The sequence below is a fragment of the Oceanibium sediminis genome, from assembly GCF_003265325.1.
Classification (GTDB): domain Bacteria; phylum Pseudomonadota; class Alphaproteobacteria; order Rhodobacterales; family Rhodobacteraceae; genus Halovulum; species Halovulum sediminis.
Genome location: NZ_QGNX01000002.1, coordinates 57,215 through 500,568, shown reverse-complemented (window position 1 = coordinate 500,568; position 443,354 = coordinate 57,215). Strand labels below are relative to the sequence as shown.

Sequence of the window (443,354 nt, the reverse complement as noted above, 5' to 3'; positions counted from 1 at the left end):
ACGACGGGCTCGTGAAGGACGTGCTGAAGGAAACCTTCCCATCCGTCTCGGGGCGGAGCGCGCGGCGTGAGCTTTACGGCATCGTCAGCGGCGGCGCGCAATTCGAACTGCGTGAGCAGGTGATGGCGGACCCCTCCCTTCTGGGGCAGACGGTGGCGGTGCCCATGCTCGCCTCGGACGTGACGGACCTTTACCTGAAGGGCCGGTACGGCGCGTTGCGGCCGCAGGATCATTCGGGCAACCTGAGCGTCACCCTCGACGAGGATGGCGAGGTGGCCACCATCGAGTCCAGCGCGCCGGATTTCGCCAACGCGCTGGCCGAGGTGAAGGACCTGCTGAGCGATCAGGCGGCCTTCCTGCGCAACCAGGCCCGGTTGCAGGACCGGGGTGCGCGCGTCTTCGCCGAAGATGCCGCCGAAATGGACGAGTCCGACGAACGCACCAGCCTGCTGGCCCAGTCCGAGGCCCGCGCGGCCGAGGCCGACCGCCTGCTTGCCGAGGCCGATGCGCTGGACGTCCGCGCCAACGCCGACCTGGGGCAGGAGGCACTGACCACCTCGGCCCCGTCGCTGCTGCTGCAGGTGAATGGCGCCTGGATCAAGATGACCGAGGTCAGCACCAGCGGCGGCGTGGGCGAGGTACTGTACGGCCAGCCCTCGGCCGAGAATGCCGCGCCCTCGGAGTGGAGCTACTCCCTGCACCAGACGCCGGAAACCGCGCGCAAGATCTCGGACCGCCAGATCGCCATGGTCGAGGTGCTGAAGGAGCAGGGCCAGGTCGAGCAGGTGTTCAACACCCGGTTCTTCAGCGCAGGCGACAGCCGCGAGCCTGAGCTAGCCGGGATCTGGGGCGCTGCCGTGGGCAGCTTCTGGACGATGCTCGTCACCTTCAGCCTGGCGTTCCCCATCGGCGTGATGGCGGCGATCTACCTTGAGGAATTCGCGCCCAAGAACCGGTTCACGGATTTCGTCGAGGTCAATATCAACAACCTCGCTGCGGTGCCCTCGATTGTCTTTGGTCTGCTCGGGCTCGCGGTGTTCCTCGGCTTCTTCGGCGTGCCGCGTTCCAGCCCGCTGGCTGGTGGTATCGTGCTGGCGCTGATGACGCTGCCGACGATCATCATCGCATCGCGGGCGGCGATCCGCGCTGTGCCGCCATCCATCCGCGATGCGGCGCTGGGCCTTGGCGCATCGCGCTTGCAGACCAGCTTCCACCACGTGCTGCCCCTGGCGATGCCCGGCATCCTGACCGGGACAATCATTGGCATGGCGCAGGCGCTGGGCGAAACCGCGCCGCTGATCATGATCGGCATGGTCGCCTTCATCGTCGACATCCCCACCGGCATCACCGACAGCGCCACCGTGCTGCCCGTCCAGGTGTTCCGCTGGTCCGACTTCCCCGAGCGCGCCTTCGAGGCGCGCACCGCCGCGGCAATCTGCATGCTTCTGCTGTTCCTTGTCGTGATGAACGCCATCGCGGTATTCCTGCGAAAACGGTTCGAGCGCCGTTGGTGAAACGAGAGGCCCCATGGAGACTGACATGACCAATATGCGCATGGCCGAGCAGGCCGCCCGACACCAGGACAACAAGATCGAGGCCCGCGACGTGCACGTCTACTACGGCGCGAACGAGGCGATCAAAGGCGTCGATGTCGATATCCTCGACAAGACGGTGACGGCGTTCATCGGCCCCTCGGGCTGCGGAAAGTCCACCTTCCTGCGCTGCCTGAACCGGATGAACGACACCATCGACGGGTGCCGGATCACCGGCCAGATCCTGATGGACGGCGACGATATCTACGCGCGCTCGGTCGATCCGGTGCAGTTGCGCGCCAAGGTGGGCATGGTGTTCCAGAAGCCGAACCCCTTCCCGAAGTCGATCTATGACAACGTGGCCTACGGCCCGCGGATCCACGGGCTTGTGTCGAACAAGGCGGATCTTGACGAGGTGGTGGAAAAGTCCCTGCGCCGCGCCGCGATCTGGGACGAAGCCAAGGACCGCCTGAACGAGCCGGGCACCGGCCTGTCCGGCGGCCAGCAGCAGCGCCTGTGCATCGCGCGCGCCATCGCTACGGCGCCCGAGGTGCTTCTGATGGACGAGCCGTGCTCGGCGCTGGACCCGATCGCCACCGCGCAGATCGAGGAACTGATCGATGAGCTGCGCTCCTCCTTCTCGGTGGTGATCGTGACCCATTCCATGCAGCAGGCCGCCCGCGTCAGCCAGAAGACGGCGTTCTTCCACCTGGGCGAGGTGATGGAATACGATGATACGCCGAAGATCTTCACCAACCCCGAAAACCCCAAGACCCAGGATTACATCACCGGGCGTTACGGCTGACATACCAGCCGCCTGTTTGACCGAAAGGCCCTGAAATGCCGCATATCGTGACCGCCTTCGACGACGACCTGATGATGATTCAGGCGCGTATCTCCGAGATGGGGGGGCTGGCTGAGGAGCTTCTGGCCCAGGCGCTGGAAGCCGTCGAAAAGCGCGACGCCGCGCTGGCCGAGCGCGTGATCGCGCGCGACAAGCGCATCGACGAGTTGGAGATCGAGGTCGAGGAAGCCGCCACCCAGCTGATCGCCCTGCGCCAGCCGATGGCCAAGGACCTGCGGGTGCTGATTTCTGCGCTCAAGATTTCCACCACGCTGGAGCGGATCGGCGACCTTGCCAAGAACATCGCCAAGCGCGCCATCGTCGTGACGAAGCACGGTCCGGTGAAGCTGACCTCTTCGATCATCCGCATGGGCCGTTCCACCCAGGCGCAGCTGTCGCAGGTGCTGAATGCCTATACCGCGCGCGACACCGACGCCGCCGTCGCCGTCTGGCAGCGCGATGTCGAGGTGGACGAGATGTACAACGCCCTGTTCCGTGAGCTTCTGACCTACATGATGGAAGACAGCCGGATGATTACCGCGGGCGCGCAGATGCTGTTCATCGCGAAAAACCTCGAGCGGATCGGCGATCACACGACCCATATCTCGGAAATGGTCTATTATATCCAGAAGGGCGAACCCCTGGGCGATGATCGCCCCAAGGGTGAACCCGTTGGCCTGGACGCGGAATAGGGAGCGGCCCGATGTGTGCCAAGGTACTGATAGTCGAGGACGAGGACGCGCTGCGTCAGCTTCTGTCCTACAACCTCGGAAAAGAGGGCTACACCGTCGCGAGCAGCGCGGATGGCGATGAGGCCATGATGGCCGTCGATGAGGAAAAGCCCGACATCGTCCTGCTGGACTGGATGCTGCCCAACCGCTCCGGCGTGGAGATCTGCCGCCAGTTGCGCGCCCAGGCAGAGACGCGGGACCTGCCGGTCATCATGCTGACCGCCCGCGGCGAGGAGGAGGACCGCATTCGCGGGCTTGAGATCGGCGCCGATGACTACGTGACGAAGCCCTTCTCCATGACGGAGCTGGTCGCGAGGATGCGCGCCGTCCTGCGCCGCACCCGGCCGACGCTTGCCGGGGACGTGGCGACCTTCGCGGATATCGTGCTGGATCGAGAAACCCGGCGGGTGCGCCGCGCGGAGCGTGATATCCACCTCGGCCCGACCGAGTTTCGCCTGCTCGATGTCCTGATCCAGCGGCCCGGTCGCGTGTTCTCGCGCGAGCAGTTGCTCGACCGGGTGTGGGGTACGGACGTCTACGTGGAAATCCGCACCGTGGACGTCCACGTCGGCCGCCTGCGCAAGGCCCTGAACAAGCGTGGCGAGAACGATCCCATCCGCACTGTGCGCGCCAGCGGCTACGCGCTGGACGAGACGTACACCGGCGGCTGATACCTTCCCGCGCCGGCTTCGGCACGGCGCGGGCGCTCAGGTTCCGCAGAACGTCTGAAGCACTTCCTCGCCCGCCGCGGGGGCAGCCCTGTAGGGGCTGTCTGCCGGGGCCTCGAAGGGGCTGGCCAACGCCTCGGTCAGGGCGTGGAAGGGGGCGAAATCGCCCGCGACGGCAGAGGTGATCATCGCCTCGACCACGTGGTTGCGCGGGATGATCGCGGGGTTGACGGCTTGCATCTCCTGCTGCCGCACTTCGGGCGTCGCGCCCTCGTTGGCAAGGCGCTGCACCCAGGCCGCCCGCGCATCCGCCAGCGCCGGTGGCAGGGGGGTGCCTTCACTCAACGCGCGGAAGGTTTGGGTGAAATCTGCTTCCGCCCCGGCCATGGCGTCAAGGACCTGCACGATGAAAGCGGGGTCGCCGTCCCGTGCTTCGCGCAGGCCGAACTTCCGGCGGAAAACTGTCAGCCAGGCGTCGTGATACATGTCAGGCACCGCGTCGATCACCGCCTGCGCGGCAGCTACGGTGGCGTCCTTGTCCGGGCCGAGCAGGGGCAGCATCGCGGAGGCAAGCTGCGCCAGGTTCCACTGGATCAACACCGGCTGGTTGCGATAGGCATAGCGCCCCTGCCGGTCGATCGAGCTGAAGACGGTATCCGGGTGGTAGACGTCCATGAAGGCGCAAGGGCCATAGTCGATCGTCTCGCCCGAGACGGCGGTGTTGTCGGTGTTCATCACGCCGTGGATGAAGCCGACGCCCATCCACTGCGCGACAAGCCCCGCCTGCCGGGCGCAGATGGCGCGCAACAACTCGAGGGCCCGCCCGTCGCTAGGCGGAATCTCCGGGTAGTGCCGCGCGATGACATGGTCCGCGAGCAGGCGCAGGGCCTCGATATCGTTGCGGGCAAAGAAATACTGGAAGGTGCCGACCCGGATATGGCTGCTGGCGACCCGCGCCAGGACGGCGCCTGGCAAGGGGGCTTCGCGCACCACGGTCTCGCCCGTGGTGACCGCGGCCAGCGCGCGCGTCGTTGGAATGCCCAGGGCGGCCATGGCTTCCGAGACGACGTATTCGCGCAGAACCGGCCCTAGCCAGGCGCGCCCGTCGCCCATGCGGGAAAACGGCGTCCGGCCCGAGCCCTTCAACTGGACATCGCGGCGCTGGCCGTCCCGGTCGATCACCTCACCGAGCAGGATCGCGCGCCCGTCGCCCAGTTGCGGCGACCAGCCCCCGAACTGGTGGCCGGCATAGGCCATCGCCAGGGGCGTTGCCCCCTCGGGCACGGCGTTGCCCGCAAGCATGGCGGTGCCCGCCTCGGAACCGAGCGCGGCGGGATCGAGCCCCAGTTCCACGGCCAGCGCCTCGTTGACCCTTATGTTGCGGGGCGCCCGGACAGGTGTCGGCGCGACCTCGGCATAGAACCGCGGCGGCAGATCGGCGTAGCTGTTGGAAAAGGCGATCCGGGGAAAGTCTTCGGGCATCTGGACGCTCCTTCGCGGCATATGCCCTGAAACGTATGCATGCCCGCATGAAATTGCCAGCGGCAGCGCCCCGCAGCGGTGCCGGATGCCTCCGGCGGGGATATTTGAAGACTTTGGAGTTCGGGCGCGGCGCCCCCTTACCAAAGTCCTCAAATATCCCCCCCGTGCGGGAGCGCGTGACGCCCGCATGGGCGCCACTTCAGGGCGGGGCTTCAGCGGCTGGAGCGACGGTCCCGGCGGCTGGACATCGGCTGCAGCGCGACCGACACATGGGTTTCGCAATAGGGCTTGCCCGGTTGGGTTGGATGGCCGCAGAACCAGAAATCGTCGGTTGCTGGGTCGCCGATCGGCCATTTGCAGGTCCGCTCGGTCAGTTGCAGCAGCGTCAGCTTGCGCGCGCGCTTTTCCAGCGCAGCGAGGTTGGCGCGCTGTTCCTCCGAGATTTCGGACTGGCTGGGTTGGGGTGGCAGCGGCTGGCCGGCGGTGATGATCGGCTTGTTCGGCCGCGCCAGCGGGTCTTTTACCGCCACGGGTTTGGGCGCCGCTTCCTTGGCGGGCGCTTCCCGGGGCGGGGCCTTGGGCTTTGGCGGGTCCGCGGGTTTCGCCGCTGCCGCCGGGGCGGCGGCCGCCGCCGGTTCCTCGGCCTTCGGTGCGGCGCTGGTCTTCGGGGCTTGCGTGCGGTTCGACAGGCCGAGGCGGTGCACCTTGCCGATCACGGCGTTTCGCGTCACGCCACCGAGTTCCTTGGCGATCTGGGAGGCGGACTTGCCCTCGCCCCACATCGTCTTCAGCGTTTCGACGCGTTCATCAGTCCAGGACATGGCGTCCTCCACCTGTTGCAGGTTCCGTGGATGCCGCCTATCCAAGCAAAACCCCCCGCGCGGTTTCGCACGGGGGCCTTGGGGCGGTAATTGGCCCTATTTTATCCTTTGGGGCGGCAGAGACAAGGTGCGCCCCGGTACTATTTCAGCGCCAAGGCGCAAACAGGGGACAAAGACATGTCCGAAACACATACCTATCGCGCAATGGGCGAGCGCCGCTTCGGGCGGTTCAACGCGCTTGGCCTGCGCACGCTGGTGGAACGTGAGATCCGGCGATTCTCCAACGTGTGGCGTCAGACCCTTCTGGCGCCGGTGGCGACGGCGGCCCTGTTCATGACGGTCTTCAGCCTGGCGCTGACCGCCCGGCGGGGCGAGGCGAGCCCGGAGTTCATGGCCTTTCTTGCCCCCGGTATCCTGATGATGACGGTGATCCAGAACGCCTTCGCGAACACCTCTTCCTCGCTGCTGGTGAGCAAGGTGCAGGGCAATATCGTGGATACGCTGATGCCGCCGCTCAGTGCGGCGGAGCTGACCGCGGGCTACGTGATCGGCGGTGTGGCGCGCGGGCTGTTCGTGGCGTTTGGCGTCGCGCTGGTGATCTTCCCGGTGATCGGACTCGGCATCTCACATCCGATCTGGGCGCTGGCCTTCATCATTGCCGGGGCGACGCTGATGGCCACGCTTGGCGTGATGGCGGCGACTATTGCGCAGAAGTTCGACCACATGTCCGCGATCACGAACTTCGTGGTGACGCCGCTCAGCTTCCTGTCCGGCACGTTTTACTCGATCACGATCCTGCCGGGATGGATGCAGATGATCAGCCACCTGAACCCGTTTTTCTACATGATCGACGGAATCCGTTACGGCGTGATCGGCCAGTCCGATGCCAACCCAGTCCTCGGAATCCTGTTCGTGGCCGCGGTCGATGCGGTGCTTCTGGGCATAACCTGGTACTGGTTCCGCACCGGCTACAAGCTGAAACCCTGAGGTTACTCGTTGCAGACCACGGTGAGATCGACCTCGTCCGAGCCACCGCCGACGAAGCTCATCGTGATGGCGTAGGTCAGGGTGTTGCCGTCAATCACGGCGGTGGTGTCGGTCAGGCCCACCTGGGAGTTCCCCGCCAGCAGGGTCAGCGCGATCGAGCCCGACGGGTCGGCGGTGATGTCCGCCATGACCCCGTCGCCGTTCAGGTCCTGCATGTTGCCGCCCGGGTCGGTCTGCACGACCACGCCGCCGCCGGCGCTGAAGCCGCTGCACACCACGTCGGCGCTGAAGCTGCTGCCAGAGGAGGAGCCGCTGATCGTCCCGTTGTATTCGGGGGGCGGGGGGGCTGGCGCTGCGCTGCCTTCCGCCGGGGCCGCCTCGCCCTCGGTTTCCGTCGCTGTCTGGCTGAGCAGGGGCGCTGCGAGCAGGACAAGCAGCGCGGTGGCCGGGATCAGGGGGCGATGCATGGCAGGCTCCGTATCTTTGTTATGTCTTTTGAAAAGGATTAGCTGATTCGTTGTCGCCTGCCCACTGGCCTTGCAGTCGAGCGCCTATTGATTGACTTATCGGGCATTTTGCCTAAACAGGAATTTCGCCCGGTGCCATCAGAGCGACCGGGCTTTTTCATTCCTGGCTTCCCTTGAAAAGGAGAATTCGTCGTGATTTCGCCCGTAATGCCAACATATGCACGGGCACCGCTTTCCTTCGTGGAAGGCGAGGGCCCCTGGCTGAAAACCGATTCCGGAGAGACTTATCTGGACATGGGGGCCGGCATTGCCGTGTCCGCCCTTGGCCATGCGCATCCCCGGCTCGTTGCAGCGCTGGAAGGGCAGGCACGACGACTTTGGCACACCTCCAACCTGTACCAGATCCCCAACCAGGAGGACCTGGCGCGGTTGCTGGTGGACCACACCTTCGCGGACACGGTGTTCTTCACGAACTCCGGCACCGAGGCGATGGAATGCGCGGTGAAGATGGCGCGCAAGTATTTCAGCGCCAAGGGCCAGCCGGAGCGTTACCGGATGGTGACCTTCTCGGGCTCGTTCCACGGGCGCACGCTGGGCATGATCTCGGCCGCCGGTTCGGAAAAGCTGGTGAAGGGCTTCGGCCCGATGCTGGAGGGGTTCGACCACGTCCCCTTCGGCGATCACGAGGCGCTGAAGGCGGCGATCGGCCCCGAAACCGCGGCGATCATCATCGAGCCGGTGCTGGGCGAGGGGGGCATCAAGCCCGTGCCGAAACAGTGCATGCAGGGCCTGCGCGACCTGTGTGACGAGCATGGGCTCCTGCTGATCTGCGATGAAATCCAGTGCGGCATGGGCCGCACGGGCAAGCTGTTCGCCCATGAATGGTCCGGCATCACGCCCGACATCATGGCCGTGGCCAAGGGCATCGGCGGGGGCTTTCCGCTTGGCGCCTGCCTGGCGACGGAAGAAGCCGCGTCGGGCATGACGGCGGGCACCCATGGCACGACCTACGGCGGCAACCCGCTGGCCTGCGCCGTGGGCGCCGAGGTCATGCGCGTGATGCTGGAGGATGGGTTCCTTGACCGCGTCCGGCAGATCTCCGGGCGGATGCGCCAGGGGCTGGAGGGGCTTGTCGCCTCGCACCCGGATGTCTTCGAAAGCGTCCGGGGCGAGGGGCTGATGCTCGGGCTGGTGTGCAAGGCGCCGAACGCGGACGTCATCAACGCCGGCTATGCCGAGCACCTGCTGACGGTTCCGGCGGCGGAAAACGTGATCCGTATCCTGCCGCCGCTGAACCTGACCGATGCGGAGGTCGACGAAGCCCTGCACCGCCTGGACCGGGCGGCCACAAGGGTGGAGGCCGGGGCGTAAGCGCCCTGGTCACTTCCCATGGTGTGTCGCCCTTCCATGCTGACCTGCGGCGACACCCACCTGCAATTCCCCGCGCTACCGCTTGCGAGGGTGGTGGCACCGTCCTCGTCCTGAGATACGACCGGGCCACCCCCGGAGGAGAAAATTGATGCCGCATTTTCTGGATATCCACACGACCGACACCGACGACCTGACCACGATGATCGCCGAGGCGCGCCGGATGAAGGACGCCCGCGCCGGGCTGCCCAAGGGCACGCCGGATGCCGAGCAGCCGCTGAAGGACCACATGGTGGCGCTGATCTTCGAAAAACCCTCCACCCGGACCCGTGTCAGCTTTGACGTCGGTGTGCGCCAAATGGGCGGGCAGACCCTGGTCCTGACCGGCTCTGAAATGCAGCTCGGCCACGGCGAGACGATCGCCGACACCGCGCGCGTGCTCAGCCGCTACGTCGATCTGATCATGATCCGCACCTTTGACGAGGCGGTCCTGCATGAACTGGCGGAACATGCCTCCGTTCCGGTGATCAACGGTCTGACGGACCAGTCCCATCCCTGCCAGATCATGGCCGACATGCTGACGTTCGAGGAACATCGCGGCCCGATCCGGGGCAAGAAAGTGGTGTGGACGGGCGACGGCAACAATGTCTGCACCAGCTTCCTGCACGCGGCGGGGAAATTCGGCTTCGACCTGACCTTCACCGGCCCCGAAACGCTGGAGCCCGCGGCCTCGGCCATGGCTTTCGCGCGGGATGCCGGCAGCAAGGTCGTGATCGAACGCGACCCTGCGAAGGCCGTCGAGGGTGCGGACCTGATCGTCGCCGATACCTGGCTGTCGATGCATGACGCCCAGTCCGCCCGCGAGCGGCGGCACAACCAGCTGCGCCCCTACCAGGTGAACGAGGCGCTGATGCAGGCCAACGGCAACAAGGCGCTGTTCATGCACTGCCTGCCCGCCCACCGCGGTGAGGAAGTGACCAGCGCCGTGATGGACGGCCCGAATTCCGTGATCTTCGACGAGGCGGAAAACCGGTTGCACGCGCAAAAGGCCATCATGCGTTGGTGCCTTGGGCGTTAGGCATTTGTAAAGGAACGCATTTTAACAATATGCGTGGTGGCGCAGGCGGTCCGTTTTACCCGTTGGAAACGCATTTGGTCTAAACCCGTTCCGTAGGGCAACGTGGTGAAGGATCGGAACGTGTTTAGCCAGTCTAGATCGGAGCCTGTGGTCTCCGCCGCCGCGCCGGGGATCGCCGGGGACGAAACCGCCGCGCGCGCCATAGGCTTCGCACAGAAATACGGGACGCCCTTGTCCCCGCCGGTGTACGAGGTCTGGTATATCTATGCCGCCCGCACGAACCCGCTGATCAACGAGGCGCTGGATCATGCGATGAACACCGACCAGCAGATGACGGCGGATCTTCTGCTGACGCTGTTTCACGAGAATGTCTCGCCCCGCTCGACCAGCGACGATCTGGCCGCGATCGGCAACGACCTGACCAGCGCCATCGGCACCGTGACCGACGCCATGGACGAGAACATGCGCGAGCATTCGGTGTTTTCCGGCTCTCTGCGCAGCGCGCGGGCGAACCTTGTCCAGGGGTCCTCGAAACGCGAGATCACGGATGTCATCCGCGACCTGCACAAGGCGAACCAGCAGCACCTGCAGGCGGCCCAGCGTCTGAACGTGCAGCTCGAAAAAAGCCGGGCCCATGTCGCCAAGCTGAAAAGCGAACTGATCGAGGTCAAGCGCGCCTCCAACACCGACTACCTGACCGGCTTGCCGAACCGCCGGATGCTCGACGAGCATCTGGACAACGCCATCTTCCAGGTGCGCCAGAAGAAGCAGCCGCTGACCCTGCTCATGGGTTCGGTCGACGGGCTGGACGACGTGGCCCGACGCTGGGGCGTGTCCGCCGCCGACAACGTGGTGCAGCTGTTCGCCGAGCAACTGAGCAACGAGCTGCGCGCCGGTCACGTGGCCGCGCGGTTCGCGGGTTCCAAGTTCGCGGTGGTGCTGACCAACGTGAACGGGCAGGCCGCCTTCACCATCGCCGAACAGGTGCGCAAGCGGTTCAAGTCCATCGACTGGGTGTCGAAAACCACCGGCGAGCCGATCGGCGTTCTGTCCGTCTCGTTCGGGGGAATGGAACTGGCGGACGGCCAGACCCGCCATGCGCTGCTGGAAGGTGCCGACCAGCGCCTTGTCCGGGCCCAGCGTGAGGGGTGCGACCGCTCGGTCATCGAACCGGGCTGAGCCGCCCCGTGTTCCCGGCGCGCCGGCGGATCCCCCGCGGGGCCGGGCGTTGCGCAATGGCGCCAATTCCCGGACAGGAACGATTTCCGGTTAGGTTTTCCGTGGCAACGCGCTAGGTCCCCTCCTGAAATGATCGGAGGATAGAATGTCGCTTGTTGGAACCTACCTCGGCGCGTTGATCGCGTTCCTGGTGATCGATGCGGTCTGGCTGACGCTGGTGATGAAGCCCCTGTTCGACCGCCATGTCGGGGCAATGCTGCGCGAGAACATCCTGATCAGCGCCGCGGCCGGCTTCTACGTGCTTTACGTCGTGGGCATCCTTTATTTCTGTACGCTGCCGGCCTTGCGCGACGGGGCCATGTGGCAGGCGGCGCTGAACGGGGCGATCCTGGGGTTCCTCGCCTATGGCACCTACGAGTTCACCAACATGACCACGCTGAAGGGATGGCAATGGTCCATGGTGGCCACCGATACCGCCTGGGGCATGGCGCTGACCGGGGCGACGGCGGTGATCGGGGTTCTGATCGGCCGGGCGCTGGGCCTCGGGGCGGCGGGGTAGGGCTCAGATATCCTTGCCGGGATCCTCGATCAGGAAGGACCGCTCGCGCAGGAAGGGGTGCACCTTCAGCGCGGCGCGAAGGGCGTCCTGCGCCAGTTGCATCCGGCCCTGCGACATCAGGTTCAGCGCCCGGCCCGACAGCGCCCCAAAGTGATAGGGGTTCTGCTCCAGGACCTTCGCCAGATCCTCCAGCGAGCCATCGAAGTCATTGCGCAGGAAACGGGTGAAGGCGCGCTGGTTGTAGCCCTCGGGGTAGGCGGGGCAGTAGAGGATCAGCTGGTCGAACACGCGCTCGGATTCCTCCAGGTCGTAGGCCTCGCGCCGCTCCATCCCGTGATCGAGCAGGATCTGCGCCTTCTCGTCCGGCGCGGTCAGCCAGATCTGCCAGAGTTGGTTCGCGATGCGCTGGGCCGAAAGTTCGTTGGCCGCGCGCAGCAGCCGGGTGTGCAACTGCGCCCGCAGTTCCGAGGTGTCGGGCGACTCCGGGCAGACCGCCAGAGCGGGCGAGGCGAGAAGAAAGCTCAGGAGCAGGATCATCCGCATGGAATTCATCGTGCGCCGCGCCGCGCACAAGTCAAGCGGCGCGCAAGGCCGCCGCGATCACAATCCCGCGCTCGGCCCGATCAGGCCCCGGCGAACTGCTGCTCCCAGCCCTCACGCTGCTCGTCGGTGATCTTGGCGAAAAGCACGTCCGGCGTGGTGAAGGCGTGGCCCGGCTCCAAAATCGCCAGGGCCGCGCCGATATCCTCGGGCCAGGGCTGGCTATCGATCCCGAACGCGGCGCGCACGCGGGCCGAGAAATCGGGAATGAACGGCTCGGACAGGACCGCGTAGAGCGTGATCAGGTTCAGCGCAAACCGCACCGTCGCGGCGGCGGCGTCGGGATCCTGCTTGAACGCGGCCCAGGGGGCGGCGGCCTGCAGGTACTCGTTCCCCGCGACCCAGATCGCCCGCAGTTCGGCCGCGGATTTGCGCAGCTCATAGGCGTCCATATGCGCCTGGTAGGCGGCGACGCGCGTGGTCAGCTCAGCGATCAACGCCTCTTCCGCCGGGCCATAGGCGCCGCCCTCGGGCACCGCCTCGCCGAATTTCGAGCGGCAGAACTTCGTGACCCGGCTGACGAAATTGCCCAGCACATCGGCCAGGTCCTTGTTGACGCCTGCCTGGAACATTTCCCAGGTGAATTCGCTGTCCGAGGTTTCGGGCACATTGCTCATCAGCCACCAGCGCCAGTAGTCCGCCGGCAGGATCGCGAGCGCCTGGTCCTGGAACACCCCGCGCCCCTTGGAGGTGGAGAACTGCCCGCCTTGGTAGTTCAGGTAGTTGAACGACTTGATGTAGTCGACCAGCTTCCACGGCTCGCCCGATCCAAGGATCGTCGCCGGGAAGCTGAGGGTATGGAACGGCACGTTGTCCTTGCCCATGAACTGCAGGTAGGTGACATCCTCGGCGCCAAGGTCGGTCCGCCACCAGCGCTGCCACGCCGCATCGTCAAGCTCGTGCGCATCGGCCCATTCCGCCGTGGCCCCGATGTATTCGATCGGGGCATCGAACCAGACATAGAAGACCTTGCCCTCCATCCCCGGCCAGGGTGCGTCGCCCTTTTGCACGGGGATGCCCCAGTCCAGGTCGCGGGTGATGCCGCGGTCCTGCAAGCCATCCCCGTCCCGCAGCCACTTCTTGGCGATGGAGGTGGTCAGGATCGGCCAGTCGGCCTTTGTATCGATCCAGGCTTCCAGCTGCTTCGCCATGGCGGACTGGCGCAGGAACAGGTGTTTCGTCTCACGCACCTCAAGGTCGGTTGCGCCCGAAATGGCCGAGCGCGGCTCGATCAGGTCGGTCGGGTCGAGCTGCTTGGTGCAATTCTCGCACTGATCGCCGCGCGCGCTGTCATAGCCGCAGTTCGGGCAGGTGCCCTCGACATAGCGGTCCGGCAGGAAGCGCCCGTCCGTGGGAGAGTAGATCATCTTCTCCTCCACCTCGCGGATCAGCCCCGCCTCGGCCAGTTGCTTGGCGAAATGCTGCGTCAGCCGGCGGTTCCGCTCGGAGGAGGAGCGCCCGAAGTGATCGAACGACAGTCCGAACCCCTCGGCGAGGTCCTTCTGCACGGCCCACATCTCGGCGCAGTATTCGGCCACGGGCTTGCCCGCCTTGGCCGCCGCGATCTCCGCCGGGGTGCCATGTTCGTCGGTGGCGCAGATGTACATCACCTCGTGCCCCCGCGCGCGCAGGTAGCGGGCTGTCACATCCGACGGCAGCTGGGACCCGACGAGGTTGCCAAGGTGCTTGATGCCATTGATGTAGGGCAGGGCGGAGGTAATGAGATAGCGGGACATGATGGGGCCTTTGCCTGACGGGTCCGGCGACCCTTAGCCGAGTGCTGGATGGCGTTCAAGTGAGCGGATCGGACCGAACCGGGGTCCGGCGCGCGCGAAGCCGCGGGCAGGGGCCGATCACGCGAACCCGTTCGCCGCTCCACCTGCTCCGCCGGGGCCATACGCGCTGTTCGGCCACGGCTGAGAAAAACCGTTGCGTTTTGGGACGGCAGCCCCTAAATCGCGCGCATTGGAATCCCGCGCCGGTATGACGGCGCCAGATGCAAGGACGCAGGCGCATGGCAAAAGCAAAGTTTGAGCGTAACAAGCCGCACGTGAACATCGGCACGATCGGCCACGTTGACCACGGCAAGACGACGCTGACGGCGGCGATCACGAAGCAGTTCGGCGACTTCAAGGCGTACGACGAGATCGACGGCGCGCCGGAGGAGAAGGCTCGCGGGATCACCATCTCGACGGCGCACGTGGAGTACGAGACGGAAGCGCGTCACTACGCGCACGTCGACTGCCCCGGCCACGCGGACTACGTGAAGAACATGATCACCGGTGCCGCGCAGATGGACGGCGCGATCCTGGTGGTGAACGCCGCTGACGGCCCGATGCCGCAGACGCGCGAGCACATCCTGCTGGGCCGCCAGGTGGGTATCCCCGCCATGGTCGTGTTCCTGAACAAGGTCGACCAGGTGGACGACGAGGAACTGCTCGAGCTGGTGGAAATGGAAGTTCGCGAGCTTCTGAACGAATACGACTACCCGGGCGACGACATTCCGATCATCGCCGGCTCGGCCCTGGCCGCGCTGGAAGACCGCGATCCGGAAATCGGCGCGAACAAGATCGCCGAACTGATGGCCGCTGTTGACGCGTACATCCCGCAGCCCGAGCGTGCCGTGGACCAGCCGTTCCTGATGCCGATCGAGGACGTGTTCTCGATTTCGGGTCGCGGTACCGTTGTGACCGGTCGTATCGAGCGTGGCGTGATCAACGTCGGCGACGAGATCGAGATCGTGGGCATCAAGGACACCAAGAAGACGACCTGCACGGGCGTCGAGATGTTCCGCAAGCTGCTGGACCGCGGTGAAGCCGGTGACAACGTCGGCGTTCTGCTGCGCGGCATCGACCGTGACGGCGTTGAGCGTGGTCAGGTTCTGTGCAAGCCGAAGTCGGTGATGCCGCACACGAAGTTCGAAGCCGAGGTCTACATCCTGACCAAGGACGAAGGTGGCCGTCACACGCCGTTCTTCGCGAACTACCGTCCGCAGTTCTACTTCCGCACGACGGATGTGACCGGGACCGTTGAGCTGCCCGAGGGCACGGAAATGGTGATGCCGGGCGACAACCTGAAGTTCAACGTCGAGCTGATCGCGCCGATCGCGATGGAAGACAAACTGCGCTTCGCGATCCGCGAAGGCGGCCGGACCGTGGGTTCGGGCGTCGTTTCCAAGATCATCGAGTAAGCGGGACAACCAGGCCGGGGGCACATGCCCCGGTGCCAGGCCCGGCCTTCCTGGCAAAGCATCTGATGGGGCGCCCCGGCCGGGCGCCCCGTATGCGTTTCGCGCGCCCCTTTTTCGGGCTTCCTTCAGGTTGTGGGGTTAAGGCTCCGACAGGGCCTCGCGGAATGACGGGGCGGACAGAATGACGGGACTGGGCAGGATATGGTGACCATGAAGGACCAGGTGCAGATACACGGCGTCAGCCTGCCCACGGATCAGGGCGTTCTGACCGACCTGCTGCTGAGGGAGATCACCAGCGGCGTTTTCGAGCAGGAGGAGATTGCCGCGCTGAAGGCCGTCCTGCGCCCTGGCGACCGGGTCCTCGATATCGGCGGCGGCCTTGGCGTCACCTCCAGCTTCATTGCGGCGCGGCCCGGCATCCGCAGTGTCACGGTGGTCGAGCCGAACCCGAACACCCAGGCCTACCTGCGGGCCGTGCACGCGCTGAACAAGGTGACTGTCACGATCCTGGAAGGCGTGCTCAGCGCGGCGGCAACGCCGGGGGAGCGTGACTTCTACGTGCGGCCCCACGTCTTCGGCTCATCGCTCTTCGCGCGCGAGGATGGCAGCGGCCGGCGCGTCCGTGTGCGGGCCATCCCCCTGCGCGAGGTGCTGGCGGACCTGCGCCCCACGGTGATCAGCTGCGACATCGAGGGCGGAGAGATCGAGCTGTTCGCCGGAGCGGCCCTGCCGGGCGTGCGCGCCATCGTGATGGAGGTGCATCCGAGGATCACCGGGCGGCCCGCGATTCGCGACATGATGGCCCATTTGCGCGCCATCGGCTTTCGCCCGCAGCGCGCGCTGTCCTCGGCTGAGGTCAAGGTGCTCACGCGCCCGTTCTGGCGCCGCCGCGCCTGAGCCGGATTTGCGCTGCTGCCTGCGCGGTTTCGCTTGCATCGGCCCGTATGAGAAGCTAACACCGGCGCGGTCCTAGGGGTGTAGCTCAGTTGGTAGAGCATCGGTCTCCAAAACCGAGGGTCGTGGGTTCGAGTCCCCCCGCCCCTGCCAGGACCCTGGTGGCGCCTGCCGGTGACGCCGGCGGTGGTCACGATCCCCGGCGCGTGAATGTCCGATGGACTGGCCGTACTGGGGGGATGTGATGAGCGATAGTGGACCGCCACCGCGCCTTTCACCGCGTGATTTCTCTGTTCAACCGGCCGCGCTGAGCCCGGCGTATCGCAGCAGCCGCCTGCGCGCGCCCGAACGCAAGCTGGTCGCCCTTCCGGGCCAGCTGGGCGATCTGACCGGGCCCGCCTTCGGCCATGACCTGCCCGGCGCGGCGGACCACGACCTGATCCACAACTTCGCTGCCGCCGGCGCCTCGGCGCTTGGGCCGCGGATCATCGTGCACGGCACCCTGCGCGACGAGTCGGGGCGCCCGGTGCCCGATGCGCTGATCGAGGTGTGGCAGGCCAATGCCGGCGGGCGATACCGCCACAAGAATGACGCCTACCTCGCGCCGCTGGATCCGAACTTCGGCGGCTGCGGCCGGGTCATCACTGGGGCGGACGGCAGCTACAGTTTCCTGACCGTCGTGCCGGGCCCCTATCCCTGGCCCAACGGGGGCAATGACTGGCGGCCCGCGCATATCCATTTCTCGGTCTTCGGCACGGCGTTCGCGCAGCGGCTGATCACCCAGATGTATTTCGAGGGCGATCCCCATATCGCCCTTTGCCCCATCGTCAACGCGATCCCGGACAAGGGCGCGATCGACCGTCTGACCGCGCGGCTCGACATGGGGCGGACCGTACCGATGGACATGCGCGCCTATCGCTTCGATATCGTGCTGCGCGGGCCTGACGCCACGATGTTCGAGAACGGCACGGGGGGCTGAGGCATGAGCGACCGCCTGATCGAAAGCGCATCGCAGACCGCGGGTCCCTACGTGCATATCGGCTGCCTGCCGAGCTGGGCGGGGATCGACGGGATCTACCCCGAGGACCTGGGCGCGACGATCGCCGGACCCGGCGCCAGGGGCGAGCGGATCACGCTTAAGGGTCGGATCTTCGACGGCGCGGGCGAGCCGTTGCGAGACTCCATGGTGGAACTGTGGCAGGCCGACGCCGCGGGGCTGTACCAGAGCCCGGGCGAGTATCGCGGCGCGGCGGATCCCGATTTCCGCGGCTGGGGCAGGGCCGCCACCGATGCCGACACCGGGCTGTACCGTTTCGACACCATCCTGCCGGGCGCGGTGCGCAGCGGCGGCGTGACCCACGCGCCGCATGTCGCGCTCTGGATCGTTGCGCGGGGGATCAACCTTGGCCTGCATACCCGCGCCTATTTCGCCGGACTGCCCGAGAATGCCGCCGACCCGGTACTGACGCTGCCCGAGCTGGCGGGCAGGGTGGACACCCTGCTCGCGGTGCGCGACGGTGGGACCTGGACCTTCGATATCCACTTGCAAGGGGGGCGGGAGACCGTGTTCTTCGATGTCTGACGTGGCGGGCAAGCCCTGCATCCTGTGTTGCGCGATCACCGGCTCGGTCCCGACCAAAGCCGACAACCCCGCCGTGCCGATCACCGTGACGGAACAGGTCGAAAGCAGCCATGCGGCGGTGGAGGCGGGCGCGTCGATCATCCATGCCCATGTTCGCAACGACGATGGCACCCCCTCCAGCGACCCGGAACGTTTCGCCGCCCTGAAGGAGGGCCTGGAAAAGCACTGCCCCGGCGTGATCATCCAGTTCTCCACCGGCGGGCGCTCGGGCGCGGGGAAGGCGCGGGGCGGCATGCTGCCGCTGCGCCCGGACATGGCCTCGCTCTCGGTCGGGTCGAACAACTTCCCGACCCGCGTTTACGAGAACCCGCCCGACCTCGTCGCCTGGCTGTCGGAGGAGATGATCCGCCATCAGATCACGCCCGAGGTCGAGGCCTTCGACCTCAGCCACATCCTGCAGGCCATCCGCCTGAGCGAGGAGGGCAAGCTTTACGGCAAGCTCTACGTCCAGTTCGTCATGGGGGTGAAGAACGCCATGCCGGCCGATCGCGAGGTGTTCGACTTCTACGTGAAGTTGTTCCGCGCCCGCGCGCCGCAGGCCGAGTGGTGCGCCGCCGGCATCGGGGCAGCGCAGATCGCCGTCAACGAGTGGGCCATCGCCGCCGGCGGGCACACCCGCGCGGGGCTGGAGGACAACATCAGGCTGGACCGCGAAACGCTCGCCCCCTCCAACGCCGCGCTGATCGCACGGGCGGCGGAGCTCTGCGCGAAGTACGACCGGCCGGTGGCCAGCCCGCAGCAGGCGCGGCGCATCCTGGGCCTCGCCGGCTGACGGCCCTTGCGTTTTCGCGGCTAAGCGACTACCTCCGTCCCGTTCCCCCGAAGAAGAGTGGCGAAGATGGCAAAGACCAATCCCTTGCAGTTCATGCAGCAGGTACGCAACGAGACGTCGAAAGTCGTCTGGCCGACCCGGCGTGAGACGATGCTGACCACGGCGATGGTTTTCGTATTGTCCACGGTGTTTGCGATCTTCTTCTTTTTCGTGGATCAGATCATTCGCCTCGGGCTCGAAGCATACATTTCTTTGGCCTCCTGAGGTAAACGCCCTTGATCAATCGGGCCCCGGGCGGTAGGACGCGCGGGTTCCTCAGGATCAGTGGGCGTGCGGCGATTCGGTTGCGCGCTCTTCTTTGTTCGGCGCTAAACCAGCTGGGCGAATGGCAAGTGACTGAAGAACAACAGGAATTGCCGGGCCGGTGCGCCGGGCCCAAAGTTTAGACCGAGGATCAGAGCACAGATGTCGGCACGTTGGTACGCGGTGAGCGTCCTCTCCAATTTCGAGAAGAAGGTGGCGGAATCGATCCGTGAGGCTGTCGAGCAGCAAGGGCTGTCCGAGCAGATCAAGCAGGTCCTGGTTCCCACCGAGGAAGTGATCGAGGTACGGCGCGGCAAGAAAGTGCAGACCGAGCGGCGCTTCATGCCCGGTTACGTGCTGGTCCAGATGGAGATGAGCGACAAGGCTTATCACCTGATCAACAGCACGAATCGCGTCACCGGGTTCCTGGGTCCCCAGGGCAAGCCGGTACCGATGCGCGACTCCGAGGTCGGCGCGATCCTGAACCAGGTCGAGGAAGGGGCGGAGCGTCCGCGCACCCTGATCTCCTTCGATGTGGGTGAGAACGTGAACGTGACCGACGGTCCCTTCGAGGGGCTGGTCGGCATGGTCGAGGATGTGGACGAGGCGAATGCACGCCTGAAGGTCACCGTGTCGATCTTTGGCCGGGCAACGCCGGTCGAGCTGGAATTCACGCAGGTCTCCAAGCAGACCTGACGTGCCGTATGTGGGAGGTAAGGGCGACGCGTCGCACCGCCGGACCACACCATTGAAGAGCCGCGGGGGACGCGCCCCCACGGCATGGAGAAAAGGAGGCCACCATGGCCAAAAAAGTCGCCGGCAAGATGAAATTGCAGGTGCCCGCAGGCAAAGCGAACCCGAGCCCCCCCGTGGGCCCGGCGCTGGGTCAGCGCGGCATCAACATCATGGAATTCTGCAAGGCGTTCAACGCCAAGACGCAGGAAATGGAGCCCGGTGCGCCGTGCCCGACCGTGATCACCTACTACGTGGACAAGTCGTTCACGATGGAGATCAAGACGCCTCCCGCCGCCTACTACCTGAAGAAGGCCGCGAAGCTGAAGTCCGGCGCCAAGACCCCCAGCCGTGAGGTTGTCGGTCATGTCACCGTCAAGCAGGTGCGTGAGATCGCCGAAGCCAAGATGAAGGACCTGAACGCCACCGACATCGAAGGCGCGATGAAGATCATCCTGGGCTCCGCCCGGTCGATGGGTATCGAGGTGAAAGGGTAAGTCATGGCGAAGATGAGCAAGAAGAAGACTGCTGCCCGCGCTGCCTTCGAAGGCAAGCAGAACCTTTCCGTCGAAGAAGCTGTCACCCTGATCAAGTCCCAGGCGACCGCCAAGTTCGACGAAACCGTCGAAATCGCGATGAACCTGGGTGTCGATCCGCGTCACGCCGACCAGATGGTGCGCGGCGTTGTCAGCCTGCCCAACGGCACCGGCAAGGACGTGCGCGTCGCCGTGTTCGCCCGTGGCCCGAAGGCTGACGAAGCCACTGCCGCAGGTGCCGACATCGTCGGCGCCGAGGACCTGATGGAAACCATCCAGTCCGGTAAGATCGAGTTCGACCGTTGCATCGCGACGCCGGACATGATGCCGGTCGTGGGCCGCCTGGGCAAGATCCTGGGCCCGCGCAACCTGATGCCGAACCCCAAGGTCGGCACCGTGACGATGGACGTGAAAGCGGCTGTCGAAGCGGCCAAGGGCGGCGAAGTGCAGTTCAAGGCCGAGAAGGCCGGTGTCGTGCACGCCGGTGTCGGCAAGGCGTCCTTCGACGCTGGCAAGCTGGCCGAGAACGTGAAGGCATTCGTTGCCGCCGTAAACCGCGCCAAGCCGTCGGGTGCCAAGGGCACCTACGTGCGCAAGATCGCGCTGAGCTCGACCATGGGCCCCGGCGTCACCGTGGATGTCGCCGAGGCGACCTCCGCCGAGTAAGAGATCGGCCTTCGGGCCGTAGGGTGGGCAAATCTGTGCCCACCATCCCCGAAGGGGCGGCGACGCCCCTTCATGTCCGAGACGGTGGGTGCCGGTTACCGGCTTAATTCCCTGCCTGAGACGGGGCGCGAACAGGATCAGTCAGGGGGCAACCTCGGGCGATTTTGGTCGGGACCCGTACCAAGGACCCGAAGTGCCCCGGATCTCGGTCCGGGGCGAACATGAGCCGGGGGGAAACCCCCATAAACTGGAGCAATAAGGTGGATAGAGCCCAAAAAGAAGCTGTCGTCGAGGAACTCGGCCAGATCTTCACGGACTCTGGTGTAGTTGTGGTTGCACACTACGCTGGCCTCTCTGTTGCTGAGATGACGGAATTCCGGACCCGCATGCGTGAAGCAGGCGGTTCGGTCCGTGTCGCCAAGAACCGGCTCGCCAAGATCGCCCTGGAAGGAACCCCGAGCGCAAGCATCGCGGATCTGCTTCAGGGTCAGACGGTACTTGCCTATAGCGAAGACCCCGTCGCGGCTGCGAAAGTGGCCGAGGCCTATGCCAAGGATAACGCCAAGCTGGTGATCCTTGGGGGTGCTATGGGCGAAAACCCTCTGGACCGCGCAGGTGTTACTGCCGTTGCCGCCATGCCGTCCCGCGAAGAACTCATCGCGGATATCGTCGGCCTTCTTGGCGCACCGGCTTCCAACCTCGCGGGCGCGATTGGCGCACCGGCTGCCAACATTGCCTCGATCCTTACTACGATCGAGGAACGGGCAGAGGCGGCGTAAGTCACTCAGGAAACGGATGGGCCGGTTGAATGCGCGAAACGCACACCGGATCCCACACTTGAAAACTGAAACGGAAACGTACAAATGGCTGATATCAAGAAACTCGCCGAAGAGATCGTTGGTCTGACCCTTCTCGAGGCATCTGAACTGAAGCAACTCCTCAAGGACGAGTACGGCATCGAGCCCGCCGCTGGCGGCGCTGTGATGATGGCTGGTCCCGCCGGTGACGCAGGTCCCGCTGAGGAAGAGAAAGACGAATTCGACGTCATTCTGGTTGAAGCAGGTGACAAGAAGATCAACGTCATCAAGGAAGTCCGCGCCATCACCGGCCTGGGCCTGAAAGAAGCAAAAGACCTGGTGGAAGCCGGTGGCAAAGCCGTCAAGGAAGGCGCTGCCAAAGCCGAAGCCGAGGAAATCAAGAAGAAGCTCGAAGAGGCTGGCGCCAAGGTCGAGCTCAAGTAATCCAGTCCGCATTGGGCTGCGTATTACGCCAGTAGAAAACGGCCGGTCCCGGATCATTCCGGGGCTGGCCTGTTTGCGTCTCTTTCAGGTGCCCGGTGCGGGCGGTTGAAAAAGGTGCAGATGGTCCGGGTGCGAGAGCTGGGAACTCTCGCAAGGATGGGACCGACATGCCCCTTGGCAGGATCTGATCGTGCGGTGCCCCGGCGCGCGAGCAGGTCGAGCAAAAAGGTACGTGAGACACATGGTTCAGACCCATTCCGGCCACAAGCGCATTCGCAAGTTCTATGGCAAGATCCGCGAAGTCGCGGACATGCCCAACCTGATTGAAGTTCAGAAGTCCTCCTACGATCTGTTCCTGAATTCCGGCGACCAGCCCACGCCGACGGACGGCGACGGCATCATGGGCGTGTTCCAGTCGGTGTTCCCGATCAAGGATTTCAACGAGACCTCCGTGCTCGAGTTCGTGAAATACGAGCTGGAAGCCCCGAAATACGACGTCGAGGAATGTCAGCAGCGCGACATGACCTACAGCGCCCCGCTGAAGGTGACCCTGCGCCTGATCGTGTTCGAAGTCGACGAGGACACCGGCGCCAAGTCGGTCAAGGACATCAAGGAGCAGGACGTCTTCATGGGCGACATGCCCCTGATGACCGAGAACGGCACCTTCGTCGTGAACGGCACCGAGCGTGTGATCGTCAGCCAGATGCACCGCTCGCCCGGCGTGTTCTTCGACCATGACCGTGGCAAGACCCATTCCTCGGGCAAGCTGCTGTTCACCAGCCGCATCATTCCCTACCGCGGCTCCTGGCTGGACTTCGAGTTCGACGCCAAGGACATCGTGCACGCCCGGATCGACCGCCGCCGCAAGCTTCCGGTGACGACGCTTCTCTATGCCCTCGGTCTGGACCAGGAAGGCATCATGAAGGCGTATTACGACACCGTACCCTTCAAGAAGCACAAGAGCGGATGGGCGACCAAGTTCTTCCCGGAGCGCATCCGCGGCACCAAGCCGATCTATGACATCATCAACGCCAAGACCGGCGAAGTGATCGCCGAAGCCGGCAAGAAGGTGACCCCGCGCACCGTCAAGCAGATCCTGGACGCCGGCGATATCCCCGATATCGTCGTCCCGTTTGAGGCGCTGATCGGCCGTTTCGTGGCCGAGGACATCATCAACGAGGAAACCGGCCAGATCTGGGTCGAGGCCGGCGACGAGCTGACCTGGGAAACCGACAAGGACGGCGAGGTTTCGGGCGGCACGCTGAAGCTGCTGCTGGACCAGGGCGTCAAGGACATCCCTGTTCTGGACATCGACAACATCAACGTCGGGCCATACATCCGCAACACCATGGCGGTTGACAAGAACCTGAACCGCGACACCGCGCTGATGGACATCTACCGCGTGATGCGTCCGGGTGAGCCGCCCACCGTCGAGGCCGCCTCGGCCCTGTTCGACCAGCTGTTCTTCGACGCAGAGCGTTACGACCTGTCCGCCGTTGGCCGGGTCAAGATGAACATGCGCCTGGCGCTGGATGCCCCCGACACCGTGCGCACCCTGCGCAACGAGGACATCATCGCCGTCATCAAGGCGTTGGTGGACCTGCGCGACGGCAAGGGCGAAGTGGACGACATCGACCACCTCGGCAACCGCCGTGTGCGCTCGGTCGGCGAACTGATGGAAAACCAGTACCGCGTCGGCCTGCTGCGCATGGAGCGCGCCATCAAGGAGCGCATGTCCAGTGTCGAGATCGACACCGTGATGCCGCAGGACCTGATCAACGCGAAGCCCGCCGCTGCCGCGGTGCGCGAGTTCTTCGGTTCCTCGCAGCTTTCGCAGTTCATGGACCAGACCAACCCGCTGTCCGAAGTCACCCACAAGCGCCGCCTTTCGGCCCTTGGACCGGGCGGCCTGACCCGCGAACGTGCGGGCTTCGAGGTGCGCGACGTTCACCCGACCCACTACGGCCGGATGTGCCCGATTGAAACACCGGAAGGGCCGAACATCGGCCTGATCAACAGCCTCGCGTCTTTCGCGCGGGTGAACAAGTACGGCTTCATCGAAACGCCTTACCGCAAGGTCGAGAACGCGCAGGTGACCGACGAGGTCGTCTACATGTCCGCGACCGAGGAAATGCGCCACACCGTGGCGCAAGCCAACGCGCAGCTGGATGAGAACGGCAAGTTCATCAACGACCTGGTCAGCACCCGGAAATCCGGCGAATACATGCTGAACCCAGTCGAGAACGTTGACCTGATCGACGTCAGCCCCAAGCAGTTGGTGTCCGTCGCCGCCTCGCTGATCCCGTTCCTTGAGAACGACGATGCGAACCGCGCGCTGATGGGCTCGAACATGCAGCGTCAGGCAGTGCCGCTGGTCAAGGCCGAGGCGCCCTTCGTGGGCACCGGGATCGAGGAAATCGTGGCCCGGGACTCCGGCGCTGCGATCACCGCGGACCGGGCCGGGATCGTGGACCAGGTGGACGCGATGCGTATCGTTGTGCGCGCGACCGGCGATCTTGAGCCGGGCGATCCGGGCGTGGACATCTATCGTCTGCGCAAGTTCCAGCGGTCGAACCAGAACACCTGTATCAACCAGCGTCCGCTGGTGAAGGTGGGCGACACCGTAACCAAGGGCGAATTCATCGCGGACGGTCCGAGCACCGACCTGGGCGAACTGGCCCTCGGCAAGAACGTGCTCGTCGCGTTCATGCCGTGGAACGGCTACAACTACGAGGATTCGATCCTGATCTCCGAGCGGATCGTGAAAGACGACGTCTTCACCTCGATCCACATCGAGGAGTTCGAGGTCGCGGCCCGTGACACCAAGCTCGGCCCCGAGGAAATCACCCGCGACATCCCCAACGTCGGCGAGGAAGCGCTGCGCAACCTCGACGAAGCGGGGATCGTCTATATCGGTGCTGAAGTCGGTCCGGGCGATATCCTGGTCGGCAAGATCACCCCGAAGGGCGAAAGCCCGATGACGCCGGAAGAAAAGCTTCTGCGCGCCATCTTCGGGGAAAAGGCGTCCGACGTGCGCGACACCTCGCTTCGTCTGCCGCCGGGCGACTACGGCACGGTCGTGGAAGTGCGCGTCTTCAACCGCCACGGCGTGGAGAAGGACGAGCGCGCGTTGCAGATCGAGCGCGAGGAAGTCGAGCGTCTGGCCCGTGACCGGGACGATGAGCTGGCGATCCTTGAGCGCAACATCTACGCGCGTCTGAAGACCCTGATCCTCGGCAAGAAGGCCGTGAAGGGCCCGAAGGGCGTCGCCTCCGGCTCGACCATCGACGAGGCGCTCCTGAGCAGCCTCAGCCGTGGCCAGTGGTGGCAGCTCGCCCTTGGCGAGGAAAAGGACGCCTCCGAACTGGAAGCGCTGAACGCGCAGTTCGAGATCCAGAAGCGCGCGCTCGACCGCCGTTTCGAGGACAAGGTCGACAAGGTTCGGCGCGGGGACGACCTGCCGCCGGGCGTGATGAAGATGGTCAAGGTATTCATCGCCGTGAAGCGCAAGCTGCAGCCGGGCGACAAGATGGCCGGGCGTCACGGGAACAAGGGTGTGATCTCGAAGGTGGTGCCCGAAGAGGACATGCCGTTCCTGGAGGATGGCACCCCGGTCGACGTGGTGCTGAACCCGCTGGGCGTGCCGTCGCGCATGAACGTCGGGCAGATCCTGGAAACCCACATGGGCTGGGCCGCGCGCGGCCTGGGCGTCAACATCGACAAGGCGTTGCAGGACTACCGGCGTGAGGGCGACCTGACCCCGGTGCGCGAAGCGATGCGTCTTGCCTATGGCGATGAGGTCTATGAGCAGGCCCTCTCCGAGATGGACGAGGAACTGTTCGTGGAAGCCGCCAGCAACGTGACGGCCGGTGTGCCGATCGCGACGCCGGTCTTCGACGGCGCCAAGGAAGCGGATGTGAACGACGCGCTCAGCCGTGCCGGGTTCGACGAGTCCGGGCAGTCCGTGGTCTATGACGGGCGCACGGGTGAGCAGTTCGCGCGCAAGGTGACGGTCGGGGTGAAGTACATCCTGAAGCTGCACCACCTGGTCGACGACAAGATCCACGCACGTTCCACCGGGCCCTACAGCCTGGTCACCCAGCAGCCGCTGGGCGGCAAGGCGCAGTTCGGCGGTCAGCGCTTCGGCGAGATGGAGGTCTGGGCGCTGGAAGCTTACGGCGCGGCCTACACCCTGCAGGAAATGCTGACGGTGAAGTCGGACGACGTGGCGGGCCGGACCAAGGTCTACGAGAGCATCGTCAAGGGCGAGGACAACTTCGAGGCCGGGGTTCCGGAATCGTTCAACGTTCTGGTCAAGGAAATCCGCTCGCTGGGCCTGAACGTCGAGCTTTTGGATCAAGAAACCGAGTGACGGGTAGGGTGGGCAGCTTTCTGCCCACCCGTTCCGCCGATGGTGGGCAGGAAGCTGCCCACCCTACGAAATTTTCGAGGTACATGTGATGAACCAAGAAGTGATGAACCCGTTCAACCCGGTCCAGCCGCTGCGCACGTTCGACGAGATCAAGATCTCCCTGGCAAGCCCGGAGCGGATCCTGTCCTGGTCCTTCGGCGAGATCAAGAAGCCCGAGACCATCAACTACCGCACGTTCAAGCCCGAGCGTGACGGCCTGTTCTGCGCGCGCATCTTCGGCCCGATCAAGGACTACGAGTGCCTGTGCGGCAAGTACAAGCGCATGAAGTACCGCGGCGTCACCTGCGAGAAATGCGGCGTGGAAGTCACGCTGCAGAAGGTCCGCCGTGAGCGTATGGGCCATATCGAGCTGGCCGCGCCGGTCGCGCATATCTGGTTCCTGAAGTCGCTGCCGTCCCGCATCGGCCTGATGCTAGACATGACGCTGCGCGATCTTGAGCGTATCCTCTATTTCGAGAACTACGTCGTGATCGAACCCGGTCTGACGGACCTGTCCTACGGCCAGATGATGACCGAGGAAGAGTTCCTGGATGCCGAGGACGCCTATGGCGCCGACGCGTTCCGAGCCGGTATCGGGGCCGAGGCGATCCGCGAAATGCTCGCCGGTATCGACCTTGAGGCCGAAGCCGCCAAGCTGCGCGACGAACTGGCCGAGGCGACGGGCGAACTGAAGCCCAAGAAGATCATCAAGCGCCTGAAGCTGGTCGAAAACTTCCGCGAGTCGGGCAACCGCCCGGAGTGGATGGTTCTGACCGTCGTTCCCGTGATCCCGCCCGAGCTGCGCCCGCTGGTGCCGCTGGACGGTGGCCGTTTCGCGACCTCGGACCTGAACGACCTCTACCGCCGGGTGATCAACCGGAACAACCGCCTGAAGCGCCTGATCGAACTGCGCGCGCCGGACATCATCATCCGCAACGAAAAGCGGATGCTGCAGGAATCCGTCGATGCGCTGTTTGACAACGGCCGTCGCGGTCGCGTCATCACGGGGGCCAACAAGCGCCCGCTGAAGTCGCTGTCAGACATGCTGAAGGGCAAGCAGGGCCGCTTCCGTCAGAACCTTCTGGGGAAACGGGTCGACTTCTCGGGCCGTTCGGTTATCGTGACCGGGCCGGAACTGAAGCTGCACCAGTGCGGCTTGCCCAAGAAGATGGCGTTGGAGCTGTTCAAGCCTTTCATCTATTCCAAGCTGGACGCGCGGGGCCTGTCCTCGACCGTCAAGCAGGCCAAGAAACTGGTCGAGAAGGAGCGCCCCGAGGTCTGGGACATCCTGGACGAGGTGATCCGTGAGCATCCCGTGATGCTGAACCGCGCACCGACGCTGCACCGTCTTGGCATCCAGGCGTTCGAGCCGGTGCTGATCGAAGGCAAGGCGATCCAGCTGCACCCGCTGGTTTGCTCGGCGTTCAACGCCGACTTCGACGGTGACCAGATGGCCGTGCACGTGCCGCTTTCGCTGGAAGCCCAGCTGGAAGCGCGTGTCCTGATGATGTCCACGAACAACGTGCTGTCGCCCGCCAACGGCAAGCCGATCATCGTGCCGTCGCAGGATATGATCCTGGGCCTCTACTACATCACGCTGATGCGTGAGGGTATGAAGGGCCAGGGCATGACCTTCTCCTCGCTGGAGGAGGTGGAGCACGCGCTCAACGCCGGTGTCGTGCACCTGCACGCCAAGATCACCGCGCGCGTCGAGCAGATCGACGAAGAGGGCAACTCTGTCTGGGAGCGGTTTGAAACCACCCCCGGCCGCCTGCGCCTCGGCGCGCTGCTGCCCAAGAACTTCAAGGCGCCGTTCTCCATCGTGAACCGCCTTCTGCGCAAGAAGGAAGTGGGCGAGGTCATCGACATCGTCTACCGCTATTGCGGCCAGAAGGAGTCGGTCATCTTCTGTGACCAGATCATGACCCTCGGTTTCACCGAGGCGTTCAAGGCCGGGATTTCCTTCGGCAAGGACGACATGGTCATTCCCGACGACAAGTGGGAACTGGTCAACGCGACCCGCGACCAGGTGAAAGAGTTCGAGCAGCAGTACATGGACGGCCTGATCACTCAGGGCGAAAAGTACAACAAGGTGGTCGACGCCTGGTCCCAGGCCTCCGACAAGGTGGCCGACGCCATGATGGGCGAGATCAGCGCCATGAAAGTGGACGATGCCGGCGCCGAGATGGAGCCGAACAGCGTCTACATGATGGCGCACTCCGGGGCCCGTGGTTCGCCCGCGCAGATGAAGCAGCTGGGCGGCATGCGCGGCCTGATGGCCAAGCCGAACGGAGAGATCATCGAAACGCCGATCATCTCGAACTTCAAGGAAGGTCTGACCGTGTTGGAGTACTTCAACTCCACCCACGGCGCCCGTAAGGGTCTGGCCGATACCGCGCTGAAGACGGCGAACTCGGGTTACCTGACCCGCCGCCTGGTGGACGTCGCGCAGGACTGCATCGTCAAGATCGACGACTGCGGCACCGAGCGGGCGATCACCGCGCAGGCCGCGATCAACGACGGCGAAGTCGTCTCGTCCCTGTCCGAGCGTATCCTGGGCCGCGTTGTGGCCGAGGACGTGCTGCGCCCCGGCACCGAAGAGGTGCTGGCCAAGCGTGGCGAGCTTCTGGACGAACGCTCGTCGGACGCGATCGACGAGGCTGGCGTGCTGACGGTCCTGATCCGCTCGCCCCTCACGTGTGAGGCGGAAGACGGGATCTGTGCGCAGTGCTACGGTCGTGACCTTGCACGCGGTACCCGTGTGAACCCGGGCGAGGCTGTCGGCATCATCGCCGCGCAGTCCATCGGGGAGCCGGGCACGCAGCTGACGATGCGGACCTTCCACATCGGCGGCATCGCGCAGGGCGGCAGCCAGTCGTTCCAGGAAACCAGCCAGGCCGGGACCGTGGGCTTCCGCGGCGAGAACATCCTTGTGAACGCGGATGGCGAACAGATCGCCATGGCGCGGAACATGGAAGTGTTCATCGAGGGCGACACCGGGGCCGAGCTGGCCTCGTACAAGATGGGCTACGGCTCGAAGATCCACGTCAAGCAGGGCCAGTCGGTCGAGCGTGGCGACAAGCTCTTCGAGTGGGATCCCTACACGCTGCCGATCATCGCTGAGCGGGATGCGACTGCGAAGTTCGTGGACCTGGTCACCGGCGTTGCCGTGCGTGACGAGACTGATGATGCCACCGGCATCAGCCAGAAGATCGTGATGGATTGGCGCGCTGCCCCCAAGGGCAACGAGCTGAAGCCCGAGATCATCCTGGTCGGCAAGGACGGCGAACCCGTGCGCAACGATGCGGGCAACCCGATCACCTACGCGATGTCGGTCGACGCCATCTTGTCCATCGAAGACGGGCAGGAGGTCAAGGCCGGTGACGTGGTCGCGCGGATCCCGCGTGAAGGTGCGAAAACCAAGGACATCACCGGTGGTCTGCCGCGTGTGGCCGAGCTTTTCGAAGCCCGTCGTCCGAAGGATCATGCCATCATCGCGGAAATCGACGGCAACGTGCATTTCGGTAAGGACTACAAGAACAAGCGCCGCATCTCGATCGTTCCGACCGAGGAAGGTGCCGAGCCTGTCGAGTACATGGTACCCAAGGGCAAGCACATCCCCGTGCAGGAAGGCGACTTCATCCAGAAGGGTGAATACATCATGGATGGCAACCCCGCCCCCCATGACATCCTTCAGATCATGGGTGTGGAGGCTCTGGCCGACTACCTGATCGACGAAGTGCAGGACGTCTATCGCCTGCAGGGCGTGAAGATCAACGACAAGCACATCGAGGTGATCGTTCGCCAGATGCTGCAAAAGTGGGAGATCTCGGACTCCGGCGGCACGATCCTTCTGAAGGGCGAGCAGGTCGACAAGATCGAGTTCGACGAGGCCAACGAAAAGGCGGTCGCCGAAGGACGGGAGCCCGCGAAGGGCGCGCCGATCCTGCTGGGGATCACCAAGGCGTCGTTGCAGACCCGCTCGTTCATCTCGGCTGCGTCGTTCCAGGAAACCACGCGCGTGCTGACCGAAGCGGCGACGCAAGGCAAGCGGGACAAGCTGATCGGCCTGAAGGAAAACGTGATCGTGGGCCGTCTGATCCCCGCGGGTACGGGCCGTGCCACCCACGAGATCAAGCGCGTGGCCGCAAGCCGCGACGCCAAGATCATCGAGGAGCGCAAGGCCGAGGCAGAAGCCGCTGCCGCGCTGGAGGCTCCGTCGGAGTCCGACCTCGTCAGCGTGCCCGAGGATAGCCCCGCAGCGGAGTGATCCGTTCGTTCGGCACCTGAACACCAAACCCCGGCGGAGCGATCCGCCGGGGTTTTTCGTTTCCTGCCCTTCATCGTGACTGGCCGAGGAACGGCAAGACGGGCAGGGCCCTGCGGCATCGCCGCTCTTCCGCGGAGAATCCCCCGCCAGCTTCCCCGCCCGGGATGCGCGCAAGCCCCGGGGATTCTGCCTGCCCGCGGGGCGGGGGTGGAAACAGGGGCAATTCCAGCCGGAATCGCCGTCCCGGGCGCGGATTCAGGACTATTGTCCCTGCGACCTCCCGTCTTGGTTAACTGCTTGATATTTCGACGGATATACGCTATCGGTGCAAGTATCGCCGCCCCCCGGGGCAGGTGCTGCGCAAAACGATGAATATGCTGTTGACAGGCGGCGGGCAGAAGCCTACGTTCCGCGCGCTCTAGGAGGGGTTCCGTCCCGTCCCGACAATATAGCCATAATTGGCGGTCATGACCCAGGGAGTGTCCCCTCGGTCCTCTGGAATTCAGTCGCTTCGGGCCCAGGTAGGGAACCCGCTTGCGGCGATTTCGGCTTTTTGCACCACCGGGTGTGACGGGCCACAAGCTGACGAGCCCGTGCGCCCCGGCGCCCGAGGACAAACTGAAACGGTATCAGACGGGGTACGAACCGCATGCCAACGATCCAACAGCTGATCCGCAAACCGCGGCAGCCGAAAGTTAAGCGCTCCAAGTCGATGCACCTGGAAGGCAGCCCGCAGAAGCGGGGCGTCTGCACGCGCGTCTACACCACCACACCCAAGAAGCCGAACTCGGCCATGCGGAAAGTCGCCAAGGTGCGTCTGACCAACGGCTACGAGGTCATCAGCTACATCCCCGGTGAAAGCCACAACCTTCAGGAGCACTCCGTTGTCCTGATCCGTGGCGGCCGTGTGAAAGATCTTCCCGGCGTCCGCTATCACATCCTTCGCGGTGTGCTCGATACGCAGGGCGTCAAAGACCGTAAGCAGCGCCGTTCGAAGTACGGCGCCAAGCGTCCCAAATAAGGAGAGGCAGAGATGTCACGACGTCATCGCGCCGAAAAACGCGAAGTTCTGCCCGACGCCAAGTATGGCGACACGGTGCTGACCAAGTTCATGAACAACCTGATGTTCGACGGCAAGAAATCCGTCGCTGAAAGCATCGTCTACGGCGCGCTGACCCGCGTTGAGGACCGGCTCAAGAAAGAGCCGATCGAGGTGTTCCACGAAGCTCTCGACAACATCAAGCCGTCGGTTGAGGTTCGCTCCCGCCGGGTTGGTGGCGCCACCTACCAGGTGCCCGTCGAAGTGCGCCCCGAGCGCCGTGAAGCGCTTGCGATCCGTTGGCTGATCAAGGCCAGCCGCGCCCGCAACGAGAACACGATGGAAGAGCGCCTTGCAGGCGAGCTGATGGACGCAGTTCAGTCCCGAGGTTCCGCCGTGAAGAAGCGCGAAGACACGCACAAGATGGCCGACGCGAACAAAGCGTTCAGCCATTACCGCTGGTAATCCGGCAGAGGACAGACACCCATGGCACGCGAATATCCCCTCGACCGCTATCGTAACTTCGGCATCATGGCTCACATCGATGCCGGCAAGACGACGATGACCGAGCGCATCCTGTTCTACACCGGCAAGAACCACAAGATGGGCGAGACCCACGAGGGTGCGTCGACCATGGACTGGATGGAACAGGAAGCCGAGCGGGGGATCACGATCACCTCGGCGGCGACCACGACCTTCTGGCAGCGTCAGGTCGATCCGACTGCCGATGGGACGTCGGACACCAAGACCCGTTTCAACATCATCGACACCCCGGGCCACGTCGACTTCACCATCGAAGTCGAGCGGTCGCTGGCGGTTCTGGACGGCGCGGTTGCGCTGCTCGACGGCAACGCCGGTGTCGAGCCGCAGACCGAAACGGTGTGGCGTCAGGCTGACCGCTACAAGGTTCCGCGCCTGGTGTTCGTCAACAAAATGGACAAGATCGGCGCCGACTTCTTCAACTGCGTGAAGATGGTCAAGGACCGCACCGGCGGCACCCCGCTGCCGATCGCCCTGCCGATCGGTTCCGAGGACCAGCTCGAAGGCATCATCGACCTGATCACCATGGAAGAGTGGGTCTGGATCGGTGAAGACCTCGGCGCCTCCTGGGAGCGTCGGCCGATCCGTGAAGAGCTGAAGGACTTGGCCGAAGAGTGGCGCGGCAACATGATCGAACTTGCCGTAGACATGGACGACGACGCCATGGAAGCCTACCTGGAAGGTCAGGAGCCCGACGAGGCGACCCTGCGCAAGCTGATCCGCAAGGGCACGCTGTCGCTGTCGTTCTTTCCGATGCTGGCTGGCTCCGCGTTCAAGAACAAGGGCGTGCAGCCCCTGCTCAACGCCGTGGTGGACTTCCTGCCCGGGCCGAAAGACGTGCCGACCCTCATGGGCTTCTCGCCCGATGATGAGGAAGAAGTGCGTAACATCGCCCGCCCCGCAGACGACGCAGAGCCGTTCTCGGCGCTGGCGTTCAAGATCATGAACGACCCGTTCGTCGGCTCGCTGACCTTCACCCGGATCTACTCCGGGATGATCAAGAAGGGCGACCAGCTGCTGAACTCGACCAAGGGCAAGCGCGAGCGCGTTGGCCGGATGATGATCATGCACGCCATCGAACGCCAGGAAATCGAAGAGGCGTTCGCAGGCGACATTATCGCGCTGGCCGGTCTGAAGGACACCACGACAGGCGACACCTTGTGTGATCCGCAGAAGACCGTGGTTCTGGAAACGATGACCTTCCCCGATCCCGTGATCGAGATTGCGGTCGAGCCGAAGACCAAGAACGACCAGGAGAAGATGTCCCAGGGTCTGGCCCGTCTGGCCGCGGAAGACCCCTCTTTCCGGGTGGAGACCGACCTCGAGTCCGGTCAGACCATCATGAAGGGCATGGGCGAACTTCATCTCGACATCCTGGTCGATCGTCTGAAGCGCGAGTTCAAGGTCGAAGCCAACATCGGTGCGCCCCAGGTTGCCTACCGCGAGACCATCGGTCACGAAGTTGAGCACACCTACACCCACAAGAAACAGTCGGGTGGTTCGGGTCAGTTCGCCGAGGTGAAGCTGATCATCACCCCGACCGAAGCGGGCGAAGGCTACTCCTTCGAGAGCCGCATCGTCGGTGGGTCCGTGCCCAAGGAATACATCCCGGGCGTGGAAAAGGGCATCAAGTCGGTGATGGACTCCGGTCCGCTGGCTGGCTTCCCGGTGATCGACTTCAAGGTCGCGCTGGTGGACGGCAAGTTCCACGACGTCGACTCCTCGGTCCTGGCGTTCGAGATCGCTGCTCGTATGTGCATGCGCGAAGGCCTGAAGAAGGCCGGTGCGAAGCTGCTGGAACCCGTGATGAAGGTGGAAGTGATCACGCCGGAAGAGTACACCGGCAGCATCATCGGCGACCTCACCTCCCGTCGCGGGCAGGTGCAGGGGCAGGATACCCGTGGCAACGCGATCGCGATCGATTGCTTCGTTCCGCTGGCGAACATGTTCGGCTACATCAACAACCTGCGCTCCATGAGCTCGGGCCGGGCGAACTTCACCATGCAGTTCGACCACTACGAGCCGGTCCCGCAGAACATCTCGGAAGAGATCCAGTCGAAGTACGCGTAAAGGCGCGGTGCGTGAAATCACGCACCCCACGGGGTGCGACGGAACATGGGAGGCGTGTGCGCACGCTCCCTCTCGAAATTGACAGGAGGCCATCATGGCAAAAGCAAAGTTTGAGCGTAACAAGCCGCACGTGAACATCGGCACGATCGGCCACGTTGACCACGGCAAGACGACGCTGACGGCGGCGATCACGAAGCAGTTCGGCGACTTCAAGGCGTACGACGAGATCGACGGCGCGCCGGAGGAGAAGGCTCGCGGGATCACCATCTCGACGGCGCACGTGGAGTACGAGACGGAAGCGCGTCACTACGCGCACGTCGACTGCCCCGGCCACGCGGACTACGTGAAGAACATGATCACCGGTGCCGCGCAGATGGACGGCGCGATCCTGGTGGTGAACGCCGCTGACGGCCCGATGCCGCAGACGCGCGAGCACATCCTGCTGGGCCGCCAGGTGGGTATCCCCGCCATGGTCGTGTTCCTGAACAAGGTCGACCAGGTGGACGACGAGGAACTGCTCGAGCTGGTGGAAATGGAAGTTCGCGAGCTTCTGAACGAATACGACTACCCGGGCGACGACATTCCGATCATCGCCGGCTCGGCCCTGGCCGCGCTGGAAGACCGCGATCCGGAAATCGGCGCGAACAAGATCGCCGAACTGATGGCCGCTGTTGACGCGTACATCCCGCAGCCCGAGCGTGCCGTGGACCAGCCGTTCCTGATGCCGATCGAGGACGTGTTCTCGATTTCGGGTCGCGGTACCGTTGTGACCGGTCGTATCGAGCGTGGCGTGATCAACGTCGGCGACGAGATCGAGATCGTGGGCATCAAGGACACCAAGAAGACGACCTGCACGGGCGTCGAGATGTTCCGCAAGCTGCTGGACCGCGGTGAAGCCGGTGACAACGTCGGCGTTCTGCTGCGCGGCATCGACCGTGACGGCGTTGAGCGTGGTCAGGTTCTGTGCAAGCCGAAGTCGGTGATGCCGCACACGAAGTTCGAAGCCGAGGTCTACATCCTGACCAAGGACGAAGGTGGCCGTCACACGCCGTTCTTCGCGAACTACCGTCCGCAGTTCTACTTCCGCACGACGGATGTGACCGGGACCGTTGAGCTGCCCGAGGGCACGGAAATGGTGATGCCGGGCGACAACCTGAAGTTCAACGTCGAGCTGATCGCGCCGATCGCGATGGAAGACAAACTGCGCTTCGCGATCCGCGAAGGCGGCCGGACCGTGGGTTCGGGCGTCGTTTCCAAGATCATCGAGTAAGCGGGACAACCAGGCCGGGGGCACATGCCCCCGTGCCAGGCCAAAAGGGCATCGAGACATGCAAAGCCAAAACATAAGAATCCGGCTGAAGGCCTTCGATTTCCGGGTGCTGGACGCCAGCACTGCGGAAATCGTGTCGACGGCCAAGCGGACCGGCGCGCGTGTGCGCGGCCCGATCCCGCTGCCGAACAAGATCGAGAAGTATACCGTTCTTCGCGGCCCGCACGTGGACAAGAAGAGCCGGGAACAGTTCGAGATCCGGACGCACAAGCGTCTGCTGGATATTGTCGATCCGACCCCCCAGACGGTGGACGCGCTCATGAAGCTCGACCTCGCCGCTGGTGTGGATGTCGAGATCAAACTCTAAGGGGGCGTGGAACAGATGCGTTCTGGAGTAATAGCAAAGAAACTGGGCATGACCCGGTTGTTCATGGAAGACGGCCGGCAGGTTCCTGTCACCGTCCTGCACATGGACGGCCTTCAGGTCGTCGCACAGCGTACCGGAGAGAAGGACGGCTACTCGGCTGTTCAGCTCGGGGTGGGCGCCGCCCGTGCAAAGAACACCAGCCAGCCGATGCGTGGCCATTTCGCCGCCGCGAAAGTCGAGCCCAAGCGCAAGCTGGCCGAGTTCCGCGTTTCGGCTGAAAACCTGATCGACGTGGGCGAAGAGATCACGGCTGACCACTACTTCGCGGGTCAGTTCGTCGATATCGCCGGCACCACGATCGGTAAGGGTTTTGCCGGTGCGATGAAGCGGCACAACTTCGGGGGCCTCCGGGCATCCCACGGTGTGTCGATCTCGCATCGTTCGCACGGCTCCACCGGGCAGTGCCAGGATCCGGGCCGGGTGTTCAAGGGCAAGAAGATGGCCGGTCACATGGGCTCTGTCCGTGTCACCACGCAGAACCTGCAGGTCGTCAAGACCGACAGCGAGCGTGGCCTGATCATGGTCAAGGGCGCGGTTCCCGGTTCCAAGGGTTCCTGGGTGCTGGTCAAGGATGCGGTGAAGAAGCCGTTCCCTGAGAATGCGATCCTGCCCGCCGCCCTGAAGTCCGCCGCCGAAGCCGCCAAGCGCGCTGCCGAGGAAGCCGCCGCCGCTGCTGCTGCCGAGGAAGAGGCCGCCGCAAAGGCCGCTGCCGAGCAGGCCGCAGCCGAGGAAGCAGCCGCACTCGCGGAAGCCGAAGCACAGATCGAGGCCGAGAAGTCCGCAGAAGCCGACAATGCCGCTGCTACGGATGCTCCGGAAGGGGGCGAGGAAAAATGAAGACCGATGTAATCAACCTTGATGCCGGTAAAGCCGGGTCCATCGACCTCTCTGACGAGGTCTTTGGGCTTGAGCCGCGCGCGGACATCCTGCACCGTGTTGTGCGCTGGCAGCTTGCCCGCAAGCAGCAGGGTACGCACAAGGTGAAGACCCGCTCGGAAACGAGCTACTCCACCAAGAAGATCTATCGCCAGAAGGGCACCGGCGGCGCACGCCACGGGTCCCGCAACGCGCCGATCTTCCGCAAGGGTGGTGTCTACAAGGGTCCGACCCCGCGCAGCCACGAGCATGACCTTACCAAGAAGTTCCGCGCCCTCGGGCTGCGCCATGCGCTGAGCGCGAAGGCAACTGCGGGCCAGCTGGTCATCCTGGAAAATGCCGACGTGGCCGAGGGCAAGACCAAGCTGCTTGCCAAGGCCATGAAGGACATGGGCTGGAAGAAGGCACTGGTCATCGACGGGCCGGAGGTGAACGCCAACTTCGTTCGCGCCGCCCAGAACCTGGAGGGAATCGACGTGCTGCCCAGCCATGGCGCGAACGTCTATGACATCCTGCGCCGCAACACGCTGGTCATCACCAAGGCTGGCGTCGAAGCACTGGAGGCTCGTCTGAAATGACCGACAAGGCAGCTCTTTACGACGTGATCCGCAAGCCGATCATCACCGAGAAGGCCACCATGGCCTCCGAGGCGAATGCGGTTGTTTTCGAAGTCGCCATTGACTCGACGAAGCCGATCATAAAAGAAGCCATCGAAACGCTGTTCGGCGTCAAGGTGAAGGCGGTCAACACCACCATCACCAAAGGCAAGGTCAAGCGCTTTCGTGGCAAGCCTGGTGTCCGCAAGGACGTCAAGAAGGCCTATGTGACGCTCGAAGAGGGTAACACCATCGACGTGACGACGGGTCTCTGACCACCGACTACGGGGTGCGTGTTTGCACGCGCCCCTTTAACGACTTGGTACGTGGCGACACGCACCGCTGAGAAGAACCGGTGCGTGAAAGCGCACCCTGAAAGCAAACGGAAGACAGCAAGATGGCATTGAAGTCGTACAAGCCGACAACGCCAGGCCAGCGCGGGCTGGTTCTGATCGACCGTTCGGAGCTTTGGAAAGGCCGCCCTGTCAAAGCCCTCACCGAGGGTTTGAGCAAGAAAGCGGGCCGGAACAACACCGGACGGATCACCATGCGCCGCCGCGGCGGTGGCGCAAAGCGCCTGTACCGGATCGTGGATTTCCGGCGCAACAAGATGGACATCCCCGCAACGGTCGAGCGGATCGAGTACGATCCCAACCGGACCGCGTTCATCGCCCTGATCCGCTATGAAGACGGCGAGCAGGCCTACATCCTGGCGCCGCAGCGCCTTGCCGTGGGCGACAGCATCATCTCGTCCGCCAAGGCTGACGTGAAGCCCGGCAACGCGATGCCGTTCCTCGGCATGCCGATCGGGACGATCATCCACAACATCGAGCTGAAAGCGGGCAAGGGCGGTCAGATCGCACGTGCCGCCGGTACCTACGCCCAGTTCGTCGGCCGGGACGGGGGCTATGCCCAGATCCGTCTCAGCTCGGGCGAGCTGCGCATGGTCCGCCAGGAGTGCATGGCCACCGTTGGCGCCGTGTCGAACCCGGATCACTCGAACCAGAACCTCGGTAAAGCGGGCCGCAACCGTCACAAGGGCATCCGCCCGTCGGTACGTGGTGTCGTGATGAACCCGATCGATCACCCGCACGGCGGCGGCGAAGGCCGCACCTCGGGCGGTCGTCACCCGGTTTCGCCCTGGGGCAAGCCGACCAAGGGTGCACGGACTCGGACCAACAAGACGACCGACAAGTTCATCATCCGTTCCCGCCACGCGAAGAAGAAGGGCCGCTAAGACATGGCACGTTCTGTATGGAAAGGTCCGTTCGTCGATAGCTACGTCCTGAAAAAGGCGGAGAAGTCGCGCGAGTCTGGCCGCAAAGAAGTGATCAAGATCTGGTCCCGTCGTTCCACCATCCTGCCCCAGTTCGTGGGTCTGACGTTTGGTGTCTACAACGGTCACAAGCACATCCCGGTGAGCGTCACCGAGGATATGATCGGCCAGAAGTTCGGTGAGTATTCCCCGACACGTACGTATTACGGCCATGCGGCCGACAAAAAAGCGAAGCGGAGGTAAGCCCGATGGGTAAAGAGAAAAACCCCCGCCGCGTGGCGGAGAACGAGGCGATGGCCGTCAGCCGCATGCTGCGTACCTCGCCCCAGAAGCTGAACCTGGTAGCGGCGATGATCCGTGGCAAGCCGGTCGACAAGGCGCTGAACGATCTGACCTTCTCCAAGAAACGGATCGCGGAGGACGTGAAGAAAACCCTTCAGTCCGCCATCGCCAACGCCGAGAACAACCACAACCTGGATGTGGATGAGCTGGTCGTGGTCGAAGCCTATGTCGGCAAGAACCTGGTCATGAAGCGCGGGCGTCCCCGGGCTCGTGGTCGGTTCGGCAAGATCCTGAAGCCGTTCAGCCAGGTCACCATCAAGGTGCGCCAGATCGAGGAGCAAGCCTAATGGGCCACAAAGTAAACCCCATCGGCCTGCGCCTGCAGGTCAACCGCACCTGGGACAGCCGCTGGTATGCCGACCGCAAGGAATACGGCGACCTGCTGCACGAAGATCTCGCCATCCGCGCATACATCAAGAAGAACTGCGCGCAGGCCGGTATCTCCCGGGTGATCATCGAGCGTCCGCACAAGAAGTGCCGCGTCACGATCCACGCTGCCCGTCCCGGTGTCATCATCGGCAAGAAGGGCGCGGATATCGAAGCGCTGCGCAAGAAGCTGAGCGAGTTCACGAAGTCCGAGCTGCACCTCAACATCGTCGAGGTCCGCAAGCCCGAGATCGACGCCGCCCTGGTGGCAGAGAACATCGGTCAGCAGCTTGAGCGCCGGGTGAGCTTCCGTCGCGCGATGAAGCGTGCGGTGCAGAACGCCATGCGCATGGGCGCCCTCGGGATCCGTGTGAACCTGGCCGGCCGTCTCGGCGGGGCGGAGATCGCCCGTACCGAGTGGTACCGTGAGGGCCGTGTGCCCCTGCACACCCTGCGTGCGGACATCGACTACGCGCATTACGAGGCGCTGACCGCTTACGGGATCATCGGCATCAAGGTCTGGATCTTCAAGGGCGAGATCATGGAGCATGATCCGCAAGCCCGCGATCGTCGCCAGTCGGAACTTCAGGAAGGTGGGGGTGGCCGTCCGCAGCGCCGCTGAGGACAGCCCCTACCCCGAGAGGAATAAGTCATGCTTTCACCAAAGCGTACGAAATACCGCAAGCAGTTCAAGGGCCGCATCAAGGGTGACGCGAAGGGCGGTTTCGACCTGAACTTCGGCACCTTCGGCCTGAAGGCGACCGAGCCGGAGCGTGTCACCGCGCGCCAGATCGAAGCCGCACGTCGTGCCATGACCCGTCACATGAAGCGTCAGGGCCGTGTCTGGATCCGCATCTTCCCCGATGTACCCGTGTCCAAGAAGCCCACGGAAGTCCGGATGGGTAAAGGTAAGGGTTCCGTCGAATACTGGGCAGCCAAGGTCAAGCCGGGCCGCGTGATGTTCGAAATCGACGGTGTGCCGCTCGACGTCGCCCAGGAAGCCCTGCGCCTGGCCGCGATGAAGCTGCCCGTGAAGTGCCGCTTCGTTCAGCGCGAAGACTGGTAAGTTCGGTGGGTTTCTGACCCACCCCACGAATTGGGCCCCTGCCGAGCGATCGGCGGGGGCTTTTCCGTTTCAGGGCCCGGCGTCGGGGCGGGAAGGGGGATCCTTCGCAGCCCGCGGTACGGTGGCGCGCCCCGGGCAGAGCCTCATGGGCCGGGATTCTTGTCGCCCCGGGTACGACCCCCTTGCCAACCTCGGGAAAACCCCCTATACGCGCGTCTTCACCAGACCTCCACCGGATCAAAGGTGACCCCTCGGGGGGCCGACCGGTGATGTTGAAAAAGGACTTGGCACATGAACGCCAGCGAACTGCGGGACAAGACCCCCGAAGAGCTTCGTACGGAGCTTGAAAACCTGAAGAAGGAGGCATTCAACCTTCGCTTTCAGGCGGCCACCGGCCAGATGGAAAACACCTCGCGCATGCGCGTCGTCCGCCGTGACGCCGCCCGCGTGAAGACGATTCTCAACGAGAAAGCGGCAGCTGCCGCCCAGGAGGCGTAAGATGCCCAAACGTATCCTTTCGGGCACCGTAACGTCGGACGCCAACGCACAGACCGTCACCGTTTCCGTGGAGCGTCGTTTCACGCACCCGGTTCTGAAAAAGACGATCCGTAAATCGAAAAAGTACCGTGCGCATGACGCGAACGAGACTTTCAAGGTTGGGGACTCCGTGCGCATTCAGGAATGCGCGCCCGTTTCCAAGAACAAACGCTGGGAGGTTATCGCCGAATAAGCGGTAACCAACCGGTTAAACGAAACCGCGGGGATGAGCCCCGCAGGTCGGGAGAAACCAAATGATCCAGATGCAGACCAATCTGGATGTTGCTGACAACTCCGGCGCTCGCCGGGTTCAGTGCATCAAGGTCCTGGGCGGTTCCAAACGCAAGTACGCCTCCGTGGGCGACATCATCGTGGTGTCGGTCAAGGAGGCTATTCCGCGTGGTCGTGTGAAGAAGGGTGACGTCCGCAAGGCCGTCGTCGTGCGCACCGCCAAGGAAGTCCGCCGCGAAGATGGCACCGCCATCCGCTTCGACCGCAACGCCGCCGTCATCCTGAACAACGCGGGGGAGCCGGTCGGCACCCGTATCTTCGGACCGGTCGTGCGTGAGTTGCGGGCGAAGAGCTTCATGAAAATCATCTCGCTTGCTCCGGAGGTGCTGTAATGGCTGCCAAACTCCGCAAGGGTGACAAGGTCATCGTGCTGGCCGGCAAGGACAAGGGCCGCCAGGGTGAGATCACCCAGGTTCTGCCCAAAGTCGGCAAGGCCGTCGTCGATGGCGTGAACGTCGCCATTCGCCACACCAAGCAGTCCCAGGCATCCCAGGGCGGTCGTATCCCGACCCCGATGCCGATCCAGCTGAGCAACCTGGCCCTGATCGACCCGAAAGAGGGCGGCCCGACCCGTGTTGGCTTCAAGATGGAAGGCGACAAGAAGGTTCGCTATGCGAAGAAATCGGGGGAAGTGATCGATGCTTGATTCCGCAACCTACACTCCCCGCCTGAAAGCGCTCTATGATGAGACCATCAAGGCGGCGCTGAAGGAAGAGTTTAGCTACAAGAACGACATGCAGATCCCCCGGCTCGACAAGATCGTGCTGAACATGGGTATCGGCGAGGCCGTGGCTGACTCCAAGAAGATCAAGTCGGCCCATGACGACCTGATGGCCATTGCCGGCCAGAAGCCCGTCATCACCAAGGCCAAGAAGTCGATCGCAGGCTTCAAGGTTCGTGAAGAGATGCCGCTGGGCGTGAAAGTCACGCTGCGCGGCGCTCGGATGTACGAATTCCTTGATCGTCTGACCACCATCGCCATGCCCCGCGTCCGCGACTTCCGCGGCGTGAGCAGCAAAAGCTTTGATGGGCGCGGCAACTACGCCATGGGTCTGAAGGAGCACATCGTGTTCCCCGAGATCAACTATGACCAGGTCGATGAGGTCTGGGGCATGGATATCGTGATCTGTACCTCCGCGAAAACCGACGCGGAAGCTAAGGCATTGTTGGCCAAGTTCAACATGCCCTTCACGTCGTAAGCGGAAAGGAGAGAAGCACATGGCGAAAGTCAGTATGATCGAGCGTCAGAAAAAGCGCGAAAAGCTGGTGGCGAAATACGCCGCCAAGCGCGCTGCTCTGAAAGAGATCGCCAAGAATGAAGACCTCCCGATGGAAGAGCGTTTCAAGGCGCGTCTGGCCCTGGCCAAACTGCCGCGCAACTCCTCGGCGACCCGTCTGAACAACCGCTGCATGGTTACGGGGCGCCCGCGTTCCTACTACCGGAAGCTGAAGATGTCCCGTATCGCGCTGCGCGATCTCGCCTCCAATGGCCAGATCCCCGGCATGGTCAAATCTAGCTGGTAAGGAGGGATTTGCGATGTCTGTAAACGACCCTATCGGCGATATGCTGACCCGGATCCGCAACTCTCAGATGCGGGGCAAGTCCACCGTGCGCACGCCGGCCTCCAAGGTCCGCGCGTGGGTGCTGGATGTGCTCCTCGAAGAGGGCTACATTCGCGGCTATGAGAAGAAGACTTCCGCTGCCGGTCACCCGGAGCTGGAGATCAGCCTGAAGTACTACGACGGTGAGCCCGTGATCCGCGAACTGCGTCGCGTGTCCAAGCCCGGCCGTCGTGTATATTCCGGCGTCAAGGAAATCCCGCAGGTCCGTCAGGGCCTGGGTGTGGCGATCGTCTCCACGCCCAAGGGCATCATGTCCGATGCACAAGCCCGCGCTGCCAATGTTGGCGGCGAGGTCCTGTGCACGATCTTCTGAGGGGGCTGACACATGTCTCGTATTGGTAAGAAACCGGTCGAGCTGCCCGGAGGCGTCACCGCCACCGTGTCGGGCCAGTCGATCGAAGTTAAGGGGCCCAAGGGCACCCGCAGCTTTACGGCCACGGATGACGTGACCGTAAAGGTTGAAGACAACGCCGTCACAGTGACCCCACGTGGCACGTCCAAGCGGGCGCGCCAGCAGTGGGGTACGTCGCGGACCCAGGTTCAGAACCTGGTGACCGGCGTGACCACCGGCTTTAAGAAAGAGCTCGAGATCAACGGTGTTGGTTACCGTGCGGCTGTTCAGGGCAAGGTCCTGAAGCTCAGCCTCGGGTATTCGCACGATGTCGAGTTCGAGATCCCGGACACCGTGACCATCGTCGCACCCAAGCCGACGGAGATCACGATCGAGGGTATCGATCAGCAGGTCGTCGGGCAGGTCGCAGCGAACATTCGCGAGTGGCGCGCGCCGGAGCCCTACAAGGGCAAGGGCATCAAGTACAAAGACGAGTTCATCTTCCGCAAGGAAGGGAAGAAGAAGTAAGGGCGCAACGATATGGCAAACTCTAAACGAGATCTGTTCCGTTCGCGCCGTATGCGCGTCCGGTCCAAACTGCGGAAGATGGCTGATGGCCGTCCCCGTCTGAGCGTTCACCGCTCGTCGAAGAACATCTCCGTTCAGGTGATCGACGATGCCCAGGGCAAGACCCTGGCATCGGCCTCCACCCTGGAGAAGGACTTCGGCCTGGTGGGCAAGAACAACATCGAAGCCGCGGCCAAGATCGGTTCCGCGATTGCCGAGCGTGCGAAAGCCGCGGGCGTCGAGGCCGTTTATTTCGATCGTGGCGGATTCCTCTTTCACGGGAAGGTCAAGGCGCTTGCCGACGCCGCCCGTGAAGGCGGCCTGAAGTTTTAAGGAGCGACTGTTATGGCAAGAGACGACAATCGCCGGGACCGTCGTAACCGCGACGAAACCCCGGAATTCGCCGACCGCCTGGTCGCGATCAACCGGGTCTCCAAGACCGTGAAGGGGGGTAAGCGCTTCGGCTTTGCTGCTCTCGTGGTTGTTGGCGACCAGAAGGGCCGCGTCGGCTTCGGCAAGGGCAAGGCCAAGGAAGTGCCCGAGGCGATCCGCAAGGCGACCGAGGCAGCCAAGCGCGGTATGATTCGCGTTCCCCTGCGTGAGGGTCGCACGCTGCACCACGACATGCAGGGCCGTCACGGCGCCGGCAAGGTGGTGATGCGCAGCGCACCCGCAGGTACCGGCGTGATCGCCGGTGGTCCCTGCCGCGCGGTGTTCGAGATGCTGGGCGTTCAGGACGTGGTCGCGAAGTCGACCGGGTCCCAGAACCCCTACAACATGATCCGCGCCACCATCGATGGTCTGAAGAAGGAAGCCAGCCCCCGTCACGTCGCAGCGCGCCGTGGCAAGAAGGTGGCCGACATCCTGCCCAAGACCGACGCTGCACCGGCCGCGGCCGAAGCAGAAACCGCGGAGGCTTGAGCATGGCAAAAACCATCGTCGTGAAGCAGGTCGGTTCTCCGATCCGCCGCCCGGCCGAACAGCGCCGTACGCTGATCGGTCTTGGCCTGAACAAGATGCACAAGACGCGTGAACTTGAAGACACGCCCGCCGTGCGCGGCATGGTCAACAAGATCCCGCATCTGGTCCAGATCATCGAAGAGCGCGGCTGAACCGCCCCGCCTTCGGATCCATGAAACGCCCCGCCCTGTGCGGGGCGTTTTCGTTTGCGGCCCCTGGCGTCTGCTGCCCTGTAGCGGGCAAATGCGGGGGCAGGGGGGCCATTAGCGCCCTGTGGGCTTGCACCCCGCGCGACATCCCGTTATACGCCGCCGGTGGCCTGACCGCAGGCCGCTTATCAGCAACGCCGTGGCTGCCCTGTTTGACGCTCATTGGGCATGTCCGGCCAAAGGAGAAGCGTCATGAAACTCAATGAACTGCGCGACAACCCAGGTGCGGCCCGCAAGAAGAAGCGGATCGCCCGCGGCCCCGGTTCGGGCAAGGGTAAGACTGCTGGCCGTGGTATCAAGGGTCAGAAGTCCCGTTCGGGCGTGTCGATCAACGCCTTCGAGGGTGGCCAGATGCCGCTCTACCAGCGTCTTCCCAAGCGTGGCTTTACCAAGCCGAACGCGAAGAAGTACGCGGTGATCAACGTCGGCCTGCTGCAGAAGTTCGTCGATGCCGGCACGCTGGATGCGAAAGCCGACATCACCGAGGACCTGCTGGTCGAAGCCGGGATCGTGCGCCGCAAGCTGGACGGTGTCCGTCTGCTCGCCAAGGGTGAGATCAGCGCCAAGCTGAAACTGACCGTGACCGGCGCCTCGAAAGCCGCGATTGACGCGGTCGAGAAAGCCGGCGGCAGCGTGACCCTCGCAAGCCCGGCAGCCGAAGCGGCGGCCGAGTAAGGATTAGGGTTGTGGGCCCTCGGCCCACACCATACATCCCTTAGTGCGTAATATACCGCGCCGCCGACCGGGAACACGGTCTGGCGGCGCCGTCATGGGAGGCAAGCTACATGGCATCGGCAGCGGAACAGATGGCCGCGAACCTCAGCTGGGGGTCCTTCGGCAAGGCCAAGGAACTTCAGTCGCGGATCCTTTTCGCGCTCGGACTCTTGATCGTCTATCGGGTGGGCACCTACATCCCCGTTCCCGGTATCGATACCATCGAGCTTCAGCAGTTCTTCGAGCAGGCCCAGGGCGGCATCGGGGGCATCCTGAACATGTTCACCGGGGGTGCGGTCAGCCGCATGGCGATCTTTGCCCTGGGGATCATGCCCTACATCTCGGCCTCGATCATCGTGCAGCTCATGACCGCGATGGTCCCTTCGCTTGAAAAGCTTAAGAAGGAAGGCGAGTCGGGCCGCAAGAAGATCAACCAGTGGACCCGTTACGGGACGGTCTTCCTCGCCACGTTCCAGGCCTATGGAATCGCCATCGGGCTGGAGGGGCAGGGCCTTGTTCTCGATCCGGGCTGGTTCTTCCGTGCCTCCTGCGTGATCACGCTTGTCGGCGGCACCATGTTCCTGCTGTGGCTGGGTGAGCAGATCACCGCGCGCGGCATCGGCAACGGCGTTTCGCTGATCATCTTCGTGGGCATCATCGCCGAACTTCCCGCCGCGCTGGCGCAGTTCTTCAGCCAGGGTCGGTCCGGCGCGCTGAGCCCGGCGGTCATCATCGGCATCATGCTGATGGTCGTCGTCACGATCACCTTCATCGTCTTCGTCGAACGTGCCTTGCGCAAGATCCACATCCAGTACCCGCGCCGCCAGGTCGGGCAGAAGATGTACGGCGGGGAATCCTCCAACCTGCCGATCAAGCTGAACCCGGCCGGGGTGATTCCGCCGATCTTCGCCTCTTCGCTGCTGCTGCTGCCGACGACGATCACCACCTTCTCAGGCGCTGGCGCGACCGGCGTGATGGGCTGGGTCGCCGCCTATTTCGGACGCGGCCAACCGCTGTACCTGCTGACCTTCGTCGCGCTGATCGTCTTCTTCAGCTACTTCTACACGGCCAACGTGTCCTTCAAGTCCGAGGACGTGGCAGACAACCTGAAGAAGCAGGGCGGCTTCGTTCCGGGTATCCGCCCGGGGCCGCGCACGGTGGACTACCTCGACTACGTGGTCAGCCGGATCCTCGTCATCGGGTCGGCCTACCTTGCGGCGGTTTGTCTTCTTCCCGAGATTCTGATTTCGCAGCTTTCGATTCCGTTCTACTTTGGGGGCACCTCGCTTCTGATCGTGGTTTCCGTGACCATGGACACGATCACACAGGTTCAGTCGCACATGCTGGCGCACCAGTATGAAGGGCTGATCGAGAAGTCAAAATTGCGGGGCAAGGGACGAAAGAAGAGCCGTAGATGAATATTATTCTGTTAGGTCCGCCTGGGGCCGGTAAAGGCACCCAGGCCCATAAGCTTGTTGCCGAAAAGGGCATGGTTCAACTCAGCACTGGCGACATGCTGCGCGCGGCGCGCTCCTCGGGGACGTCGATTGGCAACCAGGTGGCCGAGATCATGGACAGCGGCTCGCTCGTGACGGATGAGATCGTGATCGGTCTGATCGAGGAACAACTCGACGCCGGTGTCGGCAGCAATGGCATCATCTTCGATGGCTTCCCGCGCACCCTGGCCCAGGCCGATGCGTTGGGCGCGTTGCTGAAGGCCAAGGGCAAGCGCCTGGACGCCGTGATCGAGATGCGGATCGCCAATGACGAGGAACTGGTGCAGCGCGTCTCCGGGCGGTTCACCTGCGGCAACTGCGGCGCGGTCTATCACGACCAGACGAAGCCGACGAAGGTCGAGGGCACCTGCGACCAGTGCGGTGGCACCGAGTTCAAGCGCCGCCCCGATGACAATGCGGAAACGATGCGCACGCGTCTGCTGGCCTACTACAAGGACACCTCTCCGCTGATCGGCTACTACTACGCCGAGGGCAAGCTGCAGACCATCGACGGCCTCGGAGAGATCGACGACGTCGCCGCACGGGTTTCCGGCGCGCTGGCGGCTGCTGACGCCTGACCACGCGCACCCCCTGGGGCAGGGGTTCTGCCGCTGCCAGAGGGGCGTAAGGCGGTATTTGTCGCATTTGCGGCATGAGGGGACTCGCATTCGGATCGGCACACCCTATCTTAGGGATGTACAACGAGGATGATGACAGATGTTCGCTTCAGAAATCGTAATTCCCGGCATCCTACTGGCCCTTGGCGGTCTGGGTGTCTGGGCGTCCCTCAAGCATACTGCGGCTCAGCTTGAGCAAATGCGTGTCCCGGTCCGCATCCGGGGCGACCGGATCAGCGATAAATAGACGATCCGACGCGATTGACGCATGTGCGGGGTTGACACGCCCTGCATCATTCATAAATTGCACACTTCTCATAAAGAGCGAGTCGCATGACCCCCTCTCATGAGGTCCCGAGCCCATCGGCATGTCAGCGGATGGGCTTTCGTTGTGAAAAAAGGTTCTGGCGCTACGGAACCGCGACTGAAACGGAGACGACATTTGGCTCGTATTGCAGGGGTAAACATCCCCACAAACAAGCGCGTTCACATCGCGCTGACATATATTCATGGCATCGGTGACACCTCTGCCAAGCAGATCTGCGAAGCGGTCGGCGTTGACCTGACTCGCCGCGTGAACGAACTTTCCGACGCTGAAGTGCTGAAAGTGCGTGAGTACATCGACGCGAACCTGATGGTCGAAGGCGACCTTCGCCGTGAGAAGTCGATGAACATCAAGCGTCTGATGGACCTTGGCTGCTACCGCGGTCTGCGTCATCGTCGCGGCCTGCCGGTGCGGGGTCAGCGGACCCACACCAACGCTCGTACCCGCAAGGGCCCCGCAAAAGCCATTGCTGGCAAGAAGAAATAAGGGGCAACTGATATGGCACGTGATACCAAGCTGCGCGCGAAGAAGAAGGTCAAGAAGAACATCTCGGCCGGCGTCGCGCATGTGAACGCATCGTTCAACAACACCAAGATCCTGATCGCCGATGTGCAGGGCAACGCCATTTCCTGGTCGTCCGCCGGCACCATGGGGTTCAAGGGGTCGCGGAAATCCACGCCCTATGCCGCTCAGATGGCTGCGGAAGACGCAGGCAAGAAGGCACAGGAGCACGGGATGCGCACCCTCGAGGTTGAGGTTCAGGGCCCCGGCTCGGGCCGCGAAAGCGCGCTGCGCGCTCTCGGCGCTGTAGGGTTCACCATCACGGCGATCCGTGACGTGACCCCGATCGCGCACAACGGCTGCCGTCCGCCCAAGCGCCGCCGCGTTTAAGGCAAGATACGACCGGGGGTCAGCGGGGCAGAGGTGCCCCCGCTGACCGTTCCCGTTTCCAAGACGACCCTCGAGCGCATCTGCCCCCGGATCGGAGCGGACTGCAAGAATGGAGGCCCCAATGATCCATAAGAATTGGCAAGAATTGATTCGTCCCACCCAGCTTGAGATCAAGCCCGGTGCAGACGCCCAGCGTATGGCCACCGCTATCGCCGAACCGCTTGAGCGGGGCTTCGGCCTGACGCTCGGCAACGCCCTGCGCCGCGTGCTGTTGAGCTCGCTTCAGGGGGCCGCGATCACCTCCGTCCAGATCGACAACGTGCTGCATGAGTTCAGCTCTGTCGACGGTGTGCGTGAGGACGTGACCGACATCGTCCTGAACCTGAAGGGCGTCAGCCTGAAGATGGACGTCGAAGGCCCCAAGCGCCTGTCGATCAACAAGCAGGGCCCAGGCCTCGTCACTGCCGGCGACATCGCCGAAACCGCGGGGATCGAGATCCTGAACAAGGACCACACCATCTGTCACCTCGACGATGGTGCGAGTCTGTACATGGAACTGACCGTGGAAACCGGGAAGGGCTATGTCGCGGCCGACAAGAACCGCCCCGAGGATGCCCCGATCGGCATGATCTCGGTCGATGCGCTGTTCAGCCCGGTGAAGAAGGTCAGCTACAAGGTCGAGCCCACCCGTGAGGGTCAGGTGCTGGATTATGACAAGCTGACGCTGACCATCGAAACCGACGGTTCCGTAAGCCCCGAGGATGCGATCGCCTACGGCGCGCGGATTCTGCAGGACCAGCTTGGCGTGTTCGTCAACTTCGACGAGCCGGAAGCCGCCGGCCGCGCCGAGGAAGAGGACGACCTGGAGTTCAACCCGCTGCTGCTGAAGAAGGTGGATGAGCTGGAGCTTTCGGTACGTTCCGCGAACTGCCTGAAGAACGACAACATCGTCTACATCGGCGACCTGATCCAGAAAACCGAAGCCGAGATGCTGCGCACCCCGAACTTCGGCCGCAAGTCCCTGAACGAGATCAAGGAAGTGCTGACCGGCATGGGCCTGCACCTCGGCATGGACATTGTCGATTGGCCGCCCGACAACATCGAAGATCTGGCCAAGAAGTTCGAAGACCAGTTCTGACGTAGCGGTGCGCAGCAAATGCGCACCTCGCATCACGATCCCGCAGGGTGCGCAGCAGTTGCGCACCTTGCATGACGAGCCCGGGCAATCCCGCCCCAAGGAGTGCAGGACCCACGCAGGCCTGCCGGACAAAGTATAAAGCACTGTAGGAGAAGACAAAATGCGTCACGGACACGGTTACCGCAAACTCAACCGCACCCATGAACACCGCAAGGCGATGTTCTCGAACATGGCATGCAGCCTGATCGAGCATGAGCAGATCAAGACGACGCTGCCCAAAGCCAAGGAAATGAAGCGGATCATCGACAAGCTGATCACGCTCGGCAAGCGCGGCGACCTGCATTCCCGCCGCCTGGCCGCCGCCCAGCTGAAGCAGGATGCCGCCGTCGCCAAGCTGCTTGACGTGCTCGGCCCGCGCTACAAGGAGCGTCAGGGTGGCTATTGCCGCGTGCTGAAGGCCGGCTTCCGCTATGGCGACATGGCCCCGATGGCGATCATCGAACTGGTCGACCGCGACCACGACGCCAAGGGTGCCGCCGACAAGGCGCGCGTCGCCGAGGAAGAGGCGTTGGCGGAAGACTGATTTCCGTCCGACTGCTTGCAGACCCGCGAAAGCCGCGCCCCACGGGGTTGCGGCTTTTTGCTTTGCGGGCCCGGCGCTGCGCGGACACGGCCTTTGTCCTTCGCCTGCGGCGCTGATACCCTGCTCCCGCGCCATGCCCCCGGAGGTGCCCCATGCCGCCAGACCTGTTCGACCAACCCGCCACCGGCGCGCCCGCCGCAAGCAAGGGCGGGCCGCGTCCCCTTGCCGACCAGCTGCGCCCCGCGTCGCTGTCTGACGTCATCGGGCAGGACCACCTGCTCGGCCCCGAAGGCAGCCTTCGCGCGATGCTCGACGCGGGGACCTTGCCGTCGCTGATCCTCTGGGGCCCGCCGGGGGTGGGCAAGACCACCATCGCGCAGTTGCTGTCCGCGGAAACCGATCTGGCCTTCGTGCAGATCAGCGCGATCTTCACCGGCGTGCCGGATCTGCGCAAGGTGTTCGACGCCGCCCGCCTGCGCCATGAGCAGGGCCGCGGCACGCTGTTGTTCGTGGACGAGATCCACCGCTTCAACAAGGCCCAGCAGGACGGCTTCCTGCCCCACATGGAGCGGGGCACCATCGTCTTGGTCGGCGCCACGACCGAGAACCCCAGCTTCGAATTGAACCGAGCCCTCCTGAGCCGCGCGCAGGTGCTTGTTCTGAACCGGCTCGAGCACCGCGACCTTGAGCGCATCCTCAGCCGCGCGGAGACCGCCCTCGGCCGCGCCCTGCCCCTGACGGGGGAGGCGCGCGACATGCTGGTCATCATGGCCGACGGCGACGGTCGCGCGTTGCTGAACCTGATCGAGCAGGTGCACGGCTGGCAGGCCAAGGACAAGCTGGACCCTGACGCCGTGGCGAAACGGCTGAACCGGACCGCGCCGAAATACGACAAGTCGGGCGATGCGCATTACAACCTGATCTCGGCGCTGCACAAATCGGTGCGGGGCTCGGACCCGGACGCCGCGCTCTATTGGTTCGCCCGGATGCTGGACGGGGGCGAAGACCCGCGTTTCCTGGCCCGCCGCCTGACCCGTATGGCGGTGGAGGATATCGGCCTTGCCGATCCCGAAGCCCAGGTCCAGTGCCTGAGTGCGTGGCAAACCTATGAGCGGCTCGGCTCGCCGGAAGGCGAACTGGCCCTGGCGGGCGCCGTCGTCTACATGGCGCTGGCGCCGAAATCCAACGCTCTTTATCGCGCGTACAAGGATGCGCGGCGCTTCGCGGCGAACACCGGTTCAGCGAACCCGCCCAAGCATATCCTGAACGCGCCAACGTCGTTGATGAAAGAGGAGGGATATGGCAAGGGTTATCAATACGATCACGATAGTGAAGAAGGGTTCTCAGGTCAGGAATATTTCCCGGAGGAAACCGGGCGAAAGGTATTTTACACCCCGAAGCAGCGCGGGTTCGAGCGCGAACTGAAGAAGCGTATCGATTACTTTACCGAGATTCGGGCGAAGATGAGTCGTTGATCGAAATTCATTTAAGCAGGTGCGAACCAGATGGCGCTTCTTCAAGTCGTTTTCCGAACCCGTGGGTTCTGTAGATTTCCCCTCGATGAGTTGGATGCGATGCTCTTCTCCCCATCCACGCCGGGGGCTGAGCCGGTGCTGACGGGCGTGGTAATGGGGCTTGGCCCGGGGTATGTTGGCGTGCTCGAAGGACCCGAGGACAAGGTCCTGCAGGTGTTGGAGCGTATCGCTACGGACCAGCGGAACAACGGCATGGTGGTCGTCCATGAAGCCCTTGTCACCAACCGGCGGTTTTCCGGCATGGCCATTCACGAGGTGACCACCGGAAACGAGGATGTCCCCCTTGGCATGGCCGCGCAACTGCTGGTCAGCAAGCTGTCCACCGGGCTTCGGAAGGCGGCCTGAACGCCCCCGCGCCCGAGCCTGCGGCGGGGCCCACTCGCTCCGCGCCAACCCGTTGCGGTCAGGTCGAAAAACATGCTTCATCCACCAATCGGGGCGCACCCCTGTAATTGCGGGTCGGAAGGAAACATATACTCAAGCACACAAGGATAGATGGAGCGAAATTGCCGACGTTGTTCAACCCCCAGGATGAAAACTCGCTGATGCTGTTTCGGTACACGTCCTCGCCCGTTGCAGAGTTCACCGCATCCGATTTCAGCCTTATCCAGAAGATCTCGACCAAACGGAATGCCGAGTTCGGCGTGACCGGCCAGCTTGAGTTCGACGGCACGCGGTTCTTCCAGGAAATCGAGGGCGGCGTCGCGCCGATCGCGCTGCTCGTCGGCGTGATCCTGTCGGACCCGCGCCACCGGGACATCTCGGTCGAGGCGTTCCAGCGGATAGAGATGCGCAGCCACGCCGCTTTCGTGACAGGGGGGCTGTCCGAGCAACGCAAGCCCGGCGATACCGGCTGACGGTGCTTCGCGGCGCGCGTACGCCGCGTCTTGTGATCGCGGGCAGGCGGGGGGCCGCCTTGACATCCGCTGGCGTTGGGGGTGAAGACAGCCCCAGCTTTCATTGGACAGATACGGACATCGGACATGTGGCAGACCCTGCCGATCCTGCAAGTCGCCCTTGGTGGCGCCATCGGCGCGGTGCTGCGGTATGTCGTGGTCACCCGGGCCGGGGCCATGCTCGGCGGCGGCTTTCCTTGGGGAACGCTGGCGGTCAACCTGGTGGGGTGCTTCCTGATGGGGGTGCTCGTGTCGATGCTGGCGGCGCGGGGCAGCCTGCCGCCGCCGCTGCTGACTGCCGGGGTGCTCGGCGGGTTCACCACCTTCTCGGCGTTCTCGCTTGAGGCGGTATCGCTGATCGAGCGTGGCGCGATGGGCGCCGCGGCGGGTTATGTTGCGGCAAGCGTGCTTGGCACGCTGCTGCTTTGTGGATCGGGAATGATCCTGGGACGGATGGTATTCGCATGAGTGGTGTACAAACCCTGACGCTCGGCCCCGACGCCGAAGACCAGCGCCTGGACCGCTGGCTGCGCAAGCGCTTCCCCCAGGTCACCCAGGGGCGGATCGAGAAGATGTGCCGCAAGGGCGAGCTTCGCCTCGACAGCGCACGGGTGAAGGCGAACACACGCCTGTCCGAGGGGCAGATCCTGCGCGTCCCTCCCTTGCCGGAGACCGAGGCCGCGCCTGCGCAGAAGCGCGCGCACACCGTATCGGACGTGGATGCCCGGATGATGCAGGACGCCGTTCTTTATCGTGACGAGCATCTGATCGCGATCAACAAGCCGGCCGGCCTGCCCAGCCAGGGCGGCTCGGGGCAGACACGCCACGTGGACGGGCTGGCAGAGGCATTGCGCTTTGGTGCGGCGGAAAAGCCGCGGCTGGTGCATCGCCTGGACAAGGACACTTCCGGGGTGCTGCTGCTGGCCCGCACGGGCCGCGCGGCGGCGCTGCTGGCGAAGGCGTTCCAGTCCCGCGATGCGCGCAAGATCTACTGGGCCGCGGTCGCGGGCAGCCCACGCCCGAACCACGGCACGATCCGCTTTGGGCTGGTGAAAGCCCCCGGGCATGGCCCCTCCGGCGCTGGCGAGAAGATGATCTGCATTCACCCCGATGCCGTCGCCAGCACGCCGGACGCGAAACGCGCGACGACGGACTATACGACCATCAGCGCCGCCGCCCGCCGCGCGGCCTGGGTTGCCATGGCGCCGATCACCGGGCGCACGCACCAATTGCGCGCGCATATGGCCGAGATCGGCTGCCCCATCGTGGGCGATGGCAAATACGGCACCAATCGCCAGGAAAACCTGGGCGACGGATGGGGCGCGCAGCTGGGCGGGGACATCAGCCGCAAGCTGCACCTGCACGCGCGCAGCCTGACGCTGGAGCATCCCTTCACTGGCGCGATCCTGTCGCTGACCGCGCCCTTGCCCGACCATATGGCCCGCACCTGGGACACCTTCGGATGGGAGATGTCCGAGGCGGCGGCCGACCCGTTCGAGGACCTGGAATGAGCTTCACCGCGCCCCAGCGCCGCTTCTGGAAAGACGCCGATATCTGCCTCGCCGAGGGGGGCGGCTGGTCCGTCCTGCTGGACGACCGCCCGCTGCGCACGCCGGGTAAGGCGCTGCTCGCCGTGCCGACAGCCGCGCTGGCACGCGCCGTGGCAGCGGAGTGGCAGGCCCAGGATGAGCGGATCAAGCCCGAGACCATGCCCTTCACCCGCGCGGCCAATTCCGCCATCGACAAGGTCACGCCGGCCCATGAGGCAGTGGCGAGCATGCTGGCCGAGTACGGCGGGTCCGACCTGCTGTGCTACCGCGCCGCCGCGCCTGACGCGCTGTGCGCGCGCCAGAAAGAGGAATGGGACCCCTGGATCGAATGGTGCGCCAGGGCCCATGGCGCGCGCCTTCACCTTGCCGTGGGGGTGATGCCGCTGGAACAGCCTGAGGCCAGCCTCAGCGCGCTTGCCGCCGCGGTGCGGGCGCATTCGGCGTTCGAACTGACCGCCCTGCATGACCTTGTCACGCTGTCGGGCTCACTGGTGCTCGGCCTCGCGGTGAGCGGCGGCGCCATCGATCCGGAGCGCGCCTGGGGGATCAGTCGCCTCGACGAAACCTGGCAGGCCGAGCAGTGGGGCGCGGATGAAGAGGCCGCGCGCGCCGCCGCGGAAAAGGCCGAGGCCTTCGCCCAGGCTGCCAGGTTGCTGGCGCTGGTACGCCAATCCGATCCCGAAGAGGGCTGAAAACTGATGTATTACGCGACGTCATCGTCGGATTTCCTCACGCACGAGGTTTTGAAGACGCTGTCCGGCCTGGACGCCATGCAGCGGATCGCTACGGGTGACCTTCCGGCCCCCGCGATGGCCGAAACCATGGCAATCCGCATGGTCGAGGCATCCGCCGGGCGCGTGGTGTTCGAGGGGGTGCCGGAGTTCCGCCACACCAACCCCGCGGGAACGATTCACGGTGGCTGGTTCGGCGCGATCCTGGATAGCTGCATGTCCTGCGCCGTGCAGAGCATGTTGCCCGCCGGGCGAGCCTATACAACCTTGGAATACAAGGTAAATCTGGTTCGTCCGCTTTTCGCGGACGGAACCGCGGTGCTGGCCGAAGGCACGTCACTGCATACCGGCCGGCGCACCGCGACCGCGGAGGGGCGGCTCACCGGGGTGGAAGACGGGAAATTATATGCGACCGGCACGGTCACATGCATGATTTTCGACGTGTCAGACTAACCCCCTCAACAGGCGTCATGAAATGGATGTGACTGCCTAAATCTAAGGCGGTTCCCGTAGCGTTACCCAATATTGAGGCACTTGTTCACATTTTGTACTCTTGACCTTTGGCCATGCTAAAACAATGTTGCTCCATGGTTCGGGAGAGATGGACCTACAAAATAATAAAGTGCCGGTAACGTCGGCGACCGGGTTCACAACCCACACACAGGAAGAGGTTACTATGAAAGCTTATGCATTTATCGGCGCGCTCGCGTCTGCTGGACTGACAGCAGGCGTTGCCGGCGCGGCGACTCTGGACGACGTGAAGGCAAGTGGTGTGCTTAAGTGCGGTGTGAACACCGGCCTTGTCGGCTTCGCGTCGCCCAACGCGAATGGCGAGTGGGAGGGTTTTGATATTGCCTTCTGCCGTGCCGTGGCCGCAGCCGTGCTCGGTGACGGTTCCGCTGTCGAATTCGTTCCCACGACCGGTAAGACGCGTTTCACGGCGCTCGCCTCGGGCGAAATCGACGTGCTGTCCCGAAATACGACCTGGACGTTCACCCGCGACGTGGACCTTGGCTTTAGCTTCGCCGGGGTCAACTACTATGACGGACAAGGCTTCATTGTCCGCAAGGACCTGGGCGTATCCTCGGCCACGGAACTGGACGGTGCGACGATCTGCGTGCAGACCGGCACCACGACCGAGTTGAACCTCGCGGACTACTTCCGCAACAACAACATCAGCTACGAGCCGGTGCCGGTCGAAACCAACTCTGAAGCGCAGCCGCTATACCTTGACGGTGCATGCGATGCCTACACGACGGACGCGTCCGGCTTGGCGGCGACGCGCGCGACCTTCGAGGATGCGGACGCGCACATGCTGCTGCCCGAGATTATCTCCAAGGAGCCGCTCGGCCCGCTTACCCGTCAGGGTGACGACCAATGGGCCGATATCGTTCGCTGGACTCTCAACGCGCTTATCGCGGCGGAAGAGCTTGGCGTGACCTCGGCCAACCTCGAGCAGATGGCCGGTGGCAGCAACAACCCGGAAATCAACCGCCTCCTGGGTACCGATGGCGACCTTGGCGCGATGCTCGGCCTTGATGCCGACTGGGCCAAGCGTGCGATCGCGGTTTCCGGCAACTATGGAGAGATCTTCGCCGCCAACATTGGTGAAGGCACCCCGATTGCCCTGGCGCGTGGCCTGAACGCCCAGTGGACCCAAGGCGGGCTGATTTACGCCCCGCCGTTCCGCTAACCACCCAGCGAGGCGCGCCAGACCGGCGCGCCTCGTCTGCTTTCGGGGGGCGGATAACAGGAATTCCCCCCGGCCAGTAAGACGCGACCCTACCCAGCGCAGGACCCGGCAAACCGGGCCGCATCACGAACGGGGCAGGGCGTACCAACAGTGAAGAGGGGTGCGGCACATGTCCGCGATTTCAGAGGAGGCGGTGCCGTCATTCCGTCTTTCCATGCTGGTGTACGACACGCGGTATCGCTCGCTTACGTTCCAGTTCATTGCCCTTGCCGTCCTTATCGCCTTCATGGCGTTCATGGGTATGAACCTCGTGCGCAACCTTGCGGCGGCGGGCCTGAACATCAGCTACAATTTCCTCGGCGATACTGCCGGGTATGACATCAATCAGACGCTTATCGACTATACGAACCAGTCCACCCACCAGCGCGCCGCCATTGTCGGTATCCTGAACACGCTGCTGGTGGCGTTCCTCGGCTGCGTGACCGCGACGGTTCTGGGGGTATTCGCCGGGATCTTGCGCTTGTCGGGCAACTGGCTGGTGGCCAAGCTGATGGCCGCCTACGTCGAAGCGTTCCGCAACGTGCCGGTCCTGATCTGGATCCTGATCATCGGCACCGTGGTGACCACGCTGCCCGCCCCGAGCGCCTATCGCGGGGAAACCCCGGATTCCGAGATGCTGTTCGGCGTCATCGCGCTGACCAACCGCGGTATCTATATTCCCGCACCAGTCTGGGGCCCGGGGTCGATGATCGTGGTAGCCGCCTTCATCCTGTCGATCCTCGGGGCGATAATGTATCGCCGCTATGCGACGAAGCTGCTCTATGACACCGGCAAGCTGCTGCCCATGGGCTGGCCGACACTGGTCATACTGATTGTGCCTTCGCTGCTGGTCTTCTTCATCATGGGCCGCCCGATCGGGCTCGACTACCCCGCGCTTCAGGGCTTCAACTTTCAGGGGGGCATACAGGTGCAGCGGCCGCTGATCGCGCTCTGGCTCGCCTTGTCGATCTATACCGGCGCCTTCATCGCGGAAAACGTGCGCGCGGGGATCCTGGCCGTCTCCAAGGGCCAGACCGAGGCCGCCAGCGCCCTCGGCCTGCGCCCGAACCGTACGATGAGCCTTGTCGTGCTGCCGCAGGCGCTGCGGGTCATCATCCCGCCGCTGATTTCCCAGTACCTGAACATCACCAAGAACTCCTCGCTGGCGATTGCGGTGGGCTATGCCGACATCACCGCGACGCTCGGGGGGATCACGCTGAACCAGACCGGGCGCGCGATCGAGGCGGTGCTGCTGCTGATGCTGTTCTACCTCGTCATCTCGCTCGCGATTTCCGCGGTGATGAACGTCTACAACAAATCCGTCGCGTTGAAGGAGAGGTAGGATGTCGGACACCCATGCACACTCTGCCGCTTTCGTCAGGACCGAAACCCTGCCCGAGATGCCGCCCCCACCCGGGGAAACCGGCATCGTGAAATGGCTGCGGGCAAACCTGTTCGCGAACGTTCCCAATGCGATCCTGACGCTGGTGTCGCTCTGGGCGATCTATGCGCTGCTGGCGGGATTCATCCCCTGGTTCACCAACGCCGTCTGGAGCGCCGAGGATATCCGCGACTGCCAGGCCCAGCTTGACGGGACACGGGGCGCCTGTTTCGCGGTCATAAGCGAGCGCTGGCATCAGCTTCTGTTCGGCATCGCCTATCCCCAAGACCAGTACTGGCGGCCCATCCTGGCGTTCATCCTGCTGTTCCTCTCCGCCGCGCCGCTGCTGTTTTCCAAGCTGCCGCGCAACCTGTTGGTGCTGACGCTGATCTATCCCTTCCTCGGCTACTGGCTGCTCTGGGGCGGGACGATCGTCGCGCCGCTTGTCGCGCTGGCCGGGGTGTTGGTCGGATTCGCGGTCTACCAGCGCCTGGTGACGGGCAGTTTCGCGATGGGCTTCTTCGGCGGTATCGCCGCGGCCTTCGTCGCCTGGTGGATCGGCGGTTTCATCACCGGCGCGGCCGAGGGTGTCCTGGCGCTGGAGCCGGTCGCCTCTCGCGATATGGGCGGCTTCATGCTGAACATGATCCTAGGGACGGTCTGCGTCTCGCTCTCGCTGCCGATCGGCATCATGCTGGCGCTGGGGCGCCAGTCGGACATGATCATCATCAAGTGGATCTGCGTGGTCTTCATCGAGTTCATCCGGGGCGTGCCGCTGATAACCCTGCTGTTCGTGGCAAGCGTGGTGCTGGCGTATTTTTTCCCGCCGGGGACCAACCAGGACCTGATCCTGCGGGTGATCATCATGATCACGATGTTTTCCTCGGCCTATATAGCCGAGGTGATCCGCGGGGGCCTTGCCGCCTTGCCGCGCGGCCAGTATGAGGCGGCAGACAGCCTTGGCCTGGACTACCCCCAGGCGATGCGGCTGATCGTGCTGCCCCAGGCGCTGAAGATCTCCATCCCCGGCATCGTCAACGTGGCCGTGGGGCTGTTCAAGGACACCACGCTTGTCTCGGTCATCTCGATGTTCGACCTGGTCGGGGTTGTGCGCGGTCCGATCTTCTCCTCAACCGAATGGGCAGGCGTCTATTGGGAAGTGTGGGGCTTTGCCGCCCTCCTGTTTTTCATCGTCTGTTACTCGATTTCCCAGTACTCACAGTGGTTGGAGCGCCAGCTCGCAACCGATCACCGATAAGGAACCTGGATCATGAACCAACCGGCATCAATGACCGTCTCGGACGAGGTGGCGATCGAAATCACCGGCATGAACAAGTGGTACGGCCAGTTCCACGTGCTCAGGGATATCAACCTGACCGTCAACCGGGGGGAGCGGATCGTGATCTGCGGCCCCTCCGGGTCGGGCAAGTCCACGCTGATCCGCTGCATCAATCGCCTTGAGGAGCATCAGAAGGGCAAGATCGTCGTCGACGGGACGGAACTGTCCTCGGACCTGAAGAACATCGACAAGATCCGCTCGGAAGTGGGGATGTGCTTCCAGCACTTCAACCTGTTCCCGCATCTGACGATCCTCGAAAACTGCACCCTCGCGCCGATCTGGGTGCGCAAGATCCCCAAGCGCGAGGCGGAGGAAACGGCGATGCACTTCCTTGAGAAGGTGAAGATCCCCGAGCAGGCGGACAAGTACCCCGGCCAGCTTTCCGGTGGTCAGCAGCAGCGCGTGGCCATCGCGCGCTCGCTCTGCATGAAGCCACGCATCATGCTGTTCGACGAGCCGACCTCGGCCCTCGACCCCGAGATGATCAAGGAAGTGCTCGACACCATGATCAGCCTGGCCGAGGAAGGCATGACCATGATCTGCGTGACCCATGAGATGGGCTTCGCGCGGCAGGTCGCCAACCGGGTCATCTTCATGGACGCGGGCCAGATCGTCGAGCAGAACGAGCCTGAGGCCTTCTTCAACAATCCGCAGTCGGAACGCACAAAGCTGTTCCTGAGCCAGATCCTCGGCCACTGAGCACAGGCGGCGTCAACGGCTATGACGGCGGCCCCGGCGCGGGCCGCCGTTTTCATTCCGGGACATGGTGCGCGGCCGCAGCCGGCTGCTCGCCTGGTGTTCCAGCCATGTCCGCGGGGGCAGACCCATATGCCGCCGGAAGGCCGAGGAAAAGTTGCTGACGCTTGAATAGCCGAAGCGATGCGCGACGGCCTTGATCGCCATGCCTTCCCGCAGCGCGTGGCAGATCGCGTCCAGCCGCACCTGTTGCGTATTCGCATGAAAGCTGCACCCGAATTCTTCCCGGTAGGCTTGTTCCAACCGGCGGGCCGACAACCCGAACTGGGCGGCGATTTCCGGCGCGGAGGGGGGATCCTCCGGACAGGACAGCAGCATTGCATGGGCGTCCCGCGCCAGGCTGCTCGCCAACGGAGAGACGCTGGTCGGCACCTCGGAACAGAGGCTTTCCAGCTGGTAGCCGAGGATCTGCTGCGCCGTGGCGGCGATCAGCCGTGGCCTGAGCGGCGATGTGCTGGCAAGTGCTGACAGCAGCGTCTGGCGCAGGTAGCCGGGCAGGGCGCGGGGCCGGTGGATCGTCTCACGCCCGGCCCCGTTCAGCAGGGGGCGGATCCCGTGGGGCACATCGTCTCCGAACCAGCGCTCGACGACCTCCAGCGGGGCGAGCGCGCCGAACAGCTCGTTTTCGCGCGCGTCGAACCGGAAAAACGCGTCGGAATTCCTGGGCCGGATCAAGCCGACCATGGCATCGTCAATGGGCAGCCCGCAGCCAAGTTCGCCCTCGAAGCCGCCTTTCAGCGGGACTTGCGTGAAGACGAAATCCGGGTCGCGCGTGCTGCGCACCTCAACGGAATCAGGGCCCCGGGTGTGGAAATGCGACAAGCTCCAACTGACACCACTTCCGGTTGTGTCCGGGGTGGATTGCCACCCCATGTCGACCGACCCAAGACGCATGTGAACAGCCCCATCATCCAGACCGTTCGTCATCTTCAGCTCAAACTGTAAGGACTTGGCGTCGTTCATTCTATTCCTGATCCTGCAAGCAGCGGTGCGGGGCGCGCGGCGTGATGGCCCCACTACACGCTAAAGAGGAACGCCCGTGACATACAACTCGACGGAAGCATTCACCCGGCTGGGCGCAACAGTTTCGCAACACTTTTGCAACACTTTCATGACAAAACGACGGGGCGGAAGTCGGGCAACATGATCGTCCGCCGATCAACAATCGCCGGCATGCCATCCACGGGCCTTGTGGCTATAGGTTGCCCTCCGGGAAGTCGGCCGCGCGCCGCTTCTATCCGCCAGCATGACGGTGGCGGTACGGGGACTGCAGTCATAAGCATGTCCTTGGGACCTGCCGCTGCCACCGGAAGCCGCCGCGCCTGGCAGGGCCGCGCGATCCGGCAACGAGAACCAGACCGAAACAGACAAGGAAAACCTGAAAGATGCACAGACCCGCCACGTTCCTGACCGCCGCCGCTTGCCTGATCGCGCCAGCGCTGCCCGCTGTCGCACAGGCCACCGATGCTTGCACCGGCGAGGGGTGGCTGCAGAAGCCGGACGCGGAATTCGCCGCCGACTGCGCCTCTTTCGGGTTCGATGGCTCGCTCGAGGATCGGGAAGTCCTGGCCTGGATGATCTTCGCGCGGGTGAACCAGTTGATCGCGGACCCCGACGGCGCGGGCCTGTCGGACAGCGGGCAGGTGCCGCTCTGGATGGCATGGCCCACCGACGTGGATACCTTCCGCTCGCGCATGCCCTTCGATTTCGACGCCGCCCCGCGCAACGAGATGGAGCCGAGCGCCGAGAAGAAGGACATCCTCGCCGGGCGGGTCGCCACCGCCGGCCCCGACGGCGCCAACGAGGAAGTGACCCGCAACAAGGTCAGCTACGACTATCTTGTGCAGAGCGGGTTGACGACCAAGGTCGATGTTGCCGCCTTCTTTACCGAGAACGACTACGTCGACATGCCCGTCGGCTCGGTCGAGCTGAAAGCCTCGTGGTTGCAGGTGACCGAGGGCAGCCCCGCGCCGGAAGGGGCGCTGACCTTCGCCTTCGACAGCGGCGAATACTGGTGGCGCGGCCTGCATGTCATGGTGAAGATGCAACCGCTCGCTGATCCAGGCGACGCCTTCTACAGCGAGGATCCGAGCTGGTTCTGGACCACGTTCGAATTCAACGACGATCCCGGCGTCACCCATGTCCGCGAGATTTTCAGCACGCAGCGCGCGCCCCTGACGGACGAGCGGATCGCCGCGATCCTGCGGACCGCGGGCCTTGACGGGTTCGGCTTCGAGGGTTTCGCCCCGAACGGAACCCAGATCCGCTTTACCGAGGATGGCAACGGCGACGTGCCGGTGATCCTTGGCCATACGCATATGGAGGATTTCTCGGGCAGTCCGAACACGGCGCAGCCGCGCTACTGGACCGAGTTCGAGTCGAGCTGCCATACCTGCCACGCCACCGCGTCCTACAACCCCGAGACGGAATCGTTCTTTCCCTTCTCCGTGCCCGTCGGCGCGCTTGGCCTGACCTACAACAAGGCCGATAGCGGGGGCGTGGTGCGCTACCTCGCCCAAGGGTACAAACCGCTCGATTTCATGTGGCCGATCGCCTTCCAGGCCCGGTGAACAAACAAGGCTCCTGCCGACCGGCAGGGGCCGACCCATCCAGAAAGGAGAGAATGAAGTGACGATGCGTTCTGACGCGCGGGGCCCGCGCCCGTTCTTGCGCGCCGCCGCGGTGTTGCTGGCACTGCTGCCAGCGCTCGCGCTGCCAGCTCAGGCCGAGGGGCTGACTCCTCAATTTGCGCTGCCCGAACCCGCGACGGCGCCGCCTCTGACCGTGCTTTTCCCCGTGCCACAGGCGCGCATCGACGCGGCCATCGACGGGCTTGACGACCTGGCTGCCGAGACGTTGGAACGTACCGGCATCCCCGGCCTTGCCATCGCGGTGGTGCAGGGGGGCGAAACGGTCTACGCCCGCGGCTTCGGCACGCGCTCGGTGGACGGCGATGCGCCGGTCGATGCGGATACGGTGTTCATGCTGGCCTCCGTCTCGAAATCCTTGGGCGCGACGGTCGTGGCGACGCAGGTCAGCGCTGGGCGCGTCAGCTGGGATGACCCCGTGCGCCGCCACCTGCCGTCGTTCGACATGGGCGACGACTGGGTCAGCGATCATGTCACTATCGGCGATCTCTATGCGCACCGCTCCGGCCTGCCCGATCACGCGGGCGACGATCTTGAGGATATCGGCTATGACCGCCGCGCCGTCATGGAGCGGCTTTCCCAACTGCCGAAGGGCCGGTTCCGGCTGGACTACGCCTATACCAACTTCGGCATGACCGCCGCGGCCGAGGCGGTTGCGACGGCGGCCGGCACCGACTGGGCCAGCCTGTCGGAAGCGGCGCTTTACGAGCCGCTCGGCATGACGTCCACCAGCTCACGCCACGCCGATTACATGGCGCGCAGCAACCGAGCCGCGAGCCACGTGCCGGAACGTGACGGTTTCGCGGTATCCGACCGCCGCCAGCCCGACGCGCAAAGCCCGGCCGGGGGCGTCAGTTCCAGCGTTCGGGACATGGCGCTCTGGATGCGGATGGTGCTGGCGGGCGGAACCGCCGGACCTGAGCGCCTGGTATCCGAGGAGGCGTTGCTGCCGGCCCTGTCGCCGCAGGCCATCAGCGGATCCTCAATGCAGTTGGGCGCACGCACGAGCACCTATGGCTACGGGTTCAACGTCGGCACCCGGCCCTCGGGCCGCGTGGTTCTGAGCCATTCCGGTGCCTTCGCCCTTGGCGCTTCGGCCAGTTTCAGCATGATCCCGGATCTCGACCTCGGGATCGTGGTGCTGAGCAACGCGCTGCCCGTCGGCGCGCCCGAGGCGATCTCGGCTACGTTCCTCGACCGTGCGGAGTTGGGCGTGGCGGAGCGTGACTGGCTGGCGGCTTACCGCCCGTTCATGACGCCGCTGTCAGCCCCCTTCGGTGAACTGCATGGCGCGACGCCGCTGGCGGATCCCGCACCGGCGCAACCGGCGGCGGCCTATGCCGGGCGTTACGAGAATACCTATTTCGGCCCGGCGACCGTCTCGGAAACCGAAGACGGTCTGGTGCTGAGTGTCGGCCCCCGGGCCGAGGCTTTGCGGATGACCCATTGGGACGGGGACAGTTTCGTCGTCCACCCGATGACCGAAAACCAGCCGGCCGGCTCCGTATCGCGGGTGTCCTTCGGCACCGGGGCTTCGGGTGTGCCGCTCGAGATGCGGGTCGAGCATCTCGACGGCGAGGGATTGGGCCTTTTCCGCCGCCAGGAATAGGCGCGGACCCCCCGGACCCGAGCGCCCTTTCCCGGGCAGCTAACCGCTCGGGCGCCCCATCCGTTGATGGGGCGCCTGGTACAGGCGCAGGCGGGGCCGCCGCCGGACACCGGGGTGGGGACTCGCAACAAAATCGGCAGCCAGTCAACAATCGCGGATCGGTGAGAAATGGCGGAATTCTTGGTATTTCCGTGGGATAGCACCGGAAAAACCGTGCCAGTCCCCAAACCGAACCTGTCCCGGCGCCCCCAGGCGCAGTGGGCAGCCGCGCCGCGCTGCCTGGTACGGCCCGAACCGAGAAGAAGATGCCTGCCCCCATGACACTCAAGAATTACGACACCTGCCTCGCGATTGACGGCGGCACCCCCGTCCGCACCACGCCACTGCCCTGGGAACTGCCCGGCGCTCATTGGATCGGGGAGGAGGAGCGCGCGCTCGTCGACCGTGTGGTGCGCGCCCAGAGCCCGTTTCGCTTCTATGGCCCCGACCCGCAGAAGATGGTCGAAACGTTGGAGCGGGAATGGTCCGACATGCTCGGAAGGCCGCACGCGCTGGCCGTGTCGTCGGGCACCGCCGCCCTGACCATCGCCCTGTCCGCGTTGGAGATCGGCCCGGGCGACGAGGTGCTGGTTCCCGGCTACATGTGGGTGAGCTGCATTTCCGCCATCGTCCGCGCCGGCGCGATCCCAAGGCTGGTCGATATCGACGCGACCTTCTGCATGGATCCCGCCGATCTTGCGCGCAAGATCAACAGCCGCAGCCGCGCGGTCCTGCTGGTGCACATGAGCGGCGCACCCGGCCACGTGGCCGAGATCGCCGAGATCGCCCAGTGCCGCGGCATCCCCTTGATCGAGGATTGCGCCCAGGCCGCCGGGGCCAGCCGGCACGGAACGCCGGTCGGGTGTTTCGGCGACATCGCGACCTTCAGCTTCCAGCTGAACAAGAACATGACCTCCGGCGACGGGGGCATGATCGCGTGCAGCGATGACTCCCTGTTCCGGCGGATCGTCTCGCTGCATGACCTCGGTTATGCCCGGGACTCGGGGGGGCGGCTGGATACCAGCGATGTGACCTGCCAGCTCTGGGGGATGGGCGCGCGCATGTCGGACCTGGCCGGGGCCATGGCGCTGGCGCAGCTGCGCAAGCTGCCGCTGATCACCGCGGCCATGCGCCAGGCCAAATGGCGCATCCGCGCCGCGCTGAAAGAGTTTCCGCAGATCCAGCTTCGCGAGGTCCCCGATCCCAAGGGCGACAGCGGCCCCTTCATGATCATGACCTTCGAGGATCGCGAGATGTGTTCGCGGTTCATGGCCGCGCTGCGGGCCGAGGGCATCCACGGCCCCGAAGGCTCGCTCAGCTGTCTGCCGATGCAGGCCTGGGGCCTGCACTGGTACTTCAACATCCCGAGCCTGACCGGGAAACGCTCAAACAGCCGCGACGGTTTTCCCTGGAGTCATCCGGCGAATGATTTCGCCGGGCAGTTGGACTACCGCCGCGGCGCCCTGCCGGTCTGTGACGACCTGCATGACCGCTCCGGGCTGCTGGCGATCGCCTCCAACCTGAGCGACGCCGATGTCGAGGACGTCATCCAGGCCTTCCACAAGGTCGCAACCGCTTATTTCAACTGACGGATTTTCACGCAATGCACCCCCTTTCCAACGTCCTGACCGCCGACCTTTCCACCGTTGCCACATCTGAAGCCGGGATCGACGTGCTCGTCGTCGGTTCCGGCACCGCCGGGGTGACCAGCGCCATCGAGCTTGCCGGAAAGGGGCTTTCCGTCGTGATTCTGGAGGCGGGACCGCTGGTCATGTCCACGCATGTCGGCTCGTCCCCGTTCCGCAGCCGCAGCGACCTGACGCCGAAGGTCCATGACCTCGTGCGCTATCGCACCGCCTGGACGGATCGCGCGCAGTACGAAACCGGGACGCCGCCGGAGCGGAACAATGACGCCTGGTCCGCGGTCGGCGGGCGGACGCTTTTCTGGGGCGGATGCACGCCGCGCTTCACCGAGTGGGATTTCGCCGACTGGCCGCTGTCGCATGAGGCTTTCGATCCCTACTACGAACGGGCCGAGGCGCTGATGCATGTCTCCGGCCCGCATACCACGCGCGCGCCCTTCTTCCGAAGCGAGTCGCAGACGGGCCTGCTGGCACGCCTGAACGCCGCCGGTATCGGGGCGGAGGATGCATCGCTCGGCGTCGACACGCAGGAGGTACGCAACGGCTACATCCCGCGCGGGTTCGATTGCGCCGCCGACCGGCTGGTGCGCAGCGGCCTGCTATCGGAAACCGTGGCCCCCGGGCGGATCGTGCTGGTGCCCGATACGGTCGCCAACCGTGTCGAGCATGCGGATGGCCGGGTGAGCGGGCTGATTGCCGCGCCCGCCGCCGGCGGGGCGGAGCTTCGCTTGCGCGCCCGCCACTACACCTTCGCCGGCGGCGCGATCCAGTCGACGCGGCTCGCGCTCGCCTCGGGCCTGAAGGATCTGCATCCCCATGTGGGCACCCATGTCGCCGATCACCAGTTCATCCAGGGACTGCTGAAGCTGCGAAAGCCGCTGGATGAGCCGATCTACGCCTTCGTGCCCCCCACGGCGGATCGGCCCTATCACATCCAGATCCAGGGGCCCTTCACGGAGACATGGTACACCCCCTACCACGCGACGGTTTGGCTGGATTGCGATCCCGACGGGCTGTACCTGCTGGCCTATTGCTTCGGGGTGGGCGAACCCTCGGAAAGCAACGAGGTGACGCTGACAGATGACGCCGGCGCCGGGCGCGGTGACATGGGCAAATTCGCCGTCGTCGCCGAGCGCAGCGCGGCGGACAACCGCGTCCTGGCCGAGATGGAGGTTTTCCTGCCGCAGGTGGCCGAGGCGATCGATGCCGACCTCGTGCGCACGCATGTCAATCCCCTGGGCGCGGCGCTGCACGAAATCGGCGGCCTGCGCATGTCACAACAGGAAGGCGCGGGCGTCACCGACACCTATGGCCGGTTCTGGGCGCTGCCGAACCTGTCCGTCGCCGATGCCGCGGCCTGGCCCTCGCAAGGGTCGGCCAACAGCTACCTGACGATCACCGCCTGGTCGCTGCGCCATGCCGAAGGCGTCTTCGCGCGCCTGTCGGGCACCGCGACGGGGGAGCGCTGAGATGCTGTTCCGCCTCGTCACGCTTGCCGCGCTGTTCGGTCTGCTCTTCGGTTTCGACGAAGGTGTGATCGCGGGCGCGCTGCCCCTGATCACGGCGGCCTTCCAGATCTCCGTCACGGGGGAGGGGTTCATGACAGCCGCCGTTCCCCTGGGCGCGGTCGCCGGGGCGGTGCTTTCGGCCGCGACGGCAGACTGGCTTGGTCGGCGGATGGTGCTGATCCTGTGCTCCGTCCTGTTCATCGTCGGCGCGGCGGCCAGCGGCCTGTCCGGGGGGCTGGGGATGCTGGTGGCCGCGCGCCTGTTGCTGGGCGTGGCGATCGGCGCCTCGGCGCTGGCCGCGCCGATGTTCCTGGCCGAACTCGCCCCGGCAAGGTACCGGGGCGCGGTGGTGTCGTCCTTCCAGCTGATGATCACCCTCGGCATCCTTCTGTCCTACCTGATGGACCTGGCGCTCGAACCCTTCGGGGCGTGGCGCCTGATGCTGCTGCTCGGGGTCATTCCGGCGATCGCGTCGCTTGTCGGGATCGCCATGTCGCCGGAAAGCCCCCGCTGGCTGACCATGCGGGGCCGCTCTGACGAGGCGCGGGCGGTCATCTCGCAGATCCAGCCGCAGCTGAGCGCGGCAGAGACAGACCATATCATCGAGGAGATCGCGCAATCCCAGGCCGCAGCCGGCTCCGCGCGGAACTGGGGGGACTTCCTGTCCGACAGTGTCCGCCCGGTGCTGATCTTCACCATGCTGGCCTTCGTCTTCCAGCAGGTCAGCGGGATCAACGCCGTCATCTACTACGCGCCGACGATCCTGGGCCATGCGGGGTTCGAAGGCACGGGCACGCAATTGATGGCAACCGTGGGCATCGGCGTCGTCAACGTGCTGATGACCCTTGTCGCGATGGGCGTTGTCGACCGCTTCGGGCGCCGCCCGCTGTTCATCCTCGGGTTCGTTGGCACGGCGATCAGCCTAGTGGTCATCGCCTATGCCACGCAGCCGGATCGGCCGGACCTGGCCCCGCTGGGGCTGTTCGGGCTGTTCGCCTATATCGCGTTCTTCGCCGTCAGCCTCGGGCCGCTGCCCTGGCTCTACATGTCCGAGCTTTTCCCCCTGGCGCTGCGCAGTCGCGGCATGGCGCTGGCCTCGGTCGCGAACTGGGCCTGCAATTTCGCGGTGGTCTTCGGATTCCCCGTGGTTGTCGCTCATTTCGGCGCCCCGGCGACATTCGCGATCTTCGCCGCGTTCTGCGCGACGGGCGCGGTGTTCAGCTGGGTCTATGCGCCGGAAACCAAGGGCGTCACCCTTGAGGAGATCGAGTTGCGCTACCGCGAAGCGCCTGCATGACCGTCCTGCCGGCCGAGCACCTTCGGCTGCCCTTTGCAACCGCGCGGGTGGCCTGCCTGACCGCCTGCGCGGGGTTGCTGTTCGGCTTCAGTACCGCCGGCATGGCCGGCTGGCTGGACGAGATCGGCCTGGTTTTCACGCTGGATACGGCGGGAAAGGAAAAGCTGACCGTCGAGCTTGTGGTCTTCTGCTTCCTAGGCGCGATTGCGGCGGGGCCGCTGGCGCGCAAATACGGGCGGCGCGTGGTCCTGCTGGCGGCCTTCTGCCTTGCGGCGGCGGGATACGGTATCGTCCTTGGCCAGCCCGACCTGGTCGCGTTCGTAGTGGCGCGGGTCCTGATCGGGTTCGCGGTCGGCCTGTGTTCGATGGTCGGCCCGATGTACGCGGGCGAAGCGACCCCGGCGAGGACCCGCGGCGGCGTCGTCGCGGTCTTCCAGCTTGCGGTGACCATGGGAATCCTGCTCGCCTATGCCGTCCCGCTGGCCATCGGCGATCCGGCGAAATGGGCGCTGGGCATCGGGCTGGGCGGTGTAATTCCCTTGGTCGGGTTGCTGGTGCTGAGCTCCGTGCCGGAAAGCCCGGTCTGGCTGGAGACGGTGGGGCGCGCCGGGCAGGCCGATGCGGCCGCCCGCGCCCTTGGGGTGGTGCGCAGTGTTCAGGCAGGTGGCACGGTGCCCGCAAGCGGGGTCAGCCTGAACCAGCTTCGCAAGGGCTCGACACTGGCGGTCGTGGGCCTGTGCTGCGCCTTGTTCGTCCTGCAGAACCTGAGCGGGATCGATGGCATCCTGTACTACGCGCCGACGATCTTCGTTGAACTTGGCTACGCGCCGGGGCCCGCGGCCCTTGGCGCGACCTTCGGGCTGGGCCTGGTCAACCTGGTTGCCACGGTCATCGCCATCGCCATGGTCGACCGGCTGGGCCGCCGCCCGCTGGCCATTTTCGGGGCGCTGGTGATGATGATCGGGCTGTTGGGGGTTGTCCTGGCCAATACGTTTGCAATGCCGATCCTCGGCCTGGCCGGTCTGCTGATCTTCACCGCCGCCTTTGCGATCAGCCTCGGCCCATTGCCCTACGTGGTGATGTCCGAGCTTGTCCCGGGCGAGATCCGCGAAAGCGGCATCGCCATCGCCTCGGCCACAAGCTGGCTGTTCAACGCGCTGGTGGCGTTCTTCTTCCTCTCCGGCGTTTCGGCGATCGGGCTTACCGGGGTCTTCCTGTTCTTCGCGGCGGTCTGCGGCCTGGCCATGTGCCTGTCGCTCATCTGGCTGCCGGAAACAAAGGGCCGGAACCTGGCCGAGATCGAGGCCAACGTGCTGGGCGGCGCGTGCCTGCGCGACCTCGGCGGCAGCCAGGCGTTCAGAAAAAGACGGCCTTGAAGGGCATCACGGCCGCCCCGACGCCGGGGGCGTCCAGGTTCAGGTCCGACGCCAGAAGGCGGGGCGTTTTCATCAGTCGGCCGTGCCGCGGCTTGCGCACCAGTGTGACGCGCGAGATCAGGTCTTCGGCCAGCCGCTTCGGGATATGGCCGCCGAACACGATCGCGTCGGGGTCGAGGATCGCGTAGATCGAGTTGACGGTGCGGTTCAGCGTCGGCATCGTCGCCTCGATCCAATCCTCGACGCCGGGCCAGGCCGGATCGAAGCGCTCTCGCAGGTCTCTGACCGAGGTCACCGCGACGCCGTTCGCCGTCAGGCGGGTCAGCAGGTATTCGAGCGCGGGCCGCGTGCCCATCTCGTCGACGTCGAACATGGCGCTCAGCTCGCCCGCATTGCCATGGGCGCCGCGCCAGAGCTCTCCGTCCAGGACCACGGCGCCGCCGAAGCCGAAATCGAAGGACAGATAGGCGAAACTGCCGAGATGCCGGCCAAGTCCGAGCATGGTCTCGCACACGGCCGCAGCGTTGGAGATATTGCCGGTCCACACTGGACAGCCGAGCTTGGCCGACAGGTAGGGCCCCAGTTCCAGCCGTGACCATTCGATCAGCGGCAGGGGGGTGTTGTAGGTCGTGCCGCCTTCCAGGAAGCCGGGGATCGCCATGCCGATGCCGAACAACCTGTCGCGGCCATGGGAGAGTGCGCCGAGACGTTGTTCCAGCCTGTCGGAGATCAGCGCCAGCGCCGCGTCCACCGCGCCACCGGGGTTGGGGAGCTGATCGCTCGACAGGACCTTGCCGTCGAAGCTGAGCAGCGACAGCGTGATCGCGTCCGTGTCGATGGCGATCCCGGCGCACACGGCATAGTCCGGGTTCAGGTACAGCGTCGGGCTTGGCTGGCCGCGCCCGGTGCGGGGTTGCGGGTCGCCAAGGCAGAGCAATCCGCGCGTCGTCAGCCCGTCCACGATCCTGTGGATCGACTGCTGGGTCAGGTCCATACGCGCCGTCAGGGCGGAGCGTTGGATCCCGGGCTGCCTGCGAACCAGTTGCAGCACCGTGCGCTCATTCGCCGAGACGACGCCCTGGCGCGCGGACTCCGAATGGAAGCGGGCAGGAATCAGCCGGGTCGGATCATAGGGCGGGTCGCTTTGGTTTCTACGCATAAAGTGAAGAATACCTGCTTGCCGACATCGGGTCAAAGCCTTGTTTTCCCGTGGTTTGCCCGCTGAATCGGGCGGTTATGGAAAGAAATCTTGCATCGGTCATCTCTTTGTCACACATTAAGTGTATTAAAGGGGTGTGATGAGCTGCATCACGGAAGCGAAGAAGAACCCCATGGAAGCGGAGGAGAAAGTCATGAAATCGACCCTGTACGCAGCCGGTCTGGCCGCGGCTGCTTTTGCGGCAAGCGCCGCGCACTCGGCCGAAATCGAGTTCTGGTACGGCAACACGGGCGCCGTGGAAGAGGCGATCCAGGCCCAGTGCGCGGCCTTCAACGCGGCGCAGTCCGAGCATGTGGTGAGCTGCGTCGGCCAGGGCGGCTACGAGCCGGCGATGCAAAAGGCGATCGCGGCGTACCGTTCAAGCCAGCATCCGGTACTGATCCAGTTCTTCGACGCCGGCACGCTGGACCTGATGTTGTCCGGCGCGGTCCGCTCGGTTCAGGACCTGATGTCGGACGTCGACTGGGACGATTATGTCGTCGGCGCGCGCTCCTTCTACGAAACGTCGACCGGCGAGCTTTTCTCCCAGCCCTACAACGGGTCTACGCTGATCTTCTATGCCAACATGGACATGCTCGGCGACGTTGGCGTCTCGGAGATCCCGCAAACCTATGAAGACGTCGTCACGGTTGCGCGCAAGCTGAAGGACAATGGGCATGAGTGTCCGGTGCTGCAGCGCGTCCATCCCTGGTTCTCGCTCGAACAATTCTCGGCCCGGCATGGCGAGGCGATCGCGTCCAACAACAACGGGTACGGCGGGCTGGATGCGGAATTCACCTTCAACACCGGGCTGGTGGCGACCCATCTGCAGAACATCCAATCCTGGCGCGACGAGGGGCTGTTCCGCCTGCCGACGGATGTTGCGGGCGGCAAGAACGCCTTCGTCACCGGGGAATGCGCCATGGTCGAAAACTCGACCGCGCATTACGCTGCCGCCTTCCCGGCGCATGGCGACGCCATCGCGATCGGGCTGCCGCCGATCTACGACGGGTATCAGCGCCACAACACGCTGATCGGCGGGGGCTCCATCTGGGCCATGCAGGGGCACGACGATGCCGACTACGACGCCGCGCGCGCCTTCCTGAACTTCGTGCGCCAGAACGACCAGCAGATCGAATTCGCGGGCAGGACCGGCTACATGCCGGTGACCAATTCGGCCCTTGCCGCGCTGCTGGCCAGCGACAAGTCCGACCAGCTGGAATACGCGACCGCGGCGGTCGGCGTCGGCTCGCTCAACCAGCCCGGGGACGAGAACAGCCGCGGCATCCGGCTTGGCTTCTACGTGCAGTTTCGCGACGTCTACACCGAGGAGGTGACGAAGGCCCTGAACGGTGAGCAGGACATGCAGGTCGCGCTCGACAACGCCGCGAAACGCGGGGACGAGCTGCTGCGGCGGTTCGAGAAAACTTATCAGGGTGTCTCCCTTCCCTGATAAAGCAGCTTTGGCAGGCGGTTCGTGCCGCCTGCCGCCCCAGAACGGAGAATGCTCATGCGCCAAGGATTCTACAGCGGTGGCTGGACCTATACCCTGTTGGTCGCGCCGATCCTCATCCTCATCGTGATCTTCTTCTACATCCCGGTCGGGCTGGCGTTCTTTTGGTCCTTCTTCCTGGAACGCCCCTTCGGCGGCGGCTCGGATTTCGTCGGGTTTCAGAACTACGCCCGCGTCCTGTCGGACCCGGAGTTCTGGTCGGCCATGCGCCGCACGCTTGTCTTCATGGTGCTCGCACCCGGGCTTGCCATCGGCATATCGCTGATCCTTGCGCTGGCGGCGGACCGCGGATTGCGGCTGTCATCGGCGGCGCGCAACATCATCATCTGGCCCAAGGCGGTGGCGGGAGCCTCCATCGGGGTGGTCTTCGTCTTCATCTTCGACCCGTTCCTCGGCGTATTCGCGCCGCTGAACGAGGCCTTCCCTGGCGTGTGGAACCCCAGGACCGACGGCAATGACGCCTTCGCGACCATCCTCGTTGCGCAGATCTGGAACGGTATTCCGTTCAACTTCATCATTCTGCTGTCCGGCCTGCAGGCGATCCCCGACACGCTGACCAAAGCCGCGGCGATGGACGGGGCCGGGCCGTGGCGGCGGATACGGGACATCCAGCTGCCGCTGCTGACGCCGCAGCTCTTCCTGACCTTCGTGCTGGAATTCGTCGGAACCATCGTCGAGGCGTTCGGCCTGATCGACACAATGACCCAGGGCGGGCCGGGCGGGGCCACGACGTTGCTGATCTACAAGATCTACGTCGACGGGTTCAAAGCCTATGACCTGTCAGGTGCCGCGACACAGACCGCGCTGCTGATCCTTTTCGTCGGCATCATGGTGCTGCTCCAGTTCCGGCTGGAAAAGCACGTCAAGTACGAGAGGTGAGGGCGATGATCGAACGCACACGCACCGTCAACGTCGTCGCCACCGGGATCATGATCGCGGGCATCCTGTTCATCCTCGCGCCAATCGTGATCGCCTTCCTGACCGCGACGCTGTCCTACGAGGAGTTCGTCAGCGGCGGCGGCATCCGCCTGCGCGTCAGCGATCACTTCTGGGAAAACTTCGCCCATGTCCTGTTCGAGACGCGCCTGCCGGCACAGCTTTGGAACTCGGTCGTCATCTCTCTGCTGGTGGCCTTCATCAAATGCGCCTTTGCTTTCACGGCAACCTTCGCGCTGGTGTTCTACAAGTCGCGCCTCAACACCGTGATCTTCGCGATCACAATCGTCACCGTGATGCTGCCGCTGGAGCTGATCGTGATCACCACCTACCAGGTCGTCGCGAACGTGCTGATGCCGATCAACTGGCTGCTGGGCTGGACGGGCCTTGATGCGCTGATCGAGCGTCTGACCGGCAGCCGCCCGTACCTGGAATACAGCCTGCTCGACAGCTACATCGGCGTCGCCGCGCCGATCGCCACCTCCAGCACCTCGGTCTTCATCTATCGCCAATTCTTCATGAGTCTGCCGAAGGACCTGCCGCGCGCGGCGACGATGGACGGGGCCGGGCCGATCCGGTTCATGATCGACATCCTGTTGCCTCTGTCCTGGACGCCGCTGGTCGCCACCTTCATGTTCTGGTTCATCGGCGGCTGGACCGCTTACCTCTGGCCGCTGATCGCGGCGTCGACGCCGGACGCGCAGCCCGCCGTCGTTGGGCTGGCGCGGCTGGCCAATACCGATCCGGACCGGATCCCGGACGTGCCGATGCTGATGGCGGGTGCGCTGTTCGTTTCCTTCATCCCCGTTCTGCTCATCGGGCTCATGCAGCGCCAGATCGTCCGCGGGCTCAACCTTTCGGAAAAATGACCATGACCGGAACACGCATTACCATCGACAACGTGACCAAGCGCTACGACAGGGTCGAGGTGATCCCCGGCCTGTCCGCGCAGTTCGAGGCGGGCGAGTTCACCGTGATCCTCGGCCCTTCGGGCTGTGGCAAGTCCACGCTGCTGAACATGCTGGCAGGCCTGGAGGAGGTGACCAGCGGCCGCCTGCTTTTCGGCGCGCGCGAGGTGCAGAACGTCCCGGCGAAGGACCGGGGCTGCGCCATGGTGTTCCAGAACTACGCGCTCTATCCGCATATGAGCGTCGCCGACAACATCGGCTATTCGCTGAAGCTCGCAAAGGTCCGCAAGGCCGAGCGGGTCGAGCGGATTGCAGCCGTGGCGCGGATTGCAGGCCTTGAGGGCTACCTCGACCGGCGGCCGAGCCAGCTGTCGGGCGGGCAGCGCCAGCGGGTCGCCATCGCGCGCGCCATCGTGCGTGAACCGGGTGTGCTTCTGTTTGATGAGCCGTTGTCGAACCTGGATGCGAAGCTGCGCAACGACATGCGGATCGAACTGTCGAACCTGCACAAGCGCATCGGCGCGACCAGCGTCTTCGTCACCCATGACCAGGTGGAGGCGATGACCCTGGCTGACAGGATCCTGATCCTCAACGAAGGCCAGATCGAGCAATTCGCCACGCCGGGCGAAATCTACCACCGTCCCCGGACCACCTTTGTCGCCGAGTTCATCGGGGCCCCGGCCATGAACCTGCTGAAGGCGCGGGGCGAGGGTGGCAACCTGTGCCTTGCCAGCGGCACCCCTATGACGACCGTGGCGCATGAGGGCGAGGTCCTGGCCGGTGTGCGCCCGGAACGGATCGAACTCAGCGACGCTGGGCTGAAAGCGCAGGTGCTGTATCGCGAGGACCTCGGCTCACATCACATCCTGCTGGTCCAGCTCGACAGCGGCGAGCAGATGCGCCTCTCGACCAGCCAAGGCGGGGCGAACGCGGACAGCAGCGAGGTGTTCCTGCATATCCCCCCCGATGCCGTCCACCTGTTCGATCCCGAAACGCAACAAAGGATCAACTGATGCTTCGAAAAGACATGTTCCCCCGCCGCCCGGACCCGGTTGAAACGCTGACAGGCCGGTCCGCCGGAACGGCGCTTCCCAAGGCGATCTCGCCCGAGGGGGGCGGCGGCAAGTTCGACCTTGACGGGAAGGTCCGCCACTGGCCCGGAAACACCGTCCTGTGCCATCTCGACCGCACGTCGCCCGCGCATGCGCTCTTGGCAGAGTTGCAGGACAAAGTGCGCCGCAGCGCGTTCGGCGGGCTGTTCACCTACCTGCCGGCTGACAGTTTCCACATGACGGTCTTCCAGGGCTGGTCGCCCTTCCTGCCCGATGAAAACGCCTGGCCCGAGGGGGTGCCCCGGGATGCCACCCGCGATGGCACGACCGACGTGCTGCGCCGCAAGTTCGATGGGCTGACCCTGCCGCAACGCTTCCGGATTCGCCCCGACGGGCTGTTCGGGCTTCACAGCCTGACGGTCTGCGGTGCCGACGACGAAGAAGAGCGGCGCTTGCGCGACGCCCGGATCGCGATGCGTGACGCCAGCGGCCTGGTGCCCCGCGACTTCGATAGCTACGTGTTCCACGTCTCGCTGGCCTACCAGCTGCGCTGGGTCGACGATGCGATGGCGCGGGAAATGGTGGCTTTCAGTGACGAACTTGGCAGCGCGTTTGCAGCCGAGGTGCCCGAGATCGAGATCGGCCCCTGCGAGCTGTGCGACTTCGAGAACATGCATCATTTTGAACCTGTTCTCTATCTCGGAAACAATCATGTAGAAGGTGACCAGGCGCAATCGGGCAGGGAAGGTCATACGTGATGCCAAAGGTCGATCAGGATCTGGAGGATCGCCTCGTCGCGCTCGTCCGCGAAACCGCGCGCCTCGATATCCTGCCGCACTTTAGAAGCCTGCCGGCCGCGTCGATCGAAACCAAGACGAACGAGAACGACCTTGTCACGATCGCCGACAAGGCGTCGGAGCGGCGTCTTACTGAAGCGCTTGCGGGCATCCTGCCGAGCGCGCTGGTGGTGGGCGAGGAAGCCGCCAGTGCAGACCCCGGGCTTCTGGACCTGCTGGGCGGGGCCGACCTGGCGGTGATCGTGGATCCGGTCGACGGCACGTGGAACTTCGCCAGGGGCCTGCCGCTGTTCGGCATCATCCTCAGCGTCGTGCAGGGCGGGCGGACGGTCCTTGGCCTGCACTATGACCCGATCACCGACGCCTGGCTCGCCGCGCGCGCGGGGCAGGGCGCCTTTCACTGCACGCCGGATGGCGCGCGGCGCCGCCTGTCGATCGATCCGGAGGCACGGGGCACGAACGGTTTCGTGCCCATCTTCCTGTTCCCCAAGCGCCTGCGCAGCCGGGTCGGGCCGTTGCTGGAACGCTATGACCGCATCATGTCCTTCCGCTGCTCCTGCCACGAATACTGGCTGCTGGCCGAAGGGCACGTCGATTTTTCGCTCTCTGGTACGCCGAAACCCTGGGATCACGCGGCCGGAGAGTTGATCTACCGCGAAGCCGGTGGCTACGCCGCCATGCTTGCCGACGGGCAGCCATACAGCGCAGCGCTGCAAACCGGCTACCTTCTGGCGGCGCGCTCACGCCAGCAGTGGGAGGCGTTGCGCGAGGACTTCTTGTTCCTTCACAGCCCGAGCTGACCGGCCCCAAATCCGGCTTGGCTTTCCGGCCGGCTAGTCCTTGCGCAGGGCGTCGGCCTGTTCGGCTGTCAACGGGCGGATCTTGTAATCCTTCAGCAGCATGAACAGGCGGGCCGTCTCCTCCAGCTCTTCGGTGGCGTACTGGGCCTCTTCAAGGGTCTTGCCGGCGACGATAGGGCCGTGATTGGCCAGCAGCACCGCGTGGGAATGGCCGACCCGTTCTTCCACCGCCCTGGCAAGCGCCTTGTCGCCGGGTGCGAAGTAGGGGATCAGCGGCAGCCGGCCCACCCGCATGACGTAATAGGCGGTCAGCGGGGGCAGCAGATCCTCGGGGTCGAGCCCTTCCATCACGCTGATCGCGACGGAATGGGTCGAATGCAGGTGGACGACGGCGTCGGAATGCGGGCGCTGGCAATAGACGCAGGTGTGCAGGAAGGATTCCTTGGTCGGCTTGTCGCCCTCAAGGTGCCGCCCATCCGCGTCGGTCAGCGAGATCCGTGCCGGATCTAGCGCGCCGAGCGAGGCGTTGGTCGGTGTCATCAGAAGATTCCCGTCCGACAGCCGCACGCTGATATTGCCGGTGGAGCCAAAGGTCAGGCCCCGGTCGAAGATTGACTTGCCCACTGCGGCGATGCGGTCGCGCATGCGGGTTTGCTCTGAAAGTAGCGCGGTCACGGCTGGTCCTCTCTGTGCCTCAGGTCCTGGTCCTGGGTGGCGTGGCATCGGGATTTGTCGGGTATATCCTGGCGAGCTGGCGCAGGTGTGCGCGCATCTCGGCGGCGGCGCGATCGGGGGAGCGTGCCTCGATCGCCTCGAAAATCTTCACATGGGCGGCGTGGGCGGTCTCCATCTGGCCCTCGTTGCGCAGGCTGGTGTCGCGCACCTCTTGCAGCCACTGGTCAACGGCGCGGAAGAACGAGGATATGATCGGATTGTCCACGATCTCGGCTATGGCGAGGTGGAAGTCGATATCCGTCGTGCCGAACAGGCGCGTGTCGCCGATGGCTGCGCGGTTGGCGCTGATCCGGTCGCGCAGGATCTCGATCTGGTCATCGGTGGCGCGTTCGGCGGCCAGTTGCGCGGTGCCGGATTCCACCAGTTCGCGGACTTCGGCAAAGATCTTCAGGCCCCCCGGCTGGCGCAGCGAAAACGTCGCCGCCTGGCTGAGCATGTCGAGCAGGAAGTCCGCCCGCGGCCCGCACACCCGCGCCCGGGTGCCGGGGCGGGTTTCGATCAGCCCGTGACTTTCCAGCGAGGCGAGAGCCTCGCGCACCGTCAGCCGGGAAACGCCGAAATCGTCCATCAACTGGCGTTCGGATGGCAGCACCTCGTCCACGGGATAGACACCCTGGCGGATATCCTCGGCCAGGACTTCCACCAGTTCCTCGTGCATGCGGCGGCGGCGTACGGCGCGGCGCGCGCGGGCAGGGGGCGTGGCGTGTCCGTCCTCGGGGGGGGATTCCGGGGCGTCGTCGGGCTGTGAGGGCATCTTTATCCTTTCGGTGTTCTCAATCGGGGCAGTTCAAAAATTGCTCTTGACAACAGAGACACCATTCACAGAAAAAAGCAACTGGTCAGATGGTCTGATGGTCGGACCAGTTGAGCCTGAGGATTGCGTGGCGACGCCGTCGCGCGCCACGCGTGTAACTGGGAGGTTATTTTGAAGAATTTCGTACTTGCGGCCGTGATCGGCAGCGTTTCACTGGCTGTTCCCGCCGTGGCCGAAGACATCAGCATCGCCCTGCATGTCGATCCCTCGCACGAGATGTTCCGTGTCGGCGAGCGTCTGAAGGAAACGATCGAGACCCAGTCCGAAGGCCGCTTCACGGTCACGCTTCTGGGCACCGAAGTCGGTGGCGAGCGGGATCACCTGGAAGGCGCGAGCATCGGTGAATACCAGATCGCGCTTGGCGGTTCGATGCCCATGTCGCTTTACGCAGCGGAATACGCCGCCTCGGACCTGCCCTTCGTCTATGACAACTCCGAAGCCGCGCGCAAAGTCTACGAAGGTGAGCTTGGCGAGGCCGTGCAGAACGCCATGGTCAGCAATGGCAACCTGCGCCTGGTGGGCCTGTCCGTGCGCAACCCGCGCAACCTGACCTCGAAGACGCCGGTCATGACGCCGGATGACGTGGCCGGTGCGCGCCTGCGCATCCCCGAGATCGCCCCCTGGGTCACGATCTGGCAGGAAGTCGGCGCTCTGCCCAGCCCCATCGCATGGCCTGAGGTCTATACCTCGCTGCAGACCGGCGTGATCGAGATGCAGGAAAACCCGGTCGACTTCATCTATGCCGGCCGCCTTTACGAAGTGCAGGACTACGTCAACAAGACGGAGCACGTTCATTCGTTCTTCCACTGGCTGATGAACAACGACTTCTACGAAGAGCTGTCGGACGCGGACCGCGAGCTGATCCAGGGCGCGATCACCGAGTCCATCACCTGGGGTGACGAGCTGGTGAAGGCCAACGAATCCAAGGCCTACGAGAGCCTCGAAGCCGAAGGCATGGAGATCGTCGAATCCGACGTCGCCGCTTTCCGCGAAAAAGCCAAGCCCGCAATCCGCAAGGTTGCCGAAGGCTTCGCCCCCGAGGTCCGTGACTACGTCCTGTCGCAGATCGACTGACCTTTGGCCGGTCCGCGACTGTCGCGGGCCGGCACCCCAATCGGCGGAGTATGACAATGTCGGCAGATATGGCGGCTGATCCGGTGCCGCAGCCCTCGCGCAACCTGTTCTGGTTTGCGGTCGAGACCACGATGATCCTGGCGTTCATCTCCATGCTGGTCGTGATGTTCATCCAGGTCGTTTCACGCTACGCGCTTGCCGTTGGCGTTCCCTGGACGGACGAAACCTCGCGGTTTCTCTACATCGCGCAGATCTTCCTCGGGCTGTCCATCGCGCAACGCTATGGCCAGCATATCCGCATCACCGTCGCGCTCGACCTGATGGGGCCGCGCCTGCGCCGCATAACAGAGGCGTTTGCCGATCTGCTGACGGCCGCCATCTGCATCGCGCTGATCGTCGGCGCCTTGTCGATGATGGGCAAAAGCGGCAACGCGCTTGCCAGCACGCTGCCCGTGCCGATGTCGGCGATCTATGGCGTCCAGTGCCTCGGGATCGCGCTTTACACGCTGCTGGTGCTCAAGGACCTCTGCGACAAGCTGTTCAATAAATGCAAGAAGGGTACTGCGGCATGACGATCCTTATCGCCCTGTTTGGGACGCTGATCCTGCTGATGGCGGTCGGCGTTCCCGTCGCCTTCGCGATGATCGGGTCTTCCATCGCCGTGCTGGCGGCCAATCGCGGCCTCGACAGCATACCCTATGAAATGTTGGCACAGCGCACGCTTTACGGGGTCAACAGTTTTACCCTGCTGGCCATTCCCGCCTTCCTGTTGATCGGCCGGCTGATGAATGCCTCGGGCATCTCGGACCGGGTTTTCAACGTCGCGCGCGTTATGGTCGGCCATCTGCGCGGGGGCTTGGGGCATGTGAATGTCCTCTCCTCGATGATCTTCGCGGGCATGTCGGGGTCGGCGGTGGCCGATGCCGGCGGGCTTGGGCCGGTGCTGATCAAGGCGATGGATCGCGATGGCTATGATCGCGGATTCAGCGCGGCGGTGACGGCCTCTTCGGCCACGATCGGCCCGATCATTCCGCCGAGCATTCCCGCCGTCATCTATGGCGCGCTTGCCAATACCTCGATCGCGGCTGTCTTCCTAGGCTCGATCATTCCGGGACTGATGATGGGGCTCAGCCTGATGGCTCTTGTTGCGATCATCTCGTACCGTCGCGGCTACCCGGTGTCGGTGCGGGCGAGTTTCGCGCAGTTCGTCGCGGCGGTGGTGGCGGGCTTCCTGCCAATGCTGACGCCGATCATCATCATCGCGGGAATCCTGTCCGGGCTGTTCACCCCGACCGAGGCATCGGTGATCGCCGTCGGCTATTGCCTTGTCATCGCGGGGCTCGTCTATCGCACGATCAGCCTGCGTGAGTTCTGGGTGATCTGCCGCGAAACCGCCGTGGATACGGCTGCCTTGCTGGCGATCATCGCGGGTTCGGCACTCTATGCATGGGTGCTGGCGCGCTACCAGGTCACCACCCAGATCATCGAGCTTCTGACCGGCACCATCGAAAGCAAGTATGTCCTGCTGATCCTGCTGACGCTGTTCGTGCTGGCCATCGGGATGTTCATCGACTCCGTGCCGGCGCTGTTCCTGCTGACGCCGATCCTGGTTCCGCTGGTGATCAGCTACGGCATCGACCCGGTCCATTTCGGCGTGGCCATGATCTTCAACCTGATGCTCGGGCTTGTAACACCGCCTGTCGGAACGGTGCTGTTCACCGTGCAAAAGGTCGCCGATCTGCCGTTCGGGACCCTGATCCGGGAGATCATCCCCTTCTACATCCCGCTGTTCGTCATGCTTCTGGCGATCACCTTCATTCCGGGCCTGGTTCTGTTCCTGCCCGACCTTCTGCTGCGCTGACCCGCGCCAAGAAACTTTCGGAGATTACAAATGGCAGTTCTCGTTTTCGGCGGCATGGGGCATGTCGGCTCATGGATCGCACATGACCTCGTAGCCGATGGCCGCGACGTGGTGATATTCGATCTTGGCGCGCGCGGGCTTGAAGGGCGGGGCATCGACTATCTCGAACCCTATGCGGACCGCCTTCGGTTCGAGGACGTGGACGTCCTGGACGCCCACACCGTTTTTGAACGGATGCGCGCCTACGAGGGGCAGATCGAGGCGGTGATTTTCGGTGTCGCGGTCATCGCGGGGCCGACCTTCCAGCTGCGCCCGATGCGCAACATCAACATCAACACGGTCGGCATGCTGAACGTCATGGATGCCTGCCGCATCCTGGGCGTGCCGAAGTTCGTCAACCTCAGCTCCGGTGCTGTCTACGGCGATCAGCCCGGCGGCCAGACCGAGCAGACGCCCTTCAAGGCCACCGATCTTTACGGGGCCACCAAGGTCGCCAACGAGGTCCTCGCCCAGCAATACGGCGCGACCTACGGCATCGACGTCCGCCAGGCCCGGCTGTACTTCGTCTACGGGCCCGGCAAGCTGCCGTCGCAGATGCATGTCCTCTACCAGGCCATGTTCGGCCCGCTGCAGGGGTTGCGGGACGTTTCCGCGCCCGCCGGTGCTGGGCAGGGGCTGGACTGGACGCATGTGCGCGACACGGCGCAAGGCGTCGTCCGGCTGCTGGACGCGCCTGCGGATGTCGCGGGCGAGGCGTTCAACATATCCTGCGGCGTCTCGACCCCCCATCGCGAGATCGTCAGCCATGTCTCTGACCTGCTGGGGCGCGACAGCGGCATGAGCATTGGCGACGGCAACTTCTTCGAGCGCGGTGCGCCCTTGGCGATAGACAAGGCCCGCCAGCGCCTCGGCTTCGAGCCGCGCTTCACGGATATCCGCGAGGGTCTGCGCGACTACCATGACTGGTTGAAATCCGTCGGAAAGGCCGGCTGAAGATGGGGGAACGGATCAGCGCGGCGTATATTCTGCGCACGACGGGTGACCCTGGGAAGGTAGCGGCGGTCATCGCGGGCGAGCAATCCTCGGGGACCTTCGTTCGCCTGCCGGGCGAAACCGATGCGCTGCACGAACGCTCTGCCGCGCGGGTCGAAACGCTAGAGGAAATCACCGACAGCGGCGCGCCCGCACTGCCCGGCGCGCATCCCGATCCCGCTTCGGCAGCGCCGCGCAGCTTCCGCATGGTGCTGTCATGGCCATTCGATACGGTGGGGGCCTCCATCCCGAACCTGGTCGCCACCGTGGCGGGCAACCTGTTCGAGTTGCGAGAGGTCGCGGGCCTGAGACTGGTCGATATCACCCTGCCGCAGGCGTTTCTTGACGCCTATCCCGGCCCCGGCTTCGGGATCGAGGGCACGCGGGCGCTTTCCGGCGTCGCCGAGGGGCCGCTGATCGGCACGATCATCAAGCCCTCGGTCGGGCTGGGGCCGGAAGAAACGGCCGAACTTGTCCAGAAACTGATCGATGGCGGGATCGACTTTATCAAGGACGATGAGTTGCAGGCCGACGGGCCCGCCTGTCCCTTCGACGCGCGCGTCCGTGCCGTGATGTCGGTCATCGACCGTCACGCGGAACGCACCGGCAAGCGGGTGATGTATGCCGCCAACCTGACCGGCGACCTGGACGAGATGCGCCAGCGCCATGACCTGCTGGCCGAACTCGGGGGAACCTGCGCGATGCTCAGCCTGAACTCTGTCGGGCTGGCCGGTGTCGCGGCGTTCCGCCGTCATTCCCGTTTGCCGATCCACGCGCATCGCAACGGCTGGGGGTACCTGGGCCGCAGCCCGGACAACGGGTGGAGCTACCCGGCCTGGTCGACGCTCTGGCGCGTCATCGGTGTCGACCACATGCACGTCAACGGGCTGGCCAACAAGTTCTGGGAACCGGACGACAGTGTCATCGCGTCGGCCCGCGCGTTGCTGACACCGATCAGCGCCGCTGCGCCGCGTATCGTTATGCCGGTCTTCTCGTCCGGCCAGACGATCCGCCAGGCCCATGGCACCTGGGCGCGCCTGAAGTCCGCCGACCTGATCTTTTGCGCGGGCGGCGGGATCATGGCCCACCCCTCGGGCGTGGCGGCCGGTGTGCGCGCGCTGCGCGAAGCATGGGACGCCGCGCGCGCGGGCGTCGCGATTGACGCCCCTACCGCCTCTCCCGTTCTGCGTGAAGCAATGGAGACCTTCAAGTGACCCAGACCTTGCCCGATGGCGTTCTGCTGGCCTTCTACGGCGACGATTTCACCGGCTCTACCGATGCGATGGAGGTGACGGCGAAAGCAGGGCTGCGCACAGTCCTGTTCACCCGCCGCCCCGAGCCGGAAGAGCTGGATCGCTTCTCCGACTACCAGGTCATCGGCGTGGCCGGCACCGCCCGCGCGCACGGGCCCGACTGGATGGACCAGAACCTGCCCGAGACCTTTGCCGCGCTCGCCTCCCTGAAGCCGAAGGTGGTGCAGTACAAGGTCTGTTCGACCTTCGATTCCTCGCCCGAGAGCGGCTCGATCGGCAAGGCGGCGGAACTGGGGGCGAAGGCGGTGTCGCCGGGCTGGCTGCCCGCAATCGTCGGCGCGCCGCAACTGGGGCGGTGGCAGGTCTTCGGCAATCTCTTCGCCACCGCCGCCGGTGTGCAATACCGCATCGACCGTCACCCGACTATGTCGCGCCACCCTGTCACCCCCATGAAAGAGGCAGACCTGCGTCAGCACATCGCGCGCCAGACCTCGCTGCCGGTGATGGGGATCGACCTTGGCGACATGATGCGCGGCCAGACCGCCGAGCGTATCGCCGAGGCGAAGGCGCAGGGCGCCATAACCTTCATCGACGTGGCAGAGGAAGCCAGCCAGATCGAGGCGGGTCGCATGGTCTGGGAAAACAGCGAACAGACCGTCTTCTCCCCCGCGTCATCCGGCCTGCAATACGCGCTTGTCGCGCACTGGCGCGCCACCGGGATGATCTCGGCCGAGCCGCCGCGCTTCGATACGCACACCGCCGTCGAGCGTCTTCTGGTCGTTTCCGGCAGCTGTTCCCCTGTCACCGCCGACCAGATCGCGCGGGCCGAGGATGCCGGTTTCGCCTCCATCCGGCTGGATGTCTGCCGCGTGGCGCGCCCCGACCAGGCCGAGGCCGAGGTCGCGCGGGTCCTGCAAGAGGTCGACGCCGCTTTCAAGACCCATCGCGGTGTGCTGGTCTTCGCGGCCAAGACCGTCGACGACCCGGCCTACGAAGCCCTTTCGCGCCTGGCGAAGGAAGAGGGCATTCCCCTGTCCCAGGCCCAGGACGCGATCGGCAAGGCGCTGGGTACCCTTTCGTTGGAAGCCGTGCCACGTTTCGGCCTGTCACGGTTGGTGGTCGCAGGCGGCGATACCTCCGGCCGTGTGCTGGAGGCGCTTCCGGTGACGGCGCTGGAACTCAAACACCCCCTGTCGCCCGGCGCACCGATCTGCCGCTGCCACGTCGACGACCCGGTTTTCGAGGGCCTGGAAGTGGTGCTGAAAGGCGGCCAGCTCGGCTCCCCGGACCTGTTCCTGCGGGCCCTGGATCCGGCAGCGTAAAACGAGCGTCAGGGCCCATCCAACAGATGGCTTGGGCCCACGCACGTTGGCGGAAAATGGCGATACGGCTTCTCCAGCGCTCCACCTGGGCGAGCCACCCCCTGTCGATCGAATACGCCTGCGCGGGCGTAGGCGGGACCCACGCCTCGGGCGGTTTCATGCACTGCGTTGGCAAAGCTCGAGCCGAAACCTTTACGGCCTGTCCATATTTCAGGTGATCCATCTTCGCTGCCCCTGGCCGCATCAGCAAGATTCCGACCAGCTAGGGTCACTTAAAGCCGATGAGATCTTGATGGCCCCAATTGTCTTTACGCCAAAGTTCGCACACCGATCGAGCGTTTCTCTGCCAGGCGAATGGCGGCTCGTGGGCGTTCGTGATCAGGGAGAGATTTTGGAGGCGAGTACCGGAATCGAACCGGTGTACACGGATTTGCAATCCGCTGCGTAACCACTCCGCCAACTCGCCAACTGCGCAGTTTGCCTACACTTTCGCAAGGGCCGGCGCAAGCGGTTATCACTCCAGTTATCAGTTTCATGTTCTGTTCTTGTTCTGTTTAAACGGCGCGCGGCTTGCTTCAGCCTGTCGAGGCAGACATTTTCATGCTGGACCGAAAGAATGGACATCTGCCGATGGCACACATGCTCAATCACACTCCCATCAGTCCTGCGGCGCCAACCGACCGTTGTCGTCCCCGGTTTTCTATGACAGAACGTCCGTGGTTCATCACACTGACGAATGAGTCTGCTTCCATGACGGATTATACCGCTGCCCGCACGATGATGGTCGATTGCCAGGTCCGCCCCTCGGACGTGACCCGTTATCCCATCATCGAGGCGATGCTCACCGTTCCGCGTGAGCGGTTCGTTCCCGCCGCGCTGAAGCCGGTGGCCTATGCCGGGGACCATGTTCCCCTGGGGGACGGGCGTGTCGTTCTCGACCCGCGGGTGTTCAGCAAGATGGTGGACGGGCTGGAGATCGGGCCCGGGGACCTGGTGCTCGATATCGGCTGTGGTCTTGGCTATTCCGCGGCGGTGATCGCGAACCTGGCCGAAGCCGTGATCGCGATCGAGGACGTGGAGTCGCTGGCCAATGACGCCGCCACGCTGCTCGCGGATGAGGGCGTGGACAACGCCGTCGTCACCCGGGCCGCGCTGACCGATGGCGATCCGGACCACGGGCCCTTCGACGTCATCATGCTTGAGGGCGGGATCGAGGTGCTTCCCGACGCGCTGGTGGCGCAGTTGAAGGATGGCGGCAGGATCGCCGCGATCTTCATGAACGGCAGCACGGGGCAGATGCGCATCGGCGTGAAAGCAGGCGGTCGCATCGCCTGGCGGCATGCTTTTGATGCAACAGCGCCGGTCTTAAATGGCTTTGAAAAAGCCGTTGCCTTCGAATTCTGAGCTTCTGACTTGATCGCCTGAACCGCTCGGCCTACGATTTAAGTGAGCAGTTCTAACATAGGCGACAAAGATGAAACCTCACCGCCTTGTCCGCGCGATGATGGCCTGCGCAGCGATTACCGCTGGCGTTATCGCACCGTCAGGCAGCGTCGCCCAGACGCTGACGGATTCCCTGATCACGGCGTATCAGAACAGTCCGATCCTCGAATCCCAGCGCGCCGCGCTGCGCAATATCGACGAGCGTGTGGCGCTCGCGCGATCCTCCATGCGGCCCAATATCAACGTCGGCACCAGCGCCCAGTTCCAGGCCAGCCGGGATACGGACTGGGATGTGTCGGACAATTATTCCGCCACGCTCGGCGCGTCGCTGCTGCTCTATGACCATGGGCAGACCGCTGCTGCGATCGAATCCGCGAAGGCGGTCGTTGCCGCGAACCGGGGCGTTCTGCGCAATGTCGAACAGTCGGTGCTGCTGAACACCGTCGCCGCCTTCATGGACGTGCGGCGGGGCGTGCAGTCCGTCACAGTTGCGGAAAACAACGTCCAGGTTCTGCGCCAGCAGGTGCAGGCGACGCGCGACCGCTTCGAACTTGGCGAGGTGACCCGCACGGACGTCAGCCTGTCCGAGGCGCGCCTCGCCTCCGCCCAGGCGAACCTTGCCGCTTTCCGTGGCCAGCTTGCAGCCGCGAGAGAGGCGTATCGCGCCGTCGTCGGTGTCGCGCCGGGCCAGCTGGCAAACCCGCCGGCCATTCCCGCGCTGCCCGCCACCCTGACGGAGGCGGAGGCGATCGCCGTGCGCACGCACCCCTCGCTTGAGGCGGCGCGCTTTTCCCAGACCGCAGCCGACTTCAACCTCAAGCGCGCCCGCGCTGCACGGGGGCCGAGCCTGACGGCCAATTCCTCGCTGGGGATCAACAACACCGATGGCATCCTCGGCCGTAACGAGAACGCCGTCGCGACGCTCAGCCTGAACGGCAACATCCCGATCTATGCCGGGGGTCAGCTGTCCGCGCTGGTGCGCCAGGCCGAGGCCGCGCTGGCACAGGCCAAGTTCGACGTGCAGGACACCGCGCGCGCGATCCGCCAGAACGCAGCCGTGTCCTGGTCGAATCTTGCCGTCGCGCGTGCGTCCATCGTCGCGAACAAGCAACAGGTCCGCGCCGCCCGCGTCGCCTTTGAGGGCGTGCGCGAAGAGGCGCTTCTGGGCGCACGCACCACGCTGGATGTCCTCGATCTCGAGCAGGACCTGCGTGATGCGGAATTCCAGTTGGCCTCGTCCCTGCGGGACGAGTATGTTGCCGCTTACCAACTCCTTTCGTCGATGGGTCTTTTGAGTGTCGATCATCTTCAGTTGGGTATTCCCACCTACGATCCGGATGTGAACTACAACCGGGTACAGAACGCGCCGTATTCCACGGTGGAAGGCGACATTCTGGACCAGCTGCGGGATCGCTACAGCCGCTGAACCGGCCTGTGCCCGACCAGAAGACCAGGGGATACCGATGAGCATGAACGACGACCAGTACCGCCCCGGCGCCGAGCCGGACGAGGGCGACGATGAGCTTCTGAACACCATCCGCCAGATGGTCAGCGAGGAAGCCGCGCGCGGCACCGTGGACCATCCCGGCCACCTTCCCCCGACGGCGGAGGCAGTGCCGCCACCCTCACCGCAGCCCGCCAAGCCGGCGCCGCTGGTCCTGGGCGCCCTGACGCGGGTGTCCGAGGGGGTGCGTCCGTCGAATGTCACCCGGCTTTCCACCGCCCAGAATACGGCGGACCCCGCGCTGCGCGGCCTCGTCTCCGACCTGGTGCGGGAGGAGCTGGAGCATGCGATCGACGGGGTGCTCGAGGCGCGGCTGCGCAAGATGATCCGCTCCGAACTCACCGACCTGCTGGCACGCGCCCGCAACGCCGACTGACCCGGCCGCGCCGCCGCCCGTTCCCGGTTCCGGGAGGGGCGGGGCCTATCGGGTGGGCGCGCCGGGCGTTCGCACTACCTTCTTGATCACTGGCGTGATCGGCCCCGTGCCGATGGGGCGGTCATCTGCCCCTCGGCCGCCGTTCACGGAACCAAATGGCGTCTTGCCGGTCGGGCATACGTTGGACTGTGACGGAGGGACTCTTGCAAAACATCAACATGAAAATGGTGGCGTGGGGGCTTGGCGCCCTGCTTCTTTTCCTGATGGCCGTGAACGCCATCGATGGCAGGCGGGTGATCGTGAACGCCCCCGAAGAAGAGCCCACGATCGAGGAATCCGCCGAAACGACCCAGCAGAGCGCGCCTGAAGCAACCGCAATGGCGGCGGAGACCGACGCCCCGGAAAACGGAACCGAAGCCGCCGTCGCGAGTGCGGAAGCCACAGTTGAGGAAGCCAGCGAAGTCGCCGAAGCCGCGAGCGAAACCGCCGAGGCCGCCGAGGAAGACGCCGCCGCCGCCGAGGACGTTGCGAGCGAAGAGGTGGCTGCGGAAGAAGCCGCGCCTGTCGAGGAAGCCGTGACGGAAGAGGCTGCTACTGAAGACGCTGCGCCCGCCGAGGAAGCTGTTACGGAGGACGCCGCTGCGGAAGAAGCTGCGCCCGTCGAGGAAGCTGTGACCGAGGAGGCCGCTGCGGAAGATGCTGCGCCCGCCGAGGAACCTGTGACGGAGGGGGCCGCAGCGGAAGAAGCCGCGCCCGCTGAGGAAGCTGTGACCGAAGTGGCCGCTGCTGAAGAAGCTGCGCCCGCCGAGGAGACCGTGACGGAGGAGGCGGCTGCTGAAGACGCTGCGCCCGCCGAGGAAGCTGTGACGGAGGAGGTCGCTGCGGAAGACGCCGCACCCGCCGAAGATACCGCCACCGAAGACGCCACGACCGAGGACGGCGCCATCGATGTCGCGGCCCTCGTCGCTGGGGGCGATCCTGCCAAGGGTGAGACGGTCTTCCGGCAGTGCAAGACCTGCCACATGATCGGAGAAGGTGCCCAGTCGCGCGTCGGCCCGGTCCTCAACGACGTCATCGGCCGTCAGGCTGGCACGCTGGAGGGGTTCCGTTACTCCGACGCGATGGTGGAGGCCGGGGAAAACGGCCTGATCTGGGACGGCGAGGCGCTGCAGGCCTATCTTGAGAACCCGCGCGCGAAAGTGCCGCGCAACCGGATGTCGTTTCCGGGCCTCAAGGAAGAAGCCGACCGCACCGACGTGATCGCCTATATCGCGCAATTCTCGCAGTAAGGCCGCGACAGGTGCAAGGAACAGGGGGGGCGGTCATGCGCCGGCCTCTTCCGCGTGCGGGCCCCGGACCCAGCGCGCCTTGGGGCGGTAGCGGGGCCGCGCCGCGCGCCGGGCGTCGACGCTGTCATGCTCGAACTCTGAGGGGCATTGCCCGGCGATCCGGGGGGACCGGCTCAGGAAATAGCGCGCCCGCCCGCGGAACGCGCCATGCGCCGGGGCGCCCGGGTCCTCGGGGACGCGGTCGCGCCAGCCCTCGGGCAGGATCAGGCCGCAGCTTTCGGCGTGGGAGACGATCCAGCGGAACGGGATGTGCCCAAGGGGCCGCGCCTTGGGATAGCCGCCGAGTTGGCCGCCGATATCCGCATGCGCGCCCGGAAACCACGCCTGTTGCAGCGTGCCGTTCCACCCCTCCACCCGGGCCCAGGGGAGTGGTTCGTAGGCGCTGCGCGTCTCGTCCAGCGCCAGCGCCTGGAAGGCGTTGCGCACGTGATCGCCCAAGTGATGATCGTGGTATTCGGTCGCCATCGGCGCAAGGCGGCTCAGAAACGGGTAGGGCAGCCCCAGCGCCGCGACCGTATCCCAGACGCCGATCATGTCGATCTGCACATCGCGGTGGCAGTAGCGGGTGGAGAACATATGCGCCGAGGGGCCGAGCACTGGCGCCTCGTAATAGCGAAACGCCAGGTGCACCCGCCGCTGCGTGGCGTGCGCTCGGCGCAGCAGGCCGATCCGCCCGATGAACCCCGCAAGGCTACGCGCCGCGTAGGCCCCGCGCGAATAACCGAACAGCATGATCCTGTCGCCGGGGCGATAGCGCGCCGCCAGCGTGGCGTAGCCGACCTCGATCGTCTGGTTGATGGTCAGCCCGGCGGCCACGTCCACCCAGTTCCGCCAGCTCGTCAGCTGGATGCCCGGATCGTAGCCCACGGTCTGGCGCGCCGGATCACCCACCTCTCGCAGCATCTTGTAGAGCAGCCCCGCATGGCTTTCATGCCCGTCGTGCAGCCGCGACAGTGTGCCGTCGATGATGAAGACATGGGTGCGCGGAATGCTCTCGGTCATCCGGCAAACCTGCCCGTCCGCGCCGCGCCGCGCAAGGCCGCGTGAGGGCAAGCCGCGCCATCGGGATCAGATCGGCAACGCCGTGGTGTACTTGATCTGGCGCAGCACGAAGGACGTCTCGGCGCTGGCGACGACCTCACTGGCCAGAAGCACCTCCATCAGGAAATGTTCATAGGCGGCGATATCGGCGCAGCGGATCAGCAGCTGGTAATCGTGGCTGCCCGAAACCGCGTAGCATTCCTGTATTTCCGGGCTTGCCAGCACCATCTTTTCAAAGGCCTGCCGGTTTTCGCGGTTGTGGCGGGTCAGGCGCACCTCTGTCACGACGGTCGTGCCAAGGCCGACACCGGCGGGGTCCAGCAGGGCCACCCGCGCTGTGACGAGGCCCGCCGCCTCAAGGCTCTGGACCCGGCGCCAGACGGTGGCGGCGCTCAGGCCGGTGCGCTCGGCCAGGGCCTGGTTGCTGAGCGTGGCATCCGTCTGAAGGATGCGCAGAATTTCAATGTCCTGCCTGTCCATGAACGGATTGTATCACTCCACTGCCCATCGCGAAACGACAATCCGATTTTCCGCTATTCAGCGCAAACTCCGAAAGCACATTTCGGGCGAGGCGGCGTATCCTTTCCCGGCACCCGGCAAGGAGGATCGCCAGATGAACGACCTTTCCCCTGAACGCCGCCCGGTGGGCGCTGTCGCCCCCGATTTCACCGTGGACCAGAACTGGGCCGCCTATACGCCCGAGGAACACGCCCGCTGGGACCGGCTGGTGGCGCGGATGCGCGCCCTGCTGCCCGGTCGCGCCTGCCAGGCCTACCTGGACGCGCTGCACACCACGGAGCTGTTCCAGGGCGGCATCCCCGACATGGAGGAGCTGTCCGCGCGGCTTCAGGCGCTGACGGGCTGGCGTGTCGTGCCTGTCGCGGGGCTGGTCCCGGACGAGGTGTTCTTCGATCACCTGGCGAACCGGCGCTTTCCGGCGGGGGCCTTCCTGCGCTCGGAAGCAGAGTTCGACTATATCGAGGAGCCGGACATCTTTCACGACATCTTTGGCCATGTGCCCCTTCTGGCGGACCCGACCTACGCGGCCTTCATGGAGGCCTATGGCAAGGCGGGGCCGCGCGCGATCGCGGCGAACGCGCTGCCCGCACTGGCGCGTCTGTACTGGTACACGATCGAGTTCGGCCTGATCGAGGAAGCGGGCGGCCTGCGCCTGTTCGGGGCGGGGATCATGTCCTCCCCCACCGAGACGCGCTTCGCGCTGGAGGACGCCAGCCCCAACCGGCTTGGCTTCGAGCTGGAGCGGGTGATGCACACGCGTTACCGGATCGACGATTTCCAGCAGAGCTACTTCGTGATCGAAAGCTTTGAAACGCTGCTCGAGCAGGCCGAGCGGGACTTCGGCCCGATCTATGCCACGTTCGCGGCCGAGAAGGCCCATGCGCCGGACGTGGTTCTGGCGGAAGACCGCGTCTACCACCGTGGGACGCAAGCGTATTTCAGGCGGCCCGAAGGCTGAGCGGGCTCAGATCTCGCGCGTCATGTAGGTGGAGTTCGGATCCACCGGATAGTCGCCAAAGCGCCCGCAGGTCCTGAAGCCCGCGCTGGCGTATAGCGCGCGGGCAGGGGCGTAGGCCTCCATCGAGCCGGTTTCCAGCCAGAGCTGCTGAAGCCCCAGCGCGCGGGCGTGCGCGATCAGATGCGCCAGTAGGGCGCGCGCATGGCCCTTGCCGCGATGCGCGCGCGCGATGTGCATGGACTTCAGCTCCCCCTCCCTGGGGCCGAGCTGGCGCAGCGCGCCGCAGCCGACCAGCGCCGGGCCCTGCCAGGCGGCGAACAGCGTCACGTCATCGGCGCGAAGCCCGTCCAGGTCCAGCGCGAACACGCTTTCCGGCGGCGAGGTCGAATGGCTGTGCGCCTGGTGCGCCGCGATCAGCGCCTGCACCATGGGATCGTCCAGATCCGCAGGCGCAAGGCGCAGGCTCATTCCGCCGCGACGGCCGGGGTGGCCGCGTTCAGCCAGCCCCACATGCGCACCGGGGTAATCGGCATGTCCACATGGCGCACGCCACGATCCCAGACCGCGTCCAGCGCGGCATTGGTGACCGAGGCCATGGCCCCGACGGTGCCCGCTTCCCCGCAGCCCTTCATGCCGATCTCGTTGGTGGTGGAGGGGACAAGCTCGGTCGAGAAGGCGATCATCGGCAGATCGTCCGCGCGGGGCATGGCGTAGTCCATGAAGGTCCCGGTCAGCAGCTGCCCGCTTTCATCGTAGACGCAGTTTTCCACCAGCGCCTGGCCCAGCCCTTGCGCGATGCCGCCATGGACCTGGCCTTCGACGATCATCGGGTTCAGCAGCACGCCGAAATCGTCGACCACCGTGTACTTCACGCATTTGGTGACGCCGGTGTCGGGGTCCACCTCCACCTCGGCGATATGCGCGCCATAGGGGAAGGCGCCCGCGCGGATGGTGTGTTCGTGCTTTGTCGCCAGCAGGTCGGTCATGCCCTTTTCGCGCGCGCGCCCGGCCAGGTCCATCAGGGTGACGGTCTTGTCGGTGCCCGCAACGGCGAAGGCCCCGTCCTCGAACACGATATCGGCAGCGGCGACTTCCAGTTCCTCTTCCGCCAGCGGCTTGAAGCGTTCGATCATCAGGTCGGTCGTCGCGTTGATCGAGTTGCTCTGCGTCGTGCCTGAGCGGGACCCGCCGGTGCCGCCGCCTTTCTCGATCCGATCGCTGTCGCCCTGAACGTAGCGGATCTTGTCATAGGGAATGCCCGAGCGCGCTGCCAGCACCTGTGCAAAGACCGTTTCGTGCCCCTGGCCGTTGGACTGTGTGCCGGCGTAGAGGTTCACCATGCCGTCCTCGGCGAACTCGATCTTCGTCGTCTCGTTCTTGTCGCCGAGAATGGACTCGATGTAGTAGCTCAGGCCAATGCCGCGCAGCTTGCCCGCCTTGGCCGCAGCCGCGCGCCGAGCGGCGAAACCGGCGACGTCGGCTTCCTCCATGCAGCGATCAAGCACGTGGTTCAGGTTGCCCACGTCGTAAACCTGGCCCGAGAAGGTGGTGTAGGGGAACTTTTCCGCCGGGATCAGGTTGCGGCGGCGCAGTTCGAACGGGTCGACACCCAGTTCGCGTGCTGCCGTGTCCATCAGGCGTTCGATCACGTAGATCGCCTCGGGGCGGCCGGCGCCGCGATAGGCGTCGATCGGGGTGGTGTTGGTGAACACGCCCTTCACGCCGAAATAGCCGGTCTGGATGTCGTAGACCCCGGTAACCACCTTCAGTGCCAGTTCGGACTGGATGGCCTGCGCGAACTTGGAGCAATACGCCCCAAGGTTCGCGACCGAGTTGATCCTTACGGCCTGAAGTTTCATGTCCGCGTCGAACGCCGCCTCGGCCACGGTGGTCAGGTCGCGCCCGCCGTTGTCCGTCAGCATCGACTCGCCGCGATCCGCGCTCCAGCGGACGGGGCGGTTCAGCTCTTTCGCGGCGAGGCTGACGAGGAACTGCTCAGGGTAGTCGAAGGACTTCATGCCGAAGCCACCGCCCACGTCGGGCGTGGTGACGCGCACGTCTTCCTTCTTCATCCCCAGCTTGTCGGCCAGCGCCGCCTTGGTGCCCCAGACGCCCTGACCGTTCACAGCGTGGTGCAGACGCCCGTCCACCATTTCCGAGAAGCAGGCGCGCGGCTCCATCGCGTTGCAGATGATGCGGTTGTCCACCAGGTCGAGCGAGACGGTATGCGCGGCCTTGTCGAAGGCTGCGTCGGTGGCTTTCGCTTCGCCGTAGTACCAGTCGAAGCAGACGTTTTCGGGCGCTTCGGGGTGGATTTCCGGCCCCCCCGGCGCTGTGGCGGTGTGGGGGTTCAGTTCCTCGAAGTCGAAGATGATCGATTCAGCTGCGTCAAGCCCGGCAAGGCGGGTTTCGGCCACGATGGCGACCAGCGCTTCGCCTGCGAAGCAGACGCGCCCCTCGGCCAACATCGGGCGCACCGGCGCCGCCCCCTTGGAACCGTCGGGCAGGGACAGCCTGTCGAAATCCATCTCGTTGACCAGCTTCCCGGCCAGGTCCCCGGCGGTATAGACGGCCAGAACGCCTTCCGCCTCGCGCGCGGCTGAGACGTCTAGCTCGGTGATCTTCGCATGGGCGACGGGTGAGCGGAAGAAGACCACATGCGCCGCGTCTTCTGGCGCGAGGTCATCTATGTAGCGCCCCGTGCCGGTCAGGAACCTGGTATCTTCCTTGCGGACGGCGGATTGGCTGACACCGAAATTCTTCATGCTTCACCTGCGGACTTGAGTATGTTTCTTCGTTGAACCATAGGCGGCTGAGGCGTGAGGTAAAGCGCAAGTTTCACCCATTCCGGCCCGGTGCGCGGGCGGTGGCGCGCCCGCCCCGGCAGGGTCAGCGGCGGAACCGCAGAACCGTCAGCAGCAGGCCGCACAGGGCGGACAGCCCGGCAAGGTAAAGGGCGTAGTCGCGCCAGCTTCGGTTCGCCTCGTACTCCAGCTCGGTCAGCCGGGGATCGGCGCGCCAGTAGCGGATCCTGAGCGTGTCGCCCGCGCCATGGCGCGCCACGAACCCGTCGGAAACCCGCTCCATCACCCGGTAGGGGGCCCCCTCGGCGGTGAAGGACACGACGGCGGCGTGCCCCTCGGTCCCGTCGGGCAACTGGCCCGAGACGATGCGCACCACCCTGGCCTCGGTGATCTCACCGTCGCGTTCCATCCGCCCCTGGGACAGGTTTTCCTGCAAGTGGACAAGCACCAGCGCGAAGGCCGCGACGATCAGGCCAGCGCCCAGCATCCGCTGGAATTTCCGGTTTCCCTTGCGGGGGGTGTCGCTCATCTGCCCGCTCCTTCTTCGCCGTGTTCGCGTGCCGGCCGGAGTGTCCCCGTTTCGCGTGCCCGATTCAAGCCGAGCCACCCGCGCGGCGTGACATTCCGGGCCTTTCCACCTGCCGCACGCTCCGTTACAAGCGTGCGCGATCCACAAAATACAGGCCAGTGCCAGGCCAAATCCAGGACAGACCCGATGCCGATGGAAAAGACCTTCGACCCGCAAGCCAGCGAAGCCGCGATCGCGGCCGCCTGGGAAGATGCGAAAGCCTTCGCCGCCGGGGCGAACGCGACGCGCGATGAAACCTTCTGCATCATGATCCCACCGCCGAACGTCACCGGCAGCCTGCACATGGGGCATGCGTTCAACAACACGTTGCAGGATATCCTGGTGCGCTGGCACCGGATGCAGGGCTTCGACACGCTCTGGCAGCCCGGGCAGGACCACGCCGGCATCGCCACGCAGATGGTGGTGGAGCGGGAACTGGCCAAGGACAATTCCAACCAGACCCGCCGCGAGATGGGGCGCGAGGCCTTCGTCGAAAAGGTCTGGGAATGGAAGGAACAGTCCGGCGGCACGATCATCAACCAGCTCAAGCGCCTCGGCGCGTCCTGCGACTGGGATCGCAACGCCTTCACCATGGACGAGGTGTTCCACGACGCGGTGCTGAAGGTCTTCGTCGACCTGCACGAAAAGGGCCTGATCTATCGCGGCAAGCGGCTGGTCAACTGGGACCCGCATTTCGAAACCGCGATCTCGGACCTCGAGGTCGAGAACATCGACGTCGACGGCCACATGTGGCACTTCAAGTACCCGCTCGCCGGGGGCGAGACCTATGAGTACGTGGAGAAGGACGAAGACGGCAACGTCACGCTGCGCGAGACGCGGGATTATATCTCCATTGCCACGACCCGGCCCGAGACGATGCTCGGCGACGGCGCGGTCGCGGTGCACCCGGATGACCCGCGCTACGCACCCATCGTCGGCAAGCTGTGCGAGATCCCCGTCGGCCCGAAGGAACATCGCCGCCTGATCCCGATCATCACGGACGAATACCCGGACATGGCGTTCGGCTCCGGCGCGGTGAAGATCACCGGTGCGCATGACTTCAACGATTACCAGGTGGCCAAGCGCGGCAACATCCCGATGTACCGCCTGATGGACACGAAGGGCGCGATGCGCGCAGATGGCGACGGCTACGCCACCTGCGCGGCCCGCGCCCAGGAAATCGCCGGCGGTGCCACCTTCACCGAGGCCGAGGTCGACACCCTGAACCTGGTCCCCGACGACCTGCGCGGCCTCGACCGGTTCGAGGCGCGCAAGAAGGTGGTCGCCCAGATCACCGAAGAGGGGCTGGCCGTGATGGTCCCCAACCCCGCGCCAGAGCCCGAGGATGAAGAGGCGAAGGCCGACTACCAGGCCCAGATTCCTTTCGTGGAAAACAAGCTCATCACCCAGCCCTTCGGGGACCGCTCCAAGGTGGTGATCGAGCCGATGCTGACCGACCAGTGGTTCGTGGACACGGCCAGGATCGTGCAGCCTGCCATCGACGCGGTGCGCGACGGCCGCACCCAGATCCTGCCCGAGCAGCACAAGAAGGTGTACTTTAACTGGCTCGAGAATATCGAGCCGTGGTGCATTTCCCGCCAGCTGTGGTGGGGGCATCAGATCCCGGTCTGGTACGGCATCGACATGCGCCTCGACACGGCGTTCACCGATGACGAGGGCGACGGCGCGCTGGACGAGGTGGAGATGCTGCGCGTCCTGCTCGACGGGCTGACCCACGCCGAGGACCGCCACCAATGCGCCGCCGATTTCGACGGCGTCATCGAGAAGTTCACCACCGATCTGTCCGGCCTGCCGACCCCGCTGAACCACATGCGCGTGGTCGAAGTGGCCGATCGCGCCGCTGCCGTGCACATGCTCTCCGAAAGCCTGGCGACCTATGGTGTCGACCAGGACCCGACGAAGCTGGTCTACCCGGTGTGGCGCGACGCGGATGTGCTGGACACCTGGTTCTCCTCCGGGCTTTGGCCGATCGGCACGCTTGGCTGGCCCGAGCAGACGGAGGAGTTGCAGAAGTACTTCCCCACGGACGTGCTGATCACCGGCTTTGACATCATCTTCTTCTGGGTCGCCCGGATGATGATGATGCAGCTTGAGGTGGTGAAGGAAGTTCCGTTCCACACCGTCTATGTCCACGCCCTCGTCCGGGACGAGAAGGGCAAGAAGATGTCCAAGTCCCTGGGCAACGTGCTGGACCCGCTTGAGCTGATCGACGAATACGGCGCGGATGCGGTGCGCTTCACCCTGACCGCCATGGCCGCCATGGGGCGCGACCTGAAACTGTCGACCGACCGTATCAAAGGCTATCGCAACTTCGGGACAAAGCTTTGGAACGCGGCGCGTTTCGCGGAAATGAACGAGTGTTCACCTGCGGCGGATTTCGATCCCGCCGCCTGCACCCAGACGGTGAACAAGTGGATCGTCGGCGAAACCGCCCGCGCCCGCGAAGCCTGTGACGAGGCGCTGGCCCAGTACCGTTTCAACGATGCCGCCAACGGGCTTTACGCCCATGTCTGGGGCAAGGTCTGCGACTGGTACGTGGAATTCGCCAAGCCCCTGCTGCAATCCGGGGATGAGGCGGTGATCGCGGAAACCCGCGCCACCATGGCCTGGGCGATCGACCAGTGCCTGATCCTGCTGCACCCGATCATGCCCTTCATCACCGAGCAGCTCTGGGGCGATATCGCCGAGCGTCCGAAGATGCTGGTGCACACCGACTGGCCCACCTATTCCAGCGCCGACCTCGCGGATGCGGCGGCGGATGCGGAAATGCTCTGGGTGATCGGGTTGATCGAGGATATCCGCTCACTCCGCGCGGAAACCCATGTGCCGGCCGGCGCCAAGCTGCCGCTGATCCAGATCGACCTGGACGCGGCGGGCACGCAGGCGCTTGCCAACAACGCCACGCTCGTCGCGCGGCTGGCCCGCGTCTCGGAGTTCCAGACAGCTAACAGCGCGCCGAAAGGGGCGGTCACGCTGCCCGTGCCCGGCGGTACCTTCTGCCTGCCGTTGGCCGATGTCATCGACGTCGCGGCGGAACGCGTTCGGCTGGACAAGGCGCTGGCCAAACTTGGCAAGGAAGTGGGCGGCCTGAAAGGCAAGCTTAACAACGCCAAGTTCATTGCCAACGCCCCGGAGGAGGTGGTGGACGAAGCCCGCACCCGCCTGGAGGAGCTGGAGGCCGAGTCGGCGAAGCTGCAAGCGGCGCAGAAGCGGCTGGACGATCTTGGCGAGGCCTGACAAGCGCCCCCTAGCAGACCAACCGCTGTTCATCCTCCTGCTGGGCGGGTTGTCGGCGCTGACCGCGCTCAGCATCGACATCATGCTGCCCGCCACCGGGGTCATCGCCGAAGACCTCGGCGCGGCCTCGGAGGCGGGGGCGCTGCTGGTCGGCGTCTACCTGCTGGCCTATGGCGCGGGGCAGCTTTTCTGGGGGCTGTTCTCGGACGCCTACGGGCGCAAGCCCGCGCTGGTGATCAGCCTCGTGGGCTTCCTCGTTGTTTCGGTCCTGTGCACGCTGGCCACGGATTTCTGGTGGCTGGTCGCGCTGCGCGGCCTGCAGGGGCTGATGGGCGGCGCGCCGGTCATGGCGCGGGCCATCGCGCGCGACATCGGGCAGGGGGCTGCCGCCGCACGGCTGTTCGCGGTGCTGATGGCCGTCACCTCGGTCGCGCCGCTGCTGGCGCCGATCATCGGCGCCGCCCTGATCGAGCTGTTCGGCTGGCGCGCCTGCTTCGCCTTCCTTGCGCTGATGGCCGTGGCGCTGACGGTCCTGACCCTGCGCATGATCACTGAAACCGTGCCGAGCCGCCGCCCCGAGCGGTTCTCGGCCCGTTTCGTCGCCACCGCCACGCGGGGGCTGTTCGCCCACAGGCGCTTCAAGGCGGGGCTGCTGATTTCCGGACTGACATTCGCCGGGTACGCCAGCAACCTGTCGCTTGGGGCGGTGGTGGTGGAGCAGGCCTACGGCCTTGGCCCGGCGTCCTTCGCCGCGATCTTCGCCTTCGGGGCGGCCTTCGTCGTTGCCGGGTCGCTGGCGGTGCGGGTCGTGCTGAACCACCGCAGCCTTGACTGGATGATCGCGGCGATGATCGTCGTGCTGGGCGCGGCGGTGCTGGTGAACGGCGCGATGTGGTTCGCGACCCCGCCGCTGCCGCTGTTCTGGGGCGCGGTCTGCCTGTATTTCGCGGCGTTCGGCCTTGGCCTGCCCATCCTGCAGGCGCTGGCGATGGAGCCCGCGCGCGATATCGCGGGCTTCGCCTCGTCCATCCTTGGCGCGGCGCTGATGGCCTTCGGCGGGCTTGGCGCAGCGCTGGCGATGGCGCTTTACGACGGGTCGCACCGCGCGATCAGCGGCTCCATGGCGCTATGCGGGTTGGCTGCGATCCTGTGTTATGTCTACTATCGCCCCCGTTCAAAGCCCGAGGAAGAGGAACGGCGCGCATGACTATCCCGAAGATCGGCCTGGGGACCGCCCCCATCGTGGACGTGGACTGGGCGGGGCTGGTAGCCACCGCCTTGGGCCTTGGCTACACCCATGTCGACACGGCCCAGATGTATGACAACGAAGCGGCGGTCGGCCAGGGCCTGCGCATGAGCGGCCACCCCGACGACGTTTTCCTGACCACCAAGATCCACCAGGACCGGTTCCGCGACGGCACTGCGCTGGAAAGCGCGCAGACCAGCGTGGAAAAGCTGGGCCGCGTGCCAGACCTGATGCTGGTCCACTGGCCGCCCCGAGGCGTGGAAACGGAAGCGGTGATCGACACCATGCTGGAGGTGCAGGCCGCCGGGCTGACCAGATCCATCGGCGTGTCGAACTTCAACCGCCCCCAGTTACGCGCGGCGGCGGCGAAGGCCCCGATTGCGACCAACCAGGTGGAGTTCCACGTTCTGATCGACCAAAGCGCGCTGCATGAGGAGGCCCGCGCCCTCGGCATTCCGCTGACCGCCTACATGCCGGTTGCACGCGGCAAGGCTTTCGATCCGCCCGAGGTGGGGCAGATCGCGGCGCGCCACGGCATCACCCCGGCGCAGGTCGTCCTGCGCTGGATCGTGCAGCAGGGCGTCATTGCGATCCCGCTGTCCACCAAGGTCGAAAACCTGAAGGCGAACCTGGCGGTGCTGGACCTGAGCCTTGAGCCGGAAGACATGGACGCGCTGACCGCCGTGGCCACGCGTGAGAACACGCGCTTCTGCTCCCGCCCCGACTGGGACCCGGTGTGGGACGCGGAATGAAGGGCCCGCGTTTCACCCCGCTGATCGACAGCCTGCCCGCCACCGTTCCCTTCGTCGGCCCGGAGGAGCAGGAGCGGATCATGGGCCGCCCCTTCACCGCGCGGCTCGGCGCGAACGAAAGCGTCTACGGCCCCGCCCCCGAGGCGATTGCCGCCATGGCCGCAGAGGCGGCGGAGTCCTGGAAATACGGCGACTCGCTCAGCCACGATCTGCGCGCCAAGCTGTCCGAGGTGCACGGCGTGAATCCCGAGAACATGGTGATCGGTTCGGGCATCGACGGGCTGCTCGGCTCGCTCGTGCGTTTGCTGGTGGGGCAGGGCACGCCGGTCGTCACCTCGGCCGGGGCCTATCCGACGTTCAACTACCATGTCACGGGCTTTGGTGGCACGATCCACAGCGTGCCTTATCGTAACGACGCCGAGGACCCGGACGCGCTGATCGCAAAGGCGGCCGAGGTGGACGCCGCGCTGATCTATTTCGCGAACCCCGACAACCCCATGGGCAGCTGGCACAGTGCCGGGCGGGTGCAGGCGATGATCGATGCCCTGCCGGAGGGCTGCGTGCTCTGCCTCGATGAAGCCTATTGCGAGTTCGCCCCCGAAGGCGCGGTCCCGCCGCTGGACATGACACACCCGCGCGTCATTCGGATGCGCACCTTTTCCAAAGCCCATGGCATGGCCGGGGCGCGCATCGGCTACGCGCTGGGGCATGAGGCGCTGATTGCGGCCTTTTCCAAGGTGCGCAACCATTTCGGCGTGAACCGCATGGCGCAGGCCGGGGCGCTTGCCTCGCTGAATGCGCCGGACTGGCTGGCCCATGTGCAGACCGAGGTCGCCGCCGCGCGGGAACGGATCAGCGCCATTGCCGCCGAAAACGGGCTGGCCGCCCTGCCGAGCGCCACGAACTTCGTCACCATCGATTGCGGCCGCGACGGCGCCTACGCCAAATCGGTTCTGGACGGGCTGATCGCGCGCGGCGTTTTCGTGCGGATGCCCTTCGTCGCACCGGAAAACCGCTGCATCCGCGTCAGCGCCGGGACCCGGGCGGACACGGATGCGTTCGCGGTTGCCCTGCGCGACACGCTGGCCGCGCTGGGCTGACGTCAGGCGGCCAGCGCCTCGGCGATCACGTCCGATGCCGCGCGCAGCGCGCCGCCGCCATGGGCCAGGCCAAGCGCCTTCAGCCCCGCGTCGATGGTGCCGATGGTGCCCAGGATCGAGGGCGCGTTCAGGTGCCCCATGTGGCCGATCCTGAACAGCCCCTCGCCCGGCGGGGTGGCCGCGCCGTCCAGCCCCAGGCCGATACCCAGCGTCAGCCCGGCCTTCTGCTCGCACCAGGCGCGCAGGCGTGCGCCATGGTCCTGCCCGGCGCGCACCGTGGTGACCGCGCGCGAGCGCTGCGCCGGGTCCGCGATGTTGCAGGCGATCTGACTGGTTTCCGACCAGACATCGACGGCCGCCCAGACCGCGCTGGCCAGCACCGCGTGGCGCGCCCAGACCTGCTCCACCCCTTCCTCGAAAATCATGTCGAGCGCGGTGCGCAGCCCGAACAGGTGATGCGTCGGCGGGGTGCCGCTGAAGTTCTGGTAGAACAGCTCCGGCGCGAAGCGGGGGGCCCAGTCGAAATAGGGGGACACGCGCTCCAGCCCCTTGCGGGCCTCAAGCGCGCGCGTCCCTGCAAAGACGAAGGACATGCCCGCCGGGGTCATCAGCCCCTTTTGGCAGCTCGCGACCAGCACGTCCGCGCCCCAGGCGTCCATCTCGAAAGGCTCACACCCGAAGGAGGCGATCCCGTCCACGAGGAACAGCGCGTCATGTCCGGCCGCGTCGATCGCGGCGCGCAGGGCCGGGATGTCGTTCGTTGCCGATGACGCGGTGTCGGTCTGTGTCGTCAGGACCGCCTTGATCCCGGCCGCGTCCGCGCGGCGCAGGCGCGCCTCCAGCACGACCGGGTCCGCCGCGCGGTCGGTGCCGAAATCCAGGATCTCGACCTCCACCCCCAGCTTGCGGGCGATCTCGGCCCAGCCGAGGGCGAAACGCCCGGTGGAGATCACCAGCGCCCGGTCCCCCGGCGCCAGCGTGTTGACCAGTGACGCTTCCCAGGCCGCGTGCCCGTTGCCGATATACATCCCGACGCGCCCCTCGGTCCGGGCCAGGCGGCACAGGTCGGCAGAGATCGAGTAGGTGATGTCGATCAGCTCCCCCTCGTAGATGTTGGGCGAGGGGATATGCATCGCCTGCAACACCCTGTCGGGGATCATCGAGGGGCCGGGAATGGCAAGGATCGGGCGGCCGTGGGAGAGATTCATCGCAGACTCCAGGAAAGCATTCTCCCGCACCTTAGCTTGCGCTTAGGCGAAGCCAATGCCCTTAGCGACGGTTGTAACGCGCCGCCAGCCGCTCGGGGCTGATCCCGGCAAAATAGAGGGCAAGCGTCGACAGGTTACGCGCCCCCCGCCGGAGCCAGCCGTCATGCGTGTAGCGTTTGGCCGAGGTGACGATCATGTGGCCGATTGGCCGCAGCCGGGCCCGTCCCAGCGCCCGGGCCAGGGCGACATCCTCCATCAGGGGGATGTCGGGCGTGCCTCCAACGGATTTATAAAGCGCGCCGCGGATCAGCAGCCCCTGGTCGCCATATGGCAGGCCGAGCCGCGCGCGGCGGTTCGCCCAGGCTGCGGTCACGCGGGCCATTGTGCCGCTGGCGTCAAAGCGCAGGTCGAAATAGCCCGCGCATCCGGGGTGGGCGTTCATATGCGCGCGCGTGGCGGCGGCCCAGCCGGGGGCGGGCGCGCTGTCGGCGTGCAGGATCAACAGCCAGTCGCCCTTCGCAGCCGCGCAGCCCCGGGCGATCTGCCCGCCGCGCCCCGGCGGCCCGGTGACCAGCGTGGCGCCCGTTGCCTCGGCAATCGTGGCGATATCGTCTTCCGAGCCGCCGTCGCTCAGGATCACCTCGGCGATCAGCCCCTCGGTCAGCGCCTCTCCAAGCGCGCCCAGCGTCGGGCCGAGATGCGGCGCGGCGTTCAGCGTGGGGATGACGATGGACAGGGGCGCGGGCATTTCGGCTTCGGCTTTGGGGTGACAGATGGGGCGCGGGCGACTAGATGCGTCAGAGCAGGAGGATCAGGCGATGACAAGTGGTTTTGTGGCGGACGACAGGGCGGTGCTGCGGGTTTCGGGGGCGGATCACCTGAAGTTCCTTCAGGATCTGGTGACCAATTCTACCAAGGGCCTTGGCGCTGGTGCGGTCTATACCGCGCTGCTGACGCCGCAGGGGAAATACCTGGCGGATTTCTTCATGGTGCCCGAGGGGGACGCCGTGCTGATCGACGCGGACGCGGGCCAGGTCGCGGACCTTGCGCGGCGGTTGATGATGTACAAGCTGCGCGCGGCGGTGGATATCGCGCCCGCAGGGCTTGAGGTGGTGCTTGGCACCGGCCCCTCGCCCGAGGGGGCGTTCGCGGATCCGCGCGATACGGGGCTCGGCTGGCGGCTTTACCAGCCTGAAGGGCAGGGGCTGCCGGACGGCGTTGCTACCTGGGATCCTGCCGCCTACGAGGCGCTGCGCATCGCCCACTGTGTGCCGAAATCGGGCGTGGAGCTGCTGGCCAACGAGACCTTCATCCTCGAAGCCGGGTTCGACCGGCTGAACGGCGTGGATTTCCGCAAGGGCTGCTACGTCGGGCAGGAAGTGACGGCCCGGATGCGCCACAAGACCGAGCTGAGAAAGGGCATCCGCCCGGTGCTCGTGGAGCAGCCCGCGCCGGAACCGGGCACCGAAATCCGCCGCGATGGCAAGGTGGTGGGCACGCTGCATTCCAGCCTTGGTGGCGCAGGGCTTGCCTATCTGCGCTTCGATCGGATCGGGCCGGGGATGGAGGCTGACGGCAAGGCGGTTCAGCTGGCCGAAGCGGGCGCTGAAACCGCCTGACGCCGCCGAACGTATTTCGGCTTAGCCGCGCACCGTGCTGGCGAACTTTGCAAACGCATCGGCGTTCGCGGCGATGCAGCCGTTGCGGCCCATCAGGTCGCTGCCCTCGGCGATGGGCTCGACCATACCGCCCGCTTCCTTGACCAGAAGGATCCCGGCGGCGATGTCCCAGGGGTTCAGCCCCATTTCCCAGTAGCCGTCGTAACGCCCGGCCGCGACATAGGCCAGGTCCAGCGCCGCAGCGCCCCAACGGCGGATGCCCGCGCATTGCGGCGCGACGCGCGCGGTCTGCTTCAGGTGGGCCGGAAGCGCGGGGCTGCCCGCGAAGGGAATGCCGGTGGCGAAGACCATCTCGATCATGTCGCGCCGGTTCGTCACGCGCAGCCGGCGGTCGTTCATCCACGCACCCGCGCCCTTTTCCGAGGTGAACATCTCGTCCTTGACGGGATCGAAGATCACCGCGGCGACGATCTGCTTCTTGTGCTCCAGCGCGATGGAGATCGCCCAATGCGGCATACCGTGCAGGAAGTTGGTGGTGCCGTCCAGTGGATCGACGATCCAGCGGCGGGTCGGATCCTCGCCCTTGACCTCTTCGGATTCCTCGCCCAGCCAGCCATAGGTGGGCCGCGCCTCCGTCAGGGTATCGCGGATGATCTGCTCGGCCTTGATGTCGGCGCGCGAGACGAAGTCGCCCGCGCTCTTGGAGGTGACCTGAAGGTTCTCCACTTCGCCGAAGTCGCGCATCAGGCCACGGGCGGCCAGACGTGCTGCCTTGATCATTATGTTGAGGTTTGCCGAAGCCGTTGTCATGATGGTCCTGCGCTGGTCAATTACGGCCCCTCTCATATGCGCTTCATTTTGAAAGGCAACCCGTGACATACGTGCGGCCCATATTATGGAACATTCAATGACAAGATCACTCGCCCTCAGGGTGCTGAGTGTTACCGACCTCCACGGGGCCGTGATGGCCCATGATTACTTCACAGATACTGTGGATCCCACCCAGGGACTGACGCGCACCGCCAGCCTGATCCGCGCGGCCCGCGCCGAAAAGCAGAACACCGTTCTGCTGGACTCGGGCGATTTCTTGCAGGGCTCGCCCATGGGGGATGTCTGGGTCGCCGCGCCCGAACGGCTGGGCGCGGCGAAGATGCCGGTCATCGAGGCGATGAACACCGTCGGGGTGGAGGCCTCGACCCTGGGCAACCACGACTTCAACTACGGGCTCGGATTCCTGCGGGATTGCCTTGCGGGGGCCGCGTTTCCGGTCGTCTGCGCCAATGTGGCCGCCGCGCCCCTTGGCGCGACCCCGGCCGACGATCGGCCCTTCCTGCCGCCCTACAGCGTGCTGGAGCGCAGCTTTCGAGACGACACGGGGCAGGAGACCACGCTGCGCCTCGGCGTCATCGGGGTCTGCCCGGCCCAGATCATGGCCTGGGACCAGCGCCTGCTCAAGGGCAAGGTCAACGCCCGCTGCCCGGTGGAGGCCTTGGCCCACTGGGTGCCCCGCCTGCGCGCCGAGGGCGTGGACCTGGTGGTCGCGCTCTGCCACGCCGGGATCGAGGATCGCCCCCTGAGCGAGCGGATGGAGCAGGTCGCCGTGCATGTCGCCGCCGTTCCCGGCATCGACGTGGTGCTGGCGGGGCACCAGCACATGGTCTTCCCCGGCCCGCGTTTCGCGCCTTCGCCCCATGTGGACCCGGTGGCGGGCACGCTATCGGGCAAGCCCGCGGTGATGGCAGGGTACAACGGCTCACACCTCGGCGTGATCGACCTGCAGCTGGAGCAGGGCCCCGGGGGCTGGCGCATCGCCCGCCATAAGGCCGAGGCGCGCCCGATCACCGGGACCGGGGGCGTGCCGCTGGTCGTGGACGATGCCACGCTCAGCGCCCGGATGCGGCCCGCGCACGAGGAAACCCGCGCCTATGTCGCCCGCCCCGTGGCGCGCGCATCAACCCTGGTGACCACCTACTTCGTGCCGGTGGCCAGTTCCCCGGCCCTTGGCGTGGTGGCGGCGGCGCAGGCCGAATTCGTGCGCGCGCGCATGGCGGGCAGCGCTTACGACGCGCTGCCGCTCATCTCGATCACCGCGCCGTTCAAGGCCGGGGGCTTCGGCGGGCCCGAGTACTACTCCCGCATCGATCCCGGTCCCGCGACCATGGGCGATATCATCGACCTCTACCTTTATCCCAACGGGATGACGGCGCTGTGCCTGAGCGCGGCAGCCCTGCGCGACTGGCTGGACCGCGCCGCGGGGATGTTCCGCCACGTGCCTGAGGGCTGCGCGGATGCACCGCTGCTGAATCCGGCGTTTCAGACCTACAACTTCGACGTCGCCCACGGCCTGCACTACGCGGTGGACCTTGGTGTTCCGCCCCTGTTCGACGACCAGGGCAACCGCCGCCCGGGGGCGCGAAGCCGGATCCGGGACATGACCCTGGACGGCGCGCCCATGGACGAGGGCCAGCGCGTCCTTGTCGCGACCAACAGCTTTCGCGCCGGCGGCGGTGGCGGATATCCGATCGACGGCGGCGGTGTCCGCGTCGGGGACTGGCCCATATCGGTGCGCGACGTGCTGATGGCCCACGTGCGCCAGCGCGGTGTCCTGGGGGACGAGCCGCCGGCGGATTGGCGCTTCGCATCGCAGCCGGGATCAAGCGTTCTGTTCCCCACCAGTCCGCTGGCCGGGGACGATCTGCCCGACCTTCCCACCGGCCGCCCCGAGCGGGTGGGCCTGCGCGCGGACGGCTTCGCGGAATACCGCATCCGCCTGTGAGCAAGGCACAGAAAGCTTTCCACTTTCTGTCCCCTCGGTCATCATGCTGTCATCGGATCCCGGCATTGGGTCCGCAAAACATTCCTCAACGGTGTCGGGTGAAGCGATCCCGGCCCGTAAGCTCGCAGTATCAGGAGAGTCTCATGAGCATATTCCAAACTCCCACGCGCCGGTCCTTTCTGGCCGGCACCGCCGCGGCCGGCGGCCTGATCGCGCTGCATCCTTTCGCGGCCCGCGCGCAGGCCAACCAGGCGCATCTGCGCGTGATGTCCACCACGGACCTGCACGTCCACGTGTTTCCCTACGACTATTACGCCGACCGCGAATCCGACAGCATGGGGCTGAGCCGCACCGCCAGCATCATCGAGTCGATCCGCGCCGAGGCGACCAACACCATGCTGGTGGACAACGGCGACTTCCTGCAAGGCAACCCGATGGGCGACTACATCGCCTATGAGCGGGGCATGAAGGAAGGCGACATGCACCCGATCATCCAGGCGATGAACACGCTCGGCTACGACGCCTCGACCTTCGGGAACCATGAGTTCAACTACGGGCTGGACTTCCTGATGAAGACCATCGCGGGCGCCAACTTCCCCGTGGTGTCGGCCAACGTGGCCAAGGGCGCGCTGGGCGCGTCCCCGCGCGAGGATACGTTCTTCGTGCCGCCCTACGTGATCGTGGACAAGGAAGTGACCGATGGCGCGGGCGCGACCCACACCGTGCGCGTCGGCCTGATCGGCTTCTGCCCGCCCCAGATCATGACCTGGGACAAGCGCCACCTGGAAGGCTCGGCCAATACGCGCGACATCCTGCTGGCCGCGCAGGCCTGGGTGCCGCAGATGAAGGAAGAAGGGGCTGAGATCGTCGTCGCGCTCAGCCATTCCGGCATCTCGACCGAGACGGTTCACGAGGGGATGGAAAACGCCAGCCTCTACCTGGCCGGGATCGAAGGCATCGACGCCATCGTCACCGGGCACAACCACCTGGTGTTCCCGGGGGGGGGCTTTGAAACCGGCAACGGCATCGATACCGAGCTTGGCACACTTCTGGGCAAACCCGCAGCGATGGGCGGTTTCTGGGGCTCGCACCTTGGCGTGATCGACCTGATGCTGGAACAGGGGCCGGACGGCTGGCAGGTCGCCTCCTTCGAAAGCTCGGTGCGGGGGATCTATGAGCGTGACGGGCGCAACTATGTGCCGCTGGTCGAGGATTACCAGCCGGTGCTGGACGCCGTGGCCGACACGCACCAGGCGACGCTGGACTACATCCGCCGCGCGGTGGGCGAAACCTCGGCGCCGCTGCACAGCTATTTCGCGCTGGTGGCCGACGACCCCTCGGTCCAGGTCGTGAGCCAGGCGCAGACCTGGTACATCGAGCAGATGATGCAGGGCACCGAGTGGGAAGGCCTGCCTATCCTGTCCGCCGCCGCCCCCTTCAAGGCCGGTGGCCGGGGCGGGCCCGAGTACTACACCGATGTGAAGCCGGGGCCCGTGGCGATCAAGAACGTAGCCGACCTCTACCTCTATCCCAACACGGTGCGCGCGGTGGTGATCGACGGCGCCACGGTCAAGGAATGGCTTGAGCGCAGTGCGGGCATGTTCAACCAGGTCGAGCCGGGCGCGACGGACGCGCCGCTGCTGAACACCGCCTTCCCGTCCTACAACTTCGACGTGATCGACGGGGTGACCTACCAGATCGACCTCAGCCAGCCCTCGAAGTTCGACACCGACGGGAACCTGGTGAACGAGGGTGCGAACCGCATCGTGAACCTGCAATACAACGGTGCGCCGATCGATCCGGAGCAGAAGTTCGTGGTCGCCACCAACAACTACCGCGCCAGCGGCGGCGGTTCCTTCCCCGGCGCGACGGAGGAGAACACGATCTTCGTCGCGCCGGACACCAACCGCGACGTGATCGTGCGCTATATCGTGGAGCAGGGAACCATCAACCCCTCCGCCGATGCGAACTGGGGCTTCAAGCCGATGGAAAACACCACCGTCATCTTTGAAACCGGTCCCGCCGGGGCAGAGCATGCGGGTGGCGTGCAGGGCGTGGACATCGCCCCCGCCGGTGATGGCGAGGGCGGCTTCGCGCTGTATCGCATGACGCTCTGAGCGCTGCCTTGATACGGGCCGCCCGGCGCGGCCCGCCAACCCCCTGAGACGGGCCGGAAGCAGCGCTTCCGGCCCGTTGTATTTCGCCCCGCGCGGGGCGCGTCGAATCCTGCTATGATTGCGCCGCGACAGCAGGAGGGCCGGACATGGCGAACCCCCATTGCATACTCATCGGCACAACCAAGGGCGTGTTCCTGCACGATGCCACGGGCGGGCTGAGCGGCCCCCATTGCGACGGCGCGCCTATCAACCACGTGATCGGCGATGGCGAACAGCTCTGGGCCGCCGGCGGGGACGACTGGCTCGGCCGGGGTGTCTGGCGCTCTGACGACCGGGGGGCAAGCTGGACGCGCTTCGACGCCGGGCTGAGCCTTGGCGTACCCCGATCGAAGGGCTCTGGTCACTGGGCCGCGCGGGCGATGCGCTCTACCTCGGGGTGAAGCCCGCGAACATCTTCATCAGCCGCGACAACGGCGAAAGCTGGTCACTGGTCGAGGGGCTGGCGCATCACCCGAGCCGCCCGCAATGGATGCCCGGCGGGGCGGGGCTGACCCTGCACACGATCCTGCACGACCCGGACGCGTCGGAACGACTTTGGGTCGGGGTGTCTACCGCAGGCGTGTTCTTTACCGAGGATGGCGGACAGACCTGGGTGCCCCGGAACCGGGGCACGCGCATGGACTATGCCCCGCCCGAGCATAGCTATCCCGAGGTTGGCCAATGCGTGCACAACCTTGTGCGCGCGCCGGGGGCGGGGGATGTGCTGTACCAGCAGAACCATTGCGGCATGTACCGCTCGGACGATGGCGGTCAGGCGTGGGTGAGTATCGAGGATGGCTTGCCGTCGTCCTTCGGGTTCCCGGTCGCGGTGGACCCGGGGGACCCGGACACCGCGTGGTACTTCCCGCTGAACGGCGATTCAAAGGGGCGCTTCCCGCCCGAAGCCCGCCCCGCCGTCTGGCGTACCCGTGACCGGGGGGCGAGTTGGCAGCCGTTGCGCAACGGCCTGCCGGAGCGGGCGCATTTCACCGTGCTTCGCCAGGCGATGTGCGCCGCGCCCGGGGGAGCGCTTTATTTCGGGACGAACACCGGCTCCCTGTTTTCCAGCCAGAACGCGGGTGACAGCTGGGACGAGTCCTTGCGCCACCTGCCCACGATCCTGTCCGTGGAAGTCGCGCCTGAAGCTTAGGCGCGCTCGGAATATTCCATGGTTTCGGTGTTGACCACCACCTGCTCACCTTCGCCGACGAAGGGCGGGATGGTGATCCGCACGCCGTTGTCCAGCGTCGCGGGCTTGAAGCTGTTGGCGGCGGTCTGACCCTTCACCACCGGCTCCGTCTCGGTCACGGTGCAGGTGACCTTCTGGGGTAGGGTGGCGGACAGGGCTTCTTCCTCGTGGAATTCGACGGTGATGGTCATGCCGTCCTGCAAGAACGGCCGCCGGTCGCCGAGGATGTCGGCGGGCAGTTCGATCTGCTCATAAGTCTCGGAATCCATGAAGACGAGCATGCCGTCGGTCTCGTAAAGGAACTGCTGGTCCTTCTGTTCGAGGCGCACCCGCTCTACCTTGTCCGCGGCGCGGAACCGCTCGTTCAGCTTGGAGCCGTTGCGCAGGTTCTTCATCTCCACCTGCGCGAAGGCGCCGCCCTTGCCCGGCTTGACGTGGCTGACCTTCACCGCGACCCAGAGGCCGTCGTTATGCTCCAGCACGTTGCCGGGGCGAATTTCGTTGCCGTTGATCTTGGGCATGCCGGTCCTCTTGCGGTGGTAAAGTGGTGTGGTGAATTTCCCTATCTCTTTGCCGACGGGCTGGCAAGCGGGCGCGACAGGAGGACAGCGGTAAGCAACATGGTCGTGGCCAGCAGGTCTGTGTGATAGAGGATATCCTCGAAAGGGCACATGGCGACAAGGGTAAGTAGCCCGCCAAGCGCAGCTGCCTTGGCGGGGTCATGAGCGTCGCGGCCGGCAACGATGGCGCGGCGCCAGACGGTCGCGAGCAGAAGCATCACCGCAATGCCGCCGACCAATCCGAAGTCGAACAGAAGCTGCAGCGGCGTGTTGTGAAGGTGATGCTGTTTGAACTCCGGTGGATTGAACAAGATCAGCTGATCAAGGCCGTGTCCGAAAAGTGGGTAATCCAGGACCATCTGAGCGCCAACTATCCAGAGGGTCAGTCGCCCCGATGTGACGTCGCGCCCGTCAACGCCCTCGGTCCAGCGAGTCATTGAGTTGAACAGGCCGTAGTTGGGTGAGGGCGGTTCGAACCAGAGCGAAAGCAGCAGCCCGGCAGTAAGGGCGACTGATGCAAGCCAGATTGTCCGGCCAATTCCGTTGGGTCGCAGTAGCCAAACCCCCGCAACACCCAGGAAAACGCCGATAACGCCTGCACGCGTACCGGAAAAGAACAGGAGTCCGGCCAGCACTGTCAGGCAGATACCCCCGCTCAACTTCACGAGGCGGGAAGGTGACATCCATGCACCCAAACCGCCAAGTACCATGACGAAGCCAGTTGCGACGAGCATGCCCCACTGGCGGACGTTCGGGTAGCCAGCCGGACCTTTGTTCCAGTTGACGGCTGCATCTCCCCCGGATGTAACGAGCGCGTGTACAAGCGTCGGCAGATGGATCAGTGGTTGAAGGATGATCGCAAGGACAATCCAGTAGCCTGTTCTCGCAGGCGTGCGGTTCAATACATAGAGCAGGGCACCCGCGCCGAGGATCGGCGCTACCCGCATCAATAGCCGTGCAAGTGCCCACTCAGGCCACAGCGCGTTGAACAATGCCCCCCAGAAGAATGCGAATACGAAGCCCAGAATAGAAATCTTGACGGTTGCGGATAGCGGCGGTGCAGATGCCCCAAAGGGAAATTTGTGCAGCAGCGCGATCACAATGATTCCGCTCATCGACGCTTGTAGAGGTGCCACCGGGATCACCTTCGCCCCCAAGGGGACGCCTGGGATGCTTAACAAGCCGAAGTGGTTCAGTACGGGCATAACGGCATGAAACAAAGCGAAGATGAAAAGGCCGTGGATCAAGTTTGGCTTTGGAAGCGCCATCACGGATCAGGCAGAGCGGTCTTCGGGCCTTGCCAACAGCACGGCAAAACAGATCGCCACCGCGAGCAGCGGGTCGTTGTGATACATCGCGCCGTCCAGCAGCGCCATCACGCCAAGGCAGATCGAGGCGCTGAGCGCGCCGTATTTCCAGCTTTCGTGCCCCTGAACAGTGCGTGCGACCCCCCGTACCCAGAGCGAGAGCAGGAGGAACAGGGCCGCCGCGCCGCCGAGGAAGCCGAAATCGTATATGAACTGAACGATGAAATTATGAGGCTGGGAATGACGCAGACCCTCCTCGGTGCTGCCGAAGAAGTACTGGTCGAAACCGTGCCCGAAGTACGGGTGATCCATCGCCTCCGCCAGCGCCTCGCGCCAGATGTCCAGCCGCCCGCTGGCCAGTGCGTCGCCTGACGCCACCTGGGTCGAACGCAGGAGGGAGTTGAGCGCGCCGTAGGAGTCGTAGGGCACATCCAGAACAAGCGACGTTCCTGCCCCCGCCACAAGTGCAGCAAGAACGAGCGGCAGCGCGCGCAGAAACGCCCCCGGCAGCAGGATCGTTGAAAGGATCACCGCGCCGCCCACCCCGAGTAGCGCCGCGCGGCCGCCGGACCAGAACAGCGCCGTGGACAACAGGAACAGCACCACGAAGGTCAGAATATGCCCTGGTAGGGCCGCCTTCGGGTGCGCCGCGTAAATCCCGATCGTCGCGCACAGGCCCGCCGCCAGGATCATGCCCCAGATCCGCACGTGCCAGTATCCGATCGGCCCGCCCGCCCAGTTGATCGACGGGTCATGCACGTGGAACACATAGAGCCAAACGACGATCGGCATATGCAGCAGGGTCTGTGCGGGGATCGTTCCGATGATGAACTCGGAAGTGGCCGTCGTCGTCCGGCTGAGGATGTAGCACAGGCCCATGGCCGCCAGAAGGTGCGTGGCGCGCATGGACAGCCCGTTGATTGCGAACTGCGGATGGGTCGCATTCATCGCGATGCCGTAGACGATCGCGACGCCAAGCACCCCGGCAGCCACTTTTTCCGGCAGCGTCAGGCGGAAGCGGATCGTGTTGGACCGCAGCCCCAGGCTGATTGCCGCGAAAATCGCGAGCAGTCCGAAGAAGGGCGGCAGATCGATGGGGGATCGGTTGCGCGCCCCGTCTCCGTCCCCGATCAGCGCCCATGCGGCGAAGGATGCGACTCCGATCAGCGCATAGAACAGGCCCAGCCAGAACACGGTCTGATCGACCTCGGCAACCTCCTGGGGGCGCTCGGTGGGGGTGGATGTCATGCTCTGCCTCGATCTTTTTAAGTAAACTATACCCTGACAGGGGGGCGATATGACATGAAATCCCCCCGCAATGGGCGCGGAACCGCGAAACCGTGGCTTTTTTGCCTGTTCGTTCAGGTTCTTGCATCAGTTGCTAACTGTTGGGTCGCCATGATACTTCGGACCTGTGCGGGGCAGCACGTGTACAAGGGAATTGACGTAAATGGTGGAGAAACCGGTGGAGTTGTCACAACCCGCACCCGTTCGCAGACCGGGGAAGACAAGGATACTCATCGCTTTTTCCGGGTCTGACGACCTGGATTGCGTGTGGACGACCATTGGCGACCTGATGGCGGTCTACAACGTCGCGAAGAAGGTCGTCGCAGAATATGACGAGGTGGATATCCTGTGGCCTCACGGCGGACTCGCCGAACTGACGCCGCATTGCGTCAACCCCAAGCAGGCCGAGCGGCGGGCGCATTCCTACACCACGCTGATCTTCGTCTGTGGCCCGCTCGGCAACGGGTTGCTGCCGTTTTTCGAACGGTTCTGGCATTGCAAGCGCATCGCCGTCGCCGTCAGCATCCTGGAGGGTAACCCGCCCGAGCGCCTGGTCCATGCCTGGTACGCGCGCGACAGCAAGGATGGTGTCGGCTTCGACTTGGCCCTGGCGGATATCGGCTATCCGCATTTCGTCGCCCCGCTGGCGGCGCGCCGGGAAGGGCGGGCCAACATGTGCATGGTCGGGCTTCAGAACGAATACGGCGGGCGCTGCGGCAACCAGCTGGTGGACAAGTACGTGCGTGAGGCGATGCACGGGAAGCGGCGCAAGTGGGTGAACACGCTGCTCGACCTGGATCGCGCCATCCCCGAAAGCACGGAGCTGGATCTTCAGGGCTCCGAGTTCATGATCACGACGCGGCTGCACGGCTCGCTGTTGTCGATCTTTCACAAGGTGCCGCTGGTGACGTTCGACCAGATCCGCGACGGGGCGAAGGTGACGCGCGTGCTCGGCCTGCTCGATCAGCCGGTCCTGCAAGCCTGGACCACTACTACCGACGAAGTGACCGCCGCGATCGAGGCGCTGCCCGAAACCCATTCGGAGGAAAAGATGGAGGCGCGCAAGCAGAAGCTGGTCAGCCTTGCGCGCGCCTCGCTGGATGAGGCGATGACGCTGATTCGCGCGGAAATGGTCTGAGGCGCCGTTCGAAAGGGCGGCTCACAGGGCGGTCGGGGCGCGGCGCATCCGCCGCCCCGCGATCAGCCCGCAGGCGATGATGATCGCGGAACCGGCAAGCTCTGCCGGGGTTGCGCTTTCCCCGAACAGCAGTACGCCGGCGAGCAGGGCGAACAGGATCCGCGTGTAGGGGAAGGGCGCCAGCGCGGACACCTCGCCGTAGCGGTAGGCCTCGATCGTCAGCAGCATGCCAAGGGTGCCGAGCGTGCCTGCGATCAGCAGCACCGCGACATCCCCGCCGGTCAACGCGGTCCAGTTCATCACCGCGCCGGGCGCCGTGCCCAGCGTGGCCACCAGCGCGATCCACAGCATGATCGTCGCCGTGGCCTGGGTACGGGCCAGCACCCGGTTCTGGAAGATCAGCACCGCCGCCGCCACCGCCGAGCCGAGGCCGAGCCACACGCCCGGCGCAATGTCGAACGGGTTCGCGCCGCTGGCCAGCACCACGCCCGCAAAGCCGATCACCGTGCTTGCGGCGCGCACCGGGCCGATCCGCTCGCCCAGCACGAAGGGGGCGAGGATGACCACGAAAAGCGAGGTGGTGAACGTCAGCGTAGAGGCCAGCGCCAGGTCCAGCACTGCGAAGCTGGCGTAGTAGAGCCACCAGCAGATCAGGCTGGTGATCCCGCGCGCGACCAGCAGCCAGGGCTGCGTTGTCCCCGCCAGCGCGGGGTTGCGCCACAGGATGAAGCCCGCGACGATCACCAGTTGCATCAGCGAGCGGAAGAAGACGACCTGCCCGTTGCTCACCCCCTCGCTCAACAGGCGCAGAACGGAGACATCCGCCGTGAACACCGCGGCGGCGGCCACCAGCAGCAGCGCGCCCCGGCGGTTGTCCGTCGTGTCGCTCATCCCCGGCGGAAGGGGACGAAATCGGCGGGGGAAAGGGCCGCGATCTCGCGCAGGATCTGCACCCAGGCGGCCAGCCCGTCGTCGATGGAACTGAGGCGGAAGAACTCGTTCGGGGCGTGGAAATTCTCGTCCGACAGCGCGAAGGAGAACATCACCGTATCAAGGCCCAGGATACGCTCCACGATCTCTGTCAGCGGCAGCGAGGCGCCGATGCGTACTTTCAACGGCTCCTGCCCGGTGGTCTTTTTTAGCGCAGCGCTGGCCGCTGCCAGAAGCGGGTGCCCCTCGGGCACGGCATAAGCGCCCGAGGCGCCGCGCTCGCCCCGGATGTCCAAGGTGGCACAGTTGGGAAGCTGCGCCTTGAGGTGATCTATGACGGCCTGCTGCGCTTTTGCCGTGTCCTGTCCCGGCACAAGGCGCATGGTCAGCTTGGCGAACGCCTCACTCGGGATCACGGTTTTCGACCCGGCCCCGGTGTATCCGCCCCACATGCCGTTCACATCCACGGTCGGGCGCATCCACAGGCGTTCCAGCGTGGAATAGCCCGCTTCTCCATGCGGTTTGGCGCCGATGGGGGCGAAGGCGGCGGTCTCGTCATAGGGGACGGCGGCGATCTCGGCGCGCTCGGCGTTCGTCGGCTCGGCCACGCCGTCGTAAAAGCCCGGCGCGGCGATGCGCCCGGTCGCGTCGTGCAGGCTGGCGATCAGATGGCCAAGCACGTGCAGCGGGTTCGCCACGATGCCCCCGTAGCGCCCGGAATGCAGGTCGGTTTCCGCCGTCTGCACCCGGATCTCGAACCCCGCGTTGCCGCGTGAGCCGACGTTCAGCGCCACCAGGTCGGGCCGCCAGCGCGCGCCGTCCGCGGACAGCACCGCATCGGCGGCCAGCAGGTCGCGGTGCTGCTCAAGAATGCCGGGCAGGGCGGGGGAGCCGGTCTCCTCCTCGCCCTCGATCAGCAGCTTGACGTTGATCGGCAGCGCCCCGTCCACCGACAGGAAGGCGTCCAGCGCGCCGAGGGCGATCATCATCGGCCCCTTGTCGTCAGAGATCCCGCGCCCGTAGAGCCGGCCGTCGCGCTCCACCGGGTCGAACGGCGGTGTCGTCCACTTGTCCAGCGGATCGGGGGGCTGCACGTCGTAATGGGCGTAGATCAGCACCGCGGGCTTGCCCGGCGCATCCAGCCGCTCCGCGTAAAGGCTGGGCTGGCCGTTTGCCACACCGTCGGGGGCGAGCCGTTGGAGGTTCGCGAACCCCATCCGTTCGAGCCGCGCCTCGATCAGGCGGCGGGCGGCTTCCATCCCCTCGGCCATCGCCGGGTCCGCCCCGACCGAGGCGCAGGAGACGAGGGTCTTCAACCCCTCGATCAACTCGGGGCGTTGAGCGAGGGCATGGGCCAGTACCGGGTCCGTCATCGGAAATTCCTTGTCATGTGACGCCGCCATCGACGCTGAGGATCTGGCCGGTGATCCAGCCGGCCTCCTCCCCCGTCAGGAAAGCGGCGGCGGCGGCGATATCCCCGGGCGTGCCGAGGCGCCGGGTGTGGATGCGCTCTACCAAGGCGGCCTGTCCGTCCGCGCCCATGGCGGCCCACTGACGCTCGGTCGCGGGGTTGGACAGGATGAAGCCGGGCGCGATGGAATTGACGGTGACGCCATGGCGGGCGAGTTCCAGGCTGAGCTGCTTGGTCAGCCCGACAAGCGCGTGTTTGGCCGCCGTATAGGCGTGGATGCCGGTCAGGCTGGGGCGCAGCCCCGCGCCGGAGCTGATCGTCACGATCCGCCCCCATCCGCTCGCCTTCATCGCCGGGGCAAGGGCCTGTGCAAGGTAGAGCGACGCATCGACATTGGCCGCGAAAATCGCGTGCCAGGCGTCAGGTTGCACGTCTTCCAGGGGTGTTCCAACCTGGCCGCGCACGCCGCCTGCGGCGTTGACCAATATGTCGGGAGGAGCAAGTTCCGCCCCGATCCGGGCCACCATGTCCTGCACCGCGGCCCGGTCGCCAAGGTCCGCGCCGAAACCGGGCAGGCCCAGCCGGTCGGCCGCCGCGTCCAACGCGTCGCCGTGCAGGTCGCAGACGGCAACGCGCGCCCCCTCGGCGGCCAGCCGCGTGGCGATGGCCGCACCGATGCCGCCGACCACCCCGGTGACGAGCGCTGCGCGCGCGCTCATGCCAGCACCTTGGTCAATTCGTGGAACGTGTCGGTGGACATCTGCCGCCGTCCCTCCTCGATATCGTGGATCAGCTCAACCAGGCGGCGCAGCAGCGGCGTGTCGATGCCGTGGCTTGCGGCGATTTCGGCGACGGTACCGACCTGGGGGTCCACCTCGGTCTTGCGCTTGCGCACGGCCAGGTCGCGATAGATGCCGGTGTGGGTCTTGGCGGTTTTGGAGTTAAACTCGGCCAGGTCCGCCAGGCTTTTCAGGGCATCCGCTTCCGATGCTCCGGGCAGGAAGGCGGCCGGCTCGAACCCGTTGAAGGGGCGCGGGGTGACGCCCTCGGCCACGGCGGTGCGCATCACCTCGCGCGCCAGTCCGGCCAGGGCGGGGCCACGGGCGGGATCGGCGAAATTCACGGTCATGCTGTCGGGCGTCAGGGCGGTCGCGAACAGCATCGCCCCGTAGCCGAGCTTGCCCCAAAGGTAGGCCCAGATATCGGTGGTCAGCACCGCGTCCGGCTCGAACACCTGCATCAGTTCGTGCATCTCGCGGGTGCGGGGGCGTTCGGAGCCGTCAATCTCTCCGATCACCACGGCGCCGCGGTTGCCGAATAGGATGCGGCCCGGTTCGAGCCAGTCCGCGCCATAGTTCACGAAAGCGCCCATGGTGCGCCCGGCCCCGGCGCGCGCGGCGATCACCCGCTCGTTCAACCCGTTCTGCGCGGACAGGATGAACCCGTCCTCGGCAAGATGGGGCAGCAGCGCGTCCAGCGCGCCCTCGGACGCCTGCGCCTTTACCGCCAGAACGATGCGCCGGTACTGGCCGCTCAGCTGATCCGGCGTCACGCAGGGGACGACCTGGCGGAATTCCTCGACCGGGCCTTCGATTTGCAGGCCTTGGTTCGAACAGGCGCGGGCGTGCTCGGCCACGATATCCACCATCTGCACGGGCACCCCGGCCCGCGCCCAATAGGCACCAAGGATGCCGCCGATGGCGCCCGCGCCCCAGATCAGGACCGGCTCAGCCATTGGCCAACTCCGGCCACGGCCCTTCCAGCGCGGCGCGTGTCTCAGCCACACCGGCGGCCCAGATCCTCAGCATGTCCTCGTCGGAGCGCTGCCAGGGGCCGCCGAAAGCGCCGTCGCCCAGAACCTCCCGCGCCTTCGAGGGGGGTGAGGCTTTCATCAGCGCCATGTCCACCACGGGCTTCTCGCCTTCAGGCGCGGGGGCATGGGCCAGCCGGGTCCAGGGGAAATTCTCCATCCAGTTGGCGTGACTGCCGGTGGTGTCGATCGCCTGCGAGGTGGCCCAGGTCTCGGGCGCGTTCCACCAGTTGTGGAACTTGATCGAGGTGTCGCCGAAGTCGTCCATCAGTTCCTGCGCCAGCGCGCCGACCGGGTTGTTGCCGCCGTGGCCGTTCACGATCAGGATGCGCCGAAACCCCGAGCGCCGCAGCGATGAGACCACGTCGCGCACCACCGCCAGAAGGGTTTCCACCCTCAGGCTGATCGTGCCGGGATAGGCGTTGAAATAGGGGGCAAGCCCGTAGGGCATCACCGGGAACACCGGGATATCCAGCGGCTCGGCCGCCTCTTCGGCCACGCGCTCGGCCAGGATCATGTCCACGCAGAGCGACAGTTGCGCGTGCTGCTCGGTGGAGCCGATGGGAAGGATGCAGCGCGGATCACGCGCGGCCGCCGCCTCCACATCGCGCCAGTTCATCGCCGATACCTTCATTGCTGTTCCTCTCCTGGCGTGACGAGGCGCGTTTCGGCGGGCAGTTCCCCCGCCCATTCCCGCGCCGCCAGCACGACTTTTGACATCAGTTCCGACAGGATCTGGCGCTCGCCCTCGGACAGGGCGGTGAGCATGCGCTGCTCCTGCGCCTCGAAGGCGGGGCGGGTTTCCTCGAACAGGGCCCAGCCCTTCCGGGACAGGTGAAGCGCCTGTTTCCGCCCCCCGCCCGGGGCCTTTTCGCGGGGCGAGATCAGGCCCATCAGCTCCAGCCGCTTGATCGCGCGCGACAGCGTGTTCTTGGGAAAGCCAGAGGTGCGCGACACATCCCGCGCGCTGCCCCCGTCCGCCAGCGCCAGCGAGTAAAGGACCACGTATTCGGGGCGGCTCAGCCCGTAACTGTCGCGGATCCATTCATAGAGCGGCGTGTTGTAGAGCAGCGCGAGGTAGTTGAGCCGAAAGGCGAAGGGGCAGGGGTTCCCCCAGAGCTTCGCCTCAAGCATTTCCGGTGCGGATGCATTTGGCATGCTGCCTGTCTTTTCACCAGTTTCGGGGCGGGGGCCTGTCATGGGTGGGCGTAGCCTTATGGTTTTACTTCTGAGTTCCAAATTGAACTTGACCGAGAGCATAAGCCGCCCCATGCTCGAGTGGCAAGTTCCAAATGGGACGCTACTTACCGGGCATGGGGGGCCAAACCGCCCAGTCCGCCAACGGGAAGGGTAACTTATGAGACATCAGAAATTCCTCGCGCCCCTTGTGGTTGCGCTCGGGCTGACGGCGGCGGGGGCCGTGTCGGCCCAGACGCTGACGATGGGCGTTCGCGGCGGTCCCGAGTCTATGGACCCGCACTACTCGGCGCTGGGCCCCCACGCGGAAGCGGCCAAGCATATCTTCGACACCCTCGTCTGGTCCGGCGACGATCTGCAGATCGAGCCGGGCCTGGCCACCAGCTGGGAGCCGATCGACGAGGACACCTGGGAATTCAAGCTGCGCGAGGGCGTGACGTTCCACGACGGGTCCGCCTTCGACGCGGAGGACGTGAAATTCTCCATCGAGCGTATCCCGGTCGTGACCGGCCCGACGACCACTACGATCTACGTGCGCCGGGTGGCCAGCATCGACATCATCGATCCCTACACGCTGCACATCAACACAGACGGCCCGGCGGCCACGCTGCCCTATGACTTCGTGCGCCTATTCATCGTAAGCTCGGACGCGGCGGCGGACTATTCCACGCCGGAAACCGCGGCCGAGGGGTTCAACTCCGGCGCGGCGACCATCGGCACCGGCCCCTACAAGTTCGTCAGCTGGGAGCCGAAAGGCGATCTGGTGCTTGAGCGCAACGACGACTACTGGCGCGGCATCGGCGCGTGGGAAACGGTGATCCGCAAGGAAATTCCCAACGACAGCTCACGCCTTGCGGCGCTGAAGGCGGGGCAGGTGGACGTGATCAACTACGTCTCCTCCGTCGACTACCTGGCGCTTGAGCGGGATCCGGGCATCGACGCGGTCAAGGGCGACAGCGTCTACATCATGAACCTGCAACTGGATCAGCGTGAGGATACGCCGCTGGTTCGCGCCATCGACGGCTCCGAGCTGGACGAGAACCCGTTCCGCGACCTGCGCGTGCGCCAGGCCATCGATCACGCGATCGACCGCGAAACCATGGTGGACATCGTGCTTGAGGGGCTGGGCAAGCCGGCCAACCAGATGATGCCGCCGGGCTTCTTCGGCTCGAACGCGGATATACCGATGCCCGAGTACAACCCCGAAAAGGCGAAGCAGCTGCTGGCCGACGCGGGCTACCCGGACGGGTTCGAGGTGGATCTCTACTGCACCGCCGACCGCCTGCCCGGCGATGGCGCGATCTGCCAGGGCCTGGGCCAGATGTTCACGCAGGTGGGGATCAAGACCAACGTCAACGCGATCTCCAAGACGGTGTATTTCCCCGCACAGGCGCGGCTGGAATATTCCATGTTCATGAACGGCTGGGGCACGCTGACGGGCGAGGCGTCCTACACGCTGGGCAGCCTGGCCCATTCCAACGACCCGGATGTGAAACTGGGTGCCTTCAACCGCATCGAGTACAAGAACGAGGAGGTCGACCAGCTTCTGCAGGCCGCCGCCACCATGCTGGACGCGGACGAACGCCGCGCCACCTACGAGGAGGCGATGGCGAAGGTGATGGCGGACAAGGCCTATATTTCCATCGTGCAGCTTCAGACGGTCTGGGGCACCAAGGCGGGGACGCTGGAATTCACCCCGCGCTTTGACGAGGACACGCTGGCCTTCTTCATCAAGCCCGCGTCCTGACCGGGCTTGAGCGAACCGGCCGGGCGGCGCGCCGCCCGGCCTTCCTGTGCCCGAACTCCCCGCAATCGAGGGTCTGAATGCTCGGCTTCATCATCCAGCGCTTCCTGCAGGCCGTTGTCGTCATGGCGGTGATGTCGGTCATCGTGTTCTGTGGCGTCTATGCCATCGGCAACCCGATCGACATCGTTATTCCCCCCGACGCCACGCAGGAAATCCGGGCCGAGGCGATCCGCCGGCTCGGCCTCGACCGGCCCTTGTGGGAGCAGTACTTCATCTTCATCGGCAACCTGTTGCAGGGCGACCTGGGGCGGTCCTTCGTCTACAACATCCCGGTGCTGGAACTGATCGGCGGCCGCCTGCCCGCGACATTGGAGCTTGTGCTGATCTCGGTCATCACCGCCACTGTCCTCGGCGTGTCGCTTGGCATCTATGCGGGGTATCGCCCCGACAGCTGGCTGGCCAAGACGATCATGGCGGTGTCGGTGCTGGGTTTTTCCGTGCCGTCCTTCTGGGTCGGGCTGATCCTGATCCTGACCTTCGCGGTCAACCTTGGCTGGCTGCCCGCGGGCGGGCGGGGGGATACGGTGCTGATCTGGGGTGTCCCGTGGAGCTTTCCGACGCTCGACGGGCTGGCCCATATCGTGCTGCCCGCGCTGAACCTGGCCCTGTTCAAACTGGCCATGATGATCCGCCTCGCCCGCGCGGGCACGCGGGAAATCATGCTGACAGACACCATCAAGTTCGCCCGCGCCGCCGGCCTGTCGGAGGGGACGATCCTGCGCCGTCACCTGCTGAAACTCATCTCCATCCCGATCATCACCGTTTTCGGGCTTGAGCTCGGCTCGACGCTGGCTTTCGCCGTGGTGACGGAAACGATCTTTTCCTGGCCCGGCGTGGGCAAGCTGATCATCGACTCGATCGGGGTTCTGGACCGCCCCGTCATGGTCGCCTACCTGATCCTGGTCGCCTTCCTGTTCGTCACGATCAACTTCGTCGTCGACCTGGTCTTCGCGCTGATCGACCCGCGTGTGCGCCACGGGGCAAGCGCATGAGGCAAAGCACCCCCCTTGGCCGCTTCTGGGCGGAGTTTCGTGAGAACCGTGTCGCCGTCGTGGCGCTGGTTGTCGTGGTGCTGATGTCGCTGCTGGCGATCTTCGCGCCGCTGATCTCGCCGCAGAACCCCTATGACCTGGCCAACCTGTCGCTGCTGGACGCGCGCCGCGCGCCGGGCTTTGTCGGCTCGGGCGGATACGCGCATCTTCTGGGAACGGACCCGCAGGGGCGCGACCTGCTGTCGGCCATCTTCTACGGCTTGCGGATTTCGATCCAGATCGGGCTGGCCGCCGGCCTCGTCGCGCTGACCATCGGGGCGAGCCTTGGCATCCTGGCCGCCTATCTTGGCGGGCGGCTGGAATCGCTGATCATGCGGATCGTGGATTTGCAGCTGTCCTTCCCGGCAATACTGCTGGCGCTGGTGCTGGTCGCGCTTCTGGGGCAGGGCAAGGCGCAGCTGATCGGTGCACTGGTAGCAGCGCAATACGCCTATTTCGCGCGCACCGCCTATGGCGCTGCCAAGGCCGAGCGTGGCAAGGACTATATCGAAGCCGCGCTCGCCACGCCGCTGTCGGGTCGCGTCGTCATCCTGCGCCACCTGCTGCCCAACTGCATGCCGCCGCTGATCGTGGTGGCGACGGTGCAGATCGCCAACTCCATCTCGCTGGAAGCGACGCTCAGCTTCCTTGGCCTCGGCCTGCCGGTGACGGAACCGAGCCTTGGTATGCTGATCTCCAACGGGTTTCCCTACATGATGAGCGGGCGCTACTGGATCTCCGTCTATCCCGGCGTGGCGCTGATCATCCTGATCGTGGCGATCAACATCGTGGGTGACCAGGTGCGCGACCAGTTCAACCCGAGGCTTCGCAAATGAGCGTCCCGGTCCTGTCCGTGCGCGATCTGCGCACCCATTTCTTTACCCGCGCGGGCGTGGTGAAGGCCGTGGACGACGTGTCCTTCGATCTGGCGGCGGGTGAGATCATGGGCCTGGTCGGCGAAAGCGGTTCCGGCAAGACGGTGACGGGGTTTTCCCTGCTCGGGCTGGTCGACGCGCCAGGGCGGATCGTGGGCGGGTCCATCAAGCTGAACGGGACCGAGCTTGTGGGCATGTCCCAGCGCGGCCTGCGCGCGCGGCGCGGGCGCGAGATTTCGATGATTTTCCAGGACCCTATCGCCACGCTGAACCCGATGCTGACCATCGGCCAGCAGATGCGCCTGGCGATGGAGGCGCATGAGCGCACCTCCCGGCGCGGGGCCGATACGCGCGCGGCGGAGTTGCTGTCACAGGTCGGCATCCCTTCCGCGCGCGAGCGGCTGGGCGCTTATCCGCACGAGTTTTCCGGCGGGATGCGCCAGCGCGTGGCCATCGCGGTGGCGCTGCTGCACCGCCCGTCGGTCATCGTTGCGGATGAGCCGACGACCGCGCTGGACGTGTCGATCCAGGCGCAGATCCTGTTCCAGATGCGCGACCTGGCGCGGGAAACCGGCACCGCGCTGATCTGGATCAGCCACGACCTTGCCGTCGTCTCCAGCCTGGCGAGCAAGCTGGCGGTGATGTACGCGGGGCGCATCGTCGAGCAGGGGCCGACAGCAACGCTGCTACGCGATCCGCGCCACCCCTATACGGCGGGGCTGATCGCCTCGCTTCCGGCAACGGCGGAACCGGGCGCGCCGCTCAGCCAGATACCGGGGACCACCCCGTCGCTGCTGTCCCTGCCCAAGGGCTGCCCCTTCGCGCCGCGCTGCGCGCGCGCCAGTGACGTCTGCGCGACCGACCCCGCACTTGAAGCGCGGGGCGACCGCGCCTGGCGCTGTTTCCACCCCGTGGGCCTGAGTGAAGGGGCGGTGTCATGAGCGCTTTCCTGAGTGTCGCCAACGTCAGCCGCAGCTTCGGCCCGAACCTGACCACCGGCGAAAAGATCGCCGCGCGCCTCGGCGCATCGGTGGAAACGCGCCACGTGCAGGCGGTTTCTGGCGTCAGCCTGACGGTGCGAAAGGGCGAAACCCTGGGCCTGGTCGGGGAATCGGGCTGTGGCAAGTCCACGCTGGGGCGGCTGATCGCGGGCATCCTGCCACCCTCGGAAGGCACGGTGCAGATCGACGGCGCGCCGGTGATGCAAGGCGGGCGCAAGGTGACGACCCGCGTGCAGACGGTGTTCCAGGACCCTTTCGCCAGCCTCGACCCGCGCATGAAGGTGGGCATGACCGTCGCCGAGGGGCCGATTGCCCACGGGCTGACCACAAAGGCGCAGGCCAAGGCATACGTGGCGGAATGGTTCGGGCGCGTCGGGCTGGACCCGGCCTGGGTCGATCGCTACCCGCACCAGTTCTCGGGCGGGCAGCGTCAGCGGATCGCGATTGCGCGCGCGCTGGCGATGCAGCCCGACGTGCTGATCTGTGACGAGCCGGTCGCCTCGCTCGACGTTTCGATCCAGGCGCAGATCATCAACCTGTTCCTGCAGCTTCAGCGCGACCTCGATCTGACCTGCGTCTTCATCAGTCACGACCTGTCCGTGGTGCGTCACGTTAGCGAGCGTGTGGCCGTGATGTACCTTGGCCGTATCGTCGAGCTTGGTCCCGTGGGGCAGGTGTTCGAGCGGCCCGCGCACCCCTATACGGCGGCGCTGTTCGGCTCGGTCCCGAAACTGGTGCTGGATGCGGACGAACTGGTGCACTTCGAGCCCATCGAGGGCGAGGTGCCGTCCCCCCTGTCGCCGCCGCCGGGCTGCCACTACCACCCGCGCTGCCCCCTGGCGAGCGAGGTTTGTGCGCTCGACATCCCCCCGTTGCGCGACGTGCGGGAAGGGCGCGTCGCGGCCTGCCACCACGCCGAAGCGCAGCTTCAGCGGTACTGATCCGCGACGTCGTTCTGGCTGTAAAAGTGGGTGGTACCAGCTCCCCGGCTCGAACGGGGGACCTCTTGATCCACAATCAAGCGCTCTAACCAACTGAGCTAAGCCGGCACCGTGGCGAAGGAGGTAGCGTTTCCGTTTCCGGATTGCAAGCGTCTGTGCCGTTGTTTTGAGGCCTGGTCCGCGGTTTTTGCCAAACGCGTTTCAGCGCGGTTCGCGCGATGGTTGGGGGACGCGTTCCGGATCAACCGGGAATGGGCGCGCGATGGGATGCGCGGCGCCGGCGCGTGGTTGATATCGCGCGCGCCCAGCGCTATTGCAATGGCCAGCCGGACACGAAGGGGGCGCCCGCGATGGGGATCAATACACCAAGCGAAATCGAAGCCAATCTGCAGGTCGGACCGACCGACCAGGGCATGGTGCGCATCTACCTGGTTGGCAACGGCGTCGATCTGCCGCTTGATTTCGACCCGGAAGAGGCCGAGGAAATCGCCGAGGAACTGCGCGCCGCCGCCGCGCAGGCCCGCAAGATCACCGAGTCGGCGAAAGGCCGGCGCCGCTGACGATCGCCGCCATCGGCTGATCCATGACGCGGCGCAGCCGGTCGCTGGCGGTGCGCGCCACTTTCAGCGTGATCGCCTTGCGCCGCGCGGCGGCCAGTTTCGACTCGGGGCCGAGGCGCAGGATCTCGGCGTCATAGGGATCGGCGAGAATCAGGCCGGTTTCCTCGGGCAGCAGGTCCTGCGGGAAATCGGCGTCCACCGCCCAGAAATAGCGGTCGCACCATTCGAGGTAACCCTGCCACTTGCTGTCGCCCATGTAATCGGCCCGGCAGGACTTGCATTCCACCACCCAGATTTCGCCCTTCGGGCCAAGCGCGATGACATCCACCCGCAACCCGCGGGCGGGCACGAATTCCAGCACGCTGGAAAAGCCCAGCGTTTCAAGGTGGCGGCTTACGCCCCTGGCAAGGCGCTGGCCGGGTTGCAGGTCCGGGGTGCTCATGCCCTAGCGAAACATTAAGTGAACATTCAGTCAAGCGCGCTGCCGGCAAGGGACACGGGCGCGGCCAGCGTTTCGACCAGCCCGAGGGTTTCCAGCCGCTGAACGTAGCGTTCGGCCTGCGCGCCGAGGCTGTAGTCGGTCTGCATCAGCAGTTGTCCGCGCCGCGCCTTTTCCCGCGCCGGGGCCGGGTCCCGGTGCAGGGCCTGCATGGCGGCGGCCATGGAGGGAACGCAGACCTCGGCCCAGCGGGCCCCGGGGGTGCGGTGGATCGCGTGGCCGCGCGGCACCGGAACCAGGTCGTGGGGCAGGGGAAACGCCGTGTCCTCGGACAGGAAATCCCGGCAGCCGCCATGATCGGTCGCGATCACCGGCACCTTCAGACTCAGCGCGAAGGCGGGCAGGTAGCCGAATCCCTCCGCCCGGTGGGGCGAAAGCAGCGCATCAGCCGATGCTATCAGCCCTAGCAGCGCGGGAAAGGGCAGGTGCGATTCGATCAGCGTGATCCGCTTGTCGCGGGCGGCGAGGCGGCGGATCTCGTCCATCTGCCGCTCGGGGTCGCCCCGGTGGCCCGGCGGCGCGGGGGTGCTCTTGACGATCAGCTCCGCCGATTCGCCGGCCGCGAAGGCCGCCTGGAAGGCCCGCACACCCGCCAGCGGGTTCTTGCGCGCGACGGAGGAGCGTTCGTCGAAGCAGATCACGAACCGCGTGCCACGCTTTTCGGGAACCTTGGCGGTGTCGGGCGGGGGCAGGACAAGCCCCTTGCGCATCAGGACCACTTCGCCATCGAACTGGCCCTGGTACAGCCGCTTCAGGTAGACGCTCGGCACCCAGATTTCATCCAGCATCTTCAGCGCCAGCCGATGCGCGGCGGGAACCCGATCCAGTTCCCACAGCAGGAAGCCGATGTTGTAGCGCCCGGCATTGGGCTGGTCGGCCAGGATCTCCTGCGGGATGCGGTCGGCGTTCAGGTGGTAGAGCGTGACATCGCGCATCAGCCTGCGCTGTGGCGTTTCGGGCTGTTGCAGCGTTTCCAGGTGCCCGGCCTGCGTGTCGGTGGGCGCCAGCGTCGGGGATATGCCCGCCAGTTGCAGCGCGTGGACGCTCATCCAGAAATTCTGGCTGAGCCCGGTGCCGTTGGCCGCGAACCCCGCCACGGTCAGGCGCGGCGGCGCGGCCCGGTCGCGCTGCCTTGGCGGGCAGGCCTGCGCCAGGCGGTTCGCGAGGTGCGCGCAACGCCATGGCGCCCGCAGCGAGGAGGCCTGCTCCACCGGCACCCGCAGGGCCAGGCACAGGAACCAGTCCAGCCGGCTCGGCGCGCCGGGTCCGTCGAACAGTGGGCGGGCAAGCCCCCTCAGATGCGCGAGGTCTCCGGCTTGCATCCTGTGATTGGCGAGGTGGCGCAGCACCGCGCCTTCAAGCCCCGGGGCCGTCCAGCAGGCCCGCGCATCCGGCGGCACGAAGCGCATCCAGTGGCGGCGGCGTTTGCCGATGATGCGCAGGTGTTGGGCGATTGCGGGCAACCCGCTTTCGGCCACCGCGAAGGCGGCGCGCAGGGCGCGGGGCGCATCCCCGGCCGGGTTGAAGGTGGCCTGCCGCATCGCCGCCTCCACGTCGCGCCCCTGCAGGGTGCGCGCGCGCCGCGCCAGGTCCAGGATGTCGGCGCGGGTGTCCGGGGGCAGCGACAGCGCCTCCGGCAGGAGCAGGGCGCGCGCCACGTGGGTGTCGGTCAGGCGCAGCTCTGCGTGGCCGTCGGTCTGGATGTGGCGGAACATCACCGATTCGGCCTGCTCGGCGGTCTGGCTTCCCGGGCTGAGGCCGAGGTTCGCGCTCAGCAGCAGCGCGGGCGGCGTCGCCAGCGGCACGCGGCTGGCGCAAGGGTGCCCGAAACCGACCCAGAGCGAGAGCAACGCCTGCAGGACCCGCGCCCCCGCCGGGTGCCCGGCGCCGTCATGGATCAACACCAGCTGCCCGGTGGAACGGGCCAGGGCGCGGGCCTGGCGCAGCCGGCGCAACCAGAACACGGCACGGCGCAGCCGCCCGGGCCCCGCCATCCGGCACAGGCTGCGCAGATAGATCACCCCGGCGGGATACCGTCCCCGCGGTTGCCCCGCCGACGGGGCCGCGTCCATGCCTGCGGGCAGACGCGCCACGTCCCCTTCGGCGAAGGCGCCGGGATGCAGCGAGATGCAGCGCACGCGCGCGCCCCCTTCCAGTGCCGCCGCCACCGTTTGCGCGGTGTGCATCGCCATGTGACCGCCGGTCATCCCGAAGGCCCCCAGGACCCAAAGGTCGGGCGGCAGGGCATCGGCGGGGGGCGCGGTGTGCGCTGGGCAGGGGGGCGGCGGCGGGCTCATGCCCGCGATGTTGCATCAATCTTGGTTAATGCTGTCTTAAGGGGTGGTCGGCATTTATTAAGCATGGGTGGCGAGAGACCCCTTCTCTTTCGCCGCTAACCGCCTATTTTAGGGGCAGGCGGGTTCTGCTCTTCTCGTGACGGGGCCTACATCCTAGTGGCCTTAATCTTTCTTGAGGGAGCTGGCTCTGTGTTCGATCCTGGTCTTACACACCTGGTGCCCACCTGGTTTACCAGGCTCTCAAGGATCAAGTGCCCCAACGGCCGCTGCGGGCCCGCCGCCTTTTCCCGATGACCGCATCTCCGATGACCGTCGCCGCCGCGAAAGCGGCGATGCGCGCCGATGTGCTCGCGCGGCGCAAGATCGCCCATGGCACAGTCGATCCCGGGCCGGCCAGTGCCGCGCTCTGCGACCTTGTGCGCCGGCACCCGGGCGGCACGACCGTGGCCGCCTACGCCCCGATCCGCACGGAGATCGACCCCACCCCCGCGATGGAAACGCTCCACGCCGAGGGGTATGCGCTTTGCCTGCCCGTGGTGCAGGGGCCCGGCCAGGCGTTGCAGTTTCGCGCTTGGCGGCCCGGCATGGCGCTGATCCCCGGCGCTTTCGGCGCGCCGATCCCCGAAGCCGGGCCGGATCTCAGCCCCGATGTGGTCATCGCGCCGCTGCTCGCCTTCGATGCGCAGGGCTACCGCCTCGGCTATGGCGGCGGCTTTTATGACCGCACGCTGGCGGGCCTGCGTGCCGTGAAACCGATGGCCGTCTATGGGTTTGCCTATCACGCGCAGTTGGTCCCCTCGGTGCCGACGGAGCCGACCGATGTGCGCCTCGACGCCGTTGTGACCGAAGCCGGGCTGAGCGCAGGCGGCTGAACCGTCTTGCTTTTCTGCGCCGCCCGGCCTAGGTGCGCGGCATGAGAATCCTTTTTCTGGGCGATGTCGTTGGGCGGTCCGGTCGCTCGGCGGTGCTGGAGCGGGTCGCGCAGCTGCGTCAGGACCTCAAGCTCGACTTCCTGATCGTCAACGGCGAGAACGCCTCCGCCGGCATGGGCCTGTCGGCCACCAATGCGCGCGAGTTCCTGGAAGCCGGGATCGACTGCCTGACGCTGGGCGATCACGCTTTCGATCAGCGCGACATGCTGGCCCATATCGACAGCGAGCCGCGAATCCTGCGCCCCCTGAACTTCGCCAAGACCGCGCCGGGCAAGGGCGCGCACCTGTTCCGTCTGGCGGACGGGCGGCGGGTCTATGTCGCGCAGGTGCTGGGCCAGGTGTTCATGAAGCGCCCCTATGACGACCCGTTCAGCCAGATCGACCGCGCGCTCAAGGCCGCGCCGCTGGGCGGGCTGGCGCAGGCGGTGATCGTGGATATCCATGCCGAGGCGACCTCGGAAAAGATGGCCATGGGGCACTGGTGCGACGGGCGGGCCTCGCTCGTTGTGGGCACGCATACCCATGTGCCGACGGCCGACGCACAGATCCTGCCCAAGGGCACCGCCTATCTCAGCGATGCGGGGATGTGCGGCGATTACCTCAGCGTGATCGGCATGGACCGCGAAGAACCGCTGTCGCGCTTCGTCACCGGCATGGTGAAGGGCCGCTTCACCCCCGCAAGCGGCGAGGCTAGCGTTTGCGGCGTCTTGGTCGTGACGGACGACAAGACCGGGCGCGCCACGGCGGTGGAACCGCTGCGCCTTGGCGGGCGCTTGGCGGATACCACCCAGGGCGGATGAATTGCACAACCGGGGTGGGCATAGGCCACACCTGAAGACGACGCTTGAGGGTTACGGGGTGATCCGTCATGCTGTGACGCCGCACGGACCCAGGGGCAGAGGACCCGTACACAGGTGATTGATCTTATTCCGATCGAGGGGTTTTCGGCCTTTTTCACGCTGGCCGTACTGGCGGGCATGTTCCTGCTTTTCCTGCGCGAGACCTACCCGACCGAGGTGGTGGCCCTGATTGGCGCCGCCGTCCTGCTCTGGAGCGGCGTGCTCAGCGCCGAGGCGGTCCTCGACGTCTTTTCCAACCCCGCGCCCTGGACCATCGCGGCGATGTTCGTGATGTCGGGCGCGCTGGTGCGCACGGGCGCGCTGGACGCGCTGACCAAGCAGATCGGAGGGCAGGTCGAAACGCGCCCGGTCTTCGTGCTGGGCACCTTCGCGGTGGCGGTGCTGTTCGCCTCGGCCTTCATGAACAACACGCCGGTTGTGGTCATGCTGATCCCGGTGGCTGTGTCGCTGGCGCAAAAGATGAACCTCGCCCCGTCCAAGCTGTTGATTCCGCTGTCCTACGTGGCGATTCTCGGGGGGCTGTGCACGCTGATCGGCACCTCGACCAACCTGCTTGTCGACGGGGTGGCGCAGGCCAACGGGCTGGAGCCCTTCACCCTGTTCGAGATTACGCCCCTGGCGCTGATCCTGGCGGCCTGGGGCCTGCTGTACCTGCGGGTGCTGGGGCCGTGGCTGCTGCCCGAGCGGGACAGCATGGCCGATATCCTGACCGACCGGAAGAAGATGAAATTCTTCACCGAGGTCGCGATCCCCGAGGGGTCACCCCTGATCGGCGAGACCGTGTTCAAGGTCGCCCTGTTCCAGCGCGCCGGGGCACGGGTGATCGACGTGCTGCGCGGCGACGAATCGCTGCGCCGCCGCTTTCCCGACGTGGTGCTTGAGCGCGGCGACCGGGTGATCCTGCGCACCGCCGTGGGCGAGGTGTTGGGCCTGAAGGAAAGCGGCGCGGTGCGCATGGTGGACGAACTGTCGTCGCGCTCCACCACCACGGTGGAGGCGCTGATCTCTCCGGGGTGTTCGCTGATCGGGCGCACGCTGGGCTCGCTTCGGCTGCGGCGGCGCTACGGCGTCTATCCCATCGCGGTGCATCGGCGGAACCAGAACATCGGGCGCCAGCTTGACGATGTGACCGTCCGCGTCGGCGACACGCTGCTGCTGGAAGGCGCGCCCGAGGATATCCGCCGCCTCGCGCAGGAGGCCGGGCTGGTCGATATCGCGCATCCCACGGACCGCAGCTACCGGCGTGGACATGCGCCGCTGGTGCTGTTGGTGCTGGCGGCGGTCGTCGGGCTGGCGGCGCTGGGCGTCGCGCCGATCTTCGTGCTGGCGGTGGTCGGCGTGGCGATCGTGCTCGCGGCGCGCTGCATCGACGGGGACGAGGCGTTCGAGTTCGTGGAGGGGCGGCTTCTGATCCTGATCTTTTCCATGCTCGCGGTGGGGGCGGCGCTGGAAGCCTCGGGCGCGGTGGCGCTGGTGGCCGGGGCGCTGGCCCCGATGCTGGCGGGATTGCCCGCGCCGCTGCTGATCTGGGGCGTGTTCCTGCTGACCTCCGTGCTGACGGAGCTGGTGTCCAATAACGCCGTGGCAGTGGTCGTGACCCCGGTGGCCATCGGCCTTGCGGCGGCGATCGGGGTGGACGCGCGCCCCCTGGTCGTGGCGGTGATGGTCGCGGCCTCGGCCAGTTTTGCAACGCCCATCGGCTACCAGACCAACACGCTGGTCTACGGACCGGGGGGCTACCGCTTCACGGATTTCCTGCGCATCGGGGCGCCGCTGAACATCAGCCTCGGGGTGCTTTCGGCGGTGTTGATCCCGCTATTCTGGCCGCTCACTTGAACTTGTCCGCGGGCCGGGCGTATAAGCCGCAGTAATCATCCAACCTGAAGAGAGGACTTCGATGGCAGGCCATTCCAAATGGGCGAATATCCAGCACCGCAAGGGGCGGCAGGATGCGGCGCGCTCGAAACTGTTCTCCAAGCTTTCCAAGGAGATCACGGTTGCTGCCAAGATGGGCGATCCCGACCCGGAGAAGAACCCCCGCCTGCGCCTTGCAGTGAAGGAGGCGAAGTCCCAGTCGGTGCCCAAGGACGTGATCGAACGCGCGATCAAGAAGTCCCAGGGCGGGGACGCGGAAACCTATGACGAGATCCGCTACGAGGGCTACGGCCCAGAAGGCGTCGCCGTGATCGTCGAGGCGATGACGGACAACCGCAACCGCACCGCGTCCAACGTGCGATCGATCTTCTCCAAGTCCGGCGGCAACCTGGCGGAAACCGGCGCGGTCAGTTTCATGTTTGATCGCAAGGGGCTGGTCGTCTACCCGGCGAGCGTGGGCGACGCCGACACCGTGATGATGGCCGCTATCGAGGCGGGGGCGGAAGACGTCGAAAGCTCGGAAGACGGGCACGAGATCTATTGCGACGCGAACGACCTGAACGACGTGTCCACCGCGCTGGAAGCGGAACTGGGGGAGTCCGAAACGACCAAGCTGATCTGGAAACCCCAGACCACGACCCCCCTGGACCTGGACGGCGCGCAGAAGCTGATGCGCCTGATCGAGAGCCTGGAAGACGACGACGACGTGCAGAACGTCACCGCGAACTTCGACATCCCCGACGAGGTGATGGAACAGCTCTGAAGTCGCGTGCGGTTGGATTTGCGTCAGGCCGTCCGGAGTGGTTGCCGGATTGCTGGCTGATAATGGCGGTCCGCGCAAGGGCGCAGGCCGCCACGAAGCCCCATCAATGAGGTCCCTTCCAGCAGGATATGTTGCGCATATTCAGCGCCACGAACGGAGCAGTCGGACTTCTGACTCCGGCTTGAATCAACGAGCCGGGAATTGCGGGAATGACGTGAATCCCAAGGTTAGGCAGGGGGCAAACTGATGTCCCCCGCGCGTCGCATCACTTCTGGAGGGGTGTCGCGCCTGTCTCCACACGGGTGATCTTGCCGTCCTTTTTGGTACAGGCCATCAAGACCGCCTCGCGACTGCCATCAGGATAATCATTTACGGAATGCACAACAATGATGTCGTCGTTCTCATAGATGCGGCGCCGTGATCCGAAGTCAGTCACATCGGAGGCCAACATCTTCTTCATCATGTCACCGAACTCGGGTTTGCTCATTTCCGTCCCCGATTGATGCCGGACAAAAACGGCGTCCTCGCTGTAAAGTGCCAGATATGCATCTAGATCTCGGTCTTTAATTGCGTCATTCATTTTCTCGAAAAGTGCCATGATAACCCCCCAATGGCCTGTTTACATACTTTCACCCTGTGCCGTTTTTCCTTCCGGTACAACGATTCGGGCAGTTGGCATCTGGGTCGTGGCCCATATCGCAGCGGGCATGTCCGGTCGACTGGCATTGGGCGCTGGGTTGCACTGCATTTCGTTGAAAAGGTCATCCCGGAAATCCTCCCCATAGACTCCCACTCCAAACCCGTTAATCTTTTCGCAAAACAACGGGGTGGATCATGTCCGACAGACCGACCTTTACGCTGGGGATCGAGGAGGAGTATCTGATCGTCGACCTGGAGACCCGCGAACTGGTGCGCGAGCCGAGCGCGGATTTCCTCGAAGCCTGCCGGGGCGAGGTGGGCGACCAGGTCACCGGCGAGTACCTGCAATGCCAGGTGGAGGTGGGCACGAAGCCGCATCGCACGGTGGGGGACGCGGTGTCCGAGTTGCGCGCGTTGCGGGCGGGGGTGGCGAAGGTCTCCAACGCGCATGGGTATGCGCCGATCGCGGCCTCGACCCATCCGTTCAGCCGCTGGCGCGAGCAGCTCCACACCAAGAAGGAGCGGTATGACCAGCTTTCGGGGGACCTGGGTCAGGCGGTACGGCGGATGCTGATCTGTGGGATGCACATCCACATCGGGATCGAGGATGAGGACCTGCGGATCGATTTGATGAACCAGGCCTCCTACTTCTTGCCGCATCTTCTGGCGCTGAGCTGCTCCTCACCTTTTTGGGAGGGGGAGGATACGGGCCTCGCCTCCTACCGGCTTACGGTGTTCGACGCGCTGCCGCGCACCGGACTGGCGGATGAGCTGGGCTCTTACAACGAGTATCGCAAGCTGGTGGACCACCTGGTGCGCGCGGGCTGCATCGAAGATGCGACGAAGATCTGGTGGGACATCCGCCCCTCGGACAAGTTCCCGACGTTGGAGCAGCGGATCACCGACGTGTGCAGCCGCACCCGCGACGTGGCTGCGATCGCGGCGGTGTACCAGAGCCTGATGGCGTATCTCTACCGGCTGAAGACGCGCAACCAGCGCTGGCGGATCTATCCGCGCACGATCATCATGGAAAACCGCTGGCGCGCGCAGCGCTACGGCGCGGAAGGCAAGCTGGTGGACCACGGCCGCAGCCAGTTGGTCCCCTGTGAGGACCTGGTGGAAGAGATGATCGACATGTTCTCCGCCGATGCCGAGCTGATGGGCTGCCGGGCCGAGCTGGCGCAGCTGCGCCGGATCCTGGCGAACGGCACCTCGACACAGCGCCAGCGGGCGGCCCACAGGGAGGCGCTGGACAAGGGCGCTTCGGCCAAGGAGGCGGGAATCGCCGTGGTGGATCACCTGATCCGGGAGTTCGTGGAATAGCCGCGCTCAGCCGCGCAATTCCTTGCGGATCATCAGCTTCAGCCCGGACCAGGTGGCGTCCACGGCGCAGACCTTCACATCGACGAGGCCGAGGGGCAGGGCGATCTCGCGGATCGTATCCTCGGTGATGTCGGTGGCGGTTTTCGCGGCGCGCTTGGGCCAGCTGACCCAGATGAAGCCGGTTTGCGCGATCTCCGTGCGGGCCTGGTGCAGGCGGCGTTCCAGCGCGCGGCGTTCGGTGGCGAAGATGTGCAGCGCGTCGTAGGGTGGCTCGGTAACCGGGTGCAGGCTGGGGCCGTTTTCCGCGATTTCGCGCGCGACGGAGGGTGGCATCCCCTCGAAGCGGGTGCGCAGGCCGTCCTTCAGGGACAGTTTCCGGGTCAGGGGCGTGCCCGAGTAGCCGGCTGGCATTGGTGCGTCCTCCCGTGGTGCAAACGTCCCGGCAGTGTCGCGCCATCGCGGTGATGTGGCAACATGCGCGGCGGTGTCAACCCAGGCGGTAGGGCAGGGTGCCGCGCGCGTTCGGGTCTATGCTGATGGCGCGGTCCATCGGCGGGACGGAGCGTTGGTGGCAGGTCTGGCGCGGGCAGATCCGGCAGGACACGCCGATCGGCTCGAACGTGGCCTGCGCGGTCAGGTCCAGGTCGTCGGCATAGACCATGGCCTCGGCGTGGCTGACCTCGCACCCCAGCCCGATGGCGTAGCGGCGCACCGGCGTGTGAAAGCTCGGCCCTGGTTTGGACACGTCCCGCGCCAGGCTGAGGTAGCGGCTGCCGTCTGGGGTTTCGGCTAACTGGCGCAGGAAGCGGCCTGGCGTTTCGAAGGCGCTGTGCACGTTCCATAGCGGGCAGGCCCCGCCGAAGCGGGCGAATTGCAGCCGCGTGGCGGAGTGGCGCTTGGTGATCGTCCCGGCCTGGTCCACGCGCACGAAGAAGAAGGGGATGCCCTTCGCGCCGGGGCGTTGCAGGGTGGACAGGCGATGCGCCACCTGCTCGATGGAGGCGCCGAAGCGCAGGCCCAGCACCTCCAGGTCGTGGCGGGTCTCCTGCGCGGCGGCCAGGAAGCGGGTGTAGGGCAGTTGCGCCGCCCCCGCGAAGTAGTTCGCCAGCCCCGTCTTGCAGATCGCCCGCGCGGTGTCCGACCGGAAGCGGGCCAGGTCCAGTGTGGCTTCGAGCAGGTCGTCATGGGCGATCAGGGCGACCTGGTGGGCGGCCTGGAACAGCTGGGTCGCAGCACCGGATTCAGCTGCCAGGGTCAGGGTGCGCGCCTCGGGGTCGTAGGCGCGGGTCGGGGCGCCGATCTCGGTCCGCAGGGTGATGCCGTGGGCCGTGTCCAGCCAGGCGGCGATGCTGGCCAGCCGGTCCGGACCAGCCAGCGCCTCGCCAAAGCGTTCGGCGGCGCGATCCACCGGATCGACGTAGTTGTCGCAATAGTGGAAGAAGTCGCGCACCTCCTCCCAGGGCAGGGGGGCGAGTGCGGAGCCTTCCGTTCCCAGCGCCTCGTTCAGGGAGCCGAGTTCCTCGGACAGCTGGCGGTGCGCGCGGTGCAGCGCGAGGAAGGAGCGCACCAGCGCGGGCGCGTTGGAGGCGGCAAGTTGCAGGTCCGCATCCCCCACGGGGGATTGCGCGAAGACGGGATCGGCCAGCGCCTCGCGCATGTCCATGACCATGCGCTCGGCCCCGTCGCTGCCCAGTTCGGTCACGTCGAAGGCGAATTCGCGCGCCAGCGACAGGATCACCTGCGCCGCGATGGGACGGTGATTGTTTTCCATCTGGTTGAGATAGCTGAGGCTCACGCCGAGCCGCGCGGCGAAATCCTTCTGGGTCAACCCGGCGGTGGTGCGGATTTCCCGCAGCTTGACCCCGGCGTAAAGCTTGCGCTGGCTCATCCCGATCCTTTCCGGCCCGATGCCTTGCCCCGGTTCCTGCCTGTTGTTCGCGCCGCGCCTCTCCACGGGGGTACGCAATTCTGCAATTTGATCTTACCGCCGCGCAATGAATATGCAAATCCACTATTTCCGCCTTTTCCCGCGGGCCCCCGCGCGCTACGCTCCGGCCCGAACAAGGGGAGGCGTGAGCATGCAGGACATCCTGGAACAGCTGGAGGCCCGCCGGGCTGAGGCCCGGCTTGGCGGCGGACAAAAGCGTATCGACGCGCAGCACGCCAAGGGCAAGCTGACGGCGCGCGAACGGCTGGACGTGCTGCTGGACGAAGGCAGTTTCGAGGAATTCGATATGTTCGTCGCCCACCGCGCGACGGAATTCGGCATGGCCGAGCAGAAGTACCCCGGCGACGGCGTCGTCACCGGCTGGGGCACGATCAACGGGCGCATGGTCTACGTGTTCAGCCAGGATTTCACCGTTCTGGGCGGCTCGCTGTCTGAAACCCACGCCCAGAAGATCTGCAAGATCATGGACATGGCGATGAAGAACGGCGCGCCGGTGATCGGGCTGAACGATTCGGGCGGCGCGCGCATCCAGGAGGGCGTCGCCTCGCTCGCTGGCTATGCCGAGGTGTTTCAGCGCAACGTCCTGGCCTCGGGCGTGGTGCCGCAGATCAGCGTCATCATGGGCCCCTGCGCGGGTGGCGCGGTCTATTCCCCTGCGATGACCGACTTCATCTTCATGGTGCGCGACAGCTCCTACATGTTCGTGACCGGCCCCGACGTGGTGAAGACGGTCACGAACGAGGTCGTCACGGCGGAGGAGTTGGGCGGCGCGAAGACGCATACCACCAAGTCCTCGGTCGCGGATGCTGCCTTTGAAAACGACGTGGAGGCGCTGATGGAAACGCGCCGCCTCGTGGACCTGCTGCCGCTGAGCAACCGTGAAAAGCCGCCCCATCGCAAGGTGTTCGACGAACCCGACCGGCTGGAGATGAGCCTCGACACGCTGGTGCCCGACAGCGCGCACATGCCCTACGACATGAAAGAGCTGATCGTGAAGCTGGCGGACGAGGGCGATTTCTATGAGATCCAGAAGGACTTCGCCGGCAACATCCTGACCGGCTTCATCCGCTTGGACGGGCAGACCGTGGGCGTGGTGGCGAACCAGCCCATGGTGCTGGCGGGTGTGCTGGACATCGACAGCTCCCGCAAGGCGGCGCGTTTCGTGCGCTTCTGCGATGCGTTCGAAATCCCGATCTTGACGCTGGTGGATGTGCCCGGCTTCCTGCCCGGCACCAGCCAGGAATACGGCGGCGTCATCAAGCACGGCGCGAAGCTTCTGTTCGCCTATGGCGAGGCGACGGTGCCGAAAGTGACTGTGATCACGCGCAAGGCCTATGGCGGCGCGTATGACGTGATGAGCTCCAAGCACCTGCGGGGCGATATCAACTACGCCTGGCCCACGGCCGAGATCGCGGTGATGGGCGCGAAGGGCGCGGTGGAGATCATCTACCGCTCGGAACTGGGCGACGGTGAAAAGATCGCGCAGCGCACCAAGGACTACGAGGGCCGCTTCGCCAACCCCTTCGTGGCCGCCGAAAAGGGCTTCATCGACGAGGTGATCATGCCCCATTCCACCCGCCGCCGGGTGGTGCGCGCCTTCGCGGCCTTGCGGGGCAAGTCCCTGGCGAACCCGTGGAAGAAACACGACAATATCCCGCTGTGATGCAGAGAATGCGACATATCATTCCCACCGGTGGGGCGATGGACGTGACAAAGACTGTTGCGTCTTGGCGCAACAGGTCTACTCTGAGCGGCGTTGTCTTGCGGCGTGTGCCCGGGCAGCAGACACATGAACTTTGCTTGAGGAGATACAAATGTCGCTCACTGCCAAACTCGCTGCTTTGGTCCTGCTTCTTGGCGTTGCTGCCTGCGCACAGCAGGAAGAACCCGCGCCCGCACCGGTCATCGAGCCGGAGCCGGTATTCACCGGCAAGGTCTAAGACCTTTGGCACCTTCCGCTTGCGGGGGGTGCCATGCTGAAACATCGCGGTTTTCCGGGCCGGATGCCCGGCTCGGATTTCCAGTTCACCTTGCGCCGCGCGAACAAGGATGGGGCCACGCCCCTGAAGGAGCGTGAGCGTTACAAGGATCGCCGACCAGCGGACAAACGCGCCGATGCCGCGTTTCTGGCGGCGCTCTACGACTATTTCGGGGATGAACCTTTTGCCCGCGGCAACCTGGACGCCGGCCGCCTGAGCTGGCTTTTCGGGCGCGAGGTGGTGCCCGCCGAAGAGCCCTTCGATCCCGCCAGCTACGACGCGCTGCTGCGCATTGACCTGGACGTGGCGCGGCGCAGTTTCCCGGACGTTTTCGCATGACGCGCCCGTTGGTTCCAAGCCTGCGCGCGGGTGGGCGGGTTTCCGCCCGTTCACGGTGTGTTGCAGAAAACCCACGTCTTTTGACAAGCATCATGGGCATTCGAAACCTATATAGGAGTATGGGTGTTGATCTCAGGATCACGCTGACTCGAGAAGGAGAAATCGAATGCGGAAATCCAGAACCCTTGTCGTCGTTGCGGCGCTGCTGGGCCTTGCGGCCTGTGGCGACACGTTTGAAGAGCAGGCGCTTATCGGTGCCGGTGCCGGCGCTGCGACCTCGGTCGCGCTTGACGGCAACGTGGCGGCCGGTGCCCTCGTCGGTGCGGCTGGCAACGTCCTTTACTGCGACCAGAACCCCGGCCGCTGCTGATCAGCGGCCCTTCACGGCGGTGCCCCTGGCGGGCGCCGCCCTGACGCTGCCGGTTTCCGGCACCCTTCCATCACACCGCTTCCTGCCCCGTCCGCGCGCTGCGCGTGGCGGGCCTTTGTCGTGCGCTGACGCAGGGCCAATGACTGAAAAGGGACAGACATGTTCAAGAAGATCCTGATCGCCAACCGTGGGGAAATCGCCTGCCGCGTCATCAAGACCGCGAAGAAGATGGGCATCAAGACGGTGGCGGTCTATTCCGACGCGGACCGCAACGCGATGCATGTCAGCATGGCGGACGAGGCGGTGCACATCGGCCCGCCCCCGGCAGCGGAAAGCTACATCGTGATCGACAAGATCATGGACGCCGTGCGCCAGACCGGCGCCGAGGCGGTACATCCCGGCTACGGCTTCCTGTCCGAGCGCGCGGAGTTCGCGCAAGCCCTGGCGAAAGAGGGCGTCGCCTTCATCGGCCCGCCCGTGGGCGCGATCGAGGCGATGGGCGACAAGATCACCTCGAAAAAGCTGGCGGCAGAGGCCGGGGTCAGCACGGTGCCCGGCTACATGGGCCTGATCGCGGATGCGGACGAGGCGGTGAAGATCGCCAGCGACATCGGCTACCCGGTGATGATCAAGGCCAGTGCCGGGGGCGGCGGCAAGGGGATGCGCATCGCCTGGAACGAGCAGGAAACGCGCGAGGGTTTCCAGAGTTCAAAGAACGAGGCGAAGGCGAGCTTCGGCGACGACCGCATCTTCATCGAGAAGTTCGTCACCCAGCCCCGCCACATCGAGATCCAGGTGCTGGGCGACTCCCATGGCAACTGCGTCTACCTGGGCGAGCGGGAATGCTCGATCCAGCGGCGCAACCAGAAGGTCATCGAGGAAGCGCCGAGCCCCTTCCTGGACGAAGCCACCCGCAAGGCGATGGGCGAGCAGGCCGTCGCCCTGGCCCGCGCGGTGGACTACACCAGCGCCGGCACGGTGGAATTCATCGTCGATGGCGATCGCAACTTCTATTTCCTGGAAATGAACACCCGCCTTCAGGTGGAGCATCCGGTGACCGAGCTGATCACCGGCGTGGACCTGGTCGAGCAGATGATCCGCGTCGCCAACGGCGAGGCGCTGCCCTTCGCGCAGGACGACATCAAGCTGAACGGCTGGGCCTTTGAAAGCCGCCTGTACGCCGAGGATCCCTATCGCGGGTTCCTGCCCTCGATCGGGCGGCTGACGCGCTATCGCCCGCCCGAGGAAGTGGCGCAGAAGGTGCGCAACGACACCGGCGTCTACGAGGGCGGCGAAATCTCGATGTACTACGACCCGATGATCGCCAAGCTCTGCACCTGGGGCCCTGACCGAGCCACCGCGCTGGAGGAGATGCGCGTCGCGCTCGACAGTTTCGAGGTGGAGGGGATCGGCCACAACCTGCCGTTCCTGTCCGCCGTGGCGGATCACCCGAAGTTCATCGCCGGGGAAATGACCACCGCCTTCATCGAGGAGGAATACCCCGACGGTTTCGAGGGCGCGGCGCTGAGCGAGCGTGTGCGCGACCGGCTGGCCCGCGTGGCCGCCGGGATGATGGCCACCCGCCATGAACGCGCGCAGGAAATCAGCGGGCGGCTGCGGGATGAGGCCCCGGCGCCGGTGGAAAGCTGGACCGTGTTGATTGATGGCACGCAGATCGTGGTGAACCGGGACAAGATCATCCACACCGACTGGCTGCCGGGCATGTCCCTTGCCGCTGGCATGGTGGACGGCCACCAGATGGTCATCAAGGTCGAGGCGACGACCGCCGGCTTCCGCCTGCGCTATCGCGGCACCGACCTTAACGTGAAGGTCTATACCGCGCGCCAGGCCGAGCTGGCCGCGCTGATGCCCGAAAAGCTGCCGCCCGATACGTCGAAGATGCTGCTCTGTCCGATGCCGGGCCTGATCGTGACCATCAACGTTGCCGAGGGCGACGTGGTGGAGGAAGGCCAGGCCCTGTGCACCGTGGAGGCGATGAAGATGGAAAACGTGCTGCGCGCCCAGAAGAAGGGCGTGGTGAGCAAGATCAACGCCGAGGCGGGCCAGTCGCTGGCCGTCGACGACGTGATCATGGAGTTCGACCCGGCGTGACGGGCTTGCGCGATATCCGCCGCGCGGGTCAGCCCGACCCGGCGCGCTGCGCCTCGATTTCCTGCTGGCGCAGCGGCATGCGGTCGATCAGGCGGATGATCTCGCGCACGGTGACGGGGTCGGGCTTGCGGTACTTGACCTCTCCGTCCTTGCCGACGAGCACGACCATGAAGTCGCGCGGATGGAAGCGTTCGCGCAGCGCGGTCTTTTCGTCCGGGTGTGTGTCGACCAGGATGACGACGTCGCGTTCCTCCAGTTCGTCGATGCGGTCCTCGAACCATTGCAGCTGGCGGGCCACGCGCGGGTCCGCGGCGGCATCGGCGAAAACGACGATCGGGCGCGCCACCCACTTCAGTTCGGCCAGCGAAGGCTGGTCGAGGTCGGCGGCCGAAGCGGCCCCGGCGGTGGCAAGCATGACAAGCGCGGGCAGGATGGATTTCATCGGGAGTCCTCTTTGCTTCTTAAGTAATGAACCCGCCACGAATTTCGAGAGCAAGGCGCGCTTTTTTCCGAATATGAAGGAGATCCGGCCATGAGCAAACTCCCCCCCAACTGGACCGAGCTGGCCCGCAAGGAACTGAAGGGCCGCGACCCCGAGGCGCTGGTCTGGAACACGGCCGAAGGGATCGCGGTGAAGCCGCTCTACACCCAGGACGACCTGGAGGGCGTGAGGCACCTGGGCGGCGTGCCGGGCGAAGCGCCCTTCACCCGCGGCCCGCGCGCCACGATGTACACCGGGCGGCCCTGGACGATCCGCCAGTACGCCGGGTTCTCGACCGCCGAGGAAAGCAACGCCTTCTACCGCCGCGCGCTGGACGCGGGGCAGCAGGGCGTTTCGGTGGCCTTCGACCTGGCCACGCACCGCGGGTATGACAGCGATCATCCCCGCGTGGTGGGGGACGTGGGCAAGGCGGGCGTGGCCATCGATTCCGTCGAGGACATGAAGATCCTGTTCGACGGCATCCCGCTGGACAAGGTCAGCGTCAGCATGACCATGAACGGCGCGGTGATCCCGGTTCTGGCCAGCTTCATCGTGGCGGGCGAGGAACAGGGCGTGGACCGCGCGCAGCTGTCGGGGACCATTCAGAACGACATTCTGAAGGAGTTCATGGTCCGCAACACCTACATCTATCCGCCCGAGCCGTCGATGCGGATCGTGTCGGACATCATCGCCTATACCGCGTCGGACATGCCGCGGTTCAACTCGATCAGCATCTCCGGCTACCACATGCAGGAAGCCGGGGCGACGCTGGTGCAGGAACTGGCCTACACGCTGGCGGACGGGCGCGAGTACGTTCGCACCGCCATCGCGCGGGGCATGGACGTGGATGCGTTCGCGGGGCGGCTGAGCTTCTTCTTCGCCATCGGGATGAACTTCTTCATGGAGGCGGCCAAGCTGCGCGCCGCGCGCCTGCTGTGGAGCCGCATCATGGACGAGTTCGAGCCGAAGAAGCCCGGCTCGAAGATGCTGCGCACGCATTGCCAGACCTCCGGCGTCAGCCTGGCCGAGCAGGACCCCTACAACAACATCGTGCGCACCGCCTACGAGGCGATGAGCGCGGTCCTGGGCGGCACGCAGAGCCTGCACACCAACTCGTTTGACGAGGCGATCGGCCTGCCCACCGCGTTTTCCAGCCGGATCGCGCGCAACACGCAGCTGATCCTGCAGAATGAAACCGGCGTGACCAATGTCGTCGATCCGCTGGCCGGGTCCTACTACGTCGAAAAGCTGACCGACGACCTGGCGCGCGAGGCGTGGAAGCTGATCGAGGAGGTCGAGGAGATGGGCGGCATGACCAAGGCCGTGGCCGCCGGTCTGCCCAAGCTTCGGATCGAGGAAGCGGCGGCGCGCCGCCAGGCCGCCGTTGATCGCGGCGACGAGGTGATCGTCGGGGTGAACAAGTTCCGCCTCGACAAGGAAGAGCCGATCGACGTTCTGGACATCGACAACGACAAGGTCCGCGAAGCGCAGGTGGCCCGGCTTGCGGGCATCCGCGCCAGCCGGGATGCCGCGGCCTGCGATGGCGCCCTCGTGGCGCTTGAGCAGGCCGCCGCCAGTGGCGAGGGCAACCTGCTGGCGCTGGCAGTGGAAGCGGCGCGCGCGCGCGCAACGGTAGGAGAGATCTCCATGGCGATGGAAAAGGCGTTCGGCCGCCACCGGGCCGAGGTGAAGACGCTGGCCGGCGTTTACGGCGCGGCCTACGAGGGGGACGAGGGTTTCGCCCAGATCCAGCGCGACGTGGAAAGTTTCGCCGAAGAAACCGGCCGCCGCCCCCGTATGCTGGTGGTCAAGATGGGCCAGGATGGCCATGACCGGGGCGCCAAGGTGATCGCCACCGCCTTCGCCGACATCGGTTTCGACGTGGACGTGGGCCCCCTGTTCCAGACGCCCGAGGAAGCGGCGCAGGACGCCATTGACAACGATGTGCACGTCGTCGGCATCTCGTCGCAGGCGGCCGGGCACAAGACGCTGGCCCCCAAGTTGGTCGAGGCGTTGAAGGCCCAGGGCGCGGAGGATATCCTCGTCATCTGCGGCGGGGTGATCCCCCAGCAGGATTACGCGTTCCTGCGGGATGCGGGCGTGAAGGCGATCTTCGGGCCCGGCACCAACATCCCGTCGGCGGCGCGCGATATCCTCGACATGATCCGCAGCGCCTGAGGACAGACACGATGCAGCTGCTGCATTACCTCATCAACTTGTCCCGGCGGCCCGACCGCTGGGAAAGGATGAGCGCGCGGCTGCAAGGTTTCAACCTCTCCCCGACCCGTGTCGACGCCATCGATGCGCGGCAGGTGAGCGCGGAAGAACTGGACCTGACCACGCGGCGCACCGGGCCGCTCGGCCCCCTGCACGTCGGGGACCGGGCCTGCACCGCCAGCCATTTCCGCGCCTGGGCGGCGTTCCTGGACAGTCGCGATCCGGCGGCGGTGTTCCTCGAAGACGACGTGGAATTCGCGCCGGACTACGCCGCCTACGCGCGGGACAGCGACTGGCTTCCCGCCGACGCCGAGGTCGTCAAGTTCGAGAAGTACAGCCGCCGCGTGTCGCGCAAGCTGCTCGGCCCCGGCCTGCGCACGCCGCAGGGCCGGCGTCTGCACCGGCTGTATTCGCGCCACACCGGCGGGGCCGCCTACCTGCTGACCCGGCGCGGGGCGAAGGCGCTGCTTTCGCTGGCCGGGCGGGCGGATGTGCCGGTCGATCACCTGATCTTCAGCCCAAACGTCTCTCGCTTCGCGCGCACGCGCCCGATCTACCAGCTGGTTCCCGCGATCGCGCGCCAGGAAGCGGACCCAGCCGGTTCGGATATCGCGGCAGAGCGGCGGGCCCGGATGCCCCTGCGCCAACGCCTGCGCCGCGCCTATTTCGAGGTGAACTGCCTGCCGCGCCAACTGGTGCAGATGGCCACCGCCGGGGCGGCGTGGCGCAAGCTGGACTACGCCCCCGCCGCGCCCCGGGGGACCGGGTCATGACCGGCCCCTGCCTTGCCCCGCCCCCTGTATCCGGGCGCTTTTGGCCGTTTCCGGGGGGGTGCGCAGAAAATAGTTTAGCTTTGAACCAATATCTGGCATTGGGGTTGCGACCATGGGGGCGGACTGTCCCGCCCCGAGCGGAGAGGATGACCGAATGACCGATCGCAAGACTGATCCGGCCGTACAGGCGGCGCTGAACTATCACCGGTTTCCCAAGCCGGGCAAACTCGAGGTGCGCGCCACCAAGCCCCTGGCCAACGGACGCGACCTGGCCCGCGCCTATTCGCCGGGCGTCGCCGAAGCCTGTATCGAGATCAAGGCAGATCCCGACACCGCGCGCGACTACACCGCCCGGGGCAACCTGGTGGCGGTGGTCACCAACGGAACCGCGGTGCTGGGCCTGGGCAATATCGGTGCGCTCGCTTCCAAGCCGGTGATGGAGGGCAAGGCCGTCCTGTTCAAGAAGTTCGCCAACATCGACTGTTTCGACATCGAGGTGAACGAAAGCGATCCGGTCAAGCTGGCCGAAATTGTCGCCAGCCTTGAGCCGACCTTCGGCGCGATCAACCTTGAGGACATCAAGGCCCCCGACTGTTTCATCGTCGAGGAGCTGTGCCGCAAGAAGATGAACATCCCCGTCTTCCACGACGACCAGCACGGCACCGCCATCGTGGTCGGCGCGGCGGCCACCAACGCGCTGCGCGTGGCGGACAAGAAGATCGAGGATATCAAGATCGTCTCCACCGGCGGGGGTGCTGCGGGGATCGCCTGCCTGAACATGCTGGTCGCGCTCGGTGCGAAACGGGAAAACATCTGGCTGTGCGACATCGCCGGGCTGGTCCACGAGGGCCGCGAGGAAGAGATGACGCCGCAGAAGGCCGCTTTCGCGCAAAAGAGCGACAAGCGCACCCTGGACGAGGTGATCGAGGGCGCGGACCTGTTCCTCGGCCTGTCGGGCCCCGGCGTGCTGAAGCCCGAGATGGTGAAGAAGATGGCCGGCCCGCCGATCATCTTCGCGCTGGCCAACCCGACGCCGGAAATCATGCCCGATGACGCGCGCGCCGTGGCACCGGATGCGATCATCGCCACGGGCCGGTCGGACTACCCGAACCAGGTCAACAACGTGCTCTGTTTCCCCTTCATCTTCCGCGGCGCGCTGGACGTCGGCGCGACGGAGATCAACGAGGAGATGAAGATCGCCTGCGTGGAAGGCATCGCGAAGCTTGCGCGCGCCTCTTCCTCTGCTGAGGCGGCGGCGGCCTACCAGGGCGAAAAGATGGTCTTCGGGGCCGACTACCTGATCCCCAAGCCCTTCGATCCGCGCCTGCAGGCGATTGTCGCCAGCGCCGTGGCCAAGGCGGCGATCGACAGCGGCGTGGCAACGCGCCCGGTGGCCGATATGGATGCCTACAAGGCGGATCTGGACAGCTCGGTGTTCCGCTCGGCCATGCTGATGCGCCGCGTGTTCGAGGCGGCGAAATCCGCCGAGCGCCGCATCGCCTTTGCGGAAGGTGAGGACGAGCGTGTGCTGCACGCCGCCCATGCGATGATCGACGAAGGCGTCGATCAGCCCATCCTGATCGGCCGCCCCGAGGTGGTGGAAACCCGGCTGGAACGCCTGGGCCTGCCGATCCGCCCCGGCAAGGACTTCGAGATCGTGAACCCGGAAAACGACCCCCGTTACCGCGACTACTGGGAAACGTATCACAAGCTGATGGCGCGGCGCGGCGTGACGCCGGACCTGGCGCGGGCGATCATCCGCACCAACACCACCGCCATCGGGGCCGTCATGGTCCACCGGGGCGAGGCGGAAAGCCTGATCTGCGGCACCTTCGGGCAGTACCTGTGGCACCTGAAGTACCTGGAAGAGGTGCTCGGCTCGAACGATCTGCACCCGGTGGGCGCGCTGTCGCTGATGATCATGGAAAGCGGTCCGATCTTCATCGCCGATACGCAGGTGCATCCGAACCCGACCGCCGAGCAGGTGGCAGAGGCGGCCATCGGCGCGGCGCGTCACGTCGGCCGCTTCGGGATCGTGCCGAAGGTGGCGCTGTGCTCGCATTCGCAGTTCGGCAACCTCGAAACCGAAAGCGGGCGCAAGATGCGCGCCGCCATGGCGATCCTCGATTCCGAGAAGCGCGGCTTCCTCTACGAGGGCGAGATGCACGCCGATGCCGCGCTCGACCCCGATCTGCGCGCGCGGATCCTGCCGGAATCGCGTTTCGAGGGGGCCGCGAACGTGCTGGTCTTTGCCAATGCCGACGCCGCGTCTGGTGTGCGCAACATCCTGAAGGTCGCCGCCGGTGGGCTTGAGGTGGGGCCGATCCTGATGGGCATGGGCAACCGCTGCCACATCGTCACCCCCTCGATCACCGCGCGGGGGCTGTTGAACATGGCCGCGCTGGCCGGAACCCCGGTGGCGCATTATGGCTGAGGCGTGACGATGGACCAGCGCGCGGACCCTTTGCCCGTGATCGTCTGCCTCAAGTGGGGGCAGGGCTATCCGGTCATACACACCAACACCCTGTTCCGCGCGCTGAGTCACTACATGACCCGGCCGTTCCGGATGGTCTGCCTGACCGACGATCCGGCCGGGCTGGCGGATGGGATCGAGGCACTGCCGCTGCCCGATTTCGCGCTGGAGCGTCAGCACTGGGTCCCGGGGATGTGGCCCAAACTCTCCGTCTTCAAGGAGGGGGTGTTCGCGCCCGGCACGCCGGTTCTGCTGATGGACGTGGACATGATGGTGCTCGGCTGCCTCGGCCCGATGATCGACCGGGTCCGCGACACGGGCGGGCTGCATATCATCCGCGACTGGCCCGACACGCTGGAGCGCTGGTTTCCCCGCCTGAGCCGGGTGGAGCGGTTGTCGAACTCCTCGGTCGTGGGCTTTGTCGCCGGTGAGCAGGGGCACGTGTTCGAGGCGTTCCACGATGCGGATTTCGACGCGCTGAAACCCCATCGCAACGACCAGGTGTTCATCCACCGTCACGCCAAGAACCTCCATCACTGGCCCGAGGGGTGGATGCACAGTTTCAAGAAGGGGCTGGCCTGGCATTTTCCGGCCAACCTGCTGCGCCCGATCCGGCAACCGGGCGGCTACCTCATCGCCTTTCACGGCAAGCCGGAACTGCCGGACCTCGCCGGCCCCGCCCTGCGGCGCTGGGGCAGTGCGGAAAAGTTCGGCTTTTTCCCGGTGGACTGGATCAAGACATATTGGGAGCGGTTTTCCACCCTCGGCGCACCGCCCGAGCCTGCCATGGTTCGGGTGCGTGAGGGTCAGCCGCCACAGAAGACTGACGACATGATCTGATTATTGAAAATAAAGGGGAAATGCTCATGGGTTATGCGGAAACATATGCACGCTGGCAGGCCGATCCCGAAGGCTTCTGGATGGACGCGGCGCAGGCGATCGACTGGATTCACCCTCCGAGCAAGGCATTGGACGATAGCAATGCCCCCCTTTACGAGTGGTTCACCGACGCCACGATGAACACCTGCTACAACGCCGTGGACCGCCACGTTGCGGCCGGGCACGGCGACCGGGTGGCGATCATCCACGACAGCCCGGTGACGGACAGCATCACCAAGATGACATATGCCGAGCTGCAGCAGGCGACCGCGCGGCTGGGCGGCGCGTTGCAGCGCAAGGGCGTGGAAAAGGGCGACCGGGTCATCATCTACATGCCGATGGTCCCCGAGGCGCTGGTGGCGATGCTGGCCTGCGCGCGGATCGGGGCGATCCACTCGGTGGTGTTCGGGGGCTTCGCCGCACACGAGTTGGCGGTGCGGATCGACGATGCGACCCCGAAGGCGATCATCGCGGGCTCCTGCGGCATCGAGCCGGGGCGCGTGGTGGAATACAAGCCCCTGCTGGATGGGGCCATCGCCCAAGCCGCCCACAAGCCCGACTTCTGCGTGATCCTTCAGCGCGATGCGGCCAACGCGATCCTGGGCGAGAATGACCACGAGTGGCACGCCTTCCAGGAGGGCGCGCCGCTGGCCGAGCCTGTGCCCGTGGGCGGGGGCGATCCGCTGTATATCCTCTATACCTCGGGCACGACGGGGCAGCCCAAGGGCGTGGTGCGCCCGAACGGCGGCCATGCAGTGGCGCTGCACTGGACGATGAAGAACATCTACAACGTCGAGGCGGGGGACGTCTTCTGGGCTGCCTCGGACGTGGGCTGGGTCGTGGGGCATTCCTACATCTGCTATGCGCCGCTGCTGGCGGGCTGCACCACCATCGTGTTCGAGGGCAAGCCGGTGGGCACACCCGATGCGGGCACCTTCTGGCGCGTGATCTCGGAACATGGGGTGAAGAGCTTCTTCACCGCGCCCACCGCGTTTCGCGCGATCAAGCGGGTGGACCCGAAGGGGGAGTTCCTGAAGGACTACGACCTGTCCTGCCTGCAGACGCTGTACCTGGCGGGGGAGCGGGCCGATCCCGACACCATCGAATGGGCGCAGAAGATGCTGAACGTGCCGGTGGTCGATCACTGGTGGCAGACGGAAACCGGCTACACCATCGTGGGCAACCCGATGGGGCTGGAGGCGCTGCCGATCAAGGTCGGCTCGCCTTCCGTGCCGATGCCGGGGTACGACGTGCAGATCCTTGGCGAAGACGGCCACCCCCTGCCCGCGGGGGAGTTGGGCGCCATCGCGATCAAGCTGCCGCTGCCGCCGGGCACGCTGCCCACGCTGTGGCACGCGGAGGAGCGGTTCCGCAAATCCTACCTGACCACTTTCCCCGGCTATTACGAGACGGGCGATGCGGGCATGATCGACGAGGACGGCTACGTCTACATCATGGCGCGCACCGATGACGTCATCAACGTCGCCGGGCACCGCCTGTCCACCGGCGCGATGGAGGAGGTGCTGGCGGGCCTTCCGGACGTCGCCGAATGCGCGGTGATCGGCGTGCGGGATGAGCTGAAGGGCCAGCTGCCCATGGGGTTCCTTTGCGTGAACTCCGGCACGACGCGCAGCAGTGAGGAGATCGTGAAGGACGCCATCGCCCGCGTGCGCGAGCAGATCGGCCCCGTCGCCGCCTTCAAGCTGGCGGTCTGCGTGGATCGCCTGCCCAAGACACGCTCGGGCAAGATCCTGCGCGCGACAATGGCCAAGATCGCTGATGGCGAGGCGTTCAAGGTGCCCGCGACCATCGACGACCCCGCGATCCTGGACGAGATCCGCGAAGCGCTTCAGGGTCTCGGCTACGCCCCGGACTGAGTCGGCATCCGGCTGACGCCCCGCGCGGGGCGTCGGCAAGCGGGCGCGATTCGGGACAGATGAGGCCCCGGCGCGCCACGGGTGCCGCAAGGCGCGGGTCCGCCGGCCCGCCCGGGCAGGTGTTCGGCGCGCATTTCGGGGGGCGAAATCCCGATGCGCCGGTAGATATATTGACTTTTGAATGTGTTTGGCGGATCGGCCCCCTGACAAGACCCCTTGTGGGGCGCGGTGGGGCCGGGGTTTCCGTAATAGACTGAAAACAATCTGAAATCCCCGGAATCCTCCTGCGTCCCACCGCCATGAGCGGAAAAAAGCGCATTCTGCGCCGCCCCTGGAAAACGACGGGTCATGGGCAAAAACCGACCTATCGAAGATGCGCGGAATTCCCCCCCCTGCTTTTGCGCTCGGACCCGCTCCGCCGCAGGTTCTCCTTGCGTCTCGGACGACCCTACGGGGCCTTCGGGGCGCATCCCCGACCCGACCCGCGGAGCCCCGCGGGACGTCGGACACAAAAGGAGAATACGATATGAAGAAACCTCTGATCCTGACCGGCGGCGTTGCCGCAACCGTCCTCGTGCTGGCCGGTGCGGCCTTTGCCGATTTCGAGACCGCGGACGCGGATGCGAGCGGCGGGCTGAACGCCGAAGAGCTGGTGGCGGCCTTCCCCGACGCGACCGAGGAAACCTTCGCCGCCGTCGACACCAACGCCGATGGCGTGGTCGACGCCGAGGAATACACCGTCGCCCTGGAAGCAGGCCTGCTGCCCAAGGAATGACCTGACCAGCTGCGTGGCCGGGTGTCCCCCCAGGCACCCGGCCACGCTTCGCGCCCGGTCTTGCATCCCGGATCGGGCGCGGCGATACTTTCGAGCCACACCGACAGGGATGATCCATGACACTTTATGAAGCCGCCCGCACCGCCCGGCTCAATGCCCACGCGCCCTATTCGCGCTTTCTGGTCGGCGCGGCGATTCGCAGCGAAGACGGGCAGGTGTTCACCGGCTGCAACGTCGAGAATGTCGCCTATCCCGAAGGCACCTGCGCCGAGGCGGGCGCGATTGCCGCGATGGTCGTCGCCGGGCAGCGCCGGATCGCCGAGGTGTTGGTGATCGCCGACAGCCCGGTGCCGATCTCTCCCTGTGGGGGCTGCCGCCAGAAACTGGCCGAGTTCGCCGACCCCGACACGCCGGTCACTCTTGCCGGGCTGGACGGCCCACGTGTTACCACCACCGTGGGCGCGCTCTTGCCTGGTGCCTTCACCTCCGATCACCTGGAGGCAACTTGACCGAAGACCCCCTCAGAAACACCGCCCGCCGCGGTCTGGCGTCGCTTGATCTGACAGACCTGGACGAAGACAGCTCGGAACAGTCGGTGCGCGAGCTGTGCGCCCGCGCCGTCACGCCCCACGGGCCTGTGGCCGCGGTCTGCGTCTGGCCCCAATTCGTGCCCGTCGCCGTGAACGCGCTCAGGCGCAGCGGGGTGCGCGTGTGCACCGTGATGTCCTATCCCGAAGGCGATCACCCGACCGCCGAGGTGCTGGACATGACCGCGAAGGCGGTGGCGGACGGCGCGCAGGAAATCGATCTGGTCATTCCCTACAAGGGGCTGATGGAGGGGCACCCGAACCTGGTGCAAGCCTGCGTGTCCCGCGTGAAGGAAGCCGCCGGATCCGCGCGGCTGAAGGCGATCCTCGAATCCGGCGTCCTCGGCGAGGCGGAGCTGATCCGCACAGCCGCCGAACTGTCGATCGAGGGCGGGGCCGATTTCATCAAGACCTCGACCGGGAAAGTGCCCGTCAACGCCACCCCGGAAGCCGCGCGGGTGATCCTGGAGGTGATAAAGGCCAAGGGCGGGACCGTCGGGCTGAAACCGTCGGGCGGAATTCACACCACCGCGGACGCCAAGGTCTACCTTGACCTATGTGACGAGGTGATGGGCCCCGACTGGGCCACGCCGTCCACGTTCCGCATCGGCGCATCCTCGGTGCTGGACGCGTTCCTCGATACCCTGGACGAGACGACCAGCCTGTCCTCCGTCAGCCCGGGGGCCTACTGATGCTGGCCCAGGAAGTTATTTCGCGCAAACGCGACGGCGGCCGGCTGAGTGCTGCGGAACTGCGCGAGGCGGTGCAGGGCGTGACCGACGAATCCTGGTCGGAAGGGCAGGTCGCCGCCTTTGCCATGGCGGTCTATTTCAACGGCATGGACACGGACGAGCGGGTCGCCTTCACGGAGGCGATGCGTGACAGTGGCCGCGTGCTGGACTGGGATCTGCCCGGGCCCGTGATCGACAAGCATTCCACCGGGGGCGTCGGGGACAACACTTCGCTGATGCTCGCGCCCGCGCTGGCGGCTTGCGGGGCCTACGTGCCGATGATCTCCGGCCGGGGGCTGGGGCATACTGGCGGGACCTTGGACAAGTTCGACTCGATCCCCGGCTACCAGACGCAGCCCGACATCCAGACCCTGCGCCGTGTCACGCGCGAGGTGGGCTGCGCGATCATCGGCCAGACGCCGGACATCGCCCCCGCCGACCGCCGCCTTTACGCGGTGCGCGACGTGACGGCGACGGTGGAGTCGATCGACCTGATCACCGCCTCGATCCTGTCAAAGAAGCTGGCCGCCGGGCTGGAGGCGCTGGTGCTGGACGTCAAGACCGGCTCTGGCGCGTTCATGGCTGACCCCAAGGACGCGGCGGCGCTGGCGCGCGCGTTGGTGGATGTCGCCAATGGCGCTGGCTGCAAGACCACCGCGCTGATCACCGATATGAACGAACCGCTGGCCACGGTCGCAGGCAACGCGCTGGAGGTGACGGCGGCGGTGGAGTTCTTGCGCGGGGACGAGATCGACAGCCGCCTCTGGGACGTGACCTGCGCCCTGGGCGGCGAGGTGCTGGCCAGTGCCGGGCTGGTGAAGGACGCGAAGGCAGGCGCGGCGCGCATGGCGGAGGTGTTCCATTCCGGCGCGGCGGCCGAGGTGTTCGGCAAAATGGTCCACGCGCTGGGCGGCCCGCCCGACCTGCTGGACGATTACCAGACCCATCTGCCCCGCGCCAACGTGGTGGAAGAGGTCTATGCCAAGGACGCCGGGTTCGTCACCGCCATCGACACCCGCGCCGTCGGCTGGGCCGTGGTCGAGCTGGGCGGCGGGCGGCGGCACGCGACGGACAGCATCGACCCGAGCGTCGGGCTGGACTGGCTGGCGGGGCTGGGGCGCATGGTGGACGATGAAACGCCCATCGCCCGCATCCACGCCGCGCGCCACGGCGACGTGGCCGCCGCGAAGGAACGGCTGCTGAAGGCCTATACCATCGGCGACAAACCCGCGCCCGAGCAGGACCTGATCCGGAAGCGGGTGCGATGAGGGCCTGGCGCGCGATCCTCTGCGTGATGGACAGCGTTGGCTGCGGCGGCGCCCCCGATGCCGCCGCCTTCGGGGACGAAGGTGCTAACACGCTGGGCCATATCGCGGAAGCCTGCGCCGCGGGGCGTGCGGAGGAGGGGCGCTCTGGGCCTTTGCACCTGCCGAACCTCGACGCGCTGGGCCTTGGGGCGGCGATCCGCCTTGCCTCGGGCGCTGAAGCACCGGGGCTGGACGCCTCGCCCACGGGGCGCTGGGGCGCGGCGACCGAGGTGTCGAACGGCAAGGACACGCCCTCCGGCCACTGGGAACTGTCGGGCGTGCCGGTGCCCTTCGACTGGCACTACTTCCCGCACGAGGTGCCGACGTTTCCTGCGGAAGTGACGGACGCGCTGATCGCCCGCGCGGGCCTGCCCGGCATCCTTGGCAACTGCCACGCCAGCGGTATGCCGATCATCCGCGAGCTGGGGCAGGAAAGCATCCGCACCGGCAAGCCGATCTGCTACACCTCCATCGACAGCGTGTTCCAGATCGCCGCGCATGAGGAACACTTCGGTCTGGACCGCCTGATGGAGGTCTGCCGCATCGCCGCCGAACTGGTGCACCCGATGAACGTGGGCCGGGTCATCGCGCGCCCCTTCGTCGGCGAAGGGCCCGGGGATTTCAAGCGCACCGCGAACCGCCGCGACCTGGCGATCCCGCCGCCTGAACCGACGATCTGCGACCGGGTCGCGGAAGCGGGCGGGCAGGTCTGGGGCATCGGCAAGATCAAGGACATCTTCGCCGGGCAGGGCATCACCCACGCGCTGAAGGGCGACAGCGACATGAGCAATGTCGACAAAACGCTGGAGGCGATGGCCGAGGCCGCGCCCGGCAGCCTGATCTTTGCGAACTACGTGGACTTCGACACGCTGTACGGCCACCCGCGCGACGTGGCGGGCTATGCGCGCAACCTTGAAGCCTTCGACGCACGGGTGCCCGAACTGATCGCCGCCCTGGGCAAGGACGATCTGCTGATCTTCACCGCCGATCACGGCAACGACCCGACCTGGACCGGGACGGACCACACGCGTGAACGGGTACCGGTGCTGATGACCGGCGCGGCGACCCCAGGAACATTCGGCCATTGCGGCTTCGCGGATGTCGGTGAAAGCATCGCCGCGCATCTGGGCCTGGCCCCCGGACCCCATGGAAGGACCATCTTGTGAGTGACGTCGGACTGCTGCCAAAGGTTGAATTGCACCTGCATCTGGAGGGCGCGGCACCGCCCGAATTCATCCGTCAGCTGGCGGGCGAGCAGGGCGTTGCGCTGAACGGCGTGTTCAACGCGGACGGCAGCTACGCCTGGACGAGCTTCGCGGAGTTCCTGCAAACCTATCACCGCGCCTGCGAGGTGCTGAAAGGCCCCGAGGAGTTCCGCCGCCTGGCCGAAGCGGTGCTGGCGAAATCCGCCGCCGATGGCGTGATCTATACCGAGATCTTCATCGCCCCCGACATCTGCGGGCAGGGCGACCCGGTTGCCTGGCGCGAGTACCTGGCCGCGCTGAACGAGGGGGCGGAAAACGCCCGCGCCGCCCATGGGATCGAGGCGCGCTATATCTCGACCGCGATCCGCAACCTTGGCCCCGAGGCGGCCGAGCGCGCCGCGCTGCTGAGCGCGGAGACGATGAACGGCATGTTGACCGGCTTCGGCATGGGGGGCGAGGAACGCTTCCTGAGCGCGGTGGATTTCACCCGCGCCTTCGCCATCGCGCGTGAGGCGGGCCTGGGCATCACTAGCCACGCGGGCGAAATCTGCGGCCCCGAAAGCGTGGAGCAGACGCTGGATCATTTGAAGCCGCACCGGATCGGCCACGGCGTGCGTGCCATCGAGGACCCGGAGCTGGTCCGGCGCCTGGCGGACGAGGGCATCGTGCTGGAGGTGAACCCCGGCTCGAACATCTCGCTCAACGTGTTTCCCGACTGGCCGGACCATTCGATCGAGGCGCTGCGCCGCGCGGGCGTGAAGGTGACCGTCTCCACCGACGATCCGCCCTATTTCCACACCGACATGCCCCGCGAATACCGGATGCTTGCCCACACCTTCGGCTGGGAAGCGGACGATTTCGCAGACGTGAACCGGATTGCCATGGAGGCGGCCTTCTGCGACGAAGCCACCAGCACCCGCATGCTTGAGAAACTGAAGGACTGAGCGCCATGGACCATCTGACCATCGTCGATCACCCGCTGATCCAGCACAAGCTGACCCTGATGCGCGAAGCGGCGACGTCCACCGCGTCCTTCCGCCGGTTGCTGCGCGAAATCAGCCTGCTCCTGGCCTACGAGGTGACCCGCGACCTGCCGGTGACGATGAAAAGCATCGAAACCCCGCTGGAAGAAATGGAGTCCCCTGTGCTGCGCGGCAAGAAGCTGGCGCTGATCTCGATCCTGCGCGCCGGGAACGGTTTGCTTGACGGGGTGATGGAGCTGATCCCCTCGGCCCGCGTGGGTTTTGTCGGTCTCTACCGGGACGAGGAAACGCTGAAGCCCGTGCAGTACTACTTCAAGGTGCCCAAGGACCTTGGCAGCCGCACGGTGATCGTGGTGGACCCGATGCTGGCGACGGGGAATTCCTCGGCCGCGGCGATCGACCTGCTGAAGGAAGCCGGGGCGGATGACATCCGATTCCTGTGCCTGCTGGCCGCGCCCGAGGGGGTTGCCCGCATGAAGGACGCGCATCCCGATGTGCCGATCATCACCGCCGCGCTGGACCGGCAGTTGAACGAAAAGGGCTACATCCTGCCCGGATTGGGCGATGCCGGGGACAGGATGTTTGGCACCAAGTAACGCAAGCGCGGCACCCCGCCACCGTCGAAAACGGCGCGACAACAGGTAGGATGCGCGTGTGAAACCCGTGTCTACCAGTCGGTATCCAGCTGACAGCACCATTCGCCGTCGGCTGGACGCTGGGCCGGATGGCGATCAGAACGTGTTGTCCAGCGCCTGTCCCGCGCCCGAGATGTCACGGCCGACGCCCTTGACTGTTTCACAGGCTGCAAGGCCGCCGAGCAGAAGAAGGACGATGAGAATGCGCATCTGATTGCCTATCAGGTTGAGAGTGCCGGTCTTTTTATTAGCCGCCCTTTCAGCCCCCTGCAATGGGCTGCGCGCTGCTCCGCCCCGCTCAGCCGCCCGCCCAGCCGGTGGCGCCGGGCAGATGTGGGTCCGCCTACATTTCCAGGTGCTGGCGTGTGCCATCATAGGGATGTGCGGGGCGACATCCTCGTTCAACTCCACGCCCAGGCCGGGGCCATCGGGGACGATCAGGTAGCCATCCTCGAACCTGATGGGGGCGCTCAGCAGGTCGCTGTGGAAACCGGCCCCAGTGCCAATGCTTTCCGCGATCAGGAAATTCGGGATCGCGGCGGCCAGTTGCAGGTTCGAGGCCCATTCGATGGGGCCTGCGTAGAGGTGCGGCGCGACCTGTGCGCTGGCGGCCCCTGTCCTTGCCGAGGATGTCCCAGCAGGCGATCTCCATCCCCGCGAAGGCGCCGATCACCGTGGGATCCGGGCGCTGGGTGAAGCCAGAGCTATAGACGCGGCGGAACATCAGTTCGATATTCTCGGGGTTTTCGTCCTGCATGTGCCGGGCAAAGACGTCCTCGATCACGGCGGTCATCGCCTTGGGCCCGACAGCGGCGGCGTAGCATTCGCCCCAGCCGATCAGCCCGGTATCGGTGGTCAGTTTCACGAACAGGAAGTAGCGCCCGCGATGGGGCGGGCGGCGGGTTGCCGGTGACGATAACGTCGAGGTCGGTCAGTTTCATGGGGCGCAGCCTCTGCCCCGGCGGCGCAGGCCGGGCAACTGCCGCAGGCGCGGATCAGCGTCACCAGCACCGGATCGCCGGGGGCAAACCCGGTGACGCCCGCGCCGACCTGCTCGACATAGCCTGAGGCTTCGTGGCCCAGCACCAGCGGCAGTTGTCCGCCCCATGCGCCGTCGCCATAGGCGATGTCGGAATGGCAGATGGCGCAGGCGGCGATCCGGACACGGACCTCTCCGCTGCGCGGCGGGGCGAGCGTTAAGTCTTCAAGCTCCAGCGGGGCCCCGAAGGCGCGGCAAACGGCTGCTTTCAAATCCTGTCCCCCGGGCCTCTGGGCGCAAGGCGCTGCGCCCCTGCATTGGCTGACGGTGCCGGGGGCGGCGGGGGCTGTCTGGACCGTTTGCGACCGATTGGCGACGGTCCCCGGCCATTGCGCCGCCTCAGTCGAGCGTTTCCTCCAGCCGGTCGGTCGCGGGGGGGGGCGCGGGGGTCAGGGCGGACAGTTCCGCGTAGAGGGCTGGCGTCATGTCCATCTCCAGCGCGGCGAGTGACGCCTCCATCTGGTCCGGGTGCGAGGCCGAGATGATCGGCGCGCTCACCGCGGGATGCGCCGCCGCCCAGGCGATGGCAAGGGCGGGCGCGCCAAGCCCGCGTTCGATCGCCAGCGCGTTCAGCGCGGTGGCCGCGGCGTGCATCCAGACTGGCCCGTATCGCGCCTGGTAGTGATCGTTCTCGGTCAGGCGGCCCGCGCCGCCGGCACTGTACTTGCCGGTCAGAAGCCCGCCGCCAAGGGGGGAATAGCTGTGCACGGTCAGCCCCTCGCTGATGGCCATGGGCAGGATCTCCACCTCGGCCTGGCGTTTGACGAGGTTGTACATCGGCTGGATCACCTCGATCCGGGGCGCGCCCAGGGCGGCGGCGCGGGCCTGGGCCTTCATCACCTGCCAGGCGGCGAAGTTCGACACGCCGAGCAGGCGGAACGCCCCTTCGCGGTGCAGCTCGGCCATCGCGCTCAGCGCCTCGTCAAGCCTGTCGTCGCCGGGATAGCGATGCAGGTAGAGGATATCGAGGTGATCCGTGCCGAGCCGCTCAAGGCTTTCGTGCACCTGCTGTTTCAGCTCCGCCCCGCTGAGGCCCGGCGCATAGCCGCACTTGGAGATCAGCACCAGGTCGTCCCGCTCCGGCGCGGCGAATTCGCCCAGCATCCGCTCGGCCCGTCCTTCGGTGTAAAGCCAGGCGGCGTCGAACAGGGTGATCCCGGCCTCGCGGGCCATGTCGTACATCTTGTGGGCGGCGGTCTCATCCGCCTTGCCGCCGAACTGCATCACGCCGAAAGCCAGCGGAGAGACGCTTTTCCCGAGTTTTTTCGCTAGGTCTTGCGTCTGCATCGTTCTGGTCCTTCAGTTGGATTGTGCCGCTGCGAAGATGGCGTATAGGGTGCCGCCATGCAATCGCGCGCGCCGTTTCTTTTCATCATCCTCACCGTTGCGCTTGACGCGATCGGGATCGGGTTGATCCTGCCGGTCATGCCGGAGCTGATCTCCGAGCTGCGCGGCGCGTCGATTTCCGACGCCGCCTTCTGGGGCGGCTGGCTGTCGTTCACCTATGCGTTCATGCAGTTCCTCTGCGGTCCCGCCCTTGGCAACCTGTCCGACCGGGTGGGTCGCCGCCCGGTGCTGATCGTGACGCTGACCTTCCTGGGCCTTGGTTACGTGATGATGGCGCTGGCCACCAGCCTGCTGGCGCTTTTCGTGGCGCGCTTCCTGGCCGGGATCACGGGGGCGACGCATGCGACGGCGGCGGCCTACCTGGCGGATATCTCGTCACGGGACAAGCGGGCGGCGAACTTCGGGCTGATCGGCGCGGCCTTCGGCGTGGGCTTCATCCTGGGCCCCGCGATCGGCGGCCTGCTGGGAGAGGTGGGGCCCCGCGCGCCCTTCATCGCGGCGGCGGCGGTGTCCTTCGCCAACGCGGCCTTCGGCTACTTCGTGCTGCCCGAAAGCCTGAAGCCGGAAAACCGCCGCGCGTTCGAGTGGCGGCGCGCCAATCCGCTGCGCGCGATCATGGCGATGAAACGCCTGCCGCAGATGGGGGGCTTGCTGGGCGCGAACTTCCTGTCGGTGGTGTCGAACTACGTCTACCCCGCGATCTGGAGCTTCTTCATCATCGAGCGTTTCGGCTGGTCCAGCGGCATGGTCGGCCTCAGCCTTGCCGCCTTCGGCGTGTCCTCGGCGGTGGTGCAGGGCTGGCTGATCCGCCGCCTGCTGCCGCGACTGGGCGAATGGCGCACGGCCGTTTTCGGGTTGTCGATGCATGTGCTCTCGCTGCTCGGGGTGGCCTTCGTGCCTGACGGCGTGGTGCTTTTCGCGCTGATGCCCGTGGCGGCGCTGGGCGCGATGGCGGGCCCGGCGGTGCAGGGCATGATGGCGAACCGGGTGTCGGACGACACGCAGGGCGAGTTGCAGGGCGTGCTGGCGGCGGTGGCGGGCATCGGGGTTATCATCAGCCCGGTGCTGATGACGGGGGTGTTCCGCGTGTTCACCGCCGACACCGCGCCCGTCTATGCGCCCGGCGCGCCCTTTGTCGTTGCGGCCCTGCTGGCGGCGGGCGCGCTGGTCCTGCTGGTGCGGGGCCGTCGCGTGGCGCCCGCCTGAAGGTTCCCGGGGGCAGGAGAAGAGCATCGTCCCACCGCGGCCGACATGCTACGCCCTTTGAAAGCCCCGCGAATATCCCGCCAGGAAACGGAGAATGCCCATGCCGCTGACCATGAACCAGGAGGTCTTCATCACCTGCGCCGTCACGGGCTCAGGCGCCACGCAGGGGCGCAGCCCCCATGTGCCGCGCAGCCCCGAGCAGATCGCCGACAGCGCCATCGCGGCGGCGCGCGCGGGGGCGGCGATCGTGCATTGCCATGTGCGCGACCCCGATACCGGCGCCCCGTCCCGCGATGGCGCGCTCTACCGCGAGGTGACCGAGCGGATCCGCGAAGCGGACACAGACGTGGTGCTGAACCTGACCGCCGGTATGGGCGGCGACCTTGTGTTCGGCGCGCCGGACACGCCGCTGCCGCTGAGACCGGGCACCGACATGATCGGGGCCGAGGCGCGCGTCGCCCATATCGACGCCTGCCGCCCGGAGATCTGCACCCTGGACTGCGGCACGATGAATTTCGCCGAGGCCGACTACGTGATGACCAACACGCCGGGCATGCTGCGCGCGATGGCGGCGCGGATGCGCGATTTCGGCGTCCGCCCGGAAATCGAGGCCTTTGACACCGGGCACCTCTGGCTAGCCAGGTCGCTGGTGGAAGAGGGGGTCATCAGGGACCCGGCGCTGGTCCAGCTGTGCATGGGCATTCCCTGGGGCGCGCCGGACGATCTGACCACCTTCCTTGCAATGGTGAACAACGTGCCGGCGGACTGGACCTGGTCGGCGTTCTCGATCGGACGCCACCAGATGCCCTATGTCGCCGCCTCGGTCCTGGCCGGGGGCAACGTGCGCGTGGGCCTCGAGGACAACCTGTGGCTCGGCAAGGGGCGGCTGGCCACGAACGAGGCGCTGGTCGCGCGCGCGGTCACCATCGTCGAGTCGCTCGGCGCGCGGGTCCTCGGCCCGGACGAGGTGCGCACCCGGCTGAACCTGACCCGGCAGGCGCCGGTATGAGCGCCCCGCGTGTTGCCGCGATCATCGGCGGCGGGGTGATCGGCGGCGGCTGGGCGGCGCGCTTCCTGCTCAACGGCTGGGACGTGCGCGTCTTCGATCCCGCCCCCGACGCCAAGGCGCGGCTGGACGCGGTGCTGGCCCATGCCCGGCGCAGCCTGCCGATGCTTTATGACCACGCCCTGCCGGATGAGGGGCGGCTGACATGGGCCGACAGTATCGCGGCGGCTGTCGAGGGGGCCGACTGGGTGCAGGAAAGCGTGCCCGAGCGGCTGGACCTGAAAGCGCAAACTTATGCCGAGATCGAGGCGGCGGCGGGCGCGGACACGCTGATCGGCTCGTCCACCTCGGGTTTTCGCCCGTCCGAGCTGCGCCGGGGGCTGCGCCATCCAGCGCGGCTGATGGTGGCGCATCCGTTCAACCCGGTCTACCTGCTGCCGCTGGTCGAGCTGGTGCCCGGCGACGCGGGCGAGCGGGGCCTGACGGACGCAGCCTGCGCCATCTTGCGCGGGATCGGCATGCACCCGCTGGTCGTGCGCAAGGAAATCGATGCGCATATCGCGGACCGCCTGCTCGAATCCGTCTGGCGAGAGGCGCTCTGGCTGGTGCGCGACGGCGTCGCGACCACGGCAGAGATCGACGACGCCATCCGGCTGGGCTTCGGGCTGCGCTGGGGGCAGATGGGCCTGTTCGAGACCTATCGCATCGGCGGCGGCCCGGCGGGAATGCGCCACTTCCTCGCCCAGTTCGGCCCGGCCCTCGCCTGGCCGTGGAGCAGGCTGACGGATGTGCCCGAGTATACCGACGAGCTGGTCGAGCTGATCGCCAGCCAGTCCGACGCGCAATCCGGTCACCTGACCCCCCACGCGCTGGAAACCTTGCGCGACGACAACCTGGTCGCGATGATCCGCGCGCTGAAACCCCGCGGCGTGGCGGCGGGCGGCGTCGTCGCCGCGCATGAGGTCCCCCACGTCCACCAGCCCGAGGCGGGCGGTCCCCTGCAAACGGTGCGGCGCACGGTGCCGGTGGACTGGACCGACTACAACGGGCACATGAACGAAAGCCGCTACGGGCAGGTCTATTCCGACGCCGCCGACGCGGTGCTCGCGCATGTCGGGGCGGATGCCGCCTACGTGGCCGGGGGCTTCAGCTTCTTCACCGCGGAAATCACCATCCGCTACCGGGCGGAGGCGCTGGCGGGCGACAGGATCCACGTGGAAACCACCGTCCTGCAAGCCGAGGGGAAGAAGCTGCGCCTTGCCCATCGGATGCTGCGCGACGGCGTGCTGCTGTCCGAGGCGGAGCAGTTCCTGCTGCACGTTGACCTCGGCACCCGCAAATCCTGTGCCCCGCCGCCCGAGTTGGCCGCGCGGCTGGCGACACTGCGCACGTCCACGGGGGACGGCGCGGGGACCATGGGCTAGCCGAGTTCCAGCGTCATCACCGCGTGGAAGGGGGGCGGCGTGCTCTCGGGCGGTGTACCGGTGTACATCCGCGCCGTCTCGAACACGGGGCCGAAGCCTTCGCCGGTGGCCAGCCCGCTGAGGGCCGTGCAGGTTTCGGGGATATCGACGAAGACCGGGCGATCCTGCCCCGGAAACGGCGTGGCGCGCAGCAGCGTCAGCGCTGCCTCGGCGTCGGGCGCGAAAAGCGGGCCGATCTTCACCCCTTCGCCGCAGCGCCTGTAGGTGGCCGCAGCCCTGTCGTTCAGGATCAGCGTCCGCCGCGTCGGGGTGCCCGCGAACCAGGCCCGGGCATAAGCCTCGCGCGTCAGGCCGGATGCGGCCCGGTCCAGGTCGAGCAGCAGCGCCATGTCCGCCGCCTCCGCCGGGCGCAGCGCGGTGGCGGACGCCGCCTGCGGCTGGCCCCGGTAGCGGATCGTGCGCCCGGTGCCCGAAAAGCCCGAGCGGCGATAGTTGTCCTGCTGGTCCGGCACCCCGTCCAACCCGACGCAACGTGTCCCGGCGTGGCGGATGGCGTCCTGCCACAAGGCCAGCCCATGCCCTTGCCCGCGAAATGCGGGGCGGCAGATGTAGAGCCCGAGGAACGCGAAATCCGCGCTGTGATTGACGACGGAGATGGCGGCCGCCGGCTCTCCGTCGACGATGTTCAGGAAGAAGCCCCCGGGATCGGCGGCGAAGAAGGCGTCCGCATCGTCAAGGCCGGGGTTCCACCCCTCCTCGGCGGCCCAGCCGAGCACCATGGCAAGGTCGTCCCGGGTCATTCCTGTGATCGGCATCGCGGCTCCTTCGCGGGTGGTCTTGTCGTCCGGGCGCAAGATTTCCCCAATCGGCGGTTCCGCGCAAGAGCGGGCTGGCGGCATCGCGCGTCGTGAGTCATACTCACGCGAGATGTGCTCACCCGAAAGCGGATCAGATGGTTCGACGCCACTACGGCCTGCCCCCGATGACCACGCTCGTCGCCTTCGAGGTGGCGGCGCGGCACGCGAGTTTCAAGCGCGCGGCGGCAGAGCTGAACGTGACGCCGGGCGCCGTCAGCCACCAGATCCGGGCGCTGGAACAGGAACTGGGCGTGCCCCTGTTCGAGCGGGTGCATCGCGGTGTCGCCCTGTCGGAAGCGGGGTTGGAGTTGTTCGGTGTGATGCGCAACAGCCTGTCCGGCATCGCCGGCACGGTGGAGCGTATTCGCCAGCAGGGCCAGGACCGGGCACTTGTGGTGGGGGCGACGACGGCCGTCGCCGCGCTGTGGCTGACGCCGCGCATCACCGGATTCTGGCGCGAACACCCCGAGGTCGGGATCAACCAGATCCTGTCCGACAGCCGCGAGCGTACCGGCCCCGCGGCCGACCTGCGGATCGTCTACGGGCGGGACAAAAACTCGAAACACCAGTACCACAAGCTGTTTCAGGACCGGCTCGTCCCGCTGGCCGCGCCCGGTTTCGTCGCCGCGACGCCGAAGCCTGACCTCACGGCGCTGGCCGGGTTGCCGCTGATCCACCTGAACGCCGAGGATCAGAACTGGACGACCTGGTCCAGCTGGTTCGCCGAATTCGGCTACCACGGCCCGCTGGCGCGCGGGGCCCGGGTAAACAACTACATGATCGCCCTGCAAGCCGCGCAGGACGGCGCCGGCGTGGTGCTGGGCTGGCAGCGGCTTGTCAGCCCCCTGTTGGCAGTCGGCGCGCTGGAGGTGCTCGGCTCCTACAGCATGGCGGCCCCGAACAGTTTTCACATCGAGCGTGCCGAAGGCCCGGCCGAGCATCCCTCGGCCGGGGTGTTCCAGCGCTGGCTGCTGGACAGCGTCAGCACTCTCCGGTGAATCAAGCTCACCCGACGCGGTAGAATTATTGATCTTGAGCGACCGACGCCCTTGCGCAACGCTGCTCCATGAAGCGGCGTTGCGCGAAAAAGGGGGGCGTCCAATGAATATTCACTCCGACACTGTCCAGACAGAGCTTGATCCCGTCCTGGCACCGTTGAACCGGGCACGTGGCCTGCCCAACGCGCATTACATCAGCGAGGCGCTGTTCGAGGAGGAAAAGCGCGCCGTCCTGTTCGCCAACTGGTCCGGCGTGGGGTTCGGCAAGGACATCCCTGAGCCGGGCGACGCGAAGCCGGTCGATTTCCTCGGCATGCCGATCCTGCTGGTGCGCGATCACGACGGCTCTATCGGGGTGTTCCAGAACACCTGCCGCCACCGGGGCATGATCCTGGTGGAGGAGCCGACGAAAATCCGGGGCGCGATCCGCTGCCCCTATCACAGCTGGTGCTATACGCTGGGGGGCAAGCTGCGCACCACGCCCCACGTCGGCGGGCCGGGGCGCAACACCCATGAGGACGTGGACCGCGACAAGCTTGGCCTGTTCCGCATCCGCTCGCACGTGTGGCACGACGTGATCTTCGTGAACGTCAGCGGTGACGCGCCCAGCTTCGAGGAGGCGCATTCCGACCTGCTGGCGCGCTGGGCGGCGTTCGAGCAGCCGATGTATCACGGCGGCACCACGTCCTCCTTCAAGCTGGAGGTGGCGACGAACTGGAAGCTGGCGGTCGAAAACTACTGCGAGAGTTATCACCTGCCCTGGGTGCATCCGGGGCTGAACAGCTATTCCCGGCTGGAGGATCACTACAACATCGACGACTCCCCCGACTTCTCGGGACAGGGCACGCTGGTCTATCGCCAGCTGCGGACCGAGGATGGGCGCGCCTTTCCCGATTTCGACGGGCTGGACGCGAAATGGGACGAGGGCGCGGAATATGTCGCCGTCTATCCCAACGTGCTGATGGGCGTGCACCGTGACCACTTTTACGCCATCGTTCTGGAGCCGGTGGATTGCGGCCACACGGTTGAGCATATCGAGATCTACTACGCCGAGGATCACACCGACGTCACCCATACCGACGGGATGCGCGCGGCGAACGCGAAGCTCTGGCAGACCGTGTTCGAAGAGGATGTCTTCGTGGTCGAAGGCATGCAGCGCGGGCGACGCGGGGCGCTGTTTGACGGCGGCAAATTCTCGCCCGCGATGGATGGGCCGACCCATGCGTTCCACCGTTGGGTGGCGACGCAGATGACCAAGCCGCGCCAGGGGTAGGGGCGATGCAGGCCGCCGCCCTGGACCGCGCGCTGCTTCAGGCCCATGCCGTGGGCGACCCGGTGGCGCTGGCGCGGCTCTACACCCTGGCCGGTGACCTGGCGGAGGCGCGCGGCGACATCGATGCGGCCTGTTTCTACCTGACGCACGCCTTCGTCTTCGCGTTGCAGGCGGGAAGCGCGGACAGCGGCACACTCAACCACCGCCTATGGCAACACGGCCGCGAAGAGCCCTGCCTGCAGGAGCATATGACTTGAAGACCCACGCGCAGGCTGTCGTGATCGGGGGCGGCGTGATCGGCTGCTCGATCCTTTATCATCTTACGAAACTCGGCTGGCGCGACGTGGTGCTGCTGGAACGGGACGAGCTCACCTCCGGCTCGACCTGGCACGCGGCGGCGAACATCCACGGGCTGCACGACACCAACAACATTACCCGTATTCAGAACTACACCATGGACCTGTACAACGCGCTGGAGGCGGAGACGGGCCAAAGTTGCGGCGTGTTCCAGCCCGGCTCGCTCTACCTTGCGCAGACGGAGGCGCGCGAACACCAGCTGCGCCTGCAGGCGGCCAAGGCGAAGTACTACGGGCTGAAGTTCCACGAGATCACCCGCGACGAGGCGGAGCGGTTGCATCCGCTGGTGGATTTCGACGGCGTGCGCTGCATCATGTTCGAATCCTCGGGCGGGAACGTGGACCCGTCGGGCGTGACGGCGGCCTATGCTGCCGGGGCGCGCCAGAACGGGGCGGACATCCACCGCTTCACCCCCGTGACCGGGACCGAGGCGCAGGCGGATGGCACCTGGATCGTGCGCACGACCAAGGGCGATATCCGCACGGAGGTGGTGGTGAATGCCGCTGGCCTGTGGGGGCGGGAGGTGGCGGCGATGGCGGGGATCGAGCTGCCGCTGCTGCCCACCGAACACCAGTATTTCGTGACCGAAACGATCCCGGAAATCGCCGCGCTGGGCCGACGCTTGCCATCGGTCGCGGATCGGGACGGGGAATACTACCTGCGCCAGGAAGGGCAGGGCCTGCTTGTCGGCGCCTATGAGAAGGACGTGCGCTTCTGGGCCGAGGACGGCACGCCGCAGGGCTTTGGCCACGAGCTGTTCGCCGACGACCTGGAGCGGATCGAGGACAACATGATGCGCGCGATCGACCGCGTTCCGGCGGTGGGCGAGGCGGGGATCAAGCGGGTGATCAACGGCCCGATGATCTGGTCGCCCGACGCCAACGCGCTGTTCGGCCCGGTGCCGGAGCTGAAGGGCTATTTCTGCTGCAACGGCATCATCCCCGGCTTTTCTCAGTCCGGCGGGCTTGGCGCGCTGACGGCCGAGTGGATCGTGACGGGGGAGCCGCACCTGGACATGTTCCCCTGGGACCTGGCGCGCTTCGGACCTTGGGCGGATCGCAAGTTCACCAAGGCCCGGGTGGGGGATCAGTACGCCAACCGCTTTTCGATCCATTTCCCGAACGAGGAACGCAGCGCGGGCCGCCCCACACGCGTCCGCCCGGTTTACGAGGCGCAGCGCGACAGGGGCGCGGTCTTTGGCCTGAACGCGGGGTGGGAGCACCCGTTGTGGTTTGCCGATACCCCCGGCGCGATGGAAACCAACGGGTTCACGCGCCAGAACTGGTTCGAGCCGGTTGGCGCGGAATGCCGGATGCTGCGGGAGCGCGCCGGGATCATCGATATCTCGAACTTCGCGAAATACAGCGTGACCGGGCCGGGGGCCGAGGACTGGCTGAACGCGATCTTCGCGAACCGGATGCCGCGCGCGGTGGGCCGGTCCTGCCTGACGCCGCTGATCGGCGTGCGCGGCGGCATCGCGGGGGATTTCACCGTGACGCGGCTGGGGGAGGAGGTGTTCCTGATCGTCGGCTCCGGCATGGCGGAGCGCTATCATCTGCGCTTCTTCAACGCCGTGCCACGCCCCGAGGGGGTGCGGTTCGAGAGTTGGACGGAGGCGATGTGCGGCTTCAACGTGGCGGGCCCCGCGTCCCGCGCGATGTTGCAGGGGATAACCAACGCTTCGCTTGCGACGGCGGAGTTTCCCTTCATGCGCTCGGCCAAAATCACGCTGGCCGGGGTGGAGGTGATCGCGCTGCGCGTCTCCTTCACCGGGGATCTGGGCTGGGAGCTGCATTGCGCCACGTCCGATCAGGCGCGGCTTTACGCGGCGCTGATCGAGGCGGGCAAGCGCCATGGCGCGGGCCCGGTGGGCAGCCGCGCGCTGATGTCGCTGAGGATCGAGAAGGGCTACGGCTCCTGGTCGCGCGAATACAGCCCCGAGTACTGGCCGCAGGAGGTGGGGCTGGACCGGCTGATCAAGCTGGACAAGGATTTCCTGAACAAGCCCGCCTACGTGGCGCTGAAGGACACGCCCGCGCGCGAGCACCTGTGCCTGATCGAGGTGACGGACGTCGACGGGGCGGACGCCAACGGGGGCGAACCGATCTTCAGCCCCGACGGGGCGGCGCTGGGGCGCGTCACCTCCGGCACCTACGGCTACACGGTGGGCAAGTCGCTGGCGCTGGGCTTTTTGAAGGACCCGACGCCCGGCACGGCGGTGGACGTGATGATCCTGGGCCGCCCCCATCGCGGCGTGGTGCTGGCCGAGCCGCCCTTCGATCCGGCGGGCGAACGGCTCAGGGCGTAAGCTGCGCTTTTGCGTCGGCGGCGCTGGCGTAGGGGCAGTAATAGACGTGCCCCGCGTCCGCCGCCTGCGGGCCGGGGCGCTCCGCCGCGCATTCGGGGCGCGCGATGGGACAGCGGGTGCGGAACACGCAGCCCGAGGGCGGCGCGAGGGGGGAGGGGAGGTCGCCCTCGATCACCTGGCGCTGGCGCTGCGCCTCGATCTTGGGATCGGGAATCGGGACGGAGGCGATCAGCGCCTGCGTGTAGGGGTGGCGCGGTGTGCGGATCAGGGGCCTTGAGGGCGCAAGCTCCATCAGGCGGCCCAGGTACATCACCGCGATCCGGTCAGAGATGTGTTTCACCACGCTCAGGTCATGGGCGATGAAGATCATCGACAGGCCCATGTCCTTCTGGATGTCCTTCAACAGGTTCACCACCTGCGCCTGCACCGATACGTCCAGCGCGCTGACGGGTTCGTCGCAGATCACCAGTTTCGGCTTCAGGATCAGGGCGCGGGCGATGCCGATGCGCTGGCATTGCCCGCCGGAAAACTCGTGCGGGTAGCGGTTGACGAGGTTGGGCAGCAGGCCCACGCGCTCCATCATCTCGCCCACGCGGGCCTTCACCTCGGCCTTCGGTGTGTCCGGCGCGTGGGTGATCAGCGGCTCGGCGATGATCTGGCCCACGGTCATGCGCGGGTTCAGCGCGGCCAGCGGGTCCTGGAAGATCATCTGAACGTCGCGCCGGTGCCGCCGCCGCGCCGCCGGGGCCAGGGCCAGCAGGTCCTGCCCCTGCCACATCACCTTGCCCCCGGTTGCCGGGATGGTGCCCACGATGGCGCGCGCCAGCGTCGACTTGCCGGAACCGGATTCGCCCACCACGCCAAGGGTTTCGCCCATGCCCAGCGTGAAGCTCATGTCGGACACTGCGCTGAGCTTCAGCGGCGGCGTCCATGGCCAGGCGTTGCGGGGGCGGACGTGGAAGGTCACGTCGAGGTGTTCGACGCTGAGAAGGGGTGCGTCGCTCATGAAACCTCCTCCCTTGGGGCGTGGCAGGCGCGGTGGCGGGCGGTATCGAAGGGGTCGAGCGCGGGGCGCTGGTCTGCGCAGATGTCCCGCGCAAGGGCGCAGCGGGGCGAGAAGGGGCAACCCCGGGGCAGGCGCAGCATGTCGGGTGGCTCCCCCGCGATGGAGCGCAGCGCGTCGTCGTCCCGATCGAGGCGTGGCACCGCGTCCAGCAGCCCGGCGGTATAGGGGTGGGAGGGCGCGTCGAACAGCGCCCCGGTCGGGCCGCTTTCCATGATCTGCCCGCCGTACATCACCAGCGTGCGCGCGCAGGCCCCGGCGACGATGCCGAGGTCATGGGTGATCAGGATCAGCGCGGTGCCGAAGTCCCGCCGGATATCGCTGAGCAGGTCCATGATCTGCGCCTGCACGGTGACGTCCAGCGCGGTCGTCGGCTCATCCGCGATCAGCAGGCGCGGCTGGCAGAGCAGGGCCATGGCGATCATCACCCGTTGGCGCATTCCGCCGGAAAATTCATGCGGAAACATGGTGATGCGGTTCTTCGCGTCCGGGATGCGCACCGCGTCCAGCATGCGGATGCATTCCGCGCGCGCCGCGCGGCGCGACATGCCCTTGTGGAGTTGCAATACCTCGGCCATCTGGTCGGACACGCGCATGTAGGGATTGAGCGACGTCATCGGGTCCTGGAAGATCATCGCGATCTGGTTGGCGCGCACGGTGTTCAGCGCCGCATCCGACAGCCCGAGCAGGGAGGTGCCGTCGAAACGCACCTCTCCGCTCGCGCGGCCGTTGCGTGCCAGGAGGCCCATGATGGCAAAGGCGGTCTGGCTTTTGCCGGAGCCGGATTCGCCCACGATGGCGACGGTTTCCCCCGCATCGAGCGAGAAGCTGACCCCGTTCAGCGCGCTGACCGCGCCGTCGGCGGTGTCGAAACTGACGCACAGGTTCTGTACCTCCAGCAGCGCCATGCTCAGCGGTCCTTCGGGTCGAGCGCGTCGCGCAGCCCGTCGCCGACAAAGAAGAAGGAAAACAGCGTGATAACGAAGAAAAACAGGGGAAATCCCAGTTGCCAGAGCGTGCCGTACTGCATCTGGCCCGCGCCGTCGTTGATGAGCGCCCCCCAGGAGGTGGCGGGTTCCTGCACGCCGAGCCCGAGGAAGCTGACGAAGGATTCGAAGATGATCATGTTGGGCACCAGAAGCGTGGCATAGACGATAACGACGCCCAGCAGGTTCGGGACGATATGGCGCAGGATGATCGTATGCGTGCGCACGCCCGTGGCGATGGCGGCTTCCACGAACTCCTTGTTCTTGATGCTGAGCGTCTGGCCGCGCACGATTCGCGCCATGTCGAGCCAGGAAATCAGCCCGATGCCGATGAACAGCATCAGGAACGAGCGGCCGAACATCACCAGCAGCACGATCAGCACGAACATGTAGGGCACGGCAATCAGCACATCGACGATGCGCATCATCACGCTGTCCACCCGCCCGCCGAGGTAGCCCGCCGTCGCCCCGTAGAGGGTGCCCACGACCACCGCGACCAGCGCGCCGACGATGCCCACCATCAGCGAGACCTGCGTGCCCTGCACCGTGCGCGCGAAGAGGTCGCGCCCCAGCTCGTCCACGCCGAAGTAGTGGCCGTTGTAGAGCGAAGGCGCGCCGAGCTCGGCCACGTTGCCGAGCATGGACCAGTCGATCTCCTCGTTCGACCAGGCGGCGGCGAGGTGGCCCAAGAGCGCGAAGAGCCCCACGGCGATCAGCACGACGAGGCTGGCGACGGCGGCGCGGTTGCGCAGGAAGCGCCGCCGCGCGTCGGCCCAGAGCGAGCGGCCCTTGATCGGGGCGCTCGCGAGCCCTTGGGCGGCGGTGCGGTTGAGGATCAGCGCCATCTGGGGACACCTGCGCTTGTTGCGGCGGGGGGAGCGAGGGGCCGGCCCCTCGCGCTCCCCGGAGTATTTCGGGAGTAAAGTGGGGGAGGGTTCATGTCAGAGCCTGATTTTCGGGTCGATCCAGGCGTAGATCACGTCCACGGCCAGGTTGAAGAGGATGGTGAGCACGCCGGTCAGGATGGTGATGCCCATGATGATGGAATAGTCGCGGTTGAAGGCGGCGTTCACGAGGAACATGCCGATGCCGCCCGTCGAGAAGTAGATGTCGATCACCACCGAGCCGGTGATCATGCCCACGAAGGTCGGCCCGAGGTAGGAGATCACCGGTAGCAGCGCGGGTTTCAGCGCGTGGCGGATCACCACGCGGCGCATCGGCAGCCCCTTGGCGCGGGCGGTGCGGATGAAGTTGGCGTTCAGCGTTTCCAGCATGGAGGAGCGGGTGAGCCGCGCGATGGAGGCCATGTAGCTGGTGGAGAGCGCGATCACCGGCATCACGAGGTAGGGCCAGGCGCCCCCTTGCCAGCCCCCGCCTGGCAGCCAGCCGAGCCAGAGCGTGAAGACCAGCACCAGGATCGGGGCCATGACGAAGTTCGGCAGCACCTGCGCGCCGACGGTGACGCCCACGGCGAGGTAGTCGAGCCAGGAGTTGTGGTAGATCGCGGCAAGCACGCCGAGCGTGATGCCCACCACCGCCGCCACGACGAAGGACCAGAAACCGTAGGTTAGCGTCACCGGGAAGCCCTGGCGGATGATGTCGGCGACGCTGCGGTCCTTGTAGAGGAACGACGGGCCGAAATCGAAGGCGAAGACGACGCCGCTGACGTAGCGCCAGAGCTGCACGAGGAAGGGCTGGTCGAGGCCGTATTTCGCCTCGAGGTTTGCCATCACTTCCGGCGGGAGGGCGCGCTCGGTCGTGAAGGGCGTGCCGGGCGCGGAATACATCAGGATGAAGGAGATGACGATCAGCGCGAGGATCGTCGGGATGGCGACGGCAAGACGGCGCAGGATGAAGCTTGTCATGAAGGGCCCCCCGGAACCGGGGTGCGGGCAGGGTCAGGCCCCGCCCGCACCTTTGATCGTATCACTCGGTGGCGACGCGATAGTGGTTCTTGGAGTACCAGTTGTTTTCGACGTTGTTCAGCGGCCAACCCTCGATGTCGTCCTTGAGCATGAAGGTGTTGGCGTAGTGGTAGATCGGCGCGATGGCCATTTCGTCGGCGAGGATCTGCTCCACCTCGGTGTAGAGGGGCTGGGGGTTGTCCGTGGTCTTGGACTCGGCCATCAGCTCGTCCACCCGGGCGTTGGAATACTTGCCGTCGTTCGCGCCGTGGGTGGTGGTGACGAGGTCGAGGAAGGTCGACGCCTCGTTGTAGTCGCCGCACCAGGCGGATCGCGCCACGTCGAATTCCTGGTTGCCGCGGATATCGAGGTAGGTTTTCCACTCGAAGTTGGCGAGTTCCGTTTCGACGCCCAGTTTCTGCTTCCACATCTGGCTGACCACGGTGGCGATCTGCTTGTGGGATTCGGAGGTGTTGTAGATCAGCTTCAGCTTCAACGCGTCGACGCCGGCCTCGGCCATCAGTTCCTTCGCCTTTGCGTCACGCTCGGCCTGGGTCCAGGTGCCGTAGTCGATGTCGGGCATCGTGAAGCCCGCCGTCGCGGGGTGGGCGAAGTTGTAGGCACCGGTCTGCCCGCCCTTCAGCACCTGCTCGACGATCACGTCCCGGTCGATCGCCATGGACAGGGCCTTGCGCACGTTGACGTCCTGCAGCGCGGGGTTGCCGCTGTCGGTGAAGTTGAAGGCGTAGTAGTAGGAGCACAGGCGCGGCACGGAGGTCGCCTCGTCCGGGTAGTCCGCCTTCAGGGCGGGGAACTGGCCGGGGGGCAGGTCGTCCATGTAGTCGATTTCCCCGGCCAGGTAGCGGGTCAGCGCCTGGTTCGCGTCGTTGATGACAAGGCCGGTGACCTTTTCCAGGATCACGTTGTCCGCATCCCAGTAGGTGTCCGACTTTTCGCGCACGTGGTATTCGCCGACCACGTGTTCCGTCAGCTTGTAGGCGCCGTTGCTGACGATGTTCTCGGGGCGGGTCCATTCCGCGCCGTGGGCCTCGATCGTGGCCTTGTGGGCGGGGAACAGCGTGGCGTAGGTGGTCATCGCCGGGAAATAGGGCAGGGGCTGTTCCAGGGTGACTTCCAGCGTGTAGTCGTCCACGGCGCGCACGCCCAGGGTATCGGGGGCGGCTTCCCCCGCCAGGATCTTGGCGGCGTTGGTGATGGAGGTCAGCTCAAGATACCAGCCATAGGGCGAGGCTGTTTCAGGGTTCACCGCGCGTTGCCAGCCGTAGACGAAGTCATGGGCGGTCACCGGGTCGCCGTTGGACCATTTCGCGTCCTGGCGCAGGGTGAAGGTGTAGGTCTTGTTGCCGTTCGACGCCTCGTAGCCGGTGGCGACGCCGGGGACGAGCTGGCCGTTTTCGTCCTGGTTCATCAGCCCTTCGAAGATGTCGCGGATCACGTGGAAGCCGACGGTTTCCTCGTTCAACTGGGGATCGAGGGTCTTGAACTCGTCCAGCAGGCGGTAGGTGAAGTCCTGGTTGTCGGCCAGCGGTTCGCCGGTCACGGGGTGGGTGCCGGCGGCGAACAGCGGCGCGGCGGTGGACAGGAACAGACCTGTCGCGGTGAGCGTCAGAATTGATCTCGTGAGCATGATGGTGATGTCCTCCTGAAGGGGTCGCGGGCCGCATTCTTCTGCGGCCTCTCTTTCCGGGGTCCCGGCCCTGTACTTGGGCTGGAGACATGAGTTCATTCTTTGCGGAAGTTTTCAAAGCGCAAGCCCCAACTGTGGTTTACCTCACGCCAAGCGCCGGGTTGCCGTGCCGGGGGCAGGAATCGGGCGTCGCGCTTGATTTGTGACCGCGCCCCGGCCACGCTTGCCCGCGGAAGACGCAGGGGAGGCGCGATCGTGCAGGACTACGTGCTGAGCGGGGAGGGGCGGCCGAAGCCGGTGAAATGGTGGGCGCCCTCGCTGCCGTCGGTCGAACTTGCGCGGCTGCGCACGCTTTCGGATCACCCGGCTACGGGGAACTTCGCGCTGTGGGTGGCGCTGCTTCTGGCCAGCGGTGCTGTGGCGTTCGCGCTCTACCCCTCGGTCTGGGCGATCCCGGCGTTCTTTATTTACGGCACGATCTATTCGTCGAGCGATGCGCGCTGGCATGAGTTGTCCCACGGCACGGTTTTCGCCAGCCCGCGGCTGAACCGCTTCTGGTACGAGATCTGCAGCTTCATGACGATCCGCGAGGCGTACCTGTGGCGCTACAGCCATACGCGGCACCACACGCACACCATCGTGCGTGGTGCGGACCCGGAAATCCAGGTGACGCGGCCCGCGCATCTGCTGCACCTGCTGATGGACGTCTTTCATTTGCGCGGCGGCACGGCGGAGATCCGGCGCATCCTGCGTCACGCCTTCATCGGCCTTGCCCCAGCGGAGGCGAGTTTTGTGCCCGAGCGGGCCCGGGCGCGGCTGGTCCGCTCGTCCCGGATCTACGTCGCGCTCTGGGCGCTGCTGATCCTGGCCTGCGTGACCTGGCGCACGCCGCTGCCGTTGCTGTTCGTGATCGGGCCGCGCTTTTATGCCGGGTGGCTGCACCAGTTGTTGGGGCTGACCCAGCACGCGGGGCTTGCCGAAAACGTCAGCGACCATCGCCTGAACACGCGCACGGTGCTGGTGAACCCGGTGTTCCGCTTTCTTTACATGAACATGAACTACCACCTGGAGCATCACGTCTCGCCCACGGTGCCCTATCACGCGCTGCCCGCGCTGCACGCGGCGATCCGCGATGAATGCCCGCCGCCCTATCCCGGCGTCTGGGCGGTCTATCGCGAGATGTTGCCGGTGCTCTGGCGTCAGGCCTTCGGAGAGCTGGAGGCGCAGGTGGCGCGGCCCCTCCCGGGGTAGGCGGGGGCGATTGGCGGCGGAATCACGCCGGATGTCGATTATGTCGAGGGTGTGATCGCATCGCCGTGCAGGGTTGCTAGGCAGACCCGTCAGAAACATGTTAAGACGGGGCGAAAGCCCTGGCGGACACAGGGCAGGGGCACCCGGAGAACCGGATCGGGGCCATGCGTATTGAGGACATCAAAGGGGTAGGGCACCATGAAACCTGCAATCTTTCTGCTATGCGCGGCGCTTGCCGTATCTGCCTGTTCGCAGGGTGAGGACATCGACGGGATCTACGGGCCGGGCGGCGCTGGCGGTGCCGGTGGCGTCGGCGGTTCGGGAACCGTCCTGGGCCCGGACGGGCGGCCGATCGAGGTTTCCTCCGTCGCCTATTTCAACCAGGTGATCGGGGACCGCGTGCAATTCGCCGTGGACCAGTCCAGCCTGTCGCCGCAGGCGATGGCGATCCTTGACCAGCAGGCCGCCTGGCTGCTGGCGCAATCCACCACCGCGATCACCATCGAAGGCCACGCGGACGAGACGGGGACGCGTGAATACAACTTCCGCCTGTCTGCGCGCCGGGCCAGCTCGGTCCGGGATTACCTGGTGGCCAAGGGGATTCCCGATGGCCGGATCTCGACCCTGCCGTTCGGCAAGGAACGCCCGCTGGCGGTCTGCTCGGATGAAAGCTGCTGGTCACGGAACCGTCGGGCGGTCACCGTCGTTACTGGTGGACTGGGCGTCTGACGGACCGTGGGGCTGAAGATGAAACTGCGTCACCTGACTTTGATCTGCGGTCTGGCACTTGCCGGGCTGCCCGCGCTGGCACAGACGCAAGCGCCGGATGCGCAGACGCTTGCGGACATCCGGATCGAGATCGGAACGCTGAAGGCTGAAATCGAGTCCCTGCGCAATGAGCTTGTCGCCGGCGATCCGGCGGTGACCGGCGTCACCAACACGGCCCCCGTGCTTACCCGTGTGGACCAGATCGAGGAAGAACTCCGCCGCCTGACCGGCCAGGCGGAGGAGTTGCGCTTTCGCATCGACAAGATCGTCCAGGACGGCACCAACCGGATCGGTGACCTGGAATTCCGCCTGTTGGAGCTTGAGGGCGGCGACTACAGCACCCTTGGCGAAACCCGCCCCCTCGGCAGCGATGCGCCCGCGCCGTTGGAAAGCGGCACGGAAAATGGCGCCGGGGTCGAGGCAGGCGCCCAGACCCTGCCGCCGGGCCCGCCCAGCGGCGACGTGCGCCCCGTGGTCCGCCCCGGGAACCTGGGTGAGGTCAGCGCCTCCGCGCCCGCGGGCGAGGCGGTGCTCGCTGCCCCGATGGAAAGCGTGACGCTTGAAAGCGCGCCCGTGGGCGATCCCGCCAGCGCGCCGCCCGCGGCCCTGCCGGGATCGGGCGAGATCGGGCTTGAGACCGGGACGGCTGCGGGTAATGCCACGTCCCCCGCCGCTCCGGCGGACAGCCTGCCACTTCCGGCGTCGGAGATGTTTGCGGCGGCGCTCAACACCTTCACCTCGGGCGATTACGCCGGGGCGGAGCAGGCGTTCACCCGCTATCTTGAAACCTACCCCGCCGCCGAACGTGGGGGCGAGGCGACCTATTGGCGGGGCGAGGCCTTGGCCGCGCAGAACAACTGGAACGCCGCGGCACGCAACTACCTCGACAGTTTTTCCGGCGCGCCGGAGGGGCCGAAAGCGCCCGACGCGCTCTATCGCCTCGGCGTTGCGCTGGGGCGTCTCGGCCAGACCGACGAAGCCTGCCTGACGCTGGAGCAGGTGACCGCGCGCTTCCCGTCGCTTCCGGCGGACCTGTCGGCGCGCACCGCCTCCGAACAGCGGGCGCTGGGCTGTAGCTGAGCCGATGCTGGAGGCGCTGCATCGCTGGATGCACGACGCCGCCCCCGCCGACGGGCCCATCGGGGTTGCGGTGTCTGGAGGCGGCGATTCCGTTGCGTTGATGCTGCTGTTGCATGACTGGGCCGCGACCACAGGGCGCGCGCTGCATGTCGCGACAGTGGACCACGGGCTGCGTCCCGAAAGCGCGGCCGAGGCTGACCTCGTGGCCGCGCGCGCCGCGCGCCTGGGATTGCCACACCAAACCCTGCAATGGTCGGGCGCACCGCAAGGCAACCTTCAGGACGCCGCGCGGCAGGCGCGCACGGAGCTTCTGGCGGACTGGGCGGGCAAACGAGGGCTGGCCGCCGTCGCCCTCGGACATACCAGGGACGACCAGGCCGAAACCCTGCTGCTGCGCCTTGCGCGCGGCTCTGGCATCGACGGGCTTTCTGCAATGGCGCCGGTGTCCCGGCGGGCCGGTGTGACATGGCTGCGCCCCCTGCTGGGCCAGCGCCGGCAGGCATTGCGCGACTGGCTGAGCGCGCGGGGGGAGGCTTGGGTCGACGACCCCTCCAACACGGATCCACGCTTCGATCGCGTGCGCATGCGCGCCCTGTTGCCCGCGTTGGAGGACCTCGGCCTCGGGGTGGAGCGGCTGGCGGGCACCGCGGACAAGCTGCGCCGCGCCCGCCATGCGCTAGAGCGGGCGACAGCCGAGGCGGCGGCGCGCGTCATCCGCCCGCTGCCCGTGGGCGCGCTGGAACTGGACCGGCCCGCGTACCGAGACTGCCCGGCAGAAATCCGCCTGCGGCTGCTGGCAAGCGCGCTCTGCTGGATCGGATCCGCCCCCTACCGGCCTCGCCTGAAGGCGCTGGAAGACATCGACAAGGGCCTGACATCCCCCGATGACCTGCCTGCGCGGGGCTTGCATGGCTGTCTCGTGCAGGGGCGCGGCGCGACGGCGCTGATCACCCGCGAACCGGCGGCCTGCGGCCCCCCGGTGCGCAGCGGCGCGGTCTGGGACGGCGCATGGCGCACCGGCCCGTCCGGGTCCGGCCTGACCGTCGCCCCTCTGGGCGAGGCGGGGCTGCGCCAACTGCCCGACTGGCGCGAGGCGGGGCTGCCGAGAGCGGCGCTTTTGCCCTCACCCGCGTTCTGGCGGGCGGACGCGCTGATTGCCGCACCCTTTGCAATGCGCAGCGAAGGCTGTCATGTTAGTAGGGTTATTGACTGGACGACGGCGGTCGCCGGAACGCCAGACCGTTGAAACCTTGGTAACTCAGCTTATGTAGCCAAGCACTATTCCGCCTTAGGCCGACTGCCGGCCGAAGCCTTTAGGAGACCCCGTGGGTAACTCGAAAAACATCTTCTTCTGGGTCATCGTGTTCGTTCTCATGATGGCGCTCTTCAACGTGTTCTCGAACGGCGGACCGGCCCAATCGGCGCGCGACATCAGCTATTCGCAGTTCCTCGACTCGGTCGAGGCGGGGCAGGTCTCCTCGGTCCGGCTCGATGGCGAGAATGTGATCATCAAGACGGCGGACAACACCACGCTGCAAACCGTCCAGCCGCGCAACGCGGACCCGCTGCCGCAACTGCGCGAAGCGGGCGTGAACATCGAAGTTGTGCCGCAGGAGCAGTCGACCTTCATGGCGACGCTCAGCCTGTGGCTGCCGTTCCTGCTGCTGATCGGTGTGTGGATCTTCTTCATGAACCGCATGCAGGGCGGCGGCAAAGGCGGCGCGATGGGCTTTGGCAAGTCCAAGGCGAAGCTGCTGACCGAAAAGTCCGGCAAGGTGACCTTCGACGATGTCGCCGGCATCGACGAGGCCAAGGAAGAGCTTGAAGAGATTGTCGAATTCCTGCGCGACCCGCAGAAGTTCAGCCGCCTGGGCGGCAAGATCCCGAAAGGCGCGCTGCTGGTCGGCCCTCCGGGCACCGGTAAGACGCTGCTCGCGCGCGCCATCGCGGGCGAAGCGGGCGTGCCCTTCTTCACCATCTCCGGCTCGGACTTCGTCGAGATGTTCGTCGGCGTCGGCGCGAGCCGCGTGCGCGACATGTTCGAACAGGCCAAGAAGAACGCCCCCTGTATCGTCTTCATCGATGAAATCGACGCCGTGGGCCGGCACCGTGGCGCAGGCTACGGAGGCGGCAACGACGAGCGTGAGCAGACCCTGAACCAGCTGCTGGTGGAGATGGACGGTTTCGAGGCGAACGAAGGCGTGATCCTTCTGGCCGCCACCAACCGCCCCGACGTGCTGGACCCGGCCCTGCTGCGCCCGGGCCGCTTCGACCGCCAGGTGCAGGTGACGAACCCTGACATCAACGGACGCAAGAAGATCCTCGAAGTTCACGCGCGCAAGGTGCCTCTTGGCCCGGACGTGGACCTGCGCATCATCGCGCGCGGCACGCCCGGCTTTTCCGGTGCGGACCTGGCGAACCTTGTGAATGAATCTGCCCTGATGGCGGCGCGCACCGGCAAGCGATTCGTCACGATGGAGGATTTCGAGAACGCCAAGGACAAGGTGATGATGGGGGCGGAGCGCCGCTCCATGGTCATGTCCGACGATGAGCGCAAGCTGACCGCCTATCACGAGGCGGGCCATGCTGTCGTCGGCCTGAACGTCCCCCAGCACGACCCGATCCACAAGGCGACGATCATTCCCCGTGGCCGCGCGCTTGGCCTGGTGCTGAGCCTGCCGGAACGCGACCAGCTCTCCGTCACCAAGACCAAGTACAAGAGCCAGATCGCCATGGCGATGGGCGGCAAGGTGGCCGAGGAACTGACCTTCGGGCCGGAAAATGTAACCTCCGGCGCGGCGTCGGACATCCAGCAGGTCAGCCGGATCGCCCGCGCGATGGTGACCCGCTTTGGCATGTCCGAAACCCTGGGCAACATCGACTACGCGAACGAACAGTTCAGCTATCTCGGCCCGCAGCAGGGCGGCGTCCAGGCCGGCCCCGACACGCAGGAGGCGATCGACCAGGAAGTCCGCCGCCTGGTGGACGAGGGCTACGAAACCGCCAAGCGCATCCTGACCGAGAAGTCGGACGACCTGAAGCGCCTGGCCGAAGGGCTGCTGGAGTACGAAACGCTGACCGGCTCCGAGATCACCCGCGTGATCGCGGGCGAGGCGCTGACCCGTGGCGACGACAGCGACGACGACGCCCAGGACAATTCCGGTACGCCCAGCATCGCGGCAATCCCGAAGACGGGCCGCCCGAAGCGCAAGCCGGCGGCGGAAGACGGCGGGATGGAACCCGAACCGACCTGACCTCCGCCCGGTACTTTCGTGCCGCTCAGGACAAATGAAACCCGGGCCCCGCGCCCGGGTTTTTTCGTTGGGCCGCCCGCGCCGGTTCCGCGGCCCCCGCCTGCCGGATCGCCGGCCGCCCCGGCGGGTGATCCGCCTTGACCATGGGCCGTTCCGATGACATCCCGAAGGGGCGTAATGCCGTCCGAGCCGGTCGCTGATCGACGGTCGGGGTTTCGCAACGGAAACCGGCGTGCGGCTGCCGGGGCATCGGGGTCGATTTTCTGACCCCGGGTGTCGGAAAAGACCCTGCCCTTTGGCGAAAAGGCGCGCCATATGGGCGCAACAAAATGCCTTAAAAAAAGGGAGCGCCGGGGACATGGCCTTTAAGACTGATATCGAGATTGCACGCGAAGCAGACAAGAAGCCGATTCAGGATATCGGCGCCCGGCTCGATATCCCTTCCGGAGATCTGCTGCCCTTCGGCCACGACAAGGCCAAGCTGTCGGCCAGTTTCATCGCCGCCCAGAAGGACAAGCCCGACGGCAAGCTGATCCTCGTCACCGCGATCAACCCCACCCCTGCGGGCGAGGGCAAGACGACCACCACCGTGGGCCTCGGTGACGGGCTGAACGCCATCGGCAAGAAGGCGGCGATCTGCATCCGCGAAGCCTCGCTCGGGCCGTGTTTCGGCATGAAGGGCGGCGCGGCCGGGGGCGGCTACGCGCAGGTGGTCCCGATGGAGGACATGAACCTGCATTTCACCGGCGACTTCCACGCGATCACCAGTGCCCACAACCTGCTGAGCGCGATGATCGACAACCACATCTACTGGGGCAACGCGCTGGAGATCGACCAGCGCCGCGTCGTCTGGCGACGGGTGATGGACATGAACGACCGCGCGCTGCGCGATATCGTCACCAGCCTTGGCGGCGTGGCCAACGGCTTCCCGCGCCAGGCCGGTTTCGACATCACCGTCGCCTCGGAAGTCATGGCGATCCTGTGTCTTGCCACGGACCTTGAGGATCTGCAGCGCCGCCTGGGCGATATCGTGGTCGCCTACACCCGGGAGCGTAAGGCCATCCTGTGCCGGGACATCAAGGCCGACGGCGCAATGACCGTCCTGCTCCAGCAGGCGATGCAGCCGAACCTCGTGCAGACGCTGGAAAACAACCCCGCCTTCGTGCATGGCGGCCCCTTCGCCAATATCGCCCATGGCTGCAACTCGGTCGTGGCCACCACGACGGCGCTGAAGCTGGCTGATTACGTGGTGACCGAGGCGGGCTTCGGCGCGGACCTCGGGGCCGAGAAGTTCATGAACATCAAGTGCCGCAAGGCGGGCATCGCGCCGGACGCGGTGGTGCTGGTGGCCACGGTACGCGCGATGAAGATGAACGGCGGGGTCGCGAAGGCCGACCTCGGCGCGGAAAACGTCGATGCGGTCAACCAGGGCTGCGCCAACCTCGGCCGGCATATCGAGAACGTGAAATCCTTCGGCGTGCCGGTGGTCGTGGCGATCAACCATTTCGTGTCCGACACCGACGCCGAGGTGCAGGCGGTGAAGGACTACGTGGCCAGCCAGGGCTCCGAAGCCATCCTGTGCAAGCATTGGGCCAAGGGCAGCGCCGGGATCACCGACCTGGCTGAGAAGGTGGTCGAGCTGGCCGAAAGCGGCGTGTCGAACTTCGCGCCGCTCTACCCCGATGACATGCCGTTGTTCGAAAAGATCGAGACGATCGCCAAGCGCATCTATCGCGCGGACGAGGTGATCGCCGACACCAAGATCCGCGAGCAACTGAAAACCTGGGAGGCGGAGGGCTTCGGTAACCTGCCGGTCTGCATGGCCAAGACCCAGTACAGCTTCACGACCGACCCGAGTCGCCGCGGCGCGCCCACCGGCCACTCGGTGCCGGTCCGCGAGGTGCGCCTCAGCGCAGGGGCAGGGTTCATCGTGGCGATCTGCGGTGAGATCATGACGATGCCGGGTCTGCCCCGCGTCCCCTCGGCCGAGTCGATCATGTTGAATGACGTGGGTCAGATCGAAGGCTTGTTCTGACCCGCAACAAGGGAAATACGAAGCAGATGACAGCAGATATCATTGACGGAAAGGCCTTCGCGGCCGGTGTGCGCGCGCGGATCGCCGATCAGGTGGCGCAGCTGAAGGCCGAGCAGGGGATCACCCCCGGCCTGGCCGTGGTGCTGGTGGGCGAGGACCCAGCGAGCGAGGTGTACGTCGCCCACAAGCACAAGGCGACGGTGGAGGTCGGCATGGCCTCGTTCGAGCACAAGCTTCCCGCCGACACCCCCGAGGAGGAGCTTTTCGCGCTGATCGACAAGCTGAACGCGGACCCGAAGGTGCATGGCATCCTGTGCCAGTTCCCGGTTCCCGAACAGCTGGACGAGCGGCGCACGGTGGCGCGGATCGACCCCGCGAAGGACGTGGACGGGCTGAGCGTGACCAACGCGGGGCGTCTGTCCACGGGGCTGGACGCGCTGGTCAGCTGTACGCCGCTGGGCTGCCTGATGCTGCTGCGCGACCGGCTTGGCAAGCTGGAGGGGCTGGAGGCTGTCGTGATCGGGCGCTCAAACCTGTTCGGCAAGCCGATGGCGCAGCTGCTGCTGCGCGACAACTGCACCGTGACCATCGCCCATTCGCGCACGAAGGACCTGGCCGAGGTGTGTCGGCGGGCGGATATCCTGGTGGCCGCCGTGGGCCGGGCCGAGATGGTCAAAGGAGACTGGGTGAAGCCGGGCGGGACGGTGATCGACGTGGGCATCACGCGGGTGCCGCACCCCGACAAGCCGGGCAAGACGAAGCTGCTGGGCGACGTTGATTTCGAAAGCGCCTCTGACGTCGCGGGAGCGATCACGCCTGTGCCTGGCGGCGTGGGGCCGATGACCATCGCCTGCCTGCTGGCCAACACGCTGACGGCGTGCTGCCGCATTCACGGCCTGCCTGAGTCTGAGGGTTTGACCGCCTGACTGCGCTCAGGCGGTGGCGCGCGTGATCAGCGGTACGCTGGTGGTCGCGGTGCCGGTCAGAACGCAGATCGCGGTTTCCTCGAACAACTCGCGCAGGGGGCCGCTGGTGCAGTTCAGCCCGCCGGTATAGGCACCGAAGGCGGGCAGGATTAGCCGGCGCCTATCTGCCACGAAACAGGGGCGCGAGACGCTGCCCGCGCGGGTGGCGAGGCGCATCTTGGGGTGGTAGTGGCCCGAAACCTCGCCCGCTTCGGCGCGGGGATGGGCGATGTGGCGAAACAGCAGCGGCCCGCGGGATACCTCGGCCATGTGGGTGCCGCCAAGGCCCGGGATCTCCGGGTCGTGGTTGCCGGTGACCCAGATCCAGCGCCGCCCGGACATCAGGCTGCCGAGCATCTGACGCTCCGCCTCGGGAAGAAGCTCTGCGGCGTGGCTGTCGTCGAAACTGTCGCCGAGGCAGATGACGCTGCGTGGTTGCAGGGCGTCGATTTCCCGCTGGAGGCGGCTCAGCGTTTCGGCGGTTTCATAGGGCGGCAAAAGGCTGCCGCCGCGCCGGGCAAGCCGCTCGGACTTGCCGAGGTGCAGATCCGCAACGCAGAGGATTTCCGCTTCCGCCCACCACAAGGCACCCGAAGGACGGGCGGAGAGCGTGGTGCCGCAGAGCAGGATTTCGGTATCTGACATGACGGATACAAAACAGGAACAGCGAAACCCTGTCCATGTCTAAACGTACTGCATTCGCGCGATTGCCACGGAGTGTGGCGCTCAGGTCAGCCCGGCTTCTTCCATCAGGGCGCGAGCCTCGGATTCGAGGGCCAGTTGCTCTGCCGCGCCCTTGATCGGGACCTTGCCCATTTCCAGCAAAAGGGGCGCTGCAAGCGGTGTGACATGGGGTGCGCGCACCAGGTCGACGCGCCCATCGATGCGGGCCAGCATCGCCTCGACCCGGCCGAAATCGACCAGCCCGCGCGCGGCTTCGGCGCGGGTGACGTCCAGCATCAGGTGGCCGGGGTCGTACTTGCGCAAGGTGTCGTAAAGGATGTCCGAGGAAAACGTCGCCTGCCGCCCGGACTTGCGCTTGCCGGGCATGTTCCGCTCGATCAGCCCGGCGATCACGGCGGCGGTGCGGAAGGTGCGTTTCATGACCGCGTTCTCGGACAGCCAGCTGTCCAGCCCGTCGCGCAGGTTGGCGGGGCTGAGCAGCGGGGCGGGGTCGCGCACGCGCTCCAGCCCCCAGATCAGCAGCGCATAGTCGGTGGCGACAAAGCCGATGGGGGCGAGGTTCGCGCTCTCCATCCTGCGAGTCATCAGCAGGCCGAGCGTCTGGTTCGCGTTACGCCCGGCGAAGGTATAGGCGGCGAGGTATTCGCGCTCGGCCCGCGTGAAGCTTTCCACCAGCAGCCGGTCAGGCCGGGGCAGGGCGGAGATCCTTTCCTGCAGCCCCAGCCACTGGCGGGTGTGCAGCGGTAGCGCGGCCCAGCGATCCCGGTCGCCGAGCATGTCGATTACCCTGGACGACAGTTCCAGCGAGGTGGCCATCTTGACCCCCGCGAAGACGGCGATCTTGGGCTGCTTTGCGCCCTGGCGGGTCACCTCGACCACCATTTCGCGCAGGCCCTCGTAGCGGACGGTCTGGCCGCCGATCAGGAAGGTGTCGCCCGGGGAAAGGGTGGCGGCGAAGGCTTCCTCCACCTCGCCCAGGGGGGCTCCGCCGAACTTGTTCTTCAGGCGCACGGCAAGGGTCTCGACCTCGACAATCGTCCCGATGTTCATGCGCAGGTTGCGCGCGCTGCGCGGATCCCGCAGGGACCACAGCCCGTCCTGTTCGCGCAGGCGTTGCCAGCGGTCATAGGCGCGCAGCGCGTAGCCGCCCGTGGCGCAGAAATCGAGGCAGCGATCGAAGGATTCCCGAGTCAGATCTGCGTAGGGGCCTGCGCGGCGGACTTCGTCAAACAGCGCGTCTGCGCTGAAGGGGGCGGCGCAGGCCATCAGCAGGATATGCTGGCAAAGTACGTCTAGCGGCGCATCGCGGGGCGCGTCGCTGTCCAGGTCTCGCGCGAAAACCGCTTCCAGGGCGGCGCGGCATTCGATCACCTCGAACCGGTTGGCGGGTACCAGCACCGCGCGCGAGGGCGCGTTGTAGTGGTGGTTCGCCCGCCCGATGCGTTGGACCAGGCGCTTGACGTTCTTGGGCGCGCCGACCTGGATCACCAGGTCCACGTTGCCCCAGTCGATCCCGAGGTCGAGCGAGCCGGTGCAGACGATGGCGCGCAGCTCGCCCGCGACCATCGCCGCCTCGGTCCTCTGGCGCGCCTCGCGCGAGAGGGAGCCGTGATGGATGCCGATGGGCAGGGCGGTGTCGTTCACCTCCCACAGGGCGCGGAAGAACAGCTCGGCCTGGGCGCGGGTATTGATGAAGACAAGGGTGGTTTGCGCCTCGCGGATCAGCTCCATCACCTCATTCACCGCGTAGCGCCCGCCCGCCCCCGCCCAGGGCGGCGGCGTGTCGGTTTCCAGCAGGCTGATGTCCGGGTCGGGGCCGGGGTCCGCGGCGACGATGGGGCAGGGCTGCGGCGCGGGGGCGAGGTAGCGCGCGATCCGCTCGGGCTTGTCCACGGTGGCGGAGAGGCCGACGCGGGTCAGGTCCGGCACCAGGCTTTGCAGGCGGGAGAGGCACAGCATCAGCTGATCGCCGCGTTTGCTTTCGGCCAGCGCGTGGATTTCATCCACGACGACGCGGCGCAGCCCGGCGAAGATGCGCGGCGCGTCCTCGTAGGACAGCAGCAGTGCCAGGCTTTCGGGCGTGGTCAGCAGGATCTGCGGCGGGTCGCGCCGCTGGCGCTGGCGCTGGGATTGGGGCGTGTCGCCGGTGCGATCCTCGATCCTTATATCAAGCCCGATTTCCGACGCCGGGGCGCTGAGGTTGCGCTTGATATCCGCTGCAAGCGCCTTCAGCGGCGAGACGTAGAGTGTGTGCATCCCCCCGTGCGGCGCACTGGCGAGGTCGCAGAGTGTGGGCAGGAAGCCGGCGAGCGTCTTGCCGCCGCCCGTCGGGGCGATCAGCAGGGTCGCGGGATCGTCCGCACGCTCCAGCAGCGCGCGCTGGTGGGGATGCGGCTGCCAGCCGCGAGCGGTGAACCAGGCGAGGATTCGAGGGGGCAGGGTGCGCGTCATCCCCCTTGTTCTGGCAGGCGTTGGACCGCTTGCCAAGCGGGGGGGCCTGCGGCCCGTTCCCCTTGCCCCCACCCCCGCTTGCGCGGGGGCGGGGCCCCGCGGCGCGGTTGCAGGCGTTTACGCGATGGGGCGGGCATGGTGTGCCGGGCGGGCCGGGGCCTCCGGCGGGGATATTTCAGGACTTTGGAGGGCGGGGCGGCAGGGCTGCGATGCGCGCGATCAACGCGTCGGCGAGGGATGTGTCCGTCCCTTCGGGAGCGGCGCTGCGCGCGCTTTCGACGTCTTTCACGAGGATTGCCATGGAGTTGTCGGGAGCGAAGCCTTCGCGGGCGAAGTTGATCTGCGCGAAGTTGCTGCCGAACCAGGTCTGCCCGGAGCTGTCGTTCATCACCGCAAGGAGCGCTTCCTCGGGCAGGCCATTGGCGTCGGCCCATTCCAGCGCGGTGCGGGTTGCCGCGACCGACGCCGCAGCTACGAGGTTGTTCAGCACCTTGGCGGTCATGCCCGTACCGAGCGGCCCGAGGCGGTGGAAGCGGGTGCCCATGGCGTTTAGGGCGGGGGCAAGCCGGTCGAGGGCGGCCTCGGGGCCGCCGAGCATGAAGCTGAGGCGACGCTCGTGCGCGGCGACGGGGGCGCCGGACATGGGCGCGTCCACCAGGGCGATATGGCCGGGGATGCGCGCGCGCAGATCGCGCACGTAAGACGGGGCGAGGGTGGAGCAGATGGCGAGGATTTCGAGTTTGCAGGCGGCGGCGAGCAGGCCGTGTTCGCCGAACAGCAGCATTTCGGTTTGCGCGATATCGCGCACCACGGAGAAGATCGCCTGCCGGTCGGCGGCGAAGGCGCGGGGATCGTCCGTCATCCAGGACGCATTCGGACCGTAGCTTTCGGGCGCTCGCAGATCTAGACCGCGGAGATCGATCCCCGCGGCCCGTATCGCCTGCGCCATGGGCAGGCCCATGTTGCCGCAACCGGCGACGCCGGTTTTCAACGATGCCCCCAAAGCTGCGGGCCCATCAGACCGCGCTATCGTCCACGAACAGGTTTTCCCAGGCGCGGTCGACCAGGTCGATCGACATTTCGCGGGGTCGCCCCTCGTATTCCGCGATCGACAGCATCTGGTCGATCAGGAAGGGGGCGTGGTAGTTCTGGAACTTGTTCCCATGCTCGGGGTATTTCTTCTTGAGCAGGTGGGTCAGCACGCCCTCGTCGGGGTTCAGCTTGTACTGGCGCGAGGTTTTCACGAAGACCTTGATGAAATCTTCGCGGCTGGGGCTGTCGATCTTGATCTTGTAGTAGATCCGGCGAAGGGCCGCGCCGTCGAACATTTCAGACGGGGCGAAGTTGGTCGAGAAGATCACCAGCGTATCGAATGGCACCATGAACTTCTGGCCCGATTGCAGGGTCAGAATGTCGAAGGACGTTTCCATGGGAACGATCCAGCGGTTGATCAGCGCCTGGGGCGGTTCGACCTGTCGGCCAAGGTCGTCCACGATGAACACGCCGCCGGTGGCCTTCAGCTGCAGCGGCGCCTGGTAGGTCCGGCTGACCTGGTTGTAGTTCAGGTCCAGCATGTCCAGCGTCAGTTCACCACCGGTCATCACCGAGGGTCGGCGGCACAGCAGGTAGCGCTGGTCGAAATCGGGCCCGGCGCGGCGCAGGCTGGACTGTTCCTCGGCCCCCGTCTTGGCAAGCGTATGCACGATCGGGTCGTAGACCGAGATCACCTGCCCGCCGTATTCAAGGAACTGCGGCACGTAGATATTGTCGCCAAGCGCGTTCCGGATACCGTTGGAGATCGAGGATTTCCCGTTGCCCGGCGGCCCGTAGAGCAGCACCGAGCGCCCGGAGTTCACCGCCGGGCCAAGCTGGTCCAGCATGCCCGCGGGCAGCACGAGGTGGCCCATGGATCCTTCCAGCCGTTCCTGGGTGATCACCGCGTCGGAGATGGACTGGCGCGCGGTCTGCTTCCAGTATTGCTCCATCGGGACGGGGAAGGCGCCGTAGAATTCGGACTGCTGAAGCGCGTCCAGCGCGCGGGCGCGCCCCGACTCGGTCAGCTGGTAGCGCAACTCGGACGTGGTTGCCGCGCCGCGTGCGCCGAGCGTTTCGATCAGGTTGTTTTCACGGCAGTGGTCGATCAGCTCCTGCGCGATGGGCGGGGTGACCGCCAGCGCCTTTGCCGTCTCGGACAGCGAGGTCAGGTTGCGGCGGAAAAAGGTCTTCAGCACGATGTCGCGCATCAGCACGATTTCGAGCCCCAGGTCCTCCATGTGGAGGGGGGTTTTCGGTGCTGCGGCGGCCGCGGGGGGAGACGCCATCTGGTTCATAAGGTTTTCCCCTCAGGTCTGGGATGCGTAGCGAAGGTACTGTGTTCATACACGGCAAAAAAGGCTTTTCTGCGTTGCCCGGATTACAAAAACCGGTCAGGTTACCTTAAAAATCACATAAGAGAGCAGGCCCCCGATGTCCCTTGCCCCCCTGAGGTTTGCAGTGATCCTGCTGTCCGTCTGGCTTGTGCTGGCCACGGTCACGCTTTTGCCCGGCGTCTTTCGCGTCACCGGGCACGAGATGGACCTGATCCAGATGCTGGACGTGATTTACCGGATGCAGGCGGGGGATCTGCTGCATCACCAGATCATGACGCCGCTTGGGCTGTTGGCCTTCCTGCCGATCAAGGCGGGGATGGACCTCGGCTATGGGCCGGGGCGGTCCTACCTGCTGGCGCAGGCCGGGGTGGCGGCCCTGCTGCTGCCGGCGATCTGGTACCTCTGCCTCAGCCGGTTCGAAGGCGTCTGGCGCCTGGCAGTGGGCGTGGCACTGCTGGTGATCACCATGGCGCTGGTCTACGGCGGGCCGCAGCCCTCGATCCTGGCGTCGATGTATTACAACCGCTGGGCCTGGGTCCTGACGGCGTTGATCGTGTTCCTGCTGTTCCTTCCGGCGCGTCCCGGATGGCGCGCGGACGGGATCGACGGGGTACTGATCGGGCTGGCGGGGGCGGCGCTGATCCTGATCAAGATGACCTATGTCGTGGCGCTGGTGCCCTTCGTGCTGATGGTGATCCTGCAGGAACGCCGGGGCCGGCTGTTCCTTGGCGCGCTACTGGGCGCGGGTGTGGTCCTGGGCGCTGTCAGCGCGGGTATGGGGCTGGACTTCTGGCGCGCCTACCTGCTGGATCTGCTGCAGGTTTCCGCCAGCGCGCTGCGCCGCTACCCGGGGGAGGAGTTCTCGGGGCTGGTGTCATCCCCCGCCGCGTTGCCGCAGACGTTGCTGCTGCTGGGCAGCATCGTCGTCTGGCGCAAGGCGGGGATGATGCGCGCGGGGCTTTACCTGCTGCTGCTGGGGCCGGGGCTGCTCTACATCACCTACCAGAACTGGGGCAACGATCCGAAGTGGCTGGGCATCCTGGGGGTGCTGTTGCTGTGCCTGCGTCCCGAGCAGGGCGCGCGCCCGGTCTGGGGCGTGCCGGCGCGCCAGTTGACGGCGGTGATGGGGGGCGCGGCGCTGCTGTTGTTCGCGCCGTCGGCGATAAACATGGCGACGTCGCCGGTTCGCCACATGAGCCAGACCGCCGAGGAGTTCAGCCCGATCTTCTCAGACCTTGCCAAGGCGGACGCGCAGGTCCTGACCTCTGTCGCCTACCTGCCGCGGGCGAATGTCACGCTGGACGGGTTCGAGATCCCCGCGGCCCTGCGGGGCGAGGATTACGAGCCGGAGGCGCCGGTGATGTTCCTCGGCGAAGCCTTGCCCGAGTGCTCCGTCCGCCTAGGCCTCGTCGGCTGGATCCGCCAGATCACCGCCCAGCTCGGCGCGGTGGAGGAGGCGGTGGGCAAGCCCGTCCTGTCGGCCGATATCCATGACATGCTGTGGCTGTTCGGCCCGTTCGAGCGCCTGCCCGAAATGGCGCCCTGGTACTACGGCACCGACGACGGGTTCGAGGCCGCCGACTACGTGATGGTGCCGTTCTGTCCGCTGAATACGCCGTCCCGCGCGCGCAAGCTGGAAGTGATCGAGGACCTGGGCTGGCAGCTGGAAGAGGTGATCCGCACGGACCTGTTCATACTGGCACGAAGGACAGGTTGAACGCGCGGGCAGCGAGGTACAGGCTGAACGCCGGCGCAAGGCCCAGGCCCATGGGGAAATAGGGACGGGCGGTCCAGGATTTCCAGTCCGGCGCAAGGGCGCGCACCGCCGGCACCTGGCGCGCCGCCCAGTGGACGACGACGGCCGCCAGCAGGCAACCGGCCAGGTACATGAAGAAGATCGACATCTCGCCCGGGGCGACGAAGGGGATGAAGGCGGCGATGAACTTCGCATCGCCCCCGCCAAGCCGCCCCATGGCGTTCAGCACGAAGCCCGCGAACAGCGCGATCGCCGCGACGCCAAGCCGCCAGGCCATGTCCCCCCAGTCCAGCAGGAACGGCGCGGTGATCACGAACACCGCGAAAAGCGCGATGTTCAGCTTGTTGCGGATCTTCATGGTGGAAAGATCGCTGTAGGCCGCCCAGAAGGCGAAGGGCAGCGTCACGATGAAAAAGACCAGATCGGCCGAGTATTGCATGATCGGTCAGGCCCTTCCCGTGATCAGCGCAGGACGGTTTTTTCCAGCGCGTCCAGCTTGCGTACCGCTTCCGCGAAGTGGCGCGGGTGGCGTTCCACGGCTTCCTCCAGCAGGCCCCGGCCGATGTCAACGTCGCCGTTGCGGATCGCCTGAAGCGCGATGTTGTGCAGCAGTTCGGCCTGTTCGGTGGTCGTCAGCGGCACGATCGGCAAGTCGTATTCCTTGCGGGAGGCGCGGCTGATGGCCAGGTTGTTCTTGGCGCTGAACAGCTTCGGGTCGTAGCTGATGGCGCGGGTAAACATTTCTTCCGCGGCGGGGCGGTCACCGCGCGCCAGCTTGGAGATCCCCCAGTTGTTGTAGATGTTCGCCGGGCGCGTGGTCAGGCCACGGGCCTGGTCGTAGTAGCTGTCCGCGCGCTTCCACTGCTTGTTGTTGTCCGCGACCATCGCCTCCAGGCGGTACCGGTCGTAGGTTTCCAGCGTGGGGGGCACGGCATTCAGCTGCGCCTGGCTTTCCTTCCACTTGCCGACCTGGATCAGCGCCTCGGCATATTTCAGCCGATCGGTGGATGTCGCCTGACCCGCTTCGACGAGCGCCTTGTAGGCGAGGATCGACTCCTCGGGGCGGCCGGCGCGCAGCAGCGACTGGGCGAGACCCTGCTTGAACTCCACCCGGTCGGGATTTTCAGCAAGGGAACGTTGGAAATAGGCGACGGACTGGTTGGCGTCCGCGAAGTCCAGCATGATCTCATTGAGGTTGTTTTCATCAATGACATTAAGGCTGTCGAGGCTTTGAATCTTTTCCTGGTCGCGTGCCGGGTTGCCGCAACCGGCAACCAGAACGGTCGCAAGAACGGCCAGCCGCGAAAGCTGGGTAATCTTGGGTTTCATGGCCGGTAACCTTCTGCTCGTCGGTTCTTTTAATTGCCTAACAGAAGATACCTTCCATTACCCCTGCGAACCAAGCGAAAATCCGTTTGTTCCGGTGTTTCTTGGGTAACGCTTTGCAACTTGGCATCAACTGCGTTCAGGTTCGCGGCGATTTCCGGGGACTGGCCGCTGTCCAGCGCGAAGGCGACGCGGAAGGCCTCGCGCGCCTCCCCGGTCTTGCCTTGGGAGTAGAGCACGATCCCGAGGGCGTTCCAGGCGGGCACGAAACGGTCGTTCTTGTCGATGGCGGTGCGCAGGGTCCGCTCGGCCTGGCCAAGGCGGCCCAGGCGCAGCTGGGCAGAGCCGATGGCAGACAGGACATCCACGGTCAGCCCCTTTTCCGCGCCTGCGCGGTAGTAGGAATCCAGCGCCAGTTCGTATTCCCCGGCGGCCATCAGCCGGTGGCCCAGGGTCAGCCCGTCCAGCCCGTCGACGAAGTTGCCGCGCAACGCGTCGGGGCCGTCGCCCACGGGGGCGAGGCGGTCCTGCGCGCAGGCCGCAAGCAAGAACGCCGCGCTGACGAGCAGCGCGGCGTGACGCCCGAAGCGGGCAGGATCAGAAGAGTGCGGTACTGATTTCATACAGCGACGGCCCCACAAGGATCAGAAGCAGCGGCGGCACGGTGAACATCATCGTGGCCAGGGTCATCTTGGTCGGCAGGGTGTTTGCCTTTTCCTCGGCGCGCATCACCCGCTTGTCACGCATTTCCGAGGCATAGACCCGCAGCGCGTCCGAGACCGACGTACCGAAGGAGGCGGACTGCACCAGCACCGTGACGAAGGCCGAGATGTCGGAGACGCCGCAGCGCTCGCCCATGTCGCGCAGAACGGTGACGCGTTCCTTGCCGGCGCGCATTTCGTTGGCGACGATCTCGAATTCCTCGGCCAGGGTGGGGTAGGAGTTCTTGATCTCGGCCGAGACGCGCAGGATCGACTGGTCGAGCGACTGGCCGGCCTCCACGCAGACCAGCATCAGGTCCAGCGCGTCCGGGAAGCCGTTGGTCACGTCTTCCTGGCGGACCTGCCGGCGCCGTTCGACCCAGTAGTCGGGGAAGTAGTAGCCGACAAGTCCCGGCCCCAGAACGGTCAGGATCACGGTGGTCAGGCTGGGATTGTCGCCCCCCGCGACCAGCATGTAGACAGTGCCCAGCAGCAGCAGCGCCATGCCGAGGCCAAAGCGGAACAGGTGATAGATGCTGACTGCGTTGCGGGTGCGGTAGCCCGCCTGGATCAGCTTCATCCGCGTCGCGGTGTATGTCTTCTGATCCTTGGGTTCCAGGTAGGGCTTGAAGCGTTCAAGCTGCCGACCGCCGCTGTCATAGCGCAGGCGGATGGCCTTGTCCTTGTCCTTCTTGTTGCCGAGATTGACGCTGGAGCCCTTTAGCTTGTTCAACGGATCGGGTTTCGTCCGGAACAGCAGCGGTGCGGTCATCAGGATCATCACGAACCCGAAGAACCCCACGATATAGAACACCCCGAGCGGCCCGAGGGCCGCGTTGATGAATTCAAGAGCTTGTCCGTAGTCTTCCATAAGTCCCGGGCCCTCTTACACCTTAATGTTTACCAAAGCACGCATCACGATCACGTTGATGAAGAGCATGACACAGACAAAGATCGCCGCCGGCACGAAGGCGGCAGAGGCTTTCACATCCTCGTAGTGGCCCGGCTCGATCAGCTGGATGACGATCAGCGCCCCGACGGGGAAGATCGACAGGAACCAGCCCGACCAGCGCGCCTCCGCGGTGATCGCCTTGACCCGGCGGAACAGCTTGAAGCGGGCGCGGATCACCTTGGCCAGGCCGTCCAGGATCTCGGCCAGGTTGCCGCCGGACTGGCTTTGGATCCCCACGGCCACGGCGAGGAACTTCACGTCCTGGATGTCGATCCGCGCCGCCAGGGCGTTCAGGCTTTCGGTGACTTCCGAGCCATAGGTGGACTCGTCCACGATGATCCCGAACTCGGTTCCCAGCGGATCCGGCATTTCCTGCGCCACGATGTTGATCGCGGCAGAGAAGGGGTGCCCGACGCGCAGGCTTCGCACGATCAACTCGACCGCGTCGGGAAGCTGCTCCTCGAACAGGGCGATCCGCTTCTTGGCCTTGTTGTTCAGCCAAAGGTAGACCGAGCCGTAGCCGAAACAGATCGCGAGCCCAAGCCGCACGACCAGCCCGCCGCCCGTCATGAAGGTCAGCAACAGGAAGGACATGACCCCCATCAGCACCATTACCGTCAACAGGCCAACCGGCGAAAAGGCGATGTTGGCCTGGGCGGCCTTGTCCGACAGGGGGGCCAGGATCGGCAGACCCTGGTTCTCGTTGTGCTGCTCGCGCTCCTTGCGCAGGGTGTTCAGGACCTCTTCGGGGTCTTCGCCCTTGTCCAGAAGCTCAAGCCTTCGGTTCACGCGGCTTTCCAGCCGGACCGACTTGCCGAACATCAGCAAGTAGATGCCTTCGATCATGAAGAAGACACCGACGAAGATGGCGGCGTAGAGTAGAGGTTCGAGGTTCATTCAGTCACCCTCCTTCCCGGCTTGTCAGTCGCGCGGGGCGGTGTAGATCGACGTTGGCAGATCGAAGCCCCACTGCGCGAAGCGCTCGGAGTACTTGGAGCGCAGGCCGGTGGCTTCGAACCGTCCGATGATTTTGCCTCTCTCATCGATTCCCATGCGTTTGAAGCGGAACAGTTCCTGCATCGAAATGATATCACCTTCCATGCCCGTCACCTCGGTGATGGACAGCATCCGGCGCGAGCCGTCTTGCAGGCGGCTGACCTGGACGACCAGGTTCAGCGCCGAGGCGATCTGCCCGCGCATCGCCTTCAGCGGCATGTCCACGCCGGACATGGCGATCATGTTCTCAAGCCGGCTCAGCGCGTCACGGGCGGAGTTGGCGTGGATCGTGGTCATGGAGCCGTCGTGGCCGGTGTTCATGGCCTGCAGCATGTCGATCACTTCGTCGCCGCGCGTTTCTCCGACGATGATGCGGTCAGGGCGCATCCGCAGGGCGTTGCGCAACAGGTCGCGCTGGGTCACTTCGCCCCGGCCTTCCACGTTGGGCGGGCGGCTTTCCATCCGGCCCACGTGAACCTGCTGGAGCTTCAATTCCGCCGTATCCTCGATCGTCACGATCCGCTCGTGATCGTCGATGAAGGAGGACAGGGCGTTCAGGTTGGTGGTCTTCCCCGAACCCGTCCCGCCGGACACGAGGATGTTCAGCCGTGTCGCCACCGCCGCCTGAAGATAGGCGGCCATTTCCTCGGTCATGGCGCCGTAATCGATCAACTCGTCGATCGACAGCTTGTCGTTGTTGAATTTACGGATGGAGACCAGCGCCCCGTCGACCGCACAGGGCGGCACCATCGCGTTGAAACGCGACCCGTCGGCAAGCCGCGCATCGACGTAGGGGTGGCTTTCATCGACGCGACGGCCAACGGCCGAGACGATCTTGTCGATCACCCGCATCAGGTGGCGGTCGTCCTTGAAGCGAATCGGCGTCAGTTCCAGGCGGCCTTCGCGCTCGACGAAGATCTGCGTCGGCCCGTTCACCAGGATATCGTTGACCGTCTTGTCCTTCAGCAGCACCTCCAGCGGGCCGAGGCCGGTGATCTCGTCATAGAGATCCTGCATCAGCTGTTCGGATTCCGCGGCGTTGAGCACGACGCCGTTCTCGCGCAGCCCCTCGCGGGCGATGGCGCCGATTTCGTGGCGCAACTCCTGCTCGGACGCGCGGTCCAGCGCGGCGAGGTTCAGCGATTCGAGCAGCCGCTTGTGCAGTTCCATGCGCACGTCGAGCAGCCGCTCCTGACGCTTGGACTCACGCTGAAGATCGGCCAGTTCGCCTGCCGACAGGGCACGCTTGGCCGTGTCGACCCGCTGCTTTGCCTTCTTCGCGACTTCCTGCGGATCTGCTTCGATCTTGGGGGGCGGCGGTGCTTCCTGCGTACGCTGATACCTGCGAAACATGCGGGCAAACCTCCGGTGTTATTGCGCGACCGCGGCCTTTTCGGCGACGACCGCTTCGAAAATGGAATTGGCGATACTCTTTATTTCCCGCCGGAGCGCGTTCTTCGGTGCGCTTTCAGCCAGCGGTGCCCCCTCGTCACAGGCGGAGGCGACCTGCTTGCCGCCGTCGGGCAGCATGATATTGATTTCCACCCCGAGGCTTTCAGCCAGCCGCTTGGCGCGGGCCTTGCCACTCATGTCGGTGAAGCCGGGGGCGCGGTTCAGGGCGAACTGTACCTTTTCATAGGGCAGGTCCTCGGCCTTCAAGGCGCGCAGGAAGCGCAGGCAGTTCTGGGCCGAGCGCATGTCGACCTCCATCACCGCAAAGAAGGTTTCGGACATCTTCAGCACCTGGTCGAACCAGTGCACCAGCGCCTGGGGCATGTCGATGATCACGAAGTCATAGGACGCCTGCGCGATCTCGATCAGCTTGGCGATGTCTTCCGGCGCGATGATGTCCAGCGGCAGCGTGTCCATTGGCGCGGTCAGCACGGCGAGGCGGGTCTTGTAGGACGTCAGCGCCTGGCCCAGCGTATGATGATCCAGCGCTGCCGGGTCGGAGATCAGTTCGTAGATCGCCTCGCGCCGGGCAAGGTCCAGATAGGTGGCGACCGAGCCGTACTGGAAGTTGAAATCAAGGATGCAGACGCGCTTGTCCGTCTTCTTTGTCAGCAGCGCCAGTTCCCAAGCCAGGTTGACAGCAAAAGTGCTGCCGCCAACGCCGCCGGCGACGGAATAGATCGGAATCACGAGGCCGTTGCGCTTGCGCCGGGCCTTTTCCTGCTCCTGGCTGACGCGCGGCTTCATGGTCTGGCGCATCTGGGTGATCGAATCACTCAGCGAGCCTTCGGGCAGAGGGTAGGGCGCGAAATCGTCGGCCCCGACCCGCATCAGCTGGTGCAGCGCGGATGGAGAGACGTCCTTCACGACCAGCAGAACCTTCAATCCATGGTCCCTCGCGGCCTGGACGACACGGGTCGCGACGGACAAATCGCTTTCGTCTTCCTTGCTGACAGCGACGATCGCAATCTCGAGCTCGGGGCCTACGCCGGCCTTGATCGATGATTCACCGTTCTTTAACGCAATCGGTGCCCACTGGCCCGACAGTTCACGGTTGAGATCCTCGATCAGGTCGGGAAACTCCTCGATCTGGCGGGAGATCACATAGACCTCGGCTTCATTTGGCTTGACCTTCAGAAGGCCCATGTCAGCACCTCTATCCCTTCTGACGCGGTATTCGCTTTTGACCAATTCTGGCCGGGGGGCGTCGCCGATGGTCGGCAACAAGCGACCGTTCAATCATATGCGATCAAGCGTCAGGGTTACACTCATAAAACCCTTCAACCCCTAACGAACTTTGATTTTTCGATGTGAAAGTTGGCAAAAGTGAGGCCGTTACCACAGTTTGCCAACCATCTAGGCAATGCCTGCGCCGCTGGCCACCCATATCCGCAGCATTCCACGCCCCGAAAAAAGAACCGCCGGCACTGAGGCCGGCGGAGGTCAAGTGGCTTTGCTTTGTTATCTCTTCAACGGTTACTCGCCTCCGGCGATGTAGCCCTGGTAGATGTTGTGGGCCACCTTGCCGTCGAAGGGGAAGTCGCCGAAGCGGCGATCGAACCCGACGATCTCGGTCACGGTGCGGCGGTTGAGCCGCTCGCGATCCTGGGTGGCGATCAGCGGGCGGGTTTCGCCCAGCGACGCAACGGCCTGAACCTGGCCACGGCGCACGCCCTGGCTGATCAGGTAGTTGACGGCCGCCTGCGCACGGCGCTGGCCAAGACGCTGGTTGTAGCTGTTGGAGCCCACGAGGTCCGTGTGCCCGTAGACCTTAAACAGGATCGCCGGGTTGGCGCGGATCCAGGCTGCCTGACGGTTCAGGATCGAACGCGCCTCTTCATCCAGCACCGCTGAATTGAAGGCGAAGTTGATCATGTCAGGCGAGGCCTGGCGGAACTGCGCCTGGAGGTTGGCCAGAAGGCTCCCCCGCAGGCTGACAGCTTGTGCCAGCGTGTTGGTGGTCGTCGCGGTTGCGAAAGCGCTGTTGTTGAAGTCTCCGGCCACCTGGCCGGCGCAAGCGCCGAGCAAGGTGATGGAGGCAATCGCAGCAGATGTCTTCAGTAGGGTTTTCATCGTCCTCACTCCATCACGTAGCCGTAGGAGCCCTGGAAGTTCTGACGGGCAACATCGTTGACCGCGCCAGTTCCCGAGACGTTTCCGTTCAGGAAAAGCTCCAGTTCGCTGGGGATCGCGATCCGGTCGGTCGGCAGCGACAGAAGATCGCCGTCCACCGGGGACACCAGATGCGGGGTGATGATGATGACCAGTTCGCTCTGCTCGCGCAGGTAGCTGGTCGACCGGAACAGGCTGCCGATCACCGGGATGTCCCCGAGCCAGGGAACCTGGTTGATGTCATCATCGAAAGTATCGCGCAGCAGGCCTGCGATGGCAAAGGACTGACCGTCCTTCATTTCCACCACGGTGGAGGCGCTGCGGCTGGAAATCCCGGTGCCTTCAGCAAAGACCTGCGGGTTCGATACCTCGGTATCCAGTTCAAGACGGATCAGGTTGCCGTCGATCACCGTCGGGGTGAAATCGAGCACGATACCGAAGCGTTTGAACTCGATCGACACGCCATCCTCGCCCTGAACAGGGACCGGGAATTCACCACCGGCAAGGAACGAGGCTTCTTCGCCGGACACGGCCACGATGTTCGGCTCTGCCAGCGTACGGGCCATGCCCTTCGTCTCCAGCGCATCGATCAGAAGACCGACGGCGACATCGCCGATGCTGAAGATGGTTCCCAGGGCGTTGGTGCCCTCGGTGAAGGTGACCGAATCGACTGCACCCAGGGTGCCGCCATCGCCGCCGAAGGCGGACACGGCATTTGCCCCGCTGTAGAGAGCGGCGTCGCCATCGATGCCGAGCGCTGCGTTGACGCCCAGACCCTTGGAGACGGACCGCACGACCTCGGCGAAGCGCACCTTCAGCATCACCTGCTGGGAGCCGCCGACCATCATCAGGTTGGTCACGCCACCGGGCGCATAACGCTCGGCCAGTTCAAGGGCGCGGGACACCTTGCGGGCGCCGCTGACGTTGCCCGACAGAATCAGACCACCACCGGCGGTGCGGACCTCGATCGGTTCGTTGGGAAGGATTTCGCGCAGACGCTCCTTGAATTCGACCGTGTCGGGCGTGACCGCCACTTCCACGTTCGAGATCAGCTCGCCCTCGGGGCCAAGGATCGTCAGCGTCGTCCGGCCCGGCGAGCGGCCCAGAACATAGATCGTCCGCTCGCCCAGGGTCGCGATGTCCGCGATGCCAGGGTTTGCGACCGAAAGTTCAGCGAACGGTCTGTCCGCTTCCATCACGATGGCCCTGTTAACGGACACCGAGATTTGGTTGGAGGTTGCCCCCCGCAATTCCCGCAGCACGCTTTGTGCGGACGCATCCGTCACAAGGGGTGCTGACATGACGAACCCGATTAGGCCCGCCTTTATCAGTCGGTTCCAGATCATAATTCCTGCCTCTCAAAACCACTCGTTCAGGACTGCGGACGGATTGCCGCAGACCCATACGGCCAAGGATGCGAGGAATTTTATTTTAACACAATAATCAATGTCTTATCGCCACATGTTGATGTGGATAAGTCACACCGATCAAAATTTCCGTTATTTTTCAAAGTGAAGCTTCGCTCTCACTCTGTCGGGCAGGGGACCTCGTTCACGGACACGGTCAGGCCGCGGCGCACACGGTTGAAGCAGCGCTTCTTTTCTTCTTCCTGTATCTCTTCCAGTCCGAGAAGATCGCTCTGGCTGACCTCAAGCGGTCCCAGGATTTCCTGTTCTTCCGCACCCCGTAGCGACAGGGCCAGAACGCCGCTGGCGCGGGCTTGCGTGAGGGTCGCCACCACCATCGGCGACACCTCCACCGTCACCGTGCTTGCGACGACAGGGCGATTCGTGTCTGCATCGGCCACCTGGTCGATTGCGATCAGTTCGATGTCCTGGAGCAGAAGGCGGGTCACCGACTGGCCGGAAATTGAGCCCGACCAGTAGACGTCCACCCGGTCACCAGGTTGCAGGAAGCCCGCGACACCGGTCGAGACGTTCACGTTAATCGTGAAGGCCCTCATGCCCTTGGTCAGACGCGCGGAGACCCCCGCATCCTGGCCGAATCGTGTCACCTTGCTTTGCATGATGATTTCACCCGGCTCGATTGTGCGGATGATCTGCCGCGGCTCGGAGTCGTCGTTGCCGAACAGCTCATCGAGGGAGGTGAAGGAATTTTCCGGAACCGCATCCGCAGGGAAGGAGACCATTTTCGCATCGCCCTTGCGCAGCGTCTGCCCGTATCGCAACTCTCGCGTAGCGAGGAGGACGGGCGTGGTTTCCACGACCTTGCTGGCCTTCACGCGCAAGACGCGATTTTCGGCCTGGAGTCCTCTGAACTGCTGCATCGCCATGTAGGCCGCGAAACCGGCCATGCCGATGCCGAACAGAAAGACGAGAGCGAAGATGATGCGCATGTGCCAGGGCCTCAGGTTTTCCACGTCGCTTAAGCTTGGGGTGTGTTGCCGTCCGAAAACCAGCGACCCCAGGATATTAAGCCGGTTAGGCGCGACGGTACACCATTCAAGGTATCGCTGCAAAGCCCACAAGTGCTTTGATAATTCGTATTCGGCGGCGGTGTTACAAATTGCTCGCCGAAAGGATCCCGGCACGAATATCGCTTGCGCCCTGAACGATCCCGCCCTGTACGATATTCCAAACGATAAGACCGATCACGATAATCGACGCTGTCAGAACGACCCAGTCCACCGTGACCGCACCGTCTTCGTCGCTATCCGCTGACATCAAGGTACCGACAGCGATTTTCAGTTTATCGAACATTGTCGAAACCTCAAACTCCGGTTGGTCATTTGGACGGATCCTTCGTCGTCGAGATCTGTCGTTAGTAAAAAGGGGGGAGGCTCGTCTAAGCCCCCCCCCTTCCGATAAGATAAAGTGAATCTTACTGGTCGATGGCGGTGGTCAGGGCGTTGCGGATGTCCGAAGCAGCTTCGATGATACCGCCGCGGATGACGTTCAGAACAATGAGGCCGATGCCAACGATCGCTGCGGTCAGAACGACCCAGTCCACCGTGACTGCGCCGTCTTCGTCTTTTTTGAAGGTATTCTTGAGCTTGAACAGTTTCATAATGTGTCCTCCAGGGAGCCATAGATTTCAGTTTGCGCCTAGTCTGCGTGAGGGAGTGAGCCTTGGCTCGTGCTCCGGAAAACTGACCAACAAAGCGCGGGTACTCAGCGAACAATGCCAATACACAATTCAATTCGGGCAGAAAAATGACGTACCTCACATATTGCGTGAAATTTCGCCGTCCTCAGAATTGCGCGTGACATTCCAAACGCTTACCGCACAGGAATCGCAAGGCTTTCCTACATCCTCCCACAGAATCAGCGCTCGCGTGCCCTCAATGTGTCCTATTTGACACGAGATGGGGCCGCGGACAGATCGCTGGTAAATTCAACTCGGGACTTTGATATCGTGGCGCTAATTAACAAAAGCTGAAGGCCGACGGGACTTCAGAGCAGAATTGAGGATGGGTGTGTGAGCAGGCTGATTATCCCCATTGCCGTGGCCTTGATGGCCCTGGGTGCGCCAAAGCTCGCGCTTTCCGAGGCGGCCGAGCGTGACACCCCTTTCAAGCGCGTCAAACCCAATGCCTCGGGCGGGCGCAACCTGATCAATATCCAAGTGGAACCTGTCGCCCCCGTCGAACGCGTGCTTGCCTATATACCCGAGGTGCCGCCCGCGCCGGCGGTGGTCAAGCGGATCGGGCCGCCGCTTTCGCCGCAAACCGGTGAGACGGGGTGGTTCTGGTCGGAACTGTCCCCCTCCATCACCGCGGCGGATCCGGACCGGCTGCTTACCAGCGTCGGGGTCATCTCGCGCAACAGCGGCGCCACGGCTGCCGGTATTCCGCGCCTGTCACGCCTGAACACCATGGCCGAGAAGTATGGGGCAAGCATTCTGAAGGCCACGGCGGGGCGTCGGGTGTCGCCCGCGCTGGTGCTTGCGGTCATGTCGGTGGAAAGTGCGGGCAAGCCCAAGGCGAAAAGCCATGCGGGCGCGGTCGGCCTGATGCAGCTGATGCCCGCCACGGCAAAGCGCTTTGGCGTGACCGACCGCACCGATCCGGATCAGAGCATCCGTGGCGGCGTTGAGTATCTCGAATTCCTGCTGAATGAATTCGGGGGCGACCCGCTTCTCGCGCTGGCGGGGTACAATGCCGGCGAGGGGGCGGTCCGCAAGAACAGCGGTGTGCCCAACTACGCCGAAACCCGCGCCTATGTGCCCAAGGTGGTCGCCGCCTGGAGCCAAGCCCGCCTGTTGTGCCTGAACCCGCCGTCGCGCGCGACGGACAGCTGTCTTTTCACCGGGGTCCGGACCGCGCAAAGATGAGCGAACGCCCTGTGCAGATGCGCCCGCTGGTCGTTGATCTCGACGGGACCTTCATCAGAAGCGATCTGCTCATGGAGTGTTTCTGGCGCGGCATGGGCGTCGCGCCGGTGCGCACCGTGCTGACCTCGGTGCGGCTGATCACGCGGCGCGCGGCGCTGAAGCAGGCGCTGGCCGAGATTGCCGCCCCCGATATCGAACGTCTGCCGCTGGACCCGGACGTGGGCAAGGCGATCGACGCGGCGCGCGCCGAAAGCCGGCCGGTTTGGCTGGTTTCGGGCTCGACGGATGTGCTGGTTCAGCGCGTCGCGCGCGAGCATGGGCCCTTCGCCTTCGCCGCCGGGTCCGATTCCGAGCGTAACCTGACCTCGACCCGCAAGGCCGATTACCTGCGCGAACAGACGGCGGAGCTGGACGGATACGACTATATAGGGGACAGCGCCGCCGATATCGCCGTCTGGCACGAGGCGAGGACATGTTATGCGGCGGGGGCCGAGCCGGGGTTCCTGAAGAAGCTTTCCGCGCGGGGAATCGCGGCCGAGCCCGTCGGCGGCCCCTGGAAGCGCCGGGCCTTGCTGCAGGCGATGCGCCCCCACCAGTGGCTGAAGAACCTGTTGTTGCTGTTGCCGCTTGTGGCGGCCCATCGATTCGACGCCGCGGCGCTGATCCCGGTCCTGCTCGGGATCGTCGCCTTCTCCGCGCTCGCCTCGTCGATCTATATCGTGAACGACCTGACCGACCTCGACGCGGATCGCCAGCATGAGAAGAAGCAGTTCCGCCCCTTCGCCAGCGGAGCGGTGCCGATTCGAACCGGGATGCTGGCCAGCCTGCTGCTCGGGCTGTTCGGCCTGGCGCTGGGGGCGATGATCGGATTCTGGATGTTCGTGGTGCTGGTGATCTACCTGGTCTGCACACTGTCCTATTCGATGCACCTCAAGCGCGTGCGCTGGGTCGACGTGGCGATGCTGGCGGCGCTTTATACGCTTCGCGTCGTCGCGGGGGCGGTGGCGGCGGGGGTCGTGGCCTCGGGCTGGTTGTTCGGCTTCATCTTCCCGGTGTTCCTGTCGCTGGGCTGCGTGAAACGCCTGACCGAGCTTAGCCGGGCGACGACCACGGGCTTCCTGCCAGGGCGGCGCTACCGGGTGGAGGACCGGGACGACCTGTTGAACGTCGGCATCCTTGCGGCGCATGGGGCGGTGGCCGTTTTCGTAGCGTATTCCTTCAGCGAAACGGCGGCGGTGCTTTACGACAGCCAGGTGACGCTCTGGGCGGTTGCGGCGCTGGTCGCGCTTTGGCTGACGCGGATGCTCTACACCGGTTGGACCGGGCAGCAGGACTACGATCCGATCATCTTCGCCATCACCGACAAGATCGGCGTGTCGCTGGTCGCGCTGTCGATCGCGTTGCTGGCCCTCGTGGCGGTCTGAGCGCTCAGATCTGAAGCTTCTTGAAGATCCGCTCGGGGATCATCCGGATGATCAGCATGATCAGGGTCCAGAAGATCGGCGTGTAGATCACGTTGCGCTTCTTTCGCAGGCCCTTGCGGATGTCGCGCGCCACGTCCGACGGGCTGGCGACAAGGAACATACCCTCAAGCCCCCAGGTCATGGCAGTGTCCACGAAGCCGGGTTTCACCGTCATCACGTGTACGCCCTTTCGCGCCATCCTGTTGCGGTGGCCCGACAGGAAGGTGTGAAAACCCGCCTTCGCCGCGCCGTAGACGTAGTTCCCGATCCGCCCCCTGTCCCCGGCGACCGAGCCGACGCCGACAACACTGCCCGCGCCGCGGGATTCCATCAACGGGGCGATATGCAACAGGAAACGCGCGGCGGCGGCGAAATTGTCGGTGACCACGCCATCGAGCAGGGCAGGGTCCGATTCGACCGCCTCTTGCGGGGGCATGGAGCCGGCGAAGACGGCGACGTTCACGACGCCGCCCGCAGCTTCCGCCCGCGCGATTATGGGGGCGAAACTGTCGGGATCGCGGGTGTCGAAGGCCATGACCTCGGCCAGGGCCGCGCCGCGCAGGCGCAGGTCGGCCGCGTCGCGCGCCAGGTCGTCGGCGTCGCGCCCGCACAGCAGCAGCTCATGGCCGTCCGCGGCAAGACTGCGCGCCAGCGCCCGCGCCATGGCGGAGCTTGCGCCCAGGATGATCCAGGTCTCGCTCATGATGCCCCCCTGAGGTTCAGCCGCGCGGAAAGGTCGGTTTCAAACAGGCCCTCGGGGTCGAGCCTCCGCACCAGCGCGCGGAAGTCAGGCAGCTCGGGATACATCGCGTCGATCTGCGCCGGCGTCGCCAGCGAATCCTTGGCCAGGTAGATCCTGCCGCCTGCCTCCACCGTCTGGTCGATCAGCGTATTGATCAGCGCTTCCGCCCCGCCGCGATTCGGGAAGTCCACGGCCAGCGTGTACCCCGCCATCGGGAAGGACATCGGGCCAGAGCGCCCGGCGCCCATCTTCTTCAGCACCGCCAGCGGCGCGGCGAGGCCCGAATCGGCGATCCGGCGCAGCATCGTATCGATGGTCATCGCCGCGCTGTCGGGGGGCAGCACGCATTGAAACTGGTGAAAGCCCTTCTTGCCGTAGAGCCGGTTCCAGTTGGTCAACCCGTCCAGCGGGTGGAAGAAGGACGCAAGCGGGCGCGTCCTGCGCTGCCCGGCAGAAGGGATGCGGCGGAAATAGGCGGCGTTGAAGGCGCGAACGACCGGCCCGGAAAGCACGAAGCCCGGCGGGGTGATCGGGATGTTGCGGGATTTCGCCACCGGCGCGAAGGCGGGCGCACGGTTGGAGACGCGCGCCTCTTCGAACACGCCGCGTCCAAGGGCGGGGCCTTTCGCCGTGGCGTCGATCCAGCCGACGGAGAACGGGGCGTCGCTGGCCTCGAACGCCTCCAGATACGCGGCGAGCGAGCCGATGCGCCATTCGTCCACGTCCACGAAGCCCGACGGACAGGGCGCAAGCCGGATCTTCGCGCTGAGGATGACACCGGTCAGGCCCATCCCGCCGAGCGTGGCGCGGAACACCTCGGGCTCGGTCGTTTCGCTGACATCGCGCGCGGTGCCGTCCGAGCCGATCAGGCGAATCGACAGGACCTGTGCGCCGAAGGTGCCCGCCTCGTGATGGTTCTTGCCGTGGACATCGGCGGCGATCGCCCCGCCCAGCGTGGCGAATCCCGTGCCGGGCAGCACCGCGGGCCGCCAGCCTTTTGGCGCGAAGGCGGTCAGGATGTCGCTCAGCTTCACGCCTGCCTCCGCCTCCAGCACGCCGGTGTCGGGATCGAAGGCGAGCATCCGGTCGAGCCGGGTCATGTCGAGGGCCGGACCCGCCGATTTCAGTGCCGCATCGCCGTAGGCGCGGCGCTGCCCCATGGCCGGGCCAAGCGGTGCGCCGTCCAGCATCCGGGCCTTTTCGGGGCGGGCGCGGCCCCCGGCGGCGCTCAGGACCCGGCCCCAGCCGGTGTAACGGTCACGATTGAGTTGCATGGGCACCTCTTGAAGCCTTGCGGGCGGCGATGGGAAAGACGAGCACCCCGATGGCTATGGCAAACCAGAGCGTTGTCAAGCGGATGACAGCTGTGGCGGGGATCGAGACGCTGAGCGGGATGCCCTGCAGCGACAGCAGTCCGACCATCACCGCCTCGGCCCCGCCAAGGCCGCCGGGCGCGCCGGTGGCACCACCGGTGATGGTGGCGATCAGGAAGATGCCGATGGCCGTCCACAGCGGCAGGGGCGCGTCCATCCAGGTGAGCAGAAGCCAGAAGGAAACGCCTTCCGCCGCCCAGCCGATGCCGCCAAGGGCGAGCGCGGGCAAGACCACCCGCCATTCCGAAAAGGGCGCGATGGCGCGCGCGGCACGCCGTGCCCGGGCGAACAGCCGGGGCCAGCGGCCGACGATACGCCAGAGTCCCTCGAGCATGGCGGCAAGAAGCCGCGCGCGGGTGACCATGATTGCAACCAGGATCGACAGCGCCGCGACCGGCAGCCCCGCCGCCGGGCCGATGGTCGAAAACGCGACGCTGATCGCGACGAGCAGCCCGATCGCCGCCAGGTCCGCCGCGCGGTCCATCAGCACTAGGGGGGCCGAGCGTTCGACCGGCGCGCCGCTTTCCAGCCAGATCCAGCGCAGGCGGATGAACTCGCCCAACCGCCCCGGCGTGACCGTCATGGCGAAACCGCCAAGGTAGTGGCGGATCGTCTGCACCGCGCTGAGGGGGATCGCCAGGACCCGCGCGTAAAGGTGCCAGCGGATCGCCCGGCACAGGTAGTTCACTGCCGCCAGCGCCAGCAGGGCCGCGATCTGCCAGGGGCGCAGGGCGCGGATGTGGGCCCAGGTTTCCTCCCAGCCGGTGGCGGCGGCGACACCGGCCAGCCCGAACAGCATCAGGCCTAGCAGCGCAGCGGTCAGCCACAGGTCGCGGCGCTGCATAAGCGGTCTGGCGATGGGGGGGCGGGCGCTCATCGGGTGGTCCTTGCCGGGGCGGATAAGGGCGGGGCGGATGCGGGGCCGCAAGGATGGCCCGGCCGCTGTGGCAACACAATGGCACAGGCCCGCAAGCCCGGCCATCGTTTCGCTTTTGCCGCAGGGGTGCAGGACGGTGCCGAGGCGATCCGCACAGGAAACACCTGCCGATCACTGTCGAAGAACAGGCGTGCACGGCCGCTTGGCAGGGTCTTCATCCTGGCCCCCAAACGCGCGAATGCCGCCGTGCTAGGCGGCGGCATTCGGAATATCCATGATGACACCCCGGCGGATGATTAACTCCGCCCGCCGGGAGGTGCCGGATCAGACCAGCGTCGCCTCGGTCGCGGCGCGGATGTCATCCTCGCTGACGCCCGGCGCCGTTTCGACGATCTTCAGACCGCCCTCGACCACATCAAAGACGCCGAGGTTGGTGATGATGCGGTCCACCACGCCCTTGCCGGTCAGGGGCAGGGTGCATTCCCTCAGGATCTTGGAATCGCCGTGCTTGTTGGTGTGGTCCATGATCACGATCACGCGGCCAACGCCTGCGACCAAGTCCATGGCGCCGCCCATCCCCTTGACCAGCTTGCCCGGGATCATCCAGTTCGCAAGATCGCCATTCTCGGCCACTTCCATCGCGCCCAGGATCGCCGCCGCGATCTTGCCGCCGCGGATCATCGCGAAGCTTTGCGCGGAGTCGAAATAGGCAGTGCGGTTCAGCTCGGTGATGGTCTGCTTGCCGGCGTTGATCAGGTCGGGGTCTTCCTCGCCCTCGTAAGGGAAGGGGCCCATGCCGAGCATGCCGTTTTCCGACTGAAGGGTGATGTCCTTGTCGCCCACGTAGTTGGCCACCAGCGTCGGGATCCCGATGCCGAGGTTCACATACATGCCGTCTTCGAGTTCTTCTGCCGCCCGTGCGGCCATCTGGTTGCGATCCCAGGGCATCATCATTTCCTTCTATTCAGTTGGGTTCCATGTCGATTTCGGGAGCTGGCAGTCCCAGATGTTCCAGCAATGAACGCCAGACCTCCACCCCGTAATCCGCGTTCATATGTCGCCTGTCGCCGGAGTTGTTCGTCTTCCTGGGGTCCATCGCGATGGATTGCCTCAATCCCCCTGAGCGAAGGTTGAACTTCGGATGAGTATAGCCGTGCGCGGCGATGGTCGAAACCGGTTGCGGTAAGTGTTCTATTCCGAGTTTTTCGAGCTTCGCCTTTACCAGCGTCGCTAGCTTATCGTAAGCTTTCGGCGCGGTCTCGGGTGGCAGGGGCTTCGTATGCTCGAACGCCTCGCCGTCGAAGTCGCGATAAGCTCGTCTTGGTCCGCCGAGGAGTATAAGCCGCTGATTTTTCCAACCATGCCAAAGGGGCGGCGGCATCGCCCGGTCGACGGTGTCCTCCAGGAAGGCCTCAAATGCCGCGCGGGACATTGGCGGCTTTTTTCCGGACTTTGGGAAACCGTCAACGTTATGGTGGCGGAAGAACTGCTCGACCAACTCAGCTTCTGTTATGTACCCGGCGACCACGACAACATCCGCAGACGACAGATCGATCTCAGTGGATTGGCCGAGCCCTTCGAGGATCTTAAGCGTTGCCTTCCCGACGCGATCCGGTGCGCGCAGTATGAGGTCTCTATCCAGCTGGAACTGGAAAAACTCTTGGCGGGGAGCGCCAAAAAACTCGATGGTAATCCCTTCGGTGCGTAAAGAAATGGCGTCCCAGCCTTGTTTGATCGCCCCGAGATGGGATGTCCCCAGAAGCACAACCCTGATCATTTCGCAAAGGACTCCAAAAGAACTTCTTCGCAAACGATGTCGTCTTCGCGATTTGAACGTGCCCTTCTTCGTTTCCGCAGGTCTACCGGGCGCGTCTTTAGCTCCGACATATTGCGGGTGGCACCATGCGCCTTCAGGAAAAGCGACATTGCCTTTTCGACGCCTTCTTGGGACACGGATCGCTTGTTTGACTCGAAGTAGGCCCCCCGCGAATTGAGGGACGTAATAATTTCATAGGATGGAAAGTAATCTACGTCATCAAACTCATGGTACAGTTCACCGCATACCGCCCGAAGGACCGCTTTCGAGTGGCTGTTCGCAACCTCCACATGTGCGCCGGATGCGGTCGCAGTGAGCGGTACCGGTGAGGTCGTGATTATGAATTTTGGATTCTTGTCGCTGATTTTCTTCAATGTTTCCCGAAATGACACGAAGTCATCCAAGATTTCCGAGTGCTTGTAGTTCCGGAACGAGAACCGCGCCGGATCGTATCTACCGGCCATTGTTCCGGGGGCCGTCGGGTAGACCGTTCCGGTTTCTTCGTGGACCCAGGCTTCGGTCAGCCCGAAGGTGAAGACGAAAACATCGCAGCCTTGGAACGCTCTCAAGGCGTGCGTCAGATGGGACGAGCGATGCCGGATCACGTCTTCTCTGGTTTCAAACCCTGTCGGTTCGACACTTGGACGCTGGGCATCGAAATACCTGCCGTTGTGTTCCCAGACGGGTTCTGCCGGAGTTACGTTGCCAAGGCATTCACCCAGAAGCTGATTTAACTGCCGGACCGTATAGATGTTTCCATAGCGGGCGGAATACATGCCATACCCAAATTTCTGTGCGACTGTATCGCTTACCCCTTTGGGCGCAGGTTCCGTGTCCATTACGCGAAACCTGGCGTTTCTCAGCGCGCGGCCTACGTGTTGAGCGAAGCAGGAGCCAGCTGTAGTAATTCTGGCGTTCTTGTCCAATCCGAACTTGGGATCGTAAAGATCGCCGGGATCAAGTGGACTGCGTTCGGCGACTGCCGTTTTCCAGTACGCCCGCTCAGGCAAGTCTTTGTAAGGGCTGGAGGTGTTCATCTCGCTCTCACGGTGCGCTGTTCGATACGTTTCTCGTGAGTGCCCTGGATCAGGCGGTGCACGTAGATGCCGGGCAGGTGGATCTTGTCCGGGTCGAGCGAGCCTGTGGGGACGATCTCCTCCACTTCGGCGACGCAGATCTTGCCGCAGGTCGCGGCGGGCACGTTGAAGTTGCGCGCCGTCTTGCGGAAGACCAGGTTGCCGGTCTCGTCCGCTTTCCAGGCCTTCACGATGGCGAGGTCGGCGAAGATGCCTTCCTCCATGATGTAGGTCTCGCCGTTGAAGTCCTTGTGCTCCTTGCCGTCGGCGATGACTGTGCCGACACCGGTCTTGGTGTAGAAGCCGGGAATGCCCGCGCCGCCCGCGCGCATCCGCTCGGCCAGGGTGCCCTGGGGGTTGAATTCCAGCTCAAGCTCGCCCGAAAGGTACTGGCGCATGAACTCAGCGTTCTCCCCAACGTAGGAGGACATCATCTTCTTCACCTGGCGCGTCTGCAACAAGAGGCCAAGGCCGAAATCGTCAACGCCCGCGTTGTTCGAGGCGACGGTCAGATCCTTGACCCCGTGGTCGCGAATGGCGGCGATCAGAAGCTCGGGGATGCCGCATAAGCCGAATCCTCCGGCCGCGATGAGCATCCCGTCGTGCAATACGCCGTCGAGCGCTTCGGCGGCGGTGTCGAAAACCTTCTGCATGGTGTTCCTTCCCGAATGTCCTTGCCCCCGCGTTAATCGGACGCCAGACCGGAAGGGTCAAGCCCTTGCGTTTTGGGCCTCCGGGGTGGTTGCCAGCGCTTGCAGGGCAAGGCTCGGGCCCCATATCGCGCGCGGGTCGCTCGGGGTGCGTTCCAGCAGCGGGGCTTGGAGGATGAGAATGCGTTCGGCCCTGCTGTCGGCAATTTGCGCGTCGATCAGCGCGGCCTGCGCGGCGGCATCGTCCCGTTTCGTCGTCGCGTGAAGATGCGGGACCAGCGTGAAGGTGACGTCGGCCACGGCGCAGACCGGGGCATAGACCGCGCGCAGGTTCGGCTCGGCCGCCGGAATGGCGTAGAGGATCTCCAGCGGGCTGTCGTCCCGCGCCAGGCTGGCGGCGATCATCCCGTCAGCGCTGACCTGGCCCGGCGTGCAGACAAGCGAGGAATAGCTTGAGCACGTCAGAAGCGCGCGATCCGCGGTCCGTCCGAGCCGCGCGAGGTTCTCCGAAATCTCCGCCACGGCGGTGTCGTGCAGTCCCATCTGGGCGCGCAGCCGGATGTCGGAGCGCAGGAAATGCGTCAGCCGTGCGCCCCGGGGCGCCGCCGCTTCAAAGGGGGCGATGTTGATGGAGTGAAGGTGAAGGCAAAAGATATCCATGTGTCTTTGCTTCCGTGAATTGATTGAATTTTTTAGAATTTCTAATGGGCGTCTTGATGGCGAAATAGGTATGAGCCTTGTGAATTGTTATTAAGTGGCTGTGAATTTGGTTCATTATGTGTCTGTGGCGCAGTGTCGGCCCCGGACGCGGCACGGCGCAGCGATAATCTTCACTGTCGGCCACAAAAAAATTTGCCGGTCGCGCCCGGCGCGGCGCGTTCAAGGGCGTGGCTCGCTGTGTCCCGGCGGCGGGGCCTAGCTAGGTTACTTCAGCAGCTTCTCGACTTCCTTCATAAGGGCCATGACCTCTCGGGTTGCGGGGGAAGATCGCGCCAGCCCCAGCGCCGTCGTGGCGGCCGCGAAACCGTTCGAAAAGGCGACGCGGTTGCCCAGCGTGGTGTTCAGGATCTCGGCGTCCTGCTCTTTCAGAACCTCGCGGATCATATCGACCGCCGTCCCACGCGGGGGCACCCGGTTCAGCACGATCCGCGCCGGCGTCTTTTCCCGCCTCGCCATTTCCAGCACCGGGGCGGAGGCCCAGGCGTCCAGCACCGAGGGCTGGCAGGGCACCAGCACCAGGTCGCTTTCCCGCACCGCGGCCTCCAGCAGGTTGGAGGCATTGCCGGGGCAGTCGACCAGCGTCACCTGGTGCTTGCGTGCCATGTCCTTGATGTCGGACCCGGCGCGCCAGCCGGCGCTTTCGATGACCGTGTAGTCATGGTCGCGCTGGTGCCCGGCCCAGGACGACAGCGAACGTTGCGGGTCCAGGTCGACCAGCGCGACCGATTTGCGCCCGTTGGCCCAGGCATGGGCCAGGTGCGCCAGCACGGTCGTCTTGCCCGCGCCGCCCTTTTGTTGTGCGAATACGATAATCATGGATGGTCCTCCGGCATGGTGATGCCACATGGCCCTTCGCTGAGCGGGAGCTTTCCCACACCAATCGAATTGATGCACTGCAACATAAAAATTGCCGCGCCGCAATACGCCAGATCAGCGCAGGTCGCCGCAGGGCAGGGCGGTGGTGTAGGGCACGCTGCGCGCGAAGGCGGTGGCGAAGGTCTCCGCGCCGCTCAGGATCCAGGCGGCGCGGATCGGCCCGGCGTGGGTGACGACGACTGCGCCCTCGGCATCGGCCAGCGCGGCGGCGACCCTTTGTTTCAGCGCATTGAAGCTTTCCCCGCCCGGCGGGGCGAGGGTTTCCGGGTCTTCCGCCCAGGGGTCGCTTTCCGTGCGCGGGATATCCTGCCAGCACCGCCCCTCCCACGCGCCGAAGTCCAGTTCCTGCAGGCGCGGGTCCGTGCTCAGCGGCAGGGTGAGCGCGTCGGCCAGCCCTTCTGCCAGCGTCAGGGCCCGCTCTGCGGGTGAGCTGACGATGGCGGGCGGGCGCGCCGGCCCGAGGTCCAGCTCATGGGCGAGCCGGCGCACATCCGCGCCCCAGCCCGGCGCGAGCGGCGGATCGTGGCGGCCGTAGCACAGGCCCGGCGCGACGACGCGCGGGTGGCGGATCAGCGTCAGGCCCATGCGGCGCACAGCACCAGCAGCACCGTGATCTCGGCCAGTTGCGCGATCAGGCCCAGCCCGTCCCCGGTATAGCCGCCAAGGCGCGCGTTCAGGCGCTGGCGCGCGATCAGCATCGCGCCAAGCCCCGCCAATAGTGCCGCCAGCCCCCATGCGCCGCCAAGGACAAGGGCGGCGAGCAGGGCGAGGATCAGCGCGATGCCCGCCTCGGCCCCGCTGGTGCCGCGCGCCCCGCTGGCCAGGCCGGTCTCCCGTGCGTAGTCCATGCTGACAAGGGCGCTCACGATGGCCGTGCGCGCGACCGTATGCGCCAGGATCAGCGCCGCAAGACCCGGCGCGCCGCCAAGGCTGGCCAGGGCGGCAATGCGCAGGATCAGCGACATGCCAAGGGCCAGCGCGCCATAGGTGCCGATGCGGCTGTCGCGCATGATCTCCAACGCGCGCTCACGGGTCGCGCCGCCGCCGAGCCCGTCGGCACAGTCGGCAAGGCCATCCTCGTGCAGGGCGCCGGTCAGCAGAAGCTGCGCGCAAAGCGCCAGCGCGGCGGCGGGCAGCGGGGGCAGGCCAAGGCCGAGCGCGCCCAGCCAGACCAGCCCGGCGATCAGCCCGACCAGCGCGCCGACCAGCGGGAAATACCGCGCCGCCCGCGCCAGACCGTCCTCGGGCCAGGGATCGGGGCCACGCAGGGGCAGGCGGGTCAGGAACACCAGCGCGAGTCCCAGCCGTTCGATTTCGCGTTGCAGCCCGGTCATCCCTGTCGCACCCTTGTCCGTGAGCCGGGCGCGGTGCCCGGAATTGCCCTCAGCAAGCAGGAGCCTGCCACCTTGTCAACGCCGGAGCTGAGTGCCGACGCGCTGCGCGCCCATGTGGATGACGCCGGACGGCTTGCCGTGAAGGTCACCCCCGGCGCGAAGCGCACCGCGGTGACGGAGGATGCGCAGGGCGTGCGCGTCTTCGTGCGCGCGGCCCCCGACAAGGGCAAGGCGAACGCCGCCGTGCGCGCCCTGCTGGCCGAGCGTCTGGGCATCGCGCGCTCATGCATACGCCTGATCCGGGGAGAGACGGCGCGCAGCAAGGTCTTCGCCATCGAGGAATGAGTGGCGGTGCGTCAATCCTCCGCGGCGCGGCGCACGTAGGTGCCCTCGGGCAGGTTCAGCGCGGCACGCAGGTCCGAAAGCTGGTTCATCGAGAAGGAAATCTTCTGCACCCGCTCGCTGTGCGGGTCGACCTGTTCCAGGACCACCACGTCGTCGAAACAGGTGATGGTGATCTCTTCCCGATCCGGTGCGGCCTGATCGTCGATCAGCGTGATGACGGAGGCGTCGAATTCATGCTCGATGGTAAACATGGAAATCAGCTTATCGCGGGGGCGGCGCAATGCAAGCGGGCGGGAGGCTTCACGGAAAAGGATCACAAAGCACGCGGTTTGTGAAATCTTGATCACTTCTGGCCCACGCCGCACTGGAAGCCGGGGCGGGGGCTGGTACCTATAGGGGCAACAGGGAATGCCAAGACAGGGGGTCGCCATGCGCCTGAACCTTTTGAAACCCGTGTCCGCCGGGCTGATCGCGGCCCTTTTGTCGGGCTGCGTGATCACCACCGGACCGCTCCCCCAAGGGGGCGGGGCAAGTGCGACGTCCAGCAGTGCGCCTATCCCCTCAAGCCGCGCGGTGAACCGGTTCCGCGCCGTCGTCGCGCGGGTGGAGCCGGTGGCCGAATCCGTCTGCCGCCAGCGCCGCCCGGGGCTCAACTGTGATTTCCGGATCGTGGTGGACAAGGATCGCAGCCTGCCGCCGAACGCCTACCAGACTCGTGACGGCAACGGCCGCCCGGTGATCGGCTTCACCCAGGCGCTGATCGCGGATGCGCGCAACGCCGACGAGCTGGCCTTCATCCTGGGGCATGAGGCGGGGCACCACATTCGCGACCACCTGCCACGGCGGCAGAGCGCGGCCAACACCGGCGCGGCGCTGGGCGGTATCGTGGCGGCGGTGTTCGGTGCCGATTCCGGCGGCGTGCAGCAGGCGGCGAACCTGGGCGGGCTGGTCGGATCGCGCCGCTTCTCGCCGGGCTACGAGCTGGAGGCGGACCGCGTGGGCACCCGCATCGCGATCCGCGCAGGGTACGACCCGGTGCGCGGCGCGGCCTATTTCACCCGCATCGCCGATCCCGGCAACGGGTTTCTCGCCAGCCATCCGCCCAACAGCAGCCGCATCGACACGGTCCGCGCCACCGCGCGGGAGTTCCGCCGCTGAACGGGTGTTCAGTTAAGCTTTGCCTTCACTTCGTCGGCGTAATCGGAGTGCCAGCGTGACAGGGCTGGGCGATTCTCGATGATGTCCTCCGCCGCCCAGCGGATACGGGCGGCGTCCATCTCGGGCGTCGTTTCGTCATCGGGGCAGAGCACGTAGAAACGGTCCTGCCCGACATCGTCCAGCGCCTTGTCCACCACTTGTTCGGGCAACCACGCGCCGGGCTTGTGCGCGGCGGTGCCCGTCGTCGTCCAGCCCGGGATCACCAGGTGTGCCGAGACGTTCGAGTCCCGGCTGCGCAGGTCGTGCTGCAACGCCTCGGTATAGGTTTTCAGCGCGGATTTGGAGACGTTGTAGATCGGGTGGCCGGGGGGATTGGTGATCCCCTGTTTCGAGCCGAGGTTCAGGATACGCCGCCGCGCGCCGTCGCCCTCCATCGCGGGTAGGAACAGGTGGATCGCCTCGACCACGGCCCAGAAGTTCACCTCCATCGCGCGGCGCCACTCGCCCAGCGGTACGTCAAAGCCGCGCCCGATGCGGGTGGCGGCATTGTTGATCAGCAGGTCCGGGGGGCCGAAACGCTCGGTCACCGTGGTGTGCATCGCCTCGTGGGAGCCTTTGACACCCAGGTCGAGCCCCACCGAAAACACCTCGGCAGCGCCCATGTCGCGCAGCGCTTGCGCGGTATCTTCAAGCTTGGGGTCGGGCATGTCCACCAGCGCCAGCCGCATCCCGGCGCGCGCCAGGCGTTTGGCGAAAGCGCGTCCTATGCCCATCTGGCTGCCGGTGATGACCGCAAGGCCACCGGGTTTCAGGTAATCTGTCGTCACGCGGTTTCCTCCGTACGAAGTGTGCGGACCCGTCAGACGCGCCTTAGCCCCCCTTGGTCACCGCGCGGCCCCAGAGATCGTATTCACTTGCTTCCTCAACAACGACGCTCAGGCGTTGTCCAGACTGCAAGTGTTGAAAATCTTCGTCGATGTAGAGGTGCCCGTCAATCTCGGGGGCGTCGGCGGTGGTGCGGCAGGTCGCGGCCTCGTCGTCGATTTCGTCGACGATCACCTCAAGGGTTTGCCCGACCTTGGCGGCCAGTTTCGCGGCCGAGATTTCCTGCGCCCGGGCCATGAAGCGGTGCCAGCGCTCCTCTTTCACGTCCTCGGGAACATGATCTGGCAGCGCGTTCGAGCGCGCCCCGTCGACGTTTTCGTACTTGAAGCAGCCGACCCGGTCGAGCTGCGCCTCGTCCAGCCAGTCCAGCAGCGTCTGGAACTCCGCCTCCGTCTCGCCCGGGTAGCCGACGATAAAGGTCGAGCGCAGGGTGATGTCCGGGCATGTCGCGCGCCATGCGGCAATCTCGGCCAGGGTGTCGGCGGATTTCGCGGGGCGGGCCATGCGCTTCAGCACGTCCGGGTGGGCGTGCTGGAAGGGGATGTCCAGGTAGGGCAGAACGCCGCTGTTCGGGTCCGCCATCAGCGGGATCAGCTCACGCACGTGGGGGTAGGGGTAGACGTAGTGCAGCCGCACCCAGGCGCCGAGATGGCCAAGTTCGCGCGCCAGGTCGGTGATGTGGCTGCGCACCTGCCGGTCCTTCCAGGGGTGCGTGTCGAACTTGCGATCCAGCCCGTAGGCCGAGGTGTCCTGGCTGATCACCAGCAGTTCCTGCACGCCGGAGTCGACCAGCTTTTCCGCCTCGCGCAGCACCGCATGAACGGGCCGCGAGGTCAGCCGCCCGCGCATGTCGGGGATGATGCAGAACTTGCACTTGTGGTTACAGCCCTCGGAAATCTTCAGGTAGCTGTAGTGGCGCGGCGTCAGCGACACGCCCGCCGCCGGCAGCAGGTCCACGAAGGGATCGGGCGACGGGGGCACCGCCGCATGCACCGCGTCCAGCACCTGTTCGTACTGGTGCGGCCCGGTGACCGCCAGAACGGAAGGATGCGCGCCGGTGATATAGTCCGGCTCCGCGCCGAGGCAGCCGGTCACGATCACCCGGCCGTTTTCCTTCAGCGCCTCGCCGATCGCCTCCAGGGATTCGGCCTTGGCGCTGTCGAGGAACCCGCAGGTGTTCACGATGACGGCTTCCGCCCCGGCGTAATCGGGCGACAGCGCGTAGCCTTCCGCGCGCAGCCGGGTGAGGATGCGTTCGCTGTCCACCAGCGCCTTGGGGCAACCGAGGGAAACCATGCCGATACGCGGTTGTCCAGCGCGCGCCGCCACCTCCGTCAGCCGGGGTTTGGCAAGGTCGGGGCGCAAGTCGGGCGGATTCTGGCTCATCGCTGCGCTGTAACGACTCGCGGGGCGCATGAAAAGACTTTTGCGCGTTGCCTTGGCCGCGCCGCACCCCTACCGCTATGGGGATGGAGACGCTGTCGGAACTGATCGCCCGCTTCCCAAGGCCCGGCCGGCTGACATGGATCGGTCTGCGCCCCGAACGCCGGGGGCCGTTGCGAATCGTCACGCGGGCCGAACTGCGACTTGAGGGGCTGGTCGGCGATCACCGCACCCGCCCCGGCGCGCGGGCCGTCACCCTGATCCAGGCCGAGCACCTGGCGGTGATCGCAGCCCTTGCCGGGAAGCCGGAAGTCCCGCCGGAGGTGTTGCGGCGGAACCTCGTCATCTCGGGGGTGAACCTGCACGCTGCGCGCGGGCGGCGCCTGCGCATCGGCGATGTCACGCTCGAGATCGCGGGCCCCTGCGCCCCCTGTTCGCGGATGGAGCAGGCCCTGGGTCCCGGGGGCTACAACGCCATGCGCGGGCACGGCGGCGTTACCGCGCGGGTGCTGCGCCCAGGATGGTTAACGGCGGGAATGCCGGTGAGCGTGGTCCCGGCGGACTGAGCGTTTCGCCCGCGCCGGGCCATGCCAGCCAGGGATTGTGACACAAACACCACCTAACCGAAGTGTTGCCCAAAATTTGCCACGAATGGTTTCGATAAAATTCGGAAAGAGAGATATGTATACGCTCTCAATCGAGCGTCGCGTAGCAAGTATTCCCGACGAACGCCCTGACATTCGGGGTGGGACGTCACCGACCAGGAACCGTAATGACTCACATGACCTCCCGGCTTTATCGCTCCATTCTTTGTGCCGCCGCATCGCTTGCGCTATGCGCCGGTCTGGCGGGCGCGCAGGAGGTGCGGTTGAGCTCCACGGACGGGTTTTCCGACTTCACGGGGGAGTTGGTCAGTTTCGACGGATCGAAATACGTCCTGCGCACTAGCATGGGAACGCTCACCTTTCCCGCGGACGCGGTCGTCTGCAAGGGCGATGGCTGCCCCGAGGTGAACGAGATCAGTTCGCGGTTCCGCATCGTGGGCGCCCCGGGGATGCTGCGCTTCGGGATCCCGGATCTGCTAGATTCCTATTCCCTGACCGTGGACACGGATATCGCGCGCATCGAAAGCGACAGCGGCGAGGTGGCGTTCGAGCTGCTGACCTTCGACGGCGAAAAGATCGTCGATGTGGCCCTGCAGGAGGCGGAGCCGGATTCGGCCTTCGCAGCCCTCGCCGCGGGCGAGGCGGCATTGGCCATCACCCCGCGCCGCATCGCCGAGGAAGAGGCCCGCGCCCTGACCGGGGGCGGACGCGCGGCGGTGGAAAACCTGGGGCTGGAAACCATCGCCGGGGCGGATGCCCTGGTCGTTCTTGCCGGGGCAGAGGTGCCGATCGGGGCGATCTCGCTCGACGATATCGCGCGGATCTACTCGGGCCGGATCACAAATTGGTCCGAGCTGGGCGGCCCGGACCTCGGGATCAGCGCGTTCACGCGGGAAGGTGGGTCGGAAGTGCTGACCATGCTGGACCGGCTGGTCATGCGCCCGCGCGGCATGCGGATCGGTGCGCAGGTCATCACGGTCGACAACAACGAAGGCGTGCGCGACGCGGTCGAGCAGTTCGGGAGCGCCATCGGCATCGCCTCGTTCACCGGGCGCGAGGCGGCGATGGCGCTGCCTGTCCGCGATGTCTGCGGCACGGCCGTCGCGCCGGACACGCTGTCGTTGAAGTCCGGCGACTACCCGCTGACGGTGCCGGTCTACGTCTACACCTCGCCCGACGGGGTGCCGCTGCACGCGCGCGGCTTACTCGATTTCGCGGCGTCCGATCTCGGTCAACAGTTGCTGTCGGACGTGGGCTACGTGAACAACCTTCCCTCGGTCGATGACGGTATCACCTTGCCGGACGGCCCTTACGCGGATCTGGTCGCCGGGGCTGCTCGGTTGACAAGCCGTTTCGTGGTGGAGCCGGGGCAGCCGCTCAGCGCGGTGGATCGCGCGCGGCTGGGCCGCCTGGCGGACTTCGTGCGCACCGGGCAGGCCGAAGGGCAGGAAATCATCCTGGCGGGGCTGGCCGACGGCACTGGCGCACCGGAAGCGGCGCGCAGCGTGCTGTCTGAGCTTTTCCGCGCCAACCCGGACGTCGAGGAACAGCTGACCGTCGCCTTCCGCGCGGTCGGCGCGCCCGACCCGGTGCTTGCCGCTTGTCCGGCCGCCGGGCCCGCGCGCGGCAACAAGGTCGAGGTCTGGATCAGGCCGCTCGACGCCGGGTGAGGGCTTCAGGTGGCAAGGCTACGCGTTCGTTTCGTGGGGACATTATGGCCAGTGCGGCCGACAGAACCAGCGCAGTGCGCTTTTGAGACTCTTAGGAGATTGCGATGACCAAAAAGATCTTTCTGGCGGTATCCTGCGCGCTGGGCCTGTCGGCCGGTACGGCGATGGCGCAGGATATCGAGTGCGGCACCAGCTACACCGTGAAGCGCGGCGATACCCTGTCCAGGATCGCCAGCCGCGCCTATGGTTCCGCGGCGAGCTACCAGCTCATCTACAGCGCCAACTCGCGCGCCATCGGCCCGAACCCCGGCATCATCGAGATCGGCGCCCTCTTCCAGATCCCCTGTCTCGACGCGCCTCTGACTCCCTCGACCGCCAACAACGAGACGATCCGCGATGAGCCGACGACCGCGCTGGTCCCGGTGGAAGACCGTCAGATCCGCTTCGTCACCGCCACCAACTGGGCCCCCTTCATCAACCAGGACCAGGAGCAGGGCGGAATGATCACCGAGATCGTGAACGTCGCCATGTCCAAGGTGGCCGAGCCCGACGACTACAAGATCGACTGGGTCAACGACTGGTCCGCGCATCTGCGCCCGCTGCTGGCGGACGTGGCCTATGACTTCTCTCTCGCCTGGTTCCGGCCGAACTGCGACGTGATCGAAAAGCTGGGCGAGGGGTCGCAGTACCGCTGCAACAACCTCGACTGGTCCGAGCCGCTGTATGAGCAGATCATTGGCATCTATACCCGTAACGACTATCCCGCGCCGCTCAGCCATGCGGACCTGTTCGGAGCGAACGTCTGCCGCCCGGCAGGCTATTCGATGTTCATGATGGAAGAGCACGACCTGGTGCAGCCCAACATCACGCTCAGCCAGCCCGCCGGCCCCGGCGATTGCTTCGAAGGGCTGCGCGACGGCACCTATGACGCGGTGGTCCTGGCCGTCGACGTCGCGGAAGGCGCGATCTCGGATATCGGCGCCACGGGGGCGTTCGCGAAGCACGATGCGCTGGACACGATCGCAACGCTCCACGCGGTGACGTCCAAGAACAATCCGAACGGCGCGGCCCAGCTCGCCCTGCTGGACGATGGGATCAACCGGATCAAGGACAGCGGCGAGTGGTTCTCCATCGTGCGCCGTCACCTGGCAGAGCACCAGATGAAGCGGCAATAACCGCCGACCCATTGCAGGACAGCCGAACGGCGGGGCGCGGGCCCCGCCGTTTTTCATGCGCGGCCTCCGCTTTCCGTCCGGCTTTACAGGCGTGCTGTGTCAAACATGTCACGAAAGCGGCCTCGAGCTTGGTGTTTTGGTCACATTCAAGGCGCACTCTGGCATCCTGAGGATCTTGAAGGAGAGTTCCAATGCCTTCCGATGACAACCAGAGCAGGCCCCGCACCGGGGACACAAGGGAAGAAGATCGCGTGGCCCGGCCCGCAAAGCCGGACCAGCGCCACAACCGCCCGGCCCCCGCCGAACCGGCCGAGGGGCTTCGCGTCCTCTACGGTTGACCCGCGCGCGATCTGGGGGGGGGCCGTGGTCGATGGGGGCAACTCGCGGATCTGTCCGGAGATCTTCTCCAAGACGGTGACCGGGCCATTCTTCTTCGTGTTCATCCAGCCCAAGGGGACACGGTCTCGGAGGGGGAGAATTCAAGGCCCTGTTCGAGCCGTTCGAGGAAGACCAGATCCAGCGCGGCGTGCTGAAAGCTGGTGCCTGTCAGAAGGGATTCAACGAGTCCGGCCAGCGTCTGCGGTGTTCCGTAATCACCAGAAGGACATCCGCGCCTGCCAGGGCCGCGCGCGCGTCGTGGATCATGCGCAGGTTCAGGCTGTCGATCTCAGCCGCCGTGATGGGGCGGCCCGGGTTGTAATAGGCCGTCACCAGGAAAGTGCGCCCCAGTTTCATGACCGACATGTCCTGGAGTTTCCCACCATCCTCAGCGATCGCAGGGCGCAGCGCGCGCCGCACCGTAGCAAGATGCCCGGCGCTGGCGCTTGCCCCGGCCAGTTCACCCAACCCGCCGCGAAACTCCCGCACATAGGATCCGAGCGCCAGCAGACAGAGAAGCATGACGATCACGGAGTCGCCGATCGGCGCGATCGGGGCCAGCGGGCCGTCCTGGAAGAAGTAGATCGCTCCAAGCCCAGCCCCGGCGGCGGCGGTGATCATGGCGTCGAACATGGCCGCCTTGGCTTCCAGTCGCAGGATCGCACTGTTCTTGCCGGTCTTGCGCCAGGTGAAATAGTGAAAGGCCCACAGGGTCGTGCAGGTGATCCCGATGCCGACAAAATAGACGATCATCGGTGCAAAGCTCAGCGGTTCGGGAGCCATGCCGTTGAGGTAGTTGTAGATATTCTTGATCGCGTTGGTGACGGCAAACAGCACCAGGCCGAGCAGCGACAGGGACCGGAAGGTGGAGAAGATCGCCTCGTCAGCGGCATAGCCGTAGGGGCGCGCCTTGTCCGGACCGGCCTCGACCCGGCGACTGATCCTGCGCGCCAGCAGCGCCGAAGCGAACCCGATCAGCGAAAACAGCCCGTCCATCATGATCGCGTTGGAGTTTGACAACACGCCTGCCACCAAACCCGCCGCCGCCATGAACAAGTTGCCCCACATGGCAATGCCGAGTGAGCGGCCTTCCAGCTTTTTCCGGATCTCAGCCGTATGTGCGGTCATTTCACTCTCTCCCGAGGGTGCGGCGAATTGGTAATCCCATAGCCATTTCCTGGAGCACAGGCCATGGGGGTGTACAGGGCACAGCCTGTGGAAGGGACATCACGTGATGTCGTATTGCGATGGTGCGTTCAGGTGTCAGGGGTGAGGCGATTGAGACAGGGTCGGCGCCCCGCAACAGAAAGCGGTGTCAGTGTCGCGAGTGGTGTGGAGTCTTTCGGATCAAGGCTGTCTCGATCAGGAAGGTGGTGAGGCAACAGCCTTTGAAAGCATTCAGCTTTCAGGGGAAAATGGCACGCCCAACGGGACTCGAACCCGTGTTTCCGCCGTGAAAGGGCGGCGTCCTAGACCACTAGACGATGGGCGCACTCTTAATTTCCGTAAGCGCGGTCCTAATGGTTTCCCCGGGGGGGTTCAAGCGCCTTTTTGCAGTTCGGGGCGGAAAAATTCAGCCGGGCAGCGCGGCGTCCTCGATCCGCAGCTTTGCCTTGCGCCGACCGCCCCAATCATCCAACTCCAACCGCCCCGCCAGGTGGATCGGTTGACCCGAAAGACCCTCGATCGCGGGGGCGAGCGGGCTGTCATAAGCTCCGAAGGCGATGGCCGAAAGCTTGTGCACCCCGTCGCTGAGCGTCAGCGCCATGTGGTTTTCCCCGACCCGCTTGTGAAAGGCGACGCGGGCGTCCGCCAGGGCGAATCGCGGCTGCGGGGCGGCGGCGCCGAAGGGGCCCGCGCGTTCCAGCGATTCGACCAGGTCCGCGGTCGCGCCCGACGGGCTGACCAGCGCATCGACGTGCAGGTCGGCCACCCCGGCGGTATCCGCGCCCTGGCGCGCGAGCAGCGCGTCGAGGCGGTCCATCGCCGCCTCCAGCGTGTCCCGGGCCACTGTCAGGCCCGCGGCCATCTTGTGCCCGCCGCCCTTCAGCAGCAGCCCCTCGCTGGCCAGCAGGGCGATCGCCGCGCCCAGGTCCACGCCGCTGATCGAGCGGGCGGAGCCTTTGCCCTCGTTGCCTTCCAGCCCGATCACCACGGCGGGGCGGTTGAACGCCTCTTTCAGGCGGGCGGCGACGATGCCCACGACGCCGGGGTGCCAGGTCTCGCCCGCTGCCCAGACCAGCGCGCCATCTGTGCCGCGCGCCTCGGCCTGGGCCTTGGCGGCGTGCAGCACCTCGGCTTCGATGGCGCGGCGTTCGACGTTCAGCAGGTCAAGCTCTGCCGCGATCTGCCCGGCCTGGCCGGGGTCGCGCGTGACCAGCAGCCGGGTGCCAAGGTCGGCGCGCCCGACGCGGCCGCCCGCGTTGATGCGCGGCCCGAGCATGTAGCCAAGGTGGTAGGGCGCAGGCGCGCTGGTCAGCTTCGCTGCATCCGCCAGCGCCACCAGGCCGGGGCGGTGCCGCCGGGCCATCACGGTCAGCCCCTGGCGCACGAAGGCGCGGTTCAGCCCGATCAGCGGCGCGACGTCGGCCACCGTTCCCAGCGCCACTAGGTCGAGCATCCCCATCAGGTCCGGGCAGGCCAGCCCGTCCGCGCGGCGCTGGCGGTTAAGCGCGACCAGCGTCAGGAATACGACGCCCGCGGCGCAGAGGTGGCCGAAGGCGCCGTCCTCGTCCTGGCGGTTGGGGTTCACCACGGCGGCGGCGTCGGGCAGCGTTTCGCCGCCCATGTGGTGATCCAGCACGATCACCTCGGCCCCGCGCGCGACGGCGCTGGCGATGGGCTCATGGCTGAGCGTGCCGCAATCCACGCAGATGATCAGCGGGTGATCGGCGGCCAGCGCCTCCATCGCGGGGGTGTTGGGGCCATAGCCTTCGTCGATGCGGTCGGGCACGTAGAGCGTCGGCGTGACGCCCAGGGCGGAAAGCCAGTCGTGCAGCAGCGCGGCGGAGGTGGCCCCGTCCACATCGTAATCCGCGAAGACGGCGATGCGGCTGCCCCGCTTCAGATGCGCGCCGATCACCTCTACCGCGCGGTCCATGTCGCGCAGGACCGAGGGGTCGGGCATCAGGTCGCGCAGCTTCGGGTCGAGGTAGGCGTCGGCGTCCTCCGCTGTGACATTCGCGCGGGCAAGGACAAGCGTCACCGCCTCGGGCAGGCCGGTAGCTTGCGCAAGGCCCGCGGCGCGGCGCAGGGTTTCGCCGCTGGGGCCGACCCAGCGGCGGCCCGACAGGGATGCTGTAACGCCGAGGAACGGATCGCTCATAGTCCCCTGCCGCGGGCAATCCGGAACAGGGCGATGGTGCCGCCCGCGAACAGGACGATGCCGCTGACCATCAGGATGATGAAGGGCCAGACATGGCCCATGGCCAGAAGCAGGATGCCTATCGCCTCAAGCAGCAGGGCAAGGGGCAGCATCAGCAGGGCGCGGCGGCGGCCCGGCGCAGGCACGACGGGGGGCGAGGAGGGCCGGAACTCGGTGTCCCCGCCCGTGCTGTCCTTTGCCTTGCCTGCGCTGGTCTTGCCGGCCATGGCCCGACGCCTCAGTGGTTGTTCTGGCGGTAGTGCAGGCGGCGGATCGACCCGGTCTTGGAGCGCATGAGGATGGTTTCCGTTTCCAAGAAATCGCCGTCCCGCCGCGCGCCGGAGACGAGCGAGCCGTCCGTCACGCCGGTGGCGGCGAAGATCACGTCCTCGGTCACCATGTCGTCGCGGGTGTATACCTTGTCGAAATCCGTCAGCCCGGCCTTGGTGGCGCGGGCGCGCTCGTCCTCGTTGCGGAACAGCAGGCGGCCCTGGATCTGCCCGCCCATGCATTTCAGCGCGGCGGCGGCCAGCACGCCCTCGGGTGCGCCACCGGCGCCCATGTACATGTGGATGCCGGTCTTGTGCGCGTCGGCGGCGTGCATCACGCCGGCCACGTCACCGTCGGTGATCAGGCGGATGCGGGCGCCGGTCGCGCGCAGCTCGGCCACCATTTCCTGGTGGCGGGGGCGTTCCAGCACGCAGACCATCAGGTCCGAGGGCGAGCAGCCGCGATACTTGGCAAGGGTTTCCACCCGCTCGGTCGGGGTCATGTCCAGCGTGACCAGCCCTTCGGGATAGCCGGGGCCGATGGCCAGCTTGTCCATGTAGACATCGGGCGCGTGCAGCATGGAGCCGCGCGGGCCCATGGCGATCACGGCCAGCGCGTTGGGCATGTCCTTGGCGGTCAGCGTGGTGCCTTCCAGCGGGTCCAGCGCGATATCCACGCCGGGGCCGTTGCCGTTGCCCACTTCCTCGCCGATGTAGAGCATGGGGGCCTCGTCGCGCTCACCCTCGCCGATGACGACGACGCCCTGGATGTCGAGCATGTTCAACTGGGTGCGCATCGCGTCGACCGCGGCCTGGTCCGCCGCCTTCTCGTCGCCGGAACCGATCAGCTTGGCGCTGGCGATCGCGGCGGCTTCGGACACGCGGGCAAGCCCGAGGGACAACATGCGGTCGGAGAAAATCTCTTGGTCGGCCATGGGCGGCGCGCTCCTTTTCGGGGGTGTTGGTTCTGGGGCCTTCCCTGACCTATCCCTACCCGAGGTGCGGGGACGGGAAAACCCCTGTTGAGCAAGGGGTCAGACCGGTTCTATGCGATAGGCCACCGGCGCTTCGTCGCAGACATCGAGGTTCGCGATCGTTTCCAACGCGGAATCGAGCGCGGTGCGCGCGGCGCTATGGGTCACGATCAGGACAGGTGCGGTGCCGCTTTCGTGCTGAGTCTGGCGCATCCGGTCGATGGAGATCCCGGCCTGGCCGAGCGCATCCGCCACCCGGGCAAGCGTGCCGGGGCGATCCGCCAGCGACAGGCGCAGGTAATAGGGCGCATCCGCCCCGGCCTGGGCCGCAACCGGCGCTGCCAGCATCTCGGCGCGCTGGCCGAACACCGGAGGGGTGTTGCCGCGGGCGATGTCCAGAACGTCCGCCATGACGGCCGAGGCCGTCGGCCCCGCGCCCGCGCCGGGGCCCTGGTACACGGTCTGGCCGATGAAGTCGCCTTCCAGCACGACCATGTTCGACACGCCTTCCAACTGGCCGAGCGGGCTGTCCGCGGGCACGAGGCAGGGCTGCATCCGCCGCTCGATCCCCGCAGGGGTCGCGGCCGCGACGCCCAGCAGCTTGATACGGTAGCCCATGTCGCGGGCATAGCGGATGTCGGTCAGCGTGACCCGCTCGATCCCTTCGATGGTGACGCCGTCGTAGTCCACCTCGGTGCCGAAGGCGGCGGCGGACAAGAGGCTCAGCTTCTGGGCCGCGTCGAAGCCGCCGACGTCCGCCTCGGGGTCGGCCTCGGCATAGCCGAGGGCCTGGGCGTCGGCCAGGATGGGTTCGTAGTCGCGCCCGGTCGTCTCCATCTCGGTCAGGATGTAGTTGCAGGTGCCGTTCATCACGCCCATGACGCGCGTCATGCCGTTGGCGGCCATGCCTTCGACCAGCGCCTTCACGATCGGGATGCCCCCGGCGACGGCGGCTTCGTAGCGCAGGCAGGTCCCGGTCTTGTCCGCCATGCGGGCCAGTTCCGTGCCGTGGCGCGCCAGCAGCGCCTTGTTCGCGGTGACGACCTGCTTGCCGCTTTCCAGCGCGGTTTCGATCAGCGCCTTGGCGGGGCCGTCCTCGCCGCCGATCACCTCGATGATCAGGTCCACGTCATCGCGCCGCGCCAGCGCGACGGGGTCGTCTTCCCACTCGTAGGCGCTGAGGTCCACGCTGCGCTCTTTCGAGCGCGAGCGCGCGGAAACCGCCACCAGTTCCATCGGCCGACCCGCGCGGGAGGCGAGCAGCGGGGCATGTTTCTGCAGGATCTCTATGACCCCGACGCCCACGGTTCCAAGGCCGGCAATCGCGATGCGGAGCGGTTCTGTCATTGTGGATCCCCCAGGGTAGTGATGTACGCAGCTTCCCTATCCAACGCGGGGGAGGGGGGCAAGGGCGCTTGCCGGGCCCTAGGGCTTTCCCTTGCCCTTGCGGGGCTGAAGCGGGGCTCAGGGTTCCCAGAAGCCCCAGCCATCGGGCTGGAAACCGTGGAGCAGCGCCAGCTTCGTCGTGCGTTCCTCGTGCTCCCAGATCGCGTCAGCATCGAACGTCACGTCCGGCACCTCGATCCTGAGGGCGCCGTCGTCGCCATCAGTGGCGGTATAGCGGAACATGGCGAACTTGCGGACCAGCGCGGGTTTGTCCGCGTCGGGGCCGGGGATGAATTCGAGGTCGAGCACGATCCGCTCGCCCCCGTTCAGGTCGGTGCGCTGGATCAGGTCGTTCACGGTGAACGCTGTCTGGTCCCGTTGCAGCGCGAAGTCCCAGGCCCCGGCGTCACTCATTCTTCGGCCATGTGCTTTTCGCGCATCCGGTCCGCATCGGCGAAGACCTGGCGGACGTTGCGCGCGGCCTGGCGGATGCGCTGTTCGTTCTCGACCAGGCCGATGCGCACGTAGCCCTCGCCGTATTCGCCGAAACCGATACCGGGGGAGACCGCGACCTCGGCTTCCTTGAGCAGCATCTTGGAAAACGCCATCGACCCCATGTCACGGAAGGGTTCGGGGATCGGCGCCCAGGCGAACATGGTCGCGGGCGGCGGCGGGATGTCCCAGCCCGCACGGCCCATGGCATCCACCAGCGTGTCGCGGCGCGACTTGTAGATCTGTCGGATCTCGGCCGTGGGTTCCGTCGGCCCGTTCAGGGCGGCGGCGGCGGCCACCTGCACCGGCGTGAAAGCCCCGTAGTCGAGGTAGGACTTGATCCGCGTCAGCGCGCCGATCAGCCGCTCGTTGCCCACGGCAAAGCCCATGCGCCAGCCGGGCATGGCGAAGGTCTTGGACAGCGAGGTGAACTCGACCGCCACGTCCTTCGCGCCCGGCACTTCCAGCAGCGACGGGGGCGGCGTGTCGTCGAAATAGATCTCGGCATAGGCCAGGTCGGACAGCAGCCACAGCTCATGCTTGCGCGCGAAACGCACCAGCTCGGCATAGAAATCCAGGTCCGCCAGCTGCGCCGTGGGGTTCGAGGGGAAGTTCACCACCACCGCCACGGGTTTCGGAACGGAGTGCATGACCGCCCGCTCAAGGCTGCGCATGTAGGCTTCGGGGTTGAAGCTGCCGTCTTCCTCCAGCGTCTGGATATGGCGAAGCGTGCCTCCGGCGATCATGAAGCCGTAGGGGTGAATCGGGTAGCTCGGGTTCGGCACCAGCATCACGTCGCCCGGCGCGGTGATCGCCATCGCCAGGTTCGCGAGGCCTTCCTTGGAGCCCAGCGTCGCGATGATCTCGGTCTCGGGGTTCAGCTTCACGCCGAAACGCCGCTCGTAATAGCCCGCCTGCGCGCGGCGCAGCCCCGGGATACCGCGCGACGCGGAATAGCGGTGGGTGCGCGGCTTCTTCACGGTTTCCACCAGCTTGTCGACGATGTGGGCGGGCGTATCCATGTCCGGGTTGCCCATGCCGAAGTCGATGATGTCCATCCCTTCCGCTCGGAACGCGGCCTTCAGCCGGTTCACCTCGGCAAAGACATAGGGGGGCAGGCGTTTGATACGGTAGAATTCTTCGGGCATGTGCTCGGCTCAACGGAGGAGGGGTTCAGTGCGCGGGCTTATACAAGGCCGCCACGGCCTTGGCGAGGGATTAACCACCGTCCGGGCAAGGTTGCGTCGCATCGCAGGGCGGCGGCGCGGCGCTGCCCAGGCGTGCCGCCGCGTCCGCGTCCAGCACCGGGGCCGCCGACAGCCGGGCCGCGCGCGCCTCCAGCGCCGTGGCTCGTGCCGCAAGCGGGGCTGCTGCGTCGCCCGCATCCTGCGGGTCAGGTGCATCGGCCAGGATGGCGGCCAGCGCGGACTGCGGCAGAAGGGCCGGGTAGGCGGCCCCCGCCGCAGTTGTGCGCGGCACTGCCCCGGTCCGCTCGGGAACCAGGTTGCACGCCGAAAAACCCATGAGAACCATCAGCATCACCGGGAAGGTGACCCGTCCGCCGATGTCGGTTATAAGACCTGAGTGTGCTATGATATCGCCCGCTGTTCTGGTGACGCCACGATAGGCCGGTCACCGCCACCTCCGCAAGCTGGGGACGCCGCGTTATGAATGAAGAAGACCCGACACTGGTAGAGCAAAGCGCCGAAGTTGCCGCCAACATGCAGGAAGTGCTGGAAACCAGCCAGAAGATCTGGACGACGTTCCTCGAAGCCCAGGCCGAGGATGCGCGGCCCCGCGCGGCGGACCCGCTGAACACCATGCCGGCTTGGCTGGCGCTGAGCCGGGCGATCGCGGACAATCCCCAGCAGGTGGCCGACGCGACGCTTGCGTTCTGGGACGCACAGAGCAGGCTCTGGCAGGCCTCCACCCTGAAGTGGCTGGGCGCGAAGGACACGCCCATGCCCGAGTCGCCCCACAAGTCCGCGCCCGGCAAGCGGTTCCAGCACAAGGACTGGTCCGAGAACGCGCTGTTCGACTACCTCAAGGAAAGCTACCTGCTGGCGTCCGGCTTCATCAATCACACCGTCCATACCGTCGGGGACATGGACCCGCGCGAACGCAAGAAGGCCGAGTTCTACACCCGCAACTTCGTCGAGGCGCTGAACCCCGCCAACTTCTTCGCCCTCAACCCCGAGGTGCTGAATGCGACGGCTGAGCAGCGCGGCGCGAACCTGGTGCGCGGGCTGAAGATGATGCTCTCCGACCTGGAACGCGGCAAGGGCCAGTTGCTGATCCGCCAGACCGACATGGACGCGTTCGAGGTGGGCCGCGACATGGCCATCAGCCCCGGCGCGGTGATCTACCAGAACGACATCCTGCAACTGATCCAGTATGCGCCGACCACCGAAAAGGTCCACGCGAAGCCGATCCTCTTCATCCCGCCCTGGATCAACAAGTTCTACGTCCTCGACCTCAACGAGAAGAAGTCGATGGTCAAATGGTTGGTGGCGCAGGGCTACACCGTCTTCATGATCAGCTGGATCAACCCGGACGAAAAGCAGAAGGACGAAACCTGGGACAGCTACATGACCAAGGGCGCGCTCGAGGCGATCGACGCGGCGCTGGCGGAAACCGGGCAGAAGTCCCTGCACTTGGCAAGCTACTGCATCGGCGGCACGCTGACGGGCACGCTGATGGCCTACCTCGGCAAGAAGAAGGACAAGCGCGTCGCCTCCGCCACCTTCTTCACCGCGCAACTCGACTTCGTCGATGCGGGCGAATTGCAGGTCTTCGTCGATGACGAAACCATCAAGGCCGTGGACGAGGAAATGGAAAAGGGCTACCTGCCCGCGCAGAAGATGGCCCATGCCTTCAACATGTTGCGCTCCAATGACCTGATCTGGTCCTACGTGGTGAACAACTACCTGCTCGGCAAGGATCCGTTCCCCTTCGACCTGCTCTACTGGAACGCGGATTCCACGGCGATGCCCGCCCATGTGCATCACTTCTACCTCGAGAATTTCTACACCCGCAACGCTTTCGCCACCGGCAAACTCTCGGTGCTCGACACGACGATCACCCTGGGCGACATTCGCGGGCCCGTCTATCACGTCGCCACCAAGGAAGATCACATCGCCCCCGCGGAATCGGTCTATCGCGGCGCGCAGATGATGACCGGCGCGGATGTGCGCTACGTGCTGTCCGGCTCGGGGCATATCGCGGGGGTGGTGAACCCGCCGGCCGCGGGCAAGTACCAGTACTGGACGAACCCCGATCTCGGCCCCGCGACGTTGGCGGACTGGACCGACGCCGCCGAGGAAACCCAAGGCAGCTGGTGGCCCGACTGGGACAGATGGCTCTCGGAACGCTCGGGGCGCATGGTAGCGGCGCGCGTGCCGGGCAAGGTGAGCGGCATCATCGAACCCGCGCCCGGAAGCTACGTGAAGGTACGCTTCGACCAGCGCTGACCCTATCCGCTCTTACTTTACTCCCGAAATACTCCCGGGAGCGCGAGGGGCTGGCCCCTCGCTCCCGCCCGCCGCCACGCGGCCTATCCGCCCGGTTGCGGGGGCACCGCTTTCAGGTACGCCGCGATCGCGTCGCGGTCCGCGGCGGACAACTGGCTGGTGTTGCGGATGACCGCGACCATCGATCCGCCGGCGCTGTCGAAATCCGGCGTGAAGCCGGTTTCCAGGTAATAGCTGATGTCGGCCGCCGACCAGCTGAGCCCCTCGTCATGGGGCGTGATGTTGGGAATTTCCCCAGGGCCTTCGGGGTCGGGGCCCCCGGCGAGCCAGGCGTCGTTGCGAAACCCGCCGAACGCATCGCGCGGGGTGTGGCACTCTGCGCAATGCCCCGCGCCCTCGACCAGCGCGCGCCCGCGCGCCAGGACCGGATCCCCGCCCACGTCCAGCACCCAGTCCGGGTCGAGGTTGAGCATCTTCCACAGCCCCACCGCGCGGCGGATGTTGAACGGAAAGCCCAGGTCGTGCCCCGCGGCGCGTTCCGCGACTGGGGGCAGCGTGTCGATATAGGCCTGCAGGTCCATCAGGTCCTGCGGCGTCATCCGCGCGTAGGATGTATAGGGGAACGCCGGGTAGTAGTGCCGGCCGTCCGGGGCCGTTCCCAGGGTCATCGCGGTCACGAATTCCGCCGCGCTCCAGCCGCCGATCCCCGCCTCCGGGTGGGGCGAGATGTTGGGCGCGGTGAAGGTCCCGAAGGGCGTCTTCAGTTCAAGCCCCCCGGACAGGACCAGCATGTCCCGACCTTCGGCCCCGTTCGCGGCGTGGCAGGACGCGCAGCCGCCCGCGATGAACACCGCTTTTCCCGCCTCTGCGTCGGGGGTATGCGCCGGTAGCGCCCCGGGGGGGACGACCTTTGGCGCAGTCACGGCCCATCCCCCCGCCGCGCCAACCACGGCGAGGGAGACCAGCGTCAGCACGAAGCGGCGCATCGCGAAAGTGCCTACTTCTTCATCCTGTAGGTCTCATGGCAGGCCTTGCACTCCTGCCCGATCGGGCCGAAGGCAGCGCCGAGCGCGGCCATGTCCTGCGGTTCGGCGGCAACCGCCGCGTCGATCGCGCCGATGAACTTGGCATACTCGGCATCGAAGCCGGCGCGATCACTCCAGATCTTCGGTCCGGCGGCGAACTCGTTGCTGCCCGCGCCTTCCGTTCCTTCAGGGAACAGCTCGTTGAAACCTCCGGCGGCCTCGCGCATCGCGACAAGCGCGGCATTAGCCGCCTCCGCGTCGAAATCTGTCTTGCCGCGCAGCATGTTTCCGACAATTCCCGTATTCTCGCCGACAGCCTTCATCTTGGCCTCGCGTTGCTCGACCGGTGTGTGCCCGCCGGCCATGGCCATCCCCACGGTTGTTCCCAGGACAGCCAGTGTCATGACCGCGCCGCCAAGTGTCGAAAGTCTCATTCCCATCTCCTTCTTCAAGCCCGTGTTGGCACCTAGCCTGTCGGCTGGATACGTCAATTCCACGCACAGCGATGACACATTTACGTGACAGGACGCGACCTTAGCCGCTAAGGCAGGGGGCGATGAGCGAAGTCTGACCGATAGGGCGCCCCTTGGAGATTTTGAAACAACGTGGCCTGTTCGGCCCCCGCCTGCGGCGCATGCCGGGGCGGCGGATCTTCGTCCATGCGCGCCGCGACGCGGCGGCGCGGATCGCGTCGGGGGCGTTCGACTTCTTCAACACGCTGGCCGAGCTGGCACGGGCCAGCGACATCCCGATTCATGTGGTTCACGCCACGCCGCGCAGCCGCGCGGACGCGGCGAAGGGCGGGCGGCACCTGCATGTCTTTTACGGCGGCAAGCCGCTTGCCGGTCCGCGCATCCTGCATGCCTGTCCGACCTACCTGCACGGCTACTGGTACTGCGATCCGCGCGGCGCGCGGCATCACTCGTCCATCGCGGCGGCGGCGTTCGATCCCGACACGATCGACCCCGCCGGGGCGCTTGCGCTGCTGGGGCGGCTCCACGGGGCGACGGTGGCGGCGAACCGGTCGAAATACGACCAGCCCGCGCGGGGCGGTCGGGCCCTGAAACCCGGCGGGATCGCGATCTTCGCCCAGCAGCCGATCACCGCGACCGAGGGGCAGTTCCATATCGACATGATCCCCCTGATCGAGGCGGTGCTCGGCGCGAACGCCGGCGCGTGCCCGGTCTACATCAAGCTGCATCCGCGCCAGCGCCCGGACCTTGCCGCCGCGATCCGGGCGTTTCATGCGCCCGATGCCGGGGTCGAGGTGGTGGACGTCAGCGTGCACGACCTGCTGGAAAGCTGCGCCTTCACGGTCAGCCAATCCTCCGCCGCCGCATTCGAGGGGTTCATCCACCAGAAGCCCGCGATCCTTGCCGGGATCACCGACTTCGCGCAGAACGCCGTCACGATCACCGATGCCCGCCAGATGCCCGCCGCGATGGCCGAGGTGGAGGCCCGCGCATTCGATCATGCGCGCTTCCTCGCCTGGTTCCTTGAGCGGCAATGCCTTGAGCCGAAAGCGCCGGACTTTCCCGCGCGCCTTGCCTCGCGGCTGGGCGATGCCGGGTTTCCGCTGGGGCCCGGCGCCGGGGGCTGACATTGCGTCCTGAATCCCGGCTTCGCGTTCAATGGCGCATTGAAACCTGAACAAGCGTTCAGTAACGTCCCGCCATGGCCAGGCGCAGCGGATCAAACGGAGAGGCGACGGCGCGCGACATTCGCGCGGCCGCCACCCGTCTGTTCGCTGCCAAGGGCTTTGCCGCCGTTTCCATGCGCCAGATCGCCCATGAGGTGGGGGTGCAGGCCGGTGCGCTCTATCTCTACACGCCGGACAAGCAGTCCCTGCTTGCGGACATGATGATCGACCACCTCGAGCACCTGCTGAGCGCCTGGGACGCGGCGCGCAGCGACGATTCGGACCCCGTCGCGCGGCTGCAGGGCTTCGTGCGGTTTCACATCCGTTATCACCTGGCCCGCGTCGACGAGGTGTTCATCGCCTACATGGAACTGCGCAACCTCTCGCCCGAGAATTTCGCGCGGGTCGAACGCCTGCGCCGGCTCTATGAAAACGTGGTCGAGGAAATCCTGGTCGACGGCGCCGAAAAAGGCGTGTTCCGCGTCACCGATCCGCGCATCGCGACCCTGGCGCTGATCGCGATGCTGACCGGCATCGGCACCTGGTACCGGGCCGACGGACGCCTCTCGACCGAGCGGATCGAGCAGATCTACATCGAACTCGCCCTCGGTTCGCTGGGCGCGGCGCTCGGGTGAGCCTCGTTCTGCACCACGCCCCGCAGGCGCGCTCCATGCGCTCGCTGTGGCTGCTGCACGAACTCGGCCTTGAGTTCGAGGTTGTCACCCACACCCTCGGCCCCGCGCTGCGCGATCCCGCCTACCTGGCGGTTCACCCGCTTGGCCGGGTGCCCGCCCTGATCGACGGGCCGGTGCGGCTGTTCGAAAGCGGGGCGATCTGCGAATACCTCTGCGAGCAGTACGACCCCGGTACGCTGTGGCGCGTGCCCGGCCATCCAGAGCGTGCCGCCTGGCTGAACTGGCTGCATTTCGCCGAGACGATGGGCCAGCACCTCGCGGCCCTGACCCAGGCGCACGTTGTCATCCAGCCGCCCGAGGCGCGCCCGCAGATCATCATGAAGCTTGAGGCGAAGCGCCTGTCCAAGACGCTCGACGTGCTGGAGGCGGGGTTGGACGGGCACGACTACCTGTTGCCCGGCGGATTCTCGGCCGTGGACACGGGGATCGGCTACAGCCTCTACCTTGCGGGGCATTTCGTCCCGCTGGAACCTTATCCCAATGTCGAGCGTTATTTTTACAGGCTGCAAGACCGCGACGCATGGCGAAAATCCCTGCCGGGGCCGGGGGAGCCGGTGATCCTCACCCGGCCTTTTTACGCCGTCCCGGAAGCGTGAGCGGCGCTGACGCTTTGCCGGAGGGCCGGTTTTTGCTAAAATAAGACGTTTGACGACGCTTTCGGGGCGCTTCCCGGGGGAGTGTCATGAAACATACGAAGGCTGGGGTTAGGTAGCGATCATGCGTGACCGGGTCGATCCACTCATCGAAGAACGGGCGCCCTGGCTGTACGCCCCGGGGCCGCATATCCGCGCGGTGCGCGGGTTGCTGCACCTGATGCTCGGATACGACGAATGCATCCGCATCGCCGAAGAGATCGAGCATCTGCCTGCGCCGCAGATGATGGATGCGCTGGCCAGCAGGATCGCCGGGAACACCGATGTCGACGGGCTGGACGCGCTGCCCGACTCCGGGCCCGCCATGGTGGTCTGCAACCATCCCACGGGAATCGCGGACGGGATCGTTGTGTGGTCTGTCCTGCGCCAGAAGCGCCCCGACCTGTTCTTCTTCGCCAACCGCGACGCGGTGCGCGTGATGCCCCAGATGGCAAGCATGGTCGCGCCCGTTGAATGGCGGCGGGAAAAGCGCAGCCACGGGTCGAACCGCGAAACGCTGACCTACGCGAGCAACGCGATACGTGAGGGGCGGCTGGCGGTGTTGTTCCCCTCTGGTCGGCTGGCCAAGCGGCGCGGGCTGAAGCTGTATGAGCGTCCCTGGATGCCCTCCGCCGCGATGCTGGCGCGCAAGTTCAAGCTGCCCGTGGTTCCGCTGCACATCACCGCGCGGAACTCGGTGCTGTTCTACCTGTTCGACGCCCTGCACGAGACGTTGCGCGACGTGACCCTGTTCCACGAGGTCATCAACAAGCACAACCACACCTTCCGCGTCAGGTCCGGTCGAGTGCTTGACGGGGCGGCGCTGTCGAAGGACAGCGAGCTTGCCACGCAGGAACTCTACCGCGCCACGATGCGCGCGGCCGTTGGGGCAGGGGACTATTCCGTCCTGATCCCGAGCGCGCGCAGAAGCTGGGTGGGGCGGCAGCTCAACCTGATCGGGCGTTAGATAAAATCATCACCATATGGAATGTGAAATAGTTCAATCATTCACTTTCATCATGCTCCGATATGGGCGATAAGCGGGCCGAACAAACCTCGCTTGCCCATTGGAGAAGAGACATGACAACTGCAAGCCCGACCTCATCAAGCCCACTTTCCCGCAACCCGGACCACGGCGCGCTGCGCGTGATCGCCGCCGTTGCGCTGACGTTCCTTGCCGGAATCCTGCTGTCCGACGTGTACCTTGCACCCGCCGGTGACGGGGCCGCATCCGCGCCCCTGCTCGAGGATTGGCACGGCAACGTGATGCGCAGCCACTTCCAGACGCAGTAAGATCAGTGCCCGCGCCCCTTCCCGCCGCGACGCAGGCAGGGACGGGCGCGGACCGTCGCCATGGATACAGCCGCCCGCCCGGCTTCGGCAGTGGGGGGCCGACCCCCGGGTGTCCCGGGAGCAAGCCGCAGGTCGAAACGCCGCTGTCGGCGTGCGGCGAAAGCGACGGCCGGACTGGCGGGCAGCGCGTTTCGCGGCAGCGCCGAAGATATCGCCTTGATACCAAATATGAATAGGGTAACCGTTAGGGGGCTTATGCGCTTGGGCAACTGGCGTATCGGCTAGCGCCAGACGGACCGGCCCTGATAGCTGGCCCGCATGTTTAGCTTTGGATGCACAAGGGCAGAGCAGTGAAGAGAATCGTGATCTCTGCCATATATGTCGGGTCCGGTTTCGCGGCGTCATTGGCGGTGATCGCCCTGATCACCCGTTTTGCCCTGCCGGATGAACGGGTCGGCTTCTTCCTTTTCCAGGCCGTGTTCTTCCCGCTGACAAGCCTGCTGGGACAGGTCCGCATTCTGTCCACCTACAGGGCATTGTCCCTTGGTCGCCTGTCCTTCGGCATCGACGTGCTGGTCGTGCTGCTCGCCCTGGCAGCACTTTTCGTCTTCGGGAACGGCCGATTCGGCGCTTTGGAGGCCGTCCTTTACGCCGGATCCATTCCCTTGACCTATCATGCCTCAGCACTTCTGGCCGCCGCGCAATTCCGTGGCGGAGGGCTTCGCGGGGCGCATCTGCCGATCCTCGCGGGCGCGGCGAAAGTGATCGTCTGCGCGGTCGCGCTTGACTTCGGCCCGGCGGGGGCCTTCTTCCTTGCGGCGGCGGCGTTCCTGGCCGTCCCGCTGGCGTTAGCCCGCCGGACGGAGGCCGCGTCCGCGGGCCGGGCCAATGACCGGCTGATAAGCGGGGGAGAGATCCTCGCGCTCATGGGATTTGCCTTCGTTTCGGGCATTTCGTTCCAGTGGGACCGGGTCGTCTTCGCCCAGATCGGAAGCGACGCTCTGATCGTGGTCACCGGCGTTTGCATGACCTGGGCGCTGTCACCGCTGTCGATGATTTTCGCAACCCTGTACCGGGCAGACGCGCGCAAGATATTCGCCAGCGATTCGACGTCTTTCGACCTGCGCCGCTGGGGCCGGCAGGCGGCGGTATTCGTAGTGCTCAGCGCTGTTTACGCGGCATTCACCTATGTCGCGTGGCGGCCGGTAAACGCGGCGGTCTTTCCGTTCTTCGAAGGTCCCGTGATCTGGCCCCTGATCCTGATGGCGGCAATCGTGCTCGACCGCCTTGGCCATCTGGCTGTCTATTCCACACCCGGCGGTGGGTATGGGCACATTGCGATGATCAAGCCGATTATCATGGCGGTTGCGATCACACTGGCGTCCTTGTCCCATGATGTATCGCTGCTTGGGGTGTACGTTTTGTATTTGTTGAGTGCTGCGCTTTATCTCGGGATAGCCCTGTTTTTCGCGGCAAGGGCCAGTCGGCGTTCGCTTCGCTAGTCCTTCGGCAATTCGCGCCCGATCTGCAACCTGTAGTCCCTGACGTTCACCGCATTCACGGGTAGGGCGTGCCACGCGCCTGGCCCGTATCCGCAGGCCGGTTTGTATATGCAGTTGCGCATCATCAGGCTTGCCGACATACGGATGCGCCTCGACATACTGCTTCCGTGGTTGTGTGGAGCACTGGCTTGCTCGGCGGAGGCCAGCTCTTTCTTTCGTGCGGGTATCAGTTCATCTCGGACGTAACGGTGGAGTTCATTGTCCAACGCGTTCCGTTCCGCGGCCAAGTCCCGTTGTTCTTCCGATAGTGTTTCCACCTGCAAAGCAGGATTGCCGCGTAGGGCGCCTTTGGGGAGTCCTGCCCGGTTTAGGTGCTCGACATTGGCGGTGAATCGACGTCTGCGAAACAAGGTACGCACTGCTCGAACAAAGCCCTGATAATCCCCGAGTTCGCCGACAACGGCAAATCTGTCCGTCAGTATCCGTTTTGCTTCGTCGAGGTCTTCCTTTCCGGCCAGACTACGGGTCTGGTAGTTCCAGCGCTCTTCGTAGCGTGCCCATGCGTCGAAGCCCGCATCAAAACCTCGTCGCAGACTGTCATGAAAGTATTCCGAGATATATCGATCGGTGCCGTTTCGGATGATCGTGTAGTAGGCAAGCCGGTCGTCGAAGTCGCCGAATGTCCGGAACGGTCGAATGGAGTGTCCCGCCAAGCTTCGCAGCTTCGGATACACCAGTGCGGCTCGCCGAATATCTTCCGCGTCTACAAGGTTTGCGTTCCTGTCTCTCGGAATGATGTCGCAATGGCCGAAGGGGTAGTTCTGACGCAAAGCGTGAATCAGCGACGTGCCGCCGGTCTTTTCCAAATGCACGAACGTCGGGATCTGGTGCAATGGACCCTCGGCCAAGGAAGTGTTGAAAACTGCGAAGAAAACCCTAACCGCGGGCCCGGGCTTGAGCAAGTCAAAGCCCCACTATGACTTTCCGCGCAGGTTTCCCCGGCGCGAACCCTGTTCAGAGCTCGATCGTCAGAACCTCGCCGGCCTGGTCCGTAAGGCAGGTGGCCCGTCTACCCCCGAGATCAAGGTCCAGGGTCGAGCCGCCGTCGCGCGGCGCCTTGCCCAGCACGCGGATCGCGGATGGCGAGACGCCGGTCAGAAACGCCGCTTCCAGCCGGCAGCCTTCCTCGGCCGAGGCGAAGACCGTTGGTACGGCGCCGCCGCCCTGTGCGGTCGGCATGCAGGCGGCCAGCGGCAGGCCGATAAGGGCGAGGGCGAATCCGATGCGCATGGGGGGCCTTTCCGGGGAAGGGGCCGGGCGAGCGCGCCGCCCGGCCGTTTCAGATCACAGGTCGTCGTAGATCGGGAAGCGGTCGCAGAGCGCCTGCACCTTGGACTTCACCGCGGCTTCGACGGCGGCGTTGCCGTCCGCACCATTGGCGGCCAGGCCGTCCACCACCTCGACGATCAGCTTGCCGATCTCGATGAACTCGGCCTCACCGAAGCCGCGGGTGGTGCCCGCCGGCGCGCCGAGGCGGATGCCCGAGGTGATGGTGAACTTCTCGGTGTCGAAGGGGATGCCGTTCTTGTTGCAGGTGATATGCGCACGGCCCAGCGACTTTTCCGCATCGACCCCGGTCACGCCCTTCGGGCGCAGGTCGACCAGCATCAGGTGGGTGTCGGTGCCGCCGGTGGTGATCGCCAGCCCGCCCTCGACCAGGGTCGCGGCAAGGGTCTGGGCGTTCTTGACCACGGCTTTCTGGTAGTCCGCGAACTCCGGGCGCAGCGCTTCGCCGAAGGCCACGGCCTTTGCAGCGATGACATGCATCAGCGGGCCGCCCTGAAGGCCGGGGAAGACGGCGGAGTTGAACTTCTTGGCCAGGTCCTCGCGGTTGGTCAGGATCACGCCGCCGCGCGGGCCGCGCAGGGTCTTGTGCGTGGTGGAGGTCAGCACGTCCACGTCCGCCATCGGGTTGGGATAGACACCGCCCGCGATCAGCCCGGCGAAATGCGCCATGTCGGCCATCAGGTAGGCGCCCACCTTGTCGGCCACGGCGCGGAAGCGCTTCATGTCGATGATGCGCGGAATGGCGGACCCACCGGCGAGGATCAGCTTCGGCTTGTGCTCCAGCGCCAGGGCTTCCATCTGGTCGTAATCGATGTCCAGCGTATCCTCGCGCACGCCGTAGTGGATCGCGTTGAACCACTTGCCGCTCATGTTGGGCGGCGCGCCGTGGGTCAGGTGCCCGCCCGAGGCGAGGTCCATGGCAAGATAGGTGTCGCCCGGCTTCAGCAGCGCCAGGAACACGGCCTGGTTCGCCTGGCTGCCGGAGTTGGCCTGGACGTTGGCGTAGCCCGCGTCGAACAGCTTGCACAGACGCTCGATCGCGATGTTCTCGGCCACGTCGACGTGCTGGCAGCCGCCGTAATAGCGCCGGCCCGGATAACCTTCGGCGTATTTGTTCGTCATGACCGAGCCCTGGGCGGCCATCACCGCCTTGGACACGATGTTTTCCGAGGCGATCAGCTCGATCTCGTCCCGCTGGCGGCCAAGTTCGTTCCGGATCGCGCCGAAAATCTCGGCGTCACGGGTTTCCAGGGCTTCGGTAAAGAAGCCGTCGTCACGGATCATGTCCTTCATGGGCTGGTTCCCTTCCTTGGGTGGGCGCTGGGCGTCGGAACGCCTTGGTGCTTTGGCACGCTAGATAGACGACCCGCCGATGAAGGCAAAGCGCGAAATCGGCGCGGCGGGGTGCGAAAACGCCGCCGGGCGTTTCCGATAGGAACTCCGCCGCCGGGGTGATTTTGCCTTGTCCTCAGAAACCGGTTAGGTTTTCGGTTGGCGCGCGCTAAGGATATCAACTAATTGACCGACCCGGGGGAGGATCGCGCGCAGATGCGATACGAAAAGATCAGTTTCACCGCATCGCACGCCGATGTTGCGCAGGATGCCATGAAACGCCTGTCACAGCGCTACGGCCATGTTCCTGCGGAGGAAGCCGACGTGATCGTGGCGCTGGGCGGGGACGGGTTCGTCCTTTCCACTCTGCATGACACGCAAACGCTGGACGTGCCCGTCTACGGCATGAATCGCGGCACCGTCGGCTTCCTGATGAACGTCTACCGCGAGGAGGGGCTGCTGGAGCGGCTGGAGGAGTCCGAGTTGGCAGAGATCCACCCCATGCGCATGGTTGCCGAGACGATGTCCGGCCGCAAGCAGGAGGCGCTGGCGATCAACGAGGTCAGCCTGCTGCGCTCAGGCCCGCAGGCGGCGAAGCTCAGAATCATCGTCGACGGGCGCGAGCGCCTGGCCGAGCTGGTCTGCGACGGGGCGCTTTTGTCCACGCCTGCAGGCTCCACCGCGTACAACTACTCGGCGCATGGGCCGATTCTGCCGATCGGGGCGGATATCCTGGCGCTGACGGCGGTGGCCGCCTTCCGTCCGCGCCGCTGGCGCGGGGCGTTGCTCCCGAGCAAGGCGAAGGTCCGGATCGAGGTGATCGAGCCGGACAAACGCCCGGTTCTGGCCGCTGCCGACAGCCTGGAGGTGCGTAACGTCAAGGCGGTGGATATTTCCACCGACACAAGTGTCACGCACCGGATCCTGTTCGATCCCGGCCATGGCCTGGAGGAGCGTCTGATACAGGAACAATTCGCCTGACAGGCATCCCGCGGCTTGCATCCGGGCCGCCACCGGCCCATGTGGAGGCCCAGTAGATGGAGGATTCATGGGCCTGACCCAACGCCAGCAAGTCAAATACTGGGGAATCGCCTCAGTCGTGTTCGTGGCGTTCCTCTGGTTCATGGGGAATACGCTGCTGCCCTTCATCGTCGGCGCGGCGATCGCCTACCTGCTGGACCCGCTCGCGGACCGGCTCGAATCGCGGGGGTACACGCGGGTGGCGGCGACGGCGCTGATCACCTCGCTGGCCGTGTTCGTGCTGGTCACCATCCTGCTGATCCTGATCCCGCTGGTCGTGAACCAGATCGCCGGGCTCATCGAAGCGACGCCGAGGATTTTTGGCGACCTGCGCGAATGGCTGACCCAGCAGTTCCCGGCGTTGCTGGACGAAAGTTCCTCTGTACGTCAGGGGCTTGCCGGCATGGAGGACAGTATCAAGAACGGCGGCGTCGCACTGGCTCAGGCGGTTTTGAACTCTTCCTTCGCGGTGGTGGATTCCATCCTGGTGGTGTTCCTCAGCCCGGTCATCGCTTTCTACCTGCTGCTCGACTGGGACCGGCTCATCGCCCGCATCGATGACCTGATCCCGCGGGAGCATGTGCAGACCGTGCGTCGCCTTGCCCGCGAAAGCGACGATGTCCTGTCCGGCTTCGTGCGCGGCCAGCTGTCTGTGGGGATGATCCTCGGGGCGTTCTACGCGATTTCACTGGCGCTGATCGGGTTGCCGTTCGGGGTGGTGATCGGACTGTTCGCAGGCATCATCTCGTTCATTCCGTTTGTTGGGTCGATTCTTGGTGGAGCGATTTCCATTGGGGTGGCGGTGTTCCATTTCTGGGGCGACTGGGGCTGGATCGTGGCCGTGGCGGCGGTGTTCGGCATCGGCCAGGCGGTTGAGGGCAATGTGCTGACCCCGAAGATGGTCGGCGGAAAGGTGCGCCTGCACCCGGTCGCGCTGATCTTCGCGCTCAGCGCCTTCGGGGCGCTGCTGGGCTTCGCGGGGATGCTGATCGCTGTGCCGGTCAGCGCGGTGATCGGGGTGCTCAGCCGCTTCGCGATCCAGCAGTACAAGGCGGGGCCGCTTTATACGGGGCCGGTGGAGTCTGGCGCCGGATCGGAACCGGATCCCGACCGGCAGGACGCGGCGGAGTAGCGTCATGGCACGACAGCTTTCCCTGGATCTGGGCAGCCGCCCGGCGCTGGGCCGTGAGGCCTTCCTCGTCTCCGACGCCAACGCCACGGCGCTGGCCGCCATCGAAGCCTATGCCGACTGGCCAGGCGGGCGCATGGCGCTGGTCGGCCCCGAGGGGGCGGGCAAGACGCACCTCGCGCATGTCTGGGCCGAAATGTCCGGCGCGCAGATCCGCGCCGCCGACGACCCCGACCTCGGCCTGCCGGAGGGGCCGCTGGTGCTGGAGGACGTGGACCGCATCGCCGGTGACAGGGCCGCCGAGGAGCGGGTGTTTCACGCCCATAACGCCGTCATCAATGCCGGCCATCGCCTGCTTGTGACCGCGCGCAGCGCGCCGCCGCGCTGGGGGCTTTCGCTGCCCGATCTCGCCAGCCGGATGCAGGCCGCCGGGGTCACCCGGCTGGAGGCGCCCGACGATGCCTTGCTCGCAGGAGTGCTGGTCAAGCTGTTCGCGGACCGCCAACTTCGCGTCTCGCCCAGCATGGTGGCCTATATCCTGCGCCGGATAGACCGCTCTTTCGCAGCGGCGGCGGATATCGTCGCGCGGATCGACCGCGCCGCGATGGCAGGCGCGCGGCCCGTCGGCCTGAAGCTGGCGATCGACGTGCTAGCGGAAAACACCGGCGCGTAGCCGGGTCCGTCCGGCCCGATTGGGGGCCCCGTCCGGCAAGCCCGGCGGGGCACGCGACTGCGCGCCGCAAGGGGGGCGTGCAGGGGCGCTGACTGGACAGTCGCCCCCTGCGTCATTAAATCATTATAATTCATGAATAAGACACAGCCATGACCAATGCCGATTTTCTCAAGGCCGCGCTGCCCCCTGCCGTCGACCTGCCCGGAGTTGACGCGCAAAGCAGTGCGCGCTTCTTCAACCGAGAGCTGAGCTGGCTGGAATTCAACTGGCGCGTCCTGCAAGAGGCGGAAAACCCCAACGTTCCCCTGCTGGAGCGGGTCCGCTTCCTGTCGATTTCAGGCTCCAACCTGGACGAGTTCTATTCCGTGCGCGTCGCCGGGCTGCGCGGCCTGGTCAAGGGCGGCGTCACCATGCCGAGCGCCGACGGCATGACCCCGACCGAGCAGCTCGCCCAGATCGACGAGAATGCCCGCCGACTGATGGAGCGCCAGAACAAGACCTGGTGCGTGCTGTCCAAGGAACTGGCGGGTGCGGGGATCTGCATCCTCGACCCCAGGGACCTGACGCCGGCGGACCGCAAGCGGCTGGACCAGCACTTCATGGCGCAGGTCTTTCCGATCCTGACGCCGCTGGCGATCGACCCGGCCCACCCGTTTCCCTTCATCCAGAACACCGGCTTCGCGCTGGCGCTGCGCCTGCGCCGCCGCGCCGACGGTCAGCCGCTTGAGGCGCTGCTGCCGATCCCCGCGCAGGTGGCCCGGTTCACCCGCCTCGACGATGGCGAGGGCGGCACGACGCGCTTCCTGCTGCTTGAGGATTTCATCGAGGCGTTCCTCGACAAGCTGTTCCCCGGCTACGAGGTGACCGGGCGCTGCACCTTCCGCGTGCTGCGCGACAGCGACCTGGAGGTGGAGGAAGAGGCCGAGGACCTGGTCCGCGAATTCGAAACCGCGCTCAAGCGCCGCCGCAGGGGAGAGGTGATCCGCCTCAAGATCTCGGCCGGGGCGCCGGCGGACCTGCGCGACACCATCTTGAGCGAGATGCACGTCAACCCCGACGAGGTGATCGAGATCGACGGCATCATCGGCATGGCGTCCCTCAGCGAACTGGTCGATCTGGACCGCCCCGACCTGCTCTGGCCCCATTTCACCCCGCGCACGCCCGAGCGGGTGCAGGACCATGAGGGGGACATGTTCTCGGCGATTCGCCACAAGGACATGCTGCTGCATCACCCCTACGAGACGTTCGACATGGTGATCCGCTTCCTAAACCAGGCGGCGCGCGACCCGGACGTGCTGGCGATCAAGCAGACGCTCTACCGCACGTCCACCCAGTCGCCCATCGTCGCCGCGCTGTGCGAGGCGGCGGAATCGGGCAAGTCGGTCACCGCGCTGGTCGAACTGAAGGCCCGCTTCGACGAGGCCGCGAACATTCGCCAGTCCCGGATGCTGGAACGCGCCGGGGCGCAGGTGGTCTATGGCTTCACCGACTGGAAGACCCATGCGAAGATTTCTACCGTGGTGCGGCGCGAAGGCGGCGACCTTGTAACTTATACCCATTTCGGCACCGGCAACTACCACCCGATCACGGCGCGCTTTTACACCGACCTGTCACTGTTCACCTGCAACGCGGCGCTCGGGCGGGATGCGACGAAGGTGTTCAACTATGTCTCGGGCTACGTGCGTCCGGATGACCTGGAACTGCTCTCGATCTCTCCGCATACGCTGAAATCGACGCTGCTCGACAATCTCGCGGCCGAGGCGGCGCATGCCCGCGCCGGGCGGCCGGGCAGGGTCTGGGCGAAGCTGAACGCGGTGATCGATCCGGACGTGATCGACGCGCTCTACGCCGCCAGTTGCGCGGGGGTGAAGATCGACATGGTGGTGCGCGGCATCTGCGGGGTGCGCCCCGGCGTGAAGGGGCTGAGCGAGAATATCCGCGTCAAATCCATCGTCGGGCGATTCCTGGAACATTCGCGCATCGCTTGTTTCGGCAATGGGCACAAGCTGCCCTCGGACAAGGCGAAGGTCTATATCTCCTCCGCGGACTGGATGGGGCGCAACCTCGATCGCCGGGTGGAAACGCTTGTGCCGGCGACGAACCCCACGGTGCACGCGCAGATCCTGCGGCAGATCATGGCCGCGAATTTTGCCGATTGCGCGCAAAGCTGGGTATTGCAGCCCGACGGCAGTTTCCTGCGCCATGACGAGGGCGAAGAGGGCCAGCTTTTCAGCTGCCACCGCTTCTTCATGGAAAACCCCTCATTGTCGGGCCGCGGTCGCGCCGGGGCCGAGGATGTGCCCGAGTTGCTGCACTCTTACGACTGACCGCCGCGGAACCGCCGTTGACAGAGGGTCGCCATCGCGCCACGTATACCCGCGCAGCACACGCCGCGGGGGAGGGCGCATGTCCAGCACACAGGTGACTGAGAACGGCTTCGGCCCCGAAGCCGCGCGCAGCCTGACCGCCGCCGACGGGGAATCGGTGCGCCGTGTCGGTGTCGTGGATGTCGGATCCAACTCCGTTCGCCTGGTGGTGTTCGACGGCGTGGCCCGCTCACCGGCCTATTTCTACAACGAGAAGATCCTCTGCGGCCTTGGCAAGGGCTTGCAGGAAACCGGGATGCTGGACCCTGAAGGGCGCAAGCGCGCGCTGAGTGCGCTGCACCGTTTCGCCGCGCTGGCCAAGATCATGCAGGTGACGGTGCTGACCGGCGTGGCCACCGCCGCCGTGCGCGACGCCAAAGACGGCCCGGCCTTCCGCGACCAGGTCGAGCGCGCCACCGGCCTGTCGCTGGAAGTCGCCACGGGCGAGGATGAAGCCCGCCTCTCGGCCAAGGGCGTCCTGCTCGGCTGGCCCAAGGCGACCGGCATCGTCTGCGACATCGGCGGCGCCTCGATGGAGATGGCGCGGGTCGAGGGTGGCAAGATCGGCGCGCGCTCGACCTCGCCCCTCGGGCCGCTGCGCCTTGCGGCCTTCGATACGGAAGCAGAACAGGAAACGCAGATCGAGACCGAGGTCGCCGCGCTGGCGGAGCGTGTCGGCGGCCCGACACAGCGCCTGTTCCTTGTGGGCGGCTCATGGCGCGCCATCGCGAAGCTGGACATGGAGCGGCGCGGCTACCCGCTGAAGGTGCTGCACGAATACCGGCTGACCGCGGAGCAGGTGCTGGAAACCTGCGACTGGCTGGTGGACCAGTCCCCCGAGGAGCTGAGCAAGCTGACCGACACCTCGCTCGCGCGGCTGGAGCTTGTGCCGACGGCGGCGCGGGTCCTGCGCCGGGTGGTGCAGACCATGCGGCCCGAGGCGATCCTGATCTCTTCCTACGGGTTGCGCGAAGGGCTGCTGTATCGCCAGATGCCCGCCTCCATGCGGGCGCGCGACCCGCTGCTCGAGGCGGCGCGCCACATGGAACAGACCCGCGCGCGCTTTCCGGGTTTTGGCGCATCGCTCTATGCCTGGCTGATGCCGCTGTTCGGCGATGCGGACCGCGAGGAACTGCGCCTGATCCGCGCGGCCTGCTATCTGCATGACATCACATGGCGGGCCCACCCCGACTATCGCGCCGAGGTGTGTTTCGAAACCGTCACCCGCGCCAACCTGTCCGGGCTGGATCACGAGGGGCGGGTGTTCCTCGGCGCCGCGATCGTGACGCGTTACAAGGCGTCGTCCAACAAGGGCTTGTCCGAAGACATCCTTTCGCTGCTGACCCCTGAGCGGCAGGCCCAGGCGGAAACTCTTGGCCGGGCGCTGCGCCTTGGGGCGATGCTGTCGGGCGCGGCGCCCGGATCGCTGGAAAACACAAAGCTGTCGCGCGACGACGGGACGCTGACGCTGACCCTGCGGGGCCCGGCGCGCGCGCTGCGCGGCGAGGCGGTGGACCGGCGTTTGCGCAACCTTGCCATGGCGTTGGAGCTGGAGCCGCTGGTCACCCTGTCGGCGCGTTGATCGCCGCGAAACCGGCCCGCCGTCGATCAAAACAAAACCGGCCTGCATGACTGCAAGCCGGTCGTGTCGTCTCCCCAGACTTGGGCGTTTGCCCTTTTTTGCCGTTGGCGATCAGTTTGGGCCGTTCCGACTCACTTGCGACGTCCCGCCTTCCATCTCCGGCCGGTTTTGTAAACCAAACTTCTGTCACATTTGCAATTGGGTTTTTCCGCGTGTCCCGCCCCGTGCCGACGCTCCGATTGCACGCCCCCCGGCTTTCGCCTACATCTGCGCGTGACGCTGACCTGTAACCGAAAGTCTGAGCCACATGCGCCTGTCCCGCTATTTCCTGCCGATCCTGAAGGAAACCCCCTCGGACGCCCAGATCGCCTCGCATCGCCTAATGCTGCGCGCGGGCATGATCCGTCAGGCCAGCGCGGGCATCTATTCCTGGCTGCCGCTCGGCTACAAGGTGCTGCGCCGCATCGAGCAGATTGTTCATGAAGAGCAGCAGCGTGCGGGGCATATCCCGCTGCTGATGCCCACGATCCAGTCCGCGGACCTGTGGCGCGAAAGCGGCCGCTACGACGACTACGGTCAGGAAATGCTGCGCATCCGTGACCGCCACGACCGCGACATGCTCTACGGTCCGACGAACGAGGAACTGATCACCGACATCTTCCGCAGCCACGTGCAGTCCTACAAGGATCTGCCGCTGACGCTGTACCACATCCAGTGGAAGTTCCGGGACGAGGTGCGCCCCCGATTCGGCGTGATGCGCGGGCGTGAGTTCCTGATGAAGGACGGCTACAACTTCGACCTGACCAAGGAAGACGCGCTGCATTCCTACAACCGCCACCTGGTCAGCTATCTGCGGACCTATGAGCGGATGGGCCTTCAGGCGATCCCGATGCGCGCGGACAGCGGGCCGATCGGCGGGGACGATACGCACGAATTCCTGGTTCTGGCCGACACCGGCGAGTCCGAGGTGTTCTACGACAGCCAGATCACCGACCTGAAGTTCGGTGACCGTGCGATCGACTACGACAGCCACGACGCCTGCCGCGCGGTGCTGGAGGAGTTCACCTCGCGCTATGCGCGCACGGACGAAACCCATGACGAGGCCGAGTTCGCGAAAGTCCCCGAAGAGCGTCGCCGCACGGCCCGCGGCATCGAGGTGGGGCAGATCTTTTACTTCGGCACGAAGTATTCGGAGCCGATGGGCGCCACCGTGCTTGGCCCGGACGGCACCCGCTCGCCGGTTCACATGGGCTCGCACGGGATCGGCGTGTCGCGTCTTGTCGGCGCGCTGATCGAGGCGAACCACGACGACAAGGGCATCATCTGGCCCGAGGAAGTCGCGCCCTTCCAGATCGGCATCGTGAACCTCAAGCAGGGGGATACCGATGCGGACGCCGCCTGCGAAGGTCTGTACCAGGGCCTGAAGTCCCGCGGCCTCGACCCGCTTTACGACGACCGTGAGGAACGCGCGGGCGCGAAATTCGCCACCATGGACCTGGTCGGTTGCCCCTGGCGCATCACCGTAGGGCCGCGCGGGCTGAAGAACGGGGTGGTCGAGCTGACCTCCCGCCGCACGGGCGAGTCCGAGGAAATGTCCCCCGAGGCGGCGCTGGATCGCTGCGCGCAGATCTTCGCGGGCGTCTGAGGCGATGCGCACGCGCGTTCCCACGGGCCCGGTCGCTGCATGAGCACCCGCACCCCGCCTTTCGCCGGCTTTGAGTGGCTGATCGCCTGGCGCTACCTTCGAGCGCGCCGCCGGGAAGGTGGGGTCAGCGTGATGTCCGTGATCTCGCTTCTCGGCGTGTCGCTGGCGGTGTTCGCGCTGATCGCCACGCTTGCGGTGCGTTCCGGCTTCCGCACGGAATTCGTCAACACAATCATCGGCGCCAACGCCCATGTCACGGTGCTGGACGTCCCCCGCTTCGATGCGCACGGGCAACTGCCCCGCGGGATCGAGGAGTTCGACGCCCTGGCCGAGCGCGTGGCCGCGGCCCCCGGCGTGACCCGCGCCGCGCCCATGGTGAAAGGGCAGGTCATGGCCTCTGCCAATGGCCGCAACGGCGGGGTGGAGGTCTATGGCCAGCGGCTTGAGGACGTGCGCTCCATCCCCCTGATCCGCGAGCCGGAATCCGAGCGCGGCGACCTGTCCCGCTTCGATGAGGGGGTTTCCATCGGCGCGGGCATCGCGATGGACCTGGGGCTGGGGCCGGGTGATACGATCCGGCTGATCTCCCCCGACGGGGTGAAGGGGCCCTTTGGCACCACGCCGCGCATCGTGGATTACGAGGTGGTCCATATCTTCCAGGTCGGGCGCTATGACATCGACCGCACCCGCATCTACATGCCCTTCGCCGAGGCGCAGAGCTTCTTCAACCGCGAAGGCGTCGCCACCGAACTCGAGGTGCTGGTGGACGATCCCGAAGCGGTGGACGCGCGTCTGCCCGGCATCCTGCAAGCGACGGGCGAGGGGTATTACGCCATCACCTGGCGCGACCAGTGGGGCGGCTTCCTGCGCGCGCTGAAGATGGAGGACAACATCATGTTCGTCATCCTGTCGATCCTGGTCACCGTGGCCGCGCTGAATATCGTGTCGGGCCTGATCATGCTGGTGAAGAACAAGGGGCGTGACGTGGGCATCCTGCGCACCATGGGCCTGAGCGAAGGCTCGATCCTGCGCGTCTTCTTCATCTGCGGGGCCTCCATCGGGGTGATCGGCACCGCCATCGGCGTGGTGATGGGCTGCCTGTTCGCGATCTACATCGACCCGATCTTCGGCTTCGTGAACTACATCCTCGGCGGGGGCGTGTGGGACCCGTCGGTGCGCTACATCAGCCAGTTGCCCGCGGAACTGCGGTTGGACGACGTGCTGTCCGCCGTCGCGCTGAGCCTCGGCCTGAGCTTCGGGGTCACCTATTTTCCCGCCCGCCGCGCGGCGCGGATGAACCCGGTGGATGCGTTGCGCTATGAGTGAAGTTCTGCGCCTTTCGGGCATCACCAAGACCTATAACCCCGGCAAGCCCAACGCGGTGGAGGTGCTGCGCGGGGCGGAGTTGACCCTGAACGCGGGCGAAGTGGTGGCCCTTGTCGCGCCCTCTGGCGCGGGCAAGTCGACGCTGCTGCATATCGCGGGGCTCTTGGAAAGCCCGGACGCGGGCACGGTCACCGTTGCGGGGGACAGCGCCATCGGCGCGTCGGATCGCAAGCGCACGGCGCTCAGGCGGGACCGGATCGGCTTCATCTACCAGTTCCACCACCTGCTGCCGGAATTTTCCGCGGCCGAGAACGTGATCCTGCCCCAGCGCGCGGCGGGGCAGGGCGTCGGCGCGGCCCGCGCGCGGGCGGACGAATTGCTGTCGGCCGTTGGCCTTGCCGCGCGGGCCGAGCACCGCCCGGGTGAGCTTTCTGGCGGCGAGCAGCAGCGTGTTGCCTTCTGCCGCGCGCTGGCGAACCGCCCGCAGGTATTGCTGGCGGATGAGCCGACGGGGAACCTTGATCCGGCGACGTCGGACGTGGTTTTCGCGGCGATGCTGGACATGGTGCGCGGCTCAGGCCTTGGCGCCTTGATCGCGACGCACAACATGGAACTGGCCGCGCGGATGGACCGCATCCTGCACCTGAGCGAGGGGCGGCTGGTCCCGGCGTGATCCGCCGGGCAGCTCGTAAGCCCCTCAGCCGCCGCAGATATCCAGAAGCGCCAGCCAGTCGCGATCCCGGCGGATCAGCGGCGGCGCATCCTCGGTCGGTTCCAGCCCGGCCATGTCCGATGGGCGTGCATCAAGGCGCTTGAGCACATCCGCGGCGAAGGAGTCCGGGCGCACGCCCAGTTCCGCAAGCCGGGCCATGGCCAGCGCGATGGCCTGCCCCTCGGGCACCCAGTCGGTTGCCCGCGCGTGCAGCACCATCTCTCGCATCCCCTGCTGCCCGACCTCGCCCGAGGACAGGAAGGCCAGCAACTCGCGCGCGGGCAGTTCCTGCGTCCAGCGATAGAACGGTGACAGCGCCGGCCCCGCCTCCGCCCCGAGGGCGATCCATCCCGCGATCACCGCGGGGGAGGCGGCCTGTTCCACCACGTCGTTCCCGAGGATCAGCGTGCCGTCGGGCAGCGCGCCGAGCGGGGGCGAAGTGCGCCGCCGCACCTCCACCCGCTGCCCCGGCGCGACGTGATCCGCCAGGCGGGCCAGCACGCGCATGCCTTCGCTGCCGCGGCATTCCGTGGCAAGCCGCGGGCGAAGCCCGTCGGACATCAGTTCCGCCTGCTCGGAGGAAACCAGCGCGAAGGCTCGCGCGCGCAGCAGGTCCGGCCCGCGGAGCGCACCGAAAGCCACCAGGCCAAGGACCAGCGCCGCCGTCAGGGTGCGCCCCAGCGCGCGCCGCCGCCCGGCCGGGGCGGCACGGGTGCGGGCCATGGCGGAAACGGCGGCAATGGCCTCGACCATCTGCGCGTCGGACACCTCCAGCAACTCGCTGGCGCCGGGATCGGGGGCATAGACCACCGCTTCGCCCTCACGGGCGACCACCTCGACAGCGGCGAGGGACCAGTGCGTGAGCGGCTGCTCCTCGAAGTCCGACAGCACGAGGGAGGCATTGCCGAAGCTCACTAGGACCTCGCGCCAGGGCGCATCGGGGCCCTCACGCCAACGGCCGGCGGCTTCCAGTCGGATGTACTGCTCAAGAGCGGTCATGAAGTGGGGTGCTTTCGCGCCGCGCGATCGTCAGTCGGCGGTGGGGAGGGTGTAGTTCATGTCGTGCAACCGCTCGCGCAATCGCAGTTTGGAGATCTTTCCGGTCGCTGTATGGGGCAGCTCGTCGACGAATACAACGTCGTCGGGCAGTTGCCAGTTGGCGCAGCGGGAAGCCACCGATGCAAGGATATCCGCCGCCTCCGGCGTTCTGCCCGGCTTGCGCACGACGACCAGGACGGGCCGTTCGTTCCACACCGGATGGGGCATGCCCACGCAGGCCGCCCCGGCCACGTCGCCATGGTCGAGTGCGGCGTTTTCCAGCTCGATGGAGCTGATCCACTCGCCCCCGGACTTGATCACGTCCTTGGAACGGTCGGTGATGCGCACGTAGCCGTTCGGGTCCATCGTCGCCACGTCGCCGGTATCGAACCAGCCGTCGGAATCGGTCGCGGACCTGTCCGCGTGCAGGTAGCGCTCCACCACGGCGGCGCCCTTGGTCCACAACCGGCCCTGGGTGGCATTGTCCCAGGGCAGCAGGTTGCCCGCATCGTCGGTGATCTTCAGGTCGACCGTGAACGGCGGATGCCCGACCGTTTCCTGCACATCGATCCGCGCCTCCTCGGGCAGCTCCAACACCTCGGGCTTGAACGAGCAGAGCGTGCCGACGGGCGACATCTCGGTCATGCCCCAGGCGTGCAGGACGCGCACGCCGTAGGTGTTCTGGAACCGCTCGATCACCGAGCGCGGACAGGACGATCCGCCGATCGCGACGCGGTTGAGGGTGCTGAAGCGCTTTTGCTCCGTCTCCAGGTAGTTCAGCAGCATCAGCCAGATCGTCGGCACGGCGGCGGTGACGGTCACGCCGTGCTCAAGCATTTCGTACAGGGCGGCGGGGCTCAGGTCCCGCCCGGGCATGACCATGGAGGCGCCCGCCATCGGCGCGCTGTAGCCGAGCGACCAGCCGTTCGCGTGGAACAGCGGCACAACGGGCATGACACTGTCCGTCGCGCTCAGGGCCAGCATGTCGGCGCTGTTGATCGCAAGCGCATGCAGCGTGTTCGAGCGATGGGTATAGACAACCCCCTTCGGCGCGCCGGTCGTGCCCGAGGTGTAGCAGATCCCGCAGGCGTCCGTTTCGTCGCCCTTCACCCAGTCGAAATCGCCGTCCACCTCCAGCAGCCAGCTTTCATAGGCCTGGGTGTCGGGCAGGGTGGTCTGGGGCATGTGATCCTCGTCCGTCAGCACGATGACGTGCTGAACGGTGTCGAGCTGGTCCCAGATCCCCTCGATCAGCGGGACGAGGTCCGCGTCGATCATCAGGACCTTGTCCTGGGCGTGGTTGATCACGTAGACGAGCTGGTCCGCGAAAAGGCGCGGGTTCAGCGTGTGCAGCGCCGCGCCCGAGCCGGGAACGCCGTACCAGACCTCCATGTGGCGGGCGGTGTTCCAGGCCATCACGCCCACCACGTCGCCGCGCCCGATGCCCATGCGGTTCAGCGCCTGGGACACATGCAGCGCCCGGTCGCGCACGACGGACCAGCTTGTTTCGCTGATCGGGCCCTCGACGGTTCGGGTGATGAGGCTGCGGTTGGGATGATACCGGGCCGCGTGATCGAGGATTCGCCCGACACGTAGCGGAAACTGCTGCATCAATGCGTGCATCTGGCATCCTCTCCCTTTGGTCTGTGATTTCAACCTACCATTGTCCCCAGCCGATGAAAACGCGGATCGGTCGGCCGCGCGGCAAGCGGCGGCCCTTCACTTTTCCTTTGCGGATGTGGTGCAAAAAAGGCGTCGGGACGGCACGCGCTTGACCGGGGTGTATGCGCTTTATAAACGGAGGCCATGGTCGCCAAGTTGTTCACGAAAGACGCCCCGCGCGCCACCGGTCTGGTGGAAAAGCTGACGCAGCACTTCGGTGAGCAGCGTGAGATGAATCATAACATCCTGGTCAGCGCGCAAGAGCGGTTCATCTACATGACCAACCCGAAGGTGGCCTGTTCCTCCACCAAGGCGACGCTGAACCTGGCTCATGCGCAAGCCAATGGAATCGCACATGAAATAGGCTCCATGGCGCAGATTCATGCGCGCTGGCAGAACCCGCTGAAGACGCCGTCGCAGATCGGCTTCAAGCGGTTCGAGCAGATGCTGGCGGCGGATGACGTGTTCCGCTTCACCTTCACCCGCGAGCCGGTGGCGCGGTTTTATTCCGCCTACCTGTCGAAACTGGCGAAGGGCAAGCGGCGCTCGGGCATGGCGCAGCGGCTGTGGGCGCATATGGGCTGGTCGGCGGATTACGACCTGACGATAGAGGAGTTTGCCGACCTGTGCGCGAACAACCCGGTGGTGCGCGATTTCGATCCGCACTGGCAGTTGCAGCGCAAGCAGATCGCCTATGACCTGATCGATTTCAGCTACCTCGGCGATCACAAGCAATACGGCACGGATTTCCCGGTGATCCTTCAGCGCCTGTTCGGCAAGCCGGTGGAGATCTTCGATTCCCGCGTCGCCTTCAAGCGTTTCACCAAGGCCGGCGCGAAGGCCGAGGCGGTTAGCGACGAATTGCGCCGCAAGATCGAACACGCCTATGCCGCGGATTACGAGATGCTGGCGGAAATCTCCGACAAGGGCCTGGACCGCCTGCCTGGCTGACAGGCGGCCCCTTTGGCGTAATCTGCCCCGGCCTCAGGCCGCGGCGACCTCGGTTCCCTGGTAGAAGCGGGTCCCCTCAGCAGCCATCTTGCGCAGGGATTCGGGCGCGGCGAAGCGCGGGCCGTGGCTGGCTTCCAGCCGGTCGCAGATTTCCACCACGCGCTCCGCGCCCATGATGTCGATCCAGCCGAACGGCCCGCCGGACCAGGGCATGAACCCCCAGCCGAGGATCGCGCCGACGTCGCCCTCTCGGATGTCCATCAGCACGCCCTCTTCCTTGGCGCGCACGGCTTCCAGCACCTGAACCAGGATCAGGCGGTGCTGGATCTCGCGCAGGTCCGGCCGATCCTCGGCCACCGGCCAGATCTCGCCCAGGCCGGTCCACAGGCCGATGCGCTTGCCCTTTTCGTCATAGGCGTAGTAGCCCGCCTTCGACTTGCGGCCCAAGCGCCCCTCCTCGAACAGGCGGAAGATCACCTCGTCCGCCTTGGCGGCCGCGGCGGGATAGGCATCGCCCATCGCCGCTTTCGTCGCCTTGGCGATCTTGACCCCAAGGTCGATCGAGGTTTCGTCGTTCAGCTGCAACGGCCCCAGCGGCATGCCGAGCTGCTTGGCGGCGTTTTCGATCAGCGCGGGCTCCACCCCTTCGGCGATCATCATCACGCCTTCGTTGATGTAGGGGATGATGCAGCGGTTGGCGTAGAAGAAGCGCGCATCGTTCACCACGATGGGCGTCTTGCGGATCTGGCGCACGAAATCGAGCGCCTTGGCGGTGGCGCGATCCCCGGTCTGGCGGCCCTTGATGATCTCCACCAGCATCATGCGGTCCACCGGGCTGAAGAAGTGGATGCCGATGAACTGCTCGGGGCGGGCGCTGGCCTTGGCCAGCTCGCTGATCGGCAGGGTGGAGGTGTTGGTCGCAAAGATCGCCGTTTCCGGGATCACGGCTTCGGCGCGCGCGGTGACGTCGGCCTTGATCGTGGGGTCCTCGAACACGGCCTCGACGATCAGATCGCACCCCTCAAGTGCAGCGTAATCAGTGGTTGCGGTGATGCGGCCCAGAACCTCGGCCTTCTTCTCCTCGGTCACGCGGCGGCGCTGAATGCCCTTGTCGAGCAGGCCTTCCACATGGCCCTTGCCCCGGTCTGCGGCGGCTTGCTCCTGGTCGATCAATACCACCTCTATCCCGGCGTTGGCGCTGACATAGGCGATGCCCGCGCCCATCATGCCCGCGCCAAGGACGCCGAGTTTCTTCACCCTCTCGTCCCCCACCTCGGGGCGGACCGCGCCTTTTTCCAGCGCGCCCTTGTTCAGGAACAGCGAGCGGATCATCGCCTCGGAGCTCGGGTTCAGCAGGACGGAGGTGAAGTGGCGCGCCTCGATCCTTAGCGCCGTGTCGAAAGGCACCTGAGCGCCCTCGTAAATCGCGGAAAGCAGCGCCTTGGCCGCCGGGTAGACGCCCTGCGTCTTGCCGTGGATCATGGCGCTCGCGCCCACGTAGGTCATGAAACCCGCCGGGTGATAGGGCGCGCCGCCGGGCATCTTGAAGCCGGGTTTGTCCCAAGGCTTCACGATGTCCGCGTCGCTGGCCGACAGGACCCATTCCTTCGCGCGGGCCAGCAGCTGGTCGGGCGCCACGACCTCGTCGATCAGCCCGGCGGACTTGGCGCGGGCGGGAGGCAGCATCTTGCCCTCCATCAGGATCGGGGCGGCGGACATCAGGTCCATCATGCGGGTCACGCGGGTGGTGCCGCCCGCGCCGGGGAACAGGCCGACCAGGATTTCCGGCAGGCCGATCTTGGCCTTCGGGTTGTCGGCGACGAAGCGGCGGTGACAGGCCAGGGCGATCTCGGTCCCGATGCCCGCGCTGGTGCCGGGGCTGGCCCAGGCCACGGGCTTGCCGCCCTTGGAGGTCTTGGGGTCCATCACGTTGCGCTCGATCTTGCGCAGGATGCGGTGGCCGTTCATCGTGAAGTCGAACAGCGCCTGCGCGGGGTTGTCCCCGGCTTCGGCGCGGATCTTGCCCAGAACGCCCAGGTCCATGCCCCCGGCGAAATCCTTCTTGGCAGAGGTTACGATCACGCCCTTGACGCTGTCATCGGCCATCGCCTTGTCGAAAAGCTCTTCGAACTCGGCGAAGCCTTCCAGCGTCATGACGTTCATGGAGGTGCCCGGCTGGTCCCAGCTCAGCGTCACAACGCCGTCGGAGTCCTGGTCGTAGGTGAAGATGGTCATGTCAGACGTCCTTTGGTGTGGGGCAGGGGCGCGTGCCCCGTGTCAGCAGGTCGTGCATGGGGGTCAGATCCGCTCGATGATCGTGGCCGCGCCCATGCCGGAGGCGACGCAAAGCGTGGTCAGCGCGGTGCCCTTGCCCGAGCGTTCCAGCTCGTCCAGCGCGGTGCCAAGGATCATCGCGCCCGTTGCGCCAAGTGGGTGGCCCATGGCGATGGCGCCGCCGTTCACGTTGACCTTGTCGTGGTCCACGTCGAAGGCCTGCACGAAGCGCAGGACGACGGCGGAAAATGCCTCGTTCACCTCGAACAGGTCGATGTCCGAAATGCTCATGCCGCTCTCGGCCAGGATCTTTTCGGTGACGGGAACGGGGCCGGTCAGCATGATCGTGGGATCGGTGCCGATCTTGGCGGTGGCGCGGATGCGCGCGCGCGGCGTCAGCCCGTACTTGTCGCCGAAATCCTTGTTGCCGATCAGCAGCGCGGCGGCCCCGTCCACGATGCCGCTGGAGTTTCCGGCGTGGTGGACGTGGTTGATCCGCTCAAGATGCGGGTATTTCAGCAGCGCGACAGCGTCAAAGCCGGGCATCACCTCGCCCTGGTCCTTGAAGGCGGGTTTCAGGCTGCCAAGCGCCTGCATGTCGGTGCCCGGGCGCATGTACTCGTCCCGCTCAAGGATCGGCAGGCCGTTGATGTCGCGCACGGGGATGACGGATTTCGCGAAACGCCCGTCTTCCCAGGCTTTCGCAGCCCGGGCCTGGGACTCGACGGCGTAGGCGTCAACGTCGTCGCGGGAAATGCCGTATTCCGTGGCGATGATGTCCGCCGAGATGCCCTGGGGCACGAAGTAGGTCTTCATCGCAAGGCTCGGGTCCACGGCGATGGCCGCCCCGTCCGAGCCCATGGGCACGCGGCTCATCATCTCGACGCCGCCGGCGATATAGGCCTGCCCCGCGCCGCCCCTGACCTGGTTCGCGGCCAGGTTCACCGCCTCCAGCCCCGAGGCGCAGAAACGGTTGATCGAGAGGCCCGGCACCCGTTCATCGAAGTCCGAGGCCAGCACGGCCGAGCGCGCAAGGCAGCCGCCCTGTTCGCCGACTTGCGTGACGTTGCCCCAGATCACGTCCTCGATCGCCTGCGTGTCCAGATCGTTGCGCGCCTTCGCGGCGTTCAGAACCTCGGCCGACAGGCGCAGCGAGGTCACCTCGTTCAGGCTGCCGTCCTTGCGGCCCTTGCCGCGCGGGGTGCGCAGCGCGTCGTAGATATAGGCTTCAGACATTTGCCACTCCCTGTAGGCTGGAGACCATGTTGATCAGCAGCAGGATGGAGATCCCCAGCGACAGGGCCGCCAGGATCATCTTGAAACGGTAGAACGGCACCAGCCGCCCCTGGAACTTGACGAACCGCCCGGCAACGCCGAGCACGCCGATGACAAGAACCGGGATCGCGATGCCGGTGAAGAACAGGCCGACAAAGCCGCTGAACACCGTGCCGAGACCCGCGAAGAACCCGACCAGCATGTGCCCAAGCCCCTGTCCCGACTGGATATCGCGGGGATTCGGATGCCTGTCCTCGGCCAAACGGAGGATAAGGGCGGAAATCCCGCTGGCGAGGCCCAGCAGGACCAGGAGGGAGGTAAGGACAGGGGGCAGCATTCAGGTCTCCTTTCCGGGCAGGGGGTGGCCCGGCATCAGTTCATAAGGGTGTTTCCAGCCCGGAAGCGCGGCGATGCGGTCGCGCCAGCGGGCGATGTGCGGAGTTTTGGCGATATCGACGTCGATCTCTTCGAGGAAGTACATGTAACCGATACAGCTCAGGTCCGCCGTGGTCGGCCGCCCGGCGACGATCCAGTCGCTGTCCGCAAGGCGCTGCTCAAGCACGGCCATGGCCGCTTTCGCGCGGCCCATGAGGAAAGAGATCACATCCGGATTGCGGTGTTTTTCGGGCAGGAACAGCTGCATGAACCGCCCCGTGGCCAGGTTCGCGGTGAGCTTGTGGTTGTCCCACAGGGTCCAGCGCAGGATCTCGCGGCGTTCGGCCTCGGTCTCGGGGCCGTAGCGGCGGTGTTTGGCGGCAAGGTAGTCGAGGATCACGCCCGACTGGGTCAGCCGCAGGTCGCCTTCGGTATAGGTCGGCACCTCGGCCATTTCGTTCAGCGCGGCGTAATCGGGCGAGCGGGCTTCGCCGTTGAAGAAATCGACGAAAACCGGTGTCCAGTCCTGGCCGCAAAGCTCCAGCATGAGGGCGGCCTTGTAGGCGTTTCCGGATTGGGCAAAGCAGTGCAAGGTGGCGGTCATGGCGTATGCCTTCCTGTGACGGTGACGGGGGAAAGGCGTGCCATGGCATCTGGCAAGGGGCTGGCCGTCGAACAGCCGCCCCGCGCGTTGGTGACAGAATAACCGCCTGGAGTCATTGTCTCCTCCGAAGGGTGCGTGCGTGTGCGCACCTTGTATCGGGAGTGCGTGCGCGCCCGCACCCTACGATCAGAATGCCCCGGCTTCCAGCGCCATCACCGTGTCCGCCCCGCTCTGGATGCGGGCCAGGTGCATGGCGGTCGCGGGCAGTTGGCGGGCCATGTAGTAGCGCCCCGTCGCGATCTTGGCCTCATGGAAGGCGGGGTCCGGCGCGCCCTTGTCCAACGCCTCCTGCGCTGCCTTGGCCATGCGCGCCCACATCAGCCCCAGGCAGACATGCCCGAACAGATGCATGAAGTCGGTGGAGCCGGCGAGCGCGTTGTTGGGGTTCTTCATGCCCTCGGCCATGAAGTACATCGCCGCCGCCTGAAGGTGCTTGGACGCCGCCTTCAGCGGATCGAGGAAATCGGCTTTCAGCTGCGCGTCCCCGTCGTTTTCCTTCACGAAGCCCTTTACCAGCTCGAAAAAACCCATGACGTGCTTGCCGCCGTCCTGGCCAAGCTTGCGCCCCACCAGGTCCAGCGCCTGGATGCCGTTCGCGCCCTCGTAGATCATCGCGATCCTGGCGTCGCGGGCGAACTGGGACATGCCCCATTCCTCGATATAGCCGTGGCCGCCGTAGACTTGCTGCGCGAGGATCGTGGACTCAAATCCCTTGTCGGTCAGGAAGCCCTTGATCACCGGCGTCAGCAACGAGATTAGCCCGTCCGCATCGGCATCGCCCTTGCGATGCGCCCGGTCGATCAGCATCGCGCCCCACAGCGCGAAGGCGCGGGCCCCTTCGATGAAGGACTTCTGGTCCATCAGGTTGCGCCGGATGTCGGGGTGCACGATCAGCGGATCGGCCGGGCCGTCGGGGTTCTTCGCGCCGGTCACCGCACGGCCCTGAAGGCGGTCCTTCGCATAGGCGACCGCGTTCTGGTAGGCGGCCTCGGCCTGCGCCAGACCCTGCATGCCGACGCCGAGCCGGGCCTCGTTCATCATGGTGAACATGGCGCGCAGGCCCTTGTGCGGCTCACCCACTAGGTAGCCGGTGGCGCCATCGTAGTTCATCACGCAGGTGGCATTGCCGTGAATGCCCATCTTTTCCTCGATCTTGCCGCAGGACAGGGCGTTGCGATCCCCGAGGGAGCCGTCGTCCCTAACCAGGAACTTCGGCACGATAAACAGGCTGATGCCCTTCACCCCCTCCGGCCCGCCAGGGATCTTCGCCAACACCAGGTGAATGATGTTTTCCGCCAGGTCATGTTCGCCGGCCGAGATGAAGATTTTCTGGCCGGTCACCTTGTAGTTGCCGTCGTCCTGCGGCTCAGCGCGGGTGCGCAACAGGCCGAGGTCGGTGCCGCAGTGCGGCTCGGTCAGGTTCATCGTGCCCGACCACGCGCCAGAGACCATGTTGGGCAGGTAGGTCTGCTTCTGCGCCTCAGAGCCGTGGGTGTGGATCGCGGAATAGGCGCCGTGGGTCAGCCCCCAGTACATGTTCAGCGCCATGTTCGCGGCGACGAAGTTTTCCGACACCGCCGAGTGCAGCACATAGGGCATGCCCTGACCGCCATAGGCGGGGTCGCAATCCAGCCCGATCCAGCCGCCCGTGGCCACCGTCTCATAGGCGGCCTTGAACCCGGCAGGCGTGCGCACGACGCCGTTTTCCAGGCGGCAGCCCTCAATATCGCCGGTCATGTTCAGGGGGGCCAGCACGTCCCGGCTGATCTTGCCCGCTTCCTCTAGGATCGCGGTGGTGAAATCACGGTCCAGCTCGTCATAGCCCGGCACATCGCTTTCGCTGACCTTCAAAAGGTTGTGCAGAACGAAATCGATATCGCGCAGGGGGGCGTCAAAGGCAGGCATGCAGGTCCAGTCCTTTCAGGGATCAGGTCAGGGATCGGGCTTTCAGAGGCGGTGTTGTCCGGGGGCGCGGGTTGCTCAGCCTGGGGTCATGTCACTCGGCGGCTTTTTTCACCCCGCGGGCGATCAGCATCTCCTCCCCCCATTTCAGCGTTGTCTTGAATTCCGCGATGGCCTCGTCCAGCTCGTCGCGTTTGGCGATCAGGTTGGCCAGGTGCTTCTGGCCCAGCTCGTAGGTCCGCGAGATCTGCGTCACCTGCTGGTCGCCCAGGTCGTACAGGTTCAGAAGCTGGCGGATCTCCTCCAGGGAAAAGCCGAAGCGTTTGCCTTGCAGGATCAGTTTCAGCCGCGCGCGGTCGCGGCGGGTGAACAGCCGTTTCTGCCCCTCGCGGATCGGGGCAAGCAGTTCCTTCTGCTCATAAAAACGCAGGGTGCGGGGCGTGACCTCGAATGTCTCGCACATCCGGCCGATGGTAAAAAGCTCGTCAGTCATGAGCGCTTCGTCTTTCAGCATGATTTATCCTGCGCCCAACATAAGTTTACCTTTACGTAAAGTCCATGCCTTTTGCTTACGTTCACGTCAATGCGTGACGTCGCGTCGGTCGCATTAGCGCTTTTGGCCCGGCGCGGGGGCATGGTATGGGGCGGTATGAACAGTCAGCAGAAGACGGAAGCCGCACGCGCCTTCATCGGTGCGCTGCCACATTCGAGCGACCTCGGCATGCAATTGAGCGAGGTCGGCGACGGCTATGCCATCATGTCCGTCGGGTATGATTCGCGATTTGTCGGAGACCCCTCGACCGGGGTGCTGGCGGGGGGCGTGATCACCGCCCTGCTGGATACCTGCGCGGGCACCGCCGTGATGGCGCACCCGGACGAGCCGGGGGGCACAGCGACCATCGACCTTCGCATCGATTACATGCGCCCGGCAGAGCCGGGAAAGACGGTGATCGCGCGCGCCGACTGTTACCGGCTGACGCGCAATGTCGCCTTCGTGCGCGCCTCGGCCTGGACGGATGACCCGGACGCACCGGTGGCAACGGCCAACGGCGCGTTCACGGTCGAGCCGTCGGGAAGGTTCGCCTCATGAAACGCCCCGAACCCGTCCAGGTGATCAAGGGACGCCGCGAAAAGGCGCTGCAGGCGTTGGCGCAGGCCTCGCCCTACACGCGCCACCTTGGCGTGACCTTCGAGCGGCGCGGCGATGAGCTGACCGCGATCCTGAACTATTCCGACCGCCTGATCGGCAATCCGTTCCTGCCCGCGCTGCACGGCGGGGCCATCGGCGCCTTCCTCGAGATCGCCGCCCAGATGGAGCTGAGCTGGGGGATCGTGTGGCAGATGATGGAAGGCGGCGGCGATGACGCGGCCGAGATCGAGGCGGGGCATTTCCCGCCGATGCCGAAGACCATCGACTTCACGGTGGATTACCTGCGCTCCGGCCTGCCGCGCGACGCCTATGCGCGCGCGCGGGTCAACCGCTCGGGGCGGCGCTATGCCTCTGTCCACGTCGAGGCGTGGCAGGACAATCGCGACCGTCTGTTCGCGCAGGCCACCGGGCATTTCCTGATGCCACCCCGCAATGCTTGACACCGGCGCGGCCGCGCCGATTACCCACCGTCGGGTCCTGGCGATTGCAGGGCCCATCGTGCTGAGCAACGCCACGATCCCGATCCTCGGCGCGGTGGACACAGGTGTCGTCGGCCAGCTGGGCGAGGCGGCCCCGATCGGGGCGGTGGGGATCGGCGCGATCGTGATCTCCATGCTGTACTGGGTCTACGGGTTCCTGCGGATGGGCACCACGGGGCTGGTCGCGCAGGCGCGCGGGGCGGGGGATGCGGCGGAAACCGGCGCGATCCTGATGCGGGCGCTGATGATCGGGCTGGCGGGCGGGCTGTTGTTCGTGCTCGCGCAGGTCCCGCTGTTCTGGGGCGCGTTCCACCTGTCCCCCGCCTCTGACGAGGTGGAGGGGCTGGCGCGCACCTACCTGTCGATCCGGATCTGGGGCGCGCCCGCAGCGATTGCCATCTACGCGATCACCGGCTGGCTGATCGCCATGGAGCGTACCCGCGCGGTGCTGGTGTTGCAGGTCTGGATGAACGGTCTGAACATCCTGCTCGACCTGTGGTTCGTGCTGGGGCTGGACCTGGGCGTCGGCGGGGTCGCGACGGCGACGATCATCGCCGAGTGGTCGGGCCTGGCGCTGGGCCTGTGGCTGTGCCGCGCGGCGTTCCGCGGGGACCAGTGGCGCGACTGGGCGCGGGTTTTCGACCGCGCGCGGATCGCGCGGATGATGTCAGTGAACGGCGATATCATGGTGCGCTCGATCCTGTTGCAGGCGAGTTTCGCCAGCTTCCTGTTCCTGGGCGCGGGCATGGGGGACGTGACGCTGGCGGCGAACCAGGTGCTGGTGCAGTTCCTCGAGATCACCGCCTACGCGCTGGACGGTTTCGCCTTTTCGGCCGAGGCGCTGGTCGGCGGCGCCATGGGCGGGCGCGACCCGGCGCGGCTGCGGCGCGCGTCTATCGTGTCGTCGATCTGGGGGATGGGGCTGGCGGTACCGCTGGGGCTGGCGTTCCTGCTGTTCGGGCCCTGGCTGATCGATGTCATGGCCAAGGCGCCCGAGGTGCAGCTGGAGGCGCGGCAGTACCTGCTCTGGGTTGCCGCTGCCCCGCTGATCGGGGGCCCGAGCTGGATGCTCGACGGGATCTTCATCGGGGCGACGCGGACCCGCGCGATGCTGCACGCGATGCTGGCGTCGGTGGCGATCTATGTCGTGGCGCTGGCTCTGCTGGGGCCAGCGTTCGGCAACCACGGGCTCTGGGCGGCGCTGATGGTGCTTTACGTGGCGCGGGCGGTGACGCTTGGGCTGCGCTACCCGGCGCTGGAACGCGCGGCGGCGTGAGGAGCGAGGGGCCAGCCCCTCGCGCTCCCCGGGATATTTTCAGACTTTGGAAGGGGGGCGCGCGATCAGCGCGTCGAGGTCTGCCAGAAGGCGGGGCAGCAGGCTGAGCCCTTCGTAGGCGAGGGCGGAGTAGAGTTGCACGCAGGTCGCGCCGGCGTCGAGTTTCGCCTTCGCATCCGCGCCAGAGGCGATCCCGCCCACGCCGACCAGCGGCAGGTCTGTGCGTTGGCTGAGCGCGGCGAGAATTGCCGTGGAGCGGGCCATCAGCGGGCGACCGGACAGCCCGCCGGGTTCATCGCGGTGGGGGCTTTTCAGCCCGTCGCGCGCCAGCGTCGTGTTGGTTGCGACGATCCCGGCAAGGCCGGCTTCCTCGGCCACGGCGGCGATATCGTCGAGATCCGTTTCCGTGAGGTCGGGCGCGATCTTGACCAGCAGGGGCAGGGGGCGGGGCAGGCCCTGGTTGGTGTCCTGGACCCGCGACAGGACGCGGCGCAGCGCCTCTTTTCCCTGCAACTCGCGCAGGTTTGCGGTGTTGGGGGAGGATACGTTGACGGTCGCGAAATCCAGCGGCGCGGCGCAGCGGGCGAGGACGGCGGCGAAGTCCGCGGCCCGGTCCTCGCTGTCCTTGTTCGCGCCGAGGTTCAGGCCGATCACGCCGCCTTTCGGGCGCGCGGCGAGGCGATCCGCCACCACCTCCATGCCGTCGTTGTTGAAGCCGAAGCGGTTGATGATCCCGCGATCCTGCGGCAGGCGGAACAGGCGCGGTTTCGGGTTGCCCGGTTGCGGGCGCGGCGTCACAGCGCCGACTTCGACGAAGCCGAACCCCGCCGCGACCAGCGCGTGCAGGCATTCAGCGTTCTTGTCGAACCCCGCCGCCAGGCCGACCGGGTTTTTCAGCCGCAGCCCGGCGAATTCGGTTTCAAGCCGGGGATAGATCTTTGTCTCTGGCAGTGGGGCAAGTCGGGTTTTGAGCGCCAGGATCGCAAGTCCATGCGCCCTTTCGGGATCCATGCGCCGCAGCGCGGCCATGGCCAGGCGCTCGATTGTGCCGCTCACAGCAGGCCGGTGAAGTCGTGCCGCCCGTCGACGAGGGGCAGGGGCCTGGACCAGACGACATCCGCCGTGGTCAGCGCGCGGTAGAGGTGGGGGAATTCCTCGCCCCCGCGCGACACTTCCCACTTCAGGGGGGTGAGCGTATCCGCGTCGAGCGCCAGCAGCATCAGCCCGGCTTCGCCCGCGAAGTGCTTTCGGGCTGTCCCTTCCACCTGTGTGGCGGTGGAGGCGTGGATGTATCCGTCCTGGAGATCCACCGGCGCGCCATCGCTTCGCCCGGCGCTGGCGAATGCAGCGTATTCATCGGCGCGGAATATCTTGTAGATCAGCATGGGCGGGTGATGCGTCAGGCGGCGCGCGCCGTCAAGCCTTTGCCGCCATGGGCGCATCCTAGCCCTGGGGCGTCATGACCTGGCGGGCGCGGCCACGCTCCAACCCCAGCTGACGTTCGCGATAGATGATGAGCAACCCGGCCCCCACGATCAGCCCCGCCCCGGCGAGGGTGTTGAGCGTCGGCACCTCGGAGAAGACGACGTAGCCGATCCCGATGGCCAGCAGCATGGACACATACTCGAACGGGGCGATGACCGAGACGGGCGCGTAGCGATAACTTGCCGTCAGAAGGATCTGGCCAAGCCCGCCCAGGATGCCGGACAGGACAAGCAGCGCCGCGATATCCCAGCTGGGCCAGGACCATCCGAGCGGGATGGTCAGAAGCGACAGCACCGCCGAAGTTACCGAGAAGTAGAAGACGATCGCCGCCGTCGCCTCGGTCTGGACCAGCTTGCGGATGAACACCTGGGCGATGGCGGCCAGGATCGCCCCCATCAGCGCCATCGCCGCGCCGAGCGTTTCGTACTGGCTGGCATTTTCCAGCGAGACCAGCGAAAGCCGCGGCGCCAGCACGATGACCACGCCCACCAGGCCCAGGAACACGGCCGTCAGGCGGAACAGGCGGACCCGCTCTCCAAGGAACATCGCGGCGAAGATCACGATCAGAAGCGGCGTGGCGTAGCTGATCGCCGTCACCTCCGGCAGGGGCAGCAGGCCGAGCGCGATGAAGCCGCAGGCCATACCGCCGGCGCCGACCAGCCCACGCCACATGTGCCCCATGGGGTTCTTCGTCTCCAGCCCGTGGGCCAGGTTGCCCTGCCAGATCAGCCAGACCAGGATCACCGGGATGGCGAAGCTTGAGCGAAAGAACATCGCCTCGCCCGCCGGGATGCCGGTGGCGGCGGCGGTCTTGATGCAGGTCGCCATCGCGATGAAGACAGAGACGGACAGCACTTTCAGCAGGATGGCGCGCAGCGGGTTCATGGCATTCCGATCGGGCAGTTCGCGCTACCTTAGCCCGTAATTGGCTGATCAGGTGTTAAAAATGTTCATGCCTGCGATGCATTCCTTGCATGGACCGATGCTTGCGGGCGCGGCCCGCGGGGCGGATAGTGGGGGCATGACAGACGTCGCACGGCACATGCTGGCTGAGATGACCGCGGCCCTCGGCGGGGCGGAAACGCCCCTGCGCATCGAGGGTGAGGATCGCCTGGCGTCGGCCTTTGCAGTCAGCGACCTGGCGAGCGCCGCGATCGGGGCGGCCGGGTGCGCGTTGTCGGATTACGCGGGGCGGGGCGATCCGGTCGTGGTCGATCAGCGGCGCGCCTCGCTCTGGTTTCACATGTCGCTGCGCCCGCAGGGGTGGGATCTGCCCGCGCCCTGGGATTCGGTGGCGGGCGACTACGCCGCGCGGGATGGCTGGATACGCCTGCACACGAATGCCGCGCATCACAAGGCCGCCGCGCTGTCCGTGCTGGGCGCCCCGGCAGAGCGGGATGCCGTGGCCGCCGCGGTAAAGGGCTGGAACAGGCAGGCGCTGGAAGCCGCCGTGGTCGCCGCGGGCGGTTGCGCCGCCGCGATGCACAGCGCCGAGGAGTGGGCCACGCATCCCCAGGGCGCGGCGGTGGCGGCGGAGCCGCTGATCGACGTGATACCCGCGCCAAGGGCCGCGCGCCCCTCGCCTGCCCTTGATCCGGACCGGCCATTGCGCGGGGTGCGTGTGCTGGATCTGACGCGGATCCTGGCGGGGCCGGTGGCGACGCGTTTCCTGGCCGGTTTCGGCGCCGATGTGCTGCGCCTCGATCCGCCGGACTGGGAAGAACCCGCGCTGGAGGCTGAGGTGACGCCGGGCAAGACCTGCGCGCGGCTGGACCTGAAGTCCGCGCCGGGGCAGGCGCGCTTTCTTGCCCTGCTGGCCGAGGCGGACGTGCTGATCCATGGGTACCGGGCCGATGCGCTCGACGGGCTCGGGCTTGGGCAGGCGGTGCGCCAGAAGGCGAACCCCGGGTTGATCGACGTGGCGCTCAACGCTTACGGCTGGACCGGGCCTTGGACCAACCGGCGCGGCTTTGACAGCCTGGTGCAGATGAGCAGCGGAATCGCCGAGGCAGGCCAGGCACGCTTCGGGGCCGAGCGCCCTGTCCCGCTGCCGGTGCAGGCGCTGGATCACGCCGCGGGCTACCTGCTGGCGGCGGCGGCCTTGCGCGGGCTTGTCCGGCGTCGCGACACTGGCCATGGCCACCGCTGGCGCACCTCGCTCGCGCGGGTGGCGGCGCTGCTGATGCGCTACCCTGCGAAGGACATGGGCGGCACGCTGAGTCCGGGCGGCGTGGCGCAGGACTTCACCGAGGCCGAAGCGACGCCCTGGGGCCCCGCCCACCGTCTGCCCAGCCCGCTAAGCGTCGGCGGCGCGCAACTCTCCTTCGCCCGGCCCGCCGGGCCCCTGGGCGCGGATCGGCCTGGCTGGCAGGACACAGGCCCGGCCCATGAATAAGGCCCCGGCGCGGGGCCGGGGCCACTTGCTAAAAGCGTCCAATCACGCGATGGCCAGGTCGTCGACGTAGAACTCGGTATCTGCTGTCACCGCGACCACGCTGAATTGCAGGATATCGGTGCTGTCAAAGCCGGCCAGCGTGGTCAGGTCCAGCACACCGTTGCTGATATCGCCGTCTGTCACGCTCAGGATCACGCTGCTGGGGCCGAAGAAACCGTAAGAATACACCTCGACCACGTCGCCTGCTTCCAGTCCGGACAGGTCGACGCTGGTCACCGAAAAGGTTTCGCCCAGCGCGCTGCCGATCACGGCCATCTCATGGGTCGTGCCATCGGCATCGGTGAACACGCGGAACTCGAAGTCCGCATCGCTCGGATCGTAATCGGCCAAGGCGCCGACATCCTCATACCCGTTCGTCGCAGAGGTTTGCTGGGTGATGATATAACCGTCGGGCGACTGGTAGGCGTCATAGAGCGTGCCGTTGGTGGACGCGAAGTTGATCGGCGTCTCGGCGTCGAAGGTGATCGTTCCCGGCGCGGGCGGCGGAGGTGGCGGCGGATTGCCCGGATCGAGCACGTTGTTGACGGTATCGAGCACCGTCCCGTCCGAGAAGATGATGTACTCCACGTTCTTCACGGTGTCTGTCTGTGTCACGCCGTCCACGGTGTAGCTGACCTCGTAGGTGACGTTCTTGCCCTTCTCTATCCGGCTGACGGAAAAATCCGCGATGCCGTCGCCGTCAGTGTCGTCGGCGGGAAACAGAAGGTCATAGATCAGCGTATCGCCGGTTCCGTCGCCACCGTCGATACTGTCGTTCCCGAGCGTCGCGACAATGATGTCATCCCCGCCGAGGGCGTCGATGGTGTCGTCACCGGAGGTTCCGAAGAAATCGAAAAGGCCGCCGTCGCTCCCTTCGGTGCCCAATATCACGTCTGATTTGGCTGGCTTGTTGCTGCCGCCGTTGTCCGGCTTGTTCGGATTTGGCATGGTTTTCCCGGAATCTGTCCCTGATACTTTTGTAGATACTATCCTGTCTTGCCAATATTATCAATGATTCCGGGGTTTTTGTATGTTCCGCCGGGAACATCTCGCGAATACATCGCGAAATGTCCCCGGTGCCCGAAAGCCTGGTACGCGGCCGCCCGGCTTCCAAAGTCTTCAAATATCCCCCGCGCGGCGCGCACGGGCCGGCAGGCCCGTTCCCTCGCCCGCCTTCAGTCCAGGTGTCCTTCCGCCTTCGCCCAGGCCATGGTGGCGTCAAGGGCGTCCTGCATGGGGGCGAACATTTCCTGAAGCTCGTCCTCGGTGATGATCATCGGCGGGCACAGCGCCAGCGTGTCGCCGATGGGGCGCAGGATCACGCCACGCTCCAGCAACTCCTGGCTGAGGCGCGGGGCGACCTTGCCGGGCTGGGCGAACCCCTTCTTGCCCGGCGGGGCCAGTTCCAGCCCGCCCATCAGGCCGGAGGCGCGGGCCTCTCCGACCAGCGGGTGCTCTGCCGCCGCCTGCAGAAGCCGCGCGAAGACCGGCTCCAGCCGGCGCACCTGCCCGAGGATGTCGCGCTTCTGGTAGATCTCGATCGCCTTGATGCCCACCGCGCAGCCCAGCGGATGCCCGCCGTAGGTGAACCCGTGGCCAAAGACGCCGAGCTGGCCGGTGTGGGCCTCGATCGTTTCGGCCATGTCCTGGTCCATCGCCACCGCCGAGAGGGGCGCGAAGCCCCCGGTCAGCTGCTTCGCCATGGACATCGCGCGCGGGCGCATCCCGAAGGTCTCGGCCCCGAACCAGTTGCCGGTGCGCCCGAAGCCGCAGATCACCTCGTCCGAGATCAGCGCGATATCGTGCCGGTCCAGCACCGCCTGTATCGCGGGGAAATACCCCTCGGGCGGGACGATCACGCCGCCCGCGCCCATCACCGGCTCGGCGATCATCGCGGCGATGGTTTCGGGGCCCTCGACCTCGATCAGCCGCTCCAGGTCGGCCACCAGGCGGGCGGTGAACTCGGCCTCGCTCATGCCGTCCTCCGCCTCTTTCCAGAAATGGGGCGAGGAGGTGTGCCGGATCCGGTCCACCGGCAGGTCGAAGTCCTTGTGGTTGTAGGGCAGCCCCGTCAGCGAGCCGGACACGATGGTCACCCCGTGATAGGCCTTGATGCGGGAAATGATCTTCTTCTTCTGGGGCAAGCCGCGGGCGTTGTTGTAGTACCACTGCAACTTCACCTGCGTTTCGTTCGCCTCCGACCCCGAGGACTGGTAGAACACCCGCGCCATGTTGCCGGGGCTGATTTCCTTGATCTTCTCGGCCAGTTCCACGGCCGGTTCATGGCTGCGTCCGCCGAACAGGTGCATGTAGGGCAGCTTGTCCAGCTGCTCCTTCGCCGCTTCGACCAGTTCCTCGTCCGAAAAGCCGAGACCGCAGCACCAGAGCCCGGCCATACCCTCGATGAAGCTGCGGCCCTGGTCGTCGAACACGCGCACGCCCTTGCCGCGCTCCATGATGTGCGGGCCGGTTTGCCGCAGGGCGACGGCGTTGGTGTAGGGGTGGAGCAGGGCCTCCACGTCGCGGGTCTGGGTGTTCGTCAGCGGGGTGTTCATGACGGGGCGTTCCTTGGCTCGGGTCAGGGCGGATAGGCGACGATAGGGCCGCGCACTTCGCCGGGTCAATCGGCGTTTCGCTGTCGCGCGGTTGTCACGAAACCCTGCTAGCGAGGCGACCTTGATGAACGAGGAGGCATTCATGCAACGACTTCTGCTTTCGGGCACGGCGCTGATCACCCTGGCCGCCGTAGCCCCCGCGCAAGCGGAGGGCTATTTCAACCGGATCGCGTCCTTCGCGACCCCCGAGAACATGGCCGAGGGGCAGGATCGCACGCGCGAAACCTCGCCCGAGATCATCGCCGCGACCGGTGACGGCATGACGCTCGTCTATACCGACAGCCCGCTCGGGGTGCTCGGCTTCGTGGATATCGCGGACCCGGCGAACCCGTTGCCCGGCGGCACGCTGGCGCTGGAGGGGGAGCCGACCTCCGTCGATGTGATCCGGCGGACGGCCTTTGTCGGGGTGAACACCTCTGAAAGCTACACCGCGCCGTCGGGCCACCTGCTGGCCGTCGACGTGGACAGCCGCGCGGAACTGGGCCGCTGCGACCTCGGCGGTCAGCCCGACAGCATCGCCGCCGCGCCCGGCGGCGCCTTCATCGCCGTCGCGATCGAGAATGAGCGTGACGAGGATCTGAACGACGGGATGATCCCGCAGATGCCCGCCGGCAATGTGACCATCGTCCCGCTCTCGGACGGGCGCCTGGATTGCGACGCGATGATCGTCGCAGACCTGACCGGGCTGGCCGATATCGCCCCGGATGACCCGGAGCCGGAGTTCGTCGACGTCAACGCCGACGGCGAAATCGTCGTGACGCTTCAGGAAAACAACCACATCGCCGTGCTGTCCGCGGCGGGCGAGGTGCTGGCGCATTTCCCGGCGGGCGCGGTGGACCTGGCCGGGATCGACGTGGCGGAAGAGGGCGCGTTCCGCTTCGACAGCGCGCAGCCCGGCCGTCTGCGTGAGCCTGATTCCGTCGCCTGGCTGAACCGCAACCGCTTCGCCATGGCCAATGAGGGCGACTACACCGGCGGCGCGCGCGGCTGGACGATCTTCGGCAAGGACGGCACGGAAATCTACGAAAGCGGCACCAGCTTCGAGGAAGCCCTGATCCGCATCGGCCACTATCCCGAAGGCCGTTCCGCCAACAAGGGCGTGGAGCCGGAGTCGATCGCCGACGGGCGCTTTGACGGGGTCCAGTATGTCTTTGTCGGGTCCGAGCGCGGATCGATCGTCGGCGTCTACGCGATGGAGGACGGCGCGCCGCGTCTGCACCAGCTGCTGCCCTCCGGGATCGCGCCCGAAGGCATCCTGCCCCTGCCGGGCCGCAACCTGCTGGTCACCGCGAACGAGGCGGACCTGGGCGAGGACGGCGGCGTTCGCGCGCATGTGATGATCTATACCTATGGCGACGCGGCGCCGGTCTATCCCACGATCACCACCGAAGGCATGGACGAGCTTGTCGGCTTCAACGCGCTGTCGGGCCTCGCTGCGCACCCCGAACAGGCGGGCAGGCTCTACGCGGTGAACGACAGCTTCATGGCGCTTCAGCCCCGCATCTACGAGATCGACGCCACCGCCACCCCCGCCCGGATCATCGGCTACCGCGACGTGACGCGGGACGGCGCCCCGGCGCAGAAGCTGGATCTGGAGGGGATCGTCGCGCTTCCGGACGGGGGCTTCTGGCTCGCCTCGGAAGGGCGCACGGACCGGCTGGTCCCGCACGCCCTCTACCGTGTCGACGCGGATGGCGTGATCGAGGAGGAAGTGGCCTTCCCGCCCGAGCTTCTGGCGGTCGAGCGCCGGTTCGGGGCCGAGGGGATCACCATGGTGGGCGACACGCTGTGGATCGCGATCCAGCGCGAATGGGCGGACGATCCCGCCGATCACGTGAAGCTGGTCAGCTACAACACCGAAACCGGGGCCTGGGGCGCTGTCCACTACCCCAAGGACACACCGGAGGCTGGCTGGATCGGCCTGTCCGGGATCACGGCCCATGGCGATCACGTCTACATCGTCGAGCGTGACAACCAGATCGGCGCGGCGGCACGGACCAAGAAACTGTACCGCGTGCCGCTGTCCGGGATGACCCCGGCGGACCTCGGCGGGGACCTGCCCGTGGTCAGCAAGGAACTGGTGCGCGATCTTCTGCCGGACCTGGCCAGCTACAACGGCTACGTGCAGGACAAGGTGGAAGGCTTCGCCATCGATGTTGAGGGTACCGGCTACGCCGTGACCGACAACGACGGCGTGGACGACCATTCGGGCGAGACGCTGTTCTGGTCGATAGGCCGGATGTAATCGCGAATTTGACTAGGGGACCGGCCGCCGGGGCGGTGGCCGGTCCCGTCAGGGACTCAGACTTCGAACGTGCCGCCCCGCATGGAAAGCTTCGGCACCGCCGTCTCGAACTCGGGCTTCCAGGGCACGCCCATCTGGGCGCAATTGGCCTTCGGCGCCGTGGTATCGAGGGTATTCAGGCGCTTGAAGAATCGCAGGTCGTTGGCGATCAGCGTGCCGTTCAGGGACAGGCTGCTGCGCCCCAGAATCCGCGGTTCGAGGTCCCGCAAGATATTGATGCCGTCGGTCCCGATCGCGCCGCAGATCTCGACCGCGCCGTCGCGCTCTCTCACGGTGTAGAGCAGCAGCGTTTCGGAGTCGGAGCGTTCCCAGGTCTGCTTGACGCCGAGGTAATCCCGGGTGATCGGCTCGGAGCCGGTGGAAGAGGACACGATTGCGCTGGTACAGGCAGAAATGGCGAGGGCCGCGGACAGAAGTACCGCGGGCTTAAAAGATGCAAGTTTCAATATATATTCTTTCTTAAGTTGTATTGATAATCCCTGCTACAGCCGCGAATGGTGTCGGTCCAGTGGGCTTTTCCTGTCAAAACGTCGCGACCCTTGCGGGATTGTCCCCCATGGCGCCGCCTGCGCGCCGGGGGCGGCGCGGCGAAAGGGTGACATCCGCCCCGGCCCGGCGCTAGCCTGTTGCAGGGGCTACTGTTTGGAAACGCGATGATGGACTACCTTCTGATCGTCCTGCTGGTGGCGGGCGGGCTTGCGGCGGTGATCTCCACCCGCAAGCGGCCGATGGGCCGGCGCGGAAAGCCGATGTCCCGCGCGCGGCTGCGCCGCGGGCTGCCGCCCAATGCCCCGCCGGGGCACTGGCGATCCTGGGCCCTGAAGGAGCCGAGCTTTGCGGTTGCGGGCACCAGCTCGCACCTGCCGGCGGCGCAGGCGTTCGGCATTGCCGCGCTCGAGGCGGCGCAGGAAGGCGCGCCGTTCGGGGTGGTGATCCTGCGCGCGCCCGGCGCGCCGGATGCGGTCGCGCTGGAAGTACACGGCCACGTCGGGGCCGAGGGGGCGGACGGGCCGGGCTGGCACATCGGCTATGTGCCCGCCGAAATCGCCCGCGCGCTGCGCGACATCCACCCCGAGGGTGCGCTCGCCGCAGAGGTGGAGCGTGTGAACCTGACCAACACCTCCGCCGCGATCCGCCTGCGCGGCCTGGTCGAGGCGCCCCCGGGCTGACGTCACACCGCGAACCCTTAACCCCGTGACAATACGCGCATCCGAAGTACCATGACCCCATTGTCCAATTTAGGGAATCAGAACAATGACACTTCGCACTCTGCTTTCGGCAGGCTCCGTGCTGGCCATGACAGCGGCGCCCGCTTTCGCCGACTACAGCCTCACCGTCCTGCACACGAACGACTTCCACGCCCGTTTCGAACCGATCAGCAAGTATGACAGCGGATGTTCCTCCGAGGACAACACCGCCGGGGAATGCTTCGGCGGCTCCGCCCGCCTCGTGACCGCGGTCGAAGAGGCCAAAGCGCGCACCAACAACTACATCCTCGTCGATGGGGGCGACCAGTTCCAGGGCACGCTGTTTTATACCTATTACAAGGGCAAGGCCGCGGCCGAGATGATGAACAAGATGGGCTACGACGCGATGACCGTGGGCAACCACGAGTTCGATGACGGGCCCGAGGTGCTGCGCGGCTTCATGGATGCCGTGAATTTCCCCGTGCTGATGTCCAACGCCGATTTCTCGGGTGAGCCCCTGCTGGCGGACAAGCTGGCGAAGTCCACCATCATCGAGCGTGGCGGCGAAAAGCTGGGCCTGATCGGCCTGACTCCGCAGAACACCGATGAGCTGGCAAGCCCCGGCAAGAACGTGATCTTCACCGATCCCGCCGATGCCGTCGCGGGCGAGGTGCAGAAGCTGGAGGAAGCCGGCGTCAACAAGATCATCGTGCTCAGCCACTCGGGCTACAACGTCGACCAGGCGGTCGCCGCGGCCGTTCCGGCGGTGGACATCATCGTCGGCGGGCACGACAACTCGCTTCTGTCCAACACGATCGAGGGCGCGAAGGGCCCCTATCCGACGATGGTCGGCACCACCGCGATCGTGCAGGCCTATGCCTACGGCAAGTTCCTGGGTGAGCTGAACGTCACCTTCGACGACAACGGCGTGATCACCGAGGCGGTCGGTGAGCCGATCATCATGGACGGCACCGTTGTCGAGGACGAGTCCACCGTCGCGCGCGTCGCCGAACTGGCCGTGCCGCTGGACGAAATCCGCAACAAGGTCGTCGCCGAAACCGCCGCTCCGGTGGAAGGGGACCGCGCGGTTTGCCGGGCGATGGAATGCGAGATGGGCAACCTTGTCGCCGACGCTATGCTTGAGCGTGTGCGCGATCAGGGCATCCAGGTGGCTATCGCCAACTCCGGCGGTTTGCGCGCCTCCATCGACGCGGGTGAGGTGACGATGGGCGAAGTGCTGACCGTGCTGCCGTTCCAGAACACGCTGTCCACCTTCCAGGTCACCGGTGAGCAGCTGCTCGCCGCGCTGGAAAACAGCGTCAGCCAGGTCGAGGATGGCGCCGGGCGTTTCGCGCAGGTTGCCGGCATGAAGTACACATGGTCCAAGAGCGCGGAGCCCGGCAGCCGCATCACCGAAGCCATGGTCGAAGTTGACGGTTCCTACGAGCCGATCGATCCTGAGGCGACCTATGGGGTGGTGTCCAACAACTTCGTGCGTAGCGGCGGCGACGGTTACTCCATGTTCGTGAATGCAGAGAACGCCTATGACTTCGGCCCCGACGTGGCCGATGTGCTGGCGGAATACCTGGCCGCGAACCTGCCCTACACGCCCTTCGTGGCTGGCCGGATCACCGAGGTCGAGTAAGGCCCCGGCCCGGAGAGTATCGCGGTGCGCGCCGGAAACGGCGCGCATCTTTTCTTTTCAGGGGCCGCGCCGCGCCGGATGGCGCATGCGGACCGGCCCCGCGGCGGAAACGCAAAGATCCATGCTGAACGTCCTGATCGTCGCCGTCACCGTCGCCACCGGCGCATTGCTTCTCTACCCCCGGCTTGCCCGCGCACGCCTGTGGCGCGCGGCGATCACGCCGCTTGCCTCGATCATCGGCAGCGGGTTCCTTGTGCTCGGCCCGATCCTCGACGTGTCGTTCGGCACCTTCGCCCCGCTGGTCATGGCCGGGCTCTGCCTTGGCGCCTATGCCTTCGGGGCCGCGGTGCGCTTCAACATCCGCCGGCTCTCGGACACGAAGGGCGCGCGCAGCCGCGTCGAACGGGTGCTGGAAACCGGGGCGTCCTGGGCGCTGGTCTTCGCCTATGTCATCTCGGTGGCCTATTACCTGAACCTGCTCGGCGCATTCTCGGTCAGCCTGACGGCGCAGGATGACGCCTTTCACGCCAAGCTGGTCACGACGGCGGTCTTCGCGGTCATCCTGATCGTGGGCGGGACCCACGGGTTCGGGGCGCTTGAGCGGATGGAGCAGATCTCGGCCGGGGTGAAGCTTGCGATCATCGCGGGGCTGCTGTACGGTCTGGCCTGGTATGCCACCGGGCGCGCCGGGGCGGGGGCGCTGGAGTTTCATCCCGCGACCGTCACCGGTTTGCCCGCCGTGCTGCTGGCCGCGGGCCTGCTGGTCACCGTGCAGGGGTTCGAGACGTCGCGATACCTAGGCGCGGAATACGACGCCACCGAGCGTATCCGCTCGATGCGACTGGCGCAGGCGCTCGCGGCGGCGATCTACATGATCTACGTCTGCCTTGTCAGCATCGCGCTGACGCCGGGCACGATGGAGCTGAGCGAAACGGCGATCATCGGCCTGGTGGCCGTGGTCGCCCCGATCCTGCCGCTGCTGCTGATCGCGGCGGCGATCAGCGCGCAGTTCAGCGCGGCGGTGGCCGATACCAGCGGATCCGGCGGGTTGCTGGCGGAACTGACCCACGGGCGCATTACGCAGCGCATGGGCTACGCCATGCTGGTGGCCATCGGCGTGGTGCTGACATGGTCGATGAGCGTGTTCCAGATCATCAGCTTCGCCTCGCGGGCGTTCGCCGTCTACTACGCGATCCAGGCCCTGATCGCGGCGCAGGGCGCCATGTTGACGGGCAAGCGCGGCAAGGCGCTGGCCTTCGCACTGATGGGCGTTGCGGGCGTGGCGATCGCGATCTTCGGCACGGCGGTCGAATGATCCCTGACAGCGGCGGAACGCCCCCTCGCCACCCTTCCGCACGCGCGCGCGCTGCGTTAGGCTGACGCCATGTGCGGACGTTTTGCCCTGACCCTGCCGCCCGAGGCGATGGAGGCCCTGTTCGAGGCCGAGGCGGGCGATCTGCCCCCGACGCCGCGGTACAACATCTGCCCCACGCAGGACATTGCCGTCGTCGTCACCCATGACGATGCGCGCCACATCACGCCGATGCGCTGGGGCTTCCTGCCGCGCTGGTACAAGTCGCCCACCGACGGCCCGCTGCTGATCAACGCCCGCGCCGAGACGCTCGCCGAGAAACCCGCCTTCCGGGAAGCGGCGCGGGCCCGGCGCTGCCTGATCCCCGCAAGCGGCTTCTTCGAATGGACCGCCAGCGCGGGGCGCGGCAAGTACCCTTGGTACATCCATCCCGCCAGCGGTGACGTGCTGGCCTTCGCCGGCGTCTGGCAAAGTTGGCGCGGCCCCGACGGCCAGCGCCTGGTGACTGCCGCCATCGTGACGACAGCCGCGAACAAGGCGCTGGAGGAGGTGCATCATCGAATGCCGGTGATCCTCGCCCCCGGGGACTGGCCGTTGTGGCTGGGCGAGGCGGGCAAGGGTGCTGCTGCCCTGATGCAACCCGCGCCGGAGGATCTGTTGATCCGCCACCGCGTCAGCCGCGCGGTCAACGGCCTGAAGGCAGAGGCGGGGCCAGAACTGCTTGAGCCGGTCGACCAAGAAGGCGGCGGCCCGGACAGCGGCACCGCGGTCTGATCGCGGGCGCCCGAAGCGGCCACAGTATGGCCGGGGCGCGGCAGGAGGTGCCGCAATCGCCCCGGGAATCCGGCGCAAAATCACCTGTTGCCAGACACCTTCCCATCACGGTTCAGCCGCATTGCCACGCGATCCTTCAAAGGACGAACGCGGCATCCGATTGGTTGCTTTCGTGGGTTGGAAGCGAGGGGTCGAACATCTTCGGGATGTTCGCATCATGGCCGGTCCGCAGGTGCGGGCCGGGGCCGTCATCGCTTTGGCGTTGTGTATCCCACCGCCGCGTCAGGTCATGCAGGCCCGAAGGCAAGGGCCAGGGCGAAAACGCTATTGCGTCACGGCGATCCCGTATCCGACCGCCGCGGCCAGCAGCAGTCCGATCACCACGGCGATGGCGATCTTGATCGCCGACCAGGGCCGTTCCCCCTGCACGCGCCCGGTGCGGGCATTGACGAGGAAGCGGTAGCTTTCGCCGCGGTATTTGTACGCGGCGACCCAGACCGGCAGCAGCACGTGCTTGTAGCTGACGTCGCGCACCTCGGTCTGGAAACGCGTGATCTTCTGGCGATCGCCCCCGATGTCGAAACGGATATCGGCCTGGATCTGCGCGTTCATGATCTGGCGGGCCTGCGCGTAGCCGTCCTCCAGCGGAACCTGGTACGCCTCGGCGCGGAACCCGGCCAGGTATTCGGGCTGGTAGGGTTGCAGACCGGCCAGATCCCAAGGGGCCAGCGCGTCGGTGTATTCCTTCGGCAGGCTGTGGCTGGCCAGCACCAGCACATCGTCGAACGCGCGCGAGACCCTGCCGCTCACGCCCTTCCAGCGCACCTTCGGCACCGATTGCGTGCGCATCTGCGACTTGCCGTTCACCATCACGCTCACCCGGCGCGTTTCGTGGTAGACGGTGCCGCGCTGCCCCGAATAGCTGGTCGAGGTATCCGCGTCATAGGTCCAGTAGGGCATGTAGATGCCCGACAGCCGCCGCCCCTTGCGCGCGTATTCCTGCAAGCCCGAGGGGGCGAACCACAGCTTGCCGAGCCATTTCGACATCGCGGCGCGGGCCTCCCGCTCGGACAGCAGGACGGGCAGCACGGCGTGGGGCTTGATGTGGCGGTGGATGCCGGTGTCGGTGACGACGGGCGTGGCGCAGAAGGGGCATTCGGCGGCGTGGGTGCCGGGCTGGAATTCGACCTGCGCGCCGCAGCTCGTGCATTGCAGGACGCGGGTTTCCTCCATCTCGGGCGCGGCGGCGCCGGTGGCGTTGGACAGCGCCGCCTCGAAATCCTGTTCGACCACGGCGCTGCCTGCCCAGGGGCCGGCGCCGTCGATCACCTCTTCCGCGCCGCAGTGATCGCAGTGCAGCCGGTCCGAGCCGGGCAGGTAACGCATGTCCGAGCCGCAGGTCCGGCAGGGAAAGCGGTGGCTTTCGACAGGGGAGGAATGCTCGGTGGTCATCGTGGGTCAAAGGCTTTCATGGGGTAGGGGCAGTCTGCCCCGCCCTTGCCGTCGTTGTGCGGAACGGGGGTGCGCCTGATGGCTGCCCCATTCCGCCGTGGGGTTCAGTCAGCCGGGGGGCGGCGGCGGGGGCATCACGGTGAACAGCTGCGCAAGTTCGGCGATCTCGCCCGCGCGGGTCCAGCCGTCGCTGCCCGGCGTCCAGACGTGGGTATCGCGGGTCAGCTCGCCCGCGGCGACCATCTTGCCGAGATCCGCGCGCGAGAACGGCCCGGAGGTCTGCCCCCCGACCGCCGTATGCCAGACCTTTTCCACCGGCGGCGGGGGCGGCGGCGTCTGCGCCACCGGGGCCTGCTGGCCCCAGGGGCCGTTTTGCCCCATCATCTGCCCCGCCATCGCCAGCCCCATGCCCGCGCCGAGCCCCGCGGCCATGCCGCCACCGGCGGGGTTGTTCGCGGCCTCGGTCATCGCCTCGGCGGCGGAGAAATGGGTGTACTGCCCCAGGTCCCCGACGATCCCCATGGAGGTGCGCTTGTCCAGCGCCTTTTCCACCGCCTCGGGCAGGCTGATATTCTCGATATAGAAGGCGGGCATCGCGATACCGTATTCCGCCAGCTGGGGCGAGACGCGCGCGGCGATCAACTGGCCCAGCTCAAGCGTGTTGGCGGCCATGTCCAGCACCGGAATGCCGCTGGCGGCGATTGCCTGGCTGAACTTCGCGACGATGATGTTGCGGATCTGGTAGCTGATCTCATCGGTGGTGAACTCACCGTCGGTACCGACGATTTCCTTCAGGAACAGACCGGGATCGGTGACGCGGATGGTGTAGGTGCCGAAGGCGCGGATGCGGACGGGGCCGAATTCCGGATCGCGGCACATGATCGGGTTCTTCGTGCCCCACTTCAGGTCCTGGTAGCGGGTCGTGTTGACGAAGTAGATCTCTGACTTGAAGGGGCTCTGGAACAGGTGGTCCCAGTGCTGCAACGTCGTCATGATCGGCATGTTGTTGGTTTCGAGCATGTAGAGCCCGGGCGTGAAGACATCCGCCAGCTGCCCCTCGTGCACGAACACGGCGGCCTGGCCTTCGCGCACCGTCAGCTTCGCGCCGTACTTGATTTCATGGCCGTGCCGCTCGAACCGCCAGACCAGCGTGTCGCGGGTGTCGTCCGTCCAGTGGATGACGTCGATGAACTCGCCTTTGAGGAAGTCGAAGATGGACATGGGGGGCTCCCTTTGGCCTGTGATTTGGGCGCATTGCCAGTGGACAAGGATACCGGGCGCAGGGTGTGGATCAAGCCTTTAACCGGGCGGGCTTTTTACCAGCCGCGCGCCGGCCGCGCGGGCCGCGTCGCGGGCGATATCGTAGAGTTGGGGCCGCGCCTCATCCGCCGACATGCCCGAGGTGAGGCGCTTGTCGTACAGCATCCTGAGCAGGATCTCGTCGTGCAGCGTCAGTAGCGCGAATTCCTCGTTGTCGTTGAAGATGGAGGGGCGCACCATCTCGCTGTCGTTCAGAAGCCCGAGCGCCTGCGTCATCTCCTCGTGGAAGCAGGAGCGGCGCAGGATGCCGCGATGCTCCGCCTTGATCAGCGCCACCGCGACGGCGATGCCGCCGTTCGCCGGGTCCGGGCCGAACAGGCTGGCCGAGCAGAGCAGGCTTGGCGGGCTGTTCCTCAGGTCGTCGACCATCTGCCGTGGCAGGCCGCCGCCCTGCTCGATCTGGCTGGCGAGGGTGAGCTGCTCGTTGCGCTCCAGCACCAGGACGATGAAATTGACGTCCCCGTCGGGCCGGTAGCTGACGTCGCGCCCGGTCAGGCGGCGGAACTTGTCGGCAAGCGCGCGCACCTCGGCCAGGTCGCGGGCGCGCTGGTCCGGGGGCACGCTTTCGCCGAAGATCACGCCGATGCGGATCGGCCCTTCCCAGCGGGTCAGCGGGATCACGGAGGAGGGGGTGCGCGCCGCGCCGCCGTCATTTTCCGCGAAGAAGCTGATCTCCTCGAAATTGCGCACCAGCATGGAAAGGCTGATCGGCGCGTCCGCGGGGATGCGGTCCGTGCGCAGCCCGCCCTTGCGCGCGATCTCGTTCGAGGTTTCGGCGTACAGCCGTTCCAGCGCCGGGCCGCTCAGCTCGACGTGGCGTTGCACGGGGGTGCAGGCCGCCAGGAGGGCGGCCAGACCAAGGGCGATGCTTCTTTTGGGCACGTTCAGACTTCAGGCGTTGGGAACGGCGCCGCCGATGGTGACGCCTTCCTTGTCGGCGCGCGCCTTGGCGGAGGCGAGGGTGTTCTTCAGTTCCTCTTCCAGGTGGACCAGCTCCTTCTCGGCCTCGGCGCGCTTGGCCTTGCCCTCGTCGGCGATTTGCAGGCTTTCCTCGATCGTGGCGATCAGGTTCGCGTTGGCTTCCTTGATCGCCTCGATGTCGAAAACGCCGCGCTCCATCTCGCGGCGGATCTCGGCGTTGGCGTTTTTCAGGTTCTCGGCGTTGGCCTTCAGCAGGTCGTTGGTCAGGTCCGTCGCTTCCTTCACCGCGCCCGCCGCCTCGCGCGAGCGGTGGATCGTCACGGCCTGCGCCAGCTGGGTTTCCCAGAGCGGCACGGTGTTGACCAGCGTGGAGTTGATCTTGGTCACCAGGCTCTTGTCGTTTTCCTGCACCAGCCGGATCGAGGGCAGGGACTGCATGGTCACCTGGCGGGTCAGCTTCAGGTCGTGCACCCGGCGTTCCAGGTCGTCCCGCGCGGCGCGCAGGTCGCGCAACTCCTGTGCGCGGATCACGCCCTGATCCTCTGGCGCCTCGGCCACCGCATGTTCCATGCGCGGGATATCCTCGGCGTCGAGGACGCGGATCTTCTCCTGTCCGGCGGCGATGTAATAGGCAAGCTCGTCATAGAAATCGAGCGTCTTCTCATAGAGCTTGTCGAGGGATTTGACGTCCTTCAGTAGGACGTGCTCATGCTCGAGCAGGTTGGCGGTGATCTTGTCGATCTGTCCCTGCACGTCCTCGTAACGGGCCATGAACTCGGCCATGGGCTTGGTGCGCCCGATCAGCTTTTCCCACCAGCTGAGCTTGCGGTTCGGGTCCAGCTCATCCACCGAGAACCCGCGCAGCGAGGTGACGATGTCGCGCAACGCGCCGCCCGCGGGGCCGGTATCCTTGTTCTTCACGCCCTGCAGCATTTCCTGGCTGATCACCTGCAATTCCGACTGCGCGGCGGAACCGAAGCGGATGATCGACTGCGTGTTGTCCATGTCCAGCTCGGCCATGCGCTTTTCGATCTCGGCCTTCTCGGCCTCGTCCGCCTGCTGGATGACGATCAGCTCGCCCTTCGGTTCGGGCAGCAGGGTTTGGGTGACCTGTTCCACCTCGGCCAGCGTAGTTTCGGCCTTGGCGCGGATATCGTCGGACATGATGTGCCTTTCCTGTTGGCGTTGGGGGCGTGTCAGACGCCTTCTTGATGCAATCTTTCGCGCAGTACTTCGATTTCGACGTCGAGGGCGACCTTGTCGTCGCGCAGCAGCTCTTCGCGGTGGGCGCGGAAGCTGGTTTCGAGGTCGGCGAGAAGCGCCTCGTAATCGGCGCGGGCCTCGGGGTTGGCGCGCGCGGCGTAAAGCTGGGCGAACTTCTGCGTCGCGTCCCGCGCGCCGGTCAGGTAGACGCTTAGGAACTTGCGGGCGCGGGTCAGATCGCGGGGATCTTCCTCGACCGTGCGGAACACGTCGCGCACCGCCGTCAGCATCCGCTCGACCCGCGCTTCGAGGTGGCGGTCGCCGACGCCGCGGATAAGCGACAGGATCTCGGCCGCGGTCGCCTCGGCGCTGTCGATGGCTTTCGCCACGCGGTCGGTTTCAAAGTCCGAGGCCCCCTCGGCCCCCTTGCGGCGCATCGGGTCCGCCCCGAAGGCCAGGAACTGCGCCCCGGCGGCCACAGAGCCGAACAGCGCGCCGCCGATCAGACCGGCGCCGCCGCTGAAGGCCGCCGCGACGAAGATACCGAGCCCCGTGGCAGCGACAGCGAACAGCTTGCGCGGAATGGCTGGCGGGCGGGCGATGGTGCGGTTGCGGTAGGCTTCCTCGGCGCGCAGCCCCTCGTTCAGCAGGGCCGCGGACAGGATCAGCAGCGCGAAGGCGCCGATTTCGAAGATCATGCCCGGGGCGTCGCCCTGCATGACCTCGCCGATGCCGGCCAGCAGCAGGGGCAGGGGGGCCACGTACATGGCGCGCGCGGCGATATTGACGCGCACGGCGCGCCTCCCGCGAAACCGCTCACCCGGCTTGGGACCGGTCCCCTCGGGGCTGTAGCGTCCTCCGAACCGTTGCGCCATCAGACCGGCAGCCCCGCGCCGAAGGCCCGGAAACCGGTAAAGACCACGATCGCAAGCAGGACGATGGCGGCAAAGCGTTGCATGGTGCGATCGGCCATGACCTCTCCTTCTTCTGCTGCGCGCGCAAAGGTTAACACGCGCCTCCCCACCGACATAGGCTTTCGCCGCGCGCGTTGCGAGGGGATAACCCCCAAGGAGACCCGGCGCGCGGAGGACTGCCACTCCGCTCTTCTAGCCCGATTGTAGGGTATCCGCCAGAAACCGCACGGCAAATCCGCTGCTGATCGAGGGGGGATCCGGGTGAATCCTTTCCCCGATAGCAGGATTGTCACTTCCGCTTCTCGTGCGGGTGGAACGCCTTACGCCCCAGGCTGCGCGGCCGTCTCGGATCCCGGGTGCGGGACCGAACAGAACTCGGCTGGTGGGGTGGAAAGGCGTCACAGCAGGCGGTGTTCGGACTATTGAAGGCGGGAAATTCGGGCGCGGGGACCTCACGGGGCGCGGTGGACGACAATTCGCGCGGTTGGGGCGGATGATGACCGGCGAGGGGCAGGCGGTTTCACGGTGCGGATGTTGGACCTATTCAAATAATTGAATAAACAAGTAATAACAGTGCATTGAAATACGCCGGGTCCATGGGCGAGATGGCGGTTCACCCGCCATTCACGCCCCTGTCCGCTGTTCGCGGAATGAATAGTGTCCCTTTCGGTGATCGGTTTCTGGATGAAACACACAAGTGTTTGTCCCTTCAAGTTGAGTGGGATGCCCGATTCGGTTTAATATTCACGAACAGAGTTACGGGTTCCATGCGCCTGGTCTTCACATGTCCCGGGTGCGTGATGCGTAGCAGACGTGGACTGTCGGCGCATGTTGCGGCGATGAATTATGATTGGACTCGACCATGGCTAAAGGCACCGTCAAATGGTTCAACACCGAGAAGGGTTATGGATTTATCCAGCCCGACGGCGGCGGAAAAGACGTTTTTGTGCATATCACGGCTGTTCAGGCAGCCGGATTGACCACGCTGACTGACAATCAGCCCATCGAATATGAACTTCAGGAAGGCCGGGACGGCCGGCAGATCGCCGGTGACCTGAAGATCTGATCCGGGGGCGCCCGCCGGGCGCCCGATCCGGCTCAGAAGTTCAGCTTACGATACTTTTCCGGATCGAAGTCACAGGCGAATCCGTCACCGTCCGGGTCAAGATTGAACCGGTCGGTGGTCGGTCCGCCATTGGCCAAGAACTGGCGCTGCGCCTCGTCATCGCTGCCGAGTCGGCGGCAGTTGGACGCGGATTGCACCCGGTTGCGGAACGCCGGCCGGTTGTAGCGCTTTGTCCCGACAGGATGCGTGGTTTCCTTCGCGAAGGCGACCACGTTGGCGTTGATGTTCTGTTCCGGCACGGGTTCGGGCGCGACGACGACGAGTTGCTGCTGCGCGGCCTCACGACGGGCCTGCGCGGCGTCACGCTCGCGCTTCTGCTGTTCCTGGCTGGTCAGGTTCAGGTTGATGCTGTCATCGTTCGGATCAATTCCGATCTCGGTCGCGCCGGGCACTGCGCCTGCCGAACTGCCGGTCGCGGGGGCCGATGTACTGCCCGAGCCTGTCCGGGGTGTCCCGCCGAGGACCGCCGTCACGTCGCGCGCAAGCGCTGCGTTCGGGTCCGCGTCCTGGGGCTGCTGATCCGTCGTGGCAACCTGGGTGCCAGCGGGGTCGCGCACCGTCACACCGGCGCTGCCCGGCACGCCGGGAAGTGTCGAGATCGCCTCCGGCTGGTCGAACGGCGCGGGCGGGGGCGGGTCGAAGGGGCCGTAACCGCCCGCGGGCGGCCGTGGCCCGTCGACGCAACCGGCGAGAAGGCCGATCACCACAAGGCTCGTCATCGTGCGAAACATCTGTCTACCTCTTGCTCTGCCCTGAGCGTGGTCTACCACCACTTGGGCGCATGATGCGCAAAACCGGCGGCGTTTTCCAGTGCGAAGGCCATGTTCAGCATCTCCGCCTCGCCCCAGGGCTGTCCAATGAGCTGCAAGCCCAGGGGCAGGCCCTGGGCATCCAGCCCCGTCGGGACACTAACGCCCGGAAGCCCCGCTAGGTTCACCGTGACGGTGAAAACGTCGTTCAGGTACATCTTGATCGGGTCGGCGTCCGCCATCTCTCCGATGCCGAAGGCGGCGGAGGGGGTGGCGGGCGTCAGGATCGCGTCGATGCCATCGGCGTAGACGGTTTCGAAGTCGCGCTTGATCAGGGTGCGCACCTTCTGCGCGCGCTTGTAATAGGCGTCGTAAAAGCCCGAGCTCAGGACGTAGGCGCCGATCATGACGCGCCGCTGCACCTCGTCGCCGAAGCCTTCGGCGCGGGTGCGCTCGTACATCTGGGTGATGCCCTCGCCCTGGCGGATCTTGGCGCGATGGCCGTAGCGCACCCCGTCATAGCGGGCCAGGTTCGAAGACGCCTCGGCCGGCGCGATCACATAGTAGGCGGGTAGCGCGTATTTCGTGTGCGGCAGGCTGATGTCCACCAGCTCGGCACCCGCGTCGCGCAGCATTTCCGCGCCTTCGTGCCACAGGCGCTCGATTTCCTCGGGCATGCCGTCGACACGGTATTCCTTTGGAATGCCGATCTTTTTGCCCCGGATATCGCCGGTCAGCGCGGCCTCGAAATCGGGCACGGCCAGGTCGGCAGAGGTGCTGTCCTTGGGGTCGTGCCCGGCCATCGCGCCCAGCATGATCGCCGCGTCGCGCACGGATTTCGTCATCGGGCCCGCCTGGTCCAGGGACGAGGCGAAGGCCACGATCCCCCAGCGCGAGCAGCGCCCGTAGGTGGGCTTCACGCCGACGATCCCGGTAAAGGCGGCAGGCTGGCGGATCGAGCCGCCGGTGTCCGTCCCGGTCGCCGCAAGGCACAGGTCGCCCGACACCGCCGAAGCCGACCCGCCGGACGAGCCGCCTGGCGTCAGGGGCGTGTCCTCGTTGCCGCGCCGCCAGGGGTTGATCACCGGCCCGTAGGTCGAGGTTTCGTTGCTGGAGCCCATGGCGAATTCGTCCATGTTCAGCTTGCCCAGCATCACCGCGCCGGACTCCCACAGTTTCTGCGTGACCGTGGATTCATAGGGCGGCTTGAACCCCTCCAGGATCGCCGAGGCGGCCTGCGTCTGCACGCCTTTCGTCGCGAACAGGTCCTTGACGCCCAACGGAATGCCGCACATCGCCGGCGCGTCACCGGCAGAAATCCGCTGCTGCGCGGCGTCGGCCTGCGTACGGGCCAGGTCCGGCGTATGCGCGATGAAGGCGTTCAGCGCGCCGGAACCTTCGGCGGCGCTCAGGCACGCCTCGGTCAGTTCGGGGGCGGTGAAGTCGCCCTTGCGCAGCCCGTCGCGGGCGGCGGCGATGGTCAGGGTATTCAGGTCGCTCATGCTTATTCCACCACCTTGGGGACGGCGAAGAAGCCTTCGCGGGCGTCGGGGGCATTGGCCAGAATATCGGCCTGGCGGTTGCCGTCGGTGATTTCATCGGCGCGGCGCGGCAGGTCCATCGGCGTGACCGATGTCATCGGCTCGACGCCTTCGATGTCCACCTCGTTCAGTTCATCCATGAAGTCGAGGATGCGGCTCAGGTCCTTGGCCAGCGGTTCGAGCGCTGCCTCGTCCACCTCGATCCGGGCGAGATGGGCCACCTTGCGGGCGGTGTCCTTGTCGATCGACATGTTTTCGCGGTCTCCGTTACGGGTCGCGCCCGGGTTTATCCGCGCGCCCCGGCCCATGCAAGGCCCGCGCGCGAGCGGGGCGTCCGGCCTGACCCAACTGTGATTGGGAGGTGAACACCACCTGGCGTAGACTGCCGGGACATGTTCAAGCGGAGGAACCGGCCTTGAGACATTTCCCCACACTTGCCGCCGGGCTCGCCCTGATCGGCGCGGCACTGCCCGCCGCCGCCCAGGAAGCCGAGCGGATCCAGGTTACAGGCGAGGCGATCGACACTTGGTGCTACTTCTCCGGCGTCATGGGCGGGCCCGAGGCGGTCGTGGGATCGTCGCATCATACCTGCGCGCTCTGGTGTTCGGCGGGGGGCATCCCCGTCGGCCTGCTGGGAGAGGACGGGCAGGTCTACATGGTGCTGAAGATCGGCGATGACGCCACGTCGAACGGCGGCGACACGCAATTGTCCATCGCCAGCCACACGATCACGGCGGACGGGATGCTCTATAAGCGGGACGGGATAAACTACCTCGTCGTGGCCGAGGTGGTGGCCGACCAGGACATCATCAACCGCACGCATGAGGATTTCGGCGTCGTCCCCGGCTTCGCCATCCCGGAGCCGGGGCAATGAGCGCCCCGAGTCTGGCCCTGGCCCTGTCGCTGCTTGCGGGGGCGGCGGTTGCGCAGGATTTTTCCGAAGGGTCCGACGCGCGCGAGTGGGGGCTCTACGGTGAGAGCAAGGCGTTCTTCGCGGCGACGGTGGTCGATCCGCTCTGCGAGCTGACCGGCGACTGCCCCGACAATTGCGGCGATGGCGCGCGGCAACTGGCGCTGCTGCGCGAAGCGGATGGCGTCATGGTGCTGCCCTTGAAGAACGGCCAGCCCGCCTTCACCGGCGGGGCGAACGAACTGCTGCCGTTCTGCGGACAGGCGGTGGAGGTGGACGGCCTGCTCATCACCGACGCCGAGCTTGGCGCGCAGAACGTCTACCTGGTGCAGACCATCCGCGCCGAAGGGGCCAGCGAATGGATCAAGGCCAACCGTTGGACGAAGGACTGGGCCGCCGCCAACCCCGACGCGGCGGGGCAGGGCCCCTGGTTCCGCCGCGACCCGCGCATCGCCGCGGAAATCGCGCGCGAGGGCTGGCTCGGCCTCGGCCCGGAGGAGGACGCGGCCTTCCTTAAAGAATGGTTCCAGTGAGGGGGCTTGCCCTTGGCCTGACGCTTGCCGCCGCCCTTGGCGGCGCGGCGCTGGCCCATGACGGCAGGGCCCATGACAGCGTGGCGGACGCGCGGCAGCATTCCGCGGCCATGTCCGATACGATCAGCGGGCCGGACACGCCGTTTCCGCTGAAGCTGGGCGGGCCCTTCCGGTTGACGGACCAGGCGGGACACCCCCGTGGCGCGGCGGACCCCGAGGGGCGGCTGCAACTGGTCTTCTTTGGCTATGCGAACTGCCAGTCGATCTGCTCGGTCGCGCTGCCGCTGATGGCAGAGATCACCGACCGGCTGGCGGCAGAGGGCGTCCCCCTCGCGCCGGTGATGATCACCGTCGATCCCGCGCGCGACACGGTTGAGACGATGGCCGCGCTGCTCACCCTGGATCACCCGGATTTCATCGGCCTGACCGGGACGGAAGCGGAACTGGAGCCGGTGTACAAGCTGTTCTCGGTCGAGAAATCGGTGGTTTTTGATGACCCCGTGCACGGTCCGGTCTACGCGCACGGCAGCCATATCTACCTGATGGATGCCGAGGGCGGTTTCCTGACGCTGATCCCGCCGATTCTGTCAGCGGAGCGCGCGGCGGAAATTGTCCTGTCTTACGCCGCCGCGCACTGACCCGTCGCTCAGGCCCCGGCGATCCGGTCCTCGGGGGCGCGGTGGTGGTGCAGCACGATGATCATCCAGCCCAGCATCACCCCGTTCAGCACGTGCCACAGGAAATGCGTGCCGAAGGGAACCGCGCCGCACACCCCTTCGTCCATCGTGCGAAAGACAAGCGAGACGACGAGGATCCCCGCGCCAATCGCCAGCCCGCGTGCGGTCTCGGTATCGCGAAACGCCATCGCGGCGGCGTAACCGAAGATCAGGATCGGCACCGGCACATAGGCGACGGACCCGTTGAGCGGGCCGACCAGCGCGCTGACCCCGGCAGACACCGCATAGGCGAAGGGAAAGAACGCAATCACCGCTGCAAGCCCCGCCCAGAGCGGCAGGGCGAAAAATCGGGTGGTAGCGAAAAACAGGTAGGCCAGGATGAACAGCTGGATCGGAAACACATCCAGCGCCAGGGCCCAGCGCGTCGCATAGGTGTGGAACAGGAAAGATCCGATGCCGATGATCAGCAGAATGCCGGTCAGCAGCCGCGCGGGGCGGTCGCTTTTGCCGCCAAGCATCGCCCAGACGATCAGCGCCGACAGGATGAAGGCGGCATTGGTCGCCGCGTTCAGCGGCTCGGACCAGAAGCTGAAGTCCGTCCGCTCGCAGTAATTGTCCACCTGCGTCATCCAGTCCATGTTCCGCTCCTTGATTTCGGGCCCGCCGGAGTGTGGTATCAGCCCTGAACATAGGAAGGACAATATGAAAATCACATGGATAGGCCACGCAAGTTTTCGTATGGAGATCGGCGACCAGGTCCTGCTGGTCGATCCCTGGTTCACCGGCAACCCCTTGTTCGAGGGACATGACAAGGCAGCCGCGACGGCGGGTGCTACTCATATCCTCGTCAGCCACGGTCACGGTGACCACGCGGGAGAGGCTGTCGCGCTGGCGAAGGAACTGGGCGTACCGGTCGTCGGGATCTACGACCTGATGTCCCACTGGGAAGCGTCCGAAGGCATTTCGACCATCGGTTTCAACAAGGGCGGCACGGTGCAGCTTGGCAACGTGGCAGTGACGATGGTCAACGCGACGCATTCCTCCTCCGTCGGGACGGAGGCCGGACCGCAATACGCCGGGGCGGAAAGCGGCTTCATGATCGCGGGCGAGGGGCGCACGATCTATTTCTCGGGCGATACGGACGTGATGGCCGACATGGCCGTGTTCGAGGCGCTGCACGCGCCCGAGATCGGCATCCTGTGCATCGGCGGGCATTTCACGATGGACCAGCGCCGCGCGGCCTATGCGGCGAAGACCTTCTTCAATTTCAAGACGATCATCCCCTGTCACTACCGCACCTTCCCGCTGTTGGCGCAGAACGCCGACGAGCTGGCGGCCGCCCTGCCCGGGGTGGACGTGGTGGAGCCCGAGGTGATGCAGCCCATCGAGATTTGAGCGGCCCCTCACTGCCCGCAGGTCTCGGAGTCCCAGCGTGTCAGAAAAGCGCGCCGTAGGCGGCGTAATCCTCGGCGTAGAAGTCCTCCAGCTTCGCGCGCTCGTTCTGCGAAAGCGCGGGAAGCCCGGCGCGGAACTCGGTGCTGGCGTTGTTCTGGCCGAGGGTGAGCGTCTGTCCCGTGCGCTTTTCCAGGTCCTCCGCCAGCTCCGGCAGCGCCTGCATGGGATAAAGGCGGTCGAAGAACGCCGGGTCAGGCCCCAGGAAGGTGACCTGCGGATCGGTGTGGCGGCGGATTTCCCGCGACAGGCCGCGATAGCGGCCAAGAAAGCGCACGAACTCAGGCAGCGAGGGCCTGGTCGTCAGCCCCCGGTCAAGATCGCCCGCCTCGAGCTCCATGTCGCGCAGAACGTCGAGTTGCAGGATCTTGTTGGTATAGGTCGAAATCAGGCGGTCCAGCGGGTCGCGCAGAACCGCGAATGTCCAGTGTCCCGCGGGCATCTGCTGGCGCCAGCGGTCGTAGGGCTTTGAGGGGTAGACGTGGTGAACCGTCCTGAGCGCCCCGTTGGCGGTATAGGCTTGCAGGTCGCGGCCTTTTTCAAGGCGGAAGAGCATCTTCTTGAGCGACGAACAGGCGTTCTTCGGCACGCTGATGTAGGAAAGCTTGTATTGCGGGATATGCGCTGTCACGTCAGGTATCCTTTGCCTGCCGCCCCGTCGGGCGTGTCCGGCCCCTCCTTGCCAGTGCCCCGCGCGAAAGGGAAGGGCGCGGGGGCCCCGGCCACTGGATCGGCGCGCCGACAAGCGGCATGGCCCGCCAGCGGCGGGGCGGCGTGATGCAGCAGATCGTCAGCGTCCTGGCCGACCCGATCCTGCCGGTCTTCGCGATCATGGCGCTGGGCTTCCTCGTGGGGCGCAACGGCTGGGTCAGCGGGGACGAGGCGCGCGTTCTCAACCGTTTCGCGATGACGTTGCTGCTGCCGATCCTCGTATTCGACCTTGTTGTCAGCGCGCCGATCCGCAGCGTCAGCCCGGTGCCGCTGATGATCTACGCCGCGGCGGAGGTCATCGTCTTCACCCTGGGCTATCAACTGGCGGGGCGCGCCTTCCAGCGGCCCGCGGACGAGGCGGTCTTGCTGGGGTTCGCGGGGATCTTCGCCAACAACGCGCTTTACGTGCTGCCGATCTCGGTCCTGTTGTACGGGGAGGCGCATGTCCTGCCCATCGCCTCGGTGATCGCGATGGACTCGATCATCGCCTTCGGCGGCGCGATGCTGGCGTTGGGGCTGATCCGGGCAGGGAGCGTGACGCCGCTGGTGGTCGCGGGGACGGTGCTGCGCACGCCGATCACGCAAGGCATCCTGCTTGGACTGGCGATCAACCTGGCGGGGCTGGAACTGCCCGCGCCGGTGCAGACCTTCGTCGATTTCAACGGCGGTGCGGCGGGTCCGGTCGCGCTGTTAGCGCTGGGCGTGGTCATGTGTTCGACCCGCTTCCGCCCGGACGCCACGGTCTGGACCTTCACCCTGATAAAGCTGGTGCTGTTTCCCGTGCTGGTGTGGCTCGGGCTGATCGGACTGGCGCCGGCAGGCGAGGATTACGGGCAATACCTGCTCGCCTCGGCCGGGCCGGCGGGGGCGATGGCGTTCAGCATGGCGCTTCTGCACGGGGTGCGCACGGATGCGATCAGCCAGGTCGTGGTCTATACCAGCGTGCTGACGCTGGGCACGCTGGCGCTGTTGGCCTGAGACGGGGCTCAGCGGCGCGCGGCGAAGAAGTCCTTCAGCAGCGCGGCCGATTCGGCCTCGCCGATGCCGGCGTACACCTCGGGCGTGTGATGCACCTGTGGGTGGCTGAGCACGCGCGGGCCCTGTTCGATGCCCCCGGACTTGGGGTCCGACGCGCCGTAATAGAGCCGCCCAAGGCGCGCGGCGGCGATGGCGGCGGCGCACATGGGGCAGGGTTCCAGCGTGACGTGCAGGTCCAGCCCGGTCAGCCGCTCGCTGCCAAGGCGGGCGCAAGCCGCGCGAATGGCAAGGATTTCGGCGTGGGCGGTGGGATCGGCCTGCTCGCGGGTGCGGTTCCCGGCCTGTGCTACGACCGCGCCGGTGGCCGGGTCGGTGATCACCGCACCCACGGGCACTTCGCCGCGCGCGGCGGCGGCGCGGGCCTCGTCCAGGGCCAGGTCCATATAGGTGCGCAGCGACATCGCTTCTTCATCGGGGATTGCGCTGACGCGTGCAAGGGCGCTAGGTGCGCCCATGACAGAGAATTCGGAACGTATCGCAAAACGGCTGGCGCGCGCCGGGGTCGCCTCGCGCAGGGAAGCGGAGCGGATGATCGAAGCTGGCCGCGTGCGCGTGAATGGCAAGACCATCGACAGCCCGGCGCTGAACGTCGGCCCGCGCGATTCGATCGAGGTGGACGGAAAGCCCCTGGCCGCCGCTGAGCCGGTGCGCATGTGGCGCTATCACAAGCCTGCCGGGCTGGTCACCACGAACGCCGACGAGAAGGGGCGCAAGACGATCTATGACGCCCTGCCCGAGGATCTGCCGCGGGTGATGAGCGTCGGCAGACTCGACCTGACCTCGGAAGGGTTGCTGCTGCTGACCAACGACGGAGAGTTGAAGCGACGGCTGGAACTGCCCACGACCGGCTGGATGCGCCGCTACCGCGTGCGCGCCAAGGGCCGCATCGATGACGCCGGCCTCGCCCCCCTGCGCGAGGGGATCACCATCGACGGCGAGCGCTTCCAGCCCATGGAGGTCACCATCGACCGTCAGCAGGGCGCGAACGTCTGGCTGTCCTTCGGCCTGCGCGAGGGGCGCAACCGCGAAATCCGCCGCGCGCTGGAAACCGTCGGGCTGGAGGTGAACCGCCTGATCCGCCTGTCCTACGGCCCGTTCCAGCTGGGCGACATGCCCCGCGGCGCGGTGGAGGAGATCCGCCCGAAGGTGCTGCGGGACCAGCTTGGAATCTCGCGCACTCCGGAGGAGGGGCCGAAGCCCGGCCCCGCCAAGCCGCGCGGTCCCAAGAGCCGCGCCCTGCGCGGTGCGGTGCGCCGTCCGGGACCGGCGGTGAAGCCGGGCAGCGGCGGGCCGACGCGCAAGCGCTGATCGGGCAGGGGCCTAGATGCGCCCATTGGTTGCCGATACAGGTGCGCGCGCCCTATGGTCAGCCAAAAAGGGCGGCGCATGAATATCACCGACACTCCCAGCCCGAATTTCGGGCCCCGCCGGGACGGGCTGAAGCCGGAACTCGTCGTCGTGCATTACACGGCGATGGAAACCTCACAGGCGGCGTTGCAGCGGCTGTGCGCGCCCGAGCATGAGGTCTCGGCCCACTATCTCATTACCCGTTCCGGCGCTATCCACCGCATGGTGGCCGAGGATCAGCGCGCCTGGCACGCCGGGGCCGGCGCGTGGGGCGGACGGGGGGACGTGAATTCCCGCTCCATCGGGATCGAGCTGACCAATCGCGGCGTAGAGCCTTTTGCCGCGCGCCAGATGGACAGTCTCGAAGCGCTGCTCGCCGGGATCCTCGGGCGTTGGGACATTCCCGCGCGGGGTGTGATTGGCCACGCCTGCATGGCGCCGGGGCGCAAGGCCGATCCCGGCCCGCGGTTCGACTGGCAGCGCCTGGCCCGCAAGGGGCTGGCGGTCTGGCCCGAGGTCGGGGTCGGCGGTCAGGGCGCGTCTGCGGACTCGGCAGCCCTTGCCGAAGGCTTCGCCGAGGCGGCCGCGACTTTTGGCTATCCCCGCTCGTCCGATACGCTGGATGCATTTCGCCAGCGCTTCCGTCCCTGGGCGCGGGGGCGGGTGCTGGATGAATGGGATGTGGCCCTGGCCCGTGCCCTGGCCGCGCGCCACCCCGCCAGCAGTGCTTGACCGGACGCCGGGCGGCGCGTAAGCCCCATGGGCGGATGGCCGGGCGGCCGCGTCGGGGGTAACCCCGCCGAGGAAAGTCCGGACTCCACGAAGGAACGGCGCCGGGTAACGCCCGGCCAGCGTAAGCTGAGGGAAAGCGCCACAGAAATCAGACCTCCGGCCCACGGGTCGGGAAGGGTGAAACGGTGGGGTAAGAGCCCACCGCACGCCTGGCAACAGGAGTGGCACGGCAAGCCCCGCCGGGAGCAAGGCCAAATAGGGATCGCGCGCGGGCCTCGGCTCGCAGGGGCACCTTCGCCCCGAGCAGGTCCGGGTTGGCTGCCAGAGCCTGCGCGCAAGCGCCGGCCCAGACGAATGGTCGCCACGGGGTGGGCAACCACCCTTCGACAGAATCCGGCTTACAGGCCATCCGCACCTTTACTCCCCTCCATCTCCACCTCACGGACCCGTCGGGCGGCCCATGGGCTTTTGCCCCACCGATGGCGTTTGCGCGCCGGGAATCGCGGAATTTGTTCCCCGTATTCCCATCCACCTGTGGATAACTACGGGGATTAAATCGCTCCGGGGGTGCGGATTCCGTCACGGATTGGGATTGTATGGGACGCGCATGGGAATTTGGTTCCGTCCGCTATCGACTACATGTTGTGTTCTTTTCGCGACAGATCGCAAATAGTTCCCGTATTTGTGAACAGAAGCTGAATATCTCGCCCCTCGGCGGCGGGTCGGCCCATGGTTTTCAGCGCCTGTGAATAAATTTCCCATTGATTTATATGCTTTCCCATGAGATACCTTTCTCAGCGGAAGGGTGCTGATGCACAGATCTAACGGGTCGCAGAGCCCGGCAAAAACAAGCGCAGGTTTCATACAGGCCACCACCCTTTCGCGTTGTTAAGGCCCCGACAAGCGGGCTTGGCGGACAGGCGGCACACGAGCAGTACGCTGCCCAAGCAGACCAGGCGGCCAGTGCCATCAAGAGCACGGCCGCCTTTTTCATGGGCAAAACGCCCAAGGCAGGAGCGAAACGTGGCACGGCGTTTCAGAGGCGAAAGCGTCCACAAGGTGGACAGCAAGGGCCGGGTGTCTATTCCAGCCCCGTTTCGCCGTGTCCTGGAGGAAGGCGACCCTGACTGGGTCTCGGGCGGGAACCCCAACCTCGTCCTGGTCTATGGCCGCCGCGGGCGCAACTGCCTTGAAGGATACTCGATCCGCGCGATGGAAGAGGTCGACGACCTGATCGCCGCGCTGCCCCGCTACAGCCGTGAGCGCGAGATCCTCGAGCGGATGATCAACACCCAGTCGATGTATGCCCAGGTGGACGAGAACGGCCGCATGGTCCTGCCCGCCAAGCTGCGCGAGATGATCGGCGTCACGAAGGACGCCACCTTCGCGGGCATGGGCGACAAGTTCCAGATCTGGGAGCCCGCCGCCTACAAGGCCGACATGGAGCGGATCGACGATTGGCTCTCGGACCAGACAGATGACACCGATCCCTTTGCCCTGCTCGACCGGGCCAGGTTGGGGGGCTAGGCACAATGGGTGAGGCGCAGACGGAAAGCGAACCGCATATCCCCGTCCTCCTCGCTCCGATACTTGAGCGGGTGAGCGTTGGCGGCACATGGCTTGACGGCACCTTCGGGGCCGGGGGCTACACCCGCGCGCTGCTCGATGCCGGAGCGGAGCGCGTGATCGCCGTGGACCAGGACCCCGAGGTGTTCGAGCGCGCGGCCGCCTGGGCCGGGAAATACGGTGACCGGTTGGCGCTGACGCGCGGCAATTTCGCGGATCTCGACACGCTGGCTGCCGAACAGGGCGCGCCGCTTCTCGATGGCGTCGTCCTGGATATCGGCGTCAGCTCAATGCAGATCGACCAGGCAGAGCGCGGCTTTTCCTTTGCCAAGGACGGCCCCCTCGACATGCGCATGGCCCAGGCCGGCCCCAGCGCCGCGGACCTTGTGAATGACCTGCCCGAGGCGCGGCTCGCCGATGTGCTGCACCAGTTCGGCGAAGAGCGCGCCGCAAGGCGCATCGCGCGCGCGATCGTGCACGACAGGAAGGCAGAGCCCTTCACCACCACCCGCCAGCTTGCCGGCCTGATCGAGCGGATCCTGCCGCGCCCCAAGCCGGGCCAGCCGCATCCGGCGACGCGCAGCTTCCAGGCGCTGCGCATCGCGGTGAACGACGAACTCGGCGCGCTGGCGCGTGGGCTCCTGGCGGCGGAACGGGCGCTGAAGCCCGGCGGCGTACTGGCCGTGGTCACCTTCCACTCGCTCGAGGACCGGATCGTCAAGCGCTACCTACGCGAGGCCAGCGGCAGTGCCGCGAAGGGCAGCCGCTACGCCCCCGAGGTCGCGGCCGACACGCCACGGTTCACGCTGATCACCCGCAAGGCGGTGGAGGCGGACGAGGCGGAAGTGGCCGCGAACCCGCGCGCGCGATCCGCGCGGCTGCGCATGGCGACGCGCACCGACGCGCCGGCCCTTCAGATGGACCCGGCCGCGCTGGGGCTGCCGAAACTCGTTCTGACGTCAGGGATAAAATGATGAAAACATTGCTTTATCTTGCAGCCAGCTCGCTTGTCGTCGCCTTCGCGTTCTGGGCCTACAACGTCAACTATACCACGCAGGAAGCGGTGCGCCGGGTCGCGGACCTGCACCGCGCCATCGCGGCGGAGCGCGCCGCGATCTCGATGCTGAACGCCGAGTGGGCCTACCTCAACCGCCCCGAGCGGCTGCGTGTTCTGGCAGAGGAATTCTTTCCCGAGCTCGGCCTGATGCCGATGACCTCCGAGCACTTCGGCGATCCGGCTATGGTCGCCTATCCGATCCCCGAGGACCCGCTGCCGCCCGATGGCATCCTCGATATCGTCGCTGAGGATGACCTGCCATGATCCGCCGCCCCCTGCGCCCGCTCGCGCGGGTGATGGACGCCCGCGCACAGGGCGAGAACCCCGACACGATCGAGGCGGAGGAGCGCGCCGCGCGCCTGCGCCAGCGCCACCGCGCGGAACGCCAGAAGGCCGAGCATCGCCTGTGGCTGCTGGCCGCCACCTTCGTCCTGGCCTTCGGAACGGTCGCGGTGCGCATGTCCGTGCTGGCCGCCTCGGACCCGATCGAGCCGCGCTCGGCCGGGGTGCATACGCAGATCGTCGCACAGCGCGCCGATATCGTGGACCGCAACGGGGCTATCCTGGCGACGAACCTTCAGACCGCGTCGCTCTATGCTCAGCCGCACATGATGGTGGACCGCGCCGCCGCCGCCGCCGGGCTGGCGCGGATATTCCCGGATCTCGATGAAACCGAGTTGCTGCGCCGCTTCTCGGGCAAGCGCAAGTTCCTCTGGATCAAGCGCTCGCTCAGCCCCGAGCAGCGCCAGGCGGTGCACGACCTGGGCGAGCCGGGCCTGCAGTTCGGTCCGCGCGAGTTGCGCCTGTATCCCAACGGCAGCCTCGCCAGTCATATCCTCGGCGGCTACAGCTTCGGGCGCGAGGGGGTGCACGCCGCCGAAGTGATCGGCTCGGCCGGGGTGGAGCGGCGCTTCGACGCCTTCCTGCGCGATCCCGCGGAAGGCGGCAAACCGCTGGAGTTGTCCATCGACCTGTCCGTCCAGGCCGCGGTCGAACGGGTTCTGGAGGGCGGGATGCGCCTGATGAACGCCAAGGGCGCCACCGCCGTGCTGATGGAGGCGAACACCGGCCAGATCATCGCCATGGCCAGCCTGCCCGATTTCGATCCGAACCAGCGCCCCGCGCCCCCGACCACGGGCGATCCCTCGGACAGCCCGATCTTCAACCGCGCCGCGCAGGGCGTCTATGAGCTTGGCTCAACCTTCAAGATCTTTGCCGCCGCGCAGGCGCTGGAACTCGGGCTGGCGACGCCTTCCACCATGATCGACACCAAGGGGCCGCTGGCCTGGGGACGCTTCAGGATCCGCGATTTCCGCGACTACGGCGCGCGCCTGTCGCTGACGGATGTGATCGTGAAATCCTCCAACATCGGAACGGCGCGCATCGCCATGGAAATCGGTGGCGAGCGGCAGAAGGCCTTCCTCGGCACGCTCGGGTTCCTCGACCCGGTACAGGTGGACCTGCCCGAGGCCAGCAAGACCCGGCCGCTGATTCCCGACCGCTGGTCCGAAATATCGACCATGACGATCAGCTATGGCCACGGCCTTGCGGCGACGCCGCTGCACCTGGCCGCGGCCTATGCCTCCATCGCGAACGGCGGACTCAGGGTGACGCCGACGCTGCTGAAGTCCACCCCGCCCCCGACCGAGGCGGATCGCGTGATCTCGCGCGAAACCTCGCAGAGCCTGCGCACGATGCTGCGCGCGGTGGTCGAGCGGGGCACCGCTTCGCTGGCCGACGTGGATGGCTATGCCGTCGGCGGCAAGACCGGCACCGCCGACAAGCCGCGCCATACCGGGGGCTATTACGAGGACAAGGTCATCTCGACCTTCGCGTCGATCTTTCCCGCGCATAACCCGCAGTACGTGCTGATCGTGGCCCTGGACGAGCCCGAGGACCGCACCGGGCGCGAGCCGCGCCGCACCGCGGGCTGGACGGCGGCCCCCGTCGCCGGAGAGATCATTCGCCGCATCGCCCCATTGATGAACATGCGTCCGCTGCCTAAAGAAGGGGCGGATGCAACCAACGCGCTGATCGTGCGCAACTGATCGCAAAAGGGGCAGACGGGTGAGCGGAGCCGGGACGGATCACAAGGACATCTCGGCGCTGGGCCTGCTCGAAGGCGCGCACCGGGCCGGCAAATGGCCGGAAAACGGGGCAGGCAAGGTCGCGATCACCGGGCTGTCCGTGGACAGCCGGGACACGCGGCCCGGCCACCTGTTCGCGGCACTTCCCGGTGTGCACCGCCATGGCGCGGAATTCATCGCCTTCGCCCTGCGCATGGGCGCGGCGGCGATCCTGACCGACGAAGAAGGGCTGGAGCTGGCCGGAGAGGTGGACATCCCCGTTATCGTCCACGACGATCCGCGCCTCGCCCTGTCGCGCGCCGCCGCACGCTGGTTCGCATCGCAGCCCGAGACGATGGTCGCGGTGACGGGCACCAACGGCAAGACCTCGGTCGCCAGTTTCACCCGTCAGATCTGGGAAGCGGACGGCGCGCGGGCGGTCAACTTCGGGACCACCGGCGTCGAAGGCGCACTGTCGCGCCCGCTGACCCACACCACGCCCGAGCCGATCACGCTGCACAGGCTGCTGGCCGAACTGGCGGATGCCGGCGTGACCCACGCCGCGATGGAGGCGTCGAGCCATGGCCTGGCGCAGCGCCGCCTTGACGGGGTCCAGTTGCGCGCCGCGGCGTTCACCAACATCTCGCGCGATCACCTGGATTACCATCCGACCTTCGACGACTACTTCTTCGCCAAGTCCGGCCTGTTCCAGCGGGTCCTGCCCGGTGACGGGACGGCGGTGATCGACCTGGACGACCAGATGGGCCTGACGCTGGCTGAGGCCGCCCGCGCCCGCGGCCAGCGGGTGATCGGCACCGGGCGTCGCGAGGCGGCAGACTTGCGCCTGCTCAGCCAGCGCTTCGACTCGACGGGCCAGGACATCCGCTTTTCCTGGGAAGGCGAGGTGCACATGGCCCGACTTGAGTTGATCGGCGGGTTCCAGGGCGAAAACGCACTCGTGGCCGCCGGCCTCGCCATCGCGACGGGGGTGGCGCCGCACACCGTGTTCACCGCGCTCTCAAGCCTCCTGGCGGTGCGCGGGCGCATGCAGCGCGCGGCTCAGCGTAGCAATGGCGCGTCGATCTTCGTCGATTACGCGCATACGCCCGACGCGCTGGAAACCGCGCTACGCGCCCTGCGTCCGCATGTAATGGGCCGCCTGCTGGTCGTCTTCGGCGCCGGGGGCGACCGCGATCCCGGCAAGCGCCCGGTCATGGGCGCGGCGGCGCGGGATTTCGCCGACGTGGTCTTCGTGACCGACGATAACCCCCGTTCGGAGGATCCCGCCGCGATCCGCGCCCAGATCATGGAAGCCGTGCCCGAGGCGAACGAGATCGGCGACCGCGCGCAGGCGATCCTGACGGCCGTGGACGCGCTGCAACCCGGCGACACGCTGCTGATCGCGGGCAAGGGGCATGAAACCGGGCAGACCGTGGGCGAGGACGTGCTGCCCTTCGACGATATCGAGCAAGCCAGCATCGCCGTGGCCGCCCTTGAAGGGCGGATGCCGTGAGCGCACTCTGGAGCGCCGAGGACGCCGCCCGCGCAACCGGGGGCAGGGCGCAGGGCGACTGGGTGGCCACTGGCGTGTCCATCGACAGCCGCAGCGTTGCGCCGGGGGACCTGTTCATCGCGCTCAGCGATCAGCGGGACGGGCATGATTTCGTGGCCGCCGCGCTGGAGCGCGGCGCGGCCGCGGCCATGGTCTCGCGCATCCCCGAGGGCGTGTCGGGCGATGCGCCGCTGCTGATAGTGGCAGATACGTTCCAGGCGCTACAGGACCTCGGTCGCGCGGGGCGCGCGCGCTGCAACGCGCGGGTGATCGCGGTGACAGGCTCGGTCGGCAAGACCGGCACCAAGGAAATGCTGCGCACCGCCCTGGCCGCGCAGGGCCGGACCCATGCCGCCGAGAAGAGCTACAACAATCACTGGGGCGTCCCGCTGACCCTGGCGCGGATGCCGCGCGACACGCAGTTCGCCGTGATCGAGATCGGCATGAACGCCCCGCGCGAGATCGCCCCCCTCGCACAGATCGCCCAGCCCCACGTGGGGCTGATCACGACGGTGGCCGCCGTGCATCTTGAAGCTTTCGGCAACGTGACCGGGATCGCGCGCGAAAAGGCGAGCCTTGCCGAGGGCATCCGCCCGGGCGGCACGCTGATCCTCAACCGCGACAGCGATACCTATGACATCCAAGAACAGGTGGCGCGCGATCATGCCGTCGAGGTGCTGAGCTTCGGCAGCGCGCCGGAAGCCGATTACAGGCTGATCTCCACCCATCTGAGCGAAAGTGCCACGACCGCCGAAGCCGATTGCGACGGCACGCCGCTTCTGTTCCGGCTCGACCAGCCCGGGCGCCACCTTGCGCAGAACGCACTCGGCGTGCTGGCGGGGGTGGACATGCTCGGCGCGGATATCGCGCGCGCCGCGCTTGCCCTGGCGACATGGTCCGCACCCGAGGGGCGTGGGGCGCGATGGGTGATCGACCTCGGCCCCGGCGGGATAGACGGCACCGTGCTGCTGATCGACGAAAGCTACAACGCCAACCCCGCCGCGATGGCCGCCGCGATAGAGGTGTTCGCCCTGACGCAACCGGTGGACGGCATGGGGCGCGTCACCCGCGGGCGGCGCATCGCCGTGCTGGCGGACATGCTGGAACTCGGCCCCACGGCCGAGGCGCTGCATGCGGATCTTGCCGCGATCCCCGCGCTCGAGCAGATCGACATCGTGCACACCGCCGGGCCGCTGATGCGCGCCCTGCACGACAGGCTTCCGCCCGCGAAACGCGGCCAGTGGCATGCGGACACGGCAGCCCTTGCCCAGGCTTTGCCCCGGCTGATAGACGCGGGCGATGTCGTGATGTGCAAGGGCTCCAACGGGTCGAAAGCCGGGCTGCTGGTGGACGCGGTCAAGAAACTGGGCACACCACGGCCTTTCGCCGGGCAGGGGTAACGAGGACAAGAAGATGCTGTATTTCCTGAGTGAATTGTCGGACGGGGGGGATATCTTCAACCTGTTCCGCTACATCACCTTTCGCGCGGGCGGTGCGTTCCTGACCGCGCTTGTCTTCGGCTTCATCTTCGGACGCCCGTTGATCAACTTCCTGCGCCGCAAGCAGAAAAAGGGCCAGCCGATCCGCGCGGACGGCCCCGAGGGGCATATCCTGACCAAGGCGGGCACGCCCACGATGGGCGGGCTGCTGATCCTGTCGGCACTCTTGCTGTCCACGCTGCTCTGGGCGCGGCTGGACAACGGCTTTGTCTGGCTGGTGCTGTTCGTGACCGCCGCCTTCGGCGTGATCGGCTTCGCGGACGACTATTCCAAGGTGACCAAGCAGGACGTCGCCGGGCTGTCCAGCCGGTTGCGGCTGGTGATCGGTTTCCTGATCGCGCTGATCGCCTCGGTCTGGGCGATGTGGCTGCACCCCGAGGCGCTGGCGGGCTACCTTGCGCTGCCGGTGTTCAAGGACACGCTGATCAACCTGTCGGTGCTGTTCGTGCCATTCGCCATGATCGTGATCGTCGGCGCGGCGAACGCGGTGAACATGACCGATGGGCTGGACGGGCTGGCGATCATGCCGGTGATGATCGCGGGCGGCTCCTTCGGGATCATCGCCTACGTGGTCGGGCGGACCGATTTCACGGAATACCTCGATGTGCACTACGTCCCGGGCACCGGGGAAATCGCGGTGTTCATCGCCGCGCTGATCGGCGGGGGCCTCGGGTTCCTGTGGTACAACGCGCCCCCCGCGGCGGTGTTCATGGGTGATACCGGCAGCCTGGCCCTGGGCGGCGCGCTGGGCGCGATCGCGGTGGCCACCAAGCATGAGATCGTGCTGGCGATCATCGGCGGCCTCTTCGTGGTCGAGGCGCTGTCGGTCATCATCCAGGTCCTGTATTACAAGCGCACGAAGAAGCGCATCTTCCTCATGGCGCCGATCCACCACCATTTCGAAAAGATGGGCTGGCCCGAAAGCCAGATCGTGATCCGCTTCTGGATCATCAGCGTGATCCTCGCGCTGGTCGGTCTTGCCACGCTGAAATTGCGGTGACGCGATGATCCCGGTTCGCGGATACGATGGGCACACGGTCGGTGTGCTGGGGCTGGGGCGTTCGGGCCTTGTGGCGGCGCGCGCCCTGCGCTCCGGGGGAGCGAATGTCATCGCCTGGGACGATAACGAGGCCGGGCGCGCCGCGGCGGCGGACGAAGGCTTCGCGCTGGCCGACCTGACCCGCGACAAGGGCTGGGAGGGGCTTGAGATGGTCACCCTGATCGTCAGCCCGGGCATACCGCATCTTTATCCGGCGCCACACGCGGCGGTGACTCAGGCCCTGAACCGGGGCGTGGTGATCGACAACGACATCGGCCTGTTCTTCCGCTCCTTCGCCACCGAGGACTGGGAGCAGATGGACGTGCCGCCGCGCGTGGTCTGCATCACCGGCTCGAACGGCAAGTCCACGACGACCGCGCTGTTGCACCATTGCCTGCAGCAGGCCGGGGTGCGGACCCAGATGGCGGGTAATATCGGGCGCGGCGTCCTCGATCTTGAGCCGGGCCGCGACGGAGAGGTGGTGGTGCTGGAGCTCAGCTCCTACCAGACCGAAGTGGCGCGGGCGCTGGCCCCGGACATCGCGGTTTTCCTGAACCTTAGCCCCGATCACCTGGACCGCCATGGCGGCATCGGCGGGTATTTCGCGGCCAAGGCGCGGCTGTTCACGCAAGGTGGGCCGGAGCGCAGCGTCATCGGCGTCGACGGGCCGGAGGGGCGGATGCTGGCCGCGACGATGCGCGAGGATGCGGACAACGGGGACCCGGTGATCCGCATCGCGAACTCGGTGCAGATCAAGACGGGCTGGTCGGTCTTTGCGCGGAAGGGGTTCCTGTCGGAATGGCGGCGCGGGCGGCAGGTCGCTTCCATCGACCTGCGCGCCATGGCCTCGCTCCCGGGCGCGCATAACCATCAGAATGCCTGCGCGGCCTATGCGGTTCTGCGCGCGCTCGGGCTGGCGCCGCGCCAGATCGAGCCGGGACTGGCCAGTTACCCCGGCCTTGCGCATCGCAGCCAGCTGCTGCGGGTGATCGGCGATGTAGCTTACGTGAACGACAGCAAGGCGACCAACGCGGATGCCGCGGAAAAGGCGCTGCTTGCGTTCTCCAAGGTCCGCTGGATCCTCGGCGGGCGCGCGAAGGAGGGCGGGATCGAGTCCCTCACGCCGTTGTTCGGACGCGTCGCGAAAGCCTATCTGATCGGTGAGGCCGCCGAGGCCTTCGCCGCCACCCTTGGCGCAGTGCCCCATCAGATCTGCGGCACGATGGAGGCCGCCGTCGCCGCCGCCGCGGCCGAGGCGGAGCCGGGCGACACCGTGCTTCTGGCCCCCGCTTGCGCCAGCTTCGATCAATACCCGAGCTTCGAGGCCCGAGGCGAGGATTTCGCGGCCCGCGTGGCCGCGCTGTGATCCGGGCGCGCTGAGCGGGCGCAACGCGCCCGACAGCGCAGCGATGCGGGCTTACCCGGTCGCGGACAGCGGTGCGGCTTCCTCCGCGGGCGGGGTCAGCGAAACGTCGGTGTTGGCCTGCGCAAGCGCGACCAGCCCCGGCACCGGCTCGATCCGGTTCTCGTGGAGGAAGGCCATCAGGTGACCGGCGCGCCAGGAGCGTTCGTCGTCGTATTTCGCGCCGTCGAACTTCAGCTTTTCCTTCAGTGTCTTGCGCGTCAGCGGGCCGGAAAGTTCCTCGGCCGGAACGTATGGAAGGCCGGTCTGTTCGCAAAGCTCCCTTGTGCGGCTGTCGATCGTCACGGTGCAGGCCATGCGCCCGGCCTGGAACGCCAGCGCGCAGCCGTGGTAGCGCGCGCCGATGGTCAGGTCGTGGCGGCGCAGTTCATCCATCCAGGACGGCACATCGTAGTAGGAGCGCGCGAAGCGCTGGCACCAAGCCTCGAACATCTCGGGGGAATAATGCGGCACTGTATGGGCGCGGATGCGTTCGCGCACGACAGGATCGATCTCGGCCAGCAGGTCGCGCGAGATCTTGATCATGTCGCCCATCGACTGGACGATGTAGGCGCCAGGATAGACCGGGTCCATCATCATCGCCACCAGCTGGTGTTCGATCGTGCGGATCTTGCCCCAGGCCTGGTGACCGCCCGCCACGGCGATGGAGCGGGGCACGTCACGGGATTTCCAGTCCGCCTCGATCCGCGCGCCGAGGCCCGCTTCCAGGTTGATGAACTGGGACGGGCAGCCGCCGGTCGTCACGTCCTTGCCGGTCAGCTTCTTGATCTGCGCCGTCGTGTAAGGCCCGCGCGTATAGATGTTGGAGGCGCCGAAACGTTCGCCATTGCGGATCAGCATGTCCAGCCAGGCGGCGGTGCCCTCGCTCAGCGTCACGTCCAGGTCCATGGACTTCGCCTGTGCGCCGAGGCCAATCGCCACGATGGGCACGTCGAGTTGCGCCATGCTCTGCGCCAGGGGGCCAAGGTCAGTGTGCGCGCCAAGCTGGTTCGCGCAGGGAATCACGACGATATCCGCGTCGCGGTTCAGGACTTCGGGTTTCGTATGCCAGGGGTAATAGGTGACGTCGCCCTGCATCACCGTCTTTATCCCGCGCACGAAGGCGAGGTTGCCGTTGTTGTGACCGACGTCGCGATACAGGCTGTCAAAGCCGGCATTGGAATAAAGCCCGGGGTCGCCCGCCGCCCAGAGAAGTGCAATCCGCATGATCAAATCCTTTCATCAGCGCGCACCCTCGGGTGCCGTCCGGGGCCTGATAGCCGTCGCGTGGTGAAGGCCCCCTTAACGGGGACGCGAAAAGCTGGCGTCGGCGCGGCAAAAACGCTACCCTTGCAAATCTCGACCCGGCGGAAGTTCGGGCGAGTGAGGCAGATGACATAGCATGGGCAGGCTCTCATGACGGATATGGTTTATGGCGCGGTGGTCGCCAAACCTGGCGAGGCCGTGTTGCCGCGCTGGTGGCGCACGATCGATCGCTGGTCGCTTGGCGCGGTGATCGGGCTATTCCTGGTCGGCATGTTGCTGGGCTTCGCCGCCTCGCCGCCGCTGGCGCAACGCAACGGGCTGGAGCCGTTCCACTACGTCAGCCGGCAGGCCTTTTTCGGGATGCTCGCGCTGACGGCAATGGTGATCACCTCCATGCTGTCGCCCACGCAGATCCGGCGCAAGGCGGTGCTGGGCTTCCTTGCCGCCACCATCGCGGTTGCCTTGCTGCCGACCTTCGGCACGGATTTCGGCAAGGGCGCGACGCGCTGGTACAGCCTCGGCTTCGCGAGCGTCCAGCCCTCCGAGTTCCTGAAGCCGACCTTCGTGGTCTTTTCCGCCTGGATGATGGCTGCCACCTATGACCTGTCCGGCCCGCCGGGGCGGCTGCTGTCCTTCATCGTGGCCATCGGGCTGACGGTGATGCTGGCGTTGCAGCCGGATTTCGGCCAGGCCATGCTGATCCTCGGCGCCTGGTCGCTGATGTATTTCGTCGCCGGCGCGCCGATCTTCCTGCTGGTGGTCATCGCGATGATGGTGCTCGGCGCAGGCATGTTCGCCTATGTGAATTCCGAGCATGTCGCCCGGCGCATCGACGGCTTCCTCAACCCCGAGATCGACCCCCGAACGCAGCTCGGTTTCGCCACCAACGCGATCCAGGAGGGCGGCTTCCTTGGCGTCGGCGTTGGCGAGGGCACGGTGAAATGGTCCCTGCCGGACGCGCATACGGATTTCATCATCGCCGTCGCGGCCGAGGAATACGGGCTCGTCATTTGCCTGCTCATCATCGCGCTGTTCTCCACCGTGGTGATCCGCTCGCTGATCCGCCTGGTGCGAGAGCGTGACCCCTTCGTGCGCCTCGCGGGCACCGGGCTGGCGGCGCTGTTCGGGATGCAGGCGCTGATCAACCTCGGGGTTGCGGTGCGGCTTCTGCCCGCCAAGGGGATGACGCTGCCGTTCGTCAGCTACGGCGGCTCGTCGCTGCTGGCGGCGGGTCTGGCGCTGGGGATGTTGCTGGCGCTGACCCGGCACCGCCCGCAGGATCACCTGTCCGAATACATCGGTCGCGGGCGGTGAGCGCGCCGCTGCTGGTCATCGCCGCCGGGGGCACCGGAGGGCATATGTTCCCCGCGCAGGCGCTGGCGGAAACCATGCTTGCGCGCGGCTGGCGGGTGAAACTGTCCACCGATCCGAGGGGCGCGCGCTATGCCGGGGCCTTCCCGGCTGAGGTGCAGCGCGTCGTGCTGCGCTCGGCCTCCTTCGCGCGGGGCGGGGCGCTGGCGAAGATCGCCGCGCCGGTGCAGATCGCCCTTGGCTGTGCGGGGGCTTTGTTTGCGATGCTGCGCGACCGGCCCGCCTGTGTCGTCGGGTTCGGCGGCTATCCGGCCTTGCCGGCCATGGCGGCGGCCTGGTGCTTGCGCATTCCGCGCGCGATCCATGAGCAGAACGGCGTTCTCGGCCGGGTCAACCAGCTGTTCGCGCGGCGGGTCGATGCCGTCGCCTGCGGCACCTGGCCGACGGACCTGCCCGCGGGTGTCACCGGGCGCAACACGGGCAACCCGATCCGTGCCGGGATCCGCGCTGTGGCGGGCGCGCCCTACCATCCGCCGGGCGAGGGGCCGCTGGAGCTCCTGGTCTTCGGCGGCAGCCAGGGCGCGAGTGTCATGCGCGTGGTCCCCCAGGCCGTCGCGCTGCTGCCCGAAGAGGCGCGCGCGCGCCTTGTCGTCGCGCAACAGGCGCGCGACGCGGATGCGGACGAGGTGCGCGCCGCCTATGCCGCGCTGGACATTCCCGCCGACATCCGCGCGTTCTTCGACGACATGCCGGCCCGCCTGGCGCGGGCGCAGCTGGTGATCTCGCGCTCTGGCGCATCCTCGGTCGCCGATATCTCGGCCGTGGGACGCCCGGCGATCTTCGTGCCCTTCGCAGCTGCCGTCCGTGACGAGCAGACCGCCAACGCCCGCGGCCTGACCGAGGCGGGCGCAGCGGTGACGGTGCAGGAACGCGAATTGACTCCCGAAGGGCTCTCGTCGCATATCGCCGCGATCCTCGGTGACCCGGCCGCGGCGGCAAAGGCCGCCAGCGCCGCGCGGGCCGAGGGCAAACCAGATGCCGCAGACGCGCTGGCCGACCTGGTCGAGGCGCTCAGCCGGAAGGAAAACGTATGAACGCCGCCGCTACCCGCCTGCCTGTCGATATCGGGCCGATCCACTTCGTCGGCATCGGCGGCATCGGCATGTCCGGCATTGCCGAGGTGCTGCTGACCCATGGCTACACGGTCCAGGGCTCGGACCTGCGGGCCTCGCCGATCACCCGGCGGCTGGAGAAGATGGGCGCGAAGATCTTCATCGGGCAGAAGGCGGGCAACCTGAAGGGGGCGGACGTCGTCGTCATCTCCTCCGCGATCAAGCCGGGCAATCCGGAACTGGACACCGCACGCTCGCTGAAGCTGCCGGTGGTCCGCCGGGCGGAGATGCTGGCCGAGCTGATGCGCCTGAAGAACAACATCGCCGTTGCGGGGACCCACGGCAAGACGACGACCACATCGATGGTGGCCGCGCTGCTGGATGGCGGCGGCGTCGATCCCACGGTGATCAACGGCGGCATCATCCACGCTTATGGCTCGAACGCGCGCATGGGCGCGGGCGAATGGATGGTCGTCGAGGCGGACGAAAGCGACGGCACCTTCAACCGGCTGCCCGCGACGATCGCCATCGTCACCAACATCGACCCCGAGCACATGGATCACTACGGTGATTTCGACACCCTGCGCAGGGCCTTCGACACCTTCGTGTCCAACATTCCCTTCTACGGCGTCGCCGTCGCCTGCATCGACCACCCCGAGGTTCAGGCGCTGGTCGGCCGCATCAGCGACCGCCGCGTCATCACCTATGGCTTCAACCCGCAGGCGGATGTCCGGGTCATGGGCCTGACCTATGAGGCCGGTATCGCGCATTTCGACGTGGTCCTCTCGGCCGAGGGCGACGTGATCGAGGGCGTGTCGCTGCCGATGCCGGGCGATCACAACGTCTCCAACGCGCTGGCGGGGATTGCGGTGGCGCGGCACCTCGGGATCTCGCACGAGCAGATCCGTGCGGCGCTGCTGGGCTTTGGCGGCGTCAATCGCCGCTTCACCCGGGTGGGGGAGGTGAACGGAGTCACCATCATCGACGACTACGGCCACCACCCGGTCGAAATCTCCGCCGTGCTGAAGGCGGCGCGGCAGGCCACTTCGGGGCGGGTCATCGCGGTGCATCAGCCCCATCGCTACACCCGCCTGCGCGACCTGTTCGAGGATTTCTGCACCTGTTTCAACGACGCCGACGTCGTGGCGATCACCAACGTCTATTCCGCCGGGGAAAACGCGATCGAGGGCGCGGACCGCGATGCGCTGGTGGCGGGGCTGAAGGCCCATGGCCATCGCCGCCCCCTTGCGATTGAGGGGGAGGGCGACCTCGCCGATTTCGTGCGGGCCGAGGCGCAGCCGGGCGACTTGCTGGTCTGCCTTGGCGCCGGGTCGATCAGCCAGTGGACCAATGCCCTGCCGGAGCAGCTGAAGGCCTGACATGGGGTGGAGCGCGGCAGCAGGCTTCGTGTGGATCGTCCTCGTCTCCATCGTGGCGCTGATGCCTTTTCCGCAGCACAAGCCCTACGCGCTGGCGATGCTCTTGCTGTTCCCGGTGCTGCTGGTCCTGATCGCGCTGGACTACGGCCTGCCCTGGGCGGTGCTGTTCTTCCTCGGGGCGTTGTCGATCTATCGCTACCCGGCGCTTTATTACCTGCGGGTCCTGCGCAGGCGGATGCGGCGAGGCGGCGAATGACCCCTTCGCTGGCGCTTGCGGCGATCTGGGCGGTCGCGGCGAATGTGATCGCGATGTTGCCCTCGCGGCGCAACCACTGGCCCGCTGCCTATGGGCTGATCGCGGTCGGCGTGCCGATAATCGTCTATGTCTTCTGGGAAAACGGGGCGCTCATCGGTGCCGCAGTGCTGCTGGCCGCCGCCTCCATCCTGCGCTGGCCGCTGCGCTACCTCTGGCGCTGGGCGCGGGCCAGGCTCGCCCGGCCGCGAGGGGAATAGCCCGGTGGATATCGCGGTTGACGGCGGGCCAGTGCTGCGGCCCGTAGGGTGGGCTTTCCAAGCCCACCATTCCTACGCCGGAAGCCTCAATTCCCGCGTCACCGGTGCGCCCGGCCTTCTTCCACCGCCCTTGCACCCGCGCACCGGCTCGCGTACCTCCCGCGCATGAGTAATCTCCTCTCCCGCCTGCCGCAGGTGCGCGGCACCCTGACCCCGTCGCGTCCGCTTGCGGACCTGTCCTGGCTGCGAGTCGGCGGCCCGGCGGAGGTGTTGTTCCAGCCAGCGGATATCGAGGATCTGCAGGCTTTCCTCGGGGCGCTGCCCGCCGACATACCGGTGTTCCCGATGGGCGTGGGATCGAACCTGATCGTGCGCGATGGCGGCATCCGGGGCGTCGTGATCCGCCTCGGACGGGGCTTCAACGGGATCGAGGTCGACGGAACGACGGTGACCGCCGGGGCCGCCGCGCTCGATGCGCATGTGGCGCGCAAGGCGGCGGCGGCGGGCGTGGACCTGGCCTTCCTGCGCACCATCCCCGGGGCGATCGGCGGCGCCTGCCGGATGAACGCGGGCTGCTACGGGATCTACACGGCGGACGTCTTTGAGAGCGCCGAGGCGGTGACAAGGAAGGGCCAGCAGGTCACGCTGTCGCCCGCCGACATGGGCTTTGCCTACCGCTCCACCGCGCTGCCGGAGGGGCTGGTGCTGACCCGCGCAACGCTGAAGGGCGCCGCGGGCGATCCGGCCGAGATCGAGCAAAGGATGGCCGCGGCGCTTGCGAAGCGGGCCGAGACGCAGCCCGTCAAGGACCGCTCCGCCGGGTCCACCTTCCGCAATCCCGCGGGGTTCTCCTCCACCGGGCGGGACGACGACGTGCACGACCTGAAAGCCTGGAAACTGATCGAGGATGCGGGCATGAAGGGCGCCACCCTGGGCGGCGCGCAGATGTCGACCAAGCACGCCAACTTCCTGATCAACGCCCGTGACGCTTCTGCCACAGACCTTGAAGGATTAGGCGAGCGCGTTCGTGAAAAGGTTTTGGAAAAGAGCGGCATAACCCTAGAGTGGGAGATAATGCGCGTCGGCGAGCCGGGCGACCCCGGCACACAGGCGCACTGAGAAGCAGTTGAGTATCCTCCGAGGACGACCAGTCAATGAGTCGCCCGGGTTTGTTGAGGCGGGCCATGTCGAGCAGGACATCCACCCGCATTGCAGTGCTGAAAGGCGGTCCCTCCGCCGAGCGTGAAGTCTCGCTCGTCTCGGGCCGTGAGTGTGCGGCTGCATTGCGCGCTGAAGGTTGGGACGTCGTCGAAATCGACGCGGGCGCCGACCTGTGCGCCGAGCTGACCCGCGAAAAACCCGATGTCGTGTTCAACGCCCTGCATGGCCGCTGGGGAGAGGATGGCTGCGTCCAGGGCCTGCTTGAGTGGATGCGGCTCCCCTACACCCATTCCGGGGTGATGGCCTCCGCCCTGGCCATGGACAAGATCCGGGCCAAGGAAATCTTCGTCGCCGCAGGCCTGCCGGTGGTGCCCAGCGTCCTGACCAGCGCCGAGGCGGCGCGCGCGGCGCATCCGATGGACCCGCCCTATGTCGTCAAACCCTTCAACGAGGGCAGCTCGGTCGGCGTCTACCTGGTGCAGGAGGGCGCGAACGGCCCGGCGCAGCTTGCCCCCGACATGCCCGAAACGGTCATGGCCGAAGAGTTCATTCCCGGACGAGAGCTGACCGTCACGGTGATGGGCGACCGCGCCCTTGCCGTGACCGACATCATCACCACCGGGTGGTACGACTACACCGCGAAATACAGCGAAGGCGGCTCGCGCCATCAGGTGCCCGCCGCGATTCCGAATGAAATCGAGGCCGCGTGCCTCGACTACGCTTTGCGTGCGCATGACGCCCTGGGATGCCGAGGCCTGTCGCGCACGGACTTGCGTTGGGATGAAAGCAGGGGGATGAACGGTCTCTTCCTGCTGGAAACCAACACGCAGCCAGGGATGACCCCCACCTCCCTGGCACCGGAGCAGGCGGCCCATTGCGGGATTCCCTTTGGGCCGCTTGTCTCCTGGATGGTGGAGGATGCCTCATGCTTCCGGTAAAGGCGCCCCGCGACCCTGCGCCGAGCCGTATCAAGTACCGGCTGGAACGCCTGTGGCTTCGCCCCGCCATCCGAAATTCCGTGCGCATCGGGCTGCCGCTCGCCGCGCTTGCCTGGATGCTGGTGTCGCTGGCGCTGAACCCGGTTGTGCAGAAGGGCGTGGCCGACAAGGCCATGGCGCTGCGCAACCAGATCGCCGCGCACCCTGGGCTGATGGTGAAGGAACTGCGCCTCAACGGCGTTTCGGGCCCCATGCAAGCGCGCATCATCGACCATCTCGAGCTGGAATTGCCTGTCAGTTCCATGGACCTCGACCTTGGCGCCGTGCAGCGCCAGGTCACCGCGCTCGACGCCGTGGCGTCGGCGCAGGTTCGCCTGGAAGGGGCGGGGGTTCTTGGTATCTCGGTCACCGAACGCGTGCCGGTCCTGCTGTGGCGGAGGACCGACGGGGCGCTCAACATGCTCGACGAGAACGGCGTCTTCGTCGGCCTCGCCGAAAGCCGGGCGGAACGGGTCGACTTGCCGATCATCGCCGGGGACGGCGCCGACAAGGCCGTGGCCGAGGCGCGCGAGTTGCTGGCGCTTTCCGAACCCATCGCGGGCCGCCTGCGCGGCCTCGTGCGGGTCGGCGAGCGCCGCTGGACGCTGGTCCTCAACACCGGCTTGCGCATCCTGCTGCCCGAAACCGGCGCGACCGCCGCGCTTGCCAGGGTGATGGCGCTGCACGAGGCCGAGGACATCCTGTCCCGCGAACTGGCCCGCGTCGACATGCGCGACCGCCGCCGCCCGATCCTTCAGCTTACCCCCGAAAGCCTGCGCGAGCTGCGTCGCGCGCAGGGCATTATCATAGAGGAAGACGTATGAGCCACGTGTTCGAGGCGCAGCGCGCCATGCGTCAACGCCGTGAGGCTGCGCTACGCAGGGGCGTTGTCGCCGTGCTGGACATAGGAACGACGAAGATTGCCTGTCTCGTGCTGCAATTCGCGCCGGGCACGGATACGGACGACGGCGCGGCCCCGCGGGGCCTGACGCATGGCGCCTTCCGGGTGATCGGCGCGGCGACCACCCGCTCGCGCGGGGTGCGCTGCGGCGAAATCGTCGCGATGGAGGAAACCGAGCGCGCGATCCGCACCGCCGTTCAGGCGGCGCAGAAGATGGCCGGGGTGCGCGTCGATCACGTGATCGCCAGCTTCGGCGGCGGCGCGCCGCGCTCCTACGGGCTGTCGGGCGATATCCGGGTCGAGAACGGCGAGGTGAGCGAACCCGACGTCGGGCACGTGCTCGCCGCCTGCGACGTGCCGGACTACGGCATGGATCGCGAGGCGCTGCACGCGCTGCCTGTGAACTTCACGCTCGACGGGCGGACCGGGCTGATCGATCCGCGGGGACAGATCGGCAACCGCCTGTCGGTGGATATGCACCTGCTGACGGCGGATGCCGCGCCGGTGCACAACATCCTGCACTGCTTCCGGCGCTGCGACTTGGAACTCGCGGGTCTGACCGTGTCCTCCTACGCGGCCGGGATCGCCGCGCTGGTGGAGGACGAGCAGGAACTCGGCGCGGCCTGCATCGACCTCGGCGGGGGAACGTCGGGCCTGTCGATCTTCGCCAAACGTCACATGATCTACGCCGATTCCGTGCCCCTCGGCGGGCATCATGTAACCTCCGACATCTGCCAGGGGCTGCACATCCCCATGGCCGCCGCCGAGCGGATCAAGACGATCCACGGCGGCGTCATGGCCACCGGCGTCGATGATCGTGACCTGATCGAGATCCCGAACCCCGTGCAGGACAACGGCCAGGACCGGCGCCAGATCACGCGATCCGAACTGATCGGCGTGATCCGCCCACGGATGGAGGAAATCCTGGAAGAGATCCGCGACCGCCTCGACGCCTCGGGCTTTGCCTACCTCCAGGGCCAGCGTGTCGTCCTGACCGGGGCCACGGCGCAGATCCCCGGCCTCGACCAACTCGCCGCGCGGGTGCTCGGACGCCAGGTGCGCATCGGCAAACCCCTGCGCGTGCAGGGCCTGCCGCAAGCCGCCACCGGACCCGGCTTCGCCGCCGCGGTGGGGCTGGCACTGCATGCCTCCCATCCGCAGGATGAATGCTGGGACTTCGAGATGCCCTCGGACCGGGTCGGCGCGAAACGCGTGCGTCGCGCCCTGCGCTGGTTTCGCGAGAACTGGTAGGCGGAAAGCCTGCCGGCTTGGGATTCTTGCCCCCCACATCCGCTTCGGCGGATGCGGGGCCCGCATCGGTCTGGCGGGCCTGTCGCGGGCGGTTGAGATGTCACGCGAATTGCCAGTGCCGGATGCCTCCGGCGGGAGTATTTGAAGAGTAAAGTGGGGCCGTTCCCATCTCCAAAGTCTTCAAGTATCCCGGGGAGCGCGAGGGGCTGGCCCCTCGCTCCGGAGTATGCAGATAGCCCCTACGGATAGGTCGGTGCGCAATATCGGCCCGGAATTGCCAGCGGGAATACAAAATCCGTGACCTGAGAAGGTGTTTGGTTTACTTTATCGAATCAGCAGCAGGCGAAGAACCGCGCTTTCAAAGCGGTCGCGTAAAACAGGCGGACAGACATATGGCATTGAATCTCAGCATGCCCGAGCAGCATGATTTGCGCCCCCGTATCACCGTGTTCGGTGTGGGAGGTGCCGGCGGCAACGCCGTCAACAACATGATCGAAAAGAACTTGGAGGGTGCGGAGTTCGTTGTGGCGAACACCGACGCGCAGGCTCTTGCCCAGAACAACGCTCCCCAGAAGATCCAGCTCGGGGTGGAAGTGACCCAGGGCCTGGGCGCCGGGGCGCGGCCCGAGGTGGGCTCGGCCGCGGCCGAGGAATCGATCGAGACGATCGTCGATCAGCTTTCCGGGGCGCATATGTGCTTCATCACCGCCGGAATGGGCGGCGGGACCGGGACAGGTGCCGCGCCGATCATCGCCCGTGCCGCACGGGAGATGGGCGTGCTGACCGTCGGGGTCGTCACCAAGCCGTTCCAGTTCGAGGGCGCGCGTCGGATGCGCCAGGCCGAGGAAGGGGTCGAGGAGCTGCAGCGTGTCGTCGATACGCTGATCGTGATCCCCAACCAGAACCTGTTCCGGTTGGCGAACGAGAAGACCACTTTCACCGAAGCCTTCTCGATGGCCGATGACGTGCTGTACCAGGGCGTCAAGGGCGTCACGGACCTGATGGTCCGGCCCGGCATCATCAACCTCGACTTCGCGGATATTAGGTCCGTCATGGACGAGATGGGCAAGGCCATGATGGGCACCGGCGAAGCCGATGGCGAGGACCGCGCCGTTCAGGCCGCCGAGAAGGCCATCGCCAACCCGCTGCTCGATGAAATCAGCCTCAAGGGCGCGCGAGGTGTGCTGATCAACGTCACCGGCGGCACCGACCTGACCCTGTTCGAGCTGGACGAGGCCGCGAACCGGATTCGCTCGGAAGTCGATCCGGACGCGAACATCATCGTCGGCTCCACGCTCGATCCGCAGATGGACGGCAAGATGCGGGTGTCCGTCGTGGCCACCGGCATCGAGGCGAAGGCCAACCGCGAGGACACTCCGGTCAGCCCGCGCACCTGGGGCGCCAAGGCACCCAAGCCTGCCCCGGTGCAGGAGCCGGAAGCGGTGGAGGAGATCCCCGCCGGGCCGAGCTTCGTCGATGCACAGGTGGAAGAGCCCACCGCCGCACGCGCCGCGGCGCCGGCGCAGGGCTTCGCCCATGCGCCGCAGGAGCCGCCCGTCACCCACCAGCACGTGGAGCCGCAGGCCGAGTTGCCCTCGCTCGAGGCGACCGCCTATGATCAGGCCCGTCGCCCCGGTGAGCCGACGCCGGAAGCCATGCGCCGCCTGCAGGCTGCCGTAAGCGCCGTGCCGGAAGGCACCCGGGCCGCGTCGGCCGCGCGCAGCGCACCCGTGGCGGCACAGCCGACCCGCAGCCGGCCCGCGCAGCCGGAAGAGGGCGGTCGTTTCGCGATCAACAGCCTGATCCACCGCATGACCGGTCATGGCAGCCGGGATGAGCGGGATACCGCGCATCGCCAGCAGCCGCCGGTAACCTCGCGCGAGGATGACCAGGCCGCCGAGCCGCGTGATCCGCATGAGATCCCGGCCTTCCTGCGCCGCCAGGCGAACTGAGGTCTTCGCGCTGAGCCAACCGGGGCGGCGCTACCGGAACGGAATTCACGCCGTCGGTGCATGACATGGCACCGGCGGCGTTTTTCTTGGGGCAGGGCGGAAATGCGCTGAGGTAATGGCGGCACGGGGAATTCCCGCACCAATGACGTCCTGTGGCCCGGGAACGCCTTGTTTCCCTCGGCACAACCAGGGGGCAGCCCCCCGCGCGCGGTAACATTTTTGCAATACTGTAGCATTTGGTCACAAGGTTTGAATTGTCCGGCCGCGCCAACACCCATACCTCAGGGGAGCTATCGTGCGCCGGGCCAGGGGGATCCGGCGCTGCCAGAGTCACTGGCCTACTATCCCCAAGGAACTGGTATCGAGAGGCTGGCACGCCCGTGCAGACAACATTGAAAGACGACGTGCCGCTGGTAGGCATCGGGCTGCATTCCGGCCGCCCGGCCCGTGTGACGTTGCGCCCGGCCGCGGCGGACAGTGGCGTTCGCTTCCGCCGGGTCGATCTGAGCGGCTGCGACACGATGATCCCCGCCCGCTACGACCTGGTGTCGGACACCACGCTGAACACGCGCCTGACCAATGCCGCCGGGGTTTCGGTCTCGACGATCGAGCATCTGATGGCCGCCATAGCGGGCACCGGGCTTCACAACGTGCTGGTGGATATCGACGGGCCCGAGATTCCGATCATGGACGGCAGCGCGCGCCGCTTCGTGCGGGGCATCCTTTCCGCCGGGTTGCGCCGTCTCGACGCGCCGATCAGCGCCTGGGCGGTGATGAAGACTGTGACCCTGGAAGAGGGCGACGTGACGGCCAGCCTGTCGCCCTTCAGCGGTCTGACCATCGATTTCACCATCGACTTCCCCGACGCGGCGATCGGCCGCCAGACGGCGAGCATGAACCTGTCCAACGGGACCTTCATCCGCGAGCTTGCCGATTGCCGGACTTTCTGTCGCCGCGCCGAGGTGGACTACATGCAGTCGAGGGGCCTTGCCCTTGGCGGGACGCTGGAGAACGCCGTGGTGATCGATGGCGACCAGGTGCTGAACCCCGAAGGCTTCCGTCGCCGCGACGAATGCGTGCGGCACAAGATGCTCGACGCGCTGGGCGACCTTGCGCTGGCGGGGGCGCCCGTGCTCGGGGCTTATCGTGGGGTGCGCGCCGGGCATGGCCCGACGAACCGCCTGCTGCGCAAGGCTTTCGCCACCCCCGGTGCGATGGCGCGGGTGACGGTGGACGCCAAGATCGCGGGGGGGATGCCCGGGTTTCAGCTTGTTGCGGCCGACCTCGCGGCGGTTGGGTGACGTTCCGGGAAAACAGGTCCGTCCGGGCTTTTTCTTGCGCGCCAAGCTGTGCTAGACACGTCGGCAGAAGCGGTGACGATCAAGCACCGCCCCACGAGTCGAGTTGAGGGCTTCCACGTGCGTCACTGGCTTTTCGGTCTGGCAGTCATTTCTGTCGTTTCCGCCTGCTCTCGTGAGCCCGAGATCGAGGTCGAGAGTCGGTCCGCGCAGGATCTGTTTCTTGCCGCCGAGCGTGAGCTCGAGGACGGGCGCGCCACCCGCGCCGGCCGCCTGTTCGAGGAGGTGGAGCGCCTCTACCCCTATTCCGAATGGGCCAAACGCTCGATGATCATGTCGGCCTTCGCCTATTATGACGGGCGGCGGTACTCGGAATCGCGCGCGGCGGCGGAGCGTTACCTCGACTTTTTCCCGGCGGACAAGGACGCGGCCTATGCGCAGTACCTGATCGCGCTGAGCCATTACGACCAGATCGCCGATGTCAGTCGCGACCAGGGCACCACTTTCGACGCGCTGCAAGCCCTGCGCGAAACGATCGAGCGCTACCCCGACAGCGACTTTTCCAAGTCCGCCGAGCTGAAGTTCGACCTGGCGCTCGATCACCTTGCGGGCAAGGAAATGGAAATCGGGCGCTATTACCTGAAGCGCGGCCACTACACCGCCGCGATCAACCGCTTCCGCGTTGTCGTGCAGGAATTCCAGACCACCGCGCATACCGCCGAGGCGCTGCATCGCCTGGTCGAAAGCTACCTGGCGCTCGGCCTGACGGACGAGGCGCAGACTGCCGGTGCGATTCTCGGGCACAACCACCGCGGGACGGAGTGGTACGAAGACAGCTACGCGCTGCTGACCGGCGTCGGCCTCGAGGCGGAGAATGTCGGCGAAGGCTGGCTCAACCGCATCTATCGCCAGGTGATCCAGGGCAAATGGCTCTGAGCGTCGCCGGGATGACCGATCTTGCTGCGTGAGCTTTCCATACGGGATATCCTGCTGATCGAAGCCCTCGATCTGACGTTTCACGACGGGCTGAACGTGCTGACCGGTGAAACCGGGGCGGGCAAATCCATCCTGCTGGACTGTCTCGGGCTCGTGCTCGGCTGGCGGGGCCGCGCCGAGGTGGTCCGCCAGGGCGCGGAGCAGGGCGAGGTGACGGCGGTGTTCGAGCTTCACGCAGACCACCCCGCCCGCGCGGTGATCGCGGCGGCGGACCTGCCCTGGGAAGAGGATCAGCTGATCCTGCGCCGGGTGACCTCCGCCGATGGGCGTAAGCGGGGCTTCGTGAATGACCGCCGCGTCTCGGGCGAGGTGCTGCGCCAGTTGTCCGCCGTACTGGTCGAACTGCACGGCCAGCAGGACGATCGCGGGCTGCTGGATCCGAAGGGCCACCGCGACCTGCTCGACAGTTTCGGCCCGCTGGAGGCGGGAAAGTCCGCGACCCGTGAAAGCTGGCGCGCGCTGGCTGGCGCGCGCCGCGCCCGCGAAGCCGCGACCCGCCGCCTGGAAGAAGCGGCCCGCGATACCGAGTACCTCCGCCACGCGGTTGCCGAGCTGGATGAGCTGGCGCCAGAGGCGGGCGAGGACGCGACCCTCGACACCCGCCGCCGCCAGATGCAGATGGCCGACAAGGTGCGCGAGGATTGCGCCCGCGCCATCGCCGTCATGGGCGGGGACGGCGCCGAAGGCCGCCTTGCCGAGGCGATCCGCTGGCTTGAGGTCATCGCCGAGCGGACCGAGGGCGCGCTCGATCCGGCAATCGCCGCGCTTGGCCGCGCGATGATCGAGCTTGGCGAAGCCCAGGAAAGTGCCGAATCCTTCCTGCGCGGGCTCGACTTCGACCCCTTCGACCTTGAAGCGGTGGAGGAGCGGCTCTTCGCGATCCGCGCCCTTGCCCGCAAGCACAAGGTCCAGCCCGATGACCTGGCCGACCTGGCCGGGGACCTCCGGGCGCGCCTGGCTGCCATCGACGGCGGCGCGGCTGAACTCGAGGGTCTGAAAGTGGCCGAGGATGCCGCTGCCGGGGCCTACAAGGCCGCTGCCGAAGCGCTCAGCGCTGCGCGGCATGAGGCGGCGGCGCGGCTTGACAAGGCCATGGCCGCCGAACTCGCACCGCTGAAGCTGGAACGCGCGGTGTTCGCCACTGTCGTCACCCCGTGCGAACCGGGCCCCGAGGGCAGCGACACCGTGACCTTCACCGTCGCCACCAACCCCGGCGCACCGCCGGGGCCGCTCGGGCGGATCGCCAGCGGCGGCGAACTGTCCCGCTTCTTGCTGGCGCTGAAGGTCTGCCTGACCGGGCGCAGCAGCGGGCTGACGATGATCTTCGACGAAATCGACCGGGGCGTCGGCGGCGCCACGGCGGACGCGGTCGGTCGCCGGCTCGCCTCCATCGCCGAGGGCGCGCAGGTGCTGGTGGTGACCCATTCGCCCCAGGTGGCGGCGCGCGGGGCGCATCATTTCGTCGTCTCCAAGGCGGTGGACGCGGCTGAAACCCGTACCAGCGTCGCCGCCCTCGACGCGAATGCGCGCATCGACGAAATCGCGCGCATGCTGTCGGGCGGGACCATCCTGGACGAAGCCCGTTCCGCCGCGCGCGCGCTGCTTTCCGCCTGACCCCTTTCCCTTTGAGTACGCGCGTCCTAGCTTGCGCGCAAACGTCTCAAGAACCGGAGTTCCCATGACCGTCTGCCCCGATCACCCCGCCGTTGACAGCGCCAAGCTCGACAAACTCGCCGAAGTCGCCGTGCGGGTCGGCCTGAACCTGCAACCGGGCCAGGACCTGGTCCTGACCGCGCCGGTGGCGGCACTGCCGCTGGTGCGCCGCGTGGTGGCGGCGGCCTATCGCGCCGGTGCAGGGCAGGTGACGACGCTGCTGTCGGACGACCAGATCACGCTGGCGCGCTACGAACACGGCCATGACGCGAGTTTCGACAAGGCGCCGGACTGGCTCTACAACGGCATGGCCGAAGCCTTTGCCGCCAATGCGGCACGCATGGCGATTTCCGCCGATGACCCGATGCTGCTCGCCGATCAGGACCCGGCCAGGGCGGCCCGTCTCGGCAAGGCCAATTCCAGGGCCTACAAACCGGCGATGAAGCATATCGCGGGCTTCGACATCAACTGGACGATCGCGGCCTATCCCTCCACCGCCTGGGCCGTGCGGGTCTTCCCCGATCTCGACCCCGATGCGGCCACGGCCCGCCTCGCGGATGCGATCTTCGCGGCCTCCCGCCTCGACGCGCCGGACCCCGTCGCCGCCTGGGCCGCGCACAACGCCGCGCTGGCAGCGCGCAAGGACTGGCTGAACGCCGAACGCTTTTCGGCACTGCACTACACCGGGCCGGGCACGGACCTGACCATCGGGCTGGCCGACGATCACGCATGGCAGGGCGGCGCGTCCAGGGCCAAGAACGGCGTCACCTGCAACCCGAACATCCCCACGGAGGAAGTGTTCACCACGCCCCACGCCCACCGTGTCGAGGGGGTCGTGCGCGCCACCAAACCCCTTGCCCACCAGGGCAGCCTGATCGAGGATATCGAGGTTCGCTTCGAACAGGGCCGCATCGTGGACGCCAAAGCCGCCCGCGGGCAAACCGTGTTCCGGGAACTCATCCAGACCGACGACGGCGCCGCCCGCCTGGGCGAGGTGGCGCTGGTGCCCGCCGGCTCGCCCATCTCGCAAAGCGGCGTGCTGTTCTACAACACGCTCTTCGACGAAAACGCCGCCAGCCACATCGCGCTCGGCCAGTGCTACCAGGAATGCTTCGTGAACGGCGCCAGCCTCAGCGAAGAGGAGGTGGCAGAAAAGGGCGGCAACAGCAGCCTGATCCATGTCGACTGGATGATCGGCTCGGAACACATCGACATCGACGGCCTGAAAGCGGATGGTACCCGCGTGCCTGTCATGCGCAAGGGCGAGTGGGCCTGACATTCCGTCCGGACGCGCCGGCCCCCTCCAAAGTCCACAAATATCCCGGGGAGCGCGAGGGGCTGGCCCCTCGCTCCCCCCGCCGCCCCGCGGCAGGGCGGCCGGGTCACATCAGGACCAGCTTCAGATCAGGACCACTTGTGTCCCAACCTTCGCCAGGCTGAAAAGCTCGGCGATCTGGTTGTTGAACAGGCCGATACACCCGTTCGAGCTGCGCCGCCCGATCTTGCGCACATCGTTGGTGCCGTGGATCCGGTAGTACTGCCAGCTCAGGTTCAGCGCATGGGTACCCATGGGGTTTTCCGGGCCCGGGCCGACGTATTTCGGCAGGTCGGGGTTGCGCGCCAGCATGTTCGGGGTGGGGCGCCATTCCGGCCCATCCCGCTTCAGCGTGATCTCGGTGCGGCCACGCCGCGTCAGCTCGTTCGTCAACGGGACCGACGTGGGATAGGTGCGCACGATGCTCTCGTCCTCGGACCAGTACTGCAGGGCGCGCGCGTTCGTGTCGCAGATGATCGCCCCGTTCTTCAGCGTGTCGAAATGGTCCTGCCAGCGGTGGGTGGCGAAACCGGAAACCCGGCGCGAGATCAGCCCCGGCGCGGCCAGGGTTTCCGCCGGACCGGTCTGGGCCAGAAGCGGGGTCGCGGCACTTGCCGAAAGACCCGCAAGGAGCATTCTGCGTGTCAGCGTCATTGTCATATCCGTTTGAATTGGTTGCCTGTATTTTCGCGCAATATCCGCCAAGCCGGCGCGGGCGTCCACTCACAAGCCCGTTACGTCAGTTGATCCGCACCACCTTGCCGGGGTTCAGGATATTGCCGGGATCGAGGGTGCGTTTCAGATCGCCCATGACTGCCCATGCGGCACCGTGCTCGGCCTCCATGTAGGCCATCTTGCCTTGCCCGACGCCATGTTCCCCGGTCACGGTTCCGTCCAGTTTCAGCGCCAGGTCGTTCATGAACAGCGCCAGCGCCTTGGCGGCGGCCAGTTCGCCGTCGTTGCCCTTTTCCACCAGAAGCCCGGTGTGGAAGTTCCCGTCGCCCACGTGCCCCAGGATCATTCCCTGGATCGACGAGCGGTCGATTTCCGCCCGCGTCGCCGCCACCGCCTCCGCCAGGCGGGAAATCGGGACGCAGATATCGGTGGACACCACGCCGCAGCCCGGGCGCAGCATCTTGTAGGCGTAATGGGCGTTGTGGCGCATCGCCCACAGCCGGTTGCGATCCTCGGGCTTGGTGGACCACTGGAAATCCGCGCCGCCATGCTCGGCCGCGATTTCGGCCACCAGGGCGGATTGCTCTGCCACCGCCGAGTCCGATCCGTGGAACTCCAGGAACAGGTGCGGCGCCTCGGGCAAGCCGGCCTTGGAATGCAGGTTGAACCCCTTCACCATGATTTCGTCCACGAATTCCATGCGCGCCATCGGCACGCCCATCTGGATCGTCTGGATCACCGTGTCGACCGCACCTTTGATGTCGTCAAAGCGGCAGATCGCGGCCGAGATCGCCTCGGGCTGGCCCTGCAGGCGCAGTGTCAGTTCCGTGATGACCCCAAGGGTGCCTTCCGAGCCGACGAACAGCTTCGTCAGATCGTAGCCCGAGGCCGACTTGCGCGCGCGTGAGCCGGTCCGAATCACGCGCCCGTCCGCCAGCACCACTTCCAGCGCCAGGACGTTTTCGCGCATCGTGCCATAGCGCACCGCCGTCGTGCCGCTGGCCCGTGTGGCGGCCATGCCACCGAGCGAGGCGTTGGCGCCGGGGTCCACCGGAAAGAACAGGCCCGTGTCGCGCAGATGCGTGTTCAGCGCCTCGCGCGTGACGCCGGGTTGAACCACGGCGTCCATGTCCTCGTCATGCACGGACAGGATCCGGTTCATACGCGACATGTCCAGCGACACGCCCCCGCGCAGCGCCAGGGCATTGCCCTCCAGCGAGGTTCCGGTGCCCCAGGCCACGATCGGGCATCCCTCCTCGTGGCAGATGCTGATCATGCCGCTCACATCGTCGGTGGAGGCGGGAAAGGCGACGGCATCGGGAAGTGTCTCGGGGAAATAGCTCTCGTTCTGTCCGTGCTCGGACAGGATTGCATCGCTGGTCGCAATTTGATCGCCGTACGCCTTGCACAGCCGCGCCACAGCCGTTTGAATGCTCATCGAAACCCCCTTCCGTCAGGTTCACCGGCGGACCGTAACGCGACAGCGGGGAAAGGCAACGGGCAGATGAACGTATCGGGTCAGAATGGCGTCGACGGACCCTATCCAGCGCCCATAGTCCTGCCCTCGCAGCAGGTCGAGGCGGCGTGGATCGACTACAACGGCCACATGAACGTGGCCTATTACACGCTGGCCTTCGATCGCGCGCTCGACTCCTTCCTGGAGGACTGGCTCGGCATCGGCGAAACCTGGGTCAAGGCGCGGGGGCAGGGGCCCTACGTGCTTCAGGCCCATGTGCACTACCTTGCGGAACTGCTGGAGGGCGAGGCGTTCCACGTCCGCCTGCTGCTCCTGGCGGCGGACAGGAAGCGGATGCACCTGTTCCTGTCCATGATCCGCAACCGGGACGAGGCACTCTGCGCCACGCAAGAGGTGGTATTGCTTAACGTTGACCACGAAAAGCGCCGCGCGGCCGCCTATCCGGACTGGGCTGTCGCGCGTATGACGCGTATGGCTGCGGATCATGCGGCCCTGCCGCGTCCCGAACAGGCCGGTCGGCCCATCGGGCTGACCGTTAGGAAATAGGGCGGGATCATGGCTTCGCAGGTCACGGATCTGATCAGGCGTAAATACACCAGCGGCCGCGACCTCTGCGCCGAGGGGATGCGCACGGTGCGCCATCGCGGCCCAGATGCGGTGCAGTTCTGGCTGATCGCGCTGATGATCGGCGTCGCCGCCGGGTTGGCCGCGGTGGCGTTCCGCCTTGGCATCGTGTGGTTGCAGGAAAACATCTACGGGGCGAGCGACGTGATGCTGGCCAGCCAGCTGGCCACGCTGCACTGGGGCTGGGTGGTGACCATCCCGATCCTCGGCGGCCTGGTGGTCGGGTTGATCCTGCATTTCTTCACCCCGGACGGGCACGCGCGCACCGTCGCCCATGTGATCGAGGGCGCGGCCCTGCAGGATGGCCGGGTGGATACGCGCTTCGGCCTTGCCTCCACCTTCGCGTCGCTCATCACGCTGTCCACAGGCGGCTCGACCGGGCGCGAGGGGCCGGTGGTGCATATCGGGGGCCTGATCTCAAGCTACGTGGCGCGGCTGTTGCACGCGGACGGGGTGACCGGGCGCGAGCTGATGGGCTGCGCGGTGGCGGCGGCAGTGTCCGCCTCGTTCAACGCACCGATCGCCGGGGCGCTGTTCGCGCTGGAGGTGATCCTGCGGCATTTCGCGATCACCGCCTTCGCGCCGATCGTCATCGCCTCGGTCGCGGGGACGGTTGTGTCGCGCCTGTTCGTGGGCAACGTGACGGAATTCGTTCTGCCGGTTCACACGCTGGCGTTCTACGTCGAGCTTCCGGCGTTCATGATCCTCGGGCTGGTTTGCGGCCTCGTGGCGGCGCTGATGATGTGGTCGATCTTCGCGGCCGAGGATTTGGGCGATGTCGTCCAGTCCGCCACCCGGATGCCGCGCTGGGCGCGCCCGGCGGTGGCGGGGGGCCTCTTGGGAATGATCGCGGTGTTCTTTCCCCATATCATCGGCGTGGGATACGAGACGACGTCGCGCGCGCTGACCGAAGGGTTGTTCCTGTGGCAGGCGGTGGTCTTTGCCATCATCAAGGTGATCGCGGTCGCGATCACCATGGCCGGGCGCATGGGGGGCGGCGTCTTCTCACCCTCGCTGATGCTGGGGGCGCTGACCGGGCTTGCCTTCGGGATCGTGGCGACATCGATGTTCCCGGCGGTGTCCGGGACCGTCGGACTTTATGCCATCGCGGGGATGGGTGGTGTCGCGGCGGCAGTGCTGGGCGCGCCGATTTCCACCACGCTGATCGTTTTCGAGATGACCGGCGACTGGCAGGCGGGAATCGCGGTGATGGTCACGGTGTCCCTGTCCTCGGCGCTGAGTTCGCGGCTGGTCGAGCGCAGTTTCTTCCTCAACCAGATCGAGCGCCGGGGCGTGCACATGGCCGCCGGGCCGCAGCGTTACCTGATGGCGACCATCTCTGTCGGGCGGCTGATGCAGCCCCAGACGGCGGACAGTGGGATGCCCGCGGCCCAGGCGGAAGAGCTGATCGCCCAGGGCAGCTGGTTGCGCCCCTCGGATACGCTGGAGCAGGCGCTGCCGATGTTCGACAGAGCGCCGGGGCTGGAGGTGTTGCCGGTTGCCGACCCGGGGGACGGATCCGGGCCGCCGGAGCTGATCGGGACGGTCACGCACGTGGAGGCGTTGAAGGCCTACAACCGCGCCCTTGCGGCGTTGGCGCGGGAGGAGCATTCCTGAGCGTTCCTGGTCCGGGCCGGGGTCGGGTGCGCTGACTTTGACTTTGACTTTGACTTTGGCGCTTGGGGCCGCGGCGGGAGCGAGGGGCCAGCCCCTCGCGCTCCCCGGGATATTTTGGGACTTTGGAAGGGGGCGGTCAGAGTTGTTCGACGGCGACCTTGTCGCTGGCGTGGAAGGCCAGGTGGTCCTTGACGCGGGCGACGGCTTCGGCGGGGTCCTCGTAGGACCAAGCGGCGTCCTTGATCGTGCCGCTTTTCGCCGCGATGGAGAAGTAGCGCGCCGTGCCCTTGTCCGGGCTGACGCTGGTCTTGTCCGAGGCGTCCAGGAACGCCATTTCGACGTCACTGCGCGGGAAGTAGATGATCGCCGGCCGTCCCTCTTCTTCGAGCAGCAGGGCATTGGAGCTTTCACCAATGACGGCGCCCGCGGCGCGGATCACCCAGGTGCCGTTTGCGGCGGTCACGGATAGGGTCTTCGTCGGCATCGTGGCCTCCTTCTGATTTCACATCGTAGCGGCGTATCGTGTCGGTTTGATCACACGGATACGGCGCGGCCCTCAGAGCGGACGGGTGGCCCGGTCCAGCCAATCTGCGGCGGGGGCGGAAAGCGATGGCGCGATCAACGCCGCGACATGGGCGTGATAGGCGTTGAGCCAGTCCCGCTCATCGCCGCTCAACAATGCGGCATCGATCAGGCGCACGTCAATGGGAACATGGGTCAGCGTTTCAAAGCCCAGCATCGCGCGGTCACCCTCCGCGGGCGTGTCCGGCGCGGTGACGGCCACGAGGTTCTCGATCCGGATGCCGTAGGCGCCTGTCCGGTAGTAGCCCGGTTCGATGGACAGGATCATGCCCGGCTTCAGCGGCTCCTCGCCGCGGCGGGACAGGTTCTGCGGGCCTTCGTGGACGCTGAGGTAGGCACCGACGCCGTGCCCGGTGCCATGGTCGTAGTCGAACCCTGCGTTCCAGAGGGCCGCGCGCGCGATGGCGTCGAGGTCGCGGCCCGCGAGCCCTTCTGGCCAGCGCTGGCGGGAGAGGTTGATCAAGCCCTTCAGGACCAGGGTGAAGGCGCGGACCGCGCCCTCGGGGGCCGGGCCGGTGGCGATGGTGCGGGTGATGTCGGTCGTGCCGTCGCCGTACTGGCCGCCGCTATCCACCAGCAGCAGCTCGCCCGGGGCGATGGTGCGATTGCTGTCCTCGCTCACCCGGTAGTGGACGATTGCGCCGTTCGGGCCCGCGCCGCTGATGGTTTCAAAGCTGATGTCGCGCAGCGCGTTCGTCGCGCGCCGTTTGGCTTCGAGCGCCTTGACGACGTCGATCTCGGTGAGGGTGCCCTTCGGCGCCTGTTCGTCGAGCCAGGCGAGGAATTCGATCATCGCCGCCGCGTCGCGCAGGTGGGCGCTGCGCGCGCCTGCAAGCTCTGCCTCGGTCTTGCAGGCCTTGGGCAGGATGCAGGGGTCGCGCATCCAAGTGATGTCCGCCGCGCCCGCGCGCAGACGCTCGCCGACCCAGACAGGCGCGCTGGCCTTGTCGAGCCCGACCTTGCCGCTGAGCGCTTCGAGGGCGGGGCCGAACGCCTCGGGCGGGTGCAGGCGCACCTGCGGGCCGAGGTGGTCGCGAAGGGCGTCGTTGACCTTGGCGGGCGCGATGAACAGGTCGAGCGAGGCGTCGGCATTCAGGATCGCGAAAGCGTGGACTACCGGGTTACGCTCGATATCTGTGCCGCGCATGTTCAGCAGCCAGCTGATCGAATCCGGCAAGGTCAGGACCACTGCCCCGATCCCGTCGCCATCCAGGTCCGCCGCCAGCGCGCCGAGCTTTTCGGCCGCGCTGCGCCCGGCCAGAACCTCGGGGTGGATGGTTGCCGGGCCCATGGGCGGGGGCGGCTGGTTGCTCCAGGCCGCGTCCACCAGGTTTTCCGTCGGCACCAGCGCGATACCCGCCTTGTCCAGACGCTCGCGCAACGTGGCGATCTCACGCTCGGTATGAAGCCATGGGTCGAAGCCGATGGACTGGCCGCGGGAAAGCTGCCCGGCCACGTAGTCCCCGACCGTTTCCTTCGGGATGTTGCGCAGTTCCAGGACGGAGGTATCCACCTGCTGCCCGGCTTGCAGCGTGTAGCGCCCGTCGACGAATAGCGCGGCAGTGCTTTCCAGCACCACCGCCGAACCCGCGGAGCCGGTGAAGCCCGTCAGCCAGGCAAGGCGGGCGTCATGGGGGGCGACGTATTCGCCCTGGTGCGCGTCCGCGCGCGGGACGAGGAAGCCCTGCACGCCCGCCTCTTGCATGGCGGCGCGCAGGGCGGCGACTCGCGGCGGGCCGTTTTCCGGTGCGCCAAGCGTCTCGAACTGCTGGAACATCAGGCGGCGCGCCCTCGGCGCCGCTTGGAGCGGGGGTCGTTGTCGAACAGCGAGGCGAGCTGCTCGGTCATCGCGCCGGCAAGCTGCTCGACGTCGGTGATCGTCACGGCGCGTTGGTAGTAGCGCGTCACGTCATGGCCGATGCCGATGGCGATAAGCTCCACCGCGCGGCGTTTCTCGATCATGGAGATCACGTCGCGCAGGTGCTTTTCCAGGAAGCTGGCCGGGTTCACCGACAGGGTGCTGTCGTCCACCGGCGCCCCGTCCGAGATCACCATCAGGATCTTGCGCTGCTCGGGGCGGTGCACCATGCGTTTGTGCGCCCATTCCAGCGCCTCGCCGTCGATGTTTTCCTTCAGCAGACCTTCCTTCATCATCAGCCCGAGGTTCGGGCGCGCGCGCCGCCACGGCGCGTCGGCCCCCTTGTAGATGATGTGGCGCAGGTCGTTCAGGCGGCCGGGCAGGGGCGGGCGCCCCTCGGCCAGCCAGCGTTCGCGGCTTTGGCCGCCCTTCCAGGCGCGGGTGGTGAAGCCCAGGATCTCGCATTTGACCTGGCAGCGTTCCAGCGTGCGGGCCATGACGTCGGCGCAGATCGCCGCGATGGAAATCGGGCGGCCACGCATGGAGCCGGAGTTGTCCAGCAGCAGCGTCACCACCGTGTCGCGGAACTCGGTATCGCTTTCCTGCTTGAAGGACAGCGGCGTCGTCGGGTTCGCGATCACCCGCGCCAGGCGGCCCGCGTCGAGGATGCCTTCCTCCAGGTCGAAATTCCAGCTGCGGTTCTGCTGCGCCTGAAGCCGGCGCTGAAGCCGGTTGGCGAGGCGGCTGACCGCGCCTTTCAGCGGCTCGAGCTGCTGGTCGAGATAGGCGCGCAGCCGCTCAAGCTCGGCCGGGTCGGCCAGGTCCTCGGCGAGGATTTCCTCGTCGTATCGGGTGTCGAAGACGGTGTAGTTCGGGTCCGCGTCGGAATAGGGCGCGGGGGGCGGCGGCTCCATCGGGGGTTCGCCGTCCTCGGCCTCCACATCTTCGGCCATCTCGGCGTCTTCGTTTTCCTCGAGCGAGACGTCGGCGGTCTGGCTGTCCAGGGTTTCGGTGTCCTGGTCCTGCTGCTGGCTGTCGGCGGACTCCTCGTTGTCGTCCTGCTCGGAGCCGGGATCGGACTGGTCGTCGACCTGGTCCTCTGCCTCGGGCTCTCCGCCGTCCTCGCTGTCGTCTTCCATGTCCGGGTCGTCGCCCAGCTGGTCGCCGTAGCCGAGATCGCGGATCACCTCTCGGGTCAGCTTGGAAAAGGCGCGCTGGTCGTCAAGCAACTCGCCCACGCGTTCGAACTGCGCGCCCGCCTCGGACTCGAGGAAGCCGCGCCAGAGTTCCATCACGTTTTCCGCGCCCGGCGGCAGGGGCCGGCCGGTGGCGAGGTGGCGGACAAGGAACCCCGCGGCCTCGGACAGGGGGGCGTCGGAGGCGGCCTTGATCTGGGCGTAGCCCTTGCGGCGGCATTCCTCGGCGATCTTGGCGTCGATATTACCGGCGGTGCCGGGCATGGCGCGCGCGCCCACGGCCTCGCATCGGGCGGTTTCCATCGCCTCGTAAAGCGCGCGCGCCACGTCCCCGGTGGGCTCGTAGCGGCGGTGGGTGGCGTTGTTGTGGAACCGGCGGCGCAGGGCGTAGGCATCGGCCGTGCCACGGGCGAGCATCACCTCGTCGCGGGTCATGCGGCGGCTGACCTGTGGCAGGCGCGCCGCGTCATTGGTCAGACCCGGAGGGTCGACCGAAAAGCTGACCGCCAGGTCTGGATCGTTGGCGATCGTCTTCGTGGCTTCGGCCAGTGCCTTCTTGAACGGCTCGGCCGGGTTGTCCGGGGCCTTGCCGGGCTGAAACTGGTTCGCGCCACGCACGGGTTTGGATGAAGCTGCCATGGGGCAGAAATCGGCCATCACGCCCGGTTTGGCAAGGGGCAATGCGCCGCCCGCGTCCCGACTCAGCCTTTGGGGGCGTCAGGAAGCAGGGGGATCACGCTGTCCGCCGGGCGGCAAAGCCGCACGCCTCGGGGGGTGCAGACGATGGGCCGGTTGACCAGGATCGGATGCGCGACCATGGCGTCGAGCAGCGCGTCGTCGCTGATGTCCGGCGCGGTCAGGCCCATTTCTTCGGCCGGGGAGTTCTTGACGCGCAGCGCATCGCGCGGCGTCAGGTCCGCGGCGGCGAACAGGCCCAGCAGTTGCGCGCGGGTCCATCCGGTCTTGCGATACTCGATCACCACGGGATCGGCGCCGGCCTCTTTAGCTAGTTGCACGACCTTGCGCGACGTGCCGCAATCGGGGTTGTGATAGATGACGACGCTCATTTTGGGGCTCATTTTGGGGAACTTCATTGCAGGGGATTTTTACGCCCTCGGGGCCGGGCAGTTCAAGGGCGCTGCGCCGCCTCGTCGTGCAACAGCCAGCCGACGACCATGACCGCAAGCGCCGCGCCGATCAGCTGGGCGGCGATGAAACCGGGCACGTCGACGGGCCGGATGCCCGAGAACGTGTCCGTCAGCGCGCGGGAGATGGCCACGGCGGGATTGGCGAAAGAGGTGGAGGCGGTGAACCAGTAGGCCGCCGTGATATAGAGCCCCACACACCAGGCCACGGCGCTGGCCTGGAAGCGCAGCACCGCCAGGATCATGCCGACCAGGCCGAAGGTCGCCACGACCTCGGCGAACCATTGAGGCGGCCCGCTGCGCACGGTCTGCCCGGCCTGCAGGATCGAGATGTCGAACATCGCATGCGCGGCGAGCGTGCCAAAAATGCCGCCCGCGATCTGCGCGGCGACATAGGGCGCCGCCTCGACGCGGGGGTGTTCGCCGCGCAGGGTGAAGGCCAGGGTGACGGCGGGGTTGAAATGCGCCCCGGACAGCGGCCCGAGCATGGTGATCAGCACGATCAGGATCGCGCCGGTCGGCAGCGTGTTGCCAAGGAGCGCCAGCGCCACGTCATCGGTCAGGGTTTCCGCCATGATGCCGGAACCGACGACGGTGCACACCAGGAAGGCGGTGCCAAGGGCTTCGGCGACCAGGCGACGGTTCAGGGTGTAGGTCATGGGGCAGGCGACTCGCGGGATAGGGACGTGGGCCGTCCCTATGGCGCATTTCCATGACGCTTTGATGACTGGGCGCGCCTTACATCTTGATGACTGGGCGCGTCTTGCGCCCCTTAGCCGAGGCTGACGCTCGCCGCGCTTTCGGGCAGTTCCTCGTCAAAGCAGCGCTGGTAGAACTCGGCCACCGTCTCGCGCTCCAACTCGTCGCATTTGTTCAGGAAGGTCAGGCGGAACGCGAAGCCGACATCACCGAATATCTCTGCGTTCTGGGCCCAGGCGATGACGGTTCGCGGGCTCATCACGGTGGACAGGTCGCCGTTCATGAAGGCTGTACGCGTCAGGTCGGCGACGGTCACCATCTGGCTGACCACCTTGCGGCCCTGATCGGTCTCGTAACCGGGGTTCTTGGCCAGCACGATCGCCGCCTCGTCATCATGGGGCAGGTAGTTCAGCGTGGCGACTAGCGACCAGCGGTCCATCTGGCCCTGGTTGATCTGTTGGGTGCCGTGGTAAAGCCCGGTCGTGTCGCCGAGGCCGACGGTGTTGGCCGTGGCGAACAGGCGGAACGAGGGGTGCGGGTGGATCACCTTGTTCTGGTCCAGAAGCGTCAGCTTGCCGTCCACCTCCAGCACGCGCTGGATCACGAACATCACGTCCGGGCGCCCGGCGTCGTACTCGTCGAAGACGATGGCGACCGGGTTGCGCAGCGCCCAGGGCAGGATGCCTTCCTGGAACTCGGTGATCTGCACGCCGTCCTTCAGCTTGATCGCATCCTTGCCGATCAGGTCGATCCTGGAGATGTGACTGTCGAGGTTCACGCGCACGCAGGGCCAGTTCAGACGCGCGGCGACCTGCTCGATATGGGTCGATTTGCCGGTGCCGTGATAGCCCTGGATCATGACCCTGCGGTTGTGCGCGAAGCCCGCAAGGATCGCGAGGGTAGTATCGCGGTCGAAGCGATAGGCGGGGTCGATCTCGGGCACCCGGTCGGAGCCTTCGGTGAAGCCCTTGATGGTCATCGACACGTCAATGCCGAAGACTTCGGCCACGTTCATGTCCACGTCGGGTTTGCTCGGCAATTCCATCGCACCATCCGCCATCGTTCGGCTCCTCATCTGTCGCGCCCGCGCGCGCAGCGCCAGCCTGCCCGTCTTTGGACGAAATCCGCCCGGGTTGCAATACATGGGCGGGGCGGGGGGCGTGTTTGGAGCTGATCGTGCGCCGGCTGGGAGGCGCCGAACGACGGGCCAGCCCCTCGTGCTCCCCGGGATATTTGCAGACTTTGGAAGGGGGGCTTGACCGGGTCGGCGGCAAGGTGAACTTTGGCTTCCTTTGCAGCGAGGATTTTGTATGATCGAGGAACCACCCCTTCTGAGCATCCTGCCGCGGGGGCGGCGCAATCGCCCCACCGTGGAACAGATCGATGCGTTTCGCGAGGTGCCGACGGGGTTCGTCGCGGATGCGATGGGCGGGAGCGGCGCGCTCGACTACCGTATCAAACCGCTGCCCGGACTCGCCGCACGGCTGGTGGGGCCGGCGCTGACCTGTGACAGCGGGCCGGCGGATCTGCTGGCGCTTATGGGCGCGCTGTCGCAGGTACAGGCGGGGGATGTCATCGTTCATGCGACCGGGCCTTGGCTGGGGTGCGCGACTCTGGGCGACAGGGTGTGCGGCATGGCGCGCAACGCGGGCGCCGCCGGGATTGTCACGGATGGGCTGGCGCGGGACCTGGTGGGGATTCAGGATGTCGGCTTGCCGCTGTTCTGTCAGGGGCTCAGCCCGAACTCGCCTTTTTCCAAGGGGCCGGGAACGATCGGACAGCCGGTCACCGTTGGCGGGCATCCGGTTGCGAGCGGCGACATGATCGTTGCGGACGCAGATGGCGTCGTCGTCGTGCCTTTTGCGCTGATTGACACGGTGATCGCGCGCCTCTGCGAAATTGCCGCACTTGAGGAGGCGCTGGACGCGAAGGTGGCGGACGGGCTGACCCTGCCCGGGGCGATTGCCGATCTGCTCGCCTCGGACCAGGTGCGAGAGGTCTGAGCGCCCTCAGTCCTTGAAGCTGCGGCTGTCCTTGACCTGGTCCCAGGCCCAGACGACCTCGGCCAGGCGGTCCTCGTCGTCGCGCTTGCCGCCGTTCATGTCAGGGTGCAGCACCTTGACCAGGGCCTTGTAGGCCTTGCGCAGTTCCGCCTTGGTGGAGGTGTCGGGCGCGTCGAGGATGGTCAGCGCCTTGCGCTCGGTCGCGGGCAGGCGGCGTTGGTTCAGCTGTGCCGTACCTGCGCCGTTCTGCGTGCCCTTGTCGCCCAGAACCTCCAGCGGGTCGTCAAAGCCGAAGCGCTGCCAGGCGCGGCCCTCGGGGTGGCCCTCGGTGCCGTTCTTGAAGGGTTTCGTGGGGCGTTCCCAGACGCGGTCGGCGGCGAATTGCTTTTCGAGCTCCGCCTCGGAGTGGTTCTCGAAGAAGTTCCATTTCAGGTTGTAGGCGCGCACGTGGTCGAGGCAGAACCAGTGAAATTCGTCCAGGTTGTCGGGCGACTTCGGGGCGCGGTACTTGCCCGCATTGTCGCAGCCGGGATGTTCGCAAACGCGGCTGGAGCTTTCGACAGCGCCGCTCATGCCGCGCGCGCGTGCGCGGCGCTTCTTGTCGGCCGAGACCGAGATATCGAATTCGAACGGCGATTTGCGCTTCATGAACCTGCTCCTTCCTGACGTCGGGCCTGACCCTGGTTTGTTCTGTGTCTGCGTCCGGGGTTTCCGAGTCGAGGGCAACAGTTTAATGGTTCTGAGAGCCGCGCCAAGGGCGGTTTTCGACCAAGTTGAGGCAAGCCATGACCACCGCTGAGATTATTGAACAAAAACTCCGTGATGCCTTCGCGCCGACCCTGCTTGAGGTGGTGGACGACAGCGAAAGCCATCGTGGCCACGGCGGGTTCCGCGAGGGCGTGCAGACCCATTTCAACGTGAAGATCCGCGCCGCCGCCTTTGCCGGGCAGGGCCGTGTGGCGCGCCAGCGCATGGTGATGAAGGTCCTCTCAGAGGAGATGGCCGGACCGGTTCACGCGCTTGCCCTGGACGTGGCGGCGCCCTAGGGCCGCCTGATCAGCGCACCATGGTCCGCGCATGGCGGACGGGGCGCGCTCAGTCCTCGGTCCGGGCGGCGGGGCCGAGCGGCATCGCGGGCGAGGGCGCGCCCGGCTCGGCGCGGATCGGGCGGACGGAGGCCGACGCGCCCTTGGCCGGCGCGCTGGCCGATCTTTCGCGACGGAACACCAGGACGGTCTGGAAAACCTCTTTCGCGGAACTCAGCATGCCCTGCTTTTCATCCACCGGCAGCGTATCGGCGCGCAGGTATTCCCAGCCCTCGGCGGCCTCGGCGTTGACCAGGTCGGTGAGGGTGCGCGCATAGCGGTCTGACGGGGTCCGCGCGCCCTTGGCCCGCTTGGCGCGGCGAGGGGCGGGGATGATGCGGTATTCAAAGTTTTGCATGGGCGAACCTTGGCGTTGGAATCGGACCCGCAAGATACACGATTGCACGGCTAGGGGAACAGCCGCGGGGATGCGTGGGGCAATGGGCCGGCCCCGGCAGCAGGTTTTCGCCTCGGGGCCCTGGAGAGGGGCCTGGCGCGCGCGGCACTGGTGCGCCGCGCGGCTGATCGGGGCCTTACTGGCCGAGCTTGCTTGCCACCAGGTCGTTCACGGCCTTCGGGTTGGCCTTGCCCCCGGTGGCCTTCATCACCTGGCCGACGAACCAGCCCGCAAGCTTGGGGTTGTCCTTGGCTTTTTCGACCTGAGCGGGATTGTCGGCGATGATCTTGTCGAGCTCGGCCTCGATCGCGCCGGTGTCGGTGACCTGCTTCATGCCGCGGGATTCGACGATCTCCGCCGGGTCGCCGCCTTCGGTCCAGAGGATCTCGAACAGGTCCTTGGCGATCTTGCCGGAAATGTCGCCCTTGGCGATCAGGTCGATCACGCCGCCCAGTTGCGCGGCCGAGATCGGGCTGTCGGCGATCCCGTGGCCTTCCTTGTTCAGGCGGCCGAACAGTTCGTTGATGACCCAGTTCGCGGCCTGCTTGCCGTCGCGCCCCTTCGCCACTTCCTCGAAGAAGGTGGCGTTGGCGGTTTCCGCCGTCAGGACGCTGGCGTCATATTCGGTCATGCCGTAGTCGAGCACGAAGCGTGCCTTCTTTTCATCGGGCAGTTCGGGCAGGCTGGCCTTGATCTGGTCCACCCAGGCCTGCTCGATGGTCAACGGCAGCAGGTCGGGATCGGGGAAATAGCGGTAGTCATGCGCTTCTTCCTTGGAACGCATGGAGCGGGTTTCGCCCTTGTTCGCGTCGTACAGGCGGGTTTCCTGGTCGACCGTGCCGCCGTCTTCCAGGATGGCGATCTGGCGCCGCGCCTCGTACTCGATAGCCTGCTGGATGAACCGCATGGAGTTCATGTTCTTGATCTCACACCTTGTGCCGAGGTGCGAGAAGTTCTGCGTTGCCTGGTATTTCTCGTAATCGCCGGGGCGGCAGACCGACACGTTCACGTCCGCGCGCATCGAGCCTTCCTGCATGTTCCCATCACAGGTGCCGAGGTAGCGCAGGATCTGGCGCAGCTTGCGCAGGTATTCCGCTGCTTCCTCAGGCCCACGGATATCGGGGCGCGAGACGATTTCCATCAGCGCCACGCCGGTGCGGTTGAGGTCGACGAAGGACATGGTCGGATCCATGTCGTGGATCGACTTGCCCGCGTCCTGCTCCAGGTGGATCCGCTCGATCCGCACCTTGCGCGCGACGCCGGGCTCCATGTCCACGATCACCTCACCCTCACCCACGATGGGGTGGTAGAGCTGGGAGATCTGATAGCCCTGCGGCAGGTCGGGGTAGAAGTAGTTCTTGCGATCGAACTGGCTGAACAGGTTGATGTCCGCCTTCAGGCCAAGGCCCGTGCGCACGGCCTGCTCGACGCAGTATTCGTTGATGACGGGCAGCATGCCGGGCATGGCCGCGTCGACCAGCGCGACATTGGTGTTGGGTTCCGCCCCGAATTGGGTGGACGCGCCGGAGAACAGCTTGGCGGTGGACTTCACCTGGGCATGCACCTCCATCCCGATCACGATTTCCCAATCGTCGCGCGCCCCCGCGATGACTTTGGGCTTGGGCTCGGAATAGGTGAGGGCGGTCATGGGCAACTCTCCAACATGCGGCGGTCTGGCCGGGGGTTTAGCGGAGAGGCGCGGCAAGGGGAAGGGGGTACGCGGGCGCGCCGCCTGTCGTTACCGCTTGTGCCGGTGGGGGGAGAGGTCAGGATACTGCGTGGCCCCGGCACGGCGCCCCAATGCACCGGCCGGGACCAGCCCGTCCCCCGGGGCGCAACGGGATCAGGCGTGTCCTGTAGTGGCGGCGGTCAGGGCGTTCTGGACCGGGCGGGAAAGCCTGCCGTTCGCGTCGCTCATGACCACGTCGATCATCGCGCGCATGGTGCCCGAGACGGCTTGCGCTTCGGGGGCGCGCATGTTGCGCAGGCGGCGGCTCAGGGTGAAGACGGCTTCCTCGGGGGAGTCGGCCTGCGCGGCGATCCAGGCGCCCATGATGGCCAGTTCGCGGGCTTCCTCGTCATCGATCAGGAAGGTCCTGGAAAGCGTGTCGAGCACCGCGCTCTGGCGCTCCCGGGTGACGTGGCCGTCGATGTCGAGCAGCGCGTTGAGGATGCCGCTCGCGGCGATACGGGGGTCGTCGAGTTCTGTCATCGGGCGGATCCGGACCGGTTCGCCGACGGGTATGGCTGCCTGCACATTCATCTACATACTCCACATCTGGGGGCTGGTATCGCGGCGCTCCGGGCGTCTCCAACCTGTTGACCTCGGTGTACTCTGGCGGGGCAATATGGTGCGGCGATGCCGGGCTTTGGGCAATCGGGCCACAAATGGGGCAAGATGCGCAAAACCAAGGCAAGCCCGGAAAACAACGGGCCTCAGCGCCGCTTGCCGTGCGTCAGCGCCAAGCTGATGCGCGCGCCGGCGGCCTTTCGGCCCTGGCCGCTGCGTCAGCGGGGTCCTTCCGGAGCGCGCGCGAAGGGCGGCGCGCCGGTGTCCGGCAGGGGCGAGTCGCTTTGGGCGGCGCTAGGCCGCCGGGGCGTCGAGGATGCGCGAAACGATCTCTCCGGTGTCCTTGGACAGGCCCGGCAGGTCCGCGATGCGCTGAAGCTGGGCGAGCATAAGCGCCTGGCGGGGTTCGTCGTACTGACGCCAGCTTTCGAAAAGGCCGGCCATGCGCGCCGCCGTCTGCGGGTTGATCGGATCCAGCGTCACGACCCAATCGGCGAGCAGGCGATAACCCTCTCCGTCGGCGCGGTGGAAGCCGGTGACGTTCCCGGCCGCGAAGCCGCCGATCAGCGCGCGGAAGCGGTTCGGGGTCTTGTAGTCGAAATCCGGGTGGGCGGTCAGGGCGCGCACCGCCTCCACCGCCTGTTTCGCGGGGGTCGCGCGGGCCTGCGCGGAAAACCACTTGTCGATGACGCCCGCGTTGCCCTGCCAGCGCTGATGAAAGCTTGCCAGCGCGTCCTTGGCCTGGCCTTCCCGGATCAGGATTTCCAGCGCCTGCATCGACTGGGTCATGTTGTCGGCTGCGGCGAAAGTGGCCCGCGCCGTTGCCGCGTCAGGCTCCAGCCGGCTGACAAGGCCGAGCAGCCGGCCCGACAGCGCGCGCTTGCCCGCCGCCGCCGCATCCGGTGTGTAGGGACCGGGCACCGCAAGCTGGCCGAGGCGGTCGGCAAGGCCCGGAACATGCGCCGCCAGCGCCCGGTCGAGGCGCGTGCGCGCATCCGAGATGACCTGCGGATCGGGCCGTGCGCCGGTCTTGCGCAGATCCAGGAAGATGTCGTCGATCGACGGAAAGCCGAGCGCCAGCGCCTTGAACGCCGGGTCGAGCGCGGTGTCGTCCAGCACCGCGAGCAACCCGTCGAGCAGCGCGGCGTCGGGCGCGAGGTCCGCGTCCTGCACCATGCGCACCAGCATGTCGCGCAGGTAGGCGCGCCCCGATTCCCAGCGGTTGAACGGGTCCGTGTCGTGGGCCAGCAGGAAGGCGTGGCGCTCCGTGCCGACGGTCTGCTCCAGGATGATGGGGGCCGAAAAACCGCGGTTGATCGAGGGGATGGGCGCACCGGTGACATTGACTGGACGATCGTTCAGTTCCAGTTCCACCGTTTGCTCCGCTTCCGAGATCTCAAGCAGGCGGGTCTCCATCGCCTCGCTGCCATCGGGCCAGAGCACGCCGATCGCCAGTGGCAGCACCAGCGGGGATTTCTCGGGCTGGCCCGGTGTCGGCGGGGTGGATTGGCGGAACGTCAGCTTCAGCGTGGCGCCGTCCCAGGCTTCCTCAACGGTGACGCGGGGGGTGCCCGCCTGCGCGTACCAGCGCGCGAATTGCGACAGGTCACGGTTCGTCACCGCTTCGAAGTTGGCGATCCAGTCCTCGATGGTCAGGGCCTGGTTGTCGTGCACCTCGAAATAGCGGTCCATGCCACGGTGATAGGCCTCATCCCCGATCAGGGAATGCAGCATGCCGATCACCTCCGCCCCCTTTTCATAGACGGTGGCGGTGTAGAAATTGTTGATCTCGATATATTCCTCGGGGCGCACGGGGTGGGCCAGGGGGCCGGCGTCCTCGCGGAACTGGCGGGCGCGCAGGGCGGCCACGTTGCCGATGCGCTGCACCGGGGCTGAGCGTTGGTCGGCGCTGAACTGCTGGTCGCGATAGACGGTCAGCCCTTCCTTCAGGCACAGCTGGAACCAGTCGCGGCAGGTGATGCGGTTGCCGGTCCAGTTGTGGAAATACTCATGGGCGATGATGCCCTCGATCAGCTCGTAATCCAGGTCTGTCGCGGTCTCGGGGCTGGCCAGGACATACTTGGAGTTGAATATGTTCAGCCCCTTGTTCTCCATCGCGCCCATGTTGAAGTCGTCCACCGCGACGATCATGAACAGGTCGAGGTCGTATTCCAGGCGGTAGACATCCTCGTCCCATTTCATGGAGCGTTTCAGCGCGTCCATCGCGTAGGCGCAGCGACCCTCGTCCCCGGGGCGTACGAAGATCTTCAGTGCCACATCCCGCCCCGACCGGGTGGTGAAACTGTCGTTGTGGGACACGAGATCCCCGGCCACCAGCGCGAACAGGTAGCTGGGCTTGGGATGCGGGTCGTGCCATTCCGCCCAGCCGGGGCCGGACGCGGTGGGATTGCCGTTGGACAGCAGCACCGGCTGCTCCCCCTCGATCCGCACGGTGTAGACGGACATCACGTCGGGGCGGTCGGGGAAATAGGTGATCTTGCGAAAGCCCTCGGCCTCGCACTGGGTGCAGTACATGCCCTTGGACATGTAGAGCCCTTCCAGCGCGGTGTTGGTTTCGGGGCTGATCTCGGTCTCGCACACCCATTCGAAACTGTCGCCGGGCAGCTCGGCGGCGGGCAGGACAAGCCCGGTCTTCGTGACGTTTGGCGAAACCTTCACCCCGTCGATCGCGGCGGAGATCAGCTCCATCGCCTCGCCATCCAGCGCCAGGTCCTGCCCGGGGGCCGCGGCGGGGTTCACGCGCATCGCAAGCCGCGCAGTCACACGGGTTGCCGTGGGGTGCAGCGCGAAGGTCAGGTGAACGCTGTCCACCAGGTAGGCCGGCGGCGTGTAGTCCTTCAGGCGGATGGTCGGGGCGGTTTCGGTGCGCATGGAATGTCCTTCAAAGCCGTTCCCTTCGTTGCTAGCGGCTTTCCCCTGCCGGGGGAAGGCTTGCAGCCCCGGTGGCCCTGGAGCAGGGCCGCGGGCGTGCCCCTGGCGCGTCGGATCGGGCAGGAATCGGCTCCTGTCCGCGGCCAATGCCCTTGATGCCCGCCTTTTCGCAGCCTAGAAGCTTGTCCGGAAATGCCTATGTGCACATTTGCATACATACAAAAAAGAGGAGGACGCCATCATGGCACGGGTAACGCGTGAAGGACTGCAGGTAGAGGCCACGCTGGCCAGCTTTCTCGAGGAAGACGCCCTGCCGGGTTCGGGCGTTGCCCCCGAAAGCTTCTGGGGCGCGCTCGCCTCGCTGCTGGGCGACCTGAGCCCCAAGAACGCGGCCCTGCTTGCGAAACGCGAAGAGCTTCAGGCCCGGATCGACGCCTGGCACAAGGAGCATCAGGGCCAGCCCCACGATGCGCAGGCCTACGAGGCGTTCCTGCGCGACATCGGCTACCTGCTGCCCGAGGGCCCGGATTTCCAGATCGAGACCTCCGGCGTCGATCCCGAGATCAGCAGCACCCCCGGCCCGCAGCTGGTCGTACCGGTGATGAACGCGCGCTACGCGCTGAACGCGGCGAACGCGCGCTGGGGCAACCTTTACGACGCGCTCTATGGCACCGACGCGCTGGGCGACCTGCCCGAGGGGCGTGGCTACGACGCCAAGCGTGGCGCGCGCGTGATCGCCTGGGCGAAGGGCTTCCTTGACGAGGCGGTGCCGCTGGCCAACGGCAGCTGGGCCGATGTGAGCGATATCGGCGTCGGCGCGACGCTGGCGCTGACCGTGGATGGCGCGGCGACGGGGCTGGCGAACCCCGACCAGTACCTCGGCCATGCAGAGCGGGACGGGACGACGCGCATCCTGCTCGGCAACAACGGGCTGAAGATCGAGGTGGTGATCGACGCGGGCGACATGATCGGCAAGGACGATCCGGCCAACATCGCCGCGGTCCGCGTTGAGGCGGCGATTTCCGCGATCATGGATTGCGAGGATTCCGTCGCCGCCGTGGACGGGCCGGACAAGGCACTGGCCTATGCCAACTGGCTGGGCCTGATGAAGGGCGACCTGACCGAAGAGGTGCAGAAGGGCGAGCGCACCATCACCCGCCGCCTGAACCCGGATTACGACTTCATCGCGCCCGATGGTGCGACCCGTACCGTCAAGGGCCGCAGCCTGATGCTGGTGCGCAACGTGGGCCACCTGATGACCACGCCCGCCATCCTGACCGCCGATGGCGCCGAGGTGCCGGAAGGGCTGCTAGACGCCATGTGCACCGTGCTCTGCGCGATGCATGACCTGAAGAAGTCCGGCGGCCCGCGCAACTCGACCGAAGGATCGGTCTATGTCGTGAAGCCCAAGATGCACGGCCCCGAAGAGGTCGCCTTCGCGGACGAGATCTTCACCCGCGTCGAAGCCGCGCTGGGCCTGCCCGCGAACACCGTCAAGATCGGCATAATGGACGAGGAACGCCGGACCACGGTGAACCTCAAGGAATGCATCCGCGCCGCGAAGCACCGGGTCGTGTTCATCAACACCGGCTTCCTTGATCGCACCGGGGACGAGATCCACACCTCCATGGCGGCCGGCCCGATGGTCCGCAAGGGAGAGATGAAGTCCCAGCCCTGGATCTCGGCCTACGAGGACAACAACGTGGACGTGGGCCTGGCCTGCGGGTTGTCGGGCCGCGCGCAGATCGGCAAGGGCATGTGGGCGATCCCGGATCGCATGGCGGAAATGCTGGAGGCCAAGATCGGCCACCCCGAGGCGGGCGCCACCTGCGCCTGGGTGCCCAGCCCGACCGCTGCCACGCTGCACGCGACGCATTACCACAAGGTGAACGTGCTGGAGCGTCAGAAGGAAATCGCGGCGGGCGGCAAGCGCGCGAAGCTGTCCGACCTGCTGACGATCCCCACTGCACCGGGCACCAACTGGGCGCCCGAGGACGTGACGGCGGAACTGGAAAACAACGCCCAAGGCATCCTCGGCTACGTGGTGCGCTGGGTCGACCAGGGGATAGGCTGTTCCAAGGTGCCCGACATCCATGACGTCGGCCTGATGGAAGACCGCGCCACCTGCCGGATCAGTGCCCAGCACATGGCGAACTGGCTGTATCATGGTGTCGTCAGCAAAGACGAGGTCGTCGCCGTCATGCAGCGCATGGCGAAGGTGGTCGACGGGCAGAACGCGGGCGATCCGGCCTACACCCCGATGGCCCCGGGCTATGACGGTTTTGCCTTCAACGCCGCGCTGGACCTGGTGCTGAAGGGAGCGGAGCAGCCCTCGGGCTATACCGAGCCGCTGCTGCACGCCTATCGCCTGAAGCTGAAGGCCGCCTGAGGACGGCCCGCCGGCCCGCCCGGCGACGGCTGCCCCTTGAACAGCGAAACACGCACCCGCCGGGACCACCGGCGGGTGTTTGCATGTCCGCGCGCGCTCGGGGCTTTTTCTTCGCCTCCGAAAAGGTTACTTCAAGGGAAACCCGACCCGAGCGATAAAGGAGTCCCCATGGCGCGGCCTGTCGTTGGCATCATCGGCAATCATCACATGGTGAACGACGAATACCCCGCGCAGGCGGTGGGCCGGTCCAACCTGGAAGCGGTGGGCCGTGTGACCGGGGCCTTGCCGCTGATGATCCCCGCCATGCCCGAAATCGTCGATATCGCCGATCTTCTGGACGCGGTGGACGGGGTGCTGCTGACCGGCGGGCGCCCGAACGTCCACCCCTCGCTTTACGGTCACGAACCGACGGAGGCGCATGGCACCTTCGATCTGGACCGGGACAACCTGGTGCTGCCCCTGATCCGCGCCTGCGTCGAGCGTGGCACGCCGCTGCTGGGCATCTGCCGGGGCTTCCAGGAAGTGAACGTCGCCTTCGGCGGCACCCTGCACCCCGAGATCCGCGACCTTCCGGGGCGGATGAACCACCGCATGCCCCCCGATGGTACGCTGGAGGAAAAGTTCGCGCTTCGCCACAAGGTGCACCTGACCCCCGGCGGGCGTTTCGCGCGGGTCTTCGGGGCGGAGGAGGTGCTGGTCAACACGCTGCACGGGCAGGGGATCGAGGAACCCGGCGCGCGGGTGATCATCGAGGGCCACGCGCCCGACGGCACCCCCGAGGCGATCCATATCGAGGGGGCGCGCGGCTTCGCGATGGCCGTGCAGTGGCACCCGGAATGGAACGCCGACCAGGACCCCGTCTCGCGCCCATTGTTCGAGGCGTTCGGCCGCGCGCTGAGCGGGCACCCAGTCGAAAAGGCGGTCTAGCCGGCCGTTTTCAGTAGACGATGCGCACCATCGTCTGAACGCTCTTGGAGCGGGTGAGTGGCTCAACCTCCTCGTCGAACGCCTTGAAATGTGCGCTGTCCAGATGCTCGGTGAAAGCCGCCTTGTCGTCGTACAATTCGTACAGAATGAAATGCCCCGGCGCCTCCGGGTCCTGGCAGACGTCGAAGACCTGGCAGCCCGGCTCGTAGCGCAATGAGTTTCGGGCCTGCGCCTCGACCAGGTCCGCGAAGCTTGCCGCATCGGCTTCCGCCACGATCCAATCGACGATGACAGCATACATCGGTCCCATCCTCCAATGACTTGAAGCCATCCCGAATTAACGTATACGTTATGCCGGAAGTCAACAGGGGCCGCACCAATGCTGAACATCTGCGTATTCGAGGGGGACGGCATCGGCCCCGAGATCATGGCCCCGACGCTGCGCGTCCTTGACGCCGCGCTGGCCGCCCGCGGGGCGGAGCCGTTGTCCTATGCAAGCCACCCGGCGGGCGCGGGGCACTATCAGAAGACGGGCGAGGCGCTGCCCGAGGCATCCGTCGCGGCGGCGCGGGCGGCGGATGCGATCCTGCTGTCGGCCATGGGCCTGCCGGCGATCCGCAAGCCCGACGGGACCGAGATCACGCCCCAGATCGAGCTGCGCTTCCGGCTTGGCCTTTACGCGGGCGTGCGCCCGGTACGCGTCTTTCCCGGTGCGCCGACGCCCCTGGCCAGCCCTCGCGCGGGCGAGATCGACTTCGTGCTGGTGCGCGAAAGCACCGAAGGGCTGTTCGCGCATATGAACGAGGGCATCGTCACCGAGGATGACGCGACCGAGCTGCTGCGGATCACGCGAAAGACCTCGGAAAAGCTGTTCGACTTCACCTTTCGCCTGGCCGAGCGGCGGGCCGCGCAGAAAGGCCGCCCTGGCCGCGTCACCTGCGTGGACAAGGCGAACGTGTTCCGAGCCTTCTGGTTCTTTCGCGAGATTTTCGAGGCGCGCGCGAAAGCCTTTCCCGGCCTTGCCACGGACACCGCCTACGTGGATGCGATGGCGATGTGGATGGTCCAGCGGCCCTGGGACTTCGATGTGCTGGTGACCGAAAACATGTTCGGCGACATCCTCTCGGACCTCGGTGCCGGGCTGCTCGGGTCTCTCGGGCTAGCGCCGTCGGCGGATATCGGGGACGATGCGGCGGTGTTCCAGCCCTGCCACGGCTCCGCGCCGGATATCGCGGGGCAGGGCGTGGCCAATCCCCTGGCGATGATCCTGTCGGGGGCGATGATGCTGGACTGGCTGGCGGGTGAGAAGGATATGCCCGTGCTCGCACTCGCGGCCTCGGATATCGAGGGGGCGGTGGGCCGGCTGCTGGCGGAACAGCGCGACCTGACGGGCGACCTTGGCGGAACCGCCAGCACCGAGGTCTGCGCGGATGCGGTGATCGCCGCGCTCGGCCAGCCATGAGGCGGGTTGCCGTCGTTGGCGCGGGGTATTTCGCGGGGTTCCAGATCGCGGCCTGGCAGCGGATCGCGGGGGCCGAGCTGGTCGCCATCGTCGAGCCTGACGCCGAAAGGCGCGCGGCGGCCTTGAAGGCGGCCCCGGGCGCGCGCGGCTACGCGGACCTGGGCGCGTTGCTCGGCAGCGATACGGCGGACCTGATCGACATCGCGACGCCGCCCGCGACCCATGAAAGCCTGGTCACCCTGTGCCTGAACGCCAATCTGCCGGTGATCTGCCAGAAACCGTTCGGCTCGGACCTCGACACTGCCAAGCGTCTACGGGACCTTTCCTTGAGCCTGGATACTCCGCTGATCGTCCACGAAAATTTCCGCTTCCAACCCTGGTACCGGGAGATCCGCAACCTGCTGACACAAGGGACACTCGGTCACCTGGTACAGGCGCGCTTCAGCCTGCGGCCCGGCGATGGCGCGGGGCTGGACGCCTACCTGTCCCGCCAGCCCTATTTCCGGCAGATGCCGCGGTTTCTGATCCGCGAAACCGGCATCCATTTCATCGACACCTTCCGCTTCCTGTTCGGCCCGCCGCGCGCCGTCTACGCGGACCTCAGGACCATGAACCCCGTGATCGCGGGCGAGGACAGCGGCATCGCGATCTTCGACTACGATGCGGGCAGCCGCGCCATTTTCGACGGGGACCGCACGCTGGATCACGCGGCGCAAAACCACCGCCTGACCATGGGCGAGTTCCAGCTGGAGGGCTCAGAGGGCGAGCTGCGCCTGACCGGCGACGGGGCCATCAGGCTGCGGCCGCGGGGAGCGCAGGACTGGCGCGCGCATAGCTACCATTGGCAGGACCGCGATTTCGGCGGCAACTGCGTCGAAAACTTTCAGCGCCACGTCATCGACGGGCTGGCCGGTCAGCGCCCGCTGGAAACCCTGGCCGAGGACTATATCGCCAACCTGGAGGTGGAGGCGGCGCTCTATGCCTCGGCCGAAAGCGGTGCGAAGCAGGTGCTGGCATGAGCGGGCCCACGCGCACTCAATGGGCCTATGCCGAGCTGAAGGCGCGGGTGATGGACAACCGCCTGCGCGCGGGCCAGTCCTACCTGGAGCAATCCCTGGCCGAGGAGCTGGGCGTCAGCCGCACCCCCCTGCGCGAGGCGGCGCTCAGGCTGGAGGCCGAGGGCTTTGTCACGATCCGCCCGAGGCTCGGGATCCTCGTCCGCCCGATCTCGGCCGAGGATATGGCGGATGTCTATGACATCCTGACCGCGCTGGAACCCTTCGCGGCGCGGATGCTGGCGGAACGCGCCCTCAGCGCCGAAGAGCTGGAGCAGCTGATCGCCCCGGTGGAGCAGATGGACGCCTGCCTCGCGCGCGGCGACCTGGCCGCCTGGGCGGTCGCGGATCGGGCGTTCCACGCGGCCCTGATCGGGCTGGCGGGCAACCCGCGCCTTGACCGGATCATCGCGACGCTGTGGGATCAGGTGCACCGGGCCCGGATGGCGACCCTTTCGGCGCGGCGCGATCTTGCGGCGTCGAACCTCGATCATCGCAGGCTGGTGGCGCATATCGCGAACGGTGAGGCGGACGCCGCCGAGGCGCTGCACCGCCGCCACCGTCGCGCGGCGGGCAAGGCGCTGGTCCGCCTGCTCGGGCCACATGGGGAGGATGGGTTATGAGCGATACCTGGAACATCACGGCCTTCAAGTACGCCGAGCGGAACCAGCGCACGCGGCGCGACAGTTTCCTCTTCGACGACGACCACGCCGCGCCCCATGACATGGATTACTACATCTGGCTGCTCGAATCCGAGGGGCGGCGGATCCTGGTCGATACCGGCTACGACCGCTCCGAGGGCCAGCGCCGCGACCGCCCGATCGAGACGCCGCCCGAAAGGATGCTGGCGGATCACGGGATTGCCCCGGAAAGCATCGAAACCGTCGTGCTGACGCATCTCCACTACGATCACGCCGGGGCGCTGGCGGCCTTTCCGGGTGCCGGGCTGGTCGTGCAGGAAGCCGAGATGGCCTATGCCACGGGCCCCTGCATGTGCCACGACGTGCTGAGGATGCCGTTCACGGGCGAACATATCTGCGACATGGTGCGCGCGCTGTTCGCGGGGCGGGTCAGCTTCGTGTCCGGCTCAACGGAAATCGCGCCGGGGGTCGAGGTTCACCTGATCGGCGGCCATTCGCGGGGGCTTCAGGCGGTGCGCGTCCGTACCCGGCGCGGCTGGGTCGTCCTGGCCTCGGACGCGAGCCATTATTATGAGAATTTCCTGACCGGAAAGCCGTTCCCTATCGTGGTCGATCTCGACGATATGCTGAGCGGCTTCAAGCGCTTGCTGGCGCTTGGCGGCACCCCCTCGCATATCGTGCCGGGGCATGACCCGCTGGTGCGCCGCCTGTACCCGAGCACCTCCGGCGGGAACGTCGTCACACTGCACGCTGACCCGAAGCCGGGCGTGATGGGCCCGGACGGGCGTGCGCTTCAGGGCTGAGCGATCATTCCCCGCGCGGGAAGCGCTGGCTTTCCTCCAGCACGTTCAGGTCCATGTGATTGCGCATGAACCGCTCGGACGCGCGGGCCAGCGGCTGGTGGTCCCAGGGGTAGTAGTTGCCACGGCGCAGCGCCGGATAGACGACCAGCCGCCGCGCCTGGCTTTCCCGCACGTCCGCGTCGAAACGCTCCAGGTCCCAGCGTGCGCCAGCCAGCGTGCGGAAGTGCTGCACCCGGGTGGCCTGCGCCGGATCCTGGGCAAAGTTGGTCAGTTCGGCCGGGTCGGCGGCAAGGTCGAACAGCTGCTCGGGATCGGCCTTGCAGGCGGTATACTTGAAGCCCTCGTCGATCAGCGCGATCATCGGGCTGACCGAGGCTTCGGCAGCGTATTCCAGCGGCACCGGCCCGCGCGCCGCGCCATCGGCGACCGGCAACAGCGATGTGCCTTCCGTCCAGGGCGCCATGTCCCCGAGGTCGAGCCCAGCGATTTCGCCCAACGTCGCCGTCACGTCGAGGGTGGAGACCGGCGTCGTCACGCGCCCGGGCGACAGGCCCGGCGCGGACAGCATCAGCGGCACCCGCGCGGCCCCCTCGAGGAAGCTCATCTTGAACCACAGGCCCTTCTCGCCCAGCATGTCGCCGTGGTCGGACACGAACAGGATCACTGTGTTATCGGCGGCGCGGGTGGCGTCCAGCACGTCCAGCAACTCCCCGATCTTGTCGTCGATATAGCTGACGTTGGCGAAATACCCGCGCCGGGCCCGGGTGACGTGATCGGCGGTGATGTCGAAGTTCTTGTAATCGTTGGCGACCTGGATGCGCTGCGAATGCGGGTCCAGCGCGTCGAACGCCAGCGCGGGCGTCGTGACCCCCGGCGCATCGGGGTAGAGATCCCAGTACTTGCGCCGCGCGACATAGGGGTCGTGGGGGTGGGTGAAGCTGACGGTCAGCGCCCAGGGGCGGGGATCGGCCCCCCGGCTGAGCTGGTAGAGCTTTTGGGTGGCGAGGGTGGCCACCTCGTCATCGTATTCAAGCTGGTTGGTGATTTCCGCCACGCCCGCCCCGGTGACCGAGCCGAGGTTGTGATACCACCAGTCCACCCGCTCATGCGGCGCGCGGTAGTCCGGCGTCCATCCGAAATCGGCGGGGTAGACGTCGGTCGTCAGGCGTTCCTCGAAGCCGTGCAGCTGGTCGGGGCCGACGAAATGCATTTTGCCCGACAGGCAGGTGTAATACCCCGCCCGGCGCAGATGATGCGCATAGGTGGGAATGTCGGAGACGAACTCGGCCGCGTTGTCATAGACCCGCGTGCGCGACGGCAGCAGGCCGGACATGAAGCTGGCCCGCCCCGGCGCGCAAAGCGGGGACGCGGTATAGGCGTTCGTGAAACGCACCGAGCGTTCCGCCAGGCGGCGCAGGTTGGGCGTGTGCAGAAACGACGCGGGACCATCGGGAAACAGCGTTCCGTTCAGTTGGTCGACCATCAGGACAAGGATGTTCGGCTGGTTCGTCATCTGCCTGTGCTCCGCTTCTTTTCCGCTGGAGTGGACAGGGTTTCCGCCCCGATGGCAAGGGCAGGGGCCGTGGCCTTGCGCCGGATCCGGTGCCCGTCAGTCCGCCGTCAACCGCCGGTCAGTTCCTGTCGCGTCGGCGCGCGGCGCGCCCGCCACGCCGGCCCGGCGCCGCGGGGCGGGTGTCGAGCCCGGCCATGATCTGGCGCCGGGATTCGGGGGTCATGCGCGACCAGTCCGTGATCTCGGCGGCGGTGCGCTTGCAACCGACGCACAAGCCGGTTTCGGGATGGATCATGCAGACCTTCACGCAGGGGCTTTCGATCTCCGCGCGGTGCCAGACAGGGTCAGTCGTCATGCGTCTGCCCTTCCCGCGCGAGATGGCCGAGCCGGTCGAGCAGGCCTTGCAGGATGACGCTCGCGGCGACGCTGTCGATGATCTCCGCCCGGCGTTTGCGGGAAGCGTCCGCCTCGAGCAGCGCGCGCTCGGCAGCCACCGTGGACAGGCGCTCGTCCCAGAACAGCTGCGCCGGAACGCCCCGCGCGGCCAGGTTGCGCGCGAAAGCCCGCGTCGATTGCGCCCGTGGCCCTTCGGAGCCGTCCATGTTGCGCGGCAGGCCAAGGACGATCCCGACGACGCCGCGCTCCGCGATCAGCTTGTCCAGCGCCTCGGCGTCCAGCGTGAACTTGCGCCGCTTCAGCGTGGCGTGGGGGCTGGCGATCGTGCGCCGCACGTCCGACAGCGCCAGGCCGATGGTCTTGGTCCCCAGGTCCAGCGCCAGAAGCGGGCCCGATGCGGGCAGGGCCGCGGCGAATTCGGCGGCGTCGTCGGTGATCATTGCACGACTTCCGCATCGCGCGCGGCCTGACGCAGGATCGACAGGTCGGCGGGCGAGTCGGCGAAGACCTCGGCTGCCTCGTTCCAGATGCGGCTGGCGTCGGCCCGCTGCCCGAGGACACCGTAGGCGCGGATCAGCCGCGCCCAGTCAGAGGCGGGGCCGCCCTCGGTCGCGAGGCGGTCGGACAGGCGCGCGACCATGGAGCGGACCATCGCGTCGCGATCCTCGGGGGCGAGGTCGGCGGCATTGGCGATATCCTCGGCCGAGGGGCCCGCGGACGGCGCGGCAGCCTCGGGCACGGGACGCCCGGCGGCCAGCGCGACATCCGCGATCTGGCCACGAATGGCCTGCACCCAGGGCGCGTTCGCCGGGCCCTCAGCCAGAAGCCGCGTCCACAAATCATAGGTGATGTCGATCCGGCCCGCCTGCATCGCGCCAAGGCCCGAGTAGTAGCGCCCGCGCGGGTTCCTCGGATCCTTTTCCAGCGTCGTCACAAGGGCTTGCTCCGCCTCGGGGGAGACGTAGCCGTTGACCGCGAAGATCAGGAACTCGGCCAGGTCGGCGTGATCGCGCCCCGTGGCGTCGGCGCCCAGGATGCGCAGCACGTCGGCCTGCGCCTCGGCCGCCTCGGGCCATTGGCCAAGCCGCGCCAACGTGTCGGCCAGAAGCCGGTGGCCGGTCAGATCGTCCTGCCGGGTCGCCAGGACATCCCGCAGCTGCTCGAGCAGCGCGGCCTGTTCCTCGGGGACCGGGGCGTTCTGCACCGTGCCGTTTTCCACCAGCATCGCGCGCACTTCCGCCTGCGGCGGGCGGGCGGCGTAGCGCGCGGCGTTTTCCGCCAGCCGCTGGTCGAGCGGCATGTCCCGCGCGCCAGGCGCGCCGAGGAACGCATAAAGCGCAAGCCCGCCGCCCAGCACCAGCAGGGCGACCAGCAGCGCCATCGCGCGGTTCGCCCCGGTGGGCGCGGGGCGCGGCGCGGCGGCCGCGGCATCGGCGGCGGCGATCAGGCGGCGCGAAACCTCGGTGCGCAGGCTGTCAGCCTCGCTTTCGCTCAACACGCCGCGGGCGAGGTCGCTTTCCACCTCGGCCAGCTGGTCCTTGTAGACGCTGACGCTGGTATCGCCCGCCTCGGCGGCGGGGGTATTGCGGACAAGGCCGCGCAGCAGAACGCCGGCGGTCAAAAGGCTGATCAGAAGGGCAATGGCCCAGAATAACACGTGTACTGCTCCTGCTCGGTCGCTTCGGCATAACAGGCCGGGCTTGGCCACCGCAACGCAAGAAAACGTGGGGCGCACTATGTCGCGAATGGCGGGCGTTGTGCCGCTCCATGTGCGGACCGTTCGTTGCCGGTGGTTCAAAACGGCGCTAGGCTTTCAGAGCCCCGGATTCGAGGGAAGATCTGTCCAGATGAAACGCTATTCGGTCTTTGCGCTTGCCCGTGAAGCGGCCCGCCATCACGCAGGCTGGGAAAGGGCCTGGCGCTCGCCCGCGCCAAAGGACGCCTACGAGGTGATCATCGTGGGCGCCGGGGGGCATGGGCTGGCGACGGCCTATTACCTGGCGAAGAACCACGGCATCCGCAACGTGGCGGTTCTGGAAAAGGGCTGGCTGGGCGGTGGCAACACCGGGCGAAACACCACGATCATCCGCTCGAACTACCTTCAGGATTCCAGCGCGGCGATCTTCGAGAAGTCCCGCGCGCTTTACGAAACACTGAGCCAGCAGCTGAACTACAACATCATGTTCAGCCCGCGCGGCGTGATGATGCTGGCCCAGACCGAGCATGAGCTTCGCGCCTGGAAACGCACCGCCCATGCGAACCGCCTGGCGGGGATCGCGTCTGAAATGGTCAGCCCGCGCCGGGTGAAGGACATCGTCGGCATCATCAACATCGACGGCCCGCGCTACCCGGTGCTGGGCGGGTTGTGGCAGGCGCGCGGCGGCACCGCCCGGCACGACGCGGTGGCCTGGGGCTATGCGCGCGCGGCGTCTGACCTGGGCGTGGATATCATCCAGCAGTGCGCGGTGACGGGCGTGGACCGCGACGCCACCGGCGTCACCGGCGTCCAGACGAGCAAAGGGGCGATTCGCTGCAAGAAGCTGTGCGTCGTCGTGGCCGGCTCCTCCGGTGTGCTGGCCGAAATGGCGGGCTTCCGCCTGCCGGTGGAATCGGTCGCCTTGCAGGCCCTGGTCAGCGAACCGATCAAGCCGGTGCTGGATTGCGTAGTCATGGCCAACACCGTGCACGGCTACATGAGCCAGTCCGACAAGGGAGAGCTGGTGATCGGCGGTGGCGCGGACGGCTACAACAACTACACCCAGCGCGGTTCCTTCCAGCATATCGAGGAGACGGTGCGCGCGCTGATCGAGACGTTCCCGCTGATCTCGCGCCTGAAGATGCTGCGCCAGTGGGGCGGGATCGTGGACATGACCGGGGATCGCTCACCCATCATCGGGACCACGCCGGTGCCGGGCGTGTTCATCAACTGCGGCTGGGGCACGGGCGGGTTCAAGGCGATCCCCGGCTCCGGCTGGGCGACGGCGGAAATGCTGGCCGACGGCGCGCCGCGGGCCCTGGCGGCGCCCTTCAGCCTGGATCGCTTCACGGAAGGGCGGATGATCGACGAAAGCGTCGCCGCGGCGGTGGCTCACTGATGGATGGCGGGGTGTGCAGTCACAGTCGGGCCGGGGTGCAGATCTGCGCCCCGGCCCTCAGTTCGCTGAACTCATACGTTCCGGCGGTCGCCGAAATCGCTACCATGGTACCTCCGTCGGGTGCGAGGCTCCGAACGGGACACGCGGTAGGTGATATAAGAAAGACACCCCAACACCGCGTAGAGGGTGATTGCGTTAAGAGTTTCGGACGACTCGATACCAAGTGGCGCGTAAAGAAATTCCCCCACGAATTCTTTGGCGCGCGCGGACAGATTTACAATGTCCTCCACCAATCTGTTATCGGTACTCATATGCTCGCCCCCCAAGCTGAACACCTTACTCATTACACAAGCTATGATAGCCTAAATCGGGATTTAACTCAATCTGAGCGGGCCTGCTGTTACTTTCGTTACAGTTTTTCCGCGCCTCCGCCGGGTATTCGGCGCGCCACGCCAAGTACCCGCGCGGGAATGCCTTTGGAAGTGCATGATTTGACGCGCAAACTGGTCGCGACCCTCGCGCGTGGGCCGATTGCGCAATCTTGGCGGAAAAATGACCGCATGAAGGTCATTTCCGGTCGTGGGCCGCTCGGGGCCGCGACTCCGCGGCCTGTTCGCGCGGTTTCGGGCGCGGGCGAGGGAATCAGAATGACGCGCGCGATCCCCCGAAGCCGCGCCCCCTTCACCCCAAGCCGTCGGAGCGTTGCCTGATGCTGTCCCTCACCTGTCCGAACTGCGGTGTCACCGCCGAGGAAACCGAGTTCGCCCCGGGCGGCGAAGCGCATCTCAAGCGCATGGGGCCGGGGGCGGATGATGCGGCGTTCCGCGACTACCTGTTCCAGCGCAAGAACCCCCGCGGCGTGCACTTCGAGCGGTGGCGCCACGCCTTTGGCTGCGGTAAGTGGTTCCACGCGGCGCGATGCACTCAGACTTTGGAGGTGTTCGGCACCTACACCGCGCAGACCTCGAGCGTGCCCGACGATATCGTCGCTGCCATCAAGGCGCGCCGCCCCGATTGGGAGTTGGATCAATGAGCGCGCGTTTGCCGGGGGGCGGTCTGCTGATCGACCGTGCGAAACCCCTTTATATCACCTTCAACGGGCGCAAGCTGCGCGCCGCGGAAGGGGACACGCTGGCCTCGGCCCTGCTGGCCAATGGCCAGACATTGATGGGGCGATCCTTCAAGTACCACCGACCGCGCGGCGTCGTCGCCAGCGGCGCGGAGGAGCCGAACGCGCTTCTGACCATCGGCAGCGGCGACACGCTGGAGCCGAACCAGCGCGCCACCACGACCGAGGTTTTCGACGGGCTCGAGGCGCGCAGCCAGAACCACTGGCCGAGCCTTGAGTACGACGTGGGCGCGGTGAACGCGAAACTCTCGCGGTTCCTGCCGGCGGGCTTCTATTACAAGACGTTCCTCTATCCCCGCGCCGCGTGGAAGCACGTGTTCGAGCCGGTGATCCGCAAGTCCGCCGGGCTCGGCCCCGCACCGGACAGGGACGCGCGCGACCCCGACACCTACGAGCATTTCTACGTCTACACCGACGTGCTGGTGATCGGCGGCGGTATGGCCGGGCTTGCGGCGGCAGAGGCGGCGGGCGCGGCAGGGGCCAGGGTGCTGCTGATCGAGCAGGCGGCGCACTGGGGCGGGCGCGCGCTGGTGGACGACATGACCATCGACGGGCAAAGCGGGCCGGATTGGGTGGCTGGCAAACTCTCGGCGCTGCGCGCGATGGAGAACGTCGAGCTGCGCAACCGGACGATGGGGGCGGGTGTCTATGACCATGGCTACGTGCTGGCCAACGAGCGGCTGACGGACCATGCACCGGGGGCCGATGGCCCGCGCCACCGCTTGTGGCGCATCCGGGCCGGGCGCATCATCACCGCCACCGGCGCGATCGAGCGGCCCCTGTCCTTTGCGGGCAACGATATGCCGGGCGTGATGCTGGCCTCTGCCGTGCGGGACTATGTTGCGCTTTACGGCGTCAGCCCGGGGGACCGCACGGTTGTCGTCACGAACAACGACGATGCGTACCAGACCGCCCTGGCGCTGGTGGGCGCGGGGTTGAACGTGCCGGCCATTCTGGACGCGCGCGCCGCGCCCGCCGGGCCGCTGATCGATGCCGCGCGGTCCGCCGGCATACGGGTGGAAACGGGCAAGGCGGTGGCCAGTGTCAACGGCAAGACCCATGTGCAGGCCGTCGAGGTCTGCGACCAGGCGGGCGAGGGCACCGCGCTGGAAACCATTCCCTGCGATGCGCTCGCCATGTCCGGGGGATGGTCGCCTGTGGTGCACCTGTGGTCCCATTGCGGGGGCAAGCTGGCCTGGGACGCAGATAACGCGATGTTCGCCCCAGATCCCGACCTCCCGCCCACCGGGGCCGACGGGCAGGGGTTCGCGCTGGCCGCCGGGGCGGCGGCAGGCGCGCTGATGGCGGGCGACGCGCTCGCCTCGGGCGCAGAACAGGGCGCGGCGGCAGCCATGGCCCTGGGCCATGAGCCCCGCGATCCCGGCAAAGTGGCAGCGGTCGAGGCCCCGGCGCAGGGGCCGATGGCCCCGGTCTGGCTGATGCCCCAGGGCGCGGATATCGCGCACCGCAGCAAGGCGTTCCTGGATTTCCAGAACGATGTGAAGGTCTCGGACGTCCAGCTTGCCGCGCGCGAGGGGTTCGAGAGCGTCGAACACGCAAAGCGCTACACCACTCTGGGCATGGCCACGGATCAGGGAAAGCTCAGCAACATCAACGGGCTGGCCATCCTGTCGGATGCGCTGGGCCAGCCGATCCCGCAGACCGGCACCACGACGTTCCGCCCGCCCTACACGCCGATATCGCTTGGTGTGATCGGGGGCGAGGCGCGGGGGCCCCTGTTCAAGCCGACCCGCAAGACGCCGATCGACGGCTGGCTCGACGCGAACGGCGCGGTGTGGGAACCGGTGGCCGACTGGCGGCGGCCCTACGCGCTGCGCCGCGCGGGCGAAAGCACGGCTGACGCCGTCACGCGGGAAATCCTGAACACGCGCAGGAACGTCGGCCTGCTCGATGCCTCGACCCTTGGCAAGATCCTGGTCAAAGGGCCGGACGCGGCGCGATTCCTCGACCTCGTCTACACCAACATGATGAGCAGCCTGAAGCCGGGGCGATGCCGCTACGGGCTGATGTGCACGGAAAACGGCTTCCTTTTCGATGACGGCGTGGTCGCGCGCCTGTCCGAGGACAGCTTCCTTTGCCACACCACGTCGGGCGGGTCGGACCGGGTTCATGTGTGGATGGAGGAGTGGTTGCAGACCGAGTGGTGGGACCTGGCGGTGTTCACCGCCAACCTGACCGAGCAATACGCGCAGATCGCCGTCGTCGGCCCGAAAGCGCGCGAGGTGCTCGAACGCTTGGGCGGGATGGACGTTTCCCGCGAGGTGCTGCCGTTCATGGGGTTTGCTGAAGGCACGCTTGGCGGCATCGCGGCACGGGTGCATCGCATCAGCTTCTCGGGCGAGTTGAGCTTCGAGATCGCGGTGCCCGCAGGGCAAGGGCTGGCGTTCTGGCTGGCCTGCCTGGAAGCGGGCGCAGACCTGGGCATCCAGCCCTATGGCACAGAGGCGCTGCACGTGATGCGCGCCGAGAAGGGCTTCATCATGATCGGGGACGAAACCGACGGCACCGTCACGCCCCACGACCTGAACCTGGGCTGGGCGGTGTCCAAGAAGAAGGCGGACTTCATCGGCAAACGCGCGATGGAGCGCGCCGACCTGGTGCGCCCGGACCGCAAGCAGCTTGTCGGCCTGGAAACGCTGGAGCCGCGCACGGTCCTGCCCGACGGGGCCCACGCGGTGGAGGGCGCGAGGCTGGCGAACGGGATGGCGAACATGATCGGGCATGTCACCTCGACCCATTTCTCACCCACGCTGGGGCGTTCCATCGCCATGGCGCTGATCAAGGGCGGCGCGGGGCGCATGGGAGAGGTGCTGGAGTTCCCGGTGGACAAGGGCGTGACAATCCGGGCGCGGGTGGTGGACCCGGTGTTCCTGGACAAGGACGGGGAGCGGCAGAATGTCTGAGGCGGTCTCGGCGCTGGGAGGCGCGGCATACGACGGCGCGGTGCGGGTCGAGGACGCGGGCCTGCGCGGCATGATCACCCTGCGGGGCGACCTGTGTGACGCGGCGCTGCGCGCGGCGGTACGGGATGTGACGGGCCTCGACATCCCCGGCCAGCGCGAGACGCGGCTGGACGCGGAACGGGGCCTGGTCTGGATGGCGCCGGACGAGATGTTGATCCTGGTGCCTCATGCCGAAGCCGAGGAAAGGGTCTCGGCCCTGCGCACGGCACTAGGTGATGCGCATGTCTTGTGCGCGAACGTCTCGGACGCCCGCGCGGTGATCCGCCTGTCCGGGGCGGGCGCGCGCGAGGTGCTGGCCAAGGGCGCGCCGGTGGACCTGTCGCCCGCCGCCTTCGGGCCCGGCATGGTCCGGCGCACGCGGCTGGGCCAGGTGGCGGCCGCGTTCTGGATGACCGGGCCAGAGACCTTCGAGGTGGTATGTTTCCGCTCTGTCGGCGGCTTCGTCTTCGACTGGCTGGTGGCGGCATCCGCGCCCGGCAGCCTGCCGGGGCACTTCTGATCCAGCGGAGCCCGGGCTGACCGCCCGGGCACGACCCTGCGCCCGTTCGGGCGGTTGGCGCCTGTCGCGGGCGGTGCGCGGGACGTTTTGGGGGCGGTTCCGTTGGCGGTGCCGGAGCCTCCGCGGGGATATTTGGGGACTTTGGAAAGGGGGGCGTCAGCCGATGGCCTTGCCGAGGCGGGGCAGGTTGGCGCGTTTCAGCAGTTTGCGCAGGTCCTGGTCGCGCCCGGAGATGCTTTCGGTACGCTGGCGGATCCTCTCGGCGACCTTTCGGGTGACGGCCTCGGGGACTTGCGCCAGCAGGCTGTCGGGCGAGTGGACGCTGAGGCCGTGGCGGCTGAGCGTGCGCGCCGGGAAGTCCTTCAGGTTCAGGGTGACGATCCCGTCCGCCCGCCCTTCGAGCGCGGCGGCGAGGACGTGGAGGTCATCGGGATCGGGCAGCGAGAGGCTGTCCTCGGCGGCGGGATCGGGCGTAACCAGGCTGTCCGGCCAGCGGGCTTTCAGTAGGGCGATTTCCGCGCGGGCCGTGGGTTCGCTTTCCGGCGCGGTCCTGGCGGCGGCGCGGGCCCATTCCTCCAGGATGCGGGGCGAGAAGAGCGGCGTGTAGGCGCCTGTTTCCGCGGTGCCGATCAGGATTTCGCGCAGCACCGTGGGGTAGAGGATGCAGGCGTCGAGCAGCAGTCTCATGGCATCAGGCGCAGGAAGACCGCCTTCAGGTAGGATGTCGCGGCGAGGTAGGGGTGCACCGGGTGGTCCGGGCCCGCGCCGCCGGTCGCGACGATCTGCGCGCGGCGTCCGGCCTTGCCGATGCCCTTGAGCGAGGCGGTGCGAAACGCGTCGAGGTCGGCCGCATGCGAACAGGAGCAGAGCACCAGCGTGCCGCCCGGTGCGACGAGTTGTGCGCCGAGCCGCGCGACGCGTTCATAGGCGCGCAGCCCCGCTTCGAGGGCCGGTTTCGCCGGTGCGAAGGCCGGCGGGTCGCAGATCACCGTGTCGAAGGTGCGTCCTTCCCCGGCGAGGGCGTCCATCACCTGGAAGGCGTCCCCCTCTCGGGTGGTGAAGCGCGGTGCGGTACCGCTGGCCTGCGCCCCTTCCTCGGCGAGGGCGAGCGCGGGCGCGGAGGCGTCGACCGCCAGCGCCGAGGTCGCCCCTGCGGCCAGCGCGGCGAGGCTGAACCCTCCGACATGGGCGAAGACGTCCAGCACGCTGCCACCTTTCGCGAGCCGCGCCGCCAGCGCGTGGTTGGGGCGCTGGTCATAGAACAGCCCGGTCTTCTGCCCGCCCAGCAGGTCGGCGCGGTAGGCCGCGCCGTTCATCGGCACATCCACCGGGCCGTCGATCGTGCCGTGCAGCAGGCTGGAGGTATCGTCGAGCCCTTCCAGTGCGCGGGTGCGCCCGCTGGCGTTCTTGTAGATCGCACGCGCCCCGGTCACGGCGATCAGCGCCGCGGTGAGGGTGTCGATCATCGCATCGGCCCAGGCGGCGTTGGGCTGGATCACGAAGCTGTCGCCGAAGCGATCGATGACGACGCCGGGCAGGCCGTCGGCCTCGGCGTGGACGAGCCGGTAGAAGGGGGCGTCGAAAAGCTTCTCGCGCAGGGTCAGCGCCGTTTGCAGGCGGGATTCGAGCCAGGCCTGGTCGATCTCCGCCGCCGGGTCCGTGTCCAGCATCCTGATCGAGATCTTGGAGGTCGCGTTGAAGGCCGCCGTGCCGAGGGGCTGGCGCTCTCCATCCTCCAGGGTCACGATGGTGCCAGGGGCCAGGGCGCGGGCGCGCCGGTCGATCACCAGCGTGTCGGCATAGGCCCAGGGGGCGCCGAATCGAAGGGGCTGTGCGGGTTTCTTCGGGCGAAGGCGGATGGTGGGGCGCGTGATGCTTGTCATGGACTTGCCATAGTGCGCGGCGGGCCCGTCCTGCAACAACCGATTGCGGTTTCGCCGCCGGCTCGGCGCAAGGGCGAAGGCCTCGGCGCAAAAAATAATGGCCACGTCCCAGGGGAGGATCCGGGACGTGGCCGTTCAGCCGGTCGAGGGAGGGGCGACCTGGCTTATCGGGGCGGGGGCATCGGCCCCTGCGCCCTGAATCAGTTGTGCGCGTGGCGCTGGAAGCTCTGTGCGAAGTGCACGATGCGGGCCTTCAGGCTTTTAAAGGCGTTGGCGACGACTTGCGCGCGCATTGCATTTGCGTGGCGTTCGATCGCTTCGATTTCCGCGTAGGTCGGGAAGGTGTAGTTGGTCATCGTCATTCTCCTGCATCGGCCGTCCGATGCTCTGCTGCATTGCTTGGGGTGTAGATAGGCAATGATGCGCCGTGTTGCAGTGCACAAAGCGGAAAGGCCGCTATGCCTCTAACGCATAGCCGCGGGGAGAAGGCGGCGCTTCGGCAGCTCGATGTCCAGGTGCTTCAGGTAGCGGGACTCGAGCCCGCGGAAGGCCATGACGAAGACGAAGGTCAGCGCCATGTAGAGCAGCGCCGCCGTCAGGAACCCTTCGTAGGCCACGTAGTATTTCGCGTTCAGCGTGCGCCCCGCGCCCAGGATGTCCTGGATGGTGATCACGCTTGCCACCACGGAGCCATGCATCATGAACACGACCTCGTTGCCATATTGGGGCAGGGCGCGGCGCAGCGCCGAGGGCAGCAGGACCAGCCGGGTCACCTGGAATTTCGTCAGGCCAAGCGCGAGGCCGGCCTCGATCTCGCCCTCGGGGGTGGTTTCGACGGCGCCGCGGATGATCTCGGTCGCGTAGGCGCCGGAGTTCAGGGCGAATGTGATGAGCGCGCACCAGTAGGCCTCGCGCAGGATCGGCCAGGCGAAGCTGTCGCGTACCACGTCGAACTGCGACAGGCCGTAATAGACGAGGTAGAGTTGCACAAGCAGCGGCGTGCCCCGGAACAGGTAGACATAGGCGACGATGGCGCGGTTCAGGATCGGCACCCGGCGCGCCCGCGCCAGGCCGCATGGCAGGGCGATGCAGAACCCGATGGCGAGGGCGAGCAGCGTCAGTTGCAGCGTCATCCAGACGCCGTTGGCGAAGAGTTCCCAGTTCTCGAGGACCAGATCCCACTTCATGGGTGCCGGCCCTTCAGCGCGTAACGCCGCTCCATCGCCTCGAAGAAGGTGGTCGAGACGTAGGTGATCACCAGGTACATGACCAGGACGAAGCTGAAGAAGATGAAGGGCTCGCGCACCGATTTGCCCGCGTCATTGGCCAGCCCGACCAGGTCCTCCAGGCCGATCACGGACACGACGGCGGTGGATTTGACCAGCACCTGCCAGACGTTGGCATAGCCGGGCAGGGCAAAGCGGATGAACTGCGGCAGGGATACCCTGAGCAGGGTTGGGACCGGGCGCATGCCAAGGGCATAGGCCCCCTCGATCTGGCCGCGCGGGATCGTGCGATAGGCGCCACGGAAGGTTTCGGCCAGGTAGGCGCCGTAGAGGAAGCCGATGGACAGCACGCCGGACCAGTATTTCGACAGCGCGACATATTCCCAGCCGAGCATCGCGCCCAGGTCGTTGATCGCCCGCTGGCCGCCGAAATAGATCAGCAGGATCAGCACGAGGTCCGGGACTCCGCGGACAAGGGTGGTATAGGTCGTGACAATCGCGCGGGCGATGCGCCCGCCGGTGATGCGCCCGGCGGCGGCAAGCGCTCCAAGGCATGTGGCCAGGATCAGCGCCAGGACCGCGAGCGACACTGTCACGAGGGCGCCTCTCAGCAGAAGCGGGATATAGGCGAGGAGTTGGTCCATGACGGGCGACCGCGGCGCCCGGTCGGGGGGCGCCGCGTCCGGAAGCCTCAGCCGCCGTAAATGTCGAAGTCGAAGTACTTCGCGTTGATTTCCTGGTATTCGCCGGTGCCGCGGATCTTGCCGATGGCGTGGCTGAGGGCGTTGCGCAGCTCTTCCTCGCCCTGGCGCACACCGATGCCCGCGCCGACGCCGTGATACTTGGGCGTCGCGTAGGGCTCGCCGAAGAAGGCGTAGCCCTTGCCGTCCTCGGTGTTGAGGAAGCCGTCGAGCAGCGCGATGCTGTCGGCCATCAGCGCGTCGACGCGGCCCGCCAGCAAATCAAGAACCGCCTCGTCCTGCGACCCGTAGAGGTTCAGCGAGACGTCGGGGAATTCTGCTTCCATGAACTGCTGGTGGATGGTGCCGCGCTGGACGCCGACAGTCTTACCGCTCAGCTCTTCTTCGGTCATCCCCTCGCGACCGACGAAGCGGGCGGGGGTGTTGTAATACTTGTTGGTGAAGTCGATGACCTTCTTGCGGTCCTCGGTAATCGACATGGAGGCGATGATGGCATCGCACTTGCGTTCCAGCAGGGCGGGAATGATGCCGTCCCAGTCTGTCTTGACCAGCTCGCAGCTCACGCCCATCTCGTTGCAGAGGGCATTCGCGATATCGACGTCGAAACCTTCGACCGCCCCGCTGTCGGTCGTGTAGGAAAACGGCGGATAGGCGCCTTCCACGCAGATCTTGAGGTCTTGCGCGGCCACGGCGGATCCGAGGCCGGCGGCGATGGCGGCTGCCAGTGTAAGTCTGAACATTAAGGTACTCTCCCGGATAATGAAGGCCGCCCAAGCCTTAGGCAGGGAGGGGCGCAGGTCAAGTGAAACCCGACGCCTAACATAGACCGGCAGGCTTCCGGCGTGTGGCTGCCCTTTGGGGTCAGTCGCCTTCGGGTGCACTCCAGCGGGATTCGAGACCGCGGATCGCCGCGATCCGCTCATCCGTCTTGGGGTGGCTCATCATCCAGGCAAGCTGTCCGCCGCGCCCGCCGGTCATCGCCTCGAGCTTCTGGAACAGGCTGATTTGGGGTGCGGTCCCGATCCCGGCGCGTGTCAGCAGCGCCGCGGCATAGGCGTCGGCCTCGTACTCGTCCTGGCGGGACAGGCGCGCGGCCAGCAGGGATACCAGTGCGCCCGCGATATAGCCGCCGATCCCTGGCAGGATCCGGTTGAACAGCGTCCCGAGCACGACGCGGATGGCGTTCTGCCCCGAGAAATCCACCATGCGGCGGCGCGAATGCCCCAGCGCGACATGCCCGAGTTCATGCGCGATGACGGAGGTGATTTCCTCGGCGCTGACCTCTCCCGTGCGGTACTTGTCGTAGAAACCGCGGGTGATGAAGATCCGCCCGTCCGGCGCGGCAAGGCCGTTGACTGGCGCGATCTCGTAGATGTGCACCTTGATCCGGGGCAGGTCGAGCGCGCGCGCAAGCTGGTCCGTCAACGCCTTCAGGCGCGGATCGGCAAGCTCGGTCGACTGGCGGTCCAGTTGCTTGCCCAGCCGCCAGGCGGACAGAAGATACATGCCCACCGCGGTTGCGATCGCAAGAAGGATTGGCGTCAGCTTCAGCATACCCGGGATATGGGCCCCTATCCGCCCGTCGGCAAGGCAAAAGGCGCGGGTCAGCGCGTGTTTGATGTCGTCTCGTCAAGCAGCCACACCATCCGATCAAGGAACCACAGCTTGCCCCCAGCGTCAGGGTCAACCCGGTCAGGACGGCCCAGGCGTCATACTGCCAAAGCCCCCAGGTCAGCGGCAGAAGGCCGGCGCCCGCGAGGCCGGTCAGCACCCTGGCCCAGATCGCGTGATGCGCGGGGATCGGGTGTCGCGCCGCGTCCAGCCAGATCCGCTCGCCCAACACGGCGCGGGTCATCCAGGCGCGCTGGTGCGCGGGCGGCGGAAAGATGCGCGGGTTCACCCATGTCCAGGCCAGAAGGGCGGTAATGGGAACAAGGCATCCCCAACCGATCCAGGCGCGCGACCAGATGCCGAGCGCCAGAAGCGGCAGAATCGGAACCCGGGTCCAGCCGCTCAGCGGATTGGCGTGACGCGCCCAAGTGGCGTCGTCCATGCGGTGCCACGCGCTCATCCTGTCGAAAACTGACATCCGGTGTGGCCTGTGCTGTTCGCCGAAGGGCCAGCTTACGCGCAGTCAGCTGCGCCGCAAGTGTTACTTCCGGAACAGAATAAACGCACAGACCCTCCGATACTGCCCCGGAACGCAACTGGCATGAAGTGAGGAAGGTCACGGTGCAAATGGGTTTCATTGCCTTGCCAGTGTTGCAGTGTCAGGGGGCTGGTGTGATCGAAGCGGCTATCGCGCGACGGGCGAGTGAACTGGCTTCCGGGGCCCGGGAGGACCTGCAGGCCCGTTTGTTGCTGCATCGGGCCCAGCATCGTCAGGGCGGCGTCATCGGCAACATGACGGACCTGTCGCTGGACCTGTGGAAAGCGGGGGCGCCACGGCAGGGCACCTGGGCGATCCCCCCGGCCGCCGGAGCTTCCGCGATGCCCCGCGCCACCGAGGCGCTGGCCGCCTGGAAGGCGTCCGGCGATGCGCCGGTCTCGGCGATGGGATGCGCCGGGCCGGATGATCTGAGCGACCCGCAGCGGCATCTTCTTTGCGCCTGGATCGAACGGGGGCTGAGTGCCGAGCGTATCGCGCTGTTTGGCCTGAAGTCCCGTGGCGGCGGGGTGGAAGGGATTGTGGTCTACAAGGACAGCGGGCAGCGCATGGCGCTCGCGCTATACCTGCTGACCTCTGACACCGGGTGCGACGTGGCGGCGGGCGCCGCGATCATGGGGGTCGACGAGATGCACAGCCAGTTGGCGCGGGACGACGGTTTCCTGACCGATCTGCGCCGGCGGATCCAGCTTGGCGACGGCGAGGGCTGCGGCCTGTCGCGGGGGGAATCCTGTGTCCTGCGCAGGGACGGCCTTCGGATCAGCTTTCGCGCCGGGCCGATGGTCACATTCCTCGTGTCGGGTCTTGTCCCGGGCCCGGGGTCGGACCCGGCGTAGGCAGACGTCGGCTTCACCGCGCGAGCGTGCCGACGGCGCTGTTCAGCCCCTCAAGCGTCATCGGGAACATCCGCCCCTCGAACACCTCCGAGATCATGCCGATGGTCTGGGTATAGTCCCAGTGCGCGCGCGGAACCGGGTTGATCCAGACACTCGCCGGCCACTGCGCGCGCAGCCGCTTGAGCCAGACCTCGCCCGCCTCGGCGTTGTGGAACTCGCTGGCGCCGCCGGGATAGACCAGCTCGTAGGGGCTCATCGAGGCGTCGCCCACGACGATCACCTTGTAGTCGGGTCCATAGGTGCGCAGCACCTCGGCCGTCGGGGTCTGCTCGCGCCAGCGGCGCTGGTTGTCCCGCCAGACGCCTTCGTACAGGCAGTTATGGAAGTAGTAGTGCTCAAGGTGCTTGAAGGCGTCGCGCGCGGCGGAAAACAACTCTTCCACCATGCGGATATGCGGGTCCATCGAGCCCCCGACGTCCAGGAACAGCAGGACTTTCACCGCGTTGCGCCGCTCGGGGCGGGTCTGCACGTCAAGATAGCCGTGCTCGGCGGTGGCGCGGATGGTGCCGGACAGGTCCAGCTCCTCTGCCGCGCCGTCGCGGGCCCAGCGGCGCAGGCGGCGTAGCGCGACCTTGATGTTGCGCGTGCCAAGCTCGACCTGGTCGTCGAGGTTGCGGAACTCGCGCTTGTCCCAGACCTTGACCGCGCGCCGGTGGCGGCTTTCGTCCTGCCCGATGCGCACGCCTTCGGGGTTGAAGCCGTAGGCGCCGAAGGGCGAGGTGCCCGCCGTACCGATCCACTTCGAGCCACCCTGGTGCCGGCCCTTCTGCTCGGCCAGGCGTTTCTTCAGCGTTTCCATCAGCTTGTCGAAACCGCCGAGCGCCTGCACCTCGGCCATTTCGGCGGGGGAGAGGTGCTTCTCGGCCAGCTTGCGCAGCCAGTCCTCGGGCAGGTCGACGGCGTTCAGAAGCGACTCGGTGCTGATCGACTCGAGGCCGGAAAATATGGTGGCGAAGGCGCGGTCGAAGCGGTCGAAATGCCGCTCGTCCTTGACCATCGTGATCCGGGCGAGGTGATAGAACGTCTCGGGCTCATAGGCGGCAAGCCCGGCGTCGAGCCCTTCGAGGAAGCTGAGGTATTCACGCAGCGAGACGGGGACGCCCAGGCTTCTGAGTTCCTCGAACAGCCGCGTGAACATGGATCAGACCAGCCCCGTGCGCGCGGCGATGATCCCGAGGAACAGGCCGGCCAGGGCGAAGGCGATAGCGTGGCCCACGCCGTATTGCAGCTTGTCCAGCGTGTTGCCGCCGCGCTTGGCGGCGCGGAACCAGCCGAAGGCGAATCCGGCGAAGAAGGCGATGACTGGCAGCATGGGGTATCCTTTTGCTCGGGGCGCGTTGTGCGTCGGGCGCGTGGCGCCGGGCGGGGCGCCCGGGCCTAGAGCCGCGGCGTCAGCGCCTCAAGCTCGGCCTGTGCGCGCCGCCGCTCGCCATTCCCGTCGCCGTAGGCATAGCGGGCCCATCGCAGATGGTCCAGTTGCGACGCGCGCGCGCCGGCCCGCTCGCCCTGCGCGGCCATCGCGGCGGCCTTCACCGCCAGCAGGCTGGACAGGAGCACCGCGTTCTGCCCGTCGCGCGCGGCGCCGAGCGCGCTGTCGGCGAACTGCCCGGCGGTCGCGTAGTCGCGGGTTTCCAGCGCCACCAGCGCCACATGCAGCGCCGCCTGCGCGGTGCGCACGTCGTTGCGGCCCAGGCGGGCGCGGAACAGCTCATGCGCCTCGATGAAATCGGCGGCGGCGCTTTCGGGATCGCGCGCCCGGTTCAGCCGTCCGCGGGTGATCAGCGCGACGCCGAGGCGGTGGTCGTTCGGCTGCATGGCGCGCGCGATATCCACCGCGCGGTTGGCCGCGGCAAGCCGCCTGCGGTCGGCGTTGCGCCGGGTCAGCGCGGTTTCGATCTGGCTTTTCCACGCGGCCGAGGCGGGCGCGCGGGGCAGGTCGCCCCGACCGCTGCCGCCCGGGTTGATCCGGTCCAGGATCTGCACGATCTTTCCCGCCACCACCTGGCGCGGCATGCCCGAGCGCAGCTCCGGGTCATAGAGCGCGCGCAGCATCAGCATGTCGAAGCTGGTCACGATGGAATGGAAGTTGTCGTCGTTGAACACGCTGTCAGGCAGGCGGTACAGGTCGTTCGCGGGGCCGAGCGCCTGGGCCAACTCCTCGTGAAGACAGTCGCGGATGTCCTGCGGAAAGGTGTCCGTGGGAATGAAGATCGCCGTTGTGCCCAGCGTCGTCTGCGCCGACCAGCGCAGGCGCGCGCGGGCTGAGCGGGCGCGGAAGCCCTCCCAGTTCGTCTCTCCGGGGACGATGAAACAGGCCGCGCCGGAATCGACGCGCTGCAATTCGCGCAGCGACACGCCGTCCACGTGGATCTGCGCCTGCGCCGGGTCCGTGGTGGTGCGGATGTCGATCCCCGCCTCGGCGCGGAAACGCGACAGCAGGTTTTCCACGTCCCGGCTGTAGGCCCGAAGCCCGCCGGGGCGGATGTAGACGCGGACCGGCGCTTCGTGGCGCAGGAGGCCGCGCAATGGCTCACCCCGCTCCAGGGCGAAAGTCAGGTCGAGGAAATCCTCCGCCAGCGCGATGTTGGAGCGTGGCACGCCGCGGGCGCGGATCTCTACCGGGAAGGACACGTCGCTGACGTTGCTCACCGTGTCGATGGCGCGGGTCGTTTCGATGGGGCTGGCGGTTTCGCAAGCCGCCAGGGCAAAAAGGCAGATGGCAGTCAGAGGCGCTTTCCAGGTCATGAGGCCGGCCTTTGATACTTGATGAAGGGTGTGACTTCTCCCACACGGTCATACAACACTCGTGCGGTTTCGTTAAACTCTTGAGTCAGCCAGTACACGGATGGGCAACCTGCCGCGTCCGCCTCGACATAGACGGTTTCGATCAGGGCGCGGCCCGTGCCGCTGCCGCGCAGGGCGGGGGTGACGTAAAGGTCCTGGATGTAAACGACATTTTCCAGCTTCCAGCCGTGCCGGTGGAACAGGTAATGCACCAGCCCAACCGCCGTGTCGTCCACCAGCGCAAGGCGGCAGTGGTATTCCCCGGGGTCGTCCGACAGCAGCCGCGCGAAATAGGTGGCATAGACTTCCTCTGGCACCGAGGCGCCGTAGAAGTCCAGGTAGGCAAACCACAGTCCGCGCCAGGCGACCTCGTCCTCGGGGCGCAGGGGGCGGATCAGCGGTGTTTTCATCCATTCCTCCGGGCGAGGAAGGCGAGCCGTTCGAACAGCGCAACGTCCTGCTCGTTCTTCAGCAGGGCGCCATGCAACCGGGGCAGCGCCTGGCGCGGGTCCTTGCGCAGATCCTGGGGGGCCAAGTCCTCTGCCAGCAGCAGTTTCAGCCAGTCCAGAACTTCCGAGGTGGAGGGCTTCTTCTTCAGCCCCGGCGTTTCGCGCACCTCGAAGAACTGTTCCAGCGCGGCTGAGACGAGGCCGGGTTTGATGCCGGGAAAATGAACGTCCACGATGGCGGAGAGCGTATCGGCATCGGGAAAGCGGATGTAGTGAAAGAAGCAGCGCCGCAGGAAGGCGTCCGGCAGTTCCTTTTCGTTGTTCGAGGTGATGATGACGATGGGGCGGTGCTTCGCGCGGATCGTCTGCCCCGTCTCGTAGACGTAGAACTCCATCCGGTCGAGTTCCTGTAACAGATCGTTCGGGAACTCGATATCGGCCTTGTCGATCTCGTCGATCAGCAGGACCTGGCGGTGATCGGCGTCGAAGGCTTCCCACAGCTTGCCGGGCTTGATGTAGTTTGCCACGTCCGCCACCCGTTCGTCGCCGAGCTGGCTGTCGCGCAGGCGGCTGACGGCGTCATACTCGTACAACCCCTGGGCGGCGCGCGTGGTGGATTTGATCGACCATTCCAGCAGCGGCAGCCCCAGCGAATCCGCGACCTGGCGCGCCAGTTCCGTCTTGCCTGTTCCGGGCTCTCCCTTCACCAGCAGCGGGCGTTCCAGCGTGATGGCGGCATTGACCGCGATGGTCAGGTCGTCGGTGGCGATGTAGCGGTCGGTAGAAGAGAATTTCATAGGATGAGTCAGCCTTTTACGCACTGCAGCAACGGTAAATTATTCCGGCGGGAATTCCAGAGCTTCCGATAAGTTCTTAGTGACATTCCGTCCGTTTGTTTGTAAATGACCGGCATAGAGAGACTAGCGGTGCGGCCTCGTGCCACTCCTTGGGTGCGAGGCGCATGCATAACCAGGGGTAGCGCACCAAATGAGAGCAGAAACCAACTTTGACGTTGACTATAAGCCTGCTGAAGACGAACCCTTTATGAACGAGCGTCAGCTCGCCTATTTCAAAGAAAAGCTTCTCTTGTGGAAAGCGGCGATTCTGTCCGACAGCAAGGGTACGATAGAAGGCATGCAGGAAGGCACCCGCAACATTCCAGACGTTGCCGATCGTGCCTCAGAAGAAACCGACCGCGCACTTGAGCTTCGCACACGGGACCGCCAGCGCAAGGTGGTGTCCAAGATCGATGCGGCATTGCGGCGGATCGAGGATGGAACCTACGGCTACTGCGAAGCGACCGGCGAGCCGATTTCGCTGAAACGCCTGGATGCCCGTCCCATCGCCACGCTGAGCCTTGAGGCGCAGGAGCGTCACGAGCGGCGCGAAAAGGTTCATCGCGACGACTGACCGCCGGGCCGGCTGACGCGGATACCCCGACGGGCCGATCCTCGGCCCGGAAGGCTGTTTCTGTTGATTTCCGCACCTTGTTTACCCCTGTGACCTGGCGTGCCGCGCCTGGTTACGCCCCCGCCGTTGCGATTGTGGCGGCAAAGTCCTCTCTCTCATACTCTCTCTCACTTGACGCATCGGGCCCCTTTTTCACCCCCCGGTGATCTGCTAGTCGCCCCGCATGGAAAGAAAGCGCACCATCGCCGTTGTCGGCGCCGGAATCGGGGGACTGGCGGCTGCTACGGCGCTGGCGCAGGCCGGTCATGCGGTGCGTGTTCTTGAACAGTCCGAAACACTTGGCGAGGTGGGCGCGGGCCTGCAGATCGGTCCGAACGGGCTGAAGGTGCTGGACCGGCTCGGTCTGGGGCAGGCGGCACTGAACCTTGCCACCCGCCCCGAGGCGGTCTCGATGCGCGATGGCCTTGCGGGTGCCGAGATCGCGCAGGTCCGCTTCGGGCAGCATTCGCAGAATCGCTACGGCGCGCCAATGGCGCAGCTGCATCGCGCTGACCTGGTCGCGCTGCTGGAAACCGCGGCGCGCGACGCGGGGGCGGAGATCCTGCTCGCGCGCTCCGCCGATCCCGCCGCGCCGCCGGATGCCGACGTGGTCGTGGCGGCCGACGGCGTCAGGTCGCGGTTCCGCCACCGCATGTTCCCCGGCACGGCGGCGCGCTTCACCGGGCAGATCGCCTGGCGCGCCCTGGTGCCCGCCGCGCGGATGCCCGGCGGCATGGACCAGGGCCAGACCTGGCTATGCCTCGGGCCGGGGCGGCACCTAGTCCTGTATGCGCTGCGCGGCGGTGCGGTCTGGAACCTGGTCGCGGTGGAAGAGCGGGACACCTGGGCCGAGGAAGGCTGGTCGCACAGGGGCGAGCCGGGGGCCCTGCTGGCCGCCTTCGCCGGCTGGACGCCCGAGGTGCGCGCGGTGCTTGGCGCGGCCGAGGACGTGATCCGCTGGGGTCTGTTCGATCATCCGGCGCTGCCGCGCTGGCACGAGGGGAACACCGCCCTGCTGGGCGACGCCTGCCACGCCATGCTGCCGTTCCTGGCGCAGGGCGCGACCATGGCGCTGGAGGATGCCTGGGTCCTGCGCGACTGCCTTGCAGGCGGGGGGGACGTCGAAAGCGCGCTTGCCCGCTATTCCGACAGGCGGCTGGCGCGTGCGACGCGCGTGCAGCGCGCCGCGGTGCGCAACGCGCGGATCTATCACTTGCAGGGCGCGCCGCTTCGGCTGGCGCGCAATACAGGCCTGCGCGCCATTGACCGCTTTGCCCCGGGCGGGTTGCTGGGGCAGTTCGACTGGCTCTACGGGACGGATGTCACCGCGGACGCGGGCTGATCAGGCGTCCAGCTCGATCCATACCGGCACGTGGTCCGACGGTTTCTCGCGCCCGCGCACGGCGCTGTCGATCGTGCAGCCGTTCAGGCGGTCTGCGGCCTGGGGCGTCAGCAGCAGGTGGTCGATCCGGATGCCGTTGTTCCGCTCCCACGCGCCGCGCTGGTAGTCCCAGAAGGTATAGGTTTCCGGCGCGGCGGTCGTTGCGCGCAGCGCGTCGGTGAAGCCCAGGTTCACGATCCGCTGAAACGCGGCGCGGGTTTCGGGCAGGAACAGCGCGTCGTCGGCCCAGGCCTTGGGATCGGCGCAATCTTCCGGCTGGGGGATGACGTTGTAATCCCCGGCCATGATCGCCGGTTCTTCTTCGGCCAGCAGGTCGCGGGCGCGGTCGCGCAGGCGTTCCATCCAGGCCAGCTTGTAGTCGTATTTCGGACCCGGCGCGGGGTTGCCGTTGGGCAGGTAAAGCCCACAGACGCGCACCGCGGTCTGGTCGCCGACGACCAGTGCCTCGATCCATCGCGCCTGTTCGTCGCTGTCATCGCCGGGCAGGCCGCGGCGCACATCCTCCAGCGGCAGGCGGGACAGGATGGCGACACCGTTGAAGCCCTTCTGGCCGTGGGTTTCGACCGTGTAGCCCAGGTCCTCGATCGGCTCGCGCGGGAAGCCTTCGTCAACGGACTTGATCTCCTGCAGGACGACGACATCGGGGCGCGCTTCCTCCAGCCAGTCGGTCAGCGCGCCGAGGCGGGCCTTGATCCCGTTGATGTTGAACGTCGCGATTTTCATGAGGCTGCCCCTGCGTCTGATCCCTGGGCCTGTCCTAACGCGAATGACTTCAATTCTGAATCGGAAAATGCGCCCGGATGCCCTGCGGGGTTAATCGATTGTTAATCCTGGCGAGCGACCCTGCGCGCGGAGGTGTGGAGATGGGCGATCCCGCGATCGTGAAGGTATTCGGAGAGCGCAACACAGGCACCCGCGCGATGATCTCGCTCTTGCGGCAGGTGCCGGGGGTGGCGCATCGCATCGGTGCGCGCGGCGAGATGCCGGCCTATGACGGGGCGGTTCAGGCGGCGGTGGAAACCGCGCTCAAGGGGCACTGGAAACGCATGTACCTGCACGCCATGCGGGACGATATCGCGACGCGCCACGCCGGGGATGATCCCTGGAAACACGCGCGCCCGGTCCTTAGCGCGGGCATGATCGACGCGGGGGTGCGCACGATCCTGATGATGCGCGACCCCTACAGCTGGCTGATCGGCCTGGCGCGGCGGCCCTATCACCTGAAAGGCCCCAACGCGGCCACGTTGGAAGCCTTCGCTGCGCGCCCCTGGATGTGCGAGGCCCGCGAGGGGATGCCCGCGGTCCTTGCCTCTCCGCTGGTGCTCTGGGCGGAAAAGGCGCAGGCGACGCTGACCTATCGCGACGCGGCGCGGGACGCGGGCCTGCGGGCCGAGATCGTGCGGCTTGAGGATTTCATCCAGTCCCCTGGCGCGGTGGCGCAGGCGACCTTTCGCGCCCTTGGCCTGTGCCCACCCGACGATCTGAATGCCAAAGATGCCAACACAAAGAAGGGCGAGGCCGCGCTCGCCACGCTGCGGCAGTATTACCGGGAAGAACGCTGGAAGGCCCGGCTGAGCCGCGAGACCGTGGCGCGGGTCAACGCGCGGATCGACTGGTCCGTGGCGGGCGCGCTCGGCTACCGGATGCTGCGGCCCGAGGATTTCCCGGCCCGTATCGCGCCCGAAGAGGCGCAGGCGATGGCGGCGGAAATGGCCAGCCTCGCCGCGCCGTCACATGGAAAAGCTGGTGCCGCAGCCGCAACTTGAGGTGGCGTTGGGGTTGTGGATTACGAAACGCGCGCCGATCAACTCGTCCGAGAAGTCGATCTCGGCATCGGCCAGGAAGGGCAGGGACACCGGGTCGACCAGCACCCGCTGGCCATCCTTTTCCAGCACCATGTCCTCGCCCTCGGGGGTTTCGGTCAGGCTGATGTCGTACTGGAAGCCCGAGCAGCCCCCGCCGTCCACCGCCACGCGCAGGCATTGCGGCGTCTGCGCCTCTGCGTTGATGGCTGCAAGGCGGGCGTAGGCACGGTCGGTGACTTTCGGGGGCAGGGTCAGCTGCATCTTTCGACTTCCTGTTCGATCCGTTAAGTGCAGGTTTCAATGTAAGGCGCATCCCGCGCCGCAACAAGTGCCCGGAGCCTGACCCATGCGTGCGCCCTATGCCTCGGACCCTGAAAAAAGTCGTGGCCGGCTGGTCGCGGAGCCGCCCTCCGCGCATCGCTCCGCGTTTCAGCGCGACCGGGATCGGATCATCCATGCCTCTGCCTTCCGGCGGCTGAAGCACAAGACCCAGGTCTTCGTCGAGCATGAGGGCGATCACTACCGCACCCGCCTGACCCATTCGATCGAGGTGGCCCAGGTCGGGCGCACCATCGCCAAGGTGCTGGGTCTGGACGAGGAACTGACCGAGGCGGTGGCCCTGGCCCATGACCTTGGCCACACGCCCTTCGGCCATACGGGCGAGGACGCGCTGGCCGACCTGATGGCGCCCTGGGGCGGCTTCGATCACAACGCGCAGGCGGTGCGCATCGTGACCCACCTGGAGCAGCATTACGCGGAATTCGACGGGCTGAACCTGACCTGGGAAACCCTTGAGGGGCTGGCCAAGCACAACGGCCCGGTCATGGGCGACGTGCCCGAGGTGCTGGCCGAATACACCGCCCGGCATGACCTGGAGTTGCACACCCACGCAAGCGCGGAAGCGCAGGTCGCGGCGTTGGCGGACGATATCGCCTACAACCACCATGACCTGCTGGACGGTCTGCGGGCCGGTTTGTTCACAGCCGATGACATTTGCGCCCTGCCCATCGTCGGCCCTGCCTTCGCCGAGGTGGATCGCAGGTACCCCGACCTGGCCGAGGATCGCCGCCGCTACGAGGCGTTGCGTCGCGTCTTCGGCGTGATGGTCGAGGACGTGCTGCGCGAATCCAGCGCCCGGCTGGCAGGTGCCCATGCCCGCTCGGCGGATGAGATCCGCTGCCTCGGTGCGCCAGTGGTGCGGTTCTCCGACCAGGTCTTTGCCGAGTTGCGGCAGGTGCGCGCCTTCCTGTTCGACAACATGTACCGCCACCCGACGGTCAAGGAAATGCGCGTGACCTCGGACAAGGTGGTGCGCGAATTGTTCGCCGCCTACCAGGCCGACACGGCGCTTCTGCCCGCCGCCTGGCGGGACGAGGTGCGCGCGCTCAGCCCGCAAGGGCGGGCCCGGGCGGTTTCGGACTATATCGCGGGCATGACAGACCGTTTCGCGCTGCACGCGCACAAGGGGCTGACGCAAGCCAAGTGATCCCGCCCCGGCGCGGGCGCGATGCCCATGCCGTGCGGGATGCCCCGTGCGTGAATGTGCGGCGCAACTGGCCCTTCGCCCCCCTCTGTGCTACGCGCAGCCCAACACGCCGAACTGGAAGCTGAAGATGAACCTTTTTGCCGACATCAGATCCTTCGTGATCGAAACCCTTGAAGCCATGGTCGCCGCGGGCGACCTGCCCGCGGGTCTTTCGATGGACAACATTACCGTGGAACCCCCGCGTGACGCGGCGCATGGGGACATGGCGACCAACGCGGCGATGGTGCTGGCCAAGCCCGCCGGGAAGAAGCCGCGCGACATCGCCGAGGCCCTTGCCCAGCGGCTCGAGGGGCACGGGCTGGTCGCCTCGGTCCAGGTGGCGGGGCCGGGGTTCCTGAACCTGACGCTGGTCGACGGGGCCTGGGCGAAGGTCGTGCCCGCCGCGATCACGGCCGGCGCGGATTTCGGGCGCTCCACCATGGGGGCGGGGCAACGGGTCAACGTGGAATACGTCTCGGCCAACCCGACAGGGCCGCTGCACGTGGGCCATACCCGTGGCGCGGTGTTCGGCGATGCGCTGGCCGGGCTGCTGGATTTCGCGGGCTATGACGTCACGCGGGAATACTACATCAACGACGGCGGCGCACAGGTCGACACATTGGCGCGCTCGGTCTACCTGCGCTACCTCGAGGCGCATGGTCAGGCGGTCGAGTTTCCCGACGGCACCTATCCGGGCGAATACCTCGTCACCGTGGGCAAGGCGCTGAAGGACAAGGTCGGCGACGCCTATATCGGCAAGGGCGAGGATGTCTGGCTTGAGGATGTCCGCACCTTTTCCACCGACGCGATGATGGACCTGATCCGTGAGGACCTGGCCATGCTCGGAGTCACCATGGACAACTTCTTTTCCGAGAAGTCGCTCTACGGCACCGGCCTGATCGAGGCCGCGTTGAAGGCGCTGGACGAGAAGGGGCTGATCTATGTCGGCACGCTGGAACCCCCCAAGGGCAAGCTGCCCGAGGATTGGGAACCGCGCGAGCAGACGCTGTTCCGCTCCACCGCCCATGGCGACGATGTGGATCGCCCGGTCAAGAAGTCCGACGGCGCCTGGACCTATTTCGCGCCCGATATCGCCTATCACTACGACAAGGTGGAACGCGGCTTCGACCAGCTGATCGACGTTTTCGGCGCCGATCACGGCGGTTATGTCAAGCGCATGAAGGCCGCCGTCAGCGCGCTGTCCGACGGCAAGGTGCCGCTGGATATCAAGCTGACCCAGCTTGTGAAGCTGTGGAAGGACGGGCAGCCGTTCAAGATGTCCAAGCGCGCGGGCACCTTCGTCACCCTGCGCGACGTGGTCGAGCAGGTGGGCCCCGACGTGACCCGCTTCGTGATGCTGACGCGCAAGAACGACGCGCCGCTGGATTTCGATTTCGCCAAGGCGCTGGAACAGTCCAAGGACAACCCGGTGTTCTACGTGCAATACGCCCACGCGCGGGTGACCTCGGCGTTGCGGCGCGGGGCGGAAGCCGGACTGGCGGTGAGCGACGCGGCGTTGCAGGACGCGGACCTCAGCTATTTGCAGACGGCGGACGAGTTGGCGCTGCTGCGCAAGCTGGGCGAATGGCCGCGCATCGTCGATTCGGCGGCGCAGGCGCATGAGCCTCATCGTATCGCGTTTTATCTATATGAAGTCGCCAGCGCCTATCACGCGCTTCAGCACCAGGGAAAGATCGATCCCGCGTTGCGTTTCGTCCTTGCAGATGCGCCTGAGCAAAGCGCCGCACGGCTTGCGTTGATCCGCGCAACGGCGGTTGTTATTGCCGCTGGTCTTGGTATCCTTGGAATCACCCCAAAAGAAGACATGTAAAATGCAGGTTTTGGGGTTGGACGGAAAGGCACCACAATATAAGGTGTCCCCTGTCAGAGGCGAGCACAAATGCAGGACATGCTTTACGAAGAGTATGCGGACGGCGCCCCCCAATCCGGGGTAAGGCGCCTTTTGGCGGTTTACGCCAAGTGGGGCGGTGCCGCGATCTCCCTTCTGGTGCTGGTATCCTTCATCGTCTGGGCGTACCGCCTGGGCCAGCGCGATGCCTCGGACATCCCGGTCATCCGTGCGATGGATGGCCCGGTCCGCGTGCAGCCCGCTGATCCGGGCGGCACCGTCGTCGGCAACCAGGGCCTCGAAGTGAACGAGATCCTCGCGGGTGACAGCGCCGGCCAGCCCGAGCGAATCTCCGTCGCGCCCGCGACGCTGCCGCTGCGCGAAGAGGATACGCCAGCCGACCCGGACAGCGGGGCGGACGAGGCTGCCGAAACCGATACCGCGTTCCTTGAGGCCGCGCCGGAAACCACCGGGGCCGAGGACGGCGAGGCCGGGGTCGATGGCACCGCCACGGACATCGCCGCGCTGATCGAAGAGGTCAACGCAGAGGATCAGACCGACGTGCTGCTCGAGGAAGGCGCTGACATCGACTTCGTGGACAGCGGCGTCAACGCGGATCTGCGCCCGCAACCGCGGCCGCGCGGCTTCAGGCCCGCACCCGCCGCCCCGAGTGCGGCGGCGGACGGCCCGGCTGCCGTGGCGGCGAACACGCGCGGTGCGCAGGTCGAACTGACGGCGGGCACGCGGCTCATCCAGCTTGGCGCGTTCGATAGCGCAGAGCTTGCCGAAGGGCAGTGGGACCTGCTGCAGGAAGCGCATGGCGACCTGCTGGGCAGCAAGGACCGCTTCGTGCAGCGGGCGGAACAGAACGGGCGGGTCTTCTACCGTTTGCGGGTGGTCGGCTTTGACGACCGCAATGCGCAACGCGCCATGTGCGAGGCGCTGCGCGCCCGCGACGTGGACTGCATCCCCGTCACGGTGCGCTGAACATGGCCCCCCGCGCCGCGATTCTTGGATGCCTTGGCCAGACGCTGGGCGCCTCCGAGGCGGCGTTCTTTCGGGACGCCGATCCCTGGGGCTTCATCCTGTTCGCGCGCAACCTGTCCACGCCGGACCAGATCCGGGCGCTCGTCGCCGATCTGCGGGATGCGGTGGGGCGCAATGCGCCGGTGCTGATCGACCAGGAAGGCGGGCGCGTGGCGCGGCTGCCGCCCCCGGTCTGGACCGGATGGGAAAACGCGCTCGACTTCATGACCGGCTTGCCGGACGGCGCGGATGCGGCACTGGCCATGCGGCTGCGCTATCATGTGATCGCCGATGAGCTGCGCGCCCTCGGTATCGATGTGAACTGCGCGCCCATGGCCGACCTGGCGCTGCCCGACACCCACCCGCTGATCCGGCACCGCTGTTATGGCGAAGATCCGGCCACGGTCGCCCGTATCGGCCGGGCTGTGGCCGAGGGGCTGCTCGCGGGCGGGGTGCTGCCCGTCCTGAAACACATTCCGGGACACGGGCGCACGGCGCTCGACAGTCACAAGGACCTGCCGCGCGTCTCCACCCCGCTGGAAACCCTGCGGGCCGAGGATTTCGCCCCGTTCCGCGCCCTCGCTGACCTGCCGCTGGGGATGACCGCGCATATCGTCTATGACGCGCTCGACCCCGAGCGGCCCGCCACCCTGTCCCCGAAGGTGATCGCCGAGGTGCGTGGGAATATCGGCTTCGGCGGCTTGCTCATGACCGACGACCTTTCCATGGGCGCGCTCAGCGGGACCTTCGGCGCACGCTGCGAGCAGGCCATCGCCGCGGGCTGCGACCTGGTCCTGCATTGCAACGGCGACCCGAAAGAAATGGCGGCGGTGGCCGATGCCACTCCGCGCCTGGCTGGGGCCGCGCAGGAACGCGCCGCCCGCGCGCTCAGCGTGCGCGACGGGCTGAGCCCCGCGCCGCTGGACATCCCGGGCGCGCTGTCGCGGATCAAGAAGGAGCTGGGCCATGCCTGACGATTTCGCCGGAAGCTCCGCCATCGACACCGCCGAGCGCCTCGCTGCGGAAGCGCTGGTGGTGGATGTCGACGGTTTCGAAGGGCCGCTGGATCTTCTGCTGACGCTGAGCCGCACCCAGAAAGTGGACCTGCGCAAGGTCTCCGTCCTGGCGCTGGCCGAGCAATACCTGCGGTTCGTCGAGGAAGCGAAGCGCCTGAGGATCGAACTGGCCGCCGACTACCTTGTCATGGCGGCCTGGCTGGCCTTCCTGAAGTCGCGCCTGCTGCTGCCCCCCGACCCCGAGGATGAGGGCCCCTCGGGCGAGGAACTGGCCGCGCACCTGGCGTTCCAGCTGGAACGGCTTGAGGCGATGCGCCGGGTGGCGGCGCAGCTGATGGGCCGGGACCAGTTGAGGCGCGATTTCTTTCCGCGCGGGGAAGTGCAGGGCGTTTCCCACCTGAAGAAGGTGCGCTACGACGCCACGCTGCTGGACCTGATGCAGGCCTATGCGCGAGTGAAGACCCGCGACGATTTCGAGCCCTTCCACCTGAAGCGCGGCCCCGTCTACACGATGGAGCAGGCGCTTGAGCGGATGCGCGGCCTTATCGGCGCCGCGACGGAGTGGTCCACCCTTGAGCGGTTCCTGCCCGAAGGCTGGCAGGTGAACCCCAAGAAACGCCGCTCGGCGCTGGCGGCGACATTCGCCGCCTCGCTGGAACTCGCGAAACTGGGCAAGCTGGAGTTGCGCCAGCAGGAAACCTTCGCCCCGATCGAGATGCGCGCGCGCAGGGATGAGCGCCCGTGAGCGCGCCGGATACTTCCGAAGGCGGGGTAGAGTCGCTCTTTGCCGCGCCGCCCATGGCTGAGCAGGAGCGGATGGTCGAAGCCATCCTGTTCGCCGCCGCCAAGCCCCAGACCCTGACCGAGATCGCGGCGCGCATGCCCCATGGCTCCGAACCCGAGGAGGCGCTGGTCCACCTGACCCGGCGCTACGAGGGGCGCGGCGTGCGCGTGGTGAAGATCGGGGATGCCTGGGCGATGCGCACCGCGCCCGACCTCGGCTTCCTGATGAGCCGCGAGACGGAGGAGACGCGCAAGCTCAGCCGCGCCGCGATCGAGACTTTGGCCATCGTCGCCTATCACCAGCCCGTCACCCGCGCCGAGATCGAGGAGATTCGCGGCGTCAGCGTCTCCCGCGGGACGATCGATTTGCTGATGGAACTGGACTGGATCCGCCTCGGCCGTCGCCGCATGACGCCGGGCCGCCCGGTGACCTTCACCGTGACGCCCGCCTTCCTCGATCACTTCGGGCTGGAAAACGCCAAGGACCTGCCCGGTATCAAGGAGTTGCGCGCCGCAGGCCTGCTCGACAGCCGCCCGCCCCCCGGCATGCCCAAGGCCGTCCAAGGGGAGGGGGAAGAGGAACCCGACGGTGATCAGGACGACATGTTCGACTGACGCCGCCGCATCCAGCGCGGCGCGCTGGCCCGAAACCCGTCGCGGGCCTTGCTTCCCTTTACAGCATCATCCTTCGCCAACCGGTGTGCCGAGCGGCGTCTATTCCTTGCCGTAGGAATCCACCGGCCCTTCGAAATAGACCAGTCCGATCACGGTTTCCGTGCCGAGGTTGGAATCGCCGTGGAAAGCCTCCTTCGGTTGGAACCAGCTGTCGCCCGGGCCCAGAGCCTCTACACTCGTGGGGTCCTGGCCCTCGTCCCAATGGCTGTGACTGCCCTGGATCACCACCGCGCGGTAGTCCGCGTGATGCGCATGAAGCCCCGAGTCAAAGCCGGGCGGGATGCGGATCAGGAAGGCCGCCGGTCCGGTCGCCATGTCGCCCCAGAGCGGCGATATCTCGGCCGCCGAGCCTTCGGCCATCGGCATCCATTCCAGGTCATCGTAGTTCGTGATCTCGGTCGATTGCGCCAAGGCCCAGCCGGGCAACGTGGCGACAAGTGCCGTGGCAAGCAGATGTCTTGCAGGCATAGCCAATCCCTCCCCATTTACGCGTTACAATGCTGCCTGGAAGCCGGGTGTTGCCGGTTCATCCATCCAGCGCGGACCAGTATACTACAGGTGAGCCGTTCCTCCTATTTGCGGATCTGCCCCCCCCCCCCACCCGGCGTGTCCCGCAGCCGCGGCGGGGTGATCGTCGGCCCATGGCCGCGGGGGCTTGTCCGAGGGCGCATCCCGGCCCGCCGCATCGCAGGTGGCGAGAATATTGCTTCCCCTGCGCCCCGTTTCGGATGATCCTGTGTCAGGGGGACAACAATGGACACTTTTGGGGGAGGCCTGGCCGCCATCGGAAATACGCCGATGGTTCGGCTCGGAAGATTGGTTCCGCAAGGCGCGGCAGAGGTCTGGGTAAAGCTCGAGGGTACGAACCCGACGGGTTCCTACAAAGACCGGATGGCCATTTCGCTTCTGACGCAGGCGATGCAGCGGGGGGACCTTTCCAAGGGGGACACGGTGGTCGAATTCACCGGTGGCAGCACCGGAACGGCGCTGGCCTTCGTCTCCGGCGTTCTTGGCCTTAACTTCACCGCGGTGTTCTCGGATGCCTTTTCGTATTCGAAACAGCAGGCGATGGAAGCGTTCGGCGCAACAGTTCTGGTCGAGAAATGCGTGGATGGAAAGATCACCCATGACCTTGCCGAGCGCATGAAGCTGCGTGCCCTCGCCCTTGCCGAGCAGCCGTCTCATTATTACGCGGATCAGTTCGGGTCCGCCGATGTCCGCGAAGGCTATGTTCCAATGGGACAGGAAATCGCCCGGTCCCTTGCCGATGGCATTGACGCCGTCTGTGCCGGGGTCGGCACGGGCGCAGCGCTGATGGGCATGCTCGACGGGCTGAAGAAACAGGGGATGGAGCCGCAGGTCTTTGCCCTTGAGCCGACGCAATCGCCATTGCTGACGACCGGTCAATCGGGTGGCCACAAGGTCGAGGGTATTTCCGTCTTTCCCGATCCGCCGTTTCTCGACCGATCGGAGCTCAGCGGGGTGCGCGCCGTCGACCAGGACAAGGCCTTCGCGATGTGCCGCCGCCTCGCCCGGGAGGAGGGTATATTCGGCGGTGGTTCGACCGGTCTGAATGTCTGCGCTGCGATCGATCTGGCTGTCGAACTCGGCGCGGGGAAGAGAGTCGTAACCCTAAGTTGCGACAATGGCGTCAAATACCTTGGCGGGCCTATCTACGCGTGAGACCGAAAGACCCGAAGAGGGTATGCCGGTAGTGATCCGCGTTCGACGCGCCGCCCCTTGGGGCCACTCAGGCCGCGCGGAAATGCTTGGACAGCTTCAGCCCCTGGCCCTGGTAGTTGGACTTCAGGTCCGCGCCGTAAAGCCGCTCAGGGCGTGCTGCCATGTGTTCGTAGACCAGCCGCCCGACGATCTGGCCATGCTCCAGCGCGAAGGGGGCTTCGTGGCAACGCACCTCGAGCACCCCGCGTGAGCCGTGGCCACCGGCGGCGGCATGGCCGAAGCCTGGGTCGAAGAAGCCCGCGTAATGCACCCGGAACTCGCCCACCATGGCGAGGTAGGGCGCCATCTCGGCGGCGCAATCGGGGGGGACGTGCACCGCCTCGCGGCTTACGAGAATATAGAACGCGCCCGGGTCCAGAATGATCCGGCCCTTGCTTGAATGCACCTCTTCCCAGAAATCGGCGACATCGTAATGCCCGATCCGATCCAGGTCGATCAGCCCTGTATGGGGCTTGGCGCGGTAGCCGACCAGCGTGCTGTTCTGGCGCTTCAGATCGACCGAGAAGCCGAGGCCGCCGTCGATATGCGCGGGGCCGTTGACGAGGCTCACCGCGTCATGCAACGCGCGCAGGTCCTCGTCGCCGATTTCGGCCCGGCCGCGGCGGAAGCGGATCTGGTTCAGCCGCATCCCCGGCCGCGCGAGGACCGAGAAGGAGCGCGGGCTGATCTCTGCATAAAGGGGGCCGGTGTAGCCTGCGTCGATTCGGTCGAACTCCGTCCCGCCATCGGTGATGAGCCGGGTGAACAGGTCCAGCCGCCCGGTGGAGGACTTGGCGTTCGCCACCGCCGTGACATCGTCGGGCAGGGCCAGCCCCTCCATCAGGGGAACGAGGTAGACACAGCCCTTTTCCAGCACCGCGCCGGGGGTCAGGTCGATCTTGTGCATGGCGAACAGGTCGAGGCGGTCGCTCAGCGCCGTCTTCTCGCCGGGCAGGAAAGAGGCGCGCACGCGGTAGGCGGTGTGCCCGAGGCGCAGGTCCAGGCTTGCGGGCTGGATCTGATCGGCGGTCGGCGATTCGGGCATGGTGATTTGCCCGGCATCGATCATGGCTGCGATCGTCTGCGAGGGCAGGACCCCTGTCGGATCAGCTTTCATGTCAGGTCCCCCGCGGCAGGTAGAGAAGCAGATAGAGAAAAGGCGCCGGGAAAACCCCGGCGCCTTTCGAATTGAGTGGTCGGGCTAGCGAGATTCGAACTCACGACCTTTCGTCCCCCAGACGAACGCGCTACCAGACTGCGCTATAGCCCGACGAAACCGCGTTATACCCGGATTGGCCGGAGGGGCAAGGCGGATTGTCATATCTCGCGCGCCATTTTTTCGCGCAGGGCCTCAAGCTTCGTGATGACCTTGCGCAGCGCGTCCGCGCGGGCGGCGCGGGCCGGGTCCGGCGGGAACGGCCGGCGCTGCTGGGAACTGGCGTTCGCGAACAGATCGAACTGCGTTTCCCGCGGCGCGCGCTGGCCCGGGCGGGGCAGGGTGATATCCGGAAAGGCCCGCGAATCTTCGGCAATCGCGTCATGCATGACCTCGGTCCGGGCCATGGGCCGCGGTTCCGGCGGGGCTGTATCGGGCTGGGGCGGCACCCATTCCGGCGGCGCGTCCGGGGCGGGCGCGTCCTGCGGCATGTGGTCCGGGGCGTCCTCGGGCAGGGGCTGTGGCGCTTCCTCAGGGGGAGCAGGCGGGGTTTCCTCCGCCGGGCGCTCTGGGGCTTCCTGCGGCGGCTGCGCCGGGGGCTCCTGCGGCGTGTCGCCGGGGGTATCCTCGGGCGCGGGGGCCTCCTCGGGCGATTCTACCGGGGCTTCCTGGGGCGCGTGCGGCGTCGGGTCGTCCGGGGCAGGGGTTTCCTCGGGCGGCTGGACCGGCGCTTCCTCGGGCGGGGTGTCGGGAGTCTCTTCGGGCGGTCGGGGCGATGCGGTCGCCCCTTCCGGCAGGATGCCGGTCTGCACCGGGTCTTCCTCCGGCGCCAGCTGGCCGAGCGCGGCGACGTGTTTCACGCCCTCCACGCGCAGGACTTTCTGCACGCCCTTGATGGTCAGGCCGTCTTCGTAGAGCAGGTCACGGATTCCGCGCAGCAGGTCGATGTCCTGCGGTCGATAGTACCGCCGGCCGCCGCCGCGTTTGACGGGCTTGATCTGGGTGAATCGACTCTCCCAGAACCGCAGCACATGCGCGGGTATGTCCAGGATTTCGGCGACCTCACTGATCGTACGAAATGCGTCTGGTGATTTCCTTACCACGCCCGTCCGCTCAGCGCTTGTTGCCGGCGTCGACCCGTTCCTTCATCAGGTGCGACGGGCGGAACGTCAGCACACGTCGCGGAGAGATCGGCACCTCTTCCCCGGTCTTGGGGTTGCGGCCCATACGCGCGGACTTGGTGCGCACGTTGAACGTTCCAAAGGACGAGATCTTGACGCTTTCGCCGGAGGCAAGCGAGTCGGACATGTGCTGAAGCACCGATTCGACAAGCTCGGCACTTTCGTTTCGGGAAAGGCCAACAGTCTCAAATACCGCTTCGGCCAGGTCCATCCTGGTCAACGTCGAGTCACTCATGATGTACCTCACCCTACCACTTTGCTGGAAAGACCGTATTGGGATTCGTGAAAGCGAGTCAATAACAAGGGGTTGGCAGGCGTTTTTCAGGCGGCTCCGGAATCACCCGCCCGGAGCTACCAGCGCAGGGTCGCCGCGCCCCAGGTCAGGCCGCCGCCGATGGCTTCCATCAACAGCAGATCGCCGGGCTTGAACCGCCCCTCGCTATTGGCCACGGACAGCGCCAGCGGGATCGAGGCGGCGGAGGTATTGCCGTGATCCTGGACGGTCACGACGATCTTTTCCAACGGAATTCCAATGCGATCCGCGGTTGCCTTGATGATGCGCAGGTTGGCCTGGTGCGGCACGACCCAGGCGACGTCCTCGACCTTCAGATCGGCAGCCTCGAGCGCTTCCTCGCCGGCGATGGCCAGCTTCTGGACCGCGTGTTTGAACACCTCCCGGCCCTGCATCTTCAGCACGCCGGCGGTCTGGGTCGTGGATACGCCGCCATCGACGTAGAGCAGGTCGTTGAAGCGCCCGTCCGAGCGCAGGATCGTGGACAGCACGCCGCGATCGGCGTTGGTGCCGGTGCCGACCTGCGCCTCCAGGATCACCGCGCCGGCGCCGTCGCCGAACAGCACGCAGGTGGTCCGGTCGTTCCAGTCGAGGATGCGCGAGAACGTCTCAGCCCCGATCACCAGCACGCGCTTGGCCTGGCCGGAGCCGATCAGCGCCGTCGCGTTGGCCAGCGCGAACACGAACCCGGCGCAGACCGCCTGGATATCGAAGGCGAAGCCCTCGCCCATTCCCAGGGCCGCTTGCACCCGCGTCGCGGTGGAGGGGAAGGTCTGGTCCGGCGTCGCGGTCGCGAGCACCACGGCGTCGATGTCCGCACCGGTCAGCCCGGCGTCGGCCAGGGCCATGCGCGCCGCCTGGATGGCGAGGTCCGAGGTCTTTTCCCCCTCGGCGGCGAAATGGCGGCGCTCGATCCCCGAGCGGGTACGAATCCACTCGTCGGAGGTGTCCACCCACCCCGTCAATTCTTCATTTTCGACAACGCGTTCGGGCAGATAATGCCCACAGCCAACGACCACGGCGCGCGGAGTTGCCATTCTACTCTGCCTCGGTTTCTTTGTTTTCCGCGGCAGTTTGGACCCGCGGCGCGCCGGATGCAACACGGGCCGCCAGTTTTTCGGCGAATCCGCCTTCCGCCAGTTTGAAGGCCAGTTTGATCGCCGCAGAGACCCCCGTGGCGTCCGCGCTGCCGTGGGATTTTACCACGGTTCCGTTCAGCCCGAGGAACACGCCGCCGTTGACCCGGCGCGGGTCGATCCGCTTGGTCAGTCGCCGCAGCGATGTCAGGGCGAAAAGTGCGCCGATGCGCGACAGGGGGGAGTGGTTGAAGGCGTTTTTCAGAAGCTCGCGGATCAGCTTGGCGGTGCCCTCGGCGGTCTTCAGCGCGATGTTGCCGGAAAAGCCGTCGGTCACGATCAGGTCGACCTTGTCGGACACGATGTCCGAGCCTTCGACGAAGCCGATATACTCGAAATCGCTGTTCGGCGCGGCTGCTTCGATCAGCTGCGCGGCTTCCTTCAGCTCGGGCCGGCCCTTGTGCTCCTCGGTGCCGACATTCAGCAGGCCGACGCGGGGGCGCTTCAGGTTCAGGCCGTTGCGCGCATAGGATGCGCCCATGATCGCGTAGTTCAAAAGGTCGGTCGCATCGGCGCGGATGTCCGCGCCCATGTCGAGCACCACGTTGTAGCCGGAGGGATTGCGCGACGGCCACAGCACCGCGATGGCGGGGCGGTTCACGCCCGGCGCGCGGCGCAGGCGCAGCATGGAAATCGCCATCAGCGCGCCGGTGTTGCCGCAGGACACGGCAACCGTCGCCTCGCCCTTTTCCACCGTTTCCAGCGCGTTCCACATCGACGTGCCCTTGCCGTGGCGCATGGCCTGGCTGGGCTTGTCGGTCATGGAGACCGTGCGGTCCACGTGGCGGATTTCGGTGCGCTCACGCAAAACTGGCCGCCGGGCGAGCAGCTGGTCCAGCTCGTCCTTCGGCCCGTGCACGATGAAGCGAATGGCGGCGTTCTTCTGGGCGGACTTGTCCATGCCGCCCACAACAGCCGCCAGACCACCTTCACCCCCCAAGGCATCGATGGAAATGACCGTCGATCGGTTTGTGGAGGATGATGGGGAGCTCATGCGATCTGCTGAGAAGCGGCCTTACGCTGCGTCTTCGTCCAGGTCGATTTCTTCCACGGCGGCAACGACCTCGCGGTCATCGTAGTGCCCACAGGCACTGCACACGTGATGCGGGCGCTTCAGTTCGCCGCAGTTCGAACATTCGTTCGGATTCGCGCCGACCAGGGAATCGTGGGAACGACGCATACCGCGCCGGGAGCGCGTGATCTTACTCTTAGGAACAGCCATCTGCTTACCCTTTGATTGCTGGGCCCATGCCCACGTTTCGCGCCGGTCTAACAGGGGGGCGGACCGTTGTCACTGTCCTTGCCCGACGAAAATTCGACACGCAAATTGAGAAGCGCGGAAAATACTCGGATTTATACCTACCGCAAGGGGGAAAGCGGCTCAATCGCCGTCTTCCTCCATTTTTTTCTTCAGGCCCGCCAGCGCAGCGAAGGGATTCTCACGCGAATCCGCTGTTTCCGTGCGGGTCGCCTCCGGATCCGGCACGCCCTTGGCGCGGGGATAGAGGGGCAGGGCGAGGGCCAGTTCCTCCATCGCCAGCAGGCCGAGGTTGATGCTGTCGGTCAGCGGCTCGATGGTGTCGTCTTCGTCGGGGTCAATCTCGAGCTCTGTCGCGGTGGCGGCGATTTCGCCGCCGGGCAGGTACAGGCGCGTCACGCGGCGGTCGATGCGGCTCTGGACCGGGGCAAGCGTCACCACGCAGGGTTGGCTGACCGTCGCGCCCAGGTCGCCCTTGAGGTGCCACCCGCCGCCGTCCACCGGTGTCAGCGATCCCGAGAAGCGCAGCTTGCGCAGGGACAGCAGGTCCATCAGGGTGACCAGCTTTTCCATTTCCTCGGGCGTCGCCTCCTCCTCGAACGTCAGGGGCGCGTTGCGATTCCGCCGCGCCACGCGCAGCAGGCGGGAGAACTCGGGCAGGGGGGATGCGGATGGCGACATGGGAAAGGTTTCTTGTCTTTCAGGCAGTTTGCTTGAAATTAGCGATAGCCCAAGGTACGGGACAAGAACCAGAGAGAATGCCGTGCAAGGAGGCGCGCAGGGTGACAGAAGCGTTCAAGCGTATCTTGCAAAGCACATGTGCGGCCGTTTTGCTGGGTCTTGCGGCCTGTGCGCCCGCCGTGACCGTGCATGGCTACGTTCCCTCGCAGGAGGAACTCGACGGGATCACGCCGGGCGTGGACACCACGTTCACCATCGAGGAGCGAGTCGGACGCCCTTCGAGCACGAGCCTTCTGGGTGAGTCGGACTGGTATTACGTGCAGACCACGATCTCGCAGCTGACCTACAATCCGCCCGAGGTCACGGACCGCAAGGTCGTGGCCCTGGCCTTCAATGACAGCGGCGTGCTGGAAGACGTGCAGACCTACGGGCTGGAGGATGGGCGCATCATCAACCTGAGCCCGCGCGTCACGCCGACCGGGGGCCAGCGCCAGAACGTCCTGCAACGGATCTTCGCGGGCTTGCTGAACTTCGACGCGGGCAGCTTCGTCGACGGCTAAGGCATCGCGGGCGGCCAGGCATCGTCCATGGCAAGGCCCGGGGTCAGTCCCCGGGCGTGAAGTCCAGCGCAACACCGTTGATGCAATAGCGCAGGCCCGTCGGGGCGGGGCCGTCTGGAAAGACGTGGCCAAGATGCGCATCGCAGCGATTGCAGATCACCTCCGTGCGTTTCATGAACCACGAGCGGTCCTCCTTCTCGCCCACGGCGTCGCCGGCCAGCGGCTGGAAGAAACTGGGCCAGCCGGTGCCGCTGTCGAACTTGTGTTCCTGCGCGAACAGGGGCGCGCCGCAGCACACGCAATTGAAGGTGCCCGGCTCTTTCGGGAAGTCGTCATGGGTGAAAGCGCGTTCCGTCCCGTGCTTGCGGGTCACCTTGAAGGCCAGGTCTGAGAGCTGCTCGCGCCACTCCGCTTCGGTTTTCACGACTTTCTCGGCCATTTTCGCCTCTTCTTTACGGGTTTCGATTTTGTTTTTGCGCAAGACGTTGTCGATCCGTCATAAGGGGATCACAATAAGCTGACATGGGTTTATGTAACCCGGGCAATGAGGCTTGCAATGGCTGGATTTCAACGGGGCCGCTATGTGGCCCGCTTTGCCGAAACGCGAGACGACGTCATGGCCGCGCAGCGGCTGCGACATCGGTGTTTTCGCGGGATGGACGGTGTCGAGGGACTCGATTCCGACCAGTTCGATGAAACATGCCTGCATATCCTCGTCCACGATCTGACAACCGATGCGCTGGTGTGCTGCTTCCGCCTGATGCCTTTCGAGAACGGCGAGTCGATCGGCGGATCCTATGCCGCCCAGTTCTACGGGCTCGACCGGCTGAAGGCGTATCGCGGGCGGATGGTGGAAATGGGCCGTTTCTGCATCGATCCCGATATCCGCGATCCCGATGTGCTGCGCGTCGCCTGGGGGGCGATGACGCAATACGTGGATCGCGAGGGGGTCGAGCTGCTGTTCGGCTGCTCCAGCTTCAAAGGCACCCAGGCGGAGACTTACATGGACGCCTTCGCGCTGCTGCATGAGCGTCACCTCGCCCCCAGCCGCTGGCTGCCGCGGGTGAAGGCGCCGCGGGTGATTCTGTTCGGCAAGCGGATCCGGCTGAAGAAGCCGAACCTGAAGCTGGCGATGAAGGGGATGCCGCCGCTGTTGCGCACCTACCTGGTGATGGGGGGGTGGGTGTCGGATCACGCGGTGGTCGACAATGACCTCAACACGCTGCATGTCTTCACCGGGCTGGAGATCAGCGCGATCCCTTCAGCCCGCAAGCGTCTGTTGCGCGCCACCTGACCCGGCGGGGTTGCAAGTCGCGGAACGGGTCAAATACTGTTCGGCGTCGCCACCGGAGGGAGCCACCATGCTGCATCGATTTTTCCTGTCAGGCCGCCGCTCGTTCGATAGCCTGTCGGAGCAGGAAATCCTCGCCCTCGCCATTTCCTCGGAGGAGGATGACGCCCGCATCTACCGCGCCTATGCCGACGGGTTACGGGACGAGTTCCCGGCCTCGGCCCGTATGTTCGAGGATATGGCGGCCGAGGAAGACTCGCATCGCCAGATGCTGATCGATCTGCACAAGCGCCGCTTCGGCGACAGCATCCCCCTGATCCGGCGCGAGCATGTGCGCGGCTACTACGAACGCAAGCCCGACTGGCTGGTCCGCCCGCTCGGCGTCGAGAAGACGCGCGACATGGCCGAGCAGATGGAAATGCAGGCGGCGCGGTTCTACCGCGAAGCGGCCAAGCGCGCCTCGGACGCGGATACCCGCAAACTGCTGGGCGATCTGGCGGCGGCAGAGGCGCGCCACGTCTCCGTCGCCGGGGCGCTGGAGCAAAAACACGCCCCCGAAGAGGTCCAGGACGAAGAGGCCGAGACCGAGCGCAAGCAGTTCATCCTGACCTATGTCCAGCCTGGCCTTGCGGGGCTGATGGACGGCTCGGTCTCGACGCTGGCGCCGATCTTCGCGGCGGCCTTCGCCACCGGGGACACGTGGCAGACGTTCCTCGTGGGGTTGTCCGCCTCGATCGGGGCGGGGATATCGATGGGCTTTACGGAAGCCGCCAGCGATGACGGGGTGATCTCGGGGCGTGGATCGCCGGTCAAGCGCGGGATTGCGACCGGTGTCATGACCACGCTCGGCGGGCTGGGCCATGCGCTGCCCTACCTGATTCCCGACTTCTGGACCGCGACGGTCATCGCGATCGTCGTCGTGTTCCTCGAACTCTGGGCGATCACCTGGATCCAGCACCGCTACATGGAGACGCCGTGGTTCCGCGCCGCTTTGCAGGTCGTCGTCGGCGGCTCGCTGGTGCTTGCGGCGGGTATCCTGATCGGACTTGCGTGACGCCACCGCCGGGGGCGGTTGGCGTCATCAGCGGCAAAGCCGCCCGGCACTTCAGGCGGGGCGGCGAAAGCCGAACATGTGCTTTTGCGCCTCGGGGTCTTTCGTCGCGTCCGAGCGGGCGTCCTTGCGCAGCGCGCGTCCCGCCTGAACGGCGGGGCGCGCCCACATCCGGTCCAGCCATGCCTTCATGTAGGGAAACCGGGTGATATCCTGCTGGTGGCCCTCCCAGCCCTGCGCCCAGCCCCAGATTGCCATATCGGCGATGGAATACTCCCCGGCCACGTAGTCGCGATCCGCAAGCCGTTCGTCGAGCACGCCGTAGAGGCGCGCCACCTCGTTGCGATAGCGGGCCTGCGCATAGGGCAGCACGTGGGGCGGGTCCATGTTGGGGGCGTATTTCAGGAAGTGATTCGCCTGTCCGGCCATTGGGCCAAGGCCGCCCATCTGCCACATGAGCCATTGCTCGACCTCGACACGCTCGCGCTCTGTCGTTCCGGCGAACCTACCGGTCTTGCGCGCGAGGTACAGCAGGATCGCGCCGGATTCGAAGACCGAGATCGGCGCGCCGTCCGGTCCGTCTGGATCGACGATGGCGGGCATGCGGTTGTTCGGCGCGATCTTCAGGAAATCGGGCTCGAACTGCTCGCCGCGGTTGATGTTGACGAGGTGGGTCTCATAGTCGAGCCCCATTTCCTCGAGGGCGACGGAAACCTTCCAGCCGTTCGGCGTGGGCCAATAGTAAAGGTCGATGGGCCTGGGCATTGGGCGGGTCCTCCGGCTTTTTGTGCGTTCTTTACCGTCAGGTGGGTCGCGCATCCGGGCTGACAAGGCGGGCGCGACGGAATCGCGGCGAGGCAGCTTGGTCAGACTGCCCCGGAACGGCCGTGTCGTTGCAGCGTTGACGGGCCAGCCGGATTGGCCTAACGACATTTCCGTGGCGATTTGTTTACCGGATTGCGGGCCACGTAAAACATCCCGCTAAAGAGGTCGCGGACCGTTTCAGACGTGCCCCGATCGGCTCCCCGGTCGGGGTTTGTTTTGAAAGGTTGGGAAAATGACCACGAAAGAAGACTGGAAACCACGGACCAAGCTGGTTCACGGCGGCACGCGGCGCAGCCAGTACGGCGAACTGTCCGAGGCGATCTACCTGACGCAGGGATTCGTCTATCCCGATGCGGAAACCGCCGAGTCGCGCTTCCTGGAAAGCGGGCCGGACGAATTCATCTACGCGCGCTACGGCAATCCCACCGTCGCGATGTTCGAGGACCGGATCGCCGGTCTGGAGGGGGCCGAGGCGGCCTTTGCCACCGCCAGCGGCATGGCGGCGGTGAACGGCGCGCTGTTCAGCCAGCTGAAGGCCGGGGATCACATCGTTTCGGCAAAGGCGCTGTTCGGCTCCTGCCTTTACATCGTGGAAACCCTGCTGCCGCGCTTCGGCGTGGAGGTCAGCTTCGTCGACGGCGCGGACCTGGCCCAGTGGGAAGCGGCCATTCGCGACGACACCAAGCTCGTCTTCCTCGAAACCCTGTCGAACCCGACGTTGGAGCTGGTCGACCTTGCCGCCGTCGCCCAACTGGCCCATGCCAAGGGCGCGCAGGTCTGCGTGGACAACGTCTTTGCGACGCCGGTTTTCCAGCGCAGCTTCGAGCTTGGCGCGGACCAGGTGATCTATTCTGCGACGAAGCACATCGACGGGCAGGGGCGCTGCCTCGGCGGTGTCGTGCTAGGCACGGAGGCCTTCATTCGCGGCACGCTGGAGCCCTACCTGAAGCACACCGGCGGCGCGATGAGCCCGTTCAACGCCTGGGTCATGCTGAAGGGCCTGGAGACGATGGACCTGCGCTGCCGCGCCCAGGCGGAAAGCGCGCTGCGCATCGCCGCCGCGCTTGAAGGGCACGGCAACGTCTCCCGCGTGTTGTATCCGGGCCTGCCGAGCCATCCGCAGTTCCAGCTCGCCTCGCGGCAGATGGAAAAGGGCGGGACCGTGATCGCCTTCGAGGTGGCGGACGGACAGGCGGCGGCGTTCCGCGTCCTGAACGCGTTGCAGGTCGTGCTGATCTCCAACAACCTCGGCGATGCCAAGTCGATCGCGACGCATCCCACCACGACCACCCACCAGCGCCTGTCGGACGATGCGCGCGCCCATCTGGGCATCACGCCGGGGATGATCCGCCTGTCCGTGGGGCTTGAGGATGTCGATGACCTGGTCGTGGACCTGCTCGGGGCCCTGGATCGCGCCTGACGGCGCGGGGGCCTCGCCCAACGCTTTTGTTAAAATGGCCTGAACAGGGGGCGGTTTCCACCGCGCGTGATCGCTGCGCGGCGGGGGCTTGGCCGTTGCCGGGCGTCAGGGTTGCGCGCCACCGGGCGCAACTACCTGTTTTCAAATAGATAACCCGAGTGTCCGCGATTCTGCCGGCTGAAGCGCCGCGCTGTCACACGCCTTGCGCTGGCGGCCGCTGCCTGTCACGCTGAGGTGAGAAAGGTTTGATTTTTGTGAACCGGGACCATGTAAGATCCGTACAGTGATAGCGTTTATGACAATACCACTCACCAATCGAAAGCCTGTCTCATGAATATCCATGATCCGAAGATCAAGACCGAGCGCGAAAGCGGCCTCACGGGGCACAAGCCCACACGCCAGCAGGCGGAGGACGCGGTGCGCACGCTGTTGCGCTGGGCCGGCGACGATCCCGAGCGTGAGGGCCTTCTCGATACACCGGGGCGCGTGGTGCGTGCGTATTCCGACTGGTTCCGCGGTTATGAAGAGGACCCCGAGGCGATGCTCCAGCGCACCTTCGAGGAGGTGGAGGGCTACGACGAAATGGTCGTCCTGCGCGACATCCGCTTCGAAAGCTATTGCGAGCATCACATGGCGCCGATCATCGGCAAGGCGCATGTCGGCTACATTCCGACGGATCGCGTCGTGGGCATCTCCAAACTGGCGCGCGTGGTGGATGCCTTTGCCAAGCGGTTGCAGGTGCAGGAAAAGATGAACGCGCAGATCGCCAACACCCTGATGGAGGTTCTCAAGCCCCAGGGCGTCGCCGTGGTGCTGGAGGGCGAGCATCACTGCATGTCGACCCGCGGCGTACACAAGCCGGGCGTGTCGATGGTCACCTCCACCATGCTCGGCGCGTTCCGCGAGGCTGAGACCCGGCGCGAGTTCCTGTCGATCATCGGCAATCCGACCAACCGCGTCGGATAACCCCGTGGGCAACCTTGCCCCGCGGACCCGGGGCCCCTTGCGGGGGGCCGCCGGAACGGGCCGAAGGGAAAGGACGCCCATGCATCCCACTGAAACCATCGTCCGCCAGTTCCACGAATCCTGGGACATGCGTGACCCGGACCTCGGGGCGGCGGTGATCGCGCCCGATTGCCATTTCGAGGATGTCGCCCGGGGCGAGTTGCTGCAAGGCCCCGAGGCGTACAAGCAGGATTACCACCGCTGGCGCACCGCCTTCCCCGACGGAGAGGTCAGGATAACCCGCGTCATCGTGCAGGACGACTGGGCCGTGGTCGAGTTCGTCAATCGCGGCACCCAGACCGGGCCGCTGCACTCAAGCCTCGGCGCGTTTCCCCCAAGCGGGCGCCGGATGGAGGCGCGCTATTGCAGCGTCATGCGCGTCGCGGACGGCAAGGTGGTCGAGGGGCGCGACTATTACGACAGCGCCAGCATCGCCCGCCAACTGGGGCTCGTGGATTGAACCGGGGTGTATTCCGGCGCGGATGCTCTTGACTTGACGCGCGGCGGCGGCCAACGCTCTCGGCCATGATTGACGCGCGCCCGGTGGGCTATGTAATTGGACTGCTTGTGGTTGCGCTCGGCGTCAGCATGGCGTTGCCCATGCTTGCGGACGTGCTCGAAGGGCGGGGCGAGGGGGAAACCTTCGCTATCTCCGGCCTGATCACCATCATGACGGGCGGCGCGCTGGTGCTGGCCTGCGCGAATTCCGAACATCGCGGGCTGACGCTTCAACAGACCTTCCTGCTGACAACCTGTGTCTGGGTCGCGCTGCCGGTCTTCGGCGCGCTGCCGTTCTGGATCGGTGCGCCCTATGTCAGTTACACCGACGCCTTCTTCGAGGCGATGTCCGGGCTGACCACCACCGGCTCGACGGTCTTCGTGGGGCTCGATGACATGCCCAAGGGCACGCTCTTGTGGCGCGGCCTGATGCAGTGGTTCGGCGGTATCGGGATCATCGTCGTGGCGATGGTTTTCCTGCCGACCCTCAGAGTGGGGGGGATGCAGATCTTCCGCACCGAGGCCTTCGACACGATGGGCAAGATCCTGCCCCAGGCGGCGGAGATCGCGAAGCAGATCTCTGTCATCTACCTGGCGCTGACGGTGGCCTTCATGCTCGGCTACAGCTGGACGGGGATGGGCTCCTTCGATGCGCTGGTCCATGCGATGACCACCGTGGCGACGGGCGGGCTTTCCACGACCGACGCCTCCTTCGGCGCGTACCGGGGCGCGGCGGAATATGCCGGCGCGCTGTTCATGCTGCTCGCGAGCCTGCCGTTCGTGCGCTATGTGCAACTGCTGAGCGGCACCGCCCGGCCGCTGTGGCGCGACAGCCAGATCCGGGTGTACTTTGGCATCGTCTTCGTGTCCGTCCTGGCGCTGACCGCCTGGCAGCTGATCGTGCTGTCCGCGCCAAGCGAGCCAGCCTTCCGCGAGGCGCTGTTCAATACCGTCTCGATCATGTCGGGCACCGGGTATTCCTCGGTCGATTACCAGCTCTGGGGCGGTTTCCCGATGACGATCTTCTTCCTGATCGGCCTGATCGGGGGCTGCGCGGGCTCGACGAGCTGTTCGGTCAAGGTGTTCCGCTACCAGTTGCTGTTTTCCGCGATCCTGTTGCAGGTGCGCCGGATCCGCAGCCCGCGCGGCGTGTTTTCCCTGCGCTACGAGGGGCGGCCCGTGGGCGATGACGTCATCAACTCGGTCATGGCTTTCTTCGTGCTGTTCTTCGTCACGCTGGCCGTGGTGGCGATCATGCTGGCCCTGATCGGGCTGGACCCGGTCACCGCGATCAGCGGCGCGGCCACCGCGGTGGCCAACGTCGGCCCGGGCCTCGGCCCCGAGATCGGACCCGCGGGCAATTTCGCGGGCCTCCCGGACGAGGCGAAATGGGTGCTCGCCATTGCCATGCTGGTGGGCCGGCTTGAGCTGATGTCGGTCTACGTGATCTTCACGGTCGCCTTCTGGCGGCGCTGAACCGGGGTCGCCTCAGCGCCCCGGCGGGGCATAGCCGAAGCGCGCGATATCTTCCGCGTAGAGCTGCGCCACCGCGTCCCTGACCGGGGCAGAGTGCATGGGGTCCCTGCGCGGCAGAATCCCGAAGCGCCGCGCGGGCGCGGCCTTGCGCGTCTGCTTCAGGGCGGGCAGGGACAGGCTGACGCCGAGCAGCTCGCACAGCCGGGCGAAATCCGCGTCCAGCGTTTCGAACCGGCCGGTCCAGGGGGTGATCCCCTCAAGGTAGTCGCACTGCGGGCGCAGCGAGCGGATCGAGGACATCCACGCCGGCGGCGCGACGGCCATCCGCGCGAAATCTACAAGGCTTTCGGGCACCTCGGGGTAACGCTTGCGCATCCGGGGGCTCAGCAGGAAGCGATGCAGCGACCCGAAGCGATCCCAGGGGTTCCGCACGAAAGCGACGAAGCGATAGCCCTCCAGCTCGGCCACTGGGCGGCCCGTGCGTTCGGCATAGGCGTCCAGGAACTGAAGCGGCGTCTCGTGCCAGGTCTTCGCCACGGCGGCGGGGTCGGCCCCCTCCAGCGTGTCGAGCGCGGCGCGCAGGCTGGTGCCAGCGGTTTTCGGGATATGCACGAAGACGAAGCGATGCCGGTGGTTCACGATCATCCGCCCTTCCTGACGCAAGCGCCGCGCTTTGCCAAGCCGGGGGCGCCAATTGACCCTCACCGGTCACGCGCTTATGACGGGCCGAGGCGCGCCCGGCGCTGCGACTTGAGGATGGATCATGGCAAGCGACACCCCCCCGAGAAGTTTTCAGGAAATCATCCTGAGGCTGCAGAGCTACTGGGCCGCGAAGGGCTGCGTGATCCTGCAGCCCTACGACATGGAGGTGGGCGCGGGCACCTTCCACCCCGGCACGACGCTGCGCTCGCTCGGCTCCAAGGCCTGGGCGGCGGCCTACGTGCAGCCCTCGCGCCGCCCGACGGACGGGCGCTACGGGGAAAACCCCAACCGCCTGCAGCACTACTACCAGTTCCAGGTGCTGATAAAGCCGAGCCCGCCCGATCTTCAGGACCTCTACCTCGGCTCGCTTCAGGCGATCGGGATCGACATGGACATGCACGACATCCGCTTCGTCGAGGATGACTGGGAAAGCCCCACGCTCGGCGCCTGGGGGCTGGGCTGGGAAGTCTGGTGCGACGGGATGGAAGTCAGCCAGTTCACCTATTTCCAGCAGGTCGGCGGGCACGACTGCAAGCCCGTCTCGGGCGAGTTGACCTACGGGCTTGAGCGGCTGGCAATGTATATCCTCGGCGTCGATCACGTCATGGACATGCCGTTCAACGCCCCCGACGCGCCGATCCCGCTGAGCTACGGCGACGTGTTCCGCCAGACCGAGGCGGAGTACAGCCGCTGGAACTTCGACGTGGCCGACACCGACAAGCTGTTCGAGGATTTCGAGAAGGCGGAAAGCGAATGCCTGCGCATTCTCGAAGCGCCGGACATGGACCCAAGGACCGGCAAGCGCATCGTCATGGCGCATCCCGCCTATGACCAGTGCATCAAGGCGAGCCACCTGTTCAACCTGCTGGACGCGCGGGGCGTGATCTCGGTCACCGAACGGCAGGCCTACATCGGGCGGGTGCGCACCCTTGCCAAGGCCTGCGCCGACGCCTTCGTGCAGACGGAAGCGGGTGGCTACGCTGCCTGAGCGGGCAGCGCCGCGCGCCGGTTTTTAAGCTGGACCCTGCGGGCAGCGCCCGGTATCCAGCCGAAAACCCAGGTAACACAAGGATACTTCACCCATGTCAGGCCGGGTCTTCGCCATTTTCTTCCTTGCCCTCGCGGCCCTGTTCGGCGGGGCGTTGTGGTACTTCCAGACCCGCGCCTACTACGAAGAGGTGTCGGGCCTGACCTCCATCGACGTGCAGGGCGCCCAGGTTCCCGTGTCCAGCTATCGCGGGCTGGATGCCGACACCTCGCCCAACAAGCTGCGCGGCTGCTTCACGGTCGACCCCGCCGCTTTCGCCGATGTGCCCGAGGCCCCGAACCCCGAACCGCTGACCGCGCCGGGCTGGTTCCCCTGCTTCGACGTCGAGGCCATCGCCACCGACCTTGCCGAGGGCCGGGCCAAGGCGTATCTGGCCGGGGACGAAACGCCTGAAGGCGCGGAAGGCTATGAAATTCTGCGCATGATCGCCGTCTATCCGGACGGCCGCGCCTACCTGTGGCGCCATTACCGGGAAAACTGATGCCTGACCTGTTGCTCGAACTGTTCTCCGAAGAAATTCCCGCCCGCATGCAGCTGCGCGCGGGCGAAGACCTGAGGAAACGCGTCACCGACGGCCTGGTCGAGGCGGGGCTGACCTATGCCTCCGCCGGGGTCTTTTCCACGCCGCGCCGCCTGGTGCTGAGCGTCGAGGGGCTGCTCGCCAGTTCCCCCAACCTGCGTGAGGAGCGCAAGGGCCCGCGTGTGGATGCGCCCGAAAAGGCGATCGACGGCTTTCTGCGCTCTACCGGGCTGACGCGCGAGGCGCTGGAAACCCGCGACGACAAGAAGGGCCAGGTCTATTTCGCGGTCATCGACAAGCCGGGCCGCCCCGCCGCCGAGATCATCGCCGAGGTGGTCCCCACGGTGATCCGCAGTTTCCCCTGGCCGAAGTCCATGCGCTGGGGCGCGGGCAGCCTGCGCTGGGTGCGTCCGCTGCAATCGATCCTGTGCATCCTGTCGGACGAAGCCGGGGCCGAGGTGGTGCCTTTCGACCTCGACGGCATTCAGCCGGGCAACACCACGCGGGGCCATCGCTTCATGGCGCCCGAGCCGTTCTCCGTCACCGGGTTCGAGGATTACGCCAAGCGCCTGGCCGCGGCCCACGTGATGCTGGAGCCGGACGCGCGGCGCGACAAGATCTGGCATGACGCCACGACGCTGGCCTTCGCCCAAGGGCTTGAGGTGGTCGAAGACACGGGCCTTCTGGCGGAGGTCGCTGGGCTGGTGGAATGGCCGGTCGTCCTGATGGGCGATATCGACGCCGCCTTCCTCGACCTGCCGCCGGAGGTGCTGCAAACCTCCATGCGGGAGCATCAGAAGTTCTTCTCCGTGAGCAACCCGAAGTCGGGCCGGATCGAGAAATACATCACCGTCGCCAACCGCGAGACGCCCGACAACGGCGCGCTGATCCTTGCAGGGAACTCCAAGGTCCTGACCGCGCGCCTCTCGGACGCGCGCTTCTTCTGGGACAACGATCTGCGGATCGCGAAGGACGGCGTCACCCCCTGGATCGGGGCGCTCGATTCCGTGACGTTCCACAACAAGCTGGGCAGCGTCGGTGCGCGGATCGCCCGGATCGAGGCGCTGTCGCGCGAAATCGCCCCGCTGGTCGGCGCGGACCCCGACAGCGCGGCCCAGGCGGCGCGTTTCGCCAAGGCCGACCTGGCCTCGGAAATGGTCTACGAATTCCCCGAGCTTCAGGGGATCATGGGTCGTTACTATGCGAAGGTCGCTGGGGCTGACGACGCTGTCGCTGCGGCCGTGCAAGCGCACTACGCGCCGCTCGGCCCCTCTGACGATGTGCCGACGGCCCCCGTCTCGGTCGCGGCGGCGCTGGCGGACAAGTTCGACCTGCTGATGGGCTTCTGGTCGATCGGCGAAAAGCCGACCGGCTCGGGCGACCCGTTCGCCTTGCGCCGCGCGGCGCTGGGCGTGATCCGCATCGTGCTGGAAAACGAGCTAACCCTGTCGCTCTATAAATGCCTGACGCAGGCCGATGGCCACGTGCTGGCGGACGAGGACGGCGCGGCGCGCGCGGATGTGGAGTCGACGAAGGCGGACCTGATGGCCTTCTTCCTCGACCGTCTGAAGGTCTACCTGCGCGGGGACGGCGTGCGCCACGACGCCATCGACGCCTGTTACCAGCTTGGCGGGCAGGATGACCTGCTGTCGCTGACGCAGCGCATCCGCGCGTTGCAGGCGTTCCTTGGCACCGACGACGGGGCGAATCTGCTGACCGGCGTGAAGCGCGCCACCAACATCCTTGCGGCCGAGGAAAAGAAGGACGGCATCGAATACTCGCTCGACCCGGATGCGAAATTCGCGACCGAGGCGGCGGAAACCGCGCTGTTCGCCGCGCTCGATACCGCCGAGCCGCAGATCGACGCCGCGCTCAAGGCCGGAGATTTCGTCGCCGCCATGGGCGCGCTGGCCGGGCTGCGTGCGCCGATCGACGGGTTTTTCGACGGGGTAAAGGTTAACGACGACAACCCCGTCGTGCGCCGCAACCGTCTGTGCCTTTTGAACCGCATCCGCACCGTATCGGCGCGGGTGGCGGTTTTCGGGGCGCTGGAAGGGTGATCCGGCACGGGCGACGCCCGATTTAGACCCTTACGGGCACGGTTTTTTGTCGTTATGCTGCGCTGCGACATGGATGACGCCGCACCCCTTCCCGCCGCCGCCGGCCTGACACCGCTGCAAGACAGTTGCACGGTGACCCGGGTTGGTGCGCGCGCGCACCGCCTCGGGCGCCTGGTGGCGGCGGGATTGCCGGTGCCGGCTGGCCTTGTCCTGCCCTTCGACACGGTTGCCGAGATCGCCGAAGGCGGCCCCGTGCCGGACCTTGGCGATCGGCTCGGCCCGTTCCTGGCGGTACGCGGATCGGCGGGGGAAAAGGCCTGGGGCGGGCCGCAATCGGTGCTCAACATCGGGCTCAGCGACGAAACGCTTCCCCTGCTTGCCAGCCGGATCGGAGAGCGCGGCGCGCTGGAGGCGTACCTGCGCGCGATCCGTTCATACGGGGTGCGCGTCGCGGGGCTCGACCCCGAGGAGTTCGAGAACCTCTATTACGACCAGATGAAGCTGGCCCATAAGCTGGAAACCTCCGACCTCGTGGAGATCGTCGCCGCCTCTAAGGCGTTGTTCGAGGATCAGATCGAACATCCGTTTCCCCAGAGCCGCGAAGCGCAACTGGAAGGGATCCTGCGCGCGCTCGCCTCGGAATGGAACGCCGCCAGCGCGCGGATCCTGCGCGAGGCGCGCGGCGCGCCGCCCGACGCGGGGCTGGCGCTGATCGTGCAGGACATGGTGTTCGGCCTTGGCGACCGCCACAGCGGGGCCGGCAGTTTCCAGGCGGTGGACAGCGCCACGGGCGTGGCCAGCGCCACCGGGCGCTTCCTGCCCGATGCGCAGGGTGCCGACGCCGGGCGCGGCGTGCGCACCCCCCACATGATCACCGAGGTGGAGCGTCTTGCCGTCGGCCAGACCCGCCCCTCGCTGGAGGCGCTGGAGCCGGAGGCCTACCGCAAGCTGACCGCCGCCTCGGCAAAGCTGACGGCGGCGCTGGGCGATGCCTTCGAGGTGCATTTCACCGTGGAAGCGGGCGAATTGTACGTGCTGGACGCAGAGCCGGTGCGCCGCAGCACCCGCGCCTCGGTGCAGGTGGCGGTCGATCTGGCCAAGGCGGGCGTGATCTCGCGCGAGCGCGCCGTGCTTCGGATCGATCCCAAGGCGCTGATAGAAACGCTGCACCCGCAGGTGGACCCCAACGCGCGGCGCGACATATTCGGCACCGGTCTGCCCGCCAGCCCCGGCGCTGCGACGGGCACTATATGCTTTTCCCCCGAAGTGGCGATGACCCTTCATGCCCAGGGCGAGTCGGCGATCCTGGTCCGCGTGGAAACCAGCCCGGAGGATATTCGCGGCATGCACTCCGCCGCGGCCGTCCTGACCGTGCGCGGGGGCATGACCAGCCACGCGGCGGTGATTGCGCGCGGCCTCGGGCTGCCCTGCGTGGTGGGGGCCAGCGACCTGTCGTTGAACCTCAAGAAGGGGGAGTTGCGCGCCAAGGACGGACGGGTGTTCCGCCAGGGCGACCAGGTCACCATCGACGGCACCAGCGGCGAGGCGATGACAGGCGCGCCCGCGATGCTGCCCGCAGTGCCCACGGACGCGTTCGACACGCTGATGGACTGGGCGGACGAGATCCGCACCCTTGGCGTGCGCGCAAACGCGGACACGCCCGCCGACGCAGCGGTGGCGCGGCGTTTCAAGGTCGACGGCATAGGGCTGTGCCGGACCGAGCACATGTTCTTCGAGGGCGACCGCATCAACGTCATGCGAGAGATGATCCTGGCGGAGGACACTGCCGGCCGCATCTCGGCGCTGGAGCGGCTACTGCCCATGCAGCGCGCCGATTTCAGCGACCTGTTCCGAACGATGCAGGGCTTGCCGGTGACCATCCGGCTGCTTGATCCGCCGCTGCACGAGTTCCTGCCGCATTCCAGTTCCGAGATCGCCGACCTGGCCGAGGCGATGGACCTGCCCGTCAGCACCATCATCGCGCGGGCCGACGACCTGCGCGAGTTCAACCCGATGCTCGGCAAGCGCGGCGTGCGGCTGGGCATCACCATGCCCGAAATCTACGACATGCAGGCGCGCGCGATCTTCGAGGCGGCCCATGACGCCGCCGCCGCCGCCAAGGCCCCGGTGGTGCCCGAGATCATGATCCCGCTCGTCTCGGCCAACCGCGAGGTGGAGCTGGTCAAGGCGCGGGTGGACAAGGTCGCGGCCTCTGTCGCGGCCGAGCGGGGCGAGGTGATCGAGTATCGGATCGGCGTCATGGTCGAAACGCCGCGCGGCGCGTTGCGCGCGGGGGATCTTGCCAAGCACTCCGGCTTCCTCAGTTTCGGCACCAACGACCTGACGCAGATGACCTACGGCCTGAGCCGCGACGACGCGGGGCGGTTCATGCGGGACTACGTGAACCTTGGCGTGTTCCCCGAGGATCCGTTCCACACGCTGGATATCGAAGGGGTGGGGGAGTTGCTGCTGATCGCCGCGCGCCGCGCACGGGCGGAAAACCCGAACCTGACGCTTGGTCTTTGCGGCGAACACGGCGGCGATCCAAGCTCCATACGCTTCTGCAAGGTGGCGGGATTCGACTATGTTTCCTGCTCGTCCTTCCGGGTCCCGATCGCCCGGCTGGCGGCGGCGCAGGCGACGATCCTGTCCCGTGAAGACGGCGGTGAATGATTCGTCTGCGCGCCGCAACGGTCCCTGAAGCGCTGAGCGCTGTTAACCCCGGCTAAGGAAAGTTCAGGCTGTGGGCAATCTGAGAAACATTCGAAAAGCTTTTGAGCATTAACGGAAATTTTGCGATTTATCCGTGCTTTGCCCTGCGGCAGGACGCCTCAACACTTCATTAATTCCTCGACTCGCGGCGCGCGACTCGCCCATATCACCCCGGTTGACGGACTCTGTGCCGCCGACCTGTTGCGCGTGTGGGCGCAGCATTTGTTCGTGAGTGGGGGAGTGAGAAGCCAATGAAAATGAAGATCGATCCGGCTGTCCTGAGCCGGCCAGCCGCCGTTTTGTGCGCCGCCATCCTCCTGCTCGCCCCCGGTATGCCCGCGCCGCTCAGCGCCCGACTCCCCGATGCGGACCATCTTGCGATGGACATGCGAGTCAGTTCGCAGATCGAAACCATCGCGCTGCTGGAAAGGGACTTCAAGGGGAATGTGGACCGCTTCCAGATAATCGGCCTCGCGGACACGATGGTGCCTCTTAACCGGGCAAATGCGACCCCGGTGCGCCAGTCCAAGTTGCCGGATGTCGATACGCCGGCCACCACCGACAGCACTGTCACGGGGCAGTTGTCGATGCTGGACGCCATCGCCTCTCAGCATGTGTCCGAGGGGCAGCGGACGCTGTCCTCCTTCGACATGACGATCCCCGTGCCGTTCACGCCGGGCCGCCCCCAGCCGCGGCCTGCCGGTTTCGGGTCCGAGGATCTCGCCTGCCTTGCCGAGGCCCTTTATTTCGAGGCGCGCGGTGAAAGCCTGCGGGGGCAGATCGCCGTGGCCGAGGTCATCCTGAACCGGGTGGACAGCCGCAAGTACCCCGACACCGTCTGCGGCGTGATCGCCCAGGGCGAAAGCCGCAAGCACGGGTGCCAGTTCTCCTTCCGCTGCGACGGCAAGCCCGAGACCTTCTCCGAGCGCGCGACCTACAAGAAGCTTCACGCCCTGGCGCAGGACATGCTGGCAGGCCGCAAGAAGTCCCTGACCGAGGGCGCCACCCATTACCACACCCGCGCCGTGCGCCCGGGCTGGTCGCGTCGCCTGACCAAGACGACCGAGATCGACAGCCACATCTTCTACCGCTACCCGACGCAATCCGCCGGAAACTGATCTCCGCATCAGCGGCCCTTCCCTTTGCGTCGTCAAGTGCTATGCCTTTTGCGATGCGCTGAGGAGGGGTTCACATGGCAAGACGGATTTTCGGGACCGACGGCGTCAGGGGCACGGCGAACGTCTATCCCATGACGGCTGAGGTCGCGCTCGGCCTCGGCGCGGCGGCTGGGCGGTATTTCCGCCGCGGCTCACACCAGCACCGGGTGGTGATCGGCAAGGATACCCGGCGCTCCAGCTACATGATCGAGAACGCGCTGACCGCCGGGCTGACTAGCGTCGGGGCCAACGTGCTGCTGCTCGGGCCGGTGCCGACGCCGGCGGTGGGGATGCTGACCCGCTCCATGCGGGCGGACGTGGGCGTGATGATCTCCGCCTCGCACAACCCCTACCAGGACAATGGAATCAAGTTTTTCGGCCCCGACGGCTACAAGCTGTCCGACGCGGCCGAGGAAGAGATCGAGGCCCTTCTGGAGGCCGAGCTTGAGCTTGTTGCCGCGGAGGAAATCGGGCGCGCCAGCCGGATCGAGGGGGACCGCGCGCGCTATGTCGAAATCGCCAAGCGCACGATCCCGCGCCAGCAATCGCTGGCGGGGCTGAAGATCGTGGTCGATTGCGCGAATGGCGCCGCCTATCGCACCGCGCCGGAAGTCCTGTGGGAACTGGGGGCGGACGTGATCCCGCTGGCCGTGACCCCCGACGGCTACAACATCAACCGCGGCTGCGGCTCCACCGCCCCGGAGGCGGCGGCGGCGGCGGTCGTGGCGAACAATGCCGACCTCGGTATCGCGCTGGATGGTGACGCTGACCGGGTGATGATCCTGGACGAGACGGGCACCATCGCCGATGGCGACCAGCTGATGGCGCTGATCGCGGGCCTCTGGGCGGACCAGGGGCGGCTGGCGCAGGACACGCTGGTCGCCACGGTGATGTCGAACCTCGGGCTTGAGCGTCACCTACAGGGCCGCGGCCTGAAGCTGGAGCGTACCGCCGTGGGGGATCGCTACGTGGTGGAGGCGATGCGCGCGCTGAAGTGCAACCTTGGTGGCGAGCAGTCCGGGCATATCGTCATGACCGACTACGCGACGACAGGCGACGGGCTGCTCGCCGGGTTGCAGTTCCTGTCGGCCATGGTCTCGGCGGGGAAGCCCGCCAGCGCGCTCAGCAAGAGCTTCGAGCCGCTGCCGCAGCTTCTGGAGAACGTGCGCTTCGACCCCACCAGCGCGCCCCTGGAGGACGCCAAGGTCAAGGCCGCGATTCGCGATGCCGAGGCCCGGCTCGGCGACGGGGGCCGCCTGCTGATCCGCAAGTCCGGGACCGAACCTCTGGTGCGCGTCATGGGCGAGGCCGAGGATGACGCCCTGCTGCGTGATGTCGTGCGCGACGTCGCGGCGGAAATCGCCCGCGCAGGTAGGGCGCGCAGGGTAGGGTAAAAGGCCTACCGCAAGCGACGCGGCTTACGGCTCAGGCGCCACTCGGCAGGGGCGGTTTGCGGCGTCGCGCGCGGGCAATAAACAGCCCCGCCAGGATCAGCCCCAGCGCCATGGCGGTTTGCGGTGGCACCGGCTCGGCCAGCACGACCGCGCCAAGGATCACCGCCCAGACCGGCACCTGGTAGTTCACGAGGCTCAGGAAGCTCGGGCCCGCCGTCTGGATCAGGTGCACCAGCACGATGGTGGCGATCGCGGTCGGCAGGATCCCCAGGTACGCAACCGCCCCGATGGAGGCAACGCCCGGCGCGTCGGGAACCCCCTCGATCAGAAGGGCCATCGGCAGCATCAGCATCGTCGCCAGCAACAGTGCGGCGGCCGAGAATCCCATCAGCGGCCCCGGCGGCGCGCGGCGCGTGATGATCGACCCGATCGCGTAGCAGGCCGCCGCCGCTATACAGGCCAGGCGCGCGACGAAGGGCCCGTCGCCCCCGGCCAGGATATTTTCGGGCCCGATCAGGACCACGACGCCCGCGAACCCGACCACGAAGCCCAGCAGGCGCCGCAGGGTCAGACGCTCACCCGGGACGAAGACATGCGCCAGCGGCAGCACCAGAAGCGGCACCCCGGCCATGGTCACGCCGGCAAAGCCGCTCGGCACGCTTTGCTGCGCCCATGAAAGAAGCATGAAAGGAAAGGCGTTGGAAAACAGCGCCATGCCCATGGCAAAGCCCCATGTCCGCCGCCCCGTCGGCGTGGAGGTGGAGGGCAGGCCAACCCCCATCAGGCGCGCGATCGCCAACAGCGCCAGCGCGCCGATGGAAATGCGCAGGGCCGCGACGGTGATCGGGCCGAACCCCTCGAGCGCCAGCGTGACCGACATGAACGACGCGCCCCAGACAAGGCCAAGGGCCGTCAGCAGGAGCCAACTTTTCAGCGGGGGACTTTGCATGGGCCGGGCCTTCGATCTGAAATCGCTCTCTCCCTATCCCGCGGGCGACGGCTGCGAAAGGGGGCGGGTGTTTCGGATCGGAAACACGTCCCCCTCGGAATCCCGCAGGAAGCCTGTTGCAGCTGCCGCAACGGGGCGCTATCCGGACGGTGGGCGCGTCACCGGGTAATGGGTGAGCGGTGGCGGGCTCAGGAATTTCACCCTGACGACGGAGCCGTCCATGAGCTTCCCCGAAACGCCGCAGGGTGATCCTGCGCCGATCCCTGTTCCCACTGCAAAGCCCGCGCGGCCCGAGTTCAGCTCTGGCCCCTGTCCGAAACGCCCCGGCTGGTCCGCCGACGCCGTTGCCGCGAAGGCATGGCTTGGCCGCTCGCACCGGGCCTCGGGCCCTAAGGCGCAACTGAAATCCGTGATCGATCGCCTGACGACGCTGCTCGAGGTCCCCGAGGGCTACCGCGTCGGGATCGTTCCCGCCTCGGACACGGGCGCCTTCGAAATGGCGATGTGGTCGATGCTAGGCGCGCGCCCGGTGGACATGCTGGTCTGGGAAAGCTTCGGCGCTGGCTGGGCCAGCGATGCCGTGAAGCAGCTGAAGCTGGATGACTGCCGGGTGCTGGAGGCGGGCTACGGCGCGCTGCCCGATCTTGGCGACGTGCGCCCGGACGCCGACATCTGCTTCACGCAGAACGGCACCACCTCTGGCGCGCGGATCGCGGACTTCGACTGGATTCCCGCGGACCGGGAAGGCCTGACGCTGGTCGATGCGACCTCCGCCGTCTTTGCGCAGCCTGTGGACTGGGCCAAGGTCGACGTGCTCACCTTCTCCTGGCAGAAGGTGCTGGGCGGGGAGGGCGCGCACGGCGTCCTGATCCTCAGCCCCCGCGCTGTCGAGCGGCTTGAGTCCTTCACCCCCGACCGCCCCCTGCCGAAGATCTTCCGCCTGACCAAGGGCGGCAAGCTGATCGAGGGCATCTTCTCGGGCGCGACGATCAACACGCCCTCGATGCTCGCGGTCGCGGATTGTGTCGATGCGCTCGACTGGGTCGAGGAAATCGGCGGCCTGCCGGCGATGATGGCGCGCGCGAATGCGAACGCCGCCGCGCTTCAGGCCTGGGTGGACCGCACCGACTGGGTGGAAAACCTGGTGGCCGCGCCCGCGCACCGCTCCAACACCTCGGTCTGCCTGAAACTGGTCGACGCACGGATCGCCGCCCTGAATGAGGCCGGTCAACGCGCCTTCGTCAAGGCGATGACCGGTGCGCTGGACAAGGCCGGTGCGGCCTATGACATCGGCGGCTACCGTGACGCACCTCCGGGTCTGCGCATCTGGTGCGGCGCCACGGTGGACACCGCGGACATCGAGGCTCTGACGCCCTGGCTCGACTGGGCCTTCGCGACGGCGCTCGCCGACCTCTGACATTCGGGATCAAGGGCGCTTCTGGCCGGGCCATGCCCGCGCCGGGGCGTTCCCTTCGCAAAAACAGGACGATGACGACAATGGCAAAAGTACTGATCAGCGACAAACTCAGCGATGCGGCCGTGCAGATTTTCCGCGACAACGGCGTGGAGGTGGACTTCCGCCCCGAGCTTGGCAAGGACCCCGCCGCGCTGGCCGAGGTGATCGGCGACTACGACGGCCTGGCGATCCGCTCCGCCACCAAGGTGACGGCTGACCTGCTGGAAAAGGCCACCAACCTGAAAGTGGTGGGCCGCGCGGGGATCGGCGTGGACAACGTCGATATCCCGGCCGCCAGCGCCAAGGGTGTCGTGGTGATGAACACGCCCTTCGGCAACTCGATCACCACGGCGGAACACGCCATCGCGATGATGTTCGCCGTGGCGCGCCAGATCCCGGCGGCCGATGCCTCCACCCAGGCCGGCAAATGGGAAAAGTCGCGCTTCATGGGGTCCGAGATCACCGGCAAGGTGCTCGGCCTGATCGGCGCGGGCAACATCGGCTCGGTCGTGGCCTCGCGCGCGCTGGGACTGAAGATGAAGGTCGTGGCCTATGATCCGTTCCTCAGCCATGACCGCGCGGTCGAAATGGGTGTCGAAAAGGTCGAGGACCTCGACGAACTGCTGCGCCGCGCGGATTTCATCACGCTGCACCTGCCCAAGACCGACAAGACCGCCAACCTGCTGAACGCTGAGCGGATCGCCAAGATCAAGCCGGGCGCGCGGCTCATCAACTGCGCCCGCGGCGGGCTGGTCGACGAGGCCGCCGTCGCCGAGGCGCTGAAATCCGGCCACCTCGCGGGCGCCGCCTTCGACGTGTTCGCGGTGGAACCGGCGACCGAAAGCCCGCTGTTCGGCCTCGACAACGTGGTCTGCACGCCCCACCTCGGCGCGTCGACCTCCGAGGCGCAGGAAAACGTCGCGCTCCAGGTGGCGGAACAGATGTCGGCCTACCTGGTCAACGGCGCGATCTCCAACGCGCTGAACGCCCCCTCGGTCACGGCCGAGGAAGCGCCGCGCCTGAAGCCCTGGATCGAGCTCTGCGAACATCTCGGCAGCTTTGCCGGCCAGGTGACCGAAAGCCCGATCTCGACCATCGAGATCGAATACGTGGGCGAGGTGGGCGAGCTGAACCTCAAGCCGCTGACCTCGGCCCTGACGGCCAGCCTGCTGATCCCGCTGGTGGGCGAGGGGGGCGTCAACATGGTCTCCGCACCCATCGTGGCGCGCGAGCGGGGCGTGCGGATCTCCGAGACGCGCAAGGACGCGCAGGGCGCCTTCGGCTCCTACGTGCGGCTGATCGTGGTGACGGAAAACCAGACCCGCTCGGTTGCGGGGACGATCTACTCCGACGGCCGCCCGCGGTTCATCCAGATCAAGGGGATCAACCTGGAAGCCGAACCGACGCAGCACATGCTCTACACGACCAACACGGACGAGCCGGGCTATATCGGCGCGCTCGGCACCATGCTCGGCGAACTGGGGATCAATATCGCGACCTTCGCCCTCGGTCGCTCCGCCAAGGGTGATGAGGCGATCGCGCTTCTAGGCATCGACGAGCCGCCTTCGGAAGAGATGATCGCGCGGATTGCCGCCTTGCCCCAGGTGCGCCAGGCCAAGTACCTGCGCTTCTGAACCAGCGGAGCGGGCGGAAGATCCGCCCGCACACCTCCTGAGCAGGGTCCCGGCGGGCCCTGCTATGGTGCGCCGGGCCCGCGGTGGCCCCTGGTGCGCCGCAGCCCCCTCCAAAGTCCGGAAATATCTCTGGGAGCGCGAGGGGCTGGCACCTCGCTTCCGCCGTCCGCTACGGGGTGCGGCACAGTGCCATCGAGTTTGCGCCTTTCGTCCTCCGGCGCTCTGGGATATAGCCGCCCTGTTTGGCCAGAATGAGGAGCGCTTGAAATGGCGAATGTATGCGTTGTCGGCGCACAATGGGGCGACGAGGGCAAAGGCAAGATCGTCGACTGGCTCAGCGAGCGTGCCGATGTGATCGCGCGCTTCCAGGGCGGGCACAACGCCGGGCACACGCTGGTCATCGACGGCAAGGTGTTCAAGCTTTCCCTGCTGCCCTCGGGCATCGTGCGTCCGGGCAAGCTGAGCGTGATCGGCAACGGCGTTGTCCTGGACCCCTGGGCCTTCATCAAGGAAATCGAGGTGCTGCGCGGCCAGGGTGTGGACATCTCGCCCGAGTCGCTGATGCTGGCCGAGAACACGCCGCTGATCCTGCCCCTGCACGGCGAGTTGGATCGCGCGCGCGAGGAATCGACATCGGTCGCCAAGATCGGCACCACCGGCCGTGGCATCGGCCCGGCCTATGAGGACAAGGTGGGCCGCCGTTCGGTCCGGGTCGCGGATCTCGCCGACCCGGCGACGCTTGAATTGCGCATCGACCGCCTGCTGACACACCACGACGCGCTGCGCCGGGGCCTCGGGCTTGAGCCGGTGGACCGGGACGCCCTGCTGAAGGGCTTGTCCGAGGTTGCGCCGAAGCTGCTGGAATACGCGGCCCCCGTCTGGCGGGTGCTTGCCGCCCGCCGCGCCGCCGGCGCGCGGATCCTGTTCGAGGGCGCACAGGGCGCCCTGCTGGACGTCGATTTCGGAACCTACCCATTCGTCACCTCCTCCAACACCACCGCCGGCATGGCGGCCACGGGCACCGGCATGGGGCCGGATTCGGTCGACTTCACGCTCGGCATCGTCAAGGCCTATACCACCCGCGTGGGAGAGGGGCCGTTCCCGGCGGAACTGCAGGACGAGACCGGCCAGCGGCTGGGCGAGCGGGGCCATGAGTTCGGCACCGTCACCGGGCGCAAGCGCCGCTGCGGCTGGTTCGACGCGGTCCTGGTGCGCCAGACCTGCCAGATCTCCGGCGTTTCGGGCATCGCGCTGACCAAGCTCGACGTGCTCGACACCTTTGAAGAGCTGAAGATCTGCGTCGGCTACCGCATCGACGGGCGCGAGATCGACTACCTGCCCACCGCCTCGGAAGAGCAGGCGCGCGTCGAGCCGATCTACGAGACGTTCGAGGGCTGGCCCGGCACCACGGCGGGCGCGCGCAGCTGGAGCGATCTTCCCGCCCAGGCGATCAAATACGTGCGCCGCATCGAAGAGCTGATCGACTGCCCCGTCACGCTGCTCTCCACTTCGCCGGAACGCGACGACACCATCCTCGTGCGCGATCCCTTCGCGGACTGATGGCGCTTTCCTACAAAGCGCGCCGCCGCCTGTCGCTGCTGATCCTCGTGGTCGGCATCCCGGCTTACATCGTGGCCGCCGTCAGCCTTGTCGCGCTGTTCGAGCGGCCGCCGCTCTGGCTTGAGCTGCTGATCTACGCGGGGCTCGGCATCGTCTGGGCCCTGCCGCTGAAAGCGGTGTTCAAGGGCGTCGGGCGCGCCGATCCCGACGACAAGGGGTGACAGTGGCGCCGGTCGTGCCCATATCTGGGCGAACCGACGACCGGAGGACCTATCGATGCTCAGATCCATCACCGCGCTGGCGGCCCTTGCCGCGGCGCTGGCCACCCCCGTTGCCGCGGAGCAGATCGGAGAGGTGGACACCGCCTTCAAGCTGCTCGGCGCCAATCACAAGATCGTGGTGGAGGCATTCGACGACCCGAAAGTCGCGGGCGTCAGCTGTTTCGTCAGCCGGGCCAAGACCGGCGGCATCGCGGGGTCCATCGGACTGGCCGAGGATACCTCGGACGCATCCATCGCCTGTCGGCAGACCGGCCCGATCAGCTTCCTCGAGGATATCGAAAACGGTGAGGAGGTCTTCGGCCGCCGCACCTCGGTCCTGTTCAAGCGGGTGCAGGTGGTTCGCTTCTTTGACGAGACGCGCAACGCGCTGGTGTACCTGACCTATTCCGATCGGCTGATCGACGGCTCGCCCAAGAACGCGATTTCCGCCGTGGTCATCCGCCCCTGGCCGGGCGAGGGCTGAGCGCCGCCCGCCCCCGGGTGGAACCGGCGGCGCGGATCTTTCCCGCGCCTCAGGCCGCGCCGTCCAGCGTCTCGCGATAGCGCAGCAGCGCCTCTTCGGACATCATGAACAGGCCCCCGTCCAGCCGGACAAGCTCGCCGGTGCGGGTCAGCTTGCCGAACGCTTTGACCTTGGCCTCGGCAGTCAGCGGGGCGCCCCCGGTGATGGTCTGCGCACAATCCATGATTTCCGCGCGGTTCATGGTCGCGCGATGCTCGACCAGCGAAAGATAGGCGGCGGCGGCGGCCATCACCTCGTGCAGCGCGCTGGCGCCCGCCGCCTTGGCGAAACCGCGCGGGGTGGTGACGGAGGGGTCGTCCTCATCGCCGTCATCGTCCAGGTCGAAGGTCGTCGTGCCGGCCGGTTCGGGCGCGGAGGCGTAGCTTGCGTGAAGCCGGTCCTTCAGCGAATCCCCGTCTGACGCAGGCGCCGCGCCGGGGGCGGGCTGGCTTGCCGCCGGTTTCGGCGCAGGTTCGGGCGCCGCCGCGTCGGACGGCGTATCGACCGCATGGGGCTTCTCGGGCGCGTCCGGGGTGGGCTCGGCCGGTTCCGCCTTCGGCTTGCCGCGCAGGAACGAGCGGAATCCGCTGCGTGTCGAGCTTTCCTTGGCAGCGTCTGGCTTTGCCTCCGACGCCGCCTCGGGCGCGGGGGAGGAGGGCTCTTCGGGCGCGGCCGCGGGGGAAGCGTCGGGCGAAGGTTCGGGGGTATCCGCCTCGTTGGTGTCGGATTCCACGACCCTGAGCAGCCCGCTGCGGGGCTTCGCCGCCTCCGCCTCGGCCTCGGCCGCGGTGTCGGCCTTGTCGTCGGACTTGTCACCGCTGCTCTTGCGCCGCAGCAGGTTGCCGAGGCGCAGGCCGCCGCGCACTTCCTGTTCCACGTCGGTATCGGCGGCGGTTTCTTCCGGCGTCTCCGGCGTCGCCGGTTCCTTCGGGGCGACGGTATCGATGAAGCTCGGCCGCTCGGTATCGGCATTGGCCGGGGGCACCGGCTTCAGTTCGGGCCCAAGGCGCAGGGTTCCCAGCGCGGCGGGTTTCGCTGCGGCGGGGGGCGCATCCTCTTCGGTATCCTCGGTCCCCGCGTCCATTTCCTCGGGCTCTGGGTCGGGGGTGCGGCGCAGGAACAGCGGGCGCACGGCGGCGTCGCTTTCGCCGGACTCCGCTTCATGCGGCTCTGCGCCGAGGCGCAGCGGGCCGACGTCAGGCTCGGTATCCTCGTCGGGTTCCCCAGGTTCCTCGGTCGTCCTATCAAGCCGCAGCGGGCCCGGCCCGCTGGCCCCGAGGATCAGGGGCGCGTCTCTGTCGTCCTCTTCTTCATCCTGCGTGGGGGCTTCAGCCGACACGAATTCCTCATCGCCGGAGTCGTCTTCATCGCCGAAGTCGTCATCCCCGGGATGGAGGTCCTCCGATTCGACGTCATCGCCAAGCGACGCGCTGAAGGCGGCCGCCTCTGCTGCGACATCCTGATCGTCGACCTCTGCGCGGCTGTCCTCATCCGCGTTGTGCAGCGGGCGGCCGAACCCGGAGGTCGACTGGAACGGAGACGCGTCTTCGCGCTGCGTGAACGCCTCCGTATCCGCCCCGTGATCCTCTTGCTCGCCCGAATCCGCGAAGGCGCTGTCGTCGCGCTCGGTGGCGGGCCAGCGGGGGCTTTCGTCGGCGGGGGCGTCGATGTCATCGCCGTCGGCATAAGCGCTTTCTGGCAGGTCCTCGAAACGCGTGTCGCCCGAATACTGCGTGTCGTCCTGCATGTCCGCCTGTTCGGGCTCCGCATTGTCGTCCAGCTCCGCCTCCTCCCCAGGCAGGGGGGACATCGGCATCGCCAGCCCCCCCGACGGGGCGGCATCGAGCGCGGCGAGGTCCGCGAGGTCCTCTTCGCTCACGTCTTCCTCGGGCTCGGGCATATCGATCGCGCCGTCGCCTTCAAGGGCAGGGCGGGCAAGCTTGCGGATATGGACGCCGCCGGCGATATGCTCCAGCTCGATCTCCGCGCCCTCGACATCGCCAAGGCGGGCGATCAGCGCCTCATGATCGACCAGGTCGGCGAAATCGGCGAATCCCGGGTGCTGTTCGGCCAGGTTCTCGAAATAGCGCACGGTCTTGCGCATGATTGAAAAGGGATCGTCATAGCCTTCGATCACACAGGCGAACGTGCCGAAACTTACGGCCAGCTTGCGATTGTCTTCCATCTCACCCCTCCTCGGGGCTGCGGCTCGATCGCAGGCCCCCTCTGGTTTCCGGTTCCCCTTTCGGGGTAGGACGGCATCCTATGCCGAACATCAGATATTCCACCACAGATCCTCTTACTCTTGCGGGCGGCGCGCCGTTCTCCGCCGGGACCCTGCGGCGCGCGCTTGCGCTTGCGCCTGAAATCGTCGCCGCGGACGGCGGAGCGGATCTTCTTCGTGCGGCCGGCGCCATGCCCAGGGCGATCTTCGGAGACCTGGATTCCCTGGATATGGTCGAAACTTGGCAAAATTCAGACGTCGCAATGTTTAAGATTGTGGAACAGGAAACGACCGATTTCGAGAAATGTCTCTACAGTTTGAGCGCACCGTTGATTCTGGGCATCGGTTTTCTCGGCGGGCGGATCGATCACGCCTATGCCGCCATGGCCGCGCTGGTGCGCTATCCGGCGCAGAAGGTGGTGCTGCTGGGCGAGCATGACCTGGTGATCCCGGTCCCGCGCGCGCTGTCGCTGGAGCTTGAGGCCGGCACCACGGTGTCGCTGATGCCCATGGCGGCGATCAGGGCAACCGAAAGCGTCGGGCTGGAATGGCCCGTGACCGGCATGCACTTCGCGCCCGACGGCAAGATCGGCACATCCAATCGCGCGACGGGGGGCGCGATGCGCCTTGGCTTTGACGGGCCGGGGATGCTGGTGTCGCTGCCGTTGTCGACCCTGGAACAGGTGGTCGCGGCGCTCAGCACTCAGGCACGTTGACAGCAAGCCCCCCGAGCGAGGTTTCCTTGTACTTGTGGTTCATGTCGCGCCCGGTCTGGCGCATGGTTTCCACGCAGGCATCGAGCGAGACGAGATGCCGCCCATCCCCCCTGAGCGACAGCGACGCTGCGGATACCGCCTTGATCGCGCCAAGGCCGTTGCGCTCGATGCAGGGGGCCTGAACCAGCCCGCGGATCGGGTCGCAGGTCATGCCGAGGTGGTGTTCCAGAGCGATTTCCGCCGCGTTCTCGATCTGCTCGGGCGTGCCGCCAAGCACAGCGCACAGCCCCGCCGCCGCCATGGCCGAGGCCGAGCCGACTTCGCCCTGGCAGCCGACTTCGGCACCGGAAATCGAGGCATTCGTCTTGATCAGCCCGCCGACGGCGGCGGCGGTCAGCAGGAATTCCACGATCCTGTCGGCGCGCGCGGAAGGCACGTGGTCAAGGTAGTAGCGCAGGGTGGCCGGCACCACGCCCGCGGCCCCGTTGGTGGGCGCGGTCACGACCTGGCCGCCGGCGGCGTTCACCTCGTTCACTGCCATGGCATAGACGGAGATCCAGTCGTTGATGATATGCGGCGCTGTCAGGTTGCGCCCTTCCTCGGCCTTCAGCGCGGCGTGGATGTCATGGGCGCGCCGGCGCAGGTTCAGCCCGCCGGGCAGGATGCCGCCCTCGGACAGGCCGCGCTCGATCGAGCCGTCCATCACGTCCCACAGCCGCCGCACGTTCTTGTCGAGGGTCGGGCCGTGGCCACGCGCGGTTTCGTTCGCACGTTTCATCTGCGCGATGCTCAGCCCGGACTCCGCCGCCATGTCCAGCATCTGGCGGGCGGTCTTGAAAGGGTAGGGCACCGCGACCTCGGGGCCGGTGCCGGTGCCGCTGACCAGTTCCCGCTCGGTCAGCACGAAACCGCCGCCGACGGAATAATACGTCTCGCTCGCGAACAGCGCGCCACGTTCGTCCCAGGCCTGGCAGACCATGCCGTTGGCGTGCTGTTCCAGCGGCTCGCCGTAATCGAAGACGATGTCGTTGGCAGGATCGAAACGCAGCGTCGGCAGCCCTTCCGGCGTGATCTGATGGTTCGTGGCCAGGTCCTCCAGCGCGTCGCGGGCGGCATCTTCGTCAAAGGCGTCCGGAAGGAAGCCGAGAAAGCCGAGCGCCACGGCGCGGTCGGTCGCATGGCCCTTGCCGGTGAAGGCAAGGCTGCCGTGCAGCGCGCAGCCGATGCGCGTCAGGTTGCCGGCGCCAGGAATCACCTCATCGCCCTTGCGCAGAAGGTCCAGGAAGCGCCCGGCGGCCACCATCGGGCCCATGGTATGCGAACTGGACGGCCCGACGCCGATCTTGAAGATGTCAAAGACGCTGAGATACATTCCGTTCCATTCCCCTGTCGTTCGGCTCATCTCGCATCGTTCCGGGCGCTCTGCAAAAGGATTCTGCGGCTATTCGGGGGCAATTCCCGCCGTGAAACCCGGTTATTGGCCCGATTCACCCTCGAACCCGGGCGCGGAAGGCCCTATAACGTGCCAGTCATTTCAACAGCCAGGGCGACCCCGCCATGTTTGATCGCCTAGATCCCCCCGAACGCGCAAAACTCATTTCGGCCTACCACGCCATGGACCTGATCGAGGACGGCATGAAAGTCGGCCTCGGCACCGGCTCAACCGCTGCCTGGCTGGTCAAGCTTCTGGGGGCGCGCCGCCACCTGGAAGGGCTTGAGATCGAAGCCGTCTCCACCTCCGAAGCGACGGAGACGCTGGCGCGGCAGATGAACCTGCAGACCACCACGCTGGACGCGGCCGAATGGCTCGACCTGACCATCGACGGCGCGGACGAGGTGGACCGCTCGCTGACCCTGATCAAGGGCGGCGGCGGTGCGCTTCTGCGCGAAAAGATCGTCGCCACCGCGTCCGACCGGATGGTGGTTATCGCCGACCCCTCGAAGATGGTGGAAACGCTGGGTGCCTTCCCGCTGCCGGTGGAAGTGGTGCCTTTCGGCATGGGCGTGACCCGCAACCTGATCGCCGACGTGCTCGAGTCGGCGGATGTCGCCGGGGACGAGATCACGCTGCGCAAGGGGCGCTCGGGGCCGTTCATCACCGACGAGGGGCATCACATCTTCGATCTGCACCTGCGCGAGATCGGCGACGCCGGGCGTCTTGCCGCGGACCTGCTGTCGATCGCGGGCGTGGTGGAAACCGGGCTGTTCCTGAACATCGCCAGCACCGTCGTTGTCGGGGCCGACAGCGGCGAGGCCGAGTTCCATTTCAGCGACGGCGCGCCCAAGGTGCTGGACCTGCCCGATGACGGGCGGCTGGACCAGTTCCTCGCGTTCATCGCGAACCAGAAATCCGACTCCGGGGACGACTGATGGCAGACTTCGACTACGACCTCTTCGTTCTGGGCGGCGGTTCCGGCGGCGTGCGCGCCGCGCGCTGGGCGTCGATGGCCGGCGCGAAGGTCGCGCTGTGCGAGGAATACCGCTACGGCGGCACTTGCGTGATCCGCGGCTGCGTGCCCAAGAAGCTGATGGTCTTCGCCTCCCAGTTCACCGAAAGCGTCGAGGATGCCGCCGGCTTCGGCTGGAGCCACACGGGAAGCGATTTCAACTGGCCTTTCTTCATCGAAAAGAAGGACCGCGAGATCCAGCGCCTAGAGGATGTCTATGCCGCCAACATGGAAAAGGCGGGCGTCACGCTGTTCCGCGCGCGCGGCGTGCTGAGCGATGCGCATACGGTCGAACTGTCCGACGGGCAGAGCTTCACCGCCAAGCACATCCTCGTCGCAACGGGGGGCCGCCCCTTCAGCCCGGACGTGCCGGGGATCGAGCACACCATCAGCTCGGATGAGATCTTTCACCTCGAAGAGCAGCCAAAGCGAATACTGATCGTCGGCGGCGGCTATATCGCCTGTGAATTCGCGGGCATCATGAACGGCCTGGGCTCCAAGGTGACCCAGTTCTATCGCGGCGCGCAGATCCTGCGCGGCTTCGACGACGAGGTGCGCGGCCATATCGCCGAGGAGATGCACAAGAAGGGCATCGACCTGCATGTCGGCCGCGACGTGAAGAGCATCGAGAAGACGGACACCGGGTTGAAGGTGCTCTGCTCAGACAACACCTGGTCCGAGCATGACGTGATCCTCTATGCCACCGGGCGCAAGCCGAACTCCAAGGGGCTGGGACTTGAGAAACTGGGCGTGAAGCTTGACCGGCATGGCGCGATCGAGGTCGACGAATACTCCCAGACCGCCGTGCCCTCCATCTACGCGGTAGGCGATGTGACGAACCGCGTCAATCTGACACCGGTGGCGATTCACGAAGCGATGGCGTTCTCGGACACCGTCTTCAAGGGCATCCCCACGCCGGTCGATCACGCCTGTATTCCGACGGCCGTCTTCACCCAGCCCGAGATCGGGACCGTGGGCCTGACGCAGGAAGAGGCGCGCGACCTCTACGACATCGAGGTGTACCGCGCGACCTTCCGCCCGATGTTCCACGCCTTTGCTGACAGGGACCAGCGCATGCTGATGAAACTGATCGTCGACAAGGACTCGCGCCGGGTGCTCGGCGTGCATATCGTGGGCCCCGCAGCGGGCGAAATGATCCAGATGGTCGGTATCGCGGTCAAGATGGGCGCAACGAAGGAAGACTTCGATCGCACCATGGCCGTACACCCGACAGCGGCGGAAGAGCTGGTCACCATGCGTGACGCCGTGCCAGGCTAACCTTGAATTTCGCGCCTGAACCTACACTTAAGGGGCAGGTTTCATGATCCATTAAAAGAGGTATGACAGGCATATGCCATACTCGAACAATTCCGGCGGTCCCTGGGGCAGCGGTGGCGGCAAGAAGGGCGGCTCAAACGGGGGCGGTCGTGGCCCTTGGGGCGGCGATGGCGACGGCGGCGGCGGGGATGACGATCGTCGTCCCCCCGGCGGCCCGAATCGTGGCGGGCAAGGCCCCGACATCGACCAGATCGTCCGCAAGGGCCAGGAGCAGCTGCGCGTCTTGATGGGCGGTCGCGGTGGCGGCGGTGGCGGTGGGTTTGGCGGCGAAGGGCTTGGCAAGGGCGGTTTCGCGCTGATCATCCTCGCTCTGCTGGGCACCTGGCTGTTCCTGTCGTTCTACACCGTCCGTCCCGAGGAACGCTCTGTCGAATTGTTTCTGGGCGAGTTCTCCTCCGTCGGGAACCCCGGTCTGAACTTCGCACCCTGGCCGCTGATCACCTACGAGAAGGTGGAAGTGACCCGAGAGCGCACCGTGCGCATCGGCGCCGGCGGACGCGGTGACGACGGGCTGATGCTGACCGGCGACGAGAACATCGTCGATATCGATTTCGAGGTTGTCTGGAACATCACCGACCCGGCGGGATACCTGTTCAACCTGGCAGATCCCGAACTCACCATCGACGCGGTGTCCGAAGCGGCCATGCGCGAGGTGATCGCGCGCTCGCAACTGGCGCCGGTGTTGAACCGGGATCGGGGTATCATCGCGGACGAGGTGATGTCGCTGGTGCAATCCACGCTCGACACCTACGACAGCGGCGTGAACATCGTGCGCCTGAACTTCGACAAGGCCGACCCCCCGCGTGAGGTGATCGACGCTTTCCGCGACGTGCAGGCTGCCGAACAGGAACGCGACCGCTTCCAGAACGAGGCGGACGCCTATGCCAACCGTGCGCTGGCCGAAGCCCGTGGTCAGGCCGCGAGCCTTCTGCAGCAGGCCGAAGCCTATCGCGCGCAGGTCGTGAACGAAGCAACCGGTGAGGCGAGCCGCTTCATCGCCGTCTATGACGAATACGCGAAGGCGCAGGACGTGACCCGCAAGCGCCTTTACCTTGAAACGCTGGAACGTGTGCTCGCCGGAGTCGACAAGATCGTGATCGACGAAGGCGTCGGCAGCGGCAGCGGCAACGGCGGGGGCGTCGTCCCCTACCTGCCGCTCAATGAACTTCGCGGCACACGGGGGAGCAACTGATGACTCGTATTGGAATTCTTCTCGTCGTTCTGTTCGGCGCGCTCATCGTTGCCCTGTCCTCGGTCTTCATCGTGGACGAACGGGAAAAGGCCCTGATTCTTCAGTTCGGTCAGATCCGTGATGTGAAAGAGGATCCGGGCCTCGCCTTCAAGGTGCCCTTCGTTCAGAACGTCGTCACCTATGACGACCGGATCCAGTCGCTCGACACCCAGCAGCAGGAAGTCACGCCGCTGGACGATCGCCGCCTGGTGGTGGACGCCTTCGCACGGTGGCGGATTTCGGACGTGATCCAGTTCCGTCAGGCCGTTGGCGCAGGCGGCATCGCCCAGGCCGAGCAGCGCCTTGACGGTATCCTGCGCGCGCAGCTGCGCGAGGTGCTGGGCTCGGTTCCGTCGAACTCCATCCTGTCGGCGGATCGTGTGGCGCTGATGAACCGGATCCGGGACGCCGCGGTGATTCGTGCGCGGGCCCTGGGGATCGACGTGGTGGATGTGCGCATCAAGCGCACCGAGCTGCCGACCCAGAACCTCGCCGCGACTTTCCAGCGGATGGAAGCGGAACGTGCCCGGGAAGCCGCGGACGAACGTGCGCGCGGCCAGGAAGCCGCGCAGCGGGTTCGCGCCCAGGCCGACCGGACCGCGGTTGAGCTGGTCTCCGAGGCGCAGCGCGACAGCGACATCATCCGCGGTGAAGCCGATGGTGCGCGGAACGCGATCTTCGCCGAGGCGTTCGGCCGGGATCCGGAGTTCTTTGCCTTCTATCGCAGCCTCTCGGCCTATGAGAATGCGCTGTCCGGGGAAAACTCCACGCTCGTAATCACGCCTGACAGCGAGTTCTTCGACTACCTGAAGTCCGACAAGGCCCCGTCCAGCGCGGCTGCCGCGCCAGCTGAGTGAGCTGGCAGGACGTCCTGACGGGACTTGGCCTCGCGGCCGTATTGGAGGGGCTGGTGCTTGCACTGGCCCCTTCGCGTCTGGACGAGGTGCTGGAAATGCTGAAGCGCATTCCGCCCGAAACTCGGCGGATCATGGGGCTTCTGGTGATCGCGACCGGCGTCGCAATCGTCTGGGCGGCGCAGGGCGGATAAGCCGCGCAAAGGCACAGGTAACGGCTTCCCTTTCGCGCATTGGCGCTTACATGCTCACATGACAGTGATCCACCGCACTCGCGGGGCGCACATAGATTGACAAGACACCCTGCGGGTCCGAGCGTAGTACGCGACGCACCGCAGGCGGGCAGGGGGACGGACATGCAAAACCGCGCAATCGCAATCACATCGGAAGAGTGGCAGACCGCCCGCAGGATCAGGCAGGCGCTTCTGATGTTGCTGTCGGCATTGGCGGTGTTTGCGCTGTCCTTCGCCCGCGCAGAGGCGCGCGGCCCCTCCGAAGGCTTCGCCGACCTGGCCGAGAAGCTCAGCCCCTCGGTGGTCAACATCACCACCTCCACCGTGGTCGCCACGGACAGCGGCCCGCGCCCGATGGTGCCCGAGGGCTCGCCGCTCGAGGATTTCTTCAACGATTTCCTTGACCGCCGCGGCCCCCGCCAGCGTGAGCGGCGCGGCTCGGCGCTGGGGTCGGGCTTTGTGATCTCGGCGGATGGGTACATCGTCACCAACAACCACGTGATCGAGGAAGCGGACGAGATCCTCGTCGAGTTCTTCGACGGTGCGGGCGAATTGCCGGCCACGGTGATCGGAACAGACCCGCGCACCGACATCGCCCTGCTGAAGGTGGAGCCGGAAGACCCGCTGCCCTTCGTGGAATTCGGCGACAGCGACGTGGCCCGCGTGGGCGATTGGGTGCTGGCGATCGGCAACCCGCTGGGGCAGGGCTTCTCGGTTTCCGCCGGGATCATCTCGGCGCGGAACCGCTCGCTCCAGGGGGCTTATGACGACTTCATCCAGACCGACGCGGCGATCAACCGGGGCAACTCCGGGGGCCCGCTGTTCAACATGGACGGCAAGGTGATCGGCGTGAATACCGCGATCCTCAGCCCCAACGGCGGGTCCATCGGCATCGGCTTCTCCATGTCCTCGGCGGTGGTGACCCGTGTCGTGGGCCAGCTGAAGGAATTCGGAGAGACGCGCCGCGGCTGGCTTGGCGTGAGCATTCAGAACGTCACCCCCGACGTGGCCGAGGCCTTGGGTCTGGAGGATGAAGGCGGCGCGCTGGTCACGGATGTGCCCGAAGGCCCGGCGGCCGATGCCGGGATCATCGCGGGCGATGTGATCCTGAACTTCGATGGTCAGCCCGTCGCCGACACGCGCGAGCTTGTCCGCATGGTCGGGCAGACCGATGTGGGCAAGGCGGTGCGCGTCGTGATCTTCCGCGATGGCGGGACGCAGACGCTGCGCGTGACCCTTGGGCGGCGTGAGCTTGCCGAAGGCGTCGTCGACACGGACGAGGGCGCCGCCGAACCCGAGGAAGAGACCGTGCTCGGCATGACCTTGATGGGCCTGACGCCCGAGTTGCGCGAGGAGTTGAACATCGACGTGTCCGAACGCGGCGTCGTCGTGACCGGGCTGGACGAGTCCTCGGAAGCCTTCGAGAAGGGCATCCGCGTCGGCGACCTGATCGCCGAGATCGGCCAGCAGCCGGTTCAGACCCCCGCCGACGTGGTGGCGCGTTTCGACGCGGCGAAGGACGCGGGGCGCAAGTCGGTCCTGCTTCTGGTTCGCCGGGACGGACAACCCCGGTTCGTCGCCCTGACCCCGGGCGGCTGAGCCGGAAGGCTCAGAACAACAGCGCGTCCGGGGGCAGGTCCCCGGGCGTGACCCATTCGATCAGTACGCTCGACGCGCCATCGCCCCAGCTTATCAGGGTGTGATCGCCTTGGGAGACGATCTCCGGCGGGGTGCCGCCGAAATCCCTCCAGACCAGCCTGTCGCCCTCGGAGGCGGTGAAATCCGTCAGGACGTCATGCCCCTCGTGGCCGGCGCGAAAGACGAAGGTATCCGCGCCCCAGCCGCCGTGGAGCATGTCGTCGCCCGCACCGCCCCAAAGCCGGTCGTCCCCCTCGCCACCGTTGAGCGTGTCGTCCCCCGCCCCCCCGGCGAGCCGGTCGTTCCCGCGATACCCCTCAAGCCGGTCATCGCCCCGGTTGCCGCGCAGCGTGTCCGCGCCGTTCCCCGAGACAAGGTGATCCCGGCCCTGACCGCCCTTCGCCAGGGTGATACCGCCGCCGGAGCCGATGGTGAGCCGGTCGTTGCCCGCGCCGCCGTGCAGCAGGTTGTCCCCGCCCGCATCGTGCAGGGTGTCGTCGCCGCGCCCGCCGCGGATCACATCGTCGTTCTGCCCACCGTGCAGGATGTCATCGCCGCCGCGCCCGAGGATGGTGACCGCGCCATGCACTGGCAGAAGCGCCCCAAGCGGCGCGAACACGTCGGTGCCGCGCCCGCCCACGAAGATGAACCCATCGGCGCGTGCCGCCGCCTCAAGCGCGCTGCCATGGTCGATCCGCCAGTCCGGCGCGCCGGTGCCGGTCGCGTCGTCATGGGCCGCCATCCGCAGCGGTTCGGGCAGGGTGAGGCGCGCGATGACCGCACCATCGCGCATGTAGGTCAGCCCGCTCAGCGTGACCTCGCCCGCGCCCGGCGCGCTGCCATGGGCGATCACCGACAGGGTCCCGCGGTCGTCAAGGCGCCAGTCCCCGGTGACCGGGTCGTAGCTCATCTGCCCCTGGTCCCCCCAGGAGCCGTTCAGGAAGACATCCGGGGCGATCGGGGTGCCGATCCCCGATGTGCCGTGAAACCCCTGCCACGTCGCCTTGATGCTCAACATTGACGCCTCCTGAAGCTGGCCGCCGCGAAAGCCTCTCAATTAGCAGAGAATTTGGCTAAAATTCAAAGCATTGGGTAAGGTTTGGTTAACCTCTTCGCGCCGATGCCCCCGGCGTGCGCGCGGAATTGACGGTGTCGTGTCCGGCTGGCCCTTGGAATTCCGTTGCCGCGCGGTCTATGTATCCGCTGTAAGCAATCGCAACGGAGCGCCGCGCGTATGGCAAAGATTACCTACATCGAGCATAACGGAACGAAGCACGAAGTTGACGTGCCCACGGGGCTAACCGTCATGGAGGGCGCGCGTGACAACAACATCCCGGGCATCGAGGCCGATTGCGGCGGTGCCTGTGCCTGTTCCACCTGCCATGTCTATGTCGACCCGGCCTGGGTCGACAAGCTGCCCGCGAAGGAACCGATGGAAGAGGACATGCTCGACTTCGCCTTCGAGCCGGACCAGACCCGCTCGCGCCTGACGTGCCAGCTGAAGGTCAGCGATGCCCTGGACGGGCTGGTCGTTCAGATGCCCGAAAAGCAGATCTGATGCCCATGCGCCTTGCCCTCGTGACGACAGTGACCCTCGGTCTGGCTCTGGCCATCGTCGCGCCGGGGCAGGGCGCCAGCGCCCAGCAGGCTGCCTGCCCGCAGGACCCCGTCCTCGGGCGGTTCCTGCTGCCCCCCGAACCCTGTTTCGACATCGAGGCATGGTTCGACGGCCCCACCACCCACTATCCGCACGGTGTGCTCGGCGACGACGAGGAATTCACCGAGATCAGGATCAAGCGCGGGCGCACGACGCTGACGCGTAAGGCCGTCTCGACCCATGTGTTCGAGGACCTGGTGCCGCGCCTCGCCGATGTGGACGGCAAGCCGGGCCCCGAGGTCATCGTGGTGGAAACCTTCGAGCGGGGCGGCGCGACGCTTGCCATCTACAAGCCCGATTTCCAGGAAGGGAAACGCCCGAAATTCGACTGGATCGCGGGCACCCAGCCCATAGGCGAGCGGTTTCGCTGGCTCGCGCCCGCCGCGATCGCGGATTTCGACGGCGACGGGCAGAATGACATCGCCTACGTGGAAACGCCGCACCTGGACGCCGTGCTGCGCTTCGTCACCCTGCGGCAGGGGCGGCTGGTCGAACTGGCTGCGGCCGAAGGCTTCTCGAACCACCGCAGCGGAGAGGCGTTCATCTCAGGCGGCGTGCGCGATTGCGGCGCGGGGCCCGAGGTGATCACCGCCAACGCGGACTGGACCCGGGTCATGGCCGCGAAACTGGACGGCGACACGGTCACCGCCACGGACCTCGGCCCGTTCGACGGGGCCGGGAGTTTCACCAAAGCGCTGGACTGCGCGCCGCTCTGAGCCGCCTGTGCCCGCGCCGCCTTCAGTCGAGGGCGCGCCAGCCGATATCCCGGCGGCAGAACCCCTCGGGCCAGTCGATCCGGTCGATCGCGGCATAGGCCCGCTCGCGCGCTTCTGCCAGCGTTGCGCCGCGCGCGGTGACGTTCAGCACGCGCCCGCCATTGGCCAGCAGCGTACCATCCTTCACCACGGTTCCGGCGTGAAAGACGCGGATCAGCGGATCGCCCGCCTCGGCGGCCTCGATGCCCTTGATCTCGCTTCCCTTGGCGTAGGCGCCGGGGTAGCCGCGGGTGGCCATCACCACGCTCATCGCGTGATCGTCGGCCCAGTTCAGCGTGGCACCGGCCAGCTTGCCGCGCGCGCAGGCCAGCATCGCGTCGAGCGCCTGCGCGCCGAGGCGCATCATCAGCACCTGGCATTCCGGGTCGCCGAAACGGGCGTTGTATTCCACCAGTCGCGGCTGTCCGTCGCGGATCATCAGCCCGACGTAGAGCACGCCTTGGTAGGGGGTCCCCCGGCGCTTCAGCTCGGCCAGCGTGGGGCGCACGATCTCGTCCAGCGCGCGGGCGGTGACCGCCTCCGTCATCACCGGGGCGGGGGAGTAGGCGCCCATGCCCCCGGTGTTCGGGCCCTGGTCGCCGTCAAAGGCGCGCTTGTGGTCCTGCGCCGTGCCCATGGGCAGAACGTCAGTGCCATCGCAGAGCACGAAGAACGAGGCTTCCTCGCCTTCCATGAACTCCTCGATCACGACCTCGGCCCCGGCATCGCCGTAGGCGCCCCCGAACATGTCGCGCAGTGCGCCGAGCGCGCTGTCCATGTCCTCGGCCACGGTCACGCCCTTGCCGGCGGCCAGCCCGTCCGCCTTGATCACGATCGGCGCGCCCTGGTCGCGGACATAGGCCTCTGCCGCCGCGAGGTCGGAAAAATGCGCGTAAGCCGCCGTCGGCGCACCGCAGGCGTCGCACAATTCCTTGGTGAACGTCTTGGAGACTTCGACCTGTGCCGCCGCCGCCGAGGGGCCGAAGACAAGGAAACCGGCGTCCCGCAGCGCGTCGGACACCCCGGCGGCCAGCGGCGCCTCGGGGCCGATCACGACCAGCTCGGCCTTCACCCTGGTGGCCAGTTCGATCACCGCGCGCGGATCCTCGATGTCGCAGGGGATGCAATCGGCGAGCCGCTCCATCCCCGCATTGCCGGGGGCGACGGTCAGGCGGTCGCACTGGGGGCTTTGCGCAATCGCCCAGGCGAGCGCGTGCTCGCGTCCGCCGCTGCCCAAGAGTAGGATGTTCATGGCCCCGATGCTCCGTCCTGTCCGCTGTTGGCGCTGCTTCTAAAGCGGATGCCGGGGAATCTGAACCGGATTCTCGACCCCGCGATCCCCTGCGCCGCAATGCCGCCGCGCCATGCGTCAAACCTGGCGATCGGCCCGCTGCTCGGTCCGCCGCGCGACGCCTTGACCCGGCCGCGCTGCCAGCGCAGTTTGTGCGCCATGTCAGACCTGATCGACGACCCCCGCCCCGGTGAAAATACGCCCGAGTTTTCCGTTTCCGAACTGTCGGGGGCGATCAAGCGCGTGATCGAGGGGGAATTCGGCCGCGTCCGGGTGCGAGGCGAGGTCGGCCGCGTCACCCTGGCCCGCTCGGGGCATCTCTATTTCGACATCAAGGATGAGCGCTCGGTCCTGGCGAGCGTGTCCTGGAAGGGGCAGGTCTCACGGCTCAGCGTGATGCCGGAGGAGGGCATGGAGGTCATCGCGACCGGGCGGCTGACGACCTTCGGGGCGCAGTCGCGCTACCAGCTGAACGTAGAGGATATCGCGCCCGCCGGTGTCGGCGCGCTGATGGCGATGCTGGAAAAGCGCCGCCGCGCCCTTGCCGCCGAGGGGCTCTTCGACGAGGCGCGAAAGCGTCCCTTGCCCTACCTGCCCGAGGTTGTGGGCGTCGTCACCTCGCCCACCGGGGCGGTGATCCGCGATATCCTGCACCGTCTGCGCGACCGCTTTCCGCGCCGGGTCATCGTCTGGCCCGTGGTGGTGCAGGGCGAACGCTCCGCGCCCGAAGTGGCGGCGGCGATTCGCGGCTTCAACGCGCTGACACCCGGCGGCCCGGTGCCGCGCCCGGACGTGCTGATCGTGGCGCGGGGCGGCGGCTCGATCGAGGATCTCTGGGGGTTCAACGACGAGGCGGTGGTGCGCGCCGCTGCGGAAAGCGCGATACCGCTGATTTCCGCGGTGGGGCACGAAACGGATACGACGCTGATCGACCACGCCGCCGACCGGCGCGCGCCCACGCCCACGGCGGCGGCGGAAATGGCGGTGCCCGTGCGCGCCGACCTGGCCACCCACCTGGCCGGGCTGGAGGAACGCCGCCGCCGCGCCTTGGCGCTGGCCCTGCGGCAGCGCGATCAGCGGTTGCGCGACCTGGCCCGCGCCCTGCCGCGCCCGGATCAGCTGTTGGGCGAGCGTCGCCAGCGCCTCGACGGAGCTGCCGAGCGGCTGCCGCGCGCGCTGGATTCCTTCGCGCGGGGCAAACGGCTGGACCTCGCGCGCGGGGCGGGGCGACTCGGGCCGCAGCTTCTGCTCAGCCGCCTGACGCTGGATGCGCGCAAGCTGGATGCCGCCGCCCATCGCCTGCCACAGGCCCTGTCGCGCCGCACGCAGGTGGCGCGCGGGCAGGTGCTGGCGGCACGGCTGAACAAGCATGCGCTGCAGCGCCAGGCCATGCAGGAACGCCAGCGCCTTGCCCGGGTGGACGAGGCGCTGCACCGGGCCGCCAGCCGGCGCAACCGGGACCTGGGGGACCGGGTTCAGGCGCTTGGCCGGATGCTGACCACGCTCAGCTACACAGAAACGCTGCGCCGGGGCTTCGCCGTGGTGCGCAATGGCGTGGATGGGCCGCTTCTGCGCGGCGCGGCGGCGGCTTCGGGCGCGGAAATGCTCGAGATCGAGTTTGCCGACGGACGCCTGCTCGCCAGGCCGGACGGAGGAACGCCCACGGCATCGCGCGCGACGGCTGAGCCGGACGTGAAATCAGGTGCGAAAGCTGGTGCGAAATCGGCGTCGAATCCCAAGTCGAAGCCCGCCGATGGCGGGCCTGACCAGGGCAGCCTGTTCTGACGCGGCAAGCGGCTCCTCCCACCGTCTTTCCCGACAACGGCGCTGCGCTGCCGCCCGCCCGCCTCAGACGCCGAGGTCCGGCGCAATGCAGCGCAACGGGGAGCGCGAGCGGCCCGATAACGCCAGTTCGGACGGCGCGCCCGCTTCCAGCCCGGCGACACGCGCGAAGAAGCCCCGCCCGCGGGCGGCGAAATGCCAGCATTGCGTGCCGGGGCTGTCCTCGTAGGTGAAGCAGATCGTGTCCTCGCCGCCGGACCAGGTGCCGCGCGTGCAGGTGCCGTCCGCGTATTGCCAGATGACCTGGCGATCCTCCAGGTATTGCTCGGCCCCGTAGGGTCGGCCCGCCTGGTCGAAGTAAAGGGTGTAGCCCTCGGCGAGGGATTGGAAATCCTCGGCGTTCAGCAAGTCCTCGGCGCCGGCGGGGACCCCCAGCAGCACTAAGACAAGGGCGGTGCAGAGCGTTTTCAACTGGTCAACGCCGGTCCGCAGGCCAGGGGAATGGAGCTGATTTGCTTGACCATCTGCACCGTGCCGGCGGGTTCTCCGTCAAGGACGGGGACGATCAGGATCTGGTCGTCCAGGCGGATGTGGCGAAAGCAGGAATACTCGCCCCCACTCCACGCGAAGCAATAGGCCTGGCCGGTGTGTTCCCACACGCCCTCCATGCAGGTGCCGTCGGCCAGCAGGATCGACACGCCGTTGCCGACGCGCCCATAGGCTTCCTGCGCCCAGACGCTGCCGCCGATCAGGTAGGTGACGGTGCGCCCGCGCACCATGGACTGCCATTCCGCCACGGGGATGTCCTCACCCGATTCGGGGATCCGGTTGGGCATGTCCTGCGCCGCGGCATGGCCCGTGGAAAGCGCCAGGACAGCCACCGCCAGCGCGCATCGGAAGGGGTTCATTCCCTGCTCCTTACCACTTACTCGGCCACAGTATAGCGGTTGCGGCGGGGCGCAGGTCAAGCATCCCGGTGGAGTTGGTTTCCGATGCGCGCCACCCGATCCGGGGGCGCGCGCGAAATCGGACCCGCTCATGTCGGTTTGAGACTATGACACGGCAATACAAGGCCTTACATTCCCGTCACGAAGCGTCGCGAACCGAGGATCTTGGACATGGCACCACTGGATGAGCGCAAAGGCGTCTGGAAACAGGGGCGCGGCAAGGGCCGCCCGCGGCCCAAGGGCCGCGCGCTGGAAGACACCGCGCTGGACGAGGTGCGCGCGCTGCTCGGCGACCGGCCCCGCCGCGCCGACCTGCTGATCGAGCACCTGCACCTGATCCAGGACGCCAGGGGGCATCTTTCGGCGGCGCATCTGCGCGCGCTGGCCGAGGAAATGCGCCTGTCCGAGGCCGAGGTCTACGAGGTCGCCACCTTCTATGCCCATTTCGACGTGCTGGCCGAGGGCGAGGCCCCGCCGCCCGCGCTGACGATCCGGGTCTGCGACAGCCTGTCCTGCGAACTGGCGGGGGCGGCGGCGCTGAAGGCAGCGCTGGAAGAGGGGCTCGACCCGGGCAAGGCGCGCGTGTTGCGCGCGCCCTGCATGGGGCGGTGCGATACCGCACCGACACTGGAACTCGGGCACAACCACATCGACCACGCGACGCCGGAAAAGGTAAGGGCGGCGATCGCGGCGGGGGACACCCACGCGGTCATTCCCCCTTACGAGGCGCTTGAGGCGGCGAAGGCGGGCGGCGCCTACGAAAAGCTGGCCGACCTGCGCCAGTCCGGCGACTGGGAAGCGGTGCAGGACATGATCCTCGCCTCCGGCCTGCGCGGCCTTGGCGGTGCGGGGTTCCCGTCAGGAAAGAAATGGGGCTTCGTGCGGGCCGCGAAGGGCCCGCGCTACCTGGCGGTGAACGGGGACGAGGGCGAGCCGGGGACGTTCAAGGACCGGCACTACCTTGAGCGCACCCCGCACCTGTTCCTGGAGGGCATGCTGATCGCCGCCTGGGCGGTGGAGGCCGAGACCTGCTACATCTACATGCGCGACGAATACCCTGCGGTGCTGGAAATCCTGCGGCGCGAAATCGCGGCGCTGGAAGCCGAGGGGATCGTCCGCCCCGGATACATCGACCTCCGGCGTGGTGCGGGCGCCTACATCTGCGGCGAGGAATCCGCGATGATCGAGTCGATTGAGGGCAAGCGCGGCCTTCCGCGGCACCGCCCGCCCTATGTCGCGCAGGTCGGCCTGTTCGACCGCCCGACGCTGGTACACAACGTCGAGACGTTGCACTGGGTCGCCCGCGTCTGCCGCGAGGGGCCCGAGATCCTGTCCTCGGTCGAGGTGAACGGGCGCAAGGGGCTGCGCAGCTATTCCGTCTCGGGTCGCGTGGCCGCGCCGGGGATCTACCTGTTGCCCGCCGGCTCCACCATCCGGGATATCATCGCGGCGGCGGGGGGCATGGCCGAGGGGCATGTGTTCAAGGCGTATCAGCCCGGCGGCCCCTCCTCGGGGTTGTTGCCCGCGTCGATGGACGATGTGCCGCTGGATTTCGACACCCTGCAGCCCCATGACACGTTCATCGGCTCGGCCGCCGTGGTGGTCCTGTCAGATCGCGACAGCGCACGGGGCGCGGCGCTGAACATGCTGCGTTTCTTCGAGGACGAGAGTTGCGGTCAGTGCACCCCTTGCCGGGTGGGATGCGCGAAGGCGGTCCAGCTGATGGAGGCGGATCGCTGGGACCAGCCGCTGCTGGAGGAATTGTGCACGGCGATGGCCGATGCCTCCATCTGCGGGCTGGGGCAGGCGGCGCCGAACCCGATCCGCCTTGTGATCCGGCATTTCGCCGACGAGATCTGAGGCGCTTTTCCAAGGCGGCGGAGCGCCCTGCGGGCGCACGGCTTTCCTTGGGCTGTTGTGTTGCGTGCGAGCCCCCTTGGGCCCCGGCGCCGCGCGGGTGGGGGCGTTGTGCTGCCTCCGGCGGGGATATTTGGGGACTTTGGAGGGGGGTGTCGCGCCCTGTGGGCGGCTGGCCCTTCCATCCCCGGGCAAGCCGGAGTAGGGGAAAGGGGGCCGCGCAGAGGTGAGAGATGGCGTTATTCAGCAAGCTCAAGGATCGGTTGTTCAAGTCGTCCTCCAAGCTCGAAGAGGGGTTGGAGGCGCTGGTGGACGAGGCGTCTGCGCCCGAACCGGCCGAACCATCGGCACAGGGGCAGGCGTCTGAGGCCGCCCCGGTCGAGATGCCCGTTCCCGAAGTGGTGCCCGAGGCGGCGCCGGAGCCTGCGCGCCCGGGTCTTCTTGGGCGCATGGTGGGGCGCGCCGCGCCCGAGCGCAGCCGGGTGCTTGACGATGCGATGCTCGAAAGCCTGGAGGAGGTGCTGATCCAGTCCGACATGGGCGTGGAGACGGCGCTGAAGGTTGCGTCGAACATGGCCGAGGGGCGGTTTGGCCGCCGGTTGAGTGTCAGCCAGATCCAGGAGCTTCTGGCGGCGGAGATCGAGGCGATCCTCGAGCCGGTGGCGCGGCCGATGCCGCTTTATCGCAAGACGCCGCAGGTCGTGCTTGTCGTCGGGGTGAACGGTTCCGGCAAGACCACCACCATCGGCAAGCTGGCGAGCCAGTTCAAGGCGGCGGGCAAATCGGTGGTGATTGCCGCGGGCGACACGTTCCGCGCCGCCGCGGTGGAGCAGTTGCAGGTCTGGGGGCAGCGCGCCGGCGTGCCGGTTATGACCGCGGCCGAGGGCTCGGACCCGGCAAGCCTGGCCTTCGAGGCGCTGGCCAGGGCCGAGGCCGAGGGCGCCGATCTGCTGATGATCGACACCGCCGGTCGCTTGCAGAACCGCAAGGACCTGATGGAGGAACTGGCCAAGATCGTGCGCGTCTTGCGCAAGCGCGATCCCGAGGCGCCGCACAACACGCTCTTGGTTCTGGATGCCACCACCGGGCAGAACGCGCTGGAGCAGGTGCGCATCTTTCAGCAGGTGGCGGATGTTTCCGGCCTGGTGATGACCAAGCTCGACGGGACGGCGAAGGGCGGCGTCCTGGTGGCGCTGGCGGATCGCTTCGGCTTGCCGATCCATGCGATTGGCGTGGGCGAGCAGATCGACGACCTGGCCCCTTTCGATCCGCAGGATTTCGCGCGCGCGCTGACCGGCGCGGGAAGCTGACAGGCGATGGCCGGCGCCGTGCATCTGCGCGCTGCCCGACGCGAGGACGCGCGCGCGCTGGCGCTTCTTGTGGATATCGCGGGCGAGGGATTGCCCCGCATCGTCTGGGAGGGGATGCGCGAACCGGGTGAGGGCATCTTCGACGTGGGAGAGCGCCGCGCCGCGCGCGAAGAGGGCAGCTTTTCCTACCGCAACGCCATCGTGGCCGAGGACGACGGCGGCGTGCTGGCCGCGCTGGTCGGCTACCCCCTGGCGGAAACCCCAGACCCCGTGGATCCAGAGGATATTCCGGCCCTGTTCCGCCCGCTTCAGGCGTTGGAGGACCTGGCCGGTGGTACATGGTACATCAACGTGCTCGCGAGTTTTCCCGAGGCGCGCAACAGGGGACTTGGCGCCCGGCTGATAGATGCGGCGCGCGCCGCCGCGCGGGACTGCGGCTGCGAGCGGATGAGCCTGATCGTGCAGGACGCGAACCCCGCCCGCCGGCTCTATGCGCGCGCGGGGTTCAGCGATGTCGCCCGCCGCCCCATCGTGCGGGAGGGCGGCTGGGACTGTCCCGGGCAGGACTGGGTCCTGCAGATCGCGGATGTCTGACGTGAACGCCCCGGCGCGGTTGACCGCGCGTCCCGCGATCCATGGGTGAGTGGCTTGCCTCCATCGCCGGAACGCCCGAGGGGCATCGGCTGGCGCTGATCCTCGCGCTGACCTCGGCCGTGTCGCATGCGGTGTTCGGGGCGTTGCAGAAGTGGCGCTTCGACCCCTGGCTGACGCGGGGCGCGATCGATGTCTTCTACTGCCTCGGCGCGTTGCCGGTCGCGATTTTCGGCTTTGGTCTGCCCGATCCCGGCGTCGCGGTCTTCATGCTCGGCGTTTTCGTGGTGCATTTCGCCTACAAATACGTGCTTGCCATGGCTTATGAGCGGGCAGCCTACACGGTGGTTTACCCGGTCGTGCGGGGTACCGGGCCGCTGGTGACGGTGCTGCTGGCCTGGGCCGTGTTCGGAGAGGTGTTCGCCCCCCTGCAATGGGGCGGGGTGCTGCTGCTGTCGGGGGGGATCTTCGGGCTGGCGCTATACAACCTCAGCCGCACGACGGTGGACCGGCACGTGTTGCGCGCGGCCCTGGCGCTGGCGTTTCTGACTGGCGTGATCGTGGCGCTTTATACGGTGTACGATGCCTATGGCATTCGGATGGTCGAAAACCCGTTCGAGTTCCTGGCTTGGTTCTTCGTGGTGGATGGGCTGGCGTTCCCCTTCCTTGCGCTGCGGCGCTGGAACCGGATGAGCGAGCGCCCCTCACCACTGCCGCTGCTGGCGCGGGGTTTCCTGGCGGCGCTGATTGCTTATGTCAGCTTCGGCTGCGTGATGATGGCGACACGCCTCGACAAGGTGGGTGAGGCGGCGGTATTGCGCGAGACCTCGACCGTGTTCGCGGCGCTGATCGGCTGGCTGTTCCTGAAGGAAACCGTCGGCCCGGTGCGCACGGCGCTGATGGTTCTGATCGCGGCAGGCGCCGTGGTCGTCGAATTTGGAGGATGAGAGAGCAGTATGACTAAGAAAGAGCTGTCACCGGGGGTGAAGAGCGCGCTGGAACTGGGGCCGGTGCTGATCTACCTCGCGGCGTATTTCTGGTTCAAGGACCGCCCCGTCACCTTCGCAGGCGAGGAGTACAGCGGCATCGTCGTGGCGATGGCGATCTTCGTGCCGCTCAGCATCCTAGGGCTCGGGGTGTCCTATGCCCTGACCGGCACCGCGAGCCGCATGGCGGTGTTCACCGTGGTGATGGTGATGGTCTTTGGCGGGCTGACGGTCTGGCTGAACAACGAGACCTTCGCGATGATGCGCCCGACGGTGGTCTATGGCTTCTTCGCGGTGGTGCTCGGGGTCGGGCTATATGTGCTGGGGCGCAGCTATCTGCAATTCCTCATGGGCCCGGTGCTGCCGTTGACTGACGAGGGTTGGCGGCTGTTCACCCGCAACTGGATCGCCTTTTTCGTCTTCATGGCTCTGTTCAACGAATTCGTCTGGCGCGTGCTGGGGGAAACCGCCTGGGTCTGGCTTGACACGGTGGGGCAGTTCCTGCTGACGCTGGTGTTCCTGGTGACGCAGGCCCCGGTGCTGATGCGCCACGGGCTGGACGAGGACAAGGATCGCCAGGGCTGAGACCGGGGCGGTATGACCCGCCCCGCAACCGGAAGGAAAGGGGCAAGACATGAAAGCAGTCGGATACGAAGCACCGGGTCCTATCGAGCGGGACGGCGCGCTGATCGATTTCGAGACCGAGACGCCGACCCCCACGGGGCGCGATCTGCTGGTCAGGGTGGCCGCCGTCTCGGTCAACCCGGTGGACACCAAGGTGCGCAAGGGCCGCCCGACGGAATGCGCGGGGCCGCGAATCCTCGGCTGGGACTGCGCGGGCGAGGTCGTTGGCCTAGGCCCCGATGCCAGCGCGTTCGCGGTCGGCGATGCGGTCTGGTACGCGGGCGCGATCAACCGCCAGGGAACCAACGCGGAATACCACCTGGTGGATGAGCGGATCGTGGGGCGCAAGCCCGCCTCCGTCAGCAATGCCGAGGCGGCGGCGCTGCCGCTGACCACGCTGACCGCGCATGAGATGCTGTTCGACCGCCTGCGCGTGCTTGACCCGGTGCCCGGCGCGGCACCCGCCGTGCTGATCATCGGCGGGGCAGGGGGCGTCGGCTCCATCGCGATCCAGCTGTTGCGGGCGAAGACCGACCTGCGCGTGATCGCGACCGCCTCGCGCGATGAAACGAAGGCATGGGTGCGGGATCTTGGCGCGCATCACGTGATCGATCACAGCCAGCCGCTGGCGGAGCAGGTCGCGGCGCTGGGGATGGGCCAGCCGGGGTTCGTGTTCTCGACCAACCAGACCGGCGCCTATATCGAAGAGGTCGCGGAGCTGATCGCGCCGCAGGGGCGTTTCGGGCTGATCGACGATCCCGAGGGGCTGGACATCATGCCTTTCAAGACCAAGGCGATTTCCACCCATTGGGAGATGATGTTCACTCGCCCGGTCTTTGCCACGCCGGACATGCATATCCAGGGGCAGATCCTGACCGAAGTGGCCGGGCTGCTGGACGCGGGCAAGCTGCGGTCCACCGCGACCGAGGTGCTGGGGGCGATCAACGCCGCCAACCTGACCCGGGCGCACAAGGCGTTGGAAAGCAACACGGTGCGCGGCAAGCTGGTGCTGGAGGGCTTCTAGGGGCTGGTCGGCGGCCTGCTGGCCCCGGTCCCGCGCGGCTTTACTCGGTGAGCAGGGGCGCGAAACGGCGCTCGAATATCTCGGGCGTGACGGGCCCCGGATAGCGCAGCAGCACCTTGCCCTCCGCGTCGATCACGAAGGTTTCGGGAACGCCGTAGAGGCCCCAGTCGATGCCCTTGCGCCCGGTGGTGTCCGCGCCGACGGCGGTATAGGGGTTGCCGAGCTCGTCGAGGAAGCCCCGCGCCGCCGCGGGCTGATCCTTGTAGTTGACGCCGATGATCGTCACGCCGGAATCCGCAAGCTGCATCAGCAGCGGATGCTCGATCCGGCAGGGCGCGCACCAGCTGGCCCAGAAGTTGACCAGCTTGACGCCCTCGGCCGTCAGCATGTCATCGCTCGGCGCGGGCCAGTCCGCGCCCTCGATCGGGGGCAGGGCGATGGCCGGTGCGGTCCGCCCGGCAAAGGCGCTGGGCAGTTCGTCGGGGGATTCGCGGTTAAGCCCGGCATAGAAGGCCCCGGCCAGGCCCAGGAAGGCCAGCGGCGGGACGAGCAGAAGCCAGTTGAAGCGGCGTTTCTTCTCAGTCATTCGGGATGCCCCCGTTGCGCGCCTCGGCTGCGGCCAGCGCTTTTTTCGCGCGCGCGGCGCGCAGAAGCGTCAGGGCGACGAGTCCGCCGAGCAGCGCGAAGCTGATGCCATAGGCCCCGAGGACCGCGCCCGCGTAGGTTCCGAGATCAGGCACGGGCCGTCCCCCTCTGGTCGAGCGCTGCGGCGCGGCGCAGCCGGATTTCCGTGCGAGTGCGGATCAGCACCAGCACCACGAACAGCAGCACGAACCCCGCGATGGACAGGAGCAGTGGCTGGTAGAAGACGTCGGCGACGTTTTCTTCCTTGTCCAGCGACAGGGACGCGCCCTGGTGCAGCCCCTGGTTCCAGAACAGCACCGCGTAACGCGACAGCAGCGCAAAGACCGAGCCGACCATGCACAGCGCCGCCGTCAGGTCTGCTGCTTTCTCGCTGTCCTCGACCGCCTCCCAGAGGGCGATGTAGCCGAGGTAGAAGACGAAGAGGATCAGGAAGGAGGTCAGGCGCGGATCCCAGGCCCACCAGGTGCCCCACATCGGTTGCCCCCAGATCGCCCCGGTGGCCAGCGCGACCAGCGTGAAGGTGGCCCCGACAGGCGCCGCGGCGCGCGCCGCGAGGGCCGAGACATGGTGGCGGCGGATGAACCAGATGAGCGAGGCGACGAGCATCATGATCCAGGCGTTGATCGCCATCAGGGCCGCGGGCACGTGCAGGTAGATGATCTTGACCGTGCTGCCCTGCTGGTAGTCGTCCGGCGTGAAGAAGAACCCCCAGACCAGCCCCGCGGCCAGGCTGACGGCCGCAAGGGCGGACAGCACGGGCAGCACGCGCCCTGACAGGCGCATGAACTCGACCGGGTTTGCGTATCTCCATACTGACATGCGCTCAGAGGTAGAGCGGTTTGTCGGGGGGTGCAATGGTCGCGCGGTCACGGGTGCGTCGGGTGGGCCAAAGGTCGCAGATTGCGGGCGCGGCGCAGGTGGGTTTGGCGCTGTGACTGAGTATTTTTAGAGTAAAGTAGGGTTCAGCGCAGCTGGATCGCGAGGATGCGCGCCGTGGCGAAGGGGGTGGCGGCGGCGATGGCGAGCGTCAGCGCTGCCGAGAGCGCGAGTGCCGGCACCGGGTCCTGCCCGTCGGCCGCCGCGATGGCGGACCGGGCGCCGAAGATCAGCGTCGGGATGTAGAGGGGCAGCGTCAGCACGCCCGTCAGCAGCCCGCCCCGGCGCAGGCCCAGGGTCAGCGCCGCGCCGATGGTGCCGATCATGCTGAGCGCCGGCGTGCCGATGAGCAGCCCCGCGACCAGCCAGGGGTAGGCCGAGGCGGGCAGGTTCAGCGTTACCGCGAGCAGGGGCGCGATGAGTGTCAGGGGCAGCCCCGTGGTCAGCCAGTGCGCGAGGGCCTTGAGCGCGACGACCGCCTCCATCGGCAGGGGCGAGAGGGCCAGCGCGTCGAGGCTGCCATCCTCGAAGTCGGTCTGGAACAGCCGGTCCAGCGTCATCAGGCAGGACAGCAGCGCCGCGATCCACAGGGTGCCGGGGGCGACGCCCGCCAGCCGGTCCGGGGCGGGGCCGATGCCGAAGGGGACCAGCAGCACCACGATCAGGAAGAAGACGAGGCCTTGCGGCGCTCCGCCCCCCGCGCGCAGGGCGAGGGTGAGTTCCCGGGCCAGCAGCGCGCGCATCAGTGGAACGATCCGGCGAGGAAGGGGTCCGCGCTTTCCGGAGTGGCCGCCGGCGCAGGGGAGAGGCCCAGCGTGTCCACGGGGATCGGCAGCGGCTGGTGCGTGGCGATCAGCGCCATGCCGCCCCCGGAGAGGTGGTGCTCCAGCACCGAGGCGAGGCGCGCCACGCTTGCCGTGTCGAGCGCCGTCGTCGGCTCGTCCATCAGCCAGAGCCGCGCGCGGCTGACGCAGAGGCGCGCCAGCCCGGCGCGGCGTTTCTGTCCTGCGGACAGGCGCGCCGCGGGGCGGTCGGCGAGGTCCGTGAGCTGGAACGCCTCGAGCGCCGGGGCGATATCCGCGCAGTCCTCCAGCGCAGCCCAGAAGCGCAGGTTCTCGGCCACGCTGAGCGCGGGTTTCAGCGCGTCGAGGTGGCCGGTGTAGATCAGCGCGCCTTCCAGCGCGCCAAGCGGCTGCCCGTCCAGCGTCACCCGCCCCCCGGCCAGCGGGGCCAGCCCGGCGAGGCTGCGCAGCAGCGTCGTCTTGCCGATCCCGTTGGGCCCCGTCAGTTGCGTGGCGCGCCCCGGTTCAAGGCGGAAGCCGGCCGGCGCAAACAGGGTTTGGCCGCCGCGCTGGCAGGTGATATCGGTGGCAACAAGGGTCATGCCTATCCCATAGGCCACCTGAGCGCGCGGCGCAAAGGGCCTTCGCGCGGTGGCGATCCAATTACTGTATGCAATGGTACACTTTGCCCTTCAATCCCGTGGACCCATGGTGTAGGATGCGCGCGACATCCAGACATGGACAGCCATCCGAACCTTTCAGGAGGACCCAATGAGCATTACCGTCGGAACCGACAGCGCCAAGACCCGCCGCTCGCTGAGCGTGGGCGATCAGACCGTCGCCTATTACTCGATCCCCGCCGCCGAGGCCGCGGGCCTGGGCGACTTCTCCAAGCTGCCTGCCGCGCTGAAGGTGGTGCTGGAGAACATGCTGCGTTTCGAGGACGGCAAGACGGTTACGCAGGACGACATCAAGGCGTTTTCCGAATGGGCGGACAAGGGCGGCAAGAACCCGCGCGAGATCGCCTATCGCCCCGCCCGGGTGCTGATGCAGGACTTCACCGGCGTGCCCGCTGTGGTCGATCTGGCCGCCATGCGTGACGCCATGGTCGCGCTCGGGGGCGATCCCGAAAAGATCAACCCGCTGAACCCGGTCGACCTGGTCATCGACCACTCGGTGATGGTGGATGAGTTCGGCAACGCGCGCGCCTTCAAGATGAACGTCGAGCGCGAGTACGAGAGGAACGGCGAGCGTTACGAGTTCCTGAAATGGGGGCAGGGCGCCTTCAACAACTTCCGCGTCGTGCCGCCCGGCACCGGCATCTGTCACCAGGTGAACTTGGAGTACCTGGGCCAGACGGTCTGGACCGACACCGACCAGAACGGAGAGACGGTCGCCTATCCCGACACGCTGGTCGGCACCGACAGCCACACCACCATGGTCAACGGCCTGGCGATCCTGGGCTGGGGCGTTGGCGGGATCGAGGCCGAGGCCGCGATGCTGGGCCAGCCGGTGTCCATGCTGATCCCCGAAGTCGTCGGCTTCCGCCTGGACGGCGCGCTGGTCGAGGGCGTGACCGCAACCGACCTGGTGCTGCGCGTGGTGGAGATGCTGCGTGAGCATGGCGTCGTGGGTAAATTCGTCGAATTCTACGGCGACGGGCTGGACAACCTGCCGCTGGCGGACCGCGCGACCATCGCCAACATGGCGCCGGAATACGGCGCGACCTGCGGCTTCTTCCCGGTGGATGACGAAACCCTGCGCTACCTGCGCGTTTCGGGCCGTTCGGAGGACCGGATCGCGCTGGTCGAAGCCTATGCCAAGGAGAACGGTTTCTGGCGCGGTGCGGATTACGCGCCGATCTATTCCTCGTCGCTGGATCTGGACATGGGCACCGTCGAGCCGGCGATCTCGGGCCCGAAACGTCCGCAGGACCGGATCGTGCTGAGCCAGGCCGCGAAAGCCTTTGGTGAGGTCGTGAAGGGCCACCGCCCCGACGCCAGCGCCGCGCGCAAGGCCGACTGGGCGGCTGAGGGGGGCGCAACCGCCCCCGCGCATATCCCCGGCGACAACGGCCATCACAGCAGCGTGAAGGTGGAAGGTGAGGACTACACCATCCACGACGGGTCTGTAGTGATCGCGGCGATCACGTCCTGCACCAACACGTCGAACCCCTACGTGATGATCGGTGCCGGGCTCGTTGCGCGCAAGGCGCGAGCCCTCGGCCTGAACCGGAAGCCCTGGGTCAAGACCTCGCTGGCGCCGGGCTCTCAGGTCGTGTCCGAATATCTTGAAGCGGCTGGCCTGCAGGAAGACCTGGACGCGCTGGGCTTCAACCTGGTCGGCTATGGCTGCACGACCTGTATCGGCAACTCCGGTCCGCTGCCCGAGGCGATCTCCAAGGCGGTGAACGAGGGCGACCTGGTCGCCACCTCCGTCCTGTCGGGGAACCGGAACTTCGAAGGCCGGGTGAACCCGGATGTGCGCGCGAACTACCTGGCCTCTCCGCCGCTGGTGGTGGCCTATGCCATCGCGGGCGACATGAACGTCGACATCACGACTGAGCCGCTCGGGCAGGACAAGGACGGCAACGATGTCTTCCTGAAGGACATCTGGCCGACCCAGAAGGAAATCGCCGACCTGGTTGAAAAGACCGTCACGCGTGAGGCGTTCCAGTCGAAATACGCCGATGTGTTCAAGGGTGACGAAGCCTGGCAGAACGTGGAAACGGTCGACGCGCTGACCTACAGCTGGCCGTCCTCCTCCACCTACGTGCAGAACCCGCCCTACTTCCAGGGCATGGGACCGGATGCCGGCACCATCGAGGACGTGAAAGGCGCGCGCATCCTGGCGCTGCTGGCGGACTCGGTGACGACGGACCACATCTCGCCCGCGGGCTCGTTCAAGGCGGATCACCCGGCGGGTGCTTACCTGATGGAGCGCCAGGTGCCGGTGCGTGAGTTCAACTCCTACGGCTCGCGCCGGGGCAACCACCAGGTGATGATGCGCGGTACATTCGCCAACATCCGTATCCGCAACGAGATGCTGGACGGTGTCGAGGGCGGCTACACCAAGGGCCCCGACGGCAGCCAGATGAGCATCTACGACGCGGCCATGGCGCACCAGGAAAACGGCACGCCGCTGGTCGTCATCGCGGGCAAGGAATACGGCACCGGCTCGTCGCGTGACTGGGCGGCGAAGGGGACGGCCCTGCTTGGCGTGAAAGCTGTCATCGCCGAAAGCTTCGAGCGTATCCACCGCTCCAACCTGGTTGGCATGGGCGTGATCCCGCTGGAGTTCACCGGTGGTGACAACCGCAAGTCGCTGAACCTGACCGGCGAGGAGGCGATCGACATCACCGGCCTGGCGGGTGAGCTGAAGCCCCTTTCGGAAGTGCCTGCCGTGATCACCTACGCCGATGGGTCGACCAAGGAAATCTCGCTGAAGTGCCGGATCGATACCGCGGTCGAGATCGAGTACGTCGAAAACGGCGGCGTGCTGCACTACGTGCTGCGCAACCTTGCCAAGTCTGCCTGATCGGCGCCGCATATAGCCAAAGAAAGGGCCCGGGGCGTGAAAACGCTCCGGGCCTTTTTCTTGTTTAGCTTTATATTTGACAACTTCGTGGCTTGCGCGCAGCCTCGGATCTGAATTTGTTAAAGGAGTTCGAATGAGCGACCATATTGAGGCTAAATTATTAGAAGCCATCAGGTCTCTGGGTCAGCCACAACATAAAGCACTCCGTATTCTGACAGAGGCAATCCTAGAGATTCATAAGGATACGGCCGCGATGCGGCGTGACGTGGAGTTGCTGCACAATAAGCTGCAACCTATTCTCCGAGCCATGAACGAGGAAGGGAAGGTCCAAGTGTACTCGAGTAAATTTGAAGGAAATTCATAGTCGATTGTTTATCTCTACGATTATCTAGAATGATCAGATCGACCACGCTCTGATTGGGTTGGATACAACTCCGGCAGTCGATCCGGACCGGGACCAACCGGGCATTTCGTTCTCCTCATCAGTAAGTTTGGCGCCGCGCTCAGATCGATCCGGCTTCGACCATGTAGTTGTTCGCGGTGCACATCGCCGCGTCGTCGGAGGCCAGGAAAAGCACCATCCGCGCGACATAGACCGGGTCGATCAGGTCCGGCAGGCACTGGCGCTTCTGGTGCGCCTCCAATGCCTCGGGCGTGGCCCAGAGTTCTTTTTGCCGCTCGGTCATGATCCAGCCCGGCACGACGGTGTTGACCCGGATACGGTGGCCGCCAAGGTCGCGCGCCATGGTGCGGGTCAGGCCGTGGACCGCCGCTTTCGCGGTGGTATAGGCCGGGAACCCGCCACCCGCCTCCCACCAGCTGTTGGAGCCGAGGTTGATGATGGAGCCGCCCCCCGCCGCGATCATCCCGGGGGCCACGGCCTGGATCGCGAAGAACATGTGCCGCAGGTTCGTGTGCATCCGCTCGTCCCAGTAATCGGGGGTGACCTCGGCCCAGTTGTGCCGGTCGTCCCGCGCGGCGTTGTTCACCAGCGCGGTGAACGGCCCGCAGCTTTCGGCCAGACCGGCGATGGCGTCCTGCATGGCTGGAATGTCGCGCAGATCGCACAGCGCATGCGCTGCGCCCGTGGCGTCGGACACAGCGGCGCTTGCATCGGCGTCACGATCCAGGAACGCCACGCGCGCGCCCTGGGCGGCGAATGCCTCGACCGTCAGCGCGCCGATCCCGGACGCGCCGCCGGTGACAAGAACGGCTTTGCCGCGCAGTGAAGGGTAGGTGGCAAACTCGGTCATGGCTGTTCCTTTTCGCGATTTCCTGACGCTCCGTGCTTGCACGGATCCCTTGGCTGGGCAAGGCTGCGCCATGCCCCGCGTCGGCGCAGCCTGCCGCGCGAACGGGCGCGGGGGGCTTGCCGTATCGGCGGCTTTGCGGGCACAACCGCGGGAACAGGGATCACGGG

At 66.4% G+C, this 443,354-nt stretch carries 429 protein-coding genes, 5 tRNA genes, 2 other RNA genes, 6 pseudogenes and 1 riboswitch (1 of these 443 cut by a window edge); of the genes and pseudogenes, 269 read left to right on the top strand and 173 right to left on the bottom strand.

All coding sequences use genetic code 11. The annotated features are described in order from the left end of the window. The 5 genes and pseudogenes from DJ029_RS22610 to phoB form a co-directional block, all read left to right on the top strand. Positions 1–197: pseudogene (locus DJ029_RS22610) on the top strand (DUF3333 domain-containing protein) (its annotated part extends 274 nt beyond the left edge of the window); the annotation flags it as partial. 510 nt (positions 198–707) lie between these two features. Then, positions 708–1,514 (top strand): annotated as a pseudogene (pstA, locus tag DJ029_RS22605) (phosphate ABC transporter permease PstA); the annotation flags it as partial. A 25-nt stretch (positions 1,515–1,539) separates the two neighbouring features. After that, positions 1,540–2,337: a phosphate ABC transporter ATP-binding protein PstB gene (pstB, locus tag DJ029_RS07865; RefSeq protein WP_112322015.1), complete on the top strand. Its 798-nt coding sequence runs from the start codon at positions 1,540–1,542 to the stop codon at positions 2,335–2,337. Positions 2,338–2,372: 35 nt separating this feature from the next. Beyond that, entirely contained in the window at positions 2,373–3,068 is a 696-nt protein-coding gene (gene phoU, locus DJ029_RS07860) for a phosphate signaling complex protein PhoU (protein WP_112321790.1), read from the top strand. An 11-nt stretch (positions 3,069–3,079) separates the two neighbouring features. Beyond that, positions 3,080–3,778 (top strand): phosphate regulon transcriptional regulator PhoB, encoded by a 699-nt coding sequence (phoB, locus tag DJ029_RS07855; protein WP_112321789.1) that lies wholly within the window; start codon positions 3,080–3,082, stop codon positions 3,776–3,778. A 36-nt stretch (positions 3,779–3,814) separates the two neighbouring features. On the opposite strand, the gene DJ029_RS07850 is transcribed toward phoB, so the two are convergent. After that, positions 3,815–5,257, bottom strand: a complete 1,443-nt coding sequence (locus DJ029_RS07850) for a protein adenylyltransferase SelO (protein WP_112321788.1) — start codon at positions 5,255–5,257, stop codon at positions 3,815–3,817. Between the two features lie 212 nt (positions 5,258–5,469). Then, positions 5,470–6,078 (bottom strand): GcrA family cell cycle regulator, encoded by a 609-nt coding sequence (locus DJ029_RS07845; protein ID WP_112321787.1) that lies wholly within the window; start codon positions 6,076–6,078, stop codon positions 5,470–5,472. Between the two features lie 177 nt (positions 6,079–6,255). Here DJ029_RS07845 and DJ029_RS07840 point away from each other — a divergent pair, with 177 nt between their 5' ends. After that, positions 6,256–7,065, top strand: a complete 810-nt coding sequence (locus DJ029_RS07840; protein ID WP_232823007.1) for an ABC transporter permease — start codon at positions 6,256–6,258, stop codon at positions 7,063–7,065. Positions 7,066–7,067: 2 nt separating this feature from the next. On the opposite strand, the gene DJ029_RS07835 is transcribed toward DJ029_RS07840, so the two are convergent. Further along, complete coding sequence (locus DJ029_RS07835; protein ID WP_112321786.1) at positions 7,068–7,532, bottom strand: hypothetical protein; 465 nt, start codon at positions 7,530–7,532, stop codon at positions 7,068–7,070. A gap of 192 nt (positions 7,533–7,724) precedes the next feature. Here DJ029_RS07835 and DJ029_RS07830 point away from each other — a divergent pair, with 192 nt between their 5' ends. From DJ029_RS07830 to DJ029_RS07815, 4 genes are all read left to right on the top strand, one after another. Then, on the top strand, positions 7,725–8,903 hold the full coding sequence (locus DJ029_RS07830; protein ID WP_112321785.1) for an aspartate aminotransferase family protein: 1,179 nt from the start codon (positions 7,725–7,727) through the stop codon (positions 8,901–8,903). Positions 8,904–9,051: 148 nt separating this feature from the next. Further along, positions 9,052–9,978: an ornithine carbamoyltransferase gene (argF, locus tag DJ029_RS07825; protein WP_112321784.1), complete on the top strand. Its 927-nt coding sequence runs from the start codon at positions 9,052–9,054 to the stop codon at positions 9,976–9,978. Between the two features lie 120 nt (positions 9,979–10,098). Then, on the top strand, positions 10,099–11,157 hold the full coding sequence (locus tag DJ029_RS07820; protein ID WP_157966297.1) for a GGDEF domain-containing protein: 1,059 nt from the start codon (positions 10,099–10,101) through the stop codon (positions 11,155–11,157). Between the two features lie 145 nt (positions 11,158–11,302). Next, complete coding sequence (locus tag DJ029_RS07815; RefSeq protein ID WP_112321782.1) at positions 11,303–11,716, top strand: DUF2177 family protein; 414 nt, start codon at positions 11,303–11,305, stop codon at positions 11,714–11,716. A gap of 3 nt (positions 11,717–11,719) precedes the next feature. Here DJ029_RS07815 and DJ029_RS07810 read toward each other — a convergent pair whose 3' ends face one another. After that, the gene (locus tag DJ029_RS07810; protein ID WP_232823006.1) at positions 11,720–12,253 is read right to left on the bottom strand and encodes a tetratricopeptide repeat protein; all 534 of its coding nucleotides are present in this window, start codon (positions 12,251–12,253) and stop codon (positions 11,720–11,722) included. An 86-nt stretch (positions 12,254–12,339) separates the two neighbouring features. Further along, positions 12,340–14,052 (bottom strand): methionine--tRNA ligase, encoded by a 1,713-nt coding sequence (gene metG / locus DJ029_RS07805; RefSeq protein WP_112321780.1) that lies wholly within the window; start codon positions 14,050–14,052, stop codon positions 12,340–12,342. A gap of 278 nt (positions 14,053–14,330) precedes the next feature. Between metG and tuf (DJ029_RS07800) the strand changes: the two genes are divergently transcribed. The 56 genes from tuf (DJ029_RS07800) to DJ029_RS07525 all read left to right on the top strand — a co-directional run bounded on the left by tuf (DJ029_RS07800) (position 14,331) and on the right by DJ029_RS07525 (position 60,986). After that, a complete protein-coding gene (gene tuf, locus DJ029_RS07800; RefSeq protein WP_112321767.1) occupies positions 14,331–15,506 on the top strand; it encodes an elongation factor Tu in 1,176 nt (391 codons plus the stop codon). Positions 15,507–15,716: 210 nt separating this feature from the next. After that, positions 15,717–16,403, top strand: a complete 687-nt coding sequence (locus DJ029_RS07795) for an FkbM family methyltransferase (protein ID WP_157966296.1) — start codon at positions 15,717–15,719, stop codon at positions 16,401–16,403. A 74-nt stretch (positions 16,404–16,477) separates the two neighbouring features. Beyond that, positions 16,478–16,553 (top strand) — tRNA-Trp (locus DJ029_RS07790). A gap of 91 nt (positions 16,554–16,644) precedes the next feature. Beyond that, positions 16,645–17,379, top strand: a complete 735-nt coding sequence (pcaH, locus tag DJ029_RS07785) for a protocatechuate 3,4-dioxygenase subunit beta (protein ID WP_112322013.1) — start codon at positions 16,645–16,647, stop codon at positions 17,377–17,379. A 3-nt stretch (positions 17,380–17,382) separates the two neighbouring features. Further along, a complete protein-coding gene (pcaG, locus tag DJ029_RS07780; RefSeq protein WP_112321778.1) occupies positions 17,383–17,982 on the top strand; it encodes a protocatechuate 3,4-dioxygenase subunit alpha in 600 nt (199 codons plus the stop codon). Beyond that, on the top strand, positions 17,975–18,814 hold the full coding sequence (locus DJ029_RS07775) for a 3-oxoadipate:acetyl-CoA acetyltransferase (protein WP_112321777.1): 840 nt from the start codon (positions 17,975–17,977) through the stop codon (positions 18,812–18,814). The genes pcaG and DJ029_RS07775 overlap by 8 nt, the downstream gene beginning before the upstream one ends. A gap of 66 nt (positions 18,815–18,880) precedes the next feature. Beyond that, positions 18,881–19,078: a preprotein translocase subunit SecE gene (gene secE / locus DJ029_RS07770; protein WP_112321776.1), complete on the top strand. Its 198-nt coding sequence runs from the start codon at positions 18,881–18,883 to the stop codon at positions 19,076–19,078. A gap of 201 nt (positions 19,079–19,279) precedes the next feature. Next, positions 19,280–19,813 (top strand): transcription termination/antitermination protein NusG, encoded by a 534-nt coding sequence (nusG, locus tag DJ029_RS07765; protein ID WP_112321775.1) that lies wholly within the window; start codon positions 19,280–19,282, stop codon positions 19,811–19,813. Positions 19,814–19,917: 104 nt separating this feature from the next. Further along, positions 19,918–20,346 carry a 50S ribosomal protein L11 gene (rplK, locus tag DJ029_RS07760; RefSeq protein WP_112321774.1) on the top strand — a complete coding sequence of 143 codons (429 nt, stop codon included), beginning with the start codon at positions 19,918–19,920 and terminating at the stop codon, positions 20,344–20,346. A gap of 3 nt (positions 20,347–20,349) precedes the next feature. Beyond that, a complete protein-coding gene (gene rplA, locus DJ029_RS07755; protein WP_112321773.1) occupies positions 20,350–21,051 on the top strand; it encodes a 50S ribosomal protein L1 in 702 nt (233 codons plus the stop codon). A gap of 260 nt (positions 21,052–21,311) precedes the next feature. Further along, on the top strand, positions 21,312–21,830 hold the full coding sequence (gene rplJ / locus DJ029_RS07750; protein ID WP_112322012.1) for a 50S ribosomal protein L10: 519 nt from the start codon (positions 21,312–21,314) through the stop codon (positions 21,828–21,830). 84 nt (positions 21,831–21,914) lie between these two features. Further along, entirely contained in the window at positions 21,915–22,292 is a 378-nt protein-coding gene (gene rplL / locus DJ029_RS07745; RefSeq protein WP_112321772.1) for a 50S ribosomal protein L7/L12, read from the top strand. A gap of 241 nt (positions 22,293–22,533) precedes the next feature. Beyond that, on the top strand, positions 22,534–26,664 hold the full coding sequence (gene rpoB, locus DJ029_RS07740) for a DNA-directed RNA polymerase subunit beta (protein ID WP_112321771.1): 4,131 nt from the start codon (positions 22,534–22,536) through the stop codon (positions 26,662–26,664). An 88-nt stretch (positions 26,665–26,752) separates the two neighbouring features. Further along, positions 26,753–30,973 carry a DNA-directed RNA polymerase subunit beta' gene (gene rpoC, locus DJ029_RS07735; RefSeq protein ID WP_112322011.1) on the top strand — a complete coding sequence of 1,407 codons (4,221 nt, stop codon included), beginning with the start codon at positions 26,753–26,755 and terminating at the stop codon, positions 30,971–30,973. A gap of 649 nt (positions 30,974–31,622) precedes the next feature. Continuing rightward, positions 31,623–31,994 carry a 30S ribosomal protein S12 gene (gene rpsL / locus DJ029_RS07730; RefSeq protein WP_112321770.1) on the top strand — a complete coding sequence of 124 codons (372 nt, stop codon included), beginning with the start codon at positions 31,623–31,625 and terminating at the stop codon, positions 31,992–31,994. 12 nt (positions 31,995–32,006) lie between these two features. Beyond that, positions 32,007–32,477, top strand: a complete 471-nt coding sequence (rpsG, locus tag DJ029_RS07725; RefSeq protein ID WP_112321769.1) for a 30S ribosomal protein S7 — start codon at positions 32,007–32,009, stop codon at positions 32,475–32,477. A gap of 21 nt (positions 32,478–32,498) precedes the next feature. Next, positions 32,499–34,622 carry an elongation factor G gene (fusA, locus tag DJ029_RS07720; protein WP_112321768.1) on the top strand — a complete coding sequence of 708 codons (2,124 nt, stop codon included), beginning with the start codon at positions 32,499–32,501 and terminating at the stop codon, positions 34,620–34,622. Between the two features lie 94 nt (positions 34,623–34,716). Further along, entirely contained in the window at positions 34,717–35,892 is a 1,176-nt protein-coding gene (gene tuf / locus DJ029_RS07715) for an elongation factor Tu (protein WP_112321767.1), read from the top strand. 58 nt (positions 35,893–35,950) lie between these two features. Further along, on the top strand, positions 35,951–36,259 hold the full coding sequence (gene rpsJ, locus DJ029_RS07710; RefSeq protein ID WP_112321766.1) for a 30S ribosomal protein S10: 309 nt from the start codon (positions 35,951–35,953) through the stop codon (positions 36,257–36,259). A 15-nt stretch (positions 36,260–36,274) separates the two neighbouring features. Next, a complete protein-coding gene (gene rplC, locus DJ029_RS07705; RefSeq protein WP_112321765.1) occupies positions 36,275–37,156 on the top strand; it encodes a 50S ribosomal protein L3 in 882 nt (293 codons plus the stop codon). Then, positions 37,153–37,773: a 50S ribosomal protein L4 gene (rplD, locus tag DJ029_RS07700; RefSeq protein ID WP_112321764.1), complete on the top strand. Its 621-nt coding sequence runs from the start codon at positions 37,153–37,155 to the stop codon at positions 37,771–37,773. The genes rplC and rplD overlap by 4 nt, the downstream gene beginning before the upstream one ends. Further along, positions 37,770–38,066, top strand: coding sequence for a 50S ribosomal protein L23 (locus DJ029_RS07695; RefSeq protein WP_112321763.1), 297 nt, complete (start codon positions 37,770–37,772; stop codon positions 38,064–38,066). Before rplD ends, DJ029_RS07695 begins: the two co-directional genes overlap by 4 nt. A gap of 122 nt (positions 38,067–38,188) precedes the next feature. Further along, the gene (gene rplB, locus DJ029_RS07690) at positions 38,189–39,028 is read left to right on the top strand and encodes a 50S ribosomal protein L2 (RefSeq protein ID WP_112321762.1); all 840 of its coding nucleotides are present in this window, start codon (positions 38,189–38,191) and stop codon (positions 39,026–39,028) included. A 3-nt stretch (positions 39,029–39,031) separates the two neighbouring features. Continuing rightward, positions 39,032–39,310, top strand: coding sequence for a 30S ribosomal protein S19 (rpsS, locus tag DJ029_RS07685; protein WP_112321761.1), 279 nt, complete (start codon positions 39,032–39,034; stop codon positions 39,308–39,310). A 5-nt stretch (positions 39,311–39,315) separates the two neighbouring features. Then, entirely contained in the window at positions 39,316–39,696 is a 381-nt protein-coding gene (rplV, locus tag DJ029_RS07680) for a 50S ribosomal protein L22 (protein ID WP_112321760.1), read from the top strand. Continuing rightward, positions 39,696–40,397 (top strand): 30S ribosomal protein S3, encoded by a 702-nt coding sequence (gene rpsC / locus DJ029_RS07675; protein ID WP_112321759.1) that lies wholly within the window; start codon positions 39,696–39,698, stop codon positions 40,395–40,397. Before rplV ends, rpsC begins: the two co-directional genes overlap by 1 nt. A gap of 30 nt (positions 40,398–40,427) precedes the next feature. Then, the gene (gene rplP / locus DJ029_RS07670; protein ID WP_112321758.1) at positions 40,428–40,841 is read left to right on the top strand and encodes a 50S ribosomal protein L16; all 414 of its coding nucleotides are present in this window, start codon (positions 40,428–40,430) and stop codon (positions 40,839–40,841) included. Between the two features lie 291 nt (positions 40,842–41,132). Further along, positions 41,133–41,339 carry a 50S ribosomal protein L29 gene (gene rpmC / locus DJ029_RS07665; RefSeq protein WP_112321757.1) on the top strand — a complete coding sequence of 69 codons (207 nt, stop codon included), beginning with the start codon at positions 41,133–41,135 and terminating at the stop codon, positions 41,337–41,339. A gap of 1 nt (position 41,340) precedes the next feature. Continuing rightward, positions 41,341–41,571 (top strand): 30S ribosomal protein S17, encoded by a 231-nt coding sequence (gene rpsQ / locus DJ029_RS07660; protein ID WP_112321756.1) that lies wholly within the window; start codon positions 41,341–41,343, stop codon positions 41,569–41,571. A gap of 61 nt (positions 41,572–41,632) precedes the next feature. Further along, positions 41,633–42,001: a 50S ribosomal protein L14 gene (rplN, locus tag DJ029_RS07655; RefSeq protein WP_112321755.1), complete on the top strand. Its 369-nt coding sequence runs from the start codon at positions 41,633–41,635 to the stop codon at positions 41,999–42,001. Next, on the top strand, positions 42,001–42,315 hold the full coding sequence (rplX, locus tag DJ029_RS07650) for a 50S ribosomal protein L24 (protein ID WP_112321754.1): 315 nt from the start codon (positions 42,001–42,003) through the stop codon (positions 42,313–42,315). The genes rplN and rplX overlap by 1 nt, the downstream gene beginning before the upstream one ends. Beyond that, positions 42,308–42,868 (top strand): 50S ribosomal protein L5, encoded by a 561-nt coding sequence (gene rplE / locus DJ029_RS07645; protein WP_112321753.1) that lies wholly within the window; start codon positions 42,308–42,310, stop codon positions 42,866–42,868. The genes rplX and rplE overlap by 8 nt, the downstream gene beginning before the upstream one ends. A gap of 19 nt (positions 42,869–42,887) precedes the next feature. Continuing rightward, entirely contained in the window at positions 42,888–43,193 is a 306-nt protein-coding gene (gene rpsN, locus DJ029_RS07640; protein WP_112321752.1) for a 30S ribosomal protein S14, read from the top strand. A 13-nt stretch (positions 43,194–43,206) separates the two neighbouring features. Beyond that, the gene (gene rpsH / locus DJ029_RS07635) at positions 43,207–43,605 is read left to right on the top strand and encodes a 30S ribosomal protein S8 (RefSeq protein ID WP_112321751.1); all 399 of its coding nucleotides are present in this window, start codon (positions 43,207–43,209) and stop codon (positions 43,603–43,605) included. A 12-nt stretch (positions 43,606–43,617) separates the two neighbouring features. Then, positions 43,618–44,151: a 50S ribosomal protein L6 gene (gene rplF, locus DJ029_RS07630; protein WP_112321750.1), complete on the top strand. Its 534-nt coding sequence runs from the start codon at positions 43,618–43,620 to the stop codon at positions 44,149–44,151. Between the two features lie 12 nt (positions 44,152–44,163). After that, positions 44,164–44,523 carry a 50S ribosomal protein L18 gene (gene rplR / locus DJ029_RS07625; protein WP_112321749.1) on the top strand — a complete coding sequence of 120 codons (360 nt, stop codon included), beginning with the start codon at positions 44,164–44,166 and terminating at the stop codon, positions 44,521–44,523. Positions 44,524–44,535: 12 nt separating this feature from the next. Beyond that, on the top strand, positions 44,536–45,111 hold the full coding sequence (gene rpsE, locus DJ029_RS07620) for a 30S ribosomal protein S5 (RefSeq protein ID WP_112321748.1): 576 nt from the start codon (positions 44,536–44,538) through the stop codon (positions 45,109–45,111). Positions 45,112–45,113: 2 nt separating this feature from the next. Beyond that, entirely contained in the window at positions 45,114–45,302 is a 189-nt protein-coding gene (gene rpmD / locus DJ029_RS07615) for a 50S ribosomal protein L30 (RefSeq protein ID WP_112321747.1), read from the top strand. A 249-nt stretch (positions 45,303–45,551) separates the two neighbouring features. Beyond that, on the top strand, positions 45,552–46,034 hold the full coding sequence (rplO, locus tag DJ029_RS07610) for a 50S ribosomal protein L15 (protein ID WP_112321746.1): 483 nt from the start codon (positions 45,552–45,554) through the stop codon (positions 46,032–46,034). A gap of 110 nt (positions 46,035–46,144) precedes the next feature. Further along, entirely contained in the window at positions 46,145–47,491 is a 1,347-nt protein-coding gene (gene secY, locus DJ029_RS07605) for a preprotein translocase subunit SecY (protein ID WP_112321745.1), read from the top strand. Then, entirely contained in the window at positions 47,488–48,147 is a 660-nt protein-coding gene (locus DJ029_RS07600; RefSeq protein ID WP_112321744.1) for an adenylate kinase, read from the top strand. The genes secY and DJ029_RS07600 overlap by 4 nt, the downstream gene beginning before the upstream one ends. A gap of 481 nt (positions 48,148–48,628) precedes the next feature. Next, entirely contained in the window at positions 48,629–48,997 is a 369-nt protein-coding gene (gene rpsM, locus DJ029_RS07595; protein WP_112321743.1) for a 30S ribosomal protein S13, read from the top strand. A 12-nt stretch (positions 48,998–49,009) separates the two neighbouring features. Next, positions 49,010–49,402: a 30S ribosomal protein S11 gene (gene rpsK, locus DJ029_RS07590; protein ID WP_112321742.1), complete on the top strand. Its 393-nt coding sequence runs from the start codon at positions 49,010–49,012 to the stop codon at positions 49,400–49,402. A 121-nt stretch (positions 49,403–49,523) separates the two neighbouring features. Continuing rightward, positions 49,524–50,540, top strand: a complete 1,017-nt coding sequence (locus DJ029_RS07585) for a DNA-directed RNA polymerase subunit alpha (protein WP_112321741.1) — start codon at positions 49,524–49,526, stop codon at positions 50,538–50,540. A gap of 160 nt (positions 50,541–50,700) precedes the next feature. Continuing rightward, positions 50,701–51,123: a 50S ribosomal protein L17 gene (gene rplQ / locus DJ029_RS07580; protein ID WP_112321740.1), complete on the top strand. Its 423-nt coding sequence runs from the start codon at positions 50,701–50,703 to the stop codon at positions 51,121–51,123. Between the two features lie 152 nt (positions 51,124–51,275). Continuing rightward, the gene (locus DJ029_RS07575; RefSeq protein WP_112321739.1) at positions 51,276–52,598 is read left to right on the top strand and encodes a replication-associated recombination protein A; all 1,323 of its coding nucleotides are present in this window, start codon (positions 51,276–51,278) and stop codon (positions 52,596–52,598) included. A 30-nt stretch (positions 52,599–52,628) separates the two neighbouring features. Beyond that, complete coding sequence (locus DJ029_RS07570) at positions 52,629–53,003, top strand: BLUF domain-containing protein (protein WP_112321738.1); 375 nt, start codon at positions 52,629–52,631, stop codon at positions 53,001–53,003. A gap of 200 nt (positions 53,004–53,203) precedes the next feature. Continuing rightward, on the top strand, positions 53,204–53,515 hold the full coding sequence (locus tag DJ029_RS07565; RefSeq protein ID WP_157966295.1) for a BLUF domain-containing protein: 312 nt from the start codon (positions 53,204–53,206) through the stop codon (positions 53,513–53,515). 126 nt (positions 53,516–53,641) lie between these two features. Next, on the top strand, positions 53,642–54,022 hold the full coding sequence (locus DJ029_RS07560; protein ID WP_112321736.1) for a fluoride efflux transporter FluC: 381 nt from the start codon (positions 53,642–53,644) through the stop codon (positions 54,020–54,022). Then, positions 54,019–55,065, top strand: coding sequence for an RluA family pseudouridine synthase (locus DJ029_RS07555; RefSeq protein WP_112321735.1), 1,047 nt, complete (start codon positions 54,019–54,021; stop codon positions 55,063–55,065). The genes DJ029_RS07560 and DJ029_RS07555 overlap by 4 nt, the downstream gene beginning before the upstream one ends. After that, positions 55,062–55,796, top strand: a complete 735-nt coding sequence (locus DJ029_RS07550; protein WP_112321734.1) for an ATP12 family chaperone protein — start codon at positions 55,062–55,064, stop codon at positions 55,794–55,796. The genes DJ029_RS07555 and DJ029_RS07550 overlap by 4 nt, the downstream gene beginning before the upstream one ends. Before the next feature lie 6 nt (positions 55,797–55,802). Then, on the top strand, positions 55,803–56,288 hold the full coding sequence (locus DJ029_RS07545) for a PaaI family thioesterase (RefSeq protein ID WP_112321733.1): 486 nt from the start codon (positions 55,803–55,805) through the stop codon (positions 56,286–56,288). A 223-nt stretch (positions 56,289–56,511) separates the two neighbouring features. Next, positions 56,512–57,528 (top strand): amino acid ABC transporter substrate-binding protein, encoded by a 1,017-nt coding sequence (locus tag DJ029_RS07540; RefSeq protein WP_112321732.1) that lies wholly within the window; start codon positions 56,512–56,514, stop codon positions 57,526–57,528. A gap of 169 nt (positions 57,529–57,697) precedes the next feature. After that, the gene (locus DJ029_RS07535; RefSeq protein WP_112321731.1) at positions 57,698–58,909 is read left to right on the top strand and encodes an amino acid ABC transporter permease; all 1,212 of its coding nucleotides are present in this window, start codon (positions 57,698–57,700) and stop codon (positions 58,907–58,909) included. A gap of 1 nt (position 58,910) precedes the next feature. Continuing rightward, positions 58,911–60,206 carry an amino acid ABC transporter permease gene (locus DJ029_RS07530; RefSeq protein WP_112321730.1) on the top strand — a complete coding sequence of 432 codons (1,296 nt, stop codon included), beginning with the start codon at positions 58,911–58,913 and terminating at the stop codon, positions 60,204–60,206. A gap of 12 nt (positions 60,207–60,218) precedes the next feature. Beyond that, positions 60,219–60,986 (top strand): amino acid ABC transporter ATP-binding protein, encoded by a 768-nt coding sequence (locus DJ029_RS07525; RefSeq protein ID WP_112321729.1) that lies wholly within the window; start codon positions 60,219–60,221, stop codon positions 60,984–60,986. Positions 60,987–60,998: 12 nt separating this feature from the next. Here the strand turns inward: DJ029_RS07525 and DJ029_RS07520 are convergent, their stop codons facing one another. Then, positions 60,999–62,006 (bottom strand): helix-turn-helix domain-containing protein, encoded by a 1,008-nt coding sequence (locus DJ029_RS07520; RefSeq protein WP_112321728.1) that lies wholly within the window; start codon positions 62,004–62,006, stop codon positions 60,999–61,001. Between the two features lie 422 nt (positions 62,007–62,428). Between DJ029_RS07520 and DJ029_RS07515 the strand changes: the two genes are divergently transcribed. The 6 genes from DJ029_RS07515 (at position 62,429) to DJ029_RS07490 (ending at position 71,163) form a co-directional block, all read left to right on the top strand. Continuing rightward, the gene (locus tag DJ029_RS07515) at positions 62,429–63,613 is read left to right on the top strand and encodes a hypothetical protein (RefSeq protein ID WP_112321727.1); all 1,185 of its coding nucleotides are present in this window, start codon (positions 62,429–62,431) and stop codon (positions 63,611–63,613) included. Positions 63,614–63,677: 64 nt separating this feature from the next. Then, complete coding sequence (locus tag DJ029_RS07510; RefSeq protein ID WP_112321726.1) at positions 63,678–65,300, top strand: serine hydrolase; 1,623 nt, start codon at positions 63,678–63,680, stop codon at positions 65,298–65,300. A 317-nt stretch (positions 65,301–65,617) separates the two neighbouring features. Then, positions 65,618–66,928, top strand: coding sequence for a DegT/DnrJ/EryC1/StrS family aminotransferase (locus DJ029_RS07505; protein WP_112321725.1), 1,311 nt, complete (start codon positions 65,618–65,620; stop codon positions 66,926–66,928). Positions 66,929–66,942: 14 nt separating this feature from the next. Further along, positions 66,943–68,451 carry an FAD-dependent oxidoreductase gene (locus tag DJ029_RS07500; protein WP_112321724.1) on the top strand — a complete coding sequence of 503 codons (1,509 nt, stop codon included), beginning with the start codon at positions 66,943–66,945 and terminating at the stop codon, positions 68,449–68,451. 1 nt (position 68,452) lies between these two features. Beyond that, positions 68,453–69,787 carry a sugar porter family MFS transporter gene (locus DJ029_RS07495; protein WP_157966293.1) on the top strand — a complete coding sequence of 445 codons (1,335 nt, stop codon included), beginning with the start codon at positions 68,453–68,455 and terminating at the stop codon, positions 69,785–69,787. Beyond that, positions 69,784–71,163, top strand: coding sequence for a sugar porter family MFS transporter (locus DJ029_RS07490; RefSeq protein ID WP_112321722.1), 1,380 nt, complete (start codon positions 69,784–69,786; stop codon positions 71,161–71,163). The genes DJ029_RS07495 and DJ029_RS07490 overlap by 4 nt, the downstream gene beginning before the upstream one ends. Here the strand turns inward: DJ029_RS07490 and DJ029_RS07485 are convergent. After that, positions 71,144–72,322 carry an ROK family transcriptional regulator gene (locus tag DJ029_RS07485; RefSeq protein ID WP_112321721.1) on the bottom strand — a complete coding sequence of 393 codons (1,179 nt, stop codon included), beginning with the start codon at positions 72,320–72,322 and terminating at the stop codon, positions 71,144–71,146. The genes DJ029_RS07490 and DJ029_RS07485 overlap by 20 nt on opposite strands. A gap of 193 nt (positions 72,323–72,515) precedes the next feature. Here DJ029_RS07485 and DJ029_RS07480 point away from each other — a divergent pair, with 193 nt between their 5' ends. From DJ029_RS07480 to DJ029_RS07455, 6 genes are read left to right on the top strand one after another with little or no spacing between them, the layout of a single operon-like run. Beyond that, on the top strand, positions 72,516–73,814 hold the full coding sequence (locus DJ029_RS07480) for an extracellular solute-binding protein (protein WP_112322010.1): 1,299 nt from the start codon (positions 72,516–72,518) through the stop codon (positions 73,812–73,814). Positions 73,815–73,871: 57 nt separating this feature from the next. After that, positions 73,872–74,753, top strand: a complete 882-nt coding sequence (locus tag DJ029_RS07475) for a carbohydrate ABC transporter permease (protein ID WP_198671081.1) — start codon at positions 73,872–73,874, stop codon at positions 74,751–74,753. A gap of 5 nt (positions 74,754–74,758) precedes the next feature. Beyond that, entirely contained in the window at positions 74,759–75,679 is a 921-nt protein-coding gene (locus DJ029_RS07470) for a carbohydrate ABC transporter permease (protein WP_112321719.1), read from the top strand. Between the two features lie 2 nt (positions 75,680–75,681). Next, complete coding sequence (locus tag DJ029_RS07465) at positions 75,682–76,731, top strand: ABC transporter ATP-binding protein (protein ID WP_112321718.1); 1,050 nt, start codon at positions 75,682–75,684, stop codon at positions 76,729–76,731. Beyond that, on the top strand, positions 76,731–77,528 hold the full coding sequence (locus DJ029_RS07460) for a DUF1868 domain-containing protein (protein ID WP_232823004.1): 798 nt from the start codon (positions 76,731–76,733) through the stop codon (positions 77,526–77,528). Before DJ029_RS07465 ends, DJ029_RS07460 begins: the two co-directional genes overlap by 1 nt. Next, complete coding sequence (locus tag DJ029_RS07455; RefSeq protein WP_112321717.1) at positions 77,528–78,367, top strand: inositol monophosphatase family protein; 840 nt, start codon at positions 77,528–77,530, stop codon at positions 78,365–78,367. The genes DJ029_RS07460 and DJ029_RS07455 overlap by 1 nt, the downstream gene beginning before the upstream one ends. Before the next feature lie 33 nt (positions 78,368–78,400). Here the strand turns inward: DJ029_RS07455 and otnC are convergent, their stop codons facing one another. Both otnC and DJ029_RS07445 read right to left on the bottom strand, forming a co-directional pair. Next, positions 78,401–79,012, bottom strand: coding sequence for a 3-oxo-tetronate 4-phosphate decarboxylase (gene otnC, locus DJ029_RS07450; RefSeq protein ID WP_232823003.1), 612 nt, complete (start codon positions 79,010–79,012; stop codon positions 78,401–78,403). Positions 79,013–79,061: 49 nt separating this feature from the next. Next, a complete protein-coding gene (locus tag DJ029_RS07445; protein ID WP_112321715.1) occupies positions 79,062–79,856 on the bottom strand; it encodes a FadR/GntR family transcriptional regulator in 795 nt (264 codons plus the stop codon). 171 nt (positions 79,857–80,027) lie between these two features. Between DJ029_RS07445 and DJ029_RS07440 the strand changes: the two genes are divergently transcribed. From DJ029_RS07440 to DJ029_RS07415, 6 genes are read left to right on the top strand one after another with little or no spacing between them, the layout of a single operon-like run. Continuing rightward, positions 80,028–80,990 (top strand): TRAP transporter substrate-binding protein, encoded by a 963-nt coding sequence (locus DJ029_RS07440; protein WP_198671080.1) that lies wholly within the window; start codon positions 80,028–80,030, stop codon positions 80,988–80,990. 56 nt (positions 80,991–81,046) lie between these two features. Continuing rightward, positions 81,047–81,562 (top strand): TRAP transporter small permease, encoded by a 516-nt coding sequence (locus DJ029_RS07435; protein WP_198671079.1) that lies wholly within the window; start codon positions 81,047–81,049, stop codon positions 81,560–81,562. After that, positions 81,559–82,851 (top strand): TRAP transporter large permease, encoded by a 1,293-nt coding sequence (locus tag DJ029_RS07430; protein ID WP_112321713.1) that lies wholly within the window; start codon positions 81,559–81,561, stop codon positions 82,849–82,851. Before DJ029_RS07435 ends, DJ029_RS07430 begins: the two co-directional genes overlap by 4 nt. A gap of 30 nt (positions 82,852–82,881) precedes the next feature. Next, positions 82,882–83,844 (top strand): NAD-dependent epimerase/dehydratase family protein, encoded by a 963-nt coding sequence (locus DJ029_RS07425; protein WP_112321712.1) that lies wholly within the window; start codon positions 82,882–82,884, stop codon positions 83,842–83,844. Between the two features lie 2 nt (positions 83,845–83,846). After that, a complete protein-coding gene (locus DJ029_RS07420) occupies positions 83,847–85,097 on the top strand; it encodes a ribulose-bisphosphate carboxylase large subunit family protein (RefSeq protein ID WP_198671078.1) in 1,251 nt (416 codons plus the stop codon). Beyond that, complete coding sequence (locus tag DJ029_RS07415) at positions 85,094–86,458, top strand: four-carbon acid sugar kinase family protein (RefSeq protein ID WP_112321710.1); 1,365 nt, start codon at positions 85,094–85,096, stop codon at positions 86,456–86,458. The genes DJ029_RS07420 and DJ029_RS07415 overlap by 4 nt, the downstream gene beginning before the upstream one ends. A 392-nt stretch (positions 86,459–86,850) precedes the next feature. Here DJ029_RS07415 and DJ029_RS07410 read toward each other — a convergent pair. After that, positions 86,851–86,924 (bottom strand) — tRNA-Cys (locus DJ029_RS07410). Positions 86,925–87,208: 284 nt separating this feature from the next. Here DJ029_RS07410 and DJ029_RS07405 point away from each other — a divergent pair. From DJ029_RS07405 to DJ029_RS07390, 4 genes are all read left to right on the top strand, one after another. After that, the gene (locus tag DJ029_RS07405; protein ID WP_112321709.1) at positions 87,209–87,862 is read left to right on the top strand and encodes a protein-L-isoaspartate O-methyltransferase family protein; all 654 of its coding nucleotides are present in this window, start codon (positions 87,209–87,211) and stop codon (positions 87,860–87,862) included. Positions 87,863–87,932: 70 nt separating this feature from the next. Next, entirely contained in the window at positions 87,933–89,327 is a 1,395-nt protein-coding gene (locus DJ029_RS07400) for a TolC family outer membrane protein (protein WP_112321708.1), read from the top strand. Positions 89,328–89,364: 37 nt separating this feature from the next. Beyond that, on the top strand, positions 89,365–89,781 hold the full coding sequence (locus tag DJ029_RS07395) for a hypothetical protein (protein ID WP_112321707.1): 417 nt from the start codon (positions 89,365–89,367) through the stop codon (positions 89,779–89,781). Positions 89,782–89,984: 203 nt separating this feature from the next. Then, the gene (locus DJ029_RS07390; RefSeq protein WP_112321706.1) at positions 89,985–91,070 is read left to right on the top strand and encodes a c-type cytochrome; all 1,086 of its coding nucleotides are present in this window, start codon (positions 89,985–89,987) and stop codon (positions 91,068–91,070) included. Positions 91,071–91,103: 33 nt separating this feature from the next. Here DJ029_RS07390 and DJ029_RS07385 read toward each other — a convergent pair whose 3' ends face one another. Both DJ029_RS07385 and DJ029_RS07380 read right to left on the bottom strand, forming a co-directional pair. After that, entirely contained in the window at positions 91,104–92,132 is a 1,029-nt protein-coding gene (locus DJ029_RS07385; protein WP_112321705.1) for a DUF2235 domain-containing protein, read from the bottom strand. 66 nt (positions 92,133–92,198) lie between these two features. Then, positions 92,199–92,651 carry an Lrp/AsnC family transcriptional regulator gene (locus DJ029_RS07380; protein ID WP_112321704.1) on the bottom strand — a complete coding sequence of 151 codons (453 nt, stop codon included), beginning with the start codon at positions 92,649–92,651 and terminating at the stop codon, positions 92,199–92,201. 133 nt (positions 92,652–92,784) lie between these two features. On the opposite strand from DJ029_RS07380, the gene phhA reads away from it, so the two are divergent. Further along, a complete protein-coding gene (gene phhA / locus DJ029_RS07375) occupies positions 92,785–93,648 on the top strand; it encodes a phenylalanine 4-monooxygenase (protein WP_112321703.1) in 864 nt (287 codons plus the stop codon). Between the two features lie 6 nt (positions 93,649–93,654). Here phhA and DJ029_RS07370 read toward each other — a convergent pair whose 3' ends face one another. The 3 genes from DJ029_RS07370 to DJ029_RS07360 form a co-directional block, all read right to left on the bottom strand. Next, a complete protein-coding gene (locus DJ029_RS07370; RefSeq protein ID WP_112321702.1) occupies positions 93,655–94,116 on the bottom strand; it encodes a GNAT family N-acetyltransferase in 462 nt (153 codons plus the stop codon). Next, positions 94,113–96,413, bottom strand: a complete 2,301-nt coding sequence (locus DJ029_RS07365; protein ID WP_112321701.1) for a xanthine dehydrogenase family protein molybdopterin-binding subunit — start codon at positions 96,411–96,413, stop codon at positions 94,113–94,115. The genes DJ029_RS07370 and DJ029_RS07365 overlap by 4 nt, the downstream gene beginning before the upstream one ends. Before the next feature lie 124 nt (positions 96,414–96,537). Further along, a complete protein-coding gene (locus DJ029_RS07360; RefSeq protein ID WP_112321700.1) occupies positions 96,538–96,981 on the bottom strand; it encodes a DUF3592 domain-containing protein in 444 nt (147 codons plus the stop codon). A gap of 186 nt (positions 96,982–97,167) precedes the next feature. Between DJ029_RS07360 and DJ029_RS07355 the strand changes: the two genes are divergently transcribed. Genes DJ029_RS07355 through DJ029_RS07340 form a run of 4 tightly spaced genes read left to right on the top strand, consistent with a single transcriptional unit; the run spans position 97,168 to position 103,376 of the window. Beyond that, positions 97,168–100,278 carry a valine--tRNA ligase gene (locus tag DJ029_RS07355; protein ID WP_112321699.1) on the top strand — a complete coding sequence of 1,037 codons (3,111 nt, stop codon included), beginning with the start codon at positions 97,168–97,170 and terminating at the stop codon, positions 100,276–100,278. After that, the gene (locus tag DJ029_RS07350; RefSeq protein ID WP_112321698.1) at positions 100,265–101,485 is read left to right on the top strand and encodes a multidrug effflux MFS transporter; all 1,221 of its coding nucleotides are present in this window, start codon (positions 100,265–100,267) and stop codon (positions 101,483–101,485) included. Before DJ029_RS07355 ends, DJ029_RS07350 begins: the two co-directional genes overlap by 14 nt. Further along, the gene (locus tag DJ029_RS07345; protein ID WP_157966292.1) at positions 101,482–102,276 is read left to right on the top strand and encodes an aldo/keto reductase; all 795 of its coding nucleotides are present in this window, start codon (positions 101,482–101,484) and stop codon (positions 102,274–102,276) included. Before DJ029_RS07350 ends, DJ029_RS07345 begins: the two co-directional genes overlap by 4 nt. Further along, positions 102,273–103,376, top strand: coding sequence for a pyridoxal phosphate-dependent aminotransferase (locus DJ029_RS07340; RefSeq protein ID WP_112321696.1), 1,104 nt, complete (start codon positions 102,273–102,275; stop codon positions 103,374–103,376). The genes DJ029_RS07345 and DJ029_RS07340 overlap by 4 nt, the downstream gene beginning before the upstream one ends. A gap of 2 nt (positions 103,377–103,378) precedes the next feature. Here the strand turns inward: DJ029_RS07340 and DJ029_RS07335 are convergent, their stop codons facing one another. Together DJ029_RS07335 and DJ029_RS07330 are read right to left on the bottom strand one after the other, a co-directional pair. Next, positions 103,379–104,584: a pyridoxal-phosphate-dependent aminotransferase family protein gene (locus DJ029_RS07335; protein ID WP_198671077.1), complete on the bottom strand. Its 1,206-nt coding sequence runs from the start codon at positions 104,582–104,584 to the stop codon at positions 103,379–103,381. Positions 104,585–104,645: 61 nt separating this feature from the next. Beyond that, the gene (locus DJ029_RS07330; protein ID WP_112321695.1) at positions 104,646–105,332 is read right to left on the bottom strand and encodes a TIGR04283 family arsenosugar biosynthesis glycosyltransferase; all 687 of its coding nucleotides are present in this window, start codon (positions 105,330–105,332) and stop codon (positions 104,646–104,648) included. A gap of 70 nt (positions 105,333–105,402) precedes the next feature. Here DJ029_RS07330 and ygfZ point away from each other — a divergent pair, with 70 nt between their 5' ends. Continuing rightward, positions 105,403–106,203, top strand: a complete 801-nt coding sequence (gene ygfZ / locus DJ029_RS07325) for a CAF17-like 4Fe-4S cluster assembly/insertion protein YgfZ (protein ID WP_112321694.1) — start codon at positions 105,403–105,405, stop codon at positions 106,201–106,203. Positions 106,204–106,224: 21 nt separating this feature from the next. Here ygfZ and DJ029_RS07320 read toward each other — a convergent pair whose 3' ends face one another. Further along, positions 106,225–107,013, bottom strand: coding sequence for an inositol monophosphatase family protein (locus DJ029_RS07320; RefSeq protein WP_112321693.1), 789 nt, complete (start codon positions 107,011–107,013; stop codon positions 106,225–106,227). Positions 107,014–107,098: 85 nt separating this feature from the next. Here DJ029_RS07320 and DJ029_RS07315 point away from each other — a divergent pair, with 85 nt between their 5' ends. The 4 genes from DJ029_RS07315 (at position 107,099) to DJ029_RS07305 (ending at position 112,285) form a co-directional block, all read left to right on the top strand. Further along, complete coding sequence (locus DJ029_RS07315) at positions 107,099–108,979, top strand: bifunctional 2',3'-cyclic-nucleotide 2'-phosphodiesterase/3'-nucleotidase (RefSeq protein WP_112321692.1); 1,881 nt, start codon at positions 107,099–107,101, stop codon at positions 108,977–108,979. 143 nt (positions 108,980–109,122) lie between these two features. Then, positions 109,123–111,096, top strand: coding sequence for a bifunctional 2',3'-cyclic-nucleotide 2'-phosphodiesterase/3'-nucleotidase (locus DJ029_RS07310; protein WP_112321691.1), 1,974 nt, complete (start codon positions 109,123–109,125; stop codon positions 111,094–111,096). A 146-nt stretch (positions 111,097–111,242) separates the two neighbouring features. After that, a complete protein-coding gene (locus DJ029_RS22470) occupies positions 111,243–111,536 on the top strand; it encodes a beta propeller repeat protein (protein WP_308860844.1) in 294 nt (97 codons plus the stop codon). Further along, positions 111,533–112,285, top strand: a complete 753-nt coding sequence (locus DJ029_RS07305; protein WP_308860843.1) for a WD40/YVTN/BNR-like repeat-containing protein — start codon at positions 111,533–111,535, stop codon at positions 112,283–112,285. Before DJ029_RS22470 ends, DJ029_RS07305 begins: the two co-directional genes overlap by 4 nt. Here the strand turns inward: DJ029_RS07305 and efp are convergent. Genes efp through DJ029_RS07290 form a run of 3 tightly spaced genes read right to left on the bottom strand, consistent with a single transcriptional unit; the run spans position 112,282 to position 115,439 of the window. Then, entirely contained in the window at positions 112,282–112,845 is a 564-nt protein-coding gene (gene efp / locus DJ029_RS07300) for an elongation factor P (RefSeq protein WP_112321690.1), read from the bottom strand. The genes DJ029_RS07305 and efp overlap by 4 nt on opposite strands. Positions 112,846–112,886: 41 nt before the next feature. Continuing rightward, on the bottom strand, positions 112,887–114,152 hold the full coding sequence (locus tag DJ029_RS07295) for an O-antigen ligase family protein (protein ID WP_112321689.1): 1,266 nt from the start codon (positions 114,150–114,152) through the stop codon (positions 112,887–112,889). 6 nt (positions 114,153–114,158) lie between these two features. Next, positions 114,159–115,439, bottom strand: coding sequence for an O-antigen ligase family protein (locus tag DJ029_RS07290; protein WP_112321688.1), 1,281 nt, complete (start codon positions 115,437–115,439; stop codon positions 114,159–114,161). Between the two features lie 304 nt (positions 115,440–115,743). Between DJ029_RS07290 and DJ029_RS07285 the strand changes: the two genes are divergently transcribed. Continuing rightward, positions 115,744–116,616, top strand: a complete 873-nt coding sequence (locus DJ029_RS07285; RefSeq protein ID WP_112321687.1) for a glycosyltransferase family protein — start codon at positions 115,744–115,746, stop codon at positions 116,614–116,616. A 21-nt stretch (positions 116,617–116,637) separates the two neighbouring features. Here the strand turns inward: DJ029_RS07285 and DJ029_RS07280 are convergent, their stop codons facing one another. From DJ029_RS07280 to DJ029_RS07255, 6 genes are read right to left on the bottom strand one after another with little or no spacing between them, the layout of a single operon-like run. After that, on the bottom strand, positions 116,638–117,507 hold the full coding sequence (locus tag DJ029_RS07280; protein ID WP_112321686.1) for a DMT family transporter: 870 nt from the start codon (positions 117,505–117,507) through the stop codon (positions 116,638–116,640). After that, positions 117,504–118,919: a M20/M25/M40 family metallo-hydrolase gene (locus tag DJ029_RS07275; RefSeq protein WP_112321685.1), complete on the bottom strand. Its 1,416-nt coding sequence runs from the start codon at positions 118,917–118,919 to the stop codon at positions 117,504–117,506. The genes DJ029_RS07280 and DJ029_RS07275 overlap by 4 nt, the downstream gene beginning before the upstream one ends. 13 nt (positions 118,920–118,932) lie before the next feature. After that, complete coding sequence (locus tag DJ029_RS07270) at positions 118,933–119,676, bottom strand: SDR family NAD(P)-dependent oxidoreductase (RefSeq protein ID WP_112321684.1); 744 nt, start codon at positions 119,674–119,676, stop codon at positions 118,933–118,935. After that, complete coding sequence (locus DJ029_RS07265; RefSeq protein ID WP_112321683.1) at positions 119,673–120,692, bottom strand: ketopantoate reductase family protein; 1,020 nt, start codon at positions 120,690–120,692, stop codon at positions 119,673–119,675. The genes DJ029_RS07270 and DJ029_RS07265 overlap by 4 nt, the downstream gene beginning before the upstream one ends. Beyond that, complete coding sequence (locus DJ029_RS07260) at positions 120,685–121,386, bottom strand: creatininase family protein (RefSeq protein WP_232823002.1); 702 nt, start codon at positions 121,384–121,386, stop codon at positions 120,685–120,687. The genes DJ029_RS07265 and DJ029_RS07260 overlap by 8 nt, the downstream gene beginning before the upstream one ends. Before the next feature lie 11 nt (positions 121,387–121,397). Beyond that, the gene (locus tag DJ029_RS07255) at positions 121,398–121,925 is read right to left on the bottom strand and encodes a MarR family winged helix-turn-helix transcriptional regulator (protein WP_232823001.1); all 528 of its coding nucleotides are present in this window, start codon (positions 121,923–121,925) and stop codon (positions 121,398–121,400) included. Positions 121,926–122,124: 199 nt separating this feature from the next. On the opposite strand from DJ029_RS07255, the gene DJ029_RS07250 reads away from it, so the two are divergent. The 5 genes from DJ029_RS07250 (at position 122,125) to DJ029_RS07230 (ending at position 127,619) form a co-directional block, all read left to right on the top strand. Then, the gene (locus tag DJ029_RS07250; protein ID WP_112321680.1) at positions 122,125–123,711 is read left to right on the top strand and encodes an ABC transporter substrate-binding protein; all 1,587 of its coding nucleotides are present in this window, start codon (positions 122,125–122,127) and stop codon (positions 123,709–123,711) included. Positions 123,712–123,788: 77 nt separating this feature from the next. Next, positions 123,789–124,763 carry an ABC transporter permease gene (locus tag DJ029_RS07245; protein ID WP_112321679.1) on the top strand — a complete coding sequence of 325 codons (975 nt, stop codon included), beginning with the start codon at positions 123,789–123,791 and terminating at the stop codon, positions 124,761–124,763. Then, the gene (locus tag DJ029_RS07240) at positions 124,760–125,638 is read left to right on the top strand and encodes an ABC transporter permease (protein ID WP_112321678.1); all 879 of its coding nucleotides are present in this window, start codon (positions 124,760–124,762) and stop codon (positions 125,636–125,638) included. The genes DJ029_RS07245 and DJ029_RS07240 overlap by 4 nt, the downstream gene beginning before the upstream one ends. After that, positions 125,635–126,618, top strand: coding sequence for an ABC transporter ATP-binding protein (locus DJ029_RS07235; protein ID WP_112321677.1), 984 nt, complete (start codon positions 125,635–125,637; stop codon positions 126,616–126,618). Before DJ029_RS07240 ends, DJ029_RS07235 begins: the two co-directional genes overlap by 4 nt. After that, positions 126,615–127,619, top strand: a complete 1,005-nt coding sequence (locus DJ029_RS07230) for an ABC transporter ATP-binding protein (RefSeq protein ID WP_112321676.1) — start codon at positions 126,615–126,617, stop codon at positions 127,617–127,619. The genes DJ029_RS07235 and DJ029_RS07230 overlap by 4 nt, the downstream gene beginning before the upstream one ends. Before the next feature lie 31 nt (positions 127,620–127,650). Here the strand turns inward: DJ029_RS07230 and DJ029_RS07225 are convergent. After that, positions 127,651–127,727, bottom strand: a tRNA-His gene (locus DJ029_RS07225). A gap of 242 nt (positions 127,728–127,969) precedes the next feature. Here DJ029_RS07225 and DJ029_RS07220 point away from each other — a divergent pair. Beyond that, positions 127,970–128,179: a DUF6324 family protein gene (locus tag DJ029_RS07220; protein ID WP_112322006.1), complete on the top strand. Its 210-nt coding sequence runs from the start codon at positions 127,970–127,972 to the stop codon at positions 128,177–128,179. Here the strand turns inward: DJ029_RS07220 and DJ029_RS07215 are convergent. Together DJ029_RS07215 and DJ029_RS07210 are read right to left on the bottom strand one after the other, a co-directional pair. Continuing rightward, positions 128,148–128,621, bottom strand: a complete 474-nt coding sequence (locus tag DJ029_RS07215; RefSeq protein WP_112321675.1) for an MmcB family DNA repair protein — start codon at positions 128,619–128,621, stop codon at positions 128,148–128,150. The genes DJ029_RS07220 and DJ029_RS07215 overlap by 32 nt on opposite strands. 26 nt (positions 128,622–128,647) lie before the next feature. After that, on the bottom strand, positions 128,648–130,975 hold the full coding sequence (locus DJ029_RS07210) for a glycosyltransferase family protein (RefSeq protein WP_112321674.1): 2,328 nt from the start codon (positions 130,973–130,975) through the stop codon (positions 128,648–128,650). 119 nt (positions 130,976–131,094) lie between these two features. Here DJ029_RS07210 and ssrS point away from each other — a divergent pair. The 5 genes from ssrS (at position 131,095) to DJ029_RS07190 (ending at position 135,405) form a co-directional block, all read left to right on the top strand. After that, a non-coding RNA gene (gene ssrS / locus DJ029_RS22600) (6S RNA) lies at positions 131,095–131,254 on the top strand. A gap of 26 nt (positions 131,255–131,280) precedes the next feature. Beyond that, complete coding sequence (locus DJ029_RS07205) at positions 131,281–131,847, top strand: 5-formyltetrahydrofolate cyclo-ligase (RefSeq protein ID WP_112321673.1); 567 nt, start codon at positions 131,281–131,283, stop codon at positions 131,845–131,847. Between the two features lie 41 nt (positions 131,848–131,888). Then, a complete protein-coding gene (locus tag DJ029_RS07200; RefSeq protein WP_112321672.1) occupies positions 131,889–132,707 on the top strand; it encodes a TIGR00282 family metallophosphoesterase in 819 nt (272 codons plus the stop codon). A 177-nt stretch (positions 132,708–132,884) separates the two neighbouring features. Then, positions 132,885–134,603, top strand: coding sequence for an SLC13 family permease (locus DJ029_RS07195; RefSeq protein ID WP_112322005.1), 1,719 nt, complete (start codon positions 132,885–132,887; stop codon positions 134,601–134,603). 61 nt (positions 134,604–134,664) lie between these two features. Continuing rightward, positions 134,665–135,405, top strand: coding sequence for a YebC/PmpR family DNA-binding transcriptional regulator (locus DJ029_RS07190; protein ID WP_112321671.1), 741 nt, complete (start codon positions 134,665–134,667; stop codon positions 135,403–135,405). A 265-nt stretch (positions 135,406–135,670) separates the two neighbouring features. Here DJ029_RS07190 and DJ029_RS07185 read toward each other — a convergent pair whose 3' ends face one another. Further along, positions 135,671–136,003, bottom strand: coding sequence for a nuclear transport factor 2 family protein (locus tag DJ029_RS07185; protein WP_112321670.1), 333 nt, complete (start codon positions 136,001–136,003; stop codon positions 135,671–135,673). A 236-nt stretch (positions 136,004–136,239) separates the two neighbouring features. Between DJ029_RS07185 and DJ029_RS07180 the strand changes: the two genes are divergently transcribed. Continuing rightward, positions 136,240–137,367: a carboxylate-amine ligase gene (locus DJ029_RS07180; protein WP_112321669.1), complete on the top strand. Its 1,128-nt coding sequence runs from the start codon at positions 136,240–136,242 to the stop codon at positions 137,365–137,367. Positions 137,368–137,373: 6 nt separating this feature from the next. Here the strand turns inward: DJ029_RS07180 and DJ029_RS07175 are convergent, their stop codons facing one another. Further along, positions 137,374–137,778: a DUF3052 family protein gene (locus DJ029_RS07175; RefSeq protein ID WP_112321668.1), complete on the bottom strand. Its 405-nt coding sequence runs from the start codon at positions 137,776–137,778 to the stop codon at positions 137,374–137,376. A 76-nt stretch (positions 137,779–137,854) separates the two neighbouring features. After that, positions 137,855–139,255, bottom strand: a complete 1,401-nt coding sequence (locus tag DJ029_RS07170) for a helix-turn-helix domain-containing protein (RefSeq protein ID WP_112321667.1) — start codon at positions 139,253–139,255, stop codon at positions 137,855–137,857. A gap of 190 nt (positions 139,256–139,445) precedes the next feature. Between DJ029_RS07170 and DJ029_RS07165 the strand changes: the two genes are divergently transcribed. From DJ029_RS07165 to DJ029_RS07150, 5 genes are all read left to right on the top strand, one after another. After that, positions 139,446–140,978 (top strand): acyl-CoA carboxylase subunit beta, encoded by a 1,533-nt coding sequence (locus tag DJ029_RS07165; protein WP_112321666.1) that lies wholly within the window; start codon positions 139,446–139,448, stop codon positions 140,976–140,978. A 151-nt stretch (positions 140,979–141,129) separates the two neighbouring features. Further along, the gene (locus DJ029_RS22400) at positions 141,130–141,255 is read left to right on the top strand and encodes a hypothetical protein (RefSeq protein WP_258165084.1); all 126 of its coding nucleotides are present in this window, start codon (positions 141,130–141,132) and stop codon (positions 141,253–141,255) included. Positions 141,256–141,288: 33 nt separating this feature from the next. Then, positions 141,289–141,633 carry a hypothetical protein gene (locus tag DJ029_RS07160; RefSeq protein WP_112321665.1) on the top strand — a complete coding sequence of 115 codons (345 nt, stop codon included), beginning with the start codon at positions 141,289–141,291 and terminating at the stop codon, positions 141,631–141,633. Positions 141,634–141,799: 166 nt separating this feature from the next. After that, positions 141,800–142,003 (top strand): hypothetical protein, encoded by a 204-nt coding sequence (locus DJ029_RS07155; RefSeq protein ID WP_112321664.1) that lies wholly within the window; start codon positions 141,800–141,802, stop codon positions 142,001–142,003. A 159-nt stretch (positions 142,004–142,162) separates the two neighbouring features. Further along, positions 142,163–144,115 carry an acetyl-CoA carboxylase biotin carboxylase subunit gene (locus DJ029_RS07150; protein ID WP_112321663.1) on the top strand — a complete coding sequence of 651 codons (1,953 nt, stop codon included), beginning with the start codon at positions 142,163–142,165 and terminating at the stop codon, positions 144,113–144,115. A gap of 28 nt (positions 144,116–144,143) precedes the next feature. Here the strand turns inward: DJ029_RS07150 and DJ029_RS07145 are convergent, their stop codons facing one another. Further along, positions 144,144–144,557, bottom strand: a complete 414-nt coding sequence (locus DJ029_RS07145; protein ID WP_112321662.1) for a DUF4174 domain-containing protein — start codon at positions 144,555–144,557, stop codon at positions 144,144–144,146. 90 nt (positions 144,558–144,647) lie between these two features. On the opposite strand from DJ029_RS07145, the gene scpA reads away from it, so the two are divergent. From scpA to upp, 12 genes are all read left to right on the top strand, one after another. Further along, the gene (gene scpA / locus DJ029_RS07140; RefSeq protein ID WP_112321661.1) at positions 144,648–146,774 is read left to right on the top strand and encodes a methylmalonyl-CoA mutase; all 2,127 of its coding nucleotides are present in this window, start codon (positions 144,648–144,650) and stop codon (positions 146,772–146,774) included. Positions 146,775–146,785: 11 nt separating this feature from the next. Next, the gene (locus DJ029_RS07135; protein WP_112321660.1) at positions 146,786–147,586 is read left to right on the top strand and encodes a glycosyltransferase family 25 protein; all 801 of its coding nucleotides are present in this window, start codon (positions 146,786–146,788) and stop codon (positions 147,584–147,586) included. Positions 147,587–147,740: 154 nt separating this feature from the next. After that, positions 147,741–150,020 (top strand): NADP-dependent malic enzyme, encoded by a 2,280-nt coding sequence (locus DJ029_RS07130; RefSeq protein WP_112321659.1) that lies wholly within the window; start codon positions 147,741–147,743, stop codon positions 150,018–150,020. 9 nt (positions 150,021–150,029) lie between these two features. Beyond that, positions 150,030–150,899 (top strand): hypothetical protein, encoded by an 870-nt coding sequence (locus DJ029_RS07125; RefSeq protein WP_198671076.1) that lies wholly within the window; start codon positions 150,030–150,032, stop codon positions 150,897–150,899. Between the two features lie 26 nt (positions 150,900–150,925). Next, complete coding sequence (locus DJ029_RS07120; RefSeq protein ID WP_112321658.1) at positions 150,926–152,815, top strand: propionyl-CoA synthetase; 1,890 nt, start codon at positions 150,926–150,928, stop codon at positions 152,813–152,815. A 526-nt stretch (positions 152,816–153,341) separates the two neighbouring features. After that, positions 153,342–153,590, top strand: a complete 249-nt coding sequence (locus tag DJ029_RS07115; RefSeq protein WP_112321657.1) for an EF-hand domain-containing protein — start codon at positions 153,342–153,344, stop codon at positions 153,588–153,590. 116 nt (positions 153,591–153,706) lie between these two features. Beyond that, complete coding sequence (locus DJ029_RS07110) at positions 153,707–154,099, top strand: cytidine deaminase (protein WP_112321656.1); 393 nt, start codon at positions 153,707–153,709, stop codon at positions 154,097–154,099. Then, a complete protein-coding gene (deoC, locus tag DJ029_RS07105; RefSeq protein ID WP_112321655.1) occupies positions 154,096–154,869 on the top strand; it encodes a deoxyribose-phosphate aldolase in 774 nt (257 codons plus the stop codon). The genes DJ029_RS07110 and deoC overlap by 4 nt, the downstream gene beginning before the upstream one ends. Beyond that, positions 154,869–156,176 carry a thymidine phosphorylase gene (gene deoA / locus DJ029_RS07100; protein WP_112321654.1) on the top strand — a complete coding sequence of 436 codons (1,308 nt, stop codon included), beginning with the start codon at positions 154,869–154,871 and terminating at the stop codon, positions 156,174–156,176. Before deoC ends, deoA begins: the two co-directional genes overlap by 1 nt. Then, a complete protein-coding gene (locus DJ029_RS07095) occupies positions 156,173–157,381 on the top strand; it encodes a phosphopentomutase (protein ID WP_112321653.1) in 1,209 nt (402 codons plus the stop codon). The genes deoA and DJ029_RS07095 overlap by 4 nt, the downstream gene beginning before the upstream one ends. Continuing rightward, a complete protein-coding gene (locus DJ029_RS07090) occupies positions 157,378–158,364 on the top strand; it encodes an adenosine deaminase (RefSeq protein ID WP_112321652.1) in 987 nt (328 codons plus the stop codon). The genes DJ029_RS07095 and DJ029_RS07090 overlap by 4 nt, the downstream gene beginning before the upstream one ends. 5 nt (positions 158,365–158,369) lie before the next feature. Beyond that, positions 158,370–158,999: a uracil phosphoribosyltransferase gene (gene upp / locus DJ029_RS07085; protein WP_112321651.1), complete on the top strand. Its 630-nt coding sequence runs from the start codon at positions 158,370–158,372 to the stop codon at positions 158,997–158,999. A 135-nt stretch (positions 159,000–159,134) separates the two neighbouring features. On the opposite strand, the gene DJ029_RS21675 is transcribed toward upp, so the two are convergent. The 5 genes and pseudogenes from DJ029_RS21675 to DJ029_RS07065 form a co-directional block, all read right to left on the bottom strand. Beyond that, on the bottom strand, positions 159,135–159,248 hold the full coding sequence (locus DJ029_RS21675) for an entericidin A/B family lipoprotein (protein ID WP_157966290.1): 114 nt from the start codon (positions 159,246–159,248) through the stop codon (positions 159,135–159,137). Between the two features lie 240 nt (positions 159,249–159,488). Then, a pseudogene (locus DJ029_RS22595) lies at positions 159,489–159,590 on the bottom strand (hypothetical protein); the annotation flags it as partial. 55 nt (positions 159,591–159,645) lie between these two features. Beyond that, positions 159,646–159,979, bottom strand: a pseudogene (locus tag DJ029_RS22590) (mandelate racemase/muconate lactonizing enzyme family protein); the annotation flags it as partial. 70 nt (positions 159,980–160,049) lie between these two features. After that, positions 160,050–160,289, bottom strand: a pseudogene (locus DJ029_RS07070) (alcohol dehydrogenase catalytic domain-containing protein); the annotation flags it as partial. 127 nt (positions 160,290–160,416) lie between these two features. Further along, positions 160,417–161,364 carry an aldo/keto reductase gene (locus DJ029_RS07065; protein WP_112321649.1) on the bottom strand — a complete coding sequence of 316 codons (948 nt, stop codon included), beginning with the start codon at positions 161,362–161,364 and terminating at the stop codon, positions 160,417–160,419. 57 nt (positions 161,365–161,421) lie between these two features. Here DJ029_RS07065 and DJ029_RS07060 point away from each other — a divergent pair, with 57 nt between their 5' ends. From DJ029_RS07060 to DJ029_RS07050, 3 genes are all read left to right on the top strand, one after another. Next, the gene (locus DJ029_RS07060; RefSeq protein ID WP_112321648.1) at positions 161,422–162,630 is read left to right on the top strand and encodes a TCR/Tet family MFS transporter; all 1,209 of its coding nucleotides are present in this window, start codon (positions 161,422–161,424) and stop codon (positions 162,628–162,630) included. Between the two features lie 100 nt (positions 162,631–162,730). Further along, positions 162,731–163,639: a 3-dehydrocarnitine:acetyl-CoA trimethylamine transferase BcoG gene (bcoG, locus tag DJ029_RS07055; protein WP_112321647.1), complete on the top strand. Its 909-nt coding sequence runs from the start codon at positions 162,731–162,733 to the stop codon at positions 163,637–163,639. Then, a complete protein-coding gene (locus DJ029_RS07050; RefSeq protein WP_112321646.1) occupies positions 163,636–165,060 on the top strand; it encodes a carnitine 3-dehydrogenase in 1,425 nt (474 codons plus the stop codon). Before bcoG ends, DJ029_RS07050 begins: the two co-directional genes overlap by 4 nt. Here the strand turns inward: DJ029_RS07050 and DJ029_RS07045 are convergent. Next, the gene (locus DJ029_RS07045; protein ID WP_112321645.1) at positions 165,057–165,875 is read right to left on the bottom strand and encodes a GNAT family N-acetyltransferase; all 819 of its coding nucleotides are present in this window, start codon (positions 165,873–165,875) and stop codon (positions 165,057–165,059) included. The two genes, DJ029_RS07050 and DJ029_RS07045, sit on opposite strands and share 4 nt — an antisense overlap. Before the next feature lie 137 nt (positions 165,876–166,012). On the opposite strand from DJ029_RS07045, the gene DJ029_RS07040 reads away from it, so the two are divergent. The 4 genes from DJ029_RS07040 (at position 166,013) to DJ029_RS07025 (ending at position 170,853) form a co-directional block, all read left to right on the top strand. Further along, on the top strand, positions 166,013–166,915 hold the full coding sequence (locus DJ029_RS07040; protein ID WP_112321644.1) for a LysR substrate-binding domain-containing protein: 903 nt from the start codon (positions 166,013–166,015) through the stop codon (positions 166,913–166,915). Between the two features lie 103 nt (positions 166,916–167,018). Beyond that, positions 167,019–168,188 (top strand): aromatic ring-hydroxylating oxygenase subunit alpha, encoded by a 1,170-nt coding sequence (locus DJ029_RS07035; protein ID WP_112321643.1) that lies wholly within the window; start codon positions 167,019–167,021, stop codon positions 168,186–168,188. 5 nt (positions 168,189–168,193) lie between these two features. After that, positions 168,194–168,445, top strand: a complete 252-nt coding sequence (locus DJ029_RS07030; RefSeq protein WP_112321642.1) for a hypothetical protein — start codon at positions 168,194–168,196, stop codon at positions 168,443–168,445. Beyond that, the gene (locus tag DJ029_RS07025; protein ID WP_112321641.1) at positions 168,442–170,853 is read left to right on the top strand and encodes a GcvT family protein; all 2,412 of its coding nucleotides are present in this window, start codon (positions 168,442–168,444) and stop codon (positions 170,851–170,853) included. The genes DJ029_RS07030 and DJ029_RS07025 overlap by 4 nt, the downstream gene beginning before the upstream one ends. Here the strand turns inward: DJ029_RS07025 and DJ029_RS07020 are convergent. The 5 genes from DJ029_RS07020 to DJ029_RS07000 form a co-directional block, all read right to left on the bottom strand. Next, positions 170,843–171,859 carry an oligopeptide/dipeptide ABC transporter ATP-binding protein gene (locus DJ029_RS07020; RefSeq protein WP_112321640.1) on the bottom strand — a complete coding sequence of 339 codons (1,017 nt, stop codon included), beginning with the start codon at positions 171,857–171,859 and terminating at the stop codon, positions 170,843–170,845. The genes DJ029_RS07025 and DJ029_RS07020 overlap by 11 nt on opposite strands. Beyond that, the gene (locus DJ029_RS07015) at positions 171,856–172,824 is read right to left on the bottom strand and encodes an oligopeptide/dipeptide ABC transporter ATP-binding protein (RefSeq protein WP_112321639.1); all 969 of its coding nucleotides are present in this window, start codon (positions 172,822–172,824) and stop codon (positions 171,856–171,858) included. Before DJ029_RS07015 ends, DJ029_RS07020 begins: the two co-directional genes overlap by 4 nt. Positions 172,825–172,826: 2 nt before the next feature. Further along, entirely contained in the window at positions 172,827–173,747 is a 921-nt protein-coding gene (locus DJ029_RS07010) for an ABC transporter permease subunit (RefSeq protein ID WP_112321638.1), read from the bottom strand. Positions 173,748–173,843: 96 nt separating this feature from the next. Continuing rightward, on the bottom strand, positions 173,844–174,767 hold the full coding sequence (oppB, locus tag DJ029_RS07005) for an oligopeptide ABC transporter permease OppB (protein ID WP_112321637.1): 924 nt from the start codon (positions 174,765–174,767) through the stop codon (positions 173,844–173,846). 61 nt (positions 174,768–174,828) lie between these two features. After that, positions 174,829–176,454, bottom strand: coding sequence for a peptide ABC transporter substrate-binding protein (locus tag DJ029_RS07000; RefSeq protein ID WP_112321636.1), 1,626 nt, complete (start codon positions 176,452–176,454; stop codon positions 174,829–174,831). A 255-nt stretch (positions 176,455–176,709) separates the two neighbouring features. Here DJ029_RS07000 and DJ029_RS06995 point away from each other — a divergent pair, with 255 nt between their 5' ends. From DJ029_RS06995 to folD, 7 genes are all read left to right on the top strand, one after another. Next, positions 176,710–177,705 (top strand): fatty acid desaturase, encoded by a 996-nt coding sequence (locus DJ029_RS06995; protein WP_198671075.1) that lies wholly within the window; start codon positions 176,710–176,712, stop codon positions 177,703–177,705. Positions 177,706–177,903: 198 nt separating this feature from the next. Further along, positions 177,904–178,434 carry an OmpA family protein gene (locus DJ029_RS06990; RefSeq protein WP_112321635.1) on the top strand — a complete coding sequence of 177 codons (531 nt, stop codon included), beginning with the start codon at positions 177,904–177,906 and terminating at the stop codon, positions 178,432–178,434. Between the two features lie 18 nt (positions 178,435–178,452). Further along, positions 178,453–179,553 carry a tol-pal system protein YbgF gene (gene ybgF, locus DJ029_RS21925; protein ID WP_198671074.1) on the top strand — a complete coding sequence of 367 codons (1,101 nt, stop codon included), beginning with the start codon at positions 178,453–178,455 and terminating at the stop codon, positions 179,551–179,553. Positions 179,554–179,557: 4 nt separating this feature from the next. Then, positions 179,558–180,799, top strand: a complete 1,242-nt coding sequence (gene tilS / locus DJ029_RS06980; RefSeq protein ID WP_112321634.1) for a tRNA lysidine(34) synthetase TilS — start codon at positions 179,558–179,560, stop codon at positions 180,797–180,799. A gap of 79 nt (positions 180,800–180,878) precedes the next feature. Beyond that, the gene (gene ftsH / locus DJ029_RS06975) at positions 180,879–182,807 is read left to right on the top strand and encodes an ATP-dependent zinc metalloprotease FtsH (protein WP_112321633.1); all 1,929 of its coding nucleotides are present in this window, start codon (positions 180,879–180,881) and stop codon (positions 182,805–182,807) included. A 358-nt stretch (positions 182,808–183,165) separates the two neighbouring features. Continuing rightward, a complete protein-coding gene (locus DJ029_RS06970; protein WP_112321632.1) occupies positions 183,166–184,842 on the top strand; it encodes a formate--tetrahydrofolate ligase in 1,677 nt (558 codons plus the stop codon). A gap of 26 nt (positions 184,843–184,868) precedes the next feature. Next, positions 184,869–185,768 carry a bifunctional methylenetetrahydrofolate dehydrogenase/methenyltetrahydrofolate cyclohydrolase FolD gene (folD, locus tag DJ029_RS06965; RefSeq protein ID WP_112321631.1) on the top strand — a complete coding sequence of 300 codons (900 nt, stop codon included), beginning with the start codon at positions 184,869–184,871 and terminating at the stop codon, positions 185,766–185,768. A 6-nt stretch (positions 185,769–185,774) separates the two neighbouring features. Here the strand turns inward: folD and pdeM are convergent, their stop codons facing one another. The 4 genes from pdeM to DJ029_RS06945 form a co-directional block, all read right to left on the bottom strand. Continuing rightward, a complete protein-coding gene (gene pdeM / locus DJ029_RS06960) occupies positions 185,775–186,452 on the bottom strand; it encodes a ligase-associated DNA damage response endonuclease PdeM (protein ID WP_112321630.1) in 678 nt (225 codons plus the stop codon). Between the two features lie 81 nt (positions 186,453–186,533). Then, positions 186,534–188,942 (bottom strand): ligase-associated DNA damage response DEXH box helicase, encoded by a 2,409-nt coding sequence (locus DJ029_RS06955; RefSeq protein WP_112321629.1) that lies wholly within the window; start codon positions 188,940–188,942, stop codon positions 186,534–186,536. A gap of 175 nt (positions 188,943–189,117) precedes the next feature. Then, positions 189,118–189,933 carry an NAD(P)-dependent oxidoreductase gene (locus tag DJ029_RS06950; protein ID WP_232823000.1) on the bottom strand — a complete coding sequence of 272 codons (816 nt, stop codon included), beginning with the start codon at positions 189,931–189,933 and terminating at the stop codon, positions 189,118–189,120. A 25-nt stretch (positions 189,934–189,958) separates the two neighbouring features. Continuing rightward, complete coding sequence (locus DJ029_RS06945; protein WP_112321628.1) at positions 189,959–191,272, bottom strand: ATPase; 1,314 nt, start codon at positions 191,270–191,272, stop codon at positions 189,959–189,961. Positions 191,273–191,408: 136 nt separating this feature from the next. Between DJ029_RS06945 and DJ029_RS06940 the strand changes: the two genes are divergently transcribed. Next, positions 191,409–193,028 carry a hypothetical protein gene (locus DJ029_RS06940; RefSeq protein WP_112321627.1) on the top strand — a complete coding sequence of 540 codons (1,620 nt, stop codon included), beginning with the start codon at positions 191,409–191,411 and terminating at the stop codon, positions 193,026–193,028. Here the strand turns inward: DJ029_RS06940 and DJ029_RS06935 are convergent. The 12 genes from DJ029_RS06935 to DJ029_RS06880 form a co-directional block, all read right to left on the bottom strand. Continuing rightward, positions 193,003–193,506, bottom strand: coding sequence for an A24 family peptidase (locus tag DJ029_RS06935; RefSeq protein WP_112321626.1), 504 nt, complete (start codon positions 193,504–193,506; stop codon positions 193,003–193,005). The genes DJ029_RS06940 and DJ029_RS06935 overlap by 26 nt on opposite strands. A gap of 23 nt (positions 193,507–193,529) precedes the next feature. Further along, the gene (locus DJ029_RS06930) at positions 193,530–194,396 is read right to left on the bottom strand and encodes a tetratricopeptide repeat protein (RefSeq protein WP_112321625.1); all 867 of its coding nucleotides are present in this window, start codon (positions 194,394–194,396) and stop codon (positions 193,530–193,532) included. Positions 194,397–194,425: 29 nt separating this feature from the next. Next, positions 194,426–195,016 carry a tetratricopeptide repeat protein gene (locus tag DJ029_RS06925; RefSeq protein WP_157966289.1) on the bottom strand — a complete coding sequence of 197 codons (591 nt, stop codon included), beginning with the start codon at positions 195,014–195,016 and terminating at the stop codon, positions 194,426–194,428. Then, a complete protein-coding gene (locus DJ029_RS06920; protein WP_112321623.1) occupies positions 194,991–195,965 on the bottom strand; it encodes a type II secretion system F family protein in 975 nt (324 codons plus the stop codon). Before DJ029_RS06920 ends, DJ029_RS06925 begins: the two co-directional genes overlap by 26 nt. Before the next feature lie 15 nt (positions 195,966–195,980). Continuing rightward, on the bottom strand, positions 195,981–196,943 hold the full coding sequence (locus DJ029_RS06915; RefSeq protein WP_112321622.1) for a type II secretion system F family protein: 963 nt from the start codon (positions 196,941–196,943) through the stop codon (positions 195,981–195,983). 24 nt (positions 196,944–196,967) lie between these two features. Continuing rightward, the gene (locus tag DJ029_RS06910; protein WP_112321621.1) at positions 196,968–198,395 is read right to left on the bottom strand and encodes a TadA family conjugal transfer-associated ATPase; all 1,428 of its coding nucleotides are present in this window, start codon (positions 198,393–198,395) and stop codon (positions 196,968–196,970) included. 18 nt (positions 198,396–198,413) lie between these two features. Beyond that, positions 198,414–199,640 carry a CpaE/TadZ family protein gene (locus DJ029_RS06905; protein WP_112321620.1) on the bottom strand — a complete coding sequence of 409 codons (1,227 nt, stop codon included), beginning with the start codon at positions 199,638–199,640 and terminating at the stop codon, positions 198,414–198,416. 330 nt (positions 199,641–199,970) lie between these two features. Next, positions 199,971–200,567: an OmpA family protein gene (locus DJ029_RS06900; protein WP_112321619.1), complete on the bottom strand. Its 597-nt coding sequence runs from the start codon at positions 200,565–200,567 to the stop codon at positions 199,971–199,973. A gap of 5 nt (positions 200,568–200,572) precedes the next feature. Then, positions 200,573–201,952, bottom strand: coding sequence for a type II and III secretion system protein family protein (locus tag DJ029_RS06895; protein ID WP_112321618.1), 1,380 nt, complete (start codon positions 201,950–201,952; stop codon positions 200,573–200,575). Between the two features lie 179 nt (positions 201,953–202,131). Beyond that, entirely contained in the window at positions 202,132–202,962 is an 831-nt protein-coding gene (gene cpaB, locus DJ029_RS06890; RefSeq protein WP_112321617.1) for a Flp pilus assembly protein CpaB, read from the bottom strand. A gap of 163 nt (positions 202,963–203,125) precedes the next feature. After that, positions 203,126–203,326 (bottom strand): hypothetical protein, encoded by a 201-nt coding sequence (locus DJ029_RS06885; RefSeq protein ID WP_112321616.1) that lies wholly within the window; start codon positions 203,324–203,326, stop codon positions 203,126–203,128. A 121-nt stretch (positions 203,327–203,447) separates the two neighbouring features. Then, entirely contained in the window at positions 203,448–203,633 is a 186-nt protein-coding gene (locus tag DJ029_RS06880) for a Flp family type IVb pilin (RefSeq protein WP_112321615.1), read from the bottom strand. Between the two features lie 411 nt (positions 203,634–204,044). Here DJ029_RS06880 and DJ029_RS06875 point away from each other — a divergent pair, with 411 nt between their 5' ends. Beyond that, positions 204,045–204,899, top strand: a complete 855-nt coding sequence (locus tag DJ029_RS06875) for a lytic transglycosylase domain-containing protein (protein WP_232822998.1) — start codon at positions 204,045–204,047, stop codon at positions 204,897–204,899. Beyond that, a complete protein-coding gene (locus DJ029_RS06870) occupies positions 204,896–206,323 on the top strand; it encodes a UbiA family prenyltransferase (RefSeq protein WP_112321614.1) in 1,428 nt (475 codons plus the stop codon). Before DJ029_RS06875 ends, DJ029_RS06870 begins: the two co-directional genes overlap by 4 nt. A 4-nt stretch (positions 206,324–206,327) precedes the next feature. On the opposite strand, the gene DJ029_RS06865 is transcribed toward DJ029_RS06870, so the two are convergent. The 3 genes from DJ029_RS06865 to DJ029_RS06855 are packed head-to-tail and all read right to left on the bottom strand — an operon-like array spanning position 206,328 to position 209,354. Beyond that, a complete protein-coding gene (locus tag DJ029_RS06865) occupies positions 206,328–207,065 on the bottom strand; it encodes an SDR family NAD(P)-dependent oxidoreductase (RefSeq protein WP_112321613.1) in 738 nt (245 codons plus the stop codon). Then, the gene (locus DJ029_RS06860) at positions 207,062–208,378 is read right to left on the bottom strand and encodes an FAD-binding oxidoreductase (protein ID WP_112321612.1); all 1,317 of its coding nucleotides are present in this window, start codon (positions 208,376–208,378) and stop codon (positions 207,062–207,064) included. Before DJ029_RS06860 ends, DJ029_RS06865 begins: the two co-directional genes overlap by 4 nt. Continuing rightward, positions 208,362–209,354, bottom strand: coding sequence for a lysylphosphatidylglycerol synthase transmembrane domain-containing protein (locus DJ029_RS06855; RefSeq protein WP_112321611.1), 993 nt, complete (start codon positions 209,352–209,354; stop codon positions 208,362–208,364). The genes DJ029_RS06860 and DJ029_RS06855 overlap by 17 nt, the downstream gene beginning before the upstream one ends. A gap of 78 nt (positions 209,355–209,432) precedes the next feature. On the opposite strand from DJ029_RS06855, the gene DJ029_RS06850 reads away from it, so the two are divergent. Then, positions 209,433–209,654 (top strand): hypothetical protein, encoded by a 222-nt coding sequence (locus tag DJ029_RS06850; RefSeq protein WP_157966288.1) that lies wholly within the window; start codon positions 209,433–209,435, stop codon positions 209,652–209,654. Between the two features lie 24 nt (positions 209,655–209,678). On the opposite strand, the gene DJ029_RS06845 is transcribed toward DJ029_RS06850, so the two are convergent. From DJ029_RS06845 to cobS (DJ029_RS06810), 8 genes are all read right to left on the bottom strand, one after another. Beyond that, positions 209,679–210,302 (bottom strand): CoA transferase subunit B, encoded by a 624-nt coding sequence (locus DJ029_RS06845; RefSeq protein ID WP_112322000.1) that lies wholly within the window; start codon positions 210,300–210,302, stop codon positions 209,679–209,681. 16 nt (positions 210,303–210,318) lie between these two features. After that, complete coding sequence (locus DJ029_RS06840; RefSeq protein ID WP_112321609.1) at positions 210,319–211,131, bottom strand: hypothetical protein; 813 nt, start codon at positions 211,129–211,131, stop codon at positions 210,319–210,321. Continuing rightward, positions 211,128–212,207 carry a GSCFA domain-containing protein gene (locus DJ029_RS06835; protein ID WP_112321608.1) on the bottom strand — a complete coding sequence of 360 codons (1,080 nt, stop codon included), beginning with the start codon at positions 212,205–212,207 and terminating at the stop codon, positions 211,128–211,130. The genes DJ029_RS06840 and DJ029_RS06835 overlap by 4 nt, the downstream gene beginning before the upstream one ends. Beyond that, the gene (locus DJ029_RS06830) at positions 212,204–212,899 is read right to left on the bottom strand and encodes a CoA transferase subunit A (protein ID WP_112321607.1); all 696 of its coding nucleotides are present in this window, start codon (positions 212,897–212,899) and stop codon (positions 212,204–212,206) included. Before DJ029_RS06830 ends, DJ029_RS06835 begins: the two co-directional genes overlap by 4 nt. A 57-nt stretch (positions 212,900–212,956) precedes the next feature. Continuing rightward, a complete protein-coding gene (locus DJ029_RS06825; RefSeq protein ID WP_112321606.1) occupies positions 212,957–213,556 on the bottom strand; it encodes a hypothetical protein in 600 nt (199 codons plus the stop codon). Between the two features lie 264 nt (positions 213,557–213,820). Then, on the bottom strand, positions 213,821–214,432 hold the full coding sequence (gene parA, locus DJ029_RS06820; protein ID WP_157966287.1) for a ParA family partition ATPase: 612 nt from the start codon (positions 214,430–214,432) through the stop codon (positions 213,821–213,823). A 114-nt stretch (positions 214,433–214,546) separates the two neighbouring features. After that, positions 214,547–215,077: a histidine phosphatase family protein gene (locus DJ029_RS06815; protein WP_112321604.1), complete on the bottom strand. Its 531-nt coding sequence runs from the start codon at positions 215,075–215,077 to the stop codon at positions 214,547–214,549. Then, complete coding sequence (gene cobS / locus DJ029_RS06810; protein ID WP_112321603.1) at positions 215,068–215,826, bottom strand: adenosylcobinamide-GDP ribazoletransferase; 759 nt, start codon at positions 215,824–215,826, stop codon at positions 215,068–215,070. The genes DJ029_RS06815 and cobS (DJ029_RS06810) overlap by 10 nt, the downstream gene beginning before the upstream one ends. A gap of 72 nt (positions 215,827–215,898) precedes the next feature. On the opposite strand from cobS (DJ029_RS06810), the gene DJ029_RS06805 reads away from it, so the two are divergent. Further along, complete coding sequence (locus DJ029_RS06805; protein ID WP_112321602.1) at positions 215,899–216,171, top strand: DUF167 domain-containing protein; 273 nt, start codon at positions 215,899–215,901, stop codon at positions 216,169–216,171. An 11-nt stretch (positions 216,172–216,182) separates the two neighbouring features. Here DJ029_RS06805 and DJ029_RS06800 read toward each other — a convergent pair whose 3' ends face one another. Further along, positions 216,183–216,422: a hypothetical protein gene (locus DJ029_RS06800; protein WP_112321999.1), complete on the bottom strand. Its 240-nt coding sequence runs from the start codon at positions 216,420–216,422 to the stop codon at positions 216,183–216,185. 178 nt (positions 216,423–216,600) lie between these two features. Here DJ029_RS06800 and DJ029_RS06795 point away from each other — a divergent pair, with 178 nt between their 5' ends. Continuing rightward, on the top strand, positions 216,601–217,329 hold the full coding sequence (locus DJ029_RS06795; RefSeq protein ID WP_198671073.1) for a M48 family metallopeptidase: 729 nt from the start codon (positions 216,601–216,603) through the stop codon (positions 217,327–217,329). A gap of 8 nt (positions 217,330–217,337) precedes the next feature. Here DJ029_RS06795 and DJ029_RS06790 read toward each other — a convergent pair whose 3' ends face one another. Together DJ029_RS06790 and rimO are read right to left on the bottom strand one after the other, a co-directional pair. Next, entirely contained in the window at positions 217,338–218,156 is an 819-nt protein-coding gene (locus DJ029_RS06790; protein ID WP_112321601.1) for an SDR family NAD(P)-dependent oxidoreductase, read from the bottom strand. Between the two features lie 43 nt (positions 218,157–218,199). Continuing rightward, positions 218,200–219,600: a 30S ribosomal protein S12 methylthiotransferase RimO gene (rimO, locus tag DJ029_RS06785; RefSeq protein WP_112321600.1), complete on the bottom strand. Its 1,401-nt coding sequence runs from the start codon at positions 219,598–219,600 to the stop codon at positions 218,200–218,202. A gap of 83 nt (positions 219,601–219,683) precedes the next feature. Between rimO and DJ029_RS06780 the strand changes: the two genes are divergently transcribed. The 4 genes from DJ029_RS06780 to DJ029_RS21670 all read left to right on the top strand — a co-directional run bounded on the left by DJ029_RS06780 (position 219,684) and on the right by DJ029_RS21670 (position 223,385). Continuing rightward, positions 219,684–220,163: an MOSC domain-containing protein gene (locus DJ029_RS06780; protein WP_112321997.1), complete on the top strand. Its 480-nt coding sequence runs from the start codon at positions 219,684–219,686 to the stop codon at positions 220,161–220,163. A 206-nt stretch (positions 220,164–220,369) separates the two neighbouring features. After that, positions 220,370–221,872: a PstS family phosphate ABC transporter substrate-binding protein gene (locus DJ029_RS06775; protein ID WP_112321599.1), complete on the top strand. Its 1,503-nt coding sequence runs from the start codon at positions 220,370–220,372 to the stop codon at positions 221,870–221,872. Positions 221,873–221,976: 104 nt separating this feature from the next. After that, the gene (locus DJ029_RS06770; protein WP_112321598.1) at positions 221,977–223,047 is read left to right on the top strand and encodes a LysM peptidoglycan-binding domain-containing protein; all 1,071 of its coding nucleotides are present in this window, start codon (positions 221,977–221,979) and stop codon (positions 223,045–223,047) included. Positions 223,048–223,238: 191 nt separating this feature from the next. Beyond that, on the top strand, positions 223,239–223,385 hold the full coding sequence (locus tag DJ029_RS21670; RefSeq protein ID WP_157966286.1) for a hypothetical protein: 147 nt from the start codon (positions 223,239–223,241) through the stop codon (positions 223,383–223,385). Between the two features lie 208 nt (positions 223,386–223,593). Here the strand turns inward: DJ029_RS21670 and DJ029_RS06760 are convergent, their stop codons facing one another. The 9 genes from DJ029_RS06760 to DJ029_RS06720 form a co-directional block, all read right to left on the bottom strand. Further along, complete coding sequence (locus DJ029_RS06760; protein ID WP_112321597.1) at positions 223,594–224,553, bottom strand: cation transporter; 960 nt, start codon at positions 224,551–224,553, stop codon at positions 223,594–223,596. A gap of 288 nt (positions 224,554–224,841) precedes the next feature. Next, positions 224,842–224,917: transfer RNA gene (locus tag DJ029_RS06755), tRNA-Glu, on the bottom strand. A gap of 81 nt (positions 224,918–224,998) precedes the next feature. Beyond that, positions 224,999–226,750, bottom strand: a complete 1,752-nt coding sequence (gene recJ / locus DJ029_RS06750) for a single-stranded-DNA-specific exonuclease RecJ (protein WP_112321596.1) — start codon at positions 226,748–226,750, stop codon at positions 224,999–225,001. Then, entirely contained in the window at positions 226,747–227,016 is a 270-nt protein-coding gene (locus tag DJ029_RS06745) for a hypothetical protein (protein WP_112321595.1), read from the bottom strand. The genes recJ and DJ029_RS06745 overlap by 4 nt, the downstream gene beginning before the upstream one ends. A gap of 11 nt (positions 227,017–227,027) precedes the next feature. Next, a complete protein-coding gene (glpX, locus tag DJ029_RS06740; protein WP_112321594.1) occupies positions 227,028–227,993 on the bottom strand; it encodes a class II fructose-bisphosphatase in 966 nt (321 codons plus the stop codon). Between the two features lie 99 nt (positions 227,994–228,092). Continuing rightward, the gene (locus tag DJ029_RS06735; RefSeq protein WP_112321593.1) at positions 228,093–229,379 is read right to left on the bottom strand and encodes a homoserine dehydrogenase; all 1,287 of its coding nucleotides are present in this window, start codon (positions 229,377–229,379) and stop codon (positions 228,093–228,095) included. Positions 229,380–229,496: 117 nt separating this feature from the next. Continuing rightward, a complete protein-coding gene (locus tag DJ029_RS06730; RefSeq protein ID WP_112321592.1) occupies positions 229,497–229,832 on the bottom strand; it encodes a hypothetical protein in 336 nt (111 codons plus the stop codon). Continuing rightward, positions 229,829–231,058 (bottom strand): LL-diaminopimelate aminotransferase, encoded by a 1,230-nt coding sequence (locus tag DJ029_RS06725; RefSeq protein WP_112321591.1) that lies wholly within the window; start codon positions 231,056–231,058, stop codon positions 229,829–229,831. Before DJ029_RS06725 ends, DJ029_RS06730 begins: the two co-directional genes overlap by 4 nt. 70 nt (positions 231,059–231,128) lie before the next feature. After that, positions 231,129–231,389, bottom strand: coding sequence for a hypothetical protein (locus DJ029_RS06720; protein ID WP_198671072.1), 261 nt, complete (start codon positions 231,387–231,389; stop codon positions 231,129–231,131). Between the two features lie 188 nt (positions 231,390–231,577). On the opposite strand from DJ029_RS06720, the gene DJ029_RS06715 reads away from it, so the two are divergent. Continuing rightward, on the top strand, positions 231,578–233,380 hold the full coding sequence (locus DJ029_RS06715) for a PHA/PHB synthase family protein (protein WP_112321589.1): 1,803 nt from the start codon (positions 231,578–231,580) through the stop codon (positions 233,378–233,380). Positions 233,381–233,463: 83 nt separating this feature from the next. On the opposite strand, the gene DJ029_RS06710 is transcribed toward DJ029_RS06715, so the two are convergent. Then, complete coding sequence (locus DJ029_RS06710) at positions 233,464–234,366, bottom strand: cytochrome c (RefSeq protein ID WP_112321588.1); 903 nt, start codon at positions 234,364–234,366, stop codon at positions 233,464–233,466. Positions 234,367–234,377: 11 nt separating this feature from the next. Next, positions 234,378–234,839: a c-type cytochrome gene (locus DJ029_RS06705; RefSeq protein ID WP_157966284.1), complete on the bottom strand. Its 462-nt coding sequence runs from the start codon at positions 234,837–234,839 to the stop codon at positions 234,378–234,380. A gap of 161 nt (positions 234,840–235,000) precedes the next feature. Here DJ029_RS06705 and DJ029_RS06700 point away from each other — a divergent pair, with 161 nt between their 5' ends. The 6 genes from DJ029_RS06700 to DJ029_RS06675 all read left to right on the top strand — a co-directional run bounded on the left by DJ029_RS06700 (position 235,001) and on the right by DJ029_RS06675 (position 240,166). Further along, positions 235,001–236,005, top strand: coding sequence for a hypothetical protein (locus DJ029_RS06700; protein WP_157966283.1), 1,005 nt, complete (start codon positions 235,001–235,003; stop codon positions 236,003–236,005). Between the two features lie 74 nt (positions 236,006–236,079). Further along, the gene (locus DJ029_RS06695; RefSeq protein WP_112321585.1) at positions 236,080–236,679 is read left to right on the top strand and encodes a TetR/AcrR family transcriptional regulator; all 600 of its coding nucleotides are present in this window, start codon (positions 236,080–236,082) and stop codon (positions 236,677–236,679) included. Beyond that, positions 236,676–237,335 (top strand): glutathione S-transferase family protein, encoded by a 660-nt coding sequence (locus DJ029_RS06690; RefSeq protein ID WP_112321584.1) that lies wholly within the window; start codon positions 236,676–236,678, stop codon positions 237,333–237,335. Before DJ029_RS06695 ends, DJ029_RS06690 begins: the two co-directional genes overlap by 4 nt. 121 nt (positions 237,336–237,456) lie before the next feature. Further along, the gene (locus DJ029_RS06685) at positions 237,457–238,338 is read left to right on the top strand and encodes a 1-acyl-sn-glycerol-3-phosphate acyltransferase (RefSeq protein WP_112321583.1); all 882 of its coding nucleotides are present in this window, start codon (positions 237,457–237,459) and stop codon (positions 238,336–238,338) included. 113 nt (positions 238,339–238,451) lie between these two features. Then, complete coding sequence (locus DJ029_RS06680; protein WP_112321582.1) at positions 238,452–238,664, top strand: hypothetical protein; 213 nt, start codon at positions 238,452–238,454, stop codon at positions 238,662–238,664. 350 nt (positions 238,665–239,014) lie between these two features. Then, positions 239,015–240,166 carry a hypothetical protein gene (locus tag DJ029_RS06675; protein ID WP_112321581.1) on the top strand — a complete coding sequence of 384 codons (1,152 nt, stop codon included), beginning with the start codon at positions 239,015–239,017 and terminating at the stop codon, positions 240,164–240,166. Here DJ029_RS06675 and DJ029_RS06670 read toward each other — a convergent pair. The 3 genes from DJ029_RS06670 to glyA form a co-directional block, all read right to left on the bottom strand. After that, positions 240,163–241,059, bottom strand: a complete 897-nt coding sequence (locus tag DJ029_RS06670; protein ID WP_157966282.1) for a hypothetical protein — start codon at positions 241,057–241,059, stop codon at positions 240,163–240,165. The two genes, DJ029_RS06675 and DJ029_RS06670, sit on opposite strands and share 4 nt — an antisense overlap. A gap of 121 nt (positions 241,060–241,180) precedes the next feature. Further along, positions 241,181–241,456, bottom strand: a complete 276-nt coding sequence (locus tag DJ029_RS06665; RefSeq protein WP_112321579.1) for a hypothetical protein — start codon at positions 241,454–241,456, stop codon at positions 241,181–241,183. Between the two features lie 54 nt (positions 241,457–241,510). After that, positions 241,511–242,806: a serine hydroxymethyltransferase gene (gene glyA / locus DJ029_RS06660; protein ID WP_112321578.1), complete on the bottom strand. Its 1,296-nt coding sequence runs from the start codon at positions 242,804–242,806 to the stop codon at positions 241,511–241,513. 255 nt (positions 242,807–243,061) lie between these two features. Between glyA and DJ029_RS06655 the strand changes: the two genes are divergently transcribed. The 8 genes from DJ029_RS06655 to DJ029_RS06620 all read left to right on the top strand — a co-directional run bounded on the left by DJ029_RS06655 (position 243,062) and on the right by DJ029_RS06620 (position 253,259). Further along, positions 243,062–243,826, top strand: a complete 765-nt coding sequence (locus DJ029_RS06655) for an NAD kinase (protein WP_112321996.1) — start codon at positions 243,062–243,064, stop codon at positions 243,824–243,826. A 67-nt stretch (positions 243,827–243,893) separates the two neighbouring features. Next, positions 243,894–244,997 carry an AI-2E family transporter gene (locus DJ029_RS06650; protein ID WP_112321577.1) on the top strand — a complete coding sequence of 368 codons (1,104 nt, stop codon included), beginning with the start codon at positions 243,894–243,896 and terminating at the stop codon, positions 244,995–244,997. Between the two features lie 4 nt (positions 244,998–245,001). Further along, positions 245,002–245,667 (top strand): P-loop NTPase family protein, encoded by a 666-nt coding sequence (locus DJ029_RS06645; RefSeq protein ID WP_112321576.1) that lies wholly within the window; start codon positions 245,002–245,004, stop codon positions 245,665–245,667. 149 nt (positions 245,668–245,816) lie between these two features. Further along, a complete protein-coding gene (locus DJ029_RS06640) occupies positions 245,817–247,994 on the top strand; it encodes an RNA degradosome polyphosphate kinase (RefSeq protein WP_112321575.1) in 2,178 nt (725 codons plus the stop codon). 79 nt (positions 247,995–248,073) lie between these two features. Continuing rightward, positions 248,074–249,615 (top strand): Ppx/GppA family phosphatase, encoded by a 1,542-nt coding sequence (locus DJ029_RS06635; RefSeq protein ID WP_112321574.1) that lies wholly within the window; start codon positions 248,074–248,076, stop codon positions 249,613–249,615. A gap of 307 nt (positions 249,616–249,922) precedes the next feature. Then, positions 249,923–251,260, top strand: coding sequence for a proline--tRNA ligase (gene proS / locus DJ029_RS06630; protein WP_112321573.1), 1,338 nt, complete (start codon positions 249,923–249,925; stop codon positions 251,258–251,260). A gap of 39 nt (positions 251,261–251,299) precedes the next feature. Further along, positions 251,300–252,586 (top strand): ABC transporter permease, encoded by a 1,287-nt coding sequence (locus DJ029_RS06625; RefSeq protein ID WP_112321572.1) that lies wholly within the window; start codon positions 251,300–251,302, stop codon positions 252,584–252,586. Beyond that, positions 252,579–253,259: an ABC transporter ATP-binding protein gene (locus DJ029_RS06620; RefSeq protein ID WP_112321571.1), complete on the top strand. Its 681-nt coding sequence runs from the start codon at positions 252,579–252,581 to the stop codon at positions 253,257–253,259. The genes DJ029_RS06625 and DJ029_RS06620 overlap by 8 nt, the downstream gene beginning before the upstream one ends. 24 nt (positions 253,260–253,283) lie before the next feature. Here DJ029_RS06620 and DJ029_RS06615 read toward each other — a convergent pair whose 3' ends face one another. Together DJ029_RS06615 and DJ029_RS06610 are read right to left on the bottom strand one after the other, a co-directional pair. Next, positions 253,284–254,297, bottom strand: a complete 1,014-nt coding sequence (locus DJ029_RS06615; protein ID WP_112321570.1) for a hypothetical protein — start codon at positions 254,295–254,297, stop codon at positions 253,284–253,286. 30 nt (positions 254,298–254,327) lie between these two features. Then, positions 254,328–255,959 (bottom strand): long-chain-fatty-acid--CoA ligase, encoded by a 1,632-nt coding sequence (locus tag DJ029_RS06610; RefSeq protein WP_112321569.1) that lies wholly within the window; start codon positions 255,957–255,959, stop codon positions 254,328–254,330. Between the two features lie 183 nt (positions 255,960–256,142). On the opposite strand from DJ029_RS06610, the gene DJ029_RS06605 reads away from it, so the two are divergent. Then, the gene (locus DJ029_RS06605) at positions 256,143–256,949 is read left to right on the top strand and encodes a sulfotransferase family 2 domain-containing protein (RefSeq protein WP_112321568.1); all 807 of its coding nucleotides are present in this window, start codon (positions 256,143–256,145) and stop codon (positions 256,947–256,949) included. A gap of 33 nt (positions 256,950–256,982) precedes the next feature. Here DJ029_RS06605 and DJ029_RS06600 read toward each other — a convergent pair whose 3' ends face one another. The 6 genes from DJ029_RS06600 to DJ029_RS06575 all read right to left on the bottom strand — a co-directional run bounded on the left by DJ029_RS06600 (position 256,983) and on the right by DJ029_RS06575 (position 263,932). Beyond that, a complete protein-coding gene (locus tag DJ029_RS06600; RefSeq protein ID WP_112321567.1) occupies positions 256,983–259,184 on the bottom strand; it encodes a 3-hydroxyacyl-CoA dehydrogenase NAD-binding domain-containing protein in 2,202 nt (733 codons plus the stop codon). A 63-nt stretch (positions 259,185–259,247) separates the two neighbouring features. Further along, entirely contained in the window at positions 259,248–260,459 is a 1,212-nt protein-coding gene (locus tag DJ029_RS06595) for an acetyl-CoA C-acetyltransferase (RefSeq protein ID WP_112321566.1), read from the bottom strand. After that, complete coding sequence (locus DJ029_RS06590; protein ID WP_112321565.1) at positions 260,452–260,835, bottom strand: hypothetical protein; 384 nt, start codon at positions 260,833–260,835, stop codon at positions 260,452–260,454. Before DJ029_RS06590 ends, DJ029_RS06595 begins: the two co-directional genes overlap by 8 nt. Then, positions 260,836–261,477 (bottom strand): glutathione S-transferase family protein, encoded by a 642-nt coding sequence (locus DJ029_RS06585; protein WP_112321564.1) that lies wholly within the window; start codon positions 261,475–261,477, stop codon positions 260,836–260,838. 186 nt (positions 261,478–261,663) lie between these two features. Then, positions 261,664–263,442 (bottom strand): acyl-CoA dehydrogenase C-terminal domain-containing protein, encoded by a 1,779-nt coding sequence (locus DJ029_RS06580; RefSeq protein WP_112321563.1) that lies wholly within the window; start codon positions 263,440–263,442, stop codon positions 261,664–261,666. A gap of 91 nt (positions 263,443–263,533) precedes the next feature. Beyond that, positions 263,534–263,932 carry a MerR family transcriptional regulator gene (locus tag DJ029_RS06575; RefSeq protein ID WP_112321995.1) on the bottom strand — a complete coding sequence of 133 codons (399 nt, stop codon included), beginning with the start codon at positions 263,930–263,932 and terminating at the stop codon, positions 263,534–263,536. A gap of 156 nt (positions 263,933–264,088) precedes the next feature. Between DJ029_RS06575 and DJ029_RS06570 the strand changes: the two genes are divergently transcribed. Genes DJ029_RS06570 through DJ029_RS06560 form a run of 3 tightly spaced genes read left to right on the top strand, consistent with a single transcriptional unit; the run spans position 264,089 to position 266,344 of the window. After that, complete coding sequence (locus DJ029_RS06570; RefSeq protein ID WP_112321562.1) at positions 264,089–264,529, top strand: PaaI family thioesterase; 441 nt, start codon at positions 264,089–264,091, stop codon at positions 264,527–264,529. After that, positions 264,526–265,029: a PaaI family thioesterase gene (locus DJ029_RS06565; RefSeq protein ID WP_112321561.1), complete on the top strand. Its 504-nt coding sequence runs from the start codon at positions 264,526–264,528 to the stop codon at positions 265,027–265,029. Before DJ029_RS06570 ends, DJ029_RS06565 begins: the two co-directional genes overlap by 4 nt. After that, positions 265,022–266,344: an MATE family efflux transporter gene (locus DJ029_RS06560; RefSeq protein ID WP_112321560.1), complete on the top strand. Its 1,323-nt coding sequence runs from the start codon at positions 265,022–265,024 to the stop codon at positions 266,342–266,344. Before DJ029_RS06565 ends, DJ029_RS06560 begins: the two co-directional genes overlap by 8 nt. 39 nt (positions 266,345–266,383) lie before the next feature. Here the strand turns inward: DJ029_RS06560 and DJ029_RS06555 are convergent, their stop codons facing one another. Genes DJ029_RS06555 through DJ029_RS06545 form a run of 3 tightly spaced genes read right to left on the bottom strand, consistent with a single transcriptional unit; the run spans position 266,384 to position 268,714 of the window. Further along, a complete protein-coding gene (locus DJ029_RS06555; protein WP_112321559.1) occupies positions 266,384–267,400 on the bottom strand; it encodes a quinone-dependent dihydroorotate dehydrogenase in 1,017 nt (338 codons plus the stop codon). After that, entirely contained in the window at positions 267,397–267,729 is a 333-nt protein-coding gene (locus DJ029_RS06550; protein WP_112321994.1) for a DUF952 domain-containing protein, read from the bottom strand. The genes DJ029_RS06555 and DJ029_RS06550 overlap by 4 nt, the downstream gene beginning before the upstream one ends. A 58-nt stretch (positions 267,730–267,787) precedes the next feature. Continuing rightward, positions 267,788–268,714 carry a DMT family transporter gene (locus tag DJ029_RS06545; protein ID WP_112321558.1) on the bottom strand — a complete coding sequence of 309 codons (927 nt, stop codon included), beginning with the start codon at positions 268,712–268,714 and terminating at the stop codon, positions 267,788–267,790. 136 nt (positions 268,715–268,850) lie between these two features. On the opposite strand from DJ029_RS06545, the gene DJ029_RS06540 reads away from it, so the two are divergent. Further along, complete coding sequence (locus DJ029_RS06540; protein ID WP_112321993.1) at positions 268,851–270,224, top strand: CoA transferase; 1,374 nt, start codon at positions 268,851–268,853, stop codon at positions 270,222–270,224. A gap of 42 nt (positions 270,225–270,266) precedes the next feature. On the opposite strand, the gene DJ029_RS06535 is transcribed toward DJ029_RS06540, so the two are convergent. Together DJ029_RS06535 and DJ029_RS06530 are read right to left on the bottom strand one after the other, a co-directional pair. Next, a complete protein-coding gene (locus DJ029_RS06535) occupies positions 270,267–271,211 on the bottom strand; it encodes a hypothetical protein (RefSeq protein WP_112321557.1) in 945 nt (314 codons plus the stop codon). A gap of 227 nt (positions 271,212–271,438) precedes the next feature. Further along, positions 271,439–272,818 (bottom strand): aminotransferase, encoded by a 1,380-nt coding sequence (locus DJ029_RS06530; RefSeq protein WP_112321556.1) that lies wholly within the window; start codon positions 272,816–272,818, stop codon positions 271,439–271,441. 142 nt (positions 272,819–272,960) lie between these two features. On the opposite strand from DJ029_RS06530, the gene DJ029_RS06525 reads away from it, so the two are divergent. Continuing rightward, the gene (locus DJ029_RS06525; RefSeq protein WP_112321992.1) at positions 272,961–275,123 is read left to right on the top strand and encodes an esterase-like activity of phytase family protein; all 2,163 of its coding nucleotides are present in this window, start codon (positions 272,961–272,963) and stop codon (positions 275,121–275,123) included. A 56-nt stretch (positions 275,124–275,179) separates the two neighbouring features. Here the strand turns inward: DJ029_RS06525 and DJ029_RS06520 are convergent, their stop codons facing one another. Then, positions 275,180–275,629: a hypothetical protein gene (locus DJ029_RS06520; RefSeq protein ID WP_112321555.1), complete on the bottom strand. Its 450-nt coding sequence runs from the start codon at positions 275,627–275,629 to the stop codon at positions 275,180–275,182. Between the two features lie 207 nt (positions 275,630–275,836). Between DJ029_RS06520 and DJ029_RS06515 the strand changes: the two genes are divergently transcribed. The 4 genes from DJ029_RS06515 (at position 275,837) to DJ029_RS06500 (ending at position 280,101) form a co-directional block, all read left to right on the top strand. Beyond that, positions 275,837–276,352 (top strand): hypothetical protein, encoded by a 516-nt coding sequence (locus tag DJ029_RS06515; RefSeq protein WP_157966281.1) that lies wholly within the window; start codon positions 275,837–275,839, stop codon positions 276,350–276,352. An 85-nt stretch (positions 276,353–276,437) separates the two neighbouring features. Next, the gene (locus tag DJ029_RS06510; protein WP_112321553.1) at positions 276,438–278,015 is read left to right on the top strand and encodes a bifunctional metallophosphatase/5'-nucleotidase; all 1,578 of its coding nucleotides are present in this window, start codon (positions 276,438–276,440) and stop codon (positions 278,013–278,015) included. Positions 278,016–278,100: 85 nt separating this feature from the next. After that, complete coding sequence (locus DJ029_RS06505; protein WP_232822997.1) at positions 278,101–279,330, top strand: hypothetical protein; 1,230 nt, start codon at positions 278,101–278,103, stop codon at positions 279,328–279,330. Between the two features lie 69 nt (positions 279,331–279,399). Beyond that, positions 279,400–280,101, top strand: a complete 702-nt coding sequence (locus DJ029_RS06500) for an SOS response-associated peptidase (RefSeq protein ID WP_112321552.1) — start codon at positions 279,400–279,402, stop codon at positions 280,099–280,101. A gap of 324 nt (positions 280,102–280,425) precedes the next feature. Here the strand turns inward: DJ029_RS06500 and DJ029_RS06495 are convergent, their stop codons facing one another. The 5 genes from DJ029_RS06495 to DJ029_RS06475 all read right to left on the bottom strand — a co-directional run bounded on the left by DJ029_RS06495 (position 280,426) and on the right by DJ029_RS06475 (position 285,791). After that, complete coding sequence (locus DJ029_RS06495; RefSeq protein ID WP_112321551.1) at positions 280,426–281,553, bottom strand: TFIIB-type zinc ribbon-containing protein; 1,128 nt, start codon at positions 281,551–281,553, stop codon at positions 280,426–280,428. A gap of 108 nt (positions 281,554–281,661) precedes the next feature. Next, positions 281,662–282,774 carry an SPFH domain-containing protein gene (locus DJ029_RS06490; RefSeq protein ID WP_112321550.1) on the bottom strand — a complete coding sequence of 371 codons (1,113 nt, stop codon included), beginning with the start codon at positions 282,772–282,774 and terminating at the stop codon, positions 281,662–281,664. Between the two features lie 78 nt (positions 282,775–282,852). Further along, entirely contained in the window at positions 282,853–283,755 is a 903-nt protein-coding gene (locus DJ029_RS06485) for a DUF2927 domain-containing protein (RefSeq protein WP_112321549.1), read from the bottom strand. 9 nt (positions 283,756–283,764) lie between these two features. Beyond that, positions 283,765–284,958, bottom strand: a complete 1,194-nt coding sequence (locus DJ029_RS06480; protein WP_112321548.1) for a toxic anion resistance protein — start codon at positions 284,956–284,958, stop codon at positions 283,765–283,767. 32 nt (positions 284,959–284,990) lie between these two features. Then, positions 284,991–285,791 carry a 5-bromo-4-chloroindolyl phosphate hydrolysis family protein gene (locus tag DJ029_RS06475; RefSeq protein WP_232822996.1) on the bottom strand — a complete coding sequence of 267 codons (801 nt, stop codon included), beginning with the start codon at positions 285,789–285,791 and terminating at the stop codon, positions 284,991–284,993. Between the two features lie 982 nt (positions 285,792–286,773). On the opposite strand from DJ029_RS06475, the gene DJ029_RS06470 reads away from it, so the two are divergent. Continuing rightward, complete coding sequence (locus tag DJ029_RS06470) at positions 286,774–286,977, top strand: cold-shock protein (RefSeq protein ID WP_112321546.1); 204 nt, start codon at positions 286,774–286,776, stop codon at positions 286,975–286,977. A 32-nt stretch (positions 286,978–287,009) separates the two neighbouring features. On the opposite strand, the gene DJ029_RS06465 is transcribed toward DJ029_RS06470, so the two are convergent. The 3 genes from DJ029_RS06465 to gatC are packed head-to-tail and all read right to left on the bottom strand — an operon-like array spanning position 287,010 to position 289,578. After that, positions 287,010–287,768: a hypothetical protein gene (locus tag DJ029_RS06465; RefSeq protein ID WP_112321545.1), complete on the bottom strand. Its 759-nt coding sequence runs from the start codon at positions 287,766–287,768 to the stop codon at positions 287,010–287,012. Positions 287,769–287,800: 32 nt separating this feature from the next. Then, entirely contained in the window at positions 287,801–289,288 is a 1,488-nt protein-coding gene (gene gatA, locus DJ029_RS06460) for an Asp-tRNA(Asn)/Glu-tRNA(Gln) amidotransferase subunit GatA (RefSeq protein WP_112321544.1), read from the bottom strand. A 2-nt stretch (positions 289,289–289,290) separates the two neighbouring features. Continuing rightward, entirely contained in the window at positions 289,291–289,578 is a 288-nt protein-coding gene (gatC, locus tag DJ029_RS06455; protein WP_112321543.1) for an Asp-tRNA(Asn)/Glu-tRNA(Gln) amidotransferase subunit GatC, read from the bottom strand. A gap of 164 nt (positions 289,579–289,742) precedes the next feature. Here gatC and DJ029_RS06450 point away from each other — a divergent pair, with 164 nt between their 5' ends. Genes DJ029_RS06450 through DJ029_RS06440 form a run of 3 tightly spaced genes read left to right on the top strand, consistent with a single transcriptional unit; the run spans position 289,743 to position 291,408 of the window. Further along, the gene (locus tag DJ029_RS06450) at positions 289,743–290,201 is read left to right on the top strand and encodes a hypothetical protein (protein ID WP_198671071.1); all 459 of its coding nucleotides are present in this window, start codon (positions 289,743–289,745) and stop codon (positions 290,199–290,201) included. Continuing rightward, positions 290,198–290,770 (top strand): hypothetical protein, encoded by a 573-nt coding sequence (locus DJ029_RS06445; RefSeq protein ID WP_112321542.1) that lies wholly within the window; start codon positions 290,198–290,200, stop codon positions 290,768–290,770. Before DJ029_RS06450 ends, DJ029_RS06445 begins: the two co-directional genes overlap by 4 nt. Then, positions 290,767–291,408, top strand: coding sequence for an SCO family protein (locus DJ029_RS06440; protein ID WP_232822995.1), 642 nt, complete (start codon positions 290,767–290,769; stop codon positions 291,406–291,408). Before DJ029_RS06445 ends, DJ029_RS06440 begins: the two co-directional genes overlap by 4 nt. 8 nt (positions 291,409–291,416) lie before the next feature. Here the strand turns inward: DJ029_RS06440 and DJ029_RS06435 are convergent, their stop codons facing one another. Then, on the bottom strand, positions 291,417–292,085 hold the full coding sequence (locus DJ029_RS06435) for a ceramidase domain-containing protein (protein WP_112321540.1): 669 nt from the start codon (positions 292,083–292,085) through the stop codon (positions 291,417–291,419). Between the two features lie 64 nt (positions 292,086–292,149). Between DJ029_RS06435 and DJ029_RS06430 the strand changes: the two genes are divergently transcribed. After that, positions 292,150–292,842 (top strand): metal-dependent hydrolase, encoded by a 693-nt coding sequence (locus tag DJ029_RS06430; RefSeq protein WP_112321539.1) that lies wholly within the window; start codon positions 292,150–292,152, stop codon positions 292,840–292,842. A 40-nt stretch (positions 292,843–292,882) separates the two neighbouring features. On the opposite strand, the gene DJ029_RS06425 is transcribed toward DJ029_RS06430, so the two are convergent. Further along, positions 292,883–293,530: a sulfotransferase family 2 domain-containing protein gene (locus tag DJ029_RS06425; protein WP_157966280.1), complete on the bottom strand. Its 648-nt coding sequence runs from the start codon at positions 293,528–293,530 to the stop codon at positions 292,883–292,885. Between the two features lie 119 nt (positions 293,531–293,649). On the opposite strand from DJ029_RS06425, the gene DJ029_RS06420 reads away from it, so the two are divergent. Next, entirely contained in the window at positions 293,650–294,588 is a 939-nt protein-coding gene (locus DJ029_RS06420; protein ID WP_112321537.1) for an AEC family transporter, read from the top strand. A gap of 8 nt (positions 294,589–294,596) precedes the next feature. On the opposite strand, the gene DJ029_RS06415 is transcribed toward DJ029_RS06420, so the two are convergent. Then, positions 294,597–295,049 carry a nucleoside deaminase gene (locus DJ029_RS06415; protein ID WP_112321536.1) on the bottom strand — a complete coding sequence of 151 codons (453 nt, stop codon included), beginning with the start codon at positions 295,047–295,049 and terminating at the stop codon, positions 294,597–294,599. 52 nt (positions 295,050–295,101) lie between these two features. On the opposite strand from DJ029_RS06415, the gene DJ029_RS06410 reads away from it, so the two are divergent. The 11 genes from DJ029_RS06410 (at position 295,102) to murD (ending at position 306,872) form a co-directional block, all read left to right on the top strand. Further along, positions 295,102–295,956 carry a pseudouridine synthase gene (locus tag DJ029_RS06410; RefSeq protein WP_112321535.1) on the top strand — a complete coding sequence of 285 codons (855 nt, stop codon included), beginning with the start codon at positions 295,102–295,104 and terminating at the stop codon, positions 295,954–295,956. 78 nt (positions 295,957–296,034) lie between these two features. Continuing rightward, positions 296,035–296,727: an N-acetylmuramoyl-L-alanine amidase gene (locus tag DJ029_RS06405; protein ID WP_112321534.1), complete on the top strand. Its 693-nt coding sequence runs from the start codon at positions 296,035–296,037 to the stop codon at positions 296,725–296,727. A 31-nt stretch (positions 296,728–296,758) separates the two neighbouring features. Beyond that, an RNA gene (gene rnpB, locus DJ029_RS06400) (RNase P RNA component class A) lies at positions 296,759–297,144 on the top strand. Positions 297,145–297,750: 606 nt separating this feature from the next. After that, positions 297,751–298,254, top strand: coding sequence for a division/cell wall cluster transcriptional repressor MraZ (gene mraZ / locus DJ029_RS06395; RefSeq protein WP_112321533.1), 504 nt, complete (start codon positions 297,751–297,753; stop codon positions 298,252–298,254). A gap of 5 nt (positions 298,255–298,259) precedes the next feature. After that, positions 298,260–299,267: a 16S rRNA (cytosine(1402)-N(4))-methyltransferase RsmH gene (gene rsmH, locus DJ029_RS06390; RefSeq protein WP_112321532.1), complete on the top strand. Its 1,008-nt coding sequence runs from the start codon at positions 298,260–298,262 to the stop codon at positions 299,265–299,267. After that, on the top strand, positions 299,267–299,614 hold the full coding sequence (gene ftsL, locus DJ029_RS06385) for a cell division protein FtsL (protein WP_112321531.1): 348 nt from the start codon (positions 299,267–299,269) through the stop codon (positions 299,612–299,614). The genes rsmH and ftsL overlap by 1 nt, the downstream gene beginning before the upstream one ends. Continuing rightward, entirely contained in the window at positions 299,611–301,398 is a 1,788-nt protein-coding gene (locus tag DJ029_RS06380; protein ID WP_112321530.1) for a peptidoglycan D,D-transpeptidase FtsI family protein, read from the top strand. Before ftsL ends, DJ029_RS06380 begins: the two co-directional genes overlap by 4 nt. 19 nt (positions 301,399–301,417) lie before the next feature. Further along, positions 301,418–302,929, top strand: coding sequence for a UDP-N-acetylmuramoyl-L-alanyl-D-glutamate--2,6-diaminopimelate ligase (locus DJ029_RS06375; RefSeq protein ID WP_112321529.1), 1,512 nt, complete (start codon positions 301,418–301,420; stop codon positions 302,927–302,929). Further along, on the top strand, positions 302,926–304,368 hold the full coding sequence (locus tag DJ029_RS06370) for a UDP-N-acetylmuramoyl-tripeptide--D-alanyl-D-alanine ligase (RefSeq protein WP_112321528.1): 1,443 nt from the start codon (positions 302,926–302,928) through the stop codon (positions 304,366–304,368). Before DJ029_RS06375 ends, DJ029_RS06370 begins: the two co-directional genes overlap by 4 nt. Before the next feature lie 13 nt (positions 304,369–304,381). Next, on the top strand, positions 304,382–305,467 hold the full coding sequence (gene mraY, locus DJ029_RS06365; RefSeq protein WP_112321527.1) for a phospho-N-acetylmuramoyl-pentapeptide-transferase: 1,086 nt from the start codon (positions 304,382–304,384) through the stop codon (positions 305,465–305,467). 4 nt (positions 305,468–305,471) lie between these two features. Then, positions 305,472–306,872, top strand: coding sequence for a UDP-N-acetylmuramoyl-L-alanine--D-glutamate ligase (gene murD, locus DJ029_RS06360; protein WP_112321526.1), 1,401 nt, complete (start codon positions 305,472–305,474; stop codon positions 306,870–306,872). Positions 306,873–306,923: 51 nt separating this feature from the next. Here the strand turns inward: murD and DJ029_RS06355 are convergent, their stop codons facing one another. Then, complete coding sequence (locus DJ029_RS06355) at positions 306,924–308,135, bottom strand: polysaccharide pyruvyl transferase family protein (RefSeq protein WP_112321525.1); 1,212 nt, start codon at positions 308,133–308,135, stop codon at positions 306,924–306,926. A 189-nt stretch (positions 308,136–308,324) separates the two neighbouring features. On the opposite strand from DJ029_RS06355, the gene DJ029_RS06350 reads away from it, so the two are divergent. The 14 genes from DJ029_RS06350 to DJ029_RS06285 all read left to right on the top strand — a co-directional run bounded on the left by DJ029_RS06350 (position 308,325) and on the right by DJ029_RS06285 (position 323,954). After that, on the top strand, positions 308,325–309,488 hold the full coding sequence (locus tag DJ029_RS06350; protein ID WP_112321524.1) for a peptidoglycan glycosyltransferase FtsW: 1,164 nt from the start codon (positions 308,325–308,327) through the stop codon (positions 309,486–309,488). Further along, positions 309,485–310,579, top strand: a complete 1,095-nt coding sequence (locus DJ029_RS06345) for a UDP-N-acetylglucosamine--N-acetylmuramyl-(pentapeptide) pyrophosphoryl-undecaprenol N-acetylglucosamine transferase (protein ID WP_112321523.1) — start codon at positions 309,485–309,487, stop codon at positions 310,577–310,579. The genes DJ029_RS06350 and DJ029_RS06345 overlap by 4 nt, the downstream gene beginning before the upstream one ends. Further along, positions 310,576–311,976, top strand: coding sequence for a UDP-N-acetylmuramate--L-alanine ligase (gene murC / locus DJ029_RS06340; protein WP_112321522.1), 1,401 nt, complete (start codon positions 310,576–310,578; stop codon positions 311,974–311,976). Before DJ029_RS06345 ends, murC begins: the two co-directional genes overlap by 4 nt. Before the next feature lies 1 nt (position 311,977). Beyond that, the gene (locus tag DJ029_RS06335; RefSeq protein WP_112321521.1) at positions 311,978–312,232 is read left to right on the top strand and encodes a DUF2484 family protein; all 255 of its coding nucleotides are present in this window, start codon (positions 311,978–311,980) and stop codon (positions 312,230–312,232) included. Then, a complete protein-coding gene (locus DJ029_RS06330; RefSeq protein WP_112321520.1) occupies positions 312,229–312,489 on the top strand; it encodes a DUF2484 family protein in 261 nt (86 codons plus the stop codon). Before DJ029_RS06335 ends, DJ029_RS06330 begins: the two co-directional genes overlap by 4 nt. 165 nt (positions 312,490–312,654) lie before the next feature. Then, the gene (murB, locus tag DJ029_RS06325; protein ID WP_112321519.1) at positions 312,655–313,608 is read left to right on the top strand and encodes a UDP-N-acetylmuramate dehydrogenase; all 954 of its coding nucleotides are present in this window, start codon (positions 312,655–312,657) and stop codon (positions 313,606–313,608) included. Between the two features lie 65 nt (positions 313,609–313,673). After that, positions 313,674–314,588 carry a D-alanine--D-alanine ligase gene (locus tag DJ029_RS06320; protein ID WP_112321518.1) on the top strand — a complete coding sequence of 305 codons (915 nt, stop codon included), beginning with the start codon at positions 313,674–313,676 and terminating at the stop codon, positions 314,586–314,588. Then, the gene (locus DJ029_RS06315) at positions 314,576–315,451 is read left to right on the top strand and encodes a cell division protein FtsQ/DivIB (RefSeq protein WP_112321517.1); all 876 of its coding nucleotides are present in this window, start codon (positions 314,576–314,578) and stop codon (positions 315,449–315,451) included. Before DJ029_RS06320 ends, DJ029_RS06315 begins: the two co-directional genes overlap by 13 nt. After that, complete coding sequence (gene ftsA, locus DJ029_RS06310; RefSeq protein ID WP_112321516.1) at positions 315,448–316,779, top strand: cell division protein FtsA; 1,332 nt, start codon at positions 315,448–315,450, stop codon at positions 316,777–316,779. Before DJ029_RS06315 ends, ftsA begins: the two co-directional genes overlap by 4 nt. 392 nt (positions 316,780–317,171) lie before the next feature. Continuing rightward, a complete protein-coding gene (gene ftsZ, locus DJ029_RS06305) occupies positions 317,172–318,731 on the top strand; it encodes a cell division protein FtsZ (protein ID WP_112321515.1) in 1,560 nt (519 codons plus the stop codon). Positions 318,732–319,111: 380 nt separating this feature from the next. Continuing rightward, positions 319,112–320,032, top strand: a complete 921-nt coding sequence (gene lpxC / locus DJ029_RS06300; protein WP_112321514.1) for a UDP-3-O-acyl-N-acetylglucosamine deacetylase — start codon at positions 319,112–319,114, stop codon at positions 320,030–320,032. A gap of 117 nt (positions 320,033–320,149) precedes the next feature. After that, positions 320,150–320,965 carry an outer membrane protein assembly factor BamD gene (locus DJ029_RS06295; protein WP_112321513.1) on the top strand — a complete coding sequence of 272 codons (816 nt, stop codon included), beginning with the start codon at positions 320,150–320,152 and terminating at the stop codon, positions 320,963–320,965. A 21-nt stretch (positions 320,966–320,986) separates the two neighbouring features. Then, the gene (recN, locus tag DJ029_RS06290; protein ID WP_112321512.1) at positions 320,987–322,639 is read left to right on the top strand and encodes a DNA repair protein RecN; all 1,653 of its coding nucleotides are present in this window, start codon (positions 320,987–320,989) and stop codon (positions 322,637–322,639) included. A gap of 64 nt (positions 322,640–322,703) precedes the next feature. Continuing rightward, on the top strand, positions 322,704–323,954 hold the full coding sequence (locus tag DJ029_RS06285; protein ID WP_112321511.1) for an aminopeptidase: 1,251 nt from the start codon (positions 322,704–322,706) through the stop codon (positions 323,952–323,954). Positions 323,955–324,077: 123 nt separating this feature from the next. Here the strand turns inward: DJ029_RS06285 and DJ029_RS06280 are convergent, their stop codons facing one another. Next, a complete protein-coding gene (locus tag DJ029_RS06280) occupies positions 324,078–324,647 on the bottom strand; it encodes a L,D-transpeptidase (RefSeq protein WP_232822994.1) in 570 nt (189 codons plus the stop codon). 85 nt (positions 324,648–324,732) lie between these two features. Continuing rightward, the gene (locus DJ029_RS06275; RefSeq protein WP_112321509.1) at positions 324,733–326,106 is read right to left on the bottom strand and encodes an FAD-binding oxidoreductase; all 1,374 of its coding nucleotides are present in this window, start codon (positions 326,104–326,106) and stop codon (positions 324,733–324,735) included. 66 nt (positions 326,107–326,172) lie between these two features. On the opposite strand from DJ029_RS06275, the gene DJ029_RS06270 reads away from it, so the two are divergent. Then, a complete protein-coding gene (locus DJ029_RS06270; RefSeq protein ID WP_112321508.1) occupies positions 326,173–326,691 on the top strand; it encodes a thioesterase family protein in 519 nt (172 codons plus the stop codon). Between the two features lie 9 nt (positions 326,692–326,700). Further along, positions 326,701–328,386, top strand: coding sequence for a chloride channel protein (locus tag DJ029_RS06265; RefSeq protein ID WP_112321507.1), 1,686 nt, complete (start codon positions 326,701–326,703; stop codon positions 328,384–328,386). Positions 328,387–328,522: 136 nt separating this feature from the next. On the opposite strand, the gene DJ029_RS06260 is transcribed toward DJ029_RS06265, so the two are convergent. From DJ029_RS06260 to cobS (DJ029_RS06235), 6 genes are all read right to left on the bottom strand, one after another. After that, positions 328,523–328,870 (bottom strand): DUF427 domain-containing protein, encoded by a 348-nt coding sequence (locus DJ029_RS06260; protein ID WP_112321506.1) that lies wholly within the window; start codon positions 328,868–328,870, stop codon positions 328,523–328,525. A 72-nt stretch (positions 328,871–328,942) separates the two neighbouring features. Next, positions 328,943–330,745 carry an aminopeptidase P family protein gene (locus tag DJ029_RS06255; RefSeq protein WP_112321505.1) on the bottom strand — a complete coding sequence of 601 codons (1,803 nt, stop codon included), beginning with the start codon at positions 330,743–330,745 and terminating at the stop codon, positions 328,943–328,945. Then, the gene (cobT, locus tag DJ029_RS06250; protein WP_112321989.1) at positions 330,745–332,661 is read right to left on the bottom strand and encodes a cobaltochelatase subunit CobT; all 1,917 of its coding nucleotides are present in this window, start codon (positions 332,659–332,661) and stop codon (positions 330,745–330,747) included. The genes DJ029_RS06255 and cobT overlap by 1 nt, the downstream gene beginning before the upstream one ends. A 62-nt stretch (positions 332,662–332,723) precedes the next feature. Further along, positions 332,724–333,089 (bottom strand): arsenate reductase (glutaredoxin), encoded by a 366-nt coding sequence (arsC, locus tag DJ029_RS06245; RefSeq protein ID WP_112321504.1) that lies wholly within the window; start codon positions 333,087–333,089, stop codon positions 332,724–332,726. 62 nt (positions 333,090–333,151) lie between these two features. Then, complete coding sequence (locus DJ029_RS06240) at positions 333,152–333,826, bottom strand: aquaporin (RefSeq protein WP_112321503.1); 675 nt, start codon at positions 333,824–333,826, stop codon at positions 333,152–333,154. 113 nt (positions 333,827–333,939) lie between these two features. Next, positions 333,940–334,926, bottom strand: a complete 987-nt coding sequence (cobS, locus tag DJ029_RS06235; protein WP_112321502.1) for a cobaltochelatase subunit CobS — start codon at positions 334,924–334,926, stop codon at positions 333,940–333,942. Between the two features lie 250 nt (positions 334,927–335,176). Between cobS (DJ029_RS06235) and DJ029_RS06230 the strand changes: the two genes are divergently transcribed. After that, entirely contained in the window at positions 335,177–335,869 is a 693-nt protein-coding gene (locus tag DJ029_RS06230) for an RraA family protein (protein WP_112321501.1), read from the top strand. A 6-nt stretch (positions 335,870–335,875) separates the two neighbouring features. Here the strand turns inward: DJ029_RS06230 and DJ029_RS06225 are convergent, their stop codons facing one another. Continuing rightward, positions 335,876–336,517: a J domain-containing protein gene (locus DJ029_RS06225; RefSeq protein ID WP_112321500.1), complete on the bottom strand. Its 642-nt coding sequence runs from the start codon at positions 336,515–336,517 to the stop codon at positions 335,876–335,878. Between the two features lie 137 nt (positions 336,518–336,654). Between DJ029_RS06225 and DJ029_RS06220 the strand changes: the two genes are divergently transcribed. Further along, the gene (locus tag DJ029_RS06220; protein ID WP_112321499.1) at positions 336,655–336,915 is read left to right on the top strand and encodes a BolA family protein; all 261 of its coding nucleotides are present in this window, start codon (positions 336,655–336,657) and stop codon (positions 336,913–336,915) included. A 49-nt stretch (positions 336,916–336,964) separates the two neighbouring features. Here DJ029_RS06220 and DJ029_RS06215 read toward each other — a convergent pair whose 3' ends face one another. The 4 genes from DJ029_RS06215 to pepN all read right to left on the bottom strand — a co-directional run bounded on the left by DJ029_RS06215 (position 336,965) and on the right by pepN (position 342,533). Beyond that, positions 336,965–337,312 (bottom strand): DUF4177 domain-containing protein, encoded by a 348-nt coding sequence (locus DJ029_RS06215; RefSeq protein WP_112321498.1) that lies wholly within the window; start codon positions 337,310–337,312, stop codon positions 336,965–336,967. Positions 337,313–337,487: 175 nt separating this feature from the next. Beyond that, positions 337,488–338,999 carry an Asp-tRNA(Asn)/Glu-tRNA(Gln) amidotransferase subunit GatB gene (gene gatB, locus DJ029_RS06210; RefSeq protein ID WP_112321497.1) on the bottom strand — a complete coding sequence of 504 codons (1,512 nt, stop codon included), beginning with the start codon at positions 338,997–338,999 and terminating at the stop codon, positions 337,488–337,490. A gap of 195 nt (positions 339,000–339,194) precedes the next feature. Then, complete coding sequence (locus DJ029_RS06205) at positions 339,195–339,563, bottom strand: hypothetical protein (RefSeq protein ID WP_157966279.1); 369 nt, start codon at positions 339,561–339,563, stop codon at positions 339,195–339,197. A 372-nt stretch (positions 339,564–339,935) separates the two neighbouring features. Further along, positions 339,936–342,533, bottom strand: coding sequence for an aminopeptidase N (gene pepN / locus DJ029_RS06200; RefSeq protein ID WP_112321495.1), 2,598 nt, complete (start codon positions 342,531–342,533; stop codon positions 339,936–339,938). A gap of 238 nt (positions 342,534–342,771) precedes the next feature. On the opposite strand from pepN, the gene DJ029_RS06195 reads away from it, so the two are divergent. Beyond that, the gene (locus DJ029_RS06195) at positions 342,772–344,922 is read left to right on the top strand and encodes a malate synthase G (RefSeq protein ID WP_112321988.1); all 2,151 of its coding nucleotides are present in this window, start codon (positions 342,772–342,774) and stop codon (positions 344,920–344,922) included. 168 nt (positions 344,923–345,090) lie between these two features. Next, positions 345,091–345,849, top strand: coding sequence for a gamma-glutamyl-gamma-aminobutyrate hydrolase family protein (locus tag DJ029_RS06190; RefSeq protein ID WP_112321494.1), 759 nt, complete (start codon positions 345,091–345,093; stop codon positions 345,847–345,849). Positions 345,850–345,859: 10 nt separating this feature from the next. On the opposite strand, the gene DJ029_RS06185 is transcribed toward DJ029_RS06190, so the two are convergent. After that, positions 345,860–346,150 (bottom strand): putative quinol monooxygenase, encoded by a 291-nt coding sequence (locus tag DJ029_RS06185; protein WP_112321493.1) that lies wholly within the window; start codon positions 346,148–346,150, stop codon positions 345,860–345,862. Positions 346,151–346,228: 78 nt separating this feature from the next. Here DJ029_RS06185 and DJ029_RS06180 point away from each other — a divergent pair, with 78 nt between their 5' ends. Genes DJ029_RS06180 through DJ029_RS06165 form a run of 4 tightly spaced genes read left to right on the top strand, consistent with a single transcriptional unit; the run spans position 346,229 to position 349,810 of the window. After that, a complete protein-coding gene (locus DJ029_RS06180) occupies positions 346,229–347,311 on the top strand; it encodes an isocitrate/isopropylmalate dehydrogenase family protein (RefSeq protein WP_112321492.1) in 1,083 nt (360 codons plus the stop codon). Continuing rightward, positions 347,308–348,330, top strand: coding sequence for a Gfo/Idh/MocA family protein (locus tag DJ029_RS06175; RefSeq protein WP_112321491.1), 1,023 nt, complete (start codon positions 347,308–347,310; stop codon positions 348,328–348,330). The genes DJ029_RS06180 and DJ029_RS06175 overlap by 4 nt, the downstream gene beginning before the upstream one ends. Next, positions 348,327–348,989 carry a GntR family transcriptional regulator gene (locus tag DJ029_RS06170; RefSeq protein ID WP_112321490.1) on the top strand — a complete coding sequence of 221 codons (663 nt, stop codon included), beginning with the start codon at positions 348,327–348,329 and terminating at the stop codon, positions 348,987–348,989. The genes DJ029_RS06175 and DJ029_RS06170 overlap by 4 nt, the downstream gene beginning before the upstream one ends. Further along, on the top strand, positions 348,986–349,810 hold the full coding sequence (locus tag DJ029_RS06165; RefSeq protein WP_112321489.1) for an N-acyl homoserine lactonase family protein: 825 nt from the start codon (positions 348,986–348,988) through the stop codon (positions 349,808–349,810). Before DJ029_RS06170 ends, DJ029_RS06165 begins: the two co-directional genes overlap by 4 nt. A 4-nt stretch (positions 349,811–349,814) precedes the next feature. Here DJ029_RS06165 and betC read toward each other — a convergent pair whose 3' ends face one another. From betC to ccmI, 4 genes are all read right to left on the bottom strand, one after another. Then, positions 349,815–351,323 (bottom strand): choline-sulfatase, encoded by a 1,509-nt coding sequence (gene betC / locus DJ029_RS06160; RefSeq protein WP_112321488.1) that lies wholly within the window; start codon positions 351,321–351,323, stop codon positions 349,815–349,817. Between the two features lie 118 nt (positions 351,324–351,441). After that, a complete protein-coding gene (locus DJ029_RS06155; protein ID WP_112321487.1) occupies positions 351,442–351,678 on the bottom strand; it encodes a DUF1289 domain-containing protein in 237 nt (78 codons plus the stop codon). Further along, on the bottom strand, positions 351,668–352,159 hold the full coding sequence (ruvX, locus tag DJ029_RS06150; protein ID WP_112321486.1) for a Holliday junction resolvase RuvX: 492 nt from the start codon (positions 352,157–352,159) through the stop codon (positions 351,668–351,670). The genes DJ029_RS06155 and ruvX overlap by 11 nt, the downstream gene beginning before the upstream one ends. Continuing rightward, positions 352,156–353,376: a c-type cytochrome biogenesis protein CcmI gene (gene ccmI, locus DJ029_RS06145; RefSeq protein ID WP_112321485.1), complete on the bottom strand. Its 1,221-nt coding sequence runs from the start codon at positions 353,374–353,376 to the stop codon at positions 352,156–352,158. Before ccmI ends, ruvX begins: the two co-directional genes overlap by 4 nt. Positions 353,377–353,566: 190 nt before the next feature. On the opposite strand from ccmI, the gene DJ029_RS06140 reads away from it, so the two are divergent. The 4 genes from DJ029_RS06140 to DJ029_RS06125 all read left to right on the top strand — a co-directional run bounded on the left by DJ029_RS06140 (position 353,567) and on the right by DJ029_RS06125 (position 359,426). After that, positions 353,567–354,814: a sarcosine oxidase subunit beta family protein gene (locus tag DJ029_RS06140; RefSeq protein ID WP_112321484.1), complete on the top strand. Its 1,248-nt coding sequence runs from the start codon at positions 353,567–353,569 to the stop codon at positions 354,812–354,814. A 709-nt stretch (positions 354,815–355,523) separates the two neighbouring features. After that, positions 355,524–355,847, top strand: coding sequence for a sarcosine oxidase subunit delta (locus DJ029_RS06135; RefSeq protein ID WP_112321483.1), 324 nt, complete (start codon positions 355,524–355,526; stop codon positions 355,845–355,847). Continuing rightward, entirely contained in the window at positions 355,844–358,867 is a 3,024-nt protein-coding gene (locus tag DJ029_RS06130; protein ID WP_112321482.1) for a sarcosine oxidase subunit alpha family protein, read from the top strand. The genes DJ029_RS06135 and DJ029_RS06130 overlap by 4 nt, the downstream gene beginning before the upstream one ends. Next, positions 358,860–359,426, top strand: a complete 567-nt coding sequence (locus DJ029_RS06125; RefSeq protein ID WP_112321481.1) for a sarcosine oxidase subunit gamma — start codon at positions 358,860–358,862, stop codon at positions 359,424–359,426. The genes DJ029_RS06130 and DJ029_RS06125 overlap by 8 nt, the downstream gene beginning before the upstream one ends. Before the next feature lie 156 nt (positions 359,427–359,582). Here DJ029_RS06125 and DJ029_RS06120 read toward each other — a convergent pair whose 3' ends face one another. The 8 genes and pseudogenes from DJ029_RS06120 to DJ029_RS22465 all read right to left on the bottom strand — a co-directional run. Continuing rightward, a complete protein-coding gene (locus DJ029_RS06120) occupies positions 359,583–360,113 on the bottom strand; it encodes an RSP_2648 family PIN domain-containing protein (RefSeq protein ID WP_112321480.1) in 531 nt (176 codons plus the stop codon). Beyond that, positions 360,110–361,300 carry an RSP_2647 family RNA methyltransferase gene (locus DJ029_RS06115; protein ID WP_198671091.1) on the bottom strand — a complete coding sequence of 397 codons (1,191 nt, stop codon included), beginning with the start codon at positions 361,298–361,300 and terminating at the stop codon, positions 360,110–360,112. The genes DJ029_RS06120 and DJ029_RS06115 overlap by 4 nt, the downstream gene beginning before the upstream one ends. Positions 361,301–361,509: 209 nt before the next feature. After that, positions 361,510–361,665 carry an RSP_7527 family protein gene (locus tag DJ029_RS21665; RefSeq protein ID WP_157966278.1) on the bottom strand — a complete coding sequence of 52 codons (156 nt, stop codon included), beginning with the start codon at positions 361,663–361,665 and terminating at the stop codon, positions 361,510–361,512. Positions 361,666–361,773: 108 nt separating this feature from the next. Next, complete coding sequence (locus DJ029_RS06110) at positions 361,774–362,496, bottom strand: ABC transporter permease (RefSeq protein WP_112321478.1); 723 nt, start codon at positions 362,494–362,496, stop codon at positions 361,774–361,776. Continuing rightward, positions 362,493–363,179, bottom strand: coding sequence for an ABC transporter permease (locus DJ029_RS06105; protein WP_112321477.1), 687 nt, complete (start codon positions 363,177–363,179; stop codon positions 362,493–362,495). Before DJ029_RS06105 ends, DJ029_RS06110 begins: the two co-directional genes overlap by 4 nt. Positions 363,180–363,226: 47 nt before the next feature. Then, positions 363,227–363,976, bottom strand: coding sequence for a transporter substrate-binding domain-containing protein (locus DJ029_RS06100; RefSeq protein ID WP_112321476.1), 750 nt, complete (start codon positions 363,974–363,976; stop codon positions 363,227–363,229). A 121-nt stretch (positions 363,977–364,097) separates the two neighbouring features. Further along, complete coding sequence (locus DJ029_RS06095; protein WP_112321475.1) at positions 364,098–364,790, bottom strand: M48 family metalloprotease; 693 nt, start codon at positions 364,788–364,790, stop codon at positions 364,098–364,100. Between the two features lie 178 nt (positions 364,791–364,968). Continuing rightward, positions 364,969–365,289 (bottom strand): annotated as a pseudogene (locus DJ029_RS22465) (DUF6653 family protein); the annotation flags it as partial. A 305-nt stretch (positions 365,290–365,594) separates the two neighbouring features. On the opposite strand from DJ029_RS22465, the gene DJ029_RS06085 reads away from it, so the two are divergent. Continuing rightward, positions 365,595–366,239, top strand: coding sequence for a hypothetical protein (locus DJ029_RS06085; protein ID WP_198671070.1), 645 nt, complete (start codon positions 365,595–365,597; stop codon positions 366,237–366,239). A 13-nt stretch (positions 366,240–366,252) separates the two neighbouring features. Here DJ029_RS06085 and DJ029_RS06080 read toward each other — a convergent pair whose 3' ends face one another. The 5 genes from DJ029_RS06080 to DJ029_RS06065 all read right to left on the bottom strand — a co-directional run bounded on the left by DJ029_RS06080 (position 366,253) and on the right by DJ029_RS06065 (position 370,329). Next, a complete protein-coding gene (locus tag DJ029_RS06080) occupies positions 366,253–367,437 on the bottom strand; it encodes a vWA domain-containing protein (protein WP_112321473.1) in 1,185 nt (394 codons plus the stop codon). Positions 367,438–367,440: 3 nt separating this feature from the next. Next, the gene (locus DJ029_RS21920) at positions 367,441–367,611 is read right to left on the bottom strand and encodes a hypothetical protein (RefSeq protein ID WP_198671069.1); all 171 of its coding nucleotides are present in this window, start codon (positions 367,609–367,611) and stop codon (positions 367,441–367,443) included. A gap of 65 nt (positions 367,612–367,676) precedes the next feature. Then, positions 367,677–369,044, bottom strand: coding sequence for a DUF2927 domain-containing protein (locus DJ029_RS06075; protein WP_112321472.1), 1,368 nt, complete (start codon positions 369,042–369,044; stop codon positions 367,677–367,679). Next, on the bottom strand, positions 369,041–369,493 hold the full coding sequence (locus tag DJ029_RS06070; RefSeq protein WP_112321471.1) for a GNAT family N-acetyltransferase: 453 nt from the start codon (positions 369,491–369,493) through the stop codon (positions 369,041–369,043). Before DJ029_RS06070 ends, DJ029_RS06075 begins: the two co-directional genes overlap by 4 nt. Further along, a complete protein-coding gene (locus DJ029_RS06065; RefSeq protein WP_112321470.1) occupies positions 369,490–370,329 on the bottom strand; it encodes an AAA family ATPase in 840 nt (279 codons plus the stop codon). The genes DJ029_RS06070 and DJ029_RS06065 overlap by 4 nt, the downstream gene beginning before the upstream one ends. Positions 370,330–370,519: 190 nt before the next feature. On the opposite strand from DJ029_RS06065, the gene dksA reads away from it, so the two are divergent. Further along, a complete protein-coding gene (gene dksA / locus DJ029_RS06060) occupies positions 370,520–370,942 on the top strand; it encodes an RNA polymerase-binding protein DksA (protein WP_112321469.1) in 423 nt (140 codons plus the stop codon). Between the two features lie 223 nt (positions 370,943–371,165). Then, entirely contained in the window at positions 371,166–372,323 is a 1,158-nt protein-coding gene (locus DJ029_RS06055; RefSeq protein WP_112321468.1) for an FAD-dependent monooxygenase, read from the top strand. On the opposite strand, the gene xth is transcribed toward DJ029_RS06055, so the two are convergent. Further along, on the bottom strand, positions 372,324–373,106 hold the full coding sequence (xth, locus tag DJ029_RS06050) for an exodeoxyribonuclease III (protein ID WP_112321467.1): 783 nt from the start codon (positions 373,104–373,106) through the stop codon (positions 372,324–372,326). A gap of 140 nt (positions 373,107–373,246) precedes the next feature. Here xth and DJ029_RS06045 point away from each other — a divergent pair, with 140 nt between their 5' ends. Beyond that, positions 373,247–374,149, top strand: a complete 903-nt coding sequence (locus tag DJ029_RS06045; protein WP_112321466.1) for a hypothetical protein — start codon at positions 373,247–373,249, stop codon at positions 374,147–374,149. On the opposite strand, the gene erpA is transcribed toward DJ029_RS06045, so the two are convergent. Then, complete coding sequence (gene erpA / locus DJ029_RS06040; protein ID WP_112321465.1) at positions 374,114–374,449, bottom strand: iron-sulfur cluster insertion protein ErpA; 336 nt, start codon at positions 374,447–374,449, stop codon at positions 374,114–374,116. The genes DJ029_RS06045 and erpA overlap by 36 nt on opposite strands. Before the next feature lie 85 nt (positions 374,450–374,534). Between erpA and DJ029_RS06035 the strand changes: the two genes are divergently transcribed. The 6 genes from DJ029_RS06035 (at position 374,535) to scpB (ending at position 381,002) form a co-directional block, all read left to right on the top strand. Beyond that, positions 374,535–375,674: a deoxyguanosinetriphosphate triphosphohydrolase gene (locus DJ029_RS06035; protein WP_112321464.1), complete on the top strand. Its 1,140-nt coding sequence runs from the start codon at positions 374,535–374,537 to the stop codon at positions 375,672–375,674. 127 nt (positions 375,675–375,801) lie between these two features. Continuing rightward, the gene (gene argS / locus DJ029_RS06030) at positions 375,802–377,544 is read left to right on the top strand and encodes an arginine--tRNA ligase (protein ID WP_112321463.1); all 1,743 of its coding nucleotides are present in this window, start codon (positions 375,802–375,804) and stop codon (positions 377,542–377,544) included. 69 nt (positions 377,545–377,613) lie between these two features. After that, complete coding sequence (locus tag DJ029_RS06025; protein ID WP_112321462.1) at positions 377,614–378,549, top strand: SPOR domain-containing protein; 936 nt, start codon at positions 377,614–377,616, stop codon at positions 378,547–378,549. Between the two features lie 2 nt (positions 378,550–378,551). Then, positions 378,552–379,562: a glycoside hydrolase family 3 N-terminal domain-containing protein gene (locus tag DJ029_RS06020; RefSeq protein ID WP_112321461.1), complete on the top strand. Its 1,011-nt coding sequence runs from the start codon at positions 378,552–378,554 to the stop codon at positions 379,560–379,562. Then, on the top strand, positions 379,555–380,349 hold the full coding sequence (locus tag DJ029_RS06015; RefSeq protein WP_112321460.1) for a segregation and condensation protein A: 795 nt from the start codon (positions 379,555–379,557) through the stop codon (positions 380,347–380,349). The genes DJ029_RS06020 and DJ029_RS06015 overlap by 8 nt, the downstream gene beginning before the upstream one ends. Before the next feature lie 53 nt (positions 380,350–380,402). Then, the gene (scpB, locus tag DJ029_RS06010; protein ID WP_112321987.1) at positions 380,403–381,002 is read left to right on the top strand and encodes an SMC-Scp complex subunit ScpB; all 600 of its coding nucleotides are present in this window, start codon (positions 380,403–380,405) and stop codon (positions 381,000–381,002) included. 99 nt (positions 381,003–381,101) lie between these two features. Here scpB and DJ029_RS06005 read toward each other — a convergent pair whose 3' ends face one another. Next, complete coding sequence (locus tag DJ029_RS06005; protein WP_112321459.1) at positions 381,102–381,530, bottom strand: DUF4437 domain-containing protein; 429 nt, start codon at positions 381,528–381,530, stop codon at positions 381,102–381,104. Positions 381,531–381,815: 285 nt separating this feature from the next. Here DJ029_RS06005 and DJ029_RS06000 point away from each other — a divergent pair, with 285 nt between their 5' ends. After that, positions 381,816–382,745, top strand: coding sequence for a PLP-dependent cysteine synthase family protein (locus tag DJ029_RS06000; protein WP_112321458.1), 930 nt, complete (start codon positions 381,816–381,818; stop codon positions 382,743–382,745). Between the two features lie 67 nt (positions 382,746–382,812). Here the strand turns inward: DJ029_RS06000 and DJ029_RS05995 are convergent, their stop codons facing one another. The 8 genes from DJ029_RS05995 to DJ029_RS05960 form a co-directional block, all read right to left on the bottom strand. Then, a complete protein-coding gene (locus DJ029_RS05995; RefSeq protein ID WP_112321457.1) occupies positions 382,813–383,901 on the bottom strand; it encodes a 2'-deoxycytidine 5'-triphosphate deaminase in 1,089 nt (362 codons plus the stop codon). Positions 383,902–383,977: 76 nt separating this feature from the next. Further along, a tRNA-Pro gene (locus DJ029_RS05990) sits at positions 383,978–384,054 on the bottom strand. 47 nt (positions 384,055–384,101) lie between these two features. Then, positions 384,102–385,043 (bottom strand): MerR family transcriptional regulator, encoded by a 942-nt coding sequence (locus DJ029_RS22065; RefSeq protein ID WP_112321456.1) that lies wholly within the window; start codon positions 385,041–385,043, stop codon positions 384,102–384,104. 10 nt (positions 385,044–385,053) lie between these two features. Beyond that, the gene (gene ihfA, locus DJ029_RS05980) at positions 385,054–385,356 is read right to left on the bottom strand and encodes an integration host factor subunit alpha (RefSeq protein WP_112321455.1); all 303 of its coding nucleotides are present in this window, start codon (positions 385,354–385,356) and stop codon (positions 385,054–385,056) included. A 116-nt stretch (positions 385,357–385,472) separates the two neighbouring features. Continuing rightward, a complete protein-coding gene (locus tag DJ029_RS05975; RefSeq protein ID WP_112321454.1) occupies positions 385,473–386,450 on the bottom strand; it encodes a beta-ketoacyl-ACP synthase III in 978 nt (325 codons plus the stop codon). A gap of 1 nt (position 386,451) precedes the next feature. Further along, positions 386,452–387,543: a phosphate acyltransferase PlsX gene (plsX, locus tag DJ029_RS05970; protein WP_112321453.1), complete on the bottom strand. Its 1,092-nt coding sequence runs from the start codon at positions 387,541–387,543 to the stop codon at positions 386,452–386,454. Between the two features lie 21 nt (positions 387,544–387,564). Next, a complete protein-coding gene (rpmF, locus tag DJ029_RS05965) occupies positions 387,565–387,771 on the bottom strand; it encodes a 50S ribosomal protein L32 (RefSeq protein ID WP_112321452.1) in 207 nt (68 codons plus the stop codon). A 159-nt stretch (positions 387,772–387,930) separates the two neighbouring features. Further along, the gene (locus DJ029_RS05960; protein ID WP_112321451.1) at positions 387,931–388,488 is read right to left on the bottom strand and encodes a YceD family protein; all 558 of its coding nucleotides are present in this window, start codon (positions 388,486–388,488) and stop codon (positions 387,931–387,933) included. A 101-nt stretch (positions 388,489–388,589) separates the two neighbouring features. On the opposite strand from DJ029_RS05960, the gene DJ029_RS05955 reads away from it, so the two are divergent. Beyond that, entirely contained in the window at positions 388,590–389,048 is a 459-nt protein-coding gene (locus DJ029_RS05955) for an outer membrane protein assembly factor BamE (protein ID WP_157966276.1), read from the top strand. 43 nt (positions 389,049–389,091) lie between these two features. On the opposite strand, the gene msrB is transcribed toward DJ029_RS05955, so the two are convergent. Next, positions 389,092–389,487 carry a peptide-methionine (R)-S-oxide reductase MsrB gene (gene msrB, locus DJ029_RS05950; protein ID WP_112321986.1) on the bottom strand — a complete coding sequence of 132 codons (396 nt, stop codon included), beginning with the start codon at positions 389,485–389,487 and terminating at the stop codon, positions 389,092–389,094. Between the two features lie 117 nt (positions 389,488–389,604). Here msrB and DJ029_RS05945 point away from each other — a divergent pair, with 117 nt between their 5' ends. Together DJ029_RS05945 and mbfA are read left to right on the top strand one after the other, a co-directional pair. Further along, positions 389,605–390,342 carry a GNAT family N-acetyltransferase gene (locus DJ029_RS05945; protein WP_112321449.1) on the top strand — a complete coding sequence of 246 codons (738 nt, stop codon included), beginning with the start codon at positions 389,605–389,607 and terminating at the stop codon, positions 390,340–390,342. Positions 390,343–390,409: 67 nt separating this feature from the next. Next, positions 390,410–391,393, top strand: a complete 984-nt coding sequence (mbfA, locus tag DJ029_RS05940) for an iron exporter MbfA (RefSeq protein ID WP_112321448.1) — start codon at positions 390,410–390,412, stop codon at positions 391,391–391,393. A 51-nt stretch (positions 391,394–391,444) separates the two neighbouring features. Here mbfA and DJ029_RS05935 read toward each other — a convergent pair whose 3' ends face one another. Next, positions 391,445–392,155, bottom strand: coding sequence for a glutathione S-transferase N-terminal domain-containing protein (locus DJ029_RS05935; RefSeq protein WP_112321447.1), 711 nt, complete (start codon positions 392,153–392,155; stop codon positions 391,445–391,447). 162 nt (positions 392,156–392,317) lie between these two features. Beyond that, positions 392,318–392,396, top strand: a riboswitch (SAM riboswitch). Between the two features lie 51 nt (positions 392,397–392,447). On the opposite strand from DJ029_RS05935, the gene metZ reads away from it, so the two are divergent. The 4 genes from metZ (at position 392,448) to DJ029_RS05915 (ending at position 396,614) form a co-directional block, all read left to right on the top strand. After that, positions 392,448–393,635: an O-succinylhomoserine sulfhydrylase gene (metZ, locus tag DJ029_RS05930; protein WP_112321446.1), complete on the top strand. Its 1,188-nt coding sequence runs from the start codon at positions 392,448–392,450 to the stop codon at positions 393,633–393,635. Between the two features lie 330 nt (positions 393,636–393,965). Next, entirely contained in the window at positions 393,966–394,601 is a 636-nt protein-coding gene (folE, locus tag DJ029_RS05925; RefSeq protein ID WP_112321445.1) for a GTP cyclohydrolase I FolE, read from the top strand. 79 nt (positions 394,602–394,680) lie between these two features. Further along, positions 394,681–395,100, top strand: a complete 420-nt coding sequence (locus DJ029_RS05920; protein ID WP_112321444.1) for an ester cyclase — start codon at positions 394,681–394,683, stop codon at positions 395,098–395,100. Positions 395,101–395,165: 65 nt separating this feature from the next. Then, positions 395,166–396,614: a TrkH family potassium uptake protein gene (locus DJ029_RS05915; RefSeq protein WP_112321443.1), complete on the top strand. Its 1,449-nt coding sequence runs from the start codon at positions 395,166–395,168 to the stop codon at positions 396,612–396,614. A 12-nt stretch (positions 396,615–396,626) separates the two neighbouring features. Here DJ029_RS05915 and DJ029_RS05910 read toward each other — a convergent pair whose 3' ends face one another. After that, entirely contained in the window at positions 396,627–397,259 is a 633-nt protein-coding gene (locus tag DJ029_RS05910) for a sulfotransferase family 2 domain-containing protein (RefSeq protein WP_112321442.1), read from the bottom strand. A gap of 118 nt (positions 397,260–397,377) precedes the next feature. Between DJ029_RS05910 and DJ029_RS05905 the strand changes: the two genes are divergently transcribed. The 6 genes from DJ029_RS05905 (at position 397,378) to glmM (ending at position 406,207) form a co-directional block, all read left to right on the top strand. Continuing rightward, positions 397,378–398,304, top strand: coding sequence for a glycine--tRNA ligase subunit alpha (locus tag DJ029_RS05905; protein WP_112321441.1), 927 nt, complete (start codon positions 397,378–397,380; stop codon positions 398,302–398,304). A gap of 94 nt (positions 398,305–398,398) precedes the next feature. Continuing rightward, complete coding sequence (locus tag DJ029_RS05900) at positions 398,399–398,845, top strand: DUF6446 family protein (RefSeq protein WP_112321440.1); 447 nt, start codon at positions 398,399–398,401, stop codon at positions 398,843–398,845. Continuing rightward, positions 398,845–400,944 (top strand): glycine--tRNA ligase subunit beta, encoded by a 2,100-nt coding sequence (glyS, locus tag DJ029_RS05895; RefSeq protein WP_112321439.1) that lies wholly within the window; start codon positions 398,845–398,847, stop codon positions 400,942–400,944. Before DJ029_RS05900 ends, glyS begins: the two co-directional genes overlap by 1 nt. Before the next feature lie 69 nt (positions 400,945–401,013). Further along, positions 401,014–403,617 (top strand): pyruvate, phosphate dikinase, encoded by a 2,604-nt coding sequence (gene ppdK / locus DJ029_RS05890; RefSeq protein WP_112321985.1) that lies wholly within the window; start codon positions 401,014–401,016, stop codon positions 403,615–403,617. Between the two features lie 290 nt (positions 403,618–403,907). Continuing rightward, positions 403,908–404,774, top strand: a complete 867-nt coding sequence (locus tag DJ029_RS05885) for a cell wall hydrolase (protein ID WP_232822992.1) — start codon at positions 403,908–403,910, stop codon at positions 404,772–404,774. Positions 404,775–404,848: 74 nt separating this feature from the next. Further along, the gene (gene glmM / locus DJ029_RS05880) at positions 404,849–406,207 is read left to right on the top strand and encodes a phosphoglucosamine mutase (protein WP_112321438.1); all 1,359 of its coding nucleotides are present in this window, start codon (positions 404,849–404,851) and stop codon (positions 406,205–406,207) included. A gap of 31 nt (positions 406,208–406,238) precedes the next feature. On the opposite strand, the gene DJ029_RS05875 is transcribed toward glmM, so the two are convergent. Further along, positions 406,239–407,156: a DMT family transporter gene (locus DJ029_RS05875; RefSeq protein WP_112321437.1), complete on the bottom strand. Its 918-nt coding sequence runs from the start codon at positions 407,154–407,156 to the stop codon at positions 406,239–406,241. A 220-nt stretch (positions 407,157–407,376) separates the two neighbouring features. Here DJ029_RS05875 and DJ029_RS05870 point away from each other — a divergent pair, with 220 nt between their 5' ends. The 5 genes from DJ029_RS05870 to DJ029_RS05850 all read left to right on the top strand — a co-directional run bounded on the left by DJ029_RS05870 (position 407,377) and on the right by DJ029_RS05850 (position 412,550). Further along, positions 407,377–408,573 (top strand): phosphoserine transaminase, encoded by a 1,197-nt coding sequence (locus DJ029_RS05870; RefSeq protein ID WP_112321436.1) that lies wholly within the window; start codon positions 407,377–407,379, stop codon positions 408,571–408,573. A gap of 80 nt (positions 408,574–408,653) precedes the next feature. Further along, positions 408,654–410,246, top strand: a complete 1,593-nt coding sequence (gene serA, locus DJ029_RS05865) for a phosphoglycerate dehydrogenase (RefSeq protein WP_112321435.1) — start codon at positions 408,654–408,656, stop codon at positions 410,244–410,246. A 267-nt stretch (positions 410,247–410,513) separates the two neighbouring features. Further along, the gene (locus DJ029_RS05860; RefSeq protein ID WP_112321434.1) at positions 410,514–411,806 is read left to right on the top strand and encodes an adenylosuccinate synthase; all 1,293 of its coding nucleotides are present in this window, start codon (positions 410,514–410,516) and stop codon (positions 411,804–411,806) included. Next, positions 411,806–412,027, top strand: coding sequence for a DUF2842 domain-containing protein (locus DJ029_RS05855; RefSeq protein ID WP_112321433.1), 222 nt, complete (start codon positions 411,806–411,808; stop codon positions 412,025–412,027). Before DJ029_RS05860 ends, DJ029_RS05855 begins: the two co-directional genes overlap by 1 nt. A gap of 55 nt (positions 412,028–412,082) precedes the next feature. Then, positions 412,083–412,550, top strand: coding sequence for a CreA family protein (locus tag DJ029_RS05850; protein ID WP_112321432.1), 468 nt, complete (start codon positions 412,083–412,085; stop codon positions 412,548–412,550). Between the two features lie 49 nt (positions 412,551–412,599). Here the strand turns inward: DJ029_RS05850 and DJ029_RS05845 are convergent, their stop codons facing one another. Then, the gene (locus DJ029_RS05845; RefSeq protein ID WP_112321431.1) at positions 412,600–414,774 is read right to left on the bottom strand and encodes a hypothetical protein; all 2,175 of its coding nucleotides are present in this window, start codon (positions 414,772–414,774) and stop codon (positions 412,600–412,602) included. Positions 414,775–414,854: 80 nt separating this feature from the next. Between DJ029_RS05845 and DJ029_RS05840 the strand changes: the two genes are divergently transcribed. Then, complete coding sequence (locus DJ029_RS05840) at positions 414,855–415,529, top strand: thiamine diphosphokinase (RefSeq protein ID WP_112321430.1); 675 nt, start codon at positions 414,855–414,857, stop codon at positions 415,527–415,529. On the opposite strand, the gene DJ029_RS05835 is transcribed toward DJ029_RS05840, so the two are convergent. Then, positions 415,510–416,901: an L-serine ammonia-lyase gene (locus tag DJ029_RS05835; protein WP_112321429.1), complete on the bottom strand. Its 1,392-nt coding sequence runs from the start codon at positions 416,899–416,901 to the stop codon at positions 415,510–415,512. The genes DJ029_RS05840 and DJ029_RS05835 overlap by 20 nt on opposite strands. 185 nt (positions 416,902–417,086) lie before the next feature. Here DJ029_RS05835 and rpiA point away from each other — a divergent pair, with 185 nt between their 5' ends. The 6 genes from rpiA to DJ029_RS05805 all read left to right on the top strand — a co-directional run bounded on the left by rpiA (position 417,087) and on the right by DJ029_RS05805 (position 423,231). Then, positions 417,087–417,899 (top strand): ribose-5-phosphate isomerase RpiA, encoded by an 813-nt coding sequence (gene rpiA, locus DJ029_RS05830; RefSeq protein ID WP_112321428.1) that lies wholly within the window; start codon positions 417,087–417,089, stop codon positions 417,897–417,899. Then, entirely contained in the window at positions 417,899–419,254 is a 1,356-nt protein-coding gene (gene gor / locus DJ029_RS05825; protein WP_112321427.1) for a glutathione-disulfide reductase, read from the top strand. The genes rpiA and gor overlap by 1 nt, the downstream gene beginning before the upstream one ends. Positions 419,255–419,327: 73 nt before the next feature. Continuing rightward, the gene (hflK, locus tag DJ029_RS05820; RefSeq protein WP_112321426.1) at positions 419,328–420,506 is read left to right on the top strand and encodes an FtsH protease activity modulator HflK; all 1,179 of its coding nucleotides are present in this window, start codon (positions 419,328–419,330) and stop codon (positions 420,504–420,506) included. Continuing rightward, entirely contained in the window at positions 420,506–421,402 is an 897-nt protein-coding gene (gene hflC, locus DJ029_RS05815) for a protease modulator HflC (protein ID WP_112321425.1), read from the top strand. The genes hflK and hflC overlap by 1 nt, the downstream gene beginning before the upstream one ends. Continuing rightward, on the top strand, positions 421,399–421,593 hold the full coding sequence (locus tag DJ029_RS05810; protein WP_112321424.1) for a DUF2065 domain-containing protein: 195 nt from the start codon (positions 421,399–421,401) through the stop codon (positions 421,591–421,593). The genes hflC and DJ029_RS05810 overlap by 4 nt, the downstream gene beginning before the upstream one ends. Positions 421,594–421,755: 162 nt before the next feature. Then, positions 421,756–423,231 carry a Do family serine endopeptidase gene (locus tag DJ029_RS05805; RefSeq protein ID WP_112321423.1) on the top strand — a complete coding sequence of 492 codons (1,476 nt, stop codon included), beginning with the start codon at positions 421,756–421,758 and terminating at the stop codon, positions 423,229–423,231. 10 nt (positions 423,232–423,241) lie between these two features. Here the strand turns inward: DJ029_RS05805 and DJ029_RS05800 are convergent, their stop codons facing one another. Then, entirely contained in the window at positions 423,242–424,288 is a 1,047-nt protein-coding gene (locus DJ029_RS05800; RefSeq protein ID WP_112321422.1) for a calcium-binding protein, read from the bottom strand. Between the two features lie 216 nt (positions 424,289–424,504). Between DJ029_RS05800 and DJ029_RS05795 the strand changes: the two genes are divergently transcribed. Beyond that, the gene (locus DJ029_RS05795; protein ID WP_112321421.1) at positions 424,505–424,828 is read left to right on the top strand and encodes a 2Fe-2S iron-sulfur cluster-binding protein; all 324 of its coding nucleotides are present in this window, start codon (positions 424,505–424,507) and stop codon (positions 424,826–424,828) included. Next, positions 424,828–425,643 (top strand): VCBS repeat-containing protein, encoded by an 816-nt coding sequence (locus DJ029_RS05790; RefSeq protein ID WP_112321420.1) that lies wholly within the window; start codon positions 424,828–424,830, stop codon positions 425,641–425,643. The genes DJ029_RS05795 and DJ029_RS05790 overlap by 1 nt, the downstream gene beginning before the upstream one ends. Before the next feature lie 22 nt (positions 425,644–425,665). Here DJ029_RS05790 and purD read toward each other — a convergent pair whose 3' ends face one another. After that, positions 425,666–426,934 carry a phosphoribosylamine--glycine ligase gene (purD, locus tag DJ029_RS05785; RefSeq protein WP_112321419.1) on the bottom strand — a complete coding sequence of 423 codons (1,269 nt, stop codon included), beginning with the start codon at positions 426,932–426,934 and terminating at the stop codon, positions 425,666–425,668. 198 nt (positions 426,935–427,132) lie between these two features. Here purD and xseA point away from each other — a divergent pair, with 198 nt between their 5' ends. Continuing rightward, a complete protein-coding gene (gene xseA, locus DJ029_RS05780) occupies positions 427,133–428,758 on the top strand; it encodes an exodeoxyribonuclease VII large subunit (RefSeq protein ID WP_112321983.1) in 1,626 nt (541 codons plus the stop codon). Positions 428,759–428,821: 63 nt separating this feature from the next. Here xseA and DJ029_RS05775 read toward each other — a convergent pair whose 3' ends face one another. Continuing rightward, positions 428,822–429,226: a hypothetical protein gene (locus DJ029_RS05775; protein WP_112321418.1), complete on the bottom strand. Its 405-nt coding sequence runs from the start codon at positions 429,224–429,226 to the stop codon at positions 428,822–428,824. Beyond that, the gene (locus DJ029_RS05770; RefSeq protein WP_112321417.1) at positions 429,223–429,663 is read right to left on the bottom strand and encodes a type 1 periplasmic-binding domain-containing protein; all 441 of its coding nucleotides are present in this window, start codon (positions 429,661–429,663) and stop codon (positions 429,223–429,225) included. Before DJ029_RS05770 ends, DJ029_RS05775 begins: the two co-directional genes overlap by 4 nt. A 210-nt stretch (positions 429,664–429,873) precedes the next feature. On the opposite strand from DJ029_RS05770, the gene DJ029_RS05765 reads away from it, so the two are divergent. The 6 genes from DJ029_RS05765 to DJ029_RS05740 all read left to right on the top strand — a co-directional run bounded on the left by DJ029_RS05765 (position 429,874) and on the right by DJ029_RS05740 (position 436,094). Beyond that, positions 429,874–431,562, top strand: coding sequence for an NAD(P)H-dependent oxidoreductase subunit E (locus DJ029_RS05765; RefSeq protein WP_112321416.1), 1,689 nt, complete (start codon positions 429,874–429,876; stop codon positions 431,560–431,562). Between the two features lie 230 nt (positions 431,563–431,792). Further along, positions 431,793–432,869, top strand: coding sequence for a signal recognition particle-docking protein FtsY (gene ftsY, locus DJ029_RS05760; protein WP_112321415.1), 1,077 nt, complete (start codon positions 431,793–431,795; stop codon positions 432,867–432,869). A 6-nt stretch (positions 432,870–432,875) separates the two neighbouring features. Continuing rightward, on the top strand, positions 432,876–433,463 hold the full coding sequence (locus tag DJ029_RS05755; protein ID WP_112321414.1) for a GNAT family N-acetyltransferase: 588 nt from the start codon (positions 432,876–432,878) through the stop codon (positions 433,461–433,463). 41 nt (positions 433,464–433,504) lie between these two features. Beyond that, positions 433,505–434,407: a DMT family transporter gene (locus DJ029_RS05750; RefSeq protein ID WP_112321413.1), complete on the top strand. Its 903-nt coding sequence runs from the start codon at positions 433,505–433,507 to the stop codon at positions 434,405–434,407. A 9-nt stretch (positions 434,408–434,416) separates the two neighbouring features. After that, positions 434,417–435,031 (top strand): inner membrane-spanning protein YciB, encoded by a 615-nt coding sequence (locus DJ029_RS05745; RefSeq protein WP_112321412.1) that lies wholly within the window; start codon positions 434,417–434,419, stop codon positions 435,029–435,031. Positions 435,032–435,080: 49 nt separating this feature from the next. Further along, entirely contained in the window at positions 435,081–436,094 is a 1,014-nt protein-coding gene (locus tag DJ029_RS05740) for a zinc-binding alcohol dehydrogenase family protein (RefSeq protein WP_112321411.1), read from the top strand. A 40-nt stretch (positions 436,095–436,134) separates the two neighbouring features. Here the strand turns inward: DJ029_RS05740 and DJ029_RS05735 are convergent, their stop codons facing one another. From DJ029_RS05735 to ccmA, 5 genes are all read right to left on the bottom strand, one after another. Continuing rightward, complete coding sequence (locus DJ029_RS05735; RefSeq protein ID WP_112321410.1) at positions 436,135–436,680, bottom strand: DsbE family thiol:disulfide interchange protein; 546 nt, start codon at positions 436,678–436,680, stop codon at positions 436,135–436,137. Further along, positions 436,673–436,834 (bottom strand): heme exporter protein CcmD, encoded by a 162-nt coding sequence (ccmD, locus tag DJ029_RS05730; protein ID WP_112321409.1) that lies wholly within the window; start codon positions 436,832–436,834, stop codon positions 436,673–436,675. The genes DJ029_RS05735 and ccmD overlap by 8 nt, the downstream gene beginning before the upstream one ends. Beyond that, positions 436,827–437,558 carry a heme ABC transporter permease gene (locus DJ029_RS05725; RefSeq protein WP_112321408.1) on the bottom strand — a complete coding sequence of 244 codons (732 nt, stop codon included), beginning with the start codon at positions 437,556–437,558 and terminating at the stop codon, positions 436,827–436,829. Before DJ029_RS05725 ends, ccmD begins: the two co-directional genes overlap by 8 nt. A gap of 143 nt (positions 437,559–437,701) precedes the next feature. After that, positions 437,702–438,358, bottom strand: coding sequence for a heme exporter protein CcmB (gene ccmB / locus DJ029_RS05720; RefSeq protein ID WP_112321407.1), 657 nt, complete (start codon positions 438,356–438,358; stop codon positions 437,702–437,704). Further along, positions 438,358–438,999, bottom strand: a complete 642-nt coding sequence (gene ccmA, locus DJ029_RS05715) for a heme ABC exporter ATP-binding protein CcmA (RefSeq protein ID WP_112321982.1) — start codon at positions 438,997–438,999, stop codon at positions 438,358–438,360. Before ccmA ends, ccmB begins: the two co-directional genes overlap by 1 nt. A gap of 169 nt (positions 439,000–439,168) precedes the next feature. Here ccmA and acnA point away from each other — a divergent pair, with 169 nt between their 5' ends. Together acnA and DJ029_RS05705 are read left to right on the top strand one after the other, a co-directional pair. Next, positions 439,169–441,934: an aconitate hydratase AcnA gene (gene acnA, locus DJ029_RS05710; RefSeq protein WP_112321406.1), complete on the top strand. Its 2,766-nt coding sequence runs from the start codon at positions 439,169–439,171 to the stop codon at positions 441,932–441,934. A 133-nt stretch (positions 441,935–442,067) separates the two neighbouring features. Then, entirely contained in the window at positions 442,068–442,298 is a 231-nt protein-coding gene (locus tag DJ029_RS05705) for a hypothetical protein (protein WP_112321405.1), read from the top strand. Positions 442,299–442,437: 139 nt separating this feature from the next. Here DJ029_RS05705 and DJ029_RS05700 read toward each other — a convergent pair whose 3' ends face one another. Next, positions 442,438–443,187, bottom strand: a complete 750-nt coding sequence (locus tag DJ029_RS05700; RefSeq protein WP_112321404.1) for an SDR family NAD(P)-dependent oxidoreductase — start codon at positions 443,185–443,187, stop codon at positions 442,438–442,440. Positions 443,188–443,354: the final 167 nt, after the last annotated feature.

What these genes read in the sequence shown, in the direction of transcription:
- pstB (WP_112322015.1), top strand. Translation starts at nt 1,540, where the DNA reads ATGACCAATATGCGCATGGCCGAGCAGGCCGCCCGACACCAGGACAAC.
- phoU (WP_112321790.1), top strand. Translation starts at nt 2,373, where the DNA reads ATGCCGCATATCGTGACCGCCTTCGACGACGACCTGATGATGATTCAG.
- phoB (WP_112321789.1), top strand. Translation starts at nt 3,080, where the DNA reads ATGTGTGCCAAGGTACTGATAGTCGAGGACGAGGACGCGCTGCGTCAG.
- DJ029_RS07850 (WP_112321788.1), bottom strand. Translation starts at nt 5,257, where the DNA reads ATGCCCGAAGACTTTCCCCGGATCGCCTTTTCCAACAGCTACGCCGAT.
- DJ029_RS07845 (WP_112321787.1), bottom strand. Translation starts at nt 6,078, where the DNA reads ATGTCCTGGACTGATGAACGCGTCGAAACGCTGAAGACGATGTGGGGC.
- DJ029_RS07840 (WP_232823007.1), top strand. Translation starts at nt 6,256, where the DNA reads ATGTCCGAAACACATACCTATCGCGCAATGGGCGAGCGCCGCTTCGGG.
- DJ029_RS07835 (WP_112321786.1), bottom strand. Translation starts at nt 7,532, where the DNA reads ATGCATCGCCCCCTGATCCCGGCCACCGCGCTGCTTGTCCTGCTCGCA.
- argF (WP_112321784.1), top strand. Translation starts at nt 9,052, where the DNA reads ATGCCGCATTTTCTGGATATCCACACGACCGACACCGACGACCTGACC.
- DJ029_RS07815 (WP_112321782.1), top strand. Translation starts at nt 11,303, where the DNA reads ATGTCGCTTGTTGGAACCTACCTCGGCGCGTTGATCGCGTTCCTGGTG.
- DJ029_RS07810 (WP_232823006.1), bottom strand. Translation starts at nt 12,253, where the DNA reads ATGATCCTGCTCCTGAGCTTTCTTCTCGCCTCGCCCGCTCTGGCGGTC.
- metG (WP_112321780.1), bottom strand. Translation starts at nt 14,052, where the DNA reads ATGTCCCGCTATCTCATTACCTCCGCCCTGCCCTACATCAATGGCATC.
- tuf (WP_112321767.1), top strand. Translation starts at nt 14,331, where the DNA reads ATGGCAAAAGCAAAGTTTGAGCGTAACAAGCCGCACGTGAACATCGGC.
- DJ029_RS07795 (WP_157966296.1), top strand. Translation starts at nt 15,717, where the DNA reads ATGAAGGACCAGGTGCAGATACACGGCGTCAGCCTGCCCACGGATCAG.
- pcaH (WP_112322013.1), top strand. Translation starts at nt 16,645, where the DNA reads ATGAGCGATAGTGGACCGCCACCGCGCCTTTCACCGCGTGATTTCTCT.
- pcaG (WP_112321778.1), top strand. Translation starts at nt 17,383, where the DNA reads ATGAGCGACCGCCTGATCGAAAGCGCATCGCAGACCGCGGGTCCCTAC.
- DJ029_RS07775 (WP_112321777.1), top strand. Translation starts at nt 17,975, where the DNA reads ATGTCTGACGTGGCGGGCAAGCCCTGCATCCTGTGTTGCGCGATCACC.
- secE (WP_112321776.1), top strand. Translation starts at nt 18,881, where the DNA reads ATGGCAAAGACCAATCCCTTGCAGTTCATGCAGCAGGTACGCAACGAG.
- nusG (WP_112321775.1), top strand. Translation starts at nt 19,280, where the DNA reads ATGTCGGCACGTTGGTACGCGGTGAGCGTCCTCTCCAATTTCGAGAAG.
- rplK (WP_112321774.1), top strand. Translation starts at nt 19,918, where the DNA reads ATGGCCAAAAAAGTCGCCGGCAAGATGAAATTGCAGGTGCCCGCAGGC.
- rplA (WP_112321773.1), top strand. Translation starts at nt 20,350, where the DNA reads ATGGCGAAGATGAGCAAGAAGAAGACTGCTGCCCGCGCTGCCTTCGAA.
- rplL (WP_112321772.1), top strand. Translation starts at nt 21,915, where the DNA reads ATGGCTGATATCAAGAAACTCGCCGAAGAGATCGTTGGTCTGACCCTT.
- rpoB (WP_112321771.1), top strand. Translation starts at nt 22,534, where the DNA reads ATGGTTCAGACCCATTCCGGCCACAAGCGCATTCGCAAGTTCTATGGC.
- rpoC (WP_112322011.1), top strand. Translation starts at nt 26,753, where the DNA reads ATGAACCAAGAAGTGATGAACCCGTTCAACCCGGTCCAGCCGCTGCGC.
- rpsL (WP_112321770.1), top strand. Translation starts at nt 31,623, where the DNA reads ATGCCAACGATCCAACAGCTGATCCGCAAACCGCGGCAGCCGAAAGTT.
- rpsG (WP_112321769.1), top strand. Translation starts at nt 32,007, where the DNA reads ATGTCACGACGTCATCGCGCCGAAAAACGCGAAGTTCTGCCCGACGCC.
- fusA (WP_112321768.1), top strand. Translation starts at nt 32,499, where the DNA reads ATGGCACGCGAATATCCCCTCGACCGCTATCGTAACTTCGGCATCATG.
- tuf (WP_112321767.1), top strand. Translation starts at nt 34,717, where the DNA reads ATGGCAAAAGCAAAGTTTGAGCGTAACAAGCCGCACGTGAACATCGGC.
- rpsJ (WP_112321766.1), top strand. Translation starts at nt 35,951, where the DNA reads ATGCAAAGCCAAAACATAAGAATCCGGCTGAAGGCCTTCGATTTCCGG.
- rplC (WP_112321765.1), top strand. Translation starts at nt 36,275, where the DNA reads ATGCGTTCTGGAGTAATAGCAAAGAAACTGGGCATGACCCGGTTGTTC.
- rplD (WP_112321764.1), top strand. Translation starts at nt 37,153, where the DNA reads ATGAAGACCGATGTAATCAACCTTGATGCCGGTAAAGCCGGGTCCATC.
- DJ029_RS07695 (WP_112321763.1), top strand. Translation starts at nt 37,770, where the DNA reads ATGACCGACAAGGCAGCTCTTTACGACGTGATCCGCAAGCCGATCATC.
- rplB (WP_112321762.1), top strand. Translation starts at nt 38,189, where the DNA reads ATGGCATTGAAGTCGTACAAGCCGACAACGCCAGGCCAGCGCGGGCTG.
- rpsS (WP_112321761.1), top strand. Translation starts at nt 39,032, where the DNA reads ATGGCACGTTCTGTATGGAAAGGTCCGTTCGTCGATAGCTACGTCCTG.
- rplV (WP_112321760.1), top strand. Translation starts at nt 39,316, where the DNA reads ATGGGTAAAGAGAAAAACCCCCGCCGCGTGGCGGAGAACGAGGCGATG.
- rpsC (WP_112321759.1), top strand. Translation starts at nt 39,696, where the DNA reads ATGGGCCACAAAGTAAACCCCATCGGCCTGCGCCTGCAGGTCAACCGC.
- rplP (WP_112321758.1), top strand. Translation starts at nt 40,428, where the DNA reads ATGCTTTCACCAAAGCGTACGAAATACCGCAAGCAGTTCAAGGGCCGC.
- rpmC (WP_112321757.1), top strand. Translation starts at nt 41,133, where the DNA reads ATGAACGCCAGCGAACTGCGGGACAAGACCCCCGAAGAGCTTCGTACG.
- rpsQ (WP_112321756.1), top strand. Translation starts at nt 41,341, where the DNA reads ATGCCCAAACGTATCCTTTCGGGCACCGTAACGTCGGACGCCAACGCA.
- rplN (WP_112321755.1), top strand. Translation starts at nt 41,633, where the DNA reads ATGATCCAGATGCAGACCAATCTGGATGTTGCTGACAACTCCGGCGCT.
- rplX (WP_112321754.1), top strand. Translation starts at nt 42,001, where the DNA reads ATGGCTGCCAAACTCCGCAAGGGTGACAAGGTCATCGTGCTGGCCGGC.
- rplE (WP_112321753.1), top strand. Translation starts at nt 42,308, where the DNA reads ATGCTTGATTCCGCAACCTACACTCCCCGCCTGAAAGCGCTCTATGAT.
- rpsN (WP_112321752.1), top strand. Translation starts at nt 42,888, where the DNA reads ATGGCGAAAGTCAGTATGATCGAGCGTCAGAAAAAGCGCGAAAAGCTG.
- rpsH (WP_112321751.1), top strand. Translation starts at nt 43,207, where the DNA reads ATGTCTGTAAACGACCCTATCGGCGATATGCTGACCCGGATCCGCAAC.
- rplF (WP_112321750.1), top strand. Translation starts at nt 43,618, where the DNA reads ATGTCTCGTATTGGTAAGAAACCGGTCGAGCTGCCCGGAGGCGTCACC.
- rplR (WP_112321749.1), top strand. Translation starts at nt 44,164, where the DNA reads ATGGCAAACTCTAAACGAGATCTGTTCCGTTCGCGCCGTATGCGCGTC.
- rpsE (WP_112321748.1), top strand. Translation starts at nt 44,536, where the DNA reads ATGGCAAGAGACGACAATCGCCGGGACCGTCGTAACCGCGACGAAACC.
- rpmD (WP_112321747.1), top strand. Translation starts at nt 45,114, where the DNA reads ATGGCAAAAACCATCGTCGTGAAGCAGGTCGGTTCTCCGATCCGCCGC.
- rplO (WP_112321746.1), top strand. Translation starts at nt 45,552, where the DNA reads ATGAAACTCAATGAACTGCGCGACAACCCAGGTGCGGCCCGCAAGAAG.
- secY (WP_112321745.1), top strand. Translation starts at nt 46,145, where the DNA reads ATGGCATCGGCAGCGGAACAGATGGCCGCGAACCTCAGCTGGGGGTCC.
- DJ029_RS07600 (WP_112321744.1), top strand. Translation starts at nt 47,488, where the DNA reads ATGAATATTATTCTGTTAGGTCCGCCTGGGGCCGGTAAAGGCACCCAG.
- rpsK (WP_112321742.1), top strand. Translation starts at nt 49,010, where the DNA reads ATGGCACGTGATACCAAGCTGCGCGCGAAGAAGAAGGTCAAGAAGAAC.
- DJ029_RS07585 (WP_112321741.1), top strand. Translation starts at nt 49,524, where the DNA reads ATGATCCATAAGAATTGGCAAGAATTGATTCGTCCCACCCAGCTTGAG.
- rplQ (WP_112321740.1), top strand. Translation starts at nt 50,701, where the DNA reads ATGCGTCACGGACACGGTTACCGCAAACTCAACCGCACCCATGAACAC.
- DJ029_RS07575 (WP_112321739.1), top strand. Translation starts at nt 51,276, where the DNA reads ATGCCGCCAGACCTGTTCGACCAACCCGCCACCGGCGCGCCCGCCGCA.
- DJ029_RS07570 (WP_112321738.1), top strand. Translation starts at nt 52,629, where the DNA reads ATGGCGCTTCTTCAAGTCGTTTTCCGAACCCGTGGGTTCTGTAGATTT.
- DJ029_RS07565 (WP_157966295.1), top strand. Translation starts at nt 53,204, where the DNA reads ATGCTGTTTCGGTACACGTCCTCGCCCGTTGCAGAGTTCACCGCATCC.
- DJ029_RS07560 (WP_112321736.1), top strand. Translation starts at nt 53,642, where the DNA reads ATGTGGCAGACCCTGCCGATCCTGCAAGTCGCCCTTGGTGGCGCCATC.
- DJ029_RS07555 (WP_112321735.1), top strand. Translation starts at nt 54,019, where the DNA reads ATGAGTGGTGTACAAACCCTGACGCTCGGCCCCGACGCCGAAGACCAG.
- DJ029_RS07550 (WP_112321734.1), top strand. Translation starts at nt 55,062, where the DNA reads ATGAGCTTCACCGCGCCCCAGCGCCGCTTCTGGAAAGACGCCGATATC.
- DJ029_RS07545 (WP_112321733.1), top strand. Translation starts at nt 55,803, where the DNA reads ATGTATTACGCGACGTCATCGTCGGATTTCCTCACGCACGAGGTTTTG.
- DJ029_RS07540 (WP_112321732.1), top strand. Translation starts at nt 56,512, where the DNA reads ATGAAAGCTTATGCATTTATCGGCGCGCTCGCGTCTGCTGGACTGACA.
- DJ029_RS07535 (WP_112321731.1), top strand. Translation starts at nt 57,698, where the DNA reads ATGTCCGCGATTTCAGAGGAGGCGGTGCCGTCATTCCGTCTTTCCATG.
- DJ029_RS07530 (WP_112321730.1), top strand. Translation starts at nt 58,911, where the DNA reads ATGTCGGACACCCATGCACACTCTGCCGCTTTCGTCAGGACCGAAACC.
- DJ029_RS07525 (WP_112321729.1), top strand. Translation starts at nt 60,219, where the DNA reads ATGAACCAACCGGCATCAATGACCGTCTCGGACGAGGTGGCGATCGAA.
- DJ029_RS07520 (WP_112321728.1), bottom strand. Translation starts at nt 62,006, where the DNA reads ATGAACGACGCCAAGTCCTTACAGTTTGAGCTGAAGATGACGAACGGT.
- DJ029_RS07515 (WP_112321727.1), top strand. Translation starts at nt 62,429, where the DNA reads ATGCACAGACCCGCCACGTTCCTGACCGCCGCCGCTTGCCTGATCGCG.
- DJ029_RS07510 (WP_112321726.1), top strand. Translation starts at nt 63,678, where the DNA reads ATGCGTTCTGACGCGCGGGGCCCGCGCCCGTTCTTGCGCGCCGCCGCG.
- DJ029_RS07505 (WP_112321725.1), top strand. Translation starts at nt 65,618, where the DNA reads ATGACACTCAAGAATTACGACACCTGCCTCGCGATTGACGGCGGCACC.
- DJ029_RS07500 (WP_112321724.1), top strand. Translation starts at nt 66,943, where the DNA reads ATGCACCCCCTTTCCAACGTCCTGACCGCCGACCTTTCCACCGTTGCC.
- DJ029_RS07495 (WP_157966293.1), top strand. Translation starts at nt 68,453, where the DNA reads ATGCTGTTCCGCCTCGTCACGCTTGCCGCGCTGTTCGGTCTGCTCTTC.
- DJ029_RS07490 (WP_112321722.1), top strand. Translation starts at nt 69,784, where the DNA reads ATGACCGTCCTGCCGGCCGAGCACCTTCGGCTGCCCTTTGCAACCGCG.
- DJ029_RS07485 (WP_112321721.1), bottom strand. Translation starts at nt 72,322, where the DNA reads ATGCGTAGAAACCAAAGCGACCCGCCCTATGATCCGACCCGGCTGATT.
- DJ029_RS07480 (WP_112322010.1), top strand. Translation starts at nt 72,516, where the DNA reads ATGAAATCGACCCTGTACGCAGCCGGTCTGGCCGCGGCTGCTTTTGCG.
- DJ029_RS07475 (WP_198671081.1), top strand. Translation starts at nt 73,872, where the DNA reads ATGCGCCAAGGATTCTACAGCGGTGGCTGGACCTATACCCTGTTGGTC.
- DJ029_RS07470 (WP_112321719.1), top strand. Translation starts at nt 74,759, where the DNA reads ATGATCGAACGCACACGCACCGTCAACGTCGTCGCCACCGGGATCATG.
- DJ029_RS07465 (WP_112321718.1), top strand. Translation starts at nt 75,682, where the DNA reads ATGACCGGAACACGCATTACCATCGACAACGTGACCAAGCGCTACGAC.
- DJ029_RS07460 (WP_232823004.1), top strand. Translation starts at nt 76,731, where the DNA reads ATGCTTCGAAAAGACATGTTCCCCCGCCGCCCGGACCCGGTTGAAACG.
- DJ029_RS07455 (WP_112321717.1), top strand. Translation starts at nt 77,528, where the DNA reads ATGCCAAAGGTCGATCAGGATCTGGAGGATCGCCTCGTCGCGCTCGTC.
- otnC (WP_232823003.1), bottom strand. Translation starts at nt 79,012, where the DNA reads ATGCGCGACCGCATCGCCGCAGTGGGCAAGTCAATCTTCGACCGGGGC.
- DJ029_RS07445 (WP_112321715.1), bottom strand. Translation starts at nt 79,856, where the DNA reads ATGCCCTCACAGCCCGACGACGCCCCGGAATCCCCCCCCGAGGACGGA.
- DJ029_RS07435 (WP_198671079.1), top strand. Translation starts at nt 81,047, where the DNA reads ATGTCGGCAGATATGGCGGCTGATCCGGTGCCGCAGCCCTCGCGCAAC.
- DJ029_RS07430 (WP_112321713.1), top strand. Translation starts at nt 81,559, where the DNA reads ATGACGATCCTTATCGCCCTGTTTGGGACGCTGATCCTGCTGATGGCG.
- DJ029_RS07425 (WP_112321712.1), top strand. Translation starts at nt 82,882, where the DNA reads ATGGCAGTTCTCGTTTTCGGCGGCATGGGGCATGTCGGCTCATGGATC.
- DJ029_RS07420 (WP_198671078.1), top strand. Translation starts at nt 83,847, where the DNA reads ATGGGGGAACGGATCAGCGCGGCGTATATTCTGCGCACGACGGGTGAC.
- DJ029_RS07405 (WP_112321709.1), top strand. Translation starts at nt 87,209, where the DNA reads ATGACGGATTATACCGCTGCCCGCACGATGATGGTCGATTGCCAGGTC.
- DJ029_RS07400 (WP_112321708.1), top strand. Translation starts at nt 87,933, where the DNA reads ATGAAACCTCACCGCCTTGTCCGCGCGATGATGGCCTGCGCAGCGATT.
- DJ029_RS07395 (WP_112321707.1), top strand. Translation starts at nt 89,365, where the DNA reads ATGAGCATGAACGACGACCAGTACCGCCCCGGCGCCGAGCCGGACGAG.
- DJ029_RS07385 (WP_112321705.1), bottom strand. Translation starts at nt 92,132, where the DNA reads ATGACCGAGAGCATTCCGCGCACCCATGTCTTCATCATCGACGGCACA.
- DJ029_RS07380 (WP_112321704.1), bottom strand. Translation starts at nt 92,651, where the DNA reads ATGGACAGGCAGGACATTGAAATTCTGCGCATCCTTCAGACGGATGCC.
- phhA (WP_112321703.1), top strand. Translation starts at nt 92,785, where the DNA reads ATGAACGACCTTTCCCCTGAACGCCGCCCGGTGGGCGCTGTCGCCCCC.
- DJ029_RS07370 (WP_112321702.1), bottom strand. Translation starts at nt 94,116, where the DNA reads ATGAGCCTGCGCCTTGCGCCTGCGGATCTGGACGATCCCATGGTGCAG.
- DJ029_RS07365 (WP_112321701.1), bottom strand. Translation starts at nt 96,413, where the DNA reads ATGAAGAATTTCGGTGTCAGCCAATCCGCCGTCCGCAAGGAAGATACC.
- DJ029_RS07360 (WP_112321700.1), bottom strand. Translation starts at nt 96,981, where the DNA reads ATGAGCGACACCCCCCGCAAGGGAAACCGGAAATTCCAGCGGATGCTG.
- DJ029_RS07355 (WP_112321699.1), top strand. Translation starts at nt 97,168, where the DNA reads ATGCCGATGGAAAAGACCTTCGACCCGCAAGCCAGCGAAGCCGCGATC.
- DJ029_RS07345 (WP_157966292.1), top strand. Translation starts at nt 101,482, where the DNA reads ATGACTATCCCGAAGATCGGCCTGGGGACCGCCCCCATCGTGGACGTG.
- DJ029_RS07340 (WP_112321696.1), top strand. Translation starts at nt 102,273, where the DNA reads ATGAAGGGCCCGCGTTTCACCCCGCTGATCGACAGCCTGCCCGCCACC.
- DJ029_RS07335 (WP_198671077.1), bottom strand. Translation starts at nt 104,584, where the DNA reads ATGAATCTCTCCCACGGCCGCCCGATCCTTGCCATTCCCGGCCCCTCG.
- DJ029_RS07330 (WP_112321695.1), bottom strand. Translation starts at nt 105,332, where the DNA reads ATGCCCGCGCCCCTGTCCATCGTCATCCCCACGCTGAACGCCGCGCCG.
- ygfZ (WP_112321694.1), top strand. Translation starts at nt 105,403, where the DNA reads ATGACAAGTGGTTTTGTGGCGGACGACAGGGCGGTGCTGCGGGTTTCG.
- DJ029_RS07320 (WP_112321693.1), bottom strand. Translation starts at nt 107,013, where the DNA reads ATGACAACGGCTTCGGCAAACCTCAACATAATGATCAAGGCAGCACGT.
- DJ029_RS07315 (WP_112321692.1), top strand. Translation starts at nt 107,099, where the DNA reads ATGGAACATTCAATGACAAGATCACTCGCCCTCAGGGTGCTGAGTGTT.
- DJ029_RS07310 (WP_112321691.1), top strand. Translation starts at nt 109,123, where the DNA reads ATGAGCATATTCCAAACTCCCACGCGCCGGTCCTTTCTGGCCGGCACC.
- DJ029_RS22470 (WP_308860844.1), top strand. Translation starts at nt 111,243, where the DNA reads ATGGCGAACCCCCATTGCATACTCATCGGCACAACCAAGGGCGTGTTC.
- efp (WP_112321690.1), bottom strand. Translation starts at nt 112,845, where the DNA reads ATGCCCAAGATCAACGGCAACGAAATTCGCCCCGGCAACGTGCTGGAG.
- DJ029_RS07295 (WP_112321689.1), bottom strand. Translation starts at nt 114,152, where the DNA reads ATGGCGCTTCCAAAGCCAAACTTGATCCACGGCCTTTTCATCTTCGCT.
- DJ029_RS07290 (WP_112321688.1), bottom strand. Translation starts at nt 115,439, where the DNA reads ATGACATCCACCCCCACCGAGCGCCCCCAGGAGGTTGCCGAGGTCGAT.
- DJ029_RS07280 (WP_112321686.1), bottom strand. Translation starts at nt 117,507, where the DNA reads ATGAGCGACACGACGGACAACCGCCGGGGCGCGCTGCTGCTGGTGGCC.
- DJ029_RS07275 (WP_112321685.1), bottom strand. Translation starts at nt 118,919, where the DNA reads ATGACGGACCCGGTACTGGCCCATGCCCTCGCTCAACGCCCCGAGTTG.
- DJ029_RS07270 (WP_112321684.1), bottom strand. Translation starts at nt 119,676, where the DNA reads ATGAGCGCGCGCGCAGCGCTCGTCACCGGGGTGGTCGGCGGCATCGGT.
- DJ029_RS07265 (WP_112321683.1), bottom strand. Translation starts at nt 120,692, where the DNA reads ATGGCTGAGCCGGTCCTGATCTGGGGCGCGGGCGCCATCGGCGGCATC.
- DJ029_RS07260 (WP_232823002.1), bottom strand. Translation starts at nt 121,386, where the DNA reads ATGAACTGGCGCGATGTGGAGGCGGCGGCCGCGCGTGATCCGCGCTGC.
- DJ029_RS07255 (WP_232823001.1), bottom strand. Translation starts at nt 121,925, where the DNA reads ATGCCAAATGCATCCGCACCGGAAATGCTTGAGGCGAAGCTCTGGGGG.
- DJ029_RS07250 (WP_112321680.1), top strand. Translation starts at nt 122,125, where the DNA reads ATGAGACATCAGAAATTCCTCGCGCCCCTTGTGGTTGCGCTCGGGCTG.
- DJ029_RS07245 (WP_112321679.1), top strand. Translation starts at nt 123,789, where the DNA reads ATGCTCGGCTTCATCATCCAGCGCTTCCTGCAGGCCGTTGTCGTCATG.
- DJ029_RS07240 (WP_112321678.1), top strand. Translation starts at nt 124,760, where the DNA reads ATGAGGCAAAGCACCCCCCTTGGCCGCTTCTGGGCGGAGTTTCGTGAG.
- DJ029_RS07235 (WP_112321677.1), top strand. Translation starts at nt 125,635, where the DNA reads ATGAGCGTCCCGGTCCTGTCCGTGCGCGATCTGCGCACCCATTTCTTT.
- DJ029_RS07230 (WP_112321676.1), top strand. Translation starts at nt 126,615, where the DNA reads ATGAGCGCTTTCCTGAGTGTCGCCAACGTCAGCCGCAGCTTCGGCCCG.
- DJ029_RS07220 (WP_112322006.1), top strand. Translation starts at nt 127,970, where the DNA reads ATGGGGATCAATACACCAAGCGAAATCGAAGCCAATCTGCAGGTCGGA.
- DJ029_RS07215 (WP_112321675.1), bottom strand. Translation starts at nt 128,621, where the DNA reads ATGAGCACCCCGGACCTGCAACCCGGCCAGCGCCTTGCCAGGGGCGTA.
- DJ029_RS07210 (WP_112321674.1), bottom strand. Translation starts at nt 130,975, where the DNA reads ATGAGCCCGCCGCCGCCCCCCTGCCCAGCGCACACCGCGCCCCCCGCC.
- DJ029_RS07205 (WP_112321673.1), top strand. Translation starts at nt 131,281, where the DNA reads ATGACCGTCGCCGCCGCGAAAGCGGCGATGCGCGCCGATGTGCTCGCG.
- DJ029_RS07200 (WP_112321672.1), top strand. Translation starts at nt 131,889, where the DNA reads ATGAGAATCCTTTTTCTGGGCGATGTCGTTGGGCGGTCCGGTCGCTCG.
- DJ029_RS07195 (WP_112322005.1), top strand. Translation starts at nt 132,885, where the DNA reads ATGTTCCTGCTTTTCCTGCGCGAGACCTACCCGACCGAGGTGGTGGCC.
- DJ029_RS07190 (WP_112321671.1), top strand. Translation starts at nt 134,665, where the DNA reads ATGGCAGGCCATTCCAAATGGGCGAATATCCAGCACCGCAAGGGGCGG.
- DJ029_RS07185 (WP_112321670.1), bottom strand. Translation starts at nt 136,003, where the DNA reads ATGGCACTTTTCGAGAAAATGAATGACGCAATTAAAGACCGAGATCTA.
- DJ029_RS07180 (WP_112321669.1), top strand. Translation starts at nt 136,240, where the DNA reads ATGTCCGACAGACCGACCTTTACGCTGGGGATCGAGGAGGAGTATCTG.
- DJ029_RS07175 (WP_112321668.1), bottom strand. Translation starts at nt 137,778, where the DNA reads ATGCCAGCCGGCTACTCGGGCACGCCCCTGACCCGGAAACTGTCCCTG.
- DJ029_RS07170 (WP_112321667.1), bottom strand. Translation starts at nt 139,255, where the DNA reads ATGAGCCAGCGCAAGCTTTACGCCGGGGTCAAGCTGCGGGAAATCCGC.
- DJ029_RS07165 (WP_112321666.1), top strand. Translation starts at nt 139,446, where the DNA reads ATGCAGGACATCCTGGAACAGCTGGAGGCCCGCCGGGCTGAGGCCCGG.
- DJ029_RS22400 (WP_258165084.1), top strand. Translation starts at nt 141,130, where the DNA reads ATGTCGCTCACTGCCAAACTCGCTGCTTTGGTCCTGCTTCTTGGCGTT.
- DJ029_RS07160 (WP_112321665.1), top strand. Translation starts at nt 141,289, where the DNA reads ATGCTGAAACATCGCGGTTTTCCGGGCCGGATGCCCGGCTCGGATTTC.
- DJ029_RS07155 (WP_112321664.1), top strand. Translation starts at nt 141,800, where the DNA reads ATGCGGAAATCCAGAACCCTTGTCGTCGTTGCGGCGCTGCTGGGCCTT.
- DJ029_RS07150 (WP_112321663.1), top strand. Translation starts at nt 142,163, where the DNA reads ATGTTCAAGAAGATCCTGATCGCCAACCGTGGGGAAATCGCCTGCCGC.
- DJ029_RS07145 (WP_112321662.1), bottom strand. Translation starts at nt 144,557, where the DNA reads ATGAAATCCATCCTGCCCGCGCTTGTCATGCTTGCCACCGCCGGGGCC.
- scpA (WP_112321661.1), top strand. Translation starts at nt 144,648, where the DNA reads ATGAGCAAACTCCCCCCCAACTGGACCGAGCTGGCCCGCAAGGAACTG.
- DJ029_RS07135 (WP_112321660.1), top strand. Translation starts at nt 146,786, where the DNA reads ATGCAGCTGCTGCATTACCTCATCAACTTGTCCCGGCGGCCCGACCGC.
- DJ029_RS07130 (WP_112321659.1), top strand. Translation starts at nt 147,741, where the DNA reads ATGACCGATCGCAAGACTGATCCGGCCGTACAGGCGGCGCTGAACTAT.
- DJ029_RS07125 (WP_198671076.1), top strand. Translation starts at nt 150,030, where the DNA reads ATGGACCAGCGCGCGGACCCTTTGCCCGTGATCGTCTGCCTCAAGTGG.
- DJ029_RS07120 (WP_112321658.1), top strand. Translation starts at nt 150,926, where the DNA reads ATGGGTTATGCGGAAACATATGCACGCTGGCAGGCCGATCCCGAAGGC.
- DJ029_RS07115 (WP_112321657.1), top strand. Translation starts at nt 153,342, where the DNA reads ATGAAGAAACCTCTGATCCTGACCGGCGGCGTTGCCGCAACCGTCCTC.
- DJ029_RS07110 (WP_112321656.1), top strand. Translation starts at nt 153,707, where the DNA reads ATGACACTTTATGAAGCCGCCCGCACCGCCCGGCTCAATGCCCACGCG.
- deoA (WP_112321654.1), top strand. Translation starts at nt 154,869, where the DNA reads ATGCTGGCCCAGGAAGTTATTTCGCGCAAACGCGACGGCGGCCGGCTG.
- DJ029_RS07095 (WP_112321653.1), top strand. Translation starts at nt 156,173, where the DNA reads ATGAGGGCCTGGCGCGCGATCCTCTGCGTGATGGACAGCGTTGGCTGC.
- upp (WP_112321651.1), top strand. Translation starts at nt 158,370, where the DNA reads ATGGACCATCTGACCATCGTCGATCACCCGCTGATCCAGCACAAGCTG.
- DJ029_RS21675 (WP_157966290.1), bottom strand. Translation starts at nt 159,248, where the DNA reads ATGCGCATTCTCATCGTCCTTCTTCTGCTCGGCGGCCTTGCAGCCTGT.
- DJ029_RS07065 (WP_112321649.1), bottom strand. Translation starts at nt 161,364, where the DNA reads ATGCAGACGCAAGACCTAGCGAAAAAACTCGGGAAAAGCGTCTCTCCG.
- DJ029_RS07060 (WP_112321648.1), top strand. Translation starts at nt 161,422, where the DNA reads ATGCAATCGCGCGCGCCGTTTCTTTTCATCATCCTCACCGTTGCGCTT.
- bcoG (WP_112321647.1), top strand. Translation starts at nt 162,731, where the DNA reads ATGCCGCTGACCATGAACCAGGAGGTCTTCATCACCTGCGCCGTCACG.
- DJ029_RS07050 (WP_112321646.1), top strand. Translation starts at nt 163,636, where the DNA reads ATGAGCGCCCCGCGTGTTGCCGCGATCATCGGCGGCGGGGTGATCGGC.
- DJ029_RS07045 (WP_112321645.1), bottom strand. Translation starts at nt 165,875, where the DNA reads ATGCCGATCACAGGAATGACCCGGGACGACCTTGCCATGGTGCTCGGC.
- DJ029_RS07040 (WP_112321644.1), top strand. Translation starts at nt 166,013, where the DNA reads ATGGTTCGACGCCACTACGGCCTGCCCCCGATGACCACGCTCGTCGCC.
- DJ029_RS07035 (WP_112321643.1), top strand. Translation starts at nt 167,019, where the DNA reads ATGAATATTCACTCCGACACTGTCCAGACAGAGCTTGATCCCGTCCTG.
- DJ029_RS07030 (WP_112321642.1), top strand. Translation starts at nt 168,194, where the DNA reads ATGCAGGCCGCCGCCCTGGACCGCGCGCTGCTTCAGGCCCATGCCGTG.
- DJ029_RS07020 (WP_112321640.1), bottom strand. Translation starts at nt 171,859, where the DNA reads ATGAGCGACGCACCCCTTCTCAGCGTCGAACACCTCGACGTGACCTTC.
- DJ029_RS07015 (WP_112321639.1), bottom strand. Translation starts at nt 172,824, where the DNA reads ATGGCGCTGCTGGAGGTACAGAACCTGTGCGTCAGTTTCGACACCGCC.
- DJ029_RS07010 (WP_112321638.1), bottom strand. Translation starts at nt 173,747, where the DNA reads ATGGCGCTGATCCTCAACCGCACCGCCGCCCAAGGGCTCGCGAGCGCC.
- oppB (WP_112321637.1), bottom strand. Translation starts at nt 174,767, where the DNA reads ATGACAAGCTTCATCCTGCGCCGTCTTGCCGTCGCCATCCCGACGATC.
- DJ029_RS07000 (WP_112321636.1), bottom strand. Translation starts at nt 176,454, where the DNA reads ATGCTCACGAGATCAATTCTGACGCTCACCGCGACAGGTCTGTTCCTG.
- DJ029_RS06990 (WP_112321635.1), top strand. Translation starts at nt 177,904, where the DNA reads ATGAAACCTGCAATCTTTCTGCTATGCGCGGCGCTTGCCGTATCTGCC.
- ybgF (WP_198671074.1), top strand. Translation starts at nt 178,453, where the DNA reads ATGAAACTGCGTCACCTGACTTTGATCTGCGGTCTGGCACTTGCCGGG.
- tilS (WP_112321634.1), top strand. Translation starts at nt 179,558, where the DNA reads ATGCTGGAGGCGCTGCATCGCTGGATGCACGACGCCGCCCCCGCCGAC.
- DJ029_RS06970 (WP_112321632.1), top strand. Translation starts at nt 183,166, where the DNA reads ATGGCCTTTAAGACTGATATCGAGATTGCACGCGAAGCAGACAAGAAG.
- folD (WP_112321631.1), top strand. Translation starts at nt 184,869, where the DNA reads ATGACAGCAGATATCATTGACGGAAAGGCCTTCGCGGCCGGTGTGCGC.
- pdeM (WP_112321630.1), bottom strand. Translation starts at nt 186,452, where the DNA reads ATGTCAGATACCGAAATCCTGCTCTGCGGCACCACGCTCTCCGCCCGT.
- DJ029_RS06955 (WP_112321629.1), bottom strand. Translation starts at nt 188,942, where the DNA reads ATGACGCGCACCCTGCCCCCTCGAATCCTCGCCTGGTTCACCGCTCGC.
- DJ029_RS06945 (WP_112321628.1), bottom strand. Translation starts at nt 191,272, where the DNA reads ATGAACCAGATGGCGTCTCCCCCCGCGGCCGCCGCAGCACCGAAAACC.
- DJ029_RS06940 (WP_112321627.1), top strand. Translation starts at nt 191,409, where the DNA reads ATGTCCCTTGCCCCCCTGAGGTTTGCAGTGATCCTGCTGTCCGTCTGG.
- DJ029_RS06935 (WP_112321626.1), bottom strand. Translation starts at nt 193,506, where the DNA reads ATGCAATACTCGGCCGATCTGGTCTTTTTCATCGTGACGCTGCCCTTC.
- DJ029_RS06930 (WP_112321625.1), bottom strand. Translation starts at nt 194,396, where the DNA reads ATGAAACCCAAGATTACCCAGCTTTCGCGGCTGGCCGTTCTTGCGACC.
- DJ029_RS06925 (WP_157966289.1), bottom strand. Translation starts at nt 195,016, where the DNA reads ATGAAATCAGTACCGCACTCTTCTGATCCTGCCCGCTTCGGGCGTCAC.
- DJ029_RS06920 (WP_112321623.1), bottom strand. Translation starts at nt 195,965, where the DNA reads ATGGAAGACTACGGACAAGCTCTTGAATTCATCAACGCGGCCCTCGGG.
- DJ029_RS06915 (WP_112321622.1), bottom strand. Translation starts at nt 196,943, where the DNA reads ATGAACCTCGAACCTCTACTCTACGCCGCCATCTTCGTCGGTGTCTTC.
- DJ029_RS06910 (WP_112321621.1), bottom strand. Translation starts at nt 198,395, where the DNA reads ATGTTTCGCAGGTATCAGCGTACGCAGGAAGCACCGCCGCCCCCCAAG.
- DJ029_RS06905 (WP_112321620.1), bottom strand. Translation starts at nt 199,640, where the DNA reads ATGGGCCTTCTGAAGGTCAAGCCAAATGAAGCCGAGGTCTATGTGATC.
- DJ029_RS06900 (WP_112321619.1), bottom strand. Translation starts at nt 200,567, where the DNA reads ATGAAAACCCTACTGAAGACATCTGCTGCGATTGCCTCCATCACCTTG.
- DJ029_RS06895 (WP_112321618.1), bottom strand. Translation starts at nt 201,952, where the DNA reads ATGATCTGGAACCGACTGATAAAGGCGGGCCTAATCGGGTTCGTCATG.
- cpaB (WP_112321617.1), bottom strand. Translation starts at nt 202,962, where the DNA reads ATGCGCATCATCTTCGCTCTCGTCTTTCTGTTCGGCATCGGCATGGCC.
- DJ029_RS06885 (WP_112321616.1), bottom strand. Translation starts at nt 203,326, where the DNA reads ATGTTCGATAAACTGAAAATCGCTGTCGGTACCTTGATGTCAGCGGAT.
- DJ029_RS06880 (WP_112321615.1), bottom strand. Translation starts at nt 203,633, where the DNA reads ATGAAACTGTTCAAGCTCAAGAATACCTTCAAAAAAGACGAAGACGGC.
- DJ029_RS06870 (WP_112321614.1), top strand. Translation starts at nt 204,896, where the DNA reads ATGAGCGAACGCCCTGTGCAGATGCGCCCGCTGGTCGTTGATCTCGAC.
- DJ029_RS06865 (WP_112321613.1), bottom strand. Translation starts at nt 207,065, where the DNA reads ATGAGCGAGACCTGGATCATCCTGGGCGCAAGCTCCGCCATGGCGCGG.
- DJ029_RS06860 (WP_112321612.1), bottom strand. Translation starts at nt 208,378, where the DNA reads ATGCAACTCAATCGTGACCGTTACACCGGCTGGGGCCGGGTCCTGAGC.
- DJ029_RS06855 (WP_112321611.1), bottom strand. Translation starts at nt 209,354, where the DNA reads ATGAGCGCCCGCCCCCCCATCGCCAGACCGCTTATGCAGCGCCGCGAC.
- DJ029_RS06850 (WP_157966288.1), top strand. Translation starts at nt 209,433, where the DNA reads ATGGCACAGGCCCGCAAGCCCGGCCATCGTTTCGCTTTTGCCGCAGGG.
- DJ029_RS06845 (WP_112322000.1), bottom strand. Translation starts at nt 210,302, where the DNA reads ATGCCCTGGGATCGCAACCAGATGGCCGCACGGGCGGCAGAAGAACTC.
- DJ029_RS06840 (WP_112321609.1), bottom strand. Translation starts at nt 211,131, where the DNA reads ATGATCAGGGTTGTGCTTCTGGGGACATCCCATCTCGGGGCGATCAAA.
- DJ029_RS06835 (WP_112321608.1), bottom strand. Translation starts at nt 212,207, where the DNA reads ATGAACACCTCCAGCCCTTACAAAGACTTGCCTGAGCGGGCGTACTGG.
- DJ029_RS06830 (WP_112321607.1), bottom strand. Translation starts at nt 212,899, where the DNA reads ATGCAGAAGGTTTTCGACACCGCCGCCGAAGCGCTCGACGGCGTATTG.
- DJ029_RS06825 (WP_112321606.1), bottom strand. Translation starts at nt 213,556, where the DNA reads ATGGATATCTTTTGCCTTCACCTTCACTCCATCAACATCGCCCCCTTT.
- parA (WP_157966287.1), bottom strand. Translation starts at nt 214,432, where the DNA reads ATGATTATCGTATTCGCACAACAAAAGGGCGGCGCGGGCAAGACGACC.
- DJ029_RS06815 (WP_112321604.1), bottom strand. Translation starts at nt 215,077, where the DNA reads ATGGGCCTGACGCTGATCCGCCACCCGCGCGTCGTCGCGCCGGGCCTG.
- cobS (WP_112321603.1), bottom strand. Translation starts at nt 215,826, where the DNA reads ATGACCGGGCTGCAACGCGAAATCGAACGGCTGGGACTCGCGCTGGTG.
- DJ029_RS06800 (WP_112321999.1), bottom strand. Translation starts at nt 216,422, where the DNA reads ATGTTTACCATCGAGCATGAATTCGACGCCTCCGTCATCACGCTGATC.
- DJ029_RS06795 (WP_198671073.1), top strand. Translation starts at nt 216,601, where the DNA reads ATGCGCCTGAACCTTTTGAAACCCGTGTCCGCCGGGCTGATCGCGGCC.
- rimO (WP_112321600.1), bottom strand. Translation starts at nt 219,600, where the DNA reads ATGAGCCAGAATCCGCCCGACTTGCGCCCCGACCTTGCCAAACCCCGG.
- DJ029_RS06780 (WP_112321997.1), top strand. Translation starts at nt 219,684, where the DNA reads ATGGAGACGCTGTCGGAACTGATCGCCCGCTTCCCAAGGCCCGGCCGG.
- DJ029_RS06775 (WP_112321599.1), top strand. Translation starts at nt 220,370, where the DNA reads ATGACTCACATGACCTCCCGGCTTTATCGCTCCATTCTTTGTGCCGCC.
- DJ029_RS06770 (WP_112321598.1), top strand. Translation starts at nt 221,977, where the DNA reads ATGACCAAAAAGATCTTTCTGGCGGTATCCTGCGCGCTGGGCCTGTCG.
- DJ029_RS21670 (WP_157966286.1), top strand. Translation starts at nt 223,239, where the DNA reads ATGCCTTCCGATGACAACCAGAGCAGGCCCCGCACCGGGGACACAAGG.
- DJ029_RS06760 (WP_112321597.1), bottom strand. Translation starts at nt 224,553, where the DNA reads ATGACCGCACATACGGCTGAGATCCGGAAAAAGCTGGAAGGCCGCTCA.
- recJ (WP_112321596.1), bottom strand. Translation starts at nt 226,750, where the DNA reads ATGAGCGATCCGTTCCTCGGCGTTACAGCATCCCTGTCGGGCCGCCGC.
- DJ029_RS06745 (WP_112321595.1), bottom strand. Translation starts at nt 227,016, where the DNA reads ATGGCCGGCAAGACCAGCGCAGGCAAGGCAAAGGACAGCACGGGCGGG.
- glpX (WP_112321594.1), bottom strand. Translation starts at nt 227,993, where the DNA reads ATGGCCGACCAAGAGATTTTCTCCGACCGCATGTTGTCCCTCGGGCTT.
- DJ029_RS06735 (WP_112321593.1), bottom strand. Translation starts at nt 229,379, where the DNA reads ATGACAGAACCGCTCCGCATCGCGATTGCCGGCCTTGGAACCGTGGGC.
- DJ029_RS06730 (WP_112321592.1), bottom strand. Translation starts at nt 229,832, where the DNA reads ATGAGTGACGCCGGGGCCTGGGACTTCGCGCTGCAACGGGACCAGACA.
- DJ029_RS06725 (WP_112321591.1), bottom strand. Translation starts at nt 231,058, where the DNA reads ATGCCCGAAGAATTCTACCGTATCAAACGCCTGCCCCCCTATGTCTTT.
- DJ029_RS06715 (WP_112321589.1), top strand. Translation starts at nt 231,578, where the DNA reads ATGAATGAAGAAGACCCGACACTGGTAGAGCAAAGCGCCGAAGTTGCC.
- DJ029_RS06710 (WP_112321588.1), bottom strand. Translation starts at nt 234,366, where the DNA reads ATGCGCCGCTTCGTGCTGACGCTGGTCTCCCTCGCCGTGGTTGGCGCG.
- DJ029_RS06705 (WP_157966284.1), bottom strand. Translation starts at nt 234,839, where the DNA reads ATGAGACTTTCGACACTTGGCGGCGCGGTCATGACACTGGCTGTCCTG.
- DJ029_RS06695 (WP_112321585.1), top strand. Translation starts at nt 236,080, where the DNA reads ATGGCCAGGCGCAGCGGATCAAACGGAGAGGCGACGGCGCGCGACATT.
- DJ029_RS06685 (WP_112321583.1), top strand. Translation starts at nt 237,457, where the DNA reads ATGCGTGACCGGGTCGATCCACTCATCGAAGAACGGGCGCCCTGGCTG.
- DJ029_RS06680 (WP_112321582.1), top strand. Translation starts at nt 238,452, where the DNA reads ATGACAACTGCAAGCCCGACCTCATCAAGCCCACTTTCCCGCAACCCG.
- DJ029_RS06665 (WP_112321579.1), bottom strand. Translation starts at nt 241,456, where the DNA reads ATGCGCATCGGATTCGCCCTCGCCCTTATCGGCCTGCCGCTGGCCGCC.
- glyA (WP_112321578.1), bottom strand. Translation starts at nt 242,806, where the DNA reads ATGAAGGACATGATCCGTGACGACGGCTTCTTTACCGAAGCCCTGGAA.
- DJ029_RS06655 (WP_112321996.1), top strand. Translation starts at nt 243,062, where the DNA reads ATGCGATACGAAAAGATCAGTTTCACCGCATCGCACGCCGATGTTGCG.
- DJ029_RS06650 (WP_112321577.1), top strand. Translation starts at nt 243,894, where the DNA reads ATGGGCCTGACCCAACGCCAGCAAGTCAAATACTGGGGAATCGCCTCA.
- DJ029_RS06645 (WP_112321576.1), top strand. Translation starts at nt 245,002, where the DNA reads ATGGCACGACAGCTTTCCCTGGATCTGGGCAGCCGCCCGGCGCTGGGC.
- DJ029_RS06640 (WP_112321575.1), top strand. Translation starts at nt 245,817, where the DNA reads ATGACCAATGCCGATTTTCTCAAGGCCGCGCTGCCCCCTGCCGTCGAC.
- DJ029_RS06635 (WP_112321574.1), top strand. Translation starts at nt 248,074, where the DNA reads ATGTCCAGCACACAGGTGACTGAGAACGGCTTCGGCCCCGAAGCCGCG.
- proS (WP_112321573.1), top strand. Translation starts at nt 249,923, where the DNA reads ATGCGCCTGTCCCGCTATTTCCTGCCGATCCTGAAGGAAACCCCCTCG.
- DJ029_RS06625 (WP_112321572.1), top strand. Translation starts at nt 251,300, where the DNA reads ATGAGCACCCGCACCCCGCCTTTCGCCGGCTTTGAGTGGCTGATCGCC.
- DJ029_RS06620 (WP_112321571.1), top strand. Translation starts at nt 252,579, where the DNA reads ATGAGTGAAGTTCTGCGCCTTTCGGGCATCACCAAGACCTATAACCCC.
- DJ029_RS06615 (WP_112321570.1), bottom strand. Translation starts at nt 254,297, where the DNA reads ATGACCGCTCTTGAGCAGTACATCCGACTGGAAGCCGCCGGCCGTTGG.
- DJ029_RS06610 (WP_112321569.1), bottom strand. Translation starts at nt 255,959, where the DNA reads ATGCACGCATTGATGCAGCAGTTTCCGCTACGTGTCGGGCGAATCCTC.
- DJ029_RS06605 (WP_112321568.1), top strand. Translation starts at nt 256,143, where the DNA reads ATGGTCGCCAAGTTGTTCACGAAAGACGCCCCGCGCGCCACCGGTCTG.
- DJ029_RS06600 (WP_112321567.1), bottom strand. Translation starts at nt 259,184, where the DNA reads ATGACCATCTTCACCTACGACCAGGACTCCGACGGCGTTGTGACGCTG.
- DJ029_RS06595 (WP_112321566.1), bottom strand. Translation starts at nt 260,459, where the DNA reads ATGTCTGAAGCCTATATCTACGACGCGCTGCGCACCCCGCGCGGCAAG.
- DJ029_RS06590 (WP_112321565.1), bottom strand. Translation starts at nt 260,835, where the DNA reads ATGCTGCCCCCTGTCCTTACCTCCCTCCTGGTCCTGCTGGGCCTCGCC.
- DJ029_RS06585 (WP_112321564.1), bottom strand. Translation starts at nt 261,477, where the DNA reads ATGACCGCCACCTTGCACTGCTTTGCCCAATCCGGAAACGCCTACAAG.
- DJ029_RS06580 (WP_112321563.1), bottom strand. Translation starts at nt 263,442, where the DNA reads ATGCCTGCCTTTGACGCCCCCCTGCGCGATATCGATTTCGTTCTGCAC.
- DJ029_RS06575 (WP_112321995.1), bottom strand. Translation starts at nt 263,932, where the DNA reads ATGACTGACGAGCTTTTTACCATCGGCCGGATGTGCGAGACATTCGAG.
- DJ029_RS06570 (WP_112321562.1), top strand. Translation starts at nt 264,089, where the DNA reads ATGAACAGTCAGCAGAAGACGGAAGCCGCACGCGCCTTCATCGGTGCG.
- DJ029_RS06565 (WP_112321561.1), top strand. Translation starts at nt 264,526, where the DNA reads ATGAAACGCCCCGAACCCGTCCAGGTGATCAAGGGACGCCGCGAAAAG.
- DJ029_RS06560 (WP_112321560.1), top strand. Translation starts at nt 265,022, where the DNA reads ATGCTTGACACCGGCGCGGCCGCGCCGATTACCCACCGTCGGGTCCTG.
- DJ029_RS06550 (WP_112321994.1), bottom strand. Translation starts at nt 267,729, where the DNA reads ATGCTGATCTACAAGATATTCCGCGCCGATGAATACGCTGCATTCGCC.
- DJ029_RS06545 (WP_112321558.1), bottom strand. Translation starts at nt 268,714, where the DNA reads ATGAACCCGCTGCGCGCCATCCTGCTGAAAGTGCTGTCCGTCTCTGTC.
- DJ029_RS06540 (WP_112321993.1), top strand. Translation starts at nt 268,851, where the DNA reads ATGACAGACGTCGCACGGCACATGCTGGCTGAGATGACCGCGGCCCTC.
- DJ029_RS06535 (WP_112321557.1), bottom strand. Translation starts at nt 271,211, where the DNA reads ATGCCAAATCCGAACAAGCCGGACAACGGCGGCAGCAACAAGCCAGCC.
- DJ029_RS06530 (WP_112321556.1), bottom strand. Translation starts at nt 272,818, where the DNA reads ATGAACACCCCGCTGACGAACACCCAGACCCGCGACGTGGAGGCCCTG.
- DJ029_RS06525 (WP_112321992.1), top strand. Translation starts at nt 272,961, where the DNA reads ATGCAACGACTTCTGCTTTCGGGCACGGCGCTGATCACCCTGGCCGCC.
- DJ029_RS06515 (WP_157966281.1), top strand. Translation starts at nt 275,837, where the DNA reads ATGATGGACTACCTTCTGATCGTCCTGCTGGTGGCGGGCGGGCTTGCG.
- DJ029_RS06510 (WP_112321553.1), top strand. Translation starts at nt 276,438, where the DNA reads ATGACACTTCGCACTCTGCTTTCGGCAGGCTCCGTGCTGGCCATGACA.
- DJ029_RS06505 (WP_232822997.1), top strand. Translation starts at nt 278,101, where the DNA reads ATGCGGACCGGCCCCGCGGCGGAAACGCAAAGATCCATGCTGAACGTC.
- DJ029_RS06500 (WP_112321552.1), top strand. Translation starts at nt 279,400, where the DNA reads ATGTGCGGACGTTTTGCCCTGACCCTGCCGCCCGAGGCGATGGAGGCC.
- DJ029_RS06495 (WP_112321551.1), bottom strand. Translation starts at nt 281,553, where the DNA reads ATGACCACCGAGCATTCCTCCCCTGTCGAAAGCCACCGCTTTCCCTGC.
- DJ029_RS06490 (WP_112321550.1), bottom strand. Translation starts at nt 282,774, where the DNA reads ATGTCCATCTTCGACTTCCTCAAAGGCGAGTTCATCGACGTCATCCAC.
- DJ029_RS06480 (WP_112321548.1), bottom strand. Translation starts at nt 284,958, where the DNA reads ATGTCCGACGATATCCGCGCCAAGGCCGAAACTACGCTGGCCGAGGTG.
- DJ029_RS06470 (WP_112321546.1), top strand. Translation starts at nt 286,774, where the DNA reads ATGGCTAAAGGCACCGTCAAATGGTTCAACACCGAGAAGGGTTATGGA.
- DJ029_RS06465 (WP_112321545.1), bottom strand. Translation starts at nt 287,768, where the DNA reads ATGTTTCGCACGATGACGAGCCTTGTGGTGATCGGCCTTCTCGCCGGT.
- gatA (WP_112321544.1), bottom strand. Translation starts at nt 289,288, where the DNA reads ATGAGCGACCTGAATACCCTGACCATCGCCGCCGCCCGCGACGGGCTG.
- gatC (WP_112321543.1), bottom strand. Translation starts at nt 289,578, where the DNA reads ATGTCGATCGACAAGGACACCGCCCGCAAGGTGGCCCATCTCGCCCGG.
- DJ029_RS06445 (WP_112321542.1), top strand. Translation starts at nt 290,198, where the DNA reads ATGAGCGCCCCGAGTCTGGCCCTGGCCCTGTCGCTGCTTGCGGGGGCG.
- DJ029_RS06435 (WP_112321540.1), bottom strand. Translation starts at nt 292,085, where the DNA reads ATGGACTGGATGACGCAGGTGGACAATTACTGCGAGCGGACGGACTTC.
- DJ029_RS06430 (WP_112321539.1), top strand. Translation starts at nt 292,150, where the DNA reads ATGAAAATCACATGGATAGGCCACGCAAGTTTTCGTATGGAGATCGGC.
- DJ029_RS06420 (WP_112321537.1), top strand. Translation starts at nt 293,650, where the DNA reads ATGGCCCGCCAGCGGCGGGGCGGCGTGATGCAGCAGATCGTCAGCGTC.
- DJ029_RS06415 (WP_112321536.1), bottom strand. Translation starts at nt 295,049, where the DNA reads ATGTCGCTGCGCACCTATATGGACCTGGCCCTGGACGAGGCCCGCGCC.
- DJ029_RS06410 (WP_112321535.1), top strand. Translation starts at nt 295,102, where the DNA reads ATGACAGAGAATTCGGAACGTATCGCAAAACGGCTGGCGCGCGCCGGG.
- DJ029_RS06405 (WP_112321534.1), top strand. Translation starts at nt 296,035, where the DNA reads ATGAATATCACCGACACTCCCAGCCCGAATTTCGGGCCCCGCCGGGAC.
- rsmH (WP_112321532.1), top strand. Translation starts at nt 298,260, where the DNA reads ATGGGTGAGGCGCAGACGGAAAGCGAACCGCATATCCCCGTCCTCCTC.
- ftsL (WP_112321531.1), top strand. Translation starts at nt 299,267, where the DNA reads ATGAAAACATTGCTTTATCTTGCAGCCAGCTCGCTTGTCGTCGCCTTC.
- DJ029_RS06380 (WP_112321530.1), top strand. Translation starts at nt 299,611, where the DNA reads ATGATCCGCCGCCCCCTGCGCCCGCTCGCGCGGGTGATGGACGCCCGC.
- mraY (WP_112321527.1), top strand. Translation starts at nt 304,382, where the DNA reads ATGCTGTATTTCCTGAGTGAATTGTCGGACGGGGGGGATATCTTCAAC.
- murD (WP_112321526.1), top strand. Translation starts at nt 305,472, where the DNA reads ATGATCCCGGTTCGCGGATACGATGGGCACACGGTCGGTGTGCTGGGG.
- DJ029_RS06355 (WP_112321525.1), bottom strand. Translation starts at nt 308,135, where the DNA reads ATGCGGATTGCACTTCTCTGGGCGGCGGGCGACCCCGGGCTTTATTCC.
- DJ029_RS06350 (WP_112321524.1), top strand. Translation starts at nt 308,325, where the DNA reads ATGACGGATATGGTTTATGGCGCGGTGGTCGCCAAACCTGGCGAGGCC.
- murC (WP_112321522.1), top strand. Translation starts at nt 310,576, where the DNA reads ATGAACGCCGCCGCTACCCGCCTGCCTGTCGATATCGGGCCGATCCAC.
- DJ029_RS06335 (WP_112321521.1), top strand. Translation starts at nt 311,978, where the DNA reads ATGGGGTGGAGCGCGGCAGCAGGCTTCGTGTGGATCGTCCTCGTCTCC.
- DJ029_RS06330 (WP_112321520.1), top strand. Translation starts at nt 312,229, where the DNA reads ATGACCCCTTCGCTGGCGCTTGCGGCGATCTGGGCGGTCGCGGCGAAT.
- murB (WP_112321519.1), top strand. Translation starts at nt 312,655, where the DNA reads ATGAGTAATCTCCTCTCCCGCCTGCCGCAGGTGCGCGGCACCCTGACC.
- DJ029_RS06320 (WP_112321518.1), top strand. Translation starts at nt 313,674, where the DNA reads ATGTCGAGCAGGACATCCACCCGCATTGCAGTGCTGAAAGGCGGTCCC.
- DJ029_RS06315 (WP_112321517.1), top strand. Translation starts at nt 314,576, where the DNA reads ATGCTTCCGGTAAAGGCGCCCCGCGACCCTGCGCCGAGCCGTATCAAG.
- ftsA (WP_112321516.1), top strand. Translation starts at nt 315,448, where the DNA reads ATGAGCCACGTGTTCGAGGCGCAGCGCGCCATGCGTCAACGCCGTGAG.
- ftsZ (WP_112321515.1), top strand. Translation starts at nt 317,172, where the DNA reads ATGGCATTGAATCTCAGCATGCCCGAGCAGCATGATTTGCGCCCCCGT.
- DJ029_RS06285 (WP_112321511.1), top strand. Translation starts at nt 322,704, where the DNA reads ATGACCGTCTGCCCCGATCACCCCGCCGTTGACAGCGCCAAGCTCGAC.
- DJ029_RS06280 (WP_232822994.1), bottom strand. Translation starts at nt 324,647, where the DNA reads ATGACGCTGACACGCAGAATGCTCCTTGCGGGTCTTTCGGCAAGTGCC.
- DJ029_RS06275 (WP_112321509.1), bottom strand. Translation starts at nt 326,106, where the DNA reads ATGAGCATTCAAACGGCTGTGGCGCGGCTGTGCAAGGCGTACGGCGAT.
- DJ029_RS06270 (WP_112321508.1), top strand. Translation starts at nt 326,173, where the DNA reads ATGAACGTATCGGGTCAGAATGGCGTCGACGGACCCTATCCAGCGCCC.
- DJ029_RS06265 (WP_112321507.1), top strand. Translation starts at nt 326,701, where the DNA reads ATGGCTTCGCAGGTCACGGATCTGATCAGGCGTAAATACACCAGCGGC.
- DJ029_RS06260 (WP_112321506.1), bottom strand. Translation starts at nt 328,870, where the DNA reads ATGCCGACGAAGACCCTATCCGTGACCGCCGCAAACGGCACCTGGGTG.
- DJ029_RS06255 (WP_112321505.1), bottom strand. Translation starts at nt 330,745, where the DNA reads ATGTTCCAGCAGTTCGAGACGCTTGGCGCACCGGAAAACGGCCCGCCG.
- cobT (WP_112321989.1), bottom strand. Translation starts at nt 332,661, where the DNA reads ATGGCAGCTTCATCCAAACCCGTGCGTGGCGCGAACCAGTTTCAGCCC.
- arsC (WP_112321504.1), bottom strand. Translation starts at nt 333,089, where the DNA reads ATGAGCGTCGTCATCTATCACAACCCCGATTGCGGCACGTCGCGCAAG.
- DJ029_RS06240 (WP_112321503.1), bottom strand. Translation starts at nt 333,826, where the DNA reads ATGACCTACACCCTGAACCGTCGCCTGGTCGCCGAAGCCCTTGGCACC.
- cobS (WP_112321502.1), bottom strand. Translation starts at nt 334,926, where the DNA reads ATGGCGGATGGTGCGATGGAATTGCCGAGCAAACCCGACGTGGACATG.
- DJ029_RS06230 (WP_112321501.1), top strand. Translation starts at nt 335,177, where the DNA reads ATGATCGAGGAACCACCCCTTCTGAGCATCCTGCCGCGGGGGCGGCGC.
- DJ029_RS06225 (WP_112321500.1), bottom strand. Translation starts at nt 336,517, where the DNA reads ATGAAGCGCAAATCGCCGTTCGAATTCGATATCTCGGTCTCGGCCGAC.
- DJ029_RS06220 (WP_112321499.1), top strand. Translation starts at nt 336,655, where the DNA reads ATGACCACCGCTGAGATTATTGAACAAAAACTCCGTGATGCCTTCGCG.
- DJ029_RS06215 (WP_112321498.1), bottom strand. Translation starts at nt 337,312, where the DNA reads ATGCAAAACTTTGAATACCGCATCATCCCCGCCCCTCGCCGCGCCAAG.
- gatB (WP_112321497.1), bottom strand. Translation starts at nt 338,999, where the DNA reads ATGACCGCCCTCACCTATTCCGAGCCCAAGCCCAAAGTCATCGCGGGG.
- DJ029_RS06205 (WP_157966279.1), bottom strand. Translation starts at nt 339,563, where the DNA reads ATGACAGAACTCGACGACCCCCGTATCGCCGCGAGCGGCATCCTCAAC.
- pepN (WP_112321495.1), bottom strand. Translation starts at nt 342,533, where the DNA reads ATGCGCACCGAAACCGCCCCGACCATCCGCCTGAAGGACTACACGCCG.
- DJ029_RS06190 (WP_112321494.1), top strand. Translation starts at nt 345,091, where the DNA reads ATGGCGCGGCCTGTCGTTGGCATCATCGGCAATCATCACATGGTGAAC.
- DJ029_RS06185 (WP_112321493.1), bottom strand. Translation starts at nt 346,150, where the DNA reads ATGTATGCTGTCATCGTCGATTGGATCGTGGCGGAAGCCGATGCGGCA.
- DJ029_RS06180 (WP_112321492.1), top strand. Translation starts at nt 346,229, where the DNA reads ATGCTGAACATCTGCGTATTCGAGGGGGACGGCATCGGCCCCGAGATC.
- DJ029_RS06175 (WP_112321491.1), top strand. Translation starts at nt 347,308, where the DNA reads ATGAGGCGGGTTGCCGTCGTTGGCGCGGGGTATTTCGCGGGGTTCCAG.
- DJ029_RS06170 (WP_112321490.1), top strand. Translation starts at nt 348,327, where the DNA reads ATGAGCGGGCCCACGCGCACTCAATGGGCCTATGCCGAGCTGAAGGCG.
- DJ029_RS06165 (WP_112321489.1), top strand. Translation starts at nt 348,986, where the DNA reads ATGAGCGATACCTGGAACATCACGGCCTTCAAGTACGCCGAGCGGAAC.
- betC (WP_112321488.1), bottom strand. Translation starts at nt 351,323, where the DNA reads ATGACGAACCAGCCGAACATCCTTGTCCTGATGGTCGACCAACTGAAC.
- DJ029_RS06155 (WP_112321487.1), bottom strand. Translation starts at nt 351,678, where the DNA reads ATGACGACTGACCCTGTCTGGCACCGCGCGGAGATCGAAAGCCCCTGC.
- ruvX (WP_112321486.1), bottom strand. Translation starts at nt 352,159, where the DNA reads ATGATCACCGACGACGCCGCCGAATTCGCCGCGGCCCTGCCCGCATCG.
- DJ029_RS06140 (WP_112321484.1), top strand. Translation starts at nt 353,567, where the DNA reads ATGAAACGCTATTCGGTCTTTGCGCTTGCCCGTGAAGCGGCCCGCCAT.
- DJ029_RS06135 (WP_112321483.1), top strand. Translation starts at nt 355,524, where the DNA reads ATGCTGTCCCTCACCTGTCCGAACTGCGGTGTCACCGCCGAGGAAACC.
- DJ029_RS06130 (WP_112321482.1), top strand. Translation starts at nt 355,844, where the DNA reads ATGAGCGCGCGTTTGCCGGGGGGCGGTCTGCTGATCGACCGTGCGAAA.
- DJ029_RS06125 (WP_112321481.1), top strand. Translation starts at nt 358,860, where the DNA reads ATGTCTGAGGCGGTCTCGGCGCTGGGAGGCGCGGCATACGACGGCGCG.
- DJ029_RS06120 (WP_112321480.1), bottom strand. Translation starts at nt 360,113, where the DNA reads ATGAGACTGCTGCTCGACGCCTGCATCCTCTACCCCACGGTGCTGCGC.
- DJ029_RS21665 (WP_157966278.1), bottom strand. Translation starts at nt 361,665, where the DNA reads ATGACCAACTACACCTTCCCGACCTACGCGGAAATCGAAGCGATCGAA.
- DJ029_RS06110 (WP_112321478.1), bottom strand. Translation starts at nt 362,496, where the DNA reads ATGAAGTGGGATCTGGTCCTCGAGAACTGGGAACTCTTCGCCAACGGC.
- DJ029_RS06105 (WP_112321477.1), bottom strand. Translation starts at nt 363,179, where the DNA reads ATGGACCAACTCCTCGCCTATATCCCGCTTCTGCTGAGAGGCGCCCTC.
- DJ029_RS06100 (WP_112321476.1), bottom strand. Translation starts at nt 363,976, where the DNA reads ATGTTCAGACTTACACTGGCAGCCGCCATCGCCGCCGGCCTCGGATCC.
- DJ029_RS06095 (WP_112321475.1), bottom strand. Translation starts at nt 364,790, where the DNA reads ATGCTGAAGCTGACGCCAATCCTTCTTGCGATCGCAACCGCGGTGGGC.
- DJ029_RS06080 (WP_112321473.1), bottom strand. Translation starts at nt 367,437, where the DNA reads ATGTTCACGCGGCTGTTCGAGGAACTCAGAAGCCTGGGCGTCCCCGTC.
- DJ029_RS21920 (WP_198671069.1), bottom strand. Translation starts at nt 367,611, where the DNA reads ATGCTGCCAGTCATCGCCTTCTTCGCCGGATTCGCCTTCGGCTGGTTC.
- DJ029_RS06075 (WP_112321472.1), bottom strand. Translation starts at nt 369,044, where the DNA reads ATGACCTGGAAAGCGCCTCTGACTGCCATCTGCCTTTTTGCCCTGGCG.
- DJ029_RS06070 (WP_112321471.1), bottom strand. Translation starts at nt 369,493, where the DNA reads ATGAAAACACCGCTGATCCGCCCCCTGCGCCCCGAGGACGAGGTCGCC.
- DJ029_RS06065 (WP_112321470.1), bottom strand. Translation starts at nt 370,329, where the DNA reads ATGAAATTCTCTTCTACCGACCGCTACATCGCCACCGACGACCTGACC.
- dksA (WP_112321469.1), top strand. Translation starts at nt 370,520, where the DNA reads ATGAGAGCAGAAACCAACTTTGACGTTGACTATAAGCCTGCTGAAGAC.
- DJ029_RS06055 (WP_112321468.1), top strand. Translation starts at nt 371,166, where the DNA reads ATGGAAAGAAAGCGCACCATCGCCGTTGTCGGCGCCGGAATCGGGGGA.
- xth (WP_112321467.1), bottom strand. Translation starts at nt 373,106, where the DNA reads ATGAAAATCGCGACGTTCAACATCAACGGGATCAAGGCCCGCCTCGGC.
- DJ029_RS06045 (WP_112321466.1), top strand. Translation starts at nt 373,247, where the DNA reads ATGGGCGATCCCGCGATCGTGAAGGTATTCGGAGAGCGCAACACAGGC.
- erpA (WP_112321465.1), bottom strand. Translation starts at nt 374,449, where the DNA reads ATGCAGCTGACCCTGCCCCCGAAAGTCACCGACCGTGCCTACGCCCGC.
- DJ029_RS06035 (WP_112321464.1), top strand. Translation starts at nt 374,535, where the DNA reads ATGCGTGCGCCCTATGCCTCGGACCCTGAAAAAAGTCGTGGCCGGCTG.
- argS (WP_112321463.1), top strand. Translation starts at nt 375,802, where the DNA reads ATGAACCTTTTTGCCGACATCAGATCCTTCGTGATCGAAACCCTTGAA.
- DJ029_RS06025 (WP_112321462.1), top strand. Translation starts at nt 377,614, where the DNA reads ATGCAGGACATGCTTTACGAAGAGTATGCGGACGGCGCCCCCCAATCC.
- DJ029_RS06020 (WP_112321461.1), top strand. Translation starts at nt 378,552, where the DNA reads ATGGCCCCCCGCGCCGCGATTCTTGGATGCCTTGGCCAGACGCTGGGC.
- DJ029_RS06015 (WP_112321460.1), top strand. Translation starts at nt 379,555, where the DNA reads ATGCCTGACGATTTCGCCGGAAGCTCCGCCATCGACACCGCCGAGCGC.
- scpB (WP_112321987.1), top strand. Translation starts at nt 380,403, where the DNA reads ATGGCTGAGCAGGAGCGGATGGTCGAAGCCATCCTGTTCGCCGCCGCC.
- DJ029_RS06005 (WP_112321459.1), bottom strand. Translation starts at nt 381,530, where the DNA reads ATGCCTGCAAGACATCTGCTTGCCACGGCACTTGTCGCCACGTTGCCC.
- DJ029_RS06000 (WP_112321458.1), top strand. Translation starts at nt 381,816, where the DNA reads ATGGACACTTTTGGGGGAGGCCTGGCCGCCATCGGAAATACGCCGATG.
- DJ029_RS05995 (WP_112321457.1), bottom strand. Translation starts at nt 383,901, where the DNA reads ATGAAAGCTGATCCGACAGGGGTCCTGCCCTCGCAGACGATCGCAGCC.
- ihfA (WP_112321455.1), bottom strand. Translation starts at nt 385,356, where the DNA reads ATGAGTGACTCGACGTTGACCAGGATGGACCTGGCCGAAGCGGTATTT.
- DJ029_RS05975 (WP_112321454.1), bottom strand. Translation starts at nt 386,450, where the DNA reads ATGGCAACTCCGCGCGCCGTGGTCGTTGGCTGTGGGCATTATCTGCCC.
- plsX (WP_112321453.1), bottom strand. Translation starts at nt 387,543, where the DNA reads ATGAGCTCCCCATCATCCTCCACAAACCGATCGACGGTCATTTCCATC.
- rpmF (WP_112321452.1), bottom strand. Translation starts at nt 387,771, where the DNA reads ATGGCTGTTCCTAAGAGTAAGATCACGCGCTCCCGGCGCGGTATGCGT.
- DJ029_RS05960 (WP_112321451.1), bottom strand. Translation starts at nt 388,488, where the DNA reads ATGTCGCCATCCGCATCCCCCCTGCCCGAGTTCTCCCGCCTGCTGCGC.
- msrB (WP_112321986.1), bottom strand. Translation starts at nt 389,487, where the DNA reads ATGGCCGAGAAAGTCGTGAAAACCGAAGCGGAGTGGCGCGAGCAGCTC.
- DJ029_RS05945 (WP_112321449.1), top strand. Translation starts at nt 389,605, where the DNA reads ATGGCTGGATTTCAACGGGGCCGCTATGTGGCCCGCTTTGCCGAAACG.
- mbfA (WP_112321448.1), top strand. Translation starts at nt 390,410, where the DNA reads ATGCTGCATCGATTTTTCCTGTCAGGCCGCCGCTCGTTCGATAGCCTG.
- DJ029_RS05935 (WP_112321447.1), bottom strand. Translation starts at nt 392,155, where the DNA reads ATGCCCAGGCCCATCGACCTTTACTATTGGCCCACGCCGAACGGCTGG.
- metZ (WP_112321446.1), top strand. Translation starts at nt 392,448, where the DNA reads ATGACCACGAAAGAAGACTGGAAACCACGGACCAAGCTGGTTCACGGC.
- folE (WP_112321445.1), top strand. Translation starts at nt 393,966, where the DNA reads ATGAATATCCATGATCCGAAGATCAAGACCGAGCGCGAAAGCGGCCTC.
- DJ029_RS05920 (WP_112321444.1), top strand. Translation starts at nt 394,681, where the DNA reads ATGCATCCCACTGAAACCATCGTCCGCCAGTTCCACGAATCCTGGGAC.
- DJ029_RS05915 (WP_112321443.1), top strand. Translation starts at nt 395,166, where the DNA reads ATGATTGACGCGCGCCCGGTGGGCTATGTAATTGGACTGCTTGTGGTT.
- DJ029_RS05910 (WP_112321442.1), bottom strand. Translation starts at nt 397,259, where the DNA reads ATGATCGTGAACCACCGGCATCGCTTCGTCTTCGTGCATATCCCGAAA.
- DJ029_RS05905 (WP_112321441.1), top strand. Translation starts at nt 397,378, where the DNA reads ATGGCAAGCGACACCCCCCCGAGAAGTTTTCAGGAAATCATCCTGAGG.
- DJ029_RS05900 (WP_112321440.1), top strand. Translation starts at nt 398,399, where the DNA reads ATGTCAGGCCGGGTCTTCGCCATTTTCTTCCTTGCCCTCGCGGCCCTG.
- glyS (WP_112321439.1), top strand. Translation starts at nt 398,845, where the DNA reads ATGCCTGACCTGTTGCTCGAACTGTTCTCCGAAGAAATTCCCGCCCGC.
- ppdK (WP_112321985.1), top strand. Translation starts at nt 401,014, where the DNA reads ATGGATGACGCCGCACCCCTTCCCGCCGCCGCCGGCCTGACACCGCTG.
- DJ029_RS05885 (WP_232822992.1), top strand. Translation starts at nt 403,908, where the DNA reads ATGAAAATGAAGATCGATCCGGCTGTCCTGAGCCGGCCAGCCGCCGTT.
- glmM (WP_112321438.1), top strand. Translation starts at nt 404,849, where the DNA reads ATGGCAAGACGGATTTTCGGGACCGACGGCGTCAGGGGCACGGCGAAC.
- DJ029_RS05875 (WP_112321437.1), bottom strand. Translation starts at nt 407,156, where the DNA reads ATGCAAAGTCCCCCGCTGAAAAGTTGGCTCCTGCTGACGGCCCTTGGC.
- DJ029_RS05870 (WP_112321436.1), top strand. Translation starts at nt 407,377, where the DNA reads ATGAGCTTCCCCGAAACGCCGCAGGGTGATCCTGCGCCGATCCCTGTT.
- serA (WP_112321435.1), top strand. Translation starts at nt 408,654, where the DNA reads ATGGCAAAAGTACTGATCAGCGACAAACTCAGCGATGCGGCCGTGCAG.
- DJ029_RS05860 (WP_112321434.1), top strand. Translation starts at nt 410,514, where the DNA reads ATGGCGAATGTATGCGTTGTCGGCGCACAATGGGGCGACGAGGGCAAA.
- DJ029_RS05855 (WP_112321433.1), top strand. Translation starts at nt 411,806, where the DNA reads ATGGCGCTTTCCTACAAAGCGCGCCGCCGCCTGTCGCTGCTGATCCTC.
- DJ029_RS05850 (WP_112321432.1), top strand. Translation starts at nt 412,083, where the DNA reads ATGCTCAGATCCATCACCGCGCTGGCGGCCCTTGCCGCGGCGCTGGCC.
- DJ029_RS05845 (WP_112321431.1), bottom strand. Translation starts at nt 414,774, where the DNA reads ATGGAAGACAATCGCAAGCTGGCCGTAAGTTTCGGCACGTTCGCCTGT.
- DJ029_RS05840 (WP_112321430.1), top strand. Translation starts at nt 414,855, where the DNA reads ATGCCGAACATCAGATATTCCACCACAGATCCTCTTACTCTTGCGGGC.
- DJ029_RS05835 (WP_112321429.1), bottom strand. Translation starts at nt 416,901, where the DNA reads ATGTATCTCAGCGTCTTTGACATCTTCAAGATCGGCGTCGGGCCGTCC.
- rpiA (WP_112321428.1), top strand. Translation starts at nt 417,087, where the DNA reads ATGTTTGATCGCCTAGATCCCCCCGAACGCGCAAAACTCATTTCGGCC.
- gor (WP_112321427.1), top strand. Translation starts at nt 417,899, where the DNA reads ATGGCAGACTTCGACTACGACCTCTTCGTTCTGGGCGGCGGTTCCGGC.
- hflK (WP_112321426.1), top strand. Translation starts at nt 419,328, where the DNA reads ATGCCATACTCGAACAATTCCGGCGGTCCCTGGGGCAGCGGTGGCGGC.
- hflC (WP_112321425.1), top strand. Translation starts at nt 420,506, where the DNA reads ATGACTCGTATTGGAATTCTTCTCGTCGTTCTGTTCGGCGCGCTCATC.
- DJ029_RS05805 (WP_112321423.1), top strand. Translation starts at nt 421,756, where the DNA reads ATGCAAAACCGCGCAATCGCAATCACATCGGAAGAGTGGCAGACCGCC.
- DJ029_RS05800 (WP_112321422.1), bottom strand. Translation starts at nt 424,288, where the DNA reads ATGTTGAGCATCAAGGCGACGTGGCAGGGGTTTCACGGCACATCGGGG.
- DJ029_RS05795 (WP_112321421.1), top strand. Translation starts at nt 424,505, where the DNA reads ATGGCAAAGATTACCTACATCGAGCATAACGGAACGAAGCACGAAGTT.
- DJ029_RS05790 (WP_112321420.1), top strand. Translation starts at nt 424,828, where the DNA reads ATGCCCATGCGCCTTGCCCTCGTGACGACAGTGACCCTCGGTCTGGCT.
- purD (WP_112321419.1), bottom strand. Translation starts at nt 426,934, where the DNA reads ATGAACATCCTACTCTTGGGCAGCGGCGGACGCGAGCACGCGCTCGCC.
- xseA (WP_112321983.1), top strand. Translation starts at nt 427,133, where the DNA reads ATGTCAGACCTGATCGACGACCCCCGCCCCGGTGAAAATACGCCCGAG.
- DJ029_RS05770 (WP_112321417.1), bottom strand. Translation starts at nt 429,663, where the DNA reads ATGAACCCCTTCCGATGCGCGCTGGCGGTGGCTGTCCTGGCGCTTTCC.
- DJ029_RS05765 (WP_112321416.1), top strand. Translation starts at nt 429,874, where the DNA reads ATGGCACCACTGGATGAGCGCAAAGGCGTCTGGAAACAGGGGCGCGGC.
- ftsY (WP_112321415.1), top strand. Translation starts at nt 431,793, where the DNA reads ATGGCGTTATTCAGCAAGCTCAAGGATCGGTTGTTCAAGTCGTCCTCC.
- DJ029_RS05755 (WP_112321414.1), top strand. Translation starts at nt 432,876, where the DNA reads ATGGCCGGCGCCGTGCATCTGCGCGCTGCCCGACGCGAGGACGCGCGC.
- DJ029_RS05750 (WP_112321413.1), top strand. Translation starts at nt 433,505, where the DNA reads ATGGGTGAGTGGCTTGCCTCCATCGCCGGAACGCCCGAGGGGCATCGG.
- DJ029_RS05745 (WP_112321412.1), top strand. Translation starts at nt 434,417, where the DNA reads ATGACTAAGAAAGAGCTGTCACCGGGGGTGAAGAGCGCGCTGGAACTG.
- DJ029_RS05740 (WP_112321411.1), top strand. Translation starts at nt 435,081, where the DNA reads ATGAAAGCAGTCGGATACGAAGCACCGGGTCCTATCGAGCGGGACGGC.
- DJ029_RS05735 (WP_112321410.1), bottom strand. Translation starts at nt 436,680, where the DNA reads ATGACTGAGAAGAAACGCCGCTTCAACTGGCTTCTGCTCGTCCCGCCG.
- DJ029_RS05725 (WP_112321408.1), bottom strand. Translation starts at nt 437,558, where the DNA reads ATGTCAGTATGGAGATACGCAAACCCGGTCGAGTTCATGCGCCTGTCA.
- ccmB (WP_112321407.1), bottom strand. Translation starts at nt 438,358, where the DNA reads ATGCGCGCGCTGCTGGCCCGGGAACTCACCCTCGCCCTGCGCGCGGGG.
- ccmA (WP_112321982.1), bottom strand. Translation starts at nt 438,999, where the DNA reads ATGACCCTTGTTGCCACCGATATCACCTGCCAGCGCGGCGGCCAAACC.
- acnA (WP_112321406.1), top strand. Translation starts at nt 439,169, where the DNA reads ATGAGCATTACCGTCGGAACCGACAGCGCCAAGACCCGCCGCTCGCTG.
- DJ029_RS05705 (WP_112321405.1), top strand. Translation starts at nt 442,068, where the DNA reads ATGAGCGACCATATTGAGGCTAAATTATTAGAAGCCATCAGGTCTCTG.
- DJ029_RS05700 (WP_112321404.1), bottom strand. Translation starts at nt 443,187, where the DNA reads ATGACCGAGTTTGCCACCTACCCTTCACTGCGCGGCAAAGCCGTTCTT.